Genomic DNA, 461373 nt, shown 5'->3' on the forward strand with positions numbered 1-461373 from the left:
GGCGACGTGCGAGACACGCGTTTCGTTGTCGTCGCCGACGGCGTGCTGTCGGCGGTATGTGACGAGGCCGTCGAATTCAAACTTGGCATTGCTGCACCGGAGGGCATAGTCGACATCCGTTTGCTGCTAGCCGAGGGTGAGCGGCGTTTGACGCGTCGGTTCGACATTGCTCAAGGCGCTTACGCGCACGGTGCACCGGTCGAAGTGTTCAATGCACCCGCGCTTCCCTATTTCGAGGTTGAATCGCATGGAGTAATGCATCCTTTGCAGCCAGGCAACGTATGCGAGCTTCATGTGCGTGAATCGGTAACCTCCATCTGATTGTGAGGGTGCCACGCTATCCGATCACCCCGGGTGCACCGGACCGGTGCGCGTCGCGGGTACAAGCGCGCGCACAGTGACCACGTCGCGGTTGAAGTGACGGCCTGAGAACAATTCATCCATGCTCTTCAGCTTGCTCACTGCCGGTGAATTAGTCGGCCCTGAAAAATTCAGTTTGCGCATCAGCGCGATCCCATGGGGCCAAAGAGGCCGCAGTCTCCGTCTGCGCGTGCAGGGGAACGCCTGGATGTCAACGAAGGGAATCAGTGCCTTTGCAGACGGTTCCAGCACGCCGGTGCTGGCGTGAGCGTGACAGTGACGAGCCACTGCAGCGTCGCGAGGATAAAAAATGCGGGCGCCAGGCCCAGACGGACGATTGCGCGCAGCAACCATCGCAGGTTGTACCCCGCAGCACACAGTACCGCGTGTAGCGCATCGCCGGCCTTCCCTTTAAGCCAGCAACGCCGCATGCCGTGATCATGCTTCACATGGCCAATGATCGGTTCGATCGCCTGCCGCCGTTTTAGCCAGCGTCGCTGCGTGCTCGTCAGGCTCTTGTGTTTGCCGCGATGAATCAGTTGCACTGATGATACCTCGTCATCGACCCCACGAAACCCGAGGTCGACCAGCACGGTCTTCGGTTGCGGCGTACCGGGCAGATCCTGCAACAGGATGGTGCTCTGTTCAAGTTGTTCTGCCAGCGTGTGGCCGTCGTATGGGTTGCCCGCGAACGTGCGCGCGCCAACGATCAGCCCTTGTTTTTCCGGGATCGCAAGGCTTACCTTGACGCCGAACTCGTAGGGCTGGCGCGCCTTGCCTTTACCGATGCACTCGACTTCGGGCGCGTGCAGGGCGTAAAGCTTGTTTTTGTCCTTTGGACGTTGGCGACAAATGCGCCACGCCCGCTCCAGCCACACGCGCAGTTGTGCCTTCCGTTCATCTGAGGCTCCAGACAGCTTGCGTTCGATGTCGCGCAGTAGCCGTCCCAATACGGTGCGCTGACGTTTGAGTACACGCCGCAATCGTCTGAACTGCTTCGCATGCGCATAGCCGCCCGCGCGGCGACGCAGCCGTTTGCCTTCACGTTCGTATGTCTGCTTCAATACAAGACCAGCGCGTTGCGCAAGTTGCACGAGTCTGGCCCGCGCCACCTCCAGCAGACGGCTGTCAGTCGGATACGCAATGGCCTTCTCCTGGACCGTCGTATCAACAATCACGCGCTCGAATTCGGCCGGCTTCACCGCCTTCATCTGCACCGCCGCCGCGATCGTCGTCGCGAGCAGCTCCTCGACACCGCCTTCGCCCAGCGCCTGCCGGAAACGCACCAGATTGGTCGGGTCGCATGGCAGATGTGGCTGAAAGTACTCCTCACTACAGAAGAACTGGAAGTACACGTCCTGCGCCCAGCGCTCGCACACCGATTCATCGCTCTCGTTATAAGTGTGCTTCAAATACAGCAGCCCGACCATCAGCCGCACTGGCAGGCGCGGACGTCCGGCCGCACTAACGCCACCGGCCAGTTCCTTAGAACTCACACCAAACAGGTCCGCCGCTTCGCTTAACCGGCCATCGCGTGAGCGCCGCTCAAACAGGGGCGCGAGCCTCGCTTCGATGGCAGCCCACGGCATCCTCGTGGCCAGCACCGCAAGTGGGTCGCGCAGATCAATCATCGCGTCAAGACGGCTACGAAAAAAATCCGGTGTGCTCATCGGCCAAAACTCCCAGAATTTTTATCTCTTCGATAATCTTCCTGGGAGCCAGGTTATCCGAAAACCAACTGCTACGCCAGGCCACACGGTGCTTCACAGGTTTTTGCAGATCCAACGAATAAGTTCGAGGGGCGGCACTTTAACCGATTCACCTTCACTATTTGCACCCGAACCCCGGAGCTCCATAGTCTAGGTATTTATGTCACAAATCGAATTAAAAAATACAAAATACCGCCGATACCCATCTGTTGGTACGGTATCTATAACGAACGGGGCAGAGGCCCGAGCAGGGAAAACCCGGCTGGCGGCTCCGCTCGTAGAGTGCCGCCAGCCGGCCCGTGACCGTAAAAAAGGAGACAGACCCCATGAACAAAGAAGCCAACCTGCAGCGCATGATTCTTGACTGCGATCCCGGCATCGGGCCCGGCCTCGACGCTGATGACGTGCTCGCACTGCTGTTCGCGATCGCCAGCCCGGAATTACGCCTGGAGGGCGTGACTACGGTATTCGGAAACGTCGAAGTGCGGCGCGCCACCGACAACGCGCTACGCACGCTCGAAGCCGCGGGCCGGCTTGACGTGCCGGTAGCGATGGGCATGGGTAGCCCGCTTTCCGGGCGACTCCATCCGCGCGGCGAAGCGGAATACGAACATCACCGAAAGCTTCTTGGGCCTGTTGACGATACCCGTGTCGACAGCGGCCGGCACGCGCTGCATGCGTCCGACTTCATCATTTCCAAAGTCAACGAGCATCCTGGCGAAGTCGCAATCGTCGCAGTCGGTTCGCTGACGAATGTCGCGATGGCGCTGCTCAAGGAGCCGTCGCTGAAAGAGAAGATTCGACAGATCGCCATTATGGGCGGCGCCTTCGCCCGCGAGCCGAAGTTCGGCAGGGGCAACATCACCCCAGTTGCGGAATACAACATCTGGAACGATCCGCTGGCCGCGGACATCGTTTTTGAATCCGGCATTCCGCTTACCGCGGTCGGTCTCGATGTCACGAACCCGGCCAAGGGAACGGTGATGTACGAAGATCAGTTACTGGGCCTGGTCAGGCAGAAGAGTTTGCTCTCGGCCTTCCTGTATGACGTCTGCAAGACCTACATCGACACGCCGAAGTTCAATTGGGCAAAGAAGGGTTGTCTGCTTTATGACCCGCTCGTGGTAGCGACGCTGGTCGATCGTTCGCTGGTCACGACCGAAAGATCCCGGGTACGCGTGGAGACGGTGAGTGAGCTGACGCGCGGGCAAACGGTTGCATTCCCGACCGATGACGGAACCGTCGACGTCTGTGTCGAAGTCAATGGCGCGGGATTTGTGGAACTGTTCGTCAGCAGGCTGCAGGCGCTGGTGGACCGGAGTGTTCTGACTGCGGCCCGGAAGTAATGTAGTTGTCACCCGACAGAAATTACGAGGAGGAGACTCAATGAAACCCTTTGGATGGGGCGCGCGCACCTTTCTGGGAAGCGTAGCCGTTATGGTGTTATCGGCGTCGATCGCAGCGGGCAGCGCTAGGGCGGATGAGCCGAAGATCGCGCTCGTGCTGCCGGGGCCCAATGCGTATTTCGAGCCGTGGGACGCGGCTATCCACGACGTTGCCAAAACGTATCACTTCTCGGGGATGTACGGAGTTCCGGCGACCGACGCGTTCGATCTGACCCACGAGGATGCGCTGATGGATTCGTTGGCTGGTCGCGGCTATTCCGGCTTCGGCGTCTTCCCAGGCGACGCGCACGGCACCGATGCGGAGGAGCAGAAGCTGGCGGCGCATGGCATCAAGTCGATCAATATCAACGGCTGCACCTACGATCCGAGTCCAGCGCTGTTTTGCGTTTCGACGAATATCTTCACCGCAGCTTATTACCAGGCGCAGCAACTGATCAAAGCGATTGGAGGAAAAGGCGAGATCGCACTGTTGACAAGCCAGCTTACGGACCCGAACACGCAGTTGCGCATCCGCGCGGTCGAGAAGGCGGTAGCCGATACGCACGGCAGCGTCACCCTGGTCCAGACGGTGGCGAACATCGATACGCCACAAAGTGCGCCGCCAGCCATCAATGCGCTGCTGGCGGCTCGAGGCGCGACGCTGGCGGGCGTCATGTCGACTTCGTATAATCCTTCCGTCGCGATGGCAAGCAGTCTGTCCGACAATCCCCAGTTCCGGCATATCAAGTTCATCGCTGCCGAGAACTCGCCGCAGGTCATGAACGCGCTACAAAAGGGCTATATCTACGGCACGTTGTTTCAGAACACCTACGGACAGGCCTATGTGGCATCGTACGCACTGTATCGGGTGCTGCATGACAAGTGCGCGGTCCGCGGCGATGCTCCTTTTGAGCAGACCGACCAGACGAAGCGGCTGCTTGCTGCGGGCGTGTTGCTCGTGACGAAGGACAACGTAGGTCAGTTCGTCGGCAAGCCCGAAGGACTGCCGGACGATACCCAACGGCTCATCAAGCTGGTCGATACCAAGGTTCTGGAGTGCAAGTGAGATCGAGTCGGCCGAACCGGACAGGCGTTTTGGAAGGGGGGAAGCGCATGGATCACAGCGTGAATTCTTCTGCATCGGCGACGCCCAGGGGGGGCACGAGATATGGACGTCTCGCCCAGTCCAACACCGTGGGGCTCGTGCTGCTGACCGTCATCAGCTGGGGTGTGTACCAGACGCTGGGAGACGGTTTCCTGAGCAACTTCAACCTTTTCACACTGTCGCAACTGGCAGCGGAGACCACGATAATAGGGTTTGCGCAGCTCGTGGTGATCGTGATCGGCCGGCTCAATCTTGCCGTAGGTGCCGTTGGCGTCAGCGTCGTCATGTTCACCGGCTGGCTGGTTGGGCAGCTCAATGTCGATCCCGTGCTAGGCATCGTCGCCGGTCTGCTGCTGGGAAGCTTGCTGGGCGCCGTGATGGGTTGGCTGGAGCTGCGTACCGGACTGAACAGTTTCATCGTCACTCTCGCTGTACAGTCGATTTATGTGGGCGCCGTTCTGATCCTGTCGGGAGGCGCGTCGGTCAGTGCGCTGCCCGCGAGCATTGCGGTAGTGGGCAGCGGCACACTGTTCGCGCCGAGTCTGTCGTTGCTGGTGATCCCGGTGGTCGTAGTCGCGGTACTGCTCTGGTGTCTGTACCATCGGTCGAGTCTCGGATGGAAGATGCTCGCCGTCGGCGCGAACCAGCGCGCCGCCGAACTGGGTGGCGTCGCTGTGCCGCGCGTCGTGATAACCAGCTTCGCACTGTCGGGGCTGCTCTCGGGCGTCGCCGCCGTGATGGAGATGACGCGGGTCTCGGCCGCACTGCCTTCGCTGGGAACCGACTGGCTGTTGTCGGCGTTTGTCGTGCCCATTCTCGGAGGCACGATGCTCGCCGGGGGCTCGGTTTCGATCGGCGGAGCTGCGGCGGCCGCGGTGTTTTTGGAGAGCATCAATTCAGGACTGGTTTCGCTCAATGTGGCCGCCTACTGGCAGCAGTTCGCGCAGGCTTTGATTCTCCTCGTCGCTGTCGTGGTGGATCAGGCGCGACGCGGCCGGCAACGGCAGGCCAAGAGCGCTGCGACGGTGGAAGCCGTCGCGCCACGGACAGGAAAGAACGAACATGCGCCGAAATAAAATTTCCCTCCCCACAGGACCCTGGGTGCCGCTGCTTGTAGTGGCGTTCTTGGCGAGTATCGCCTTTTCGCTGCTTAGCGCGAGCTTTCTGACACCCTTCAACGTCTACGTCGTTCTTTCGGACGCGGCATTGCTAAGCGTGATCGGATTTGCGCAACTCATCGTGCTGAGCGTGGGCGAATTCAGTCTCGCAGTGGGTGGCATCGGCGGGTTCTCCGCAGTGGTCGCGGGCTATCTGCTCGTCGCGAAAGGCGTACCGTTGGCGCCTGCGGTGCTCGCCGGTTTGGTCGCGGGGATGGCGGGGGGCTTCATCAACGGCCTGCTGGTGGCGAAGTCGCGCGTTAGCGGCTTCGTCATCACGCTCGCTACGGGAGGCGCATTTACAGGTGCTTCGCTTGCCATCACCCAAACTTCGCCTTATACGAACCTTCCGCATGCGTTGACGGTGTTCGGTACCGGCCGCATAGGATTCGTGCCGTACCTCGCCGGCGCCACGCTGGCGGTCGCCGTTGCGCTTGGGGTGCTGTTTCGCTGGCGAAAGCTTGGGCGCACGATGCTGGCAATGGGCGGCAATGCTGAGGCCGCCCAACTGTCGGGCCTGTCGAAGGCGCGCGCGATGGTCTGGGCGCACACGCTGTCGGGCCTCCTGTCTGCCGCGGCCGGGGTGATGGCTATGGCCAAGCTGCACGAAGCCAATCCGCTGGTGGGGGCAGACTGGCTGATTCAATCCTTCACCATACCGATTATCGGCGGTACCAGCCTGTTGGGCGGCTCGGTGGCTGTCTGGGGCGTAATCATCGCGAGCCTGATCCTCGCCACCATCAATGACGGCCTGGTGCTCATCCACGTCAATCCCTATTGGGTGACGCTGGTTGAAGGCGCGCTCGTGTTCCTCGCCGTGCTGCTAGGCCGCGCGCAAACGTGGGACAAATATCGCGAGATGGTCGCAGGCCTGATCGCTCGCCGTACGAGGGGGTTGAATCGGACATGAGTACAGTTGAGGCGCGGGGCATCTGGAAGGCGTTCGACGGCGCGCTGGCGTTGCGAGGGGTCGATCTGGCGATCGACAGCGGCAGCATTCATGCGCTCATCGGTGAGAACGGCGCGGGCAAGTCGACGCTGATCAAGGTCCTGACCGGCGTGCATCGCGCGGACCGCGGCACGGTACGGGTCGCGGGAGAAGAGCGGCAGTTCGTCGACCCGCAGGAAGCGATAGCGGCCGGTATCAGCGCGGTCTATCAGGAGCGTAACCTGGTGCCGGATTTCTCGGTTGCCGAGAATCTCTTCCTGCACGATACGCCGCGTCGAGCGGGTTTTCTGCACTATGAGCGGATGTATCGGGACGCGCAGATCTGGCTCGAGCGCGTGGGGCTGCACGTCAGTCCGCGAGCGAGCGCGCGCAGCCTGAGCGTGGCGCAAGGACAATTGGTGGAAATCGCTCGCGCGCTGACGCTCGACGCCAAGGTGCTGTTCCTCGACGAGCCCACCGCGTCGATCACGGAAACCGAATCCGCAGTACTGTTTGGGATACTCCGCGAATTGCGGGACCGGGGCCGCGCGATGCTGTTCGTCAGCCACAAACTGGATGAAGTTTTCGAGATCTGTGACAGTATCACCGTGATCCGGGATGGTGAGACCGTCATCAATGCGACCGCGCGCGCCGACCTCACCCACGGCGACGTGATTACCGCGATGGTGGGACGCAGCGTTTCCTTCGCAGGGCGACAAGCGAAGAGCGAAACCGTGGCGCGCGAGCCGCTCCTCGCACTGCGTGACGTCAGTACACAGTTCGGCCACCGCAACTTGAATCTCGCGCTCGAGCCAGGTTGCGTGGTCGGACTGTATGGGCTCGTCGGCGCCGGGCGGACCGAACTGGCGAGAGCCATCGTCGGCCTCGAAAAGATTACCGGCGGCGCGGTCATCTCGCACTCGAAGGCGAAGCGCATCGCCAATCCGCATGAGGCGTTACACGAACACAGGATTGGCTATGTCAGCGAGGATCGCAAGGGCGAGGGCCTGATTCTCGCGCATTCGGTGAGCCACAATGTCGGCATTACCATCTGGGACCAGCTGCGATCTCTGCTGGGTTTTATCACTCCCGAGCGAGAGGTTCGGGCCGTTGCGCCGCTAATCGGAAAAATGAGCGTGAAGCTCTCGAGCCTCGATCAGCCGGTGGGCCAATTGAGTGGCGGCAATCAGCAGAAGGTTAGCGTCGCCAAGTGGCTCGCAGGCGACGTGGACGTGTTGATCATCGACGAACCCACAATCGGCGTCGACGTGCGAACCAAGGAGGAGATGTACCTGCTGATCGAGGAATTGTCTCAGCGCGGCAAGGCGATCCTGGTCATCTCCAGCGATCTCGCGGAGGTCATCCGTATCTCGGACCGGATCGCGGTGATGGCGAACAAGCGGCTGGTGGCGAACCTCGCCAACACCGGCGATTACGAGGTGCTGAGCGAACAGGTGATGCAGGCTATCGTCTCGGCGCAGCCGCACGACACCGCCGATGCAGCCGCCAATGGGGAGCTCGTGACGGAAGCGGTTCGGTAACCGCGGTTACGCTCGTGCGTCGCGGAGGATGCCGGCAATTCCTTCTGCGCTCAGTGCCTGTTCGATGCCGAGGACCGTCCCGCCGATGTAGCCCGCATACTCGTTCAAGCTCGTTGTTTCTATTCAGAGGCTGCGTGTGGCGAGCGGCAGTGCGCGGTTGTACACCACCGCGCGGATGCCTGCGAGCAGATCGTCGCTGATGCGTGCCATGCGGCCGCCCAGCACGATCGCGGCCGGGTTGTGCCTGATCGCGTGCGGATCGCCGGCGCGTACGAGGCGCGCTTTCGCCACGCCGAGTTCACCCAACACTCTGGCCAGGGTTTCCACATACAGGTCGATGGAGAGCGGCTGCGACGGGAGTGCCGACCGCGCGCTTCCCGGCAGGTCCGGGCGAACCACCTGCATGCCTTCGAAAGCCGAAAGTACCGGTGTCCAGTTGTTCGACGAACCACCGAGCCCGTGGATACATACCACTGCCTGCCCGTCGCCGTCGGTTTCGATGGCGACGTTCTTTACCAGAGTTGTTGTCATTCGCCCACCTCGTTTTCCAGCACGCCGACGTTCTGAATCTCGATGCGAACGACGTCGCCCTTCTGCAGAAACTTCGGCGGATTGAACCCGATGCCGACGCCGGCCGCGTGCCCGTTGCTATGACATCGCCCGGTTGCAGTTCGATGCCCGCAGACAGGGTTTCAATTAGCGTTGGAATGTCAAAAATCAGCTTGCTCGTGTTCGAGTCCTGGCGCAGCTCGCCGTTGACCCAGCACTTCAAGTCGAGGTTCTTGACCGTCCACTTCGTCGGCGGTCACGAGGTATGGGCCCATCGGACAGAAGCCATCCAGCGACTTGCCGATAAACCACTGCCGGTGCAGCTTCTGCAGGTCGCGAGCCGTGAAGTCATTGATGACGGTGTAGCCGAACACGTAGTCCATCGCGTCCGCTTTCTTGATGCCACGTCCGGCCTTGCCAATCACGACGCCGAGTTCAGCCTCGTAGTCGAGCCGGCTGGTCACGTTGGTGTGGCGCGGGTATTGTCACCTTGTTGGCATGTTCCCGGCAATGCGGCGACAATGTTGGGTATGAAACGAACCGCTCTACGACACAACGCACCTGCCAACGACGCGATCTCCTATGTGGGCTACCGGTTCCCGTCCGACGTAATCAGCTATGCGGTGTGGTTGTACTACCATTTTCCGCTGAGCCTGCGCATGGTCGAGGAGTTGTTGGCTGCTCGCGGCATTGAACTCACGTATGAAACGGTGCGGCGTTGGTCGCCGAAATTTGGCATTGGGTTTGCCCGACGCATCCGGTCCACCGCGTTGGCCCGAGGCGATAAGTGGCACCTCGACGAAGGTGTGTCACGAACACAAGCGAAAGCTTGTGGTGCTGTACTGAAGATGGGAGTTGGCCTCCCGGAGTCGGCTTGCAGGAGCAGGCTCCAAACCGCCCGGTGCTGCTGCGTTCAAAAGGCGTGGTGGTGAGCGACCGCGGAAAAGTCATCCATCAGGGTGGCAGGTACGTGTTGAGAAGATGAGCGAAAGCAAACCGTTCGATGACGCGTCGTTAAGGTGTTAAAGCGCTGTCAAAACTGGAGCCGCTTCGTCGCTCCAGGATCAGTCAGGACGAGACCTGCTTACGGACCTGATGGCAGTCGGCGTAAAGGCGGCATGAGCTCAACACAGGCTTCAGTACGGAACGTGAGAACCTTGTTGCGGATGCAAAGGGAAATGACAAATGGCAGACACCATAAGGAAGAATACCGATGCCGCAACGAGGGGCGGAGCTGCCCGTAGTAGTGCTGAAGCCCTTGTAATGAGGGTGGAGCGAAGGGGTGGCGTTATCCGGTTGACGAAGGTCACCAACCTGCATGGTGGGGATGAGTGACATGACCTCAACGAAACCGTATTGCATTGCGAAGCGCACGGTGTGGGAAGCGTATCAGCTGGTGAGGGCCAACCGGGGTGCTGCAGGCGTGGACGATGAAACGATCGCCATGTTCGAGCAGCACCTGTCGGGCAATCTGTACAAGTTGTGGAACCGGATGTCGTCGGGTTCGTATTTCCCGCCCCCGGTGAAGCAGGTTGAGATACCGAAAGCCAAGGGTGGTACCAGAAAGCTGGGCGTGCCCACCGTGTCAGATCGAGTGGCCCAGACGGTTGTCAAGCTCATGATCGAGCCGATACTTGAGCCGATATTCCATGAAGATTCTTATGGGTACCGGCCTTGGAGATCGGCGAAACAGGCGGTTGCGGTAACGCGTGAGCGCTGCTGGAAATACGACTGGGTCGTTGAGTTTGACATCAAGGCGGCATTCGATCAGATTGATCATGGCCTCCTGCTCAAGGCGGTGCGTAGGCACATCAAGGTGGACTGGATCCTGCTGTATATCGAGCGGTGGCTGACTGCGCCGTTCGAGACTGCGGACGGAGCGAGACTGCCACGGGTGCGCGGTACACCCCAGGGCGGAGTGGTCAGCCCGATGCTGATGAATCTGTTCATGCACTATGCGCTTGACACATGGATGCAGCGACACCTCCCGCAATGTCCCTTTGCGCGTTATGCCGATGATGCGGTGGTCCACTGCCGCAGTGAGGCGCAGGCGCAGGAGGTCATGCATGCCATTGCCTCGCGGCTGGCGGAATGCGGGTTGGAGATGCATCCCGAAAAGTCAGGCATCGTGTATTGCAGGGACCGAAGCCGTACTCAAGCCTACCCGAATGTGACCTTCACATTTCTGGGTTTCCTGTTTCGTCCGCGAAGGGTGATGACCAGGTCTGGGCAGCTCTCAACGAGCTTTCTGCCCGGCGTGAGTCGTGATGCCCTGAAACGGATGAGACAGACAGTGCGGGGGTGGCGGCTACCTCGTCAGACGTTCAGGTCACTGGTCGAACTGGCCGATCAATGCAATCCCACGATACGTGGTTGGTGGAACTATTACGGGGCTTTCTATCGGACGGCCATGCAGGGGCTCGGTCGGTATCTGGACCGCAAGCTCGCACGCTGGGCCCGGTGCAAGTACAAAACACTACGACGGCATAAGCGGCGTAGCGACGAGTGGTTGCACAAGATGAGGAAGGCGTACCCGCGACAGTTTGTGCACTGGCAGTTTCTGGGGGTAAAGGTTGGATAACGGGAGCCGTGTAAATCGCGAGGTTTACGCACGGTTCTGCGAGAGGCTCGGGGTGAAATCCCCCGGGCCTACTTACCTGGTGGTCACGATCAACGGCAGGAAGCACTGGCTTTGGCGCGCGGTGGATCAGCATGGCTCGGTGCTCGATGTACTGGTGCAAAGCCGACGCGACAGGCACGCAGCCAGGCGCGTCATGCGTAAATTACTCAAGAAGCACGGGCGCGCGCCGCGTGTGCTGATCACCGACAAGCTCAAGAGCTACGCAGCAGCAAACAGGGATCTCGGGCTGAACGTGGAACACCGTCAGCACAAAGGACTGAACAACCGGGCGGAAAACTCGCATCAGCCAACCCGGGTACGCGAAAAAGTGATGCGCCGCTTCAAGTCTGCGCGTCACCTGCAACGATTCACATCGGTCCACGACCAGGTGGCAAACTTGTTCATGCGCTGCCGCTACAACGCGAACGCGCAAGAGAAGCGGCAAGTACGCAAGCAGGCCTTCGAGGCATGGGAAACTGTAACGGGCAATCCGATGCTGGATCGCCTCGCCGCATGAATTTGGAATACTTACGTTCTACGTCTTCGCTCGCACGACCATCAACAACGTGACAGTACCCCTTTGACGTCCACAAGCCGACGCAAGTCAAGACGTCCCTGTTTCTGCACGGTTCGCTCGCGCCCGCAGGAAAGGCAACGCCGCTTGACAGTCGAAAAAGTCGGTCGCTGACGCCAGCCCCCGGAATGGCGCGCTCTCGTCGTTTGCGCACACGCCGTCTCACCGGAGATTTCTGGCTTACACTGATCGAGTGAAGGGTCCGTCATCTACACGGCGGCGGATCTGACGTGTGGATACGAGGGGACGTATGATGCGGATCGCACGTTCGAGAAAAGGGCGTCGCGACTTTCTTCGCAAGTCGGGCGTGGTGGCGTCTTCAGTTCTGCTGGCGGTTTGGCGTGAGCCCGAGCACGCACTGGCCGACGAGCTTTCGCCGACGCCCGCATGCAAAGACCATCCGGAACAGACACCGCCGCAAACGGAAGGGCCGTTCTTTTTGCCGCGCTCGCCGCAGCGCGCCTCGCTTCTCGAGCCGGGGATGCATGGCACGATGATTGTTCTGACTGGCCGCGTGCTGTCCACGCAATGCACGCCGGTAGTGAGCGCGCTGCTTGATTTCTGGCACGCGGACGACAGCGGCGAATACGATGTCGACGGCTTCCGGCTGCGCGGCCATCAGTTCACTGACAGCCAAGGACACTACCGCCTCGAGACCATTGTCCCCGGCCTGTATCCGGGGCGCACGCGACACTTCCATGTGAAGGTGCAGGCGCCGAACCGGCAGGTCCTGACGACACAACTCTATTTCCCCGGCGAGCAGCGCAATTCGCGCGATTTCCTGTTCGATCGAAGGCTGCTGATGACGATCGACGACCGCAGTGATCGCAAGGCAGCCCAGTTCGATTTCGTGCTGACGCTCAGGTAGCTCCAGTTGACGGCTCTGATGTGATGGACGACTCCCCCAGCGATGCCGGCAGGCCTATGCCAAAGTAGAGACGTCGTTACTCGCCTTTAGGGGAAAGGAGCGTCCCTCACATCAGAGCCTTCCGGTCCAGCCCCAGGGGTTCACTCCAAACTACGGCCTGAAGCGTGTCAATTCTCGGTGAACGTCAGCAGCTCGTGCAACTCGCCATGACGCCGACCCAGCCCTGTCGTCTAGTGTCGCATTTGGACCGTCATTCACACGCGCTCAACCCCGAGAGTCAGGATTTAGGTGCCAGCGTGGAGCGGCAGCGGGATAGTACGTACCTGCTGCGTCGGGGCGCTTAGGGGTCTTGGAAACAATTCCAATCGAACGGCACCTCGTCGATGCCTGTCAGGTGGTGATAGCGCCGGGTTGCATCACGGTGCACAACACTCAAGGAGCGCCTTGCCGTCGGTCACCGGTGCGGCGCACGTGCGATTTCGGCACACGTAGGCGGCAGGCCGGCCCTTGACCGGGTGGCGCCCCCGGCCGATTGGTACGTCTTCGGCAAAGGCCAGCACGCGCGCGGGGAGGTATGCGCGGTGAACGCTTGTTACGAGCGCGGCGGCGCCCGATTTGTCGCCCGCAAAGACGATCTCGAGCGGGCCGCGTTGCGCGAAGTCCCGGGCGGCAAGGAGGTGCGCGAAGCCGGCTGGCGCCCTGGCGGCTGCGACCTCGTATCTCCGGAATTCGTGTTCGGCGCGGTCACGGTAGAGATCGTGGCCGGTGAGTTCATGCAGGCGCAAGAAGGCAAACACGCTCGTAGAGATGCCCGACGGCCAGGCGTTGTCGTAAGGCGCGCGCGGCCTGCGCACCAATGGCTCGCCGTCGCACGGGGTGAAATACAGCCCGTCCTCCCAGAACTTATCGAGAATGAGTGCCGCGAGTTCGATCGCACGATCGAGATAGCGCTTGTCGAAGCAGGACTCGTAGAGGTCGAGCAGCGCGTTGCAGAGGAAGGCGTAGTCCTCGAGAAACCCCGGCACCTTTGCTGTCCCGTCGTTCCAGGCCCGATAGACGCCACCGCCGGGCAGGGTCAAATTGCCCTGGATGAAATTCGCGGCGCGCTTTGCCGCGCTGAGATACTCGGGGATGCCCGTCGCCTGGAAAGCGGCACAGAGCCCCTCGATCATCAGGCCGTTCCAGCCGGTGAGAATGTTGTCGTCCCGAGCCGGGCGCACGCGCCGGCCGCGCGCCGCCAGCAACCGCTCGCGCCAGCCTGCCAGATGCGCTGCTTGCAGCCCATCCAGCTCGACCGCGAAGTGGAGCACCGTAGCACCGTGTTCGAAGTTGCCGTGTTCCGTCACACCGTAGGCCCGGCATGCCAGTGCACCGTCGGACTCGCCGAGGACTGCCTTAACCTCGGCGGGTGTCCAGACATAGAATTTGCCTTCCATTCCTTCGCTGTCGGCATCTTCGCCGGCATGAAAGCCGCCGTCGGGGTGCGTCATATCGCGCAGAACGTAGGCGATGGTTTCCTCGAAGATGCGGCGCCACGCCTGCTTGCCGGTCAGGCGGTAGGCGTCCGCGTACAGCTTAACGAGCTGGCCGTTGTCATAGAGCATTTTCTCGAAGTGCGGCACGGCCCAACGTGCGTCGACACTATAGCGGGCAAACCCGCCGCCGAGTTGGTCATAGATACCGCCCGCTGCCATCTGGTCAAGCGTGCGTCCCAGTGCGTCAAGAAGCGTGGCCTCGCCAGTTCGATGATAGACGCGCAGCATGAGATCGTAGCAGCCTGGGTTGGGGAACTTGGGCGCGCCGCCCAGCCCGCCATGGACCGGGTCAGTGTCCCGTGCCAAGGCGCGGCCTGTCTCTGCCGGCAGATCCGCGACTTCGGTGGCTTCACCGCCCAGGTTCGCTTGATCGAGCTGTCGGAAACCTTGCCGAAACTGCGCAATGGTGTCGCGCAGCTCTTCTCGCCGATGCCGCCAGGCTTCGCTCAGACTCGTCAGCACGCGCACGAGCCCGGGGCGGCCATAACGGTCGTCTGGCGGGAAGTAGGTGCCGCCGAAGAACGGCTCTCCTTGCGGCGTGAGGAACACGGTGAGCGGCCAGCCGCCTCCCTGTCCCATCATCTGGCTGACTTGTTGGTAGATGTCATCGATGTCGGGACGCTCCTGCCGATCGACCTTGATGCTGATGTAGCGCTCGTTCATCAGGCTGGCAATGCGCGGATTCTCGAAGGATTCGTGCGCCATGACGTGGCACCAGTGGCACGCGGAATAGCCCACGGAGAGCAGCACCGGCTTGTTTTCCTCGCGGGCGCGGCGAAATGCATCTTCGCTCCACGGATACCAGTCCACCGGGTTCTCCGCGTGTTGGCGGAGGTAAGGGGAGGTTTCGGTGGCGAGTCGGTTCGTCATGGCAGTCTCCAGCCGGACTTACGCGCCGGTCGTGATGACAAATGTCGCGCAGACTCGTGCGCCCTGCAAGCGCGGCTGGCGGACTTGATACGAGCGTCATCAGACTGAATTGGACGGCTTTTGCGCTTCTTCTCAGATGTCCGAAGGGTCCTTGGGAGGAGGTGTCTGCTATTTCTGACGCAGGTTATCGTAGAGGATGCCCTTGAGATGGGGGAGCAGACCGACGTTTGAAGCGGGCGACGCGTCATGTGGCGACCCGGTGCCGGCCGCCGCGTGCTAATGGCCGTTTCCGGAAGCTGGTCAATCGGCGCGTTTGAACACCATGAGACGGACGCGTCCGCCAGCAGGCGGCCATGAACGGCCGGTCGACATACATCCCTGGATTGTTGACAATCGCTATCTCGAGCGGGAGCAGCCACCGGGTAGACTAAGGCCTCCAAAACAATGGTGTGACAGACGCTGAAGGACTTAAGCCGCACGAACGCGGCGACCCGGAAGATCCTCTGACCATGGAAGGAAAGGAGAACTCATGCCAAGCCTCGAGCGAGCGCGACCGGCCATGCTAATCGACTCTGTCTGGCGTATGGTGCTTCGCCTCGGCTTTCGGCTCGCCCGCACCTGGTGGTACCTTCGACGGCCTCACCATGAGGGCGCGCTTGTAGCAATCCACGTCGGGCGGGCGCTGTCGCTGGTGAAGTCATCGTACCGGGCCGAGTGGAATTTTCCGGGCGGTAGTGTCCGGCCCGGGGAGACGGCTGAGGCAGCAGCGCAGCGCGAAATGGAGGAGGAGATCGGTCTCCCGTCGTACCCGTTACTCAGTGCGGGCAGTGCCTGCGGCATCTGGGACGGGCGAAGAGATCGGGTGCATTTCTTTGAACTGCACCTCGATTCACTACCCGAGCTGCGGCTTGATAATCGTGAGATTATCGCCGCGCAGCTGGCATCGCGGGACGAATTGCGCGGCATGGCGCTGACGGAAGCGGTCGCTGCTTATCTTGGCGGAAATCTCCGCTGGTAGTAGCCAGCCTCGGCGGCCGGCTTGACCGCGGGTTTCTCATCGGCAGGGTGAACATGCCCTGCCAGCGGAGGTCCAAGTTATTGTTGTCTTCGACAGGTTTCCGCCAATGTTTCCCGCTTCGTTTGTCCACGCTCACGCTGCCCACGCCGATTGGCGGGTGGCCTTGGCCGAGTGCCAGCGGCAGGTTCAAACCCAGATTGCGGCCCGTGCGGCACAGCAAGACGAATCCGCACCGTTCACGCTCGGTTGGTGTTACCTGAGCGACTATTACGCACCCGCGTCCGAGGCGATCCTCGATGAACTGCAACGGGGTCAGCCCGGCGTCGCCTGGGTCGGTACGGTAGGCGTCGGCGTGGCCGCCAGCGGCATCGAATATATCGACGAACCGGCCCTGGTGCTGATGGTCGCGCCGCTGCCACGGGAATCGTTCCGGCTGTTTTCCGGTCTGCAACCACTGCCTCCGACATCCTCCGGGTTTGTGGCACATACCGCGCTGGTGCATGCGGAGGGCAGCACGCCGGACGTGCAGGAATTGCTGCACGAACTGAGCGCCCGCACGACCACGGGTTATCTCTTCGGCGGGCTATCCTCGGGGCGAAACCGTCCGTTACACATGGCGGATCGCGTGTTCACCGGGGGTTTGTCCGGCGTGCTCTTCGGCCCTGAGGTCGGTCTGATCTCGCGCGTAACGCAGGGCTGCCAGCCCATCGGGCCGGTGCGCAACATCACTCGGGCCGAACGCAATGTGGTGGTCACGCTGGACGGCATGCCCGCACTCGATTGCGTGCTGCAAGATCTTGGACTCGACCGGGATCTGCCAATCGATGCGTTGTCGCAGGCGCTGTCCACCACCCTGGCGGGTTTGAGCATCGGCGCCGAAGACGTGCCTAAAGGGCCTGGAAAGTTCGGCGCGGATACGCTCGTGCGGCACCTGGTGGGCGTGGATCTCCAGCACCGGGTCGTGGCGATTGCCGATCTGGTCGAGCCCGGCATGCATCTAGCCTTTTGCACGCGTAACCCCGAAGCCGCCAAGGTCGATCTGGTGCGCATTGCAACGGAAATCCGCGCGGAACTGGAAGGCGGCACGGCGGGGCACATGTCGGGCGCCCTGTATGTCAGTTGCTCGGGACGGGGCGGCCCGCACTTCGGAGCGCGGCATGCGGAGTTGCAGACGGTGCGAAAGGCGCTAGGTGACGTGCCGCTGGTGGGATTCTTCGCCGGCGGCGAGATCGCAAGGGATCACCTTTACGGCTACACCGGGGTATTGACGGTCTTTACGAGCCGGGACTGAGACCCGAGCTGTGCTGATTTTTGCTCCATAGCAGGAAGGAGACCCGTACCAGCTTTGTCCACCTGAGGGATGGGCCCATATGAGAGGACCGGTCGTGAGTGACGCGTCACTGGCCCCATATCGGAGCAGCTACTTAGACGACGCGGCGCGACTCCTCGAAGTCTACTGAACACTTGCCTTAACATGCGTATAGACTCGGGATTCTTCCGATAACCGCTGACGCACATCTGCAAATCGAGGCGGATGTCCGCGCCTCGATCGTCCCGGCGCTTCGGCCCGGTACGCCAACAACCATTCGTACGTCGCGCTGACAGATCCATGCACGCCCTCTTCGAACCATGGCTTGTCAATGACGCGTTTGGCGACCCCGGTGTATACGTGGACTTTCGCGACGAGCGGCGGGCCCTCCTTTTCGATCTCGGCGATATCGCCAGGCTGCTGCCCCGCCAACTGATGCGCATATCACATGTGTTTGTCACCCATACGCACATGGACCATTTTTCGGGCTTCGATCATCTCTTGCGTGTGACGCTCGGGCGCAAGGCTGGCATCGTGATGTTTGGCGGACCCAACTTTCTTGCACAAATCCAACACAAGCTGAGCGCCTATACCTGGAACGTTGTGCATCGTTACGAGGTCGAGCTGGTGATCGACGCGCGCGAAATTGGAGTGGACGGAGGCGGGCAGCGCGCACTCTTTTCAAGTCGGCGACGGTTCGCCCCCGAAGCCGTTCCATCCTTTGACCGATCAGGTGACGTGGTGTACGACGAAGCAACCTTTCGCGTACGTGGCCGCTTTGTCGATCATGGCATCCCGTGCGTTGCGTACGTGCTCGAGGAGAAGGCCCGCGTCAACGTCGCGAAGGACCGGCTCGCGGCGCTGGGGGTGTCGACGGGTGGGTGGCTGCGCGAACTGAAGCACGCGGTGCTGACCGGCGCCCCTGACGAGGCAATAATTGACATGCGGTGGCGCGACCGGCGTGGCGAGCACGCCATGACCCGGCAGGTCGGCGAACTGCGTCACCTGATTCTCGACATCGTTCCTGGGCAGCGCATTGGCTACGTAACGGACTTGCGCTACACGGAACCGAACATAGAGACGCTGTCGCAGTTGATGCACGACGTGGACCTGCTTTTTATCGAGAGCGTATTTCTTGACGAGGACGAGGCGCATGGCCTGCGCAAGAATCACCTGACGGCCCGCCAGGCCGGTCTGATCGCGCGCCGGATCGGAGCCCGGGCGGTTGTGCCGTTCCACTTCTCGCCACGATACGAAGGACGCTCGGCAGCACTGATTGCAGAAATGCAGGCGGCACGGTCCGCTACGTCGGCGCTGGTTGGCGAAAGGCCTGGTTAGACCCGGGATGCTTCACTACCGATCGCTCGCTCATCGTCCAGGGACGACTTTGGCCACCCGGCCACAATTGGCAAAGGGGAGGTTGCCCGCGACGTTGCGATCGCACAAGGTTGCAAGGTCGAATGGAGCGCGTATCGGATGCCGCATACGGTGTGCGAGGAGGAGATCGAGGCGCTGCGCATATGGCTCGGCGCGGGCCACGCGCCGGGTTAGCGCTGTGGCGCAAAACTTGCGGTGCCCGGCATGCCCCGCATTGCCATGAAAGACGATGGCTGTACCGCGCGCGGCTTCGGCCGGCTCGGCCACGAAACCCCGGGAGTCCTGTGGTGTCGCTTTCCCCTGGTTGACCACCGGCAGAACGCATTCTGCGCAACGCTGCCTCCGACCTATAATCATTGTGTTGGACGAGCGCTCTGTTGACGCAATGAGTGGCTGCCAGGACAAAATTCGCGGAGATGGGTATGCACTTCGAAGCGTTTTCCTTTGGTTCCATCCGTATCGATGGCGTTACCTACCAGCATGACGTGGTGATCGACCATGGGCAGGTTCGCAAACGCAAGAAGAAGCCATCCAAGGCGTTCCGTGAGGCCTTTGGGCATACACCGCTATCAATGGCAGAGGCCATCCCATGGAAATGCAGGAGGTTGGTGATTGGCACCGGTACTGGAGCATTACCGGTGATGGACGAGGTCAAGCACGAGGCCGAGCGTCAACAGGTCGAACTGGTGATCCTGCCGACGGCGGAAGCCATTGCCAGACTGAAGGAGCATCCCGACGAGACCAACGCGATTCTGCATGTCACGTGCTAGGCGCAAGGGGCGCGGTGCGAGTCTGCATTGAACATGAGCAGCATTTGGTACGTCAGGTGAGCCCGTCGATCATGGGTCACGCGGTCAGTCTGCCGTCCCGAAATCCGATCCATGGACGTCGGGCCAGTCCTCAACAGCTCGAGGCGCCGAACGCTGCTCGCATTTCATGACGTAGCGACGCAGCCGGGCACGCTGCCAAGGCACGCGTCGAGGGGAAAGTGGGAGCGCTTCAGAGCGCCCCCTGGTAGTTCGCATCGTCTGGCCGACAAGCCGATTGAAACGCCACAGTTCGCCAGAACGCCTTGTCGCGAAGCGCGTGGCGGGCAGCCCCGTTACAGTGTCGCTATAAACTCGTCCCACGCCGTCGCTAGCAAGGTCTCAGTGGTGGCGTGTCCAGAGGCGCGGATGATCAACGCCGCTCGCTCGACCTGTTTCAGGTCGTCAGACTCGACGACGTCCATCACATCGAAGCGGCCGAGTGTCAGATAGCTGTCTTTCCAGGTTACGGCAGGGCATTCAGCCTTGATTTTCCCGGCCACCGTGGCGGCGAGCTGTTTCATGTCCTTGGGATCTTTGAACGCGTCAGGAGACAAACGGCTCAGGATGACGTACGTGGCCATGGAATACCTCCGTGCAAAAAATTGACCCGCAATTGGGCACGGCAGTCACACCGGAACAAACGGCCTCCCGTCAAGCGGAAGGGCGCCCGTGCTTCTTGATTATAGTGACCCACGTCCATGGCGACTGAGGCGCGGGACGCATCCTGTCAGGGCAGGGGACGTCCCGGCATCTGAGCGTGCGTGGGGTTGTCGCCAACGGCAGTTGAGGGCCGTCGGCGTCGGCTGCGACGGGCAGGGTGCGGCCATCTACGGCCGTTGGCCTGCACTCGCGCTCGGACATTCGAACGTCGGCTCCGCGCTGTTATCCGCCACTTGAACAACAATGGCCCGACCGGCTGCTTCGGGTCGACTACTGTCCTCTGGGCGCGCACAAAGTGCCGTTCGACCTGATCGTGTGCGCGACGTCAGCAATACTAATCATAGCCGCCGTTGGACGATGGTCACGCCAACGGCGGCAATGGCCGACATTTATGCTTTGAGCATCGGGCGGGTTTCGCTAAGGTTTATTCGACGCCTGCCGACATGCGCGGAGGCAGGCACATTCCTGCGGCCGATCGCAGGCATCGAATAAACCTTAACGCCCAGCAGTCGTCGGCCAGGAACTGTCACTCAAGCTCGCCTCGCGGGTTTCTCGATAGCGGTCACCCGGGAGCCGTTCCCGGAATTGCCAGGTGGCGTGGCATCGGATGGATCATCCACGCATTAGATGTACTGTACTGGCGGGGCATCGCAGCGCTACGGGAGCGGATGAAGTTGAAGAAAAACAGCTGTGGCGTTGCGGGCACGTGCCGCGACCTCGCGTGAGTTCGGCCGCTGGGCGACGCCAAGCAGCAGGCTGACCATCAAATTACCCCACAGCAACCCGCTGAACTGTTCGGCAAGTTCGGCAGGACGGCCATTGAGAAGTCCGGACGCCTGAGCCCGGGCCATGATTTGACGCAAGGCGGCACGACTTGTCTCGCGCCCTGTCGAGTCGAGCGCTTGCGCCACGTCGGGCGCGTGGACCGCCTCTGCGATCGCCAGTCGGAAGACCGCAATGACCGTTGGATCCGTGATCTCGCGGACGAGCTGCGTCCCTAGGGAAGTCAGTACGTTCGCGAGTGTCTCTCGGTCGTGCGGCACGGGCAAGTCAGCGGATACCTGCAGTCTTGTGGCGCGCGCGCTGATGCACGCGACTAGCATTTCCTTCTTGTTGCCCACCAGCGCATACAGTTCTCGTTTCGAAACCCGCGCGCGCGTGGCGATCTCAAGCGTGCTGGTCGCCGCATAGCCACTCGCCATGAACGACGCGAAGGCTGCATCGAGAATGCGCGCGCGCACCTCAGTTTCGTCGCGGCCTTCCTGGCGGTCCTTTGACAGCGATACCGTGGTCATCGTCATCTCTCTTGACATTCGGTACCGCATAGTACCATACTGGAACAACCATCTGGTACTGATGAGTACCGCGACTGCTCGGAGGCGATCATGCTCAAGCCAAGGATCCTCGTAACCGGTGCGACCGGGAAGACAGGCAGCGTCGTCGTTGCCGAACTGCTGAAGGCCGGCTATCCCGTACGCGCCATGGTGCACCGGGAAGATGGCCGCAGCGTGCGGCTGAAAGCGCAGGGGGCCGAGATAGCGGTTGCCGACATGAGTGATGTCGAGCGCGTCGCCGACGCGCTAAAAGACGTTCAGCGCGCCTACTTTTGTCCGCCTTTCGATCCCTACATGATTCAGGGTGCTGTCGCGTTCGCCGTCGCCGCCAGGGAATCCGGGCTCGAACACATCGTCAGCCTTACCCAGTGGCTGTCGAGTCCCTCGCATCCCGCCCTTATGACCCGACAACTCTGGCTCGTCGATCAGCTGTTCTCGATGACGCCGGGAGTCGCGCATACGATCGTGAGGCCAGGCTTCTTCGCTGACGCCTATCTCGCATTGACTGGATTTGCTGCGCACCTCGGAGCATTTCCCTGGATCTTTGGCGATAGCCGTAACGCGCCACCGTCCAACGAGGATATCGCGCGAGTCGCCGTCGCGGCCCTGATGGATCCTGCGCGGCACGCCGGGAAGCGCTACCGCCCCACTGGGCCGGAGCTCCTTGGCGCGGAGGACATGGCCAAGGCGATCGGCCGGGCCGTCCGACGATCGGTCAAGGTTGTGCCAATGCCGATCTGGCTATTCATGAAGGCCGCCCGGATGGGCGGCTTGCCGATCGACCTGATCAGCGGCGTTCGCTACTACATTGACGATCACAAACGCGGGGCTTTTGAGCTGGGCGCTCCGACCACGGACGTCCCCGATGTGACCGGTCAGCCAGCCGAGGACTTCGAGACGATCGCGCGTCGCTACGCGGCGCTTCCAGTCAACCGGCGGACGCCTAGCAATTGGCTTCGCCAGTTCGCGCAGTTCGTGATCGCCCCGCTCAGCCCCGGTTTCGATCTCGAGCGCTACGACCGTGAACTACGCCGTCCGTTCCCGTCAGAACCGCAGTTTGCCCCTGAGTCCAAGGTCTGGCTGCGCGAGCATGCCCTGGCTCACACGGAGCGAGGCGCTGTGACCGCAGAGCTACGCACGCTGCGCGTTTAAGTTCTCACGGTCGATCGCGGGAATTCGAACCAAAGGAGAGACTCATGCTGCCCCAGCTCTGGTTTTTCGTTAGCATCTCATTCAGCTTCAGCACGTGGGGAATCGTCACCAGGCGATACGTCTGGCCAAAACTCCGCCTCCTGCGACCGGTCGACGCGCTGCGGCCTCTTCTCATCCTGCACAGCTTCCGCTTCATTGGGTTGGCATTCCTTGCCCCAGGCGTCGTGTCGCCCGATCTGCCGTCTGCCTTCGCGTATTGCGCCGCCTACGGGGATCTCGTTGCGGCTGTTTACGCCGACCGAAAATTCAGCCACATGTAGGGATCGCGCCGACTGAAAATTGAGCCGGGCAATCAACCTATCCTGCTAGTTTTTCTGGCAGGGTGTTTGGGGATGATCCCGATGACGATGATTGGCAAGGTGCGGCGGATGTTCCACCGCCAGAACAAGTCGGTACGCGAGATAGCACGTCTCACAAGCCTGTCGCGCAACACGATTAGTAAATATCTGAACATGGATGTTCAGGAGGAGCCGAAGTATCAGCGGCGCTCCCAGCCGACCCGGTTGACGCCGTTTCATGAGGTGCTGGTGCAGGCGCTCAGTGTCGACGCGCGGCGACTGAAGAAGGAGCGGCGCACCGCCTGGATGCTGTTCCAGGAGATCAAGGCGGGCGGCTACGACGGCTGTTACTCGCGGGTGACCGATTTCATCCGGGCCTGGCGGCAAGGCGAAGGCAAGGCGGTTTCGAAATCGGCGTTTGTGCCGTTGCGATTCGAGCTGGGCGAGGCATTCCAGTTTGACTGGTCCGAGGAAGGACTGGTTGTCGGCGGCATTTACCGCAAGCTGCAGGTGTCGCACATGAAGCTATGTGCGTCGCGGGCGTTCTGGCTGGTTGCCTATCCGAGCCAGGGGCACGAGATGCTGTTCGATGCCCATACGCGCTCGTTCGCGGCCTTCGGCGGGGTGGCCCGCCGGGGCATCTACGACAATATGAAAACGGCCGTAGACAAGGTTCACAAAGGCAAGGGTCGCACGGTCAATCCGCGTTTCGCAGTGATGTGTTCGCACTACCTGTTCGATCCGGACTTCTGCAACGTCGCCAGTGGCTGGGAGAAAGGCGTCGTCGAGAAGAACGTGCAGGACAGCCGTCTGCGCATCTGGATTGAGGCGCGTGCGCAACGCTTCGGCAGTTTCGCTGATCTGAATGCATGGCTGGCGACCCGGTGCCGGTCGTTGTGGGATCAGGTGAAGCATCCAGACTATCGTGACCTGAGCGTCGCCGACGTGTTCGAGCAGGAGCGCGCCCATCTGATGCCGATGCCGACACCGTTTGACGGTTATGTTGAGCGTGCGGCACGAGTCTCGTCGACCTGCCTGGTGGTGATTGGCCGCAATCGCTACTCGGTGCCATGCGAATTCGCAGGCCAGATGCTCAGCACGCGGCTCTATCCTGGCCGTGTTGTGGTGGTGAGCGACGACGCGGTGGTAGCCGAACACGATCGACTGGCCGACGAAGGACTGGTGCGATACGAGTGGCAGCACTATATCCCGCTGATCCAGCGCAAGCCTGGCGCCCTGCGCAACGGTGCGCCGTTCCAGGATATGCCCGAGCCGCTGCAACGCCTGCGTCGGGCGTTACTACGCGAGCCAGGTGGTGACCGGGTAATGGCGAAGGTTCTGGCGTTGGTCCCGGAAAGCGGTCTGGATGCCATAGTGGTTGCAGTCGAACTCGCATTGGAGCAGGCGCCGCCCTCCGGGCGCGTGAGCGTCGAGCATGTGGTGAACGTGCTGTCGCGCATGCGCAGCGTGCAGATGCCGCCGAAGATCGATACTGCGCTACAACTGACGACACCACCGCTGGCCGACACATCGCGCTACGACGGGCTGCGCCCGGCGCTGCAACAGCCGGAGGCCGGTCATGCGTGATCTGATCGTCGAACTCAAACACTTGCGGCTGCACGGCATGGCTGCCGGCTGGGCCGAACTGCTTGAACAGGTGAATGTCGAGGCGGCGTCTTCGCAATGGCTGCTCGAACGGCTGCTGCAGGCCGAGGTCGCGGATCGGGCCGTGCGTTCGGTCAGCCACCAGATGAACGCGGCGAAGTTCCCGGTGCATCGCGACATCGCCGGCTTCGACTTCGATGGCTCGCCGGTCGACCGCCAGCTCGTCACGCAACTGGCCGGCATGACGTTCACGGAGGGCGCGCACAACCTGGTTCTGGTCGGCGGCCCGGGCTCGGGCAAGACGCATCTGGCGACCGCCATCGGAGTGTCCGGCATCATGCACCACGGCAAGCGGGTGCGCTTCTACTCGACCGTGGATCTGGCCAACGCACTGGAGCAGGAGAAGGCGCAGGGACGCGCCGGGAGGATCGCGGCGAGCCTGCTGCGCCTCGACCTGGTCATTCTGGACGAACTCGGATATCTGCCCTTCAGCCAGGCCGGCGGGGCGTTGCTATTCCACCTGCTGAGTCGCCTGTACGAGCATACAAGCGTTGCGGTGACAACGAATCTGGACTTCGCCGAATGGTCCAGTGTGTTCGGCGACGCGAAGATGACCACAGCATTGCTGGACCGGCTGACGCACCACTGCCACATCGTGGAAACCGGCAACGAAAGCTACCGTTTCCGCCATAGCAGCGCCAGTGCAAAGAAGCGTATCCGCTCGCGTGAAGCAGCGCGCAGAGCCGACGGTGCGAGCGCGAACGAATCGGCCTGATCGTCGCTTGCCGCGCAGTGGAAGCCGCAACGGGCTACGCCCTTCGCAGCTTCCACTGCGCAATGAGGCCTCACACGAAGGAGGACAAGCACTCCCGAAACACATACACTTATCCACAACCGGTCCTTCTTCAGACCGGTCTCCACCCCGGCTCAAAACTCGATCGGCGCGGCGGCTCAAAATTCATTCGGCGCGGACAAGCTGGAGCAATCGGTCGCTGAGATCGACACCGATTGCGGGCTCGGGGAGCGGTACCAATCATACTGAACACTCTGCACGCCGACCGTATTGACATTGCACGGCAGTTATAACTAAGGATGCCGAATTATTGGCATGGTCGTTCGTGCTTAAACAGATAGTCGGCCCCAAGCCTATCCTTTCCGAAGCGGCACGCACAGAGGTCCGGCTGGAGCCGTCTCGCTTTCCCGTGAAATGCTGTCCGGCCCGAAATCCGCACTTCACCAGTCCAGACGATGCTTCTCTTCTGTCTCGCGGTGACGGGTGTCGTCGTCGCTATGAAGATAGATGCTCGTCGTCGAAATCGATGCATGCCCGAGGTTGTCTCGCACGAGTCGCAGATCGAGATTGCCGTCGGCCATGTGGGATCCGGCACTGTGCCTCAGCCAGTGTGCGGATGCGCGCTCGAGATGCGTAGCACGCGCGGCATAGTCCTCACCGCGAAGCCTTAATTTGTCCGCTGCGCCAGCAAAGATGCCTTTGATGATCGAGTGCAGCGCGGCCCGCGTGAGAGGCTTCATGGATTTGCCGAGCGGCAACACCAGCGGCGTGTCCTCGTGCGAGGACGGGAGTGGCGCAAGCCCGCGCGCGCGCCGGTAGCGCGCGAGTTCGACCATCATCTCGGCGGAGGCGGGAACGAGTCGTTCCTTGTCACCTTTCCCAAGCACCTCCAGCCACCACCGTTCGTGCCCCTCGTTGTCACGCCGGCAGAAAAACTTGCCCATCGTGTTGCCGCCGACCTCCGAAATCCGCAGGCCGCCCAGGTAGAGCAAAGTAAAAAGCCATCGAGCGCGCCAGTAACGTTCCTGTTCCCGATCGCTATCACGGGGCAGGCCGTCGATATAAACCTTGACCTCCTGCCAAAGATCGCGCTCCAGGTAACGGGTGATGCGCGGCGCCTGACGGCGGGACCGCTGGCGCGTTAGCGACAGTGGGTTGCCGGCCAGGTAGCCAGCTTCGACTAGCCACGCAAACAGCGCATTAAGGATCACCATCGCCTGGCGCTGGCTCGAGACTGCGAGCGGCCCGTAAAACGGCCGCCAGCGCGGATCGTGACGCGGAAACTTGCGCCCGCCATCGGACACCCAGCGCGGACGCGGTTGCGGATCCCCCAGGAATAGCCTGTAGGCGAGCAGATCCTCGTGCGTGAGCGATGACAAAGGCTTGCCCAGCTGCACGATGGACCACAACAGGAGCCGCTCAGCTTCCTTGCGGTAGTTCTCGAAAGTGGTCTTCGTGTCGACGACACGGGCGAGCCATGCGCGTATCGCACTCAGGTCGTCTGCTGCGGTGATCTGCTGGCGACCGTTCGCCCGGTTGACGCCGTGGCGACCGTCAAGATCGGGCGGCAGGTCGAGTGCGTCGAGCGGGCGCGGAGCGATCAGGGTCGTCGTCATGTTTTGAGCGTGAATCGGTGGGGGCACAGGTCACCGCGATTGTCGCACGCGCGGAAGACCCTTTGACACTACAGTCATAATGTCTAGAAACCAATGGAAAGTATGCCGTGTTGCGAACGAGTAGGTATCAACTTTGTTCCACTGAGTTGATGGTGCCGCCGAACGCAATTCAGGCAGCGTCGCGCGAATACGCGCGTGGCCAATTGTGGCTCGAAAGCCTGAAAATCGCGTGTCAAAATGCCGAGACCCGGCGCGGTCGGCGCCGGATGACGGAGACGCCGGTCTTGCCGCCGAGTTCGAGCGCCAGGTTCAGATTCGGGCCGGCCAGATCAAGCAGAACGATCCCTCTCTCGCGCGGGCGATCTGTTTCAGGCTTGCGCGCCGGCAGCTAACACCTCCCCGATATTTCTATCTTCATGTGTTCTCTCTGATAATTCGCTTGCCGTGGAGAACGGGCACGTCCGGAGTACGCCGCGCACCGCCCAAATGGCCCGGAGACCGCGTATCCAGCAAATCCGAACACAGAAATCCGCGGCATTGCGGCGTTTGCAAGCGTCGTCGAGTGACCTTCCACATCAACAGCCATGCAAAGTCGAATAAGGGCAGTTGCGCAGCGACGGGCGGGCGTGTGAGCTCATGAGAGAACGAAGCCTGACCTTAACGTACTTTCGACTTCCATCGGCCGCTTCGAGCGGGTCCGGAAACAGCCGATTCCGCAATTTCGGTCACTAAATTCGATGGCGATAAGTCGTGCTGTCACAAAATATGGAATTGGCTGGAGGAGCGATAGACCTCCCTGGCGAGATTTCGTAATCAACGTACTTGGCTCTTGTTCTTCATAGGGGGTCGTTGGGGTAGACCCCTTAAATTCGCAAAACTGGTGCAATGCCGTGGTCCAGTGGCGCCCCGTCTGAGACGCGCCTTTTAGCCGGCGCGCTCGTTGTAAAGGATTGGAGGAAGGGATTTAGACCCGAACGAACTGCATCGGAGTACAGCGCAGGCCCTCTCTATGAGGTTCAAAGCTTGTTGTCAAAGGTTAGAACTTATGACGCAGGCCCGTCCCAACCACAATCTGCGTGTGCGCGCCAGCGCCAGCTGGACCTCCTACATTTGTCAGCGATGCGACCTCTGCGTCGCCGGCTGCGCGCTGTCCAATCGCAACGAGATAAACATCTGTCGCTTTCGAAAGGGCGTAATCGGCTGCAAGATCGATCTGGTGCCAGTGCGGCGCGTTTCCTGAGGCATATGCCCGCGTGCTATTGCCGCCCTCTCCGCGACCGTTTGTGAAGACGTACTCGGCACTCAATCTCACCGACGGCGTGAAGAAATACGACGCATTGATTTCATAATTGTCCAGTTTGAGAAGCGTCTGATCGACGTAACGCAGGGCTACATGACTGTAAACTACTCCTATATCGAGACTTCCGACCTTGTAAAGCGCCCCCGCTGCTAGAATCTGCTGTCGCGATACCGGAGCTTGGTAGAATAGGCTGGTGTTCAATCCGTAGTCTCCAGCAACAGCCCCCGCACTGTTCCCGCTGGTTGAGCCAGTTGCGTAGGGGTTGGAAACCTGCGTGTAGGTAACCGCGACCCTTGCTGGGCCGAACTCGTAGCGAACGCCGACACTCATTGCCCGGTTGTTGGCAAAGCCATCGCCCGGAGCTCCTCCCGCTTGATTGCTGAAGCCGTAGAGGCCGCTCACGCGCAGTCCAGAAATCTGTGGTGTCTCATACTGCACCGCGTTATTAATCCGATAAGTCGCATAGAGTCCGTCTGCGTCCCCTACATGAGAACCCCATTGGCCTGCGAAGCGAATCGCACCGGTCATGTCGCCGACGTATTGGAAGCCAAGCTCGTACTGGCGTCCAAGAGTAAGAGTGCCCGCGTTTTTGTTCGAGAGTCCGACATAAGCTTGACGACCAAAGAGCCGACCGCCTTGTAGCATGGTGCCATTGGTTACGTTAAATCCACCTTCCAGTCTGAAGATCGCTCTTGTCCCTCCGCCGAGATCCTCGAAACCCAGAAGGCCCCAACGACTTGACGATTGTTCGCCATTGACGAGTTCAAAAACATGTTGGCCGGGCTTCTTTACACTTGTTGACACCGAGTTCACGTATGCCAGACTGGCGTCAACTATTCCATAAAGGGTTACTGAGCTTTGCGCATAAGCACCCGTACAGAGAGTGCTAGTTGCCAGAATCGCCGCATATCGCTTATACATGTCTCCTCCATTTAATGTATGTCTATTTGTGTTTCTAATCGCGCACTGAAATATCCCTATGTCTAATATGTCCTCCTCTAACGTTCCGCCGCTGGCCGTTGGGCGAGGCTGTGCATCGAAAACAAGACAAGGCTCGCGGAGAATAGGACAACAGCCACCACACTCAGTCCCGACGAGAACGTATGCGTGAGATCATGGAGGCGACCGACAACTATCGGCATCGTTGCTCCTCCTGCGCTTCCCAACATACCAATTAAACCCATCGCTGCCGGTGCCATCTCGCGGCTTAAGATAGATTGCGGAATAGACCAGAAGATCGCCTGACTTGCATAGACTCCGACATTGGCTACTCCGAATCCTACGATAACCAGGACGACCGAACTTCCAGTTCCCGCGATAAGAAATCCGATAGCTGCGAGTGCCGTCGCTAGGGCGGTGTGCTTGAATCGGCTGCCTTTTCGGTCTGACCACGTGCTCATGAGAAGCATTCCGACTAGACCAATCACCGGGGGAATTGACGTTAGCATTCCGATGGACATAGATCGAAAGCCAAAGCCGTGGATAATTTGGGGGAGCCAATAGGCCAGCGATGTCAATCCGCAAAATATGGCGAAGTTACAGAGCCCGAGCAACAGCACGACGGGATCCGTTACGGCTCGTCGGATGCCCGTTTTGAAAACCGTCGTTGTCGCTTTTTCGTCTCGAGAAAGAGCATTCTGAAGGACTTCTCGTTCGCCTGCGCTAAGCCACGAAGCATCCGAAGGACGGTTTGTCAAATAGAACGCGCCAACGAAACCGAGCAGGATTGAAGGTAGGCCCTCGAGCAAGAATAACCAGCGCCACCCGGAGATTCCCGCGACACCATCAAGAGACAGGATCGCACCAGAAATTAAGGCAGAGATGACGTACGAGGTTGGAATCGCGAGGTTGAACATCGCGTTGTAGCGTGCCCGGTATCGCTCGGGGAACCAGAAGCTGAGATAAAGCATAACGCCAGGAAACAGACCGGCCTCAGCCATTCCAAGCAACGCCCTTAAGGCGTAGAAGCTAAACGGACCTTGGGCGCATGCCATGAGCATCGTGGCGGCACCCCACAAGATTGCGATCCGTGTTAGCGTTGCACGGGCTCCGATCCTTGCCAGCAGCAAGTTACTCGGCACCTCGAAGAGGGAGTAGGTCACGAACATAACTCCTACTCCAATGCCGAAGGTCTCAGCGGAGAGGCCAATTGCTTTATTCATGGAAAGAGCGGCAAACGAGATATTGCCCCGGTCCATGATTGAGCAAAAGTAGAGCGCCATCAAATACCACATCAGCCGTCGCCCAACCTTCCGAGTGACCTGCTCCTCTGCTAGTAGGCAATTGCTTGTGCTCAAACTGCCCGGCTCATAGCTGCCGGTCACGTTGTTTGTTGTTTGCATGTCTCCCACCTTGTCTCGTTCGTCAAGCGGGTCAACTTTTCGCCGCAAGCGTTCAGAGCGCTTCCGACGTGGGTTTGGGGGCGCGGGCTCCGTTGGTCAGTTCGGTCGAGTGTTCCGGGTCGGCTTCCGAGTCGATTACGGCGGAAGTGGCACGGACTCTGTAGAGTTCCGGGTCGATCGAAGCAGCCGGCGGACGCCCGTCGCGTGCGAAGTCTCGGGCCTCTTCCATAAGTCGTCGGCGCATTGCAACGACGGCACGGTCGCTTGTTCCCAGGTGCTCGCGGGAACGATCCACAACTGGTCCGGCGGTTTCGGTAACCATTGCGTCTTGTGCACGGATGCCGGCGATGCCTGTGAAGGAAATGGTCTTCTGTTTTTGCCGGTCGATAAGATAGTCATTATCCAGTCGCTCGACCGGTACCGTCGTGCCCGGTAGGACCTTGCGATGAGAATTCTCTCCGTTACGCCAAAGTTCGAGTTCCTCGGCTGCGATCGGTTGGTCAGTCCGGAAAGTCACGCAAATGACCCAGCAGTGATGGTCATCCCGCGGCACCCACATACGGGTCAACTGCGCATCGCCCGGTCGGGGCGGAATCATTGTGTAGAAAGGCAGAACAAACTGGTTAAGTCGCCAATATCGCTTGCCAGGACTAACATCTCGTGAGCTACCTGCGATGAACCCCGCGTGGGTATTTTGGATACTCCACTTGGGCGCCGTATCGTCTCGAAAAAAGCGTCCTGTCAGTGCCCGGTCGTCTTCGTTTACTTCACTGACGTTTCGGTGCAGAAAGCCAACGTGCGCGCCGTCGAGTTCGCCCTCCATTGCTTGGGCGTAGTTGCACTCTTGCTCCCAACGTGAGACGTAGCGGTGGGTTTCTGGAATGTCCATCCACTCAAATGAGGGAAGCGCGGAAACCGCGTCCCGATGTCCCATATATACCCATAGAATGGACCCTGCGACCTTTGAGGGGTAAGCAACCGCCTTTACGCGACTCTTCATCGGACTGTTGGCAGGTTCGCTTGGCATATCCAGTACATTGCCGTTTGTGTCGAACTTCCAGCCGTGGTAGACGCAGCGCAAACCGCACTCTTCGTTGCGTCCGAAGAAAAGGCTGGCCCCGCGATGAGGGCAGTTCTCTTCGAGAACGCCGATTTCCCCATTCGTGTTTCTGAAAACCACCAGATCTTCACCAAGGAGCCTAAGTCGCTTCGGCGCTTCATCCGAATTTGGAACCTCGGCAATCGTCATCGCCGGAATCCAAAAGCAACGCATGAAGTCCCCCATGGGAGTATTCTTGTCCGTTCGGGTGAGCAGATCGTTATCCTCGGGCTTCAACATTTTTTACTCCGCTAATAGATGTAGTTTGTCCTGCGGCTATTAGGCAGCCGCACGAATGCTTAAAAGATTAAAATCTAATTAAAGATCGAGAGTCAGCGTCGGCGAGCACGCGCGTGAACAACAGAGCATCATGGCGCCTGCTTCACGCTCTTTTTCGCTCAGAAATTGATCGCGATGATCAGGCCGTCCCTCGAGAACCTTGACTTCGCAGGCGCCGCAGACGCCTGATTGACAGGAATAGGGGACATCGATCCCAGCAGATAAAACAGCGTCAAGAATCGACTGTTCAGCCGGAACGAGCAGATTTTTTCCTGATCTGGCGAGCTTCACGAGAACGGAGTTCTCGGCGTTTGGATCAGTGGCCGGGGGAGCAAAGTGCTCAATGTGGACGTGGCTTGCAGGCAGACGAGCGGTGGCAGTCTGGAAAGCTGCGAGCATTGGAGCGGGCCCACAACAGTAGATATGAGCGCCGTTGGGAAGGTCAGCGACTATTCGCTCGAGGTCGAGTCGTTTGCCTTCCTGCTCGTCATCGACGTGGAGCAGGACGTTGGAGTTGTGTCGTTCGAGCTCGTCAGCGAGAGCGGCTTCGCTTCGGGTCTGTACCGCGTACCAAAGAGTCCATGGTTGGCCTATCACCGCGAGACGTTGTGCCATACACCAAAGAGGGGTGATCCCTATTCCGCCCGCGACGAGTACTACATTCGTCGCGCGTTCTTCTAATGGAAAGCTGTTGCGCGGCGCGCCAATCTCGAACGTTGATCCCACTCGCGCGGCATCGTGAAGATACCGCGAACCGCCGCGGCCAGGATCACCGCGCTTAACAGCGATGCGATAGGTGCTTCCTGATGCGTATGGCTCGATCAAGGAGAACTGCCGGACCAATCCGTTCGGCAGTCTGACGTCGATGTGAGCACCTGCTGTGTAGGCTGGAAGCCTTTCGTCGTTCGGTCGTTTGAATTCGAACTCGTGGATGGTCGGGGAAAGCCGTTTGATTCCAGTCAGTATCGCGGGGAAAAAGTCAGACAACACGCCGTCTCCTGCTTAGATGGTTTTGAGGAAGTGTACGAAGTGGCGCGTCATTCATCAATGCGATAATATTGATTCGTGTTATTTCAAATTGAGATCAGATGCCGTGGAAAACCTCGACTTGTTGCTGCTCCGCGTGTTCGTGAACGTCTACGAAGAACGGAGCGTCCGGGCTGCGGCCATTGAGCTACATATGAGTCAACCAGGTCTGAGTACAGCGTTGGCGCGACTCCGCAAGATCCTCGCCGACCCGCTTTTCATTAAGACAGCGAGAGCGATGGAGCCCACTCAGCGCGCGCGGGACCTATATGAGCCGATCAAAGCCATCGTGACCAGTGTCGAAAACGACGTGCTGGCCACAAGGAAGTTCGATCCACTGGTAACGAACCGGGAATTTCGTATCGCGTTGTCGGACGTTGGTGAGGCGATATACATGCCGTTGGCGATTCAGGCGCTCAGTCTGGCCTCACCACACGCCACCCTGCGGACCGTTTCGGTTTCGCCGGACGAGATGCAAGAGGCGATGGGTAGCGGCGCTATTGATCTGGCAGCTGGCTATTTTCCGGACATTCGCGCCAACAGCTTCCTGCATCGGCGAATCAACGACCATTCGTTTGCATGTGTCATGCGACACGATCACCCGTTGCTCAGGGGAGTGCTGAGTCTCGAACGTTTCCTTGAAGCTCGACACGTGGTCGTGGAGGCCGCGGGGAGAAGTCAGGAAGTGCTCGAGAGTTTCTTTGCGCAGCAGCACCTGAACAGACCCGTTGGATTACGCACGCCGCATTTCATGAGCCTTCCCATGATCATCTCAGCCACGGATCTGATCGCGACCGTACCTCAGGCTCTCGCTGATTTCATGACAGGCCGTCATCACGGAATTGGCCAGGCTCGTCTACCGTTCACTCCGCCGACGTTCCAGTCGAACCTTTACTGGAGTAGGGCGATGAATCTCGACCCGGCAAATAGCTGGCTGAGGGAAGTCCTGTTTCCGGCGTTCCAGAACGTTCGCGCGAAGCATTACGAGAGAAACGGACGCGGCGGAGTCGAAAAGAAGAGAAGCGGTAGTAAGAAATAAATCGCTAGTTCCATCTCGAAAAAAGAGGGCGGCCATTCAGAAGACAAGAGATGCGTTGAGAGCATCGGGAATTACCGACTTTTGGGTTCCGCGACCCTGATTCGGAGTTCGGCGAGTCCCAGCTATCTCCCCGTCGGCGGCAACGGAAAAGCGGCGCACCCCTCTCAATTAGAAGCGCCTTCATCCGAGGAAGACGCTCCCGCGCAAGGGCTACACCGATGGTCAGCATGGCCTGTCGCAGTGGGCGTTTGCCCTTGCGATCAAATCAGCGCGTCTGCGTACAACGCGGCCTGCGTTGGCGGTCCGCCCGACACGTTGCCTTAGGGGGGCGCGGTCACAGCGATCGGTCGCTACAGGCTTAGCATAGCTCAACGGCTAACGCTGTCGCTTCTCCGCCGCCGATGCACAGGCTGGCCACGCCGCGCTTAAGGCGTGCGCGACGCAGCGCCCCGAGCAGAGTGGCGACGATACGCGCACCCGATGCACCGATCGGGTGGCCGAGCGCGCAGGCACCGCCGTGTACGTTTACCAACTCGTGCGGCAGCCTCAGCTCTTTCATCGCCGCCATTGTCACCACCGCGAAGGCCTCGTTGATTTCCCAGAGGTCGACCTCGGCGGTAGACCAACCGGCCTTGGCCAGCACCTTCTGAATAGCCCCCACGGGCGCGGTCGTGAACCAAGCTGGCTCCTGCGCATGCGTGGCGTGGCCGTAGATGACGGCCATTGGTACGAGACCGTGCTGCTCAGCGGTGGAGCGCTTCATAAGCACGAGCGACGCAGCGCCGTCAGAAATTGAGCTAGCGTTCGCCGCAGTGACGGTGCCGTCCTTCGAGAACGAGGGCTTGAGAGTCTGAATCTTGTCCAGCCGAGCCTTGAGCGGCTGCTCGTCTTGCAGAATCTCATGTTCACCGCCGCGGGAGGCCACGGTGACCGGGGCCAATTCCCAGTCGAACGCGCCGTCGCGTATGGCCTGCTGCGCGCGCTCGGTAGAAGCGATCGCGTAGGCATCTTGAGCAGTGCGGGTGAAGTCGTAGTGTTTCGCGCAGTCTTCAGCGAAGGTGCCCATCAGGCGGCCATTGGTGGCGGGCGAATAGTGGTCCTCAAGGCCATCGAAGAACATGTGGTCGATCAATTGGCCGTGACCCAATCGCTGGCCAGAGCGGCCCTTGGGTAGCAGGTACGGCGAATTAGTCATCGACTCCATCCCGCCCGCAACGACCACCTCGGCGCTACCGGCGACCAGGGCGTCGTGCGCGAGCATCAGTGCCCTCATGCCGGAGCCGCATACCTTGCTGATCGTGGTGCATCCGGCGCCCAGCGGAAGTCCGCCGCCAAGCGACGCTTGCCGCGCTGGCGCTTGGCCCAGACCGGCGGATAGCACGCAGCCCATCAGCACTTCGTCAACGACTTCGGGCACGATGCCGGACCGAGCCACTGCGGCGCGGATCGCGACTGCGCCTAGCTGTGGCGCGCTCATCGGCGCGAGATCGCCCTGGAAGCCACCTATCGGCGTGCGCGCTGCGCTGACGATGACGACGGGATCTACGGGAAGGGTCATATCAAGGTTCCTTTTTTGGTTTCTATGCCGATGGCCCCAGTGAGGCGGATGATTCCGCCCTTCGGATCGTCCGTATCGATAATGTGCACCGACCCTTCGAGAACAACCGGGGCCTAACTCTCGGCCGAACTCGACCCCCGCAGTCATGCGGCTAGATATCTCAGATGGTGCGCCAACATATCCCTCGGAAAGCCGAAGGTGGCGAACTGCCCAGCGCTGAAAGCGAACGGTCGGCGCAAACAAGATGGTGCGACTGGGGCGTCAGCGGGGAGCCAAGCGGATCGCGCCATCCAACCTGATTGTCTCGCCGTTGAGCATGTCGTTCTCGAAAATGTGAAGCGCCAGCTTCGCAAAGTCGGAAGGTGTACCGAGGCGCGACGGGAAAGGCACACTGGCGGCCAGTGCATCTTGCACTTCCTGGGGCATACCGAACAGCATGGGCGTGCCGAAGATGCCCGGAGCGATAGTCATGTTGCGGATACCGTTTCGAGCCAGGTCGCGTGCGATCGGCAGCGTCATACTCACGATGCCCCCCTTTGAGGCGCTGTAGGCAGCTTGACCGATTTGGCCGTCATAAGCGGCGACGCTGGCCGTAGAGATCATTGCACCGCGTTCGCCCGTTTGTTCCGGCTCATTCTTGCTCATGGCTTCTGCAGCCAATCGGATCATATTGAAGCTGCCCAGCAGATTTACGCGTAATGTCTTTTCGAATACCGACAGTCTGTGTGGACCATCGCGAACCACCGTCTTTTCGGCGGGGGCAATGCCTGCGCAATTCACCAAACCCATAAATTTACCGAGGGAGACTGCCTTATTCACCACAGCCTGACCGTCAACCTCCTCGCTAACGTTGCAGCGTACGAAAGCGCCTCCTAACTCTCGCGCCACAGCTTCACCCTTCTCCTCTTGGGTGTCTGCGATAACGATCTTTCCGCCCCAACTTGCCAACGCACGCGCGGTACCTTCTCCCAAACCCGATGCTCCGCCGGTGATGACGAATACCTTGCCAGAAATTTCCATTCTAGTTCTCCTGTGACTACAAGGTGCATGGCGTCCCAGTTGCGACGACCTGCACCGCTTTGGCAAAGATGCCATGACGGCGTCGACGCTGGTATCATGTATGTGATGGATAAGCCCCTCGTCAAGTCCGCGCAACGTGTGTTGCAGCTTCTGGAGTACTTCGCCCATGAGCAGCGGCGGGCGACCGTTGTGCAGGTGGCCACTGCGCTCGACTATCCTCAGTCGAGCGCCTCCATGTTGCTATCGACTCTGGAAGCACTGGGTTATTTGCGGTTCGAGCCATCTGATCGCACATACGCACCCACCCTGCGCGTGATGTTGTTGGGCTCTTGGCTGCAGGATGAACTCTTCGGTTCTGGCAGCCTGATATCTGCCATGAATGTGCTGCGTCAGCGAACTGGGGAAACAGTCATGGTTGGTCTTCGGCAGGGGATTCATGTCAGATTTATCCTTTCCTTGCACGGCCCTCGCTCGACCACGACTCACTACCCGGTGGGCGTTCTGAGACCTGTGTGCCGCTCTCCGGTTGGCAAGATATTGCTTTCCCAACTGTCAAATGCAGAGATACTTAGGATCGCCCGTAGCGCCAACGCCCAGGTTCAACGGTCAGACAGGGTTTACACCGGGGAACTAATGGTTGAGATTGCGGACATTCGTGAGAAGGGTTGGGCGCTCACAGTTGATTATCCAATGCCGGATCGCGCGACCTTGGCGATGGCGTTGCCCTCCATCGCGAATCAACCCGCCATGGCGCTAACGGTAGGTGGTCGAAAGGGGCGTATGTTGCAGAACCACGAGCGCTACGCTGCGGAATTGCGCCGTACCTGCGAAAACCTCTCCGCGCAACTTCACCCCGGCAGTTCCGGTCAGGACAATTCGCACTGAGACTTCATACGGCCTATCGGCACGTGCATGGGCCGCGGGCACGCCTACTCACAAGGACCGTTGTGACTTGGCGCAGGCTACCTTCGTTACGTGATCCGCTCGGCGCCGCGCTAGGTGGGCAGGCCGGATACATCGGAGAATTCAGGCAACTCTGATTAAGTCCACCGATTGTGCGCCTCAAGCGTTATAGAGCGCACAGGCAACGGAGGCGCTGTACGGCAGCACCATCCTGCGCCGCTTTATGGGCATCGACCTGGGCTGCGAAGCCGTGCCGGATGCGACGACGCTGCGCAAATTCCGACGCCTGCTTGAGACAAACAAACTGGGTGAACGACTCTTCGCCGAGATGGGTCGGGTGCTGCAAGCCAGCGGCATGAAGGTCAACAGCGGCACGATCGTAGACGCTACCTTGATCGCGGCAAAGAGTTCGACCAAGAACGAGCAGAAGGCGCGCGACCCCGAAATGCATCAGACGCGCAAAGGCAAGCAGTGGTATTTCCGCATGAAATTGCACATTGGAGTCGATAGCCAAAGCGGCCTGGCCCATAGCGCGGTGGTCACGCCGGCCAACGTGCACGACAAGGCGCTGTCAAGTTAAAAGACCGACGACAAGATGGCCGATAGGATTCGCCCTTGCTCAAAACGCGGGCGGATCTTGGGTGAGTTCAGTATAGCGATGCCATGCCTCAAAGCGCGCGGCGAGCTGCTTTCGATAGAGTGACGCCCGAAGCAGATGTCGTTTGATCGCGAAGTGTTGCCGGATCAGGCCGAAGCTCGACAGGAAAGTTTGAGTGCGATCGGGATCGCGAAAGCCTCGCATGCGCCGCTCGCGTTCACGAGTTGGCTGATGACTATTTTCGGCCCGGTTGTTCACCCGGGCACTGGCCTTGACGAAGACGTGTTTGACGGTGGCGAGCTCGGGTATTTCGGCCTTCGCCGCTGGATAGCTGCGCAACTGGTCGATCACGATCTTGCGCGGCACTTCGGGACACGAGGCAAGCACGCGCTTGAAAAAACGCTTGGCTGCAGCCTTGTCGCGACGCTTCTGCAGCAGTACATCGAGTTCGGCGCCGTGTTGATCGACTGCCCGCCACAGCAGGTATGGCTCGCCGCGCAGCGTCACGAACAGGTAAGTAGGCCCGGGGGATTTCACCCCGAGCCTCTCGCAGAACCGTGCGTAAACCTCGCGATTTACACGGCTCCCGTTATCCAACCTTTACCCCCAGAAACTGCCAGTGCACAAACTGTCGCGGGTACGCCTTCCTCATCTTGTGCAACCACTCGTCGCTACGCCGCTTATGCCGTCGTAGTGTTTTGTACTTGCACCGGGCCCAGCGTGCGAGCTTGCGGTCCAGATACCGACCGAGCCCCTGCATGGCCGTCCGATAGAAAGCCCCGTAATAGTTCCACCAACCACGTATCGTGGGATTGCATTGATCGGCCAGTTCGACCAGTGACCTGAACGTCTGACGAGGTAGCCGCCACCCCCGCACTGTCTGTCTCATCCGTTTCAGGGCATCACGACTCACGCCGGGCAGAAAGCTCGTTGAGAGCTGCCCAGACCTGGTCATCACCCTTCGCGGACGAAACAGGAAACCCAGAAATGTGAAGGTCACATTCGGGTAGGCTTGAGTACGGCTTCGGTCCCTGCAATACACGATGCCTGACTTTTCGGGATGCATCTCCAACCCGCATTCCGCCAGCCGCGAGGCAATGGCATGCATGACCTCCTGCGCCTGCGCCTCACTGCGGCAGTGGACCACCGCATCATCGGCATAACGCGCAAAGGGACATTGCGGGAGGTGTCGCTGCATCCATGTGTCAAGCGCATAGTGCATGAACAGATTCATCAGCATCGGGCTGACCACTCCGCCCTGGGGTGTACCGCGCACCCGTGGCAGTCTCGCTCCGTCCGCAGTCTCGAACGGCGCAGTCAGCCACCGCTCGATATACAGCAGGATCCAGTCCACCTTGATGTGCCTACGCACCGCCTTGAGCAGGAGGCCATGATCAATCTGATCGAATGCCGCCTTGATGTCAAACTCAACGACCCAGTCGTATTTCCAGCAGCGCTCACGCGTTACCGCAACCGCCTGTTTCGCCGATCTCCAAGGCCGGTACCCATAAGAATCTTCATGGAATATCGGCTCAAGTATCGGCTCGATCATGAGCTTGACAACCGTCTGGGCCACTCGATCTGACACGGTGGGCACGCCCAGCTTTCTGGTACCACCCTTGGCTTTCGGTATCTCAACCTGCTTCACCGGGGGCGGGAAATACGAACCCGACGACATCCGGTTCCACAACTTGTACAGATTGCCCGACAGGTGCTGCTCGAACATGGCGATCGTTTCATCGTCCACGCCTGCAGCACCCCGGTTGGCCCTCACCAGCTGATACGCTTCCCACACCGTGCGCTTCGCAATGCAATACGGTTTCGTTGAGGTCATGTCACTCATCCCCACCATGCAGGTTGGTGACCTTCGTCAACCGGATAACGCCACCCCTTCGCTCCACCCTCATTACAAGGGCTTCAGCACTACTACGGGCAGCTCCGCCCCTCGTTGCGGCATCGGTATTCTTCCTTATGGTGTCTGCCATTTGTCATTTCCCTTTGCATCCGCAACAAGGTTCTCACGTTCCGTACTGAAGCCTGTGTTGAGCTCATGCCGCCTTTACGCCGACTGCCATCAGGTCCGTAAGCAGGTCTCGTCCTGACTGATCCTGGAGCGACGAAGCGGCTCCAGTTTTGACAGCGCTTTAACACCTTAACGACGCGTCATCGAACGGTTTGCTTTCGCTCATCTTCTCAACACGTACCTGCCACCCTGATGGATGACTTTTCCGCGGTCGCTCACCACCACGCCTTTTGAACGCAGCAGCACCGGGCGGTTTGGAGCCTGCTCCTGCAAGCCGACTCCGGGAGGCCAACTCCCATCTTCAGTACAGCACCACAAGCTTTCGCTTGTGTTCGTGACACACCCTCGTCCAGATGCCATGTCCTGCCGGGGTTGCACCGAGCTGCTTTGACACGATGTGCGAAACCAGCGCCGAACTTCTCGCACCAGCGTCGAATCGTCTCATAGCTGACGGTCACTCCGCGCTCGAACAGTAACTCCTCGATGTCGCGCAGGCTTAGCTGGAACCTGGAATACCAGCGCACTGCGCAACTGATGACGACGCCCGGAAAGCGATGACGGTAGTAGAGCGGTTTCGAGTTCTTAATCGTCTCACTCTACCTGCAAATCCGGTTACCGTGACAATGCCTCGCGTACAGCTACGCCCTGGCAGACGACCGTGCGGCCGACTCGAAAATCAACATACACAAAATTTCGGTCGGCAGTATCTACAACCCGTACAAAACGTACGCAGCTCTAAGCGGCGGGGAACTTCGAGAAAATGAGCGGCGCGGGGCTTGGTCTGAATCCGATCACTGGAGCCTTTGAGAATTATGCGCAGTTGGCGTATGCCGGCACCTCAAATTCATCGACGCAGCTCCAGATTTCTGTAGGCATAAAGCACAACTTCTGATTGGGTGAGGTATTGTGCCGGAGGGGCGCGCAACGGTCAGTAGCCCACCCTCGCATTATGGCTGACTTGGAGCGTCACAAAGTGTATCGGAGGACTCGCCCGCCGAGCATCGCCTCGGCATATAGCGTCACCAGTGCTGCTCTCTCGCGCGATGTATTGCGGTGAGTTGATTCAGCAGGCGACTACGGCGTCGCCCACGACCCGTGGTTCGCCATACTGATTGGATGTCTGGACTTCCAAGCGCAGTCGGCACTCGCCCTCAGCCTTGAACTTCTCGATCACCCGTGCGGTACAGACGATTTGATGCCCGACATGGGTAATGCCCACGAAGCGCACGCTGAACTGCCGCAACTGGCGCTGATCGACCCATTCGGTGAGCAGCCGGCCGAGCCACGCCATCGAGAGCATGCCGTGCGCGAACACGTCTGGCATTCCGGCGCGGCGCGCATAGTCGATGTCGATATGCACGGGGTTGTGGTCGCCCGAGGCTCCAGCAAAGAGTGCAAGCATCTTGCGATCTACGGGCGGCAGTTTGATCGAGGTGAGCTGGTCGCCCACTTCCATTGCGTCGCATTCGATGGTCACGTGGGTTCTTCCTTCAGCTGTTCTGCTGCACAATCACGCTGCGCAGGTCTGCCACGTGCTCGTCGCGCTGGTTGCTCACGCGCGTTTCGCGCACGACGAATTCTAACGCGCCGTCCTTTTTTTGGTAGATGTCGGCAATACGCGGTTCGAACAGCAGCACATCGCCAGCGTAGGCGAGCTGGTGATACGTGAAGGACTGTTCGCCGTGCAGCATACGCGGCAGCTCTAGGCCAATCTCGTCGCGCCACGACGCGTCGGGTTGCTCGAACTCGAGCGAGAACAGAAACGTGGGCGGCAACAGGAGGCCCGTGTGGCCGGCGGCGCGTGCGGCGGACTCGTCGAAGTACAGTGGATTGGTCTCTCCGACCACCTTTGCGAACAAGCGTAGTTGAAACGCTTCTGCTGTCGCCCGAAAAGCGGGCAGTGTCCTACCGATGAATTGCCTGTCGATCATGTAATGACCTCCAGTCGATGGTGGTATATATGCCCGCGTGGACTTGCAAGCTGTGACGACGCCTGCGCATCCCAAAACCTGATTGCGCGCCAGCGTCTTGTCCCTGCCGACCGCTGGGCGTTCAAAGGGTCCCCGAGGCGCGCGCTCGTAGATGAGGTGATGACGCCAAGTTTAGTCCCGCCGTGTGGTGAGTATGAATTGGCTGCAGCGCTACTGTTGGCGCCAGGCATCCATAGCAGATTGATGCTCGGGGGTACTTCTGAGCGATTCAAGGACTTCGAGTTCGCGAATTAATAGATTCTCCGATATCGCAGCACTTGCTTCTCCTATAAGCCTCCGCGTGGCTCGGACGGCCGAAGCCGACATGCTTGCCAAGCGAACCGCTGCAGCTTTCGCGACCCGCGAGGTCTCCGTTGATGACCCACTCCCGACGACCAATCCTGTCGACACCAATTCCTTCGTCGAGACTTTTTCTCCTAGCAATAGCGCTCTTGCCGCCGTAGCCCGGCCCGCGAGCTGCGGGAGGAGGGCGCTTGCGCCAAACTCTGGTGAGAGGCCCAATGTGGAAAAGGGGAAGGACAGCCACGCATGATCTGCCATATAAACCAGATCAAAGTGCAGAAGCATTGTCGCTCCGATACCTACGGCCGGACCTTCCACTGCTGCGATGATTGGGCGCTCGCAATGAAAAATGCTGCGCATAAAGCGGAAAACAGAGCGCTCCTGTATCGGCAATGAAGTAACCACGTTCGCCAACTGACGCACGTCTTGCCCTGCACAGAAATACTCGCCTTCCGCCCGCACCAGCACCACAGACGCGCCGCCCTCCGCATTAGTTTCATTGAATGCCTCAGCCATCTGTTCATACATTTCGTTGGTCATGGCGTTGCGCTTTGATGCTCGGTCAATTACGATCTCGAGCACGTTCTCGTCCCGATGAAGGTGGATCATTTTAAGGTTAGGGTAAGTAGTGGAACGGCGGATTGCAGATCGACCTCACTGTCATGGACGACATAACCTTCTATTGAGTTCGATTCGACACTAGGTTCAAACGGCGACCTCGGATGCCTCAGATCAAATGATTCAAGGAGATGACTATTTTCGCTATCGAGGATCGGGACTGGAGCTTTGCCATCGCTTGTGGCACCTGAAGGAAGTCATATACCGAGGTCACCTTTGGCGCGACCTGCCCATTCTTCCATAGGTGAATGAGGTGCTTGAGATTGTTGCGCGCCGACAGCGGGCTCGGTTGTGACAAAGGTCTTCCAATCCACGCCGATAATTTTCCGGCCGTTCAAGAGAGCGAGGTTTAGGGGAATGCTCGGAATACCCGCGGTGAAACCTACGACTAGGGAAGCGCTGATTTATTCAGCTCGGTGGTCATCGTTGGCGTAGCTGAGGACGTTATAGAAGGCAACTCACGGAACAGACTCACACTGATGAAGAGGCAGATCGGCTTCGCCGAAGCGGAAATTGCAGGCAAGAAGCGAGTGACGAGGCGCCAACGCTTCCTCGCCGAGATGGAGAAGGTCGTTCCGTGGCAGCGCTTGCTGTCGGCAATCGAGCCGCACTATCCGAAGGGCACGCGAGGCCGCCCGCCGATTGGCCTGGAGCGAATGCTGCGAATCTACTTCCTGCAACAGTGGTACGGGCTGTCGGACGAAGGACTGGAAGACGCGCTGTATGACAGCATCGCGCTGCGAGCCTTCGCCGGCATCGATCTGGCAGTTGAGAACGTGCCTGATGCGACCACGCTGTTGAAATTCCGGCGCCTGCTGATCGAACACGAACTGACACGGAAGTTGTTCGACGAGATTGGCATCTCGCTGTGCGAGCGTGGGCTGATGATGAAGGAAGGCACGCTGGTTGACGCAACGATCATTGAAGCGCCGCCGTCGACCAAGAACGCCGGGAAGAGTCGTGACCCGGAAATGCATCAGACGAAGAAGGGAAACGAATGGCACTTTGGAATGAAAGCCCACATTGGCGTCGATGCCGATTCGGGCCTGATCCACAGTGTGGTTGGCACATCGGCCAACGTGTCGGATGTATCGCAAGCGCATGCCCTGCTGCACGGACATGAAGAGCAGGCGTTCGCCGACGCGGGCTACATTGGCGTAGACAAGCGCGAGGAAATGGCGGGCAAGACCGTGAAGTGGCACGTCGCTGCCAAGCGGGGAAAGATCAAGGCGATGCAGGACGGGGCGCTGAAGAACCTGGTGATCGCGGTCGAGCGAACCAAGGCGCAGATCCGGTCGCGGGTTGAGCATCCATTCCATATCGTCAAGAACCTGTTTCACCATCGCAAGACGCGATACAAGGGCTTGGCCAAGAACACCGCGCAACTGTTCAGCCTGTTCGCTCTTGCGAATCTGGTGATTGCGCGAAATCTGTCGCGATCGGTCCATGGGAGCAATCCGTCATGCGTATAAAAAATGCGAGCAGGGAGCCTCGTTTGCGCGTCCAATTCACCGAGTTGAGCATCGATTCGCTTCGTCATCCGGAAAATTCGACGGCATCTCGTCTGCAACTTGGGCAGTTGGTCCATTGATCAGCGCTTCCCTAGGTGACGGCCTAATGGACCTAAACTGCGCAATGCGGGCTCTGAGTAGTTGCCACCAACGGGATCTAGCACGACGTCGGCCCCTCCAGCACCCGTAAGGCCCTTAAGTTCTGCACTCAGGGATTTTTTCTGCTCACTGGATACAAGGTCGGCAGGACAGACGAGCCCGTCTTCCGCCCCGCAAGCAAGTGCGAATTGAACCTTCTCGTGCGTAGAAGCGGCGACCACGACGCGTGCCCCAAAGGCTTTTCCCAACTCGATGGCAGCGGAGCCGACGCCGCCCCCGGCGCCTAGTATGAGAAGAGTCTCTCCAGCGACGAGGCCACCCGCGTTTCGCAGCGCGTGGTAGGCGGTGGCATAGGCGAAGAAAAATGCAGCGGCGTCTGTGCGCGGCATATCGGCAGGAATTCGTTCACACCGGTCTGCGGCAACCACAACGAACTCTGCCATCGCTCCATAAACGGTGCGCCCCACAACGACATCCCCAGCCCGGAATCCGGTTGTACTTGGGGCGACCTCCAGCACCTGACAACAGAATTCACCGCCGGGGATAAATGGGCGCTCTGGGCGTACCTGATAGCGATCCCTTAGCAGCAGGACATCCGGATAATTGACGCCGACTGCCTCTACTCGCACCAAAATTTTTCCGGCTTCGAGCGCGGGCGGTGCCGCGTCCACAAGAGCCAAGCTTTCCGCCCCACCCGCCGTCCGACTGAGCCATGCTTTCATGCGCTCCTCCAAGACATCATCACTCTATCGCTACAAAGATGCTCCGACGCTGGTCGCACACGCCCGTACCTGCGTTATGGATCTGCTCGATATAGACATAGTCGTCAAAATCGAGGGCTCGCCCGGCGATTCGGGCGAAGCAGACTCTATTGCGTTATTCGAAAAGCGCTGTGGACGTCGCAGTCTTCACTTCGTCTTGCCCAAGATTTCACGTGCCATCACAATCTTCATGATCTCTGTCGAGCCCTCCATTTGCTTGCACATACGCAGGTGGTTATAGAAGTCACCGAACGGATATTCGTCGATCGCCAAGCCACGACCTCCAAGGATTTGCATGCAACGATCCACTACGCGAAGGCCGGCGTCGATGCAGTACCCCTTGACCATCGATGCTTGCTGTCGTGCAGTGGAATAGCCACCACGGTCCACCATCCAGGCTGCGTAATAAGTATTCCAGCGAATCGATTCCATGTCGTACTGGTTGTCGGTAAGCATCCATTGGATTGCCTGGTTGTCGCCGAGCTTGCCGCCGAACACCTCACGTGTCGTCGCATATTCGACCGCCAGCTGTTGACTTCTTTCTGAAACGCCGAGTGCCAGGCCGCCCAACCGCAGGCGGAAACGGTTGAACTGATGCTGAGCGATTTCGAATCCAGCGCCTTCCTCACCGAGCAGGTTTTCGGCTGGCACGATGACGTTCTCCAGCTTGACTTCCTGCTCGATACCCCATGTGCGCGATAGCACGGGGATGTCGCGCGTCTTTTCAAAGCCAGGCGTATCGTTGTCGACAAGAAAGATACTGATACCGCGATAGCCTTTCGAACCGTCCGTCACTGCGGCCACGGCGGTGTATGAGGCCCCGTGGTGTCCCGTCCGCCACATCTTCGTCCCATTGATGACCCAATGATCGCCTTTCCGGATGGCAGTCGTTCGAATCCTAGCAAGATCCGAGCCGGCTTCCGGCTCAGTGAAGCACATCGACCAACCCGTTTTTCCTTCTAAAACAGGGTAGAGATACTTCTCCTTGATGGGTTCGCGAGCCTTGTACATGACCGGCCAAGGCGCAAAGGGCCCTCCCGGCATCTTGCGGGGTGACTTCGAAAACTCAGTGAGGACGATCACGTCCTCCATGGCCCCGAGCCCCTGGCCACCGTATTCCTTGGGAACAGTCAGTTTGCTCAAGCCGTAGTCGCTGAGCTTCTTCTTCAAACTTGCGGTCAACTCGAGGCTGTACTCAGCAGGGCTGACAGGCCACTCTCGGTAGTAGGGGAACACCTCGGTCTCAATGAAACTCCGCGCGCGGCGTTGCAGATCGAGTTGGGATTCGGTCAGTTCAAAGTTCATGTCGATGTTGAAATAGGAAATTGCTTGAGAAGAATTGTCGTCGGTTCTTTAGATCCTTACGCTTTAGGCTTTCGATGCAGTCCGGTATCGATCGCGAATCAGCCGCTTCAACAGCTTGCCCGTGTCCGAGCGGGGAAGCTCCGTCGCAAAATCGACCGATCGAGGACATTTGATATGTGACAGGCGTTGGCGGCAATGGTCCAGTAGAACTGAGGCGGTTGCCTCAGTGCCTGCGTCCGGATCTTTCAGTTCTACGACCGCCTTGACCTCTTCGCCGAACTCCGGATTAGGCACGCCGATGACAGCGACGTCATGCACCAGAGGATGCTCCAACAGCACGTTCTCTGCTTCCTGTGGGTAGATGTTGACGCCGCCGGAGATGATCACGTTGGCGCGACGGTCTGTGAGATAAAGAAACCCATCGTTGTCGACGTGGCCGATGTCGCCGAGCGTTGCCCACCCGTGGGGCGAGTGAGCTTCCGCGGTCTTCAGCGGATCATTGTGGTATGAGAATCGTGGGCCTCCTTCAAAGCACACAAGGCCATCCACACCGGGTGCACATTCCTCCCAATCGGCATTCACGATGTGCAGATTTCCTTCCACCGCTTGCCCCACCGAACCTGGATGTGAAAGCCAATCGTGCGGCGAGATCACGGTCGCCCCGGCACGCTCAGACCCGTTGTAATACTCCCAGACAATGGGGCCCCACCAATCGATAATTCGCCGCTTGATTTCCACCGGGCAAGGAGCAGCGGCGTGCAGCGCAAACTGGTGGCTCGACAGGTCAAACGCTTGCCGCGTCTGTGAGTCCAGGTTGAGCATGCGAACGAACATGGTGGGAACCCACTGGGAATGAGTGACGCGAAATTTCTCGATCACGGATAGAGCCCTTTCCGGATCGAACTTCACCATGCTCACAACGGTCCCACCTTGGGTAATGCTGCGGATCGAGAAGCGCAACGGAGCAGCGTGGTATAGCGGAGCCGGGGACAGATAAACACTGTGGTCGTCCAGCTTGAAGAAAGATACCCAGCCGCCACTGCTAAGCGTCTGTTCCATTCCCTGGTCGCCCGACAAAGCGTGACGAATGCCCTTTGGTCTGCCTGTCGTGCCCGAGGAGTACGCGAAATCAATTCCCGTGGCGCGTTTGGGCAAGGCAGGCACCGGCCCTTCCGAGACAGTTCTTGTAAAGGTCTGTTCCCCGTCTACTTTGGAGGCGTCAATTTCGATGACCTGCATCTGCGATAACAGGTCGTTTGACAGTCCTCCGACCGTCGCGGCGAAGCGGGCTTCCGTGAAGAGTATTTTTGCGTCCGAGTCACGCAAGATGTACTCCAACTCGGCCGACGTCAAATGAGTGCTCACCGGGACGTAGTAGAGACCGGCACGTCGCGCGCCAAAGCAGATGTCAAAATACTCAAGCCGATTGCCCAAGAGGATGGCGATTGCATCGCCTTGCTCAAGCCTGGTAGCCAGAGAACTTGCGAGGCGCGCAGAGCGCTCGTGCAATTCGACGTATGTGGTCATTTGGCCGGACTCTGCGATGATTGCGGCGGCTTTCCCGGGATGTCTTTGTGCTAGATGTGTGAGCGTAGTCATTGATCAAATTGGTGGATGCAGCAGAGAACAGGAACCCGACGCGGCGTTACGCCTCATCGATCGTGACGACAATTTTTCCGCGCGCGGTGCGCGATTCGAGACAAGCAATCGCTTCGGACGCCGCGGAAAACGGAAACCGCTCTGTGATGTGAGGATGGAGCAGTCCGTCCTGCCACATCCTGAGGAGGGTTTGCATGTTGCGTGTGTTTTTGGCTGATTCCTCTTGGATGAACATCCGCCAATCGACGCCGATGATGTGACTGCGTTTGAGGAGCGCCAGGTTGAGCGGCACGCGCGGGATACCCGCAGTGAATCCCACTACAAGGTGACGGCCCTGCCGCGCCAGGCTGCGCAAAGCGGGTTCTGTATAGGCTCCGCCAACCGGATCGAGAACTACGTCAGCGCCTGAAGGAAGCAGTTTCTTCAGTTCAGCCGCCAGCGCCTTCTGACCGTCGCCCACTTGGGGTGTCGCGTCATAAACGAGACCCCCTATGGCACCGCGAGAGATCGCGAATCCGAGCTTTTCCGCAGAGGATGCCCCTGCCATAACGTGTGCTCCGAGGGCTCGTCCCACCTCGACTGCGGCCGCCCCTACGCCTCCTGCTGCGCCGAGGACGAGCAAGGTCTCGCCTGCGCGCAATTTGCCCGAATCGTGCAGTGCGTGGTATGCCGTCGCATAGGCAAACTGAAATGCAGCCGCTTCGGCCGTCGGCAGGTCCGGCGGAATCTTGATGCAGCGCTCCTGGGACAAGGCTAGGTACTCTGACATCGCGCCCCAACCGCACCGTCCGATCACAACGTCACCGGGTGCGAACCGAGTCACTCCAGTCCCAATGCTCTCCACGACGCCGCAGAATTCGCTTCCCGGTACGAGCGGTCGCTCAGGCTTGACTTGGTACAAGTCCCTTATCAGCAAGCTGTCCGGAAAATTCACACCCACCGCTTGAATTCGAACCAGCAGTTCTTCAGCGGAAGGTGAAGGAGTCGGCCATTGCTCTAAGACAAGCGTTTCAGGGCCGCCCGGTTCTCGACTTACCCAAACTTTCATTTCACACTCACTCTTGTTCGCCCAGTCGATTTGGATGAAGCGATTAACCAAGGCCCCGTAACGCGTCTGGTCGCATCGCGTCACTTTGGAAGGGTCACGGACGCTCGAGGCGATCTGCTAAAAGACCCGGATAGGGGCACATTTTCAGTTTCGCCCACAGTCAGCGCGGCACCGATGTCCTGCTCGATTCCGTGTATGACGGCTTTAGGAAACGAAACCCGCGCCTAGATTCACGTCTCTTGAACGTCACAGAGCCCAGAAGACCCGCGGTTTCCCGTCGTCGGGGAGCGGATAACTCCCACGCGGTCAAAACGCTGACCAACTGGTGCGAAGGCTCTGCGCATTGGCGCGTTCGCAGACACTCGCGAGTGCCAGCCAGGCGCGCTGATGATAATGACATTTCGAGTTCTGACTTTGCTCATAGATGTCTCCATGCATATTTTGATTGGCAAGCTTTTATGAACTAACTGGCCTTCATGCCTCGTCTGAGTCTTGCCATACGTCCAATATGTCCCTCGCGTGCGGTACCAACGTTGTAGGATGCGGTGCCGACGGTGACAGTGAGAACCGCGGGGCCGGGTTTGGCTGTAACTCTCCGGCAATATTCGCGAAGGCTCTTCGGGCGAGCAGATGCGCGTCCTCGAGGCTCTCTTCCAGCGAGTTAACCGGCGCTACGCAGGCGTCACTGCCTGCGAAGACGGCAATCCACTCGTCTCGGTCACGCGTTCCGAAGAGTTGCTCCAAGACGTCGGCCTGGTGGCCCCAGAGAGATCGATCGTGCTGATTCGTGAACAGTTGAGACTCATTCAACTGTAGTCGCTCCAGGAAGGTCTGGTAGAACTGTCGCTCAATGGAACCAACGGAAATTGACCTGCCATCTCTGCAACGATAAGTCCGATAGAAGGGTGCCGCGCCGTCTAGGGTGTTGCTCTTACGCTTATCCTTCCACCTCCCTGCGTGGCGCAAGCCGTGCATCAGGGACAACAGGGAGACAGTTCCGTCACAGATCGCGCAATCGACGACTTGGCCTTTGCCGCTCTCGCGCGCGTGCATGACAGCCGCCAGAACACCCATAGCGAGATAGAGAGCTCCGCCACCATAGTCACCAATCAGATTGAGAGGGATAGCCGGTTCGCTATCACCGATCGCATGGAGTGCGCCCGAAACGGCGATATAGTTGATGTCGTGACCCGCCTGCGCCGAACTCGGGCCTGTTTGGCCCCAACCGGTCATACGGCCATAGATCAGGCTGTCGTTGCGTGACATCACCTGATCCGGACCGAGTTGCAGCCGTTCCATGACGCCGGGCCTGAAGCCTTCAAGCAGCACGTCCGATAGTGACACGAGAGACAAGAGCGCCTCGCGGCCTTCGCTCGAGCGAAGGTCGAGTTCCACCTGCCTGCGACCGCGTAGAGTGGCGCCTCTCTCCATCTCGACGTGGCCAGGCCTCACAACTCGCACGACGTCCGCCCCCATATCCGCAAGCAGCATGGCGGCAAAAGTTAGTGGACCCAAACCCGCGACTTCGACAACCCTCAGGCGTGCGAGCGGGCCTGACGCGGTGGGGGACGAGGCATGCTTCACGCTTGGACTCCTTGTGCTTGATTGATCACCTTCAGGGAGGCACCAACGTTGGCATACATGAATGCGCACCTGTGACCATCCACGGGTCTCGCGCGTACCTTCATGCCGAACGAGGGCGCTCCATCCGTGCCAGACGACTTGGACGTCGCAGCAAACCTCATGTAACGCGTTCCGTGTTTGATCGCCGGAATTATGAGATGCCGGAATGAACTCTTTTCCATGAGTATCAAGTCTATACGCGCTTGCTTGGATTCCGATCACATATGTGATGGATCGTTAGATGGAAACCCTCGGCTCACGATAGTGACGTGCCAGGGATCAAGATGCGAAGGGTCCGGCGATTGGCAGCAATCGGGTGCAAGCACCTTCCGAGTGCGACCTAGACTGTTCTGCTTATCCTGTATGAGGCTGCCGAGCGATAACTGTTGCAACGAGGGCTGCAGTTGAGGGCGATTGCTGTCGTTTTACAACACCGGTCGCTGCGGTCGACGCGGAGGCGTCGGCAGAAGTTTGCGCCGGCTATCATTGATCGATGGGTGGTCTCGGAAAGCGCCTCGGGTTCGGAGTAACGTCGTGGCGGTTAGCGTCGGTCAATACCATGGCGCTCGACATACGAGATTCGGGAAGAAGCGATGTTTTGAACCCGGGCCGCGCGATACGCAGGATTCGCTCCTGTTCTTGCCTCGCGCCTGGAGCACGGATCTATCGGGCACCGACGATGACGCAATACCACAACTTTTTTTGTTCTAGCGCAGTTTAGTCATGTCCCTTTGAGATGGCTAATCTCAATGGAATTTGATGAGATTTCGTGACCCAAGAAGTGGAGGCTAGGCCTCTCGCCGTTTGCTGCGGACCTTGAAACGCGGTAGATCCGTATTCTCGATCTGATATTCGTATGCGCGAAGAAGCTCAATAAGAAGGCGTCCTGCATTTGGAATCGAAAATATATCGGCCAAAATCAACTGGGCGTTCCGTGCCGAGATTTCAATCACTGAATTAATGATCTCCAGGCCGTGCGAGGTCAAACGGATCAAATAACCTCGGAGGTCAGTCGGATCAGCAATTCGCTCAGCCAGATCCTGTTTCACCAATTGATCGATTCTGTAGGTGACCGTCCCAGAGGTAACGCTATGCATTTTAAGTATGTCCGTGGGACGCAGGCAGTACGGCGCACCAACTCTCCGCAATGCCATTAAGAGTAAAACTTCATTGGGCTTAAGCCCGAATTGATGACTGACGGTAGCCAAGTTTTCGTCGAGCAGCATCGCGATGCGTCTAAGGCGTACCGAGACTTCGTACCCGTCGAGGTACACGTTGCTAAACTCCGCCCGCCACTGCTCAATCAATACGTCCGAGCTACCGAACACCGCGTCGGCTCGCTCGGGCAATCCAGGGCGAGCGTTGATCTCTATGAGTGCGTCTAGCACTTGCTCTACTGTTTGTCCCTGAATTGGAAGGGGCTTCGCCATTGTCTTAATCGCCAAGAATCTTTCATTAAAAGGATACACGAGTCTTTTGGGAAGTGCACCGGTAAGCTGGGCCTTATCGAGAGTCTGGAGGGATCGGCGTACCGGCCTCGAACCGGCAAGCGCGCGATTGGTTAAAACGGAGCGCTGGAAGGACTTGGAGAACGGGAAGACGCTGGAGTTGCCACGCTTTGATAGCGGGCGAATACAGTGATGCTTAGGCACGCGAAGGCTGAACTGCAGATGGTGAGTTGATATCACCTTACAGATTGCGGACAGAATATCATTTTCGATGTTGCATAAAACTGTCGACAAAATACAGAAGTAATTACCTCGGCATGGATTTATGCCTTGCCGTTGACGTGGATGTTTGGAAATCAAGTGAGCAGTATCCCGCGCGATTGAACTCGAGGCGCGAGCCAAGGACAACAAAGCTCGCGAAATGAAGAAGCCTGGAACGAGAATCTATCGGTGCTTTTTTTACTGAAAACGCGAGCGTTTCAGAAGCAGCACCGAATATTAATCAGGTTGCCGGGACCTGTTGGCCGACTTTGCTATTGGTTTGTGCTCGAATAGCGCGCCATATCGTCAGAAAAAGAGCTCCGACCATTAGCCAGCCTGTACAGACAACGAGCGACAATGCGTGGCCAATCGACTCTGGTCTGCTTCCCAACTTCTCCGCAACGACTGCGATCAACATGGGGCCAAATCCTAAACCAACGAGATTCATGCAAAGGAAGCAACATGCGGACATCTTCCCAATCATCCGGCCGGGGGTAACATGTGCTAGTACCAAAGTCAGGGACAACTGCACGCCCATGGCAGAGAAAATGTTAATGCCAAGACAGATCCATGTGAGTGCTGGATTAAATGCAAGCGGACCGACGGCTGTTGGTATTGCAACTAGTATGCAGGCAACGCCTGCATAGAGCGGAATCGCATGCGAACGATTGGATCTTGCCAGGCGGTCAAATTGACCTGAAAAAAGAATAGCAGCGAGCGGTGCAAGGCACATCGTGATAAAGCCGTACTTCGACCCTGTCACCGTAGCCGGAAAGTTCCATGCACGGCCCAAGGCTGTGGGCACCCACGCGCCATAGCTAAAAATACAAATACCCCATACCGCGCAAAGAAGAAGCAGTGGCCAATAAATCCGGCGGTTCTCGTCAACGTGGTTCAGTACCGCCGAAAGGCGGGCGGTTTCCAGTGTCTCGAGACGGTTTCTCGCGGGCTCTCGGATCGCCAGACCTAAGGCGGCGAGCGGGATTCCGGCGGCTCCGATCACTATGAGAACGTATTGCCACGGGGAAAGATGCGTAACGAAGGGAATAAACCCGACGTTCACTCCCGTGAATACCCGTTCCAAATATCCCGCCACGACAAATGCAGCACCAGCTCCCACGGACGAGCCAAACAGATAGAAGCCGTAAGCGCGCCCCCGAAGTCGTTCTGGAAACGCGTCCTTAATGAGAGAGTAGGCGGCTGGCGTCAGCACCGCCTCGCCTAGGCCGACGCCCATGCGACCGATGAACAGTGTGGTCACGTTCTGAGAAAATCCGCTAATCACGGTCATCAACGACCAAACGACGACCCCTGCCACGAGGAGGTTACGGCGGTTATAACGATCGATTAGATAACCCGACGGTAACCCCGCTGTGCTATAGAAAACCCCAAAGGCTGTCCCGAGCAGCAGTCCAATCTGCGTATCGCTAAGCTGCAAATCGTGTTTGATTGGACCGACCAACACACTTAGTGAAAACCTGTCAATGAAGGACATAAGCAGCATCATCGCAAGTATCGCGACCATCGCCCAAGCGCTCTTAGGGTGAAACGCTGCATCGTCGTTGTTGCTATTTCGATCGTAGTCCTCAGCGCCATTTGCGGGTTGCGTCGAAGAATCGAGCAGCCTCATGATTGTCTCCTTAGCTATTTGTAGTATCTCGCAGCGTCGACCGCCAAATCGTTCGGGGCCTTATGCTCGTTGGTGAGGACTATATTGAAAGCGGGGTTAATCGACGGCAGTGATCGAATCTCTGAGCAAAACCGCTTCGCTAGAACTTCGACAGTCGTCGGCACCGGCATCCCGTTTCGTCCAAGACGCACTGGCCCGCACGTATGTCCGAAACGCTAGTGTCCGATTGCAGCGATATTCAACTATCTTGAAGATTAAGATAACATGTAGCCTGATGATGACTAATTGGGGTTTGTCCGTAAGCGTCGGTGCAAGTAATTTTGTTACCCCTGGACGGCCGGAAATTAGCGGCTGCTACGACCAGCGGGAACAAAATTGCTTGCAAAAAGTTCAAGCGAAATTGACCTGCGGCGGAATTCTGTGACCAGTCAGGCAGTGAGTCTGGCGTCGATATTATCGGAATCCAGCCAGGCTCGATGGACCGTGGCCGGAGGTTGATAGCGATGCGCGCTGTGGGGCCTGCGCTCGTTGTAGAACTGCCGCCAGCGTCCGATGAGCACCTTGGCCTCGGCACGGCTGCGGAACCATTCCCGATTCAGCAACTCGTCGCGCAGCTTGCCGTTGAAGCTTTCGACGAACCCGTTTTGCCACGGACTACCTGGCGCGATGAAGGCCGGACCGATTGCAGCATCTCTCATCCAGCGCATGACCCTGGCAGCGGTGAATTCGGCGCCGTTGTCCGACCGTATAAGCGCCGGCTTGCCATACAGCCGCATGAGTCGCGAAAGCGTCAGGATCACATCCTGCGAACGCAGGCTGGCACCGACCTCGATCTCCAGGCACTCGTGGGTGTATTTATCGATCACGCATAGCATCTTCAACGCTCGGCCATTCACCAGTTGGTCGTGCACGAAGTCGTAGCTCCAGACCGAATTGGGCTGCATGGCGCCTGGCAGGCGTATGTCGTTACCGCAACGACGTCGGCGAGGACGCCGCCGCGGAATGTTGAGCTGCAAGGCTCGCCACATTCGTCGCACGCGCGATTCGCTCACCGCCAGCCAGGCCGACATCCGGCGATAGCCGAAGCGCGGCACTTCCTGAGCGGCCGCAATCAGTTGCTCGCCCAGGCTCCGATCCTTCTCCGGTTGCTTGAGCGTATAGGTCGCCACCCGGCGGCTCAGTCCCAGGTAGCGACATGCCTTGCGTTGCGAGAGTCCCCGCCGAGTCAGGACTTCCAGCGCCTCGCGCCGGCCCGTCGGGGTGATCATTTTTTCGGCTGAATTCCTTCAGACCGTCGATTACCAGCATCTGCTTGGCGATCGGCGCTTGAGCCGATCGTTCTCCGATTCCAGTTCCTTGAGCCGACGCGCGTCAGCCACGTCCATCCCGCCGAACTTGTTGCGCCAACGATAGAACGTCTGTTCCGAAATGTTGTGCTGCTTGCATAGATCCTTCACCGGCTCGTCCCGGCTCTCGGCCTCGCGCAAGATGCGGATGATCTGCTCGTCGGCAAATCGCTTCTTCATCGAGTTCTCCTTGTCTCTAGGATAAAAGAGAACTCACTTGCTGGATGGCTACAAGAAACGTCTCAGGTCAGGACGTCGCGCACGCCAGCGGCGTCGCAGCGCCGAAAGTGCCAGATATTCGGTGCGGCCGCATCACCTTCGGACCGATCGCATGGTCAACGCGGTTCAGGGTTCGGACTTCGTTGCTGGGAGCGTCTCAATCCGGACAACTTCCGACACTTATCGGATAGTTGATTATTTTCTTGTCACGTAGATTGACAAATACCGTATGTCCAAAACTTGGAGGAGGCTAGTGTGATGGAATATCTTCGTAACGCTTGGTACTGTGCAGGCTGGGACTCAGAGATCGAGCCGGGAAAGATACTCGCGAGGCGATATCTCGATGAACCATTGGTCCTGTTCCGTGACCCCTCCGGGACCGTAAAGGCTCTTGCTGGAATTTGTCCGCATCGTATGGCGCCCCTAGGGAAGCGCTGATCAATGGACCAACTGCCCAAGTTGCAGACGAGATGCCGTCGAATTTTCCGGATGACGAAGCGAATCGATGCTCAACTCGGTGAATTGGACGCGCAAACGAGGCTCCCTGCTCGCATTTTTTATACGCATGACGGATTGCTCCCATGGACCGATCGCGACAGATTTCGCGCAATCACCAGATTCGCAAGAGCGAACAGGCTGAACAGTTGCGCGGTGTTCTTGGCCAAGCCCTTGTATCGCGTCTTGCGATGGTGAAACAGGTTCTTGACGATATGGAATGGATGCTCAACCCGCGACCGGATCTGCGCCTTGGTTCGCTCGACCGCGATCACCAGGTTCTTCAGCGCCCCGTCCTGCATCGCCTTGATCTTTCCCCGCTTGGCAGCGACGTGCCACTTCACGGTCTTGCCCGCCATTTCCTCGCGCTTGTCTACGCCAATGTAGCCCGCGTCGGCGAACGCCTGCTCTTCATGTCCGTGCAGCAGGGCATGCGCTTGCGATACATCCGACACGTTGGCCGATGTGCCAACCACACTGTGGATCAGGCCCGAATCGGCATCGACGCCAATGTGGGCTTTCATTCCAAAGTGCCATTCGTTTCCCTTCTTCGTCTGATGCATTTCCGGGTCACGACTCTTCCCGGCGTTCTTGGTCGACGGCGGCGCTTCAATGATCGTTGCGTCAACCAGCGTGCCTTCCTTCATCATCAGCCCACGCTCGCACAGCGAGATGCCAATCTCGTCGAACAACTTCCGTGTCAGTTCGTGTTCGATCAGCAGGCGCCGGAATTTCAACAGCGTGGTCGCATCAGGCACGTTCTCAACTGCCAGATCGATGCCGGCGAAGGCTCGCAGCGCGATGCTGTCATACAGCGCGTCTTCCAGTCCTTCGTCCGACAGCCCGTACCACTGTTGCAGGAAGTAGATTCGCAGCATTCGCTCCAGGCCAATCGGCGGGCGGCCTCGCGTGCCCTTCGGATAGTGCGGCTCGATTGCCGACAGCAAGCGCTGCCACGGAACGACCTTCTCCATCTCGGCGAGGAAGCGTTGGCGCCTCGTCACTCGCTTCTTGCCTGCAATTTCCGCTTCGGCGAAGCCGATCTGCCTCTTCATCAGTGTGAGTCTGTTCCGTGAGTTGCCTTCTATAACGTCCTCAGCTACGCCAACGATGACCACCGAGCTGAATAAATCAGCGCTTCCCTAGGCCGCGGCTGTCTTGTCGACGGCGCGATCCAGTGTGGCTATCACGGCTTGGTCTTCGACATGGATGGCAAGTGCGTGAAGAATCCCTTTGGGGCCACGCCAGAGAATGTGCGGGTTCATTCTTATCCCGTGGTTGAACGGCATCGCTGTGTGTGTGGATCTGGATGGGAGACGCCGAACGGGCTGATGCGAGCTTGATTCCGGATTACGAGTTCATGGACACCCATTTTAGCGGGCGTGACTATATCCATGTGAATTCCAGCTACTTGCTGGAGATCGATAATTTGCTTGATGGAAGTCACATTGAATTTCTCCATCCCACAACCCTCGGGAGTGGGCAGGTCTCCGGCGGTCATTATGAATCCAAGCAAGATGGGGAGACCGTTTGGTCCAATAGATTCATTACTGAGGAATGGGGTGTCCATTTGACCGGAGTTAAGCGTAGACTGGGGCAATGGAACGCGCCCACGCCAGCATCCACTACCCTAAGTCCCTTGGGGAGTTTCAGGCCTGGTTCCCGACTGATGCAGACTGCCTGGACTACCTCGAATGGCTGCGATGGCCTTGCGGCTTCGTCTGCCCGTCCTGTGGGCATCACGGAGGATGGCGGCTTGGGGACAACCGGTTCATGTGTACTGGATGCGGTAGCCGCACATGGGTGATGGCTGGCACCATCTTTGACCGGACACGTACTCCGCTCACGGTTTGGTTTTCGGTCTGTTGGCATTTTGCTACCGCTAAAGATGGGATCTCCGCGCTGAGTTTGAAGCGGACCTTGGAGATCGGCTCCTACCAGACGGTGTGGGCTATTCTTCATCGCCTGCGGTCTGTTCTGATTCGCCCCGATCGGGAGCGCCTTTGCGGGAAGGTGGAGGTGGACGAAACCTACATCGGAGGCAAAGAATCCGGACTTTCGGGAGGCCGTGCCAAAGGGAAGAAGATCCTGACGTGTATCGCGATCGAGATCGTGGAGCCGAAGGGATTCGGGCGCTGTCGAATGGCGCCCGTGGCGGATGCCTCCTCGGAATCGCTTCGCTCCTTCGTGTTGGATAACGTCGAGCCCGGGGCGACGGTCATCACCGATGCCTGGCAGGGTTACCGGTGGCTGGAGAAGAATGGTTACATCCATGACCGCCGTAGCCAGCGGGCCGCGTCGGCGCGGGGCGAGGACCCCGAAGAACTTCTGCCAGGTGTGCATCGAATAGCGTCCCTTGCAAAACGTTGGCTCCTGGGCACCCACCAGGGAGCGGTGGATTCTGCACACTTGCCCAGTTACCTGGACGAGTTCGTGTTCCGTTTCAACCGCCGCCGCTCACGTAGCCGAGGGATGCTGTTCTATCGGGTCATGGAGCTTGCTGTCGCCCATGGACCGGTTCGTTACCAAGACCTTGTTATGACCCAGCGCCCAAAGGCTGTTCCTCCAAAGCCGCCGGGGCAACGCGGACATCCGCCCAGCTTGGAGCGACCTTCGCCGAGCCGCCCGTGGAGGCAAAACGCTAACTCCGGTTAAATGGACACCCCATACTGAGGAAATGGTGACGGAAGGCATGTCGACAATGCTCGGAACGCCGGTTGGTAAGCCTGTCGACCGGTGGATTGATATTCGGTGGAACGCGCCGGCGAACGTCGTAATTTTTCCGAGCGCGGTCCCAACGGGAAGGCCGCGGTCTGAGGGTTATGACATGCCCGCTGCTCATCTCTTCACGCCAGAGACAGCCAAAACCACGCACTACTGGTACGCGTATGCGTTCCCGAAGAGTCTTCCGCATGCAAAAAAGCTTGCCGAAGAGACGATCAAATACATGCGGTATCCTTTCGAATTCGAGGATAAGCCGATGCTTGAAGATCAGCAAATCAACATCGGAGATCAAGACTTGCTTGAAATGAAGCTATTTTGGTTGCCCGGTGATGCAGCCAGCAGCCGCGCGCGGAAAATTCTCAAAGCCAGGATGGCAGAGGAGCGAAAGGAAAAGTCGCTCCGTTCCGTGGCAGCCAACTATAGCCGTATCAAACCGGATGGGATACAGGGCTGAATCTGTTTGACGTCTTGGCATCGAGCAATGCCTAGGCTCCGGAGTAGAGTCAATCAACTCACTCCGGCTGACTTCCAGTGATAGCAAATTGCCCTACAGTACCAAACGGCTTCCAACGAAAGTCGGTCGATTCTTCGCGAAGATTGAAACGCTCCAAACGGGGCGTAGCAGGTTAGCAAGGCTCGCGTTTGTGCGTCACCGAGCAGCTTCTTCAATCGGCGGAAGTGGGCGCCGGTAGCGCGAGACGGACTGAACTGGGACTTTGCCGAGGCTCAGCCAGTCCCCGAGGCACCCCCGTGCCAGTTGCCCTCACGGCGGCCGCGTAAGGCACCCAGCACGTGAGTGCCCGCCAAGACGCCGCTCGTCGATTCTCCTCTTGAAGGCGGACAACTGCGCCTGTCCTTCGATGGCTAGTGTCTGTCCGGCGCGCTTTCTCTCACAAAACTGCGGGACTGAGTGTTTACGGCTCTGTCAACTTGGCGGGCAAAGACTACCTGTGTCGCTAAAGAGTAGTTATCCTTATCAAATAATTTTCTCGACTGCGGCAGAGACAGTCCAAGCATGCCATGCGGCGAAGCGTTCTCTGAGTAAGGCACGATGACAGGCCGCGTTCATCCGATGTCTGGGCAACGCGAAGTGCTGCCGGATCGGGCCGAAGCATGAGAGAAACGCCTGCGTGCGACGCGGATCGCGAAAGCCGCACATCTGGCGTTCGCGCCTGCGGGTCGGCTGGCGGCTGTTCTCGACGCGGTTGTTCACGCGTGCAGCTGCTTTGACGAAAACGTGCTTCACATGAGCGAGCTCGGGAATCTCAGCCTTCGCCGCCGGATAGCTGCGAAGCCGGTCGGTAACGATCCGGCGCGGCACCGGGTTTGAACGCAGCAGGCGCTTGAAGAAGCGCTTTGCCACGGCCTTGTTGCGCCGCTTTTGCACCAGCACATCGAGATCGGCGCCATGCTCGTCCACTGCACGCCACAGCAGATACGGCTCGCCGCGCAGCGTCACGAACAGCTCGTCCAGATGCCAGGTGCTGCCCGGCTTGCGCCGCGCCGCTTTCGCGCACTGGGCGAATCGAGCGCCGAACTTGTCGCACCGGCAACGGATCGTTTCGTACGTGACCACGACGCCACGCTCGAGCATCAACTCCTCGATGTCGCGCAAGCTCAGGCTGAACCGGAAATACCAGCGAACCGCGCAACTGATGATGACCGCAGGGAAGCGGTGCCGTGATAAGGCGATTTCGTTTCTTTCATCACTTCATTCTACCGCCGCCTCCCCACCAACCTGACAGTGCCTACGGTGTACATGCGATTCTCCCGGTGGCGTCGCAAGGGTGTGTGGGACCGCGTGATCCACGCCGTGGCCGACGAAACCGAGATCAAGCATGTGTTGATCGATTCGACCCGTAGTGGTCTAATTTCCTCGGACAGGTCGATAGGGGGACAATCCTGAATCGACGAGGAAAAAGAGCAAGATGACAAGAAGGCGCCGACAATTTGACGCCAGCTTCACGCTGGAAGTAGTACGGATGGTGCGAGACCAGGCGCTATCGGTCAGCGAAGTGTGCCGGTCGATGGACCTTGTAGAGACAGCCGTGCGCCGCCGGGTTGCGCAGTACGATGCGGAGCGTGCTGGTGGTTCCGGCGAGGGCAAGCCGCTCACGGCTGAGCAGCAGCGTATCAGGCAGCTCGAGGCGGAAAACCGGCAACTGCGCGAGGACAACGCGCTGCTAAAAAAAGCATCGGCCTTCTTTGCCCGGGAACTGAAGTGATTTACCGCGTGGTAACTCATTTGCAACGGGAGGCCGTATCGGTCAGTCACGCCTGCCGGCTTTTGCAGGTGAGCCGCTCTGGCTACTATGCGCACCGGAGCGCCGCGCCGAGCGCGAAGAGGTTGCAGGAAAAGACGCACGTCAAGGCAGCGTTCGCCGCGAGCGGCGCGAGCTATGGTAGCCGCCGCGTGATGCATGCACTGCGGGAGCAAGGGCTACGAATCGGTCGTTACCGGGTGCGTACGCTGATGCGCGAAGCGGGCCTGCGCACGAGCTGGAAGCGCAAGTTCGTCTCGACGACCGACAGCAGACATACGCTACCTGTGGCAGAGAACGTGCTCGACAGACAGTTTGACGTGGCCGAGCGCAATCGTGCATGGGTTTCGGACATCACAAATAGTACGCCCAGCCAGCGTAGCCCGCCTGTATGGGGGTGAAGCTGCTTGAGCATGTTTGGAATGCAGGACTCCGGAGTGGTTGATGTTGCGGTACCGGGGCATGCCCTTCCTCTGCTGCGAGAGGAAGTGAGCCGAAGCGGCGGTGACTTGCTGACACTGGCAAGGTGACGTAGTCCGTGGGAAACGGGGCTTGCGGCGAAGCGGTTACGCCAAGATGAGCCTCCAGGCTGAGCATGGGACGGTTGAGGAACACGAACCTGTTAAACCGCATCTGAGGGTTGAAATGTCACCCCTGCCCACACCGCTTTATGGGAAGGACGCGGACTGACGCCGGTCACACGTATGGACCGGCGGCACGAGCGCCGACTGGATATGTATGCTGGTCGGCATGGAACCACGGGGAGCGCGCAGCTAGATCGTGGTGTTCGCGACGACTTGCGGCAAGCAAGGATAAAGACTGCGACAGGCAGCCTCGCCCATGCGTTGAGTCCAGCATGTGAACTGGGGAAGGTCTGCACGGATGCCAAGGGAGTGTGCCCCCGATGACGTGCAGGCTGGCGGAGCCTCCGTAGTAGTCCGAAGTCGGGAAAGCCGGCTACATGGCGAAGGGAGGCAGTTTAAGTGGTTTGCTGGGTTAATTAACTGACCATAGTGAGGTGAAGACCTTTGATAATCAGTGAAATGCAAAGCAAACTGGCGACATGGTCGACGGAGAACAAAGAGCGCAAGTTCGATCGACTCCTGAGACTGATTGCCGACAGAGATTGGTTGAGCGAAGCGGCTCGCATTACGCTGGCATCCAGCGGAGCCCGCACACCAGGAGTGGACGGTGTTGACAGGCGCATGATGGAGGCGAATCTCCAGCATGAACTGGCGACGATACGCGACGAACTGTTGGCGGGCTCGTATAGTCCGCTGCCTGCGCGACGCGTGTACATACCGAAGGCGAACGGCAAGCTCAGACCACTCGGCATCCCTTGTCTACGGGATCGAATCGTGCAAAGGGCAATGCTGATGGCGATGGAGCCTATCTGGGAGAGTGATTTCCATCCGGCTTCGTATGGCTTCAGACCTGCCCGTAGCGTACACCACGCGATTCGCACGGTGAAGCTTCAGTTGCAGGACGGTGGTGAGCAAAGTATCGCTGGACGCTGGGTTATTGAGGGCGACCTCGCCAGCTACTTCGACACTGTTCATCACCGTTTGCTTCTGAAGGGAATCCGCAAGCGGATCGCCGATCAGCGCTTCCTTGCCCTGCTCTGGAAGTTCATCAAGGCGGGTTGCGTTGATCGCGGCCTGTTTCGCGCCGCAAGCGAAGGAGTTCCTCAGGGCGGTGTCATTTCGCCCCTGTTATCCAACATCATGCTGCACGAATTCGATGTGTGGATGGAAAAGAACTACCTGAACAAGAAAGCGCGGAAGGATCGGTGGGCGTGGAACTTCGCCATTCTCAAGCAGCGTCCAATTGCTGTGCGAGAGAACCGGCAGTGGAAACCAGCGGTCGCCTACTGCCGGTATGCAGATGACTTTGTGATTGTGGTCAAGGGGACTCGCGAACACGCTGAGGCTGTACGCGAAGCGTGCCGTGGGTTCCTCGAGGGTGAACTGAAGCTTACGCTGAATATGGAGAAAACCCATATTACGCATGTGAACGACGGCATCGTCTTCCTTGGTCACCGCATCATCCGCAAGCGCGGAGCACGTGGTCGCATGCGACCTGTGACGACGATTCCGTGGGAGAAGTATCGGGGCTTTGCTGGGCGGTTAGTCCAGCAACTGTCGGGAAACTACGGCATGAACCGGATGGACCTGATGGAGAGCCTGAACCGGCAGATCGCCGGGTGGGCCGCCTTCTATCAATACACCGACTTTACGGCAACCCTGTTTAGAAAATTAGACCGGACGGTCTTCTGGAAATTCGGCTACTGGCTCGCACGCAGGTATCGGCGTGGGTTCCGGTCGCTGATGCGCGACCATATCCGGGCACCGGAGCCGGGACAGGCTGCAACATGGGTGTTACAAGGCCAGAACAGTCGGGGTTGGTATGGGGCGGTGGCGCTGCGGCGCCTGGTCACCAGCCGCAAGGGTCAGTTCAGGTGGCGTACGCCGTCGGAAAATCCGTACAACATGCGCGATGAGACACGCAGCACCATCGAGTCTCGCTATGCCGATGTCGCCTTTGCTATGAGCAACGCTTGAATGGAGAGCCGGATGCGCTGAGAGGCGCAAGTCCGGTTCGGGGAGGAGAGACCGGGAAATAGTTCGACTACGCTCGGTCTCTTACTCCACTCCGCACGGCACAGGGCTGGCTCTATCTGGCAGTCGTGCTGGACTTGCATTCGCGCAGGGTGGTTGGCTGGTCAATGGCACCCACCATGCCGGCTGGACTGGTCATGTCGGCATTGACGATGGCGCTGCAGCAGCGTCGGCCAGCGCCGGGCCTGGTTCTGCATTCGGACCGGGGCAGCCAGGGCGGATTCAACCGGTCGTCGCAACACCTTTGATCGAGGAGGTGTTGCATGGGACGAAGTGCAAAGCAGGTGTATCGGTTGACAGGGCGAGAAGCGATGTACTCGCCGGGTGCGCCATCACTTGGACATGTGATGGAGCGTCGGTTTTGGCAACAGATCGCAACGGGCATTACAAGCGAGAAAGCAGCGGAGGCGGTAGGCGTATCTCAAGCGGTAGGCTCGCGCTGGTTCCGCTATCGTGGCGGCATGCCACTATTCATGTCGAAACCTATCGCTGGTCGATACTTGTCGTTCGCTGAGCGGGAAGATATAGCGTTGCTCTCGGTACAAGGTCTTGGGGTACGCGAAATTGCCCGGCGTCTTGGACGCAGTCCGTCAACCGTTTCGCGGGAACTCACACGCAATGCGGCAACCCGTGGTGGGTGCCTCGAGTATCGTGCTTCGGTCGCGCAGTGGAAGGCGGAACGGTTCGCCAAACGACCAAAGCCAGCGAAGCTGGCGACGAACGCACGGCTGCGCCAATACGTACAGGAGCGCCTTGAGGGCAAGGTACATGACGCTGATGGTCGTGAAATTGCGGGGCCCAGGCAGGCACCGTTCAAGGGGCGCAATAAACCACATCGCGGTGACCGAAAGTGGGTCAACGGCTGGTCACCTGAACAGATTGCCAATCGATTGCAAGCTGATTTCCCGGATGATGAATCTATGCGCATCTCTCACGAAGCCATTTATCAAGCGCTCTATATTCAAGGGCGCGGTGCGCTCAAGCGCGAGCTGGTGGGTTGCCTTCGCACCGGGCGCGCGTTGCGCGTTCCCCGAGCGAGAGCGCGTGCCAAGGCGTGGGCGCACGTCAGCGAGGAGGTGATGATTTCCAGCCGGCCTGCAGAGGTGCAAGATCGTGCTGTGCCAGGCCATTGGGAGGGCGACCTGATTATCGGCTTAAACCGATCAGCCATCGGGACGTTGGTGGAAAGATCAAGCCGCTTTACGATGCTCGTGCACTTACCTCGCGAGAAAGGCTATGGGCTAATTCCACGCACGAAAAACGGGCCTGCGCTGGCCGGCTACGGAGCTGTTACGATGGCCAACGCACTCAAGAAGACCGTGGCGGACTTGCCTGCTCAGTTGTGGCGATCATTGACCTGGGATCGTGGCAAGGAACTGTCCGATCACGCCCGCTTCACGATCGAGTCCGGCGTGAAGGTGTTCTTCGCTGACCCGCACAGCCCATGGCAGCGTGGTACGAACGAAAACACCAATGGCCTTCTACGACAATACTTTCCAAAGGGCACAGACCTGTCCCGGTGGAGTGCTCGCGAGATCCAGGCCGTTGCTAACACATTGAATACCAGGCCCCGGAAAACACTCGGCTGGAATACGCCTGCGGAGGCCTTGGACGAATACCTAAAATCTGTTTAATAATCTAGTGTTGCGACGACCGGTTGAATCCGCCCAGTATGCAAGCGATGAGTACCAGGCCTTGCTGAAGCAGCATCACGTGGTTTGCAGCATGAGTCGCAAGGGAAATTGTTGGGACAATTCGGTGATGGAAAGATTCTTCCTGAACCTCAAAATGGAGCGTGTATGGCAGCGTCATTACGCCAACCACGATGAGGCTCGGCGCGATATCAACCAGTACATAGTCGCTTTCTACAATCCGGTGCGGTTGCACTCCACGCTGGGCTATCTGTCGCCCGCCGCTTACGAGGCGAAACCGACAGCAAAAGAACCTATCTGCCTGTCCGAAATTAGTTGACCACTACATTTGCGCACCGGTGCGGTCATCGCTGACAAGGGCTACGACTCGAACGCCTTTGTGGAGAGTATCCGCACTACGCGCGCGAAGGCCGTATTCCCGCCGAGTTCAAACCGGAAGACCAAGCGTCGCTATAGCCGCGTGCTGTATCAGACCCGGAACATCGTCGAACGCTTTTTCAGTCGTATCAAACATTTTCGTCGTGTCGCCACTCGCTACGACAAGCTCGCAGGGAGCTATCTCGCCTTCGCTTCGCTTGCCTGTGCCTTTGGACCGCTCGTGAGAATGTGAACAGACCTAAGACACGCTCTAGTTCAAGAAATCTACGGAAGTACGAACGAGCATCGTATTAGACGAGAACGATCACGATCCGTGAATTCAGGCGTGAGACACAAGGTGTAAACAGGGTTGCCCGCTCGGTCTTTGAGAGACAGAAATCCTGGTGATCGATTTCGCCTCCCTCATAGCCGACGACACAGGTTCCGCACGAGCCGGTTTCGCACAGGGAGGAGATGTCAGCATGATGCTCATGCAGTATCTCGAGAACCGTCCGGTTCGCCGGAACTTCCAGAAGCTCGCCGGTCGAATTCAGCCTGATGAAGCACGGCCTCTTTTGCACGTCGACGACCGGATTAGTACCGAATGCCTCGAAGTGTACATTGGTGTCCGGCAGATGGGCCGTGGCGTCACGCACGGCATGCATCAAACCCGTCGGCCCGCAACAATATACGTGAGTCTGCGCATCGAGATGAGCTAAAGCGGCGGAGAAATCGAGACGTCCTTCTGGACCGCTGCTGAAATGCGCGCTGAACCGATCGGGACCGAGGCGTTCGAGCAGATTCAGGAACGGCGCCTCTTCGTGCGAGCGGGCGCAGAAAATCAGCTTGAACGGCGCCGCGGTCGTCTCGAAGTATTCCACCATGGTCGTGAACGGCGTGACGCCGATGCCTCCGGCGATCAGGAGGTGGGACTTGGCCGATGAGTCGACGGGAAATGCATCGATCGGCCGCGATATTTCCAGCGTTTGACCGGGGCGCAGGTCTTCGTGGATCCAGCGGGATCCGCCATTGCCCGCGCGGACATAGCCGACAGCGAGCTTGTACGAGGCCGGTCCCGAGCCGGCGCACAGCGAGTAGCTGCGTTCGAGCCCGTTGGGCAGGTGAACGCGCACGTGAGAACCCGGTGCGGGAATCTCGAGTGCTTGCCCCCGGAGCGGAACCAAGGTCAGCGCAAGCACATCCCGAGCTTCTACCGCCACCGACTCTACTTTGACGACGGTGCGATCCGGATGGTCCGGTATTGCCATATTTTCCATATTCAGTGTGCTCAGCCGGCCGTGCGGCTTTCCTCGAAGGAGGTCCGAATGATCTGCATGAATTCCTGGAAAAGCGGATCGTTATGCAAGCCGGCCCAGGTACGCGGTCTCGGTAACGTGATCTCAAGGGTCTGGACGATGCGTCCGGGCCGGGGAGACATGACGATGACCCGGTCGGCAAGGAAGATGGCCTCCTCGATCCCGTGCGTGATGAAGAGGACCGAATTGCCGCGCTTGAGCCACAACGCTTGCAGATCGGAGATCATCTGCTCGCGGGTCAGCGCGTCGAGGGCGCCGAATGGCTCGTCCATGAGCAGGAGATTCGGATCCTGGATCAGTGCCCGTGTGATCGACGCACGTTGCCTCATTCCTCCGGATAATTGATGAGGATAACTATTCTGGAAGCGCTCCAGACCGACCTGGCGCAACAGTTCGGCCGCTTTCTCGCGATGCTCGTTTTCGATGCGTCCCTTGAGTTCGATTGGCAGCAGCACGTTGTCGATGATGGTGCGCCATGGCAGCAGGTGATCGTTCTGGAACACGTTGGCGACGTGCTTCCGCGGGCCGGTCAATGGCGTGTCGTCGACCGACACCTGGCCGGCCGTCGGCGCATCCAGTCCGGCGGCCATGGAGAGCAGGGTGCTCTTGCCGCAGCCGCTTGGGCCCACGATCGCGACGAATTCGCCGGCGCGAACCGCAAGATTCACATCCTGCAAGGCCACGATTTCGCTGCCGTCGGAGCCTTCGAAAAGGCGGGTGACACGCCGGAAGTTCAGCGCGGGAGGCCGGCTGTCATCGATGCCGGGGACGGTGCCGTTGACGGAATGGTCGACTGTTGCAACGGTCATGCTCGATCCTTTCGCGTTGTGGTGGCCAGCGCTTCCAATGCGGCGAGCGCACCGTAGAAGACGATGCCGATCAGGGCGATGACGACGACGACGGCCATGTTCAGGGTGGTGTCGAAGTTGGCGTTCGCTTGGAGTTGCAGATAGCCGAGGCCCTTCTGTGCGGCGACGTATTCGCCGAGAATGGCACCGATGACGGCCAGGCCGATGCCGACTTTCAGCCCGGCGAAAATATTGGGCAGTGCGACCGGGAGCCTGACCTTGAAGAAAATCTGGGCGCTGCTCGCTCCCATGGAACTGATCATCCGGATCAGGCCGGCATCGACGCTTTCGAGACCGACGACAGTGGAGACCACGATCGGGAAGAACGCCAGTAGGGCCGCGAGGAACAGCTTCGGAGACCATCCATATCCGAGGTAGAGGACGAGCAGCGGGGCCAGGGCGACCTTGGGCACGGTCTGCAGCCCAACCAGCAGCGGGTACACGGCATGCCGGAAGAACTTCGAATAGAAGATCGCAATTGCGGTGCCGATGCCTGCCGCGGCGGCGATCGCAAAACCCAGCAGGACCTCGCTGGCGGTGATCCAGGCATGCTGCACGATCAGCGCGAAGTCAGTGCACGCGCGCAGGAAGATGCTGGCCGGCGACGGCAGCAGCATGGCGGAAATCAGGCCCGCGTCGACGGCGACTTGCCAGAGGACGATCAGAATGGCCGCGAGCATCGGTGCGGCAAAGCGGCGCGAGCGATCGCGGCGCTGGCGGCGTTTCAGCCGCTCGATGCGCTCGCGTTCGACGACGGCTTCCAGGGAACTCAGGGGGCGTAGGGGCGAGACTTGCCCAATTTGTTGGTCGATCATTTTTTCCTTCCAGGGAGCGGCCGGGGACCGCTCCTGTTGCGTCTATTTGAGCAGGCTGTTCGAGTAATAAGCGGCGACCGGCATCGACGCGGTGATGTCTCCGCTCGAGGTCAACAGGTCGAGCGTCTGGCGCAGGATGCCTTCGTCTATCCAGCCGGCCTGATGCCCGGCGGGTTGGGGGATAGAGGCCAGCGTGGCGTCGATCTGTCCGCGTATGACCTTCTGCTCGGGGCCGGTCGGCCATGCCTGCCGGGTCATGTCGGTGGCCTTGGCGGGGTCGGCTTTAGCCACAGCGATGGCTTCGCTCGTCGCCTGGAGGAATTTGCTCAGTTCGGCCTTCTTGGCAACTACATCCGATTCCTTGACGACCACTGCCATGCCGGGCAGCGACAGCCCGTAAGGCGCGAGCGGCATCACGACGAGGCCGTGCTCGGGGAGTCTGTTCTGAATGACCGGCACGTCGACGGTGGCGTACGAACTCAGGGCATCGACATGGCCGGTCAGAAATTGCGACGCACGCACCTGAGGGTCCATCGTGACCGTCTGGATCTTCGAGCAGTCGAGCTGGTTCTTCTTGCATAACACGTTCAGGTACTGCGCGACCGTGTCTCCGACGGTGACGCCGATTGTCTTGCCGAGCATGTCCTTGGGCGCCCGGATCGGCTTGCCGGCCATCGATACGACCGCCAACGGCGCCATGGGCTGGTAGAGCGCGACGATCTTGACCGGCGCGCCCTTCGAGATGGCGGTCAGGGCGAATGGCGCGGGAATGATCGCGACGTCGTCATTGCCGTGCACCACGCCTGCGAGCACCGCCTGTGCGCCAGCGCCTTCGCCGAGCGACACGTCGAGATGCTGTCCGGTATACAGATGGTCTTCCTGGGCCACGAAGAACGGCACGTATTCGCCTTTGAACTTCCAGGAAAACCGGACACTCAAGGTCTGGGCTGCGGCCAGCGTCGGACTGACGGCGGCAACCAGGGCAAAACAGAGGGAGAGGGCCAGTGCTCTTCCTGATAACCGGGGGCTCATGCTGACTTCCTTTCGATAGAACGGATGGGAAGGAATGGAGACGATAACCCTCTAAAAATAGAGATGCACCGCATCCAGAAAAGACCGGGGCCATGCGCCAGCATCCTGGTGCATGCATGGGCCCGAACGTCGGCCGGGTCCCCCGGCCTAGAAGCGATGACGGATGCCGACCTGGGTCATGGTGGCCCAGCTAAGCGAGCTGGCCGTCTGATAGACGAACTGCGCCTTTTGGCCGTCCTCGGCTTTCTGGTACGCGAACGACGCGTAGAGATCGGTCCGCTTCGACAGGAAATAGTCCGCTTCGAATCCGGCCGTGTGGCGTTTTCCCTTCATTAATCGGTTGGCGCTACCGTGATTAGGATCACTGAATGTGTAGGCAAAAAGAAGGGTGAAGGACGGACCGAAGGCATAGCGCGCGTTGACGTCAATGCCGTTGACGACGTCCTGATGGGCCGTCCACCGGTCCTGCGTCAACAGCATATCGAACACGAATTGACGGTACGTATACGAACCGCCGAGCCCCAGGACCGTGTAGTGCGAGTCGGAGGTCTGGTCCTGCTTGTTCGTGTACGTCAGGCCCAGGCTGATCGGACCGCCGGCATAACCGGTATATACGCTGTAGGTAGAGCCGTTGGTCAGGCTACCGGCAGTGCCACCGAGACCGTACATCGAGCCGAACGACAGGCCCACGCCATTGAAGTTGGAGCTCGTGTATTTGACGGCGTTGTCTACGCGTGCGCCACCGAGACGGTCCAGGTCGGCATTGCTGCCGTTGCCGCCGAGCAGCGTGGAGATGGTGGCCGTGGTGGTCGCGGCGCGGTCGAACGGCGAACCAAGCAGGCAGCCGCTCGCATACTTGCACATGCCGCTGAGCATGAAGTCGTACTGGCGGCCGAACGTCAGCGTGCCGAAGCGATCGTTGGTAAAGCCGAGCCAGGCCTGGCGTCCGAACATCCGCGGAGTGGACCCCGAAGCTGCAAATGCGCCAGTCGGGGTCGAAAAGCCATTTTCGAGCTGGAAAATAGCTTTTGTTCCGCCACCGATATCCTCGACGCCGCGCAGGCCGAATCCCGAGCCGATGTGATTCCCGTCGGCCATCTCGAAGGTCGACTTGCCCGGTCCGCCCTGGACATAGGCCAGGGAATTGTCAAAGTGACCGAACAGCGTCACGGACGACTGCGCGTGCGCGATTGAAGCTCCCATCAAGCTGGCCACGCCAAATACGATTGCTTTCTTTCGAGACATACCGTTCATTCCCGCCGAGTAACGGACCGGGCATCCTGCAATGCCGGAGCGGTCCGGAAATTTATAGATCTATCAGATACATCTATCGGATTTAAAGCATGTTCCATGCCAAGCTGAAGTCGGTAGTGTCGACTCGGCGGGAGCCTTGATGGATGGAGCGGTCAGCCGATCCCTGGGGGCGTGATGTCGGCGAGGCAAGAATGGGGCGACGAAAAACCGCACCAAGTTCGCGAGAGCCGCACAATCTTGATGCGTTACGCACGATTCCAATTCACGGGAGTGCTGCAGGGGGAGTGAAGAGGGATGACGGCCGCCTTGGCTGCCGCGGGGGAGGCGCGCCATAACGGCGCGCAGCGATGAAAATTACGGAGTGGCTATCAAACCGCAAGCGCCGAGGAACAGTCTCGTGACCTCGTTGATGATGTGTTCCTGGTCGTAGCTCGGACCGCCGAGTCCCTTGAACATCGCGCGCACCTGGATATCAGCATCGGCGTAATGCTGGGTCACGGCCCAGATATTCATCAGGAGCAGCCGCGCATCCATGCGGCGGATCAGGCCCTGGTCCATCCAACCTTCCATCAGCTTCACCTTGGTGCCCGCGGATTGGGAGGCCTTCGGCCAGTGCTTGTCGAGCAGATCGCTGCCGCTCAGCATCTCGCGCGTGTAGATGCGCGACAGCTCCGGTTTCTCGAACGCATATTCAAGCTTCTTTCTGATGTAGCGGGACAGCACCGCCGCGGGGTCGTGCAGCGATTCGTCGAAGACGAACAGCACGGCCCACTCCTCAAGCACGGTCCGCAGCAGATCCTCGTACAGCTCTTCCTTGCTGGCGATGTAGTAATAGAGTTGCGGCTGCGTGAGACCGGCCCGCTTCGCGATGCTGCTCGTGGAGGAGCCCTTGAGACCGTGGGCGCTGAACTCCGCGATGGCGGCTTCCCAGATCCGCTCCAGCGCATTGCGCTGGAGCGGCTTCGGCTTTTTGGTCTTCGCTTTCGGGCCGGGTGATGGAGTGGTGCTCGCCTGCATGGTTTTCATAGCGTTCGTCGTCGGAAATCAACGTGCAAGTGTACCGCCAGCGCACGCGCGCGTCGTGCTGGCCAGGCGAAAAACCCGCATCTTCAGAACCCCGCCACCAGGCCGTCGCGCCGGCTGTCGCTGGCCGCCACGTAGCCGCGTTCCGGCTCGTTGAGATCAAGACGCCAGACGAACTGGCCGGAGCCGAAATCCATATACGGGTCGTCGATCGACTTGATGGTGTGCCCGTGCGCGGCCAGCGCATTCCCGCAGACCGGATCGAAGGTGCCTTCGAGGTCGAGCGTGAAGTCGGGGTTCACTTTCCAGCGCGGGGCGTCGCAGGCGGCCTGCGGCTGCTGGCCGTAGTCGAGCATCCGCACGACCGTCTGCAGATGCCCTTGCGGCTGCATGTCGCCGCCCATCACGCCGAAGCCCATCACCGGCTCGGTCCGACCGTCGACCTGCTGTGTGAGGAACGCCGGGATGATCGTATGGAACGGCCGCTTGCCGCCCGCGACGACGTTGGGGGATTGCGGGTCCATCGAAAAGCCGTTGCCGCGATTTTGCAGCGCGATGCCGTAGTCGGGCACCACGACGCCTGAGCCGAAGCCCATGAAGTTCGACTGGATAAAGCTGATCATCATGCCGCTTTCATCGGCGGCGGACAGGTAGATCGTGCCGCCCGACTTCGGCATGCCGAAGTCGAAATGCGTCGCGCGTTGCGGATCGATCAAGCTGGCGCGCGTTTTCAGATAGGCCGGGTCGAGCATCTGTTCCGGCGTGACGTCCATCGCGCGAGGGTCAGCCACATAACGATAGACGTCGGCAAACGCGAGTTTCATCGCCTCGATCTGCAGATGCTGCGACTCCAGGCTATCGACCGGCAGCGCGCCGAGGTCGAAGTGCTCAAGTATCCCGAGCGCGATCAGCGCCGCAATGCCCTGGCCGTTCGGTGGAATCTCATGCACGGTGTAGCCGCGATAGTCCTTGCCGATCGGCTCGACCCAGTCGGCGCGGTAATTGCGCAGATCGTCCGTGGTCATGGCGCCGCCGCCCTCGCGCGCGTAGGCCGCAATGCGCTCGGCGATCTCGCCCTCGTAATAGGCGCGCGGCCCTTGTTCAGCGAGAAGGCGCAGCGTCTTCGCATGCCCCGGCAGACGCACGAGTTCGCTGATCTCCGGCGCGCGGCCGTGCGGCATGAACGTCTCGGCGAAGCCTGGCTGGTTCTTCAGGTCTGGAATTGCGGCGGCCCATTTGCGGGCGACGATCGACGCGAGCGCATACCCGCGTTCGGCGATCTCGATGGCCGGTTCCAGCAGATCCGCGAACGGCAGCTTGCCGAACTTGAGGTGCAGCGCTTCCCAGCCGGCAATCACGCCCGGCACCGTCACGGTATCCCAGCCGCGCACCGGCTGCCGTGCGATGCCGTGCTCGTGTTCGCCGTAGCGCCGGCGGAAGTAGTCCACGCTCCAGGCGGCCGGCGCGGTGCCCGACGCGTTCAGGCCATGCAGCCTGGCGCCGTCCCAGACGAGCGCGAACGCATCGCCGCCGAGGCCGCACGAGACCGGCTCGACCAGCGTGATGACGGCGGCTGCGGCAATCGCGGCGTCGACCGCGTTGCCGCCTTTCCAGAGCATCCGCAGGCCGGCTTGCGAGGCGAGCGGATGCGAGGTCGACACCACGTTGCGCGCGAACACGGGCGTGCGAACGGTCGGATAGGGGTTCTTCCAGTCGAAGGCGTTCATGACGAGCGGCTTTCCTTGTCGATCAGTTCGGCCAGGATCCGCCGCGCACGAACCGAGGGCCCATCGGTCGACAACAGGGCCGGACGTTGGCCTAGCAGATCTGAGGTCGGCCCCATGGCCTTCTGCTGCGCCTCGATGACCGGTTTGTCCTCGTTATTGAAGATATCCACGCCGGTCTTCAGCAATTGCGCGCCCAGTCCTTCATCGTCGAGCCTGAAGTCGCGTGCCATACCCCAGAAATAGTGGGTCGTGAACTCGGTCTCCGGCGTCAGCAGGTGCGCGGTCGGAATGGAGATGCCTTCGTGATGGGGGCGGTCCACGCCAGTCATGCCGACGTCCAGCAGCAGACTGCCCGGCGCGTTCCAGCGCATGTAATTGCGATGGTCGCCAAGGCAGTCCGCCGGATAGCCGAGCATCTGGAAATATTTGTTCGGATATTGGCCGCGCCGAATGAACTTCGCCCAGACGGTGCCGTCGTCCTGCGAGTCATCGGGTTCCATCGTGGCGGGGCCTGCGGGGTTCGCAAACAGCGGATGCAGATATTGCCCATGCGTCAGGTCGAGCAGGTTGTCGCTAATCAACTGGTAGTTCGCCTCGACGTAGAGGTAACCCTGCACGCTGGCAAAGCGGCCGCTGTCGCCGAACTGGCTGAAGTCGCGTATCGAGGACGCGTCGGCGAGCGCCGGATCGCCCATCCAGATCCATACGATGCCGTCGCGTTCGGCGAGCGCGTAGCGCTTGACCTGCGCTAGTTTAGGGATGACGCCGTTGCCGTGCGGGTTTTTTGAGCAGGTTCCGTCGGCTTCGAAGCACAGGCCGTGGTAGCCGCATTCGAGCGTGTCGCCCGTGAGCCTGCCGAAGTGAAGCGGCACGAAGCGGTGCGGACAACGGTCGGCCAGCGCGACTGGGGTACCGTCTTCCTTGCGGTACATGACGACCGGCTCGCCGAGGATCGTCCGCGAGAAAAGCTCGCGGCTGACCTCGGTGGACCAGGCCGCCGCATACCATGTATTCCTAAGAAATGTCATGTTCAATTCCTTGCAAACCTAGAGGGTGATCGCTGAGTGGCTCGGTTAGCCGATATTGCTGACGTGGGCTGCCACGATGCGCCACCCTTCGGGAAACCGCACCCAGCTCTGGCTCTGGCGGCCAATGCCCGGGTGGGCCGGCCGGCTGTATTCGATATTGGTGGTCGCGAAATCGCGTCCATAGGTCGTGACCACGCGGCGCGTCACCGTGCGTGCGAGGTTGATGGCGGGCCGGCTCGCGCGAAACGCGGCGATGGCTTCGTAGCCGTAGTGCTGTTCCCCTGCGCCGTAGCGCAGCGTATGCGTGCTGTTATGAAACAGCTCGTCCAGCATGGCAATGTCGTTGGTGACCAGGGCCGTTTCATAACGGTCGAAAGCCAGTTCGACTTCTGCCAGCGGTTCCGGCAGGTTGATTTCCATACCCTTGAAAGTCATGGCCGATCTCATCGTCAAATGTGAAATGAAAGGGTTGCGTGAGCGTCAATGCGGCTGGCATCGCGCAATGCCCAGGGATTCGAGGTGGCTGGCCGCGGCGAGGCAATCGGTCTCGCGCCACGGCGCCGCGATCAGCTGCACGCCGATCGGCAGCGCATCGCCGGCCTGGCCGCTCGGCCATAGCGGTACGACGCAGGTCGGCAGGCCGGCGAAGGAGATCGGCTGGGTGAGGATGCCCAGTGCTGCCCTGGCGGGAACTTGCCGGCCATTAATCTCGATCAGGGCATCGCTCGGCCGTGGCGCGACGACTGGCGTCGCGGCGGCGAGAACAAGATCGTATTGCTCGAACAGCCGCGCCATCTCCAGGCGGAATTGCTGCCGGATCCGATGCGCCTGAACGACCCAGGACGCCGGCATCAGGCTGCCGGCCACCAGACGGTCGCGGTTCAGCGGTTCGTATTCATCGTAGTGCGACTGGAGACGGGCCCGGTGCAGCGCGCCGCCTTCGGCTGCGGTGATGATGAAGGCCGCCGCGCGAGCCCGCTCGGCGCCCGGGAGCTCGACGAAGTCCGTGGCGCCGAGTCCCGCCGCGGCGGCTTGCACTGCGGCGCGCGCGGTCGGATCGGCCCAGGCTTCGAAGTAGCCCCCGAGTATCGCGATGCGCGTACCCGGCACGACCTGCGATAACTTGCCGGCAGCGGCCTCAACCGGCCGTTGCGCACAGGCGATATCGTCGGCGTCCGGGCCTTGCATGACGTCGTAGGCCTTGGCGAGATCGACGACGTGGCGGGCGATCGGGCCGAGATGGTCCAGGCTGTTGACGAACGGAAACGTGCCGCCTCTCGGCAGCCGGCCGAAGGTCGGCTTCAGTCCGAATATGCCGCACAGCGAGGATGGGACGCGGATCGAGCCGTTGGTATCGGACCCGAGCGCCAGCGGCACGAGGCCGCTCGCCACCGCGGCGGCGCTGCCGCCCGACGAGCCGCCCGCCAGACGGGACGGATCGTGAGGATTGACGCACGCGCCGAAGTGGGTGTTTTCGGTCGTGAAGCCATAGGCGTGCTCGTCCATGTTCAGCGTGCCGACGAGCACCGCGCCTGCCTGGGTGAGCCGCTCGATCAGCGGCGCATCCCGCGTGGCCGGCGGATTTGTACGGTTGACCTTCCCGCCGGCAAGCGTCGTGATGCCTGCGACGTCGAAGAGATTCTTGACGCCGAAGGTCATGCCGGCGAGTGCTCCCGGCGGTTCTCCGGCTGCGATCCGGCGATCGACTTCGGCGGCCTCCTGGCGGGCCCGATCTGCAGTCACGCAAGTGAACGCGTTATACAGATGGTTGCGGGCGGCAATCTTCGCGAGAGTCTGTTCGACACGGGCGGACACCGTGGCCGGCGGCAAGGATGGTTCCTGACCGGCGGAATGCGAGGGGCGAGTGCTCATGGCGTAAAGATGGCGGGGGATTCGATTTCGATGGGCAGCACGTGCTCCGTGAACACGGCGGCTATGTCGCAAACGCGCGCGAACTCGCGCCGGACATTGGCTGTCACCGTTGCATCGACGGCATAGCCTTGCAGGCGCAGTGCGCTGTCGACATAAGAGTTGATCTCGTCGCTGGTCATCCAAGGCCTCCGAGCACCAGGCGGTCGTCGTCGTCGAGCTTGACCGCCTGTCCGGCGCGGATCAGCGCGGCAAAGTGCTCGTCCGGCGTCATGACGGTCAGGCAGTACAGCTTGCCGGTGCCGGTGTTTTCGACTTCATGCGTCGAGCCGGGGCGGACCAGCAGCGCATCGCCCTTCTTCAGCGAAGTGGCCCGGCCATCCACATAGGCCTTGCCGCTGCCTTCGAGCACGAAGAACATCTCGTGAGCGACCTGGTGCACGTTGGGCGGCGTCTTTCCGCCTGGCTGGAATATCTCGACGACGGCCACGAAGTCGCAGTTTTCCGCGGTCTGATCGAAAACCAGGGCGAAATAGTTGGTGTCGGACGGCGAGATCCGGAAGGCCGGACAATCGCCGGTGGTCTTCTTGACCGCTGGCAGAGAGATCATTTCTCAAGCTCCGTGGTGAGACGTTCGGAATGGACAACAAAGCCGAAACATTGTTTGACGTTGTAGAGAACCGCCTCCATGCAATACGATGGAGACGTCGTCGCCACGCAGTCTTCGAGCAGAATGCAGTCGTATCCCGCGAAGTTCGCATCCTGCAGCGTGCACATGACGCACTGGTCCGCATTGACGCCGGCGAACAGCAAGGTCGTGACCTGCAGGTTGCGTAGGATCGAGTCAAGCGGCGTGTCCCAGAAGCCGCTCATCCGGTACTTGTCGACCATGATGTCGTTCGGCGCGGTCTTCAGTTCATCGACCACGGCGGCGTTCCACGACGAAGCCTCGAGCACGTTGCCGGTTTCGCCCGACAGACGGTCGCCGAGGCCGACCCCTTCGCCATCCGGCTTGTAGACATGGAGCAGCGAGGGGCTGAGATTGAGCAGGTCGGGACGATTGCCCCAGTTCAGCCAGACGACGGGCACGCCGGCATTCCGCAATGGAGAGAGCAGTGCCTTCAGCGGCTCGATCGGCGTGCGCGCCGGGGCAATATCGACGCCGATCGAGGCAAGCCATCCCTGCTCGTGGCAGAAGTCGTTCTGCATGTCGATGACGATCAGAGCCGTGCGGTTCAGATCGAGCGTGACGTGCTGCGGTTGCGCGTCGACCGGGAGCGGTCTCGCGGCGAACGGCGCGCGGACCATATCGACAGACTGCTTCGATACCTGCCATCGGTTCCGCGCGGACGAGCCGAGCGGACGGGATGCATGGTGCTGATCGGGGTACATGGAAGATTCCTTCATGAGATCGCCCCGGTTGCCGGGATACCTTTCTCTGGTTGCGCCGTGCCGATCAGCAGCGAGGACTCGGCGCCGATCTCGATGCCGATGGTCGTGATCTGCGCGCTGACCGCGGTGGCCCGCGTGGGGTCGTCGGCCGTGCCCGGATTGACCGGGTAGGCGGGAAAGGCGGCGCCCGCAATCGACAGGCGCAGCGCCTCTCCGGGCTGCAGTGTGACGCAGATGCCCTGCATGGGGATGTCCAGCGCACTCGCTGCTTCGCCGGGCGCGACGCAACGGTAGCCGTCCGTCAGTTGGATAATGCTGCCGGCCGCACTGACTCTCGAGAGCACGCAGGAAACGTCGAAGGACGGCTTGTCGCTGGACAGGCAGAGCCTGGCCACGACGCTCCCCGCCAACGTCAGCGGGGCCGTTTGCGCGGCGGTGGTAAACGTGATCACGTCGGCCCGCGCGTCGATATTGCTGCGGTCCCATGGGCCCACCGGCGTGCCGAACGCGCCCCCGAAGGATGGAGCGGGGCGCCACGGGTCGTGAACGATGAATTCGGTGTGGGCGCTCGGAGCTGGTTCGGTCTCGGGAGTGAGTCGGCCGCTCGTTTGATCGAGCGCCGCATTACCGCCGGCCTGTAGCTGGAATTGCGTCTGCTCTGCCGGCCACGCCGGATAGTCACGCCAGTCCTTGAGGCCGAGGTCGAACAGGCTGACGGGCGGCTCGTCCATGATGCCGTTGGCCGTTCCTTTGAGCCAGTGATCGAACCAGCGGATATGCAGCTCGTCCATGCCGCCGTCCGCGGCAGGGCCGAGATCGAGCGAACCGACCTTGCGTGTCCATGGGAAGTGGGCCCAGGGGCCGACCACCAGCTTCGCATTGCTTTGAAACCGGCTGATCTCGCGGTACGCGCCGAGCGTGGGTTCCAGGAACGTGTCGTACCAGCCGGCGATAAACAGCATCGGAATGTCTCTGGCCACGATCTCTGCGCGTAACGATGCCGCCGAAATGCGCTGCCAGTAATCGTCGCTGGCCGGCGTATCGACCCATTTCTGGTAGTGCGTCCACTCGCGGTTTCTTTCGATGAACGCGGGGCGGGCCGGGACCCGGTTCGTAGAACGGCAGAGCTTTCGCGGCCGACAGCAATTCCGCGTAAGCGATCGCCTCGCCGTCGCGGCGCGCGCTTTCCGCGCCAAGCTGGGTCGCCCAGTTCAACGTGCTCTGGAGCCGCAAGGCGCCGTTCACGTAGCTCCAGCCTTCGCGGGCATCCCACGGCGTCATGGCCGGAGCGATCGCACGCAGGGCCGTGCCCGTGGCGCTCGCGGCAAGGAGCTGGTTGTATCCCTGGTAGGAAAAACCGTACATGCCAACCAGACCCGTCGTGCCCGGGAGTCTGGAGGCCCACCCGATCGTTTCCGCGCCGTCCCTGACGTCGTCTTCGCAGACGCGGAACTCGCCCTCAGACGTGCCGCGTCCACGGATATCCTGGACCACCACCACGTAGCCGTGGGCAGCATACCAGGCCGGGTGGGCATAACAGATGGTACAGGCGATGCGCCTGCCGTAGGCCTGCCTCATCAGTAGGACCGGATAGGATTCCTCATCGTCTGGTCTATAGATGTCAGCATCGAGTCTCACGCCGTCACTGGTTACCATGAAAGTGCTTTCTACTGGCTTCACGGGAAGCATCGGATTCTCCGGGCTAAGCGTTTGCGGATCGGTCATGCGAGGACGGTTCGTTGATCCCAGCCCCGCAGCTTGCCCGGATTGAGCAAGCCCATCGGATCCAGGCGCTCCTTCATCCGCACGGCGGCGGCATTGACCTGGCCTTGTTTGCCGTCTTCCACAACAAACGCATGGGGGTTGTTGATGCGTACGCCATGGTCGCGGTGAATTTGCATGATTTCGTTCAGGCGCTCCTCGGTCGAGTATTTGACGATCTGCAGCCCGCTGCAGGTGAGCGCCCCCGCGGCATTGCGCAGGAACTCGAGATGCATGAAGACTTCGTCCGACAGCTTTTCCTGCAAGGTCGTGGCCTGCTGGATGTACTCGCCGGGATCGAAATTGCTCTGGATATACGTGAGCGATTTGTCGCACTTCAGCGCATTGAGCGTCGTATGGTTCCAGCAATATTCGATCAAAGTCTTCCTGGTGGCGCGGACTTCCTCCGACGTGCGGCGGTACGTCACCGTGCCGCCCGCTTCCTTGGCCAGCGCGAGCATGCCGGGTTCGGACGCTTCGCTGAGGAGGAACAGCACCGCATGGCAGCCGCGCGGCAGATATTCAGCGAGCGGTTGCAGATAGCCCGGCACCGGGTCGGCGAGAAAGCACACCTCTTTTTTGACGAGCCCCGGCGCGCGCGCGAGCGCGTCCGCGAAGCTCAGCCCCGCAGCGAATGAATCGAACGTCGTAATGCATTCGAGCCATGCCTGAGCCGGGGCCAGCGCAATTTCCAGCTCGGTGACAATGCCGTTGGTGCCGTAGGCATGGTGCAGCAGCATGGCTTCGGCGCCGCGCAACTCGAGCACCTGCGGCTCGGGTTCGACGGTCAGGACACGCGCGCCGAGCACGTTGCCGATTGCCGCGACCGGGCCGTAATTGATCGAGCCGGCGCCGCCGAAGCCGCCGCCGAACAGGCCCCCGAGAGTGGCGCTGCGAAAGGTCGACGGCAGCCAGCGGAGCTCGGCGCCGTTGTCATGGGCGAGCGCATCGAAGTCGGCCAGGCGGATGCCGGTCTGCGCCCGGCCGATGCCGTCGCGAAACCAGAGCGACTGATTCAGCGCGCTCATGTCGACCACGACGCCGCCGTGCAGCGGCGTCGACTGGCCGTAGTTGCCAGTGCCGGCGCCGCGGATGGTAAGCGGAATCCCGGCGCGGGCGCAGCGGGAGACGACCCGGCTGAGTTCCTCGTGACTGCGCGGTTTGACCGCGATATTGGCGCGTTTTCCCGCGAGTTGTCGTCGCAGGACCGGGCTAAACCACGAAAAATCGGAGGAGAGGCGGTTGACGCGGACGTCATCCGTGATCCATTCCAGGTCAGGAAGATCTTGCGGAAGCCGTACGCATTGTTCAGCGACGCTGGCAGCGTTGAACGTCATGTCGAAGTACCTGCTTGCAGTGAGGCAAAGCCGTTGATGAGAGGCGAGCACACAGGAGGCTCTCCGGTATCTGATACAACTATCTGATAGGTCTATAAGCAAGAACAATGCCACTGGAAAATCGGGCTTACGACTGGATTGAATCCCCAAATTCGTGCGAATGACTAAGGTCAGTGCACCGCCATGAACACTTTTTGCGTCATTAGAGGGGGCGCATTCGCCGCTCCGCGGTCGTTCCGGATCAACACGAATGCACCAAGCGCCGAAACTGCGTGCCGTCCAGATATGCGATCGATTCCACTAATCTTCAGGCGAAGCTTGCGCGAAGGACGTGCGAACTCGTCCCTGCAAATGGATGCTCAAGGTGAAGCTCGTCAATCCGGCGCATCAATTTCTGATCTGCTTCGCTGACGCCACGCGCTTGGTAATAGACGCTCGACCGGCTGATGCCTATCAGCCGGGGCCTGCTGTGTCACCGAAAGGGCGTGATCACGATCGATCATCGCCTTACGTCCAGCAGTCCCGCCTTGCTGAGCGCGCTTGCATCGCTCTCCAGCGTCAACTGCCCGATCTTCGCGTGCAGCACCTTCACGTCAACTGGCGGTGCCGCGGACACCGCATTGCCCGCTTCGAACACATCGGCAACCCGCTCCTGCAGTTGCTTCTTCCAGTCCGTGATCTGGTTCGGATGGACATCAAACTGCTGGGCCAGCTCTGTCAGCGCCTTGTCACCCTTGAGTGGCGCGAGTGCCACCGTTGCCTTGAACGCCGGTGAGTATGTCCGTCGATTTCGTTTCGTCATCTTCTGGTTCCTTGTCGCCGGCCGTTATGACCGACTCACGCGCCAGCCTTTCCACTCAACGAACTGTCCGAATTCTCGGCGCCACCTCTCTTCGACGAGGCGATTTGCGAGGCACTGTCAGCGATGACGACGTGGCGGGTATCGATGAGAAGACCGTCCGCGCCTATCAAGCGATGCGTGATGCCGCAGCAAAAGAATTCTTTCGCACGCAGACATAGGAGGACGACCCACCGGGCTTGTAAAACAAAAACCCATGCTTTTATGCCGGTCGCCGGTCTGCATCGTTTCCGCTGGGCGCCAGAGACGAATACGCTGCATGAATCTCTCCATTGCAGGAGCGGTCAGCCAAATAAGCGCGTGTGGCGCGCGGGAAGTGGCACGGGGGCACCGAGGCCCGCACCACCGGGGGGAATCTCCGAAATGCACCCGGTGCCAGTTGCCGTCACAGCCGGGTAAAGGCTTGCAGCACGCGAGTGCCCGGCGGGACGCCGGTCATCGATTCCTCGCTTTGGCGGACTACTGCACCCCGTACTTAGACGGCTAACTTCAGTCAGGCGCGTTTCTCGCAAAAAATGCGGCACTGAGTGTTTACCCATAGAGACACAAACCAGGTTCGCCGTTAGTCTCTGTATACAGAGTTCAGAGCGCGGAACCCGGTATTCAGTAACCGAGCCTGGCTGGAAACTCCTCAGGCGGTCCCTATCAATCAATGGAGGCATGAATGAGCGTGAAATCAGACAAGATGGATGACCAGAAACGTACTGCAGGTTCGGCTCTGGTCGCGAAGAAATTGATTCCCTTTGGTGGTTACTACACCAACAAAGTGCCAGACCACGACCCGGAACTGACAGAAACCGGACCCGGGACGCCGATGGGCGAGTTCATGCGACGTTTCTGGCACCCGGTTTGCATGTCGCTGGAACTGACGGACACGCCCCGCTTCCTCAAAATCCTCACCGAAGAGCTTGTTGCCTTTCGCGATAAAAGTGGGCGTGTCGGGTTGCTTCACGCACACTGCGTGCACCGTGGCGCATCGCTCGAATACGGCGCTATCCAGGAACGCGGGATTATGTGCTGCTACCACGGAATGGTGTTCGACGTCGACGGTTCTTGCCTGCACGTTCCTTTCCCGAAGGGCGAAGAAAAAGAAGCCGAGAAGTTCGCGTGCTCGATTCGTCAGGGCGCGTACAAGGCCGTGGAGCGCAATGGGCTGGTCTTCGCCTATATGGGTCCGCCGGACGAAGAGCCCCCCTTTCCTGAGTGGGAAGGGGACTTCACGGTCATGGACGGCGACGAACTGGTTCCCTACAGCAACTTCCAGCACTGCAACTGGTTGCAGGTCCAGGACAATGCCGCAGACAACTATCACCCGACCGCTTTGCACGCTGGCAAGTCGGTCGTAGACGGGCACTTCCAAGGCACGACGTTCGACGAAGTCGGTGCCGCATCCATGGAAGTTGCACCCGACATGAACTTTGTTCCCGTTCAAAACGGCCGCAGCCTCGCCTGCGCTGGCGCTCGCCGCGTCGACAAGGACAAGCTGTTTGTGCGGGTCCAGCACCAGGTGCTGCCGAATCTCAGCCTGCACGCCTACACCTCTGAAGACGGGTCAAAGAAGAAACTGTTCAGCCGTTTCCATATCATCCGCTGGACGGTGCCAGTCGACGACGAGAACAGCAAGATGATTGGGTGGCGAGTCATGGGCCCCGGCATCGACACGCGCGGGGTTGGGAACAAGGAGATGGTCGGCTACGAAACCATCGACTTTCTCGAAGGCCAGGTTGCGATGCGCCGCCCGGAGCGCTTCGGCAAATACAAGCTCGAAGACCTTCCCCCGATTCCCCCCAATCACCGCGAACGGGCCAACTACAAAGATGCGCAGTACGCGCCGGGCGACTATGAGGCGATTATCAGCCAGCGGCCAATCGCTGTTCACGCGCTTGAGCATCCGACGCGCTTCGACGCAGGGCTCTATCAGTTTCGCAAGATGTTGCGCGACGCCGTCCGTGGAAACAATGCTGCGGCTACGGCACAAGGGTTCGCCCAGTGGTTGCGCGAACTGGAAGGTGCGCCCAACAGCTACTGCTCGGGGAACGTGTTTGAAATCCCGGAGGGCGAGACCGTAGAGGAAGAAGTCGCGCGCCGGCGCAAGGTTCTTAAGTCTGTCGTCGAAATCCTGAACCAGAGCGAATCGATGAAGGGCAAGGAACGCGCCGAATTCGTCCGGAGCCATTTCGATGAACTCGAGAGCTCGTTGAAACGCTAACAGGCGACGCCGGTTTCGCCGACCGGTGCATGCAGATGTGCTGTGCCAACCGCCCTCCGACGGGCGGTTGGCAGGCAGTACCGAAGGGAGAGAGCGATGGAAACCCTACTGGAAACAGAAGAGGCCATTCAAGACATCGAAGCAGGAACGCTCCAGGTGCGCGTCCGGCAGGTGCGGTATGAAGGAAAAGGCATCAAATCGTATGAACTGACCAGTCCTTCCGGTGCCGTGCTGCCGGCATTCGAAGCTGGCTCGCACATCGACATCCATCTAAAGAACGGAATAATCCGACAGTACTCGCTGAGCAACTCCCCAGCCGAGCGGAACCGTTACGTCATCGCCGTTCTGAAGGACGAAGGGGGCCGAGGTGGCTCCCGCGCGATGCATTCAGAAGTCGCCGCGGGCGACATTGTCACTATCAGTCGCCCCCGGAATCACTTCGCTCTCGATGGCAACGCGAAGAAGGTCATTCTCATCGCTGGCGGCATCGGCGTCACGCCTCTTAAGGCGATGGCGCACGAACTCGACGCACACGGTGTCGAGTTCGAGATGCACTACTGCGCTCGCAGCAGCGAAGCTGCCGCATTCGGTGACGAGATGGCGGATATGCGTCGCGCCGGCAAGCTGCATTACCACTTCGACGACGGCGAGGCGAAGAACCAGCTCGACTTGCGAAAACTGCTTGCCCATCCAACTAGCGGCACGCACGTTTATTACTGCGGTCCAGCGGGGTTCATGAAGGCGTGCGCGGAGGCAGCTGAGCATTGGCCAAAAGGTACCGTGCATTTCGAGCACTTCAAGGCACCAGAGCAACCTCAGCGCGCACCTGCCAATGCTGATGCAGAGGAAGGCTGCGAAGTGACTATCGCCAGTACCGGGACGGTGATTCATTTCAAGCCCAACCAGAACCTCGCTGAGCTCTTAAACGAGGCTGGCGTTACTGTGCCTACATCCTGTTGCGCCGGCTTGTGCGCGACCTGCAAGGTTCGATATTTGGAGGGCGAGGTCGAGCACAACGACTTCATTCTGAGCGATGACGACAAGCAGGAATATCTCACGGCTTGTGTCTCAAGACCAATGGGCAAAAAGCTCGTACTGGACTTGTGAAATCGCAAGGATGGCCGCCATTCAATCCGGCAGTGACTTACTAGAAGCACACTTACTCAAATAGTGCAAATAGCGCGGACATCTGGAATCAGCATGAAAGTTTATTACGACAAGGATGCAGACCTCTCGTTGCTCAAAAGCAAGTCGGTGGCGATACTCGGCTACGGCTCGCAAGGCCACGCCCATGCCCTGAATCTGAAAGACTGCGGAATTAACGTCTGCGTTGGTCTGCGTAAGGGCGCGTCCTGGACGAAAGCAGAAAACGCTGACCTGCGTGTAAAGACAGTGTCTGATGCTGTCAAAGAAGCTGACATCATCATGATGTTGCTGCCTGACGAGCAAATCGCCGACGTCTACCGGAACGACGTTGAACCCTACGCTCGCCAAGGCGCCGTGTTGGGATTCGCACACGGATTCAACATTCACTACGGACAGGTCAATCCCCGTTCAGACCTTGATGTGATGATGGTCGCTCCGAAAGCTCCGGGCCACACGGTCCGCAGCACATTCGTCGCAGGCGGTGGTGTTCCTCATCTCATCGCTGTTGCGCAAAATCCATCGGGTAGCGCTCGCGACGTTGCGCTTGCCTATGCGGCCGTCATCGGTGGAGGCAAGGCGGGAATAATCGAAACGAGCTTTCTCGAAGAGACGGAAACCGACCTCTTCGGCGAACAAGCTGTTCTGTGCGGCGGACTGGTCGACCTTATCAAGGCCGGATTCGAAACGCTGGTCGAGGCCGGTTACGCTCCCGAAATGGCTTACTTCGAGTGTCTGCATGAGGTGAAGCTCATCGTCGACCTGATTTACGAGGGCGGCATCAGCAATATGAATTACGGCATTTCCAACAATGCGGAGTTTGGCGAGTATGTAACCGGTCCGCGCATCATAACTTCGTCAACGAAGCAGGCGATGAAGGATGTGCTGCACGACATCCAGACGGGAGAGTATGCGAAGAACTTCATTCTCGAGAACCGCGCTGGTGCACCAACATTGCAATCGCGCCGAAGAATGATGGCGAATCATTCGATTGAAACCGTCGGCGCAAAGCTTCGCGCGATGATGCCATGGATTTCGAAAGACGCTCTTGTAGACCGTTCCCGGAATTGATTTACCGGTTCGTCCGCAGCGCGTTCGCGCCTCTCCCCCGCGGACGAACCAGTCAATTATCAAAGGAGTTTCCCATGCCCTCGAAGTTGCTCCAGCTTCCCTCCCGGACTGACTTCGTCGAAGAAGTCTACAGAGTTCTTGCAGACGCAATCTGTGATGGCTCAATCGCGCCAGGAACTCGTCTGACTCAGGAAGAAATCGCGGAGCAGTTGTCGGTATCCCGCTCGCCCGTCCTGCAAGCGATACGATTGCTCAAGAAGGATGGACTTGTTCAGGACGCGCCGGGTCGAGGAGTGCTTGTCGCACCCCTTGACGTCCGGTGGCTTGGAAATCTCTACGAGATTCGGGGGGCACTCGACGGACTTGCCGCGAAGCTGGCGGCGCAGAAGCGCTCAAACCTCGACGCGGGGCTAATCAGGAGAGGGCGCGAGTCTTCGGTAGCGGGTAATGTTCGCGCAATGATTGATGCAGACATGGAGTTCCACTTCGCCATCTATGCGGCGTCGGGAAATCCGTTGATTGGAGAAACTGCCCGAGCGCATTGGGTCCATTTGCGAAGAGTGATGGGGGCCATGCTCCAGGCTACGCGGCAACGTGAGTCGATCTGGGATGAGCACGCGGCAATCGCGGATGCGATAGCTTCTGGTCACGTGGAGAGAGCGGTCACGCTGTCTGAAGTCCATACCCGCCGGGCTCATCAGCATCTCGTGAGCGAAATCGACGCCGTTTTGGGTGGTGTTACGAATCCGGCAGCCGAGCCTCCACGCCAGACAGCCCTGCTCCCTGCCTGAAGATGGTCCATGAATGTATCGACAGCTTTGGACCGCGGCATCCCGGCTAACGGGCCTGTGGGAGCTTACACGTCGAGTCCTACCGCTGCGTAGAGCCACTCCCGGAAGCGTTTAATCTTGTCAGTATTGCCATCGTCGACCCTGTACGACAGAAAGTGGGTCTCCCGGCTCAAGGGGACAAACTCGCTGTCGCCGAGTATGACCAGGTCTCCTCGAGCCAACTCCCTTTCAGCCAGGCGGGTGGTCTCAAGCGCGACTCCCATTCCATCTACCGCCGCCGACAACACCAAGGCTGCACGGTCGAAAGATGGCCGGGGACGGTCAGGTAACTTCATGCCGTTGTGAGAAAACCAGTCCGACCAGGTAATGCTGCTGAGTTGCGAGTCGATGAGCGTGACTTCGTTTATCAGGTCGCGCACGTTGACGCCCTCGCGGAGGAGGGCCGGGGAGCACATAGGCGCAACTCTTTCTGCGCCCATGGCGACGGTCACCACGCCTGGCCGTTGCGCGGCGGACCCATAGGAAATCGCCACGTCGACTTCCCTTGCGCGGGTCAGGTCGATAGGCGTTGCTCCCGAAGAAAGCCTGATGGTCACATCCGGGTTGTCATTCATGAATTGAGGTAGACGCGGACCTAACCATTTCGCGGCGAAACTGGGTGCACTGTACAGCGCGAGCACCTGAGATGTCGGTGCAAGGCTCACTTCATTGCATGCTGCTTCTATGACGTCGAAGACTCGTCCGAGGCTTTGCTGGAGGCGGGCGCCCTCCGCAGTCGTTTCAACGCGGCGATTGTGACGGACGAGCAGCGGACGGCCAAAGTAGTCCTCCAGTTCGCGTACCTGATGACTGATGGCCGACTGCGTGAGGAAGAGCTCCTTTGCCGCTAGCGTAAAACTTTGCAGTCGTGCTGTTGCTTCGAACGCCCTCAGCAGCACGAAATTAGGAATGCGTCGCATGTGTCACTCGCTGTATGAAACTCATTCATGGTTGTATGAACAGCCATTGTTTGTCAACCACGCTGTGAAGAAGGACTATGTAGATATCGGCCGCTGATAAAGGTGAAGCAACGGTTGCCTGAGAGCTGACGGTACAAGCTTTACTTTCCCCATTTGAAACATGTGCAAGGAGATAACCATGGATACGGCAGTCGCCGAACCGAAGGTCGAATCGATTTTGAAGCCGGGTAAGGTTTCCATCTATCAACCGGACCAGGAAGGTTTGATTTTTCCGGAGTTGCCCAACTTCAAGAATGTTGAAGAGCACAGACAATATCTTAAGGAGCATCTGGTCGCTGCATGCCGTGCGTTCGCGCTGCAGGGCTACGATTATGGTTTCGCTGGTCATCTGACAGTGCGTGACCCGGAAAACCCAGGCTTGTATTGGACCAACCCGATGGCTGTGCATTTTGCCCAAGTCAAGGTGTCCAACCTCATCTGTGCTGATCACAAGGGTACCGTCGTCGAAGGCGAATACGCCATCAATCGCGCGGGCTTCGTGCTGCACGCTGCGGTTCATGAGCAGCATCAGGACATCGTCGCAATGTGCCATGCCCACACGGTGTACGGCACCGCCTTCGCTGCGCTGGGCAAGCCCCTCGCTCCCATCTCGCAAGATGCCGCCGCATTCTTCGAAGACCACGTCGTTATCGGTGACGAGGCCGGCAAGGTTGCAGTCGAGGTCAAGGGCGGCAACAAGGTGGCCAACGCTTTTGCAGGCGTGAAGGCAGCCATTCACCAGAACCACGGCCTGCTCACGGCAAGCCGTCACAGTATCGATTCGGCCGCGTTCTGGTTCATCGCCCTTGAACGCTGCTGCCAGCAGCAACTGATGATTGAGGCGACCGGCATCACCCCGAAGGAGGTCACCCCGGACCGCGCGCGCTACAGCCGCGAGCACGTGGGCAGCGACTATATCGGCTGGCTGCATTTCCAGACCATCTGGAATGACCTCGTCGCGACACAGCCGGACATGTTCGACTAAGGTTGGTTTTGCGAGCTTCGACCTGGGCCAGCGCCTCACGCGGGCGTTGTCGCAGGTCATCAGCGGCGGAGAAAGCACAGAATCGCACCCGCCGGTAACGGAAGGCCCCCAGGAGACAACAAATGAGTTCCCACAGTCCAGCCGCATATCTGGAAGCGAGTGATGAGTCGTCAGCGTTTGCGAAAGCAGCGTGGCGACTGGTTCCGTTTCTCTTCCTGTGCTATCTCTGTGCATATCTTGACCGCATCAATGTAGCGTTTGCGAAGCTGCAGATGCTCAGCGACCTTGGATTTAACGAAGCTATCTACGGCTTCGGCGCCAGCGTGTTTTTCATCGGTTATTTGCTATTCGAAGTCCCGAGCAACCTCATTCTCACGCGCGTTGGTCCTCGTCGATGGATTGCCCGCATCATGGTTACATGGGGGATTACTTCCGTCGGAATGATGTTCGTCAAAACGCCGACAATGTTTTATGTCATGCGCTTTCTGCTCGGCGTCGCAGAGGCTGGATTCTTCCCGGCAATCGTCTTGTATCTCACCTACTGGTTCCCCGCGTCGCGGCGCTCGAAGGTCACGGCGCTGTTCATGACGGGTATTCCGATGTCCGGCGTAATTGGCGGGCCGCTTTCAGGTTGGCTGATGACGGCGCTTGCCGGTGCCCACGGGATGGCCGGGTGGCAATGGCTGTTTCTGCTGGAAGGTGTTCCGACAGTCATGCTTGGCGTCATCGCTTTCTTCTTTCTTGACGACAAGATTCAGGACGCGAACTGGTTGACCGAGCCGCAAAAAGCTGTCATCGAACAGAAGCTGAAAGAGGAGGCGCCGGAGACGTTGCTTCATTCCGTGAAGGACGGCCTGTTGAATCCCAAGATTCTGCTAGTAAGCGGTGTCTACTTCTTCTATACGATGGGCCTGTACGGTGTGAGCTTCTGGTTGCCGACACTGATTAAGACGAGCGGCGTTTCTGACCCGCTTAACGTAGGTTTGCTCACGGCCATTCCGTATGCTGTCGGCGCTATCGCGATGGTGGTTGTAAGCCAAAGCTCGGACCGCACCGGTGAGCGGCGGTGGCATCTGATTGTGCCGGGGATTGTCGGTGCGCTCGGACTGGCCCTGAGTGTCTCGTTCGCTCACTCAACGATTCTGGCGATGATTGCCTTGACGATAGGAACTATGGGTGTGATGACGACGATTTCCCAGTTCTGGGTGTTGCCCCCCGCTTTCCTCAGTGGAGCCGCGGCGGCCGCTGGACTTGCATTGGCGAACTCGGTCGGGAGCATTTCGGGTGTCGTCAGCCCATCGCTGATTGGCGTCATCAAGAACGCGTCGGGCTCGGCTGGCGCTGGCGTTCTCGTGCTGTCGGCCAGTCTGGTAATCGGGGGCTTTCTGGTACTGCTGGTGCCCGCAGGTCTTGTGAACAGCCGGCGGCGCTAATCGGAATACCGGCCGGCACAGGTGCCCTGCCTGTGCCGGCTTTGTGAGTTCGATGAAACGCTCTGCTTGCGGGGAGCGCTACGGTGCAGCGAGCGGGTGGCCGCCGGCTGCAGTAGCTGCCTCGCGCATGTGGCGAATGAGGTTTTCCCTTGCATACTCGGTGTGCTGCACGCTGAGTTTCGCGGCCAGTTCTTCGTCACCTTGGGCAATCGCGTCAGCAATCGCGGCATGCTCGTCCCAAACAGTCTTTCGTTGACCGATAACCTGATGGACTGCTCCCATTACCCGCCGCAGGTGCAGCCAGTGCAGGCGGGCATTTTCGACGATAAGTGGATTTCCGGACGCCGCGTAAATTGCGGAGTGAAAAGCCATGTCTGCCTCAATCATTGCCTTGATGTCGTCGCCCTTCGACAGCTTTCGTCCCTGCGAGATGAGGCTCTTGTCAATCTTAATTCGCTGACGTGCGGCCAGACGCGCAGCGAGGCCATCAAGGGCGCCGCGAAGCTCGTAGAGATGCCCAATTCGGGTCGCATCGAGGGGAGTAACCTGCAATCCGCGACCCGGCGCGTCTTCCACCAGCCCGTCCTTTTTTAGCATCCGAAAAGCTTGGAGGACGGGCGAGCGGGAAACAGCTAGCTGTTCAGCGATTTCTTCCTGTACGATTCGGGCGCCCGGGGCAATAGAACCCTCGCTGATAGCATCTACAAGGACTCGGTAGACCTCGTCGACGTAATCGGTGCGGGCCTGAATCTTCAGAAGTTTTGCGGGCATGGCGACAGCGCTGTGGATACTGAATACCGACAGCTTATCAGTATTGCTTCGGTCAGAGCGAATTGCGCAACGATGCAGGGTGTTTGCGATGTCCTCCAAGCGTCACGGAAGACGTTGGTTTGCGGCTGGAGATGGCCTGCGGTTATCGACCGCCTCTGCGGGGAAAGCCGCTCAAAACTCGGTAGAGTCTCAAGAGGCTTTGGCGCCATTACTGTTCGTCGGCAGACGTGCTGACGAGCCAGACAGGCAATTCGGCAGCAGCCTTACTGACATAGAGCACGTCCGGAAGGGGAGAGCTAACTTCGAACGCTGTCCCCATTTCATGGCGACAGCTAGCGGTGTGGCCGCATTCATCTTCTTGCGCCAGGATGACGACCGCGACTGCGCAAAATTCGCTTTCCCTCGACGATTCCGAGCGCAATGTCGGCTAGTAGACGATGCGCCTTGCAGGTTGCCGAGCTGCGAATAACTATCGAGATAAGGCCCGACGTGGCGCGTCCGAGAATCCACTGTGCTTGAACCTCGCCCACCGCATCCGAATCAATGGGAACTCGAAGAAGGCCTGCTACGCTTCCAAACTGCTCATTCCCTTTGAGCACATTGTGTGCTCTAGCGGGGATAGTTGCAGTATCCGTCTGTGAAGTATGTGTCGATGCGATGCGCCCACCTCTCCGAAAGGCAAAGCCAGTCTCGCCAATCATGAAAGTGTCGGCGTCGCGACCCACCAGTGGACCCGCCCTCAAAAACTCAGGCATTCTCATATCGACTCGTCTCCATTGTGGCTAAGGGGGAAGCACGCATCAGGTACCGAGTCCTGTATGCCCGGCGCTGCGTACACAGCCAATAACTGGCGGCTCGAAAACCATACAAAAGTGCAAATACTCAGCCATGGCTCGCGCGCCGGCGAGAGTACCCTTGCGCTTTCAAAGGTGGCCCGGATGTCTGCAGCCGAGCAAAATCCACGAGCGAGCCGATGGTGGGATTTGTGCTTCGCATGGACCAAATGACTTGAAAATCTATGTTGGGGCAACCTTCGAGCGGTCTAAGCGATATGTCTTGCCGTGTGCTTTCTCCAAGAATCGATTCAGGGACGAGCGCAACTCCGGCGTCTGCCGCCACTTAGTTGCATCAAGTCGTCGGGCTGGTCGACGCTGTAACGTACATCGGGTGCAAATCCGCGCGACCGACAGTAGTCCGAGCAAGCGTCTAGGAGTCCGTCCGATGAGCGCTCACTGCACATTATGAACGGAACGTGGTGTAGGTCCTTTGCTTTGATAATTCGGTCACCTATTAGCCGCTTCCTCGCGACAGCGAGTCTCAACGGCTCGCTCCAGACTGCCTGGCGAAATAGGTCGTTTTGGACGAATCTTGAAGGCGTGACGGCGACGTCAATGGAACCGAGGAGAATTTGTTCGGAGAGGCCTGTTGATAAGCTTTTAGTGGTACGCAGCCGGATTCCCAGAAATCGCTCACTAAATGCCTTCATCAATGACGCGGTTCGCGACGAGCCGGTCCACAGTGATAAGCCCATGCTAACTTGTCCCGATTGTCCGCCGCAATCGCGCGGACGTTTTGCTCTGCTACATTCAGACTTGCCAGAATAGCCTTGGCGTCGCGATAAAAAGCAAGGCCAGCTTGAGTTAGAGTAACTTGATGCGAGGAGCGCTCGACAAGCTTCACCCCGATTGACGCTTCGAGAGCGGCTAGTTGCCGACTCAAGGGGGGCTGCGTGAGGTTAAGCAGCTTCGCCGAGCGACCAAAATGACGCGCTTCAGCGAGCGTTACGAAATATCGGAGCGGCTTGACATCAATCATCCGTGACTAGGCGAGAGAAAGAAGATCATCATCAGTTCGTCACTTGGAACGGCTTTCGAATGGTATGACTTCCTGCTTTATGGCGCACTCGCTCCCGTCCTCGCCAAGCAGTTTTTCTCGGGCGTGAACGAAACCACCGCCTTCATCTTCGCCTTGCTGACGTTTTCCGCGGGGTTTGTCGCGCGCCCGTTCGGCTCGCTGGTATTCGGCCTGATCGGCGATCTGATCGGGCGCAAGCGCACCTTCGTCGCCACCATCATGTTGATGGCGCTGCCGACGTTCATCGTGGGCCTATTGCCGGGCTATGCGAGCTGGGGCCTTTACGCATCCGCCACGCTGATTGTCCTTCGCGTGCTTCAGGGTCTCGCTGTCGGCGGCGAGTACGGCGGCGCTCTGGTGTACGTGGCCGAACACTCGGCACCGGGCCAGCGCGGGAAAGACACGTCATGGCTTTCCGCGATGACTCCCGCGGGCATCATTCTCGCCTTGTCGGCGACGCTCGTGACGCGCACGCTCGCGGGCGAAAGCGCGCTTGCGGAATGGGCGTGGCGCGTGCCGTTCCTGGCGTCGATCGTGCTTTTCGGCATTTCGATGTGGCTACGCCTCAAGCTGAAGGAATCGCCGGTCTTCGCCGAAATGAAGGCCGCCACGCGCGACCAGCGCCGGCCCATAAGCGAAGCATTCGGCGACTGGCGACACCTGCGAACGGCGATCCTGCTCGCGATCGGCGTGAACACTGCAATCGGCGTAATGGCGTACACGGGGGAGTTCTACACACAGTTCTTTATGGCGCGCACGCTTGGCATTGACGGTAAGACCATCAACTGGATCATGCTGCCTTCGCTGTTGCTGAGCATTCCGGTGTACATCGTGTGCGGCTGGCTCGTCGATCGTGTCGGCCGCAAGCCGGTGTTTCTCGTCGGCACGCTGCTGGCAGCGCTCACACTACAGCCGTGCTTCCGGCTGATGACGCATTACGGCAACGAGGCGCTGGAGAACGCGCAGCGCACGGCCCCGGTCACGGTCACGGCCGATCCGGGCGCATGCGCAGTGCAGTTCAATCCGGTCAGTGCGACGGCCCTCACCACGTCGTGCGACATCGCGAAGGGTTATCTGGCCAGCCACATGATTTCCTACTAGACCCAGGCGGCGGCTGGTGCGGTCGCGTCGGTGACGATAGGCAAGACGACCTTGGCCGCCTTCGAGGGCAGGGGCTTGTCGAAAACCGAGTTTGCGGCACGCGAAAAGCAGTTCGAGGCGCAGGTGCAAGCCGCGCTCACCGCCAACGGCTACCCTGCGAACGCCGCGCCTGCGGACGTGCGTCGCGGCGTGCTGATTGTGATTGTCACGTACCTCTTGTCCTTGCTCGCCGTGATCTATACGCCTGCGGGCGCGTGGATGACCGAGCTGTTTCCCACGCGCATCCGCTACACCGCGATCTCACTGCCCTACAACATCGGCGCGGGGTGGGTAGGAGGCTTCATGCCCAGCGTCGCATTTGCGATGGTCGCGGCCAACGGGAATGTCTACTTCGGGCTGTGGTATCCGGTTGTCACGCTTGCGGTTGCATTCGTGGTCGCAGCGCTCGGCTTGCCCGATACCCGTGACCAGCGGCTTGACGTGCCCATCGGCGCGGGCAACGACGAAGCCGGCACGCCGAGGAACCGGATGCTTCCGTCCGGTCCATGCACTGATTCGAGGAGAGACACATGACGGCGACGATGATTATGCAAGACGCCACGCATTTGCCCACAAGCCCGATGAGCGAGGCCGAACAAAAGCTGCGCGTGGAACTGGCAGCCGCATACAGGCTCGTCGATTACTTCGGCTGGACCGAGCAGATCTACGGGCATTTGACGACGCGCATACCGGGCACCGACAACCACTTCCTGATCAATGCGTTTGGCCAGACCTACGACGAGGTGAGCGCGTCCAGTCTCGGCAAGGTCGATGTTAACGGTAACGTGATAGCGGGCAAAGATGCGTCGGTCAGTTACGCGGGCTTCGTGATTCATTCAGCCATTCACATGTCGCACGAGGCGCGCAATCAGATGGTCATGCATATTCATTCGCGCGCGGGCATGGCGATCGCGGCGATCAAGGAAGGCTTGCTGCCCATTTCCATGTTCGCGACCGTGTTCTACGAGAATCTGGGCTATCACGCTTACGAGGGCGCTTCTCTGTATCTGGACGAGCGCGAGCGCATTGTGCAATCGCTCGGCTCTGCGCGGGCGATGATCCTGCGCAATCATGGTCTGCTGGTGACGGGGGCGACCGTGCCCGAGTGTTTCCTGCGTCTCTATCGCCTAGAACGCGCCTGCCAGATTCAGGTCGATGCGGCCGCGTGCGGCACGCTCAACCCAGTCGCACCCGAAGTCGCGCGGCGCTTGAGCGAAGACCTCGACTCGTTCCAGGACATGCAGCGCGTGCCGGAAGGGACGACCGAGTTCGCCGCGCTAATGCGAAAGCTCGATCGCATGGATAGCGGTTACCGCAACTGAGGAACGTCCGCTTTCACATTCGCCAAGGCCCGCCCGATCGAGATGGGACGCCATCGCTTCAAGGGCCACTGCGGCGCTCGGCGTTGTTGTCGGCACTCTTCGTATCGCTAAGGCGCGGGGAGCGCAATAGACGCTATTGCTGATAACTCTCGCATTGGCACTTCAAGGTTGTCCGCGTGTGTGCCAACCTCAACGAATCCAGCAGCCAGCGCACACGAAAGAGCAGCGAGATGTCATAGGTCAAGCACTAAAAGTGGCGTTCGCGAGCGGGAGCAACATGGCAAGAACTGGTCGCCTGCAGCTTTCTCGTCGTCTGTCAGATAGCTATCCCTATGGTCGGGCTCACCGTCGATAACGCGCGTCAAGCACGTCCCACATACACCTTGTTCGCACGAAGTCGGAACTTCAATTCCGCCCGCAGCAAGCGCTTCGATTATTGTGCATTCAGGTAGCACATCCAAGGTAACACCGGTGCTTCCTTGTATTGCATCTCGCGCGTCAGCGAACGAACCATTTGACTTCGCGTCTGAACTGCCATCGCGAGGAATCGAGCGGTATCGGATACGCTGCCGTCGAGCGGCTCGGAGAGCGGCCAGATCACAAGCGCCTCGACGACTTCGCGCATAGTGCGCCCCGCAGCCTGGAATGTGAGTACGCCCCCCGCGTGAGGAAACATTTACGATACGTGCCCATCGCTTCTCTTGCATCAGAGGAAGCTGCATCTTGGACAGCATGAAAGGAGCAGTCAAGAACGCCACTGAGCGCGATGGAAGGAGCAAAGCAAGCTAGCAGCTTTCAGCGAGCTAGGCGCTTGACGAGGAGTCGTCACTGCAAGGCTTACCCGGCGTATGGGGATTCCGAGGCGTGCAAAAGGCAAATCAGCACTTCGGCAAAAATTGCCTTGTTTTGAGAAATGGGGTAGGCACGGGCTACCGCTTTGAGAAACGCTAAACGTCCGAGGCGGCGCAGCATAGGCGGTGAACACGAGATCGCGCCAGCCAGCCTGCGCGCGCTCGTCAACTTAATACCGCTACAGCGACTGGCTTTCCTCCTGGGTCAGCGCGTGCTCGCGAAACAGGAATTCCGCGCGGTCGCCCTGGCCGGCTTCGATCGCCTGCACAATGCCGTGATGCTGTCGATGCGCATAGAAGAGCAGATCGCTCATCTTGCTGTCTTCCCTGCCACCGAACGCGACGCTTTCCGGCGAGGTGAACGGCACGAGGTTGCAGCGCGATGTGAACTCGGACACGAGCGGGACGTTGGCGGCTTCGAGCACCATCGAATGAAAGCGCTTGTTCATGTCGCCGTACGCGAGTTCGCTCTCTGTATCGAGGCGGTCGCGCTGCGCGAGAATCCGGTCGCCTTCCGCGAGGCAGACGCGAAGCGCGGCGATGACCGCGGGCGGTGCGCCGCGCTCCGCAAGCGCGCGCGCGGCGAAGCCTTCGAGCATCGCGCGCAGGCGCAGCGCCTGCTGCGTCTGTTCCGTCGTGAAGACGCGCACGCAATACCCCTTGCGCCCCGCGGGCGCGAGAAGGCCCTCCTGGGCGAGCGCGGGCAGCGCCTGGCGGATCGGCATGCGCGAGGTGCCGAGGCGCTCGGCGAGTTCCATTTCGAGCAGGCGCTCGCCGGGTTTCAACTCGCCGCGCAGGATCATTTCACGAAGTTTCAGCGTCGCGGTGGGCTGGTGCGGGGTCATGGCGGGTTCGAATCGTTCAGAGGGCCGCGCGAGGCGGAACGGGCTGAAATGATACCAATTTGCCGCTGATCGAATGGACCCTGAGGCGTCGCTCGATGCGCCAATACATGCGCGTCAAGGCGACAATCATAGGTGTTGTGGATCCATGAAACGGACTTCAGCGCGTGAGGCTCTTTCAATGCGGCAAGCCGGTCGGGAACGACGATGAGATGACACATCGCGGTTTGGTCGATGCAGGTAGGGCGCCTCGCGCCGGGCATTCACCGATATATCCGCTACGCACGGGTGGTACGCACGCCTCGCACATCGCATCGGCGTGTCGGCCCGCGTGATCGCCGCAGCGCATCGAGGCAGCTTAGCGGCGGGCCCAGGAAGGAACCCATTGCGCCGGCGGAACGCGGTAGCTGGCGCGCCCGCCCCGCACCCGCAGCGCATCGAACACATTGCGCGGCGTTCGGTCTCGTACATCGGCGCGGCCATTCAGCACAGGAACCCGGCTCGCGTGATGAGGCTTTTCAGCACCGTGATCGAACGCGTTTCCACGGCAATCTGAGGCGCCTCGAGCCCCTGCGACTGGAAGAGCCGCTGCAATTCCTCGAACGGTGCCGTCCCGCGCGGCGGCACGCACCATTGTGCATCGCGCGTGTCGGCGAGTGTGAGGCTGCTTTGGGCGCGCAGCGGATGATCGAGCGCCGCGACGATGTCGCTGACGTCGCTCCATTCGCAATCCTTGATCGACACAATCTCCGCGGTGTCGTGTGTCGCGGTGCCGAGCGCGAGATCGATCTCGCCCCTGACGAGCGGGTGCGCGAGCCGGTCCTACACTCCCTCGATGATAGTTACCCGCAGGTTCGGCCAGCGCGCGAGCACGTGACTGACCGCTTTCGGCAGCACGAGGCTTGCGATGCTCGCGACCGCGCCAACACGGATCGTGCCGCGCGCGAGGCCGCGCATTGCGTCGATCTCCGCATCGCGCCGCAACTGCGACGCGTGCGGCAACAGCGTGCTGCCGATCGCCGTCAGCTGCATATGCTTCGAATGACGTTCGAACAGCGCGCAGCCGACGTCGTCTTCGAGATTCTTGATGGTGCGGCTCAGCGCGGGCTGGCTGAGATTGAGAAGTTCGGCAGCGCGGCCAAGGCTGCCCGCCTCGGCGATCGTGACGAACGCGCGCAGTTGCAGAAGATTGAAAGTCATGCGTCGATGTTAGGGCTGAGGGATGCCTGGAGGAAAGCGCCCGTATGGTGGCAGGGCATCGGATCGCAATCCCGCCTGCCGGTCGCGAATCGGGCAGCCTGGCGACTACCTCTATGGTGTGGTCCGGCGTTTCGCGCGGAACCAGTCAGACGGCGTGCGCAGGCCGTGACGCCCCGCGCACGCCCATACCCACACACTACAGATCGAGCACGATAACCGTCGACCGCGACCGCGAGCAGCACGGCAGGAGCTGATCGTTTGCGGCCCGTTCCTCGTCGGTGAGATAGCTGTCGCGATGCTCCGGCTCGCCTTCGACGACCCGCGTCAAACAGGTCCCGCACACACCCTGCTCGCAGGCCGTCTGTATCTCGACGCCCTGCGCGGCGAGCGCCTGTACGATCGACTGATCGGCGGCCACGTCGATCGTCTGCCCGGAGCGGTGCAGCCGCACCTGGAACGCGCCGCATGCCGACGCCGGCTGTGCCGGCGCCGCGAAATACTCGCGATGCAGGCGATCGTCCGCCCATCCGGCCGCCTTCGCGCGTTCGAGCACCGCATCGATGAAGCCGGCTGGCCCGCACACGTACAGGCACCTGCCGGGCGCCGGCGCGGCCACGACCTGGCCGAGATCGATACGGCGTTCTTCCGGATCGACGTCGTGGTAGATCCGCGTGTGCGGCTGCAGGTCCGGCTCCGCGAACCGGTCGGTGAAAGCGGTGCGCTCTGGCGAACGCGTGCTGTAGTGCATCTCGAACGAGGCGCCGCGCGCGGCCAGATGTTCGGCCATGGCGAGAATCGGCGTTACACCGATGCCGCCCGCGATCAGCACCGTGTGGGTCGCGTCGGGATCCAGCGGGAACAGGTTGCGCGGCGCGCTGATCTCGACGTGCGTGCCCGGCTGCAACTGATGCATCGCGACCGAGCCGCCGCGCGACGACGCGGGGTCGCGCAGCACGCCGATCCGGTAGCGATGCGTCTCGCCGGGCGCGTTGCACAGCGAATACTGGCGCACCAGCCCGTCGGCGATCTTCACGTCGATGTGCGCGCCCGCCTCGAACGCGGGCAGCGGCGCACCATCCATGCTGACGAATTCGAACACGCAGATGTCCTCTGCGGCCGTGCGCTTGTCGGCGAGCAGGACCTTCATCACACCTGCTCCGGCTCGGTCGCGCGTTCCGCTGCGATCAGGCGGTCGAGCACCTTGCGCGACTGCACGCCGCCCGAGTCGATGTTCAGCTTGAGCAGACGACGCTCCGGGTACGTCAGCAGGTTGCGCTGCTGCGCTTCGAGCATGTCCTGGTCTTCAGCGAAGATCTGCCCCTGGCCCTTGCGGATCGCGGCGGTCAGCTCGGCGTCCTGCGGCCGGTAGTTGCGCGCCATGCCCCAGAAATACCAGATCGACGTGTCGGTTTCCGGCGTGATGAAGTCGACGACGATGCTCCCCGCCTTGTGTTCGGGCGCGGCGTGATAGCCGCCCTTGCCGGTATGCGCGACGCCGACTTCGATCATCACGTGGCTCGGCGGCGAGAAGCGGCAGATCTGCCAGCGGTCGCACGGTACCTTGTCGTTGAGTCCGTTCGCGCGCAGTGCGCCCGCCCAGAACGGCGGCGGCATGATGCCCTCCATGTGGCGGCTCGTCACGACGGAGTCGCCTTCGACGGTCGTCACGGGCGGGGCTTCCTCGATCTCATCCTGGCCGATGCTGGTCGCGTGAACGTAGGTCTCGTGGGTCAGGTCCATCAGGTTGTCGATCATCAGGCGATAGTCGCAACCGATGTGATAGAGGCCACCGCCATAGGCCCAATGCTCGCTCTCGGCCCATTCGAGATGCGGGATCTCAGCCGGGTCGGCCTTCGCGGCGTCGCCGGGCCATACCCAGATGAAGCCGTGACGCTCGACCGCCGGATAGCGCCGCACTGCCGGGAAGCCGCCGACCCGCTGGCCGATCATCTTCGCGCAGCGGCCGTCGTGGCCGACCGTGAGGCCGTGATAGCCGCACACGAGTTGGCCTTCGCGCACGAAGCCGAGCGACAGCGGCGCGCCGCGGTGCGGGCAGAAATCCTCCAGCGCGGACACCTCGCCGTTTTCGCCGCGGAAGAACACCATCGCCTCGTTGCAGATCTTCCGGCCGAGCGACTTGCCGTCGATCTCGTCCGGCGTGCATGCGACATACCAGGTGTTTGTCAGGAACATGTTTTTCGTCTCCTGGGAGCGTATCGCGCTCCCGTCCGTTCATCGTGATTGGGATAGCTAATCAAAAATGCAAGGGTCCCGGCGGCAGCTCGCCGTGACGACGCGTCGTTGATCCGGTTTGGCCGGCGGGCCGGCCGGCGAATCAGTCGTGCGCCATGCTGTATTCCTGTGTGACGATATGTTCGCGGCACATGAATTCCGCGCGATCGCCTTGCCGGCGGCGGATCGCCTCGACGATCGCGTGGTGCTGGCGATGCGCGTAGGTCAGCAGATCGACAGACAGGTTACGGTCGGTGTGGCCGAACGCGACGCTGCCCGGCGAAACGAAGGGCACGAGATTGCAGCGCATCACGAACGATTCGAGCAGCCCCGACTCGGTGCCGCCAACGAGCAGTTCGTGGAACGTCGCGTTCATCTCCGCGTACTGAATCTGGGTTTCCGAGGTCATCGAGCGCGCTGACAGCAGCGCGTCGCCGGTGGCGAGGCATGCCTCCATCTGCGCGAGCAGCGCTTCGGGCGCGCCCTGTTCCGCGAGCGCGCGCGCGGCGAAGCTTTCCAGCGCGCCGCGTAGACGCAGCGCGTGCTGGCTTTCGCCAGGCGTAAACGCGCGCACCGCGTAGCCGCGATTGCCGGCACGCACGAGCAGGCCTTCCTGCGCGAGTACCGGCAACGCCTGGCGCACGGGCATGCGCGACACCCCGAGCTGCTCCGCGAGCGGAGCTTCCTTGACGCGCTCGCCGGGTTCGAGCACGCCGTTCAGGATCATCTCGCGCAGTCGCAGAATGGTCGGAGTCGCATGAAGCATCGTGATCCTCAAAAAAAGGAACCGGGCATCAAAGCCAGGACAGGATGGGGTGAATTATTGGATCCCAAAACTCCAAAATACAGCGGTATAAACCCTAATTTTTCCTGTTTTGGGATCCAATGTAGCATTGATACCCATCAATGGACGGCTCGTCGGCGGGCGTCGCGGCCCACAGAGCCGGCGCGCCGCGACGGTTGCCGATCCGCCACGGAACAACACGGGAGACAGGTTTTGGCAACAATCATCGGAGGGATCGGTACGTCGCACGTACCGACGATCGGCCTCGCCTACGATAAGGGCAAGCAGGACGATCCTGCGTGGGCGCCGCTGTTCAAGGGCTACGAGCCGGTCGCGCAGTGGCTCGCCGACAAGCGGGCCGACGTCCTGGTGTTTTTTTACAACGATCACTGCACGACCTTCTTCTTCGACCTCTATCCGACTTTCGCCATCGGCATCGGCGAATCGTTTCCGATCGCGGACGAAGGCGGCGGCGCGCGTCCGCTGCCGCCGTTGCGCGGCGACGTCGCGTTGCAGGCGCATATCGCCGAATCGCTCGTCAACGACGAATTCGACCTCGCGGTGTTCCAGGACAAGCCGATCGATCACGGCTGCACGTCGCCGTTGCCGTTGATGTGGCCGCACCGCCCGGACTGGCCGGGCACGATCGTGCCGATCGCGATCAACGTGCTGCAGTATCCGCTGCCGACCGGGCGCCGCTGCTACAAGCTCGGCCAGGCGGTACGTCGGGCGATCGAGTCGTATCCGGAGGACCTGCGCGTCGTGGTCGTCGGCACGGGCGGGCTGTCGCACCAGATCCACGGCGAACGCACCGGCTTTAACGACGAGGAATGGGATCGCACCTTCCTCGACCTGCTCGAACGGGATCCCGAACAGCTGGCCGAACTGAAGCACGTGGAGTACGTGCGGCGCGGCGGCGCGGAAAGCGTCGAGCAGATCATGTGGTTGTCGATGCGCGGCGCGCTCGGCCCGGCCGTGAAGCGCGTCCACCTGAACTACTACCTTGGGATGACGACCGCGATGACCGTTACCGTCTACGAGGAGGCCGTATGAATCCGCAACTCGAAGGCATCGAGCAGGTCGCCGGCACCTACATATTCGATCTGCGCACGAGCAACCGGACACTGAAGCTGAACCGCTTCTTCTGGCGGATGATCGACGCCAGCTACCGCGCCGCCTACGTCGCCGATCCCGCCGCGACGATGGCGGCGGCCGGGCTCACGGTCGACGAGCAGGCGATGATTGCGCGGCTCGACTGGATCGGGCTCGTGCGTCACGGCGTGAATTTCTTCGTGCTCGAAAAATTCGCGCGCGTCGCCCGGCTGTCCAATCTGGAAGTTTACGCGAGCATGCGCGGCGAGACGCTCGATGCGTTCCTCGCAACCCGGCGCGTGCCGACCATGCGCTGAGCGGCGTTCGAGGGGGCGCGACATGGGACCGGTTTGTATCGACGCCGAACCGGCGTGTCCGCAAGACAGCGGCGAACCGGATTCATGGGGGCGTGCGGCGCCTTGCGCGCCGGGCGGCGGTGTGCTGCTGCTCAAGCTGCGTTCATTGCGCGCCGTCGTCGCGGTGATCGGCCACGAATCCGTCACGCAGGCCGCGCATTCGCTGCATTTGTCGCCTTCGGCGGTGGCCCGCGCCGTCTCGGACATCGAGAGCGAGCTGGGTTTCCCGCTGTTCCAGCGCAGCGTGCGCGGCCTCGTGCCGAATCCGGCAGGGAGCCTGCTCGGCATGCGCGCGACGCGCGCGCTCGCCGAACTGGCTGACGGGCATCGCGAGGCATTTGCCCACGCGGTCCGGCCCGGCGGCGCGGAGCGCAATGTGGAGCGCGGCGCGGGCCGTTTCGCCGAGGTGGTGACGCTGCCGCAACTGAGCAGTTTTGTCGCGGTGTCGGAACTCGGCAGCGGCGCGCTCGCGGCGCAGCGGCTCCAGTGTTCGCAGCCGACCATCCAGCGCAACCTCGACCAGCTCGAGAATCTGTCGGGCATGAAGCTGTTCCGCCGCACGCCGCAGGGCACGCGGCTCACCGACGACGGCCTCGCGCTGCTCGGGCCCGTCAAGCGCGCGCTGTGGGAACTGGCCATCGCCGACGACGAACTGGGACGCTTCGGCGGTCGCCGCCACGGCTCGGTGGTCGTCGCGGCGCTGCCGCTGTCGAGCAGCTTTCTGCTGCCGCAGGCGATCGACCGGCTCCTGTGCAAGCACACGGACCTGATGGTCACCATCGTCGACGGCACCTACGATGCGCTGATCCGGCAGTTGCGCCATGCGGACATCGACATGATCGTCGGCGCGCTGCGCGTGCATGACGTGCCGTCCGATATCCTCCAGGAAGCGCTGTTCGACGACACGTTGACGGTGGTCGCGCGCCCCGGACATCCGTGCTTCAAGCAGTGCGCCACGACGCTCGCGGACCTGATGGCCTACGACTGGCTGACGCCGCTGCCCGGCACGCCGGCCCGCACGACCTTCGAACGCATCTTCGTGGCCGACGGGCTCGCGCCGCCGAAGACGCGGCTGCAGGTGAACAGCTCGGCGGTCGTACGCGGGTTGCTGTCGGGCAGTAACCGGCTCGCGCTGCTGTCGCCGGTGCAGATTTTCGAAGAACTGCAGAGCGGCGAACTCGCGGTGGCGCCCGTACCGCTGCGGGACGCCACCCGCGCGATCGGCATCGCGACGCGCCGTGACGGCGTGCTGTCGCCCGGCGCGCTGCAACTGGTGGAGGAACTGCGCGCGGTGTCGGCGGCCATGCGCGGCGGTGCCTGAGCTGTCCGACGCGCGCGAGTCTCGCGCGCGTCGTCGTTTTCCGAATGTTTCCGAGTGTTCCGAACCGACGCGTGCCGCCGACGCCCGCATGCGCGTCCCGCAGCGCCCTTTCGTGCGCGGCTGACGAGGCGCGGGTGAAGCGTCGCTAAATCCGTTTGGGATCCCGTACGGGAAATCCCGGGGATATACGAAAAACGCAATGTGCACGCAGAGAGTTGCAATCGACGGGATCCCGGCCGTTCTTTAAGCTTCATTTTCCAACACATAGGATCCCGACGCGGTCGGGCTACCTGAAAACTGACGACCCAAGACGTCGTCGAGGAGACACCACAATGACAAAGCGCCAGACATGGCTCGCGCTGATGTGCGCGGTACTTTTCCAACAACCGGCCCTGAGCCACGCCGACGAAGTGAAGGTCGGTCTGCTGGGCCAGTTTTCCGGCCCGTATTCGTGGTGGGGCAAGGAATACCAGCGCGGTGTCGACCTCTTTCTCGACCAGAGCAAAGGCAAGTTCGGCAATGACACGCTCACCGTCGTCTCGCGCGACGAGGGCGGCGTCAACCCGCAGCGCACGCGTCAGCTCGCCCAGGAACTGGTCGTGCGGGATCACGTGCAGTACCTGTTCGGTACCGCGTTTACCCCGAACGCGCTGGCGGTCGCCGACGTCGCGAACCAGACGAAGACGCCGTTCCTGATCGGCAACTCGGGCACCTCCAGCGTCACCAGCAAGTCGCCGTATTTCATCCGCATGGGCTTCACGCAGTGGACGGTCAGCGTGCCGCTCGTGCAGTACGCGGTCAGCCACGGCGCGAAGAGCGCGGCGATCGTCGTCGCTGACTACGCACCCGGCCAGGATGCCATCGACGCGTATTCCGACACATTGAAGAAGCTCGGCGGCACAGTGGCGGCGCAAGTGCGCGTGCCGCTCGGCACCACGGACTTCTCGAGCTACCTGCAACGCGTGAGCGATGCGAAGCCGCAGGCGGTGCTGCTGTTCATGCCGGTCGGCCCGATGTCGGCCGGCTTCATCAAGGCGTTCAAGGACCGCGGTCTCGACAAGTCGGGCATCACTTTGCTGGCGACGACGGAGACGATGGAATCGGACCTGCCCGCGATCGGCGACAGCGCGCTCGGCCTGCAGACGGCCCTGCACTACTCGCCGTATCTCACGACGCCGGAAAACCAGGCATTCGTGGCCGCCTACAAGGCGAAGTACGGCAAGGATGCGATTCCGAGCATCGCTTCGGTGGCGGCGTATGACGCGATGCACGTGGTCGCCGAGATGGTGAAGGCGACGCACGGTCAGAAGGATGGCGACAAGGCCATGGCGACCGCGAAGGGACTCGCGTGGACCAGCCCGCGCGGCCCGGTGTCGATCGATCCGAAGACGCGTGAAATCGTCCAGAACGTGTACATCCGCCAGGTCGAGAAGATCGACGGCGTGCTCGGCAACAAGCCGATCGCGACCTACAAGGCAGTGATGGAGCCGTGGTACCAGGCCCATCCCACCACGGTGCAGTAATGGCAGCAGCGAGCAGGGTGTTCGGATCATGATGCATTCCCTTGTCACTTTCGCCGGGCTGTCGATCGACGGCATCACCTACGGGATGATGCTGTTCCTGATCTCGGTCGGCCTGACCGTCACGCTCGGCGTGATGCGCGTGGTCAATCTCGCGCATTCCGCCTTCGCGATGATCGGCGGCTATTTCACGCTCTGGGCGATGCAGCACCTGAACGTGAACTTTTACGCGGCTCTCGTGCTCGGCATCGCGGGCACGATGCTCGTCGGCGCCTTGCTCGAACGCACGTTGTACCGCTGGGTGTACGAGGCCAACGGGCTCGGACAACTGCTGATGACGATCGGCCTCGCCTTCATCATCAGCGCGCTGTTCAAGAACCTGGCCGGCCCGCAGTTGCAGGCGATTCCGGTGCCGGAGAGTCTGCAGGGCAACTGGACGTTCGGCGCGCTGTCGGTGTCGATCTACCGGATGTTCGCGCTCGCATGCAGCGCGGTCGTCGCGATCGGTATCTGGCTGGGGCTCGAACGCACCAACTTCGGCGCGAAGCTGCGCGCGGCCGTCGACAACCCCCGCATGGCGCGCTGCGTCGGCATCAACGTGCCGGTGGTGTTCTCGATCACGTTCGCGATCGGCTGCGGCCTGTCCGGTCTCGGCGGCGCGCTCAGCAGCCAGATCCTGCCGCTCGAGCCGTACTACGCGCTGAAGTACCTGGTGCTGGTGCTGATCGTCGTCGCAGCGGGTGGCCTCGGCAGCCTGCGCGGCTCGCTGTACGCGGCGCTGCTGCTTGCGCTGATCGACACCTTCGGACGCTACTACCTGCCCATCGCCGGTGCGTTCGTGATCTACCTCGCCGTGCTCGCGATCCTGCTGATCCGCCCGCACGGCCTCGTCGGAAGGGCCTGACGCAATGAAGCATGCAATCAACACTTCGGGCAATACGTCGAACGGTCCATCGATCCGCCACGCCTTCTCGCACAGGCGCATCGGGCTCTTCGAAGCGCTGTTCGTCGCCGCCGCGCTGGCGACCTACGTGTTCGCCGATACCTATCTCGCGCTCGCGACGAGCGTGCTGATCATGGCGGTGTTCGCGCTCTCGCTCGATCTCGCGCAAGGCTATACCGGCATCGAGACGCTGGGCCATGCGGCCTTCTTCGGCAGCGGCGCCTATGCGGCCGGACTGTTCGCGATGCACGTGGGACAGGATGCCTTCGTCGGCCTCGCGATCGGCGCGGTGGCGGGCGCGGTCGTCGGCCTCGTGACGGGCATCGCGGTGCTGCGCGTGAGCGGGCTCACGCAGATCATGCTGACGCTGACCTGCAGCACGCTGCTCTATGAACTCGGCAACGTGGCGAAGGCCTTCACGATGGGCGACGACGGCCTGACCGGCTACACCATCGCGCCGCTGTTCGGCCGCTTCACGTTCGACATCTACGGCCATACCGCCTACGTGTACGCGTTCTGCGTGCTGGTCGTCGTCTACCTGTTCGCGCGCTACCTCGTCAATTCGCCGCTCGGCCTGACCGCCCAGGGCATTCGCGACAACCCGGTGCGCATGGCGCTGCTCGGCGTGCGGGTCGGCACGCGCCGCCTCGTGATGTACACGATCGCGGCGGCGATTGCGGGCGTCGCGGGTGCGCTTTCCGCACAGGTCAACAACATCGTCGCGCTCGACACGCTCGGCTTCACGCTGTCGGCCAACGTGCTCGTGATGGTGGCGCTCGGCGGCCCGGGGCGGCTCTATGGCGCGATCCTCGGCGCCGTCGTGTTCGTCGTGCTGTCGGATCGTGCGGCGGCGATCGACCCAGTCAACTGGCTGGCGGCGCTCGGCGTGGTGCTGATTCTCGTGGTGCGGTTCGCGCCGGACGGATTCGTCGCGCGCTTCGCGACGAGCCGCCGCGAGCGGTGCCCGGCCGCCGCAGCGAAGGAGGTCGCGTGATGACGGCTGCACTGGAGGTGAATGGGCTGTCCAAGCGCTTCGGCCGGCTCGAAGTGACTCGCGGGGTCGCGCTGCGGCTCGCGCCCGGCGACCGGCATGCGCTGATCGGCCCGAACGGCGCCGGCAAGAGCACGCTGATGAACCTGCTTACCGGCGTGCTGCGGCCCGACGCCGGCTCGGTGAAGGTCGGCGGCCGCGACGTGACGTCGATGTCCGCGCATCAACGCGTGAAACTCGGCCTCGCCCGCACGTTCCAGCTCAATTCGCTGTTCGTGACGTTGACGGTCGCCGAGAACATTGCGCTCGCGCTCAGCGCGAAGCATGGCTTCGACGGTCGCATCGGCCGCGCGCTCGGGCATCGTCCGGCGCTCGTCGAAGAGGCGGCGGAGGGGCTGCGCGCGCTGGGAATTCTCGATCTTGCCGGCCGCCGCGTGTCGGAACTCGCATACGGGCAGCGCCGCCAGGTCGAGATCGCGCTCGGACTCGCGCTCGATCCGAAGGTGCTGCTGCTCGATGAACCGGTCGCGGGCGTGCCGTCCGCACAGGGACGCAAGGTTTTCGACCTGCTCGAACGGCTGCCGTCCGATGTTGCCGTGATGGTGATCGAGCACGACATGAATCTCGTGTTCCGTTTCGCGAAACGCATCACGGTGCTCGTCGAGGGCGGCGTGCTGCTGGAAGGCGACATCGATACGGTCCGCAACGACCCGCGCGTGCGCGATATCTATCTGGGGAGACGTCACGATGCCTGACGCACTGCTGGACCTGAATGGGCTCAGCGCCGGCTACGGCGAGACGAGCGTGCTCGAAAACGTGAACATCGGCGTCGCGCTGGGCGAAGCGGTCGCGGTGCTCGGCCGCAACGGCGTCGGCAAAAGCACGCTGCTGATGAGCCTGCTCGGTCTGACCACCATGCATGGCGGCACGCTGCATTATCGCGGCGAGGACATCAGCGCGTGGCCCGCGTGGCGGCGCGCGCGCGCCGGGCTCGCGTTGGTGCCGCAGGAACGCGAGATTTTTCGCTCGCTGACCGTCGAGGAAAACCTGCTGGTGTCGGCAATGCCCGGCAACTGGACGCTCGAGCGCGTGTACGAACTGTTCCCGCGTCTCGAAGAGCGGAACCGCAATCTCGGCCACCAGCTGTCCGGCGGCGAGCAGCAGATGCTGGCGATCGGCCGCGCGCTGATCGGCAATCCGAAGGTGATCCTGTTCGACGAGCCGTTCGAAGGCCTCGCGCCCGTGATCGTCGACCAGCTCGTCGATGCGTTCTGGAAGCTGCGCGCGGACCAGGGGATCGGCGTCGTGCTCGTCGAACAGCACGCGGATCTTGCGCTGGAGCTGACCGATCGCGCCCTCGTCCTCGATCGGGGGCGCGAAGTCTGGGCCGGCCCCAGCCGCGACCTCGCGGCGGACGGCGCGTTGCTCGGCACGCTCGTCGGCCTCGAAAGCGCCTAGTGAGAGTGAATTAGCGCCTCGTGGCGCACTGTCAAACTGTTAGGAAAAGCACACCATGACGACTACCCCCCAATCCACCGACGCGACCGGCAAGGCCGGCCTCGTCGTCAGCGCGCACTCGGCCGACTTCGTCTGGCGCGCAGCGGGCACGATCGCCGCGCATGTCGCGCAGGGCTACCGGATGAAAGTCGTATGTCTGTCGTTCGGCGAGCGCGGCGAGTCCGCCAAGCTGTGGCGCAAGGGACCGCAGATGACGGAGTCGACCGTGAAGGCCGCTCGCCGCGAAGAAGCGCAGCGTGCCGCGGACATTCTCGGCACGGAAATCGAGTTCTTCGATCTCGGCGACTACCCGTTGCGCGTCAACGACGAAGCGCTGTTCCGGCTCGTCGACGTCTATCGCGACCTGCAGCCGTCGTTCGTGCTGAGCCATTCGGAGAAGGACCCGTATAACTTCGACCACCCGCTCGCGATGCACGTCGCGCAGGAGGCGCGCATCATCGCGCAGGCCGAGGGCCACCGGCCCGGCGAGAAGATCATCGGCGCGCCGGCCGTGTTCGCGTTCGAACCGCACCAGACCGAGCAATGCGAGTGGATGCCGAACACCTTCATCGACATCACGGAAGTGTGGGAGCGCAAGCGCGCGGCGATCGAGTGCATGGCGGGCCAGGAACATCTTTGGGATTACTACACACGCGCCGCGCTGCAGCGCGGCGTGCAGGCGAAGCGCAACATCGGCATTACCGCCACGCGCGACATCAAGTATGCCGAGGGCCTCATGCGCCTGACGCCAACCGTCACGGGGGTGCTCGCATGAAGCGCGGCGTTGTCGTTCGTCAGATTCCCCGCGTCGACGCGGCTATCGTCGACGCGCTGTGCGCGGCCGGCAGCGCGACGGTCCACGAGGCGCAGAGCCGGCTCGGTCTGGTCAGCTCGCAACTGCGGCCGATCTATGCGGGCGTGGCGATCGCCGGTCCGGCCGTGACGGTGCTCGCGCCGCCCGCCGACAACTGGATGCTGCACGTCGCGATCGAGCAGTGCCAGCCGGGCGACATCGTCGTGGTCGGCATCACGTCGCCGTGCGACGACGGCTACTTCGGCGATCTGCTCGCGACGTCGATGCAGGCGCACGGCGTGAAAGGGCTCGTGATCGACGCCGGCTGCCGCGACGTGCGCACGCTCACCGAAATGCGTTTCCCTGTCTGGTCGCGCACGATCTCCGCGCAGGGCACCGTGAAGGAGACACTCGGCTCGGTCAACGTGCCGGTGGTCTGCGGCGCGCAGCTCGTGAATCCCGGCGACGTGGTCGTCGCGGATGACGACGGCATCGTGATCGTCCCGCACGCAAGTGCCGCGAAGGTGACCGAGGCGGCTGCCGCGCGCGTCGCCGACGAGGACAGGAAGCGCCGGATTCTGGCCGGTGGCGTATTCGGGCTCGACTACTACAAGATGCGCGAGAAGCTCGCCGCGAAGGGCCTGCGCTACGTCGACTCGCTCGACGAACTGGACGCCGGCTGAGGAGACGCGCAATGCATTCTCAAACCCGCATTCCCCTAGCCGTGCTGCGTGGCGGCACGTCGAAAGGGCTATTCTTTCTCGCGAGCGATCTGCCCGCCGATCCGGCGCTGCGTGACCGCGTGCTGCTGGCCGCGATGGGCTCGCCCGAGCCGCGCCAGATCGACGGCATGGGCGGCGCAAACCCGCTGACGAGCAAGGTGGCGATCGTGTCGAAGTCGACCCGGCCCGACGCGCAGATCGACTACCTGTTCGCGCAGGTGATGGTCGACGAGGCGCGCGTCGACTTTGGCCAGAACTGCGGCAACGTGCTGGCGGGCGTCGGGCCTTTCGCGATCGAGCGCGGGCTGGTGCCGGTGGCTGGCGACACGACGCAGGTGACCATCCACATGGTCAACACGGGCCAGGTAGCGGTCGCGACGATCGAGACGCCGGACGGCATGGTGCGCTATGACGGCGAGGTTTCGATCGACGGCGTGCCGGGTACGGCCGCGCCGATCCCGCTGATCTTCCGCGACACAGAGGGCTCGACGTGCGGCGCGCTGTTCCCGACCGGGCAGCGGCGCGATGTCGTCGATGGCGTGCCGGTGACCTGCATCGATAACGGCATGCCGCTCGTGCTGATGCGCGCCGCCGATCTCGGTGTGACGGGCGACGAATCGTGCGCGGAACTGGAGGCGAACACTGCGCTGACCTCGCGTATCGAGGCGATCCGGCGCGCGCTCGGCCCCCGGATGAATCTCGGCGACGTCGCCGCGCGCACCGTGCCGAAGATGGGCATCGTGTCCGCACCGCGCCACGGCGGCGCAATCCATACCCGCTGCTTCATCCCTCATCGCTGCCATTCGTCGATCGGGGTGCTCGCGGCGGTCAGCGTCGCGACCGCCGCGGCGTTGCCCGGCTCCGTGTGCGAGGGGCTGGCGACGGTCGCGGACGGCGCATCGCCGGTGCTGGCGATCGAGCATCCGACCGGCGCGTTCGACGTCCAGCTTCACTTTGGGCATGCCGCCGACGGCACGCTTGAAGTGACCGGCGCGGGCCTGCTGCGCACCGCTCGCTGGCTGCTCGACGGCACGGTGTCGATTCCCCGCGCGATCTGGAGCGGACACGACACGAATACCAGCATCCAAATGGAGGTGGCGACATGACGGCGCCTCGTCCTGTTCTGCTGTTGTTGCCGGGGCTGCTGTGCGATCACGCGGCGTGGTCGGGGCCGGCTGCGCTGCTCGCGGCGCAGGCCGAATGCCGGATCCCGTCGTGGGGCAAGCTCGACAGCATCGAGGCAATGGCCGCGCAGGTGCTCGCGACCGTGCCAGAGCCGCGCTTCGCGCTCGCCTCGCCGGGCACTCGATGGGCGGCCGCATCGCGCTCGAGATCATACGCCAGGCGCCGCAGCGGGTCGAACGGCTCGCGCTGCTCGATACCGGCTATCAGCCGCTCGCGGCCGGCGACGCAGGCGAGCGCGAACGCGCGGGCCGTTACGCGCTGCTGGCGCAGGCGCGCGAGCAGGGGATGCGCGCGATGGGCGCGGCATGGGCGGTCGGCATGGTGCTGCCGGCGCAGGTGGGCACGCCGCTTTTCGAATCGATTCTCGACATGATCGAGCGCAGCAGCCCCGAGCAGTTCGACGCGCAGATCCACGCGCTGCTGGGCCGGCCCGACGCGACCGGGCTGCTCGCCGGGATCCGCTGTCCGACGCTGCTGCTGTGCGGCCGCGAGGACCGCTGGAGTCCGCTGGAACGACACGCGGACATGCACGAACAGATCCCGGGCGCGGTGCTTGAGATCATCGAGCGCTCAGGGCATATGACGACGATGGAGGCACCGCACGACGTGGTCCGCGCACTGTTGCGCTGGCTCGATCGGAAAGACCCGCGGGCCGAAGGCAAGGAGACCCCATGATGCACGACACGGTGACGGCGCTCGAGACGATCGTCGCGAAACAGGCCTGCCATGACCTCGTGGTGCGCTTCGCTCTGCTCAACGATGCGCGCGACACTGCGGGGCTCGCCGCGCTGTTCGCGCCGGACGGCGTGATGCGTCGCCCGGACGGCAGCGAGTTGCGCGGACACCCGACGATCGCCGCCGCGTACGCCAATCGTCCGGCGGAGCGCCTCACCCGGCATCACGTCGGCAGCGTGCTGATCGACGTCGAGTCGCCGCGGAGTGCGAGCGGCACCAGCAGCGTGCTGCTGTGGACCGGCTCGACGTCCGATCCCGTCGGCCCGTTCGGCCGACCCGCCTCAGCGCGTCAGGTGCTGGGCGAGTTCCACGACCGCTTTGTAAAGACCGATGACGGATGGCGGATTGCCGAACGGGTGGCGCATTTCACGTTCGTTCGCGAGACCGGCGCATGAGTGCTGTCCACGCGAACCGGGGGCGGGTTCCGCTTGCCCTAGCCGATCAACGCGCCGGAGACAGTGCGTCAGCGCCGGCCTTGCAGCCGGCTTTATACGTCGTCCGCAGGCGGGCGGCGTTCCAACCTGGAAAGGAGGCTTGATGACAACGAATCGAGGAGTGGCGTACGTCCGGCAGGGCGTCGTCGAAGTGCGGTCCATTCCGTTCCCCAAACTTGAGGATCCGCGCGGACGCCGCATCGGACATGGCGTCATCCTGAAAGTCGTGACGACCAACATCTGCGGTTCCGACCAGCACATGGTGCGAGGCCGCACGACTGCGTCCGAAGGGCTGATTCTCGGCCACGAAATCACAGGTGAAGTGATCGAGGCCGGCCCGGACGTCGAGACGCTGAAGGTCGGCGATCTGGTGTCGGTGCCGTTCAACGTCGCGTGCGGCCGCTGCCGGACCTGCAAGGAGCAGCACACGGGCGTGTGTCTGACCGTCAACCCGGCGCGCGCCGGCGGCGCGTATGGCTACGTCGACATGGGCGACTGGGTCGGCGGGCAGGCCGAATACGTGATGGTCCCGTATGCGGACTTCAACCTGCTGAAGTTCCCCGACCGCGACCAGGCGATGGCGAAGATCCGCGACCTGACCTGTCTGTCGGACATTCTACCGACCGGCTATCACGGCGCGGTGACGGCCGGCGTCGGTCCTGGCAGCACGGTCTATGTCGCCGGCGCGGGCCCGGTCGGGCTGGCCGCCGCCGCATCGGCTCGGCTGCTCGGCGCGGCTGTCGTGATCATCGGCGACGTGATTCCGGCCCGCCTCCAGCATCCGCGTGCGCTCGGCTACGAAACGGTCGACCTGTCGCGCGACGCATCGCTCGCCGAGCAGATCGCCGCGATTCTCGGCACGCCGGAAGTCGATTGCGCGATCGATGCGGTCGGCTTCGAGGCGCGCGGCCACGGTCACGAAGGCGCGCAGCACGAGGCCCCGGCGACGGTGCTCAATTCGCTGATGGAAATCACGCGCGAGGCGGGACGCATCGGCATTCCGGGCCTCTACGTGACCGAAGATCCGGGCGCGGTGGACAGCGCCGCAAAGAAGGGCGCGCTGAGCATCCGCCTCGGCCTCGGCTGGGCGAAGTCGCATAGCTTCTTCACCGGGCAGACCCCGGTCATGAAATATAACCGCGCGCTGATGCAGGCGATCCTGTGGGACCGCATCAAGATCGCGGAGACCGTCGGCGTGGAGCTGATCGGCCTCGACGAGGCTACGCGCGGCTACGCGGAATTCGATGCCGGCGCACCGAAGAAGTTTGTGATCGATCCGCACGGGACGGTGACGCGCGCAGCCTGAGCGCGCCGTCGCAGTCAATCGCGGGGTGGTAGGACGGATACCGAAAAATATTATTAGTTAGGTTTCCATATCGAAAGCAGGCCGGGCGAAAACAGATCCGGCAGCATATAAAACTAGAAACGGAGTTTGAAGATGAAGAAGTCGTTAGCGGCGAGTCTGTTGTTGGCAGCAGGGGTAGGGGTGGCGCATGCGCAAAGCAGCGTGACGTTCTACGGGATCGTGGATACAGGTGTCGAGTTTTACAACCACGCGGCAACCGGTGGAAGTTTCGTCGGTATGTCGCCCCTCACGGGTGAAGTCCCGTCCCGGTTCGGGTTGCGCGGCAGCGAGGACCTGGGCGGCGGCCTGAAGGCGGTGTTCAACCTGGAGAACGGCTTCGCGCCGTCCACGGGCGGCCTGAACTACGGCGGCCGGCTGTGGGGCCGGATGGCGAACGTCGGTCTGAGCAACCAGTACGGGACCGTGCTGCTCGGGCGTCAGATCAACATGACGTACTACGTGACGGGAAATGCGGACGTCATCGGGCCGTCGATGCACTCGATGGCGAACTTCGACCCGTACCTCGCGAATGCGCGCAGCGACAACGCGATCGGGTACATGGGCAAGTTCGGCGGCGTGACGGTGGGGGCGACGTACAGCTTCGGGCGTGATGCGGCAGGCCCGGCGGGTCCATCGGCGACGAACTGCGGCGGCCAGGTGCCGGGCGACTTCCAGGCGTGCAAGCAGTTCACCGGGATGCTGGCGTACGACGCGACGAACTTTGGCGTGGCGGCGTCTTATGACCAGATGCGCGGCGGCAAGGGCGCGACGGCACCGCTGACTAGCAGCGCGTACAAGGACACGCACACCGTGGTCGACGGCTACTACCGGTTCGGTCCGGGCCGGGTGGGGATAGGCTGGATTCACCGTGACGTCGATGCGGCAGCAGCGTCGCTGCGTTCGGACATCTACTTCGCCGGCGTGAACTGGCTGCCGACCCCTGCGGTGTCGCTGGACGCACAGGCGCTGCATTACGACATCCACGGCACGTCGAATTCGACCCTGATCGCCACGCGCGCCACGTATCTGCTGTCGAAGCGCACGTCGGTATACGCCCTGCTCGGCTACATGATCAACAGCCAGAAAGGTGCGTCGGCGGTCTCGGCGGGCGGTTCGGTGGCGCCGGGCGAGAACCAGACGGGCGCGATGCTGGGGATCCAGCACAAGTTCTGACGGCAGCGGCTGACCATTAGAACAACAAGGCCGAAACGACGGCAGAAAATTGTAGCGGTGAGGTGTCTGCTGGAACGACCGTGACCGTGCCACGGGTGACCTCAGCATCAGCTTTTCGATATCAATTGCGCAAGTTTCCCGTGAGGACTCAGCGCAGCCAATTAGACGTCCTGTCCATGGAGGAGCAAATGAGAGAGAAAACAAATATTTTAAAGCTGGCGAAAGCGCCTAGCCATCCGGCACTCGCGGCGCAAAGAGCGACGGCCATCGCTGGAATTGCGCTCGCCTTAACGACGAGTGCGCTGCTGACGGCATGTAGTGGGGGCAGCGATTCGCACTTGAGTTCGCCGGTCCAGAATTCACAGACTTGCGCCGCACTCGCGGGAAAAACGATAGACGCCTCCGCTATTGGTGAACCGACGACGGGGGCCGTCGTTACTTCTGCTGTCTATGAGAGGGCGGTCGCCGATGCGCCCGACTCGACCGGAACTACCATTGTGCAGGGTACACCTGAATACTGTCAGCTTCTTGTCGACATCAAGCCCGTCGACCCGAACGCGCCGATGATCAAGTCGGAGGTTAATCTGCCCACGGCCTGGAATGGCAAAAAGCTGCAGATGGGAGGGGGCGGCTACAACGGAGTGCTAGTCACTGGTCTCGGCGCGAGTTACAACGCTGGCCCCAACGTCCCGCTGCCGCTGACTCAGGGGTACATGACCGCAGGTACTGACTCCGGGCATGAGAACAGCTCGACAGTCCACCCTGCTGCCTTTGCGCTAAACAACGAGGCACTCACCAATTTTGCGTACGCGGCGTATAAAAAGACCAACGACGTTGCCGTCCAGCTCGGAGTTCTCTACTACGGAAGGAAACCTAACCATAGTTATTACGTTGGCGGTTCGCAAGGCGGGCGGGAGGGCATGATGATGGTCCAGCGGTACCCGAACGACTTTGATGGAGTCGTAGCGATTGACCCCGTGATGAACGCTACCGCGCTTTGGACGACCCAGAACAGCTTTGGAGCGCTTCAGAGTGCACCCGGAAGCTGGCTTGGAAACAAGACGCAGTTGGTCCAGAACACGATAGACGGGGCTTGCGACGCATTGGACGGCATCGTAGACAATGTGGTCAGCAATTACAAGGCGTGTACGGCTAGCGTCGCGATTGCTGCACTCACGGCCAAACGGTGCGCGTCCGGTGCTGACGAAGGCAGCACTTGTTTTTCGGACGGTCAGTTGAACGTTCTAAAATCCGCATACAACGGCTATCAGTTCCCATTCGCGTTGGCTAATGGAATTACCGCCTATGCGGGCTATGTGCCGGGAAGTGAAGACATCCCGAACAATATGGCATTCTGGATAGCTGGGACTGCCGCTCCGACAGCAACGCCAGATACGACGACTGGCATAGGACGCAGTTACCAGTTCGGCAGCTACTACGCGCGCTTCTTTATCGCGAAAGATCCTAACTTCAACGCGCTCAACTACAATCCGGCCGATTTCCAGGCGCGTGTTCTCGAAGTATCTAACATGATTGACGCGACGAATCCGGATTTGACTGCCTTCTATAAGCACGGCGGCAAATTGATTCTCCGCGAAGACCTTGGGGACAAAGGCCAGAGTGCCAGGACCGGCTTAAACTTCTGGGATGCAGTCGTTGCAAAGATGGGCAAGGATACGGTTGGCCAGTTTTTCTCTGCCTATGTGACCACCGGCCTCGGACACACCTCCGGAGGATTGCCTGCTGGCACGGCGAATGCGCCTACGTGGGGAACGCCGGGGCGAGTGGACCTTTTGGCCCAGATCGACAATTGGGTCGACAAAGGGGTGAAGCCGGCGGACCAGATGACGCTCGAGAATCGCCAAGCGCTGCCGCCCTATAGCGTCGTTGCATCGAAGCCGATGTGTCGCTACGGGACGTATCCGAAATTTAATGGCTCCGGTACCGCTGGCGGTGAGCTAGCCAGCAACTACGTGTGCGCAACGAACTAGGGGGCAACGGACGATGGTCATCGAACAACGGCAGGGAAGAAGACCTGCCGTCGACGGATTCTGCCGGCGCCGGCAGCGCCGACCAGGAGAAGGTCGACGACTATACGGTGATCGGTGGAATCCCGAAGGCGTCGCGATGGTGTACGCGGCGCATATGCAATCGCTGGCACTCCTGGAGATGCTGGTCCGGGATTCACCGTTGCGTGCACACTATCTACTGGCTGCAGGTTTTGATGTGATCGGCCATAATGGGTTTTCACCGTATGGGCAGGATTGCAACCGTTTGCGACAAGACTGAATTGAAGGCGGGATTCAGATGAAAATGGTGAGTTAGACAAGGTACGCGTGAGCTGAATCACGACGCACTGCGCCGGAACTGAAAACCTCAGCGACGCCGTTCGATTAGATGCGGCAGTAGTGCCGTAGGTTGATCATCGTGTAGACGACTGTCTTGAACGCGTACTGAAGAGGGCTGAGGCGCTCGAAGTGCAATAGCAGACGGTGAAACTTGTCTTCCCAGCCGAACAGCCGCTCGATGGTGTTGAAGCGCTCTTTAAAAAGAATCTCCAAGCGCACCGAATCCAGCATGATCTGGGTAGCTTTCAACGGGAATCGGCCATTGCCGACGCCCATTAGCCAGCGACCCGACCCTCATCGGCGAAAGCTCCTAACCTTCTCGACGTTCCTATCGCTCATTCGATAGGAGAGAAACTGGGCTTCCCGCGAAAGCGGTCGCAAGACATCGCTGCCGAGTTCGACCAGATCACCTCGCGCTAACTCGCGCTCGGCGAGCCTGACGGACTCGAGCGTCCACGTGTCGAGCAGAGTAGCGCTCTTGCATTGAGGCCGGAGCCTTGAGAGGGACGTGACACCCGCGGAATGCACCGTAAAAAAAGCCGGCGCGTGGCGCCGGCTTAAAAGGTAATTGCTGGACTTGAGAGAAGGTTGTGTGCCCGTTGACGTTAGTCAACCCAACGGCTGCTCAAGGCTGCAAACCCGGGACGACCGGCAAGGTCAACGTACTTGGCATCGTCGAGTCGTGGAACACCGTCTGGTTCGCAACTACGGGGGCCGCCCCCCCTTCGGAATCGCCTGTGTTGAGATTCCTCGCGTAGTGAGGGAAATTTGATGACGATATCTCGAGTCGAATCCGGTGTCCCGGCTTAAACATGGTCGCCGTGTATCCGAGGTCAAGGTTGTATTCGACGGGTGTGTTCGGCGGCACGCTCAAAGGGGGCAACTTAGAACCGTTTCGAAATTTGGCGCGCACGATCCTATCAACCACGTTGTGGGCATAACCGTCCGGATGCACGTCAACGAGCTTCGCGGTAAAGTCTGTATCGACGGCAGAGGTCTGCGCCCAGAATTTCAGCGATACTTTTCCTATCACTGCTTTCGGCGCCGAAAGCGGACTACCGGTGTAAACAAGGACATCATTTCGTTTTTCGACCTCACTCTGGTCGAGCGCTTGGCCTGTGGAATTACCGCCTACGGTCGGAACCGGGTTGTTCGGGTCGTACGTGAAACTGTCTGGTGCACCCGACGCAGATGAGTTCGCTAGGAGAACACCGTTTCCTGTCGATGTGTTCGCTTTTCCTCCGCTGCCGAGCGCAAGGGATTCGTACTGCGTACCGGGAACAGGAAACGCCGATGTTTTGAAGACAAAATTGTCACCTTGGGTCCCCGAGTCCGGTGGGACCAACACCGTTAGTTGAACTCTAAGCTCGCTGTCGATGGAACTGTCGCCCTTAGTGTATTTGTTCATCCACCTTACATCGAGATCTGACGGCACGTTTTGCCCAATGTCGATTTTTTTCTGTCCCCAGACTATCTGCGTCGAATTGGCACTCAGAGAACCGTGTCCACAGCAGTCCATCACGAGCATCGTCTCGTCTTTGGCAGCTTGCGAACCGGCATTGGCTTGGAATTGCAAATAAGAATCAATGGTTCCTTCGGCAAACAAGTCATACCAGCCGCCGCTGATCAACGCAGGCACCTTCACGTTGGCCATATGCTGGGACACGTCGATCGTCGCCCAATAGTCGTCGTAACTCGGATGCGCATACCAGTCCCAAAAAAACGGAGCATATGTCCTCGCGGTCGCACTCCAGGTCGAATCCAGGGGCAAGCTTGTGATCCAACCAAAATTCTGCTTCAATGCAGCAGTCCAAGCTGTCACGCTCGCGTCAATGGTGCTTTGCGGTTGCTGATTCTTCTTGCCCGCATTCTGGATTGCGTCGGTTACAAAGCCAAGGCCCCAGCCCCGTGCAAATTGCAGGTCGAACACGCCGTTACGCGCAATCCAATCATCTCGGTAGTCTGCGGGCGTCACCGACGGAGTGATTGCGACTAGACTAGGCGGGGATGTGATTGCGGCTTGCCACTGGGTCGCGCCTAAATAGGAGCCGACGTGTGTCCCGACTTTCCCAGTGGACCACGGCTGTTTGGACGCCCATTCGATCGCATCGTACCCATCATTTTGCTCTTGGAAGAATGGATTCATTGCGCCTTCTGATTTGCTCGTCCCGCGCACTTCCTGCATAGCGACTGAATATCCGTTGTCCACCCACTTGACAGCAGCTGGGCCTATAAGCCCGGTGAAACAACCGTCGCCCTGTGAAACGCCATATGGATTCCTTATAACTATAGTAGGTGTTTTCCCGCCGCGCGCCGGAGTATAGACTTCTGTATATAGCTTAGTGCCGTCTCGCATTGCGACCGATTCCACTGAGCAGGCGACCCCTTCTTTGACTGTCGAACTAGGCCCCGCCCTATTTGGGTTATCTCCGTGACAACCCGATGTTACAGCGCAGGTAGTGACGATAAGACCCGTGGCAACGATTGCCTTTTGACCAGCCATTTTTGTCTCCTTGCCTCGTTGCACGATTGAGTGCGCCGATTTCCGGCGCTTGTTGTTGCGCGATTTAGCTGCCGCTTACGGTGCCGAGAATGGCATATGAAGGGTCGGTCATATCGGTCGCAAAGTTATAGCGCGGGTATGCCGGTAGGTTGGTAGAGACGGTATAGCCGCCATCGGAAGTGACGACACGATTCACGATGAACCAGTCGTTGGCGATAAATTGCCACGCATCAAGATAACGGGCCAAACTGACGGACACGTTTGTCGTCCCATTGGTGGGCGCTGAGATGACGATGGCGTAGCCGTATGTTTCGGAAGCGGCATGGTCACCGTTTACTGCAATGTATGACTGGCCTGCGACGTGTTGGAATTGGCCACCTGCGGCATAAATCTGTGAATCAACCTGGTGTAGCCACTCCATGAGACCTTGGCCCGATCCTTTGAATATAGCCGCTCCCGTGAGCGGATTTGTCCCATAATCCGCAGTACTATTCGGGGCGAACAATTTAGCGGCTAGATTCAAGTCGAGCCGGTCACACGCTCTCGTGTACAAAGCGATCTTCATGCGGATAATTCTTTCCGCCTCTAAAGCCTGAATTCGTTTTGTTAAATCGTTACTGTCGCTACTCGCAGCCGGCGCAGACGCTGAAGCGTCTCCACACGATGCAAGTGTCTGAAACGCCGCGACCGATGCGACGGCAGCACCACTTTTGAGGAAAAATTCTCGCTTCGAAATTGGCATCTTTGTCCCCTTCAACATGAAAAGCCGCGCGGGCGCCTCATCGTTTGTGCGTTTCTACGATCAGTCCCATCGGCATTCGCCAGATAAATCGGCCGGATGTGAGATGAAGGACAGATTGGCGATAAGCTGTGTGTTGCGCTTCCGAAAAATTTCATGCGTCAGTTTGGCGTAAGCAAACCTGATTTTTGATACAAATGTCCGCGTTAACGATAAGAACCCCCCGAGGCTGGATCCGGTCTCGCCTCTCTTCGCTTTCACCCGTGTTGGCTTCGAAGCGCCCCGTCACTTGAAGAACTAGCGACGTCTTCCCCCAATGGGTTGAATCAGCGTAAACGTCAATCTCATGCGCGAACGTTGGATGACAGAATAGGCTTGGCATCGACCTGGAGATGTGAAATGCCTGTAGACGAGACAGTGCCGCGACAGTTCGCCAGAAAGTCTGCGTGGGAGGGCATCCAGGTGACGCATCAGCAAGTCGGCACGACCGAGATGAGAGGGCAACTGCGCTCTCAGGTCTGCCTGACGTTGATGCTTACTCCCCTATACATCGAGTATCGGTGCAACGAAGGCTGTTGGCGAACGGCCGACTCATCATCCGGGAGTATTGTCGTTACGCCAAACGGCTGGGACGCGACCGTTCGTTGGCTGGGACGCGAGCAGGAGAGCTTGAACATCCTAGTCGATCTTAACTGGTTGTCTAGCAGTCCGTCGGGTAGCGACATTGACTTGTCGCTACCTGTTGAACCGAAACGACTGATGGTTGGACTGCGCGATAAGTTCTGCAGCGACCTTGTTCGAGAATTGTATAGGGACAATCAGAACGGAGCTCCCAACGGACTTTCTTACGGAGAATGCCTCGCGGTCTCCTTGCTTGGTCGGCTATCAATCCTCAGTCCGCAGAGGAACGCTGACTTCTCGAAGTCAGGACGCAACAGGATGTCTCTTGATCGAGCGCTCGACTATGTTGAAAGCAATCTTGGTTCGCCGTTGACGATCGGGGAGATTGTTCGATGCGTCGGCTTCGAAGGAAGTGTGAGTTCTTTTGTGCGTCAGTTCGAGAATCTCTCTGGTCGAACGCCACATAGGTATATCCTTGATAGAAGGCTTAGCGTTGGGAAGTCATTGATAAATGCGAACAATGCAAGTCTCACCGACATTGCACTGTCGCTCGGCTTCTCTAGCTTAAGTCATTTTTCCTCCGCGTTCCGCAGACGCTTTGGAGTCCCGCCCTCATGTCAATTGAATAAATCTAAGTAACAGATTGTTTGCGCAGCCAGTTTGTTTTCACACCAGCAGTTGCTGACCTCGCGTCGATCTGAAAGGGCCACACACGATACGGATCGCAAGTGGTTCGCTGCTCGGAAGGGACAGCAACACGGCGCAATCCAGGGGAGGCTGACCTAAGATGCATTAGTTACTTGACATAAAAGAAATGATCGAAGATTAATTCGCAATCCTATGTTTACCAAGCCGAAGGGGTTTCAATTTGTGCAGGAGGCTGCTGCACAAATTCTGGATTCGGCCATGCCTTCAGGTTGCGCGGTGACAATTTGCGCAAGGCGGGGAGGGCTGGCTTGCGCTGGATCAGTGTGGCGACACGCTCCTTTAAGTTTCTGATGATCGAAACGTCGAGGGGGACGATTGCCTGTCTCACGAGGCCACAATGAAGCGTCTCGAATTGACGATTGGTGACCTGCCAAGGTGTTCGATGCCGTGGACATGGAGGCTGACTGATCGCTGGAGGAGACTGAGCAGGCGTCAACTCCGTTACCATCGCCTGGCGTGTGAATCCGAAATCAGTAGCTCAAACCCGCCAGTTCTCTTCGGAGCCTGGCGGGTTTTCTTTGCCTGCCTTTGCCTGTGGGGCGCGGGCTACATACAGCGGTGGAGTCGCTCAGCCGTTCAGTTGCGACTCGACGTTCAGGACGATCCGTGCAACCGGGTTGTTGTCTGCGGATTGCGGCGCGAACTTGATCTGGGCGAAGGTGACGATACCGAGAGCGACGACCAGGAGTGCTCCAGACGCGGCGATGCGGGGAAGGTATTTCACAGGGACCTCATTTTGATGATGTAGACAGAAACTGGGCGTAGCTGACAGGCGTGGCGATTCACCTTCAGCGGCATGTCTGTCCGCAACCCGGCAACGCCGGACGCGGTCGTCAGATCGCACTTGCCGATCGGACGGAGATTGTGCAGTGCACTATAACACGACCGTCAGATCGCACCTGCCAATCACACGGGCTTGTGCAGTGCACTATAAATGGTTTATCCGTGTGCCCGGTGCGACATCCTGTCGCGAGCGGATGCTTAGTTGCTTGAGCGTTTCGTGTATGAAAGATTTCTGTAGGCCGGGGCGATTCTCGCAGGCACGGACGATGTCGAGGAGACCGCTTCGGCAGTCTCCCCGCTGGAGCCCGCTAGATCGAAGATGGGTTTGCGGACGGTATCAATTGCGCTATCATTAGGCATCAACTGATACTTTAGTCGGGAGTCGCATGTCACTGATCACGCCTGAAGCAGTGGCCGCGGTCATGGAACTGCGGCAGGTCCCTCACACGCTCGCGGAACTCGAGGCACTTGTCCGCGACGGCCTGCCCAAGTCCGCGCTGCGCGCGGGCGTCGAACATGCGACGCAGGGTGCCGACGCCCGGCGTGCGCTACTTGCCCGCATCATCCCCGAAGCGACCTATAAGCGGCGTCGCGATCGGCTGACGCCAGACGAATCGGAAAAGACTGAGCGGCTGGCCAGGATCGTCGCGACGACGGCCTACGTCTGGAACGACGAAGAGGACGCGCGGGAATTCCTGTCGACGCCGCACCGCGGAGCTCGAAGGGCGGGCGCCGCTCGATGTTGCGCTGACCGAGCTCGGCGCGCGCCGGGTCGAAGAGCTGCTCTGGAAACTGTTTTACGGGTTGCCGGCGTGAAGTTGTTTCGAATCGCCGACACTCGACACACGGTCTGGAGTGGCACCGGCGCGATGCTGGTGGGCGGCCGCTTCAATAGCCCGGGGCGACCGGTCATCTACGCCGCGTCGACCTTCGCCGGTGCGATGCTCGAGGTTCTTGTTCATGCGCGCATCGGCAAGGTACCGAAGACACACGGATGGGTTGAAGCAGCGGTTCCCGACGATATTCGCGTCGAACGCCATTCGGCCGAATCGTTGCCGGGGGGATGGGATGCGCCAGCACTGCAGGTGGCAAGGGTGTTCGGCGACGCCTGGCTGACCGAGTCGCGTACCGCGCTCCTGATCGTACCTTCCGTCGTGGTCCGTGCAGAGTTCAACGTGCTGGTCAATCCCGCACACCCCGACGCGACGCGGATTGCCGTGACCGAGCCGCAACCCGTGGTGTGGGACGAACGCCTCTTTGTGATGCCGTCGGTCGGACACTCCTAGATCATGATGGTGGTCGGCTAGCCTCGCCTCGACGCTTTGCTCCTCGAGGGAGATGACCAGGGCGTCGCTTCTGGTTTAGTTCGCACTCGCCGCTCGCAATGGCCAGTGCAGCGCCGTCTTATATTCTCCTTGTCTGGTTGCCAGCGCCGACACGGCTGTCAGTTTTTGTCAATCGCCCCGACAATTTGACATAACATAATTTATCACCATTTCGTGGTGTAGAGGCTAAGTTGTAATGTCCGCTTTTAGCCAAGTTCAAATGTCCGCTTTTTCGCAGCGTAAGCTGACCGGCCGCCGGCGTTTCGGCGCGGGAGGCTTCCATGGCTGCGACCGAACGGATAACGATGACGATGCGCGAACTGGACAGGTTCAAGGTCATTCAGGACGTCGCCGACGGCAGGCTCAAGCCCTGGCGCGCGGCGGAACGGCTCAGGCTGACGACGCGGCAGGTTCGCCGTCTCGTTGGACGGTTGCGCGAACATGGACCGGAAGGTCTCGTGTCGCGTCGGCGCTCGAAGCCCAGCAACAACCAGCTGGACGCGATGACGGCTGATCGGGCACTCTCGATCATCCGTGAGCGCTATGCCGATTTCGGGCCCACGCTGGCCTGCGAGAAGCTGTACGAATGTCACGGCATCCGGCTTGCAAAGGAGACGGTCAGGCGCCTGATGACGGATGCAGGTCTCTGGGTTCCCCGCCGGCAGCGACCACCGAAGGTCTACCAGCCACGCGCGCGGCGCGCGTGTCTGGGCGAGCTGATCCAGATCGACGGCAGCGATCACCGGTGGTTCGAGGAACGGGCGCCGGCCTGCTCGCTGCTGGTGTACGTCGACGATGCAACGAGCCAGCTGATGATGCTGCATTTCACAGCCACCGAGTCGACCTTCAGCTACTTCGAGGCGACGCGCGCGTACATTGAACGCCACGGCAAGCCCGTCGCGTTCTACAGCGACAAGTACAGCGTGTTTCGCAAGACCGGCGCGAACAGGGATGGCAGCAGCGTGACCCATTTCGGCCGGGCGATGTACGAGCTGAACATCGACACGTTCTGCGCGAACAGTAGCCCCGCCAAGGGGCGCGTCGAGCGGGCACACCTGACGTTGCAGGACCGGCTCGTAAAAGAATTGCGGTTGCGTGGCATCAGCACGGCTGCCGGAGCCAATGCGTATGCGTCTGCCTTCATGGCAAATTACAACGTGCGCTTCGCGAAGCCACCGAAGAGCGGCTTCGATGCTCACCGCCCACTCAGGGCTGACGAGAATCTTGATCTGGTGCTCACGTGGCGCGAACCGCGCAAGGTGAGCAAGTCGTTGACTGTGCGGTATGACCGCGTCATGTATCTGCTGGACGACACGCCCGGGCACCGCAAACTGATCGGCCGCTACATCGACGTGTGGGAGTATCCGGACGGGCGTATCGAACTCCGCGCCGATGGTCGTGCACTGTCATGCAAACAGTACGACCGGCTGACCGAAGTTGACCAGGGCGCGGTTGTTGAGCATAAGCGGCTGGGTCACGTGCTTCAGGTCTCGCAGGTGATCCAGGCTCAACGCGATAACAGCCGGATCGGCAAAGCGCCTTCGCGAACCCACCTGGGCGTCGCAACGAGGGTTCAAAGCCGCTCGCCAGGCAAGAAGAAGCAACGCGAGTTCACGCAGGCCGATATCAATGGTGTGATTCTGGAACAGTCGCAGCAGCGGCAAACGCAACAACCACGCAAACCTGGCCGTCGGTCTGCAAAGGTGGTCGACGCAGACCTAAGCGCCCTGCCAGTTCAGGCGTCGTCCTTCAACAATGTGTGAGACAAAAAGCGTTAGAAACACCCCCCCAAACCTGGACATTTCAACTTAGCCGGAAAGCGGACATTTCAGAATGGCCTCGACACGTGGTGCATTTAAAACATCAAGGATCCGCTGTTGATGGTACGTCTCTATAAGCGCCAAAGGTCTGGCTACCCGGCTCAACAGGAACACGACTCAATTTGCTGACCTGAACCGTGCTTCGAAAAATGACGTCGTGGACCAACTCGGCCGTGCCGGCGGAGCGACGAAGGTCACGGGTTGATCCCGCATACAAAATGGATCAGACGGATGCCTGGTGTGTTGATGGAAACAAGACGCAGCTAGTCCGAATCAAGCAGACTTGCCGCGGGTCGCTTGTGTGGACCATAATGCACATAAAATGCAACGTGGATGGGCACATGGGTAAGGCACTCGAAGTTCGACCGCGCAAGTCCACAAACGTCACATTGCCGCCTGAAGTCCTGGATCGGGCCAAGGAGCTGGGGATTAACCTTTCGCGAGCGAGCGAGCGCGGTGTGCGGGAAGAAATTCAGGAGGCGGAGGCTCGCCGTTGGGCCGATGACAACGCCGAATTGGTCGCCGCCTACAGTGCGATGGTCGATCGCGACGGGCTTCCGCTAGCGAAATTCAGGACGTTCTAATGGCGCGGTTCGATCTCTACGTCAACCCCGACAAAGAGACGCGGAGACTCGCGCCGTACCTGCTCGACATACAGATCGCGCACGTTGGGATTTTGCCGACGCGCATTGTGATCCCTCTGCGACCTGTCGAGCATCTCGCTTTTTCGGGCAAACCATCCGATCTGCTGCCGGTTTTCGAGGTTAATGGCGAAAAATGTTTCCTTGATACGCCCGGCATGAGTGCAGTTCCTCTGAACGCGCTCGGCAAACGCATCGGTTCTCTTTCGGATGAACGTGAAGCCATCCTGGCGGCGCTCGACCGGATCTTCGGTGCATTCTGACCGACAGCAATGCAGCGCGATAGCCAGCGACGTGACGATTCAGCGCCGGTCCGGCGCTGTGATCGCCGGTCACAAGGCGCCTGGTTCGATCTTCAGAATCGCCCCTTTCGCTGCAAGCCGGGTTTGCTTTTGTGGTGTGAGCAGTTGCCACAGACGGTTAGTTGCGAATCTGCAATTGTTAATCTTTGCGAATGGTGAGCTTTTACAGGAGTAAGGTGCGCCAACCGGAACATCGAAACCCGGGCGCTCAATGCGCGAATCGCTGTCCCTGCGTGGGAAGTTAAAGAATTCTGTCGTGGCAGTTCACGCATCTCCGGCCAGGAACGGCCCGTCTGAATCAGTCACCGAGGAAGCAGCCGTTCCCGCTTGACCGCATCCGGGAAAGTCACCACGAATGCGCGCCCTACCCGGCATGTCCGTTAGCCTGCGACGGGCGCTGCCGCGTGCTGACGGGCAGCGCCGCGCTGTTCAGGCTCCGCCCGCGGTAGGTTGGCTCAACAGGAAAAACAGAATCGGATCCGGAGCGCACAATTTTAACTAAAAAGTTCACGAAAAGTGATCACTGTAATTATGTAAACTTCACACGCGACGGAGAGTCGGATGGGAGCACCCGTCGGTTCAAGGAAATTTGTTCCTGTTTTGCAACTAATTTTGTTCCCCCCCTAACTAGCGACAGGGCGCGAGATTTCCGGTGCGTCGTGATAGTCGGTCAGCGGCTCAGTGAGCAGCCAGTACACTCCACGCTGCGGGATAACGCAGATAGATCATGAGCACTGCCACGCCGAGCCGCTCATGATCGCCGCAGTGTTGCCTCACGCTCATCTTCAGGAAAGGCCAGCAGTTCGAAGCGCCGGGCCGCAGTGAGCAGCTCACGTCGAGGAATTTTTTGTTGGTCTCCACGCCGTTATTCTGTTTCCTGGTCCAGGCGGTAAGTGGCGAAACGCCTGCAGAAGGCTGCCTGCCGGCCCTTCGAGTTTTTGATCCATCGCTTTGATTATGATTTTCATCGCGCCAGCGCTTCGGTCCTGATTGCTCTCGCCAGGGACGGTTGAAGAATCTGAACACTTCCACGAGGGCGGTACTCGAAACGGCTCCTGCCGACTTCATTCAAGCAAAGGAGTTCAGTCGACCAGCGATCTTCTCTAGCGTTATCGGGAGGTCTCGCACCCGCACACCGGTGGCGTGATGAACCGCGTTAGCGACCGCTGAAGCCAAGCCAGTCGTGCCGATTTCTCCGATACCTCGAGCGCCGAAGTCGTTCAAATGGAGATCCGGGTAGTCGAGGAGCAGAACATCGATTTCCGGCTGATCTGCATGCACCGGTACCACATACTCCGCATAGTTATTGTTGGTCGGATAGCCGGTGCGCTCGTCGTATTCGGTAGCTTCGAAGGTTCTGGTGCAAATAGGCTGTCTGGACGAAAAGGTCTCGATAAAAAGGATACCTTATCGATAAGACAGGACCGCATTCCATACGGTGGGTACAGTGGCATCTTTGAGGCCGAGCTTTGCGAGATTGAATTGGCATTGGTCCGGGACTTGATGTGGCGATGGTCCTGTTCGATCAGATTGTTGAGATATTTCGAAGATCGAACCTTCGTGCCATCTGGCATCAGGCCGTCGGCCTTCATCTCGCGCACAGCACGGTGTGAGGCGGCATAGCCATCGAGTGTAATGGTTTGCGGCGGCCGCCCCAGATGTTTGATTGCCTTGTTGAAAAAGGCTTTGGCCGCGTTCACATCGCGTTTCCCCCTGAGCAGGAAGTCAACCGTCTGACCCGCCCGATCTACTGCCCGATAAAGATAGACCCATTTACCGCGGACTCTCAGGTACGTTTCGTCGACGCGCCACGACGTTCCCGCAGGCGTGCCGAAACGGTTCCAGCGCTTGACAAACTCCGGCGTGTAACGCTTCACCCAACGCAGGATCGTTGTGTGGGCGAGCGACAGGCCGCGCTCGGCCATCATCTCGACGAGATCACGCAGGCGAGCTTGTAGCGTAGATACCAGCGCACGCACTGAATGATCACATCGCGGTTGAAGTGACGGCCTGAGAACAGATCGCCCATGTTTTTAAGCTTGCTCATTATCGAATCATGAGATCGAGGAAGCAGCACTCTAACCGATCACATTCACTGTTTGCACCAGAACCCTATCGCAAAGGTAGCGGCCCGCCGGGACGTCATGCCGAGAACGTTCGGCACAAGCAGCGTGAGGTCATGTAGTAGAGCCAGCTCACTGCAACGAACCATCTCCTGCCAAGGTGCAGTAGATGCCGCGCGAATCAAAGAATTGCGGGCGTAGTGCTATCGGGTCGACGCCAGCGTGCTCGAGATGGTAGCGCCATGCCGCAGGGACTTCATCAACTGCGTCGACCTATCTCTGCGACCGCCAGTGGAAGATGCCGCTACTCGCTCCGACGATCAACTTCGATTTGACGGCCAACTCAGGCGCTTAAAGGTAATTCGGCAAAGCTTCACAGATTCCGGCCGACCCCATCTAAAATACCGCGCGTGGTCAGCTCTTACTTAAGGGGCCCGGTTTCCGGAAGGCACTACTGCGACTTGGGTTTTGATTAGCGCTATTCAAAACGTAACTGAACAAAGCTCAAATCGTCCGTCTCAAGACAACAGGCTTTCCACCCATCGTCTGCTTCGTCATCCACGCCGCAAGCGCCGAGTCCATGTAGTCGGCGTGCCCTGGAAACCAGCTGTACAGATGCAAGCCGATGTCATGCACCAGCGCGCAACCGGCCTGCCCTGCTTCGACCGCTGCTTTGACGTCCCGCACCGACTTCAGCACGGCTTCGTGCTCTTCGATGTGGCAGTCGCGCGGCGGAAAGTTCGTCGTGCGCATCCATTCGTCTTCCTGCTCGAAATGGCTAACGGCGTGTTTCTCGAACTCCACGATAGCGGCGAGGGCGCTCGCATCGGTGCAAGCCACGAGCCCTAGCGCGACTCTGTAGAATTCTTCATGGACATCGTCCATCGGTGTGAACCCGAGTAGCCGCGCATCTGACCACGCAAGGCTATTATCACTTTCCCGCACAGGGGCTTCAGCGTCTTTCGATACAAGGTCTTTCATCTTCACTCAATCCGGCGTTAGAAACAGCTATATCATAGCCAAGTTATATTAAGCGTTGGAAGATTCCCGGCGTTCTGCCGTCAAAGTGGCTTAAAACTCGAATCCTGCCAGACTCCGTGCGAACCGATCGGCCGCCAACGGCACGATCCCGAGCAGGACCAGTTCCGGAGCAATTTTCGCAATGACACGGGAGGATTGGCGATTAAACGCGAACGGTATTCGGTGGAGCAGAACGTGGCTGCACTCAAGCAATGGGACGCGTCCGCGCTTTGACGTCGTGGACGTCTTCAACCGTGAGGCGCTCGCCATTGAGGTTGGACATCGTCTGCGTGCAGACGACGTTGTCTCGGTACTGAACCGGCTGGCGGCGCTACGTCGTGCGCTACGTTTCCTGTTTGCCAATAACGGCAGCGAGTTCTCTCGTCGCCTGCTGAATATGCTCGCGTACCACTACAAGTTACAGATCGACTTCAGCCGTTTGGGCAAGCCGGCGGATAACAACTTCATCGGGACGTTCAACGGCTCATTCCGGGACGATTACCTCAACCTGCACTGGTTCGGATCTATGGCTGAAGCAAAACGCGAGATCGAGGCATAGCGGCGGGACTCCAATGAGACCCGAGCTGACTTGTCCCTCAACGATTTAACACCGGGCGAGTTTCCCGCCTGGCAATATAGTCTTCGGCCTGCGGCCGAAGACTCATGAAAGGCCAGACACTAACACCTCAACCTGACCAGGAAACCCAAAGCGGTTCAGAAAACACCCCAAAGGTTGGATCGGTGTCCAAGTTTGAGGTGCGGTTCGCTCTGGAGGCTTTTTTTCTTTTTATTGCCCGCTTAGAGCGTTAGAACTTGTGCTGGATGCCGACCATGCCACCCGTCTGGTTCGCGCCCGTTTGGACCGTACCGCCACCCGTAAGCGCCACTGCACCATTTCGGCTGTTGATCATATACCCGAGCATACCGTACACCGAGGTACGCTTCGACAGGAAGTACGTTGCACGAGCCGTAATCATGGTCGAATTCGACGTCGCCGGCGCTACGCTACCCGGGACGATCGAACCGTTCTCGATCACGCCGCCGATATTCGACGGGTTGCTCACATTAAAATGCGCGCCGACGAGATCGAGTGCCAGGAACGGCGTAGGCAAATAGGTACCGTTCAGGAAGTACAGATCCGTGTGGTACGACCGACCGACGTCCACGTTGTGATGTATCCAACCACCTGCGAACTTCCCGTGGCTGAAATTGTAGTACGCCGTAGCCTGGATGTGCGTGTCTTTGTCCGAGCTACTCACAAGCGGGCCGAAGTCCGTTGATGCCCCACCGCGCATCTGATCGAAAGACACCGATGCGCCGTAGTTCGCGGTGTCATACATCACCATAGCGGTGACCTGCTTACAGGCCTGGAAATTGCCCGGAACCTGGCCAGCGCAGCCTGTTCCACCCGGGCCCGGCACCGTCGCCGAATCGCGACCGAAGCTATACGTCGCGCCGATCGTCACGCTGCCGAACTTGCCCATGTAGCCAATCGCATTGTCGCTACGTGCGTTCGCCAGGTATGGGTCAAAACTGGCCAGGCCGATCAGCGCCGGTCCCAGGATATCGGCGTTTACGACCGAGTAATACGTCATGTTGCTTTGACGTCCAAACAGCACTGTGCCGAACCGGTTGCTAAGACCGACGTTGGCCTGACGACCGAACAGACGCCCACCGTAGTTCAGACCGCCCGTCCCCGGCGCGAAACCGCTTTCGAGGTTGAACACAGCCTTCAGGCCACCGCCCAGATCCTCCACACCCTTCAGCCCCCAACGCGAAGGCAATTCACCCGTCAGTGCCGGCATGCCATAGACCGAACCACCAGTCTTGGCGTGGTTATAGAACTCGATGCCCGTATCCATGATGCCGTAGAGCGTGACACTACTTTCTGCATAGGCTCCCGTAACGGAGAGCAGCATTGCCGCCCCGATAGCGAGTTTCTTCACCTTCATAGGAATCTCCAATTTTATTATGAAGACGCGTTTCTTCGTTTCGCGTCCAGTCGAATTATCAGGAGGATTTGTGCGAACGTAACGCCCGGTTTACCCGCAATTATTAATCCGGACCTCGCCCACACCTCCACCATCACTCTGCAGACCTAATTACTAAAACCGAATCGGATCGTAAATATTGGTTATGAATATCTGATATCGGTAGATTCGATTAAAGAGCGCTTGGAAGACCACTGCTCGTGGACTACTTGGCGACCCTACGCATCAAAGTTGTTACACGGAATAACGCGCCAGGAAAAGCCCCGATTTGACGAGGCTCTTCTATCACTGCTGTGCCTGAAACTCCCTTTCCAACTGCGCCCAGCGTTCACCGCACTCGACTGCGCCCGCCACATATTCCTGGGGTATTTCGAGGTACGGAGGACGCGATGGCCCCGGATCGATCAGGCCTGCCGCCTTGAACCGCAGATGGCCGATCTGGATGCTGTAGTCCATGAAGCGCGCGAGGTCGCCGCCCGGGAACATCGGTGCTTCCGCCCATTTCAATTTAGCGGTGATTTCCTTCGCCCGTTCCCAGTTGCCTGCCAGAACGGCACGCGAGTTTGCCACGATGGGGCTCGGCGCACAGGCAATGCCACCCGTCCAGCACGCGCGTGCGAGCTCGGGATGCTTGATCGCCACCGGATACCATTCCGGCGCCAGCGGCAAGATACGCATCTTGTCGCCGACGGCGATCATGTCGGGTTCGAGCGTGGGACCACCGACGTGCTTGGCCGCGACAACTTCCGGAATTTCCGCCAGAGCCTTGTAGGCCTCGGGGCTGATCTTTGCCTTGAACGCGATCGGGTTGTCGTACACGACGAGCGGAACGCCAGGCAGCGCTTCAGCGATGTCCTGGTAGTAGCGAACGATGTCCTTCTGATCGACGGACAGCCACATCGGGCGGCCGACAAACAGGCCATCGGCGCCCAACTCGATCAGTTCACGGCCACGAGCGATAGTGTCACGTGTATTCATCGTCGTAACACCAGCGAAAAACGGCCGGGATTTGCCGTTCGTTTCGATGATGCACTTCGTGAAGTCGAGATGTTCCGCACGCGTCAGCGTTGCCCCCTCGCCGAACGTGCCGTTTGCCATCAAGATATCAACGCCGGCCGCCGTCACCAGTTTGATCATCTTCTCGGTTTCGTCGAGATTGACGCTGTTCTTCGTATCCCACCGGCCTGCGTCCGGCGTTGCAGGCGTCGGTACAATCCCAAGCACACCAACGATGTCTTCAACCGTAATTCTCATTTCCACTCCTGAGTTTGCTCAAGAAAAAACTTGAGTCCAATTACAAGCCAACGTACTGTCTAACGCAGTCACCGTCTGCCTCAAGTGCAGCCGAATCTCCAGTCCAGACCACGCGTCCCTTTTCGATCACATAGTGACGATCAGCCAATTTCGACAGCGGCGCCAAATTCTTGTCGACCACGAGCATTGCCTGACCCTCGTCCTTCAACATGCCCAGGCATTGCCAGATTTCTCGCCGGATTAACGGAGCCAGACCTTCCGTCGCCTCATCGAGAATAAGCAGACGAGGGTTCGTCATGAGTGCCCGTCCGATTGCCAGCATCTGCTGCTCGCCGCCCGAGAGATTCGAGCCCAAATTCGTTTCGCGCTCCTTCAGGCGGGGGAACCTTTCGTACACGCGATGCAGGACCCAAGGGTTATTCACCTGTCTACGGTTTGTCGCCGCACAGATCAGGTTTTCCTTGACGGTCAGATTGGGAAAAATTCCGCGTCCCTCCGGCACCAATCCGATGCCCGCCTGAGCAATGCGGTAATCCGCCATGCCCGAGATCTCTCGACCATCAAATAAGATCGACCCGCCCTTGATCGGCAGTTGTCCCATCAGTGTTTTGATGGTGGTGGACTTCCCCATGCCATTACGGCCAATCAGTGTCACGACCTCGCCAGCTGCGATCCCTAGCGATATATCCCAAAGTACCTGACTCGTGCCGTAACTCGCCGCGATATTCTTTATTTGCAGCATCACATGAGCTCCGACGGTTCGCCCAGATACGCTTCCTGCACCGTCTGGCTGCACCTGATTTGATCCGGAGTGCCGGTCTCGATCGGTTGCCCGGAAACCAAAACCGTCACGCGATCTGCGAGTTCAAACACCGCATCCATGTCATGCTCGATCAACAGCATGCTGATGTCGCTCTTAAAGCGTTTCAGCAGCGCCACCATTGCTTCCGATTCAACTTGGCTCATACCTGCAAGCGGCTCGTCCAGAAGCATAAGGCGCGGCTTGAGTGCAAGTGCCATTGCCAATTCAAGCTGGCGCCGCGCGCCGTGCGCCATTTCGGAAACCGGCGTGTTCATTTCGGTCTCCAATCCCACCTGCAAGAGGGCTTCGCTCGCCTCGCCAATGAGATCTCGATCTCGGCGCGTCGGCGTCCAAACTCCGAAATTCCGCCCCGTACGGCCCTGAACCGCCAGCATGACATTCTCGAGCGCCGTCATATCGTTGAACACGGAAGTGATCTGATAGGAGCGCACGAGCCCCATCTGCGCCCGGCGATGGGTGGGCGCGGCCGTCACATCCTGCCCGCGGAAAACAATGCGCCCTTCGTCCGGCACAAGTTCGCCCGACAATTGGTTGATGAGCGTCGATTTCCCCGCACCGTTCGGGCCGATCAGGGCATGGATCTCACCCTCTAGCACGTCAAGCGTTGCGTTGTTCGTGGCGACGAATCCGCGAAAGCGCTTGACCAGATTTTTCACCTCGAGCAAGGGGCTCATCCACGCCCCCAGGTGTTGGGAATCGATCCAAAGATGCCGCGCTTAACCGTCATCGTCACAATCACGATAAACGCGCCGAGCAGCGCCATCCAGTGGTTATTGAGCAGCTGTTCGACGTCATGCGGCAAACCGAACTTCGAGCTGGAAAATACCTCCTCGAACGTCAACATGACGATAGTCCCCACGAACGGCCCAATAATGGTCGCCTGACCGCCCAAGACCACCATGGCCATCAGTTCGCCCGAAACCGTCCAGGTGACGTATGAGGGCGCTGCAATCTGCACCAGATTCGCCAGAAAGAAACCGGCGAGGACGCAGATCAATGCCGACAAAACGTACGCGGCCAGACGGTATTGAATCGTCGCAAATCCCAATGCTTTCATCCGCCGTTCGTTCGAGCGGCAACCCTGTACCGCCTGACCGAAGCGGGCGTTCATCATCCGGTTCATGAAAAAAAGAATCGCGATGAACGCGGCGAACACAACGTAATAAAGTACCGTATTCCCCCCAAGGTCCAGTCCGCCAAACGCACTGCGATGTTCGATCGTCAAGCCGTCGTCTCCGCCGTAGTCCGTTAGCGTCATGATCAGGAAATAAAGCATTTGCGCGAACGCCAGCGTAATCATGATGAACGCCATGCCTGACGTGCGCAGGCTGATCAATCCCACGATGGTGGCCACCACGCCACCGACGATCAATCCAACCATCAATTGCGTCCAGCCACTACCGATACCGTGAAATGCACAGATGCCGACAGCGTAGGCCCCGATCCCCATGTACAGCGCATGACCCAGACTGATCATCCCGCCATAGCCGAGCGCCAGGTTCAGTCCGCTCGCGGCCATCGCCATGATCAGAATGCGCGTGGCGAACGTCGTGTAATAACTTTGCCCGAGCACGCCCGAAAGCAACGGAATGAGGGCGAATGCCGCCAACAGGATGATGGTGACCGCCGTCCGTGGCGTGACAATGATTCTCTTACCCATGCTTAACCGGAAATAGACCTTGCGGGCGCAATGCGAGGACTGCCGCCATCACGAGATAAATCAGAATGGAAGCCAGCGACGCCCCGACAACCTGAGCACTCGCGTGCGGCATCACACCCCGAAGCAGAGCGGGCAGGAACACGCGTCCTCCTGTATCGACCAGCCCGACGATCAGCGCGCCGTAAAAAGCCCCGCGTATGGAACCGATACCGCCCGTCACGATGACCACCAGCGTCAAGATCAGGATTGGACCACCCATTCCTGGTTGAACAGACGATAACGGGCCATTCATGAAGCCCGCGAGCCCGGCCAGGCCAGCACCGATCGCGACGACTGCGCAGTTCAACCTCCGGATGTTGATACCCAAGGCTGCGATCATCGTGGCGTTGGATGCCCCCGCGCGAATCAGGATACCGATGCGAGTTCGATGAATGAAAATGTATAGCCCGACGGCCACGAAAAGACCAACGACGAGGATCGCGAACCGATACGTCGGATAAGGAATTCCGAATATCCGAATTGCACCGCCGAGCGAGTCCGGAACCTGCGTGGCAATCGATCCTGATCCCCAGATGATGCTAACGAGCTCGTTAAAGAACAGGATCAGGCCGAACGTGGCTAGTACATGCGTCATGTGATCGCGGAGGTACAGCTTGCGGAAGATCGCCGTTTCGAGCATGACACCGACGACCAGTGTTCCGAAAACACCCGCCGCCGCAGCCTCGACAAAGGACCCGGTAGCGTTGAACGTAACAGCCGCGAAATACGCGCCGAGCATGTAGAGCGAACCGTGCATCAGGTTCACGAAGTTCATGATGCCCAGCACGAGTGTCAGGCCGGCGGATAGCAGGAAAAGTAACACGCCGAACTGTAACCCGTTGAGTAACTGCAAAAGCACAAGTGATGGCGACATGGGGCTGCCCTGTTCGGCTCTCCGACTATCAAATGGACCAACGGTGTGCGCCCCTGGGAGCCCACACCCGACACTTATCCTGGTGTCGCTCGGGTCACCGATTTCCGCGGCTTGAAGGACAGGAAAAGACCGATCGCAATCATGAGGATAATGATGCCTACGGCGCGGATTCCGACCAGGTTGCTCCCCGTGTTGGCGCTGATAATAGCCACGATAATCGGGGCTGCGAATTCACCGAAGAACACGCAGGAGACGTATCCGCCCGATCCCTTCGCGCGGCGTTCGACCGGAAGTTTAGACATCACGATATCGGCGATGGACGGAATTGCGACCCCACAGCCCGCAGAGTGGAGTACAACGGCTACCAACGTCCATCCTAGACCGATAACCGGCGCCTCCGAGATTCCGATCAGGCCAACGGCCATGAACGAAAAGCTGGCGACCAGGCAGAACTTCGAGCCCAACGGACGGGTGAACCGCGTACACAGCGCACCGATAACCAATGCGAGGTGCGAGACACCCATGATCATGCCGATCTGGCCCGGCGTTGCCGTCCCGATGCTTTTGAGCACGAAACTGAGTTCAACAGCAGCGACGAACATGGAGATCGCTGCGAAAAAGAGCAGCGCATAACTCGGCAGCATCCCAGTCCACTTGAAATCCGTGTTCCAGGCGGGCTGCGCCTCCTCCTGTCGCCTCGCGGGTTCCCAAAGAAGCGCGAGTGCCATCGGGATCAGAATCACACCGCATATGTAAAGCCAAAATGGAGTGCGCCAGCCGTGGTTCCCAAGCAGACCACCGAAGACAAAAAATGCCGACGCGGCCAGTGAACTGATTGCCGTTTGATAAGCGAACACGCGCTCGCGGGCGGCACCCGTGTAGTAGTCGCACATCAGAGCCGTGCATATCGTGATCGCCATCGCTTCGGTCACGCCGAGAGCAATACGACTGCCGACAATCCAGTGAAGATCGGCCAAGTACAGCGGTGCTGTGCCGAATAGCGTATAGAAGAAAAGGGTAACGCCGATCATTGGACGCCGCCCAAACTTCTCTACCAGCCATCCTGCAGCGGGTCCAAGCAAAGCAATCATGAGCGCAGGCGTTGTCATGGTGAAACGCACCCACATCCCTACATGCGCTACATATTGAAAGTTCTCCACCATTCGTGGAAGCGACGGCGCAATCAGAACCCCACCCAGGACCGGCAGACAACTTATGACCATCAAAATGAACGTCTGTGCTGCTCCTGCTACTCTCGGCTTGGAGCCGTGCCCTAGATGATCGACCATCATGTCTCCACATCATTGATTGAATCAATTTTTTTGTTTCGTGTGCAACCGGGTTGTCACTGCGTGCTCTGAGATTTTCCTGTCCATCGTTTGATCAGACCGGTATCGATGTCGAACAGGTCGAGCGCCCGACCAACGGTGTGATTCACCATCTCGTCTATCGTTGCTGGACGAGAGTAGAACGCAGGCACGGGCGGCATTATGATCGCGCCGCTATTCGCAGCCCTTTGCATGATGTCGATATGCCCAGCATGCAGAGGCGTCTCCCGAACCATCAGAACGAGCGGTCGCCGCTCCTTCAGGCAGACATCAGCCGCGCGCGTCAACAGGTTGTCTCCAAAGCAGTTGGCGATGCTTGATAGACTCTTGATAGAGCACGGTGCGACCAACATCCCAGCGGTGCGAAATGAACCGCTGGCGATGGCATCCCCGATGTCAGCGTAGTTGTAGACAACACTGGCGAGGGCCTTCACATCCTTTACCGTCCAGTTGGTCTCTTCGGCGATGGTACGGGACGCCGAAGGAGACATAACCAGATGGCTTTCGACGTCCGGGCTCTCGCGCAGAGCCTCCAAAGCGCGGATGCCGTAAATGGCGCCCGACGCTCCCGAGATTCCGATAATAATGCGCCGTTTCACTCCATTTCCTTAATGGCGTTTTCATCGGGCCGACCATCGTCACCGATCGGCAGACGCTTGGCCAACGCGCGTTCACCCACCTTGTGATAATTACCCTCGACGGCCCACTGTGCTTCTTCACGATCACGTTCCGAGCGCAGGCCAAGCTCATAGCCGAACCAGGGCATTCGCGGCGTCAGCGAAGGCAATCCGAGTTCTTCCCAGATTGCCTTCGCGTTTTCCATGAACGGACGCGCGGGCAGCGAAACCGGCGCCATGTTCTTCTTGCGCATCGCGTTGACAAGCATCATCGAACCGTAGAGCAGCTCGTTCGAATGACCGTCACGGGTCGCATACCGACGTTCCGCAGACGGATCGAGACCCATGCATCGCTCAGGCAAGGTCACGAAGTCCTTATGCGGCTGCGTGCGATAGCACATCGCCCAAATTACGGATTCGAGGTCGTTCGGATCGATGTCCTCGTCAACCGCGATTGCGAATTTGCCCACGTGATTGTGGCGCCCCGGCAGTGCATAGAGCGCTTGCCATGCCACCGCAGGATCACATGGCTTCATCTTGACGACACACCAGTAATCCAGCGCGATCTGGTGGAAGGCGACGTCCACGACCTGCGGGATGCCACAGTGATTGCGAAGGTGGAACAGATACGTATTGTCCTGACCGACCTTCTTGAGCATGCTGCTCTCGCTAGGAGGCATCTGGCTCGTGATGTTCGTAAACACCGGATTACTGCGGTGCGTGATTGCCGTCACCTGGAACACCGCGTTGTACTCGCGCTCGCCCATGTAGCCGGTGTATTCGCCAAACGGCGCCTCAGGCTCCATGCAGTCCGTGAGGAAGTAGCCCTCGATGACGAGTTCGGCGTTAGCCGGAACCTGCAAATCGACGGTCTTGCAGCGCACGAGATCGAGCGGCTCACCGATCAGGCTACCGGCGACCGCGTATTCCTCTACGCCATACGGCAACCGGGTGCCTGCCGCGTAAGTCAGTGCAGGCGGGCCGCCGATAACTAATGCGGCGGGCATGACCTTGCCCAGCTTCCGGTAGGCGTGCCAGTGGATCGAACCGTGATTCAGGTGACCGAGCAGCACACCCATGCGATCCGGTCCCTTGATCTGGCCACGGTAGTTGCCGACGTTCAGCCAGCCGGTCTCCGGGTCCTTTGTGACCCAATTCGAGGCCGTCGTGTAGGGACCGACGTCGAAGCCAGGCGTAGAGATCGGAATTGCGAACTCGTCCAGACCGCCATGCGCCAGCAGATCGTCGCCCATGTGCACTTCTTCCTGCACGGGACCGTATTCGACGATTCGCGGTGCGATCGGTGCGGCCTGTGCTTCCTGCCAGCGTTGTTTGACGTCCTTGACGTCGCAGCCCATACCCAGGGCGTAGACTTCTTTCGACGACGCGTAGATACCTACTGCGGCGCCGCCATTGACCTTGTTGCCCTTGGCATCGACAACGTGTTCGAACAGAAAGCCGCGTCGCTCCGATTCCGGCAGACCCCGGAACTGCCACTTCACCAGTGGCATCAGTTCCGTCTCCTTGCAGATCGGACGGCTGATTCGGAACAACTTGCCGGCCCGTTCAAGTTTTTCGAGATAGGTACGGAGATCCTGCGGATTATCTTTCCGTTCCTGCGTAGGCGTATCAGACATTGTAGATTCCCAAATTTCCAGGTGAAGGTCAGCCGATAAGGAGGCTGACCTGTCGAGGCTTACTTCAGCGCGCAAGCGCTGACAAAAGGATCGGACGGATCGTGCATCGGCGCTGCGATCAACTTGAGGGTGACACCACCCTTACCGTCCTTAACGGCTTCCAGGACGTCGTAATCTTCATTCGGGAAGTGGTTTTTCGCGAACGAGAAGTGGCCGCGAATGGTCGCGAACTTCGCCTGCTTCAGTGCGGCGCCCAACGCTTCCTTGTCGTCCATATTGCCCTTGACCTTGGCAATGGCCGAGTCGATCAGCTGTGCTGCGTCATAGCTTTGCGCAGCGAACATCGTCGGTTCCCGGTGATACTGCTTCTCGAAGGCAGCGACGAATTCCCTGTTCGCTGCGTTATCGAGATCCGGCGACCATGCACCGCTCGTCACCGCGCCTAACGCTGCATCCTTCAGAGCCGTCAGGTTGTTGCCATCGACAGCGCCCAGTGCGAGCAGCGGAGTCGTCTTGCCCAAACCGGCTTGTTGATACTGACGCACGAAGTTGATGCCCAATCCGCCTGGGTAGAAAACGAATACCGCATCGGGTTTCGACGCTGATACCTGGAGGATTTCAGCCGAGAAATCCTGCTGCGAGAGCGGCGTGTAGATCTCGTCCGGCACTTGACCCTTGAAGACATGCTTGAACGTCGCCAGGAAATTCTTTCCCGAAACGTAGTTCGGCGCCATCAGGCTGATGCGCTTATAGCCCTTGTCGTTCGCATACTTGGCGAGCGTCGCGCTCAGCAGTTCCGGTTGCCACGAGGTGACGAACTGGTACGGCGAGCACTCCGCGCCTGCCATCGGGTTCGTCGTTCCGTTCGAGATGACGACAAAGACCTTGTGCGGCGTGGCGACCCTCACTGCCGCAGCTGCCATCGGCGAAAACGTCAGGCCCGTGATAATGGGCACGTTGTCCTTTTCGATCAGTTTTTGCGTGACCTGTGCTGCCACCTCGGGCTTGAGCTGGCTATCCTCCCGGATAACCTGAACGGGAACGCCGCCCAGTTTTCCGCCGTTCATCAGAACGCGCAACATGAAGCCGGCGTATTGATCTTCACCCAACGTCGCTTGCGGACCCGACAACTCCGCTTCAAACCCGATCTTGATCGGAGCTTGTTCGGACATCGCTTGCTGAGAAGCGAATGCCACGACGGAAAAAGCTAACGCCGAAACTGTACGCAGCATTTTCAAGACTTCACTCCTTTACTTAGGATAACGATTGTTTCGTCACCACTGCCAGGTGTCAACGTGACACTGATCGGCATTTACCCGATTCGCATTGACCAAACGAGGTCTTACGCCGAGTACATGATCTTGCGATAGAACTCATAGAAGCCACGGATCGCTGCTTCGGAGACCATATCGCCCTTCGTCGGCGTCTCGGTGGTGTAGCCACCCATCTCCAGTACGCAGTCGCGGTCGTTGTTGGGAAGCATGCCGTTACGCGAAAACTCGAAGACCTCCGTGTCATCCACCGAGATATAGCCAGCGGAGCCCGTAAGGTTCGCCAGCCGCGTGCGGCGAAGCGTCATCTCTTCCGTGTCGTCTTCGTAGCCGAAGAACGTCCATGCGAGTTCGAACTCGTTGGGGCCCATCGGCAGCACGTTGCGTGTTTGAAGGAGATTCTGTTGCTGCTGCACGGTTAGCGCGGGGAACATCGTGAGGTTCTGGATCGTGATGTCGTCGTCGAACTCTTTGACCGGCGTCACGGGACGCATATCGTTCAGTTGATAGCCGTCCTTGAACGAAATCATCTCTTGCTGACCGGTCAACTTGTCACGCGCCGTCGCCGTCGATGCAACGACGTTGTTCGCACGCGTGCGTTCGTCGTGGAGCAGGAGGCCATCCTGGTCCATGCGATAGAGACCGAAGCTGATGAGAAATACGTGCAGGAGCGTCGCGTGATACGAGTCTTTCAGGTTCTCCGGATAAAGTTTCCAGTTCGCCTTGATGCGCTGACGCTGATAGCCAATGACCTTGAGTTTCCGGCCATCGAACACACGGGTCAAGCGCGCGTAGACGTCTTCGCCCAGGTATTCCTTCAGCGGCAGTGCCCGCTCATCGAAGGTGGCAAACACCGCACCGTTGACGATCTCGACACGCAGTTTGCGCAGGCCGTGTTGCTTCAGATCGAACTCTTTCGGATAGCCGCCGGCGCCCTTTTGTCCGCGACGGAAAGGAACGCCCGTGAGGTTTCCCTTCAGGTCATACGTCCATTGGTGATACGGGCACATGAGGGCAGTGTCGTTGTCGAATTTCTTCTGAACGACTTCTGCGGCTCGGTGAGCGCAACTGTTGAGCACGACGTTGACACCACCCTCCTGGTCACGCGTCATCAGCACCGAGCGCTCGCCGACCGTGGAACGCTTGATGTCGCCGGCGTCAGGAATCTCGCATTCGAGGCCGATGAAGCTCCAGAACGGACCGTAGAAGATCTTTTCGAGTTCTTCCTGATAGTTCTCGGGATCGGAGTAGACCCAATTCGGGACGCGCGTGCAGTCCTCAGTAGGCCATTGGCGGGAGTTACTCATTTGAATTCTCCTTACACCGGGTACACAACCGAACCGGGCACCAGTTCGTTATCGAATACAACAAAGCGGCTCTTGAATTTCAAGGCCTCGCCGCTCGCGTCGATCTGGTCAAACGTGCGGCCCAGCAGTTGCAATTCGGGAGTGCCGTCCACCAGGGTCTGGTACACCGCGAACTGGCTGCGGGTATCCAGCACGCCCTCCTTTTCGCCGACGATTCGTACGCTACCAATCAGGTGCGTCAAGTAGCGCGGGGAAAACACCATCGTGTTGCGAATGGCCGTGACCCGATCGATCAGTGCTCCCTTGCTCTCGGCGAAGATCACACCGACCGGCAGCGAACGCTCGTAGTTGACGCGCGAAATGATTTTGTAGACGCATTCGTCGGCATACAATTCCGGCCATTGTTCGAGCCGGTCATCACAAATGATTTCGGCATGCTGGGCGTAAAGATCATCAACTTTTTCGATCATGAAGTCGCTCATCAGGTCAGCGAAACGTGCACGTTCTTGGTCTGGGTATAGGACAGGAGTTCCGACAACCCTTCTTCCCTGCCCATACCGGATTTCTTGTAGCCGCCGAATTCGGCACCGATGAAGTGCGAGCTAACGTAATTGATCCAGACGAATCCGGATTCAACGCGGCCGGCCAGACGGTGCGCCCGCGCCAGATCCTTCGTCCAGATCGAAGCCGTCAGGCCGTATTCAACCGAGTTGATCTGTTCGAGCAGCGTTTCTTCGTCATCCCATGGAATCACTGCCAGCACTGGCCCAAATACTTCTTCGCGGAATAGACGCATTTCAGGCGTCACGTCGGCGAACACCGTCGGCTCCACGAACCAGCCCTTTGCGAGCGCGGGATCATCCGGGGGGCCGCCACCGCAGATCAGACGTGCACCTTCTGCCCTGGCCGACTCGATGAAGCCCATGACCTTGTCGAATTGCGGCTTCGAGATCAGGCAGCCCATTGTCGTTTCCGGGTCCGTGGGCATGCCGCACTTGTGCTGCTCGGCGATCAGACGCTTCATCGACGACAACACGCGTTCGTAGACACTGCGATGAACGAACAGACGCGACGTCGAGCCGCACGATTGACCGGCCCACAGGAAGTTCATGCCGGACACTGCGCCCTGGATTGCCTTGTCGAGATCTGCGTCGCCGCAAATCACGAGCGGGTTCTTACCGCCGAGTTCAAGCGTCACCGGCATGATTTTGTCGGCCGCGCCCTTGAGGATCGCGGCGCCGGTGGCGGTTGAGCCGATGAGAGCCGCCTTGCGAACCAGCGGGTGCGCGACCAGCGCTTCACCGCACTCACGGTCGCCGCTGATGATATTGATGACGCCCGGAGGGAACACTTCGGAAACGAGTTCGGCCAGCAGGTAGCCCGACAGCGGCGCCTGAGCAGGTGGCTTCAAGATCACGGTGTTGCCTGCTGCCACCACGGGTGCCAACTTGCTGGCGAGGAACATCAGCGGATGGTTATAAGCCACGATGCGCGCGACGACGCCGAGCGGCTCACGCAGCGTGTAGTTCAGTACGCCGTCGCCCATCGGTACCGTGTCGCCCTTCGTTTCGTGCACAAGCCCGGCGAAGTACTCGATCTGTGCCGCAGCGATCACTGCATCGCGCGCCATTTCCTTGATCGGGTTGCCGCAATTGAGCGAGTCGAGCCATGCGAATTCGTCAGCGCGATCCCTGACCTTTGCAGCCAGTTCGCGCAGCAGCCGGGCGCGCTCGATCGGCTTGACCAGACGCCACGACTTGAATGCTTCATGTGCCGCCTTGACCGCCAGATCGACGTCTTCCTTGTTAGCGACCGCGACCGGGCCAAGGCTTTCCTGCGTGGCCGGATTCACCGTCATTTCAGAACCACCGAGCGGCGCGTGCCACTCACCACCAAAGAACAGCCCCCGCCTGGTCGGCAATTCAAATCCAGTCGTCGCGCTCATGCGTTGTCTCCGTTCAGAGTAATGCGGATTTGGCCATCGGACTCCTCCACCATGTGGCATGCCAGAGCGCAGGTAATCGGGGCGCCCAGGCCTTCTCCGGTGGCAACGTCAAAACGTCCGCCGTGCAGCGGACATTCGATTACGCGGTCTTCGAGATAACCGTCGGTCATCAGCGCGTGACCGTGCGTACAGATGTTGTCCGTTGCGTAGAGTTGACCGTCAACGCGATAGATGGCGATCTGACGCCCTTGCACGGTGAAACCCTGCATGCCTCCTTCCTCGATTTCCTCGGAACGGGCTACCAACTCATTGGTGATGTCACTCATATTGATTCGCTTAACGTGATAAGGACTGGAGTGTCGTGGCCGGATCGGCCAATTTCTCTCGATCGACGATCACGCGATTGGTGATCATCTGACGGGCGTATCGCATATCCCGCCCGTTATTGATGCAGATCGCTCCAATGATTCTTCGGTCCGCGAGCGCGAGCACAGTGAACTTGCCGTCTTCCGGTTTTCCGCGCCAGACAAAATCGTTCCAGTCGCCCGGATTGCCGGCCGTTTGGATATTCAGGTGGTATTGATCGCTCCACAGCCATGCAACTTCGGCATATGCCTCGGGCTCGCCCGCGATAGCCTTCGCCACAGCGATCGCCTGATTTTGTGCGTTTTGCCACGACTCGAGCCGGATATGACGATCAAGCAGCGGATTGAAGTGCCGGGTGACGTCGCCCGCAGCGTAAATATCCGGGTGGCTGGTGCGACCGTATTCATCGACCACGATACCGTCTTGAACTACGAGCCCACAGCCTTCAGCAATTTCCGTATTGGGAATTGCGCCGACACCCATAACTACGCAATCGACGTCCAGAAACTCATCGGCGTCGAGCAGTACTCGCACTCCGCCTTCAGACTGTTCAAATCCACGCAAGCGTGCGTGGGTCACGATAGCGACGCCGTTTTCCTTGTGAACATCAGCCAGGAACGTCGCGACGGATTCCGGAAGCGAACGTTCCATCAGACGGGGCGCGGCTTCCAGAACGGTGACGGCGACACCCATTGCCCGGGCTGAGGCCGCAACTTCCAGTCCAATGAAACCGCCTCCAACGACCGCAATGCTTTTAGCCGTGCGCATCTGTTCGGATAGGCGTAGGGCGTCGTCGATGGTGCGCAGGACGTGAATCCGCTCATTGTTTGTGCCCGGGAGCGTCAGCATGCGGGGCCGCGCACCCGTGGCTAGAACGAGTTTGTCGTAACTGATCTGGCTTCGGTCCGACAAAGTCAGCGCCCGACGTTCGGCGTCAATCGCGGTTACCCGGATGTCGAGGCGGACTTCAATTTCCTTTTCATTGAAAGCGGAAATAGGCTGAATCCACGTCTTTTCGACTGCTGTCCGGCCTTGGAGAACGTCTTTCGACAGGGGTGGTCGCTCGTAGGGCGGATGCGCTTCATCGCCGATCAGCGTTATCGCGCCATCAAATCCATTGTTGCGCAATGCCATTGCAACGCCGGCGCCCGCCTGGCCTGCGCCCACTACGACGACGTGTGATTTCGAAGTACTCATTCAAAGCCCTGCTTTCAGATACAGTTGCTTCGCTTCAATCGCAAGATCCCGAACAGCGGGATTTCCGGTTGCTGAATGTGCGAGTACGAGCTTCATCATCATCCGCATGAATTCCTGACGTTCATTCGGCGTCAGCGGGGCCAGCAGGCATGCCTGCGAAGCATCTGCTCCTTCAATCAATTGGTCGATCCGCTCTCGACCAGCATCCGTAATGGAAATACTGCTGACTCGCCGATCCTCGGCATTCGCCTCTTTCGTTACAAGGCCTTCCGATTTAAGACGCTCGATCACACGCATGATGCTGGTGCGATCTACGTCGGTTGCCTGTGATAGCGAGATTTGGTCGATACCGGGCATATCAGCGATAATCTGAAGCGCACCCAATTGGATCGACGTCATGTTGTGGGGCTTCGTCTCCTCTGCAAACAGACGTACCGCGACTTGCTGAAGTCGACGAATGAGTGCCCCAGGCTTTGTGAACGGGTTGAACATAGAAGAAATAAGCCGGTATGCCCTCGCGCTGGCGCTCGGGCGGGGCCGCGATTTAATCCTTGAAGGATTCCTTGAGAAGACCGAGTTTCCGATAGATTTCACGGTCGGTGACCATGAAAATCTGTGCGCCCTCGACCGAGGTGTGGGTGACCCACGTGTTTTGCGGGATCGTGAAAATGTCTTTCTCGCCCCACTTGATTTGACGGTCACCAATCTGGCTAATGCCTTGGCCAGCGACCACACAGCACACCGTGTTCGCCGTCGTCCTGAATTCCCGCGTCTCCAGGCCCGCAATCAGACCCGTGAGATAGCAATCGAGCGTCGCCATCACGGCCTGGCCATTGAGCGGATTGACGTAACGAACTCGGCGAGAGCCGTCCTCTCCTATCGGAGCCGCGTTGAGGGCCGTCACTGCATCTTTCCACTCATAACGGAAGACCGGCGAATATGGACGCTCCGTGGCATCCAGATCGGGCACGATGCCGGCCACGGCGAACGATGAGTCCGCGACTTCCGGAGTCTGATCGACGATCGGGCCTGGCTGAAATTCATCAGTGCCCAAGTACAACTGGAGGTCAACGTCCAGGACGTCCATCCAGATCGTTGCGCCTTGACCATTATGGTGATGCGAGTGCCACGTCCATGCCGGCGTCAACACCAGGTCGCCTGGTTCCATCGGACAGTCCTTGCCGTCGACGATAGTGGATGCGCCGTGGCCTTCCATCACGAACCGCAGCGCATTCATCGAATGGCGATGCGGGCGAGCCACTTCACCGGCGAGTAGCGTTTGCAGCGTTGCACTAATGGTGCCGGTCGTTGCTTCGTCTTCGGGCGTTTTGGAGAACGGATTGACCATCGAGAGGACGCGTCGCTCCACAACCTTCGGCGACGAAATCTGCGCCGTCTCAGTCAGGATCGATCGAGTTGCACTCCAAGGCCAGATGTGAGCCTGCTCGCGCTGAACATCCAGTTTGTGCGCCGTGGGGCTTTCCCACAACGGGACGAGATCCGTATCGACCATCTTTTCCCGCAGCGAAGCAGGGATCATGTTCGTCTCTGAACTAGAGCTAACTGTCATCGGGTCTCCTGATAATTGGTCTACGGCGTAATTAATCAGCATGCTGATAGATGCTAGATATTCGTCAGCATAGTGTCAATTGCGATGATCATCAGGAAAACCCCATCGGTGCTAACCCGGTACGCCCGAGCCTGTGCGTCAAGCCGGCAACTGCAAACGGCCGGCACCTCGGCGCTGATACGTACGCGGAGGAACCGATGCATTGATACGGCGGCAGCCTTCCCCAATCTCCATCGAGTCATCATTTCGACTTAGCCCGACGTGGTCTCGGTCGCCGACATCGCCTACATCGCGCTCATCAAAATTACGATCGGCTTTATGAATTTGGCTGCCGTTCCCCGATGCATGCATTCGCAAAGGCGTAAGCCATTTAATTCGCCTGCGAATGGGATCGCTAACGCGCCACCGTTTTGAAGCACGCGCGTGCTCTCGAACACCTCGAACGGGCAGTCGTCCTGCGTCGTAGAGACGGGCAAAATGATGCTCTATCGCGCGATCGGCGATTGCTCGGATCGCCCGGCGGTGCCCCGGGACGCCGAGGCGCAGTACGGCCGAGATCAGGAGGATTCGGACTCCGCGCTGCGGCGCGTACTAGCGATGCGCTCTCCGGAACGCATGCATGACGCCGACCGGGACCGTGAAATGACTGCGAGCGTATGAACCGACTCGTGCCATAATCTGTCGGCACAACATGTGCAAGAAGTTGCTACGCAAGCCGTTCGACTTCCGGCGAGAATCCAGCCGCGCGTGCGTCACCCGCTGACAAAGCTCATTCAGCAGGTAGTCCCCTGCTAACAGCGGCGCATACTTACCACGCTAGTCCGCCATTCGGCGGCCTCTTTCGTTGGCCGGGCTGTTTTTTCGCCCGCAACTTTTCTCACCTCAGCGACAGGACACCAACGAAGGAATGAACACGATGAGCGATGCCAACGCGGCGACTCACAGCGCCGATCGGCTGCAGTTCGATGCATGGCCACCAGCGCTGCTGGACTGGTTCGACGGCCGTGCGCTCGCAGCCCGGACAGGCTTCGCGGCGTCGCTCGTCACATGCCACGAGGATGGGCGTCTCGGGACGTCGCTGCTTGGCATCGGTGAACTGTACGCGCCATGTCCCCGTTCGTTGCGCTTCGCGCTGTGGGCGCAAGCGAGGGCGGCACGCGCGCTCGCCGCAGGCGGACGCCCGGCGCTGACCTTCGTACTCGACGGTGCGTTTTTTCAGGTGCAGCTCGATGCAATGCCGATCGCGTCGACTGGAGCGCAGGGCGTCGGGCTCGCCTGCTTCGAGGCGGTTGTCGCGTCGGGTGAGGCGCAGCGCGTGCCTTACGCGCGCCTCGACGCGGGCATCACGTTCACGCTCGATGAGCGGGATCGCGAGATGACCTTAGAACGCTGGAATCAGCAGATCGAATGGTTGAAGGCAGTTGGGCGGTGAGCTGGCGCCACACCGCGCCTTGGTCTTGCCAAGGCGAATCTTATGGATTTGATCGCGTAACGCGCCACGCCGCGCCTTCGAGCCGAACTGACAAACCCGTGTGGGCTGTGTTGTGAGTTGCCGCGGCGTCATCCAAAGGGCGACGTCGCGATTAGATCGACTGAAAGAAAGATTTCACGTTATCGTAAAATACGAGGGGTTCGCGTTCCGCGCGCAAGGGAGATGCCTCGATTTTCATGCTTACTGGTCGCGAAGAACACCGAGAGTGGGAGTTGCTCAAGGCAGCGTACTTGGTCTGAGTACTGACAGTGCCATTGAAAATGACGCCTGCGTCGCTCCGTTGAGATCATTCATCAGCCATTTAAATTTATCTATGTTCAACCCCTTTACAAAGCCGGGAGCACTCATTCGCCGACTTCAGCAGGTGGCGGTGCGTCTGTTTGCAGAAGAAACAAGTTGCTACAACATGACGTCGATTCAATTCGGCGCTCTTCAGGTGATCGCGGATAGGCCGGGCATCGACCAAATATCCTTATGCCAGGCAACCGATATAGACCGTACAAGCATTATGCGTGTGCTAGAGCGTCTCAAGTCTGAAGACCTGATAACGAAGGAAGCAAGCACTGAAGATCGCCGAGTCAGTAGTATTTCCATTACAGAAGCCGGTCGAGAACGCATTGATAGTCTAATAGAGCGGGCCGAGGCGTCTCAAGTTCGCTTGTTGGCTCCGTTGACATCAGATGAACGTCAAGAGTTCATGCGGATAATGATCAAACTGGTGCTTGCGCACTCAACTCAGGAAAGCCCAGCTATTCGTGAGCTCGTGGATGATGCCCATAAACGAATACGTTTGGAAACTGGAACGTGAATGCGTAGGAAAGGTGGCGAGCGAAACTGGGCAAGTCTTGACCGGTGACAGTTTCATGCCACTGGCGACCGGGACACATATCACTGACGGTGGGTTGACCGTGGCCATTCGAGATACTTCCATTATTGAGCAATGAACCCATGGCGTACATGCTACCGGCCGGCATCGAAGTAGATATGTGAACCTAGTTCATCGCAGTTAGTATTGCTCCATAGACCTGAGAAGGTTAAATTATGCTCCCTTCCGGTTCTTCACCTTCGCGGGTGCTTTTCAGTGCCGATCGCGCGAGGTTCCTATGGGTCTCTCGTTCCTGGACGCTCGCCGCATCTCGAAGCCGGCCACAATGCCCGTGCGGATTCCTTTCTGGGCGTTCGCTCTCGATGTGCACAGCGTTGGAGTCGCAACATGAACCTACGTCAGTTGAACTACCTCATCAGAGTCGTTGAAGCGGGCAACATCACTCGCGCGGCGGAGCTGTTGCATGTCGCCCAGCCCGCGCTCGGCATGCAGATACGGCAACTCGAAACCGAATTGGGTGTGGAGTTGCTGATACGGCATTCGCGGGGCGTCGCAGCTTCCGAGGCCGGCCGGCTGCTTGTCGAGCGCGCGCGAGAGATCCTGGGGTTGGTGGAGTCGGCACGATACGATGTGGCAGCGTTGGCTGGCAAAACCCGCGAGCACCTCAGTGTAGGCCTGACCCCGAGCGTGATGTCGGTGATGGGCCCCGACCTGATCGTCAAAACAAAGGAGTGCATCCCTGACCTGTCGGTCAGCTTCACCGAAAACCTGAGCTATGCGCTCGTCGACGCAGTGGAAAAAGGTGAGCTCGACCTTGCCCTTGCATTCGACGCCGACGAACAAACCGGATTGAACTACATTCATCTGCTTTCGGAGGAACTGCTGTTTGTCGTCGCGCCTGACCAGGCTACCGCGGAACGTCAGATCTCCGTAGAGGATTTGCTTGGGTGGCCGCTTATCCTGACCGGTCCCCGGGACTCCGTACGCCGGACGCTGGAAATCGCCGCACAAGCGATCGGCATGACGCCGGACATCGTGTTCGAGGTGCAATCGGTGGCGGCCATCAAACGCCTTGGTGCGCGACAATTGGGAAGTCCGCTTTTGCGACAACTATGATGGCCGGTGGTGAGGAGTCGAAGGCGGCGTAGCCGCCGCAGACGACGAGCCACCGGCAGCGCCGATTCGGCGGGGGCTTAGGATGGCTGACTGAAGCTAAAAGAACAGTCAACCAATGCCTGGTACTCACATTACCGATCGACAGGTTCATCTCTACATGACCAAGCGCAAAGATCACACCCAGGAAGTTGCCGCCGCGAAAGCGGGTATGAGCGTGCGCACTGCACGTCGCGCGACGAACGCCACTGAGTTGCCCTCGCAGAAGCCAGAACGTCAATGGCGCACGCGCGCCAATCCGTTCGCTGATGTTTGGGATAGCGAAGTCGTGCCATTACTACGCAGTTTCCCGAAACTCAAAGCGGTCACCTTGCTGCGCAAACTGCAGGAAGACCATTCTGGTCGCTTCCCCGACGGAATGCGGCGCACGTTGGAGCGGCATGTCAGCCGGTGGCGTGCGCTGGAAGGGCCCAGCAAGGAAGTGTTCTTCCCCCAGACGTATCAGCCCGGCGTACGGGGCTTGTCCGACTTCACGCATATGGAGAAACTGGGTGTGACGATCGCCGGCGTCGCGTTCGGACACATGCTCTATCACTTTGTGCTGGCGTTCTCGCGCTGGGAGTACGCCAGCGTCGTTGATAGCGGAGAGAGCTTCCAGGCTCTTGCGGCAGGTTTGCAAAACGCTCTATGGCAGGCGGGGGGCTGCCCGAGCGAACACCGCTCTGACAGCCTGTCGGCCGCCTTTAAGAATCTTCAGGAAGAAGAAGACTTCACGGTTCGCTATAAGGCCTTGCTTGAGCACTATGGGATGGAAGGCACGCGCAACAATCGAGGCTTGGGCCACGAGAACGGTAGTGTCGAATCCTCGCATCGATGGCTGAAGGAAGCGGTCGATCAGGCCTTGTTACTGCGCGGTCATCGGGATTTCGACGACCGGCCAGCCTATGACGAATTTGTGCGCAGTGTGGTGATGCGCCGCAACCGGCGCAATGCCGCCGCATTCCAAGTCGAGCGTGAGTACCTGCGGGATCTGCCTGAGCACCGTACCACCGACTTCGTCGAGGACGAGGCGCGCGTGACGCGCTGTGGCACTTTTACGGTGGACAACAGCCTCTACAGCGCGCCGTCACGCCTGATCGGACATCGCCTGAAGGTGCGGCTCTATAACGATCGGCTTGACTGCTATCTGTCTGGCGCGCTGGTACACAGCACGGCGCGCGTCACACGCACGAGCAAAGGCCGCGGACGCGCCATTGACTACCGGCATTTTATTGAGTCGCTCAAACGCAAACCTCAGGCCTTCAGGGGTCTCGTGTTTCGTGACGATCTGTTTCCGCGCGAAGCTTACCGCCGGACATGGGAACGCCTGGATCAAGCGCTGAGCCCGCGCAACGCCTGCAAGACCATGGTGGGCCTGCTCGATCTGGCCGGGAACCACGGCGTGGAGGCTCAACTGGCAGAACGGCTCGACGCCTTGCTCGCGCTCGGGAAACTGCCCGATCTGAAGGCGCTCTTCGACGAATTCGCGCCGCGTGAGGCCGAATGTCCCGTTGTGTCGGTCGAGATGCCGGATGCCTCGATCTACGACGCGTTGCTTGATGAAGAGGTGTTCGCATGAGCGCACCAACTTACGACATCGGCCGCATGGGACTGATGCTCAATGAACTGCGTCTGCCAACGATTGGTCGGCTGTGGTCTGACTTCGCCCAGCGCTCGGATAAAGAAGGCTGGCAAGCCTCGCAACTGTTGGGCGTATTGTTCGAGCATGAACTGGCTGAACGGGCGAAACGCAGACTGGAACGTCATCGTGTCGAATCACAATTGGACCCGACCAAGACTCTTGCCACGTTCGACTTCAGTGTCGTGCCCATGGTATCGAAGGCACACGTCATGGCGCTGGCCACCGGCGATGCGTGGCTCGAGAAGGGCGCCACGATCCTCCTGTTTGGGCCACCTGGCGGGGGCAAGAGCCATCTTGGAAGCGCCATCGGACACGCGCTGATCGATGCAGGGTACCGCGTTCTATGCACGCGTACCAGTGACTTGGTGCAGAAACTTCAGGCTGCGCGAAAGAGTCTGCAATTGCCCTCGGCACTCGCCAAACTCGACCGCTTCGATCTGATCATCCTGGACGATCTGTCCTACGTCAGGAAGGACCAGGCTGAAACCAGCGTGCTGTTCGAGTTGATAGCTGAAAGGTATGAGCGCAAAAGTCTTCTCATAACGGCAAATCAGCCGTTCTCGGGCTGGCATAACGTCTTCCCGGACCCCGGCATGACGGTGGCCGCCATAGACAGGCTTGTTCATCACTCGACGATCTTCGAGCTGAATGTCGAAAGCTATCGGCGCCGCAACGCCAGCGACAAACAGAAAGAGCGGCGGCGTCAATTACCCACGGACGACCACAACGGAGCGACAACTATAGCCAATTGACAGCGACAATTACCCCCGTCGACCGGCCATCATAGTTGTCGCGCAACCGGACATCGTAGTTGACGATATCCACGCCTCGTCGCGCTCGGCCTCGGCGCAGCCATCTTGCCGCCGGCAGTCATACGGGAAGAACTTCAGCAAGGAAAGCTCGTCGCGCGACACATCGTCGACCCGCCGCTGATGCGCAACCTCCATCTGGTCAAAGCTATCGCTCAACCGCAACGCCGCCACGAGGCGGCGTTGGTGGCCTTGATGCGGGACATGCTAGCCAGTACGTTGCAGGCGACGCCCGGGTTGTCCCACGTCGCCTGACGAATCGTCAGATCTTAAAGGCTTCCAAGGTCTCTGGCGCGAAAAGGTCCTCCGGAGCATAGCGCTGCTTGGACAGCCCACACTCGTGGTGGTAGCGCAGAAAGGTCTCCAGCGTATTGCGGTTGTTCTCAAAGCCGTACGACCAGAAATCCGAGCCCATTTCCTGTTCCACCTGTTCAAGCGTTGCCATCAACCACGGATGCATGACCTTGAGCGCTGCGGTTTCTCGCAGGTTCTCGTACGCCGTCCGTTGGGCCTGCGCAAAAGCCTTGAAGAGCGATTGAGCAAGCCAACGGTTGGCTTCGTAGATTTCGCGGCGGATGACGATCGTATGCATGATGGGGAAAATACCCGTCTTGCGAAAGTAGTCGCGCTCGAGCTCGCCGTAGTCGGGAAACAACCGCTTGACGCGGTCCGGATGCGTCAGGAACGTAGACGGCGTCCGGGCGGTGTGCAACGCGTCGATCTCACCTTCGAGCAGCATTCGCGAAAGGGTCTGGGTGGCGCCGATAGACTCAATCTTGATGTTAGACGGCAGATCGAGCTTGATCTTTTCGGGGCGGCCCGGCTCTTCCTCGCCGCCAGTCACGTAGGTTACGCTGTCGACCGGAACGCCGTAATATTCGGCCAGCGTGCCGCGAATCCAGACCGGCGCGGTCATTTGAAATTCAGGCGTTCCGACGCGCTTACCGATTAGATCTTTGGCTTCGCGGATACCAGAATTGGCATTGACGTAAATGCACGAATGACGGAAATATCGCGACGGAAAAACCGGAATGGCGACGAAGGGACGATCCTTGCCCAACGATACCGTGTACGAAGACAGCGACATTTCAGCAACGTCGAATTCGCGATGCCGCAACATGCGAAAGAACGTCTCTTCCACCGGCATATTCAGGTAGTTTAAATCCACGCCTTCTATTGCGACTGTGCCATCCATCAGAGGGCGAGTGCGGTCGTAATCCCAGCAGCCCAGCGTTAGTTTCAGCTTCGACATAGTGCCGCCATTGCTCCGTTCAAGGTTGACATCGATGCTCTTTCGTCGTGCATCGCAGGGTAGCGAAGTGCCTGGGCGCCGTCACGAGACCGTCCTCAGTGTTTTAGACCCGGGGGCCACTCGATCGGCCTTGCCGCGCTGCGTGCTCAGACGGAAAAGACAACGCCTGGATGGTCTGCGGATCTCGACATGCGCAGCCTGCCCCGACTCGTAGCGCGGCGCGAGGTATTTGCTACCCCCTGTCGGCGACGCCTCGGTCCATGAACCACGGCGCTTCAATGCACCGTATTAAAGCGGAAACGGGGCGGGACGACCAATATCGTTTTTTTTCCGCTGCTACAACAATTCATTTTGGACTGGTCTCGATGCGAGGAACGATGGTGGGCGTCAATCTTTCGCGGCGAACCTGCCGGCATCCCCTGGCATCGGCATTGACCAGGAACAACAATCGTCCCGCCACTTCGACCTTTGAACGGTCGACCCATCTGGCTTCTTGCCCTGAGCGCTATTTCCTGGGCAGCACTGGGATCCCCAACTGCGCCATGACTGCGGTGATGTGGTCCAGGCACTTTTCGACGTTCGCGTTGTACCGATCCGAGAGCGTCGGGTTGGATCGCTTCGGATCGGTGTACTTTCTCTGCTTGACTTCCAGATAGCCGGCCGCCATGTCTAGCTGGTTCTTCGGTCGGTCGCCCTTAATGAAGTCAATGATGCCCAGGTTCCGGTTCTTGCCAGCGCCGTATCGAATCTTTCATTAAGGTTGAATGAGATCGATTTTTTCATTCCGGTGCTATTTGATTCCCAAATTGGGCGTTCGCCGACGGTGGTGGTATTTGCCATGTGCACGTACTTCGTGCCGTCTACACGACCCATCGCCGCTGCAGTCGGATCGTCCTGGCCGTAGTAGGTCAGGAAGCTATTTTCCGTGGAGAAATGCTCGATCGCGGCACGGCACATTTTGCAGGGCTTGAGCGTTGAGTAGATGCGTGCGCCTGCCGGCAAGCGCTTGCCGTACATCAGCAGGGCACTGGTTTCCGCGTGCAGCAACGGGTGCGCACCGTTTTTCTTTCCCCAAGCCAGGATCTGCCCCTGTGAGGACACAATCAGTGCGGCCACGCCGGTGTTCGCTCCCTTGCCAAGGAGCAAGCTGAACGCCGCCGACAGATAGAGACGGTGCACGTTGTGAACACCAGTATGAGGTGCGCTCAACTCGGCCGGGGGAGTGCGCTGGGAGATGTCGACGTTCGGTCCCGCGACGTGGAGTTCCTCGGCCAGGAGTCGGACGTCGCGGGGCATCAAGTTGTGACCCTTTCTCGTCCCGGATAGGACGTAGGCGCCGTTGATCTCGACAGACGGAATTTTTCGGAATCTGACTGTCGTGTCCTTATCCTCGTCTGCGAGCAGGCCCAGCGCGGCTTTTTCCCAGGTGGTAGCCTCCTGATCGCTCAGAATCTCCTTGATCTGCTTTGGCGCGAAGCTGTTTAACAGAAGACGCATTCCCGGCGGGATGAGGTCGTCTTCGGTCTCGCAATAGGCGCCACCCTTGCTGCCATTTTGCGGCACGGTGCGTGCACGGCCCATCTTCTTTCTCCAGCGAAGCCGGTCGAGGGCGCCAGCCGCGCGACGTGAATATAAGCGATGAACGGCTGCTGTGCGGAGTCGAATTCTCCGCATTGAGCCTCAGGCAACGGTCGAACACGGAAGCTCGGCGAGCGAGCCGATGCGTTGCGCCTGCACTCCTGGTGGATTTCCGAGTACGGCCACGGCAGATCTCTCGCTTGCCCGCCACTACCCCTATTTCATACTCGAGTTACTCGAGTCGTTTCGATAGTCGCCAGCCTTAACCGTGACCGCCGAAAAAGCCACCGGCGCTGCCGCCAGCGAAACTGCGCCTATCCTGCTTTTGAGTTTTGGCCAGCTAGTGGGATCGTACTTCGCCGTTTCTTTGACGCAGCACCACTTTTCGCAGGTCGCATGCGCCGCCAATATCTTCGTGGCCTCAGCCTCGTTTGAACCCCTGTGCCCCCCGTATTCTTTTACGGTGTCGCTGGTCCCTTTCTTAAGGCTTTCCTTCAATTTATGCATATCCGAATGCTAGCGACTATGCGCCGGATGGCGCAAGTGCGGGCTTCACTTTTGAGGTCCGAGGATCCATCCCCCGCCTACATGGACCCGAGACAGATTGGCAATGTCTTCAATAAAGGTCACCGGACCGATGTACCGACCGGCCGAGCCGATCGACTACGAAAGACAAATGCTTGAAGACCGCACGTCTGGCGTCACTCGTCCTGGCCGACGTTTGCGGTTGTGACAACAGCGATTCTCGATCTGCGGCCCCGGCGGCGAGCACAACGACGACTGCTCAGATACTCGCGTCAGCCTTTTCCCCGACCGTCCGTCTGCAAGCCGTCACATTGCTGACGTAGAACCCGGCCTCGCCAAATGCCGGTTAAGGCCGACAGGATAGGGGTAGGAAACGGCGGTCGCCGTCCCCTTGCTTGAGAAAGGACTGGATGAGTTTCAGCACCCGGCCGTCCGCAATCCGCCCGGCCACTCTCGCAAGAAGGGGAAGGTGCGGAATCGAGTCAAAATAACTTTGCAGGTCGGCATCGACCACCCAACAGTAGCCCGCTTTCACATGCCGGTCCACTTCGCGCAGCGCATCCTTGCAGCCAAGGCCCGGGCGGAAGCCGTAGCTTCTTGGCTCGAACTCATGCTCAAAGATCGGCTCGATCACCAGCTTCAGGGCCGCTTGAACGACGCGGTCCTTCACAGCGGGTATACCGAGCGGGCGGCGTCCTTTACCTTTCGGTATGTAGACGCGTCGCACCGGCTGCGGGCAATAGCTACCATCCTGCAATGCATGCGCCAGTTCAGCGAGGCATCGGTCCCGCGCTTGCGCGAATCGCTTCACGCTCATGCGATCAACTCCCGCCACCCCGGCGTTCTTCTTGACCTGATTCCACCCCAGCGCGAGCGTTTCCAGGCGAAACACCTTGTCGATCAGACTATGCCACTTACCTCCTTTAACTCCGTTTTGTAGAGCAGCCAACATAGCGTCCGTCCAGATCGAAGCCGATGCGAATTTCCGCTGCACGCAGCTTCCCAGCGCATCTGCATCTCGTCTAGTCGTTTCCGACACTGGCGATGCTTCGATCTTCACCAGCGCATCGATGGCGCGATTCACGGCGGTACCGATCGCCCCGGAAGAACTGTCTACCTGCTCGAGCGCCGGCGAAAGCTTTTCGAGCAGGGCGACAGCGCCGTCGGCTGCGAGAACAGGATCGGCACGGGCGATCTGGCGGATTTCGGTCAGCGCCTCCTTCAGACGCTGGATTGGCAAGGCGGACTTCCAGCCGAAGGCGCCACGCCGGAATCGCGCGGCGAACACCCATTTGTGAGAAGCGGTTCGCGACATGTTCTGTGAATCTTCTCAGCGCGTCTTCATGTAGGCAGCGTACAGCGCCCCGTTGAGCGCCTGCAGTTCGCGCCGGGTTTCCAGCAGTTCGTGATGCCGGCCCTGACGCTCCAGGCTGAGTAACCCGAGCACCACCTTCGCCGCCCGCTCGGGCGCATTCTGTCGCGAAGGCTCTGCCCGTTTGAACACCGGCGCGAGGCCGGCCTTTTCCGTGAGTACCCACGCCGGAAACCACGTGAGATCGTCAATGTCGCCAGCGCCGTCGAACGACGTATCGAAGGCGCGCCGCAACCTGTTGACGCACGCGTCGTCAAGCCGGCTCAAAAGCTGGTCAAACCGGGAGGGCGAAAGCCATGCAAGTTCGATCAGCAACGGCCACGCCGCGTCCAGGCCATCGAGCCGGTAGCGCGCCTCCGTCATCCAGCACAGCGGCGCTGGAATCCGTCGCCACGACGCGATGCGAGATATCGAATCAGAGGCCTCGGCCCACCTCGCAGCAAGCAGGAAGAGCGGCGCCGCGTGTGCATCCGCGTGGTCCGCTCGGAAAGGCAGCGCAGCGGCGCGTCCGGCCAGTTCTGCCCAGAGCGGTGCGAGCCAGGTCGCCCCGCCCTGCCCCGGGAACGCGCGCGCGACTGCGGGCTGGACTTCTTGAGATAGGGCCTGCCGAGCCTGCAGGGCGGCATCGTGACGATCAAACGGTACCGTCGATCGGCCCTCGAGGGCATTGACGATCGCCCCGAAATACATCACGGCGTCGTCGTCTGGATATTCGTTCGCAAGGGCCTGCAGCGCGCGCCGCCCGCCCGCCCGCGGCATCGTACTGCTGCAACGCGGACAGGACATCGTTGCGCAGCATCACGTCGCGGCTGTCGTTGAAAATGTCGAGCTGCATCCGTCGGGTTCAGAACAGTTTGCTGGTCAGGCTGACGAGATTAATCCATTTGATCGTGCTTCTCAATTTTCTGCGGTGCTCATCGACTGAGTCGATCATTGCGCGCCGACCGCCCGCGTCAGCGACCACGGTGCGTGCGCGTCATCAGTGATCGTGTTCCGTCGGGTCCACAAAAGACGGTTCCCACGCCTGTCCGCCGTAGAACACGCCAACGATTGACACCACCTCGGGGTCCACAAGGTAAGCAATCACTGCGCGCTGCCGGTAGTGGGTCACGCGCAGGCCAGGCAACAGATCATTGCGCGGCACGCCGCGCTCAGGGAACGTCTGCAGGCGCAGGCAGAAACTCACGATGGCGTCGACGTATCGGGCCGCCGTGATGGGCGAACCCGCTTCACAGATAAACCGTTCGATGTCCTCAAGCTGGTCCCGCGCTTCCGGGGCAAACTGCACCCGGTAGTTCATGCGGCGCCCGAGCGCTTCTTCGCCAGGTGAGCGCGCACCTGCTCGGGCGTGAGCGCGCGCGCGGGCTCCGCGCGCAACGCTTCGGCCGCAGGCACCACCTCATCACGCAACCAGGCCTCGATGGCCCTGTCGCGGGCCGCGAGGGTGCGTAACCCGTCGCGGATCACCTCGCTTTCAGAAGCGTATTCGCCGCTGGCGACCTTGGTGCGGATGAGCTCGGCCATCTCGTTGGGCAGGGTAATGCTGAACTGCTGTGTGGTACGCATGGCGCTCTCCAAGCTGACAGGATTTAATCCTACTCCGTCGACGGGGGTGCTGGCAAGGGCCAAGGCAAGTCCACGCTGGTGAAGACGGTGGCGCACGCACTGGCGCCGATTGCCGGCGAAATCAGCGAAGGCAAAGGCCTGAACATCGGCTACTTTGCACAGCAGGAGCTGGACGTGCTGCGTCCTCTCGACACACCGTTGGAACACATGATCCGCCTTGCCAGGGACACGCCAGCGCACCTGCGTGCCCCCGGCCAGAGTGGCATCGAACAATCGCTTCGCACCTTCCTCGGCACCTTCAACTTCAGTGGTGACATGGGCCATCAGGCGGTCGGCACGATGAGCGGCGGCGAAAAGGCGCGGCTCGTGTTGTGCATGATCGTGTGGCAGCGCCCCAACCTGTTGCTGCTCGACGAGCCTACCAACCACCTCGACCTGGCCACACGCGAAGCGCTAGGCATGGCACTCAACGAATTCGAAGGCACAGTGTTGCTGGTCAGTCACGACCGGTCCCTGCTGCGCGCGGTATGTGACGAGTTCTGGCTCGTCACCAAGGGTGGCGTCGAGCCCTTCGACGGCGATCTGGACGACTACCAGCAGTTCCTGCGCGACGAAGCCCGTCGCATGCGCGAGCAGGCTGCCGCGGAGCAGAAGGTCATCGCCTGAGTTACCTCCAGGCGGGCGGCGGCCATTGCATGGCGGGCGACGCGCGGACGTTCGCCAACGTCTTCAGCATTCGTGCGGACAAGCGCGCTCCAATGCAAGATATCGGCGGCACAAGCAGCCAGTCGATGCCGCGCCACGGATCGTGGACGATCCGCCGATCAACCCGTCCGGCGCTCTGCATATCAGGTGACCACCCGTCAGGGACACCTTGGGAGGGCACGTACACGCCTCGGCACGGCGAACATCGGCGACGCGTTCGCGCGAATCGTCGTATGGGTTCTACGAAACGATCCAACATGCACAGGTTCCGATCCACCGAACATCAGTGGACTCGGCGCAAGATTTAGAACGTGTGAACCTGAACGGCAGAAATAGCGACTACAAACATATCCGCTCCGGTCGTGACAAGGTGGGCGGCGCCCAACATCTCATCAGCGGGGCGGGTGAGATAGCGGACTATGGTCGGTCATACTGCCCGCCCGAAATAGCGACATTACATCGTTGCCCGAAGCGGAAAGCTCTACTTCTGAGCGCCGTTAAAAACGGGGGACTACCGAAGGCCCTCGATCTGCCTTTGTATCCGGCCATCAACGTCGGCGGCATCAACATTGATGCACGCCGGCACAGATGGTCGCTCAGGTATCGAACGGGGTGTTTTTTGAGCGGGGGATGAGCGGTATCATCGCGTCCAGCCATGACTCACAACCCTACTTCGCAGTAGCCGCCGCATTGGCCCGCGCCTTATGCAATTTTTTGTAGCTGTCGATCAGGCGGTGGTGCCTGTCGAGACCCTCCAGCTTCATACTCGTTGGCGTTAGCCCAAAGAAGCGCACGCTGCCGTCCACTGTCCCAAGTACCGCGTCCATGCGGGCGTTGCCAAACATTCGACGGAAGTTGACCACGTAGTCGTCCAGTTCAAGGTCGTCATCGAGCATCACCTCCAGGACCACATTCAAGGCCTGGTAAAACAATCCGCGCTCGACCGTGTTGTCGTTGTACTGCAGAAAAGCTCCGACCAGCTCCTGCCCTTCCTCAAATTGCTTCAAAGCGAGATGAATCAACAGTTTCAACTCGAGAACTGTTAGCTGCCCCCAGTCCGTATTCTCGTCAAATTCGATGCCGATCAAAGTGGCAATATCGGAGTGCTCGTCCAGCTCACTGTTCTCCAACCGCTCAAGCAGTGCTGCCAGGGAGGCATTGTCCAGTCGATGCAAGTTCAAAATATCCGCGCGGAACAATAGCGCCTTGTTTGTGTTATCCCAGATCAAATCCTCTACCGGGTAAACTTCCGAATAATCGGGCACCAAAATCCGACAGGCTACGGCACCCAGTTGGTCATACACCGCCGTGTACACCTCTTTGCCCATGTCTTCGAGAATGCCGAACAAGGTTGCTGCTTCCTCGGCATTGGAGTTTTCACCCTGGCCAGAAAAATCCCACTCAACAAACTCGTAATTCGCTTTGGCGCTGAAAAAGCGCCACGACACCACACCGCTGGAATCAATGAAGTGCTCAACAAAATTGTTTGGTTCAGTCACGGCGTTACTGACAAAGGTGGGCTGAGGTAAATCGTTCAGGCCTTCAAAACTACGCCCCTGCAGTAATTCCGTCAGACTCCGTTCCAGCGCCACCTCGAAGCTCGGGTGCGCGCCGAACGAGGCAAAGACACCGCCTGTGCGCGGGTTCATCAAGGTGACGCACATCACCGGGTAGGTCCCACCCAGCGACGCATCCTTTACCAGCACCGGAAAGCCCTGCTCTTCCAATCCATGAATTCCGGCCAGAATGCCAGGGTATTTCGCCAGCACTTCGTGCGGCACATCAGGCAAAGCGATTTCGCCTTCCAGAATTTCGCGCTTTACCGCCCGTTCGAAAATTTCGGACAGACATTGCACCTGTGCTTCGGCCAGCGTATTACCGGCACTCATGCCATTGCTGACGAACAGGTTCTCGATCAGGTTGGACGGAAAATACACCACTTCGCCGTCCGACTGCCGCACAAACGGCAGCGAACAGATGCCGCGCTCCACATTGCCGGAGTTGGTGTCGTATAGACGCGAGCCATACAACTCGCCATCGGGATTATAAATTTCGAGGCAGTACTCATCCAGAATTTCAGCCGGCAGCAAATCCTTAGGGCCAGGCTTGAACCAGCGCTCATTCGGGTAATGCACAAACTCCGCATTGGCGATGTCTTCGCCCCAAAATGCACCGCCATAGAAATGGTTGCAATTCAGTCGCTCGATAAACTCTCCCAACGCTGACGCCAACGCGCTTTCTTTGGTCGCTCCCTTGCCATTGGTAAAACACATCGGCGAGTGCGCATCGCGAATATGAAGCGACCACACATTTGGAACGATATTGCGCCACGAAGCGATCTCTATCTTCATGCCCAAGCCCGCCAGAACGCCCGACATATTGGCGATGGTTTGCTCCAACGGCAAATCCTTGCCCGCAATATAGGTGCTGGCATCAGAAGCCGACTTCAACGTCAGCAACGACTGAGCATCGGCATCCAGGTTTTCTACCTCTTCAATCACAAACTCGGGCCCGGCTTGCACCACTTTTTTCACCGTACAACGGTCGATGAAGCGCAAAATACCTCGGCGGTCCACTTCCGAGATATCCGACGGCAACTCAACCTGAATCTTGAAAATCTGTTGGTACCGGTTTTCCGGATCAACGATATTATTCTGCGACAGGCGGATATTTTCGGTAGGAATATTGCGATTTACGCAGTACAACTTCACAAAGTAAGCTGCACACAAAGCCGATGAGGCCAGAAAATAATCGAACGGACCAGGCGCCGAGCCATCGCCCTTATAACGGATAGGCTGGTCGGCCACTACCGTGAAGTCATCGAACTTGGCTTCAAGACGCAGCTTATCGAGAAAATTGACTTTAATTTCCATGGGGAAATTCCAAAAATTGTGCTCAAAATGATGTAGCCGCTATTATCCGTCACCAAGTGCAGTTGCTGTTGCAGATCGCGAATGTTGCTAGCGGTGTCCATTGAAGCGCTGACGCTGTCCGTTTTTTCCGCTAGCGTCGCTTTGCCCCCGGAGCACGAACTCACTGCCCGGAACGACTGACAAAGCGCAGCACGATAACACTCTCACCGCCATCAATGCGAACAGTGGTGGAGGCCGCCTAAGAAACATCCAAAGTGCCAAACTGCCTGGCGTTTTTGGTCTGCGCGCTGAGATGTCCGCGGTCCGAGATCAAAAAAATGACCTCCGGTATTTGCGCTTGCTGCCTCAGGCCGATGCGCTAATCGCGCGCCTCGACAGCCGCACTAGCCAAATTCGAGGACACGCCGAACGCTACCAAAATCAATGGACATCCTGTCGCTCATTCCTAACTGCAACGCTAGTGGTGACAGAATTGTCAATCTGGCCTCCTGGCCTTACCTCGCACGGGACACCCGTTCTCGCCACAAACGGTGAACTATTAGCAGAAACGGTTAACAGCAACACCTTGCGGCGATGCAATGCAACGCTCGGACTCGCTAGCAGTCACAGCAGGACCCGCGGATCGGGACCGAGCCAGATCGTTGGTCCCGGTTCGAACGGCTGCTTTGGAGAAATCCGGTCGACTGCTGTGGGTCGCGCTCTGCCGGATAGCAGTTCGGCAAGAGTCGGCCATGTGCGGTCGGTCGACGTCGCCGTCGAAATTGCTGAAAATTGCTGACTTGAACCGACAGAGGAGAGATTACCCATGAGCTTAAAGTCACAGCGCGTACGAGAGATGGTTCGTGCTGCGGCGTATCGCGAGGCATATTTGATCGGCCGCAAGGCGTTGGAAGAGTCTGCGTGTGACGACGAAGTGATTGCTGCGCTACGCGATTTGACCACGCAGCTAAGGTCAAATTGCATGGACCTTGCGGCACGGAAGATGGACGTCGGTCCCGAGTATGACGCTCTTGAAAAGCTGCTGAGAGAAGCGAACAGATTGATTGGCGAAGACTTGTACGGGCGCAAAATTGCCTCACCACCAAGTCAGGAACGGTAGCGTGTGCCGAGGCCCTCAATCATGCCCACCTCCCCGAAGGGAGGGCGGTGTTCCATTCCATCTGGGTCGTGCGCCGCCGATCAAGCATAGGCGCCAGGCTGCCAACAGCGGTCATTGTGCCAAGCTTTTAAGATGGAGCCTGACTTTGCGGCTTTGTGCCGCTGCGTGACGGGTCTGATAGCGAAGCCTGAAATCGTTGACCCTAGCGCAAACGGCGCACGCTGCACGCGGCTATCGCGCTGAACCTGAGCCTGTCATGGCAACACCGCGGTGTCACGCAGACGATTAGTCAACCTGGCACCAACGACCAGAATCTGGGCACACAATGGCCCGTGCGCCGTTCAGCCAGACTTCCTCTGCGTCCAGTTGCAACGAGGTTGAAGGCGCGATGTCGAAGGCAACCTTGAGGGCGTGCCCAACATGGGCATCTTCGATGGGAAGCTCCCAGGTCAGAAATATTTGGATGCAATCCTGGTCCGGCGCGAAGTCGGCCACGTTAAAACCGCTGCTGCTGCGTTGAATGACGCCATGAGGCTGACCAGTATCGAATATCACAGCCGTTCCCCGGGTTAGGGGAATGCGATGGCCCGTAGAGGGAAAATGCAAGTCCAGACCCCTGTCCTCGCTCAGGAAGAGATTGCAAAAGGCCGCACCGCCATATTGCGCACCGTCATGGTGGTACTTCGCGCCGCGGCAGGCCATGAGGGCTACGTCACTGGAGGCGAGCACCTTAGGCAGTCCAAGCGCGCACGTCCAATCGGACACTGCCTGCACACAGCGCGTGTAGTCCGGCCAGCGCGCCTGCGCTCGCGCCAAAGGCATTGCCTCGACGTCCCCGGGCTCCAGGACCAGGCGCGACGATGTCTCTCTTTCCCAATCTGCGAGCAGGCGCGCAGGGGGCACGGGCACGTCAACCGAGCCTGATAGCACGATGTCACTCACGCGTCGACTGCGGATGATGTCGCCACTCCAGAAAAAGGAAGTCAGCATGTCTCGCACTCGATGCTGTTAAGGTGGGGGTGAATCTGGACCATTGTAACGATTCCAAGCGACCACTTCGGCCACAACCGGCCGTTCGCGGCCGGTTCGTGAGTGTCCGTTCACCACCGACCACCTGCCGTTCGCAGCGGCGGGGGACCTACAGTTTGTCGGCCTGCGCTCGCGGATTGGAGGCCGAGCCGACCGGCACCGTGACGGGGCCGCCGCTTCCGGAAACGCTGAGGGGGCACTTCCAACGGATTCCGGTCGACCACGTGTTCAGAAAACAGCCTCCTCAACGTTATGGTTCTGAGTAGAGCGGAGACGCCTGCCGTCTACGCGCGGGCTGACCCTGTATGCAGTCCGCGCCCGGATCGAACTCGCCCCGACACCCTGGTCACCGATGCGGATGTAACGGGCGCTCATGCTCGTGGTCCTCCGCTCTCGAATCAAGCCTCACACGGTGTCGTCAACGTGGCCCATCGTTCGACAATTTTCCGGTTCGCAAACCGCGACAGGACAAAGCCGTGAAACTCAATCTTTTTCCCGGAGATAACGTCGGTGGCGCGCCACGTGTTTCTGACCATCACCTTGTCACCTTCGGAAATCATGTCTTCGATCGTGACGTGCAAGTCCGGCCACTTTTGATAAGCCGCCTTCATCATGGCCATCGCGGCTTCGGGGCCGACCTGATGACCCGACGGTTCGTCGCGGCCGAGGAAATCCGCGCTGAAGTTCGCCGATGCGACTTCCGGTTTCTTCCGGTTGACGAAGTCTTCGAAGTGATCGGCCACGAATCGCTTCATCTCTTCCAGCGTCAGACCGGGATCACCCTTCAGCGGTACTTGAAGCGGTTCCATCGCTTCTCCTTAGTTCGTCAGCATCTTGAACGCATGCTGCCAGTCGTTCCTGAGGAATCCCGGCAGGCACCACAGCATGCACAGCGGCTCGATCGCGCGTGCCGATACGATGCTTCCGCAGTCGTAGGGCTCCCATCCGAACTGCCGGGCGATTGCGCCAACCCGGGCCTTCGCATCGTCGCTGTTGCGGCACAAAAACATCGTCGGCGTGCCTTGAGAAAAATGGGGATTCACCATGAGCGCGTTGCCGACGCTGTTGAAAGCCTTGACCACGTGGGCGAGGTGAACCTTCGCCTGAATCCTCTCGCCGAGCGACTCGTTCGGTCCCGTCGTATATTTCAGGACCCCGTTGACCGGCGACTCGTCGGCGAGCGGGTTGGTTGCATCGATGACGGTCTTGCCGGCGAGATTCTCCGGCCCCGCAAGCTCGATCACGCTCTCAGCGATGCGGCCGAGCACGGCTAGCACGACGATCTCGCCAAACCGAGCGGCTTCGTCGAACGTCCCGGCCCTGGCTCCGGTTGTATTGCGGACCCAGTCCTGTATCTCCTTCTTGTGCGGATCTCGGGTGCCCAGCATCGTGTCCTGGCCATGCTTGACGAAGCCGGCGCCCAGTGCTCGGCCGACATCACCTGATCCCAATACGCATCTGAGGGTTGAATCGTCACCCCTGCCTACACCGCTTAACAGGCAGGACGCGGATTGTTGCCAATCATATGTACGGCCCGGCAACGCGAATGCTGACTGGATATGTAGGGCCATTAGCAGGGAGCCATGGAGAGCGCGCAGCTAGGCCGTGGTATTCGCGACGACTTGCGGCAAGCAAGGATAAAGACTGCGACAGGCAGCCTCGCCCGTGCGCTTGAGTCCAGCATGTGAACTGGGGAAGGCTTGCACAGCTGTTAAGGGAGTGTGCCCCCGATGATGTGCAAGCTGGCGGAGCCTCCGTAGTAGTCCGAGGTCGGGAAAGCCGGCTACATGGCGAAGGGAGGCAGTTGAAGTGGTTTGCCTGGTTGATTAGCTGACTGTAGTGAGGTGAAGACCTTCGATAATCAGTGAAATACAAAGCAAACGGGCGGCACGGTGGAGCGGTGTCGCCTTCGATTGGAACGACACTTCAGCGGAGAGCCGGATGCGCTGAGAGGCGCACGTCCGGTTCGGGGAGGAGAGGCAGGGAAATAGTTCGACTACGCCCTGTCTCTTACTCCACTCAAGGTGAGCGGCCAGTGGAAGTATCTGTACCGCGCGGTGGACAAGGCCGGAAATACCGTCGATTTCCTACTTCGAGCCCATCGCGACAAGGCTGCCGCCCGTCGCTATTTCGAGAAGGCGATCGAGCGGAACGGCGAGCCGCAGACCATCACCGTGGATAAGAGCGGTGCCAATCTGGCCGCCCTGCAAGCCATCAACGGCGAACGGCAGACGCCCATCAAGATCCGGCAGATCAAGTATCTGAACAACATTGTCGAACAGGACCATCGCGCGATCAAACGTATCATCAAGCCGATGATGGGCTTCAAGAATTTTCGCTGCGCCCGCGTCATCCTGTCAGGTGTCGAAGTAATGCATATGATCAGGAAAGGGCAGATGAAAGACGCTGGTATCCAGCGGACTGTTGCCGATCAATTCTATTCGCTGATTATATAAGCAATCCTGATCATCTAGGAGGTGCCTCGTCCTGCCATTCTTATCGCGACACAACCGACCGAAATACGCAGTGTCCATCGCATATGTCCCTGCGGGAAAGTTTTCCTCCTGCTTCCGCGCGGTCGCTTCATCGCTTTGGCCACGTCGGATGCCAGTTCCGCCTGCTCGCCGGCGCACACTGCTGACGGACTTCCGTCCTGACACAGCTTGCGCCGCGAACATCCGATTCGCATTCACCTGATGACGACGGGCAACTCCAGAGACGGCCGCTCCGGGCTCGAAGGTCACACGCGCGGTCGCAAGTTTCTCCTCGACAGAGCGGGGCCGGCGCTGTTCGGTCTCCGGCGGAACTTCCATGGATTCCATACAAGAGAGCTGGCCACGTCCTTCGCACCACCTCAAAAGCTGTCTCCCTGCCCAGTCGCGTTAGGTCATTTCTCCCTGCCCAGTCCGAGGAGCGCCTAGTCTCGCCCCATCCAGGGGTTCCCCTGGCTGACGGCCCGTCTGCGATGGTATTAAATAAATCAACTTGATTTAGTTAGTCGTCACTGCAGTATCCATCGGAGGAGCAGCGTGAGAAGTCCTCATATCGGTCAAGGCAGCAATTCGGCGAATGTGCGGCGTTACAACGAGCGCCTCCTCTTGCAGGCGCTACGTCGCACAGAGCCCGCCTCAAAAGCCGACCTGGCCCGCCAGGCGAACCTGACGAACACCGCGGTGGGCAGCATCATCGCGTCACTCGGCGAGGCAGGACTGATCGAATTCACCGGCCGCCGCCTGGAAGGCCAGCGGGGCCAGCCCGCTTCGCTGATCCGCCTGCACCCGCGCGGCGCCTTCGGCATCGGCGTGCGGCTCGACCGCACCAGCATGGAGACGGTGCTGGTGAGTTTTGCCGGAGAGATGCTGGCTAGGCGCGCACACGACATGGTGTTGCCTCATCCTGCAAAAGTGCTCGAAATCGTGCACGACGATATTCAGAAAATCCTTCAGATGCTCACGCCACACGAGCGCGAACGGCTGGCCGGCGTCGGCGTTGCCCAGCCGTACAACCTGGGCAGCTGGCTGCGCGAGCTTGGCCTGCCGGCTGACACGTTCCGTGCCTGGGACGGAGTGGACTTCGCGGGCGAGCTGGGGCGGGCCGTGTCGCTGCCCGTGTTCAGCGAGAACGACGGCAACGCTGCGGCCATCGCGGAGTTGTTCTACGGCTACGGGCGGCAATCGGACGATTTCCTCTACCTGTTTGTCGGGCCGGCGATCGGCGGCGGCATCGCCGTCGACGGCGACTGTCTGCGCGGCGTGAGCGGCAATGCGGGCGACATCGGCGTCATGCCGGTTCCACCTAGCCGCCTGCCGTCAGCGCTCCAGCCCAGCGGGCAATGGGACATCCTGCTTTCACGCGCGTCCCTCAACGCGCTCGCACGGCATCTGCGCTACAGCGGCGAATCGATTGAAAAGCGGGCGGACCTCGAAGCCTGCCTGGCGCGCGATCTGCCAGCCGTCAATGAATGGATCGACGATTGCATCGATGCGCTTGCCCCCGCCCTGCGCTCGATGCTGTGCGTGCTCGACGTTGCGGTGGTCATTCTTGACGCTGACGTCGACTGCGGCCTGCTCAGTACGCTGATGACGCGTCTGCGCACCGCCATGGTCGCGGCTGCGCCGGAGGCGCGTGGCACCCCGGAGCTGGTCCAAGGTACCTTTGGGCCGGACGCTGGCGCGCTCGGCGCGGCGACGCTGCCCATGTTCTTCAACTTTTCGCCGCGCACAGGAATTCTCAAAGGCGCGGGTACTACACCCCAGGAGGTGACCCATGTCCAGTTCTGAATGCCGGCCCGCGCTGCTGGAGATGCGCGGCATTAGCAAAACCTTCCCCGGTGTGCGCGCACTCGACAACGTGCATCTCACCGTGTACCCAGGCGAAGTGCATTCGCTAATGGGCGAAAACGGCGCGGGTAAGTCCACCCTGATGAAAATCCTCTCGGGCGCTTATCAGGCCGACTCAGGCGGACAGATTCTTATCGACGGCAAGGCCGAGGTCATTAACGGCCCACTCGCGGCGAGAGCACTGGGTGTGGCGGTCATTTACCAGGAATTAAGCCTCGCGCCCAATCTGTCGGTCGCCGAAAACATTCATGCGGGGCGCGAATTGCGCAAGGGCGGCCGTTGGGGCGTCGTCGATCGCCCGGGAATGGAGCGCGCCTGCGAAGCCGTGCTCAAGCGCCTCGGCGCAGCCTTCAAACCGCACACCCTGGTGGGCGATTTGTCGATCGCCGAGCGGCAACTCGTCGAGATCGCACGGGCCGTGCACACCCGCGCCCGTATCCTCGTGATGGATGAGCCGACCACGCCGTTGTCATCACGCGAAACGGACCGCCTCTTCGATCTGATCCGCCAGTTGCGCGCCGAAGGCCTCGCGATCATCTACATCAGCCATCGGATGGCTGAGATCTATGAACTTTCCGATCGCGTTTCCGTGCTGCGCGACGGCACGTATGTCGGCACGCTGGTGCGCGAGCAGCTCTCTGCCGAGAGCCTCGTAAAAATGATGGTGGGTCGCGACATCTCCGGCTTCTACAAGAAACAGCACGCGCCCTACGATCCGGGCAAGGTCGTGCTGTCGGTGCGCAACGTCGCCGACACGGGACGCGTACGTGGCTGCAGCCTCGATCTCCACGCGGGCGAGGTGCTCGGCATCGCGGGCCTCGTCGGCGCGGGCCGCACCGAACTGGCCCGGCTCATCTTCGGCGCGGAACCGCGGGCGCGCGGAGAAGTGTCGGTGGACGGCAAGGTACTCGCGCTGCGCACGCCGCGCGATGCCATCGACGCGGGCCTCGTCTACCTCACCGAGGACCGCAAGGGCCAAGGTCTCTTCCTCGACATGAGCGTGCGCGACAACATCAACGTCGCCGTCTGCAACCGGGACGCCCGGCTCGGGGTACTCGATCTGGCACGCGGAGCTTCCCGCGCGAGCGATGCAATCGCCGCCCTATCCATCCGCGTGCCGAACTCCAAGGTCAACGCGGGTGCGCTGTCCGGCGGCAACCAGCAGAAAGTCCTGCTGTCGCGCCTGCTCGAGACCAAACCGCGCGTCCTCATTCTCGACGAGCCGACGCGTGGCGTAGACATCGGCGCGAAGTCCGAGATCTACCGGATCATCAACGAACTCGCGCGCACGGGTGTGGGCATCATCGTCATATCGAGCGAGTTGCCGGAAATCATCGGTGTGGCCGACCGCGTGCTGGTGATGCGCGAAGGCGAATTTGCGGGTGAACTCGGGGGCCATACCGGCACGCCGATTGTTCAGGAAACCATCATCGCGCTGGCCACGGGCTCTCGTCCCGCGCTGGGCGAAGCGGCCTGATTTCTATAAGAGACAGGATCTCGAGTATCCAGGAGGACGACATGAGCAACACCACCAAACACCACGACGCCGACCCAGTGCCGGCCCCTAAGGCACCCACGCAGGCGCAACGGCAATCGCTTATCGAACACCGCGAACGCATGCAGTCCCTGATGCGAACGGCAGGCATGCTGCCCGTGCTCGTGCTGCTGTGCATCGGCTTCGGTCTAGGCACCGACAGCTTTTTCAGTCTGCAGAACCTGTCGATTGTCACGCAGCAGGCGTCAATCAACATCGTGCTGGCCGCCGGGATGACCTTCGTCATTCTGACGGGCGGGATCGATCTGTCAGTCGGCTCGGTGCTGTCGGCCGCCGCAGTGACGGCCTTGCTGGCATCGAACATTCCGGGTTGGGGCTGGCTCGGCATCCCAACCGCGCTTGCCGTCGGGATCGGCTTCGGCCTGATCAACGGTGCGCTGATAGCGTTACTCAGACTGCCGCCCTTTATCGTCACGCTCGGCGCGCTGACTGCGGTGCGCGGCGTTGCCCGGCTGCTAGGCCACGACACGACCGTCTTCAATCCCCAACTGTCGTTCGCCTTCATCGGCAACGGCGCGATCCTCGGCGTCCCGTGGCTCGTGGTGATCGCCGGCGCAGTGGTCGTGGTCTCCTGGTTCATCCTGCGCCGCACCGTCCTTGGACTGCGCATCTATTCGGTCGGTGGCAACCGCGAAGCCGCGCGCCTCTCCGGTATCAAGGTGTGGGGCATCGAGATGTTCGTCTATGCCATGTCAGGTCTGCTTGCCGGCCTCGGCGCAGTGATGTCGGCGGCCCGCCTGTATGCGGCGAACGGTCTGCAGATGGGTCAGTCGTACGAACTGGACGCGATTGCCGCAGTGATTCTCGGCGGCACCAGCTTCGTCGGCGGTGTGGGCTCGATCGTCGGCACGCTGGTTGGCGCGCTGATCATCGCTGTCCTGACCAATGGGCTGGTTTTGCTCGGCGTATCCGACGTCTGGCAATACATCATCAAGGGCCTCGTCATCATCGGCGCTGTAGCGCTCGACCGCTTCCGTCAACGCGGATCAGCTCGCACCTGAACTACGCCTTCATACGCCGTTCCTACTTGCCTCACAAACCCATGGGCGCAAACCGGTCCCCTTGCGCCCCACTCACCCAACGGACCACCTTGGAGACAACGAAAATGTTCAAGCAGAAAATTGCTATCGCCAGCACTGCCCTTGCGATGGGTCTCAGCCTCACGCTGCCCGCGGCGAACGCCGCCGACAAGCCGCTCAAGGCGATTGGCATCACCGTCGGCTCGCTTGGCAACCCCTACTTCGTCACGATCGTCAAAGGCGCTGAGGCCAAGGCCAAGCAGATCAATCCCGGCGTGAATGTCACCGCAGTGTCGGCTGATTACGACATGAACAAGCAGTTCACGCAAATCGACAACTTCATCGCCGCTCACGTCGACATGATCCTGCTCAACGCAGCCGACCCGAAGGCTATCGAGCCTGCTGTGAAGAAGGCTCAAGCCGCCGGCATCGTGGTCGTAGCCGTGGATGTGGCCGCCGCCGGCGCCGACGCCACGGTGCAGACCAACAACGTGCAGGCCGGCGAAATCTCGTGCGACTACATCGCCAAAAAACTCAATGGCAAGGGCAATGTCATCATCGAAAACGGGCCGCCGGTGTCGGCGGTGGTCGACCGCGTGAAGGGCTGCAAGTCGGTTTTCGCGAAGCATCCCGAACTGAAGGTGCTGTCTGATGATCAGGATGCCAAAGGGTCCCGCGAAGGCGGTATGAATGCGATGCAGGGCTATCTGACGCGCTTCCCGAAAGTCGATGCCGTCTTCGCAATCAACGACCCGCAGGCGGTGGGCAGCGATCTGGCGGCCAAGCAGTTGAACCGCAAGAACCTCTTCATTACGTCCGTCGACGGCGCACCGGACATCGAAACCGCGCTGAAAACCGACACGCTGGTTCAGGCCTCCGCGAGCCAGGATCCGTGGTCTATGGCGCAAACGGCCGTCACGGTCGGATACGGGCTCATGAACGGCAAGAAGCCGGCCAACACGATGATCCTGCTGCCCTCCACGCTCGTGACGCGTGACAACGTCAACAGCTACAAGGGCTGGTCGTCGCACTAAGCTCAACCCGTCAATTACACGCCGGATCATCATGTCACATCTCACTCAGTCGCCCGCATGGCGGGCTCTCGCAGACCATCGCGACCACATGGCGCACACCTCGATCTCCGGGCTCTTCGCGCAGGACGACAGACGTTTCGAGCGGTTCTCGATGGAGGCGGCCGGCATCTTCGTCGACTACTCGAAGAACCTGATCACGACTGAAACGCTGGGCCTGCTCGGCGCGCTCTCGCGCCAGGCCGGTGTGGAAGATCGGCGACGCGCCATGTTTGCGGGTGAGCGCATCAACACCACAGAGAACCGGCCGGTGCTGCACGTCGCACTGCGCGAGCGAAGCGGGAAGCCGATTATCGTGGACGGGAAGGACGTGATTCCGGACGTGTTCGCAGTCCTCGCTAAAATGCGGCGCTTTACCGACGCCGTCCGTGAAGGCAAGTGGCGCGGCTACACGGGGCACGCGATCACCGATGTAGTCAATATCGGCATCGGCGGCTCGGATCTCGGTCCGCGCATGGTCTGCGAAGCTTTGAAGCCTTATGGCGACAAGGGGCCGACGACGCACTTCGTCTCCAATGTCGATGGCGCCGACATTGCCGAAGTGCTGCAGAGCGTCGATCTGGAGACGACGCTCTTCGTGATTTCATCGAAGACTTTCACGACCCGGGAGACTCTGCTCAACGCACGCACCGCGCGCAACTGGCTACTGAGCAGCGGCGCGCCCGAATCAGCCGTCGCAAAACACTTCGTCGCGGTTTCGACCAACGCTGACGCGGTTGCAGCATTCGGCATCGATCTCAGCAACATGTTCGAATTCTGGGACTGGGTCGGCGGCCGGTATTCGTTGTGGTCCGCGATCGGGCTGCCTATTGCGCTGCAGATCGGCATGGACGGATTCGAGGCGCTGCTGGGCGGCGCACATGCAATGGACCGGCACTTTGCCGAGGCGCCGCTCGAACAGAACCTCCCCGTCCTGCTCGGCATGATTGGCATCTGGTACACGAATTTTTTTGGCGCGAACAGCCAGCTGATTGCCCCATACGACCGCTATTTGCACCGCCTTCCAGCCTACCTGCAGCAACTCGACATGGAGAGCAATGGGAAGTCCGTCACCTTGTCGGGCAAGCGTGTCGATTATGGGACAGGACCGGTCATCTGGGGAGAGCCCGGGACCAACGGTCAGCACGCCTTTTTTCAATTGTTGCATCAGGGAACCGCCCTGATCCCGGCAGACTTCATCGCTTGCATGCAGCCGCAGCGTGCGCTGGATGTTCACCATGACGTCCTGCTGGCCAATTGCTTTGCGCAAACCGAAGCGCTGATGAACGGGTTGCAGGTGGCGGGGGCACCGCACCGCAGCTTCGACGGCAATCGCCCAACCAACACGATCTGCATGGACAGCCTTGAGCCCGCGGCACTTGGCGCCCTCCTCGCGCTGTACGAGCACAAGGTATTCGTGCAGGGGATCATCTGGAACATCAATTCTTTTGACCAATGGGGAGTCGAACTCGGCAAGAAACTGGCCGTGGTGATTGAGAGCGAAATCAGCGAGTCAAGCGCGGCAAGTACTCACGACAGCTCCACCAACGGTCTGATCGAGCGCTTCAGGCAACGGCGGATGAAGAAGGCTGATCCGGCAATCGGAGATCGGAGCGACCATGAATCTTCCTGAACTGGTCGTATTCGGCGAGGCGCTGACCGACTTTATCCGTGAAGACGATCAGCACTGGCGTAGCGCGTCGGGCGGCTCGTGCTGGAACGTCGCCCGCGTGGGCGCACGGCTGGGCGTGCCTACCGGCTTCGCGGGCACCGTCAGCCATGACACGTTTGGCGACAAACTGATGGTACAGAGTGCGCAGGCCGGACTCGACATGCGTTTCACCAGACAGGTGGAGCGGCCGCCGCTCCTCGCCATGGTCGTATCGAAACATCCGCCGCAATATTTTTTTATCGGCGACAACAGCGCCGACCTGGCTTTTGACGCCAACGCATTGCCGTCCGGGTGGCTGGAGGCTGCGAAGATCGTGCACTTCGGTTCGCTTAGCCTGGTACGTGATCCACTCGCGGAGCATCTGCTGGATATCGCGCAAGCCGCGCACGCCGCCGGCAAGCGGATCTCGTTCGATCCGAACTACCGGGATCTGATGGCGAGCCCCGGCTACCGCCCTACGCTGCGCCGCATGGCGGAACTGGCCAGCTATATCAAGGTATCGGACGAGGATCTGCGAGGCCTGTTCCCGGAACTGGATGAAGCCCAGGCACTTGCCAAACTTCGCTCGTGGGCGCCCACTGCCGACATTCTTGTGACACGCGGCGCAGCAGGCATGGCGTTGCTCACCTCGGACGAGGAGCTTTTCCAGCCGGCGTTCGCCGCACAGGTCGTCGACACCGTCGGCTGTGGCGACGCCTGCGTAGGCGGATGGATCGCGAGCCTGATTAGCCGGCCGGATGCGCCGCAGGCATCCCATCTGCGGTTCTCGGCGGCTTGTGCAGCCGTGGCGTGTGCACAGCAGGGCGCCTACGCACCCACCACGGACGAAGTGGCGACCCTGACCGGCTCGTCAGGCCCGTTTATCAATTCCCACAATTGAATACCATGAGAACTCCACGGAACAGCCCACCCGAGCACGACGGATTCGCATTCGTCCTGTTCGGCGGCACGGGTGATCTGGCGATGCGTAAGATCCTGCCCGCACTCTACGCCGCGCACCGCGACGACATGCTCGCACCGGACGGCAGGATCGTCTCCGTTGCACAGACAGCCCTCGATCATGGCGGCTATCTGAAATGGGTCGAGGAGCATGTCAAACCCCACCTGCCCGGAACGGCGATCGATCCCGCTGTGTGGGAAGGCTTTCTCGAACGCATTACGTATGTCGCGCTCGATGCGAGTCAGCCCGATTCGTTCTCCCTGTTACGCGAAGCGCTTGCGACAGGGCGCAGCCGGCGGATTTTCTATCTGGCGACCGGGCCTGCACTGTTCGTGCCGATCTGCCGCGCTCTCGCGTCGGCCGGACTGACCGTAGGCTCGCGCGTAGTGCTGGAGAAGCCGCTCGGCTACGATCTCGAATCGTCCAATGCGATCAACGATGCGGTGGGCCAGATCTTCGCAGAAGACCAGATCTACCGGATCGACCACTACCTGGGAAAGGAAGCGGTCCAGAACCTGCTCGCGCTGCGATTCGGCAACTCGCTGTTCGAACCATTGTGGCGTCGCGACTGGGTCGAGAGCATCCAGATTACGGTCGCCGAAGAACTGGGCGTCGAAGGCCGCGGCAACTTCTACGACCAGACTGGCGCGCTGCGCGATATGGTGCAGAACCACCTGCTGCAGTTGCTCGCCATCATCGCCATGGAACCGCCTCACTCCATGGATGCAGACGCGGTGCGAGACGAGAAACTGCGCGTGTTGCGCGCGCTCAAACCGGTCACGAGCGAGCAGATCCGGCAGAGTGTCGTGCGTGGCCAGTATCACGCCGGTGCCATCAAGGGGGTATCGGTGCCGGCTTACCAGGCCGAAGCGGGTGTCGGTGAGCACAGCACGACAGAAACGTTCGTCGCCCTGAAGGTCGAGGTCGAAAACTGGCGCTGGTCCGGCGTGCCGTTCTTCCTGCGCACCGGCAAGCGGCTCGCGGGCCGCCTGGCAGAGATCGTCATCAACTTCCGGCCCGTACCTCACTCGGCTTTGGGCCCGATGGCATTACGCCCGGGCTCGAACCGGCTGACGATCCGGCTGCAGCCGAACGAATCGATCCGGCTCAGCGCGCTCGCCAAGCAGCCAGGGACTGGCATGACGCTGCAAGGCGTGCATCTCGACCTCGCATTTGACCAGTTCTTCCAGCAGGAGCGGATGGAGGCGTACGAGCGCCTGCTGCTCGATGTGATCGCGGGACGGCTCGCACTCTTCGTAAGGCGTGACGAGCAGGAGGCCGCATGGCGATGGGTTGCGCCGATCCTCGCTGACTGGGCAAGCCAGGACAACCCCCCGAAACCTTACGCAGCCGGCACCTGGGGCCCGGCCGCGGCAAGCGCGCTGCTTGCGCGGCACAGCACCTGTTGGCAGGAGGAAGAAAACTGAGCGCCAAGCAAACCCGCGGTCAGCCCGCCCTTGAGTTTAAGGTGCGCAGGCACGACGGTGTCGCACTCGTGACGCCCCGATGCGCCTACTGCATCGATCAACGCACTCAAAATCTTCAGTGACGACTCTTATGTCCAGCTGATCTGTTAAGCGAACCACAATCATGGATACAGTCTGGCACCTTGAATGGCCCCATGGCCATCTTGATGTTCATGCAAAAGGCGGGATGCTCAGCGACGTGACGCTTGTGCGAGGCAAGCGGCAACTGCAGCCGTTTTACGAGGCGCCATGGATCGGCGACGCCTCAGCCCATCCGCAAGGATTGCTCGGGCATATGAGAAGCGAATTTCCGTGTGTGCCTTTCGGCACTCCCTGGGCTGCCGAGACCGTCGTGGAAAGCTGGCAGCAGAGCCTTGCGACGCCGGTCCGCGAACACGATTACCCGCTCGATGCGAGCGACGATCTGCTTCACGGTTACGCGTGTACGGGCGACTGGACTCTCCTGCGACAGACGGAACTGGAAATCCAGGTCGCGCTCGAGTATCCGCCTGCTTCGTCGATCGCCCGCGTAGTACGGGTGATCCGCGCCGACCCCGATGGGCCCGCGATCGATTTCGTGTTGAAGGTTCAGGCGCGCAAAAGAACGCGCCGTCCGATCGGTCTGCATCCCAATCTGGCGCTGCCGTCGGTCGCTGGTGCATTTCAGATCCAACCGGGCACGTTCCAGTTTGGTGTCGTTCACCCAGGCGGCCCCGAACCCGGCGTGTCGCGCGCGGATCCTGGCGCGATTTTCAATGAGCTTGACAAGGTGCCACTGCGCACGGGCGGCACGGGTGCGTTTGATCGTTTTCCATTCGCCCACGATACCGAAGAAATCGTCCAGCTTTGTGGTACTGACGGATCTGTCGTTCTGACCGATGACGAATCGCAGGTCGCGTATCGGCTCAGTTGGGACGCCGCTGTACTTCCATCCCTGCTGTTGTGGATCAGCAATCGCGGCCGCAGCCATAGTCCCTGGAATAGCAGGAACCTGTGTCTTGGCGTCGAGCCAGTTGCCAGTGCTTTTGAACTCGGCTGCCGCGCCGCGTTGTCCGTGAACCCCATCAATGAGCGTGGCGTGCCGACCGCCGTCGTGATCGAACCAGGCGAGCCTGTCGAAATCGCCTACCGGTTTGAGGTCTTGACTCAATAATCAGGGCGACGCGATTTTGGGAAATGTTGTGCCATTGGAGAAGCTAGCTGACGATTTTTGGCAGAACGCCGCCCGGAATTTGCCCTGAAAGTGCCATTTCAATATTCCCTGGACACCCGCTCTCCTTCTTTACGATCCGGATCACATGCGTGTGAGACAGGATGCGATGCCAGGCGCACGGAGAAAAATCCATGTCAACGATCGATTTTGAAAGTCTGCAGAAATTGTTTCCGTCCACCGACGAGGTGCCGGTAGAAGCCCGTTTGTCCTCACCGATCCATCAGCGTGTGTCGCTCGTGGACGGCGAGCTCAGACCGTGGGTCGGCACGTGCAAAACCGTGCTGTCGCCGGTTTGCGTGAGGCAACCCGACGGCGAGGTACAGCAACTCGCAATCGGTAGCTACCCTGTGATGGGCGAGTTGGAGAGCGACGCGGCACTCGACGCCGCCGTGCGTGCCTACGACGCGGGCCGCGGCGAGTGGCCGACAATGACCGTGGCCCAGCGTATTGGCTGCATGCAGGACTTCATCAAGCGCATGGTTGCGCAGCGCGCTCAGATCGTGAATCTGATCATGTGGGAGATCGGAAAGAGTCTCACTGACTCTCAGAAGGAGTTCGACCGCACAGTCACCTACATGCTCGCCACAATCGATGCACTCAAGGACCTGGACAACAGCAACTCGCGCTTTGTGATCGCGGAGGGCACCATTGGTCTGATCCGGCGCACACCGCTAGGTGTCGTGCTGTGCATGGGCCCGTACAACTATCCTCTGAACGAGACTTTCGCGACGCTGATTCCTGCACTGCTGATGGGCAACACGGTGGTATTCAAGCCGCCGCAATACGGCACGTTGCTGTTCTATCCGTTGCTCGAGGCGTTCCGCGACGCGTTTCCTAAAGGCGTGATCAACACGATTTACGCACCTGGTGCGGTTGTCGTGCCGCACATGCTCGCGTCCGGCAAGATCAACGTACTGGCGCTGATCGGTTCGAGCAAGGTGGCGGACCATCTGAAGAAACAGCATCCGAAGTCGCATCGGCTGCGTGCCATCCTCGGTCTCGATGCGAAGAATGCCGCCATCATTTTGCCCGACGCGGATCTTGAATTGACCGTGAAGGAGTGCCTGCTCGGGGCGTTGTCGTTTAATGGCCAGCGCTGCACGGCATTGAAGATGCTGCTGGTGCACCGGTCGATCGTCGAGCTGTTCCTGAAGCGCTTCACTGAGGAACTGGCGAAGCTGAAGGTGGGCATGCCATGGGAACACGGCGTCAGTATCACACCATTGCCAGGCATGCACCGCACCGCCTACATGACCGAGGCCATCGACGATGCCAAAGCCAAAGGCGCAGGCGTGGTCAACAACTCAGGTGGAGTGTTCTGCAAGACGCTATTCTATCCGGCAGTGGTTTATCCGGTCAGCGAGGGCATGATGCTGTACCGGGAGGAGCAGTTCGGTCCGATCATTCCGGTGGCGCCGTTCGATGACGTCGAAACCGCACTTGAGTACGTGACGGCTTCCGATCACGCGCCAGCAGGTCAGTATTTTCGGTTCAGATCCGACCCAGATCGGCGCGCTGGTCGATCCACTCGTCAATCAGGTGTGCCGAGTGAACCTCAATTGCCAGTGTCAACGTGGTCCAGATGTGTTTCCGTTTGCCGGACGGAAAGATTCGGCAGAAGGCACATTGTCTGTGACAGACGCACTACGGGCCTTCTCGATCCGTTCTATGGTTGCTGCCAAACAGACGGACAACAGCAAGGCGCTGTTGGAAGCAATTGTTACTGACCGCGACTCCAAATTTGTCAATACCGGGTTCATTCTGTGATCCCGGTATGCGGAGATCGAGCGCCATGACGACGTGATCAGAAAAAGTCCGCTGCTCCCGTGGAGCTGACAACGTTGATGACTGGAGTGTTGCGACGCATTCAATCCGTACAGCACTTCGGTAGCCGCCCCATGGGAACCTGCAAACCCAAGCGGGGCGCGATGAGCCGGGTGGGACCGCGAGTCACGATGTCATCTGGCGGCCGATGCTCCGGTGCGGAGCTGTTACGAAGCCGGGCGTGACGGCTTCTGGCTGCACCGCTGTCTGGACGAACATCAGATCACAAACCTGGTGGTGGATTGTGTGCGTCGCGTGAGGGCCGTTGAGAAACCTCTAGACAAGCGTTGAAGAGCACGGCAGACACAGCGTGCCGCTAGCAGAAGGGATCAAAGCGAGGTAGGTGTAGATGGGAGCAGATGCTTCGCGACGTTCCAAGGCAACAGTTCGTCGATGCGGTTGGCCTGGTGATCTGCAATGTTCGTAAGCACGTATTCCAGGTAGGCGTGGATTGACGTTGTTCAATTTGCACGAGCCGATCAGGCTGTACATTGCGGCGGCTCGCTCACCACCGCTGTCGGAGACCGCGAACATAAAATTGGAGCCTCTCAGAAATTTAGTGTGTCGAGGTCATGAGACGATAACGGAAATAACGTCCTATGACCGACACAACAGTGATCAAGAAAAGCAACAACCTGAAGGCGCCGAAGCTGTTCCCCGATGAGCTGATCGATCAACTGCTGGCGCAGGTGCAGAACAAGGATGCCGAGTCGATCCTCGGCGAATCGGGCCTGGCCGGGCAACTGAAGAAGAGCCTGGCCGAGCGCATGCTGGCGGCCGAACTGACGCATCACCTGGAAACCGAGGGCGGGCAAGGCAAGAGCGGCAACCACCGTAACGGCACCAGTTCGAAGACGGTCATCACGCCCAATGGCGAGCTGCACCTCGATATTGCGCGTGACCGTCAGGCGACGTTCGAGCCGCAACTGATTGGCAAGTATCAACGTCGGCTGCCGGGATTCGACGACCACGTCATCAGCATGTACGCGCGCGGCATGAGCGTGCGCGAGATCCAGGGCCATTTGCTGGAGTTGTACGGGCTGCAAGTCTCGCCCGACCTGATTTCCACCGTAACCGATGAAGTGCTGGCTGAAGTTGAGCAATGGCAGCAACGCCCGCTCGAGGCGATGTACCCGATCGTGTATTTCGATGCCCTGCGGCTGAAGATTCGCGACGAAGGCACGGTCAGGAACAAGGCGGTGTATCTGGCGCGCAATCGGACCAGGCACTACGCGATGCGCGGTCCGCGCATGCGCGCGAACTCGACGGATTGCTGGCTGCCCGCGCCGAACACGAATCCGCCTTGCAGGCGGAAGTTGCCAAGGTTACCGCCCGGCGCCAACGTCAGCTTCGCTCCGGAATGGTTCTCCTACCGACGCTCGCACCGTAGCTTGAGCCGGCGCGGTGCACAGCTGTAGTGCACTGCACCAACGCGTCGCACCAACCCCGTTCATGCCACGCGGCGACTCCGCGCTTCGCTGTAACTGAAATCCCATCACTTGCGTCGAGATGAACGTTCCGGCGTTCCAGAAATTTGACGAAGGTGCGATCCGTCGTTGAACTGGCCGGCCCCGCTGGACGCGCTGTTAGCCGAATGGGGCGTGGCTGGAAGCCGCCGGAGAGACCGCCCCGGATTAGCGTTACACGGATCTGTGGCACGGCTATTGCATAGATCGGGCGTGGGACCAACGGAGGTCCCAACGTATCGAATCTTTACCGGCCGCTCGCTTTGAGCGACCCGCAGGGACAACGGCGTCCCGAGTGCCAACTGTGCAACCGAGCAATCGGGACGCGCGGTTGCGCTCGGGGCGCTTTTTTTTGCGCTTCATTTGTCGCCGCGAGTCTCGTCATGGGGCGCGTGCCGTGCGAATGGAGCAACGGTGCAGGGTCTTCACGCCCACATTCACGATGAAACAGCCGATACATTCAGATCCCGATGCCGTCTCTGGACAGGTCATCGGCGAGCTCATCAATCTGGGGGGCCGGCAACGGATGCTCTCACAGCGCATCGTGCTGCACGTGCTGCTCGCGTCGCTCGGCAACAGTGGCGCGCTGTCCGTAGCCAAATCATGCCTTGTCACGTTTGCGCAAGCGCATTCCGATCTGGTGAGGGGCAACGAGCGCCTACCGGGCGTGTTTTCCGAAGCGTTGCGCGAGATGTATTTCGGCAACCGCAGAGCCGACGAGCGAATTCAGCAATTCATCGTCCAGGTGAATCGCGCGGTGTCGTGCGTCGAGTCGGGCCGCGCGGAAGATCGGACCCAACTCGACGCACTCGTCACTCAGGCGACGCCGCTGCTCGAACTGCTGCAGGACATCACGCTCGCCTATCAGCACGAGATGCGCGGCATCGAAGCGGCCGCGCTCAAGCGACAGACAGACATCGCCGAGCGGCTCGGCAGCATCTCAATGCAGGCCAACATCGTCGCGCTCAACGCGCGCATCTCGGCCGCACGAGCAGGCCAGTTCGGGCGGGAATTCGCGGTGATCACGACCGTGCTCGCCGACATCATTAAGGAGATGGACGAGCTGATCAAAAGTGTCGTCGACACGCGCGGCATGCCCCTTCAAGGTCGGCACGCCAGTGCCGGCCGCGCTCTTCAATAGCTTTTCCCCTGCGAGAGAAACCCATGAAACATCTGTTGAATTCGCTGACGAGCGGTAACTGGCGCGCGTTGCTGGCGTGCTTCCTCTACTTCGATACCGGCTTCACCGTGTGGGTGATGTTCGGCCCGCTCGCCCCGTTCATCCACAAGGACATCGCGATGTCGCCGGCGGAATTGGGCTTTCTCGTCGCGGTTCCGGTGCTGGGCGCGGCGATCCTGCGCGTGACGCTCGGCAACCTGTACCAGGCCTATGACGGCCGCCGCATTGCGCTCTGCGGCGTCGTGCTGTCGGCGTTGCCGTCGATCGTGCTGCTGCTGTCACCGTCCGCGCCTTCATATGTGATGCTGCTGGTGCTGGGCGTGTTTCTCGGTGTGGGCGGCGCGAGCTTTGCGGTGGCGCTGCCGATGGCCGGCAGCAACTATCCGCCCAAGGTGCAGGGGCTGGTGCTGGGGCTCGCTGCGGCGGGCAATATCGGCGCAGTGCTCGATGGTTTTCTGTTCCCGAGCCTCGCCGATCACTTCGGCTGGGCCAAGGCCGCAGGCGCGGCGTTGCCGTTGCTCGCGCTCGCGGCTACGGCGCTGTTCTTGTGGGCGAAGGACCTGGGGCCGAAGTCCGGCAGCGCACCGCGTGCGTTGCGCAGTTTCTGCGTCACGCTGGGCGGCTTGATCGCGCTCGTGCTTGCCGTGCACGCGGGTGTCTTCGGCGCCGGCAAGACAGGCGTGCTGCTGCTGCCGGTACTCGGCGCGCTGCTGGCGATTGCGGTGCTGCCGAAGCACTATCGCAGTGTGCTCGCGGAAAGCGACACGTGGGTCGTGATGCTGGTCTACAGCATCACGTTCGGCGGCTTCGTCGGCATGTCGTCCTATGTAACGACGCTGCTGGTTTCGCTGTATCAGTTGCCAAAGCTGGAGGCGGGGCTCTTCATGTCGCTCCTTGCCTTCACGGGTGCGCTGGTGCGGCCGCTCGGCGGCCTGATCGCCGACCGCATCTCCGGCGTGCGCGCGCTGGTGCTGCTGCTCGCCGGTATTTCGCTGTGCGATTTCGCATTCGCCGCGTGGATGCCGCCGCTGCCCGCCGGCATCGCGTTGCTGGTAGCCACCTATCTGTGCTTCGGGCTCGGCAACGGCGCGACCTTCCAGCTCGTGCCGCAACGCTGGAAGGGCAAGACCGGGTTGATGTCCGGGATCATCGGCGCAGCGGGCGGCATCGGCGGCTTCTATCTTCCCGTGATCATGGGGATGGCCAAGGAAAGCACCGGCAGCTATCAGATGGGCTTCGCGACCTTTGGCGTCATCTCGGCGCTGGCCTTCGCGCTGGTTGTCCTGCATCGCACGCGCTGGCTCACTTGGGCGCTGCCTGCGGAGAGCCTGGTGGTTGCGAGCCCGATCCCGGCTGCGGGCGCGCGTGCGAATAGTGGAGTGTGAGCTGGGCGTTGGGCGGGAAACGTGCCTGCATTGGCTGTAAGTCGCGGCGCGCGCTTCCCGTTTCGCCTCGCTCGCAAAGAATCGGATAAATGCGGGAGCTCAGCCTGAAGGTGTGAATCGTCAGTTCTATTGCTGAGTGAGGCGACCGGTGTGTGCAAAGCGGATCGCCGCTGTCATATCCCAACGCCGTATGTAAAACGGCCCGCGTCAGACGACGCGGGCCTAAGCCGTCTAGCGTTTGACGTCTGGATCATGCGCTGCGCAAGACCGCCTCGCGCTCGTAGCGTTGCACGTGAGAAGTGGACGGCAATTCAATAGACACGTCCGCCACCGACTCGTGCATAGCATGCGCCACGGCCTCGCCAATCACCTTGCCAACCAGAATGACAGCCGGGCTGCCGAAGCCGGCGGCATGCGCACGCGCTTCAAGCGTGTCGAGCGTCGCGAGCACGTGCCGCTCCGCAGCGCTGCCCGCCGATTGCACCACCGCAGCAGGCGTGTCGTGCGGCAGGGCTGACATCAGCGCGGCACACAGGCTGTCGATGCGGCTCATGCCCATGTAAATGGCGAGCGTCGTGCCGGTGGCGGCCAGCGCGGCCCAGTCTGGCTCGCTGTCGTCGCGCAGGTGCACCGTGATAAACGTCACGCCCGGGCAGTGATTGCGATGCGTGAGCGAAATACCGAGACCTGCTGCCGCGGCAAAACCCGACGAAATGCCATTGACGATTTCAAACGGTATCTGTGCGCGCCGCAAATCCGCCAGTTCTTCGCCGGCGCGTCCAAACAGCAGGGCGTCGCCGCCTTTCACGCGTACCACGTGACGGCCGGCGCGCGCGTAGCGCAGTAGCAGGCGCTGAATGAACGCCTGCGGGGTCGACTTGCAGCCGCCGCGCTTGCCAACGCGAATCACGCGCGCCTGCGGCGCAAGCGACACGATCTCCGGATTGACGAGGTCGTCGAGCAGCACGACATCGGCGCTTGCCAGCAGCCTTGCTGCCCTGATCGTGAGCAGATCGAGGTCGCCTGGACCCGCGCTGAGTAAAGTGACCTTGCCCGTTGCCATGGTGATGTCCTTGTACGTCCTGAGGCGGCCGGTTCGATGGCCGGTTGGACGAGCGCTGCGCCAAATGCAAACGGCGTCCGCTCGTCGTGTTTAACGAGGGGACGCCGTTGTCCTGATCTGGGTTGCCTGCGCTGCCGGGGGCGCATTGCGCACCATCTGCAGCGTGATTCCATGTGCCGGCACCGTTGCCGCGCGCATCGATAGAGGCAATATCCACGCCAGACAGTGCCGACGCGGGCAGCAGCGCAGAACGCGCGACGACGCCATCCATGCAGGCCAGATGTGACGATGCACTGCGAGGCCGGGCCGGCTCGCGGGTGCTATCACATCGGGCCGCGCAATACACCGCGAAAAACCTCTGGTCTGCTCACTAATCTGGGTTCACGAGCAAAGCCAAAGCAGGCCATCTTCACCCGACCCGCTGCACGGATGATGTGCTGCATTGCACCACCGTCGTGCCATGCCCGGCAAAATGCATCTTCCTGTTGCGCCCCAAACCAGGGCTGAGATCCAATAACGCCTGTGGCTCGGGCCACTACGGCCGATGTGCCGCCTGGCACGGCCTTTGCATAAATCAAGGCAGCGGATCAACGATGATCCGGCCAGCACGCAGCAAAAGTCATTCTGTAGGTCATTATTTTTTGGACAACGGCGTCCCCTGAATTCAGTCATCTGACGACTGGATCCGCGGGACGCCTTTTTATTTGCCGGACGAAAATCATGCCGCGAACCGCGCTGGGAATGGATGAGACACCCGTCATGAACGTTGTCGTCATTGGCCACGGGATGGTGGGTCACAAGCTTCTTGAATGTCTTGTGGACGACGCGAGGTCTGCGCTGCACGTCACCGTGCTGTGCGAGGAGCCGCGTCCCGCATATGACCGCGTGCATCTGTCCGAATTCTTTTCCGGCAAGTCCGCAGAGGATCTGTCGCTCGTGAAGCCAGGTTTCTTCGAGCGCGAGAGCGTGCTGCTCAAGCTCAACACGAAGGCGGTCTCGATCGACCGGGAGGCCCACACCGTGAGCGTCTCGAGCGGCGAGACGCTTTCCTATGACAAACTGGTGCTCGCGACCGGTTCCTCGCCGTTCGTTCCGCCAATGGCAGGCAGTGATCGTCAGGACTGCTTCGTCTATCGCACCATCGAAGATCTCGAAGCGATGCAGGCGTGCGGCGCGCGGGCGAAGTCGGGTGTCGTGGTGGGCGGCGGCCTGCTGGGGCTTGAATGCGCGAAGGCGCTGCATGACATGGGACTGGCCGCGCATGTCGTCGAGTTTGCACCGCGGCTGATGGCGGTGCAGGTCGACGACGGCGGCGGTCGGGTTCTGCGCAGCAGGATCGAGGAGCTGGGCGTGCAGGTCCATACGGCCAAGCACACGCTCGCCATCGTCGATGGCGAAGCGGGCACGCACCGCATGCAGTTCGCCGACGGCACGCATCTCGACACCGACATGATCGTGTTCTCCGCCGGTATCCGTCCGCGCGACGAGATCGCGCGTGCGTGCGGCCTGGAACTGGGTCCGCGTGGCGGCGTCTCGATCGATGCGAACTGCCGCACCAGCGACCCCGACATCTACGCGATCGGCGAATGCGCGGCGTGGAACGGCATGGTGTACGGCCTGGTTGCGCCTGGCTACGACATGGCGCGCGTCGCCGCGAAGCACCTGCTCGGCGATGATGCGGGCTTCGCCGGCGCGGACATGAGCACCAAGCTCAAGCTGATGGGCGTGGATGTCGCGAGCATCGGCGACGCGCACGGCAAGACGCCGGGCAGCCGCACGTACCAGTTCAGCGACGAACTCAAACAGGTCTACAAGAAGCTGGTGGTGTCGGAGTGCGGCAAGCAGTTGCTCGGCGCCGTGATGGTGGGCGATGCGGCCGAATATGGCACGCTGCTGCAGATGATGCTGAACAGCATCGAGCTGCCCGAAGCGCCGGAGTTCCTGATCCTGCCGCAAAGCGACGGCAAGGCCAAACCCGGACTTGGGGTCGACGCGCTGCCCGCAGCCGCGCAGATCTGCTCGTGCAACAACGTCTCCAAGGGCGAAATCTGCGCGGCGGTGTGCGCGGGCGCGACCAGTATTGGCGCGGTGAAGAGCGCGACATGCGCCGGCACCGCATGCGGCGGCTGCGTGCCGCTTGTCACGCAGGTGATGAAGGCCGAGATGAAGAAGCAGGGCCTCGCGGTGAACAACCACCTGTGCGAGCACTTCCCGTACTCGCGCCAGGAGCTGTATCACCTCGTCCGCGTCGAGCGCGTGAGGACCTTTGGCGCGTTGCTGGAAAAGCACGGCCATGGCCTCGGCTGCGATATCTGCAAGCCCGCGGTCGCCGGAATCCTGGCGTCGTGCTGGAACGAGTTCGTGCTGAAGAAGGAACATGCAGGCCTGCAGGACTCGAACGACTACTACCTCGCCAACATCCAGCGTGACGGCACCTACTCGGTCGTGCCGCGCATGCCGGGGGGCGAGGTCACCCCGGAAGGCCTGATCGCCATCGGCCAGGTGGCGAAGAAGTACGGCCTCTATACAAAGATTACAGGCGGCCAGCGCGTCGATCTGTTCGGCGCGCGTGTTGATCAACTGCCGCTGATCTGGGAAGAACTGATCGCGGCCGGCTTCGAATCCGGCCATGCCTACGGCAAGTCGCTGCGCACCGTGAAGTCGTGCGTCGGCTCGACGTGGTGCCGCTACGGCGTCGGCGATTCGGTGGGCCTCGCCGTTGCGATGGAAAACCGCTACAAGGGCCTGCGTTCGCCGCACAAGATCAAGTTCGGCGTGTCGGGCTGCACCCGCGAATGCGCGGAAGCGCAGGGCAAGGACGTCGGCATCATCGCCACCGAGAAGGGCTGGAATCTCTACGTGTGCGGCAACGGCGGGATGAAGCCGCGACATGCCGAACTGCTCGCGTCGGATCTGGACCGCGAGACGCTGGTGCGCTACATCGACCGCTTCCTGATGCTCTATGTCCGCACCGCCGACCGTTTGCAGCGCACCAGCGTCTGGCGCGACAACCTCGAGGGCGGGCTGCAATACCTGATCGACGTCGTCGTGCACGACAAGCTCGGACTCGCGGCGGAGCTGGAGGGGGAAATGCAGCACGTGATCGATACCTACGAGTGCGAGTGGAAGAGGGCCGTGACCGATCCCGAAACGCGCAAGCGCTTCCGCCATTTCGTCAACAGCGACAAGCTCGACGACAACGTGACCTTCGTCGAGGAGCGCGGCCAGATCCGTCCCGCAACGCAGGAAGAGCGGCAAGCGCGGCAGTTCCCGATTCCCGTGGTCGCCGAGACCGTCTGACCATCCACCACCCTGACCGTGAGGAAGCCAGCATGAGTAACGATCAAACTCCGCAAGCCTGGATGCCCGTGTGCGCGCTCGACGACATTGTTCCCAATACGGGCGTCTGTGCGCTCGTCAACGGCGAGCAGGTAGCGGTATTTCATGTCGCGCACGGTGAGGGCAGCGTGTTCGCAATCGACAACTTCGATCCGGGTTCGCACGCGGCGGTGCTCTCGCGTGGGCTGATCGGCAACCTCGGCGAGCGCATCGTGGTGGCCTCGCCGATCTACAAGCATCATTTCGATCTGCGCACCGGCGAGTGCCTCGAGGCGCCCGAGCATTCCGTCAGCGCCTACCCGGTGCGTGTCGAGAGCGGCAAGGTGTGGGTCGCGGCATGAGACACGCAATCGACGCGCAGACCTCAGGAGGCGCAGCGTTCGACGCGCCTTCGCGCCCGCGCCTCGTTGTCATCGGCAATGGCATGGCGGGCATGCGCACCGTCGAGGAACTGCTGAAGCTCGCACCGGGCCTCTACGACATCACCGTATTCGGTGCCGAGCCGTACGGCAACTACAACCGCATCCTGCTCTCACCGGTGCTGGCGGGCGAGAAGAGTGTCGACGACATCATCCTCAACACGCGTGACTGGTACGCAGACAACGGTATCCAGCTGCATGCTGGCGACCCGGTGGCCGCGATCGATCGCAGGCGCCGCATCGTGCGCTCGCAAAGCGGCTTCGAGGTGGGCTACGACCGGTTGCTGATCGCGACCGGCTCCAAGCCTTTCGTGGTTCCGGTGCCGGGTCACGAGCTGCCCGGGGTGATCGCTTTTCGCGACATCCAGGACGTCGAAACAATGCTCGCCGCAGCGCGCAGTCACCGTCACGCAGTGGTGATCGGCGGCGGTCTGCTCGGGCTGGAGGCCGCGAACGGGCTCATGCGCCAGGGCATGTCGGTCACGGTGGTGCACGTCATGGACAGCCTGATGGAGCGCCAGCTCGACCGGAGCGCGGCGGCCCTGCTGCAGCAGACGCTGGAGCGCAAAGGGTTGCGTTTCCTGCTGAACGCCAACACCGTCGAAATCGTCGGGCCGGATCGTGTGACTGCAGTGCGTTTTGACAACGGTGCGGAGATCCCCGCCGACCTGGTTGTCATGGCGGTCGGGGTGCGCCCGAATATTGACCTCGCGAAACAGGCCGGGCTGCACTGCGAGCGTGCGATTGTCGTCGATGACACGCTGCAGACCTACGATCCGCGTGTCTACGCCGTCGGCGAATGCGTGCAGCACCGGACGGCAACCTTCGGTCTTGTCGCGCCGATCTGGGATCAGGCGCGCGTGTGCGGCGCCCACCTGGCGGGCGCCGGCCACCGCCGTTACGTGCAGAGCGCGACGGCGACCAGGTTGAAAGTCACCGGCGTCGAGCTGTATTCCGCTGGCGACTTCACCGGCGGTCCGGACAGTGAAGACCTGGTGCTGCGCGATCCGCGACGCGGCGTCTACAAGCGCCTCGTGATCGAGGATAACCGGGTGATCGGCGCAGTCCTCTATGGCGACGTCAGCGAGGGCGCGTGGTATTTCGAACTGATCCAGAACCGCACCGACATTTCTCCGCTGCGCAGCCAGCTGCTATTTGGCCGGGCCCTCTGCGAGGCTCAGCCCGCCTGAACCGGAACCCAACGTGAGTCTTCCCATCGTCATTTCCAGTACGCCTGACGGTAGCCGTGACGCTGTCAGGACCACCTGTCCATACTGCGGCGTCGGTTGCGGCGTACGCGCGAGCGCGCGCCCAGACGGCCAGCACGACATCGCCGGTGACGAACTCCACCCGGCGAACTTCGGTCGGCTGTGCGTGAAAGGCTCAGCCCTCGGCGAAACCATCGGACTCGATGGACGGCTGCTCCATCCGAAGCTGCGCGAGCCGGCGAGCGGCGCGTTGCGCCCCGTGTCATGGAACGATGCGCTCGACACGGTCGCTGACGGCTTTCGCCGGATCATCGATCAACACGGCCCGGATGCTGTCGCCCTGTACGTCTCAGGACAGTTGCTGACTGAGGACTATTACGTCGCGAACAAACTGATGAAGGGCTATATCGGCAGCGCGAATATCGACACCAATTCACGCCTGTGCATGTCGTCCTCCGTCGCCGGTCACAAACGGGCCTTCGGCGAAGACCTGGTGCCGGTGTGCTACGACGATCTCGAACTGGCGGACCTCGTCGTGCTGGTCGGTTCGAATACGGCGTGGTGCCATCCGATCCTGTTCCAGCGGATCATCAGGATCAAGGAGACGCGCCCCGATATGAAGGTCGTCGTGATCGACCCGCGCTATACCGCGACCTGCGAAATGGCTGACCTGCACCTGCCGCTGCGCGCGGGCACCGACGTCTGGCTGTTCAACGGTTTGCTCAGTTTTCTCGCGGAACACGGCGCGATCGATGCGGAGTTCGTCGACGCGCATACGGCCGGCTATGCGCAGGCGCTCGATGCCGCTACAGCCGGCGCAGCAACCGCGTTTGACCTCGCGCAATGTGCAAAGGCCTGCAAGGTCGATCCGCACGATCTCCTCGAGTTCTATCGACTCTTCGCGCGCACCGAGCGGGTGGTGACGGTGTATTCGCAGGGAGTGAACCAGTCGAGCTCCGGCACGGACAAGGTCAACAGCATTATCAATTGTCATCTGCTGACGGGCCGTATCGGCAGACCAGGCATGGGGCCGTTCTCGTTCACCGGACAGCCGAATGCGATGGGTGGGCGTGAGGTCGGTGGTCTGGCGAACACGCTCGCCGCCCATCTGGAACTCGACAACCCGCGGCATCGCGAACTGGTCCAGACATTCTGGGGATCGCCCGTCGTCGCTTCGCGGCCAGGACTCAAGGCGGTCGAACTCTTCGAGGCGATCGGGAACGGCCGGATCAAGGCGGTCTGGATCATGGGCACGAACCCGGTCGTCAGCCTGCCCGACGGCGACCAGGCGAAGCGCGCGCTCGCGCGCTGTGAACTCGTCGTCTGCTCCGACATTGTCGAGAACACGGACACCAATGCGTTTGCGCATATCCTGCTGCCGGCGCTCGGCTGGGGAGAAAAGGACGGCACCGTCACCAATTCCGAGCGCAGGATCTCGCGCCAGCGTGCGTTTCTTCCGGCGCCCGGAGAAGCACGCGCGGACTGGCGGATCATCTGCGACGTTGCACAGCGGATGGGCTATCCGGGCTTCGAGTTCTCCAGCCAGTACGAGATTTTCGATGAGCATGCGCGGCTGAGTGCGTGGCGTAACGAGGGTCGCCAGAGCGCTGACGGAACCGGCGACGAACTTGTCGACGGCGACCTGCGTCGCGCGTTCAACCTGGCTGGTCTTGTTGGCCTCGGTCGCGAACGTTACGCTGCGTTGCAGCCTATCCAGTGGCCCGTTCTCACGCAGAAAGACGCGGCATTGGCGGGCACCGCGCGTCTTTTTGGTGACCGTCGCTTTAGCCACGTGGACGGCAAGGCGCGTTTCGTCGCCACGCCACCCCGCGCCCCGGTCAATGCGCCGGATGACGAATATCCGCTGACGTTGAATACCGGCCGGGTGCGCGACCAGTGGCACACCATGACCCGAACGGGCAAGTCGGAGAAACTTGCCAGTCATGTCACGGAGGCGTTTGTCGACATGCATCCGCAGGATGCACTGTCGTGCGGCGTGCGTGAAGGCGACCTCGCGCGCGTGTCGAGTCGCTGGGGTGCGATGGTCGCACGCGTGCAATACGGCGGCGGCATGCCGCGCGGCAGCGTGTTCATCCCCATTCACTGGAACGATCAGGTTGCCTCCGATGCACGCGTGGGTGCGGTGGTGAATCCCGAAGTCGATCCGGTTTCTGGCGAGCCTGAGTTCAAACACACTCCGGTTCGGGTCGACAGGTTCCACGTTGCCTGGCACGGTTTCTCACTGAGCCGGCACATTCCGGTGCTGGACAGCGTGACGTACTGGACACGCATTCACGGCACGCAGTTTGTGCGCTACGAACTCGCGGGCCGCAACCCGCTCGCCGATCACGGTGATCCTGGCGTCTGGGCGCGCGCGCTGTTCGGCATCGACGATGCTCATGCCGACTGGCTCGAATACGAGGACCGTGCCGCGGGCGTGTATCGCGCGGTTCGTCTGGTCGACGACCGTATCGAGAACTGCATTTTCCTGTCGGCGCAATCCGAATTGCCGGCGCGCGCGTGGCTCGCGAGCCTGTTTGCGAAGGACCGGCTCGACGAGGCGGACCGCATTGGCCTGCTGCCTGGCCAACCGATCGGTAAGGGCACCGATACGGGACCCACAGTCTGTTCGTGCTTCGGTGTTGGGCGCAATACGATCTGTGCAGCAATTCGCGAGCAGGGACTGAAGACCGCCGCGGAGATTACCGCGTGCCTGAAAGCCGGCGGCAACTGCGGGTCCTGCGTGCCGGAACTGAAGAAGCTGCTGGTGGACACCGAACTGGCGCGATTGAGCATCGCCTGAAGGAGACTAACGTTTCATGCTGAAGAGACTTAAAACCATGCTGGCCGTGATCAAACCTGGCGATCCTTTCTTCGCTTGCCATGACGACACCAACGTCAGCCCGTCAGGTTCAGAAGGTGTCGGAGAGGGACACCTGCGACATACGGCGAATCTTCGCGCCTCACATCCGAGCGAACGAGAGCGGTATGACCGTGCGCGGCGCCGCACCCGCAAGTCGGGCGCAGCCGTGGGGCCGGCGCACCCTGGCACGCCATGTTCGCATCGCCATTGATTGCGTTGAAGGGGAGCGGTATCGACACGCTGCGCTGTGCGACTAACGCCGCAGCTCCGACATGATCTTTTCGGCGAGAAAGTCGCATGGCGGCCGCTTCGATTTGGCGCTCCGCGCAAGTACGACCTCCAGCGCAGCAATTTCGGGCAAGCCCTGCGCATGGCCGAGCAAGGTCAGGTGAGCGGGAACCGCACAGCGCGCGAGCGGCGCCACGGCTCTGGTGCAAATAGCGCGGGGGCAAATCGGTTAAGGTGTCCGGCTGAACGAATTGAGAACCGACGATGAGCAAGCTGAAGAGCCTTGACGAACTGTTCGCAGGCCGTCACTTTGACCGCGATGTGATCATTCTGTGTGTTCGCTGGTACCTGCGCTACAAGCTTAGCCTGCGCGATCTGGTCGAAATGATGGCGGAACGGGGTCTGCCGCTGGCGCACACGACGATCCTGCGCTGGGTGCGGCGCTTTGCGCCGGAGTTCATCAAACGGTGGAACCGCTTTGGCAGGCCCACCGGGCAGTCGTGGCGTGTCGACGAGACTTACCTCAAGCTGCGCGGCAAGTGGGTCTATCTTTATCGAGCGGTGGATCGGGTGGGCCAGACAGTAGACTTCATGCTCAGCGCCAGGCGCGACGTGAAGGCGGCAAAAGCCTTTTTCAGGAAGGCAATCAAACATCAAGGCCAGCCACCGAAGACCATCACGCTTGATGGTTATGCAGCCTCGCACCGCGCCGTGCGCGAGATGAAGGCCGACGGCTTGCTGCCTGAGGAATCGAAGGTCCGATCCTCTAAATATCTCAATAATCTGGTCGAACAGGACCACCGCAACATCAAGTCCCGGACGAAAGTCATGCTCGGCTTCAAACGTTTCAGGAACGCAGCGATCACTCTCTCAGGTATTGAGTTGGTACACCGTATTCGCAAAGGCCAATTCAGACTCGGGAAGCTCGGCCTCAAAGATACCGCTGCACCCGCAGTCTGGAAGGCCGTCCTGTCTGTTTCATGAGGTATCCTTTCTATACTAAAATCTTGTCCACACCACCTATTTGCACCAGAGCCACCGCAAGCGCTAGGGATTCGATCGTTTCCCGAAGGGAAAATTCTTTGATGCTTCCCGCCGCATAGCTCTTCAGGTCGGTAATGAGATGCACATTCCGCGCCGAGTATGGATCCTGATACACAAAAGTTACGTCAGTAGGATGATCTCGCTTTTCGTGAGTTGGCTCGTTGCATTCCCACGACTCGTTTGGTACGCCATGCGCTTCCCATCCAAGCTTGCTAAAAATATCGGCCGACACGATCTCGGCGATACGCGCGATATTTACTCTCTCAGCCATCCTAGCCCGGGGCGACCTTCACTTCGGTCTTAATTTGTGTTATCGGAAATGACGATCATAACCGAACTCATAATCGCACGGTAGGCAGCGCTGGCTGGTACACGATAAAGTTTTTGGTTGGTCGCGATCTATGCATAATGATTAGCCATTCGTGGCGGCTGAGGTTCCTTCAGGGTATGAGCTTTGGCCTTGGTCTCGCATATGCGGGATAGGAATGGCAAGTGCAACTGACTTGCCAGCACCTAGGCTGCAATGCAGAGCTTCGGGAAATTTAACTTTCTTGACACCGATGCTGCGGTCGATCTCAGCGTTTCGGCAAGTTCGGAACAAATTGGAACAGGAGTCACACCGTTTGGTGTTGGGTGCGCAGAGAATCTGGGAGACACGCTGCGCTGCGTCCTTAGGCAATTGCAGGATGAACTGAAGGATCTGTAGCGCGGTAACCGGCGTTAGCGACCGGGCCCATTATGGCTGTCAGCTACCGGAATGTTTGCTCTCAGGGAGGACCGGATGCTGCGCCTCCCACTCGCGGCGGGTCTTCGCCAATTCTTCAGCAAGCAACTGCTCGTCGGGAAGTACGGTGTGGTATTCAGCGGCAAGCACCTTGTTGGGCAGACCGTCAAGCGCATAACGCGCAATTGCCGCGTTGGTTCTAGCACACAGGATCAGGCCGACCGGCGGGTTTTCGCCGGGTAGCGTCCAGTGCTCTTTTGCATAATTGCAATACATATGCATTTGCCCGACATCGGCATGATTAAGCTCGGTCAGTTTTAGGTCGATGATTACAAGGCATCGCAGGCGCCTGTGGAAGAACAGCAGGTCCACGCGAAACCAGCTGTCACCGATCCGTAGTCTGCGTTGCCGTCCGACGAACGTGAAATCTCCACCAAGTTCAAGCAGAAAGTCCTCGAGACGGTGGATCAACGCTTCCTCAAGGTCACTCTCGGAGTATTCGTCTTTCAGGTCGAGGAACTCGAGTACGTAAGGATCCTTGATCGCTTCGTCTGGGCTCACGGCCTCATCCGGCCTCGCGACCGCACCCTTTTCAAGCATTGCGCGCTTGTTTCGGGACATCAGCGTGCGCGTATAAAACTGACTGCCAATCTGCCGTTCGAGTTGCCGGACGCTCCAGCCTCCGCGCAGGGCTTCCGCCTCGTAGAACATCCGCTCTTCGGGAGAACGCGTCCGTCGCATCAACCTGACGTAGTGGGTCCACGAAAGCGGGAAACGTTCGCCGAGCTGCTGGAGCCCGAAATCCCGAATCGGTGATTCGGATTTTGGCTCGGCTGCGGGAGCGCCGGATTTCCGAATCACCGATTCGGAAATTTCGCCAAGCTGATAACTCAGGTAAAACAGGCGCATTAATTCAAGATTGTCGGCTCCGAAGCCTCGCCCGAACCGCTCGGTAAGGTCGCTCGACAAGCGCTGCAGGACCTCCTGCCCGTACGCTGCACGCTCGTGCCCACCCTGCTCCAGTTCCACGATCCGCCGGCCCACCAGCCAATAGGTTGCCGTCATCAGGGCATTGATGCTGCGCGCCGCGGCCCGCCGCGCCTCTTCAAGCAGTGCGATCACGTCGCTCAGGGTTGTGCCGTAGTCGTCCTCGGCCAAATTGCTGCCGCTCATCTTCTCAGTTTCCAGATTGATATCGAGGGAACCCGCGGCCGAAGCGGCGTGTCAGGTCGTCGGCGAGTCGCCCGATCAGCGCCTGCCCGTAGCCGGCGCGCGCTTGCCCGCCCTGCTCAGTGGCGACAATCCGCCGCCCGATCTCCCAGTAGGCGGCGGTCATCACGGCATTAACGTTGCGTGCCGCCGTGCGTCGCGCCGACTCGACGACATTGACCACTTCCTCGTGCAGCCCGGCGTAATCGTCGGGCACCATCGCATCCTCCGTCATGACGCGTTGACGGCATCCTTGAACGCCTTGCCCGCCGTGAACCTGGCCGTCTTCGCCGCAGGGATCTGGATTTCCGCGCCAGTCGACGGATTGCGGCCGACGCGCGCGGCCCGCGCCCCGGTCGAAAATGCGCCGAACCCGATCAGCTGTACGGTGTCCCCCTTCGTGACGGTCGCTGTGATGGTGCCGAGCAGCGCGTCGAGCGTTTCAGCGGCCAGCGCCTTGCTGGTGCCCGTTTTAGCGGCGACGGCGTCGACGAGGTCCTGCTTGTTCATGGTGATGTCCTTGAGGTTGGGTTGAATGCCGCCACCCTACCCGATCCCCTGACCGGTGCGCAACCGGCTTCAGAGCGGCGCCACCGAGCTGGCCTTGATGCAGCCATCGATGCCCACCGGTGGCACCGCCGTCAAAGGTCACCTTTTGTGGGGCGGCCCGCTTTCCAGACGGCGCCAGCCGTGCCGTCCGTCCGCCTCGATCGCTGCCCGCTTTCCCGCTGATCAGGCGAAGCAACAATCGCCAGCCTTGCCGGCTTGTGCGTCCCCATTCGCGCTCGTTGCGCCCCGAGGCTCGGCGACGCCTACCAAGCGAACTCCCGCGGCTGTCCCCAAGGGCGCCCGGCGACGAAAAGCGAAGACCGCCGGGCGATTTGCGTGGCCCTCCAAGTTTTGATAACTGACACTTGAACTAAACCGCTGACGCGGTAGCAGGTGGTTGGCCAACGGCGTCGGCTTCGGCATCGTTGACGGCGAGCATTTCTTCGAATGCGACGATGGCAGTGCAGTTTCTGCCCTGTCCATTTCGAAGGAGTCCGCCATGACGGCATTACGTCGACGCATGATCGAGGATATGCGCGTGCGCAACCTCGCGGCCAATACCCAGCGCGCCTACCTGCAGCAGGTCCGCGGCTTCGCCCAATACTTCGGACGTTCGCCTGCGCTGCTGGGCCCGGAGGAGATTCGCGCTTACCAGGTGCACCTCGCTGAATTCCAGCAGCGTTCCCGGAGCACGCTGGTGGTGGCCACGGCGGCGCTGCGCTTCCTGTACACCATCACGCTCAAACGCGACTGGCCGATCGACGAGATCCCCATGTCGAAGGTACCGCGCAGACTTCCGGTGATTCTTAGCCCCGACGAGGTGACGCGGTTTCTCGAATCGATCAGAAGCGTCAAGCATCGCAGCCTGCTAATGGTGGCGTACGCGGCTGGCCTGCGCATCTCGGAAGCAACCCGCCTGAAGGTCAGCGACATCGACAGCCAACGCATGGTACTGCGTGTCGAACAGGGCAAGGGCGACACCGACCGCTACGTCATGCTTTCGCCGCGACTGCTGGAGATCCTGCGCAGCTACTGGCGTATCGGCCGGCCACAGTACTGGCTGTTCCCCGGGCGGTTTCCTGACCAGCCCATCGATCCAGCAACGATACGCCTGGCGTGCCAGCAAGCGCGTCGCCGTGCCGGCATCAGCAAATCCATCACTCCGCACTCCTTGCGTCACGCGTTCGCGACGCACCTGCTCGAATCAGGTACCGATGTGCGGACCATCCAGTTACTGCTCGGCCATCGCAGCCTCGCCACCACGTCGCGCTATCTGAAGGTCGCAACCAGCACCGTCTGCGCGACGACCAGTCCGTTCGACCGACTGCCTCTACAATCTCCTACATCGATCTGCTCCGCGCCGCCGTCCGTAAGCTGAGCGCGATCATGCGCGCCGCACTGGAGTTGGCGGACGTTCTGCGTCGCCACGGGCCAACGTATCGGGAAGTCCATGTCGACTCGCTCAGCCGGGAGCAGCGTCGCGTCATGAGCGCGATCGAGCAGTGTCGTACCGCAGCGCTCGGTGGCCACGTCGAACAGTGCGACACATGCGGACATCAGCGCATCGCCTATAACTCCTGCGGTAACCGGCACTGTCCGAAGTGCCAGTCGCTCGCCCGCGCGCAATGGCTCGAGGACCGCCAGGCCGACCTGCTGCCCGTACCGTACTTCCATGTTGTCTTCACCATCCCCGAGGAGATCGCGTCGGTCGCCTTCCAGAACAAGCGCGTGGTCTACGACATCCTGTTTCAGGCCACGGCCGAAACGCTACAGACGATCGCTTCCGATCCACGCCATCTCGGCGCGACCATCGGCTTCATCGCGATCCTGCACACGTGGGGGCAGAATCTTGTGCATCATCCCCACCTGCACTGCGTCGTCCCGGGCGGTGGCCTCGCACCCGACGGCAGCCGCTGGGTAGCCTGCAAGCCTGGTTTCTTCCTGCCCGTGCGGGTGCTTTCGCGTCTGTTCCGGCGACTGTTCCTCGAACGGTTGCAGCACGCCTTCGACGTGGGCGAACTGCGGTTCTTCTCCTCGCTGGCGCACCTGGCCGAACGACGCGAATTTGCCCGCTACCTGGCCGGTTCGCGGCACACCGAGTGGGTGGTCTATGCAAAGGAGCCGTTCGGCGGCCCGCAGCAGGTCCTCGACTACCTCGGCCGCTACACACACCGCGTCGCGATCTCCAACAACCGCCTCGTCGGCCTGAGCGCCGACCACGTCACGTTCCGCTGGAAGGACTATCGTCATCCGGGCCGGCCGCGCGTGATGCACCTGGACGCCCACGAATTCATCCGGCGCTTCCTGCTGCATGTGTTGCCGCGTGGGCTACAACGCATCCGCCACTACGGGTTGCTCAGCAATCGCCTGCGTGAGCCCCGGCTGACCGTATGCCGTCATCTGCTCAACGTCGAACCCACCGCCATGGCCTGCAGCGTTCCCGAACCTGACTATCGCGACCGCTACGCGAAACTCACAGGCCGCTCGCTCCGCGACTGTCCGGTGTGCTCGCGCGGGCGCATGCTGTGCATCGACCGGCTGTTACCCTGTGCGCCGCCGCGAGCACCACCGGCGAATTCCCGATGAATCTCGACCCCTTCTCCTGCAACACCGGTTCCAGCGCGTCTCGCAGGCACCGTTGGACACGCTTGGCCAGACGGCGCCGACCGTCCACGCACGCACCCCGCGTCGATTGTTCATCGTCTGCGTTGCGCGGACATTCCTTGCTCAACCCGGACCGCCAACCGTTCATCCCGGACGCTGCGAATACTGTCGTCGTGAACATCGCAAGCGCGCTTCGATTCAATGCCCATAGCCCAACCGTCTGCGGAGCGGTTTAGCTCAAAGAATTTTTAGCGAAGCACAGACGGCCCGCACGTTGTGCCAACGCGCGCCTCGTGCGCCGTCTGCGCTTCGCTAAAAATCCTCTGCCTTATCGCCATTGAATTTAATCGCCACAATTCAGGGTAGGCTGATCGTTGCGTCGGCCGGAGGCTTCAGGCCGATAGCACCTGTTCGATTTCTCCGGCACCAGCCGCGCAGAAACACTCGAATGGTGGGAAATTCCAATGACCGGATTGGCCGAGGAGACAACCCGATCTGGACTCACGTCGGCGGTAGCTCGGTTTCATGGAAAATCTGAAGCTGCCGCAGCCGGACACTGGAATCAGCCGACGTGAAGCCGGCTGGCTAGCGACTTCAGGATCAGTCGCGGATTTCCTCTTTGTCATGCGGCTCTGGATGCTGCGCTTCCCATTCGCGTCGCATTTTTGCCAACTCTTCAGCGAGCAGTCGTTCGTCTGGAAGTACCGTGTGATACTCGGCAGCAAGTATCCTGCTGGGGAGGCCGTCGAGGGCTTTGTCGCAGTAAGGATCAAAGAGCGAGCGAGATCGATTCGCGAAGTACTGCTTACATTGCGAGCTCGTAGAATTGATCAGCGGCGGACGGATGGGCTCCGCGAACACACTTCATCTGTCCTTTGGCGATCATGTGCATAATCTCAATGCCGGCCAGAAGGATCCGGGCACAGCGAAAGGTCTTGAACCCCAGCATGGGCCGCGTTCGTCGCTTGATCGCCCGATGATCCTGCTCGACCAGGTTATTGAGATATTTGGACTGGCGGATCCTGATGGGCGCTTCACGATCGGCATTGATCGCCTCGAGCGCGGCGAGATTGTCGCCGCTTTTGTCGATGGTTACCGTCTCGGGCATACCGTTCTGGGCGATCGATTTCTCAAAGTAACGCCGGGCCGCAGTCTTGTCCCGATGGGCGCGCAGCAGAAAGTCAATGGTGTTGCCGTCCTTGTCGACGGCCCGGTAAAGATACCGCCATTCCCCCTTGACACGGATGTATGTTTCGTCCATCCGCCAGCTCTTACCCACCGGCCGTTTGCGGCGGCGAAACGCTTTCTCCAGCACCGGCAGCAGCTTGATGGCCCAGCGGTGCACAGTCGAATGATCGACCGAAACGCCACGCTCAGCCATCATGTCTTCAAGGTGCCGTAGGCTCAGCGGATAGGCCACGTACCAGCGCACGCAGGTCAGAATCACGTCGAGCGGATAATGCAGGCGTTTGAGCACTCGGGCCACCGCCGGATTCATAGTCTTCATCGAGCTTTCAGTCGTTCGTGTCGTTCCGCCCATCATAGCCGACCGCCTTACTGCAACAGAACCGAAACCAGTACTTGCCGTCGGGGTCCCGTGGCCAGACGCCCGCGCGCGCGCATCTCGTTGGAACCGAGCTGCATGTCGTAGTCGCCTTCTCCATCGCCCGACCAGATGTCGAGCACGGCACCCTCGATTGGCCCGTCGTCGAGCGTCAGCATGGTCCCGGAATAAAAGCACGGCTCGCCAATGACGCCCCTGGCAAGATCGCTCCCCATCGGCAGCTCCGGCGCACCCTTCCAGTAGCACGGTCCCAACACCGTCTGCTGCGTGGCACTTTCAGGCAAACGACTATTAATGGCGTCAACGAGAATGGAGACGCCCAACGTGTCAGAAAGAAGGACGAATTCCTGACGTTTGGCGGTGCAAATCTGCCCGGCCTTCGTGAGAAGTTCGATGGCCGCCATCCATTCCGCTTCCTCCAACTCCACTTCGCGCACGAAGTCGTGAAGATGGCGCACAAGCGCCGACATCACGACACCAAAGCGCGCGTTCGCAGGCTTCATGCTCTTTAGAACCTGTTCGGTGATATCAAACTTGCGGGCGGTCACGCATGTCTCCTTAGATGCGGTAACGCCCTGTTCAGATCCGTCTCGACACGGTCGGCGTTCGCTTGCGCAGAGTCTAAGGACACACGTGCATGGACAGAAATGGTTTTTTTGCACCGTAACGATTTATGCTATCGATAGATGCGTCGGTGTGCGACGCAGTCGAAGAGCGTTCTAGCGCGGCTTCGCGTTTCGCTGCGAAGCCAGCTTCCTGACGATGGAGCAGAAGGACCGCACGTGGAGAGATTGTTGTTTCTTGCTGCGCTTGCGCAGGATGCCGGGCGTTCGGATCGGCGTTGGACTTTCCAGCGGGATGACGTTGAGCCCCGGTTGGTGGGCGACCGCATTGGCTGCAACGATCGCGGCGATCTTCGTGCGCGCGACGAGCCCCAGCATCGGCGCGATCGTATTCATCTCCACGATGACCTGCGGCTCTGCCCCGGATGCCTGAAAGCATTCGTTCAACATGACGCGCGTCGTGAACTCGTTCGGCAGCAGGACCATCTGCTGATGATGCAGCTCGACGAGCCGAATGCGTTTGCGGCCTGCGAACGGATGCTCGTCCGACACGACGAGCACCATCTCCTCGTTATAAAGCGGCTCGAACCATAGGTCGTTGCGCTCGGGCGGACGATAAGCGATGCCGAAATCCAGCTGATCGGCCGTGAGCTGAGCGATGATGTCGTCAGCAGACAATTCCTTGACCGTCACTTTCGCTGCCGGAAACTGCGCAAGGAATGTCGCGACGCAGTCGGGAATGAATCCGAGGTTGAACGTATGCGTTGCCCCGACACGCACTTCGCCGCCGAGCACGCCGCCTGATTCCTTCAGCGCGCCGAGTCCCTGATCGACCGCCTCGAGCGCCTGCGTCGCAAAGCCAAGGAACAGTTCGCCCGGCTCCGTCAACACCACCTTCTTGCCGACGCGTTCGAATAGCTGTTGATCGAGTTCGTCTTCGAGTTGCTTGATCTGATGCGAAAGCGTTGATTGCGAAACGTGAACTCGCTCCGCCGCGCGCGTGAAGTTAAGGCAATCGGCCAGCGCCTTGAAGTAGCGCAGATGACGGAGTTCCATAATGCGTCGCAAGTCCAGCGTAACAATCGATGACATCGATTGTATCGATGCAAAATCATCATTTCAACAACTGAATCCGCCTGGCTATCCTTCGCTACAAGACCGGGTGTCCTTATCGGCACGCGGACGGCGGAGAAGGCCCATCGCGGCAGCGGTGCTTTGCGGGGCTGCAATTGAGGAGCGTGAAATGAAGATCGGCAAGGAAACCATACCCAGAACAGCAATCTCGACATCAGACGAGCATTCGATCACCGTGCGCGGCGCCGATCTGTGCCGCGACCTGATCGGCAAAATCTCCTTGACAGAGTACTTCTACCTGCTCCTGACCGGATCGCGCCCGTCGGAGAACGCGACGGCGATCCTGAACGCGACGCTGGTCGCCATCACTGAGCACGGTCTCGTGCCCAGCGTGCAGGCGAGCCGCATGACGCTCGCCGCGGCGCCTGACGCACTGCAGGGCGCGGTTGCAGCCGGCATTCTCGGGTGCGGCTCCGTGATTCTCGGCGCGGCGGAAACGGCCGGACGGATGTTCAGCGAAGTCTCCGAGCGCGCCGGCAACGACGGCGACCTCAACGCCGCTGCGCTCGCTGTCGTCAAGGAGTACCGCGCCGCGAAGCGTGCCATTCCCGGCTATGGCCACCCGCTACACAAGGCGCGCGATCCCCGCGTCGACGCGCTCTTTTCGGTCGCGCGCGACCGCGCGATCAATCTGCGGTACGTCGCCATCGCCGAAGCGGTCGAGCGCGCCATTCCGCAGGTGATCGGCAAGGAACTGAAGCTCAATGTCTCGGCCGCGATCCCGGCCGTGCTGCTCGGCGTCGGCTTTCCACTTGCCGCATTGAAAGGCGTGCCGATTCTTGCTCGCACCGCTGGCCTTATCGCGCATCTAACGGAGGAACTCGAGCGGCCGATCGGCTTCGCGCTTTCTTATCAGGCGACGCGCGAACTCGTCTTCGATGGCGTCCCGGCCGCGCAGACCGGGACCGGCCCTGCCTCCGAGTAAGTGTCTTCCTATTCGACTGGAATCAGCAACATGAACAAGGTACTGCAGGGCGTGCGAGTCATCGAGCAGGGCACTTTCATCACGGGCCCGGCTGCTGCGATGATTCTCGCCGACATGGGTGCGGACGTCATCAAGGTGGAGCAGCCCGGTACGGGAGATCCGTTTCGCGCGTTCCGCGGCGGCTTGTACAGTCCTCATTTCCAGACTTACAACCGTAATAAACGCAGCATTACGCTCAATCAGAAGCTCCCCGAAGACCAGGCCGTATTCGATGATCTGATCCGGAGCGCGGATGTCTATATCCAGAACTTCCGTCCCGGCGCTGCAGAGCGGCTGAACGCTGGCGAGGCAAGGCTTCGCGAACTCAATCCGCGCCTCGTTTACTGCGCAATCAGCGGCTTCGGGCAAACCGGACCGGCCGCTCAGCGGCCCAGTTACGATACCGTCGCGCAAGCGACGAGTGCCTATCTGAACCTGCTCGTGAACCCCGCTGATCCACGCGTCGTCGGCCCCGCGGTAGCCGATGCGATGACCGGTTACTATGCGGCGTTCGGCATTCTCGGCGCGCTCTACGAACGCGGGCGCAGGGGGCGTGCGAGCTCCGTCGAGGTGTCGATGGTCGAAGCGATGTGCCACTTCAATCTGGACGCGTTCACCCACCTGCTGTCCGAGGGCGAAGTGATGGGCCCGTTCAGCCGGCCGAGCGTTTCGCAGTCTTACGTGCTCCGTTGCGCGGACGGCAAATGGGTCGCGCTGCACATGTCGTCGCCCGAGAAGTTCTGGCAAGGCCTTGCGACGGCGATGCGCCGCCCCGACATCTTCCTGGACCCGCGCTTTGCTACGCGTGAAGCGCGCATCGAGCATTACGAAGATCTGATCGTTCTCTTGCGCGAGATCTTCGCGTCGGAAACGCGGGATGTCTGGTGCGAACGGCTGGCCGCCGAAGACGTACCGCATGCCCCGATGTACGACACACGCGAAGCACTTGCCGATCCCCAGGTCAAACACCTCGGGCTCGAAGTGGCGACGACGCACCCGGAGGTGGGGCCGTTCCGCACCATACGGTTCCCGGTGACGTTTGACGGCAAGCGTGAATCCGACGTCACGGCCCCGCCGTTACTGAACGAGCACGACAGCGAAATTCGCAACGAACTGCGGCGCGCCACCCGACCATACGAAAAGGACCGGTAAAGGGTGCGCAGCTAACCATCTGGAGGAGCAAAAATGAGTCTGGAAAATTGGACCCCGAGCAATATCGATATCGAGAAGGCGCGCGCCATTGCGCAGCAGCGGCGCGCCAGCAACAAGGTGAAGATGCTTCACCATCACGCGTTTCGCTGCCGTAGCGCAGAGGAAACGCGTGCGTTCTACGAGGGCCTTCTGGGCTTCCCGCTTGTCGCGGCATGCATCGAACCCATCGACCCGCTGACCAACGAGCCGAAGCCCTACATGCACCTGTATTTCGAACTCGCCGACGGAAGCGCGCTTGCGTTCTTCGACTATCCAGTGCATTTCAAGCCGGCAGACTTCGCTGAGGTCGACCAGTTCTGCCATCACATCGCGATGGAAGTCGAAGGCGGCGACGCGACGATCGATGCTTACAAGAAGAAGCTCGAAGGTGCGGGCGTCGAGGTGTTCGAGATCGACCATGGCTACTGCCGTTCGATCTACTTTTACGATCCGAACGGACTGCGCCTCGAATTTGCAACGAACGTGCCGGTGAGCGAACGGTTCTTTGCCGACAGGTACCAGTTGGTCGATGCCGACATGGAAAAGTGGCGGGCGTTGCGCGCGCAGCACTATGGGGACGTCGCAAATGCCTGACGCACTGTCCGCGACAGGCAGCCGGACCGCCGACTGCGAACTGCGGCGCGGGAAGGGTGTCTCAAGCGACGGCTTGCCTATCGCCTATTGGGATTGGGGCAATCGGTCGGGTATCCCGATCGTTTTGCTGCATGGCTTCTCACTCGATCACAGCGTCTGGGCGCCAGTTTACGAGCAGGCATCCCTGTTGGAAGCGTGCCGTTTCATCGTCCCCGATTTGCGCGGCCATGGCGCGTCGGGGCGTGCGAGTACAGCGGACAGTTACCTCGACGGCAAACTGTGGGCCGACGACATGGCCGCCGTGATCGAGTCGAGCGGGGTTCGCCGCCCGACCGTCGTGGCGTGGTCGTACAGTGGAAGAATGCTGTTCGACTACATCCGCTACTACGGAACGGGGACGCTCGCAGGCATCAATCTCGTTGCCGCGGCGAGCGTGGCCGACCCCACGGCGATCGGGCCGGACCACCTGTGTCTCGAAGCGCTCTGTTCGAGCGAGCCGAGGAGCGCCGAGGCCGCCGCCGCACGGTTCGTTTCCGACGTCCTGCGAATCGGTCCCGACAACGCGAGTTTCGAGTCGATTGCGTCCGCGGTGCGGCTGGTCTCGCCCGAGCATCGTCTTTGGATGCGGCGCAGGGTGCTCGACTATGACAGCGTCATCGCGGCACTCGACATTCCCGTGCTGGTGACGCACGGCAAATTGGATCGCGTTGTCTTGCCCGCGCTCGCCGCGCGACTAGGCCGACTGGTCACGCATGCCCGCATTTCCATCTACGAAAACAGCGGGCACGCGCCGTTTCTGGAAAACCCGCAGCGCTTCGGCGCCGAGTTGCTCAGATTCGCGTCGGGCGCCTGATTGCAGCACGATCGTGTGGCCGACGCTGATGGCCGAGGAAAATGCAATGAGCCGTACCCTTTATGACAAGCTTTTCGACAAGCATACCGTGCGTGCGGAGCCAGACGGTTCTACGCTTCTCTACATTGACCGTCACCTTTTGAACGAAGTGACCAGTCCGCAAGCGTTCGAAGCGCTTCGCATGGAGAGGCGCGCCATCTGGCGACCCAGGTCGACTCTTGCGGTCGCGGACCACAACGTGCCCACAACCGACCGCTTGGCAGGTATCGCCGACGAGACTGCCCGCATTCAGGTCGAAAGACTGCGCGAGAATTGCAAGACCCATAACATCCAGCATTTCGGCATGGACGATGAGCGACAGGGAATTGTCCACGTCGTCGGTCCTGAGTTGGGCACCACGCTGCCTGGAATGACTATCGTGTGCGGCGATTCGCACACGAGCACACACGGTGCGTTCGGCACTTTGGCGTTCGGCATCGGGACGTCTGAGATTGAACACGTACTTGGCACCCAGACGCTGCTGACAAGGCGCAGCAAGAACATGCGCGTGGTGGTGACCGGAGCACTCCCGTCCGGTTGCAGCGCGAAGGACGTTGCGCTTGCTCTCATCGGCAAGATTGGTACGGCTGGGGCGACCGGTCACACAATCGAATTCACTGGTCCCGTCGTCGATGCCCTTTCGATGGAAGGACGGATGACCCTGTGCAATATGTCCATTGAGGCTGGAGCGCGAGCCGGACTGGTTGCAGTCGACGAAACAACGCTTGCCTACTGTCGCAGTCGCCCCTACGCGCCAAAGGGGCAGGACTGGGTAAAAGCTGCGGCTGAGTGGGGCGCGTGGCGCTCGGACGATGACGCGTCTTTCGACGCACACGTCACTCTCGATGCGTCATCCCTGACGCCGCAAGTCACATGGGGGACGTCACCTGAGATGGTCGTGGGCATCGAGGATTGCATCCCCGACCCCGCGACCCTGGCGGACAAGAACCGGCGCACCGGCTATGAGCTTGCACTGCGCTATATGGATTTGAAGCCGGGCACACGCATGACGGATATCTCAGTTGACAAGGTCTTCATTGGCTCCTGCACCAATGGGCGAATTGAGGACCTGCGCGCTGCTGCCGACGTGCTGCGTTCGCTCAACGCCCATGTGGCGCCGAATATCAGCCTCGCTCTCGCGGTGCCCGGGTCCAGTGCAGTCAAGCGGGAAGCGGAACAAGAAGGATTGGACCAGGTTTTCATCGGGGCCGGATTTGAGTGGAGAGAAGCCGGTTGTTCGATGTGCCTCGGAATGAACCCTGACCATCTGGAGCCAGGCGAACGGGTCGCATCAACATCGAATCGCAACTTCGAAGGTCGGCAAGGCGCCGGCGGACGGTCGCACCTGGTCAGCCCGGCAATGGCTGCAGCGGCCGCTGTCGCGGGTCATTTCGTTGACGTACGCGCCCTGAAACCGCGCCAGGAAACCTAGTCATGCAGCCATTTGTCACTCACACCGGCATCGCCGTCCCGCTGGAGCGGGACAACGTCGACACCGATGCCATCATGCCGAAGCAGTTCATGAAAGCTATCGCCCGGACCGGCTTCGGGCCGTATGTGTTCGACGAATGGCGGTTCGAAGACTCCGGTTACTACGGGAAGCCGGCGACGGAGCGGTTGCCTAAGCCGGATTTCGTCCTGAACCGACCGCGCTACGCGGGTGCGTCGATACTTCTCGCCGGTCGAAATTTTGGCTGTGGCAGCTCGCGCGAACATGCGCCGTGGGCTCTTCAGCAGTACGGATTCCGCGTCCTGATTGCGCGAAGCTTCGCCGATATCTTCTACAACAATTGCTGCAAGAACGGGATGCTTCCGGTTGTTCTGACTGGCGATGAAATTTCTTACCTGTTTAAGGCGGTAGATAAAACGCCTGGCTATCAACTTTGCGTTGACCTTCTTAGGCGGTCGGTGTCGGCCTCCGATGGATTTCGTGCCCACTTCGACATGGAGCTAGCCCAGAGAACGCATCTTATCGAGGGTATTGACGAGGTTGGTGCTACGTTAAAGCACGCAGAAGAGATTACAAATTTTGAGGCAACGTATTTAGGGGGACGACCGTGGCTCTGACTCGGCAGGATGGAATATTGGACGCACCACTCGCAAGCACTGAGGTGAGCTCGAGTGGAGGGAGTATTGCTCAATCCGCAACCGCGGACGCACTTTTCAAACGGATTGCGTTACGGCTCATTCCGTTCCTGTTCTTCTGCTACGTTCTGAACTACATTGACCGCGTCAACGTCAGCTTCGCCCATCTGCAGTTCAAGAACGACCTCGGACTTACCGAAGCTGCTTACGGCTTCGGCGTCGGAATTTTCTACGTGGGGTACGTGCTGTTCGAGGTTCCCAGCAGCCTGCTGCTCCGCAGGATCGGAGCCCGAAAGACGATAGCTCGCATCATGGTTCTCTGGGGATTGGTGTCTCTCTCGATGATGTTCGTGCGCAATCCGACCCAGTTCTATATCGCACGGGTTGCTCTTGGCATTGCGGAAGCTGGCTTTTTCCCGGGCATTGTCTACTACCTGACGACCTGGTTCCCTAACCGGTATCGTGCGAGAGTGCTTTCTGCCTTTGTGCTCGGGATTGCGGTCGCTGGTATTACTGGCGGCCCGGTTTCAGGCTGGATTCTGAACAATGCTGAAGGGTGGCATGCGCTGCATGCCTGGCAGTGGCTGTTCCTTCTGGAAGGCGTCCCGCCCGTGCTTGTTGGGCTGTGCGCCTTATGGTATCTGCCAGATAGCCCGCAGACCACGAAATGGCTGTCGGCACACGAAAAGGCCATCGTTGTCCGGGAGCTGGAAGGTGAGTCCGACTCCACTTCCCACCAGATTTCACACTTCGGCGCGGCGCTAAAGAATTGGCGAGTGTATGTCTGCGCCTTCGGGTACTTCACCATCACATGGGCGGGAAGCATTCTTAATTTCTGGGCGCCGTCCGTCATTCGTCAGGCAGGCGTGGCAAATCCCTGGCACATCGGCTTGTTGTCCGCTGTTCCGTATTTCGTCGGCGCAATCGGTATGCTGGTGGTGAGCCGGCACTCGGACGCCCGGAACGAGCGTCGTTTGCACTTCGCTAGTTGCGCACTGGTATCGGCTCTCGGTGCGGTGCTTATCGGCGCAACACATTCTTCCTTCGGACCTGCAATCGCTGGCCTGGCTCTCGTCGCCATCGGGTACCTGACGTGTACAGCAATCTTCTGGACTATTCCGGCAACCTTCCTGTCCGGTACAGCGTCTGCGGGCTCAATCGCCCTGATATCCAGCATCGGCCAGCTCGGCAGTCTCACGGCTCCGACCGCGATCGGCTCACTGACAGCGCTCACGCATGAGATAAGCGCTGGTTCGTACCTGGTAGCGTTCGTCCTGATGTGCGGCGCGGCAGTCATCGCAGTGGCGATGCGCAATAGCGCGGCGAAATGAAAGCAAGATTCGAGGAGAGCTGTTTGTCGCTTATCGCAAAGGTGGCACTAGTGTTGATACTCGCTGCGTAATGCGTGACCTCATACCCGGCGTTGGCGCAGAGTATCGACATAGACAAGCCTCTGACTATTGCGAAAGAAGGAAGCTTCGGTTCTGTTGCAGTAAGGCGGTCGGCTATGATGGGCGGAACGACACGAACGACTGAAAGCTCGATGAAGACTATGAATCCGGCGGTGGCCCGAGTGCTCAAACGCCTGCATTATCCGCTCGACGTGATTCTGACCTGCGTGCGCTGGTACGTGGCCTATCCGCTGAGCCTACGGCACCTTGAAGACATGATGGCTGAGCGTGGCGTTTCGGTCGATCATTCGACTGTGCACCGCTGGGCCATCAAGCTGCTGCCGGTGCTGGAGAAAGCGTTTCGCCGCCGCAAACGGCCGGTGGGTAAGAGCTGGCGGATGGACGAAACATACATCCGTGTCAAGGGGGAATGGCGGTATCTTTACCGGGCCGTCGACAAGGACGGCAACACCATTGACTTTCTGCTGCGCGCCCATCGGGACAAGACTGCGGCCCGGCGTTACTTTGAGAAATCGATCGCCCAGAACGGTATGCCCGAGACGGTAACCATCGACAAAAGCGGCGCCAATCTCGCCGCGCTCGAGGCGATCAATGCCGATCGTGAAGCGCCCATCAGGATCCGCCAGTCCAAATATCTCAATAACCTGGTCGAGCAGGATCATCGGGCGATCAAGCGACGAACGCGGCCCATGCTGGGGTTCAAGACCTTTCGCTGTGCCCGGATCCTTCTGGCCGGCATTGAGATTATCCACATGATCGCCAAAGGACAGATGAAGTGTGTTCGCGGAGCCCATCCGTCCGCCGCTGATCAATTCTACGAGCTCGCAATGTAAGCAGTACTTCGCGAATCGATCTCGCTCGCTCTTTGATCCTTACTGCGACAAAGCCCCCGGCGCAGCCGGGCCGCTGTTTGTCGCGAGTCACGTTCGCTGGCTTCACGCTCGACCAGCAGCCCGAGACGTTCTTCAAAGCCCAGCCGGTCGATGCCGTCCTGGGTCTGTTGCTCGGCAAGCGCCGCGGCCATGCCAGACAGGCGCAGCGCGTGCAGTTTGTCGACAGTGGGATGTTGCAGCATAACGACTCCCTTTCAGCTTCAGTGGTAGTACGAAGGCCCGCGCACGTTGGCGTGCATGAGCGGCAGGTCAGCCTGGGCGGGAGTCGCTTCGGACTCCCGGTCCAGGCCGTTCTTCAGCGTCGAGGCAATGAACTTGTAGTTCGGCGCTTTCAGATCGATGGCGCGGCGGCAGGCGGCTTCGAGCCGGTCGCGCCCGTAGTCCTTGCCCATGCGCAGCACGCCCAGGCAGGTTCGATAGGATTGCTGCGGGTGCTTGCGGGCGCCCAGCAGGTGCTGGATGACGGCCGACGTATGCGGGCCGATGTCGGCGGCCCAGTCACGCAGCCGCTGCGGATCCCAGCCTTTGGCGACAGCCAGATGCTCCGGCGGCATGTGCGCGTCGATCGTGGTGTGGTAGCGACGGCGAGCGCTTTTGCCGTGGGCGGCAATGCGTTGGCCACGATGGAAGATTTCGACGGTGTTGGCCGTGTGACGCATGTCAACCTGCTCGCGCGCGTAGCGGTACGGCACCGAGTAGTAGTGCTGATCGAGCTCAACGTGATAGTCCGGGCCGACGCGCGCGACCTTCCATTCCGCGTACTGATACGGCCGCTCGGGCAATGGCCTGAGTGCCGGGCGATCGATCTCGTCGAAGACGCTACGGCGGCAGCCAGGCAACTTTTTGAAGGGCCGGTTGTTCAGGTCGCTCAGCAATGCGGCGACTGCGCGGTTGGCCTCGTCCAGGCTGAAGAAGCGCTGATTGCGCAGGCGGGCGAGGACCCATCTCTGGACCAGGAGGACCGATAACTCGGCTTTCGGCTTGTCCCTCGGTTTTTTACTGCGAGCCGGGATCACAGCCACGGAGTAATGCCTGGCCATTTCCTGGTAGGTTGGATTGATGTCGGGATCGTAGAATCCGGGCTTGTGCACGCCCGATTTCAAATTGTCGGGCACCAGGATCTCGACCAGGCCGTCATAGAACGCGAAGGCGCGCACGTGCGAGCCGATCCAGTCGGGCAACTGCTGGGTCCACGTGAGTTCCGCGAAGGTGAAGCCGGACACCCCGAGCGCAGCGACGAACAGCTCGGCCTCGCGGATTTCACCGGTGCCCGGGTTGATGATGCCCAGCTTCTTGCCCGGTTCTGTCGCAGTAAGCGTGACGAGACGACAAATGTCAATATAATCAGTATTGCTTACATAACAAGTGAATAAAACTGCCGGGAAGCAGACAACGGGTCTTTGCCCACACATTTCATCTGTCCTTTCCTGATCATGTGCATTACCTCGATGCCGCCGAGAATGACCCTCGCACTGTGGAAATCCTTGAACCCTAGCATAGGACGGGTCCGGCGTTTGATAGCCCGATGGTCCTGTTCGACGATGTTATTCAGGTATTTGATCTGGCGGACCTTGATCGGCGTCTCGCGATCGGCATTCACCGCGTTCAACGCGGCCAGATTGGAGCCGCTTTTGTCAATGGTCACGGTCTCTGGCGCACCATTGTGGGCGATGGCTTTTTCAAAGAACCGCCGGGCTGCAACCTTGTCCCGCCTGGCCCTGAGCAGGAAGTCGATCGTGTCGCCCGCCTTGTCCACCGCCCGATAAAGATATTTCCACTCGCCTTTGATCCTGATATAGCTCTCGTCCATTCGCCAGCTTTTCCCAACCGGAAGCTTGTGCTTGCGGAACGTCTTTTCGAATAGCGGCAATAGCTTCCGTACCCAGCGGTACACCGTGGAATGATCAACCGCGATACCACGCTCGTCTATCATCTCCTCGAGATTGCGCAAACTTAACGAATAGGCGACGTACCATCGCACGCACAGCAAAATCACTTCAAGCGGGTAATGAAGCCGCTTCAGGACCTTGGCCAGGCCCGGGGCAAGCGTGGTTCGCGGTGTCTTCGTCTTCTTCATCAGACAGCTCAGAAATTTTGCTGCCCAATTTTAACCCGGCCCCTTACTGCAACAAAACCCTTTATCAAGCCGGGTCAACTATTCACCTCCAGCGACCTGTGCCATCGGATCCGAACGAGTTGTCTTGCCGGCCGAAAAGGCCAGTTCATGTCGCTCAGCGCGGGATGTCGGATGACCGCTGTTCCCGAGTAAGCTGCCGTTGCGGTGACGGACCTTCGAACGACGGCAGTGGGTCGAGCTGAGACAGTTGACCGGGTGCCACCGACCCGCTGGCCTAGCCGAGTTCGCCGCCTTGCTCGAACTCCACGATGCGCCGGCCAATCTCCCGGTAGGTCGCCGTCATCAACGCGTTGACGCGGCGGGCGGCGGCCGCGCGCGCGGACTCCACCACGTCGGCGATTTCACGCTGCAGGCCCGCGTAGATGGCCGGTGCGATGCCGGTCTTCGTCACCGTGCGTTCACCGCGTCTTTGAACGCCTTGCCGGCAGTGAACTTCACCGTCTTTGCCGCGGCAACCTGGATTTCAGCGCCCGTCGACAGATTGCGGCCGGTGCGTGCCGCACGCTGTCCCGTCGGGAACGAGTCGAAACCGACCAGTTGCACGGTGTCGCCAGCGGTCACCGCGCGCGTGATGGCGCCTGGCACTGCATCGATGACTTCGCCGGTGGCGGCCCTGGTGTCGCCGGTGCGGGCTGCGACCGCGTCAATCAGTTCCTGTTTATTCATGTTCGATCGGTTGTTGTTGGCCAGACCCGCAACGTACGGCAACGGGCGGTCCGAACGCAAACGCGCACGCACGTGCCCAAGGTAGCGCCCGCCCCCTCCGTTTTCCCGGCCAGCGCGGGCTGCCGGAGCGTGACAGACGGAAAATCGTCCAGCGACCAGCAGCGCTGTCGCGGCACTGCGGTAACAGTCGGTGTGTGCGGCTCCGTCATTGCGAAACGGTCTCGACGTTGGAGGGGCGGACCAGGCGAACATGACGGTTAGTTGCGTCATCCGGTATTAAATGAACCGGTAAGGCGAGCTTTTGCAGGAGCGCGGACACTGGAACGCTGAGGCTTTCCTCCTGCAGTCCGTCGTGACATCGCTAACCGCATCGGGCGCCTTGGCGATGCGGCGGCACGTAATGGCGCCGGGCAAATCGTTTGCGCCTTTGCGCCGGAGGTCCTATGAAGTCACACGCGGATCTGCCATCGGGACGGCAGGAATTCGCCCTTATGAGAGCGTCGAACGCACATGTCAGGGCCGAATCGATACTCGAACCTCCAGATTTCAGTCTGCGTAACGAGCGAAGCCGAATGTGGTCGGTCGAGGAGGATGCCATGTGGAACCGATCGGCGATGATGACAAGATCACCGTTCGGCAGACCAGGCTGCCCCTGGTAGCGCCCCCGTTTGCCGAGTAGGACAAGCAGCGCTAAACCCGGGTCATCAACGCGCCCATGCTCGTGGCAGCCTCTTCGCATCCTTCCCGGTTTGGGCTGCGCAAGGCGGCAGGAGGCGGCAGCAGGAAGGAACAGTTAGAGTACCCGACGCGCCGGCGCATCACCTAAACTGTAGGCATGTTTGCGACTCGACAGGAGGTCGCCATGGCCGAATCAATTTCGGGAATCATGCTGGGAGTGATCGTTCTGATCATGGCTGCCATCCTCGTGACGGAGCACTACCGACGTGAACATCACAGGAGCCGGCAACTCCGCTGGCTGGACACCCATCCGATGCGGGACTGGTTGCACCGCAGGCCTTGAAGCACAGCAGACACCTGCCTTGTTGACTGTCCACCCATTGCGGGCAATTCCGGCAGCGCAAGCGACAGGGGCCAGCCGTTTGCGCTCCACTCCGGACGAGCTGTGCTCCGGGATTTTGCCAGCGTCGGCATGACCCGGCGCGTCCCGGGTAACGCTCGCTTCCCGGGCCCGAGCATGGTGCGGCGGCACCACCGCACAGGCACGCGTAGTACCGACACAGGTCACCATCAAGTGGCTCGTCCGTCTCCAGTCGGTAATCGATAAAGAGTTCGCCGCCAGCCGTAATGTCCCGGATCGCGTGGTTGAACACGCGCCCCGCCTCCTCAACTGCCTCGCAGTTCGCCGAGCAGCAGTGATCAGCCAGCGCGCGCTGTTGCCCCCGCGGCTGCCGTCGATCACCCGGCCGTCCTCCAGCCCGAAAAAGAACGTGTGTCCCTCGATGCCGTCTCGCCGGTGCTGCGCGGGCGGCCCGTCGCCAGGAAATCACCTCACCCCTGTATTCCAACACGCGCTCCCCCGCTTTCAGCGTCCGCAGCGCGAACACTCCTTTCCCATGCACCGGCGATCGCTGTCATCGGCGATCTGAAAGTCGTCAAAAACTGACAGTGTGAAACTCACTGCGTGGAACCAACTTTTCTTGGTTCATTTTCTTCGGGGCCCGGTTTATCGAGAGCCTCAGTCTTCTTTATTTTTCCTCGCTCCATTCTCCTGCTTCCCGTGTGGTTGCCGCATTCTCAGCGGATTAGCCACTGAGGTCAGCCGCGGTCGCAGAGCCAGATTGACTATTTATCCCGCCCCTACCGCATCGCACAGTTCTCGGGCGAACGCAATGTAGGCTTGGGGCGTGACGGCGGATGTCATCTGCCATGCCGTGCGTTGAAATAGCAGCAGGCCCCCACGTTCACCCAGCCTCCTGAAACATCCCGTCCGCAAGTTCCGAAAGGCTGCCCGATTTGACTACGCTGCGCAACATCGCACACGGGGTTTCCTCTCATGCTTCGGCCTGATCCGGCAGCACTTCGCGCCGCCTCGACATCTGATGAATGCAGATCGACACCGGGCAGAATTGAAGGATCGCCTGGCGGCCCGGCGTCAATGGACAATGGCAGAATCTGGCGTCCGCATTTTTTGATTTGCAATCCTACTCTTTGTCAAAGATTTCACCTTTCCTCGACCAACTTGAGAAGGCCGTCCTCTCATATCAGCTTGCCACATCCGCCGTACCACGTAACGGATCTGCGCTCACGAGAACGTCGAAGGTTGTTGTAGGGAAAGAAAACTATAATGGCCCGGCCCATTCACTTCCGGATCGGCCGCATGATGTGTCCCTCTCATGCAGCGCAAGAGCATTGGGTGTCGTGGCCATCTGGCGCCGGCCCCCTTCTCCGCTCGAGCCGGTCCAACCTGTTCAGCCATGCATACCCCGTTCCGCTTTTCCTCCGCGGCTTTCGTGCTTGCGCTTGCGAGCGCACTGTCTGCGTGCTCGACACCGAAGCCGCTTTACCAGCAAGAACAGTTCGACGCAGGCGATAGCCCTTATATGCACAATTTCGCCGGGAAGGCAGAGCTCGCCTGCGAAGCCGCCCGCCGTGCGTTGCTCAGCCAGGGATATATCGCCAGTTCGACGAGGCCCGATTCGGTCGACGGCTCGAAAAATTTCCAGCCCACCGGCGATACGCATGCGGTGATTGAAATCCATGTGGTCTGTACAACCGACGACCCCAAAAGCAACAGCAGTATCGCGTACGTGAACGCAGTTCAGGATCGCTATGCGCTGAAGAAGAGCAACACGTCGGCGAGCGTCGGACTGAGCGTGTTCGGATCGCTGTCGCTGCCGATCGGCTCAAGCGATGACTCGATGGTGAAAGTTGCGAGCGAGACGATTCCTGCCGGCGTTTTCTATCAGCGTTTCTTTGCGCTAGTCGACCACTACCTGAAGGCCGACTCCGCCCAGCCGGACGCCGTCGCCGCCGCGGCAGCGCCGAAGGAGACGCTGCCGTCAATGAACGACGCCGTGCCGCCGATCGGGACAGCCCGGACAGGTAATGGTTCGGAGAAAGCGACGAGCGCCAGGTAAGGCGTCGACGGTATGGCGCGCCCGGACGTGTGCTCGAGCCGCGTTTGGTCCGCCCGCTTTCCCGGCCAGCATGCAGCGACGAAGAGGCGAACAGCCTGACGTGCCATGTTGCCGTGTACGGACCCGCCTGGCAGCACACGCGAGCCGCCGCGGTCGTCAGCCCGGTCGTAAACTTCGGCGCATAAACGGCGTCATGCTCGCGCTGTCCTAGCGCAGATCGGGCGGCCCTCGAAGTTGGGCCGCGGCAAGTGTCCGGAACAACGCTCAAGCCTGCATCATATTGGCTTGCGGGCTCATAGGGTGCGACATCTCAGTGACGGCGTGCGAAGGCCCGAAGAAGGGAATCTCCGTCCTGCGTAATTCGAGGCCGCACCGTACCGCCGGCAAGCTGCTCCATGGCGACGAGCTGGCGTTCGAGCAACGTGTCAAGTTCCTGCCGCTCGGCAATATGGTCGGCCGAGTCCCTGACGAGCATCAATGTCGCAAATTCATGGGCGCTGAGCATTCCTGTCTCCTGGTCGTTCGAGTAGGTGCCGTAGGGGATTGCGCCGGCTACTGGCCTGTGGGCCGTGCCTGCCCGGCTAAGGTCGCTGTCGGCGACGCATTACCGATGGCGCGTCTGGCTGCGATGGGCAGCGGGGAGTTGATGATAGAAGCAGGCTCGGGAGCGGAGCAATCCGGGTCGTCCCGCATATTGGACATATTGGAGGTCTTCCGCGCATGAAATAGCGTCACCCAGCTTCAACGCCGGCTGTCCCGTGCACAGTCGCGAGAGCACCCAACCGGCCTCACCTGATCAACCCGCCGCTCCACCGGTCACGGTCGCTCCAGAACGGACACCGCGGACAGGTTTCGCCGTCCGGATAGTCGATGCCTTCCTCATGCGGGCACCCGATGATGCGATCGACGGCGACGACCGAACGCGCACCATGCTGTTCAATGAACCGGACGACTGCTTCGGTGATTTCCGGATCGGTTCTCGCATCGGACGTTTCACAGAACCACCGCTCAACAGGATCAGCATTGGCGCCTTCGTACGCGACGATGCCGACGGCAACCTTCGTCGCCCGCCTGTCATCGGGCCCATAGCAGGCCACCGTTGCGACCGGGTAGCCGCAGAAGCCCTTGCGGCTTTTTTTCGCGAGCCTGTCCCGGTACCACTGCGCTTTCAATGTCATGTCGCCTCCGTACCTCCGCGCGACTTGCCGATGCGACTACGGCATCAGCGGTGATCGTGGCCGCCGATCGCCATACTCACCGGTGCTGCACTTTCCGTGTGGCCATGTACACGTCGAACAGGCCGGCATGCAGGCGACTGAGCGCCTGACGCAGACTGACGAGTTCGTGCTGGTCGCCGTCATGCTCCCGGCGCAGGATCTCGCCCAGCAGGACCGTGGCCCGCGATGCCGCAACCTCACGTTGCATCCGGGCGTCACCCAGCCGGCCTGCGAGCGCCGGCTTGACCACCAGCAGCCAGGCCGGGAACCACGCGTAATCGTCGATCTCGCCCGTGCCGGGGAACTCCGCATCAAAGCGCTGGCGCAGCGCGTCGAGCGACGCGTCGCCCAGTCCGGGCAGCAACGCCGCGAACCGTGCGGGCGCGAGCCACGCCAGTCCAGCGAGCAGTGGCCACGCGGCATCCAGACCATCAGCCCGGTAGCGCGCCTCCGTCATCCACGCGAAGGGTGCCGGGATGCGCCACCAGGACTCAATGCCCTCGACCGCTGCACGTGCAGCCGCCCAGTCGCCGGCCAGCAGCCAGAGCGGTGCGGCGTGGCTGTCGGCATGGTTCCCGGCACCGGCGCCGCGAAAGGCCAGCGGCGCGGCCCGCTGGGCGAGCGCTCGCCAGCATGGTGCGAGCCACGGCTGGACGCTCTGCGCGGGCAGCACGCGCCGGGCGGCGGGCACCACCCCGTCCTCCAGGTGACGGTGGGCGATGTCCAGCGCCGCATGGTCAGCAAAGGGCGCGGTCGATCCATTCCCGAGTTCGCGGACCAGCACGGTCATCGCGGGCAGCGCACCGTCGTCCGGGTATTCGCCGGCGAGCTGCGCCAGTGCCGTCCGCGCGGCCGCCACATCGCGCCTCTGCAACGGCGCCAGCACGTCGTTGCGCAACATCACGTCACGGCTGTCGGCGAAGATGTCGAGCTGCTGCATGGTCTGGGTCATCCCGTTCAGAAGAGCTGATCGTGAAGAGCGGTCAGACTAGCCCATTTCACCGCGCTGCGGAAGGTGCGGCCGTCCTCGTCCACCGATTCGATGATCACGCGCTGGCCGCTGGCTTCGGCGACCACCCGCACGATCCGCTCGCCGTAGCGCATCAGTGCGCTGATCGGCGGGCAAGCCGGGGCGTTGCGCCTTTTTCCCTAGCGGCTGTTTTTCTCCACCTCGCCTACCCCCGCCTGCGGCGCACCGTGGTCTTGCTGGCCGTCGCCGGTTCCGCCGGTGCGGCCGTTGCCTGACGCGACGTGCGTGTCACCGCCGCGCGGCCCGCAGTCGGGCGTGCAGGCGCGGCCTTCGGGCGGGCCGGGCGCGTATCCGCCTGACGAAGTGCCGCCAGCTGTTGCTGCAGCGTGACGTTCGTAGCCAGCACGGCATCGAGCCGTCCCTGCAAAACGCCCGCCTGGTGACGCGCGTCCCCGAGCTGCGCCTGCAGCGCCTCGACCGCCCGATGATGGTCCGCCTCGCGTCGGTCGGCCCGCTTCACCGCGGCATCGAGGTCCTTCTGCCGCTTCGCGGCCGTACCCCGCTCGCGGTCGATCTCCAGCAGCGCGCGCTTTTCCGACGCTCGCAGGCGCTCTTCGGCGCGCTCCGCGCTCTCGCGCAGTTTTTCCAGTTCCCGCGAGAAGCCTTCCCGCACCTTTGTGAGTTCGCGGTCGCGCGCGACCACCTCTTCCTTGAGCCGTCCGATCTCGGCCTCGAACGCCTGCCGTGCCGCGTGCCCCTCGGCCTGTGTCTTTTCCAGCCCGCGGACCTCGACCTGGGCGGCGAGCAGCGCGGCCGTACGCTGCTCAAGCGCCGTTTCGGTGCGTTCAAGTTCGCCGCGCGCCGCCGCGACGCGCTGCTCCGCGTCCGCGCGCTGCCCCTCCACTTCCGCGCGCAGCGCTTCGAGCTCCGCCTGCGCGGACGCGCTCGCCCGCGTCCAGAGCGTCGCGACCAGTTCGCCGACGGCCGCACCGAGATCGGCGGGCAGGTCCGGGTGGTCGATGCGCACGCGGCTTTTCTCGCGCAGTTCGGCCCAGAACTCGCCGAGCACCTGGGTCGGCGTGCTCATGCTGCCCCGCTTCACCAGCTGGTACAGCCGGTTCGCGGTCGGCGTGATGCCGAAGCGGAAGAATAGCAGCGCGCAGACCTCGCGGTACAGCTCGCGGGTCTTCGGGAATTCGGCCTTCAGGCGGTCAATTTCGGCGGCCAGGCGGGTTTCATCGGGCAGGGCGTCGGACATGGAAACGGTTTGCTTCTCGGGGCGCGAGGTGATGGCGGAATTCCGCCGGTCTCGCGTGGGCAGCCGCCCTGAAACCCAGCCGCAACGCGCCTCGCAGACAAATTCGACGATCTCAAAAAACCCGCAACCAGTTGAAGCACATCGTCGATCTGCCTGAGCCATTGGATGTCGCTGCTGTCGAGCAGGTTGTGAGGCCAGAAGCGCAGCGCAAGAATCAGGAACGACACGAACATCACGACGCCGACGAACGGATGCAGGATACGCGTCCACTGGCTACCCCCCGAAGAGCGCGGTGAGCCAGAACATCGACGGATGAAACAGCGCGAGCCCGGACAACGCGAGCAGCACGAAACTGATCGTGGTGATTCAGTGGTTCGTGCGCTCGTTAGCGGAATAACGCAGGATCCGGTTCGCGTCTGCCGTATTCTGGTCAGCTTTCATCGGAACTCTCCTTCGAGCGGTGCGCTTCGTCACGGGCGGCCGTTTCATCTTCTTCCGTGACTTCGTTTGGGCCGACGCGCGTGTAATGGAAGAACCCGGCAAGCGCCGCCAGCGCCATCGCACCCAATGCAAACGGCTTCGCCGCGCCCTTCCAGATGCCGACCAACGGACTGATGTGCGGATCGTCCGGCAGGCCGTGATACAGCGACGGCTGGTCGGCGTGATGCAGCACGTACATCACATGCGTGCCGCCGACGCCGGGCGGATCGTACAATCCGGCATGCTCGAAGCCGCGTTCCTTCAGGTCCTCGATGCGTTCCGCCGCGTGCTGCTTCATGTCTTCCTTGGTGCCGAACACGATCGCACCGGTCGGGCATGTCTTCACGCACGCCGGCTCCTGGCCCACCGCGACACGATCGGAACACAGCGTGCATTTATACACACGATGATCCCGCTTCGAAATGCGCGGAATGTTGAACGGACAGCCGGTGATGCAATAGCCACAGCCAATACAGTTTTCCTGATGGAAATCGACGATGCCGTTCGTGTACTGGACGATCGCACCCGGCGAAGGACACGCCTTCAGGCAGCCGGGATCGTCGCAATGCATGCAGCCGTCCTTGCGGATCAGCCATTCGAGGTTGCCATCCGGGGTTTCATATTCGGCGAAGCGCATCACCGTCCACGAGTGCTCCGTCAGGTCGGGCGGGTTGTCATAGACGCCGACGTTCGTGCCGATTTCGTCGCGCAGGTCGTTCCACTCCATGCATGCCGTCTGACATGCCTTGCAGCCGATGCACTTCGTGACGTCGATCAGCTTCGCAACGCTGCCCGTAGCCGGCTCGCGCACTGTCGGCGGCTGCACCGTGGTGGCCGACACGCGCCTGATATCGAGCGATTGCAGTGCCACCGTGTTCTCCTTTCGCGTATTCAGGCTTTCTCGACTTTCACGAGGAAAGACTTGAATTCCGGCGTCTGCGTATTGCCGTCGCCAACCACTGGCGTGAGCGTATTGATCAGATAGCCCGGCTTCGCGAGTCCCTTGAAGCCCCAATGCAACGGAATGCCGACGGTCTGCACCTTCTTCCCGTCAATCATCAGAGGTTTGATGCGTTTGGTGACCACGGCAACCGCAACGATGTGTCCGCGATTAGACGACACCTTCACGCGGTCGCCCGCCACCACACCGACCTCCTTCGCGAGATCCTCGCCGATCTCGACGAACTGCTCCGGCTGGATGATCGCGTTCAGCCGCACGTGCTTGGTCCAGTAGTGAAAATGCTCGGTGAGCCGATAGCTCGTCGCCGTGTGCGGGAAGTCCGCCGCCTTGCCGAACGCCGCGCGATCGTTCGGGAACACACGGGCGGCCGGGTTGCTCGTTGCCTGGGCATTTTGGGGATGCAGCGGGTTGTAGCCGAGCGGCGTCTCGAACGGCTCGTAGTGCTCAGGGAACGGACCTTCGGCCATGGCGTCACGCGCAAAAAAGCGCGCGACGCCTTCCGGGTTCATGATGAACGGCCCCATGCCGGTTTCGGGCGGCTCGTCCGCCTTGTAGTCCGGCACGTCGGCGCCGCTCCACGTCTTGCCGTTCCAGCCGATCAGCTTGCGCGTCGGATCGAACGGCTTGCCGTTGACGTCGCACGATGCGCGGTTGTACAGGATGCGCCGGTTCGCCGGCCACGCCCACGCCCAGCCAAGCGTCTGGCCGATGCCCGTCGGGTCTGCATTGTCCCGTCGCGCCATCAGGTTGCCAGCCTGCGTCCATGCTCCGCAGAAGATCCAGCAGCCGCTCGCCGTGCTGCCGTCGTCCTTCAGTTGCGCGAAGCCCGCGAGCTGCTCGCCCCTCTTCACGAGCACCTTGGTCGCGTCCTTCGGGTCCGTCAGGTCTGCCAAAGCCTTGCCGCTGAATTCCATCGCCATTTCTTCCGGCGTCGGTGCCGACGGAGCCGCATAGGGCCAGCTGAGATTGACCACCGGGTCCGGGAATTTGCCGCCCTGATCCTGGTACAGCCTGCGGATCCGCACAAACAGGCTCCCCATGATCTCCAGATCCGTCTTCGCCTCGCCCGGCGGCTCGGCACCCCGCCAGTGCCATTGCAGCACGCGCCCGGAGTTGACGAGCGAGCCGTTCTCTTCGGCAAAGCAGCTTGTCGGCAGCCGGAACACTTCGGTCTGGATCTTCAACGCATCAACGTCGTTGAACTCGCCATGGTTCTTCCAGAACTCCGACGTCTCGGTCGCGAGCGGGTCCATGATGACGAGCCACTTCAGCTTCGAAAACGCGACGGTCATCTTCGCCTTGTTCGGCGCAGCGGCAAGCGGGTTGAAGCCCTGAGCGATGTAGCCGTTCATCTTGCCCTGAGACATCAGTTCGAACACCTGCAACATGTCGTACGGCTTGTCGAGCTTGGGCAGATAGTCGAAACCCCAGTTGTTCTCGGCGGTCGCCGCTTCGCCCCACCACGCTTTCATCAGACTAACGAAGAAGCCCCGATAGTTTTTCCAGTAGCTCAACTGGTTCGGCCGCAACGGCTGCGCTGCGCGCTTTGCGACGTAGGCGTCGTAATCCTGCTCGGCTTGCAACGGCAGCGTCATGTAGCCCGGCAGCAGGTTCGACAGCAGGCCGAGATCGGTCAGCCCCTGGATGTTCGAGTGGCCGCGCAACGCGTTCATGCCGCCGCCCGCAATGCCGATATTACCCAGCAGCAGCTGTACCATCGCGCCCGTGCGGATCATCTGCGAACCGACCGAGTGCTGGGTCCAGCCAAGCGCATACATGATGGTAGCGGCGCGCGTCGGCGACGCGGTCGAGGCGAGCATTCCGCACACCTTCAGGAACTTGTCCTTAGGTGTACCGCAGGTCTTCTCGACCATCTCCGGCGTGTAGCGCGAGTAGTGCTGCTTCAGCAGGTTGTAGACGCAACGAGGGTGTTGCAGCGTCGTGTCGACCTTCACGAAGCCGTCGTCGCCCAACTCGTAGTCCCACGTCGATTTGTCCGGATAGCCGTGCTTCCCGGCGTCGTAGCCGGAAAAGATGCCGTCGTTGAACGCGAAATCCTCGCGCACGATGAACGGCAGGTCCGTGTAGTTCTTCACATACTCGTGCTGGATCTTGTCGTTCGTCAGCAGGTAATTGATGATCCCGCCGAGGAACACGATGTCGGTGCCGGTGCGAATCGGCGCGTAGTAGTCAGCGACAGATGCTGTACGCGTAAAGCGCGGATCGACCACGATCAGGCGCGCCTTGCGGTGTGCCTTCGCTTCGGTGACCCATTTGAAACCGCATGGGTGCGCCTCGGCAGAATTGCCGCCCATCGCCAGAATGACGTCCGCGTTCTTGATGTCGACCCAGTGGTTCGTCATCGCTCCACGGCCAAACGTCGGGGCAAGACCTGCCACCGTCGGGCCGTGTCAGACACGCGCCTGGTTGTCGAATGCAAGCATCCCCAGACTGCGGACCACCTTGTGCGTCAGGTATCCAGATTCGTTGCTGCTTGCCGATGCGGCCAGCATGCCCGTCGTGAGCCACCGGTTGACCTTGTTGCCATCGTTCGTCGTTTCGACGAAGTTGGCATCGCGGTCTTCCTTCATCAGCCTGGCGATGCGGTTGAACGCGTCATCCCACGAGATGCGCTGCCACCGGTCGGAACCAGGCGCACGGTATTCCGGGTGCTGGAGACGGCTTGGACTGTGAATGAAATCGATCAGGCTCGCGCCCTTCGGACACAGCGTGCCACGATTGACCGGGTGGTCGGGGTCGCCTTCGATATGGATGATGCTGGCTTTGGCGTTCTTCGCGCCATCGCCAAGGCTGTACATCAGGACCCCGCAACCGACTGAACAATACGGACACGTATTGCGGGTTTCAGTGGTACGCGCCAGCTTGTACTGCCGCACCTCCGCGAGCGCTGGTTCCGGCGAGAAGCCCATCAGGGCGATACTCGATCCGGCCAGCGATGTGGCGGTGAGTTTCAGGAACTGGCGCCTCGTCAAGTTGGCCATGGTAGCGGCCCTCGAACGTGGACGTTGCACCAATTACCAGTATAGATAGCGACTTTAGAAATTTCCGTCGGGGCGGCAGCGGATAAACCCTCACGTGGCATGGCAGACGCGACGGCGACGGAGGAGTGTTCGCTCGCTGAGGATGCCGAAGCGGTTCGCCAGTGCGTGGACAACAGCACGGCCGCGTGACTCGATCCGGTCTGTACGGCAATGCCCGTGGCGGTCATTCGTCGGCTGTCGTGCAGCGCCGGATCGGCGCCGCACGCAAGCCATCTGGCAGTTCGCGTGAGGCTGAGCAAGCGCGAATGTCACCTTCGTCGCGATCGGCGAGGCGATGCACGCACGCTCATTGCCGATAAGGTCCCATTGGGTCGGCGGGCCGACCACGAGGCCACGCTACTCCGGCGCCCATTCGCCGGCCGAGTGCTATCTGAAACAGCATTCTCATGGGCCAGCAGAGATCAGATCCCGTTCAACGGGTGGTAATCGCCACCTACGAAGCTAAAATTGTTAGTAGGACCATTGAAATGGGCAGACTGCAGGCGCGTCGCATCAGGCGCGCGGAGATCGGCCTCAAATCGCAATGAGCACGAAGGCACGTTTTCCGGTCCAACTGCGGCGCGCGCGTCGCAGTTGGCGCAAGTTTGCGCTTGAAGTGACGGCACGCGCCATGGGAGCGGCATCGACGCTCTCCCGCGCGATCGTCTGGAACGGCACGCCCGCCAGTACAAGAGCTGACGTGCCTGAGCTACCGCGCCGGCCGGTCCCACCGCCTCGCGAGCGCGGCACCTGTCGTGCATTTGCACTCGCCGTAGCGATGCACGTAGTGCTGGCAGCGTTCCTGTTCTCCGGCGCACACTGGCAGAAAAACACACCGGCCGGCACGACGGTAGCCGTGGCTGACCGGTCAACGTTGGCTCCATCGTGGTTGCCTGTGCCTTCCGTGACGGAGGAGCCCATGCGACCCGCGGCCCGCGACGAAAATGCTCATATCAATGTCGCGTCGCAGTCGGAAATGCACCGGTATCGGCAAACGGTGCGTCAGGCCCAACCGGCCAAACGGCCACGACAAGCGCCTGCTGTCCGAACCCTGGTGGGGAAGGCGGGAGAAAAAGCCGCGCAGAAGGCAGACAGTTCGGCCGATAGACAACACGAGGAACGCCTCGCCGCATTGCTGGCATTGGCAGCGGACGTATCGTCGGGTAACGACCTGAAGCCTGACACCGTCGCAACGGCGTCGCCGGGTTACGCAGACCGGGTCAGACGGCGGGTGCGCCCGAACGTCGTGGCGCCGACTGACATCAATGGAAACCTGTCGTCGGTCATTGCCGTGAGATGCGCCCCCGATGGGTCGCTTTTGAGCGCCACAATGCAGCGCTCGAGCGGCAACCTCGAATGGGACATCGCCGCGTTGAGCGCGGTGGAGAAATCCAACCCGATGCCGCGGGATGTTAACGGCAGCACACCGTCGAGCTTTCTGATCACATTTCGGCCGAAAGGCTGATTCCGATTCGCCAGATCACGGTTGAACGGCTTGTGGGCGTCGTCCAGGGCGATACACCGGCCGCGGCTATGGGCGACCCTGTTTCTGAGCTTTTTCTTAAACGGGTCGTGTTCCGTGATTTCTGTAGGGAATACGGTGGTAGGAAGCACCCGAGGTATGACCGGGATTCATTGTTACCTGCAGATGCAGGTAATCACGAATCCCGGGCAAGCCTCAAGGTCACGCAACGGTGCGAGCGACTGGCGAGGCGGCTGGCCGACGGCAAGGTCGTGAGCATCATCATCGACAGCACGGGGATGAGTTTCGGCCCGGCCAGTGAATGGTACGAGCAGAAGTACGGCAAAAAGGCGGCGAAAACGCCGTAGCGCAAGATGCACTTGTCGATCGACGCTGACATTAACGTTCATGCGATCGTCATTACTGGCACGGACGTTTCGGATAGCGAAGGGATGGACCGGGTGCTACCGGCCGATATCCCGGCTGACCGCGTGATTGCCGACGGTGCTTACTACAGCATCGAGCGAGGCGAAGCGCTGTCGCGCTCAGGCGTGCTCCCCGTTATTCCCCCGCCTTCTCACGCGGTGGAGCATGGTGAAGAAAAGACTCAGTGGCACGACGAGGTCGTGGGCTACATCAGGGAAAAAGGCATTTATGCGTTCCACAAGAAATATGACTATGGGCAGCGCTCGCTGGTCGAAGCGCAGATCTCCCGGATCAAGCGATGCATCGGCCCGACCTTGCTGACACGAAAAATCGGGTCGCAGGAACGCGAGGGCGTGATCATCGCGAACATCCTTAACCGGTGGAACTCGTTTGGCAGGCCCGTTTCCTTCAAAAATGGATAGTTGCGTCCGTAGTATGGAAACTCGGACCCTTCCGAACAAAGCCAAGCTGCTAGAGGCTCTAACCAAAACGGTAAGTAGCCGGTTGTTCCCTTCCGCAGTGGGAACACGTCGTCGTGAGCGCTACCGGGGGAGAGGCAAACGCTAAACGGACAGGCACAACGCAGTCAGATCTGGCGCGCCTAGTGGCGATAAGCGGGTTACTCAGCGACGCCGGCAAGGTGCTCGATGTTGTCCTCAATCCGTCCTCGCGCCTCTGCCTCGGCATCAGCGCCCGTTCTTGCGATCAGCGGGAAAACGAGTCCGTTGCCTTTGAACTCGTGATTGAAATGCACCCACGACTCGTAAGCAAACACACCGGATTCCGAGTGGGCGACGTTAAGCACCACGTCGTAGGTACGCCGCAGACCCTGTTGACGTGTGTATTGAAATTTGTACACCTCCGAATGAAGCATGGCAACCTCCGTGTTACTTTCGAGGAATCCGAGCATGACGGCCTACGACAACGCGGTCGACCCGAACTGCGCGCAAGACCCTAGGCACAGCCCGACGAAAAGGCGGTGCACGGCGATACCGCTACATCGCGTCGATCCGGCGCTCCGCGTCGAAACGAGCCTCTTCGATCGCCTGCTCCTGACTTCTCGCAGGCGTCTCGTGGTTTCTCCAGTACACGGGGGGCTTGCTCATCGTATATGCCCAGTCCCACGTCCCGTCCTTCTGTTCGGTCACGTACACGCTGTAGTTGACTGCCTTGAACGTGAAATTGTGGCTAGCCATGAAGGCCTCATTCTGGGGTTTCGAGAAATCGTAGGACGCTTACAAAGCGGAGTTCGCGTCGCACCATTCGACCGCCCATCGTTTGGCAGCTTCAATTGCACGCGCGTCGGAAGGATAGTCGCCAAGGTCGCCCGAATACTTCACCTCAAGCTTTTCATGACCCACCGAGGCGCGTCGATAGATCTTCGCGCGGGCGTAGTAGTGGCCACCTTCATCCAGCGGCGACGCGTCGATGTGAAACTGCTTATAGTCGAATTGCATCTCCGCCTCCGAAAGGGTTCCTTACTCGTCGTCTCGCTGGACAATCTGCGGACGGCCTTCCGCCTCATCGCCGACGTTCACCAACTTGTTCCGGTAGTCGCAGCCTGGACAAATGAAAAAAAGCCCGTCCTCATCGATTTTGGGCTCGACCTCGCCGGGGGCAAACTGCGCATTGCAGTTTCGACAGGTCCACACGTCTGCCTCCGTCTGATATTGGTGAAATCCTAGCATGAGCGCCATCATCAGCGAATGCGGCAGCTACCGCTATATCCTGACGCGCGCGGCAGATTCGATGTGTCCGATGAAGACCGCCGCAGTTTTCGTGATGCTCAACCCGAGCACTGCGGATGAAGAGCAGGACGATCCCACAATTCGCCGGTGCCGCGGTTTCGCGCGCCTATGGGATTGCAACGGCATCTCGGTAGCTAACCTTTACGCTCTTCGCTCGACGGACCCGGCAGGACTCTGGGTGCATCCGGATCCAGTCGGTCCAGACAACGACGCGCACCTTTGCCAGATCGCTTCAATCGAAACTCGCAACCAGTTGTCGGCATTGGGCGAATCTCATGCGAGGTCCAATAGTCGTTCGGCGCTTTGAGTGTTATAGCAGATCTCTTCTGTTAGACCGGTGGGTCTTTCTTGACGTCGGAAGTTGCGCAGAGCTCGCAGCGACGATGTCTGACACGTGGCAAGCGCTACACCCCGGCACTCACGGGTGTCGAGGTTTTTCGTTGTGAAGCGATGCGCTCGCGCATTCCGGAATCAAGGCCATTGCATCATTAATGCGACGGTTAATGCGACGCGCGCTGGTAGCCACTTCCATGCGGTGAAGTGGCCCGAGCCGGGCATCCTCATTCAGACGTCAGTCAGCTGTATCAGCGCATGCCGCCGCGATTGGGCGACGAGCTCGGGGGCTGCGCCTGACACGCGGCGGGCCGGGCGCGCCCTGTCCGACCGCGCGTGCGCGGGCGTAGAATTGCAGCACGTCAGGCAACAGGGGCGGCACGGTGAAACCAGTCATGCTGCGCTGGCTGCGCACCCTGATTCCAGCAATTGCTCTGGTGTGGATGCCTTGCGGCATTCACGCGGCCGACGATTTTGCGCCCCGTCGTGCGAAAATGATCAACGACATCGCGGATCTCACGGCCGAAACCTTCTCCGCAACCGGCAGACCCGCCATCGATCCGCGCGTGCTCGACGCGATGGACCAGGTGCCCCGCCACCAGTTCGTCCGGCCTGGCGAGGAGCGCGACGCCTACGAGAACCGGCCGCTTCCCATCGGCTATGGCCAGACCATTTCGCAGCCGTACATTGTCGCGCTGATGACCGACCTGATGATGATCAAGCCCACTGATGTCGTGCTGGAGGTCGGCACCGGCTCTGGTACCAGGCGGCGATCCTCTCGACACTCGCGCGAGCGGTATATACGATCGAAATCATCGAGCCTTTGGGGAAGGGGGCACAGGAGCGCCTGCAGCGGCTCGCGTACAAGCGGGTGAACACCACGGTGGGAGACGGCTATTACGGGTGGGAAGCCCACGCACCCTACGACGCCATCATCGTCACCGCCGCGGCGAGCCATGTCCCTCCGCCTCTCGTGCGGCAGTTGAAGCCGGGCGGCAGGATCGTCATTCCAGTAGGCGCGCAGTTTCTGACGCAGTATCTGCTGCTTATCACGAAGGCGAACGACGGGACCGTTTCCACACGCCAGGTTCTGCCCGTCAGCTTCGTGCCGCTCGTCGGGCACTGATCCTGCGCGGGAATCAGGCGACGCAAAGGGACCACGCGCCCCATCAGCATGGACTAAGCGTCCCCCTCCCCCACCCCTTCAGGTAGACGCAATCATGCCCGCCGCGCCGTTGTTCGCCCTCTCCCTGCTCTCGGCCGCGGTGCTTGGTTACGAGCTCCTGTTGATGCGACTCTTTTCGATCATTCAATGGCATCACTTCGCGTACATGATGATCAGCGTCGCCCTGCTGGGTTACGGAGCAGCCGGCGCGATGGTTGCGCTGGCGCAACGCTGGCTCGCGCCCCGGTTCGCAGCCGTGTTCGTCGGCAGCGCATTTCTGTTCGGCGTTCTTTCGGTTGCCTCGTGTCGCTTTCACTCAGCGTGTCGCGTTCAACCCGCTGGAGATTCTGTGGGATCCGCGCGAACCTTTGCGCCTGCTCCTGATCTATCTGCTCCTCTTCGTTCCTTTCTTTTGCGCCGCGACCAGCGTCTGTCTCACGTTCACGCGGTTCAACGATCAGATTCCCCGCATTTACAGTTTCGACATCGGCGGGGCGGGCTTGGGCAGCATCGCAATCATTGGCGTGCTATTCGCGCTCCGGCCACTGGATGCGCTACGGTTACTGGGTGCTGCGGGCATTGCGGCAGCGGCGCTGGCATGTGTCGAATGCCGCTGGCACCGGCCGTGGTTGCCGGCCCTCTTGCTCGGCGCCGCGACCGTGTTGGCCGTCGGCCTGCCGCGCGACTGGCTCGCATTGCGGCCGTCGGAGTACAAGGAACTGAGCCAGGCCCTGCGCATCAAGGACGCGCACGTGGTCGCCGAAAGCCCGAGCCCGCTGGGTCTCGTCACGGTGGTGGAGAGCCCCTTGATTCCTTTCCGGCATGCGCCCGGGCTGAGCCTCAACGCGACGATGGAGCCGCCGCTGCAACTCGGCGTGTTTACCTCAACGGCGCTCGCCTGGTGACAGGGACGGCCGTACATGAAGCGGAAGAGATTGCGCGGCTGGCGCGGGCGGCCGGCGGCAATCTCCCGAAAGCCAAAACCGCCCCTTGAAGTTCAGTTGGCGAAATTACGCCGGAAACAGCGACCATGCGCCTGCGGGAAAGTCAGTCAACAGCGAGTTCAGCCGCTCGTCGTTGCACACGAAAAACAGCGCAAATTGCGCCCGGTCATGAAGGACGCGACGAGTATGACAAAACTGTCGAAGGCGGTTTTGAGGGCGCGGAGCAAGTTGGATCCCGATCGTTCGCCGCTGCGACCGAATGAGACTAGGATGAAGTGCGGCGCTCGACCTTGTGCACGCTTCCGGGGCGATGGCAACTCACGCGGGATTACTTTCCTGAAGGTAGCGCCGCACACCGGACGGCCATCAGAACGCGCGCCCACGTGTGCTTTGCTCTGGGTCCTAGGGTGACCGGTGGTCACCACTTCGCTAGACGGATCCACGATGTCTCTGTTGAACAGACGAGGGGCCGACGATGAGACTGATCGAACCCGATGAACGCCAGGACTTCGTGGCGGCCTTGCAGCGCCGCGGTCTGGCAGAAAGTGATTTCGAATTCCTGGAAACGGATACGACTGACCCAAAAGGCGACGAGAACTTCGGTCTGCAGGGCTATGTCACCGTAACCCGGCTATCGATACGGATTACTCGGGAATACCCCATCGGATACGAAGCCGACTGGGTTCAGCATTTCAGCCATGATCTCGACGCAGGCGTCTTTGCCACGCCGGCATAATACTCCGCATGCCATTGGGCTGCGCCAGCCGCTGCTCGCGTTTAGGCTACCGTCGTTGCTGGCAATTTCTCTGTTGGGTCGATCGACCCAACACGTGTCACTCGAAATGCACTGGACGAATGTGTGGATAAGAATGGCCGGCCAGTCGCGGATTTCCGCTTCTGATCGATGCGGGCGATGGCGGACTTCTGCGGTCGCCACACGGCGCTCCGTGATTCCGCGAATGTATTCTCCCTAAAGGACGGCACCCGCCAAACCGATCTCCGCTGAACGACCACTGCCAGGCGCAAATTCCTCGAAGTATTGAACGAATTCTCCGGCGGCCAGCCCTACCCTATCTCCTGTCAAGCGCCTGTCAAGCGCTTGTGAATCACAATCGAGAGTCCTATGACTTCTGTTCTGCTGCTCGAAAACATTCACGATACAGCGGTCGGCCGTTTCGCAGAAGCGAAGCTGGAGATTGAGCGGCGTAGCGGCGCGCCCGTCGGCGACGATCTGTGCGCTGCACTGCAGGCTCATGAACTCGTCGGCATTCGCTCGGCCACCCATCTGCATCGTCACGAAATCAACGCCGCGCAACATCTACTTGCAATCGGCTGCTTTTGCATCGGGACTTCGCAGGTCGATCTGAACGCGGCGGCGCAGGCCGGCATTCCGGTGTTCAATGCGCCTTTCTCGAACACGCGATCGGTCGCCGAACTCGTGATTGCCGAGGCGATTCTGTTACTGCGGCGCGTTCCGGAAAAGAGCGCGCTCGCGCACACAGGGAAGTGGGCCAAAGGCTCGAGCGGTTCGTTCGAAGCGCGTGGCAAGACCATTGCGATTGTCGGCTACGGCAACATCGGATCGCAAGTTGGTGTGCTTGCGGAGGCGATGGGCATGCGAGTGGTCTACTACGACGTGCATGCCAAACTGTCTATCGGGTCCGCGCGCGCGGCGCAATCGCTGGTCGATGCCGTTTCGCAGGCCGACGTCGTCACGCTGCATGTGCCGGCGACGGCGCGGACCAATCGGATGATCGATGCCGAAGCACTCGCTCATTTCAAAATGGGTGCGGCCTTGATTAATGCATCGCGTGGTTCGGTTGTTGACATCGATGCGCTCGCTCACGCGCTGAAGGAGAGGCGCCTCGGCGGCGCGGCGATCGATGTCTTCCCGGAAGAGCCGAAAGCCAACGCGGATGTTTTTGATAGCGTGCTGCAACAACTGCCAAACGTGATTCTGACGCCGCACATCGGTGGGAGCACGGAGGAAGCTCAGGAGAATATCGGGACGGAGGTCGCCACCAAACTGATCTCGTTCCTGACCACTGGAGCTACGGAAGGCGCGGTGAATTTCCCACATGTCAGTCCGGGACCGCTATCGGCGCCGGCACGCTTGCTGAACGTGCACGTCAATGTGCCGGGGGCGCTCGCGACGCTCAACACGCGCCTGGCTGGCGAGGGCTCAAACATAGTCGCGCAACATCTTCAGACGAAGGGCGAGACGGGCTATGTTGTGACGGATCTGGACCGCGTGCCGTCGAAGGGACTGATCGAGTCGCTCTCAATCGCACCCGGGTTTGTTCGGTCCCGGTTGTTGATGAAGTCCGGCAAGTAAGTGCAGGCGTTTGCTTCGAAGATGTGCTCCAGCCCTGGGCCCGCGCGTGCATATGGTCCACGTAGACGACGTCCACTACTTCGGATCGGACACAAAATACACGCGCGTTGTCAGTGACGACATTGAAGGCCTGGTCCGGCCGTCGCTCAAGGAACTGCTCCTGCAACTCGACGAGCGCCAGTATCTGCAAAGGTTGTGTCGCGCTAAGGATGATCAGGAAAGGCCAGATGAAGAACAGCGGCGTCCCCCGAACCGCCGCCGATCAGTTCTATTCTTTGGTGGCGTAAGGACTCCTTGTCATTGCGGAACTTTCTTGCCTTGCCAATCTATCGCGACACAACCATCGCGACAGCCCCAACCCACAGTCCAATCATTGACACAGCCATGGCAGCCTCCCTACCGGATCACGACACCATATTTCTATTCTAGGCGATGCACTCCCGGCTCGATGCTGCGTTGCGTGAGGTCAAATCGACCGTGCGTCTACGATCTCGATTCGCGGTACGCATTTCTCGAAGCGTCGCTAGTGAGGCCGGTCCCGAAGCCAAATGTCAAACCGTCAATGCCCGTGCGTCACCGCGTTCGTGATTGGAGATCAGAGCAGAAAACATGTAGCCTGCTCCATCTCCTTCCTCCATGAGACGCCTCGAAAAAGAAACGATAGGCTTCCAGGTTGCCGCGTGTTGTAAATGCCGGAGGCAAGTTGCGCATTCTGACAAGCGAAGGACTTGTGCCGTTGACTGGCGGCCTGAAGCAGGCTGCTGCGCAGATTCGGTGTGAGAGCGCGGTCTGGTTTAAATGAGGAAGTCGAGCCGGACTGCGGCGCCGCTGAGCGGGGCGTTTTCCCTTGAACGCATCGAGATCTGGGCCTGACGCAGCCTTGCTGTCGATCGTCGACTGTGAGTCATCGGATATGCCGAGCTTGCGATCACGATAAAGGCGCAAAACTTTAGGCATGCCATTCTTATCCATGACGAACGGCTGGGCGCTCTTCTCAAAGCCATGTCTTCATGGTGGCACGTCGGTTCGGCTTGCAACCGACCAGATCGGTCAGTTCTTGGGCAGTCAGGTGGTCGCTCATGCCGGATTGCCTTTCCGCTAGGCATCGATTGGCACATCGAACTGCGTTTTGCAGCTCGGGCATTTAACTGGTTCGAATTTGTCTTGAGCCGGCAACGCCGCGAGCGGCTGCTCCTTGCCGGCCAAGTAGCAGACTGGGCACGGAAAGGCCTCGTGCGACTTCAGTCTGTGCCACCGATCAACGAAGCGGTCGACATCATGCGCGGACGCGCCGATCGCCTCGAGATGATCAAGCAGCACGTGAAATAGAGCGGGATTCTGCATTATGGCCTCCGAAGCTATTCCGGATCAATGTCGAATGTCGTGTGGATTCAGGCGTCCGCATCGCGCGCGGCTTCCCGCGTTTCAACCTCCCGCGCAAGTTCCTCTTCGGTCTGATGCTGCTCGGCCGACTCCGGATCATCCCCTATGGGAGATCAACATGTTCGGAAACGGCGACAGATCGGCTTCTAGTTCTTCGTCGTCTCACTCTACCAGCACATCCGGTTACCGTGACAATGCCGTCGCTCGCCGTACCGGCCTTCAGCTGGAGCAGCGCGTGGTGCCTTGTCACGGATATTGGGCTGCGTGCCAAACCCTCGTCATGGTGACTATACTGAAGGAGGTCGCTTGATCCACGCGCGCCTCGTTCAGGCGATCGGCGCAGGATGTCAACGCGAATATGTCTGGCCGCGGGGAGAAACGTATGTTCAAGCATCTGCTGGTGCCGACCGATGGTTCGGCCCTCTCCGAAGCCGCCATTCAAATGACGGTGACGCTCGCCATGGAAAGTGGCGCCAAAGTTACGGGCCTCCATGTCATCCCGGAATTTCATGTCCTCGCGTATGGCACCGAGATGATCGCGGACACCGAGGAGCGAGTCGTCCAGGCCACCCGACAGCATGCGGATGACTACCTCGCGGTCATCGCAAAAGCGGCTGCGCAAGCAGGTGTCGAGTGCGATACGGTTGCTACGAACCGCGCCCACCCGTACGAGGCGATTATCAGCGTTGCAGCACAACGAAATTGTGATCTCATCGTCATGGCGTCTCACGGACGAAGCGGTATGCGCGCGTTGTTACTCGGCAGCGAGACCCAGAAGGTCCTGACGCACAGTCAGATCCCGGTCCTCGTCGTCCGGCAGTCGACGCAAACCGGCCCATCCGGCACCCCAGCAACCGCATCAAGGCCTTCTCCTCCCTAGCGTTTGCGTTCGGCGCCGCGTTGTCGCGCACTGGTATCGGCACAAGCCTGAACGCCGCGAACGCGCAAGCGACGTTGAACGGTCTCTATTTTGTCGGGGGCCGGCAGCACGTCGATCACCACACGCGCATCGATCACACAGAGCCGCAGGGCACGAGTCGCGAACATTACCGCGGGGTGCTCGACGGCGCAGCGCGCGGCGTGTTCAACGGGCGCGTCATCGTGCATCGCGATGCACAGCAAACGGACACGCATCAGGCGAATCACAACCTGCTGCTGTCACGCGATGCGGAAATCGACACGAAGCCGCAACTCGAGATCTACGCCGACGACGTGAAATGCACACACGGCGCGACGGTCGGTCAACTGGACGACAGTCAGCTGTTCTATTTACGTGCTCGGGGAGTCGAAGAGCGCGTGGCACGGGCGCTACTGACCTACGCATTTGCGCGCGACATTGTCGAACGTGTGCGCATCGATTCGCTGCGTGGCCGGCTCGAAGACCTGCTGCTCGCACGGACTCCGGAAGGCGAGCGCATCAGGGAGTTGCTATGAAGCCGATCGAACAGATGCAGACGCCCGATCCGCGCAATGTCGCGCATTGGCGAGCCGATTTTCCTATTCTGGGCGAGCGCGTGCATGGTCGGCCATTGGTCTATCTCGACAATGGCGCCACTACGCAAAAACCCGCCGCGGTCATCTACGCGGAAAACGCTTACTACCGGCATAGCAACGCCAACGTGCACCGCGGCGTGCATCTGCTGTCGCAGCGCGCGACCGATTCATTCGAGGCAGCACGCGCGAAGATCGCGCGCTTCATCAATGCGCAGCGTCCGGAGGAGATCGTGTTCGTGCGTGGCACGACCGAAGCGATCAATCTCGTCGCCCAGAGCTATGCGCGCCCGCGGATCAAGCCCGGCGACGAGATCCTGATCAGCGCAATGGAGCACCATTCGAACATTGTGCCGTGGCAGCTGGTCTGTGAGCAGACGGGCGCGGCGCTGAAAGTCGTGCCGATCGACGATACGGGCGCGCTCGATGCCGACGCGTACGAGCGCTTGTTCAGTGAACGTACGCGGCTGGTCGCGATGACGCACCTGGCCAACGCGCTCGGCAGCATCAATCCGGTCGAGCGCATCGTTGCGAGGGCGCACGCGCGGGGCGTGCCGGTACTGCTGGATGGCGCGCAGGCGATTGCGCATCTGCCAGTCGACGTCCGTGCGATAGATTGCGATTTCTACGCGTTTTCCGGGCATAAAGTGTACGGACCGACTGGCATTGGCGTGCTATACGCCAGGGCCGCACTGCTTGAAGCGATGCCGCCGTGGCAGGGCGGCGGCGACATGATCCGCTCGGTAACGTTCGAGAAAACGGAATACAACGAGATTCCGTGGAAGTTCGAGGCGGGCACGCCGAACATTGCCGGTGCAATTGCGCTGGGCGCGGCGCTCGACTATGTCGACAGCCTCGGAATGGAAGTCATCGCCGCGCACGAGAACGAGCTGCTTGCCTATGCAACGGATGCATTGCGGGTGATACCGGGCTTGCGTTTCATCGGTAGCGCACGCGACAAGGCAAGCATTCTGTCGTTCGTGCTCGACGGCGTGCATGCCCATGACGTCGGCACGATTCTCGATCATCACGGCATCGCCGTGCGTGCAGGCCATCATTGCGCGATGCCGGTGATGCAGCGTTTCGGCGTACCGGCGACCGTGCGCGCGTCGCTCGCCCTCTACAACACGCACCAGGATATCGACGCTCTGGTCGAAGGTCTCGGCAGGGTCAGGGAGCTATTCGGAACATGAACGATCTGCGCGAGCTGTATCAGGAAGTCATTTTCGACCACTACCGGCGGCCGCGTAACCGTCATGGACTGTCCGGTGCCAATCACACGGCTGAGGGCTATAACCCGCTGTGCGGCGACCGGATTACGCTTTATCTGCGAATCGAGGACGGCATCGTCAAGGAGGCGAGTTTCGAAGGCGCAGGCTGTGCAATTGCGACAGCGTCGGCGTCGCTAATGACGGAGGCGCTGAAAGGCAAATCGGAAGCGGAGGCCGAAGCGCTGTTCGGGCGCTTTCACGACATGGTGACAACACCCGCTGCAGGGCAGGTGGCAGCCGCGTCGGAGATGGGCAAGCTGGCGGTGCTGTCCGGCGTGCGTGAATTTCCCGAGCGTGTGAAATGCGCGACGCTGGCCTGGCATACGCTGCATGCCGCACTGCACGACGAGGATCGCCCCGTTTCGACAGAGTGAGGCAGACAATGAGCACATTCGACTGGCTGAAGCGCGCTGAGGCCGCACAACCCGGCAGTGGCACACCAACAGAACCTCTTGAAGAGCGCGTGATCGACGCGCTGCGCACTGTGTTCGACCCGGAGATTCCGGTCAACATCTACGATTTGGGGCTTGTTTATGGTCTTGACGTGGACGAAGCCGAAGGCCGCGTTGGGATCCGCATGACGCTGACCGCGCCCGGCTGCCCGGTCGCGCAGACCTTCCCGGCGACGGTGGAGGATGCGGTGTTCTCGGTGAGCGGAGTGAACGACGTGCATGTTGAACTGGTGTGGGATCCGCCGTGGTCGAGAGACCGGATGTCGGATGCGGCGCGCCTGCAATTGGGGATGCTCTGACATGTCCGACTGGGTCGATGTCGCCGCGATCGGGGATTTTCCGGCCGGGTCTGTTCGCAGCGTCGAGGTTGATGGCGCGCAGGTTGCTGTATTCAACGTCGACGGCACCTGTTACGCAATCGAGGATGTCTGCCCGCACGACGGCGGCATCCCGACGGGCGGGGTGGTGGAAGGCGACGTGGTCGTCTGTCCGCGCCACGGTGCACGATTTTGCATCAGGACCGGAAAGGTGCTGGCGCCGCCGGCATATGAGGATGTGGTGGCGTTTCCGGTGCGGGTCGAGGCGGGCGTCGTTCAGGTGCGTGACGAGCGGTGGGATTGAGGTGCGCTGTCGACCGGCTCTCGTTCTCACGAAAGCGACGTCACGACGCCCCAGCCCCCTGATGCAGCTCGCCGCCTTGCATCAAGCGCCGGGCGATGTCGGCCGTTTGCAGTGTCCCGCGTTCGGTCGGTGAATGGGCGGCGAGATAGCGGGCGACCGCAATGAGAATGTGCCGGCCTTCGCCAGTATCGCTCCACACAGCAAACTGCCGGACCCCGGCCTCCAGCATCTGATAGGCGTGGAAGCCTGCATCTTCGCGCAGCACGGCAAGCGCAAGCGTGGCGATGAGCGCCTGTGGCGGATGGCCGAGCGTGAGATGCCGCGCTACCAGCCGTGCTGCAAGATCAACCTGTCGCTGCCGGTCGAAGGCGTCGAGCAAGGCGGTGCGGATCGTCTCCGCATCGGCAGGGAGGTCGTCGAGCTGGTCGTTGCCATCGCCCGGGATGCGGGCTGCTGGCACATTCAGATAGCGGGCAAGGTAGAGCGCCATGGCTCCGTGCATGATGCCGCGCACGGCCGTGACGGAACCGTCGATGTCCGCGGTCCCGATCCGCCTGAGCATCTGGTGGACCGCGTTAGCGTAGGTAAAGACGTGGTGCGCCGTCTCCCAGTCGGCATGCTCGTTGGCATTGCCGAAGTGAGCCACCCGGAGCGCCGCGCCGTAAGCGAGGGATCGACCCAGATCAGCCGGAGCGGCGCCTGCGCGGCTTGCCGCCTTGAGCGCGTCGATGATCTTCGCTGGATCGTCACCGAGCAGTTCCCGGGCGAGCGCCGCGTGGTCCGACCAGCGTTGCAGGCTGCGCCCCGCAGCGAAAAGTTCCGATATCTGGTTGGCTGATTCATCACACAGCGCAACAAGATCGACGGGCTGGCGCCACGCGGTGGATTCCTCGGCGCCACGGGCCGCCACCATCTGACCGACGATAGTAGGCAGCAAAGCTGGCGCGTGCTCCCAGCCGATCAGGTCGAGGCACTCGAACGCCTTGTTGATGAAGTCGAGCGAATGACCGGCGTCGGCGAACGCTCGTTCGGTCCCGGCAGAAAGCAGGGCATCGGCGAGCACAGCCGGTGAGGCACCCGCGGCGATCGCCGTCAGCAGCGTGCGCTCGGCCGCCTCGCGATGGCGCACGTTGGTCCAAAGGCGCAGCCAACGCTTGAGCGCGGCTGGCTCTGGCCGGCTTGCCAGCGGCGCCCGCCGCCGCCGCGGCGCCTCGCCCTCGCAGTCCGCCGCCACCCGGCGCGCGCCGTGGAACAGGGCGAGATAGGCTTCGTCCTGGGGCAGCACGGGCAACAGATTGGCGAGCGCCGTCAGTATCGTGAGACCGACGCCCCAGCCGTCCCGGTTCTGCGCCCCGAACAGCGCCACCTGCTGCACGATATCGGCCACCGGTACCTGGGCCGCGAGCTGACCATGCACGGCCTTGGCGATGACGAGTCCGAGGTCGTGCGCGAGGCCGTCCGCAAGCCGCTGATGCCAGTGCGCCGCGGGATCGGGATGACCGAACGTGGTCGTCACCCAGACGTCGCCATTGCGCACCTCGACCGCGCAGATCGGTACATCGTCCGCCCACAGGTCGAAGGTGCAGCCGCTTTCGAGATCGAAGCGGGCGTGGTGCCAATGACAGGTCAGGATGCCGTCCTCGACGGTGCCGCGCTCGAGCGGGAAGCCCATGTGTGGGCAACGATTGTCGAGGGCGAAGACGCGCCCGCGGTCGTAGATGACGAGGATCGGACGATGGCCACCTTGCACAACGAGCCGCCCCTTCGCCTTCAACTCTTCAAGGCTCCCCACGAGCACGAATTCCTTGTTCGGTGCATCCATGTCTATACCCTCCGGCACTCGTCCCTTCAGGGACGTTGTCGAGATAAGCATACTCTTGTGTAGAACGCGAAAAGCCGCCGTGGATTTCGTGCAAGTCCGCAGACGAGACTCGCTCGGTCGCGATAACGAGGCGCGCGCTGAACGGCTGTGCTATCGGGTCGTCGCCGAGTTCGTCGCGATGGCGCGATGCGCATTTCGAACTCGACTGGGCTTGCCCGCAAAAAATGGATCCCTTGCTGAGTGTGTAAAACTCACGCAAGGAGGAAGGAAAGATGGGGAATCCGAGAGCACGGTACACGCAGGAATTCATGATAGAAGCCGTGCGCATGGTCCGCGGCGGCCAGAGCATGGCGGCGGTGGCAAAGATACTGGGCATCAGCCCGAAGACGCTGCACAACTGGGTTAAGGCCGATGCCGCGGGCAAGCTGAGTGGCGCAGGCAAGCAGGTTTCTCCTGAACAGATGGAGATTGCCCGGCTGCGCGCGGAGTTGGCACGCGTGAAGATGGAGCGCGACATATTGGAAAAAGCCACGGCGTACTTCGCAAAGGTGTCGGATTGAAGTACGCCTGGATTGAACTTCACAGCCGACAATGGCCGGTTTCCCTGACCTGCCAGGTGCTGGGTGTCAGCCCCAGCGGTTACCATGCCCGCAAGGCCCGGGACGTCGATACGGAGCGTCCGCGCCGACGTATCAGCAACGACGCCCTGCTGATCCACATCAAGGCCGTGCACGCTGAATCCAAAGGCGAGTACGGCTGGCCGCGGGTGTGGAAGAAGCTGCTTGCCCAGGGCATTCGTGTCAGCAAGGATCGTGTCCAGCGGCTCATGAAGCTGCACGGCATCAAGGCGAAGACCAAACGCCGCTTCAAGGCCACCACCGACAGCAACCACAATCTGCCGGTCGCACCGAACCTGCTGCAACGCGACTTCTCGCCTGCTCGCCCCGATCAGGCCTGGAGTACGGACATCCCCTACCTCTGGACTGACGAAGGCTGGCTGTATCTGACGGTCATCCTCGACCTGTTCAGTCGTCAGGTGGTGGGCTGGTCGATGCAGCCACACATGCGAACGGAGCTGGTGTCTGACGCGCTGCGTATGGCGTGGTTTCGCCGCCGGCCGGAAGCGGGCCTGATCGTCCATAGCGACAGGGGTAGCCAGTATTGCAGTCATGACTTCCAGGACCTGCTTAAGGGCTACGGCATGCGCAGCTCGATGAGCCGTCGAGGAAATTGTTGGGACAACGCGCCGACCGAGAGCTTGTGGGGATCGCTCAAGCGAGCACGCATCCTTGGCCAGCGCTTTGCAACGCGTCGGGAAGCGATGGACGAGGTAATCGACTGGTTGAGCTTCTACAAGTGCGTTTCATACTGCCCAACCTCGCTATGTTGTTGATAAATCTAGAGAGCCCTGTTGTGTCGTTGGTATTGTGGGGTGTCCACGCCGTGCGCGAGCCCGTCCGACGAGTTCGGTAACTGCGTCCCCGGTAAGCGAATTGCGATTGAAGATCCATGGCCCGTTGGGTAACGGATGTTCGGCGGGGATCTTGTTGCGCTCAACTGCGAGCCTGAGCGTTCCGGGGCTCACACCGATGAACGCCGATGCCTCGGTCAACGTCATCCATCCTTCAGCAGCACGTCGTTCGCTCGAATAGACCGGGATCTGATGGTGGCTGCGCAACGCGGTGACTCGCTCCTGGGTCCAGAAGTTACCCCGGCCGGTTCGCAGGTCATTGCGATTGAGTACGCCGGCGATCACCAGATCCGGACAGATACGGACAAGCTGGCGCACGGCATCAATTGCTTCACGTGACGTATGCGTAGTGTTCTCTCCGCGGCGCCGCCGCGGCACGCGAATCTCGGTATGTACTCCGCCCTTCCAGTGAATGACGAGCACGATTTCGCTCGTTGCGTCGTCAACGTCAACGACGACTTCGTGGATCAGGGTGCGCACTATGCGCTTCTTCAGGCGGGCGTCGGCCTGCGGCCAGATCGATTCCAATGCAGTGGCAAGATCGGCAAACTCCTCTGGCTGGGTAGGCGGTATCTGGCCGGATGTGCCCGACTGTTGCTCGATACGCGATTGCAGTTCCTCTACGCGTAGTAGCGCATGATTCCAGCGCCGCTCCAGTTCGTCGGCGACAAGCCGGTTCTCGGGGTCAGCAGCATCGTACTGTTTCTGCGCGCGTTGCGCGGCGTAGCGTGCAGCCTGAAGATCCCGCTGCAACGCGGCCAGCACTTCGTCCTGCTTCAGGGTCTCTTCTTCGCGCGCCACGATTGCTGCCTCAATTGCCGCCGGTTGAACGACCTGCAAGACCGCCTCGGCGATGGCCGCGTCCGCGCGTGTGCCACCGAACGCAATACAACGCGGTTGCCCCTTGTCCATCCAGCCGCGATGACAGCTATAGCGCAAGGCGTCGTGCCTGTTACCCGTGTAGTGTAGCGTCAGCTTGCTCGCGCAGCGCCTGCAGCGCAACAGTCCCGCCAGCAGGGCCTCACCGTTCTTCGGGGCGCCAGCGTGTCCGGCCAGACGCAGGTTGCCGCTAATGGCACACTGGATCCGTTCGAATTCGTCCCAGTCAACGTACCCTTCGTGGGCATTCGGAATGAGCGCAAGCCACTGATCCCGTGGTTTGCGGCGATCACGTTTGCGTGGTTCCCCAGCCTCGTAATGGATCGCGCATTCGGTCTTGCCGTAGGCATACGTGCCACCGTAGATCGGGTTGGTCAGGATCCGGTACACCGTGCCGTAGCTCGGCCGTTTCCATTGGATTTCGCCGCGCGGCATGCATGCCGGCAACTGCAGGCCGTGCTCCAGGAACTATAACAACGTCTGACGCACCGAACCAATCGCGCCGAACTGGCGGAATACCGAGCGGATGGCGTCCTGCACGCGCAAATCCGGATCCTTCTCCAGGCGCTGGTCTTCGGTCTTGCAGTAACCCACCGGCGCCGCGACAATGAGTTCGCCCCGTTTGGCCTTCTCCCGACGAGCTTCGAGCGAACGCTGACGCAAGAGATCCAGCTCGTATTCGTTCAGGCTGCCCTTCAAGCCGAGCAGCAAACGATCGTTGCTCTGCCGTGGTGAGTAGACGGTCTCCTGATCGACGAGCACCGTGTCGACGACGCGGCACACCTCAACCAGTTGCTGCCACTCGCGACTGTTGCGCGCGAATCGTGAAACCTCGCGAGCGGCAACTGCGCCGACGTGCCCAAGACAGACCTCTGCGACCATCCGTTCGAAGCCCGTGCGCGTTTGCGTTCCGGCCGCAGAGCGTCCCAGATCCTCGTCGATCACCTCGATCTCGTTCCAGCCCAACTGATGCAGACGATCCTGCATCGCATACTGCAGCTTCTGGCTCTCCAGATTGTGGCTGACCTGATAGGCCGACGACTGGCGCACGTACAGCATGGCCTTGCGCGCCAGATGCTGCGCCCGAATCTTGTCACTCATCGCGCACCTCCGGCTCGTGTACGGCGGCGAGCAGCCCGCGACGGTGTTGCCGCAGCAGTTGCGCCAGCAAACGCACCGTCTGCTGCCGGACCTCCTGCGGCAGGCGCGCCCATTGTGGTGTCTTCGGAAAGGGACGGAACAGGTCGAGTTGACCGCCCGGTTGGGGGTTTGTCTGGCGTCGCATCAGCACCTCCTGTACGGAGCAAAGGATGGTGCTCGGCTTGTACCATACCGCGCGGCTTGGCAGCAGGCGCCTGCGCCAGCAGGTACTTCAGTTCCCTCAATGCTTCACAGCTGACGGCGGGAGACGTTGCCGAGGTAATGCGACAGCAGGCAACGGGATCGAACATCCATTGCGGCACCTCCAGCAAGCCTGCCGTGTCGAACGGCTCTCGCCCACAGCGCAACACTGACTCGGCGTTCTTCCTCTCTATCGTGGTGAAAATCCATACCGTGTGCCCGTACCACGGATGCCAGCGGTAGAGAACCTCCTTTGATTCGCTGATATGGGCGTTGTGTTGACGGCTTGTACAATCATTCGCGCTTGCACTCGACGTTGGGCTACGTCAGCCCGATGCAATTCGAGCAGGACTGGTACGCCGCCCAGAACAAACGAGTGGCATAATCTCCGCTCAGTTAAGGGATCCGAAATTCGCGGGCAACGTCAGACAGCCAGGCTATTATCGACTCATGCCAACTGTCTCGATGGCGTGGGCGTTGGGATGCTGCCCTCAGAGCCAGTTGATGGCGCGTGTTTCTGAAAGGAGATTGCGATGGCTGAGTTCGTAACATGCCTGTGGTTCGATCAAGGTAGAGCGCGCGAGGCGGCGGAGTTTTACGCCGCCACCTTTCCCGACAGCCGTGTCGATGCAGGTCATGTATCTCCTATACCGGGGATTGGGCAGGGCCCAGAGTTGACGGTCGAGTTTACCGTGCTTGGCCGGCGCTTCGTAGGGCTGAACGGCGGCCCCAATTTCAAGCCAAATGAGGCGGTAAGTTTCATGGTCCAGACGGATAGCCAGGAAGAGACCGATCGATATTGGAACGCCATTATCGGCAATGGCGGAGCGCAAGCGCCTTGCGGCTGGTGCAAGGACCGCTGGGGCTTTTCGTGGCAGATCACGCCCAAGCGGCTGCTCGAGCTCGTCAACGGGCCCGGTCTTGATGCCGCAAGGCGTGCGATGGACGCGATGATGACAATGAAGAAGATCGATATAACCGCGATAGAGCGCGCAGCGGCAGCAGCTGATTGACACGCAGACGCGGCGGTTTGGCCAGTCGATCAGTCAATCGATGTCGCTGGCCAGGAAGCCTTGACGATGCTGGCTACCGCGTCAGCGATCGAATGATCGCCAGCCATGCTTTCCTGATCCCACGTCACTTGGCGTGTCAAATCCTTCAAAGGCGTTCAGATGGAACGTTCCGATTAGGCACATGACGACACAGGCAATCTGGTGCTGCTCGAGCATGTGAACCTCACGATACCGGACCAGCGTCTCGCGACAGCGTTCTATGTCAGCGGACTCGGACTCACGCGCGATCCCTGTCTAATGACTGGCGTGACCAATATGTGGATCAACATCGGTCGTTCACAGATTCACTTGCCGCACGGCGACGCGCAGCGCTTGCGCGGCCACGTCGCGCTGGTCGTGGGCAAGCGCCAATCGCTGACCGCACGGCTGCGCGCGGTCCGGCCCCTGCTCGATGGAACCGCGTTCGGATGGACCGAGCGGGCCGGCCGCGTAGCGCTCACCTGTCCATGGGGAAACCGTTACGACTGCCTCGATCCGGATGCGTATCAGGCGGATGCTCCGTGGTCGGGCATCGATCTCGGCATCGCTTATGTGCAACTTGATGTGCCGGTCGGCTGCGCCGGGTCGATTGCCGCTTTTTACCGCGACGTGTTCAATGCGTCCGTCGAGATCCGTGACTGCAACGGTTCGCAGCAGGCGCTAATCGCGGTCGGGACGTATCAGCGACTTGTCTGTGCAGAAACGCTCGCGCCAAAACCCGGAATACGATGGGCATCACATTCAGCTCTATGTCGCCAACTTCTCGGAACCCTACACACGGCTCGCTGGGCGCGGGCTGACCTATGGCGAGGAACCTCATCAATATCGCTTTGCCGACATCATCGATCCCGTGAGCGGCGCGCTGTGCTTCAGGCTTGAACATGAGATACGTAGTCTGCGGCATCCGCTCTATGCACGGCCTCTGGTGAACCGGAATCCCGATCAAAGTAACCGGAACTACCGCACGGGCGACGATGTGCGCAGAGGCGTGTTCTAGTCGGCCTGCGCAATTTTGTCGATGCGACCAGCAACGCGGGCGTCGCCTACGGCGAGCCGGAACCGGGAGCGTCGTAAGGCTCCGCGCGGTCTGCATTCAGCCATTCCCAACGATCGTATCAAGAAGATGTCGCCCCGCGCGGTACCCGGCATCGCGTGCCTCGTCTTCGCTATGAAATGTCTCCACGAATTCCTGGAACCGCTTGCTCTGGCCGGCAATGTGTGCGTTTGCACCGTGGCGGCAAACGTACCCAATGAAGTGGTAGAGCGTGCCGGGCGCCGGTGGGCCATATGCAAGGACCGGAAGTACCCAGATTTCGAAGCCTTCGTGTTCGATCTTGTCCCACATGGCAGCCTCCCTGCCGGTTTTCGTTTTCCGGAGATCGTAGCATGCAATGCCTGACGATCTTGACCTCGCAGGCGAGCGCGAGGCATTCGGCATTTAAGGGAGTATCCCCATTAAATGCCGGGGCGACGCGTGAGGCAAGCGAGTAGCGAGGACCGGCGCACGACGTTGACAATGCAACATGCGTCGCCATCAATCCCACAGCAGCCCCTCCATCGGAATCGCCGGCGTTCGCCCCGCGATCAGGTCGGCCGTGATGCGAGCCGATCCGTGGGACATGGTCCAGCCGATATGACCGTGACCGGTATTCAGATAGAGATTGCGATACTTCTTGCGGCCAAAAAACGGCAAGTTCGTCGGCGTCATCGGCCTGAGCCCGGCCCACATCTCCGCGCGATCGTAGTTTGCGCCGGCAGGGTAGAGTTCCTGCGTCACTCTCTTCATAAACGCAAAATCGGAAGGCTTGTGGCTCGTGTCGTAGCCGGCGAACTCAGCCGTGGCAGTGACCCGGATCCGGTCGCCGAAGCGCGAGATTGCGACCAGGTTGTGCTCGTCGACCGCTGCAACGGTGGGTGGCAAGGGCTGGCCGTCGGAATCGTGAGGGAGTATCCCTTGATCGGATAGGGGTGCCCTCAAGAAACGGATTTTTTCGTACGCGTGCGACGTGAAGTCGCGCCAGTTATCGTCTCGGCCCGCAAGGGATAGTGAGACTCGTTGTTCCCTCAGCGATAGCCTACCGGGGCGAGCGTGGCTGGTAACGGCCGGGTTCGGAGCCCTCGGGACAATGAAGTCCTTCGCATGAGAAGAGCGTGCCGCGAGGTGCGCTCAATTGCTGCCAGCATCGGGCGGCAGGGACGCTAGGCTGGACAGGATGGTCAACGTAAGTGAACCGCCGCAACTTTCGTTAAATTTGACAAGCCCAAGATGCTGGCAGGCTTGGACCAAAAGGTATGTGACGGGTTGCTCGATACGTGCTGCGAGCAACAGGGACAGACAGTCACCGGAAGAAAGGCGGGACCTAAGCTGTTCGTGTAACTGGCGTGGAACACGGTAAGCCCGAATCTTCGCCCTCGTGGCAGGCGAACCGCAAGGAACGCTGACGGGGATGCGGGTAGAGGATGGTCGAGAAAGCGAATGCCTGGACGGCGACAATGAACTTGTCCGGTGTAGCGGCGATCATCTTGGCCGGTAGTGAGGAGTCGGAGGCGGCGTAGCCGCCGGAGACGACGAGCTACCGGCGGCGCTGGTTCGGCGGAGGCTAGGATGGGCTGACTGAAGCTAAGAAGAAGCGGTCAGCCCCATGTCTGGAACCCGCATTACCGACCAACAGGTCCGCCTCTACATGAACAATCGCAAACATCACTCCCAGAAGCTCGCTGCCGCGAAGTCCGGTATGAGCGAGCGCACGGCGCGACGCGTCGAACACCACGCCGGCCTTCCATCACAGCAACCCCGACGCTACTGGCGCTCGCGCCCTGATCCGTTCGCCGATGTATGGGAGAACGAAGTCGTCCCGTTGCTGCGCAGCGTGCCCAGGCTCAAGGTAATCACCCTGCTGCGGAAATTGCAGGAAGACCACCCGGAGCGGTTTCCCGACAGCATGCGCCGCACGCTGGAGCGACATGTCAGCCAGTGGCGCGCGCTCGAAGGCCCCAGCAAGGAAGTGTTCTTCCCGCAAACGTATCAGCCCGGCGTCCGAGGCCTGTCGGACTTCACTCACATGGAGAAGCTCGGCGTGACGATCGGCGGCGTCGCCTTTGCCCATCTGCTGTATCACTTCGTGCTGGCGTTCTCCCGCTGGGAGTATGCCAGCGTGGTCGATGGCGGAGAGAGCTTCCAGGCGCTCGCGACGGGATTGCAGAACGCATTGTGGCAGGCAGGCGGCTGCCCGCGCGAACACCGCTCCGACAGCCTGTCGGCGGCATTCAGGAACCGGCAGGAAGAGGAAGACTTCACGGTCCGGTATGCGGCGTTGCTCGACCATTATGGAATGGAAGGCACACGTAACAACCGGGGCCTGGGTCATGAGTATGGCGTGGTAAAAAATATGTCGCGGTGCCTCTCAATGGCCCTGTATTGCCTACCAGGTTGACGTTCCATGACGACATAATTTCAGGCTGATACTGATATTCCACTGATCATCAATGGGGGAATATCATGTTCGAGACTCTCTTTACGCAGCCACATGTTCTTGCTGCCCACAATCTGGCGCCCTGCCTGGAATCGAGGAAGCGCTTCCTCGTGCATTGTCAGGAGCAGGGTTATCCGCCCATGTCGATCCGGAAGATCGCCTGGATCCTGCTCGTTTTTTCCCGGAGCATGGATCTGTGCCAGTCGGTGCAAATAACGCACGAGGAAATCGCGTTCGCCGTTGACCATCGGATTCGTCTCGTTCGAAGTGAGCGCACGAACGGGTCCCGCAGCTCGCGGCTTCTGTTCATCCATACCGCCACGGCCTGGCTGCGCTTTCTAGGGCGTCTGGAGGAATGGCATCCCACGAAAGAACCATTTGTTCGCTATGTCGAGCACTACGTCGATTTCATGCGCGACCAGCGAGGACTTTCCCCTGCTACGAGTTCAAACTGCCGCGATGAGATCGGTCATTTTCTGGCAACGGTCTGTCGCCCTGACAAGACACTCGATGCCCTCACCATCCACGATGTCGACGCCTATCTCGCGTACCAGGGCAACCATGGCTGGGCCAGAGCCTCGTTACACGCACTTGCGAGCACGCTCCGCAATTTCTTCCGGTACGTAGAAGGACAAGGGTGGGCTACCAACGTTGCGTCCGGCATTGAAGCACCGGTGGTTTATAGGGAGGAGGGTTTGCCGCTCGGGCCGGATTGGGAGGATGTGCAAAGATTCGTCGCCAGTTTTGTCGGCGACAGCACGATCGATCTGCGCAACCGTGCGATGATCATGCTGCTGGTTGTCTACGGACTGCGGCGCGGCGAGGTGGTGCGGCTCCGGCTGGAGGATATAGACTGGTGCGGCGAGATCCTTCATGTCAATCGTCCCAAGCAACGTTGCACACAGCAATACCCGCTGGTGGCAACCGTTGGAAACGCCATTCTGCGCTACCTGAAGGAAGCGCGTCCGCGAAGCGCCCATCGCGAGCTATTTCTGTCGGTCGAGGCGCCGATCCGACCGCTATCACCCGGGCGAGTAAGCAGCATCGTCCGATCGCGTCTCGCGACGCTTGGCATCGATATCCCGCGGCGCGGCGCACATTGCCTGAGGCATGCCAATGCCCGGCATTTACTCGACGCTGGTTTTGCCCTGAAGGAGATCGGCGATCATCTCGGCCATCGCAGCGCTTCGTCGACGAGAACCTATGCGAAGGTTGACCTGACCGGACTGAGGTGTGTGGCCGAAATCGATTTGGGGAGTCTGCTATGAAGCTCTCCGAACTTATCGCCCAATACGTGAGCCACAAACGGGCGTTGGGCATGCGCTTCAATTTTGAGGCGCAAACACTTGCCTCATTCTGCCACCGGCTGGATGGCAACATTGATGTGGAGTCGGTCACGGTCGAACAGGTACAGGACTTCCTGACTGGTAATAGACCGCTGACCAACCATTGGGGTAAGAGAAGGTCGGTACTTGACTGCCTGTTTCGTTTCGCCCTTTCGCGTGGGTATGTCACGGCTTCTCCGCTTCCTCGCCACAGTCCGAAATTGCCGCCACCGCTGACGCCCTATATTTATTCGAAGGAGGAACTAAAGCGCCTGCTCGACGTGACATCCGCGGCATGCAGTCCACACGTTCCGCTGGACGCATACGTTATGCGCGCACTCATTCTGATTCTGTACGGCGCTTGCCTTCGGCATGGCGAAGCCTTGCGGCTGACCATGCAGGACGTCAATCTCGACGAAGCCGTTCTGCACATCCGCGAGAGCAAATTTTTTAAATCGAGGCTGGTTCCGCTAGGAGCAGATCTGAACGGTGCGATGCAAAGTTACGCCCAGCAACGCAATCAGAAATTTGGGCAGGCGCCAGATGCGCCATTCTTCTGTTTCCGCGATGGTCGCCCCCTGAGCCAGACTGCTGTGCGCAGGGCCTTTCAGCGACAGCGCATCCTGGCAGATATCCAACGCGAAGGCAGTGTGTCCTGCCAGCCCAGGTTGCATGATTTGCGGCACGCAGGCGCAGTGCACCGGCTAATTTCCTGGTATCGCAGCGGCGCGGATTTGCAGCTACTGTTGCCGCATCTCGCCACCTATCTCGGGCACATCGATCTCGCCGGTACCCAACGATACCTTACCCTGACGCCCGAGTTGTTGCGTGAAGCGAGCGCGCGCTTTGAAGCCTACGCCCTGGAGACGGATCATGAATAACTCATCCTTGCTGGGTCCGTGGATCCGGCGCTTCCTGATCGAGCATCTGGTAGGCGAACGTAACCTTGCCATCAATACCCAGAAGAGCTACCGCGACATGCTCATGCTGTTGCTGCCGTATCTGGCCGCCAAGGTCGACAAGCGGATTGACCGCCTGACCGTTGATGATCTCTCTCCGCAAATGGTCCGCCTGTTCCTGACGCACATGGAAGAACAGCGCCACTGCACGGTCAGCACACGAAATCAGCGGCTCGGCGGCATTCATGCGCTGGCCCGCTTCGTCGGCGAACATGCACCGGAATACGTCGACTGGTGGGCGCAGATTCATCTGATCCCCGTCAAGAGAACCAGTCGGCCGGAGATCAGCTATCTTAGCAAGCAGGAAATGGACGCTCTGCTTGCTGCCTCCGATGTGAATACGGCGCAAGGGCAACGCGAACATGCGTTACTGCTGTTCATGTTTAACTCCGGAGCGCGTGCAAGCGAAGCTGCGCAGCTCAAGATTGGCGACGTTGACTGGCACACGCGCTCGGTCAGCATCGTCGGCAAGGGGAGCAGACATCGGCGCTGCCCGCTCTGGAAATCGACGCTCGATGCGTTGTGCTTACAGACCGAAGGAAGGGCCGCAACTGCGCCGGTGTTCCTCAACCGATTCCACCAGACGATGACGCGATCCGGCATTCATGCACTGGTCAAGCGCTGTGCTATCCGTGCCGCCGCCAGCGCGCCGTCACTTGCCGGCAAGAATGTGCACCCACATGTGATTCGACATACGACCGCCTCGCTACTACTCCAGGCCGGTGTCGACATCAATACGATACGTGGCTGGCTCGGGCACGTTTCGTTGGAGACGACGAACATCTATGCAGAGATCAATCTGGAAACAAAGGCGCGGGCGCTGGCGGCATGCGAAGTAGACGGCGGTGCGGGAGAACAAAAGCAATGGCGCGACCAGCCCGACCTGATGGCCTTCCTGCGCACCCTTTAGCGGAATAATATGTGCTGTTCGCTTTCCGCAAAGACGCTGCCTTGGCCCAGTTTGTTACCGAGCAGCACATATTTTTTACCACGCCATACTCGTTTCCTCTGGCCACTGCCACTGGACGGGGCTCGAAGCGATGATGAGCGGCGAACGCGAGCAGCGTCGGGTTGAAGCGGATCGCATCACCCTGACGCTCGAGCACAGCGCTCCTGAGATTGTCGTAGAGGAGGATTCGTGGCAATCCGGACCACGCCGCGAACGCGCCGGCGTGGCCCGCCAGGAAGCTGTCCATGCGGGCATCGAGGAAGAAGCGCAGATAGATCTGCCGCGACCACGACAGCACCATGACGAAGGCCATCAGCGGCCGACGCGCGCGCCCGATCTGCAGGTGATCGAAATGGGCCCAGTCAACCTGGCCCTGCTCTCCGGGCAAGGTGCGTAGCCGCAGATAAGCCTCTGGTGTAGGACGCGGACGGTGTATCGCGATCAGGTGCCGGAAATGATGGAGGTTGCCACGGTAGCCGCGCTCGGTGACCATCGCATACAGCCGACTGGCCGTGAGCGACGGAAACCTCTTGAGCGTGTCATGGATAAACGGCAGGTAGGCATCGATCTGCGAAGGTCTGAGCATCCCGCCGACGCGTGGCAGACCGGCCTGCGCCAGCACGCGCTGGACTGTGCCGCGGTGCACATGCAACTGACGTGCGATGGTGCCGCAGCGCCACTTCTCGACGTGGTAGTAGCGCAGGATCTGCGCCTCCAGTTCAACTCCGATGGTCATGGGTCACTTCCTGTGCAGTAAGTAGCAGTACGAACATCACGGAAGACCCGACGGCGTAGTGGCCCGAGACGTACGAAGTCCGGACAGACGCAGTGGCAGAAATGGCAATGCTCAGGCACAGATGGGGCGGTGGCGGGCACCGCCGCTCTTGCCGCCGACGTCGTCGAAGTCGGTGCCAGTAGAGCATCGGCGGCAGGCACAGCGGAACCCTGATGCGTCACTTTATTCTGGCGGCTGCGATAGCGGCGCATCCGTTCGGCGTGCGCGAAGCGCCCGTGACGACTGCGCTGATAGCGCTGGCCAGCCACGCGCATGCTGGCCTGACGTGCGACCTCAGAGCAGTCGCCGTCGCAGTAGATCTGGCCGCGGTCGCAACGGCGGCAAACGATGACCTGCGCCCGGCAGCGGGCGCACACAAACAGGCGGCCTGTGGCCGGCATCGGCAATCCCCGTCAATGCCGAAACGGTATCGACGGGACTGGTGGGGTCGTGCCATACTGGCCCGGCACCCGTGCCCCGCGCGCGTGTGGGGCTCGACATCGGAATGAACTTGGCGGTTTGAGCCGGTGTCGGGCCTGTTTCTTCGGCGGTAAGCCTTCTTCTACCGCATCCCGACTTCAGCGTCACCTCTTCCTGAAGCGAGCCGAATCGGCTGCGTCTGCACTCGCCCTACGGGCTCCTTCCGACGCAGCCGGCGCCGCCTCCCGCTCTTCGCGCAAACCGTTACCAGACCGCTCAGCAGAGCATGACCATTCCGCATCTCTGATCGACGCCGCCGTTTAGTGTCGGATTCTCACAGCCGTTCACAGATGGTCTATGCCGCCGTCCTCGCGCACGGTACGTCGATGTCAGCCGCCGATATCGCGCGCATGGTCCCTGAGCTGTCCGCGAGCGCAATCCGGCAGATGATGAACCGTATCGCCGATGAACGGATGCTGCGTCAGGCCGCCGACGCGGTGCTCGAGTTCATGCACCGGCACCCGATTGCGCAGCACTGGGGACGCGCGGACCTGGCCTCATCGGACATGATGTCGCTGGAAACTACACGAACGGTCTGGCAGGCACGTGCCGATCCGCGGCGCCGCACCGCTTCGATCGGTGTGTACACGCATGTAAGGGACCGCTGGGGCATTTTCTACGACCAGCCCATCGTGCTGAATGAGCGCCAGGCCGGCGTCGCGATCGAAGGCGTGATCCGCCAGAACAGCACCGATGACGTGACCTTGCTCGCCGTTGACACGCACGGGTATACCGATTTCTCGATGGGGCTTGCCCGAGCGCTTGGTTTCGACCTCTGCCCACGGCTTGCGCATCTGCGGGATCGTCGGCTGCACGTGCCAGTCGGGCATGTGATATCGGACGAACTTGAAGCAGTGGTCGACCGTGACGTAAAACCCGAAGTGATCGAAGCAGTCTGGGACGAGTTCGTGCGGGTTGCCGCCTCCGTGCAGAGTGGCCGCTGCACCGCCGTTCAGGCGCTGACGCGCTTTGGTTCGGCGGCACGCGGCCAGCCGCTCTATGAGGGAGGTGTGCAGCTCGGACAGCTTTTCCGGTCGATTTTCCTGATCGACTACTTTACCGTGCCGGCGTTTCGCGGCGAACTGCAGCACGCGCTCAATCGTGGCGAAGCGGTTCACAACGTGCAGCGCGCGATCCATCAGGGCAAGATACCGGTTGAACTCACCCGTCACCGCCATTCGATGATCGCGGTGTCGTCCGCACTGACGCTGCTGACCAATGCCGTCATGGCATGGAACACCCTGCACATGCAGAGCGCGCTGGACACGATCGGGCAGCCTGGAAACCAGGCAGTACCAACACACCTTCTGCGCAGCATTGCACCGACCTCACTCGAAGGCATCAATTTGCGCGGCACCTTCGACTTTCCGATTGCCGACTACGCGGAGCGACTCATGCCGGGCCTGAATTCCAGCATCCCGTTCCCTTCGAAGCGCACTGGCTCCAGCTGATGCCCGCGATGCGCATTCTTTCCTTGACGGACAGCGCTGAAGGGAACTCGCCGGTTCAACTGGTTCGTCGGTGTCGAACTCATCGCGTGTTGTCGCGAGGCTGAACCTTGCACTCGTGATGCCCTCACGTTGGCGCGTTTTCCCCGCCGCCTGTCTGACCATACGGTGCGGCCTGAGCCCACTTATTTCGGACTACATCTCGTTCGAAGCAATCCGGCTGGGCAATAGGGCTCCGGTGCGCTCGAGGACCGGGTACGCGGCCGCGGCCACGATATGCGAATTGATCAGCTTCAGGTCACGGAGCACATCGAGATGCAGTGCGCTGGTCTGGGCGGTGTCGATGCGACCCGAGCGCAGCCGCTCAAAGTGCGCAGCTGTCGCAGCGGATTCGGCTTCCCTGAAGGCCACCTTCTCGTCAGCCAGCATGCGTGCCGTACGTGGATCCTCCGTCACGAACAGCGACGCAGCGGTACGCAGATTGGCCATCAGGCGGTCCATCATAACCAGCAGTTCCGTTTCCCCTTCCTTCGAAAATGCGAGTCCGCGCTTCACGCGCTTGGTGGCGTGCGGGAGCAGGTTCAGATCCACCACATCGCCCGCCTGCTCGATGTTGATCACGAAGGTCAGGATCTCATGCAGCCGCCGATGATCGTCCTCAGCAAACTGTTCGGGATCGAGTGACGTCAGGTACGTCTTGATCGCGGTATTCAGGTGGTCCAGGATGTCATCGCGCCGGCGGGTTTCCACAATCAGTTTCCGGTCGCCCTCCACCAGCGCCGCGCGGGCACCCGCCAGCATCTGGCCGAGCACATCGGCCAGGCGCAGTGCCTCACGTGCCGCATGGCCGAGCGCCACCATCGGAATCTGCCGGGCGGCCGGATCCAGATACAGTGGACGCGACGGGTCGGCGGGGTCTGCGCGCTCGGGCAGCAGGCGGCGCAGCAGGCGCGCATACGGAGACAGTACCGGCAGAAACAGGCAGGCAAGCACCAGGTTGAACATCGTATGAAAATCGGCCACCACCCGGGCATTGTCCGGTTCAATCGTGACCATGAGCCGGCCAAGCGGTCCGAGCGCTGCGAGCGCCATCACGACGCCCACGGCCCGCGAAAGCAGATTGCCCACGGGCAACCGCTTCGACGCCGGATCGCCCGCGGTGGTCCCCTCCACCAGCGGATTGATGGCAGTGCCGAGATTCGCGCCCAGCACCAGTGCGAACGCGGCATCGGGCGGCACCACGTTCTGCGCACACAGCGACATGATGAGCAGGATGATCGCCACGCTTGAATGCGCGGCCCAGGTCAGTCCCGCCGCCAGCAGCACATCCACCAGCGGCACGGTGGAGGCGGCCCCCAGCAGCATGCGCAGACTGGGTGCGTCCTCGTAGTCCGTCATCATCCCGAGCAACTGGTGCAGCGCGAGCAGCATCAGGCCCAGGCCAATCAGGACGCGGCCCAGATCGTGTGCCCGTGTGGTTGACGCCTTCCGGAACATCACCACGCCCACGAGTATCAGCACCGGCGAGGCCGCTGCCACATCGAACGACAGCACCTGCACGATCACTGTCGTGCCGACGTTCGCGCCGAGCATGACGGCGAGCGCGGGGACCAGCTCCACCAGGCCGCCTGCCGCGAAGCCGGCCGTCATGAGTCCCGTTGCCGTACTGCTCTGCAAGACTGCGGTGACGCCCATCCCGGCCAGGAAGGCGCCCAGTCGCCCGCGCAGGGCCCGGCCGAGCAGTGAGCGAAGGCTGGCACCGAATACGCGCTGGACGCCGGTCTGCACCATGTGGGTACCCCACAGCAGCAGCGCAACGGATCCAGCCAGATCGACCAGCGTGAACGTCAATGTCATGATCCAGAGCCCTCCGTGCCGGGCGACTCGTCTTCTGACTCTTCATGCGGGCGTATCGCGCCTTGCCTGCACGTTCGCACGGAGCCTGAACCGTTAACGGCTGAACCCCGGCGCCCGGACAGGGCCAGCGGGACGTCCTCTCGCAAGCCGCGGTTTTTGCCGATTTACGGCGCGACCATGAGGCCCCGCGCAGCTCACTTCGATTTGGGTGGCCGGCCAGTCTTGACCGGCTCGACCGCCGTGACGGCCGCGAGCAGGCGTTTCGTCGGTTCAGACTCCAGAAGAAGCAGGGCCGCCCGCAAGAGCTCGCTCTTTTTCACATCAACGCCCGCATCGAGGCACCGCTGTTTGAGCACCGCGATCTTTTCGTAGTCCGCCCGCGGCATCGTGAAGGTGTCCCGCACGACCTTTTCCCGCCTGACCTGCTTCCTGCGGTGCCGGACGACGCGCGGGGGAGGCGCTTCAACGGGCGTTGCCTTCCGTGTCTTCGTCGCCGAACGTTGAACTTTCGTCGTATTGACCGACTCCCTGTCTGCAACTGCCTCACTGGCAGGTGCGGCCGTATGCACATACGGTCGTTTGCCGCTTCTGTTCCGGGTGGCCTGTGGCTTCATGGTTGTGCGCAGGTTTGACAAACGGTACAAACAGTTTATCTTGTTTTTAACAGAAGGAGTTTTCCATGCCAGACAGGCACATTTCCAGCGGGTTCGACGCTGACCTTGAACACCTGTCGTCGAGGTTTTTCGCGATGGGGGGACTGGTCGAGTCGCAGCTGACCGATGCGATGGAGGCGCTCGGCCGCTTCGACATGGACCTGGTCGGGAAGGTGGTTGAGGAGGAACACCGACTCAATGCAATGGAAATCGAAATCGATGCCGAATGCAGCAACATCATCGCGCGGCGCCAGCCCACCGCATCCGACCTGCGTCGATTGATGGCCATCTCAAAGGGCATTTCCAATCTCGAGCGTGCCGGCGATGAGGCACGCAAGATCGCGAAGCGCACGCGCCGGATCGCGAAAGACGGTGCGGGCAGAAACGTGAATATCGCGGAGATCCAGTCATCCGGTCAGATGGCGGCAACCATCCTCCGTAACGCGCTCGCGGCATTCGCCCGACTCGATACGGTTGCGGCAGCCCGGATCATGCGGGACGATGAGGCGATCGATGACCGGTACCGCGCTTTCGTGCGCAAGCTGCCAACATACATGACCGGGAATCCTGGCATCATCTCTTCTGCGCTCGACTACCTGTTCATTGCATCGGCCATCGAACGGATCGGGGATCACGCGAAGAATCTGGCGGAGCTCGTCATTTACGTTGTCAAGGGCACAGATGTACGCCACGTTTCGCGCGAGCGACTTGAGCACGAAGCCCTGGATGGTTGAGAACCGGACAGCGGAGGCACGAAGTCGCAACGATCGTGAGCGACCCCGGGATGATTGCCGGGCTTCTTCGCATACCCCTAGAACTCAGTTGATTCCGCTGGAGCGGGTCGCATCCGGGATCAGGTACCCGGGAATCACGCCCAACGGGCTTGCTCATTTTCGGGCCGTTGCGCGCGTTTGCCGAAGGACAACAATACCCCCGGCGAAGGTGGCATTGCCGCCGACTGCCGCAGTGGCATGACGAAAGAGTCTGCAATGTCCTGCCGGAAAAGGTCGTCCACGATCGTGCACGCTGCGATATATCCGCCGTTCAGCGCGTCGGCCTCGCTATCGAACGGGCGACCGCCTGCTTCACCCAGTCTGAGTGGCGACAATCTGGGCACTGCGCTGCCTGCTTCGCAAATCCGAACGACCGCGACATAGCCCGAATGCGCCGAAGCGCATTCTGTCAGGCGGCTGCAGAGACCGGATTCGACTGCGACCTGCAGGGTGAACCCGTTGTATTCGTACGTCTGTGTCATCGCGTGCTCCCTTTACCTGCCATGCTGCGGCCTCCATGCCTGACCTGGCGTTGGCCGCGCGCAGATCTCGAAGAACCTTCAAGTCACGCGCGACAAGTGCTCCTATTGCAATCCAGATTCCGATAGTGAATGGGTCGGCACTTCCAAAACGCATAATTGTGACATTGTTGTGACACTGCGGTGTTCGACGTGTGCATCGACATTCCATTGCCGGCCACGCCGAGTGGATTTGCTGATTGCTGCGAATGTCTCTTCAGAGGTCCCCGAATTTCTGATCGCGCCGCTTCATCGTCTGGGTCGTCGTCATAAAATCGGCGCCTCGCATAAGAGGTCAGACTGCCATGAAAGACAGGGCAACGGTGCTGTGTGTCCGTGATGGCCGGGTCCTGCTGGCCGCGAGGGCACGCTCGCGGTGGGCGCTGCCCGGTGGCAGGATCAGGCGCGACGAGGCGCCTGTTGATGCCGCGCGCCGCGAGCTTGAAGAAGAGACGGGACTTGTTGCGACGGAGTTGATCTATCTCTTCCGGTTCGGTGGTCTGGGCACGCTGCACGATGTCTTTCTGGTTGAGGTGCCGGCTGACGCGGTCGCACAGCCCGGCAATGAAATTGCTCGATGCCGGTGGTTTGTGCCGTCAAAGATCGCCACCCTTTCGGCCAGCGTTCCTACACGCGGTATTGTCGAGCTGCTGTTTCCGCGTGGACGGATTCAGATGGTGACGCCAACTGGCCTGGCAGGGACGCCCGCGGGCGAAGGCATGACCATGGTGGCGAAATGAAAATCCGGCGTAGATCCACGAGACACCGCACCTCTGCGTCACACGCGTGCCACGGGCGATTGGCAATGTGGAACCGGTGTGATGGTTGACGAAGGCATGGCGCACGCACCATTGGATCGGCGTGGACAGGAAACATCAAAAAGAACCGTTCGCGCAGGCATATGCTGGTGTGTGGCGGCTAGCTAACGTATGCAACTGGCTTCAGCAACTCCCACCACCAGGGCCGATGATCTCTGGAAGTGTCATATGAAACGCATCTACAACTACCTTGGGTTCGAAGTTGAGGTCAGTGCCGAGGCGCATCCCGGTCTGGCCGATACCGGTCAATCGCATGACGGACTCGGGTACGTGGCCGTCGTGACGATCACAAAGGCAGGTCAACCCGTTTCATGTTTTACGTCCTTGCGGCTCGGAGAAGCGGATGGCCACCTGTTCAGGAACGAGGTCGACGCCGTGATGGGCGGCTTTTCCGCTGGACGCCGTTTGATCGAGGATCTGGGTCACAACGAGCGCGGCTAGCATCGCGCCTGCGCATCACCGACCTGCTTCGCGTGCGTGATTCGCACTTCCGGTGTTTTGGCAGACTGGCTCGAGGGAGAAGCGCGAGCCTGATCGCCGCTTGAAGTCAGAGTTGAAGCCGCCTACCTTGAAAAGGGAGTGCAGGGTCGCGGGCGTCATGAAGCACAGGCAGGGAATAACCAGTGTATCGCGGGGTACGACAATGAAAATGTCTCACAGATTGCGGTCCCGTTCGGCAGGGCCGGTTTGGGGGCTGATTCTGGGCCTGTTCCTGATGTTGATCGGAATCGGCCTCTGGATCTATGCGAAATCAATGCAACCCGGCAGTCGCCTCGATGAATCGCTTGCGATGGCAGCAATGCTCATTGGCGCTTTTCTGGCTGCTTACGCCGGACGGGAAATCAGGAAAAGAGATCGATAATTCCACAGCCGCGTCGGTAACCCTTGTGTGTTTTCCCGGTCGGGTTCGTGCGTTGCGCGGGAATGGCAACACTGATTCGCCAGTTGCGAGGGTTCCCCTATGTCCGGGTCGGCGTTGGTTGCCAGGATTCCTGCGGCCGAGCCGTTGGTCGGTGAGCTGCGCATGCGCTTTGGTGCCAGCTGCAAGCTGCGCGTCCCCGCGGATATCACGGTGTTGTTCCCATTCATACCGGCCGCTGACATTGCACCCGCAGTCATTCATCACGCGCAAGTCGCGTTCGTTGGGCGAGCTGGCGCCGTTCAGCCTTTCGTTGGGGCTGTCGGACAATTCATAGGGCTGCGCCAATTTCCGTCGATCCTCTTTCTCTCACCGGATCCCCCAGAATCATTCGTTGCGTTGACAACGGCCCTGGGCAGGGCCTTCCCCGTGTGTAGCCCATACGATGGTACACACGAGGACAGCGTTCCACACCTCAGCGTAGCGGACGGCGACGCGTCGGATGTCCACGCGGCCTAAATCGAATTGAAGCAATAGCTTCGCACATCGGCACTGATCCAGACAGCATGCAACCCGGTGACCCTGCTCGGAACGCGTCGGGCCGATGGAAGGAAATGCATGTATTCAGCCTTTCGAACGCATAGCGTCCGGTGCGCCGCCTTTCCTGTGCAACGTCCTCAAACTTCAGCGACGCGATCGTTTCGGAGCGACGTTCGGCGATAGGGTATTCACCTATAAAGAAGCATTCCGAACGCCGATTTAACAAAGTTAGAATGTTTTATCTAAATGAGCAAAACACTCTTTGCTCCGTCAGGTACGAGGTCGTGGGCCGCACCCAGAAAACACCGATCTTCCGCCTGACATTGGTCAGGCGCTCGTCGGAAAAAACAAGGAGAGAATGAATGAGCGCACTTATGCCCGAGCAGTTGATCACGTCGCACAAGGCATACATTGCTACCCTGTTCACGCTGACGGGGCAGACGTTCGACGGCTATCGCAAACTGGTTGAATTGAACCTGGCCACAGCCAGAGGCGCGGGCGCTGAGAGCGCGAAACTGTACCAGGAAGTCCTCTCCTGCAAGACGCCCGAGGAACTGCTCGTGCAACACGCAAGCGGGTTGCGGCCTGCGTCAGCGCACATCCTGTCGTACGCAGGTCGCTTCTGTGACATCGTGCGCGAGACCCAGTCGAAATGGATGCAGGCCGCACAGTCGCAGTACGACGCGGCGAACCGATACGCTTCGAAGTCCTGAGTTTATGACTGGAAAGATGAACGTGCGGCAGAGCCGTCGCACCCTGTATCTCTGAGATCGCCCAGGAGGCATCCGTGCTCAGTCCGCACGAATTTACAACGCTGATGGTCGTCAGGGATGCGCCCGACCAGATCGAACCGGACCGTCTGGAACTTCGCACCCTCCTTGACCTGCGGCTGGTGACACTGGAACCACTTTTGACAGGCCGACAGTGTCCGCGCATCACGCCGAACGGCAGGGCGGTCCTGGACGCCGTTGCGCGCATTGGCTAACCGGCTGGCAGCAACGCTCGACCGGCCCGGGATGAGGCGGCGCACAGACCAGCGTTGTGGCGGCAACCGTTTTTGCCGGCAAGCGGACCAGTCAATGTCTCGAAGCCTGAGTGACGAAGGAGGCAAAAATGAGCACGTCATGGATTGGCATTGCGGTCGGTACCCTGGTGCTGGTCATCGCCGCGATCGGTGTGGCTGGACATTATCGACGCGAACATCGTCGCGAGCAGTTGCTCAGGAATCTGGATCATCACGACTGGTGCCACTGGGTCCGCACTCGCAGGTAGGTGTCGCGGTACAAAAAAGTCGGCACCTGGAGCGCACCCCAAACCGTGTTTAACGCCCAGTAAACGTCTGGTCCACGAATGCGCGCAACTGGGTCATGTCGGTTTTTGCGTAGGCAGCGGTTGTCTGTATGGACGCGTGACCAAGCAGCGCCTGCGCGGCTGGCAGCGGCACCTTGTGGTCGACGACGAGCGCACGCGCATAGCCGTGTCGCAGCCAGTGGGGCGAGGCCTGCCGAAGACGCGCAGCACCGGCGTGATCGACCTTTTCGAGATCGTCGGCGGCGGCCGCAAAGATCGACTTCACCTCGTCGTACAGGCCCGATTCCCTGAGCGCACCGCCCTTGAGCCCGTGGATCAGCGCCGCATGCTCGAAAGGAACGGGTTGCGGCGGCAGGCCGCGCAGCTGCCGGTAGGTTTGGAGGATCGGCACGCAGACCGCGGGCAACGGTATTGCGCGCGGCTTGCGCCGCTTGCCAAGCACGTGCAATGTCCAGCGGTCGCCCGCGTCGTCGGCCTCCAGCTTTGGCAGTTGCGCCTCGTCGGACCATACGAGTTCGGCGAGCCGCACGCCGGCGTGGCGGTACAGCGTCCAGATCGCGCGGCGCCGTGCGGCCACCAGCGCGTCTTCCCCTGCGGACGCTTTGACGACCCACGCATCGCACGCGGCGAGCAGTGTTGAGGGCAGCACGCGTTGCGGCACAAAGCTTGTCCGCGAGTGCCGCCCGCGCGCCAGACCCGCGGCCGGGTTCGCGGTGACGTAACCGGTCTCACTCCAGAAGTGAAAGAGGCTGGCGACGACTGCGAGTGCGCGCGACTGCAGCGCCTCGGAATGCCGGCGCGGCGGGTCCCCCTCTACATCCAGCACCGGCCTGCGCAGCATCTGCCGGTATGCAAGCAGGTCGTGGCGCGTGAGATCCGACAGTGGTCCGCGCTGGTGCAGTTCGCACCACGCAACAAGCCGCCGCAGTTCGGCACGGTACGCCCGCAGGGTATGCGGCGAGCGACCCGCACGGTCACGCAGGAACAGCGCCACGGCCTGGGCGTCGTCGCCGACACCCAGGGTGTTCGTTGCGCTCGCAACGTTCGCGAAGCGCCCGGTACGCGCGAGCCACGCCACCAGCGGCTGCGGCACAATGGCCAGTACGGCGGCTTCCTGTATCGGCTCACCGGTCGTGACCGCCACGCCAGCTGCCGCAGCAGGCATGAAGCGCCTGCGATGCGTGCGCAGCACGCGTCGCAGGACCGTCTCCTCCGTTGGCGCATCGTCAGCGACCACCGTGCGCACGCGGCCGCGGTCCCAGTACTCGATCACTGCCGGATGATCGGGCAGCAGGCGCATCACGGCAGGATGGACGGCCTTTGCGTCGGCCAGCGACGGATACCGGCGCCGGATCGTCGCGAGGGTCCAGCGCGTATAAACGATGTGGCCGAGCGCATCGGCAACATACACGAGCGCCGCGCCGATCTCCGCCGGCAACCGCCGTGGCGGGATGGTCCCGCCGTCGATCCAGTCCGAGGGGGTCATCGGGGCGTTCATGATTTCTTCGCACGCGGCGTTGTACCACCTTTCGGTGCGGTCCTCGTGCGCTTCGCGCCCGCCAGACCCGGCGACGCGGGTGGCGTACGCCGTGATGCGTCGCGTGCCGACACGAGGCGCATCAGTTCATCAAGCTGCGCATACTGGTTCGCGTTCACGGCCTTCAGTGCGAGCGCCTCGCCGACTGCCTGCTGGCGGGTCTCGCGTTCCCGGGCAAGCTCGCCTTCCAGCCGGTCGCGCTCGCCCTCGAGCGCGGTAATGCGACGCTCGGCGAACTTCAGTTGCGAGGCGGACTGCGCATGCTCCTTCTTCAGGCCCTCGCGCTGATGCGCGGTTTCCTGGAGCAGCTGTTTCGACAGCGCCTCGTAGCGGTGCTGCGCATCGGCAAGCGCTGCCGCGTGTGTCCGATCGAGGTCTGCACACTCCGCCATTGCAGCGTCGAGCCGGACCTGTCGCTCCTGTGCCGAAGCCTCAAGCGCGGCAGCACGCTCCTGCAGCAGCGCATGCTGCGCGCGCAGGTCGGCGAGCCCGGTGTCGCGTGCTGCCACGGCCGCACGGAGTTCGGCGACTTCCTGTCGCAGCAGCTCGACCCGCAGTTCGGCATCGGTGCGCGCGGCGTCGGCCGCTTCGACGGCCTGCTGCGCATCGGCCTTCAGGCGAACGACGTCGTCGATCTGTACGGCGACGGCCGCCTGCCAGAGCGCGCGCATCTGTTCGGCGACGTCTGGGGGGATACCCGGAATCGCAATTTCGGTGAGCCCCGTGCGTACAACCTCGGCCTCGATCGCGTTCAGGGCCCGTGCCAGCGTCGCCGGATCGCCCGCGCCCAGGCGCGCGCGGAGCCTGCGCACCGACACCAGCTGGCGAAAGCGCGCACCGGTCGCAGGCGCGGCGTCGCCGGCTTCGGCGAGCATCGCAAGCACGGTGGAGCGGATCTGGTCGGGCGTGGCGGCTACTGGACGGGGCATGGCAGGCTCCGGACGGAAAAGAGGGTTGATTTTCTGTCCATTGTTCCATACATAGCTAACGCTAGAAAACCGATATCTGACTAGGCAAAATTTCGCGACCAAGGATAATGATCATTGAACTAAACCGCTGACGCGGTAGCAGGTGGTTGGCCAACGGCGTCGGCTTCGGCATCGTTGACGGCGAGCATTTCTTCGAATGCGACGATGGCAGTGCAGTTTCTGCCCTGTCCATTTCGAAGGAGTCCGCCATGACGGCATTACGTCGACGCATGATCGAGGATATGCGCGTGCGCAACCTCGCGGCCAATACCCAGCGCGCCTACCTGCAGCAGGTCCGCGGCTTCGCCCAATACTTCGGACGTTCGCCTGCGCTGCTGGGCCCGGAGGAGATTCGCGCTTACCAGGTGCACCTCGCTGAATTCCAGCAGCGTTCCCGGAGCACGCTGGTGGTGGCCACGGCGGCGCTGCGCTTCCTGTACACCATCACGCTCAAACGCGACTGGCCGATCGACGAGATCCCCATGTCGAAGGTACCGCGCAGACTTCCGGTGATTCTTAGCCCCGACGAGGTGACGCGGTTTCTCGAATCGATCAGAAGCGTCAAGCATCGCAGCCTGCTAATGGTGGCGTACGCGGCTGGCCTGCGCATCTCGGAAGCAACCCGCCTGAAGGTCAGCGACATCGACAGCCAACGCATGGTACTGCGTGTCGAACAGGGCAAGGGCGACACCGACCGCTACGTCATGCTTTCGCCGCGACTGCTGGAGATCCTGCGCAGCTACTGGCGTATCGGCCGGCCACAGTACTGGCTGTTCCCCGGGCGGTTTCCTGACCAGCCCATCGATCCAGCAACGATACGCCTGGCGTGCCAGCAAGCGCGTCGCCGTGCCGGCATCAGCAAATCCATCACTCCGCACTCCTTGCGTCACGCGTTCGCGACGCACCTGCTCGAATCAGGTACCGATGTGCGGACCATCCAGTTACTGCTCGGCCATCGCAGCCTCGCCACCACGTCGCGCTATCTGAAGGTCGCAACCAGCACCGTCTGCGCGACGACCAGTCCGTTCGACCGACTGCCTCTACAATCTCCTACATCGATCTGCTCCGCGCCGCCGTCCGTAAGCTGAGCGCGATCATGCGCGCCGCACTGGAGTTGGCGGACGTTCTGCGTCGCCACGGGCCAACGTATCGGGAAGTCCATGTCGACTCGCTCAGCCGGGAGCAGCGTCGCGTCATGAGCGCGATCGAGCAGTGTCGTACCGCAGCGCTCGGTGGCCACGTCGAACAGTGCGACACATGCGGACATCAGCGCATCGCCTATAACTCCTGCGGTAACCGGCACTGTCCGAAGTGCCAGTCGCTCGCCCGCGCGCAATGGCTCGAGGACCGCCAGGCCGACCTGCTGCCCGTACCGTACTTCCATGTTGTCTTCACCATCCCCGAGGAGATCGCGTCGGTCGCCTTCCAGAACAAGCGCGTGGTCTACGACATCCTGTTTCAGGCCACGGCCGAAACGCTACAGACGATCGCTTCCGATCCACGCCATCTCGGCGCGACCATCGGCTTCATCGCGATCCTGCACACGTGGGGGCAGAATCTTGTGCATCATCCCCACCTGCACTGCGTCGTCCCGGGCGGTGGCCTCGCACCCGACGGCAGCCGCTGGGTAGCCTGCAAGCCTGGTTTCTTCCTGCCCGTGCGGGTGCTTTCGCGTCTGTTCCGGCGACTGTTCCTCGAACGGTTGCAGCACGCCTTCGACGTGGGCGAACTGCGGTTCTTCTCCTCGCTGGCGCACCTGGCCGAACGACGCGAATTTGCCCGCTACCTGGCCGGTTCGCGGCACACCGAGTGGGTGGTCTATGCAAAGGAGCCGTTCGGCGGCCCGCAGCAGGTCCTCGACTACCTCGGCCGCTACACACACCGCGTCGCGATCTCCAACAACCGCCTCGTCGGCCTGAGCGCCGACCACGTCACGTTCCGCTGGAAGGACTATCGTCATCCGGGCCGGCCGCGCGTGATGCACCTGGACGCCCACGAATTCATCCGGCGCTTCCTGCTGCATGTGTTGCCGCGTGGGCTACAACGCATCCGCCACTACGGGTTGCTCAGCAATCGCCTGCGTGAGCCCCGGCTGACCGTATGCCGTCATCTGCTCAACGTCGAACCCACCGCCATGGCCTGCAGCGTTCCCGAACCTGACTATCGCGACCGCTACGCGAAACTCACAGGCCGCTCGCTCCGCGACTGTCCGGTGTGCTCGCGCGGGCGCATGCTGTGCATCGACCGGCTGTTACCCTGTGCGCCGCCGCGAGCACCACCGGCGAATTCCCGATGAATCTCGACCCCTTCTCCTGCAACACCGGTTCCAGCGCGTCCCGCAGGCACCGTTGGACACGCTTGGCCAGACGGCGCCGACCGTCCACGCACGCACCCCGCGTCGATTGTTCATCGTCTGCGTTGCGCGGACATTCCTTGCTCAACCCGGACCGCCAACCGTTCATCCCGGACGCTGCGAATACTGTCGTCGTGAACATCGCAAGCGCGCGTCGATTCAATGCCCATAGCCCAACCGTCTGCGGAGCGGTTTAGCTCAAAGAATTTTTAGCGAAGCACAGACGGCCCGCACGTTGTGCCAACGCGCGCCTCGTGCGCCGTCTGCGCTTCGCTAAAAATCCTCTGCCTTATCGTGGCAAAACAATAGCCAATGACCCTGTCAGAGCCCAGGTCCGCTGGGCGAGCGCCGTCCGCCCGGTCTTCATGTGACACACAAAGACCAGACAGCAACTATTTGATTTTATTAAATATTAATACAGGGGCAGTCCAGAAACCCTTGTCGCGCCTGGATCACGCTACCGTCGTAATCTGCACGGAAGTCACCGGGATACCAATCTAGGAATGTCCGACCGACGGCATCACAAAGAGGCGTTCGTCCCACACCTTCACGCCGGCAACCCATAAAACAGTTTCCAGAGCAGCTCTTCGACCCGGCGCGCGCCGAGCTCGGTCAGCGCAACATCGAGCGGCGCCCTCCCTTCGAGCTCCGGGTGCGGCGTCGACAGGAATTCCCGCGCGTCCTCTTCGTCGTTCCAGACGTAGGCCGTCGTCGCGACGATCCTGGCCAGCCGCTCAGTCTTTTCCGATTCGTCTGGCGTCAGCCGATCGCGACGCCGCTTATAGGTCGCTTCGGGGATGATGCGGGCAAGTAGCGCACGCCGGGCGTCGGTACCCTGCGTCGCATGTTCGACGCCCGCTCGCAGCGCGGACTTGGGCAGGCCGTCGCGGACAAGTGCCTCGAGTTCCGCGAGCGTGTGCGGGACCTGCCGCAGTTCCATGACCGCGGCCACTGCTTCAGGCGTAATCAGTGACATGCGACTCCCGATTAAAGTATCAGTTGATACCTAATCATAGCGCAATTGATACCGGCCGCAAACCCATCTTCAATGTTCGTCGTTCCAGCCCATGGCGAGCTGCATCACCTGATGCAGCTGCGCAATCGTGATCTGCTCGGGAACCAGGAGTCCCCGCCAGACCGGCGGGCTGACGCCGCGCAGACTGACTCGCGACTGGAGAACGGAAGCCGGATCGGAAGGTCGGAGTCCATCGACCCACTATAAGCTCCGCATCGGCCATGTTCGCTGGGATCCGACTTCAGCCCCAGCTTCGGCGCGGTCTCCTGGGAGGGCCAGTGTGCAGTGACCGGCGCTTACACCTTGAGAGCGCTGGTCGCGAGTCATGCCAAGCCATGGAAGGACAGCACCGATGTAGAGAAGCTGGACCCGAGCAATGGCTTGCTGCTCGCGGGCACTTTGGACAAGGTCTTCGACGGCTACCTTATGTCAGTCCACCCCAAGACCGGCAATCTGCTCTTCTCTGATGCGATCGACGAGGCGGAACGTGCCCGTCCGGTGGGTGACCATACCCGTCTGCGCAAGACGCCCAATGCAGAACAGGCGGTCTACCTGGAGGCGCACTACAAGCGCTTCCTCGAGAAGCAAGCAGAGCGCAGCTCCAAGCTGCGCAATGTAGCCTAGGTCTAGCGGGCTCCAGCGGGGAGCCTGTCGAGGCGGCCACCTCGACATCGTCCGTGCCTGCGAGAATCGCCCACATAGCATGACGGCACGTTACGGCCTACAGAAATCTTTCATACACGAAACGCTCAAGCAATTAAGAATCCGCTGGCGACAGGGTGTCGCACTGCGCACGCGAATAAACCATTTATAGTGCACTGCACAAGCCCCGTCCAATCGGCAAATGCGATCTGACGACCGTGTCCGGCGTTGCCCGGTTGCGGACAGACATGCCGCTGAAGGTGATTCGACACGCCTGTCAGCTTCGCCGGTTCCTGGTTAGCCATCAAAATGAGGTCTCTGTGAAATACCTTCCCCGCATCGCCGCGTCCGGAGCGCTTTTGGTCGTCGCTCTCGGCGTCGTCACGTTCGCCCAGATCAAGTTCGCTCCACAGTCCGCAGAGGCCAACCCGGTCGCACGGATCGTCCTGAACGTCGAGTCGTGGAACGGCTGAGCGACTCCACCGCTGTATGTAGCCCGCGCCCCGCAGGCAAAGAGAAACCCGCCAGGCTCCGGAGAGAACTGGCGGGTTTGAGCTACTGATTTCGGATTCACATACCAGGCGATGGTAACGGAGTTGACGCCTGCTCACGCTCCTCCAGCGACCAGTCAGCGTGCGCTGATACGTGTCACCCCTCTTGCTGATCCCGTGCAGATTCACCTTGCCGCCCGAACCCGTCTGCCTCGGTACGATCCCAACCCACGCGGCAAACTCCCGCGCCGAACTGAACGCTTTCGGATCGCCCATCATCGCGACTGCCGCCGTTGCCGTCAGCAGTCCGACGCCGGGAATATCGCCAATTGCCTTTACCGATTTGTCTTCCTTCTTCCACTCGCGCATGCGGCGCTCAATCTGCGCTACCTGTTCGTCCAGCTTCGCCAGTCCGTTCCACTGCTCGCGAAACCTGTCAATGATCACAGCAGGCAGACGCTCAGCGAGCCGTTCGAGCACCACTGGTATCTCCTTGTCCAGCTTGCTTCGCCCCTTGCTCATCACCTCGCCGTATTCCGTCAGCAGTTCTCGCAGGCTATTGGTCTGCATCGTTCGGAACTTGAGCAGTTGCTGCCTCATCCGGTGCAGCCCAAGCATCGCCTGCTGCATCTCAGTTTTTACCGCTACCGGCTTGCCTGGCTGCTGTACTGCCAGCCAGATCGCCCGGGCGTCCGCCGCATCGCTCTTGTTGCGGACATTGAATGCTTTCACAAACTCCCCCGGCATCAGCTTCACCTCGTGGCCCATCTTCGTCAGTTGCCGGGCCCAGTGGTGCGCACCACCACACGCTTCTATCCCGATCAGGCACGGCGCACGGTTCGCGAAATGTTCAAGGAACTTTGCCCGCTTGATCGGCTTGTTCACGATCTCGCCGGTTTCCTGATCGATGTAATGCACCTGGAACACGTTTTTCGCGATGTCCACGCCGACTGCTGTACGATTCACGACTGGATCCTCCGGTTGCCTTGGGAAACTTCCTGTTTTCCACGTGGGTACATCGATGCCGTTGGCCAGTGAGGATCCACCTTGATTTGCTCACTCGGTCACGAAGTGGGACGCGTTCATTTCATTCCTCGAGGTTACGTAGGCTCAGTGAGTACGCCACGTACCACCGCACGCACAGCAGGATCATGTCCAGCGGGTAGTGCAACCGTTTCAGTACCTTGCCAATGCCAGCGGGCAGCGTCTTGCGCGGCGCCTTCGTCTTTGCCATCATGCTTCTCATGCGTTGCGGTCGACGGATTTTACTTGACCGCGTTAATGCGACAAAACCTCCGCCGACGCATCACCGCATTGCTGGACCAACTACCTGCTGCTCCGCTATTGCCAGATGTGGCTCATGCGATGCGCCTGACCGGAGCCGCTTGATCGAAACGTTTCGTTGGGATCGAGAGAATGTGCTGCGCCAGGTGCAGTGCCTGCGGACATCGCATCGTGACGTAAGGGGTGCCACCTTGCGCGATGGCAGAAGGTCCGTATCATTGAGTACTCTTGAAATCGACGTCGCATTTACAGCCTGCGCGGAGCCAAGGACTTGGCGGTCGACTCACGCTCGACGACCGGCTTGAATCTCCGCTAAGTCGTAACGATACAGACGCAACATTAAGGCAATGGACCTAAGGCAGCTACGTTACTTTGTCACGCTGGCGGAACAGCTGCATTTCGGCAATGCCGCCGATATGCTTGACATCGCTCCGTCCGCGTTGAGCATGCAAATCCAGTCTCTCGAGAAAGAACTTGGCGTAAAGCTTCTGGTCCGGACCAAGCGGTCGGTTTCACTATGCGCCGCCGGGGTGCTTTTTCTCGAAGAGGCAAGGCACACGCTGGCTGCCGCGGAGAACGCAAAGCGTGTGGCCATGATGGCGGGACGAGGCCAGATTGGCGCGCTTGAGATCGGGTATGTCGTCTCAGCCGCGTGCGCCGGTGTAGTACAACGCCTCCTGTCTCTTCACGGAGAACGTTATCCGCAAGTACATATCAGGCTGCACTCGTTGGAGAGCCCTGCGCAGATTCAGTGGCTTCAGCAGCGAGAACTGGATGCATGCGTGGTACGAACGACGAGCGGGCCGCATGATGAAGTCGATCGGATACTTCTGCTCAAAGAGAAGCTCGTGGTAGCCTTGCCTGAAAAACATCGTCTCGCGATCAAAGATACGATTGACGCCTCCGAGCTCGCCAACGAGGTATTCACTGCTCCGCAGTTCGAAAAGGATGTGGGATTTGCCCGCCATCTCCTGGCTATCGGCCGTGACGCCGGCTTCACGCCCAACATAGAATTCCACACGAAAGACTTCCTGACCGCGCTCGTTCATGTGGCGTCCGCCCATGGCGTGGCAGTCGTTCCGGAAAGCATCAGTAACATACAGCTTCCCGGTCTCGTCTTCAGGAAGCTGAACAACGTCCGCGACGACTCCGAACTCTTCCTCGTCCTCAGGCGGAACGACAGTTCACCCTTCGTTTCAAGCCTCCGCGCGATTGCGCTCGAAATCGCGGCTCAACACTCGAACGCGCATTGACACATGATTCCGAGACGCTTCGTGGAGAAGGCATTAACCGACTTCGAGCGTTTTTTCGCGTTGCTCTGTCATAGGTCAGTGGCCGAGATCGTCCCGGCGATGTGCCTGCCAATCTCGATCGACGCCGTGGCCGCGGGCGACGGCGCATTGCATACGTGGATCGCCCTCTCACTCTTCAGAAGATGAAAATCGTCGACGAGGCTACCGTCCGACCTCAATGCTTGCGCACGGACGCCCGCGGGCGCAGGAACCAAATCGGCTTCCGTAATCTCGGGGATGAGCGCCTGAAGGCTGCGAACAAACGCCGCCTTGCTGACGGACCGTATCATCTCATCGAGACCCTCGCGCCAATACTTCGAAGACAGCTTCCAGAAGCCCGGAAATGCGAGCACTTCGGCCAGATCGCGAAGGTCGATGTCCCGCTTCCTGTACCCTTCGCGCTTGAAGGCAAGCACGGCATTGGGACCGGCCTCCACATGCCCGCCGATCATGCGCGTGTAGTGCACGCCAAGAAACGGGAAGTTCGGATTCGGGACCGGATAGATCAGGTGTTTGACAAGATGACGGCGATCCGGACGAAGCTCGTAATATTCGCCTCGGAACGGTACGATCTTGAGGTCGTCCGCGATCTTGTCCATCCTCGCGACACGGTCCGAGTGAAGACCGGCACAGTTGATGACGAACTTCGCCTCGACAGTGCCTGTCCCAGTGCCCACCTCGACGTGGGACGCCCTTTTGCGGATGCTCAGCACGCGCTCGCCCACCCTGATATCGCCGCCTGCCGCGTTGATGACAGCGCCATACGCTTCGCAAATCTGCTTGTAATTCACGATGCCTGCGGCCGGTACCTTGATGGCCTGTAGGCCGCGGACGTGGGGTTCGATCTCAGAGAGTTCGGCGGGACCGATCTTGTCGATCCTTAAACCATTGTCGAGGCCCCGCTTGTACAGATTCTCAAGCAACGGAAGTTCGTCTTCCTTCGTTGCGACGATGACCTTGCCGCAGATTTCGTGCTCGATTGCGTGCTCTTCACAAAAGCGGACCATCGACTCACTTCCGGCTCGCGCGAACCGGGCCTTGAAGCTGCCAGGTTTGTAGTAGATGCCCGAGTGGATGACACCGCTGTTATGCGCCGTCTGGTGAGATGCCAGCGAGGCCTCCTTCTCGAGAACGACTATCCCCTTGCCGGGGAAGCGCTTTGTCAGCGCCATCGCGGTCGCGAGCCCGACAATGCCACCGCCGATAATGGCGAAATCATATGTCCGCTTCATCGCTTCTTCGACCTCACAGTGTTGCGAACTCGCCGCGGATGCGCATGAGCTCGCGATGAAGGTCCGGGTTCTTTTCAAAAGGCGCGCGACCGTGAAGCCAGAATAGGTTGTTCAACATCACGAGGTCGCCGGTCGGCAGCGGGATGGCAGCCGTGCCCTTCGACGCCTCCATCGAGTCCGACAGCCTATGCAGGTAGCGAGCATGCTCGATCGACTCCGGCTGGGCGAACTGATCGATAAAGCAGATGGCGGGCTTGCCATCGACTTTGAAGAACGTCCGACGCTCGACCTCCTGCGCCAAATTCTTGCTCGGAGGCGACTTGTAGGTGAATTTGTACGATGCCAGCGGATGCGTCGAGAACTCCTCGAGCTGCGCCCAGTCGTCAAGGTGAAGCAGGCGCGACTCACCGCCGATGGCGTTGCGCTCGCTGAACTTCATCATCAGCAGCCAATCTGTCGGCTCATCCACGAACGTGCCATCGGTATGCAGTGTAAAGAGACGATACGCCTGGCGCAGATATGAGTCGCTGTTGTCCGTGTCTTTCACCAGGAAGCGCGCATAGTAGGTGCCGGACATCGCATCGTGGTTTGCCGGCCCGACGAGATGAGCTATCGCGGTCCCGAACTTTACATAGTCTTCGGCGCAGTCCGTCACACCCTGCACGCCAACCGTCAGGCCACCCGAATTCCGGTCTCGAAGAATGCCGCGCACCGTTTCCCGAAAGCCCGTGCCGAGCATCTGCTCGAGTTTCCCCGCCAGGATGAAGCGCATATAGGGAACGTATTCGAGGTTCTGGCTGTTTACATCCTTCACTTCTTCGAAGAACCGCTCGAGAACGCGCGTGTCGATCTCGATATGCCGAATGCGGGCATGATTCGGATTCTGCCCGACGGTGTACAGCGGACTCGCTATTTGCTTAGTGCTAGGGAATGATGAAACTTGTGTCGCTTCAACGGCTTGCATGGCCTGCACCTCTTGCTTGATAGGGTGATGACATTCTAGGGATCACCTTGACGCCCCTCAATGTCGGTTGGCCGCGATTAAATTCAGAAAATCTGAATTGTCCTGCGTCGTTGCGCAGTGCGAGCTACGCGTCTGTCAGCGACGGCGAAGCGACGTTATCGTGACGACGCCAACAGTTGCGCGAGATGCCCAGCCACCTGCTCGAGCGCGCTGAGGTTATAAGCTGCAAGCATCGCGTCCGCGTACTGGTGCAACGCGCTCGCCCCGCGGGCGGCCGGAGCGTAGCCTTCAAAGCGCATCATGGGATTGAGCCATAGCACGCACCGCGCGCGGCGTTTGAGCAATTGCAATTCGTTGTGCAGCACCTCGGGACTTCCGGTTTCTAGCCCATCGGTGATGAGCACTACAACAGTCCGTCCGCCTACGAACCGATGCGGATAACGTCGGCGCAATTCCCCAAGCGAGCCGCCGATTCGCGTCCCTCCCGCGAAGTCGTCGATCGCCGCGTTCGCAAGCAGTAGCATCGCGTCGACATCGCCGCGCTGGAAATACGGCGTCAAATCCGTAAGGTGCGTGCCGAATACGAACACATCAGTTCGCGACTCACGCGTGACGGCCGCGTGCAGGAAGGCAAGCAATACCCTTGCATACCGCTCCATGGAACCCGACACGTCCACCATGGCAAGCAACGGAAGCACTTGCCTTCGGCGCTTCGATCGTGGGAGGCGAATCAACTCGCCGCCGGTACGCACGCCTTCTCGCACTGCTTGCGGCCAATCGATCCGGTAGCCCCCCCTGTGGCCAAGCGTCGTTCGGTAGCGCCTTGCCCGTTCGGCGGGACGCGCGAGAGTAATGTCGCGCGCCAACCGCTGGACCTCGCGATACTCACTCGCGTCGAGCGTACCGAAATCCGAATGCCTCAGCCGCTCCTTGTCGCTGGCCGCCATCGGGCCGTCGAATCTGATGTGGTACTCGACGCCGGGTTCTGTTCGCAGTCTGGACCATTCCGGTGCCGAATCGCGGATCCGTCGAAGTTCCTGCGGCGCCTCCGCGCCTATGGTTTCACATGAAGCTTCTTTCCCATAGAGCAGATCACGCGAATCGCCGGCGCTAAACCACACGGCAAAGAGCGCTCGAAAAACGAGCCGGTCAGCTTCCCGGCTGATCAACACTGATTCGAGCGCCGCGCCGGCGTCTTCGCGTGCTGCGATTCCCACGAGCGAAATCGCCTTGACGCCAAGCGCTATCTTCGATGCATCCGTGCATACGCCAGCGGTGCGCAAGGCGCGTGCAAACGCAACGACGTGCTGTAAGAGTCGCGTGCCAGAGGACGCGTGACGTTCAGGAACGCATGCTTCGCTCATCGGGCGAAGGCGCCGCTTGCTTGAAGGAAGCCTTCGACGCGCTGGCGAGTCAACCCGTTGATGTCGTCAGGATCTTTGAAGAGCACGCCGGCCGTATCGACGACGATGTCCGGATCAAGTTCGACAATGCCCAGCGCATTCAGCGCGCGAGCCCACTCCACCGTCTCCGCGACGCCCGGCACGCGATGGAAATCCGCCGTGCCCCGTGCTTCACGCAAATGCCGGGCGAACGAGGCGATCCGCTCCCCGAGAACCTCGCTTGTCTCAGGCACCAGTTGGAGAATGATCGACAGCTCACGCTGCGCGTCCGGAAAATCGAGCCATTGATAAAGACAGCGGCGCTTGACCGCATCGCTCAGTTCACGTGTTCGGTTTCCGGTAAGGATCGTGATCGGCGGCACCTCCGCCTTGATCGTGCCGAGTTCGGGGATCGTCACTTGATATTCGCCGAGATACTCGAGCAGAAAAGCTTCGAACGGCTCGTCGGCACGATCCACTTCGTCGATGAGTAATACCGTCCCTGGCGTTGGGGCCTGCAGCGCCTGCAGCAGCGGTCGCCGCAGCAGGTAGCGGCTGTCGTAGAGCGTCGCTTCGCTGCCGCCACCCTTGCCTGCCGCTTCCGCCGCACGAATGTGCAGCAGCTGTGCCGCGTAGTTCCATTCATACACGGCTTCGCGCTGCTCGAGCCCGTCATAGCATTGGAGACGAGTCAGGCTGCGCTGCAGCATCTTCGCGAGCGCTTTGGCCAGTTCCGTCTTGCCTACGCCGGGCTCTCCTTCGAGCAGCAGCGGACGATTCAGCTTCAGTGCCAGAAACACCGCCGTGGCGAGGCGGCGGTTGGCGTAGTAGCCGACCTCGCGCAGGTTATCGACCACGCTGTCGATCGTCGGAAACCTCGCGCTCATCGCATCGCGGCTTTCGTCAGCGCGCTCATACCTGTCGCTTGCCGCCCCTTCGGAATTCGTTACGCGCACTGCGCTTTCTCGAGCACGTTGTCGGCCCAAGCCTCGCGTATATGCGGGAAGATCAGCGGCAAGCCGTCGCCGAGCATCAGCTCGAGCACGCGCGGCGGCGTCAGGGGCAATTCGTAGACGCTCTTTCCGATCGCGTTCGACACCGCGCATGCGACGACCGCCGCCACATTGAGGATCGGCACTTCGCCGGCGCCTTTCACACCCAGCGGCCCTATCGACGGTGCGCCTTCGTGGAGGTGGATGTCCACCGGGACGACGTCTTGCGCAAGCGGAACCCGGAACGTGTCGAGCCCCGTCTGGCGAACGCGCCCTTCGTGGTCGATGCTGATCTCTTCGTGAAGCGCATAGCCGAGCCCTTGCACGACGCCACCCTGGATCTGGCCGGACACCGCACGCGGGTTGAGCGCACGGCCGACGTCCTGGACGACGGTGTACGAAAGCACCTCGACCTGCGCGGTATCCGGATCCACTGCAATCTCACAATCGTGGACGGCGAACACGGGGATGTCGATTGCATCGATGAAATGACCCGCGGCGCAACCGGGCATCGCCGCGACGCCCGGCCGCGTGAAAGCGCCGCTGCCTGCGAGCGGACCGACGGTCTTGTGCGCCCGCTCCACGACTTTCGAGATCGCGATGCCTGAACCCTTCGCGCCGACGATCTCGACGCGATCGTCGCGCAGAATCAGGTCGTCGACCGCCACTTCGAGCATTTCGGACGCCACATCGAGCAGTTTTTTTCGCACCTCCACGCTCGCCGCGAGGCTCGCCGCGCCGAGCGACACTGTCGTTCGCCCGCCGCCCACCCCTACGTCGTATCCGGCCGAATCGGTGTCCGCTGCGCGAACGACGACGTTCTCTGGCTTGATGCCAAGCGAATGCGCGACGATCTGCGGAAGCGACTGCATCATCGATCCCGATCCAAGCTCGACACCCGACGTCACGAGCGTCGCACTGCCGTCGGCATTGAGATTGACCGTGGCAGCCGACGGACCGACGAAGATGAACCAGGTGCCGACCACGGTCGCGCGCCCGTAGAGGCGCCCCTCAGCCAAGTGTTTTTTCGAGCCCCGCTCGTTGACGGCGGTCGCCATCTTGTCGAGCATGGGACCCAGGACATTGCCTTGGAAAACTTGCCCCGTCGAACCGAGATCTCCATCGCCGAGCACGTTGCGCCGGCGAAATTCGAACGGATCCATGTCGATCGCGGCGCAGATCTCATCGGTATGCCGCTCGAGCGCGAACGTGTTGTACACGCCGTTACAGGCCCGGAACGCGCCGTTGGGCGGCGTATTCGTATAGACCGCGCGCGTCGAAATGCGCACCGAGCCGAGCCGATAGTTTCCGCCGAGCGTATGGGCGGTCATCGTCGTCAGAAAAATCTGTTCGCCGCCATAGGCGCCGCAATCCATCAGCACGACCGCTTCGCGCCCGACGATCTCGCCGTCGCGGGTCACGGCAGACCGGATCCGGATGTCCGCATTCTCGCGGCACAGGCAGATCTGCATCTCCTCCTGACGCGAATTCACGATGCGCACGGGTCGCCCCGTTGCGCGCGCGAGCAACGCGGCAAACGGCTCGAGCGCGCAGTCGAACTTGAGTCCGAATGCGCCGCCGACAGGCGGCACGGTGACGCGAACCTGACTCGGCGGAACGCCTAGCACGCGCGCCGTCGTATTGCGAATCGTCCACGGCACCTGGGTGGACGTTTCAATGTGGAAGCGCCCGTCCTCGTAGCGGGCTACGACGGCGCGCGGTTCGAATGACAGATGGTTCTGGCGGCCAACGCGAAACGTCGTATCGACGATCCGCACATCGGGACGCGCGAATGCCGCGTCTGTATCCCCGCGAACCACGGTCGCTTCCCACGCAACGTTGCCGCCGCGTGCGCCACCGTCGAACAGGACTTCGTAGCCCTTCCAGTCCGGATGGACGAGCGGCGCGTCGTCCGCCAACGCCGCTTCCATCGTCAGCACCGCAGGCAGCGCCTCCCATTCGACGAGGATGGCGTCGGCGGCGGCGCGCGCCTGTTCGAGCGTGTCCGCCGCTATCGCCGCAATCGGCTCACCGACGAAGCGGATCTGGTCGGTGGCGAACAACTGCTCATCGGCAATGCCAATGCCGTGCCGAAACGGCGCATCGTCGCCGGTAACGATCGCTCGCACGCCAGGCAGCTGGCGCGCCTGTGTCACGTCGAGGCTGACGATGCGCGCGGACGTCACCGTCGAGCGCAACACGAATCCATGCAGCATTCCCGGATGCACCTGATCGATCGTATAGCGCGTACGGCCCTGCAACTTGTCTCGCGCATCCCGTCTCGGGAAGTTCAGCACCGCGGTGGTTGGGTCGGACATGTCGGGTGATCCTTATTTGACGGTGGCGAGCGATACGGCCGCTTCGACGATGCGCTCGTAGCCCGTGCACCGGCACAGGTTTCCGGACAACGCGGCCTTGATTTCCTTGCGCGTGGCGCCGGGAACGCGCGCCAGAAAGGCGGTCAACGTCATGACCATGCCGGGAAAGCACATTCCGCACTGCACGGCATCATGCGCTTCGAGCGCCGCTTGCATCGCGGACAAGTCCCCGTCTTTCGCCAGCGATTCGACGGTGACGACTTCGTGGTCCGCGAGAGTGCCGATCGGCGTCAGGCACGAGACGGCCGGCTTCCCGTCGACGAGCACCGTGCAGGCGCCGCAAAAGCCTTCGCGACAGACGGGCTTGACGCCGGTCAGAAAGAGCTCGTCGCGCAATACATCGATGAGCGGCGTCAGGGGGCCGCCGCGTACCGCGCATTCCTCGCCGTTGACTTTCAGGCAGATCGACAATTTCACCTCCCCTGTTGTTTCTCGAGTTGCGCCTGGATGTCGGCGACCGCGCGATGGAGGAGCGCCGGAAGGACCTGGGTACGGTACCAACCCGGCGCCTCGACACCATCGCGACCTTTGAAGACGCGCAGATGCTGCGCGCCGATAAGCTTCGCGCGATCCGCGTCCAACGGACCTCCCACGAGCGCATTCTCCAGCTCGGGCCATTGGCGGGACCGCTCTTCGACCGAGCCGACGGCGACAGTCGCGTGGCTCACGCGGCCATCCGGAGCGACTTCGAGCGCCGCGCTGACGATAGCGACCGGATAGTCGCCCGCCTTGCGCAAAGGAAGCCTCGCATGCGCCGAGTAGTGGGCCCGCCGCGGTATCGATATGCGGCGCACGATGGCACCCGGCTCGAGCGACGCCCTCGCCTGCAGGAACGCTTCAACGGAAGTTCTCGACGATCCGTTCACGGTCGCCAGTTCGACCTCGGCCGCGAGGCTCATCAACGCGGGCACGAGATCGGCCGCGGGGAAGCCGGCCGAGCATAAGTTGCCTCCTATCGTCGCGACACCACGAACGGCAGGATTCGCCGATTTCGCTGCCGCATCGGTCAATACTTTCAACGACGGAACGCTGCCGAGCATCGCTGCCAACGCCTGATGGGTCACGCTGGCGCCAATGCTGATTTCGCGCTCGGTGACATCGATGGCGTTCATCTCCCCGATCGCCGCGAGCGACACGTAGGCCTTCTTCAGCGGCGCGCGCCTGACAGGCGCGCGCATGATCCATGTTGCGCCGGCGATGGGCTCGCCATCGTGACCATAGTCGTGCAAAGCCGTGACTGCCTCTTCGACCGTTTTGGCCACGTACAGATGAGGGGCGCGCTTCGAAAGCATGCGGCGGTGTCCTTTAATGGGCTATGTGTTGCGAGAGAGACGAGCGCCTGGTCTACGACGGCTGACCGGCACCGACATCGCACACGTGTTCGAGATATCGCTTAGCGGTCGCGACGCCTGCGATAGGCGGTAACTGCACGCCGTTCTTTGCAGCAGTCACCTCCGCGAGGATCGATATCGCAATCTCCGGTGGCGTTTTGCTGCCGATATAAATGCCGGCCGGCCCGCGCAACCGTGCTATTTGCTCGCCAGTCAGATCGAACTCGGCGAGACGTGCGCAGCGCGCAGCGTTATTGCGCCGCGAGCCGATCGCACCGACGTAGAACGCCGGCGTTTTCAATGCCTCCATCAGCGCCAGGTCATCGAGCTTGGGATCGTGCGTCAGCGTGATCACCGCGCTTCGCGTGTCGAGCTTCATGTCAATCACCGCGTCGTCCGGCATCGTGCGAACCACACGCGCGGACGGAATCGTCCACTCGCTCGAGTACTCGTCGCGGGGATCGCAAACCGTTATCTGGTAGTCGAGCCCCAATGCGACCTCGGTCAAATAGCGCGACAACTGGCCAGCGCCGATCACGAGCATTCGATAGCGCGGGCCATGCACGTTGACGAACGCGCGGCCGTCGAACGACACGCAGTCGATCGGCCCCGCGGTCTCGAGCGTGGCGACGCCGCTTTGCATGTCGAGTGTGCGCTTGATCGTCCTGCCGGTTTCCAGTGCGCCAAGCACAAGCTCGATGCCGCTTCGCACACTCAACGGTTCGAGCACGAGCTCGATGGTGCCGCCGCACGGCAAACCGAATCGATGTGCGTCGTCCGCGCTCACGCCGTAGCGGCACACGACCGGAAGCGCTGGCTGAATTTCCGCGGCCTGCACCTTGTGGATCAAATCATCCTCGATACATCCGCCCGAGACCGAGCCTGCCAGCGCACCGTCTGCACGGATCGCGAGCATCGCTCCCTCCGGCCTCGGCGACGAGCCCCAGGTCCTCAACACGGTGACGAGCAGCACTGGCCACCCTTGCTTCAGCCACAAGGCGCTGCGCTTCAGGACTTCGAGATCTACGCTATCCATGGTTGAAGATCAGATCGTCGACGCGTTGCACCGACCGGATGGGTCACCACCGCTCCCTCGCCAGTGCCAAGGGGCAGTTCCGGATTCAGGTTACGAGTCGAAAAATGCCGCTGCCAGATACATGCGAAGCTTTCGATTCGCGCATTGTGCGGCTGCTGGAAGCAGCACAGCACCCCGTGTTTCGGTAAACACTTCATTCCCCGACCGCTCAAACCCTTATTGCTCAAGGGTTTTCGGCGTTGTAGAGTCAGTCAAGCTGCTTTTTGGCGCCGCGAAAGATGATCTGTTTCATCTGTTCCTGATCCGCAAGCCTGCAGTGCCCATTCATCGTTCGAGGTTCGCGATCATGAGGACTGAGACCACCAAGCCCGCGCCAGTTGCGCCAGCTTCACGGCAGACCTTCAATTTTGAAGTACCGGCGTCCGCGCAACGCGGACCCAAGGCCCACGAGTGGGCCGATATGGTTCAGAGCAGCTACTTTCCGATGGACGTGAAGATCGGTGCGGATTTTCGCGGCGGTTCGATCGAGAACATCGATGTCGGCGAACTCCGCGTCTGTACCTTGCACAGCGATCCGATGGTGACGGAGCGCCATCAGTCCTATGCCCGTGCGGAGGCCGAGGAGTTTTACGTCATCGAAATGCCCGAGTTGAGCCCCGTGCTCATCCAGCAACGCGGACGCGACGCGCTGGTTGCTCCGGGAAACTTCACGCTCGTGAGCGGAGCGGAGCCTTACCGCTTCGCGAACCCGGCGCACCTTTGCCTACGAACGCTGCGCATCCCGTGCCGGTCGCTGAGGTCGAGATTGCCCAGCGTGGATGACCGCGTAGCGCTCGTGGCCTCCGCGGCCGAGCCTTGCGCGGCACTCTTTCTCGATTTCGCCGCGTCCTACTTCAGGCATGTCGCGGTGTTACCGGTCGAGATCCATGCGCGAGTCGAGCAGCAACTGCTCGACCTGCTGATCCTGGCTATCACGGGTGACACGTCAACCAGCAACGAGACTTCCGTGCGCAGCGGTCACCGGCTTCGCGCGACGAGAATTATTGAACAGCGTTTCTCCGATTCGACCTTGCAGCCGGCCGACGTTGCGCGCGCGGTCGGCGTATCGGAGCGATATCTGCAGAAGATATTCGGCGATAGCGGGCAAACGATCACGACCGTCATTCGCAATCGGCGGCTCGCCGAAGCCAAGCGGCTTCTCGCCAACCGGAAACAAAGCAGGCTCGGCATCACGCAGATTGCGCTGATCGTGGGGTTCTCCGATCCGGCCTACTTCAGCCGGATTTTTCGGCAGGACTGCGGCCATTCCCCCACCGACTATCAGTGAACGGCAAGACTGAACCGCGACGACGGCCTTAACCGGTTCGATCCCTCCCTTTCCTCTGCCGCCGGGCGACCATCGCCCCTCTTAGCCGGCGGCTCCAAACAACTGAGCAATGAGCGCCGGCTCGCGCCGAGCCGGCGATTCGTCCGCTCCGCCTCAACCAGGCCGGTCAGGTCCAACACTTTGGACGCTCGGGGACAAGACCGATTCTTTTCGACTTCGTAGAGTAGTGGCATGGCGGCGCGCCGTCATGGAGACCGGACGCGCGCCGTGCGTAGCCAACCGCTGTCCGTCACATCGTAGTCGAAAGGATCCGTATCATGCTTTCCTTGTCCGCTGACCCGGCCAAATCCCTGACGCAAAAAATCGTCGATCACTTTCATACGCTGATTTCCGACGGCAAACTCCAATCCGGCATGAAGGTGCCATCGATCCGCAGCTTCGCGGAATCGCACGGCGTCAGCGTCTCGACCGTCGTCGACGCTTACGACCGCCTCGTGGCCGACGGCTCGCTCGTGCCCCGGCAAAACTCGGGGTTTTTCGTTCGAAGCTTCCAGCATGCGTCGTATCTGAATCAGGAAGCCGTTGCCAAAGATGGCAGTTCGTTCGACTCGCTGTGGATGCTGAACCGGATCTGGCAAAGCCACTCGGCGGAGATCAACCCAGGCTGCGGGTGGCTGCCCGCGCGCTGGCTCGACGAGGAGGGTCTGCGCCGCACGCTGCGCAACATGACGCTGCATTCGACAGGATCGCTCACCAGCTATGGCGTGCCGAAAGGTTACCTTCCCCTGCGCTGGAAGATATCCGACTGCCTGAACCAGCACGAGATCTACTGTCCGCCGGAACAGGTGCTGATGACGAGCGGCGCGGCCCATGCGCTGAGTCTGCTCATTCATCATCTGATCAAGCCCGGCGATACCGTGTTCGTCGATTCGCCCGGCTACAGCCTGCTGTTCGCGCATCTGAAGCGCATCGGCGTCAACCTGGTGGGTGTGCCCCTGACCTCCACCGGAGCCGACCTCGACGCGTTCGCCCAGTTGCTAGCCAAGCACGAACCGAAGGCGTACTTCACGAACCCGCGTCTTCACAATCCGACAGGCATCTCGTGCTCGCCCGCCACCGCGCACAAGATCCTGCAGCTCGCGGCAAAACATGACTTCCTCATCATCGAGGACGATGTCTGCGCAGACATCGACGCGGCGGTACGCCGGCCGCTCGCGAGCCTCGATCAGCTGGAACGCGTGATCTATGTCGGCAGCTTCTCAAAGACGATATCGCCCAGCCTGCGGGTCGGCTACATCGCGGCTCACCCGGACCTGATCGAGGATCTGGCGCAACTTAAGATGGCGATGGGATTGACGACCTCCGAGATCGGCGAACGCATCGTCTACCAGGTGCTCGTCGACGGACGCCATCGCAAGCATCTGAAGGGCCTTGGGGCGCAACTCGCGCACGCGCAATGCACCGCGCGGCAGAAGCTCGGCGGCGCAGGCATGGTCATGTTCAACCAGGCGCCGGAGGGGCTCTTCATCTGGGCCCGCCATCCTCACTATGAAGACTCCCGGGCGCTCTCCAGTCGCGCGCTGGACAAGGACATCTATCTCGCCCCCGGGCATCTGTTCATGCATGACGAAGAACCCACTCCATGGTTGCGATTCAACGTCGGCTATTGCGACAACAACGCGCTATTCGAGTTTCTCGCCGCCGCGTGAGCGGTTCCTTTTGGAGCGTGTTTCGCACCTTGCCGGCGCGCGAGTTCGGACTGGATCTTCATGACCGACTCCGTTGCCTCGCGGGTGCGTGTCGATAACTGCCGCACCTCGCCGGCGATCACGGAGAAGCCGCGGCCCGCGGTTCCGGCCCGAGCGGCCTCGACTGCGGCATTCAACGCAACCAGATTCGTCTGACGCGCAATGCCGCCGATGGTCGATACGATCTCGCCGATCTCCTTGATGCTCTCGAGCATGCTCGCCTTGAATACCTCCTCGGCGGCGCCGAGTTCCTGCGCAATCCTGGCCGCATGAATGTCCGTCAGCACCCCGACGGTCCTCAATGGCGCGCCATGCTTGTCGCGAACGCTCTGGCCTCGCGCGCGCACCCAACGGTATTCGCCGTTCTTGCAGCGCAGGCGATATTCGACTTCATACCCGGTACGCCCTGAACGGTCGGACAAATGCGCGATGAACGCCTGCCCGGCACGTTCGCTGTCTTCCGGATGAAGCCTTGACGTCCAGCTCTCGGCAACATCGGGGAACTCCGCGATAGAAGAGAAGCCGAGTAGCTGCCGGACCTGATCGGACCACCAGAAGACGTTCTTCGGATTGAGCGGATCGCCGGCGATGACCTCGATATCCCAAATGCCATCGGCAAGCAGCTCCCGCGACAACTCGAACCGAGCCCGCATTTTCTCGAACTCGTGATGGCGCTGCGAGGCTTCGTCGATATCGGCAAGCGTGCCGATCACGGTGAAGCCGCTTTGCCCGTCCCCGTCCGCAGGCCGTTCGTAGCATCCGGCAATGCGCATCTCATACATGCGATATCCGCCGCGGCGATGTTTGGCCCGGTGAACCACTGTCGTCGTCACGTTGGACTTCCCTTCGGCCGCAGATCGCCATGCCGTAAGCAACGCAATCTGGTCGTCCGGATGCACGCACGCGATCCATGCGTCGAGCACGGGATAAAATTCGTCGTGGCCATACCCCAGCAATTCGCAGAACCGCTCGGACCACGCGCTCGCCGTTTTGCCGATTGGCGACGCATCATCGGCCAGGTGAACCTCCCACCACCCGCAATCCATCGCCCGTTGCATCGCTTCGAGCCGGACCCTGAGCGCGTCGTTCTCCCGCTCGAGCAGTTCGCCCTGCTCTCGCAACGTCGAGATGCTCGAAATCAGCAGGTCCTGATTGTCGTTCCTTGCCGACTCAGGCCCACTACGCTGGCCGAACCATTTCATGCATACCTCCGTCGATGATTGCAACCTGGCCTCGCGAACCTGCACGTTGTTGACGAGGCATCACACTGCCTATCCCTTCAAAACCGGACGCATGCGCACCGAAGCAGCATGCGTCCCGCCGCCGCGAAGAACCTCGATCAGAATGAATGCGTGATCCCGAGGCGCGTCGCGACTTGCCGCTTCGAGCTCGACGGATTGAAGCCCGCGATCTGCGCAACCGTCGCATCGCCCTGCGCGTTTTGGCCGGCTGCCATCGCATAGACCGACGTGCGCTTCGACAACGCATATTGCGCGATCAGGTTGATCTGCTCGTACTTGGGCGACTTGTCCGTCGCATCGTCGTGGCCGACGGTGTAGGTCAACCCGCCGCCAACCACGAGCGCAGCCGTCACCTGATACGATCCGGACAACTCGTAGTTCTGGAACGTCAGATTGGCTCCGCCGGCTTTCGGACGAAACACCGTGTTCGAAAAATTCGCGGACACCTTGAACGCCCCCTGCTTGTAGGCCGTGCCCAAAGCAAGCACGGATTGACTGCGCGCAGCGGCCAGCGCATCGCCATAGACCGCGTTGGCGAAGCCGCCGCCCGACACGTAGCCCGCGACGGCCGTCGACGGATCGCTGATATGCAAGTAGCCGACAGCGGCGCTCGCGTTCGCGCCGTTGTAGGCAACCGCGGCGCTGTAAGTCGAGTTTGTCGAGAACTGCCCTGCGATGCCGCCCGGCGAGTAATGCCCTTCGAACGTCGCCCCGCCGAGCGTCGGACTCACATATTTGATTGCGTTGGGTACGGAGAACCCGTTGTCGAGGTTGTCCATGTCGTTGGGGTGCGCGAAATACCAGCCGCCGTATTGACCGTTCAGCGTGAACGGCTCCAGCAAATCGACGTTCGCATCCCACTGCCGGCCGAACGTGAGCGTCCCCAACCGGTTCGACGACAAGCCGACGTACGCGTTGCGCGAAAACGCGAGCCCGCCGCCAAGCCCACCGGTAGCCGCATCGAAGCCGCTCTCGAGACGGAACACCGTCCGCAGGCCGCCGCCGAGGTCTTCCTCGCCCTTCAGTCCCCAGCGGCTCCCGAGCGGCACGCCGCTTTGCATCTGGACCAGCTTGGCACCGCTTCCCGCGATCGCCGTCCCGCTCGACGCTTTGCTCACATTGTTCGCATAGTCAATGCCGAGATCGACGATACCGTATAACGTCACCGTGCTTTGCGCGCGTGCCCCCAAGGAGATCAGCGCAAGCGTTGCCCCTACCACTGCAGCCTTTTTCATCACTTTCTAGCCTATCGTTGTCGGTTTGCGTCCCGAAATGGACGCGATTTAATTGCTTTGCTTTACGCCCGCTCCGACCGTCTTGAGACGGCCGAAGCTCGCGTTGGATGTCTTATCGTTTTGCCAGGCGTGCCGACGCTCGGTTCGCGTTACGCGAACTCGCGCACGAAATGCCGCTTGCTGGCGAGCGAGAGTCCGATGCGATAGATGATCGCGGAGGACACGACTGCCGCGGGTGCGGAGAACGTTGCGGTGGTGCCGCCGGCTTCGAGCAACGCGATGCCGAGTGCCGACGACGCGAGCCACGCAACGAGGCCACACGGGTTGAACGCGACCACGCGTTCCGACCGGTACTCGATCTCCTTGCCGAAGATCGCCTCGTAGTGCGGAGACAAGATATGCATGACGGCGATCCCGACCCACGCGACGACAAAGATGCCCTGAAACGCCAACGCCTGGAGAATGAAGCTGAAGACGTTCGTCAGCATCAGGAAATAGACCATCACGCCTGCCATCACGGACCAGAAGAATTTCGGCAGATGCAGGCCGAACACGGCGGTGAAGAACGAATGCATGTTGGTCGAGGCCAGATAGAAATTGGCGGTATTGATTCTGGTCTGGCTTATCCAGACAAACATCAGCCCGACGAAACCCATCAGCTTGAGCAGCGCGAAGACCACTGAAACTTCGCTTAACGCAACATTGCCGGCCAACGTGCTCGCCAGGAAAATTCCGGCGATGCCGTTGATCACGAACGTGAATGTATAGAACGCCCAGCCGAAGTTGAATTTCGCGTGGTACTCCGCATCCGACGCGCGCCCGAAGCGGGCGTAGTCCCACGTGTACATCATCATGATCCACACGCCCATGAACGCGGTGAAGCAATTCCACCAACCGTAGGGCTTCGCGCCGCTTGCCGGGCCCAGGTGGAGCCAGGCCGTATGGTCGCCGCCGCTCAACAGCGCGGTAACGACAGCCCCCACCAGCCCGAGCAGGTAGAACGGCAGCAGCACGCCGTTGAACTTGTCGAGCCACGTCTGCACGCTGCCGAACACGAGCAGCACGCTGTAGATGACGACGATCAGGTAAGCCAGCTTCACGGAGACGGCCGGGAAGTAGGCATTGATCGCCACGGCGATGACCGACCCCTCGAATAGCGCGTAGTAAATCGCCGTGGCAAAGAAGATCAGCGTGGCCAGTGCGGCGCCCGCCCTACCGAACAGCACGCGGGAAAACAACGCGACCGACAAGCCGTTCGAGATCACGTACCGCACGATGACCTGATTGACCAGCGCGTACACCACGACCGAAAGCCCAAGCCCGATCAGGGTATTGACCGTGCCGAAATTGATGGCGAGCGTTGCCGACACCACCAGCCAGAACATCGCGCTGCAGGTCGCCCACCATGCCATCGTCAAAGACAACTTTGACATCCTTGCATCTGCCGGAACGGCGCTCGTCGAATAGCCATCATCCGAGCCGTCCTGTTGTGCCTTCAGTTCCATATGCGCTCCACGTAACGAATGAATTCGGCCCGGCTCGATCACCATGACGCCAGGACCACTAAGAACTCGAATCAACCAGCTTCGGCCGCCGGCGCGGTGGATCAATCCGTCCGCCCCGGTGTGGTCTCCTTTGTTGTTGGGTTTTTAATTCGTGTCGGTCAGCACGTACACGCCCGTGGCATCGAGGCGTGCTTGCCATTTCGGCGGCAACACGATGGAGGTCGTGACTTCCTCGATCACTGCCGGCCCCGCGACGACGTCGTCGGCGCCGAGGCGCGTACCGTCATAGACGGGCGACGACAGCGTTTCGATATCAGGGCCGTTACCGAAGATCATGTCCCGATACGCTTTGACGACGACCGCCGGGTCGCCGACGCTAGGTGGGATCGACTGCGGCGGCGGTTGGTCGAGCACTCCGTACACGGTGCTCTCGAGGTTGACGATCTCCACCTGGCTGTCGGGCTCCGCGTACGTATAAAGGGACTCGTGGCGGGCGTCGAACATCTCGCGGATGATGTCGATCGTGTCTGCGTCCACGTTCATCGAACCGATGGTGACGGAGCACTCGTGGACCTGGCCGCAGTAGCGCAGGTCGAGCTGGCGCTCGATACGGATGCGCTCGCGCGCAAAGCCTTCCTTCTGCAGTGCAGCGATCGCATCTGCTTCGAGCCGTTCGAACTGCTGTTGAACGCGTCCGAGGTTCGCATGCTTGTCGACCCGCATCGGACAAGCCGCCATGTAGTTGTATTTCACGTCAGACAGCAGTTGTCCGAACGCGCACAGCCCCGATGCGAGCTTCGGCACGAGCACCGTCTTGACGCCGATCTCGCGCGCGAGCGCCGCAATGTGCAGCGACGTGGCACCACCTGCCGCGATAAGGACGAAGTCGCGCGGATCGTAGCCGCGTTCGATCGACACCCGGCGAATGCCGTTGATCATGTTGACGTTGACGATGTTGTAGATGCCATACGCGGCCTTGCCGATGGTGAGGCCCAACGGCTTGGCGATCTTCGCTTCGATCGCGGTGCGCGATGCGTGACCGTCGATCTTCACGCGGCCGCCGAGTAGCGAGACCGGATTGAGGTACCCGAGCGCGACATTGGCATCGGTCACGGTCGGTTCCTGCCCGCCGCGCATGTAGCAAGCCGGGCCTGGCACGGCCCCCGCACTTTGCGGACCGACTTTGAGAAGACCCGTCGGATCAATCCACGCGATGGAGCCGCCGCCCGCGCCGAGGGTCTCGACCTGGATCATCGGGGTGCCGATCCGGTAGCGCAGGAAATCGATGTCCTTATTGACGTTGGTGACGCCGTCCTTCGTCAACGTGATGTCGAACGACGTGCCGCCCATATCGACCGTAATCAGGTTGCGGTAGCCAAACGGCTTCGCGGCGAACAGCGCGGCCTGGGGCGCCGAGGCCGGGCCCGAGTTGATCGCATTGACCGCGCGCGCGCTCATCGCCTTGGGCGACGCCATGCCGCCGTTCGATTGATAGAACCGCACGGGCGATTTCAAACCGTTATCCAGGTAGAAGCTCTCGATACGGCTGACGTAACGAGCGAGCACCGGCCCGAGATACGCGTTGACCACCGTCGTCGACGTCCGCGTGTACTCGCGCATCTGCGGGAATACTTCGAGGCCGACGGACACGTACACGTCGGGCAGCAGCTCGCGAACAATCTCGGCCGCGCGCCGTTCGTGCAGGCCGTTCGACACCGACCAGACGAACGAGATCGCGACGGCCTCGACGCCTTGCGCGCGGAACAGCTCGCACGCGTGGCGCACGTCGTCCTCGTTCATCGGCGTATGGATCGTGCCGTCCGCGAGGACGCGCTCGCGAATCGGCCGGCGCAAGTAACGCTCGACGAGCATCGTTGCCGGCGGGTACTTGGCGTCGTAGCGATGCCCCTCCTCCTTGTGGCCGAGGCGGATTTCGAGCGAGTCCTCATGACCCGACGTGCAAATCAGGCCGGTCTTGACGCCCTTGTGCTGAATCAGGGCGTTCAGTGCAACCGTGGTGCCGTTCACGCACAGATCCAGGTTCGACAGGATTTCGCTGACCGGCTTTCCGAGCGCTTCGGAGATTTGCGCAAGACCGTCCGCGATCGCGCGCGTGCCGTCTTCCGGTGTCGAGGTCGCCTTGAACAGACGCGTCCGGCCATCGCCGTCGGCGAGGACGAAATCGGTGAAGGTGCCGCCTGCATCCACACCAAGGCGGTATCGGGTACTCGTCATGTCAGACCTCATTGATGTTGGGACGATTGGCGTTCGGCGCGCAACGCTTCGGTGGCGGACGAGTCGACCAAGAGGCTTTCCGGATCGATTACGACGCCATACTCGGCGCGCGCGGCCTCGATCGATACGATGCCGCTTCGCACGTCGTCGGAGACGTGCTGCGGCTGGCGGCGCAGCGGCGAGCCCCAGCCGCCGCCGCCGGGATTGAAGGTGGCGAGCGAATAGCCGTCACGCACCGTCATCACCGCGTTTTCCTTGTACGTTTCGATGACCTTGCCATGGCGCTTCAGCTCGACTCGCCCGAGCTTGCGTTCCGGCATCGCGCTGGCGGCGTGGTTGGCGCCAATCGCCGGCAGCTTGCGGCCTTCGCCGAAGCTCACCACGGTCATCTCGTGCCCGATCGGCTCGACTTCCCAGACCGTGCCGCTGCCGCCGCGATATTCGCCGGCGCCTGCACTGTCGGTGACGAGACCATAGCGATGGATGACGATCGGGTAGGAATACTCGAGCGTCTCGATGTCACCCGAATAGAGCGCGCCAAAGCAGCATTGCGGCCCGCATGCGTGCCAGCCATCCATATAGCCTGTCGCGCCCGCGCCCGAGACGAGCGACGCGAGCACCATCGTCACGTATTCATCGCCGGTGCGCTGATCGTGGCCCGCGATGTTGATGCCGCTCGAATGGCCCCAGGAGCCGACGGCCCGTTCGCCTTGCGCCCTTTCGAGTGCAAGACGCACCGCGTCCGCGAGGGTTTCCATCGGCGTAGTCGTGCAGTTCACATGGGGCGCGGGCTCTTTCGCGTTGCAGAGCGTGCCGTGCGGACCGAGGTCCACGCTGATGCATCGATAAAGACCTTCGTTATAGGGCGGATCGAGCTGAGCGAACATCATCAGGCCCAGGTAGACGCCTGAAATCGAGTTGCCTTCGTAGGAGTTGATGAAGTACGGAATCTGCGGCGGGCTTTCGATCTTGATGTGACAGGTATCAGCGTTGATCTCGATCGTCGCCTTGATATCGATCTCGCCGAAGCCATGCCCGGAATCCTCGAGCCTGGCGCTTGCTTCGTAGATGCCGTCAGGCACCGCACGAATGATCTGGCGCATGTGGCGATCGGCCATGTCCATCAGCTCGTCCACGCAGGTGCGGACCGTCTCCACGCCGTACTTGTCGAGCAATGCGCACAGATTGCGGGCGCCGACGTTGACCGCGCCGAGCTGCGCCCTGAGATCGCCCTCCTGGTCGCGCCGCGAGCGCATGTTGCTCAGCATGAAGTTGATGACGTCGTAGCGTTCGACGCCTTTCTCCCATAGCTTGACCGGCGGAATGCGCAGACCCTCGGCGTAAATCTCGCGCGCGTCGGGGTTGTAGCCGGCGGGAACCGGGCCGCCGATATCGGTCACGTGTCCCTTGCAGACCGTCCAGAACACGAGCTCGCCGTGGTAGAACACCGGCTTGTACATACAGCAGTCGACGATGTGACTGCCCTTGTAGACCGGGTCGTTGTGGTAGACGATGTCGCCATCGTGAATGTCGTCGCCGAAGAAGCGGGCCACTTCCTTCATTGCGGGAATCAGACCGCCAAGGTGAATCGGAATGTCCTGTCCTTGCAGGATCATCTCCGGGCGACCATTGAAAATAGCATTGCTGTAATCGTGTGCGACATTGAACACACTTGAGCGAGCCGTCTTCTCGAGCGTCATAGTCATCTCGCGCTGAGTGGTTTCCAGCACCCCCCGCACGACTGCCAGCGTAATCGGATCGACATCTCGTGACATCACGTTCTCCGGTGGTTAACTTTTTCATTCGTCAGGCCACGCAACTTGCCGTAACCCGATTCGATGTCATACAGGTTATTAACGCCAAAATCCGCAGGCAATGCACAGCCAGGGAGGTCATCGAGCATGCTGTGTTGCTCGCGAAAGCCGTACACGTGCACGCGCGAAATTCGATTACATACGACGAAACGCGCGAGCGGAAAACGCGCTATCGGCGTGTTCCACTCGCGGCAGGCATGGCCACCGAGCATTCGAAAAAACGAAGGAGCGACGGCAACGAACGCGTCGTTTCGACGCCTGAGGGAAATGGATGGAGATGAGCCTGCAGCGCTGCAGGCTCGCCGCCCATGCTGAGACGAGGCCGAGTGGCGAGACGTCCTCGTTACCCGACGTATGTGTACGAGGTCTTTACCGTCGTGAAGAATTCGGCCGCATAGCTTCCTTGCTCGCGCGGACCATAGCTCGACGCTTTCCTGCCCCCGAACGGCACGTGGTAGTCGACACCCGCGGTAGGGGTGTTGACCATGACCATGCCGGCTTGCGCTTCGCGCTTGAACCGGCTCGCGAGCTTGAGCGAACCTGTGCAGATGCCTGCTGACAAGCCGAAGTCCGTGTCGTTGGCTTTCTCGAGCGCATCGTCGAAATCCCTCGCGTGAATCAAGCAGGCAACGGGGCCGAATATTTCCTCGCGGGTGATACGCATGCCCGCATCGACATCGGTGAAAAGCGCCGGCTTCAAATAGAAACCGTCCGTTTCCGAGTCCTCGAGCGTTCCTCCATACAAGAGCGTTGCGCCCTCTTCCGATCCGATCCTGATGTAGTCGAGATTGGACTTCAGTTGTCGCTCGTCCACCACAGGGCCGATATCCGTGTTCGGTGAAAGCGCATGCCCCACTCGCAATCGGGAGAGACGCTCAACGAGCGCATCGCGAAACCTCGTATAGATGCCGGACGTCGCGATGATGCGGCTCGTCGCGGTGCATCGCTGGCCTGTCGAATAGAACGCACCCTGGATCGCACAATCGAGCGCCACTTCGATATCCGCATCGTCGGCGACGACCAGTGCGTTTTTGCCGCCCATCTCGAGTTGCAGCTTGGCGAACCGAGCGCCCGCGGTTGCCATCACACGAGCACCGATGTTCGTGGAACCGGTGAAGCTGATCGCGCTTACCTTCGTGTTCGACAGGATGGCTTGACCGATCACAGCACCACGCCCGAGCACGAGGTTGAAAACACCGTCCCCGAACCCCGCACGACTGATGATCTCGGCCAATGCCCACGCCGAAGCGGGAACGAGCTCGGCCGGCTTGTGCACGACACAATTACCGTACGCCAATGCCGGCGCGATCTTCCATGCCGGAATTGCGATCGGGAAATTCCACGGCGTGATGATGCCCACGACGCCAACCGGCTCTCTCGTGACGTCGACGGTAATGCCTGGCCGAACGGAATCGAGGTGCTCGCCGCGCTGATGTAGCACCTCACCGGAATAAAACTTGAAGATCTGACCCGCCCTCTTGACCTCGGCAACCCCTTCGGGGCGAGTCTTCCCTTCCTCGCGCGAGAGCAGTTCGCCCAATTCATGAGCGCGCGCGATAAGCTCGTTTCCTACCTTGTCGAGCGCATCTGCGCGGGCTTGAATGCCGAGCGTGCGCCTGCTCTTGAACGCATCGAACGCGGCGTCGATCGCGAGGTTCGTGAGCGCTTCGTCGACAAAGGAAAACTCGTCGACGATGTCCGAGGTATCGGACGGGTTGATGTCCCGATGAGCCTCGCTGCCCGGCACCCATTTCGCGCCGATGTAGCTATGCTTCATGCAAGAACCCCGCTAGCTCCTTGCTTGCACGTTTGGCTCAGCAGGATCTCCTCGATGATGTCGAGGCCTTCATCGACCAATTCGTTCGAAACCGTCAGCGGCAGCATGATCCGAAGTACGTTGCCATACGTCCCGCTCGTGAGAAGCAACAAGCCCCGCTTGAACGCTTCGGCTTTCACTGCGCTGGCAATTTCGGGCGCGGGCTCGCCGCCTTTTAAGAACTCCACTCCTGTCATTGCGCCAAGGCCACGGACATCGGCGATTTCAGGAACACGCTCCCGTAAGGCGTTCAGGCGATCCCGCAGGCGCTTGCCAAGCGCCTCGCTGCGAGCGCACAGCTTCTCCTCCTCCATCACGTCGAGCACGGCAAGCGCTGCAACGCATGCCATCGGATGACCCGCGTAGGTGCTGCCAAGCCCGCCGGCCGGAATGGAATCGAGAACGTCGGCGCGACCGACGACGGCCGAAATCGTCATGCCACCGCCCAGCCCTTTGGCCAGCGTCGTGAGATCGGGCACGACGCCCGAATGCTCCATCGCAAACATGCGCCCCGTGCGGCCGATGCCGGTTTGAATCTCGTCAGCGATGAGCAGAATCCCATGCTCATCGCACAGTGCGCGCAGCTGCCTCAGAAACTCCGTCGGCGCCGGGATATAGCCGCCTTCACCGAGTACGGGCTCGACGATGATGGCGGCCACACGGGCCGGGTCCACCGTATATTTGAACAATCGCTTGATGCCGGCGATCGAGTCCTGGATGGAGATGCCGTGCAGCGCAGACGGATACGGAGCCTGGTAGACATCCGCCGGTGTCGGGCCGAAGCCCGCTTTGTACGAAGCGACTTTTCCCGTGAGGGCCATCGCCATGAAAGTCCGGCCATGGAATGCCCCGTCGAACGAGATCACCGCGGTGCGCTTCGTATAGTAGCGAGCCACCTTGATCGCGTTTTCAACGGCCTCCGCCCCCGTGGTCATGAAAAACGCCTTCTTTTCGAAGTCGCCAGGGGTCAACGACGACAGCCGTTCCGCGAGCTCGATATACGACTCGTATGCCACGACCTGGAAGCAGGTGTGGGTGAACTTTCCGGCTTGCTGCGTCACAGCGTTCGTGATTTTCGGATGGCGATGCCCCGTGTTCAGCACGGCGATGCCGGCGCAGAAGTCGATGTAACGCCTGCCCTCTACATCCCAGATCTCCCCGTTCTCCGCGCGCGCGGCAAACACCGGATGCGCGTTGCCGATACCTTGCGGAATAGCTTTTAAACGGCGAGCCATCAAAGCCCGATTGGTTTGCTCATTGTCCGACATGTTCAACTCCTGGTCCTTGAGGTTTGAGGCAATCGTCGCGAACCTTGACTAATGGGAGGATCACTGGCGCCACACCCGTGACACCATCCATCGAGAGACAGCAGCCGCTCACCGGCGCTACGCTGTGCCCCTGCCGAGCGTTTTTGGATCGACCCGTCTCCACACGTTAACTAGGTGTGGAAGCCTGACGGGTAGTCGCATCGCTCGTATCAGCGGCCCCTGCGCCTGGTAGCATGGATGTATGCGCGCCTTGCTCGATTGGCGGACGAATGACAGTCAGAATAAGTCGCAGGCGGATGGTGGCGCCAGACACATTCGGAGAGCGCTATTCGGACACTGTACGGTTTGCGGGGGCAATACACTCATGGGCTCTCGATTTGTGCTCGAGGCACGGCACGGGTGGTTGTCCACGCGAATATCCGTCAATGGACGTTCGCGCGGCAGGCCGCGAACAGAGTGAGTTCGACTTAGACTCCACAACAGCAACACAGCTCGTCGGCACTGTCATGGTGGAGTTGTCTGGTAGCGGTTACGCAAAGCCGCATCACGGCGTTCGTGCTCGATATGTGTGCTCTTTTTGGCTGCGCTTGGGCGCAGCACAGCCAAGCGTGGACACATTTACGCCTTGCTTGCTCCAAGATTGCAAGCCGAGTGGCGGATCGCCAGCCCGTCGATCCATCGACCGGCTGACCTCGCCAATCGACATGTCCTTTCTCGTCAACTGGTGTTGCGCGTTTCCGTCCATTGCGAACGGAAGAACTACGATGACCGTTGGTAATCGTGCGAAGCCAGGAACATCGTTGTGAAAAGCGACTGGTATCTCGATATCGGAGTTTGCATTATGATCAGGAATGCGAATGCAACAGGCGTGAGCAATCACGGCGCGTACCGCAGTCAGTGAAGTGCGAGCCCCGCGCTGGTTCAGCAGTAGTGGCGCAGGTTAATCATCGTATAGGCAAGCGTCTTGAACGCGTAGTGAACGTCACTGATGCGTTCAAAGCGCAGCAGCAGACGGCGGAACTTGAAAATCATCTAGTGTCCTGAGTTAAAAATTCATTGAATGATGCCGATCACGTACTAAAGTGTCCTGTGTAGCACTTGATACGCGGAGGCAACGATGAGTGGACGGTCCAAAGGGGAACTCGTGCTGAGCGATTCGGAGCGCGAAGACCTGCAAGCGCTGACGATGCGACGCAAGACCGCGCAGGCCCTGGCATTGCGGGCGCGCATCGTGTTGGCCTGTGCCGATGGCATGGACAACAAGACAGTTGCGGCGAAACAGCGGGTCACACAGCAAACGGTTTCGAAGTGGCGGGCGCGATTCGTGAGCCATCGTGTGGACGGCCTGCTTGATGCACCACGGCCCGGCGCACCGAGGACGATTGATGACGCGCGCGTCGATGCGGTCATCGCGAAGACGCTCGAGTCCGTGCCTGTCGGAGCGACTCACTGGAGCACGCGCACGATGGCTCGCGAAATGAAATTGTCGCAGACGGCGGTCACACGAATCTGGCGTGCTTTTGGCTTGCAACCGCATCGGCAGGAGACGTTCAAGCTCTCCAGCGATCCGATGTTCGTCGACAAGGTGCGGGATATCGTCGGGCTTTACCTGGACCCGCCGCTCAAGGCCATGGTGCTGTGCGTGGACGAGAAGAGCCAGATTCAGGCGCTCGATCGCACGCAACCCATGTTGCCGTTGGCACCCGGCATCCCTGAGCGACGTACCCACGATTACATGCGCCACGGTACGACCACCCTGTTCGCGGCGCTGGACATCGCTACTGGTGAAGTAATCGGCGAGGTACATCGGCGCCATCGCAGCAGCGAATTTGTGCGCTTTCTGCGCACCATCGAAGCCAGCGTGCCGTCTTACCTGGAGGTGCATCTGGTAATGGACAACTATGGCACGCACAAAACGCCCTCGATCAAAGCCTGGTTCGCTCGTCATCCTCGCTTCCATGTTCACTTCACACCCACCTCGGCGTCGTGGCTTAACCAGGTCGAACGATGGTTTGCCGCGCTCACTGAAAAATACCTTCGACGCGGTACGCATCGGTCGACACGTCAACTCGAAGACGCGATCCGTCATTATCTGGATGTCTATAACGCGAACCCCAAACCGTTTGTCTGGAGCAAGTCGGCCGATGAGATCCTGGCCAGCCTCGAACGGTTTTGTGTGCGCGTCCGCAAGGCTGCGGCAGGAGCATCATGAATATCAATACCGACGCAATTGATGAAGTTTCCCTCGCGCTCCTCTACCTGACCCTGCATGACCGATACCGTGCATGGAAGGGCTTCGACTGGGATGTGCTGAACCGGCTCCATGAACGAGGCCTCATCGAAGACCCAGTCAACAAGACGAAGTCCGTGATCTTTACGGAAGAAGGACTGCGCGAGTCCGAGCGACTTTTTAATCAGCACTTTGTCATTCCGGAAAGAACAGAGAATTGATTCAACGAACTTCTAACTCAGGACACTAGCGGGCCTTCCGCCGCCCTTCGGAGCGGCCGGGGTTAAAGTGAGTTTGCCAAGCACTTTGACCGGAAGGAGGTTCACCATGAACTATAGTGGCATTGACCTGCATTCGAACAACAGCATGGTTACCGTGATCGATGAAACGGACCGGATCGTGGCTCAAAGGCGCCTGCCCAACGACCTGACGAAGATCCTGGATTTCCTTGCGCCGTGGAAAGACGGGCTTGCTGGCGTCGTGGTCGAGTCGACCTTTTATGGACGCCCCGGAATTATGCACGGTTTGTAGTTGAGGACAACGGAGCGCGCGGCGTGGGTGCCGATATGAATCGAAGTACGGGACCGTGCCGCGCGAGCTTTTGAATTCCTGAGCATTGCTGGGCCAACCGATCCGATCACTTCACGCGGCCGAGCATAATCACAAGCCCTCGAGAAACTGCAGCACGCGGTCGGTGGGCCGGTAGCGCCGTTGCCTGCTGTGGGGCAATTGAAGCGTACTGAGGGCTCTTTCCTTCATTGCCAGGTCTGCCTCTATGTACATGTGCGTGGTCGCTGGGTTCTCGTGACCCAGCCACAGCGCAATGACCGTGAGGTCAACGCCAGCCTGAAGCAGGTGCATGGCAGTCGCGTGCCGGACCAGGTGCGGTGAGATGCGTTGGCCCTTGAGTCCCGCGCAATCAGTTTCCACAGCCTGGTAGGCGAGGTTAAGGCGATCGGTTATTCCGGTTCGCGTCATCGGTCCGCCTGAACGATTTGGAAAGAGCCACTGTCCGGGTGAAGCGCCAATTTGCCGAAGCCAGAGCCGGATCCGGCTTGCGGTGCTGCGCCAGAGCGGGACCACACGTTCTTTGCGGCCCTTACCGTGAAGACGTACAGAAGGGCTTCGATCCAGATCGACGTCGCCAACGCGTATGCCGATAAGTTCGGATACCCGAGCGCCGGTGTTATAGAGAGTCGCCAACATCACGCGATCGCGCTGGCCGCACCATGTGTTGGGGTTGGGTGCATCGAGCAAGGCGCATATTTCTTCTCGGGAGAGGAAGCGGACCAGCGGGCGCTCGTAACGCTTCATCGGGATCGCGAGCACCTGTTGAATCGTGCCGAGCGATTCTGGTACTCGGGACGCAGCATAGTGCAGAAACGAGCGAATGGCGGCAAGCCGGAGGTTGCGGCTGCGGATGCTGTTTTGGCGAACCACTTCGAGATGGTTGAGGAAGTCGAGAACCAGTGGTGCATCAATATCGCTGAGTTCCAGGCGTTCAGGTTTCCGATGCAATCGCTGTTCGGTGAATTCGAGAAGCAGCCTCATAGTGTCGCGGTAAGCGGCCACCGTTCGCGGGCTGGCGTTACGCTGCTGTATCAGGCGCTCCATAAAGAACTGCTGCAGCAATTGCGCAAACGTCGGTGATGAGTTCAGGTCAAGCATGATTGCCTCCTTGAACGAAGTGCTCGAAGCGATCGCCTGCGATGGTCATCAGCTCACGTATTGCCGTTATGTACCAGAACGTATCGGTGACCTGGGTATGTCCGACATAGGTGGAAAGCACCAGCATTGTTTACGCCGACCGAAAATTCAGCCACATGTAGGGATCGCGCCGACTGAAAATTGAGCCGGGCAATCAACCTATCCTGCTAGTTTTTCTGGCAGGGTGTTTGGGGATGATCCCGATGACGATGATTGGCAAGGTGCGGCGGATGTTCCACCGCCAGAACAAGTCGGTACGCGAGATAGCACGTCTCACAAGCCTGTCGCGCTACACGATTAGTAAATATCTGAACATGGATGTTCAGGAGGAGCCGAAGTATCAGCGGCGCTCCCAGCCGACCCGGTTGACGCCGTTTCATGAGGTGCTGGTGCAGGCGCTCAGTGTCGACGCGCGGCGACTGAAGAAGGAGCGGCGCACCGCCTGGATGCTGTTCCAGGAGATCAAGGCGGGCGGCTACGACGGCTGTTACTCGCGGGTGACCGATTTCATCCGGGCCTGGCGGCAAGGCGAAGGCAAGGCGGTTTCGAAATCGGCGTTTGTGCCGTTGCGATTCGAGCTGGGCGAGGCATTCCAGTTTGACTGGTCCGAGGAAGGACTGGTTGTCGGCGGCATTTACCGCAAGCTGCAGGTGTCGCACATGAAGCTATGTGCGTCGCGGGCGTTCTGGCTGGTTGCCTATCCGAGCCAGGGGCACGAGATGCTGTTCGATGCCCATACGCGCTCGTTCGCGGCCTTCGGCGGGGTGGCCCGCCGGGGCATCTACGACAATATGAAAACGGCCGTAGACAAGGTTCACAAAGGCAAGGGTCGCACGGTCAATCCGCGTTTCGCAGTGATGTGTTCGCACTACCTGTTCGATCCGGACTTCTGCAACGTCGCCAGTGGCTGGGAGAAAGGCGTCGTCGAGAAGAACGTGCAGGACAGCCGTCTGCGCATCTGGATTGAGGCGCGTGCGCAACGCTTCGGCAGTTTCGCTGATCTGAATGCATGGCTGGCGACCCGGTGCCGGTCGTTGTGGGATCAGGTGAAGCATCCAGACTATCGTGACCTGAGCGTCGCCGACGTGTTCGAGCAGGAGCGCGCCCATCTGATGCCGATGCCGACACCGTTTGACGGTTATGTTGAGCGTGCGGCACGAGTCTCGTCGACCTGCCTGGTGGTGATTGGCCGCAATCGCTACTCGGTCAACTGGTTGCGCGTTTCCGTCCATTGCGAACGGAAGAACTACGATGACCGTTGGTAATCGTGCGAAGCCAGGAACATCGTTGTGAAAAGCGACTGGTATCTCGATATCGGAGTTTGCATTATGATCAGGAATGCGAATGCAACAGGCGTGAGCAATCACGGCGCGTGCCGCAGTCAGTGAAGTGCGAGCCCCGCGCTGGTTCAGCAGTAGTGGCGCAGGTTAATCATCGTATAGGCAAGCGTCTTGAACGCGTAGTGAACGTCACTGATGCGTTCAAAGCGCAGCAGCAGACGGCGGAACTTGTCCTCCCAGGCGAAGACCCGTTCAATGGTCCTGAAGCGCTCCTCGAAGATGGCCGGATCGTAGCGCTGCTTGCGGCCCCGCTTCGGTATTTTGCGTCCGCGCGGATTCTCGGGGATGTTCGGGGTCATGCCACGATTGAAGATCGCCTTGCGGTTGGCCCTGCAGTCGTAAATGCCATCCAGGCTGACGATTGAACCGTGCAGGTCCGCGCCAATGGCGCGGGCCATGGCGGTAAGGCTGGGCAGCGCGTCGCGCAACAGCGGTGATTCGTTGCGGTTGCCGGGAGCGCTGATGAATGGAGCAATGACGTTGCAGTTGCGATCGCACAAGGCCACCACCTTGTCGCCCTTCAGATGCTTGTGCCCGCTATACCCGAGATTGTCGCCGCCTTTCTTCGCCGCCGTCGTGGTGCCGTCGCCGTGGATGACCGAAAGGTCAAGCAGCTGGTCCTGATGAAGTTGCTGCACCGAGCCCGAAAAGATGGCATCGATGCAACCATCGGCCTGCCAGCGACGAAACGTGCGGTAGATGCGCGTATAGTGAATTTCAGGGTGACCTTCTGCATTCCTGTCGATCGGCAGCATCTTCCATTGGCAACCCATGTACAGTGCCTGCAGGATGTAGTTGAAGATCTTGTGCAAGGCCAGCGTGGGGGGAGGTCCGCGACGGCCCAGGCTCAGATGCGGCCAGACAAATTGCTCGAACTGCTCCAGGCGCAATCTTGTTGGAATCTCTTGCCAGTATGGGCTTCGGGTCATTCGCTGCGTCCAGAAATCTGGACTTTAGCCGATCTGGCTACTCTGACCTGAAATCCAGTCCTGGCGCGGCTTGCAGACAAATTCCACGGCCGTCGAAAACCGGCAACCAGTTGTTCATCGCTCGCCACATTGTCAATGTCGGGTCCGGGTCCAGCGGCACCAGTCGTGGTGGTCCAGGTTCCGAAGGAGCTGTCGTCGACGGTGCTCGCGCCGATAGTGCCCGGCCACGAGCACTGATGCGATCATCAGCACAATCGAGCCCATCACAATGCCTACCCACGAGTCGCTCATTTCGCTCTCCTGCGCGGTTGCCGTTACCGACTCAGGCGATCCACCGGAACCCGTCCATCCGGGCCGCAGGCTTCCATCGCCATCCCTGTTGTGCAGCGAACCGGCTGCAAGCCTGGTTGTTTCACTGCAGGTGCTGGCCGCCATTGATCGCGATGTTGGCTCCGGTCACGAAAGCCGCCTCACGCGAGCACAGGTACAGAACAAGCGCGGCCACTTCCTCGGGCTGCCCGAGGCGGCCGACCGGAATCTGCGGAATGATCTTGCTGTCCAGAATGTCCTGGGGCACCGCCGTGACCATCTTCGTGGCGATATAGCCGGGCGAGATCGTGTTGACGGTGACACCTTTCTTCGCCACTTCGAGCGCCAGTGACTTCGTGAAGCCATGCATGCCGGCTTTGGCGGCCGCATAGTTCGTCTGACCGAAACCGCCCTTGCAGCCAATGATCGACGACACGTTGATGATGCGGCCCCAGCCCCGTTCAACCATGCTGTCGCACCACGGCTTCGTCATGTTGAACACCGAGTCGAGGTTGGTGCGGATCACTGCATCCCAATTGATCTTGTCCAGCTTTTTAAAGCCCGCATCCCGTGTGATGCCGGCGTTATTGATCAGGATGTCGACCGGACCGACCTCGGCGTGGATCTGCTCCGCGCATCGCTGGCACGAGTCGTAGTCGGCGACGTCGACCCCATACGCCCCGAATCGCCGCCCGTCGGCTTCCATCCGGGCCAGCCACCGGTCCGCGCCGGTATTCCGCGGCGAGCAGGTGACCACGACGGTATAGCCAGCGTCGTGCAGTTTGATGCTGATCGCTTCACCGAGTCCGCCCATTCCGCCCGTGACCAAGGCAACCTGTTTCATCATCTCACTTGTCTCCGGTAAAGGGAGGGCGATCCTCGCTCATACAGAACAGCGATGCTCGCCCGATGACCATCCAGATGCGCCAACATCAACAGGGTTCCCTTGTGTGACGCAACTGGCCGATGCAGGCGTCCGGGCCGCCTGGACAATTACCGCTCGGCAGTGCGCCGGGCAGTCTTCGATGCAGCCGTCGCGACGGCGTCAAGGTTGCTTTCGGCGACCTGCACCGCTTGCTGACTGGTTTTCTGCAGGGTCTCGACCAGCGTACTGGTGGCGGTGATCGCCGACTTCCACGCTGCAATGGCGGCTTCGGAACCCGCAGGCGCGCTTTTGGCGACCTCTTCGACGAGCGTTTGCGTCCGGCGGTTGTACGCTTCGTATTGCGTCTGCGCGAGCTGTGTGAATTCGGACTGGGTGGCCGACACGATCTCGAACAGCTGACGGCCGTACGACTGCACTTTTTCTGCCGTCGGTGCAGCGAAAGTGGTTTGCAGCGCGAGCCACTCTTGCGGTTCCTTAGTGGAGCACGCTTTCAGCGCGTTCTCCTGAGTTTCCGCCACCGTCGACCGGATCGTTTTCAGATTCAGTTCGGCCAGCCTTTCCATCCCCGCCACAACATTGCTGGCCAGGCCGTAAGCGGCGTCGAGGTTAGCCTTCTGTGCTGTTGCAAATTGTTCCGGGGTCAATAGATTCATTGCGAAACTCCAGGGAAGTCGACCCGGCACCTTTCCGTTCAACCGGATGGCAATGGGGGCGCGCTGCGGTCGTGTGGATGGACTGGCGGGAAAGCACGTGTGCAATGCGAACTGCGCATCGCACGCGCCAGGATGATTAATAGTAGTCCTAATTGCGTTCTTGATTCACTTACCCCAATGATAAGGAACTGCATTGCTTGCCCGGCGGACGCGAGTGCTGCGTTTTATGGGGCGGACAATGATCCGCTGACGAATGTCATCAGCCGAACCGCGTGACAGCCTTGAGTACGGAAACGCCGTCGCTGGTTATATGGGGGCGTTGCTGGCCGGATGGGAGGGTTTCCAATGCGACGAGTTGGTGTTCGAGCAAAATATCCAGATCTGAACGATCCAGCCCGAGTTGACCGGGAGCGTCCTTGACCAGCATCAAGGTTGCGAACTCACGAGGACTAAGCATCTTTGTCTCCTGTTGATAGGTGTCAATTTGCTGGAAAGCTCAACCGATCTCGCGTGACGACCGTGACCGCGTCTCGCGAAATGTGACTTTACGCAAGATTCACGCTAACCGGATGCCGACTGCGCGCCCGGGAGGTCATCTTAATGTGTCCCCATCCGCGCGATCAATATGTGGGAATTAACTTTTTTCTTACGATTGCATTCGAACGGTGGGCGGCCACCTGCACGCATGTAGGCGTGCGCCCCGTCATTAAAGGCGCTTGAAGATTTTCAGACGCACGGTCCGCCACCTTGTCGCACGGTCGTTCACGAGGGTAAACGACAACTCAGCTCGCCTGACAACAGTAGGCACCCGAAATCTGAAGTGCAACATCCTTCCCGCATAAAGTGTACGTCCCTGTCGAGGCGCTTCCACATTTCATGGGCAGTTGCTGCAGCGCCTCAGGCGTCACCAGTCGCCTGTCTGGAGCATCCAGGCTAACGTCGTGATTGCGACCGGAGGCATGCGCGGATAGGCTCGATCGACAAACCCGGCGTCGACTGCCAGGTCCCATGTTGTGCCGAAAGCCGCCATCCATTGGCTCAAGCTTAATGGCGCTTGTGGGTCGATATGCGTCCGACGCGCGGAGGGAGATTGGCTTCCCTCTCTTGATCGCCTCGCGAATGGTTGTTTGCGAGCATCAGGGGGTTCTCTCGCCGACGCGACGAGTCGACATTTGTGCCGATGCTGCGTATCGATGTCCAGATGCGGTTCCATGGCATCATCAAGTGCACCTTCACACCACCGCAGGAGCGTACGCCATGGCGACTTATATCGTCTTCACAAAGGAAAGCACGCAGGATCAGGGTGAGCTCGACACCTATCAAAGCAAGGTGGGCGAGACCTTTAGAGGTCATCCCGTCAAGATTCTCGCTGCCTACGGACCTCAGCAGATCCTTGAGGGCGACGCGCCAGAGGGCGTCGTGATCGTGGAGTTTCCGTCGACGGCGGCGCGCGCGTGGTACGACAGCCCGGCGTATCAGGAGATCGCGCAGCACCGGTTCAAGGGCGCGCGCTATCGCGCCGTTCTCGTCGAAGGCGTGTGACGAAAGGCGGCGACGATCGGGCACGTGGAGATCAGCGGGCCTTCACCTATGACTGACGCTGCAGGAGAGCGTCTGTGTTCTGTCGCCAGTACACATCGCGCTTGCCTGTGCGAGGCGTCTGAAGGTCCAGTGCGGTTCGGGGTGTCTTCGGCCACCTACGGTCGTTCGCCCTTGCGCTTAGATGGTCATTCAACCGGCTGCTCTACTCAAGAAGCGGCCCGAAAGCCAGATTCGTCCCAGAAGAAGATGTCGGCATTTTCCTCACGAGCCTGACAGACAATGTGTCGCAGGGATCGTCAGCAGCCACGCACGCAGATTGCAGTCGGGCCAAAAGCCTTTCCAGCGCGCGAGCGCCCGCTCGGCCGTATCGTGAACCAGATGGTCAGCCCAGACTGAGTCGCCCGTCAGCGCACGCGCATAGCGCCGCGGCTGCGGGAGCCGCGATATCACTTCCGCTTCGAAGTTCACGCGGCGCTGACGGCCGCGCGAGCGCGCATCAATAGCCGCTGCCGCTGCTGCTGGTGCCGCTGCTGCTGCCCGACGAGCTCGTGTCGCCCGTGGACTGGCACGCGGCCAACGACAACGATGCGACTCCTAGCGCGATGATCACGCATACGGCCGATAGCAGTCTTGATACTTTCATGTAGAACTCTCCTGCACGGCAAACGCGACTGACTTGTCGCGGGGCCGCGCGTTGAGCCGGCGAGTCGCGGATCGCTGGCGGCAAGTGCCGCGACGCCGGTGAACGTTTACAAAAAGGACAGACAAACCCCCTGCAAAACGCGGACGCAACCGCTGTGCGCGGCCGACGATTCCGTTTCGCGGCTTCGCGGTCTTGCACGCGACGCCTAATCTACAAACGCCCACGGCGCGGCATTATTCCACCGCATTGATTATTTGTGACACGTATCGCCTCGGGACGATGCACGCTCGACGCGGCACGGATTTTGCGCAAGCTCCGCGACCGTTGGCTGGCATAGCCCCGCATCGCTAGAACGGTGTTCGCGCGTTGCCGACGATACCTTGTTCGTGAAGCGCGGCGGATGTCCGAAGCCCCAGGAAGCGGCCGATGGTATCGCAGTATCGCAACCCCATGACCGGCTGATGCGGGTCGTTCAGCGCCCGTCGACGGCGGTAGTGTGGAAGCTGAGACTGCGGCACGGCCATTGGAGCACCGGACGTTCATTCCTTGTGGCGCCACCGGAGGGCATCAGGCTTCGAAAGCCTATACGCAAGTAAGGCATTCCTGCTCGCACCAGCCAAACGTCGCGATCGGCATCGTGTTCGACGCGGGGAAGAACTGCGTGAAATATTGGCGGCGGGGCCGATCAGCGTGAATGTCCCCGCCGCAGGTCGCTCACGCACGCGGCGACCGCTCACATGACGTGAATGAGATTAATGTAGCTGTTTCTTTAGATCGCTCAGTTCGGCGTGAACCGAACTGACTGCTTTCCTGATCCTGGCATTGACATTCGCAGCGCGTTTGCACGCTTTTTCCGCGCTGTCGCCGATCCGCTCAAGATCGTCCACCCATTGGCGCATGCGATCCTGATCGTTCGAAGCCATCACTTTCTTTGCCGACGCGGATTGTTGATCTAGCTCATCAACGCACTCGATGAGGTCCTTGGGGAGGGTGGAGTCGGCATGACAGGTTTGCGAAGCCTGTTCGATGGATTGCTGTAGATGCGTGAAACGCTTCTGGATTTCGCTGGCTTGCATCATGGTGACACTCCTTTGTGAAAGCGTGTCCGAAACTCTAAAACGAGGCTGGCGCGATTGCGGTTTACCACCCTGGCGCCTATGTTGCCACCCCCGTGCGCTTGGGCCGGCCGTCATCGTGCAGCGTCGGTGCTCCGGAGCCGATCGAAGGGTGGCATGACTTTGAGTATAGGCGTTGCCACTGCTCGCGCAGGCACGGCGCCGAACGTCCGCTCCAGCCAACGATCTGACGACCGACCCCACGTGTTATTTAAGTGGCCGTAGCACCTTGCGAGCGGCCGTTGAGTTCAGGTGGGGTCGAAGGGCGGCTGTGGGTCATAAGTACGCGTTCGCCGATGTGAGAGTCGTCGCTCCGGAGCCGGCTCGGGCGAACGGCCGGTTAGTACCGTGCAGCCGCCCGCTGAGGGTCGGTAGCTGAGCGTCTGCAATGGCCGATCAATTCCCGTAGCCGCGATGTCGTCCAATGCTCGCTGATCGGCCACAGCGGTCGTTGGCCCCTCAAGCTATCAGCGGCTGGTGGGGTCGTCAGCTGACAATGGTCGGCCGGTCGGGTGACCAACAGCGCTTCGCACGACGCACCGGCAATGCCGATCAACGCGCCATCTTCGCCGCATGATCACCGGATTTCTCTGGCCACGCTCTGCAACTTCATGAACGCGCGAAACCGCGCGTCGTGCAGCGCCGCGATGTCGCCGCCAGCCGGCACGTAAGTCTTGCTAATCCGCGACATGCCGACCATCGCTGAGCGCACATCGTCGAAGAGGTTACCGGCCACACTGCCCAGCATCGCGGCGCCCAGCAGCACCGGTTCTTCTGCCTCCGTCGCGAGCATGGTCTTACCCGTTGCGTCCGCGAGCGATTGCCGGACAAGATCAAGTCGCCCTGCGCCGCCGCTGACTATTACGCGCTCGATCGGCGCACCGGCCGCCGCCTGAGTTTCGATGATCTGGCGAAGCCCGTATCCGATGCTGCAAATACCCGCGACATAGAGCGCGACCAGGCTCTGCAGGTCGACTTCCATACCGAGCCCTGCGATCACCGCTCTTGCGTGTGGATCGGCCAGCGGCGCGCGATTGCCCAAAAATTCCGGGACGACATGCAAGCCCCTGGCCAGCAACACCGCGTCCGACAGATCATGCGACGCCTGCACCGCGAGACCCGCCAGCATGACTGGCACGGATTGGCCCGCGTGTTCTGCGCGAGTTTTGGCGTCCGGGGCCGCAGGATGCATTGAGACGAGCCGGTCGATCGCCGCGCCGGCCACCGATTGGCCGCCTTCGTTCAGCCAGACCTCCGGCACCATCGCTGAAAAATACGGTCCCCAGACGCCGGGAACAAACACCGGCGATTGGGTCGTAGTCATCGTGCACGACGAGGTGCCGAAGACGTACGCGAGGCAGGACTCCGGCTCGCCGTCGGCGCCGACCGTGCCGATCCCACCCGCATGTGCATCAATCACCCCCGCCGCCACCGGCGTGCCAGGGTGCAGTCCGAGTTCTGCGGCGGCGCGTTCGGTCAGCCCGTTTCCTAGCGGCGTACCCGCATCGACGACGCTTTGTCCGATTCGGGCAAACGCCTCGTCCGCGAGCACGCCGAGGCCTACCGTGCGAAAATAGGTCTCATCCCAACGGTGCTCGTGCGCGAGGTAGGTCCATTTGCAGGTGACCGTGCAGGTCGATCTGGACAGATCGCCGGTCGCGCGCCAGGTGAGGAAGTCGGTCAGATCGAAGAACTGCCACGCTGCCTCGAACACACGCTGGCGGTGCTCGAGCAGCCACAGCAGCTTCGGCGTTTCCATCTCCGGGGAAATCTTGCCGCCGACGAATTTCAGCACCGCGTGATTCGTGGCGTTGATGCGATCGGCCTGCTGCACGGCGCGATGGTCCATCCAGACGATGATGTCGCGATCGGCCTTCTCCGTAGGACCCACCGGCAACGGCTGCCCGCCCTCGCCCAGCACGACCAGCGAGCAGGTCGCGTCGAAGCCGACGCCCGCGATCAGGTCGGGCGAGACCGCCGCCTCCGATAGCGCGTGCTGCACGGCATCGCAGACGGCGTTCCATATCTCGCCGCTCGACTGCTCGACGATCGAGCCGCTCGACTGATAAAGGCTGATGTCGCGCTTGGCCGAGGCCCTCATCCGCCCTTTGGGATCGAAAATCCCGGCCCGGGCGCTGCCGGTGCCCACGTCCACGCCGATCACATAGCGCGGGCCGGGATTCGCGCCGGAGGCTGGATTTGCTGGTGTCATGGCTTGCTGCCTGTCATATCGGATTCGTTTCGGTTCGTTCTATAACGGGCTGCATCCAGTCCGTGTTTGTTACCCGTTCAAAGATCGACGCTATTTGGAAGGATCACGAGATCGCGAATCGTCACGTTGCGCGATCTCGTCAGCATGAAGAGCACGGCTTCGGCGACCTCGTCGGGTTGCATCAGGCTGCCCGACGCCAGTGCCTCGTCCATCTTCGCCTTCGGCCAGTCGTCGAGCAACGCGGTGACCACCGGTCCCGGCAGCACCGCGCCGACACGCACGCCATGTCTGGCGACCTGGCGGCGCGTCGTGTGAACGAAGGCCTGCACTGCGAACTTCGACGCCGTGTAGATCGGCTCCCAGACGACCGGCACCATCCCGGCAATCGAACTGGTGAAAAGAATGTCGCCGGATTTCTGCGCGACCATGTGCGGCAGCACGGCATGCACCGACCGGAACGCGGCATTGATGTTCAGATTCAACATCCGGTCCCATTCGTCCGGATTGCCGTCGACGATCTCGCCGCCGATATACGCACCGGCATTCGCGTGAAAGATATCGAGGCCGCCAGCCAGGTCGACGATCTCGGGCAGCATCGCCGACACCTCCGACGGCTTGAGCAGATCCACGACCAGCGGCAACGCGTTCGGACCCAGTTCACCACAGAGTTGTTCGAGCCGGTCCTTCGCGCGGTCCACCAGCACGACCTTCGCGCCCGCCCCGATCAGCGCGCGCGCACACGCGAGGCCGATACCCGATGCCGCGCCCGTGATGGCGGCAACCTTTCCTTTCACCGATTCAGTCATGTGCTCCTCTCGTGTGCCGAGCGAGTTAGCGCATTAGCGCGCTGCCCTTGTCCATGCAAATTCTTTACGGTCTATCGCAGTCAGCATCCTGGCGCGCGCTCCGGTCCCCTGCAAAACGTCAGCGATAGCGCTGAAATCACGCGCGTCCGTGCGAGACGCGGGATTGCCGGGCGAGCGAATCGACAATCACCGCGATCGCTAGCACCGCGCCGGTGATCATGAAGCGCAGCGACGACGACAGGTTCAGCAGCGTCAGACCGCTGGCAATCGACTGGATCACAATGATGCCGAGCACTGCCGAATACGCACTACCTCGTCCGCCGAACAGACTGGTGCCGCCGATCACGGCCGCGGCGATCGCGTTCAGATTCACGTCGCCGGTGCCGGCCTGCTGGCTCGCCGATGCGAGACGCGCCGCCGTCAGTACGCCGCCTAGCGCGGCGAGACTTGCGCACAGCACGAACGCGCTGGTGTAGATCGCGTTGACGTTGATGCCGGCTCGCCGCGCAGCTTCGTGATTACCGCCGACGGCGCTCATCGAGCGGCCCCAGCGCGTTCTCGTCAGCGCGTAGTCCATCGCAATCGCGAGGCCGAGAAAGATGCCGAACATCAACGGCACGCCACGCCCCTGATTCAGGTAGGTCACCACGACCTCCAGCAACACGGTGATCGCAATGCATCGGACGAACAGGCTGCCGATCGACTGCGCAGAGAGCCTCGACGCATGGCGGCGCTGGCGCGTGCGCAGTCCGACCACCAGCATGACGACGCCCGGCACCAGTGCGAGCAGATGCGACACGATCGCGGGGATGACGATCAATTGCCCCAGGTTCACCATCGCCGAACCGTAAGGCAAATTGATCGAACCAGCCGCACCGAGCACGTAAAGCTGCATGCCGAGTATCGCGAGCAGACCAGCCAGCGTCGCGACAAAGCTCGGCATCCCGAGCCGGTTCAGCAGCAACGCATACACGGCACCCACTACCGCGCCGACAACGATGGCCGCGATGATCGCGAGCAACACCGGCCACCCATGGTTGACCCAGAGCAACCCGACAAGCGCCGACGCGAACCCGCTCATCGAACCGACCGACAGGTCGATCTGGCCCACCATCAGCACGCACACAATGCCGAGCGAGATCACCCCGACCGTCGAGCAGTCGAACAGCAGGTTCACCAGATTGCTGGCCGACAGAAACACGGGATTCAGGCTGGTGAAGACGGTCCAGATGATGATCAGGCCCGCGATGACCGGCAGCGATCCCAGATCGCCCGACTTCACCCGTTCGACAAACGCGGAAACCGTGCCCCCGACGCCGGTCGCGTGCTTGACCCGGACGTCGCTGCGATCGAGCAGTGTCGATGGCTGCGGCGTGTCCCGCGATTCAGCCGGCGGAGTGCCTCGCATATCGTTTCCCATGACGATTCCTCGGTTCAGATGCGCGGTTGAGCCTGGCGACGGTCCGCGCGACGCGAGACCGCGTTCTCAGTGGCACCCGTGATCGCGGCCACCAGTTCCTGATTCGACGAATCGGGATAGAAAATGCCATTGTTGCGGCCCAGCCGCAGCACGACGATTCGATCGGCCACGGCGCGCACGTCTTCCATGTTGTGGCTGATCATGATCACGGCGTGGCCGCGGTCGCGCACGCGCTCGATCAGGTTGAGCACCTCGGCGGTCTGCGCGACGCCGAGCGCCGCCGTTGGCTCATCGAGCATGATCAGCTTCGGGTCCAGCAACAGCGAGCGCGCGATCGCGACGGTCTGCCGCTGACCGCCCGACAGCGACGCGACCACATCGCGCACGCTCGGGATGCGGGCCGACAATTCGTTCAGCAACGTCCAGGCCTTCACCTCCATCGCGACTTCGTCGAGACGCAGCGGACTCAGTTCGCGCCCGAGATAGATGTTCGCGACGACATCGAGGTTTTCGCATAGCGCGAGATCCTGGAATACCGTCGCGATGCCGAGATCAAGCGCCGCGGCGGGATTGGACAGCGTCACCTGCTGGCCGCCGAACGTGATCGTGCCGGTGCTCGGCTGATGGACACCCGCGAGCACTTTCACGAGCGTCGATTTGCCCGCACCGTTATCGCCGACCAGCGCAACGACTTCGCCCGCGCGCACGTCGAGCGCGATATCCGTCAGCGCCGAAACCGCTCCGAAGTGCTTCGAGACGCCGCGCAGGCTCAGCACCACCTCGCCGGGCGTGGACCGCGTTGTGGAGTCGTCAGTCATTTGACAGATACCTCATCGTGAGTAGCGGGATCCACCCGCACCCGGACCCCGTCAGACGCAGCGCCGTTTCAGTCCGCGATGCCCAGCTTCTTGCAGCCGTCGGCGTAGCGGCCCGTGCACAGATCCTTGCCGCTCGCAAAGCCCTTGTCGACGACTTCGGCCTTCAGATTCTTCGCGGTGATCACCGCCGGCTTAAAGAGCTGGGTCGGCGTGTTGAAGAGCTTCGTCTCGGCTTTCGGTGCCTGGCCGTTGAGAAAGCCGACGGCCACCTTCGCCGCTGCGGCCGCCACGATTTCGCTTGGCTTCAGGATCGTGTTGTACTGGTCGCCCGCGATGATGAGCTGAAGTCCCGCCAGCGTCGCATCGTTGCCCGTCACGGGCGGCACCGGGTTCACGCCGGCTGCCTTGAAGGCTGCGATCGCGCCGCCGCCCGTGCCGTCGTTCGCGGCCACGACACCGACGATCTGCGGCCCGAAGCGCGTGATCTGCCCGCTGACCCATTGCTGGGCTTTCGGCGGCGCCCAGTCGGGCGTGTCGTATTCGGCCAGCGTCTTGTAACCGCTGCCCTGCAAGCCGGCGTGGATGCCCTTCTTGATCAGGCCCGCTGCCGCGTCGGTTGGGGAACCATTGACTTCGAGCACGCCGCCCTTGCTGGTCGGCACGTTGGTCTCTTTAAGGTGCTGAACGAGCGATTCGGCGATCGCCTTGCCGATGCCTTCGTTGTCGAACGACACGTAGTAGTCGGCGGGCGTCGACGGCACGGGACGGTCATAGGCGATCACCTTGATGCCCTGGCTCTGTGCCATGTGCACCAGCGAGGCAGCCGCCGTCGAGTCCACCGGATCGAGCACGATCACCTTTGCCCCTTGCGCAATCACCGAATTGAACTGCTGCTGCTGCGTCGACACATCCGCGTTGGCGTTTTGATAAAGGACCTTGCAGTCCGGACAGAGCTTGCCCATTTCGGCTTTGAAGCCAGGAAAGTCATGTTGTTCGTAACGCGTCGACGCCTGGTCGGGCATCAGAAAAGCAACCGTGGCGCTCGGCGCGGCAAATGCCGTAGTGCCGCTCAGCAGGCTGAGGCTCAGCGCGCCCGCGCAGAGCAATTGATTCGAATGTCTGGTCATCGCTTGTCTCCGTTTTTAGAAAAATTTCAGTCCGGGAGCTTCCGTGATTCGGCAGCGCGCCATGCCTTTCTTGTTGAAGTGCGGGTGAAATCCGTTGAATCGATGTTTCGCCTCAAGCGCCGTGGGTTCCGAAATGAACACCATCCGGAAACGCGACTGCGCGGGATCAGAGGACAAGATCTCCACGGTGATACTGCGCATTCGCGTCGTGCTTTGCCAACTTCTTGACCGTACTAGCCGACTGCTTCCACCGCATGAACCGCGTCGCGAGGCTCGTTCGCACTCGCTGTACCGAGCTTCCGCCAGGCGCGCCATTGCGACCGTGACATGCCTTTCGGCAGCAGGAATTGTCGGTTGAAATTCGACAGATTGTTGAAGCCGACCTGATAGCAGATATCCGTGATGCTCAGTTCGCCCGACATCAGCAGTTGACACGCGAGATCGATGCGAAGCCGGTTGACGTACTGCACGAACGGCACGCCGGTGTGCCGGCGGAAGTAGCGAGAAAATGCGCTCGCGCTTTGCCCGGCGAGTTGCGCCAGTTCGCTTTCTCGCAGTTCCTGCGACAGATTCCTGCCGATGTACGAGAGCACATTATTGATGCGCGTCTCTGCGTAGTGCGCCGCATCCGCGCGGTAGGCGGCGCTGGCGAGTTTCACCGCCCCCTTGCTTTGCACGAGCAGATCGAGCGGTGCGACGAATAGCGTGATGCGCCGGATACCCTGCGCGCCGAGCATCTCGCGCATGACGGGTTCAGCAGCCGCGCCCGTTTCCGGTGCGAACAGCACGCCCCAGCATGACGCCTCGAGCAAGGGCTCCACCCGTTTCAGCTCAGGAAAAACGGCAACGGCGCGCGCGACGAATTCGGCATCGAATTGTAGGATCAGGCAGCGCTCGTCGACCCGTTCGCCCGGCGGCACATTGCTGACCCAATTGTGCGGCAGCTTTGTTTCGGTCATCACGAGATTGCCGGGCTCGAAGTCGCCGATGAAATCGCCGACGAAATACTTGCCCGCTGTCGACGTGATCAGGTGAATTTCGTATTCAGGATGGAAATGCCAGCGCACGGTGCGGTACGGATACCCATGCGACCAGACTTTGAACGATTCATCGCGCGGCACTGCAACCCATTCCAGATCCGGTTTGGCGATGGTCAGACGACGAGCCTCGTTTCGCATTGCAAGGCAATAGTTGCAAATTCCACATTGGCAAGCTTTGAGACCCTGAACGGCTTGCATCTGTCTGTCTCCTGAACCGGCTTTGCTCTTTTAATGCTACCGACTGCGCCACGACTGCTACATACGTTAGTCCCATCCGCGGTTTTTCACTACTTAAAATAAACGAATGACTGATACTTTTTGCATCCGGGTAATTCCGTAGGTCACGTTGAAACCCGTGAGGTTGCGAACAGATTCTGCCTCGGGAGATCGAGATGGCGCGCTGGCTGCCCGAACATCCGCCGGAGACGGTCACGCAGTTCATGAGCCCGCCGGCGGCAGGTCGAGACGAGCGAAACGGAAAGCGGGCTGTGCTGTCGGGCTGCCACCCCGCAGGACTTGCGCATTCGAATCCGCGGCCGGTTAGAGACCGGTGCCAACGAGTGGCTGGCCTGCGTTTCGCCGTGGGCACAATTTATGCGAGCTGAGCGCGCCGCGGTCGATCAGCTGCTCGGTATATGCAATGGAAGCGCGTTGCGAGCCAGTCGGTGCAACACGCCGCGTGCGACGAAGTATCGGACGCACCCTTGGCATGAGGCTACACAAGACGGTGCGCGAACTTGCCGCAACGAATGACGTGCTCGGGCGCTTGCCGCTGCTAGCACGTATCGGCGCAGATGACGCCGCTGGAGTTTGTGCGGTGTGCTACCAGTGCGTTCGTTGAATGGCCGCGAGAACTGCTGGAGCGCGAGTTGAATCGAAAGCGTCTCGCCGCGACGGTTTAGAGCAACCTGTTCGCCGGCAACGCGGAAGGATGGCGCGCGTATGTCGCCGGGCTAAAGGACGAAGTTTTGTGGTCCGGTGTCGGCGTGCCGTTGCCGGGAGCCGGCGAGGACACGCGCGCCTCATCGAACGAGGCCGATGCAGACCGTCCATCGGCGACAGAGGACATTCTCGCCAGCGAAGCCGCTCTCAACGACCAGCAAAGCGGCGAAGGCCGGGATAGCGTTGAGACCAGCCGACGTATCTATCCCACGTGGCCATGGAAATCCTGAGTTCTGTGTGCGGGGCGTCGGCACGCTATCGATCCGGCGCGGCGCTGGTTGCCCCGCCCGCTAGCCGTCCTGAGCGAGCGCCAGCTCGACGCCAGCCAGCCGGATTGCAACAGCGGCGCCCGGCGCGAGCCCGTTGTCGGTCACGATCAGATCGAACGCATCGAGCGCCGCGACCTTATACAGCCCGACCGTCCCGTACTTCGAACTGCCCGACACGAGCACCGTGCGCGAAGCCGCATTCATGGCCGCGCGCTTCACATCGACCTTGAGCGCCGAAGGCGAAGTCACGCCACGGCGTAGATCCCACGAGCTTGCCGAAATGAAGGCGACATCGAGCACCACATGGGAGAGCGTGGCGGCCGCGAGAGCGCCCACGCTCGAGAGATTCGCATGATCGAGCTGGCCGCCTGTGTGGACCACGTTCACGTGCGTCGCATCGGCCAGCTCGCGCACGATCTCGAAGTCATTCGTCACGACGGTAATGTCGATCAATCAACTGGTTGCGCGTTTTTTCTAGTGATCGAATTTGTGTGCGAGCCTTGCAGGAACTGGATGATCGTCTATTGGGCGCCGGATCGGTTAAAGTCCAGATTTATGGATGCCCTGAATGGATGGAAAGCACCGCTGGCAAGCGATTCCGGTGAGACTGAGCCTTGCGCAGTTTGAAGAATTTGTCTTGCCCCACCTGATCCGTGGTCGGCGCGGGCCGCCGCCGCAGCTAAGTTTGCACAGGATATTCAACTACGTTCTGCAGGTGCTTTATATGGGATGCCAGTGAAAGGCACTGCCGATCGATAAGGATTGCCTGGGTCGTCCTGAAATTCACCACACCCGCATCTACCGCGCGATGCGGCGCTGGCAGGCGGCGGGTTGCATGGACGCCATCTTTGCGGGCTCGGTCGGCAAGCTTCATAAGGATCAGTTGCTCGATCTGGCGTCATTCACGGCGATGGCACGACGACCGCGGCGAAAAAAGGCGGAGACAATCTCGGTTACAGCGGTCATAAACATCTGAAAGGCGACAAGGTGGTGGCCTTCTGCGATCGTGGCTGCAACGTCATCGCGCCGTTCGTCGCCGCTGCGGGCAACCGCAACGAATCGCCCCTGCTGCGTGACGCGCTGCCCAGACTGAGCCAGATGGCGCGCGCCATCGGCATGGACCTGAAAGGCGCGCGCGTCAGTCTGGACGGCGTCTACGACTGCCGGGCCAACCGCAAGGCCATTTTCAACCGGGGCATGGTTCCCAACATTCCGGAAAACCCGCGCGGTCGCAAGAGAGCAAAGCGCGGTCGCAAGCAGAGCTTCGACCCGGCCAATCTCCCGGTAGGTCGCCGTCATCAACGCGTTGACGCTGCGGGCGGCGGCCGCGCGCGTGGACTGTCGCGGCACTGCGGTAACAGTCGGTGTGTGCGGCTCCGTCATTGCGAAACGGTCTCGACGTTGGAGGGGCGGACCAGGCGAACATGACGGTTAGTTGCGTCATCCGGTATTAAATGAACCGGTAAGGCGAGCTTTTGCAGGAGCGCGGACACTGGAACGCTGAGGCTTTCCTCCTGCAGTCCGTCGTGACATCGCTAACCGCATCGGGCGCCTTGGCGATGCGGCGGCACGTAATGGCGCCGGGCAAATCGTTTGCGCCTTTGCGCCGGAGGTCCTATGAAGTCACACGCGGATCTGCCATCGGGACGGCAGGAATTCGCCCTTATGAGAGCGTCGAACGCACATGTCAGGGCCGAATCGATACTCGAACCTCCAGATTTCAGTCTGCGTAACGAGCGAAGCCGAATGTGGTCGGTCGAGGAGGATGCCATGTGGAACCGATCGGCGATGATGACAAGATCACCGTTCGGCAGACCAGGCTGCCCCTGGTAGCGCCCCCGTTTGCCGAGTAGGACAAGCAGCGCTAAACCCGGGTCATCAACGCGCCCATGCTCGTGGCAGCCTCTTCGCATCCTTCCCGGTTTGGGCTGCGCAAGGCGGCAGGAGGCGGCAGCAGGAAGGAACAGTTAGAGTACCCGACGCGCCGGCGCATCACCTAAACTGTAGGCATGTTTGCGACTCGACAGGAGGTCGCCATGGCCGAATCAATTTCGGGAATCATGCTGGGAGTGATCGTTCTGATCATGGCTGCCATCCTCGTGACGGAGCACTACCGACGTGAACATCACAGGAGCCGGCAACTCCGCTGGCTGGACACCCATCCGATGCGGGACTGGTTGCACCGCAGGCCTTGAAGCACAGCAGACACCTGCCTTGTTGACTGTCCACCCATTGCGGGCAATTCCGGCAGCGCAAGCGACAGGGGCCAGCCGTTTGCGCTCCACTCCGGACGAGCTGTGCTCCGGGATTTTGCCAGCGTCGGCATGACCCGGCGCGTCCCGGGTAACGCTCGCTTCCCGGGCCCGAGCATGGTGCGGCGGCACCACCGCACAGGCACGCGTAGTACCGACACAGGTCACCATCAAGTGGCTCGTCCGTCTCCAGTCGGTAATCGATAAAGAGTTCGCCGCCAGCCGTAATGTCCCGGATCGCGTGGTTGAACACGCGCCCCGCCTCCTCAACTGCCTCGCAGTTCGCCGAGCAGCAGTGATCAGCCAGCGCGCGCTGTTGCCCCCGCGGCTGCCGTCGATCACCCGGCCATCCTCCAGCCCGAAAAAGAACGTGTGTCCCTCGATGCCGTCTCGCCGGTGCTGCGCGGGCGGCCCGTCGCCAGGAAATCACCTCACCCCTGTATTCCAACACGCGCTCCCCCGCTTTCAGCGTCCGCAGCGCGAACACTCCTTTCCCATGCACCGGCGATCGCTGTCATCGGCGATCTGAAAGTCGTCAAAAACTGACAGTGTGAAACTCACTGCGTGGAACCAACTTTTCTTGGTTCATTTTCTTCGGGGCCCGGTTTATCGAGAGCCTCAGTCTTCTTTATTTTTCCTCGCTCCATTCTCCTGCTTCCCGTGTGGTTGCCGCATTCTCAGCGGATTAGCCACTGAGGTCAGCCGCGGTCGCAGAGCCAGATTGACTATTTATCCCGCCATCGCGCTATCGCTTCATCAATGTGAATTTCAAACCGTCCGTTTTCATCGAATTCCACGTCGCCGCTGACAATCGCCGGACTACCACCCGCCGTATTGCTTTCCCCCCATTATCCGAGCCGGATTCAGTTCCTGTTTTTCATGGACTGCCCTGTTCGGCTAGTGAAACCGCACCCTACCGCATCGCACAGTTCTCGGGCGAACGCAATGTAGGCTTGGGGCGTGACGGCGGATGTCATCTGCCATGCCGTGCGTTGAAATAGCAGCAGGCCCCCACGTTCACCCAGCCTCCTGAAACATCCCGTCCGCAAGTTCCGAAAGGCTGCCCGATTTGACTACGCTGCGCAACATCGCACACGGGGTTTCCTCTCATGCTTCGGCCTGATCCGGCAGCACTTCGCGCCGCCTCGACATCTGATGAATGCAGATCGACACCGGGCAGAATTGAAGGATCGCCTGGCGGCCCGGCGTCAATGGACAATGGCAGAATCTGGCGTCCGCATTTTTTGATTTGCAATCCTACTCTTTGTCAAAGATTTCACCTTTCCTCGACCAACTTGAGAAGGCCGTCCTCTCATATCAGCTTGCCACATCCGCCGTACCACGTAACGGATCTGCGCTCACGAGAACGTCGAAGGTTGTTGTAGGGAAAGAAAACTATAATCAACTGGCTGCGGGTTTTCGACGGCCGTGGAATTTGTCTGCAAGCCGCGCCAGGACTGGATTTCAGGTCAGAGTAGCCAGATCGGCTAAAGTCCAGATTTCTGGACGCAGCGAATGACCCGAAGCCCATACTGGCAAGAGATTCCAACAAGATTGCGCCTGGAGCAGTTCGAGCAATTTGTCTGGCCGCATCTGAGCCTGGGCCGTCGCGGACCTCCCCCCACGCTGGCCTTGCACAGGATCTTCAACTACATCCTGCAGGCACTGTACATGGGTTGCCAATGGAAGATGCTGCCGATCGACAGGAATGCAGAAGGTCACCCTGAAATTCACTATACGCGCATCTACCGCACGTTTCGTCGCTGGCAGGCCGATGGTTGCATCGACGCCATCTTTTCGGGCTCGGTGCAGCAACTTCATCAGGACCAGCTGCTTGACCTTTCGGTCATCCACGGCGACGGCACCACGACGGCGGCGAAGAAAGGTGGCGACAATCTCGAGTATAGCGGGCACAAGCATCTGAAGGGCGACAAGGTGGTGGCCTTGTGCGATCGCAACTGCAACGTCATTGCTCCATTCATCAGCGCTCCCGGCAACCGCAACGAATCACCGCTGTTGCGCGACGCGCTGCCCAGCCTTACCGCCATGGCCCGCGCCATTGGCGCGGACCTGCACGGTTCAATCGTCAGCCTGGATGGCATTTACGACTGCAGGGCCAACCGCAAGGCGATCTTCAATCGCGGCATGACCCCGAACATCCCCGAGAATCCGCGCGGACGCAAAATACCGAAGGGGGGCCGCAAGCAGCGCTACGATCCGGCCATCTTCGAGGAGCGCTTCAGGACCATTGAACGGGTCTTCGCCTGGGAGGACAAGTTCCGCCGTCTGCTGCTGCGCTTTGAACGCATCAGTGACGTTCACTACGCGTTCAAGACGCTTGCCTATACGATGATTAACCTGCGCCACTACTGCTGAACCAGCGCGGGGCTCGCACTTCACTGACTGCGGCACGCGCCGTGATTGCTCACGCCTGTTGCATTCGCATTCCTGATCATAATGCAAACTCCGATATCGAGATACCAGTCGCTTTTCACAACGATATTCCTGGCTTCGCACGATTACCAACGGTCATCGTAGTTCTTCCGTTCGCAATGGACGGAAACGCGCAACCAATTGAGGAAAACTTTTTATTGGCGTGGAGGGATATTCATGCGACTGCTCCAGTCCCTGACTCTTGGCCTCGAAGCACTGACGTATCTGCGGACTCATCGCGGCCCCGTCCGGCTAACGGAACTCGCGAGCGAACTCGAAATGGACAAATCCATGGCCGCCCATCTTCTGAAGACGCTGGTTGCTGCCGGCTATGCGGCGCAGGATTCCAACCGGCGCTATCTGCCCTCGAACGGCAGTCAGCCGGGCAAGCCGGTACAACGCACGCTCGAGGAAGTCGTGGCGATCAAGGAAGCATGGCGCCCGGCGCTGGAGAGGCTCGCCGCCTCCACCGGGGAATGCACGCATCTGTCGGTGCTGGTCGGCTCGCGCGTCTGGTATATCGACAAGGTGGACTCGACCCTGCCGCTGAAGGTCGATCATCCGATTGGCGCCCTGTCGCCGCTGCACTGCACGGGCGCTCGGTAAAGCTTTCCTGGCCTTCGGCCATGCCGAAACGCCGGCCGAACTGGCCACCTATACATCGCGCACCCTGACTTCAGAGCTGGCCCTCGCGCAGGAGTTGGAACAGACGCGCCAGCGGGGCTATGCCATCGATGACGAGGAATTCACCGATGGCATCCGCTGCGTGGCTCGCCCGATCTACGACGCGCAAGACGAGATGATCGCCGCCATGGGCATCTCCTGCCCGAGCGTGCGCGTCGACGCCGCCCGCCTCGCCGAACTCGGTCACATCGTGCTGCGCGAGTCGGGGAGCTGAACGGCACCGATATCGTCCGCTGCGATTCCAGTAGTGATGCCGGAAAGCGACGATGTGTTGACGGGAGCCGCTGCGCAGGAAAACTCTGAGCGCGCAGAGCATAGACGCATAGAGAGCCGAAGGACTGCAGAACGGCCGCTCACTCACGCATATGACTCGCGACGGGCGCCCGATCGACGTGCATCAAATTAGCCGCTTAACAATTTTGGTGAGAATTCCACGAATCGCGGGCGTTCCTCTATGAGGTGCCGCGAGTGGTGAGTTTTGGCAGGGCCTTTTATATTTGTCTCAAGATCTCAAACGTCAAAATATCAAAGCTCAAATCGTCCGTCTTAAGACAACAGGCTTTCCACCCATCGTCTGCTTCGTCATCCATGCGGCAAGCGCCGAATCCAGGTAGTCGGCGTGTCCTGGAAACCAGTTGTACAGATGCATGCCGATGTCATGCACCAGCGCGCAACCGGCCTGCCCTGCTTCGACCGCCGCTTTAACGTCTCGGACTGACTTCAGCACGGCTTCGTGCTCGTCGATGTGGCAGTCGCGCGGGGGAAAGTTTGTCGTGCGCATCCATTCGTCTTCCTGCTCGAAATGGCTGACGGCGTGTTTTTCGAATTCCTCGATCGCGGCAAGGGCGCTCGCGTCGGTGCAGGTCACGAGCCGTAGTGCGACTTCGTAGAATTCCTTATGCACGTCATCCATCGGCGTGAAGCCGAGTAGCCGTGCGTCTGACCAAACGAGGCTGTTGTCACTTTCCCGCACAGGGGCTTCGACATCTTTCAATACAGAGTCTGTCATGTTCGATTAATCCTGCTTTATCAAGAGCTATATCATAGCCGCGAAATATAGAACGCCGCGAATTTCCCAGCATTCCACCGTCACCGCAGCTTAAATCCTTAAGCCTTTCGAGCCTAGCCGGGTAGAACAATTCGGCCGGCATTCGGGCACGCCGATGCGCTTGCCCTTCCAGTCTTCAGGCTTGTCGATACCGCGATCTGCAGCACCCGATCGCCGCTTGCCATTGCGCGCCCCTTTCGCGCCGGTGTAGTCACCCAAACAATTGCGCTTCGTTTCCGGTTTCAACGGATTTACCCCCAGCATGCTTCCCGGGATCGATGACGACAACGTAGCCGTCCCCACCGAAGCGCAGCCAGCGCCGCACAAATCAGATCCATCGGCGATGAATCCCACCTATTTATATTAGGGATCGAATATTTCCGCGGCACGTCTGACCATCCGTACTTTCCCGGACGCCCCCAAAGGTTCTTGCCACTTTCACTAGATATCTAATATAGTCGAGCAACACCTGTTGATGAAGGCGACCTTTCGCCGGGAGACATTACATGCTGACCCACCAAGAAAATGAATTGCTGTGCCGCGTCGAAGGCGATACCCCGATGGGCCAACTGATGCGCCGGCACTGGACACCGGTTTGCCTCATCGAAGAAGTCAGCGAGCCGGATGGCGCACCTGTCAAAGCGCGCGTATTTGGCGAGGACCTCGTCGTATTCCGGGACTCGGAAGGCAGCGTTGGTGTGCTGGACGAGTACTGCCCGCACCGTCGCGCATCGCTCGTATACGGTCGCAATGAAGACTCCGGCCTGCGCTGCCTGTATCACGGCTGGAAGTTCGACGTCTCGGGCAACGTGCTTGAAATGGTGTCCGAGCCGGCAGCGAGCTGCATGACCGACAAGGTCAAGCACAAGGCCTACCAGGTGCAGCAATGGGGCGGCATGGTCTGGGCGTATATGGGCCCGCAAGACGCCATTCCCGAATTCGTGCCGCCGGCCTGGGCGCCGACTGCCGACACCCGCGTGAGCATCGCCAAGGCGCTGCTGCCGTGCAACTGGGCGCAAATCCTTGAAGGCGCGATCGACTCCGCGCACAGCTCCAGCCTGCATTCGTCCGACTTCGTGCCGGCACGCGTCGGCGGCGCCGAAGCGACCGGGAAGAACTGGTTGCGCCCGTCGACCGACAAGGCCCCGCGCCTGCAGGTCGAGCGCACTGACTACGGCTTCCGTTACGCCGCGCTGCGCCGCCCGATCTTCAACGCCAACACGCACGACTACGTACGCTCCACGGTGTTCGTGGCGCCGGGAACGGTACTGATTCCGCCGAACAATCTGTACAACGTTGCAAACATCAACGTGCCGATGGACGACACGAACACGGCGTTCTACTTCATCGCCTGGGGCGATCCGGAGACGACGCCGGAAACCGAAACGTGGCGCAAGTTCCTGCGTCAGCAGGTCGGTGTTGATCTGGACCAGTACTATCGTCCGCTGCGCAATCACGACAACCGCTTCTGGCAGGACCGTCAGGCGATGAAGGCCGGCAATTTCACTGGCATTTCGGGCTTCCCGAACCAGGACATCGCCATGTGGGTCACGATGGGTCCGATTGCGAACCGTTCGGACGAGCGCCTCGGCGCAAGCGATCTCGCCATCGTCGAATTCCGTCGTCGCATGATCGATGCGATCGCAGAATTCGAGAAGGATGGCGAAGCAATTGGCACCGGAGCAAAGGCGATTTCCCGGGAAGTCTGCTCGTACCAGGCTGTCGTGCCGAAGGAAATCGACTGGCGCACGTATGCCGCGCGTTACGTCAGCAAGAAGAATCCGGAACCGGCCGATCAGCCGTCCGCGCTCGCAACCGACTATCAGGTCAAGCAATAACGGGAGGCGCACGGCCATGGAGCAGCGCCGTTTGCGCATCGGGGTAGCAGGATTGGGAAGGGCATTCTCGCTGATGCTGCCGACCTTCCTGCGCGACCCCAGAGTCCAGCTCGTCGCTGCGTGCGATCCGCGTGACGAAGCGCGGCGGCAGTTCGCCGCCGACTTCGCTGCGCCCACGTATGCGGACGTGGCGGAGTTGGCGGATGACCCCAACGTCGAAATCATCTACGTTGCGAGTCCGCACCAGTTCCACGCACAGCACACTGAAATTGCCGCGGCAAAAGCCAAACACGTGCTGGTCGAAAAGCCGATGGCGCTCGCCGCCGCGGACTGCGATCGCATGATCGATGCATGCCGCGCAGCGAACGTGCATCTGATCGTCGGCCATTGCCACAGTTTCGACACGCCATACCTGCGTACGCGCGAATTGATCAGTCGCGGCGATTTCGGCGCGGTGAAAATGATCCAGGCCGTGAACTACACCGACTACCTGTACCGCCCGCGCCGGCCCGAAGAGCTGGCCACGGCTGAAGGTGGCGGCGCCGTCTTCAGCCAGGCGGCTCACCAGGTTGACATCGTGCGAATGCTCGCCGGCTCGCGCGCGACGCGGCTGCGCGCGAGTGTAGGACGGTGGGATCCGTCACGCCCGACCGAAGGTGCTTATTCCGCGCTGATCTGGTTCGAGAACGGCGCTTATGCCTCGCTCTCGTACAACGGCTATGGCCACTTCAATACCGAAGAGTGGAGCGGCTGGATCGGCGAAATGGGCGATCGCACGAGTCCTGACACATACGGCAGCGCCCGCCACCGTCTGGAGACACTCGCGTCCTCGGGCGACGAGGCCAGGCTCAAGGCGGCCGGCACCTACGGCGGATCGGCATACAAGCCGCCAACGGCCGCCGCGGACGAGCCGCCGCGCTTTCATCAGCATTTCGGTCCGGTCATCGTTTCGTGCGAACGCGCGGATCTGCGCCCGTTGCCCGATTCGATCGTCGTCTATGGCGACGAGCAGCGCCAAACGCTGTCGCTGCCAGCACCCGCCGTGCCGCGCGCCGAAGTCATCGACGAGTTGTATGGCGCGGTCGTCGACGGACGCTCACCCCTTCACGATGGCGAATGGGCGAAGGGCACGCTGGAAATCTGTATCGCGATTCTGAAGTCGAGCGAAACGGGCGCAGATGTAACGCTTTGATAGTTCGAGGCAAGCGCAAAAGCCCTCATTGCCCTCGTTTAACTGAGCCATGTACAGTTAAAACGAGGGATTTTTTTATCAGCGCTTCCTCCTACGAGGCACACACATGCACCCCGATCTCGTTACCCGGCGAACGCCACGAAGCGCAGCGAAAAATCAATCGCCCTGACGTTCTTCGTCAGCTTACCTAACGAGATACGGTCCACGCCGGTCTCGGCAATGGTGCGCAGCGTCTGCTCGGTCACACCACCCGAGACTTCCAGCTCGGCGCGCCCTGCGGTGACACGCACAGCCTCGCGCATCATCTCGATCGAGAAATTGTCGAGCAGAATCGCCGCGGCGCCCCCAGCCAACGCTTCCTTTAACTCATCGAGCGTCTCCACCTCGACCTGCACGGGCACATCCGCACCCAATGCTTGAGTGGCGCGAAGCGTCGACGCAATGCCGCCGCCGGCCGCGATGTGGTTTTCCTTGATCAGAATGCCGTCGTACAGCCCCCGACGATGGTTTTCGCCGCCGCCAACACGAACTGCGTATTTTTGCGCGAGGCGCAATCCCGGAAGCGTTTTTCGCGTGTCGAGAATCCGCGCAGACGTGCCTTCGACGACCCGCGTCATCATGCTTGTTTCGGTGGCCACGCCAGAAAGCAACTGAATGAAGTTGAGCGCGGTGCGCTCGGCGGTGAGCATGCCGCGCGCCGGGCCAGCGATCCGGCAAACGGCCTGTCCTTCGTACATCCGTTCGCCTTCGCCGACAAACCATTCAATCGTGATGCGCGGGTCGACCTGCTGGAGTGTTTCATCGAACCACGGTCTGCCGCACAACAGGGCGGCTTCGCGCACGGTCAAAACGGCTTCAGCCGAAGCGCCGGGGTCGATCAGTAGCGACGTCCAGTCGGCCTCGCCGACATCTTCCGCGAGCGCATCGCGGACGTTGCGCGTCATCGCCGCGCGGGTCATTCCATCCATTCCAGATCCGTATTTTTTGAGCGAAAGAGCAGCATGCCGTGGCCTGCCGTCGTGCCTGTCGTTGACTTGGCACGTCCGCCAATATTATTAGATCTATAATGAATATGCTTCTCGGGAATGACATGAAGCGCCGAGCTGCGCCTCACTCCTGATCGATTTCTTCCCCGCGTGCCGCGATCAGATTGCCCACTTCCCGCGTCGACGGGATTCGCAGCGCCGGGTTATCCGACTCGGATTCGTCGCGTGCCATGTTCTCGATGATCGTCAGCAGAACCTTCCGCGCGACGTTGATCTCGGTGGTTTTCAGGCCCCTGACGCTAATTTCGTTGACTTCTTCCGCGAGCGGGACCAGCTTGTTTTTCAGGCTCCGGCCGCGCGGCGTGAGATAGACGTGCGTGTTCTTGCGATTGCCGGGCTCATAGCGGCGCTCGACATACCCGAGTTTTTCCATTGCCGACACCGCACTGAACGTGGTGGGCGTGGTGGTGCCGGTCTCGTCGCTGAGCTCCTTCTGCGTGAGCCCGTCGGTGACCCATAGCACACGCAGATAAGCCCAGTGGCCGAACGAGACTTCATGCTGCGCCAGGCGCATTTGCAGGCCGCGAATCATCGCGCGGCCTGCATCCTTCACCAGGTGAGCAAGACGGTCATCCGGAACCGCCTCGCGCCAGTGCCGCAGAATGGGGTCCTCGCTCGCGCCCCCGCCCTTGCCCTTGCCCGAAGTACGTGCTGCTGCCATGCCTTCCTCGCTGTTATTGTGGCCAGACCGGTGATAATCATAGCGCTTTAGCCCGCGCGAGAGACACTGGAGCGCATCGCCAAAGCCGCTCAGAAGGTGTGGCGAATGCCCACGGTCACGCCCGCCTGGTCCATGCCTGGCGCAATGTCCACGCCCGTGCCGCGAATACCGACATTGGAAAATGAACGATTGGAGACATACGCCCCTTCCGCATACACGTCGGTGCGCTTGGACAGCGAGTAGTCGACGAGCAATACCCCCATCGTCGGGCCACCGTGCGGATTGCGAAACTGCGTGTGATAGACGCTGGCGGAAATGGAAAGCGGCGCATTCACCCTCCAGGTCACGCCGCCCCAATAGAGCAGCGAGCTCGGCGGCACATCCGTATTGCGCGTGTTCAGCCAGCGCAGGCCCGCCAGCGTCGTGACCGGCCCGAAGTCGTACGACACGCCGAGCAACGCGCGCTGCTGCGCATTGCTCTGTGTCGCGATCGAGGTGCCCTGTAACTGGTCGTACGTCAACCCGATGCTGAACGGCCCGCGATCATACAGCACCGCCGCGCTCATTTCGCGGCCCACCTTCGTTGCGCCGGGCACGCTCCCACCGTTCGGAATCGTCGCGTCGAAGCCGGTGCTGTACAGTGCCGCGAACGTGACGCCGCCGAGATGCACGCCGTAGCGCACCGAATTGTCCGCGCGATTCACGAACTGGCTGTCCATGCTTTGCGCCGAATAGCTGGGGTTGAACGTCAGCGCGTCGTACTTATACATCAGCTCGTAGAGCAGGTTCTGGTGGCGTCCGAGCGTGAGCGTGCCGTACGGCGTTGAGACGCCAACGAATGCCTTGCGGCCGAACAGCCGTCCGCTCTGGCCTAGTGCGCCGGTGTTCACGTTGAACCCGCCCTCCAGCGTAAACACGGCTTTGTAGCCGCCGCCAAGGTCCTCTGATGCCTTGAGCCCCCAGCGCGATCCGGCCAGATCGCCCGACTGTTCCCGGATCACCGAGCCCGTCTGACCGCCTTGGGGCACCCGGTTGACGTACTCGACGCCCGCATCAACGATGCCATAGAGCGTGACCGAACTCTGCGCATGAGCCGCCGTGCAGGCGAGCGTCAGCAACCCGCCGCAGGCGAGCGGGAATGTGTGTCTCTTCATGTTGATCTTTACTATGGATGACCGATTATCCTGGATGTGTTGTCCCTTTCCGCGCATCTGTCGCGCACTCAGCGTCTGCGGATGCGCGACAGCACGAGCAACCGCCGCGAGGGGATCAGATCTTGAATCGCTCCAGGCTGGCCGGGTGGAATAGTTCCGCAGGCTGCAGACGACGGCTCGACAATCCCTCGGCGTGGTGCTGCGCGAGGAAACGGTCGATCACATGCTCGTTGTTCGCGAATCCGTACGACCAGAAGTCGTGCCCCATCAGCCGCCGAGCATTGCGCAACTGGTCCTCGATGAACGGCAGCGTCACCTTGGTCGCCGAGGTGTCGCTCAAACGGGCCAGCGCCACTTCCTTCGATTGCTCGAACGCCTTCGCGATCGCGCCGGGCAGCCACGGGTGCTGATCCGCGAGCGTCTTGCGAACGCCCAGCGTGTGCATGATTGGGAAGAGCTGCCTGCGCTCGTACCATTCGGCGGCGCTCTTCTGCGGATCATCGAAAAGGTACTTGACCTTCGGATGCCCACGGTCGAAGCACGACGGCGCGCGCGGTCCGATCACGCCGTCAATCTCGCCATCGGCCAGCAGGTTCGAGATCGTCTGCCCTTCGGGCGCGCTTTCCAGAACGACGCCTTCAGGCAGCTTGAGCGCAATCTTCTCCACACGCGTCGGATCCTCGTAGCCGCCCCGCACCCAGTGGATATCCGACGCCTTCACGCCATATTCCTCTTCGAGAAAGAGCCGCACCCATACGTTGGCGGTCAGCTGGTATTCCGGCACGCCGATGCGTTTGCCCTTCAGGTCCTCGGGACGGTCGATCCCGCGATCGGAACGCACGTAGATCGAGCTGTGTCGGAATGCGCGCGACGGAAAGACCGGCACCGCGATGTAGGGCGAGGTGCCCGCGGCCGTCTTCACCGAATAGCTGCTGAGCGAAAGCTCGCAAATGTCGTAATCCGCGTGCCGGAACGCACGGAAGAAGATTTCCTCCGGGTCCTGCAGCATGAACACGGGATCGACACCGTCGATCTGGACGTCGCCGTCGATCAGCGGCCGCATCCGGTCGTAGTTCCCCACCGCGATGGAAAGTTGAAGCTTGCTCATTCCTGCTCCTGTCTGACTGTCAAAATGCTGGTCGTCGCGTGCATCGTCACGCACCGGATTGCTGTGCCTGCCGCTCGCGCGGCACGCCGAAGAAGACGGCGATGCCGCCGATGAAAACGAGCGCCGCAACCAGCAGGATGCCGGCCGAAAAACTGCCGGTCGCGCTCTTCACCCAGCCGAGGACGATTGGTGCGAAGAAAGCGCCCACCTGACCGAGACTGCTGATCACGCCGATCCCGCCGGCGGCCGCCGCGCCCTTCAGGTAGTTCGGCGGAATGGTCCAGATAATGGCTGCGGCCGCGAAATAGCTCACCGAAACGAGACTCAGGCACGCGATGGCGGCCACCGAGTTGTGCGTCAGAACGGTCAGGAGCACCGCGCCCGTGGCGCCGGCTGTCGTCGACAGCACGAAGTGCCAGCGGCGCTCGAGCCGCAGGTCGGAGCTGCGTGCGATCAGCAGCATGGCGACCGCGCCGACGATATAAGGCAGCGCCGACAGGAAGCCGATCTGCAACAGGTTGGAAACGCCCGCCTGTTTGATGATCGTGGGCGTCCAGTAGTTGAGGATGGTTCCGCAAATGGGCACCGTGGCCCAACCCGCGGCAATCACGTACACGCGCGGGTCGCGCAGCGCCGCGAAGAGCGTGCTCGGCGAGTTATGCGGTTTGCTGCGACCTTCCTCGTCGAGCGCGCCGATGACGATTCGTTTTTGATCCTCGGTCAGCCACGTCGCATCTTGCGGCCGGTCGATCAGGTAGAAGTAAGCCACGACACCGGCAATCACGGCGGGCACGCCTTCAAGGAAGAACAGCCACTGCCAGTTGCGAAAGCCCCAGACGTCCATGAAGTTTTGCAGGATGAACCCGGAGAGCGGGCCGCCGACAATCCCCGCAACCGCGATCGCCAGCAGGAACCGCGACGTGATACGAGCGCGGCGCTTCGACGGGTACCAGTACGAGAGATAGAGGATGATGCCGGGCCAAAAGCCCGCTTCGGCCGCGCCGAGGAGCGTCCGGGCAAGATAGAACTGCCATGGAGCGGTCATGAACGCCATGGCAGTGGAGATGGCGCCCCAGAGCAGCATTATCCGGGTGACGGTCTTGCGGGCGCCAATGCGCCGCAGCAACAGTGTGCTCGGCACTTCGAGCAGGACGTAGCCGATAAAAAACAGGCTCACGCCGAGCCCGTACGCCGCGTCGCTCAACCCAAGATCGTGCTTCAGTTGCAGCTGCGCGAAGCTGACGTTGACGCGATCGAGATAGTTGAGGACCCAGCACAGGAAAAGAAAGCTCATTAACCTGAACGTGATCTTGCGGTAGGTCGCCTCCTCCGCCGCCGAGTCGGCTACGGCAGACAGGGATAAATCCCCGGAGTGCAACGTTGAATGTGCCATGACTGAATGTCTCCGAATTTCACTCTGGATACCGGCCGGAACAGGGCTCCCCCGCCGCATAATTAGAGCTCTAATATTCAGCTTACGGTGACTTTATGCCACTTGCAAGCACGGGTTTTTACCGAGAGCAAGATCGCAAAGAAGCGGTCCTCTTGACTTGCGTAATTAGAGATCTAGTAATATCATGCGCTCATGTTGACACGACACAAAACCAGATCGGTCAGAAGGAGACAGACATGACGCCCCCCCAGGAAGACGGTTTTCTTCGTCTGAAGATCGCAGGCAAGGAGAAGATCGCCCGTGACATCTGGCGCTTTGAACTGACCGACCCGCAAGGCGCGCCGTTGCCGCCGTTCGAGGCGGGCGCGAACTTGACCGTCGTGGTGCCGAACGGCTCGCGACGCAGTTATTCGCTGTGCAATGGCTCGCACGAGCGCAATCGCTACGTCATCGCGGTGAAGCGTGACAGCAACGGACGCGGCGGCTCGATGAGCTTCGTCGACGATACGGCCGAGGGCGACGCCGTGGACGTCTCTTTGCCCCGCAGCGAGTTTCCCCTCGATGAGCGCGCAAAGTCATTCATTCTCGTCGCGGGCGGTATCGGTATCACGCCGATGCTGTCGATGGCGCGGCAGTTGCGAGCGGAAGGCCTGCGCTCGTTCAAGCTGTACTACCTCTCCCGCGATCCGGAAGGCACGGCGTTCTTCGATGAACTGACCAGCGACGAATGGCGTTCGGACGTGAAGATTCACCACGATCACGGCGACCCGTCGAAATCATTCGACTTCTGGCCCGTATTTGAGCGGTCGAAGTCGGCGCAACACGTGTACTGCTGCGGACCGCAGGCGCTGATGGACACCGTGCGGGACATGACCGGCCACTGGCCGTCGGGCACGGTTCACTTTGAGAGCTTCGGTGCAGGCAACGCGAATTCGCGCGAAAGCACGCCTTTCACTGTGCGGCTTTCGCGCAGCGGCACGTCGTTCGACATTCCCGCCAATCGCTCGATCCTCGAAGTGCTGCGCGACGCCAACGTGCGCGTGCCGAGTTCGTGCGAAAGCGGCACCTGCGGCTCGTGCAAGACAGCGTTGTGCTCAGGGGAGGCGGATCATCGGGACCTGGTGCTACGCGACGACGAGAAAGATACGCAGATCATGGTGTGCGTGTCGCGAGCGAAATCAGCGGAGCTGGTTCTCGATCTTTGAGTATTGCGGGCCCGCCGAGGGGCAAAAACCCTTGAATGTCGTTGTGCATGCTGGTTCTGATTCAGGAAATCCTGACGGCTGAAATCAGCGCTTCCTGAGACGACGTTCCGCCAGCGCCGATTGGACGCACGCACCGATCTCCATAGCATCGACTTATCGTATATCGAAGGGAAAATCATGGCGGGCAACAGGTCACTGCGTTCCGAGGTCGAAAAACTCGTTGGCCCGACGCGGGGCCGCGGGGCCTGCGTGCGTCTGCTCGACCGCTCCCGCTCGGGCGGCACATGCCGCGTGTGCATTCAGATCGACCGGCCGTCCGGGACGTTTTCACTCTTCTTCTTTCGCCATGCCGACGGCACACGGCATGTGTTCCCGCCGGGCCAGCGCCGCCCGGAAATGGGGATTGGCCGCCTGGCTGCCTGATCGTTCATGAATCAATGAAACGTCACATCGTCGGGCGTTATCGCGGATTCGTTATCGAAGCGCACATGGAGCCGCGAACGGCCCGTTTGTCCGATGGAATCGCGCTGACCTATCGCGTCACGTGGTCGTTACGTAGAAGGACGCGAAAACAACACGTCACCGGTGACTTCGCCGATCCCGTTACATACGACTCGGAGAGCGTTGCCCTCACGTGCATCGACCGCGACGCGCGCGCTCTTATCGATGCGATGCTGGCGGCGAATCACGCCTAGCACACGCTGACCGTTATCACGCATTCTGCAGATCCGCGATCGTCGCCGCCAGGAAGCGCGCCGCTTCACCGCCTGTCACGACGCGGTGATCGAACGTCAAGCTGAGCGGCAAGATCCGATGCACGGCAGGCACGCCGTCTGCCGCGACCACCTGTTCATGGATGCGCCCCGCTCCGAGGATCGTGACGGTCGGCGGCACGACGATGGGCGCTGCGTACTTCCCCGAAATCATCCCGAAGTTCGACAGCGTGATCGTGTTGCCGCGCATTTCTTCCGGCGGAATCTTGCGCGCGCGGAAATCGGCGCGCATCCGGTCGAGACCGGCGCGCAGATCCGCCGCATCGCGATGCGCGACGTCGCGCAGCACCGGCACGAAAAGTCCATCGGGCAGATCGACGGCAATGCCGAGATCGATCTTCTCCAGTACGTGTCGTCGCCCCGTATGTCCGTCGACCATGAGTTCAATGCCGGCTCAGCGCGGCAGCCCGCGACCACCGCGCGGATCAGACGGATCGTCACGTCGGTGTGCGGCGGCCAATGCCTTGGTCAGCCTGCCCAACGGCCTGTCCATTGATCACTTGATATGGCTATCGTGATAGCGCGTCACTGTTCGGGGTAAAGCGCGGCAACGTCGCATCCCAAAGAGATTGCGCCTTTGGGGAACAGGCATGGGGCGTTCAGAAGAATAGCCAGCGCTGGGCGATATTCGGCGATGCTGACTTGTAGGCGTCGCCGTTGCGATGTTCATGGTGTGCCCAGACGATACCCGCCATCCAGTCGACGAACTGAAGGGAAAAACTGTCCCTGCTTTCCCATGGGGTGGTCTGCAGCATGGTCTCGGCGCCGCGGCCCGCGAGTTCGGTGCACAGGTACTCGTGCAACGAATGTTTCAGTTCGACCTTCAGTGAACGCGCATCAGGAATGAAGCACACTGAATCGTACTCGCTCATGACCTCAAGAAGCAGAAGCTTCGCCATGAAGTTGTAAAGGCCGTTGGGCGTGCGCCGGAATGCGCTGTTCGCCTTTTCCTTGCGCACCGTAATCGTGACGAAACGGATGTCGGGACGCCTGGCTCGGATCTTCGCGAGTTCACCCGCGAAAGCCATTCGCTCGCCGGACGAGAGCTGGACGGACTTGAGTTCGTTGCCAGGCGAGCGTCCCCGATGCTTGTACACCCCGCGTACGACCCGTTCAAGAACAGGTTCCGCACCATCCGGGATGATTGCAGCGGCCAGCGTGAAGAAGCGGCTCGAGCCGCCTCGCTGGTAGGGCGCATCGAGTTTCCAGCCCAGGCAGCCGCTTTCGTCGAGATAAATCGTTGCGCCCAAATCGTTGCGCCCATATAAAAATAGCCTCCCGAAGGAGGCTACTGGAAAAGGTGCGGTACCCGGACCTGACGTACTCAAAGTACGCTTACGATCGCCGACGCCAATTTGTCGCAGGTGATCCGGGCATATTTAAACCGCAGCGCCGCTATACCTCCATTATGACGGTGGGATCCCGTTTTTTCAACCGGTACTGTAGCGGCCGCCAGCGCCAGCCATCAGCCCCCGTTGACGGCATCCTTGAACGCCTTGCCCGCCGTGAACTTGACGGTCTTCGCCGCGGGGATCTGGATTTCGGCGCCGGTCGCCGGATTGCGTCCGACCCGTGCGGCGCGCGCACCCGTGGAAAACGAGCCGAAGCCGATCAGCTGGACGGTATCGCCCTTTGTCACTGCGCCGGTGATCGCTGCGATCACCGCGTCGATCATCTCGCCGGTCGCGGCCTTGCTTTCAGCGGTTAGCGCCGCAACCGCATCCACCAGTTCCTGCTTGTTCATCGTTGATTCCTCGTTGTGGTTGGGATGTCGCCACCCTACCCGATCGGCCTGCCTTCACGCAATCACGACCAGCGGGCGGTCCGGTTCTGCAGCAACCGGATCAACTTAAGGTGCGTTGACTTCGCCACGCGCCGTCAGGGGCGGTCGGAAGCGCCCGGGCACGGCAGATCAATCACGAATTGATCGCTCGCTACCGGGCGACGGCCGGAAAGCGCCACGCAAAAAAATCGCTGCATCTGATAAGGCAGAGGATTTTTAGCGAAGCGCAGACGGCGCACGAGGCGCGCGTTGGCACAACGTGCGGGCCGTCTGTGCTTCGCTAAAAATTCTTTGAGCTAAACCGCTCCGCAGACGGTTGGGCTATGGGCATTGAATCGACGCGCGCTTGCGATGTTCACGACGACAGTATTCGCAGCGTCCGGGATGAACGGTTGGCGGTCCGGGTTGAGCAAGGAATGTCCGCGCAACGCAGACGATGAACAATCGACGCGGGGTGCGTGCGTGGACGGTCGGCGCCGTCTGGCCAAGCGTGTCCAACGGTGCCTGCGGGACGCGCTGGAACCGGTGTTGCAGGAGAAGGGGTCGAGATTCATCGGGAATTCGCCGGTGGTGCTCGCGGCGGCGCACAGGGTAACAGCCGGTCGATGCACAGCATGCGCCCGCGCGAGCACACCGGACAGTCGCGGAGCGAGCGGCCTGTGAGTTTCGCGTAGCGGTCGCGATAGTCAGGTTCGGGAACGCTGCAGGCCATGGCGGTGGGTTCGACGTTGAGCAGATGACGGCATACGGTCAGCCGGGGCTCACGCAGGCGATTGCTGAGCAACCCGTAGTGGCGGATGCGTTGTAGCCCACGCGGCAACACATGCAGCAGGAAGCGCCGGATGAATTCGTGGGCGTCCAGGTGCATCACGCGCGGCCGGCCCGGATGACGATAGTCCTTCCAGCGGAACGTGACGTGGTCGGCGCTCAGGCCGACGAGGCGGTTGTTGGAGATCGCGACGCGGTGTGTGTAGCGGCCGAGGTAGTCGAGGACCTGCTGCGGGCCGCCGAACGGCTCCTTTGCATAGACCACCCACTCGGTGTGCCGCGAACCGGCCAGGTAGCGGGCAAATTCGCGTCGTTCGGCCAGGTGCGCCAGCGAGGAGAAGAACCGCAGTTCGCCCACGTCGAAGGCGTGCTGCAACCGTTCGAGGAACAGTCGCCGGAACAGACGCGAAAGCACCCGCACGGGCAGGAAGAAACCAGGCTTGCAGGCTACCCAGCGGCTGCCGTCGGGTGCGAGGCCACCGCCCGGGACGACGCAGTGCAGGTGGGGATGATGCACAAGATTCTGCCCCCACGTGTGCAGGATCGCGATGAAGCCGATGGTCGCGCCGAGATGGCGTGGATCGGAAGCGATCGTCTGTAGCGTTTCGGCCGTGGCCTGAAACAGGATGTCGTAGACCACGCGCGTGTTCTGGAAGGCGACCGACGCGATCTCCTCGGGGATGGTGAAGACAACATGGAAGTACGGTACGGGCAGCAGGTCGGCCTGGCGGTCCTCGAGCCATTGCGCGCGGGCGAGCGACTGGCACTTCGGACAGTGCCGGTTACCGCAGGAGTTATAGGCGATGCGCTGATGTCCGCATGTGTCGCACTGTTCGACGTGGCCACCGAGCGCTGCGGTACGACACTGCTCGATCGCGCTCATGACGCGACGCTGCTCCCGGCTGAGCGAGTCGACATGGACTTCCCGATACGTTGGCCCGTGGCGACGCAGAACGTCCGCCAACTCCAGTGCGGCGCGCATGATCGCGCTCAGCTTACGGACGGCGGCGCGGAGCAGATCGATGTAGGAGATTGTAGAGGCAGTCGGTCGAACGGACTGGTCGTCGCGCAGACGGTGCTGGTTGCGACCTTCAGATAGCGCGACGTGGTGGCGAGGCTGCGATGGCCGAGCAGTAACTGGATGGTCCGCACATCGGTACCTGATTCGAGCAGGTGCGTCGCGAACGCGTGACGCAAGGAGTGCGGAGTGATGGATTTGCTGATGCCGGCACGGCGACGCGCTTGCTGGCACGCCAGGCGTATCGTTGCTGGATCGATGGGCTGGTCAGGAAACCGCCCGGGGAACAGCCAGTACTGTGGCCGGCCGATACGCCAGTAGCTGCGCAGGATCTCCAGCAGTCGCGGCGAAAGCATGACGTAGCGGTCGGTGTCGCCCTTGCCCTGTTCGACACGCAGTACCATGCGTTGGCTGTCGATGTCGCTGACCTTCAGGCGGGTTGCTTCCGAGATGCGCAGGCCAGCCGCGTACGCCACCATTAGCAGGCTGCGATGCTTGACGCTTCTGATCGATTCGAGAAACCGCGTCACCTCGTCGGGGCTAAGAATCACCGGAAGTCTGCGCGGTACCTTCGACATGGGGATCTCGTCGATCGGCCAGTCGCGTTTGAGCGTGATGGTGTACAGGAAGCGCAGCGCCGCCGTGGCCACCACCAGCGTGCTCCGGGAACGCTGCTGGAATTCAGCGAGGTGCACCTGGTAAGCGCGAATCTCCTCCGGGCCCAGCAGCGCAGGCGAACGTCCGAAGTATTGGGCGAAGCCGCGGACCTGCTGCAGGTAGGCGCGCTGGGTATTGGCCGCGAGGTTGCGCACGCGCATATCCTCGATCATGCGTCGACGTAATGCCGTCATGGCGGACTCCTTCGAAATGGACAGGGCAGAAACTGCACTGCCATCGTCGCATTCGAAGAAATGCTCGCCGTCAACGATGCCGAAGCCGACGCCGTTGGCCAACCACCTGCTACCGCGTCAGCGGTTTAGTTCAAACCTCGTTAGCACGAATGGGCCAAAGCGGCTGTCAGGCCCGGACCAAAAGGTGTGCAGTCGGTTGCTTCCGTCTTGTCAGGGAGTACGTCGTCACAAGGGCTGCCGGGGAAGAGACAGGCGCTAAACGGACAGGCCCGGGGACATTCGGGTCGGCAAGGATGGGAACGTGGTAAGCCCAATTGTCCGCCCACGCCAGTGTTTTGGCGAAGGCAGGTGCCTCGCGAGGGAAGCTGTTGGACAAGTGGGTATGAGAACGCGGAAAAAGCGAAGGGTGGTCGGTAATAGGCCACATAGGGGTTCAAAATTTGCCCTGATCTGAAAGGATGCAGACTTCCGCGTGGTGCAGTTGTCGTAGGCCTACATTTGAGATTCCTCGAAGGGCAGCTTGTGAGTAGCCGGACATGTTCCAGGTTCAGCGCTCTTGGCCTCGGTAGCGAGGTGAATCAACGATGTGACGCGTACGAAGGTCGTATGCAGTGCTGGTGCGACCGGCGTCAGTACGACGCTTAATGCTGTGCTCGAGCCGTATGCGGGGAAAGCCCGCACGTACGGTTCTTCGGGGGCCCCACTGCCGAGAGGCAGCGGGGCTACCCAATCATCCACTGCCGCAATTGCTGCACGGACAGGAGCGGCGCGTCTACGGCGACAGCGCCTATGCGAGCCAGAAGGAGCTGATCCACAGCAAGGCGCCCAGGGCGCGCGACTTTACCAATCAGCGCACGCGCCGTGCGGGAGGCGAAGTCGACGAAGTGCAACGGGGCAAGAACCGCAACAAGTCGAAGATTCGCGCCCGGGTGGAACATGTCTTCGCCGTCGTGAAGCGACTGTGGGGATTTACGAAGGTGCGCTATCGCGGGCTGGCAAAGAATGCCAACCGGGCGTTCGTCGCGCTCGCACTGGCGAACGTCTACCTGGCGCGCAAGAAACTGATGCCACCGGTACGCCCATAGTGGGCGAAAGGCGGGCAACCCGCCCGCCCAACAAGCCCGCGAGGGCCGAAAAGCAATGGCTCAAGCTCGGCCTCATGACTTGGCGACGTTCAAATTGCTGACACGCTGCCGAATTCGCGGCTTGTTCAGCGTAGCCCTAGGCTCCGACTCGTCTTTTCCGCTGACCATGTGGCTATGAACGTAATAGGTCATCGACGATGCGCCGCCCGACGCTATAACCGCCCATGAGTGCATCCGCTTCGCTGAGAAATGGCTTACCTTGGGACTCTCCAAAACGCAGTGGCGAGAATACGGCTACTTCGGCACCAGCCTTGCGGATTCGTACTATCGTCACGGACCCGACTCCGCCCTGGAGCTAAAGTCGAATCTGGTGTACGGGGGAGTTGAGGCGGGAAGTTGAAGGCGGTGGAGGTTTCAGCTGAGAATCTGATTGTCGAAGTCGGAAATCCAGCAAACAACAAACCATCCACCATGAGCAAGGATACGGAAAAAGCAGTTGTCGGTCTATTGGGCGCCGGCCTGGGGCTGGACGATTTGGTTCGTCAAGGGGCACGGCAAGTGATTCAACAAGCGATTGAAGCGGAGCTGGCAGAGCTGATGGAGCGGTTCGCGAACGTCAAGACCATGCATGGACAGCGCGCGGTGGTCCGCAACGGCTACTTGCCGGAACGCGATGTGTTGACGGCGGCCGGGCCGATTCAGGTGAAGGTGCCGAAGGTGCGTGATCGATCAGGATTCGGCGTGAAGTTCAACTCGACGATCGTGCCGCCGTACGTGAGGAAGTCGCCCCGCGTAAGCGCAGCCCTGCCGTGGCTGTATCTGAAGGGTATTTCGACGGGCGACATGGGCGAAGCGTTAAAGGTGCTCGTGGGCGATGACGCCAAGGGCTTGTCGGCCAACGTGGTGAGTCGGCTGAAGGCGCAATGGGCTGAAGATCATGCGGCCTGGAGCAAGCGGGACTTGTCGGAATCACACTATGTGTACTGGTGGGTGGACGGCATTCACACCGGGCTGCGCAGCGAGAACTCGGACGGTCAATGCTTGCTCGTGATCATCGGCGTGAGGCCGGATGGGAGCAAAGAGCGCGTGGCGATCGGCGATGGGTATCGCGAGACGAAAGCATCGTGGCTGGAACTGTTGCTCGACCTGAAAAAGCGCGGTCTGAAGGCGGGTCCACGGCTGGCGGTCGGCGACGGCGCGATGGGCTTCTGGGCGGCGCTGGAGGAAGTGTTTCCGACAACGCGTGGTCAGCGCTGTTGGTTTCACAAGATGGGCAACGTGCTCAACGCGCTGCCCAAGTCGCAGCAGGCGCGCGCGAAGGCCGACATGCAATCGATCTGGATGGCCGCGACGCGTGCCGAAGCCCATGCCGCGTTCGATCGTTTCGTGTCGATCTATGCGGCCAAATATCCGAAGGCGGCGGAGACGCTGAAGAAGGACCGAGAGAGCTTGCTGGCCTTCTACGAGTTCCCCGCCGAACATTGGCAGCATCTGCGTACCACCAACGCGATTGAATCGACGTTCGCGACGGTGCGCCACCGTACGACACGTACGCGTAACTGCGTGTCGCGAACCTACCTTCCTCGGCCTGGCATTCAAGCTGATTGAGGAAGCCGAGAAAACCTGGCGCCGTATCAACGGCCCGGAAAAGATCAAGCTGTTGCTCGAGGGTGTGGCCTTCAAGGACGGCGAACCGGTGCAAGACGATCGACCGGTTCAGCAGAAACTCGCCGCTTGAAATCGACCGCCATCAAAATGTTCATACACCATGCATGGACGCCCCCGGCTTGCCAAGCTCTCATTTGTAACGGATTGAAGGTAACGATTGCAGCCATGCATCCGGACTTCAATGGCCGGCGTAGGCCGGCGGTCCCTGATGGAATGTGCTGGTCGGTCTCTCAACAGTCTTGCGTGCCAAGAAGCACAGTGGTGTAGCCAGAGTTTCCCGACCACGGTCTTACCTGTCTCGCCATGCATGGACGCCCCCGGCTTGCCAAGCTCTCATTTGTAACGGATTGAAGGTAACGATTGCAGCCATGCATCCGGACTTCAATGGCCGGCGTAGGCCGGCGGTCCCTGATGGAATGTGCTGGTCGGTCTCTCAACAGTCTTGCGTGCCAAGAAGCACAGTGGTGTAGCCAGAGTTTCCCGACCACGGTCTTACCTGTCTCGCCATCACGTCATGATCGCCTGTGCAATCGGTGGTTTGCGTCTTGCTCCAGTCAGTTGCTTGTGTCAGTGTTTGCCCGACCTGATTACGCGACCGCAATCGCGGGCGTGTAATCAGGTCGGAACTCTCGCCCGTGGGCGAGCAGCGCCCATATGATCCGCGCGTTCTTGTTCGCGAGCGCGACAGCGGCGACGTTCGCGTTTCGTCGCTGCAGCAATTCATGTAACCAGCCATCCTTTTGCTGCTTACGCACTGCAGATTGCATCACGGAACGCGCGCCGTGGATGAGCAGCGTTCGTAGATACGTGTCACCGCGCTTGCTGATTCCGAGCAGCACATTCTTGCCGCCGCTCGAGTTCTGTCTGGGCACCAGACCCAGCCAAGCCGCAAGCTGCCGTGCACTTCTGAAGCTTTTTGCGTCGCCGATTGACGCAACGAGCGCGCTGGCGGTAAGCGGTCCTATACCAGGCACGCTCGCGAGCCTGCAGCTCGTTTCGTCGCTTCGGTGCCAGGCCTGGATCTGTGCCTCGAGCTCCCGGACCTGCCGGTCAAGTTCCTTGAGATGGTCCATGAGGCGCTGAATGAGCAGTCGGAAGGAACCGATCAACTCGTTGCCTGCATCTTCGATCAGCTCGGGCACCCGCCGAACGAGATGCGCGATTCCCTGGGGAACGACGATCCCGAACTCGCCGAGCAGACCGCGGATCTGGTTGGCCTGGGCTGTGCGGGCCCGCACGAAACCCTGGCGCACGCGGTGCAGTGATAACACCGACTGCTGCTCAATGTTCTTGACCGGCACGAAGCGCATGTTGGGGCGTGCAACGGCCTCGCAGATCGCCTCGGCATCGGCCGCGTCGTTCTTGTTCGTCTTGACGTACGGCTTGACGAACTGCGGCGCGATCAGTCGTACCGTGTGGCCCATGGCTTGCAGCTTGCGGGCCCAGTAGTGCGCGCTGGCGCACGCCTCCATTCCAATCAGGCAGGCCGGTAGGTTGGCGAAGAAGGCCGTAATCTGATTTCGTCTGAGCACCTTTTTCAGCACGGTTCGGCCATGCTCATTTACACCATGGACGGCAAAAACACTCTTCGCCAGATCGATGCCAACTGTCGTAATCTTCATGATGGGCGCTCCCCTCGTTCAGGTGGTGGCTTTGACACTTCCACTTTGGCACATCGATGCCGTTTCGGGTGGGGGCGTCCATTCCATTACTCTTGACGTTAGCTCCGTGCTGACCGCATTGTGGGTGAAACGGATAGTAGATCTGCGCTTCATCAGGGTGTTGATGCGCAGTATGTTGCGGGTTCGACCGGCGCGGGCAAGACATGGATCGCCTGCGCGTTCGCGCAGCAAGCCTGCCGGCAAGGCTTCTCGGTACTGTATGTGCGTGTTGCCCGGCTGTTCGAGGAACTGAAGATCACACATGCTGACGGCAGCTTCACCAGACGCCTCGCACAGCTCGCAAAATTGGACGTTTTATTACTTGATGACTGGGGCCTGCAGGATCTCGATTCGGGCGCGCGCAACGATCTGCTCGAGGTGCTCGACGATCGCGTCGGCACGCGCTCGACAATCATCACCAGCCAGTTGCCGCTCGAACACTGGCATGCCTGGCTACAGGATCCGACGCTCGCTGACGCCATTCTCGATCGCCTCGTGCATCAGGCCCACAAGCTTCCGTTGAAGGGCGACTCGATGCGCCGAAAGAATAAGCCCGATGACGGCGTAGCCTGATCCCGAACACTCACGCTACAATCCATGCACCTCGCAGCACCGCCCTCCGGCTTGTTCGACTTCACCGAAACGAGCGTTCGCCTTCCCTGAAATCCGCACTCCGGCCGAAGGCCTCCTCGGCTACTCCCTTAAGGCCGTCCTTCGGGGCGCCCCGAATGAACGGGGAGGGCTTATGGACCCCATTGATCGTTAGAGGCTCGCTCGTATGCTCAACTCTCAGCCAGCCGAGCGGCTCAGTGACTACCGCGAGCATTTTGTCCATCCTGTTCGGGTCATCTTCCGAGTCCATTCTGGCAAGAACCTTGTCAAGTTTGAGCATCACCTCAAGAACCCGCTCAAGCTGATAATGGGACACGTGGACCTCAGCCAGGAAGTACCCGCAGTGCTCCAGATCACTTTCGGTCGCGGCGGGGCACTCGCTCGCGAACGACCTAATGCGCGCGTCGGATTCTGAAATCCAGGCATCGTTTTGGCCTCTTCCATCGGGAGAACGGGCGCGCTTGGAAACCCGCTTATGCGTATAGTAAAAATTTCGGGCCAGCCAGCGGCGCACCCTTGCTGTGTAGATTTTGACGACCTTGGGCACCTTTCCATATGCCGCGGCGATTGATTCAACCTGATCCTTTGCCTTGAATTCGACTCGGCTTTCCTTAACGCGGGCGAACTCTGCGCCAAACATGCTGGCCAGTCTCCGTCGACCTTCTGGATCCATCAGGTCGACAAAATCCGCCGGCAGTCCGGAGTACCAGTTAAAGAAGTCTTCCACGCGCTCAGCGGCGTGGACGTACTGCGCCGCAACGTCCAGAGGATAGTTTTTGAGGATGATAGACGCTCACTACCGGCAGGGAATAGACGTGGGTTTTCGCCCAGCTCGTGCCGGGCGCGGCCATGGGCCACACGGGGGTCGACGTACATTGCCAAGTGGCTTCTCCCCGAGTCAGAAGGATGCCGATAGGCGCGCCCGGCAAGCGGACGGCATCGGTTCACCGGAGTGGGAATATGGCTTGGGGAGGTGACTCAGTTCCTGCACAAGCCGGGAGGCGGTTTCTGGCGAGAAAACCAACCCAGTCGTATGCGGCACCACGCTTGAAGTTTCAACGTAGGGTCGCAGGGCTGGCGGCCGTATCCAGTATCGGGACTTCATGCCGCGGCCGGTTCGGTGCCGGCGTTCTCGCGCCACGCCCGGTCAAGCGGGTCTGCCGTCGCGACGTATGGCTGGCGGAGAAAAGACAACTGCGCACCAAGCCTCGTGGAGTTGGCCTCAAGCCAAACGTTGCTGCGGTCGATGTAGGCTGCGACGCCTGCGTCGGTTCGCATATTCGCGGCCGTGGTGGGCAATCCATCGAACGCCTCGAGTACACGTGACCAGCGAGAGGCGCGCCCGTTTTCACCCGGCCGCACGAAGGTCCGCAGCACAAGCCCTTCCGCTTCGGTGTAGTCGCCGAGAAACAGGCCAGTTGGTGTAGGCAAGGCAGACTGACGCCACCCGTGTTCGTTGGCAAGACACATGAACGACCATGAGAGACCGGAGGCAATGCGCAGGTCTGTCCGGATATCCGACAGTCTCATGGTGCCGTTGCGCTGCAGGCACCTGGCAATGGCATGGTGAGTAATGCGGAAGCAGCACAGCGTGTGTCGGAGACATTATCGTTGCATTACCGCTGCTGTCAGACTCGGTTGCGGTTGCAGCCTTCTCTGTACTCAGCTGGCACGGCGCAGCCGGGGGGAGTGTCTTGGCCGATGACGACGCGTACTGAGCAGCGTCCTCCTGCTCCTTGCCTTTTTTCGCCTTCGCGACGCCGACATAGTCGACCTTACCGTTTGCGTCGCGCTTGAACGCGCCGAAATAGCTCGCCATGATCTGCGGGCGGCTGTGCCCCATCAGCTCGCTGACCTGCTTGATCCGCTCTTGCAGTTCGTCCCATGGAGGGTTCTCGCCCGTGTAGTCCTCAGTTGCAGGATCGAAACCCTTCACACGCGCCATGTTGACCGCGAACTCTGCGCGCAAGCCGTGTCCAACGACGCCAGCAGCCTTTTTCGTAATGCCGATCTCCTCCATTCGCGTGTAATACTCTTTCGTATTCGACTCGAGGGTCGCCAGGGCGCCGCGACGCGTTTTCTCCCACCCCAGCCGGTGAATCTTTTTCACGCGGTCCTTGATCATCTTGATGATGACAGCCTGCTCTGGAATGAGGTACGGGATGAAACGCGGGCGACCGCCTTTCGGACCGTCCCCCGGGTACACCGTCAGACCGCTACCGTTATCGGCCTTCCATGGACGCAGGCACAAGGCTTCCTTCATGCGCAGGCCATATGTAATCTGCGCGACCAGGATGAGCCCGAAGCGCTCATTGAGCCGAAATGCGCGGTCGAGCCTTTCAGGGACGTCTATGCCGTTTGTCGACCATGCCTTCGATTCCGTCAACGTCGCCGACACCACGAGCGCTGCGCGGTCGACATCTGGCAGATAGTCCTCGATTGGCTTCACCATGGTTGGCTTCCCGATCCAGCCGGCAAATTTCCGCAGGACGGAAAGATCGGTCCGGATGGTGTTGACCTGTTTCTCTTGCGTGAAGTACCAATGCTGGACCAGCTTCCGGACGTGTTGTTCCTTGAAGTTGCGCGGCATCGGGCCGGCGCCCAGTTCCTCGTGCAGGAGGTTGAAAGCCGCGAACAGTGTTTTGGCTGCGAGTGCACGGGTGCGGTGTGCAGCGGTTCGACCATCTACCCGCTCACCTGCGTGGGCGTCTATCAGATCCTGCAACTCACGTTTCCACCCTTCAAGGTGGTTCGGGCCGCGGCGCGTCTTCTTTGGCGCGGCGGGCGAGAATTTCCCAAACTTGGACATCATGACCTCCGGTTTGTTGAGCCGGGCACTCTCTCGTAGGTGCCCCGGCAACAGTTAAAGCGGGATAGCTGCACGCCGTTGCCGATGCAACGACACGCTTCTACCTCCTCGCCGCCTCTGCCCCTGTCTCGCATCAGGTTCAGCTTTCGCCGCCTCTGGAAGGTTGGCGCGGGCTCCAGCATGCCCGTACAACGTTGTGGACTTAGACCGTGAGTTCGGTGGGTCTTTAGAAGATGCGTTTCCGAGGGCCTGCTCGTAGTCCAGTGTCAGCCACTCAGCCCGGTCCTTACGGGTGCCGGGTTACCGAGCCGCAGCTCGGCGTGGACTCCTTTTGTAGCGGTGGAGACGAACCGACGCGCATCCCATTGCCGTGGATGGCCTGGGTGAAGGTAGCGCGCGTACCTGGGTTCATGTGCCCTGCCCGTGTGCCGGGTAGGGGTAGCCCTCCGCCTGTCTGTCGCTTAGCGATGAGTCAGCGGCCCGTCGTGTGGACGGCAAAGGCTTCTTGGTGCGGGGATTGATGTGCGAATCCGATTTTCCAAAAGTCTTCGGCAAGTTTCGGGTACCGCTCCGGAAGCCGCATCCGGTAAGGTTTCCGCCTTACCTCAGTCTCGGATAGATCTCGGATCCGACTGAGCTTTTAAAAAACGCCGTGAGGCGTTTGGCACTTCTGTTTTCATTGAGACCGTGGCATTTCAACGATCTCTTGGGGTGCCCTCTCGCGAGAGTTCGGGCTGCCGCAGTGGCGGCTTGGGTGTTCCGTGCGGCCGGTGGAGGTGTCCAATCGACTCGCTGGGCAGAAGTTAATCACATCCAACAGCGGTCTGCAAGGGTTCCAGCTTGCGTCGTGGTCAAAGATGCCTCATGGGTTGAATTCACAACGGTTAATTAGGCTGGCCGCGGGCGGGCGCGCTGTGTACTTTCGCGACGTTTTTCAGGCATCGATGGCATCTACGCGCGCGCGAATGCTGTCCTCGCCTGAAAACACGAACCAGGGACGGAGAGCCTCGCCAGCCCTCGAAACTTCTGTGGCGGAACGTTTTGGGACGTGTGCCGGTACGTTATGAACCGTTCTGGAACCTCTAGTGGAACGTATTGAACCGTCTTGGGACAACCATAGGAACATATTGAAGCGCCGTGGGAAATATCGGCAAGCCCTGGGGCTTTACATGAGCCCACGGGGTCTATGTCGGATGATGCGCTTGAATGGAAATCCCACGCGAGGCACCAGCCAAGAACTGCAGCATTGCCGATAGCGTCCGCGTCTTGAAGCGGGCGCGTCATAACGTGTCCGCCCGGTTCGGCAGTCGACGCGGGAAGCTGCTTTCTGCGACTTCGACGCAGTGAGAGTAGCAGGCAGATGCGAATGCAGCGCAGGAGCGCCCCGTTATCGGCAGTCCCCACCATCGACCTGGACGGTAACGTTAAGTTTGGCTAAGTGGAACGTTTTGGTACCTGCCCGGAACATGTCAGGACATTCTGGGACGTTTAGGTGAACGTGCCATGGAACGCCTCATGGGAGGTCTTTCACTCGGTACCATGGAACGCTTTGTCGCGCTCCAGCACGCTTTCGGAGGCGACCGTGGGCAACTCGTCGCGCTCGCTGTGCGATGGTTTTGCTTCCACCACTCACAGCCGATTCGGGTGGCGCGCGGGATCGCCAGATCAGCCGCGCGACAGGGCGCCCACGCCCTGTGAGTTATAGACGACTAGAAGTGAAGAGAGACTTTGGAGTAGGCAGATGACGGAATCACACACGAGGCAACCTCTCTCCCCCGCTGATTACATAAGGTTGGTGGCGAGGCCGCGGCACAAGCTTCTCGCCTACGCCGCGTTGATACGGGAGCTGATGGAGGAAGAAGGCTTCAACGACTACCGAATCTGGCGGTATCTGGTCGACGAGTACGGCGTCAAAATTGGCCGCACGACGGCCCACCGTTTTTGTACGGCACTACGAGCAGGGAGGATTCCCGCGGAAAACGGCGGGGCAGTTGTGCTCAGTGAGGGTCCCGCTGCTCCACGCATGCCGCCACACAGGCCTTCGGCTCCGCCAGCCAGTGCCGCCCCGCCTCAGGAGGCACAGCACGTGGAACACGAAGGCCGGACGAACGATGCGGTTGTCGCACGCGCTCATGCACCACGTCAGCTGCTCCCGGGAGATGCTTCAGGTCCGTCCGTTGAAGTTGGACCGTCCCGATCTGAAGCTGTCCGGAGTCACGAAAAAGGAGGTTTGGAGACAGCCGAATCAACCGGTCTAACTCCGACAGCCCCCCGAAATGACGCGCCAGTTACCGCCGCATTCAATCTCGACGCACACGCGCCCGCGCCGAGAATGGAGGTTGCCGAAGGGACTCCCGATTGGGTCCCCGGCGACGTTCTGAAGACCTTCAAGATAAGTTCACCGCGCGCAACCCGGATGCTCGAAGCATACCGGCGCCGAGCGGCTGAAAAAGATGACGCAGACACTGCCCAACAAGGACCACAAAGTGACGAACACGACGATGTCAGAGAGCAATAGCCACGCCGATCAAGCGCGGAAACCGGGCACGGGGCGCGACTCGCTCCGGATCCTTGTCGCCTGCCAGGTGGGACGGACCGGGAAAAGTACGGTCGCAGACATCGTCCTTGCCACGCGGCTGGACGGGAAGATTTTTTCGGTCGACTCGGTGAACCAGGACGCTTCACAGTATGGTGCGAAGGTGCGGTCCTATTTCGCTGACGACCTGCTCAAGCTCCGCCGCGATATGATGCAAGCTAGGCACCCCGTGATCGTCGATCTTGGCGCGTCGGACTTCGCTGTATTTGTCGAGAAGATGGCAGCGGCCAATCTGTTTATGGACTTCACGCATTGCGTGATCGTGACGGATCCGACGCAACGCGGCCAGGAGGAAGCCCTCACGACCTACGAGACGTTACGCGGGCTCGGAATGGACAGATCCAAGTTCCGCTTCGTGTTAAACAAAGCCAGAACGGTACGCAAGATCGCACTACAGTTCGAGTACCTGTTCGCGTACGCCGCTGAGAACCCTGATTTTGAGATAAACGCCGACTGCTGGCTGCCGGAGCACGATCTGTTTATCGGCCTGCATGAAAGCGGGCAGGGGTATCGAGAGGTGCTCGCAGACACGACGGATTATCAGCCGCTAATCGACCGAGCCCTCGAAGCCGGCGATCGCGAGCTGGCGTCGGAGCACAGCTTGCGGCAGATAAATCAGCGCATGGCGATGGGTATGCAGATTCACTTCGACCGTTGCTTTGCCGCGCTCGATATCCCGGTGACTGAATGATCGACGCCAGCGATGCTGTCGACCCGAACGACCCGCCTGTGACAGCACAGGCGGTGAGGCACCTGTTGGTGATCGAGCAGGCGAACGCTTTCATCAAGGCGGTAAAGGAACACTCGAAAGCTGTCGGCGGGGAAACCGAGCGCTCTCTCGAAGCCGTAGGAGCTATATCGCAAATCTGCACAAGCATTCGGGTATCGATCGAGGGGCACGTGAAAGCGCTTGAGGCGCACAGTGAGGATCAAGCCGAGACCCGCGCGCTGCTGCTTGACCTAGCCACAGCTGTTCGTGTGATCGACTCCCGGCTTCCGGATCCCAAGAAGGTCCGGCATGAGATTCTCGGCGACCTTTGGCAAACCTTGGAGCCCCGGGTCCTGGAATACGTCGCCAAGATCGGGGGCGACCTCGACGCTCGCGTGGGCGAGACTGCCACCCGGTTGTTCGAAGCCGCCGAGCGCGGCTTTATGGCCCCTGCTCGGCCGGAGCAAGGGGCGGCGCTCGCTACACGACTTAGGTATCGCCGAGACCGCTGCATCTACCGGATAAAAAAAATGGCGACGGACTGGCTTGCGGTGATAGTGGCTACCGGTGTTGTCTCGCTCGCCTTTATCGCGTTTGGCGTTTTCGTCTTGATAACGCACCGCCCTCTCTAAGGAAGCGCTGATCAATGGACCAACTGCCCAAGTTGCAGACGAGATGCCGTCGAATTTTCCGGATGACGAAGCGAATCGATGCTCAACTCGGTGAATTGGACGCGCAAACGAGGCTCCCTGCTCGCATTTTTTATACGCATGACGGATTGCTCCCATGGACCGATCGCGACAGATTTCGCGCAATCACCAGATTCGCAAGAGCGAACAGGCTGAACAGTTGCGCGGTGTTCTTGGCCAAGCCCTTGTATCGCGTCTTGCGATGGTGAAACAGGTTCTTGACGATATGGAATGGATGCTCAACCCGCGACCGGATCTGCGCCTTGGTTCGCTCGACCGCGATCACCAGGTTCTTCAGCGCCCCGTCCTGCATCGCCTTGATCTTTCCCCGCTTGGCAGCGACGTGCCACTTCACGGTCTTGCCCGCCATTTCCTCGCGCTTGTCTACGCCAATGTAGCCCGCGTCGGCGAACGCCTGCTCTTCATGTCCGTGCAGCAGGGCATGCGCTTGCGATACATCCGACACGTTGGCCGATGTGCCAACCACACTGTGGATCAGGCCCGAATCGGCATCGACGCCAATGTGGGCTTTCATTCCAAAGTGCCATTCGTTTCCCTTCTTCGTCTGATGCATTTCCGGGTCACGACTCTTCCCGGCGTTCTTGGTCGACGGCGGCGCTTCAATGATCGTTGCGTCAACCAGCGTGCCTTCCTTCATCATCAGCCCACGCTCGCACAGCGAGATGCCAATCTCGTCGAACAACTTCCGTGTCAGTTCGTGTTCGATCAGCAGGCGCCGGAATTTCAACAGCGTGGTCGCATCAGGCACGTTCTCAACTGCCAGATCGATGCCGGCGAAGGCTCGCAGCGCGATGCTGTCATACAGCGCGTCTTCCAGTCCTTCGTCCGACAGCCCGTACCACTGTTGCAGGAAGTAGATTCGCAGCATTCGCTCCAGGCCAATCGGCGGGCGGCCTCGCGTGCCCTTCGGATAGTGCGGCTCGATTGCCGACAGCAAGCGCTGCCACGGAACGACCTTCTCCATCTCGGCGAGGAAGCGTTGGCGCCTCGTCACTCGCTTCTTGCCTGCAATTTCCGCTTCGGCGAAGCCGATCTGCCTCTTCATCAGTGTGAGTCTGTTCCGTGAGTTGCCTTCTATAACGTCCTCAGCTACGCCAACGATGACCACCGAGCTGAATAAATCAGCGCTTCCCTAAGCACCGCAACCGGTACGGCCACGCTCCGTCCCGTTTCAGATCGCCCGCCCTCGCCTTTCCGGTCCCACCCCTCTAGGTGCCGGGTTCTCCTTTTCCCCACGCTGAAAACGCGCGCCGTCCGGCGGACCATCTGTCTCAGACTGAGACAGGCCATCGTTGAAAATTCAATGACTTACGGCGCGGTTTTGCGGCGAAAACGGGAATTCGGAGCGGGAACGACGTGGCTAACGGTTTTTCTGGTTCACGCACCGACAGCAGCCCGAAAATTTTTTTTGAAAACGCTCTTAAATTAACGCCCATTTGCACGATAACCGTAAGCAACTCAGCAAGGCCGTTCGCTGTGTCGCGTGAGCATGTTGCATGATCCGGACATGGGCTGCTCCTTGTCACTGCAAAGCGGATCATCACCGAGACGAACCTTCCTAACAAACGAATCGGATAGTTGCGGTCGGTTGAGTTTCAACTTTGGCTCGGTTGGACAAAAGACCACCCCAAAGTATTGCGAGTGCAGCGTTGCCGGGTGTGTGCGATAACGTACGCAGCCTTGAATTCTGAGGTGTCTGCCTTGACACTGGCCGCCAATAAACCGGCGCCGGGACAATTGAATCGTGCGTCTCCCGCAACGGCCTTTGTCGAAGAGCCGGCCAATGGTTGACTATCTGAGGGCTGGGGTCGAGCGGCCAATAGTAGCCGCACACGGTCCGACGCAGATCTCGATCAATGGCTGATCGCGGCAGATAAACGTTCTGCACAACTGGATTCATATCGGTAGCAACGCGTACGACGAGTACACGTTCGTCCCCTGGCTGAACAAGAACGTGTATCGCCGGACTGTTGACCTTAGCCACCTCTGTATCCAGTGAGGGCCACGATGAGCATGGACGCAAGTGATTTACTCGAGCTGCGCCGAGATGATCCAACGTCGGCAGAACTGCGGAAGATGGCCGCGAACATCATCGCCGTCGGCGTCGCAGATCAACACGAGGGCTGCTGACATGAACGCGCTCGAACAGTGGCGCTCCCGACCGCTGCAGGTCAGTGTCCTGGATCGCTGCGATGAATGCGGCGAGTTGAAGGAAGACGTTCAGAAGCGCGTGAACTATTGGCCGAATATTACCGCCGTCTGCTGTGGGAAGTGCTTCACCGAAATGACCGGCCAATACAGCGGATCTTCAGCCCTATCAGGGGTCAGCGATGGCTGGAATGGCGCGCATCGCAATGCTGTCGCGACCGAGCCAGATAAATCAGTGTTTCCTTAGTTCCTTTGGAATTGACGGTAAGGCCGGCTGGGCCTGGGGGGCCGCTTTGGGTTTGCGTGGCATACATGCTCCTTGAGCTACATCTTATGCCTTGAAAGGCGAGGTTCAAATCTGGGTTACACGAGAGGGGCCTGATAAGGCAGCTATGGTTGATAATGGCCGCCCATTTTTTTCGGTCGTGGAGCGTGCATGAATCGATCCGCTAGCGCGGCAGCGAAGCTGCCTGAACATGTGCGTCAGGACTTGGCGGTTCGGGCGTTGGCGGGATCCGGGACGATCAGCGCGCTGGCCGGTGGGCACGGCGTGAGCCGAAAGTTCGTCTACGCGCAAACGCGCAAGGCTCGCGTTGCGCTGGCGGACGCGTTCGCGTCTGCGGTACCGGAGGATGAAGTGCTGTTCGAGTTGCCGGTCAGCCAGAGGTGGCTGCGCCAGGTGATGGTCGCGCTGACGCTGATCTGTCGCAGCTCGTATCGTGGCGTGGTGGAGTTCATGCGCGATTTGCTGGGCGTGTCCACCAGCGTGGGCAACGTTCACGACGTGCAGCAATGGGCCGCGCAGCAAGCAGCCGCGCTCAACTGCGAGCAAGACCTGTCGGGAATTCGTGTGGGCCTGCACGATGAGATCTTCCAGGGCTCGCGGCCGGTGCTCGCCGGCGTCGATGCCGAATCGACCTACTGTTACCTGCTGTCGGCTGAGGCCCATCGCGACGGCGACACCTGGGGCGTGCACCTGCTCGACGCCGCGCAACAGGGACTGGCGCCCGACTACACGATTGCCGATGCCGGCCAGGGCCTGCGCGCCGGGCAGAGGGCCGCCTGGGGCGACACGCCGTGCCATGGCGATGTGTTTCACATCCAGCGCCTGTGCGAAGGACTCGCCAACACGCTGGGCAACCTCGCCAGGGGCGCCCGGTCGCGGCGCGAGAAGCTGGACGCCAGGCTCAACCAGCCGCGCTCGCGGGCGCGCGACGGCGGCTTCGCTACCCAGCTGAGGCAGGCGCGTCGGAGTGAAGCGCAGGCGCATCAGTTGGCCTGCGACATCCGCACGCTGACCCAGTGGCTCAGTCATGACATCCTGGCGCTGGCGGGTCCGCGCCTCGCCACGCGCGAAGCGCTGTTCGACTTCATCGTCGAGGAACTGCGTAAGCGCGAACCACTGGATGCGCGCCGCATCCGCCGGTGCGCGTCGCGCTTCAGAACCAGCGCGATGACCTGCTCGCGTTCGCTGGCGTGCTCGATAAGAAGCTTGCCGCGATCGCGCAGAGCGCCAACGTATCGGATGAGTTCGTGCGCGCTGCGTGCGTGCTGCATCGCAAGCCGCGCACCTCGTCGGCGTACTGGCAGGGCTGGGGCCGGCTACGCGCCAGCCTGGGCGGCCAGTTCCACGCCGTGTTCGCCGCGGTGTCCGAGGCCATGGCCCACACGCCGCGCAGCAGTGCGCTCGTCGAGAATCTGAACTCGCGGTTGCGCAACTATTTCACGCTGCGTCGCCATCTGGGCGCCCCTTACCTCGACCTGCTGCGCTTCTTTCTGAATCATCGGCGCTTCGTGCGCAGCCGACGCGCCGAGCGTCAAGGCAGGAGTCCGTGTGAGCTGATGACGGGGCGGGACCACCCGCACTGGCTCACGCTGCTCGGACTCGGACCGCTTCAGCCGCAACGGGTCTGATATCGGGAGGTTAAAAACCTCCATTTCCGTCGTACTGCAAATCACATTCAGCCTTTACCGGCGGAATGACTCCGCTCGTCTGTGTTACCCAAAAACAGCAGTTTCTGAACCACGCCAGTTCAAGAAGGACCACGGGCGGCTGCCGTATTCCCTCGACGAGCTGCGCAGCACGCAGGACGGGATATACCTGCCGCGCAAATTCGACCTCCAGGGGGTCATTTACTTCCGCGACGGAGACGGCCATCCCCGGCTAAGCTGGCGGGGCGACGTCGATCATGGCGCCGCATATTGCAGTCTCGACGCCGCGCTGCACGAGCACTGCTAGCGTTTCAACCTCAGCGAACTTCATCGCCAACCCAGGGAATAAGCCATCGTGTCGTGACGCCTTGACCGCTCACGTCCTGTTCGGCTGGATTCACGTTTCTGTTGATCTGTACGATCGCCACCAAGGTCTGAAGCGAGGATGACCAATAATCACTCACTTGACGGTTGAGGGGATGCTACCAGGTATGCCGCCGCCCGATTTTCCCTGCGTGGCGACGCGCACAAGGGCTTTTTCGGCTCCGGGACTTGGTAAACGCCAATCGTCCAGACTCGCCTTACTGCAAGTAAACGGAGGGTGCATCAACCGAAAGAAGCCGATCACCACAGGCTGCGGTGGCATCAAGAACTCGCCAGCAACGCTCGTCTGTTTTCGAATCGCATTGTGACTCTGAATTTCGGACGGGCCGCGATTCCATGTGCAAGCTGAATGTCCGAGCGAGCGTCTCAGGCGCTCTCTCCCCATGCGAATGCTGGCCTCACGCTTCAACGCCCCGGGGCGGGTGACCGCTCAAATGCCGAAGTCTCAAGGCACGCCAGCATCCGGGACGATAGAGGAAGCGTCCTCACTGTCGGTGGCGCGAGTATCTTTTTCAGATACCGTTGAAACGCTGCCGACGTCGGTCGCTCTGCTGTCGGCGTCACTGGGTACCGGACGCCTGAATGCGTCAAGATGGCTGGCCACGATCCGTATACGTGAATGTCCCATCAACCCGCTTAATTCCGGTCAGCTTGCCATGAAGTTCGTCCCGCTTACCGGGTGAGTCACTCGAAGCGGGCTGGCTTCAGGCCTGAAGGTGAGCTTTTCCGGGAGGCTTCCGATCTCGGCATCGAACACCCCTATGGCGGGAGTTTTTCGTACGGTTGCTGTGCGTATGATATCGAGTGGTATGTATGGGCTTGCGGCGAATACTCCCGCCAATTTCATCGTCTCGTTGGCCATGTAGAACCCTCTCTCCACGCGAAACTTGCATCGCGAGAGACGTGCGCGAATATGGAGGCATCCCATAATTCCGTAAGAAACCCAGTGCGATGAAAACAGCCAACTACATCCACATCACCGCAGAACTCTCCACTTGCGGCTGCAATATCAATATGAGCCCCCACGCACGTCTGCGGGCAATCGAGCGTTCGTCCCTTGCTCCGAGCCGGGTGCTGGAACTGGTGGCAAGGCGCCATGCTGTGTTGCTGCCGTTCCGCGCCGCAAACCGTTCCTATCACCTCCTCTATGACAGGAAGAAGATGGATTTCATCGTCGCGGTCGTGGCGATCGACGGCTGCAGCGGGAGTAATTCAGCCAGCGTCGTGACGGTTCTGACGCGCGAGCAATTCGAAAATGACGCTGGCCCCATCGCGAAGCAGTCGCTGCGTACGGCAGCGAGCCGTGCGCTCGATGCTGTCGACTTCAGGCGCTGGGAGGAAAGAGAGTACGGTCCAACCGGCGTGCGCCGCCGATACCGCGTGTTCACTTACTATAAGAAGCAGGACGGCAGTACCGGGTGTTAGATCTTTCGCAACGCGCCGGTCTGCGATCACTTCGTCGACGAGCATGCGCTCACAAACGCCGCTGGCCACCCGGGGTTCTGGGACTGGTATGCGCGCCTCGCGGGCCGTGCCAACCTACCGATCGATTCGGTCGTCTCGATGCGCATCGCCGACACCGACAAGATTCGTCTGGATCTCCGGGCGGCGGCGCGCAACTGCCCCTATTGCGATGTGAGGAGGGCGCACTGAGCATCACCGCAGGGTCGTGCGGTTGCGTACGCTCCACGCCTGACCACCGCCAGTTCCGTTCAGCGACGCGAACATGCGGATCGATTTGGGCTGCTTTCGCCGTTCGGTCTGCTGCGGCATGCAGGCATGTCGATCTGCAGTTCAGAAGAACGCGTCCAGTGAGCGGTGAGCCGCGGACCGTCCTCCGCGAGTTGGGGGACCATCTGGGCAAACGGGGATTGGTGGAAGACGAGGCTGGCCAACAATGCGCATGACGCAAATGCCGACGCGTGGCTCACGGGGGCGAGGCGAGACGATCAGCTCTCTCGGCAATGATTGCGGAGCATCAAGCACTACAATGTCGACACAGGATTGCATCGGCGGGCAGGCAGAACATTTTCCAGGGCCCTGCGTGAGTGCCTCGACCGCTTTCGATGTGCATTGTGGTAGCGCGCTTCGGTCGGCGGGTATTCGCGGGCGTCGCTCACCTCGCGATTGGGCGGTCCGCGAGCAGCGAGCAACGCCGGGTTCAAGACGCTACCAGGAGCCTTCCTTGACGGAATTGCGGCCTTCACAACGACGCAACTGGGAAACAAGTCATGAAACGATTACATATCGGTCTCGGGACGCCGGAGGATTTCTTTGCGGCAGGCAGACGCATCGCACTAACTGCCGATCGCCGCGAGCCGATTCCAGAAATCTGCAGCGTCACATTTGAAGATGTGGAGGAAGTTCTGGCGCTTCTGACGCGAGCGAGAATGGCGGTATTTCGTGCAGTGAATACAGAATCGGCTTCGATCGCAGCAATTGCAGCGCGTTTGCATCGTAACCTCGCTTCTGTAAAGCGCGACGTAGATGCGCTGCGGGACGCCGGGCTCCTGTCTGTGGAAAGCTTGCCGGATGATGCTGCTGGAGACCACGCGATCGTTCGTGCGAAAGCGGTTCGGGTGGATCTTCATGTAACGCCTTGACCGGATGGCTTGTATCGGCAGGCCGTCGGCGCTGCGCCGCCGTCGCCAGACTGATGAGGCTGTTGGCAATTTAAGCTACGGCCATTTCGGTTTCGAAGCGAGAATGTCTTCGACGCGTGTATTGTCGAAACGCGCCGACCGGACACGATTCCTACGGTCCCTGCACTGCATCATCCCGTCCGCCATTTCCCGGCGGCGCACCAGCGGTACGCCTGTAGCAAGGCAACGGGCATCATTAAGGCATGGAGGCTTGCCTTGGGTAGCGCTCACGTTCGAACTGATGGATGTATCGCCATGAAACATCGGAAGTTAACCGCCGCAATCGCGCAAACATTGATCGTTCGGGGGTACGGCAACGGCCCGCATGAAGCGCAATGGAGGGTTTCGTTTGCTTCAATCGTCGCTGTTGAACTGCGCCATCAGTTCGCGTAGCGCCTCCGCAGCGACCGGAAACGCGAAGTCGCTGCTCGAATTCTGTTGATTGTCTCGCTGGACGGCGACAATCATTTTGGCCGACCGGCCATCCTGCTTGACGCTATCTACTCGCACATCCGCACTCCGGTGCGCCGGTGCTTAATGGATCTCGCGACTAGCGACGGAGTTGCCACCTGCTCAGCAACTGTGAGGTCAACACGGGGACGGCGTGGGCGGCGCGCCGCCCCACCCTCGCCGATGTTGACGGCTGGAATTTGCAGCGTCTTGCCTCGCAAGCGGCACCGGCATACGATTCAAATCAACGGGCCCGTACTGCGCCATCCGCATTGCCAGATCAGGGAAAGACGCGCAAATCAGAACCCGCGCGAGAATTCTCAACAGGAGCCGCACAAATGACGAGAAGAAAACGTCCCGATCCGCTGCCTCGCGAAACGTCCGACGAGCTTCGGGCTCGTCTGCGACGGTTCGCCCTCCTCACACGTGAACAGGCCTTGCGACCTGCTACCGTGCCGTTCCCCGAGAACGTGACTGTACTCGCCGGCCCGCTCCGCAAGGTCGACGCAAGAGGGAATGAAGTGACGGACGACTCCGGGCATGATTGGGGAAGCAAATCTGAAACGAAGAAGGAATAGCGGAACAAAGAAAACTCCCCTCCTGCTTCGGGTACATCTGGGCGGTGCTCGCAGGTGCGCAGCGGCAACTGCGTATTTCAGCGATCGTGGACGGCCATTTCAGTCTGATCGTGGACGCCGTTTCAGCGTGATCGTGGACGCGCCGGGGAGGCGCGCAAGCCCCGGTGGAATATACCGCAATCGTCCGCGATGAGCCTGAAATCGCCGTTGCTGGCGTAGGTGCCGAGGTGGTTGGCGGGGTGGTTTTTGGGGTGGTTTATCTCAGTTTTTAGGCCCCCGCCAGGCCGCCGGAGGCACCCCCGGTCGAGCTATGTCGCCATGGTTCGATCCCCTGTGCGGTGTGGGTCAAACGGCGCTCGTGTCGGCGGTGTCGCGCAGTGACTTGGCGGTTTTGAGCTCGATTTTTTGGCTGCTGTGGACGACGCGGTCAAGGATGGCGTCGGCCAGGGTCGGGTCGTTGAGATAGGTGTGCCAGGCCTTGACTGGCAATTGGCTGGTGATCAGCGTGGAGCGCGTGCCCACGCGGTCGTCGATCAGTTCGAGCAGATCGTTGCGCCCGGTGCCGGTCATCGGCGAGATCGCGAAGTCGTCGATGATCAGCAAATCGAGCTTGGCCAGTGCCGCCAGTCGCCGCGCGAAGCTGCCGTCGCCGTGGGCAACTTGCAACTCGTCGAACAGCCTGGCGGCGCGCACATACAGCACCGAGAAGCCGCTGCGCGCGGCCTGGTGGCCCAGGGCGCAAGCGAGCCACGTCTTGCCGCAACCGGTGGCCCCCGTGATCAGCACATTGCGGGCGTGGCGCAGCCAATCGCCGCCGGCCAGTGCGGCTACCAGCGAGCGGTCGAGCGAGCGGCTGGCGCGCCAGTCAATGTCCTCGACGCAGGCCGAACTGACCTTGAGCCTGGCGGCCTTGAGCAGCCGTGCGACCCGGCGGTCGTCGCGCCAGGCGATCTCGCGCTGCACCAGCAGGGTCAGCCGCTCGTCGAAGCCCAGCGCTGCGGCGGCGGTGCTGGCGGCTTGTTCCTCGATTGCGCGGACCATGCCGTCTAGCCGCAGGCTGCGCATTTGGTCAAGGGTGTGTTCGTTCAACATGGATATTCCTTCGTTATGCTTGTGAATTGGATTGGGTGGGTCGAGGGAATCCACACCGTCAGTGGTAGTAGTCGGGCCCGCGAACGTTGTCGTGCTCGATGGCGGCTCGCTCGTCGGCGGCAAGCAGCGAGCTCTGGCGGTCCATGCCGCTCTTGAGGATGTTGGTAACGCTCCTCAGATGGGGCGCGCGGATCGCCATGGCGCGCGTGCAGGCGGCCTCCAGCCGCTCGTCCGAGTAACGCTTGGCCAGCGCCAGCAGGCCCAGGCAGGCGCGATAGCCCTGCTCGGGATGGGGGCGGTGCTCCATCTGCCAGGTCACCACGGCGGCGGTGCTGACGCCGATGCGCTGGCCCCAGGCGATCAGCTTGGCCGGCGTCCACTCCAAGTGCGCGCGGTGCGACGCCGGCATGTGATCGGGTGTGGTCGTGAACTTGCCACGCAGCGCGCTCAACGGATGGCTGGCCACGCGCTGGTTCGACGCGAAGCACTCCAGCAGGCCAGCGCCGGCGCGCAGTTCAAGCTTGGCGCCTACCAGCCGGTGCGGCACGCTGTAGTAGTGGCCCTCAAATTCAACGTGGTAGTCGATGTTGACCTTCGCCGACTTCCAGCGCTTGATGACGAAGCGCTGGGCCGGCAGGGGCTTGAGCACGGGCGCATCGAGGGTCTCGAAGGCGCTGCGCCGGCAGCCGGGCAGCTTCTTGAACGGCCGGTTGTTCAGGTCCGCCAGCAGTTCGGCGATCGCCCGGTTGAGCTCGGCCAAGTGGAAAAAACGGCGGTTGCGCAGCCGCGCCAAAATCCACCCTTGGACCAAAAGCACGGTGCCCTCGACCTTGGGTTTATCGCGCGGATGAGCCGGGCGTGCGGCCAGAATAACGGTGCCGTAGTGGGTGGCGAATTCCTCATAGCTGCGGTTGGGTTGGGGGTCGTAGCGGTCGGGCGACTTGATCAGCGCACGGGTCTGGTCGGGCACGATCAGGCGCGTGACGCCGCCGAAGAATTCGAGCGCCAGCACCTGCGCACCGATCCAGTCCTCGGTGGTCTGGCGCGGCGTGGCGCAGGCAAACGCATAGTTCGACGCGCCCTGGGTGGCCACGAAAATCTGCGCCCGGGTGATCTCGCCGGTGGCCGCATCGACGATGGGCACCGTATCGCCGGCGTAGTCGACGAACAGCTTCTCGCCGGCGACATGGATCTGGCGCATCGAGCGCTGCTGGGTCTTGGCGAACGCGCGGTACTTGATGCAAAAGCTGGTGTACTTGTAGGCCAGCGGGCTGTCGCGGGCGTACTCCTCCCACAGCAGCATCAGGGTGACGCCAGGGCGCTTGAGCTCCTGGTGAACCGCGGCAAAATCGGGCGTTAGCTGGTGGCTGGCGCGGGGTACCGCCGGGCGGAAGAGCCGGGCCTCCAGCGCCTCATCGCTCAGGCTCTGAGCGAGTTCGTAATCGACGCCGGCCACACGGGCCAGCGACATGTATTTGCCCACCACGCTCTTGGACAGCTTAAGCGTGCGGCCGGCCTCGCCGTAACTCAGTCCCGCCTGTAGACACAGACGTAAGGTTTCTCGTATTGATCGCATCGTGACTCTGTTGGTTGGCATCAGCCTGCTCCGAAAAAACCGAGCAGTTTGAGGCCTGGTCAGAACATCACTTGCGCTACCCCCACCGTCCACGATCCCGCTGAAACAGCGTCCACGATCCCGCTGAAATGCCGTCCCCGATCAGCCTGAAACGCCGTCCACGATGGGCTGAAATACGCAGCAACAGACGTCTATCACGACGCCTTCCTTCCACCAAAGCCAGGGCGATCGAATATGCGAATCGTGTTAGCTACGTGCCATTCGACGCCGTTGGCAGACCAGAGCCCGACCAAGTCTGCCTTTTCAGGAACGATCCCTTCCCGCTCGCATGCGAGCCGACACTGTCGGCGCGCTTCGGCCCGGTTCAACCAACCAGCATTGGCACATCGCGGATTGCACAGTACGCAGTCGATGTCTGGGAATTCTCCGGAAATCTGGCAGCGTTTCGTCGACAGCCCTTGCCGATGGACCGCATCCAACCATGGGTCAGGAAACGCAGCGTCGAGACGCTGCGGACGATTCAAGCCTCTGTGTCAGGCGCTACGCTCATCGCTTGCCTACGATTCAACTTTCGATCACATAGTTGAGGAGGCCTTCCGCGCCTTCCTCTGACGAGTTCGCTACCTGCTGCACTGGTCCTCCGCAGCCCGTCCGACCAGTTCCTGGCACGGACGTCCCCACACGGCTATTCCCGAAGCACGATGGTTTCACGGACGCAACGCAAGAAGTTCGAGTTGCGCGTCGTTGACCGTCTGTTACCCGCGTGGCCACCTTCTTCCCTTTACGCGTGCGCTTGTTGCGCCTGATGCGACTTGCGCTCTGAAAGTTCCGTGAGAAGCTGAAACCGTCACGAACGCTGGTCACCGAGGTCTGTGACAAACCAACGACGCGGTTTGGCAGGTTAAGTCTCTCCGTCACCCGCTGATGCGATCGCCATCACAGCCGCTGTCGATTCAACTTTATCAATAGGAATCCAAATCAATGAATAGACGAAACAGAATCTGGAAAATCACCGTCGATGAGGCCCGTGGCTTTTTTCTCGACGTCGTCGATCCTCTCATCAGGCTGGTCAGATGGATACGCCATCGCGACAGAAAGTGATCTCTTTGCATCGTCGAATCAATGGCTAACCCTTTCAGGAGTCGACATGAGGATTCACCGTTTCACTTCCAGGCAGACCGGAAGTCCCGTGACTCGCATTTCGAGCCGACGGATGACGCTCTACGTACCAGACGAGGTTCCCGTCGAGGTTCTCCAGCTGTGGCTCGCCCGTCTCGGGGCTGATCTGCCACGACGGATTTCGACACTGCGCTATGTCCGCCGACGTGAAATCCGGAGAAAGCGTGTCCCGGTTTGCCGGTTCAAGAGACGTCGCATCAGGCGCAGGCGGGTTCGCGTACCTGTCCGTTTCTGGCGCCACGAAGCAGTCCGCTAAGCCACGCGCCTGGCGTCCCGTTCCCGCGGTCGACTTGCATCGTGAAGAACGGGGCCCACACTGAACTGGAATCACCCGGACGACAACGATCGTCGGCCGGAACCTTCTCCCTGGAAATTGAAATGAGAAACTCACGATCTGTTCTTCTCGCAATTTCGCGTGTCGCCCTTGTTCTCGCATTTCTCGCTTTCCTGCATCACGAATGGCACGCGTTGCTTCGGCATGAATCTGTGCACATCCCTGCTCTTTACGCCGCAACGCTGGTTGCAGCTTTGCTCATCTGGATTCCAGACCGGGAAGTGCGTGGCTGGACCTGGACAGCATTCATCGTCCTCACCATCGGCATGACGCTCGTTACGCTCACTTTCACGGTGTGGAGTGTCGCCGCCATATCAGCCGTTGCGGTCGCGACCTTCAATCTCTGGCGTTTGCATCAGCAACGGGCGCCTGCAAGGATCGTTGTCGAAGGTACCCGCGTCTTCATACCGCTGGAAATGAAAATCACCCCGCAAGCTGCACCGCAGGTAACAGGTCAAAAGCGGTCACGAGAGAAACGCGCAAGGGTGGCGGCACCGTCCACAAAGCCGGCCGTAGCAGAGCAAGTCGCAGTTATCCCCGTGCCCTCGCCGCAAGCCGCCCCGATGCAGGAGCCGCGTGCAGTACGGGCTGAGCAGATGACCATCCCCACCTGGGATTTCAGCGAGAATGTGCGGAAACCGCGCCATAACTTTTCTGCTGTCGTTGGGATGCAGGCCACCAAGGCACGACTGCTCGGCGCAGCGCGACAGATTCTTGGCACTCCGAAAACACACAGGAACGGCATCCTGCTGTTCGGCGACCCGGGTAACGGCAAGACGTTCTTCGCTGAGGGGTTGGCGGGCGAGCTCAATGTTCCCTTTCTTTCGATCAGCTACGGGGATACGGCGTCCAAGTGGATCAACGAAACCCCTGAGAAGGTCAAGGCAGTTTTCACCGAGGCACGACGGATCGGAAACTGTGTGCTTTTCATCGACGAGATAGACTCCTTCATCAAGCCACGCGACGGCAACGGGCACCCGATGGACCGTGACCTTACCAATGTCCTGCTCGCCGAGAGCGTCGGAGTGCGCGGCTCGAAAGTAATCCTCGTCGCAGCAACAAACTTCCTCGATCAGGTGGACAGCTCTGGCACACGCGACGGTCGCTTCGACTTCAAAGTCGAATTGCCGGCGCCTGATCTCGCTTGCCGCATTGCGCTTCTGGCGCGCTCGATTACCGAGGAACTAGGTGAGGATTTTGCAGAGATCGAACCGATCACTGCGCTCGCGCGCCGGTGGGAAGGGTTTAGCGCTGCACGCATGACGGCGCTGGCAGGGCAACTGCGTGAAATGCATCGCGATGCGCAATTCACGGGACCCGTGACGTTTGAGATCGGTATGAAGGCGATGCGTCTGCTCCAGGGACGCAAGGGACGACTGCCCGAGGACGTCAAGGATATCCCAGCGATCATCATGCCCGATGCATCCCGCAACGTACTACGTGATCTTGCTTACCGCATGCGTGAAATCGAAAACCTGGGAAAACTCGGCTCGACGCTCCCGCGCGGCGTCATTTTTGTCGGGCCGCCCGGTTCAGGCAAAACGCAGGCTGCGATGTCTCTCGCCAAAGCGAGCGACTGGGCATTCCTCAAAATCACAGGTGCGGACATCATTGCGGATTCACGCGCCTGGGACAGGCTATACCGTGAAGCGTGCGATATCCGTCCTTGTGTGGTCTTTATCGACGAGGCGGATGGGATCCTGCAGGATCGACGACATACTGGACATGGAATGGCGACCGAAAAAATCCTCGACACGCTCGATGGCGCTGCGGGGAAAACGCCTGATGTGCTTTTCGTCGCTGCAACCAACCACTACGAACGGTTTGACGCGGCGGCAATGCGCAGTGGTCGCTTCGACGACGAGATCCATTTCGATGTCCCTTCGGACAAGGCGATGGCAGCGTACATACGAAACATCATCGCCAGCAAACTCCAGGGAACCTGGAAAGTGGACCCTGGTGCCGTTGTAGAGATGATCAGGCTTCTGGCCGGCCGGACTATCGCTGACGCGGACGCGCTCCTGCGCAAGGCGATCACCATCGCGGCGCTGCGGCGGATGCACGAACGTACCACTGATTTCCGCGCCTCAGACGTGGTACAAGGTGCGCGAGCAATATTTATCTGAAGACACGCATCTTGAAAGAGTCCGGTCCACAGAGATTTTGGGGAAGGCAAAGTATCGACGTGCGTACGTTCCGGCTGCGCAAATTGCACGACCGCGAAGACCTCATGTGCATGGTTATTGTCACGTGGGGCGTTGCCCTTCATCCGTTTCGCCGATGCCGCACGTTCAGTCAAAAAGTCATCAAGGCAACGGGTGAGAGCAAGCGGATTGTGCAGGACAAAATCAACTGAACGCGTCAGCGACCTGAAGACCTCTGACTATCCGATCCTAAAGAAAGCGACCGCCGCCATATCGAGGTTACCACGCGCCTGTGATGTCGGTCGAACATGGACGGCATATCGTTAAGCCGATAGGCCACCAATACTGTTGTGCAGGGAAGCGGACCTCCCACGACACCCGCTATCCCGACTCATACGACGATTCAGAATCGTCGCATGCGTCGGGACTCGGAATGGAAGACGCTCGGTGTCGTGACATCGGTCGACGATGCAATCGCCGTTGTGAGCTGTCATATCGGCGACGCTCCCGCGCAGTCCGGCGCGCAACCACGGATCAAGATGGCGGCGGCGCGCAGGACCTCGCGCAAGCTCAAGCACACGTTGCACTGATTCTGCGATAAACAGGAACGGGACCATGCCTCACGTGCGACGCATTTCTGCAAGCGTATAGAGGCGCGCAGCATCTCGGGTGAGCTATGCCTTCTCGCCTTTGGGTTTAGCGACTTTCACCTTGGCGAAAATGTAGCCCGCAAATCCGTCTCTAAGATCAGGGAATTTCTCGATCGTTGACTCCGCCAAATCGCCAGTCGGATCCATCCCAAGCCTCCGCAGTGTGAGCTTACCCGCAGGGCTAGCTTTATAGGTTCGCCGCCAGTCATCTCGCTGCTTGGACCCCGCGGCTTCATACGCTTCCCATCCGCGGCGGACTTCCTCGCCCCTTCGGTCCTGAGCATGCACATCCTGGGCCGCGATTCGCAACGCCGCCCGATTCGCGGCCCGCTCTTTCGCTGCGACTTCGCGTTGTTCTGTCAGGGCCAGGCTCGCCTGGATCTCGACCATCTGGCGCTCGGCGTCTGAGACGATCCACCCCTCCTTCAATGCCTTCATGAAGAAGCCTGCCGGGCTCTTCGACACCTTGCCCAGTTTCAAACTGAAACGCGTCCGTTCGATCGCCAGTTCCAGTCGCTCATCGTTGTATGCGTCGCGCGATGCCGCGATCTGGTTGAGTTGAGCGCTAGACAGCCCGAACTCCTGCTTCAACGTTTGATAGATCACTTGCGCCTGCTCGTGCGTATGAAGTATTCGCTCGGCCATCTCTTTGCGCTCGATGCGAAACTTCACGCGGCCGATTTTCCGAGACCCCTGCTCGTTACGCGTCTCATATGAGAGCCTCAGGTCAGAGACCTCGTTGATCTGTTCAATGGCAGGCACTAGCCAGTCTCGTTTGAAATACTTGAACTCGTTTGCCTTGGCACCCATTGCACCTTGCCATAAACGCAATTCATCGAGCGTAAGCCAATCCGTTTCTCCGTCATCCGCGTAGGGAAGCAAGTGGTCATACATGACACGTGCGTAGCTGAGCGTGAAGAGAGACGTGATACGCAGGCTCAGCCAATGGGACTTGCCTGGGCCACGAATGATACCAATGAGATCGGGGGGTACTCGAAACTGGAATCGGCCACCTGAGTAGGAGATACGTCCAATCAGTTGCACCGAGCCGAAGGGCTTTTCTCCGTCGGCGTCCGGAGTGGTGGTTGCCTGGATCAAGGCGCGCTGGGCTTCGGTGATGACCTGCTCGAGATGTGCGTTGTTGCGACTCGAGTAACGCATGAGCCACTTGAAGTAGTCCAACTCAACGTCATAAAGACTACGTATCTGCTCATCCTGAGCAACGATGAAATACGCTGCGTCGATCAGACGCCGAGCCGCAACACCCAGATCGATAATGCGAATGAGAACGTTCTTACGAGCGAAGCCAATGTCGGACCGCGCTGTGTCGACCGGCAGGTCCTGACCGGTTGCGTCGTCGAAGAGAGCCAAGGCCAGTTGCCGCGATGTGGCTACCTGCCCTGCTGTTGTCATACGGCCCCCAAGCTCGTGGTAAAAGATATATGGAGCGGTACGGTACCGATGGGGAGGTGCCACGTCAACACAGATCACCTCACCTTGCGCAGTGGTCTACACAGAACACCTCACCTTTGCTAGGACGCTCTTCACAATTCGCCTCACCATTGACGCCAAAACGTCTCACCTTGCAGATCAATTTGCCTCACCTCCCAGTGGTAAACGCCTCACCTTGGCGCTCAATTAACAGCACCTTTGGCACAATTCGCCTCACCTTGCGGGCGTAACTCTCTGTTTTTTATAGGGCGGCGATCCGACGTTAGTTGTTGGTTGGTTTTATTTTTTAATAAGCACGAACTACTAGAGTGCCCAGCGAACGGAGCGGCAAGCCGCAGCGGATTGGCCCTTGGGGTGTTCATTGGAAGCCTCGCTCCGATGGACGGGTTGATAACGTTCGTGCGGACGACCGTTTATTTTGCCCAAAGATCGATAGATGGACAGGGAGCGAAGGTGAGACAAATTGTGTGCCGCCCCGAATGGGGTACGGGATAACGCCGCCTTGTTCACGCTAAGGTGAGGTGTTTTGTGTTAGCGCCGGAGCGTGCGGAGGCGGTGCGCCAGTATTCCGGCTTAGCCTTCGGGATTATCGGCGAGATTCCACCCTGCCTCTTTTCCGCAAATGCTTGAATATAAAGAAATATTTTGATATTACGGTCGAACCTTGCTTTCGCCCCAGATTTCAATAGCAATTCTCCGGCGGGATGAGTATTCTACGGTTCGACGCGTTATTCACTAGAAACCGTAAAAACAGATGATGAGCGTGAAGAAATCATCTCACCGTCGATAGAAGAGAGGAACTGCAAAATGAATTTGAGCGAATTGCCGGGCATAGACCGGCGCGTAAAGCTCTCCAACTTGGGAGAGTTCGCCGAGCGTCTATCGGTGATGGCGAATGAATTGCGTGATCAAATCTTGGCCCCGAGGCCGCGTAAAAATCCTCCCGTGTTCACGATCGGGGAATTGTCCGAGCTGTGCGGTATCGATCGTCAGAAGATCAATTATCTGGCGACCAAGGAAGGTGGAGAACTTCCCCCGGGTATGGCTCACGGTACAGGAAGGGCGCGCATTTTCTCCCTGAAAGATGCACGCACTTGGGTACAGCAGGTATCCGACATTTATCAGACTCCGCTTGTCACTGGCACTCGGGAGCATCGGGGGCGTGTGTTGATCACGGCGAACTTCAAGGGCGGCTCCTGTAAGACCACTACAACGATGTGCATCGCGCAAGGTCTGAGTTTGCGCGGGCGCAAAGTACTTGTCATTGATCTCGATCCGCAAGCGTCCCTGTCGGAGTTGTGCGGGCTGTATGCCGAAAAGGATGTGACTTGGGAGGACACAGTCCTCCCGTTCATCTACGACCCGAGCATCGAAGGCGGACTTGCGTCGAAGGTTCAAAGCACTTATTGGGATGGCTTGGATGTCGTCCCTGCACACAACTACTTGCACGATGCGGAGTTCCATCTTCCGACTGCGCAACAGACCAACCCAGGTTTCGAGTTCTGGTCTGTGCTTCGAAAGGGCGTCGAACCGCTTCGGGCCCAGTACGACTACATCATTCTGGACACGGCTCCATCCCTCTCTTACATGACCCTTAACGGTCTCATGGCGGCAGATTCGATGGTTATGCCGTTGGTCCCGGAAAGCTTGGACTTCATTTCCTCGGTATCTTTTTGGTCACTGTTTGCCGAGGTCGCGCATGGCTTTGTAGAGCATGAGGTCGACAAAACGTACGACTTCATCTCAGTCCTGCTGTCACGAGTGGACTATGGAACGACCTCGTCCGCGCCGGTTGTTCGCTCCTGGTCGCAGCGCGCTTACGGCGATTGGCTTCACACAACCGAGGTTCCGGCGAGCTCTGTTATGAGCAACGGCGCGTTGGCCTTCTCGACGGTCTTTGACCTGTCGCGTTCCGATGCTGTCGCGAAGACTCTAGCCCGGGTCAAGCAACCGCTGCTGGATTACTGCAAATGGATCGATGATCAATATGTCGCGCAATGGAGGGCTGGACAATGAGCAATTTGCGTGAACGCATGATGAGTAAGACTGCCGAAGTTCGAGCCGCGAAGGACATCCAGCTCGACCAGCATCAAGAGAAGCCCGCTAGCCCTCGAACCGCACCGGGGATGGCCGGCGCATTGGCCCAGGCACAACAGCGAATCGTCGAACTTGAGAAAGCAGGTACCGCGTCGGAGGTGAACGTTTCGGAGATCGTTCCAAACCCGTGGCAGCCGCGGAAGGTGTTCAACGAAGCGAAGTTGACACAACTTGCGGAATCAATTCGCGAAGCGGGGTTGGTCCAACCGATCATTGTTCGCCGCGCTGCGCACGGCCACCAGATCGTTGCGGGCGAAAGACGTTGGCGAGCTCACAAGATGATCGATAGGGAGACGATCAAGGCCGTGATCATCGACCTTTCTGATGAAGAGATGGCGATGTTGGCCTTGGTTGAAAACATCGTGCGCGACGACTTGTCGGATTATGAGATCGCTCGCTCTATCCGCAGCACCGAGAAAGAATTTCCCAACAGAAAGCGTATGGCAGAGGCATTGGGTTTCTCTCGTTCGGAGCTGTATCGTTTCCTAGCATTTGCTGACCTTCCGGACTTTGTGATCAAAGATCTGGATATACAGCCCAGGCTGTTGGGCGCGACCGCAGCGGAGGGCTTAGTGTCAATTCTGCGCAACAAGAACCTGGGGGCGGTCGATGTCGCTAGAGAGATGTGGGCAAGGGTGGTAGCAGGGGACCTCGATCAATTGAAGCTCGCTAGGGCGATCAAGGAAGCTATCCAGAGCGGCGATGACGGAGCGCGCAGCGTCAGTGATCGTAGTATCGAGAAGATCTTTGCTGGGAAAAGTCAGGCAGGGTCGATAACGAAAGATGCTGTAGGCCTCACGGTGAAAATCAGAGCAGGCATGCTCACGTCAGAGAAGGAGAAGCAGATACGTAGGCTCATATCAGAGCTTTTTTCTGCGAGCGGCGGCAGCGCTGATTGAGGTGAACGGTAAAGGTGCCCGCGAGGCACCTTTTTTGTCGTCCGGCTTTTGTCACCCGGCGGCGTCCAAGTTGGGACACTCTTTCCGTTGCGGGTGGCAAGCCCCATGGGCAACGCCATCAAGTGATGGCGCGAATACGCCAGAATATTCTCCCGGATTGGGTAGATTGATCTCCCATCCAAGACGGAAAGCGTGCGGCAAATGCAGGGCTCCCGATTTTGGCTGCGCTTGAATCCGTGTCCCAAGTTGGGACACGCCGCGCGGCCCCTGATTCGAGCTGCCAACAGTCGGTGGGCTCCAGTCCCTGTTTTGGCTTCGAACAAGCTTGCGCCGTGAAGACGGCCGCGCCAGATACTAATCGTCGCATCATTCCAATGAAAACGGCATTGCTCGTGCGTCGGACCCCGAGCAGCTGCAAAAGCACTCGCTTCCCCCTGATGACCAACGCCGTCGGGATGGCCGAAAAATAGGATGCCTCGGATCTTTGGACTTTTGACCCGTAAATCGAAATCCGGTCGTCCCGATCGAGCTTCAGGCATCTCCATCAGCACACCACAGCTGCATCGAGTGATGCATCAATTTGTCTTGGGCTGCACACGCGCATGGGTAGTATCGAGAAGACTTTCGCGGAAGAGGTCAGGGAATCGATAACGAACAAAACCGCGGTGAATACCTGCGCAGGAATGCCCACGATGGAAAGGAGGCAGGTACGTACGCTCATATTCGGGCTTTCTTCTGCGACGACCGCCGGGCCGATTTGACGCCAACACAGAAACCCAAGTCGCATCTTCTCCTTGGGGCGCCACACTATTGCGGAGTCGTGTCCCAAGTTGGGACACTCCACGCGGACCATTTCGTCTGGTTCCCAATCAACTCAAAGGTCCGACGCGGCTCTGAACGAGCATTGGGACGTGCACGTCGCCACGGCAGAGACGCAAATTGCAGCGTCTTGCACACTAAACGGTCATCGGTTAGCCGATTGGCAGCGCCAGTAGCAAAAAAGGACCCGTTTGTCCTTAGAGTGGCGAACACCATTGTGGCGTTCAGCAATAAACGATTCGAGCCTACGATTCGCGACCCGTAAAGTGAGCGCTGCCTCCCAAAACCCGGCTAAGCACTCCCCACATCCACCGACCACGGCAACTCCAATAGAGCATCAATTAGTATGGGGCTGGGCTAGCGCGTGGGTTCAGGATGACTGGGCGCACCTTGATGCCGCGCGGCTCGGGGCACCACACGGCGCAGCGTGAAAGAGAGGCGCTGCCCTCAGTCGAGTTGCAACCAACGACAATCGACGAGCCGTTGCGGGAGACCGAACAGCGATACAGCGTTCTTCATGTTTCCGGATACGGCCGGACTGCAGGTAAGGATCCCACGCTTCGTCGGGTCTCAAGCGCGCAGTTGTGCTGTTTGGCTTCTTGCGAGCCTTGGCTCCTATTGGCTCAGTACATTGCGTTTGACTACGACCGTCGACTACTAGGCGGCAGTTCTGCCTCGTCATAATAAGAAGGCGACGGGGACGCAGTAGCGTGAACCCGCTCTCTTCGGCAGCCTGACGCAGCTCGGATCAACGCGCAGCGGTTGTGCCGCCGTTTCGGAATCAGTGCGAAGACCGCTCGCAAGTAACTTGCCCGCGACGAACATGACGACGGCGCCACGGCGCTGGTGGACCGCTCGCGACGGCCCCGTAGCTGGGCACGCACGGCCCAGTCAGTCGAGCCGGTGTTTGAACTACGTCAGGCGCATCCGGCTTGGGACTGGCGCAAGGTTAGCCAGTGCCTGCGCGGTCAGGGTCACGCGGAGGTACCCGCCCCAGCACCGTGCCCAACATCCTGCATTGCCACGGCCAGAACGACGACGCAGCGACCGCGGCCGCCATGCCGTGGCAGCGCTTCGAGGATGCGCAACCCAGATGGATTTCAAAAGCTGAATCGACCTGCGCCACAGACGAAGAACTAGTTGCAGTTAATTCGTAGAACTAAGTTGTCGCCGCCGTCCCGGCCAGATCTACTGCTGTGATGTCGGAACATTAGCGCGGCACAGCGGGCCATCTGCGTGAAACATTGCGGAACAATTTTCAGTTGGTCGAAAGCCCCGTCAGCCGGGCCTTTATTTGCAGTTTCCGGCAATTGTTTCACGACACATCCGTAGTAGGACAACCACACGGCAATTGTGCGAAGCAAGAACCATGATTTCGGTGGAGTTTGATTCGGATCGTAGTGGATGTTACGTAATCTGTAACGGATCTTGGGCTGGTGCCGGACAGCTTCCTGGTTGTTCCTCACGGTTGGCAGGCGTGAGTTGGATGCTTCCGACGCTCGAATAGCGAAGCTAGCGGGTGCGAGATAGCGGCATCCGCAAGAGCATTGCCCACGCGTAGAACGTATTAAATCTGTCTCAACTGGTAAATCAATTTGTCAACTCGCGTCGGCTGTCGAAATCGCAACTAACCGTCAGTCCACGCAAACATTTCCATCGCTTCGCCACGAACCGTTCTGCAAACAGAGGCCAGTTTGCCACCGTGGGGACGTCAACGAACGGTGACGATCACTCGCTCGGCGCGCCGCGGTTTTCCCTGCCTAGCCGTAGATGCACTCGACGCCCAATGGCGAGGCGGTCTCGCCTGCACATCGCAGGTGTTGTCGACAGGAGCGAAAGGCGGCCGTAGCAGAAGTGCGAACGGCACCATACACACCGGAATGGCGCGTCGATCGCATTGCTGTTAATGATGAACGGGCTCTCGCGCATACATTGCGGACAACGAGTCAGGAGTGGTTGTCGATGCGCCGGACAGTGATCTTCTTTTTCAAGCTGATGCAAGACACTGTGGTAGCCGTGGGCCGCGCACTGCCGGCAATACCGGAAGACCGTGTGATACCGTTCATGCACAGCCGCATCGATCATCGATGCATCCAATACCTTTCTGGGTAGCCGCACCAGGCGGCGCAGGAGCGCAATATCGATAGCGTCCCGCTGTGGTGCGACGCCTTCACGCGGATCACCATCGGGGTTCATCAGGCGAAGGAGCACATCCCCCGGCAGTGCGTTGGCGCAGGCGAACTTCCACAGGATCGAGACGAGGGACTCACCCGGCATCAACCATGCGACGTTGAAGTCGCTGCCCAGCGCGAGCCTGAGTTGCCATTCATCGAACGTGAGAATCGGAAAGCGCGGTGTCCTGAGCGCTTTCCGATTACGCCGTTGCGAGCACGCGTCCGGTGGCATGACGGGACTGGATATAGCTGCAGTGCTGAACGGCGTGGGTCCACAAGGCCGGCTCGGGGCAGTAGCCGGGACCATCCTTGATCTCGCTTTCCTTGAGCACGATCTCGACGGCGCGTGAGAACGACTCCATCGGGATCTCAAGGCTGCCGGGCAAGCTCGCCTTATGATGCGCCGCCTCGAAAGCCTGCCACAGCTGACGGGCATCGCTGACCAGACGATAGCCGGCGTCAAACGCTTCGGGTACGTAAAAGCGTGTGAAGCTCCAGGGTGTGCCCTCCGGATATGCAGTCTGATCGTAACCATTCAGGCACGTGGCGACATCCTGGGCATTGCGGATACCGTAGAACGCGAGTTCGTCGACCATCAGGCGCGCAACGATTTGCGTCTTGCCTGCGACCTGTAATGCGGTTTTCTGCGCGAGCAGTTCCTCCTGCCCGACGAGGAAGGTAAAGAGCTTAATCTGCTGGCGATCAAGTACATCGTGCACGTCGCGCAGCCATTCGTATTCGTTCTCGTTGTACCGTTGAGCTTCGTCGCAGAACAGGAGCACGGCGCTACTTCCGGAGCGGGCGGCTGCCTCGCGAATACGGAGCGACAGGCGGGAGCGTTTGGCCGAGCTGGTACCGGCGTTCGGCGCGTGATCGCCTACTGCCTCCAGCAGATTCGCAAAGAAGGGTCCTTCCGCATGCCGCGGTTTGTGCTCGCACTGAGCGTGGTAGGTCGTTATCTTCGGAAACTGACGCGCAAGAAGGAGTCGAACGTACTCGATGGCCCGCGTTTTACCAACGCGCGATGGCCCATAGATGAGCGCGCCCATGATGCGGTAGCGCAGGCAGCGCGTGACGAGCTCATAGAATGCCTCGATCGCCTGGGTCGCAAGACGATAGTTGCCGGTGACAAGTGGATGCAGTGATGGATCGACCGGACGCGGAATCTGAAGCGACATGACACACCTCGCAGCTTGAACAGCGGAGTTGAAACACCTGACCGGTGCCAATCGAAAGCTTTCTCGGGCGAACCGCGATGCGTGGCTTAAGTTCGTTGACCGTGGTCGCTTGCGCATCCATGCCTGATGCTGTGTCAGGTGTGACGGTATCTGTCCCGGGAGGGCGGGGCGGACCGACGGGAGTGCGAAAAGTCGGTGCCGATCCGAGCAGGCGCGTCGCATGAGCGAGCTCCGTCGCAGCTTTGCGGGTTCTCTTCGCCTGCCTGATTTTCTCGTCGACGTAGGCTTCAATCGGGTTGGGAGCGAGGTTAGCGTCGCGTCGCCGCCGAGCCGGTTGCCTGAGAATCTGCTGACGCAGTTTCAGGTTATGGCACCACACGCCACGCGCCTTGCGCCTCGGGTACGCCCAGCTCCATGCCGGCAGCGAGGAAAGCGCGCACGGAGCGCAGGTCGTCGGCGTTCATGTAAATCAGCAGATGCTGACCGATGAGGTGCGTGCTTGTTGCAAGGACACGGTTGGTGCAGCGCACGCCATACAGGTTGATGTGCGGACGCACGCCCTGTTGCAGGTAGGCCCGAACGCGACACGGCCGTGCCGACTGCATCAGGCAAAGGGTCCGGCGCTGATGTTCGGCGAGCCAGACGAGCATCGTTTCCCTGCCCCGCACGAAGTACTCCATCGCTTCCAGTGGAGTCGCGTTGTTGAGTCCCCGGTGCGGCGTGCCGTTGTAGCGTGAGATGGCGTACTCAACGAGCTCCGCCAGTTCATCCAGGGAGACGTAGAGACGCAGATCGCCTTTGGGATCCGAGAGCGCCCGGCGAAGATCGCGTATGTGAGAACCGGTGTATCCTGGCAGACGTGAAGACAGCCGACTGCCTATCGTGCCGAAGAAGCGTTCGATATAGGGCCGCTCGTCCGGGCTGTGTTTCGGGCCGGCATCAGCGAGGCAGCCGACAAATTCGCACAACGCCCTCATCGTTTCGTTGGCGAGATTGGCCTTCGCGTTATCGAGCCTGATCCACTCCCAGGTCACGTAGCCCAGTTCAGGCATGTTCCCCGACGGAAAGCCGTCGTGTGGTCCGTACCCGAGGCCTGGTATGGTGAACGTTCGCGGGCGATGCGGCGTCAGCGCATTCTCGATAGTCTTGATAACGTCGTAGCGGCTGTACTCCCTTGCCATGGCGATGTGGTATCCGATCACAACACGCGTGCAAACGTCGATGATCACCAGCAGCCATACTCTTTCCATCTCGGATTCGTGCGAGAAACCTAGCGGATCGCGCACGACCACCTTGAGACGGACGTCCAGCCGGTGACCGTCGAACTCGACGGCCTGATATGGCCGGACCGTTGGCGGTGCACCGGTGTCGTCGTCAACGCGCGGCAGGCCTTTGAGATGCGTGGCGCCCGCGGAGCGCGCAGCCGAGCCGAAGCTTCGCAGCATCTCCGCCTTTACCCGTCGTGAAAGCGAGCGGATCGCATGGTCGCCCGTGTTCAGCGGGTAGTCGGCCGCCGTCAACCCGACTAAGCGGCATTGGCGCAGGAAATTGTCGTGTAGAGACTACAGACCGCGCAGCCGCGTGCGCAGGTGCCCGTCAGTATGGATCTGCTCAAGCCATACCTTGCGTTGCTTTACCGGAAGCAGCAGCCACCCTGTCAACGTCGGGTGGCGTTCAAGCAGATGCGCGAGCGCACCGGCGGCACCGCGGCTGCCGCGCTCGCCGCGCACCTGCACATCACGCAGTCGCGCATATTCCGCGATGCGCACGTAGGGATAAGTGCCCGGAAGCCGAAGGGGCGGCCGTCGGGATGAGTCGTCTGGGCGCGTTCAAGCCAGCGGTACAACTGCCGGCGATTGAAGCGTGTCGATTCCTCGATGGCCCTGATCGGTTCGCCAGCGACGTAGCGCAGGATGGCCTGCCGCCGTGCCTCGAACTTACGGCGGACCGGTTTGTCGAGTTCGGTATGGGCGACAGTGGGCCACGCGTTGACATCGATCGTTTGTAGCTCCGGCTTGCGGCGACTCATGATGTCGCCTCCAGCGCTGCGAATGAAGTGAGAAGCGACAGCGGTTGCGTCTGAAGTGCCGACGCGCTGACACGACCGCTGTGGAGCAAGCTGAACAAGGCAGCGCGAACAATCACCGGGTCACTGGTCAGGAACTCGCGCTCGATATCGAGCAGTCGCCGCGGCTCCTCCACAAATTGCATGATGGCCGATGGTAACGTTTCCGGCACGAGGCCCCGGTTCGCCACAAGGTAGGAAAGGATGCGCTGCCAGTTGTCCGTCCACCCACGCGCCGCGGCGAGCTCAGCCGATTCAACAAAGCGGACCTCTGCGGTGCCAGCGTCAACCTCGGCGCATGACCCGTCTCGATTGGATCCCCAAAGCAGTTCGCTCAGTACAACCAACTCCTCGCGATGAACGTAGCGGACCCAGAAATCAGCAAGATGACGGTGTCCGTCGTAGCACATAGCCCGGTCGCTCGCAGAAGGCTATTACCTTCGGGTTCGCCTCGAGCATCAACCATTGTTGGAGCAACGCGCGCCGGTAGAACATGACGCGGCGCGCGAGCTTGGGGCTGAAGGCTTCGAATCGGTGTGCACCGCGTGGACGTCCGAGCGCGATCGGCCTGGTTACCTGAAGGGGTATCCGCCATGAGGTCAGCCTCCTACGGACGGGATTCTAAGTGTAGGAGGCGAGTTGGCAAATTTAATACGGACATATGCGAGTTGACACTTTTATGCCGATTCGAAGGGCAATAAAAGTGTCAACTCGCGAGCGTTTTGGCCCGCGGTTACTGGCGCGAACCGGTGACAGATTCTTTACGTCCTACGCTTGCTGACGGCGAATTGGAACCGCCGCCACCACCGCACGCGGCGAGCGTTGCAGCAGCAACTGCGCAAAAAGTCAAACGTGCGATCTGAGCTTTGCGAAAAGAAGCTTTCATAATTTGTTATCCTAATTGACTAATTGTCCTGCCTGCTTTGAACGATGATTTAACTCAGATCGGATGGTTTCCTGTTGATTTCATGCCGGCTTTCCTTCTTTGCTGATCTGCTCAGGACGATGTCACTGAGACGGGCGCTTTTCTAAACGGTATAAAAAACATATCAATGCGGGCGAGAACACGCACGCTCGTTTGTGTGGTAACGACCGTCCGGCAGCGAACTTAGGGCTGGATAAGATTTTTTTGAGGATCGAGGCAGCGAACACGTCAGCGTGGCGAGTTCGTCGCTGCCTTGCCGTCTTCGGGCAGATTGCCAGCAAGGCGCTCATACAAAACGGGCCAATCAACTGCAAGCAGCGGTATGGTCTTGTCCTCGCGGGACAAATAGGCGAAGAAGCGCTGCCAGCCGTCAAGGAAGATGCCTTTGCCAAGACTGAGCAAGCAGGGCGGTCTGGCAACCTGGGGAACTGTCGCGTGTGGAAACTGCGCAGCGACAGTGTCAAGAATTGTCGATCGGAAGCTCTGCAGGTTTTCGCTGTGCATGCCGACCGAGAGGTAGCTCTCTACTGCTTCCACCACACAAGTCGTGCTCAGTTCAACGTAAGCAGCGCGAACATCGCTGATCGTCACCGATGTGAGAACGGCTCATGCCTCTGTGTTGCTGGCTGTTCGCTTTAATACGGAAAGCTTGGCGAAATGAGGCAGCGCTCGAAAGTTGGTCTCCCCGCCTTGCAGCGCGTCTTGGAACGTTGGATAGCACGCCAGCCACGAGGGTGAAACGCAACTGACCGGTCGAGATTCTTCGATTAGTCCGTCGACCGGGACGGTGCGTTTCTGTGGCTGCAGTTCTCTCAGGTTAATTGTTATAAAAATAATATCTATACGGCGTCAGGTTGACAAGGGTTGTCACGCAAGGTGATGGCCACAACTAGGCTAACGGTCACGCCGCGACGAACTTTAGGTGGGGGCGCCACTTTTTTTGGTCCGGGCTGCCCCCGGCGGCATAGTAGTTGTCGCCCGGGCGACCGGACTTCCTGCTTGACGCTATCCACCCGATTGACGTCGAGGCTTGCTGCGTCTCCTGAACAACATTCGGTTCAAAGCCGCGCTTCACGCACAGCGCGAGGATCTCGCTGAAGAGCGCCACGCCGCGCGGATACCGGATTGGGTAGGAGTACCAACTCGATGCGGCCAGCGTAGTGGACCTGGAAATCTGTGAAATCCGTGCTGCACGCGGGTTCCGGGTTGACGACATCAATTTCCTCCACGGCCGCAGAACGGAAGTTGAAAGACAACCTCCCCCAACTTTTGCACGGTCTCGTCGACGTTTGCCGTTGCGACAAGGCGGCAACCCACGTAGGAGCCCAACTTTCGAAAGAACGGCTTCGCGTCGACGCGACGTTCGCCGCGGGCTCGACTTGCGGCAGTACTGCGGGCGAAGGTAGCCGATCGGCGGAACAGGCAATTCGAAGCGGAGAACCGGCAGCCGCGAGGACAATACGCCGCCCCCATAGCGCGACGAGCGCCTGACCAGGCCTGCTTGCGCAGAAAGCATCTCGGGCCGGCAAAGTGCGCTCAGTGGTGCACTGCAGCAACTGGTGCTATAATTTTAGGCAGTGTTTTTCTTGTGCTCCATTTCAACCGGCCCGCTCCTGTCGGCAGGCCGCGTCTCTTGCTCGCTGCGACCCTACAACGGGTGGCCGCCTGCCTCCGTGAACGTGGGCGCCTCGCCAGCCGCCGTGCGCTGGCTGCCGGGTCTCGCTTTCGCCGAGCCAACCTGTCCAAGGAGAATGTATGGCAACTTTTGATCGGGAAGACTCCGGACCGGAAACAGCCGCATCCGCACCGAATTTTTCGGCTCGGCGCGCATCGAAGGCCAGGGCCGCCGCAGCTGTGCTACCGATGGACGCAGTGTCCACGGTGTTGCAGGACGAAGAGCGGCAGCGTCAGATGCGCGCGCTCATCCAGTTAGGAAAAGAGCGCGGCTACCTGACTCACGCCGAAATCAATGATCACCTGCCGGACAACTTCGCGCAGACCGTTGCGATCGAGACCATTGTCAGCACCTTCAATGACATGGGCGTGGCGGTCTACGAGCAGGTGCCCGACACGGAGACGTTGCTCCTGAACGACGCTGCGCCGGCAGCCGTGTCGGACGACCAGGCCGACGAGGAAGCGGAAGTCGCGCTTTCCACCGTCGATTCTGAATTCGGGCGCACGACCGATCCCGTGCGTATGTATATGCGTGAAATGGGCGCGACCGGATTGTTGACTCGCGCGGGCGAGGTTGAGATTGCGAAGCGCATCGAAGATGGTCTTCACGAAATGATCCAGGCAATTGCCGCCTGCCCGGCGACTGTCTCCACGATCCTTTCGCGTGTAGAGCAGATCGGGACCGGTGAACTGCGCATCGACGAACTGGTCGACGGTCTCAATGAAGACATTCCAGCGGCCGGGCTGTCAGTGTCGGACCCGGCTGAGACACCGGATGTTGACGCGGATACCGCCGATGGCGACGACGAGCAGGGAGATGAGGACAGTGAGATCGGGGAGGGGGATTCGGCGAAGGCGAACGAGGCGCGTCTGAAACAGCTCACGAGCGACAGTCTCGCGATATTTGCGCGAGTGCGCGAGTTGTTCGATCAGATCCCGCATGCCGACGCCGCGCAAGGCAAGGGCCACGCAACCTTCGCACGCGTGTGTGAAGCGATCCGACGCGAGATGGCGCCCATCCGCTTCACGGCGCGAACCATCGACCGGCTGTGCGCCGACGTGCAGCAACAGGTCGCACAGGTGCGAGCGGTCGAGCGGCGCATTTTACAGATTGCCGTTGACCGGTGCGGGATGCCGCGCGAGAAGTTCGTTGAGTCGTTTCCGGGGCACGAAACCGATCTCGGGTGGACCGAAAGGATGGCGGCGGGGTCGCGCCAGTACGGCGCCGCGCTCGGACGCAGTCTGCCTGCGATTCAGGCCGAACAGCAGAAGCTGATCGATATCGAAGCGAACGTGGTACTGCCGCTGCAACAGTTGAAGAAGATCAACCGGCAGATGATGGCGGCTGAGTCGAAAATGCGGGAAGCGAAGCGCGCGATGATTGAGGCCAACCTGCGCCTGGTGATCTCCATCGCGAAAAAGTACGTGAACCGCGGCATGCATTTTCTGGATCTGATTCAGGAAGGCAATATCGGCTTGATGAAGGCCGTCGACAAATTCGAATATCGACGCGGCTGGAAGTTTTCGACCTATGCAACGTGGTGGGTGCGGCAAGCCGTCACGCGTTCGCTTGCCGATCAGGCGCGCACGATTCGCGTGCCGGTGCATATGATCGAGTCAATTAACAAGCTCAACCGGATCTCGCGCGAGATCCTGCAGCAGACCGGACGCGAGGCTGATCCTGCGGCGCTTGCGCAGCGCATGGAACTGCCGGAAGAGAAGATTCGCGGCATGTTGAAGGTCGCCAGGCAACCGGTGTCGCTCGAGACGCCCGTGGGGGAGGACGCCGACGCGACGCTTGGCGATATGATCGAAGATCCAATGGCGGCATCGCCCGCGGACGCGGCCGTGCTTGCGAACCTGCGCGCCGCGATCGATGAGGCGCTCGATGCGCTGTCGCCCCGTGAAGCGAAGGTGCTACGGATGCGTTTCGGAATCGATACCACGTCCGACCATACGCTTGAGGAACTCGGCAAACAATTCGACCTGACGCGCGAACGGATCCGGCAGATCGAAAGCAAGGCGATGCGGAAACTGATGCACCCGGCTCGAGCCGGCAAGCTACGGCAATTTCTCGACCATTGAGCCACGGGCCGGGGCCGTCGGCGCGTTGCGCTGTCATTGAGGACGGGATCCGCAGTCGACCGTCGATCAGGAACAGGACGATTCCTGGCGCGCACCGGGGCCGGGTTACCTCGATGCGCTTCATGCGTCATTGCACAATGGGTCGTGGCACGCCACTGACTCATAACAGGACTGCCTGCTGCAAAAGTTCCAGCGCCTTCAGTTCGTCCAGTCGACCTGTGCGTGCCTTACCTGCCAGCGTCTTGATCAAGGCTTCCGCGATCGGTTCGATACCGTGGAGATTATCCAGGCTGGTCACGGAAGCGAAGGAGAGCAGCGCCGGACTGCGCTGCGGTGGTGCAGCGGCCGGGAGCGACTCGGGGGTTGCCGGTGTGGCTGCCGGGAGTTCGCTATCACTTTCTTCTGGCGAGCCACCCGCAGGCTCGTCGGGGGCAGCACTGACATGATCCTGTGGGCTGACGACGATCGTTTCTTTCGCTCCGGCGACATCCGCCGAAACAGGAGAGGAGCTGTCCGGACCGGTCCGGACCGCCGCCCGCACGCGCCCAGCGCGCGCCTTCACTTCTCCGGGGTTCACTGGCACGCCATCCTTCGTCGCGGCCGCGAGCGGCTCATGCTGTTCAACGGATGCACGACCGCGCGAAGCAGGCGTAAGCAAACGCGACACCGACTCCGGAATGTCAGCTTCGGAGCGCGGCGTGTCCAGCCAGCCAGTTGGCAAACCAAGTCGCTCGGTGAAGCGACTGGCTTCGACATCGTCCATGCGTTTCTTGCCATATAGCCGATGGGCCATGTTGGATCCGCTCATCGCCATGACTACACCAAGTTTTGCTTTCGATCCGTTGCGACCCGTGAGAATGTGGAGGTTAGCGCGTCGAATGTTCTCTACCGCGGCCCTGTCGTCTAATGCCAGCGCTTGCTGTTGGGTTGTTCCAGGAGATGTCCTGCGTTTCGAGGGCAATCCTTTTCGCGGCGCATGAGGGGTATGCGGTTCGGCCATCTGGCTTCGACTGTTCCTGACAGCTCTGGGCGACCCGCCAGTTGCTTTCTTCGGCATTTGCGCTTCCTCGGACAAACTATCTTTAAGAAATGATTGCTGGCCGCCGTTCAGGGCGGAAGCCGGCACGGGTGTTTCCGACACTGCTTCCGGTTCGTCGTCTGTTTGAACGAAGTCGAGCGGTGATTTCAGGCGGGCGATGGTTTCGGCCGCGAGCGCAGGATTGGGCTGGTCAAAGAAACCGTGAGGCAACCCAAGCGTGGTTTCCATGTGAAAGGCGGTCTCGGGCGTGAACCTCTCGCCCTTCGTCAGTTCGGCCATTCGCGCCATGTTCGATCCAAGTCCCAGGGCGATATTCTCCGCACCCACCGTATCGATCAGGAACTGGAACGATCGGGTTTTGAATATGGAGGCAGTCTGTGCGGAGTCCCGGGCAGGTGCATTCACGTACGGTTGTCTCTGCCGGTTGGACTGAGATTTCTTCACGTGACGAGGTTGGCGCTGGCCGCTGTCCCGAGATCCCGCATCTCGTCCGCGGGGTTGACTCATAAAGTAGGGCTCCATGCGATCATTGGTGTTCCGACTCTTGAATTATAAACGAGGCCATATTGGCATTTGCTTCGTCAGCTCTGCTGGGCGGAAATGTACGCGTGAGCCGAAACCCCAGCGCGATACCGCGTCAGCGTTCGCATATGCTCCAAGTTCGCTCACGCCGCAAGGATCGCGTCGAACTGTCCCGGAAGAACACCGGCCTCCGCCGGTTTACGACCCCGGCCGAGTGTGCAGGTATCGTTGCAGCGTGTATACCGCACACCTTGCGAGGTCCAGGATGGCCTGGAGACTGTGGAAAACCGAGAAGCGGCAAGACGAGACGCGGTGCTGGCCCAGCGATACACATCGGTCGATAAAGCAACTTCTGGGCATGTACCTGAGCGGCGGTTCAGCACCGTTCGCGCGGTGGGCCGCCCCTGGCATCACACTCATGCCCGACGTCGAGCCAGTCCTCCGAAACGGCGTTCGAGAATATCAGCTTGCCCTCTGGTTCTGGCGCTTTGCCGAGAAGAACGGCACTATCGCGGCACACATGGTCCGTGAGGGTATTGTCAAGTTGGCGCCGGGGTCGACGAATATAATGGGGCATGGAGAAAGCTTCCGTTTCCGTTTTGCTGTCGGCCGAGGCGCCGATTTCGTTCAAGGGCTATCGATTTCCGCCGCACATCATCAGCTACGCGGTGTGGCTGTACTACCGGTTCCCGCTCAGCCTGCGCATGGTTGAGGAGATGCTGGCGGCACGGGGAATCGAGCTTACGTACGAAACGGTGCGGTGCTGGGCGACGAAGTTCGGTCCGGCGGTCGCGAAGCGTATCCGTTCGACAGCGCCGGGTCACGGCGACAAGTGGCACCTGGATGAGGGTGTGTCACGAACACAAGCGAAAGCTTGTGGTGCTGTACTGAAGATGGGAGTTGGCCTCCCGGAGTCGGCTTGCAGGAGCAGGCTCCAAACCGCCCGGTGCTGCTGCGTTCAAAAGGCGTGGTGGTGAGCGACCGCGGAAAAGTCATCCATCAGGGTGGCAGGTACGTGTTGAGAAGATGAGCGAAAGCAAACCGTTCGATGACGCGTCGTTAAGGTGTTAAAGCGCTGTCAAAACTGGAGCCGCTTCGTCGCTCCAGGATCAGTCAGGACGAGACCTGCTTACGGACCTGATGGCAGTCGGCGTAAAGGCGGCATGAGCTCAACACAGGCTTCAGTACGGAACGTGAGAACCTTGTTGCGGATGCAAAGGGAAATGACAAATGGCAGACACCATAAGGAAGAATACCGATGCCGCAACGAGGGGCGGAGCTGCCCGTAGTAGTGCTGAAGCCCTTGTAATGAGGGTGGAGCGAAGGGGTGGCGTTATCCGGTTGACGAAGGTCACCAACCTGCATGGTGGGGATGAGTGACATGACCTCAACGAAACCGTATTGCATTGCGAAGCGCACGGTGTGGGAAGCGTATCAGCTGGTGAGGGCCAACCGGGGTGCTGCAGGCGTGGACGATGAAACGATCGCCATGTTCGAGCAGCACCTGTCGGGCAATCTGTACAAGTTGTGGAACCGGATGTCGTCGGGTTCGTATTTCCCGCCCCCGGTGAAGCAGGTTGAGATACCGAAAGCCAAGGGTGGTACCAGAAAGCTGGGCGTGCCCACCGTGTCAGATCGAGTGGCCCAGACGGTTGTCAAGCTCATGATCGAGCCGATACTTGAGCCGATATTCCATGAAGATTCTTATGGGTACCGGCCTTGGAGATCGGCGAAACAGGCGGTTGCGGTAACGCGTGAGCGCTGCTGGAAATACGACTGGGTCGTTGAGTTTGACATCAAGGCGGCATTCGATCAGATTGATCATGGCCTCCTGCTCAAGGCGGTGCGTAGGCACATCAAGGTGGACTGGATCCTGCTGTATATCGAGCGGTGGCTGACTGCGCCGTTCGAGACTGCGGACGGAGCGAGACTGCCACGGGTGCGCGGTACACCCCAGGGCGGAGTGGTCAGCCCGATGCTGATGAATCTGTTCATGCACTATGCGCTTGACACATGGATGCAGCGACACCTCCCGCAATGTCCCTTTGCGCGTTATGCCGATGATGCGGTGGTCCACTGCCGCAGTGAGGCGCAGGCGCAGGAGGTCATGCATGCCATTGCCTCGCGGCTGGCGGAATGCGGGTTGGAGATGCATCCCGAAAAGTCAGGCATCGTGTATTGCAGGGACCGAAGCCGTACTCAAGCCTACCCGAATGTGACCTTCACATTTCTGGGTTTCCTGTTTCGTCCGCGAAGGGTGATGACCAGGTCTGGGCAGCTCTCAACGAGCTTTCTGCCCGGCGTGAGTCGTGATGCCCTGAAACGGATGAGACAGACAGTGCGGGGGTGGCGGCTACCTCGTCAGACGTTCAGGTCACTGGTCGAACTGGCCGATCAATGCAATCCCACGATACGTGGTTGGTGGAACTATTACGGGGCTTTCTATCGGACGGCCATGCAGGGGCTCGGTCGGTATCTGGACCGCAAGCTCGCACGCTGGGCCCGGTGCAAGTACAAAACACTACGACGGCATAAGCGGCGTAGCGACGAGTGGTTGCACAAGATGAGGAAGGCGTACCCGCGACAGTTTGTGCACTGGCAGTTTCTGGGGGTAAAGGTTGGATAACGGGAGCCGTGTAAATCGCGAGGTTTACGCACGGTTCTGCGAGAGGCTCGGGGTGAAATCCCCCGGGCCTACTTACCTGGTCGTGACGATCCACGGCAGGAAGCATTGGCTGTGGCGGGCTGTCGATCAGCACGGCGCAGTGGTCGATGTGCTGGTGCAGAGCCGCCGCGACAAGGCGGCGGCCAAACGGCTGATGCGCAAGCTGCTCAGGCGCCACGGCTGCCCACGCGTGATCGTCACGGACAAGCTGCGCAGCTACGCGGCGGCGAACAACGAACTGGGCCTGAACGTCGAGCATCGGCAACACAAAGGACTGAACAACCGGGCGGAGAATTCCCACCAGCCCACACGCGTGCGCGAGAAGGTGATGCGCCGCTTCAAGTCGGCGCGCCATCTACAACGATTCACGTCGGTCCATGCTCAGGTATGCAACCTGTTCATGCACTGCCGCTACAACGCGAACGCGCAACAGAAACGGCAGGCCCGCAAGCATGCGTTCAAGGCGTGGGAAACCGTAACGGGCAATCCGATGCTGGATCGCATTGCCGCATAAATTGGTGATCCTTATGTTGAGTGATTTCGCCTGCGCGCCCTTCAACAAGTTGACAATACCGTGACGCGGCCTGTGGCGCAACAGGCCTTGAATGGAGCCTTGTCGTTGAGAGTTGTAAAGCGGATGAGGCACTACGCGGGCAGACGAATGAAAGCTCTCCGCAATAGACTGTACTTCCCGATCCTGATCTTTGCGACGGCAATGCCGCACCAATCCATGCCCCCATTCTTTCATCGCTGTGTGCGTCTCGTTGTCGGCGCAACGCTCTCTGTTTCACTTGCCGCCTGCCACCATGAAGAGCCGTGGAAGCTCACGGACGTTCAGGGGCATTTGCCCGATCTGGATTTCGCGCTGACCTCAGACACCGGCAAGCAGATTAGCCAGGCGAACCTGGCAGGTGATGTCACACTCGTCTACTTCGGCTACACGCATTGCCCCGACGTATGCCCGGAAACGCTGGCCAAGCTCGCTCAGATGACACATCAGCTCGGCGACGCCGCACAACACGTGAAGGTCCTGTTCGTGAGTGTCGACCCGGCGCGGGACACGCCCGCAGTGATGCATGCGTATGTCGATGCGTTCGACGCAAAGCACGACGTCGGCCTGACCGGTTCCGACAGCGCGATCAAGGCGCTCGCGCAACGCTATCGCGTCGCGTACCAGGCTGACAAGCCCCGCGCGAACGGTGGATACGAGGTAACCCATAGCTCGGCGATCTACATATTCGATGCGAAAGGGCATGCACGCCTGATCGGTGCGGACGACGATCCGGTCGACGCATTTGTGCACGATCTGCGTCAATTGGCCAATGAGACCTGACGACAGGCGCCCGCGACGGTGCTGAAGAGGCCGCGAACGAGCCCGCGCACCCACGGTGTATTCAACAGATAGAGTCGGACGTACGTCGGAGATTCCGGCCAGATTCGCCCGGAGGAGCGCTTGTTGTCGCCGGCCGAAGTTCCACGCATACCACCGCGTTCAGCTGGTCAATAACCGGCTACGACCAGAATCCCTATGCACGCTCAACGCAAGGTTTCCTGGCAAACAAGTGTGTGGCGCCAGTAGCATCGATACGATCAGGTCTTCATCCCACTTGATACGGCCAACGTGGGGTGGGGCGCGTTGATCGATCCGAGCCGGCGCTGTCATCGCTTACCTTTACCCTCCTGCGAGCGTAGTTGAGGGCGCCCGTTCCTGTGTCACTCAGGCGGCTACCCAGCCGTGAGCGGACAGTCACGCATGAGGTATGTGCGGCCGTAGATGGCCGGCTGCTGCCTGACGTCGAGCGGCGGCACGCGACCCGGTGCGGACGGTCCCAGCCGTCGCAAGCATACGGCAGGTCTGGAGCGTACAGCGGTCAGTCAGGACGTGAAGCTCGGCGCCGGCACCAACGGAGTGGGCTTCGACGTCGGCATGGGCGGGAGGTTCGACGATGGTCGATTGGCAGGCACTCATCATAGTCGACGACGCGCGGGCGAGGCCGCAGGACAAAATCCCGCGCTCACGCCGCGACGCGCGGATCGCGCGCGCATGCGGCGCGATCCGCGATTCATCGTGTGCCAGGTTAGCCGTGGCCGAGCCGGCCGTCGCGCACCCGCCAGAGATCGAGCGGGTTGTCGTCTTGCAGCGCGGGCGGCAGCAGTTCCGCAGGTAGATCCTGATAGCAAACCGGCCGCAGAAAACGCTCGATCGCCATCGCGCCGACCGATGTCATGCGCGGATCGGACGTCGCCGGGAACGGCCCGCCATGCACCATCGCATGCGACACCTCGACGCCGGTCGGATAGCCGTTCGCGAGAATCCGTCCCGCCTTGCGTTCGAGCGTCGGCAGCAGGCGCCGCGCGAGCGCGACGTCGTCCGCCTCGACGTGCAGCGTCGCCGTGAGCTGCCCTCCGACGTGCTCCGCGAGCGCGATCATTTCGTCGACGTTCCTGCAGATCACGATCAGCGACGTCGGCCCGAAGATCTCGTCCTCGAGTTGCGGGTCCGACACGAACGCTTGCTGCGTCGTCGCGAACAACGCCGGGCACGCGGCGCTTTTCGCGTCCGTGTCGGCGCCGCGCGCGAGCGCACACACGTTCGCGCCCGCCGCACGCTCGGCGATGCCGTTCGCATACGCGGCTGCAATGCCGGCGGTCAGCATCGTCTGCGCGCCCTTCTGCCCGAGCGCCTGCGCAGCCGCATCGACGAACACCTGCGTATCTGGCCCGTCGAGCACGACAACGAGGCCCGGATTCGTGCAGAACTGCCCGACGCCGAGCGTCAGCGAATCGACGAACCCGCGCGCGATCTCCGCGCCGCGCTTCGCGAGCGCGCCCGGCAGCACAAAGAATGGATTGATGCTGCTCATCTCCGCATACACCGGAATCGGCTCACGACGCTTCGCGGCGATGTCCATCAGCGCGAGGCCGCCGCCGCGCGAGCCGGTGAAGCCGACCGCCTTGATCGCCGGATGCGCGACGAGCGCCTCGCCGATCGCGTTGCCCGCGCCGATCACGAGCGAGAACGTGCCTTCCGGCAGCCCGCACGCGCGCACCGCCTGCTGGATCGCGCGCCCGACGAGCTCCGACGTGCCGAGATGCGCGGGATGCGCCTTCACGATGACCGGGCACCCGGCCGCGAACGCGGATGCGGTATCGCCGCCCGCGACCGAGAACGCAAGCGGGAAATTGCTCGCGCCGAACACCGCAACCGGCCCGACCGGAATCTTCTGCAGACGCAGATCGGCACGCGGCAGCGGCTTGCGCTCGGGCTGCGCGGAATCGATCGTCGCGGCGAGCCAGCGCCCGTCTCGTATGTGCGACGCAAAGAGCCGCAATTGCCCGACCGTCCGCCCGCGCTCGCCTTCGAGCCGCGCGACCGGCAGTGCCGATTCCTGATGCGCGCGCTCGATCAGCGCGTCGCCGAGCGCGAGAATGTTCTCGGCGATCGTCTCGAGAAAGCGCGCGCGCGTTTCGAACGGCGCCGCCCGGAACGCATCGAACGCCGCGTGCGCGAGCCTGCACGCGCGATCGACGTCGTCCGCGCTGCTCGCGCCGAACGGCGGCTCGAGCGCCGTGCCGCGCGCCGGGTCGAACGCGAACATCGTCCCTTCCGCGCCGCGTACCGAGGCGCCGCCAATCAACATCTCTCCGGTGATCTGCATCATCGTCCTGTCTGTGTGTCCAGTTTGCGAGGTTCGTCGAGATCGATCCGGTAGATCCGGATCGCGTTGTCATGCCAGATCGCGCGGCGTGCCGCGTCGCTCAGCTGCCGGTCCGCCATCGCGGCCGCGAACGTCTGCACCAGCGCCGGATACGCGATCCGCAATCCGGCGACCGGGAAGTTGCTCGCGAACATGCAGCGTTCGGCGCCGAAGATCGCGACCGCGTCGCCGATGATCCGGCGATTCTCCGCGTCGTTCCATGCGGCGTCGCGCAGCCCGAATTCGGACAGCTTCACCGACACGCGCGGCTGCTCGGCGAGCGCCTCCATCCCGCGCCGCCAGCGCGCGAGGCCTGTGTCCGAACGGTCCCACGGCAGCCCCGCGTGTTCGAGCACGACGTCGACGGCCGGCGCATCGGCGAGCCGCGCGGCCGTTTCGTCGAGATGCCAGAACGGCACGCGCAGATCCCAGCGCAGCTCATGCGCGGCGAGCCGTTCGAGCGCGCGCGGCCAGCGCGGGTCGCTCAGCGTGCCAGGGCCGTCGACCGTGGCGTCCGGCGTCGCCGACGTGCGCGGCTTGAAGCGCACGCCGCGCACGAGCGGATACGCGGCCTGCTCGGCGAGGCGCTCATCGGCATCGTCGGCGAGCAGGTCGACCCACGCGACGACTGCCGACGGAATCGGATGACGCACCACGACGTCATGCAGCCAGCGCGTTTCCGCGAGCGCGTCGTCGCGCAGGCACTCCGCCTCGACGTGCACGCTCGCGACGACCGGCGCGCCGCCGGCCGCGCGCCGGAATTCGTCGACGCCGAAGTCGTTGCGCAGGTCCGCGTAATCGCCGAGGATGAAGTGCTCGGGATCGTACGCGCCCTGCAACCATGGATAGCGGACGTCGCCGTTCAGGCGCCACAAGTGATGGTGCGCGTCGACGATCGCATCGGGCAGCGCGAGCGCCGCGTCGTCCGCGCGCGGATCAGCGACCGCCTGCGAGCACATAGGACGCGTCCGGCTCGCGCAGCGTCGGCATCTCGTTGACGAAGCGCCACGCAGTCAGGTCGAGTTCGCGCACGTGATCGTCCTGGAACGACACGTACGCGGCGGGCCGCGACGGATGGAACGACAGCGCGGTCGGATTCGCCGGCAACGCGATGCGCTCGATTTCCTCGAGCCGCTCCGCGTCGAACACCGAGATCGACTGCTCGCCCGAATTCGTCAGCAGCAGCAGGTCGCGGCCGTCGACCGAACTCGTCCGGTAAATGCGGTTCGGATCGCTGCGCGTCTTCGCGCGGCGGCCGCAGGTCATCGTCGCGGTGTCGATCGGGACGAGCGTGTCGTCGCCGCGGTTTGCGACGAAAAGCGTCTTCTCGTCGCTCGACAGAGCGTTGCCTTCGGGGCGCGGCCCCGGCATCACCGCGCGCGGCGTCACCGTCGCATCGCGCGGATCGAACTGCGTGACCGTGTTCGACAGCAGATGCACGCCGTATGCGCGGCTCGCGTCGCGCGTCAATGTGACGAGGTGCGTCTTCACGCCGCCGGATGGCACCGCCATGTTCGGCACCGTCTGCTCGCGCGGACGATCGAACACGAGCAGCATGTCGCTCGCCTCGCTCATCGCATACAGGCGCCCGTCGGCGTCGCTCGCCATCCCGTGCGGCCGGTAGTACGGCCAAAGGTCGAGCATCCGCGTGAGTTTGCGCTCGTGCAGATCGATCTCGGCGATCCGGTGATCGCCGTCCTGGCCGCGCGTCCACGCGGTTTCGATCCCGAAGATGCCGACGTACGCGAAGCGGCGCTCCGCGTCGACAGTGAACTCGTGTGGGAAGCTCGGCAGCACGATGTGCTTGAGCGCCGCTTTCGTCTCGAGATCGTAGAAGCTGAAGGTATGGGCGCATTTCTGCACCAGCAGCAAAATGTCGTTCATCGTGAATCTCCGTCCTTCGAGGTTTCGCCGCGGCTCGCATATCGTGCCGCGGCGAGTGTGGGTTCGTTGCGTTCGCAACCGTCAGTCGGTTTCTCAGTCCTCGCAGAGCTTCGGCAGCGTCAGCGCGAGCAGGCCGGCCACCGCGAGCGTGACCGCGAGGCTGTACACGCCGGCCGCGGAGCTCACGTGCTGGGTCAGCACACCGACCGCGTACGGGCCGCAGAAGCCGCCGAGGTTGCCGAGCGCGTTAATCAGGCCGCGCGCACTGCCGGCGGTCTCAGGGCTGCAGAGCTTCGGCGGAATCGCCCAGAACACGCCGGCCGCCGCTTGCAGGAAGAAGCCGCAGCCGATCAGGAACGCGAACGACACGAGCATCGTTTCGTGCGTCAGCACCGACAGCGTGAGGCATGCGGCGAAGCCGACGAGCGGCAGCAGCACGAACAGGCGGCGCTTGCCGGTCCGGTCGGACAGATACGACGTCGCGAACATGCCGACCATCATCGCGATGTACGGCAGCATCGCGAGCAGGCCGATCTTGCCCATCCCGGTGTGCGTGAGGTTCTTCAGCAGCGTCGGCAACCACATCGTGTAGCCGTAGATGCCGACCTGGTAGCAGAAGTTGATCGCGATCAGCAGCCAGATCGTCGGGTTGCACATCATCGCGCCGAACGACGCCGCGTCCGGCTTGCCCGACGCGCGCTTGCGCTCCTGCTCTTCGCGCAGCGCGTCGAGGATGTACGCCTTCTCGCGCGGCGACACCCAGCGCGCGGTCCCGGGGCCGTCGTCGGCGAACAGCATCCAGACGATCAGGAACAGCAGCGACAGCACGCCCGTACTGAAGAACAGGTGGCGCCAGTCGTACGCGGCGAGAATGTAGCCGGACAGCGGCGCGGTGATCATCCCGGCGAGCGGCACGAACATGATGACCATCGCGTTCGCGCGCCCGCGTTCGCGATCGGGGAACCAGTTGCTGACCATCGTCAGCACGACGGGCAGCATCCCGCCTTCGGCGACGCCGAGCAGGAAGCGCAGCGTCAGCAGCTCCCACGTATGCGTGACGAGACCGGTCAGCCCCGACAGCGCGGCCCAACTGATGAGCGACCACGCGATGAATTTCTTGCCGCTGCCGAGCGCCGCGCGCTTGCCGCCGGGAATCTGGAGGAACAGGTAGCCGAAGAAGAAGATCCCGCCGGCCAGACCGGCCATCGTCGCGTCCATGCCGAGATCGGCGTTCATCCCGCCCGGCATCGCGAACGCGATGTTCACGCGATCCATGTAAGAGATGATGCACGTGAGCAGCAGCGGCGGAATCACGCGCAGCCAGCGGCGGCGTGGAATGGCTTCGCCGGTGTCGTAAGCCGGGTTGGCCGGGGTCAGCACAGTCATGGTGTCTCCAGTTTTGGTGGTCGGCAGCGACGGACTTCTGATGGACCGCCTGTCACGCCGTGACGAACCGGCACGGAGCCGGCCGCCAGCGCGGAACGCATGTGCGTTCCGCCTCTGCGCGGACGCCTGCCCGTCCGCGCGGCAAACGCGGTTCGCACATGGAACCGCGAAACGCGTGCCGCGCTAACGGACCTCAGCGGCCCCAGCGCAGCACGAGCGGATCGAGCCAGCGCGCGGCGTCGAGCAGCCCAGCGCGAACCTGCGGATGCAGCTCGGGCCACGGCGCGCGCGCCTTGTCGCACGCGATCACGCCGCCCTCCATCATCAGCGCCTTCGCGGTCAGGAAGCCTGCCTGGCGATTCTCGTAGTTGATCAGCGGCAGCCAGCGCGCGTACTGCGCGCACGCTTCGTCACGGTTGCCCGCAAAGTACGCGTCGGTGATCTGGCGAATCCCGTCCGGATAGCCGCCGCCCGTCATCGCGCCGGTCGCGCCCGCGTCGAGATCGGCGAGCAGCGTGATCCCCTCCTCGCCGTCCCACGGACCTTCGATCGCCTCGCCGCCGAGCGCGATAAGCTCGCGCAGTTTCGACGCGGCACCCGCGGTCTCGATCTTGAAGTACGACAAGGCCTCGATCTGGCGCGCGAGCTTTGCGAGGAACGGAGCGGACAGTGTCGTGCCGCTCGCGGGCGCGTCCTGGATCATCAGCGGGATGTCGAGGCCGCCGGTCACTTCCTCGAAGAACGCCTGGATCTGCGCTTCGGACACACGGAACGTCGCGCCGTGATATGGCGGCATCACCATCACCATCGCGGCGCCCAGCGCCTGCGCGTGACGATTGCGTTCCGCGCAGATCCGTGAGCTGAAGTGCGACGTCGTGACGATCACCGGCACGCGGCCGGCGACGTGCTCGAGCGTCGTGCGCGTGATCAGTCCGCGCTCATCGTCGCCTAGCGCGAACTGCTCCGAATAGTTCGCGTGGATGCAGATCCCCTGCGAGCCCGCGTCGATCATGAAATCGAGGCAGCGGCGCTGGCCGTCGAGGTCGAGCGCGCCGTCCTCGGTGAAGATCGTCGGCGCGACTGGGAACACGCCTTTGTAACGCGCTTTCATGATCACTCCACGATCTCGAACTGGTCGAGGAACTCGGTCTTCAGCGTGAGGCCGAGACCCGGCACGTCGTCGCGCAGCTGCAGGTAGCCGTTCTCGGCGACCGGCTCGCCGTCGAAGATGTAATAGAACAGCTCGTTGCCGACCTCGACGTCGAACATCGGGAAGTACTCGCTCATCGGCGACGCGAGCGTGCTCATCGTCAGGTGATAGTTGTGCATCTGGCCCGCATGCGGGATCACCGGCACGCTGTACGCTTCGCACAGCGCGTTGATCTTGTGCGCCATCGTGATGCCGCCGACGCGGTTCGTGTCGTACTGGACCACCGACACCGCCTTGCGGTCGAGCAGCTGCTTGAAGCCGTACAGCGTGAACTCGTGCTCGCCGCCCGAGATCGGGATGCTCGTCAGCTGGTTCAGCTCCGCGTAGCCGTCGATGTCGTCGGCGATCACCGGCTCTTCCAGCCAGCGCGGCTGATACTTCTCGAGCTTCGGCAGAATCCGTTTCGCGTACTCGAGGTTCCAGCCCATGTAGCACTCGAGCATCAGGTCGTTGTCGTAGCCGATCACTTCACGGACCGCGGCGACCGACTTCAGGTTCTCGACGACGCCCTGCTGCCCGTGCGCGGGCCCGTAGCCGAAGCGCATCTTGAACGCCCGGAAGCCCTGGTCGAGGAATTTCTGCGCCTCAGCCTGCATTTCCTTCAGGTCGGTGCGATAGAGCTTCGAGTAGTAGCACGGAATCTTCTCCTTCGTGCGGCCGCCGAGCAGCTTGAAGACCGGCTTGCCGACGCTCTTGCCGAGGATGTCCCAGATCGCGATGTCGACACCCGAGATCGCGGCCATCCCGATCCCCTTGCGGCCCCATGCGTGCGTCGCGCGGTACATCCGCTGGTTCAGGTATTCGTAGTCCCACGGGTCCTGGCCGATCACGAGCGGCGCGAGGTACTGGTCGATGATCACCTTCGCGACCTGCGGTGCGAGCGCGACGTTGCCGTAGCCAACGATCCCGTCGTCGGTCTCGACTTCGACGACCGTCCACGAATGGAAACGGAACGTGCTCATCGTTTCCTGCGGCGCGTACAGCAGGTCCATCGCGTTCGCGCAGAAATTGCCCTGCGGCGGCACGGTCTTGCCCTTCCATTGGAAGACGCGGGCGCGTACGGACTTGATCTTCATTACAGTGTCTCCTGAGATTCGATGTGTTTCGATGCGTCGTGAAGCGCGTGGGCAGCCGGGCGGCCGTTACGCGGAAATCGTCTGCTGCCGGCGCGCGGCGCCCATCCGGCAGGCGATCTGCAAGGCCTGCCAAGTCGCGCCGACGTCGGCGGTGCCGCGGCCTGCAATGTCATACGCGGTGCCGTGCGCGGGCGTCGTGATCGGCACCGGCAGCCCGCCCTGCACGGTCACGCCGCGCGAGAACCCGAGCAGCTTGATCGCGATCTGCCCCTGGTCGTGGTACATCGTGACGATCGCCTGGTAATCGCCGGCCTGCGCCTTCAGGAAGATCGTGTCGGCCGGGAACGGGCCGTGGAACGGCGCATCGGTCGGCCAGTCGCGCGCCTGCAGCTTCGTCACCGCGGGCTCGATGATGTCGATCTCTTCGCGGCCGCAGCTGCCGCCGTCGCCGCCGTGCGGATTGAACGCGGTGATCGCGACCTTCGGCGCCGCGATGCCGTTTGCGAGCAGCGACCGGTAGATCAGCTCCGACGCCTGCTCGATCCGCTCGATGCTCAGGTAGCCCGGCGCGTCCTTCAGCGGCACGTGCGACGAGATGCGCGACGTCCACAGCTCGCCGAGCGTGTTGAATTCGCAGAAGTAGCCGGTCACGCCGAGGTATTCGGCGAAGTGGTGGAGCTCGTCCTCGTGCTTCAGGCCGCCGAGCTTCATCGCGTGCTTGTTCAGCGGCGCGAAGCAGATCGCGTCGACCTCGCCGGCGAGCGTGGCGTCCATGCACAGGTTCAGCACGGTCAGCACCGAGCGGCCGCCGGCCGCGCAGACCTCGCCGACCTTCACTTGTGACGGGTCGATCGTGTCGACTTCGACAAGCGCGGGACACGCGATCGACGGCCGGTTGCGCGCGGCGGCGAGCGACGCGATCGGCTCGACGTCGACTTGCACGCCGGCCACGCGCTGGCCGGCTTCCCACAGCCAGCGGTCGCCGACCAGCACCAGGTTCGCGCGGGACGTCGCATCGGGGCGCGCGAGCAGCTTCGCGATCAGCTCGGCACCGATGCCGGCGGGATCGCCGAGCGTCAGCGCGATGACGGGCAAGGTCGACGGGGCCGTCATGCCAGTTCTCCCGCGTGCGCCACGCGGTGCGCGACCGTTGACTTCGTCTGCATAATGCGTCTCCTTTTCGCCGGAATCCGGCTGTTCCTGATATGGGGTTCATGCTAGGTAGACGGACCGTGCCCGTAAATTGAAAACTCTTGATGAATCGATAACCTGAGGTAATCAAACATGGGCTCGATCGACAAACGCGACTCGACGCCGCAGCTGCTGAACCGGTTGCGGATGCGTCAGATCGCGCTGTTGCTCGCGGTCGACGAATGCTCGACGCTGCACGCGGCGGCCGACCGGCTCGGCCTCACGCAGCCGGCCGCGACAAAGATGCTGCACGAACTCGAGAACGCGCTCGGTCAGCGGCTGTTCAATCGCGTCGGGCGCGGCCTCGTGTTGAATCCGGCCGGCGAGCGCGTGCTCGGCTACTTTCGCGGGATCCGGGGCAGCATGGAGGCGCTGAACCGCGAGCTCGCGGAGCTGCAGCTCGGCAGCGCCGGGCGGCTCGCGATCGGCAGCATCATGGCCGCGTCGCCGGGGCGGCTCACCGAGGCGCTCGTGCAGCTGAAGGCGCGCTATCCGCTGCTCGCGATCGACATCGCGGTCGACACCAGCGACCGGCTGATGCCGCAATTGCAGGAAGGCGTGCTCGAGGTCGTGATCGGCCGCGACGCCGGCAGCGACTGCGTGTTCCGCGCGGTCGACGACGAGGCGCTCGCGGTCGTCTCCGGCCGCAACCATCCGCTCGCGGGCGCGGGGCCGGTCGGGTTCGACGCGCTGCTCGAGTATCCGTGGATCCTGCAGCCGGGCGGCAGCCCGGCGCGCGAGGTCATCGAGGGCGAGTTCCGGATGCATCACCAGCCGATGCCGCGCGGGCTGATCGAGACCGGCTCGATGCTGACGACGATGAACCTCGTCGACCGCTCGCAGATGCTCGGCGTGATCCCGCTGACGGTCGCGCAGCGCAACGCGGAGCACGGGCTCGTCGCGATCGTCGACTACACGCTTGCGCAGAAGCTGCCGTCGTACGGCAGCCTCGTTCGGCGCGACCGGCCGCTCAGCATCCCCGCGCGGCAGTTCCTCACGCTGTTCCATCACGAGGACGACGGCGAGCAGCCAGGCGGTCAGTTGTCCGGCGTCGACACCAGCAGCACGTAAGCCGGCACGTCGGTCGTGCCGGCCAGCGGATGCACGACCGTCGCCTGCACCGACAGCGCGGCGGCGATGTCCGGCGCGCTGTCGATCGTCCCCGTGCGCGTGATCGTCACCAGGCGCGTGGGGCAGCGCAGCGTCTCGCGATACAGCGCTCCGTACCACAGCGGCCGCGTGCGGTACGCGTCCTCGAGCACGTCAGACGCCGCGCGCCATTGCAGCGGCAGGAACTCCTCGCGATCGCATATGGGGTCGGTCGCGAGCCTGAAGACGATGGCCGAGCAGATCGCGGAGAACGCGCGAAGGCTCGTGAAAGGCGAGCCGCTGCTGAACGTCGTCGACGTCGGTCGCGGTTACTGAGTGCCGTTGCGACGATTGATCCGCACCTCGGCGCAATGCCGATCGATAACATACGGATATCGATATATCGCGTAATTTCATTAGTCGGTTATCGACGATCTCCTGATACTAGGCGCTCACCGGAAGCCCGGAATGGCGCTGCCCCCGGACCGCCACGCCGGGCAAATCGACAGACAAAAAAGGAGACGAACGATGTTGAAGTTACGTGCGTGCGCAGCGCTGATCCTGCTCGCCGGCCTGCCGGCCCTGGCGACGGCCTCGGCGCCCTACGTCGACGTGAAGCCGGCAGGCTATCAGAGCGTGATCGACGGCAAGCAGACCGACCTCTACACGCTGAAGAACAAGCAGGGCATGGTCGTGAAGATCAGCAACTACGGAGGCAAGATCGTCGAGCTGCTGGTTCCGGACCGCAACGGCAATCTGGGCGACGTCGTGATGGGCTTCGACACGATCGAGGACGGAAACAGGTACAACCCGTCCACCGGCGCGATCATTGGCCGCTATGCGAACCGAATCGCGAAGGGCCAGTTTACGATGGACGGCAAGCTGTACCAGCTCAGCATCAACAACGGCCCGAACCACCTGCACGGCGGCAAGAAGGGCTCGCGCTTCCGTGTGTTCGACGCGAAGCAGCTCGACGATCACACGCTGCAGATCAACTACGTGTTCAAGGACGGCGAAGAAGGATATCCGGGCAACTGCAGCCTAAAGGTCGTCTATACGCTGACCGACGACAACGCGCTGAAGATCAGGTACGACTCGGTCACCGACAGGAAGACCATCGTCAACTTCTCGAATCACGCGGGCTTCAACCTGAGCGGAGACCCGAGCAACAGCATCGTGAATCACGTGGTGACGATCGACGCTGATACCTTCACGCCGGTCGTCAAGCTGATCCCGACCGGCGAGCGTCGCAGCGTCAAAGGGACGCCGTTCGACTTCACGAAGCCGACGCGCATTGCCGACCTGATCTACACGCAGGACGATCAGCTGAAACAAGGCCAGCAGCTCGCGAACCCGCCTGCCGAAGGCGGCTACGACCACAACTGGTTTCTGAACAAGCGTCCGGGCGAATTAGGGCTCGCCGCGCGCGTGTACGAGCCGACGTCCGGCCGGGTGCTGGAGATCTACACGACCGAGCCGGCGATTCACTTCTACTCGGGCAACGCACTGCCCGGCACCGACGTCGGCAAGGGCGGCAGAATCTACGGATTCCGCAGCTTCTTCACGATGCTCGCCGAGCATCCGGACGATTCGCCGAACGAACCCAACTGGCCGACGACCGTGCTGAATCCCGGCGAGCGGTTCACGGCGACGACGATCTATAAATTCTCCACGGCGAAATCAGCGGGGACACCATGACGATGAAACGCATCTACGCGACGACGGGCGCCTGCGCGGCGGCCGTCGCGATCGCGTGCCACGCCTTGCCCGCGCACGCGGAAGAGATCCGGGTCGCGGACAACGCGCCATACACGATCGACCCCGTTCGCCATCCGGATGCCGACAGCGGCCACAACGGCTTCTTCCTCGACATCGTCAGGCAGATGGCCGCCGCGATGAAGCGGGACATTGCCGTGAAATTCGTCGGCTGGCAGGACGCGCAGGCCGAAGCGAGGGCCGGGCACGACATCCTCTTCTTCCCGTACTCGCGAACCGCCGAACGCGAGCCGAACTACATGTGGGTACAGAAGGTGTGGGATATCGAAGAGGTCTTCGTGTCGCAGCCGGGCGCCGCCGCCATCGATTCCTATGATGCGGGCAACGCGTTGCGGGCGATCGGCGTCGTGGGCGGGTCGACGGGCCACGCCGAACTGAAGAAGCGCGGCTTCTCGAATCTCAAGCTCTACAGCAACGCGGTCGCCGTCACCGAGGCCGTCGCCGCCCGCGAGGTGGATGCCGCATACAGCGCTGACATCGAACTGAAATTCGCGTGGCGTGCGGCGAAGCATCCGGGGAATCTCGTCGTCGGAAAGACGCTCGCAAGGCGCGCGCTGTACATCGCCGCGTCGAAGGATTCGCCGGAAATCGATCGCGACGCCTGGGCGAAGGCGTTCGACACGGTCAAGCGTGATGGCGTCGTCGATCGCGCCTACGCGTACTACTTCGCGCCAGAAATAGCGAAGCACGGAGCGCAGGTGGCTAAATTGGCCGTCTTGCGCTTCCATCAACGCCACTAATACAAAGGATCAGGAGAGAAACTTTTACTACGAACTCCCCGCCTTGATCGAGCAGCGAGGGCAAGGTCCGCATCCAACGCTGGTGCTTGATCTGCGCGAACACCGTTCAGCGGGCTCAATAGTCTTTATGAAACCGTCTGTTAAGCGGCCGGCATCAAGCGCAGCGGATCATACCAAGCATGCGACCTGCTTTGGCTATAGCGATGCAAGCCCGTTCGCACGGAAGACTCCATGCACGCCTTTCGCTAAAGCATCGTTCGGAATTGCGCCCAGAACGTTCAAGCGCCGAAGCTCGCATTGGTCGCGAGCGCGCCCGACCGGACGTGCCCCCTCAGGCTGACATTAAGACCCCGCGCCGTGGTAGACACCTGGCGCGCAGAACCGCAAAGGCCGCTCATGGTGACGTTGCCGACGTTGGAAAGTCTTCACCACCCAGCAGGCAAGTGACCGCTCATGGCCGCGCGGCGACATCCGGGTCAGTCCTCGATCTCTCTATCTCAGCCGGGTTGAAGGTGCTGGCACTCCGTTTGGAACCAATAGTCGACCAGGCGCTGTGCCGCTTGTAGATCATCCGGGTAATACGGATCATCAAACCACGGTGACGGGTCGTAGCCCGCTTTCCTCAAGGCAGCGAGTTCGCTTTGGTGCTGCGCCATCGTAGGGGGCGCGTTTGTCTTGAGCGCCGCCAGGTCGCGGCACTCTGTCGGGGTGAGGTGCGGCCCGGTATACGGCATGCCACCAGCGACACAGCCGGCGAGCAAAATCACCAGAGCGGGAAGTATTGACTGTGTTCCAGGCCGATTTCTCATAGTACGTCTCCTTCCCTGCGCCGCGCCGTGAACCAACTCGTAGTGCGCACCGTTGCCGCTGCGGGTGAAAATGCCCGCCTTCGACGCATGTCACTTCGAAGCCGGAGCCGGCGTCGCCTTCTCTCACCACCTTGTAGATGCCACGCGTCTGAACCTTCTCGCCCGGTTTGTGCCCTTCGGCCCTATCACGCTCCTTCGGTTGATCCGCCACGGGAGCAGCAAGCATCGTTCCTCCCGGCTACCGCGGAGGTTGGTCAGCGAGGCGCGCCGCGAACAGGCGGCAAGGCGAAGGCAAGGCGGTTTCGAAATCGGCGTTTGTGGCCGTTGCGATTCGAGCTGGGCGAGGCATTCCAGTTTGACTGGTCCGAGGAAGGACTGGTTGTCGGCGGCATTTACCGCAAGCTGCAGGTGTCGCACATGAAGCTATGTGCGTCGCGGGCGTTCTGGCTGGTTGCCTATCCGAGCCAGGGGCACGAGATGCTGTTCGATGCCCATACGCGCTCGTTCGCGGCCTTCGGCGGGGTGGCCCGCCGGGGCATCTACGACAATATGAAAACGGCCGTAGACAAGGTTCACAAAGGCAAGGGTCGCACGGTCAATCCGCGTTTCGCAGTGATGTGTTCGCACTACCTGTTCGATCCGGACTTCTGCAACGTCGCCAGTGGCTGGGAGAAAGGCGTCGTCGAGAAGAACGTGCAGGACAGCCGTCTGCGCATCTGGATTGAGGCGCGTGCGCAACGCTTCGGCAGTTTCGCTGATCTGAATGCATGGCTGGCGACCCCGGTGCCGGTCGTTGTGGGATCAGGTGAAGCATCCAGACTATCGTGACCTGAGCGTCGCCGACGTGTTCGAGCAGGAGCGCGCCCATCTGATGCCGATGCCGACACCGTTTGACGGTTATGTTGAGCGTGCGGCACGAGTCTCGTCGACCTGCCTGGTGGTGATTGGCCGCAATCGCTACTCGGTGCCATGCGAATTCGCAGGCCAGATGCTCAGCACGCGGCTCTATCCTGGCCGTGTTGTGGTGGTGAGCGACGACGCGGTGGTAGCCGAACACGATCGACTGGCCGACGAAGGACTGGTGCGATACGAGTGGCAGCACTATATCCCGCTGATCCAGCGCAAGCCTGGCGCCCTGCGCAACGGTGCGCCGTTCCAGGATATGCCCGAGCCGCTGCAACGCCTGCGTCGGGCGTTACTACGCGAGCCAGGTGGTGACCGGGTAATGGCGAAGGTTCTGGCGTTGGTCCCGGAAAGCGGTCTGGATGCCATAGTGGTTGCAGTCGAACTCGCATTGGAGCAGGCGCCGCCCTCCGGGCGCGTGAGCGTCGAGCATGTGGTGAACGTGCTGTCGCGCATGCGCAGCGTGCAGATGCCGCCGAAGATCGATACTGCGCTACAACTGACGACACCACCGCTGGCCGACACATCGCGCTACGACGGGCTGCGCCCGGCGCTGCAACAGCCGGAGGCCGGTCATGCGTGATCTGATCGTCGAACTCAAACACTTGCGGCTGCACGGCATGGCTGCCGGCTGGGCCGAACTGCTTGAACAGGTGAATGTCGAGGCGGCGTCTTCGCAATGGCTGCTCGAACGGCTGCTGCAGGCCGAGGTCGCGGATCGGGCCGTGCGTTCGGTCAGCCACCAGATGAACGCGGCGAAGTTCCCGGTGCATCGCGACATCGCCGGCTTCGACTTCGATGGCTCGCCGGTCGACCGCCAGCTCGTCACGCAACTGGCCGGCATGACGTTCACGGAGGGCGCGCACAACCTGGTTCTGGTCGGCGGCCCGGGCTCGGGCAAGACGCATCTGGCGACCGCCATCGGAGTGTCCGGCATCATGCACCACGGCAAGCGGGTGCGCTTCTACTCGACCGTGGATCTGGCCAACGCACTGGAGCAGGAGAAGGCGCAGGGACGCGCCGGGAGGATCGCGGCGAGCCTGCTGCGCCTCGACCTGGTCATTCTGGACGAACTCGGATATCTGCCCTTCAGCCAGGCCGGCGGGGCGTTGCTATTCCACCTGCTGAGTCGCCTGTACGAGCATACAAGCGTTGCGGTGACAACGAATCTGGACTTCGCCGAATGGTCCAGTGTGTTCGGCGACGCGAAGATGACCACAGCATTGCTGGACCGGCTGACGCACCACTGCCACATCGTGGAAACCGGCAACGAAAGCTACCGTTTCCGCCATAGCAGCGCCAGTGCAAAGAAGCGTATCCGCTCGCGTGAAGCAGCGCGCAGAGCCGACGGTGCGAGCGCGAACGAATCGGCCTGATCGTCGCTTGCCGCGCAGTGGAAGCCGCAACGGGCTACGCCCTTCGCAGCTTCCACTGCGCAATGAGGCCTCACACGAAGGAGGACAAGCACTCCCGAAACACATACACTTATCCACAACCGGTCCTTCTTCAGACCGGTCTCCACCCCGGCTCAAAACTCGATCGGCGCGGCGGCTCAAAATTCATTCGGCGCGGACAGCTCAGAATGGCATTTCCTCGAAGCGAAGTGCTGCCTGCCGACGCTTCAGGTCTTTCAGCCAGATCTTGAGTTTCCTGAGGTCTTCGAACGCGAGCAGATTTTTTTCCAGGTCGCGTATGCTGTGCTGAATCTCGGCGATGTCACCCGCGAGATTGCGTATAACGGTGTCGGGAGATACCTCGATGAATGGCGGAATTCCATAGGCCTGTCTGAATCCGGCTTCGACATGCAGAATTTCCTGATCCAGCTCGCCGAGCTGCTCCTTCAGGATGCTGTTGTAATGCTTCAGCCGGTATTCGCTGATATTGTTGACGGCGCTCTGGTCGATGTGTTCAAGCTCCAGTTGCAGTTCCAGCAGTTGCAGGAGATTGTTTTTGGCGTAAGCCTGGTTGACCCGCTGCATCAGTGCAGTCTTGCGCTGCCGCTCCTGAGGATCGGGTTCGCGATCAGGATGCAGGGCGCTGGCGAGTTTGCGATAGACCTCGCGGATAGACTGGCTCAACTGTGCCTGTTCTGCCTCTTGCCTGGCCTGCGCGGCGAGCTGCTTCGCCGATTTTTTCCGTTTGGCGCGACGCTCCTCCCGTGCTTGGTTTTCGGCAACTTCCTGTGCCTGCTGCTCTTCCATTCTGGCATGAGCACGCTGCAGGACCTCTTCTGGCGAGCTCATGTCAAGGTCGTCACCCAGTTCAACACCGAGCATCATCTCCAGCACCGACTTCATATCCTCAAGTTCGGCCGCCGCTTCGCTGTCGTAGTCGGATTGACTGTGCCGGTTGTAGATGGCTTTCAGCTGCGTGTCGTCGCACCCTTCGATCAGCTCGCCGGCCAGACCGGTGACCAGCTCCGAGATCATGCGGCGTTCGGATGCAGTCAGTCCCTTCTGGTTGCAGGCCTCCTCAAGACGATAAACCATCTTGACCCGCAGATCCGTCGAGAGCCGTTCGAGCGGAAGCAACTCGTCGACGTATTTTTTCTGGAAGGCAGGCGCTACGGCTTCCCACGCACCGAGACGGTTACGCCGCTTTTCAATCTGCCTGATAAGCGTGTTGAATGCCTTCTGGCCTTTCGACAGACTGGCCTTGTTGTGGCCCACAGCGATGCTGACGGACCTGCGGTGCGCACTGGTCATGGAATGATTTCCTCCGATTGCTACAGGAAGCGAAGTAGGGCGATATTTTAACCGGACGATCGAGCCCGGCTTTGCCGCAGCGGACATTGGTAGCGCCGGAGCCGACGCGCCAGTCCGTGTTGCAGGACGTACGTCGTGAAACGGCCCATCACATGGTCGAGCGCAGAAGCACCGCAACGGCGTGGAGTCCGGCGATGCCGGAACAGGGACAGCGACACGGGCGACGCGCCGGGGGGACGGCCCATCATCGGAACGCCAGTCGGTGCCGGCACCAGTCCGTACCTGGACATGACACCGATAAGCTTTGCGCGGTCAGGCGGCCCGCCTGCATTTATGATTGCTCCGACATCACGGAAATACTGAGCACCAATGTCGGGTGTCACGGTGAGAGGTCAGGCGGACACCGCCAACACACCCAATGACCTGCGGCGCTGGCAGGTCTTGAGTCTTGTTGACCGGAACCGACAACCCCAGTACACTCCGCGCCGCGGGGTGGAGCAGTCTGGCAGCTCGTCGGGCTCATAACCCGAAGGTCATAGGTTCAAATCCTATCCCCGCAACCAACATATGAAGCCCGTCAGGTGAACGCCTTACGGGCTTTTTTGCTTTACTTCTTTTGGGCGTTGCAGCCGCCGCAGTCGGCCACGCTACGAACTGATCAAGGAACCGATTGTGACCCCGTTGAAGACACAACTTTCCGTTACAAACAAAAGGGCGCGGAACGTCCGCGACCGCCTCAGTGAGGCCGTCATTCGTGACGAACAGCCGGGAACCGTAACCCGGCGACTCCCAGACGGACAGGGTCTTGATTTGCTGACTCATCCTGATGGCAGGAAGTGGTGGCGCTTCAAATACCGCTTGGGCAGCAATGCCAAATGCCTATTGTTCGGCGATTATCCTGGCGTAAGCCTTGAAGCTGCCCGTCAGCATCGTGACAAAACTCGCAACCTCCTTGCTGCCGGCATTGATCCAGTCGCACACCACGAAGGCTGAGGCTGAGGCTGCGCGAGAAAGGCGGCAAGCGTCACGAGATGCCCTGTCATCACACGCTCGAGGCGTACCTGCACGCGTACCTCGACGGCACCGGCACGGGCATCGGCGCCGATCCGAAGGGGCCGCTGTTCCGCACGATCCGGCGCGGCACCGGGCCGCTCAGCGATACCCCGCTGCCGCAGGCGAACGCGTATGCGATGGTGCGACGGCGCGCGCTGGCCGCGGGCATTGAAACCAAGATCGGCAACCACACGTTCCGGGCGACCGGCATCACCGCGTACCTGAAGAACGGCAGGACGCTGGAGAACGCCGCGGCGATGGCCAACCATGCGTCGACCCGCACCACCCAGCTGTACGACCGGCGCCACGACGACATCAGCCTCGACGAGATCGAGCGCATCCGCGTGCAAGACACGGTAGCTCTTTTCCCGACTCGCATCGCAGTCCATAGTAAATCGAATGTCTCCAACCGGCCATGAGCCGTCATTCGAACAGATTCGTCCAAAGGCAGCTTTGCGCCCGGCAAGAGACGCCCGACAGTGAGTATTCGGAGCTGTCTTAAGGTGGTCGATTCACTTCGTGTCGAGCAGGAAATCACTTTCCGGCGGCCACGAGCTCTTAGAAAGCAAAGCGGGACGAATCACTTTGTCAATCAAGCTTGTCAGTTCGGCAAAAACCCGCAAGAAAATCAGCATTTCATTCGCTATCGACTGACGCGCGAGTTTGGGAAACTCTTCTCATTGTTCAGCCAGTCAGGAGATAACCCATGCAGTCCCGCCTTCCCCGTACAGTCTATCTGAGCGCCTGCGACGTGATTCGCGTGGTGCAGCGCGTCGGTCTGTCGCGTTGCATCGCAGGAGTGACCGAGCGCATCGAGCGCGACTTTTCGCGCTGGCCCGAGTTCGACAAGAGTGCGCGCGTCGCCTGCCATTCAAATGACGGCGTGATCGAACTGATGCCGATTGCGGACTCGATGGAATTCGCCTTCAAGTACGTGAACGGACACCCGAAGAATACGCGTCAAGGCCTACCCACTGTGATGGCTTTCGGCGTACTGGCCGACGTCGATACAGGCGCGCCTCGTCTGCTGTCCGAACTGACGTTGACGACGGCGATTCGCACGGCCGCGACGTCGGCCCTCGCAGCGCGCACGCTTGCGCGTCCCGAATGCCGTGTCATGGCACTGATCGGTAACGGCGCGCAGAGCGAGTTTCAGGCAATTGCTTTCCGTGACCTCGTCGGCATTCACACGTTGCGTGTCTATGATGTCGATCCGGACGCGACGGCCAAGCTCGTCGCCAATCTGATCGACCAGCGTCTGGACGTGATCGTTTGCAATAGCGCGGCCGAAGCGGCGCAAGGCGCAGACATCGTCACCACCGCCACGGCCGACAAGACCAACGCGACGATCCTGACGCCGGACATGATCGCGCCTGGCATGCACATCAACGCGGTGGGCGGCGATTGCCCTGGCAAAACGGAATTGCATGCCGGTATTCTTGCTCGCGCCGATGTCTTCGTCGAGTACGAACCGCAAACACGGATCGAAGGTGATATCCAGCAGATGGCACCGGACTTTCCGGTGACGGAGCTGTGGCGGGTCCTGTCGGGTGCGGCGGCTGGCCGCAAGCGCGACACGGATGTCACCGTGTTCGATTCGGTCGGCTTCGCGCTGGAGGATCTGTCCGCGTTGACCTTTATCCGCGATATGGCGGCGCAACTTGGCATTGGCAATACCGTCGAGCTGATCCCGCAAACGCCCGACCCGAAGAATCTGTTCGCCGTGCTCGACCTGCAATCCACCGACCGCGAAGTCGCCGCGCTTGCCTGACGCATGATGACAGCGGTCGCGACGATGCGGCCGCTGCTAGCGATAGCTCTTCAACAAGATGCTCGTTTCAGTATGCCGGATGCCTTTGATGAGACGCACCCGTTCGAGCACTTTTGACAGTTCCGCCGGCGAACTCGCCCGCAGTTCGGCCCACAGATCCCAGCGGCCATTCGTGTCGTGCAACGCGACGGCTCCGGGTTCGCCGAGCAGGCTCGCAATTACTTCGCGGGTCTGATTGCCTTCCACCTGGACGCCCATCCATGCGCGGATTTCGTCAGGTTCAGCTTCGGGGCGCAGCTTCACCGTATAGCCGACGATCATCTGAGCATCTTCGAGGCGGCGCAGCCGGTGCGTGATTGTGCCGCGTGCGACTCCCAGCCTTGCCGCGAGCGTCGCGACGTTTGTGCGCGCGTCCGCGCGCAGCAGGGCGATCAGTTTCTGGTCGATATCATCCATAGCTTTACAGAGCGCGCGGGCGCAAGCATGACCCACACTCGCGCATCCTTTCCTCCGGTACTCAGTTGTTCAGAAAGCGCTCGGTAAGCAGCGCCCAATAGGCACCGCCAACGACGATGTTGTCGTCGTTGAAGTCGTAGCCGGGATTGTGGACCATGCAGCTGCCTTCACCCGCGCCGTTGCCGATCAGCAGATAACTGCCCGGGCAATGTTCGAGCATGACCGCGAAGTCCTCGCTGCCCGTCAATGCCGAGCCTTGCGGCGTGACGTGCTCAGCGCCGAGGAGTTCGATACCGACATTTCGCGCGAACGTGGTTTCGTCGGCCGAATTGACGAGCACCGGATAGTCGCGCTTGTAGCGCACCTCGGCGAGCACGCCGAAGCTTTCGGCTTGCGCGCCGACCAGAGTGCGTATGCGCGCCTCCAGCAGATCACGGACGTCGCGATCGAGCGCCCGCACGCTGAGTTCGAGTTGCGCACTGTCAGGGATCACATTGTTTGCCTTGCCTGCGGTCAGTGAACCCACCGTGACAACCGCCGTCTGCTGCGGATCAATGTTGCGCGATACGATGGTCTGCAACGCCATCACGATGCTCGCGGCGGCGACGACCGGATCCGATGCGCGATGCGGCATCGCGCCGTGTCCGCCGCGGCCGGTGAGAATGATCGTGACGTCGTCGCTCGACGCCATCGTCGCGCCCTCGCGAAACACCAGGTGGCCTTGCGAAACGCCCGGCATGTTGTGCATCGCGAACACGGCGTCGCAGGGAAAACGTTCGAACAGACCTTCGTCGATCATAATTCTGGCGCCGCCGGGATGCTCCTCGGCGGGCTGAAAAATCAAATGCAGCGTGCCAGAGAATTTGCCTTCATTCGCAAGGTAGTGCGCGGCAGCCATCAGCATCGCCGTGTGGCCGTCGTGACCACATGCGTGCATCACACCGTCGTGCAAGCTTCGCCACGGCACGCCGGTGGTTTCGTGAATCGGCAGCGCGTCGAGATCGGCCCGCAGACCGAGGCGCTTGAGCCCGTCGCCGCGTTTGAGCGTCGCGACGAGGCCCGTCTGAGCGATCCCGCGCGTGACGTGATAACCATACTCGTCAAGTTGTCTGGCGATCAGATCGGACGTGCGAGTCTCGCAGAGACCCAACTCGGGATGGCGATGCAGGTCGCGACGCAACGCGACGAAGTGTGAGGCTTGCTCGCGCAGCGCCTCGATAAGCGGATGAGTCATGAGAACAGATCGTGTCGGGTCGGAGAACAAGGCCGCAGCGCCGCCAGAGCGTCCGCAGCCCGCTGGACGCCCCGACGCACGCAGCCCAAAAAAATCAGAAAGCGGAAGGCATCCGCGCGCGCTGCTCAATTGCCTCGCCAGCGGCGAGACACAGGTCTTCGCGGAACGCACCCGCGACGAGCTGCACGCCGACGGGCACGCCATCGTGCACGCCGGTCGGCACGCTCAGACCGGGGAAGTTCAGTGCTGCTACTAGCTTGAGCGGCAATTGCGCATCGAGAATGCGCGACATGGTGTCGTCGCCTTCCTGGTCGAGTCCCCAGCGGAATGGCATGTCGAGCGATGTCGGCATCAGGACGAGCGGGTACTGCTCGAAGAATGCATTCCACTTGCGGCGCAGCCGGTCACGGCGTGCGAGACCTTGCACATAGGCTTCGAGTGAAACCTCGGTGCCGAAGCGCGCGAGCATGCCGCGCAGCGCGTGACGCGCGCCGTCGTCGCCATAGATTTCGACGGCCTCCGCGAAGCCCGTCGAAATCTCCGTCATCGCAATCGTCATCCAGATGTCGAAGCCTTCGCGCAACTCTGGCGCCGCGACCCGTTCGACCAGATAGCCAGCGCCGGTCAGCCAGCGCGCTGACTGCTGTAACGCTTCGTACACTTGCGGGTCGATCGGCAAACCGTCGATTTCGTCGACGAGCGCAATCTTGACAGGACCTTCGATAGCCGGACCGACAAGCGGTGCGGGAACCCAGTTCGGATCGCGGCCATCCGCGGCGGACATTGCCGCGAGACTCACGCGCAAGTCCTTCACTGACCTTGCAATCGGACCTTGTACAGCGAAGCTCTGCGCCGCGAACGTGCGTAGATCGCCGGAGCTCGGCGTGAACGACGGAATGCGGCCGGCGGTCGGACGTAGACCGGCAACGCCGCATGCGTAGGCCGGATAGCGCACCGAGCCGGCTAGGTCGTTGCCGTGCGCGACGGGGCACATGCCGGCGGCTACTGCTGCCGATGCGCCGCCCGACGATCCCCCTGGCGTGATGTCGTCGTGCCATGGGTTGAGCGTGCGGCCGTGTAGAGCATTCTCGGTGAACCAGCGCATCGAGAATGCCGGCGTGTTGGTGCGCCCAACGATCACGGCGCCGGCTTTCAACAGATTCGCGACGACTGGGCTGTCTTTCTGGGCGATCAGATCGCGTTTGGCGGCGACGCCGTGCGTGGTCGGTTCGCCCGTTACATCGACGTTGCATTTCACCGTGACGGGCACGCCATGCAGCACGCCAAGCGGTACACCGGCGGCGCGTTGGGCGTCGGCTTCATCGGCAGCGCGCAACGCAGAATCGCGATTGATATGGGTCATCGCATTGATGCGGGGGTTTTCGGCGTCGATGCGCGCGAGACAACTCGTCACCGCCTCGCGGCTCGAGATCGTGCCGCGCGCGATCGCTTGCGCGAGCTGCCACGCTTCCCAGCGCCAGAGGTCAGTCGGCAGCGTGGTTTCTGCGATCCAGGATTGCATGTTTCCCATCTTGAAGTTCCTCAAAAAAGCGCATGCCCGACATCTCATGACGTCGGGCATGCCGGCAAAGAGCGCGTCAGCGGCGCGTTAAAACAGATGACGGATGCCCACGCGCGACACGAACTGCCGGTCGGTGGAAGACGGTGCGGTCAGTGCGATCGATGCGACCGTACCTTGGCCGCTGGCCTTCTGGGCGTCGAGATCGATGTACACGTCAGTGCGTTTGGAGAGCAGATAGTCGATGCCTGCTGTCGCCGTGTACCAGCGCGACGACTCGAAGCGGTCGAATGACACCTTGCCGGCCAGTACCAGGTCGGGTCGTACATGCCAGTCACCGCCCACATGCAATACCTGATCGGTCGCGGTTCGGCCGGCAAGTTTCAGATGGGTATTCGTGTAGAGTGCCGCGCCGCTCCACGCGCCATACACGTAGGTCGCGCCGAAACCCAGAACGCGCTGGTTGTCGACGATGAGCGTCGTGGTCGGTGTGACCGCGCGGCCAAGCACGGTCGCCGCGCCGGTCAGTCCTGCAAAAACGGGCGCCTGGTTGATGTCGGTCAGTACGGCGCCGGCGGAAAACCCACCGTACGCGTACTGCAGGTTTGCGCTGATCGCACGGCCGAGATTGGTCGACAGCGTGCCCGAGTTCTGGCCGAACGCGTACATCACGCCGCCCTTAAAGCCACCGAACGTCGCACTTGAGAATTGCGCGGTGTTGTTCAGGCGTTCACCGGACACGCGGTCGAGGTCCGCGCTCTGCACGCCGAACAGCCCGCAGTTCAGGCATGGCAGGTAGTGTTCCAGCAGGACCGTGTAGTCGTACTGGCGACCCATCGTCATCTCGCCGATCGCCTTGTCGCCCAGGCCGACGTAGGCCTGCTTGCCGAACACCAGTCCGCCTTGACCGAGCGCGCCCGTGTTGGCCGAGAAGCCATTCTCCAGCTTGAAGAACGCCCGCATGCCGCCGCCCAGGTCTTCCGAGCCGCTAAACCCGAGCGAGTTCGACTTGTTGATGCCGTCCTGCATTTTCACGAGCGAGTGGCCGCCGTAGTTGTTCACGTAAGTCAGACCGTTGTCGATGCTGCCGAACAACGTTGCTGACGATTGAGCCCAGACGGTCGAGCACATGAGGGGGATTGCAAACGTGGCTGCGATAAGGCGTTTCAAGGATGGTCTCCAATGTGGTTGATGCGACCCAGCAGAATCGTCGGCATGAAGCCGTCCCGGTCGGCCGGCTATGAGCCGGCAACCTTCAGTGCGAAACAGGGGAAATAAAATGCGGGTGGGGGGCTTGCCCTTCAGGCGTGCTGACTGGATTGCTGGGCGAGCGGTTCGCGCTGCGTCATCACCAGCACGCCGACGGTCCCCAGCACGACACTCGCGGCGATATACCACGCGGGAGCCAGCCGGTCGCCTGTCACTTTCGTGAGCCAGGTGTTGATCAATGGGGCGAGGCCGCCGAAGCACATCGCGCCGAGGTTGTAGACGATGGCCATGCCGGTCGAGCGAATCTGCACGGGGAAGGCTTCGGCGAGCGCAGCAGCGGAAGGTCCCCAGAAAAAGCTCATGAGGAACGCCGACACCAGTTCGAAACGGATCAATGCACTGGCATCCGGTGCGTTCATCAGGGAGGCGAGCAACGGATAGGCGAGCACCCCGTACAGCAGCATCGCAGGCACCATCACTCGGCGGCGGCCATAACGGTCAGCCAGATAGCCGGTCAGCGGGCACATCACGAGCAGCACGAGTGCGCCGGCAAGCATGCCGAGTTGACCGGTGCTCGCGTCGAGTCCTAGCTGACCGCTGGCGAACAGCGGAATATAGATCAGACCGACATACGAGGACGTCGTGCACACCGCGACAATCCCCAAGGTCGCCAGCAGTTGACGCGGGTAGCGCCGGAGGATACCCGCGAGCGATAGACGGTCAGCCGGCGTCCGGCGCTTCTGCTTGAGGAAGGCCTCGAATTCAGGTGATTCGTCGACCTGCGAGCGGATGTAGTACCCAATCGGACCGATCAGCGAGCCAAACAGGAACGGCAGCCGCCAGCCCCATCCGTGCAGCGAGGCGGGCGTCAGGTTGTGCAGCAGCAGATACGCGACGGCACCGCCGAGCGCGAACGAGAGCGCCTGAGAACAGGCCTGGAAGCTGCCGATCAGATTGCGCCGGCCTTGCGGCGAGTATTCGAGCAGCATGGCGGTCGCGCTGGCAAACTCACCACCAGCCGAGAAACCCTGCAGCATGCGCGCGAACACGATCAACACGGACGCTGCGATGCCGATCGTGGCGTAGGTCGGCGTGAGGCCGATCAGCAGCGTGCCCGCCGACATCATCAGGATGATCGCGGAGAGGGCTGCCTTGCGGCCCGCGCGGTCCGCATACATGCCGAGCAGCACGCCGCCGAACGGACGGACCACGAACGCAATGCCGAAGGATGCAAATGCAACCATCAACACTGCCGGACCGCTTTGCGATGGGAACATCAGCCGCGAGATGATGATGGAGAAACTGCTGAAAATGCCGAAGTCGAACCATTCGAGTCCGTTACCAATGACTGACGATACGATCGCGCGGCGCCGAGCGCCCGCTGCGATGGTCAGTCCGGGAGATTTCTCTTGCGTTGCCATTGGCGCCTCGTGACGGGAAAATCAAAAGTTGGTTCACGCGGGAACCAGTGTCACGATCGTAGAGTGACCGGGAGGTCGCTCATAGCCAACGAAACAATTTGGTGTAATGTTTTGCTTTACACGGTTGTGACCCGCTCAGTCCGGCTCAATGAACTCGACCGACGTCATCATCCGGCGAGTAGCCGGTTCGGTGCTGTCACGGCAGGCTTTGGCGGCCTCGAGAAAGCACTCGATCATCAATTGGGCGGTGGCGCTCGGCGTGTCACCGCGTCGCATGACGAGGCTGGTGGTCATCTCGGGCAATTCGTCCTGAATCGGCAGCGCGGCCATGCGCGCGCGCATCAGCGGCGATTCGACCAGCGGCCACGGGCAGACGGTCAGCATGTCGCTGCCTTCAATCATCGCAATCGAAACCAGGGTGGAGCGCGCGTAGTGCACCTGGTCTGGCTTCAGCGCGAGCCCGTGACGGGCTAGCATGCTGCTGTGGCGCTGCTCGTGCATGTCTTCGCGCATGGTCATCACCCAGCTTTGGTCGGCGAGGTCTCGCAGCGACGTGCAACTGACGAGCGGATGACCAACGCGTCCGACGATCGCCAAACCGCAGGAAAACAGGTCACGTGAAATGAAGTTGGCGCTCTGAGCTCTGGGCGGCGCGAGGCCGAGCGAAAAATCAAGCGTGCCGTCACGCAGACCGGCATGCGAGGCGCCGATAGCTTCTGTGAAGTCGAGGCGCACGTCGGCGCGCAGGCGTTGAAAATCGGCGAGCGCGCGCGGCAGGATGGTCTGGGTGATCCATGGCGTGACGCCGACCGTCACTGCACCACCTTTCAGGCCACGAATCTGCTCGATTTCTTCTTCCGCGCGATCGATCTGCGCAAGGATCAGTCGCGCATGAGCCAGCAGTCGGCGACCAGCGTAGGTCAGCGCTACGCCTTGTGGCTGCCGCATGAAGAGGGCTGCACCTGTGTGACGCTCCAATTCGCGTAGCGCGAGGCTGACGGCTGTAGCGGACAAGCCGAGTTGTTCGGCGGCTGCACGCATGCTGCCTTTTTCCGCAATGTAAGCGAAGCACCGCAAATGCTGAATCTTCATCGGACGGCTTTGCCTGGCAACGGTATTGTGATCAGCATGATAGCGGGAACCCACGGCATGTGCCCCGAGCACAAGCAGCGGCGGCGATTGGCAATGCCACATGCGGCAACGAATGACGGTCGCTTCCCGGTTGGATAGCGGTCGGTTGTCAATTTGGTTCAGGTGACGGTTATGGGTCGACTTCGGCCGACCGCGTCGGGTCGGCTGTGGCCTTTGGTGGATGGTCGCGTAGCCCACGTCGGCGCAGTCCTATCGCCGACCGCCACCGCAGTTCAATCGGCATGCGTCCGTCGAAGAAGAGTATCCGGCGTATGCTAGAAAAGATTCATGCAATGACCGCTCTTAAGACGGTATGGCAAGAAACCACGGAACTGGTGGGCAGGTTGAACCGCTCGTTACGAGGCTGGGCGAACTACTTCAACGTAGGAACGGACAGACGCGCGTATCGCGCGCTCGACAGCCACACCGCTGCGCGGTTGCGTCTGCGTCGGTGGTTACGCAACAAGTACAAGGTTCGACGTCGCAGGGGCGGGACTTATCCATCCCAGCACCGCTACGGGCACTTCGCTCTCGTGCGTCTGACTGGTCCCTGGTTGTGAACCTGCCGCCAGACGAAAGAGGCGGCAACAGACAAATCGAACCTACCGCTACCGCGCCACGTCTCGATACCGACATGCGACGGATGGCTCGGCCAAACGCAAACAGATTGCGGCGCTAACCTTACTCGTCACACAAGCCCAAGGCCGTTAAGCGCCCTCCTACTAACAACAATCGGGATTGAAACTGGCATCGGGCGCGCCCGGGGAACCGCGGCTGCTTGCTTTCGACGGGCACGCGGGACATGCACGCGGAAACCCACTCAGCGATAGTTAATCGCCCACGCGAAAGGGCTGCTAATCCCATTGGTCAGATACAGGGAGATCCCTGGTTGAACCCGGTCGGTCATTTGCCTAGTATTTTAACATCATACGTATGATGTAGAGGCAAAACATGGAAACGCTTCATCGGCAGGTCCTGAACCAGATGGGCGAACAGATCTGTTCAGGCAAGTTCGCGCCGGGCGACATCCTTCCGGCTGAGCCCGTGCTCGCCGAGCAAATGCAGGTCAGTCGCATCACGATTCGCGAGACGATGAAGTCGCTGTCGGCGAAAGGCATGCTCCAGGTGCGCCGCCGTTACGGCACGATCGTGCTGCCGCGTTCGCAATGGCAACTGTTCGACCCGGACGTGATCACGTGGCGCGCGCGGGCGGGGGCGGTTGACGCCGGCCTGATCCAGGACCTGATGGAGTTGCGCCTCATCATCGAACCGAACGCAGCCAAACTCGCCGCCCGGCGCGCGACCGAAGAAGACCGCGTTGCCGTGCGTCGCGCTTTCAAGGCGATGGAACGCGCAGTCGCTGGCCATGGCGAATATGTTCCCGCCGATCTCGCCTTTCACGGCGCAATCCTGAGCGCCTGCCATAACCAGTTTGTCCAGCAGATGCAAAACGCGCTGTCGGCGATTCTGCGGACGAGCTTTGAACTCAGCTCCGAAATCGCCGGTGGTCCGGCGCGTTCGCTGCCGATGCATGAAGCTCTTTGCGTGGCGATCGAAAGGGGCGATGAAGCGGCCGCGGAGGCCGCGGTACTGACGCTGATCGAGCGCGCGGAGAAGGACTTCGAAGACCGCGACAAGCTCAGGCAAACCGCCAACGACCGGCCCGTCTGACGCTTCCTGTTTTCACCATCATCGCGACGCAAGCCCTGTCGCGAGGGGCGCCATTACGCCTCGTTTTTGAACACTGGGAAAGGAACAACGCATGAATCAGCTATTCAATTTGAGCGGGCGCACGGCGCTCGTCACGGGTTCGGCCCGCGGCATCGGCTTTGCGCTTGCCGAGGGACTCGCAACCGCAGGCGCGCGCGTGATCCTTAACGGCACACGCGCCGATACGGTCGCCGACGCGGTCAGCCGGCTGGATGCGAAGGGCTTCAGCGCGCAAGGCCGAGCCTTCGACGTGACGGACGAACAGGCCGTAGCCGATGCGTTCGCCCAATGGGACAAAGACGGCGTGAAGATCGACATCGTCATCAATAACGCCGGCATCCAGTTTCGCAAGCCGCTCGTCGAGCTCGAACTGTCGGACTGGCAGCGCGTGATCGACACCAACCTGACCAGTGCCTTCATCGTATCGAAGCAGGCGGCACAACGGATGATCGCGCGCGGCACGGGCGGCAAGATCGTCAACATCGGCTCGCTCACCAGTGAGGCCGCTCGCGCGACGGTGGGCGCATACACCGCGGCGAAGGGCGGCATCAAGATGCTGACCCGCGCGATGAGCGCCGAGTGGGCCGCATCGAACATCCAGGCGAACGCGATCGGTCCCGGCTACATCCTGACCGATATGAATCAGGCCCTCGTCGAGAACGCCGCCTTCGATGCCTGGGTCAAGAACAGCAACCCGTCGCAACGCTGGGGCAGACCGGAAGAACTCGTCGGCACGGCGGTGTTTCTTGCGTCGCCCGCATCGAGCTACGTCAACGGCCAGATCATCTATGTCGACGGAGGCTGGCTGGCCGTGCTTTGAAAGCAACTCACGAGGGGTCTATCACAACTAGAAGAACGGCACGATCCCCGCTCATCACACAGTGTGTGCCGTCTTTCGCGGCACCGATCGGAGACATCATGGAAAGCGTCAAACCCGTAGCAACCCAGAGATGGTGGTATCTGATGCCTATCATCTTCATCACTTACAGCCTCGCCTATCTCGATCGTGCGAACTACGGTTTCGCCGCGGCCACCGGAATCGACAAGGACCTCGGCATCACGCACGGCATGTCGTCGCTGATCGGCTCACTGTTTTTTCTCGGCTACTGTCTGTTTCAGGTGCCCGGCGCGATCTACGCGCAGCGCAACAGCGTCAAGAAACTGATTTTCTTCAGCCTGATCCTGTGGGGCCTCTGTGCCGCAGCGACGGGCATGGTCAGCAACATTCCAATGCTGATGGTGCTGCGTTTTGTGCTCGGCGTCGTGGAGGCCGCAGTGATGCCGTCGATGCTGATGTATATCAGCCGGTGGTTCACGCGAACAGAACGTTCGCGCGCCAACACGTTCCTGATTCTCGGCAACCCTGTGACGGTGCTGTGGATGTCGGTGGTGTCCGGCTATCTGGTGCACAGCTTCGGCTGGCGCGAGATGTTCGTGATTGAAGGCATACCTGCGCTGGCGTGGGCCGTCGTGTGGTGGTTCACGGTCAAGGACAAGCCGGCTGACGCGCCCTGGATGAGCGAAGCAGAAAAGACCGAACTGCAGGCGCGCCTGAAGGCCGAACAGGCCGACATTGCGCCGGTGCGCGACTACAAGACCGCATTCCGCTCATCGATCGTGCTGAAATGCTGTGCGATCCACGCGCTGTGGAGCGTGGGTGTGTACGGTTTCATCATGTGGCTGCCGTCGATTCTCAAGACGGCTTCGACGATCGATATCGTGTCGGTCGGCTGGCTTGCCGCCGTTCCGTATCTCGCTGCGATCATCCTGATGCTGCTCGCATCATGGCTGTCCGACAAGACCCGCAACCGCAAGCTGTTCGTCTGGCCCCCGCTGCTGATCGGGACGATTGCATTCGTGGGTTCGTACATGATCGGCAGCTCGCACTTCTGGACCTCGTTTGCGTTGCTGGTCGTGGCAGGTGCAACGATGTATGCACCGTATGGACCCTTCTTCGCGCTCGTTCCCGAACTCATCCCGAGCAACGTGCTGGGCGGCGCGATCGGACTACATCAACTCATGCGGCGCGATGGGCGCGTTTCTCGGCTCCTGGATCGTCGGCTATCTGAACGGTGCGACGGGTAGCCCGGCGGCGTCGTACATGTTCATGGCGGGCGCGCTGCTCTGCTCTGTGATTCTGATGATCACCGTGCCTGAGCACTCCGGTCAGCGCTCGAAGCAGGAAGGGCGCCTCGCAGTGAGCCGCTGATAAACCGCCACGCCACGACTCAACATTTGCAATGGCAGGAACAACATGGCAACGCTGATCACCGATGTAAAGGTCATCCTGACCGCGCCGGAAGGCATCAACCTGATCGTCGTCAAGGTGGAGACCAATCAGGCTGGACTGTATGGGCTCGGTTGCGCGACGTTTGCGTATCGGCATGTAGCGGTCAAATGTCTGGTCGAGGAGTATTTGCGACCGCTTCTGATCGGCAGGGACGCCGAGGCGATTGAGGAGCTGTGGCAACTGATGCACCAGAACGCGTACTGGCGCAACGGCCCCATCGAGAACAATGCGATCTCGGGCATCGACATGGCCTTATGGGACATCAAGGGCAAAATGGCGGGCATGCCGCTCTATCAACTCTTCGGCGGCAAGTGCAGGGAAGGGGTGCCCATCTATCGCCATGCGGACGGGCGTGATCTCAACGAGTTGTGCGAGAACATCCAGAAGTATCGGGAGCAGGGCATCACGCACATTCGCTGTCAAAGCGGCGGCTACGGCGGAGGCGGCTATGGCAAGGCGCCATTGGGCGCGCCGGCGCGCGCGCCTGAGGGCGTGTATCTCGACAGCAGGAAGTACATGCGCGAGACCCTCAAACTCTTCGACGGCATTCGCAGCAAGGTCGGCTTCGACGTCGAGTTGTGTCACGACGTGCATGAGCGGCTCAAACCTGTCGAAGCGATCCGCTTCGCGTGCGAGCTCGAGCAATACGAGCTGTTCTTCCTTGAAGATGCGATTGCGCTAGAAGAGGGCGAATGGATACGGCAACTGCGCACAAAGACGACGACACCTCTCGCTCAGGGCGAACTCTTCAACAACCCGTATGAATGGCGCTTCATGATCACTGAGCGCCTGATCGACTTTATACGCGTTCACCTGAGCCAGATCGGCGGGATTACTGCCGGACGCAAGCTGCAGATATTCGCCGAACAATTTGGCGTGAGGACAGCCTGGCATGGTCCGGGCGATATGTCGCCGATGGCTCACGCGGCGAACATTCATATCGATCTCGCTGCGCGCAATTTCGGGGTTCAGGAATGGTCGGGCACCGAGCCGCCCAACTTTGTCATCCAAGCCCTGAAGGGTCCGCGGGCGGCATTGCTGGACGTCTTCCCAGGCTTGCCCGAGTTCCGCAACGGGCACGTGTATGCGAACGACAAACCCGGTCTCGGAGTCGATATCGACGAAGCTGAAGCGACAAAGTACCCGTGTGAAAACACCGTGACGACCTGGACCCAAACCCGGTTGAAAGACGGCACCTTGCAGACGCCTTGATTGAGAGCAAGCGCCGGGCGTATTCGTTGTCTGAACGGCTTGGGCATGCTTTACGTCGCAAGCTGGCTATCCTTGGTGGCCTCGGATATACCGATAATGGGAAATCGTAGTAGGCATCGGGGCCACCGATACGGTTCGGGTCATTGGTCGACTTCCGGATTCGGCAGACATCGGCCAGGACCTGACATATGGTGAAGGCGGCCGAGTGGCCGCTTGCGCTCATATGAGAGACCGTCACCCGCTTTGCGATCAATGGTACCGATATGCCGCGGTTGTCGCTGCTAGATGTCGAGTATTCCCGCCGCTAGGAAGCCACCATCGACTGCTACGTTTTGACCCGTGATGTACGCCGCGCCTTCAGAACAGAGAAACGCGACGGTATCGGCAATTTCCGACGGCTCCCCGTAGCGACGCATCGGCACAGTCCGGTTGTAGGTTTCACGCGTTTCGGTTGAGTGATGGTCCCGGGTCATCGGCGTCTCAATCGGGCCTGGTGCGACGCTGTTCACCGTGATACACCCTTCAGCAAGTTCGATTGCCATCTGTCGTGTAAGCCCGATCAAGGCAGCCTTGGACGTTCCATATGCCGTTCGGCCGGCACTCGCGCGAACACCGCTGATTGACGCAATATTGACAATGCGACCCCAGTCGTGACGCAACATCAACCTGGCCGCGCGCTGCCCGCAGAGCATGGGTCCCGTCACGTTGATAGCGAGTACGCGCAGCCAGACATCCAGAGGGCACTCGAGGAACGATGACACACCGGCGATGCCGGCATTGTTGACCAGGACGTCGCACCGGCCGTGTTCCCGCTCAAGCGCGCTGAACGCGGCGTCAATCGACGATGCGTCGGAGACATCGAGACGCAGTGAAGACGCCTTGCCTCCGGCAACTTCAATGGAGGCTGCGAGATTCTGTGCTGCGTCTGCGTCGATATCAGCGATGACTACGGGGAAGCCATCCGACGCGAGTCGCTGCGAGATGGCAGCGCCTATTCCTGTCGCACCGCCAGTCACTATCGCGACGCGACTGGCAGAGGTGCGCGAATCATCCCGCGATTCTGGCGATTGATTGATCATCAACCATCCTTAAAGGGTTGACGGCCGGTCCACAAGCCGGGCAGGAACAAGGAAGACAAGAAGTACACCGACGAGCGCTGCCGCAGCGAGCGCGTACATGCCCGACGCAGTACTGCCGCTCGCGTCGGTGATCACCCCGACCAGAAAGGGCGCAACAAATCCCGACAGATTGCCGATCGACGTGATCAGCGCAAACCCTGTCGCGGCGGTGGCACCTTTAAGAAAAGCGGTCGGGAGATTCCAGAAGAGCGGAATGGTTGTCACGATGCCGGCCATGGCCGCGATCAACGCGCCAAAAGACCACATAGGCGTGGCGCGCAACAGCACGCTTAGTATCAGAAATACGGCTCCCAGCAGGCCCGCCAGCGCGAGATGCTTGCGGCGTTCGCCGGTACGGTCTGAATTCCAGGCAAGTGCCAGCATGGTCACAACCGCCGCTGCGTAAGGTAGAGCCGTCATCAGGCCGATCTGCCGGATGCCAACGAAACCGAGCGCCTTGATCAGCGTCGGCAACCAGAAGCTCACGCCATACAGCGCCGCTACGAACGCGAAATAGATCACACACAGCATCCAGACCCGCGGGTCGGACAGGCCTTTCGCAAAGCTGCCCGTGTGATGCGTCTGGCCTCCACCCACTTCCGCCTTGAGCGCGGCTTTTTCCGCAGTGTCCAGCCAGGCCGCCTCGTCAATGGTGTCGGGAACCAGCTTCCAGAAGGCGATGCCGCACAGGATGGCGGGCAATCCTTCGCACAGAAACATCCATTGCCAGCCGCGAAGCGGGAGGAGAGCCGGTGCGGAGGTCATCAGCCATGCGGATAGCGGGCTGCCGATCACGCCGGAAACCGGCAAAGCAGTCATGAAAACTGCAATCACGCGCCCCCGGGTACGGGCCGGAAACCATTGGCTGACGTAAAGCATGATGCCCGGTGCAAAGCCGGCTTCCGCCACGCCGAGGAAAAAGCGCAGGAAGTAGAAGGAGGTCGGACCGGTGACGAACATCGTGCAGGCCGACAGCACGCCCCACGACAGGAGAATCCGTGTGATCCACGCTTGGGCGCCGACTCGGTGCAGCAGCATGTTGCTCGGAATTTCGAACAGGCAGTACCCGATGAAAAAAATACCGGCACCGAGACCATACGCGGTATTCGACAGCCCGATATCGGGCGCCATCTGCAACTTGGCGAACGCGACATTGACCTTGTCGAGCTGATTAATGATCAGGCTGACCAGAATGACCGGGATCAGTCGCCAGAAAATCTTTGCATCGGTCGCGCGTCCCACTGTTGCGGGAAAGCTTGTCTCCAGGGTTCCACTCATCGTTGTTCTCCATTGACATCACCGATCGCATCGGCGTAATCTGTTATCAATTGATAATATATACCTTCCGCTCGACGCTACGCATGGTGATCGCGTCGGGACATTCCCTAACACTGCGGACGCCGCAGAGGCGGCTTTTAAGGAGGCGATGTGGACTTCAGCGGAAAGACAGTGGCGATAACAGGCGCCGCAAGCGGTATCGGGCTTGCAACGGCTCAAGCGGCAGCGAACCTCGGCGCGAGCGTGATCGCGCTGGACCGTGATATTCGCGCACTCGAAGGAATCCGCGAGGATTTTGCTGCAAAGGGATGGCCGATGACGGCGATTGAAGTCGACATTGGGAGCGAAGACTCGGTTCGCGAGGCGGTGGGGGGGCGCATGGAGTCCGTAACGAGCGTCGATCTGCTGGTCAATAGCGCGGGCATCGTCTCGAGGGGCATGTTCGAAACGACGACCGGTGAGGAGTGGCAGCGTGTGCTTTCGATCAATCTCTCAGGCAGCTTCTTTTGCCTGCAGCAGATGATTCCGCTTCTCAAGGCTGGTACGGGGCGCGCGGCAGTCAACGTTGCCTCACTGGCCGCAAAGCGGGTGTCATACACCGGAGGGGTCAGTTATACCGCGGCCAAAGCAGGCATGCTCGGGCTGACCCGACACGCTGCCTTTGAACTGGCAAGCGTTGGGATCCGCGTGAATGCGGTGTGTCCGGGCCCGGTGTTGACCGCGATGACACAACGAGTGCTTCCTGAAGAAGAGCGTAAAAAGGTGGCCGCAATGGTTCCGCTGGGCGACTGGCTTAGCCCCGATGATGTCGCTCAGGCAATCCTCTTTCTGGGCAGCCCGGCAGCCAGAATGATTACCGGCACGGCGCTCGATATCGACGGCGGGTTATCGCTGATTACAGGCGCGTCGTTCGAGTCGTACCAGCGTTCGCGTCAATATGGACATCAGGCACTGTTGCGCGCGTCACCGAACAGGACGCGCGACAGGCGGTCGACGTCCTCCGGCGTATAGGCCGTGCTCGCCATCAGCCGATCGAGCAGCCCGTTGAGAGCGACGGTTTCCACCGGGCTTAGATCGCGCATCGCAAACGCCTGCACCTCGAGCACGATCTTCATACCTGCCTCGTAGGCACTGTGGCCAGGCTTCGTCAGCGTATAGCGCGTGGCGCGGCCATCGGCAGGGTCGGGTACCGCAACGACGAGGTTGAGCTCGCGCAGCCGGAGCAGGCTTCGTCCCGTCTGAACTGGCGTCATGAGCATATCCCGGCCAATTTCAGTGGGAATGCTGCCGGGCGCGTCTGCCAGCTTGACCAGCACGCGCCAGTCGAGCACACGGATGTCGAGATGTCGCGTGAACAGTTCCTCGGCCATATCGAGGATCGATTCGGCAACCCGGCGAACACGATAGGCTGGGAGTTGTTTGAATTGCATAGCGATGGTGATGATGTCTCGGCGGAAATTTTAAGTGACCCGCGATCGCACCGGGAAAAAGATCCATTGACGCCGCGTGGTCGTTGCGACTATCTTATATCAAATGATAATAAATGCGGTAACTGAAATCGATCTGGCGTCGCTTCGCAAGGGTCAGCGACAGGTTCCGAAAACTGGAGACAATGATGAAGGTATCGACTGAACTGAGTGGTGGTCCGCGCGGTCAGCGTGAAGCTGGCGTGTATGTTTTCGATGTGTCGGAAGATTCGTGGCAAGGGGTTGGCAAAAGCGGCCTTGCGCAAAAGACCGTACGTCGCGATGACCGGACAGGACATTCGTTCGGGTTCATGTCGTTCGACACGTTAGCGCGAACTGGCGTGCATCAGCACCTCGGTACGGCATTCAGCTATTTTCTGTCGGGTGCGTTGACTGACTTCCAGGGTACGACCGGAGTTGGTGAACTCGGCGTGAACTTCGCGGGATCCACCCACGATGCTATTGCCTATTTGCCGACGCTTACCGTGGGACGCATGGAAGGACCCGTTGCATATGGTCCCGACGTCACGCATTCGCTGCATGCGGGCAATCGCCATACCGATTTCGAAAATGAATTTCCAGAACATCTTCCGGACCTGAGTATCAGGCTTGATGCAGTCCAGATCAGCGCGACACGAGTCGCCGGGCTGACGCGCCGACTCGTCTACGACTACGCGAACACACTCCATGTCCGTCGAATGACGCAACTGATGCTTTTGCCTGGAACGAAAATTCCTGCGCACCGGCTCAGTGCACTGGTCGACGCTTTTGTGCTTGCGGGCGATCTGTCCTTTGTTGCACAGGACGCCGTATCGACGGCAAAGGCTGGTGATTTTGTCGTCATGGAGCCTGGAACGCAGGTCACGTTTTCGTCGCGCTATGGTGCGAGCCTGCTGATCTGGGCGGATGGGCCGTCGATGTGGGAGGATGGCCCGGTCAGCCCCGAACTCTATGGCTTCACCTCGGCACACGGCGACCCGTTGCGCTTTGGCAACCGCGCGCCGGTTGACATGAGCGCGACGTGAGTGGATTGCGCGCACCTACTCATCCGATTTATTCGATGAGTGGCGAAATTCAGCAGAGGTCACTTTCGTCCTGTTGTGACCGTCTGTTGTCGCGGCGAAAGCTGCCGCCCAAAAGTGACGGGCGGTGGGCCGCTTGGGGTCGTTCCCAGCCTTTGATTGCGCCAAGCTCATCGCGGCGTCGGTAGCCAAATGCGTTCACGACCCAGATTCCTCACTCGCGATCGAAGCTGAGGCGATGCGAAGAATTTACGGAAATGGCCGGCGGCTGGCATCGTCACTTGTGTTGCTATAAGGCACAAAGCCGCTGCTCAACGTTCTCAGGAGCGGCCCCCTCAAGCAGGCGGAGCACAGTCGCACAGCGACGAAGCGCCTGGTGATGAGTCGTGAAGCACTGAGACCCATCAGATTTGTCGGCAGCGCACCTGGCGGCCCGGCGCGCACAGGTCGTGCGCAGTGCCCTGATTGCCGAAGGCGGAATCGCCGCTTCGCGCATCTTCGTCGCCGAGCTGCCCGAGACCGACCTTCCGATCTTCACCGGGCGCCCGGTCGACAGCCAGAGCAACCGCAGCGTGCAGCTCGTGCTGCTGGCGCTGCCGCAGCGCGGCCACTGAGGGAATATGTGCGATAGCGCAACAGAGAGCACTGACGTTCCGAGGGAGCATCACCCGGCAACCTCTTGATCCAAATGGCAGAAGGCGCTGCACGTTCCGTTCAGATTTCTTTCAGTTTCTGCACTTCTTCATCTAACCTTGTGAAGGTCGTTAGGGGATCGAGCCATGTTAAACACCAGTCTCAGGTCACAGCTGCAGACGTATCTGCGAAACATCCGTAGACCTGTCGAATTGATCGTGTCGCAGGACGGTAGTCAAAAATCGCCCGAGATGCTGACGATGTTGAACGAAATCGCGTCGTTGACAGATCTGGTGACGGTAATCGAGGAGCAGCAAGGCGAGGAACGCAAGCCATCATTTTCAATCGGGCAGGCGGGAGCAAAACCCGGCATTCGGTTTGCCGCCACTCCAACAGGGCCTGAATTTTCGTCCCTTGTCCTTGCAATACTCCAGGTGGGAGGACATCCCGTAATAGCCGACCGTACGACCATTGAACGGATTCGAACGCTAGAACGTGACTACTATTTCGAGACCTTCATTTCACTATCTTGCGGAAGCTGTGTGGACGTTGTGCAAGCGCTGAACATGATGACGGTGATCAATTCACGGATTCACAACATTACGATCGACGGAGGGCTTTTTCAAAGTGAGGTGTCGGCGCGTGATGTTAGCGTTGTGCCGACGATCTACATGAACGGCGAGTTATTCGGCGAGGGGCGCAGCAGCTTTGATGAACTCGGCGCGAGACTTCACGACATAGAAATGAGCATGAGAGCGGCACTGCGCGCGGCGTGCTAGCCGTAGCACCGACCTGCAGGTTACATCTGTCGCGGGTATCCCCGCTAATTCGCCCCCCGGGGATGCCGTTATCTGTAACGCTGAAAGTCCGCAACGCGTGGGCCTCAGCCGACCGCATCGGGGTGTACTCGGCCACTTTCGGCCGTTCGACGAGGCCGTTCAGATCCGCGACAATCGCCTCCGATGCCGAGGTTCGGTTTTCCATCGCAACGGTTCGACTTTCCTATGCGGGTGGCATTTTGAATGACGAGAGCTACATCGGTTGGTTGAGACAGAAGGTCGGTAATGGTTTGATACTGAGCCCGTCGGTTGGGGCCGTGATTCACGATCACGAGGGCAGACTTCTCTTGCAAGAGAAATCTTCGGATGAGGCTTGCAGTTTGCCAGCTGGGGGAATTGAACTGGGTGAAAGCCCCCAAGAAGCAATTGCCCGGGACGTGATGGAAGAGACCGGATACGCCATCCGCATTCATGGCATTCTCGGCGTCTTCGGCGGCCGAGCATTCCGGCACACGTATCCCAATGGCGATCAGGTTGAATACGTTGCGACGTTGTTTCAGTGCAAGATCACTGGCGGTTCCGGAATTCGTACCGACACCGAAACCAAGGACACCCGGTATTTCAAAAGGCACGAAATGCCCGAACTGGCATTACCGTATTCGATCGACGATTTGTTCCTCAAGTTCTAAAAGCTGATGGCAAGCCAGCTACGCGTGATCGGCAGCGCCGGCCATCGACGGCCGGTCGACATACGCCTCGGAATTGCCGACAATCGCCATCCGGAGCAAGATCAAACGCTGCCTAAACTACGGTTCCATGATCATCGACTTTGTCTGGCGTATGGCACTTCGCATCGGATATCCGCTTGCTCGTGTCTGGTGGCACCTTCGACGACCCAGCCATCAGGGGGCGCTTGTCGCAATCTATGTCGGGCAGTCGCTGTTGCTCGTGAAAGCATCGTACCGGACCGCGTGGAATCTTCCGGGAGGAAGTGTCCATCCCGGAGAGACGCCCGAGGCAGCCGCGCAGCGCGAAATGGAAGAGGAAATTGGTCTGTCGTCGTACACATTGCTCCCGGTGGGCAGCGTCTGCGGCGCCTGGGACGGACGACGAGACCGGGTGCATTTTTTCGAACTACACCTCGATCGCCTACCCAAGCTGCGGATCGATAATCGCGAGATTGTCGCCGCGCATCTGGCAACGCCGGAGGAATTGCATGGCTTCGGACTGACAGCGCCAGTGGCTGCGTATCTGAGCGGAGATCTTTGCCGTTAGATGTCGACCGGGCGGTATCCCGGCTGCCCGGGGTCAAGCTCCGCCGACTGCGAAGGGAAGCGGTTTATCTCGCCCACAATCGTGGGCATCCTGCATTTGACGTTGGTCCCAACGCCAGTGGCATATCGCGAGCGGGGGATGCTGGCGATCGCAGCGAAGGTGTCGAACGGCGCCCAAGCTTCCATCGAGTTTACTGCATCAACCATTGCCCAACTTTTGCGACCGGGTCTCGCCGGGCATCATACCGGGCCAGTAATGGTGTCATCGAACGGCCATTATGAGAACCCGTGAAGGAGCTGGTCGTTGCTACGTCGTCGGTGCTATCTCCCGGCTGGTTCTTGTTTGGCGTCAGCGACGGCAAGGCGGATTAGGCCGCCGCAATGCATGGCAGTAGTCCAGCCGGATAGCGACAAGCATATCCGGTGCTAGACGCATTGGCTGACATCGACGTATGCCACCGCGACACTGACCAGTGTTTAAACGTCTTTGGTGTCGAATACGAGAAGCTCGACACCGGCCTGTGCGAAATTGGTTAGATCGCTCGCTGTCGCTCGCCCTTCGGGTGAATTGAGTGCCTGTTGCAGGGAATCCACCGAATCAAAGCTCAGGATCGCTGCCAGGTAATACGGAGACTCGCCTTGCGGGGTCGCTACCGGCCCGGCACTAACTTCATAGCGCTGAAGCCCGGATATCGTCTTGGCAAGAGGCACATGATTCGAAAAGTAGTGCGCGTCGAATGCGTCCGGGTTTGACGGCGTTTTGTATAGTGCGACGAGCTTTGCCATGGTCATGTCTCCTTGAGCACCCGGCGAGATCGGTGCACGACAGAATGAGCGTCTCGCGCTCCAATCTGCCGACGGCCGGGATCATGCCAGACTGGTACGGGTTCGGGTATATAACTGTCCTACCTTGTTGAGATTTCAGCTTGAATTCTACGCTGGCTGTGAATTCGCATCGAAACCCGTCACGAGTCTTCGCATATTTGCCAGACGGCCCAAGGTCCCTTGAGGCCAGGGCCTGCACACAAGCGAGGATGACAATCACGGGTCCGCCGAAGTCGGTCGCGATAGGCAGCCCTCGGCCATCTACGGCCATTGGCCCGCGGTTTCACAAGGACATTCGCATGTCGGCTCCGCCTCCGACACCGGACGTTCGTGCGTGGATCATGTCCGGTGGCGTCGTCGGCCATTATAGGTAGTCCGTCCCGCCTTTCATCGATGGATAGATACTGTCAGACTGGGAGCGTTCTGCCAGTCTGACAGTGGCGGGACATGCACCCGTTTCGCGCTGCCAAACACGTTCCACTTTTCGGTTCAGGAAGAACCGTTCGGCAAACGCGTGGACGCTCCTATGTCAAGCGACTCCGATCGATGTCGCTCGCCGCTCGGGAACCTGGATGGTGCGCGACGGTTTAGGTCGTCGGTTCGACGAACGGGCACCGCGATGCTCGAGCGTTTGCCGCTTCGAGGGACGGATCTGCCTTGTTTGAGGACGCCGTCCGGCATCGCCGCGCCCTGAGCCCTGAGCCCCGGAGATCAGTAGGCGTTGAAAGCCACCGTGCGCCAGCCGATGGTCTGCACGCGTTGCGACAGGATGGGCGAGCTCACGTACTTGGCGTCGAAGAAGAAGTCGCCAAGGATGTCTTGAAGCGATTTCGTGATAGCCGCATTGATGCCGAGCCATTCGGTCTGGATGACGAGCCAATATCCCTCGAGTTCGGACGACGGGGCGTTCTTCTTCAATCGCTTGCGCGCCTCGTCGGGCACGCTGTCGTAGGCGACGTTCGCCCTTTTGCTAGCGAGCTCGCTCTTGCCGGCTGGCGTGAGCTTGCGGTTGGAGTGCTCGCGATAGGCCTGATCGCGGTAGATGGGCTTGTTGTTCCGCGTGGGGTCCTCGCCGATCTTCTCGAGTTCAGCGCGCAGCGAGGCCTTGGACTCGACGAGCCCGTTGAGCTTCTGCAAGCAGTTACGGATCTTCTCGGGCTGCCACGTGAGGCCAACGTCGTCGAAGAAGATGAGCATTCGCGCCACCTGGTGGCATATCGATACAAAGGCTGCGCAGGTGATGCCGCGGTTCTCGCTGAGCGGCGCGTTGTCGATCGCGCGCAGCGTCCATTTGAGCAGCCGCACGAGCGCCGGGAACTCGAACGGGATTTGGCCGAAGTCGGTCGTGCGCACCATGCCCGTGAAACGGCTCGCGTGCGGGCTCTCGACGAGGAGCTGCAAGCGCTGGAAGTCCGCCGACGAAGGGTAGTTGCCGTAGGGCGTGCGCTTGACGTTTTGCGCGAACATCTGCGCGATTTCGGCCGTGCGGGAGCGCAGCATGTTATCCGTCGGATGGGCGTGCAGGTATCCGCCGGCGCCCTTGTCATCCGCGTAGGTCGCGACGTCCGCGATCTCCAGCTGCTGCGCGCCCGCGTGAACGTAGCTCCGGCCGAGGCCGTGGCGCGGCTCGAGGAACACGGTGACGTGGATCGGCTGCCGGGTGGTGGGCGGGTAGCGCGTAAACACCAGGTCGCCCGTCACGAAAGTGTTGATGCTGTCCGTCAGCTTGCTCATGCTGCCCCCGCACTGCCTGAATAATGTGGTGGTCAGATAAAAGTGAAAAAACGATAGGTTTTTGAGTTGTAGTGGTCAAGTCATTTCGAACACGACGATAGATTTTTTGCTGCCATCTTCAGCTTGACATTCGCCGACCAGATTTGCGCTAAGTAAATTACCGCTCAGGCCGCCGAGTCACATGGCCGCCGACCCAACTGCCCTTACGACCGTTGCTCGTTCGAAGCGGCCGTTAAAGTCGTGTGGGGTCGAGCGGCAGAGACGGGTCGATCAGGGACATTTGAAACGCGCGCTCTCAGCGCCTTGTCATCGACAAAAGGCTACTGAGCATCAGCGGCGAGCGCGGGGCCGACCAGTCAGAAGCGGCCGGCGACGACGCGCTTACCTATGCGCAGGAACGGATCGTCGGCGCTTTTTGCACCGCCGCATGAAACGCCCCCGACGACAACCCTTTGACGCACGCCAGGATTTGTACTCGCTGCAATTTGCCCGCTGCTTCCCTATAAATAAAAGAGGACGAGCGAGCAAACCGTTTGCGTCCTGATGGCCCATTGCTGGCAAACATGCTGCAGCCGAATCTCAAGTCGACTTTGATCCATCGAAGATCATGTATCGGGTCGATCGCATCCCTGCGCGCGAGCGCACTGGAACGCTCGGCGCTATCACACGCGCGAAATAATTTCTTCACAGTGCAAGGCACCATGGGAGGTGCGCTGTGTTTGACCTGACCAAATCGACCCACTCAACTCTGTCTCGCATCTGGTTTTACACCGCCGTAACAATGGCATGTCTGACCGGTTGTTCCTGCGCGGACGCAGCCGCAGTCGCCACTTCTCCGGCAGCTGCTTCCGCGGTTGCTCCTGCATCAGCGCCACCTTCGGCGCCCGCCACCGCGCCAGCGAGGGAAAAGAGCGCTGCAACCGCCAGCACGGCCGCACCAATCGACTTTCCGGCGGTCGTCGAGCGCTATGGGCCAGCGGTTGTGAATATCCGCGTGACAGTGCCGGTGAATGCGCCCGCGAGCGCGACGCCTGCTTTCGGTCCCAGTGCCGAAGCGGTCGACGGTGACGACCCCATCTTCGCGTTCTTCAAGCAGGCCTTGCCACAATCGCCAGACGGCCAGGGCGCTACGCCGCGCGCGATGTCGGGCGTCGGATCGGGCTTCATCGTGAGCCCGAACGGTCTCATTCTGACGACGGCGCATGTCGTCGATCAGTCGGGTGACGTGACTGTGCGTCTGACCGACCGGCGCGAGTTCAAGGCAAAAATCGTGGCCGTCGACACGCAAAGTGACATCGCCGTGATCCAGATCGACGCGACGAAGCTGCCTACCGTCAAGCTCGGCGATTCGGCGCGCGTGCGCGTCGGCGAGCAGGTGCTGACGATCGGTTCGCCAGACAGCTATCAGAACACGGTCACGGCGGGCATCGTCAGCGCGACGTCGCGCACGCTCGCCGATGGCAGCACCTTTCCGTTCTTCCAGACGGACGTGTCGCTGAACCCCGACAACTCGGGCGGTCCCGTGTTCAACCGCGCGGGCGAAGTGGTCGGCATCGACGTCCAGGTGTATGCCGATAGCGATCGCCTGCAGAGCCTGACGTTCGCAATCCCGATCAATATGGCGAACAAGGTGCGCTCGCAGTTGCAGGCTGAGCAAGCCCAGCAGGGCCAGCTAAGCGCGCAAGACAATGCGCGCAGCAATCTGGGCATTCAGGTAGAGGACGTCGATACGAATCTGGCGAGCGCGTTCGGCCTGCCGCGCGCGGCGGGCGCGCTGGTGACGTCGGTCGACCCGGGCAGTTCGGCGGCGGCGAGCAATCTGAAAACGGGCGACGTGATCGTGCAACTCGCCGACAAGCCTATCGACCACGCGGCCGATCTAACCGGACAGAACCCGGCGTTGCAGACCGGAACGAAAGTCCCGCTGAAGCTGATCCGCGATCACAAGCCGATGACGGTGATGGTGAATATCGGGCCAGCGTCGCAACAGGCGAACGCAGGTGCGGGCGGGGTTGCAGGCCCAAGCTCTGACGCAGGCTCGCGGCAGTTTCACGCGCTCGATCATCTTGGCCTCACGATGCATTCTTTGACCGACCAGGAACGGCACAGCATGGACCTTCCTCAAGGCCTGATGGTCGATGACGTGTCGGGGACAGCGGCCGCTGCCGGCATCAAGCCGGGCGATGTCGTGCTGTCGTTGAACGGCACGCTGGTCGCGTCGCAGGATGAGCTGGCGTCGCTCGCGGCAAAGGCTGGCAAGAAGGCAGCGTTGCTGATCCAGCGCAATCACGCACGAAGCTTCGTCACGGTCGACCTCAAATAAAAACCGGAGTGCGAGAGCGGCTAATCGATACACGATTCCCGCCTCGCATGCCGACGCGGTGAACACATGTCGCTAACGCCCCGGGTGAGGGACGATCACGACGGATCGCAGACCGGGCATATTCGCACAGCGTGTGTCAACCCTCTGCATAGTGGCCGCTGTGCTTCGAAAACGCTCATTTGGTACCGGGCATGGGGGCCGACCGACTCGGGTCGTGACGGCTCATTCACCGGCTGGGAGAGCTGCCATTCGTCGACGCCGGTTTGTGAATGTCCGCAAAGCAAGGTGCGGCCGCCGCAGGGCTCCTAATCGCCGCCCGTCGGCTATGGCCGATGACTTGTCCTTGAGTGACGGCACGCAATGACCGTTCCGCTCTGATACCCGTCCTTGGAAACGCCACGGCTCGACCGGCAGCAAAGGGTCGGGTGCCGCCGATCGAAGCCGGCAGTTTTCAGCCCCCTCGCCGAAGTGCTGTCGGACCGGGCTCGGCCATAAGCGGTCTTCCGAATGTGCCGTTGCAAGGTACGAAAAGGCTGTCAATGCTGATCTGGTGGCGCGAACTGGGCGATGTCAGTAACGCGGGCTAGTGGAGTGAAAAAACCGCAGCGCCCATGTACTTTCGTTGAAAGGGAGACCCGTGGGGCGATCTGCAGGCCACGCTCCAAGGTATCGGCGCTGCGCTGCAACGCGACGCGCGGTTGCTGCGCGCTAACTCGGAGGAGGACCATAGTGGCTCCGGGGCTTCTCACCTGGGTTGAGACGGCTTGCACTCCGTTTCGAACCAATGGTCGACCCGGCGCTGCGCCGCGTGTAGATCCGCTGGGTAGTTTGGGTCGTCGTGCCATGGTGATGGGTTGTAGCCCGCTTTGCTGAGAGCCGAAATCTCGCTTCGGTGTTGTGACCTCGTCCGAGGCGCGTTGCTTTTAGTCGCGGCCAGGTCATGGCACTCGGTTGGGGTCAGGTGCGGCCCGCTGTGTGGTACTCCGGCGGCGGCATAGCCAGTCAGAAGGAGCCCCAACGCAGCAAGCGTCGAGCAGCTTTTCGTGGGCTTTTCCATAGCGCATCTCCATGCGTCCGATTGGCGCAACGCAGCGGCGCGATGCCGCCGGTCGCGCGTAACTTCCTCGCCTATTTTGCCTTAGTCCAGTCACCGGAAAAAGTGCACTGTACAAAGGGAAGAAAGTCAGGCGCCAGCGCCTCGAATGACCATCGCATTTTCGATAAGAGAAATACGCCCACCGGATGCCGGACGTCCGAGAAGCGTCGCGTTTCTGCCGACCGCGTCGGACAGCGGTCGGAGGAGATGGGTCGAGAACGTGGTCTTCGCTGATCGAAAAGCTGCGGGCTGACTGCTCGTCCTAGGCATCGTCAGCAATCCGCAGCATTGCTGACGCATAACCCGGACAGGCCCAATGTCGGTCATGGGTCGAATTCTGTCCGACGCGGCCGGCTCGACGACGCCCCCGTCGCCCCGTCACGCATCGAGCGGTAGTCGGCCAGCATCAGCCATCCGCAGACCCGATCGATCAAACGTTCGCACGTCGGCTTGGCTTCAGAAACAGCCGTTGAAGTAATGCATGTATTGATAACTTTAATGCGGGCCTCGGAAACCGCCGCGCCATCCGGGAGCGTCCTTGCGGGAAGTGCCGGAGTGGCGCAGGATCCCCACTGGCAGCGCTAACCTCGGTTGCGCTACGCCGCCTGTATCGGTAGAAAAGAACATTAGCAGTCGACGGCGACGATGCGCTCAGCTCCTCGGTGTTGGCGCGAGTGGACCTCTTTGGCTAGGTGCACACTGCCCATGACGGCCGCGATATGGTGCCCTCGCGCCCGGTCTTGAGTTCAGTCTACGTCGCATTGTGGCAGTCCCTTCGGTTGAGATACACGCATGTTACTTACTTTCGGTGAAACAAGCGCAACAGGTGAGAAAAATGGGGGGCAATCATAAACGCCACGGCGAGCGCAGATTCGCGGAACGGCTGCTGGCGATCCGCCGCTTTCGAAAAGAAGCGCAACGAGGGAAAAAGTCATTCGTCATCGCCGTGAGGTTGATAAAAGCCCTCGATGCTTTGTTTCGCCATCCCGCGACGCTTCTCATCGCGGGCTTCGTTCTCACGGCCATTGTCGGGACAAGCATTCAACAGCGCCAGCAAGACGCTGACAAGCAGCGCGACGAGGTCGTCGTCGCGCGGGCGGCGATTGCGCGTGTTCAGCAAGCGCTATCCGAAGTGGAGTCGAGAGGACATCTTCTATCCGTCCGACGCCACACCGCGGAAGCTGCAGATTTGATGGACAGCTTCGATGAGGCCTTGATCGCGGCCAACGCCGCGTTGCTTTCACAAAGTCCTGTTTTCGAGAGAACGATTAATACCCCTCATTTGATGCAGCCGCTTTCAGGGAATACTTACGAACTGAGCGAATTTCTTATGACGGCCGGCGACCCAGTGCCCAGTATGCTGAAAGCCGACTACTCGCCCGCTGAAGACCGTCTTACGCGCTATCTGCACACTGTCACGCGTTGCGTCGGCGGATTCGTGACCTCAGCCGATTACGCCCTTAACTTTGTTCCGAAAGAGCGCTTCGATCAGTTCATTTATATGGCCTTCGGTTCTGACCTACATTTCGAAAAACCTGGGAGGGAACTGGATCCCTTGGTGAAGTGTCCGGTATTGGTGTCGCCCTATGAGCGCGCGCTCGTTGGGCGAGACTTTGGAGATCCTCAACTCACTTCTGAATTTGAGAAAATGCAGAAGGATATGGAACATCTGACCCAGAGTCCGAAGCGCCCCGAAAGCCGTCGTTGAGTTGCGAAGAGCGCGTACGGCAGCAAAGGGTCGTCTACGGTCTCCGAACCGTGTTAAGGCGGAACGCCGAAACGGATGTGAAAATCCCTTGCGGGTGCCACGGCGCGTCCGATACTGAAAGTGCTTTGCGGGTGCCCGCTACCGAAGTTAGTGGCAAAGTCATCGGCAAGGTGAACGGACTACGCAATGGAGGCTGACTATGAACCAGTCAAGTTCCGCTCAAAGGCGGGAGAAAATATCCTACGAGGTGTCAGGCGAAAATTCGAAATACACGCTGCTTCACCTGCTGGACGTTGAAGACATACCGGGGCATTCGCTCGCACTCTATGAACTGCATCGCACCTTTCCCAAGGGCGCGTTGATGTTTGCTGGCGTAAGCGTCACGGAGCAATGGATGCGCGGCACCGTTGACACCATCGATGGCAACGGCACCGTCATCGGCTATGGGTTTTACAACCTGGAAGACGGCGACAAGATTTTCGGCAAGTTTGACGGGATCTCACAGTCTGCAACCGGCCAGTCCGCCGATGTCCGCACCGTCATAGGAAGCACGGTGCTCACTGGCGGCACGGGGAAGCTGCGTGGCATTTGCGGCATCCTTCACTTTGTGACCAACACGGACGTCTCACAGAACCTAAATGAGAGTAAATGCGAGGGCGAGTACTGGATGCAAAAAGGCTAGTCCGGGCCTCACGGTGCCTTGCACGCGGCCCAGCGCAAAGCTCACTGATCAGAAGCCTCCGCTGAAGCTCAAGGAAATCTGGGCGATCTGCGAAAAGCTGAAGGCGGATACGACCTCGCGATGTTCAGTTCAATCTACGGGAGGGTCACTACCTGAAATACGCCGTGGCGCGTTCAACCGGTCGTTGCAACACCTTCTGGTCTAATGTCGGCCCAAGAGGAAAAGTAAGTGAATCAAAAACGAAGATGCGGGCTATCACCTGCACAAAAGACGTTGTTGTGGCAGAGATGGAAAGATGGTGAGTCGTTAAGCGACATCGGCCGCTCGCTCGGCAAGCATGCGGCGTCGATTCATGCGATCGTGCGACCGCATGGCGGCATCATGCCAATGATAAAGAAGCGATCGGCCCGAGTGCTGACGCTTGCCGAGAGAGAAGAAATCTCGCGTGGCATCCATGCAGACGTTTCAATCCGTCAGATCGCAGCGAGCCTGGGCCGGTCACCGTCGACGATCAGTCGTGAAGTAGCCCGCCATGGCGGGCTGAACAAATACAGGGCAGCGCTGGCTGACGCAAGCGCCTGGCATAGGGCCAGGCGACCGAAACCCTGCCGTCTTGCCGTGAACGCTAAACTGCGTCGGCTAGTCGCCAGAAAGCTGCAACTGAAATGGGCGCCACAGCAGATCGCCGGCTGGTTGAAGCAGCAGTATCCCGATGATGAAACAATGCAGGTCTCACACGAAACGATTTACCGCAGTCTCTTCATTCAGGCCCGTGGAGTGCTGAAAGCGGAACTGATGAAGCATCTGCGCACGCGTCGGATGATGCGACGTTCGAAGAAAGCGTCAGCAAAGGGACAACCGCGCGGACAGATCATTGATGCGGTATCAATCCGCGAACGGCCTGCCGAAGCCGAAGACCGGGCTGTTCCGGGGCACTGGGAAGGCGACTTGCTGAGCGGCTCGAACAATACACACATTGCGACCCTGGTAGAGCGTCATTCGCGCTTCACCATCTTCGTGAAGGTAAAGGGCAAGGACACGGAAAGTGTCGTATCCGCGCTGAGCAAACAGGTTCGCAAGCTGCCTGCGGAACTCCGCCGATCGGTCACATGGGACCGGGGCATGGAACTCGCACAGCACAAGCAATTCACAGTCGCGACCGACGTGCAGGTCTACTTCTGCGATCCCCAAAGCCCGTGGCAGCGTGGCACGAACGAGAATACCAACGGACTGCTCCGGCAGTACTTCCCCAAAGGCACCAGTTTGGCCGGCTACTCGCAAGGCGATCTGAACAAGATCGCCTTGCAGTTGAATCAACGACCCAGAAAGACGTTGGGTTTCATGACCCCTGCAGATAAACTAAACGCCAGCATGGGTGTTGCAATCACCGGTTGAACCCGTCGTTACCAATTTATAACGTGCAACATGGAACCTGACATAAGCTGAATGGAAAGTGTGAGGCGCATGTCGCCGCGCGAATAACGAGGGAGCATGTCATGAACCCGCTCGATGCAACGTTGCGCGCCGGCAGCGCCGTTGCAGTTCTTGCGTTGTCCGGCGCGCTGTCTGGTTGTTACTACGTACCGTACGGCTACTATCCGGGCTACGGGTATTACCCGGGCTATCCTGCTACCTATTCCACTGCCTATCCGAATGGCTATCCCGCCGTGCCGACGGCGGCCACGCAGCATGGCGTGCCCGTCGCGCCCGGGGACCCGTCGCAGCAGGCTCCGGCGCCAGAGGACTTCAACATGCCCGACGGCACGTCGCCCGACGGGCCGCCATCGACGTACGATTTCGCCCCCGCGCCCGCCTATGGCGCGCCGGCGTACTATCCAATCGCCTATCCACCGGCCTACCCCTACCCGTATCCATACCCGTACTACGGGTACTGGCCGGGCTACTACTGGTGGCCGTCGGTGTCGTTCGCCTTCTGGGGCGGGTGTTGCGGCGGTTACAGCCACTACCACTATGGCCATCACACCTACTGGGCCGCTCACGGCTACTCGGGCCATGGGTACTATGGACACGGCTACTACAGCCACGCTTACTCGGGAAATGGACAGGGTGCGTGGAGCGGCAGTCACGCCAGTTGGGGAGGTGGTAGCTACGGCAGCAGCGCTTCGGGCGCCGGTCACGCGAACTGGGGCGGCGGTGGCGGCTGGGGTGGCGGCGGCGGTGGCGGTGGCGGCTGGGGCGGCGGCCGTTACTGGGGTGGCGGCGGCCACGGCCGATCGCATTGAACCGGGCGTGCGGCGCACCGCGCGACGGGTATCGCGCGCGGCGAATGGCCGGAGCTGGGACGGCGAACGCAATCCTTCCCCCCATCGAGTCGGAATTCGCGAGGGCTCAGCACCCTGACCACGAAGACTGGCCTTACCGACCTAGTCATGCTCGTAGCACGGGTTGTTCGGCCCCTGCTTTTCAAGTACTGTTAATCTTCGAGGAGACACCGCCATGCCTAACGACATTCTTCTCGTCAACGTACGCGGCTACATCGTCTACGCCGACCCTGATGCTGGCCGAAGACGACAACTATCTCGCGTTCCTTCGCACCCACGCCAACATTTCTAAATCCAACCCGAGGCCGGATAAGCTGCGCAAGGAACATTCGAACTGGACTTGAACGACCGAGTATCAAGTCGTCAAGTGCCTTTCGCGCTCTTGGAACAACGTTTCATCGGTACATCGCGCGCACCGAATCCTTCAGATACTTCAGGTCCGAGCGTTCGTGGCCCACGCACCAGGAGAGATAGTCCACCGGCACGGTGAACATCTTGTCCTGCGAGAGCGTCGGCTCCTCTTTTCACGGCTGAAAACGGCCAGTACTTCCCGGCGCCGCCTCGAAGCGTCAATAGCCTTTCGTATAGAGCGTCAGATGGTTACTCACCGACGTTACACCCGGCACGCCCTTCGCCACTTCCGCGGCCTGCTGGATCTGAGGACCGTCCGACACGCCGCCGGATAATGTCACGACACCGCCGCGCGCCTTGACGAATACGTTCGACACGTTGAAGTTGGGCGCTTTCGACAACGCCTTGCGTACATCCCGAGCCAGCTTCTTGTCCGCTGGCGTCGCCTTGCCTGAACTTGCAGCCGGACTCGAGCCCATCGGCATAGCGTTGCTGGCTTGCGCGTAGACGTTCGACGTCAACGTCACGCATCCCACGACGACGAGCAGATTCACGACGTTCCATGCTTTCATGATTGCCTCTCTCGTTCGGCCTGGCAGATGGTGAGTCAAAGATAGCCAACATTCCGCTTCTAACAAAGCTGCTTGCACGATTAAGGAAAAGCCCGGATCCAGACGCGCGCCCGCTGGCAGGCCGATCATCGGGCGAGTTTGCGAATGAGCAGCCGCAGTATCGTTGGCGAGGCTTCACCGCAGATCCGAACGCGTGACGCATTGGAAGCCACCTCACCACGTGCACGACCAGCATGCTGAAAGGTTACGCCTCAACGCGCTGCACGGAGGCGCCCGACTCCAGTACACATGGCAAGGAACGCTGAACGCCTCAACTGGCGCGTGTTTGCGCTCCAGCTAGCGCCCGTGTGGTTATGACGCTCGTAGTCTTTGTATCGGACGTTGAAGCTGAGTACTTCGAGGCAGGCCGTCAAAGCTCTCCTTTTGACCGTCGCGCGCGGCTCGTGTGGCGCATAGACATCCGCGTGAACGGCCGCTGTACTTTGGAAGTTGCTGTTGCGGTCTTTCCACGTCGAAGGGCAGAAGTGGCTCGCGTGCCGTTGATCGACGTCGGACAAAGATCGGCCAATTGTTGCCGTTCGCAAAAGATATAAAGCCGCCATTCCAACGGCCGATTCACCTCGGTGGAGCGGTCCTTTCGAACAAGCCCAGGATCGACGCGATGGGCCAAATCCGGAAAATGGCCACCCCACCTCTTTTTATCAGCTCGTCGGCGGGCACGAGTAGACTGGTCAATTGGGGGAATGTTTCGATATGATGCCTTGCTGCCTGCGCACGGTGCATGACAATTGCAAATTGCTCGAAGAGCAGGGAGGAATGTCCATGTTTCGTATACTCGTGATTGGCGCGCTAGGCGCCATGGCTGCCTTGTTCTCGACTACGGCATTCGCGCAAGGTACTGCGGCGGACGCTAAGGCCATGCTTGAAAAGACGGTTGCGGCCATCAAAGCCGATAAGGCCAAGACGCTCGACCAGATCAACAAGGGCGAAAACGGCTTCCTTGTTGGCGACCTCTATCCGTTCTGCTTCAATCTCAGCGACGGACTCCTCGTCGCGGTCGGCAATCCCAACGTTAAGGGGTTGCTCGGCAAGGATGCGAGGACATTCAAGGACCCGACGGGCGACGTGTATGGCCCAAGGCTCTATGACGCGGCAAAAGAGAGCCAGGTCAATGAGGTCAGCTACATGTCTCCCAAGGCCGGCGCTGACAAGACGTGGGTGCCGAAGGCGAGCTTCGTTACCGCGGTCGCCGGCCTGGGATGCGGCGTCGGTTACTACAAGTAGTCCGACCAAACCAACCGTCGTATGGGCGCCGAACTGCCGAACTCCGACGCCCACACAATGCTATTTTCTCGCGTGACCGGTCAGTTCTGATGCCCTTCACTCCGCATGTGCGGTTTGCCATCGAGGCTGGTCAGTTTTGATATCCGCCTCGGGTCATTCGCGTCGATATTGTCACGCCTGCTACCTTGTCCGCTATCCACAAGAACCGGTGCACGTGGCAAGCCTGCGCGGATGACCGGATCCCTCTGTTAGCTGCCCTTGGATGCTCGGCCATGTGATCGGCGCGAATGGGTCGCGTGCCGCCGATCGCTGCCTTGCGAAGTCCGAGCGATGCATGCCGATTGCATCAGGCAGTGATCGGCCGAGGGTGTGTCAAAACGTGGGGCTTCGTTGGCGACTGTGAAAGTTGACGCACCAGAACGCTCTATATTGGCTTCGAGGCACTTGGGGAAGGGTAAAGCGACACCCGAAAACCGGGGAATTTCGAGTTTTGACACACCCTCGGCCAGGAGCGGCCGTTCCACCGCGCATTCGCGCGGACGCTCGAACGTCCGCTGCGCCCAGTTAATGGACCTTCTCACGATGATCACGCTCGCCCTGTAATGCAAGGTGCCGCCGCAATGTCGCCAGCTTTCGAAGTCCATCCATGAAGTTGAGAGCTATGCGTGCGCATCCTGTTCCAGCAACAACATAGCTCGCAAACAGGGGATTGAGCACGCCAAGGAGGTCGATGGTGTCAAAGCGTTCACCGTCTCGAAGCCTGCCGCAACGATGATCGTGGCCACTACAAGCTTTCTGGCGTGATCGAAGACGGCTTTCAAACCGCCGCGATCGAAGAGTGCTTGCGAAATAGAATCCGGGAAGATTCTCATTGACGCCTCCTGTGCTTGGTCCGAGTCGACATGGCCAGGGTCCGCAACGCGTCGCGTACCGCCAATCGCCGACAGGCGGAAGACGGTCATCTCCAGCTGTTCCGCTGGACGCTCGCATGGACCGTCAAATGGCCGCGTAGGTAACGGACATTGGCATGCCGCCGTTGCGCTTCAACCCGTCGGCCAAAGTTGTAATTCATGCTCCGTCAGGTGGTGTCATTGCCGAACGCCTTCTTTACGACTATTGTGTTTGAGTCGCCGATATAGCGATTCGGTACTTGCCGGTGATCAAGCGGTGCAGTGACGGGTCGCGCGGCCCCTTCTCGGGACGACGACCAGAACAACTCCATAAAGCGTTACTTCAGCTCTGCGCGCCGTACGCTTCGCATGCTTTCAGTGCTATCTGGACGGGGCGGCAACAACACGAGACTCCGCATGTGGCCGCAGTCTAACGGTACGAAGGAGATAATTCGTGAAGAAACCGGTCGCAGGCAAGGCGGGCGTCGTTATCCTCACTGTGATCCTCGGAGCATGCTCGCCTGAATCCAATGTCACGAAGAATTCTGGCTTCCTGAGGGATTACTCCCGTTTGGCAGAGACCAGGGACACCCAAGGCGGCACCATTATGGATTGGGTGAGCCCCAAGCTCACGCCCGCCCACTACAATGCTGTACTGTTCGATCCGCTCGTCTTCTACCCGGAGCCGAGGCCGAGCGAACAGGTGAGCGCCGAGACGCTACAACAAATTCTCGCCTACTCCAACGACACACTTAAGCGGTCGCTCACCCAACGGTTCAGGGTGGTCGATTGTGCCGGACCCGGCGTGTTGCGGATTCGCGCCGCGTTCACTGGCATCGCAGCGCAAGGGGAGCACCTCGAGCCCTACCAGTACCTTCCCCTTGCCTTTGTGGCCACCATGGCCGCAAGGACCGTGATTGGTACGCCGCAACGGGCGTTCGTCGTCATTGAAGTCGAGGAAACAGACAGCGCCACGGGCGAGTTGCTGGCGGAGAGGGAGCGGGTAGGCACAGGCCAGCGCCTGGCACGGGTCGCCGATCAACAGATCATCACGCTGGACACGCTGAAGCCGCTGCTGGACGAGCTGGCCGACTCTGCCTTTCCGAAACTGGCGCAGTACGTCAAGCCCAGGTGAGGCGGATCCAATCTGGTGAAGCGAGGCGCCGGCGCAGATATGAAATTCTCCACCCTGTGCCGGGCCTCGCGCGGCACCGACTGACCCTTCGGAAGCGAAAGCGACTCCCTTGGGGTTGGCCTTTATGCACTCTGCTTCCACGAGTTGGGTTCCTGGCGTCCCGCCGTGTCAGGGCGCATTGGCCGCGCTGACGGCACGAGCAGCAGCCTGGGTTTGTCGGTTGCGGCTAAATCTGGGTGTTCCTGGTGACGGGTGCACCATGGACGCTGCCGCTGAGGCGGCCGATGGACTAGGAGGGCTGTCGATTGCTATTTGTAATTATTGGCAGCTTCATGTGAAAGCTTGCGGGTGCAAACGGCCGTTGTATCTCGGAAGCGGCCGGTCGGGTCGCGTCGGTCCATCCGACCGCAACGGGTCGGGTCCGGCCGGCGGCGTCGGGCGGCAGTCGGCCAGCAGCGGCCATTTGTGAGAAAAACTCGAATGGCTGAAGACTAGCTGAGATTGGACAACCCGCCCCGCGCGGCGTTCGTTCCGCCGAAGATATGTCCGCATACCGGAAGCGGCACGGTACGATGGTGGCCCTGAGGCAACCGTCAGTCTCTTGACCTCGCATACATCGTTGATGGGCGCAGCCCTGTGAATATGCCCCAGAGGAGTAGCCCATGCCGTCCGAGCACGCCGATGTCTTGTCACAGGTACTCAGGCTGATTCGCCTTCGCGGAGATCATGTTTTTCACGGCGAGCTGGGCAGTTCCACCGAAGTGATTTTTCCGCCAGGGCCGGCAACGTTTTTGCATCTGCGTGCCGGCGAACTGTCGGTGTCTCAACGCAATGGCCCCTCCGTGACGCTGCGGTCAGGCGACTTCGTTCTTTTGCCACATGCGGACGGACATACGATTCGAAGCAAGCCGGGCCGGAAAGCACATCAACGCTTCGAGGCGGCGGTGGACTTTACCCCCAGCAGAGATGCTCAGACGTTCACATGGGCGGCTGATGACGGCATGGCAGGATCCTTTCTCGCAGGATCATTCTATTTTGACGGGGCGCCGTTACGTTCTTTGCTCATCGGGCTTCCCGGTCTGATTCATCTGACATGCGACAAAGTCAGCGAGCCCCCTTGGCTGGCCTCTATCTCGCATTTCCTTGACGTGGAATCGCGTAGCGCCGGCCCAGGGTCATCGCTGATGATCTCGCGGCTTATTGATCTACTCGTTATCCGCACCTTGCGGATGTGGGTCAGCCAGCAAGGCGATCGGCTCGGCTGGCTGTCCGGACTTAGCGACGAACGCGTAGGCCGTGCGTTGAACGCAATGCATCTGGAACCTGACCGTGCATGGACGGTCTCGGCCCTCGCCGAGACGGCGATGATGTCGCGATCGACGTTCTCGGATCGCTTCACGGCGGTGGTGGGACTTCCACCGTTGCGTTACCTGACACGCTGGAGATTGACAATCGCAGCAGACTTGCTAAGCGGAGGGACCCTCAAGGTGACCGAAGTGGCCCACAGTGCCGGCTATGGTTCGGAGGCTGCCTTCAGTCGCGCCTTCAAGGAGGAGTTTGGCTATCCACCGCGTGACGCGCATCGAATCGCACAGACCGGGGCCTTTGTCGCGCGAAGTGCGGAACTCCCTTGAGAGTCCTCTTTACACTGCTGGCTTGATTCGTCAGATCAAACTGTCATTGCGGCGGTTTCCTTTCAATGGCATCGCGCCGATCCCCAGCCGGCGCCGATCTGCTCGCTTGTCCGAGTGCGTCGATCGTACGATGGATCATGCAAATCAGACGCCGAGATATGGTCAGTCTCGAATACATTCTTTAGAGTGGATAGCCAAGGTCCTCCGGTATCTGAATAGGAGGAAAGGCCCTCACGCACTATGGTTCGGATCTCTCATGCTCAGGCAGCCCAGACGGGTTGCGATAACACTTCTCGTTGCAGCACCCACGCTTCCGTCATGCGTCTGGATCGGAAGCTGAAGCGGAGCCGCTAGCTTCACCGTCGTATAGGTGGCATGAAGGCCGGGCGTGCCGCGATGCATAAGTAACGTCGGCTGATCTCGGGCAATTCGTCGATCTTGGTGCCGTTCAGTTCCGCCCCAACATAATTGAGTTCTGGACTCCTAAACGGAACCGAGAGATCGAGGCATGCCCACGGATCTTTCAAATGCAGGTTTCAATTCACGACATCGGCACTGATGTCTCTTCAAGGAAACAATGTAGATGAAACTCATCCTCGCTGTTCTCGCCATGTCAGCATTCGCCATTGGTACCGGTGCGATGGCTGCGGAAAAGCCCCCCATCGTTCTGGTCCACGGCGCTTTCGAAGACGCCCAGGTCTGGGGTTATGTCACATCCAGGCTTCAAACCGACGGCTTTAAGGTGGTGGCTGTTGATCTGCCAGGGCGTCCGGGCGCGCCAGCCACACCGGACAAAGTCAGCCTTGACCTCTATCGCGACACTGTGGTCGCAGCGCTGAACAAATCCCATCGCCCGGCCGTCGTGGTCGGTCACAGCTTCGGCGGCATCGTCATCGCCGACGCCGCGGAAACGGCACCGAAGAAGATCAAGACTTTGGTCTTTGTTGCTGCCTACCTGCCGCAAGACGGCGACTCGCTCGTTTCAATGGCCAGTAAGGATGCCGACGCCAAGATCGGCCCTCACCTGCAGATCGATAAGGAAAAGGGCATTGCCTCCATCGAATATCCGGCACGTGCCGATCTGTTTGCCAATGGAGGTCCTGACAAACTACGCGAGGCAATCCCGGATCTGATCCTGGATGAACCCGTCGGCCCGCTGGCTACGCCTGTACACGTGACTTCCCCCAACTTTGGTCAGGTCGACAAGGTCTATATCCACACAGCCATGGACCAGGTCATCAGCCCCTCGTTCCAGGCCGAGATGGTTGCCGCCACCCCCGTGAGAGCCGAGTACTCCCTGCCGACCGGTCATACGCCGTTCCTCACCGATCCCGACGGTCTGGCAAAGGCGATCGAGGCCGCTGCGAAATAGGCGGCTTACGGTCGGTCCGGGGAAGCGAAGGCGGGAGGCTTCGTCATCCCGCGCTTTGCCTTCGAGTGTGTTGCTCTGGGCAGAGGGCTGCGATATCCGGGCTTCCGCGCACCGTCCTGCAGGCCGCTCTTCGATGGTCTGTGCCGGGATGCTCTTTCCAATAGAAGCATACGCGTCCGTTGTCTTCGACAATGTCTCGTGTTTTCAAAAGGCAGAACCGATATGTCCCGTCTTCAGATACCCGCCACGATCGCAGATGCACCAGCTGCTTCTCAGCCCTTCCTGGAGGCCGTCAACAAGAAACTGGGTGTGGTACCGAATCTGTTTCGTCTGATAGCCAACAGCCCCGCGGCGCTAGAGGGGTACCTCGGTCTGGCCGGAGCCTTGGCAAAAGGTGCACTTCCAGCACAAACCGGCGAACGTATAGCTCTCGCCGTCGCCGAAATCAACGGCTGCGACTATTGCATGTCGGCGCACAGCTATTTAGGAAAGAACGTGGCGAAGCTTGACGATGCGGAAATGTCCGCCAATCGAAATGGCGGCTCGAATGAACCAAAGGCTGCCCCTGCCGTGCAGTTCGCCGCGAAGGTCGCGCACGAACGTGGCCGCGTATCCGACGAAGATCTGCGCGTCCTCAAGGAGGCCGGCTACACTGATGCGCAGATCGTCGAGATTGTCGTGCACATCGCACTGAGCGTCTTGACGAACTACGCCAACGTCGTTGCAAACACGGAGATTGACTTTCCCGTAGTGCGTACATATCAGGGCCTGAACAACGGGACTCGCACGCTTCTTGATACGTGATGCGTTGACCGAACTGATTGATTGCGTCAATGCATCGTACGCAGGACAAGCATCCGCGAGCGTATCGAGCCTCAACCGACGAACGTCGTTCGGTGTATCGGACGGTTGAGCTCACTGCATCGCGCTAATTTCATCAGGCCAAGTCCATTTCCTTTTCACGTTACGTTGAGCCCGAACATGAACGTATCCGAACGCCTCGCGCAAGCGGGCCTAAAATTGCCATCGCCCATCAACCCACTTGGGTCCTATCGAACGGTTTCCGTTTCGGGGAATCAACTGTATGTATCGGGGCTCGGCCCTTTCGAGGATGGCAAGCCAATCGTCGGAATGGTCGCCCGCGATATTTCTCTGGAAAAGGCTCAAGACGCGGCGCGCCTAACGATGCTCATGATCTTGGCCTGTGTCGAACAGGCCTGCGGACTCGACAACGTCCGGCGATGCAGCCGGCTAACAGTTTACGTGCGTACAGCACAGTCGTTCACCCAGCATCCGCAAGTGGCCAATGGCGCCAGTGATCTGTTGCTGACGCTGTTTGGGCAAGACAATCTGCCGGCTCGAAGCGCGCTGGGAGTGCATTCGTTGCCGATGGGCATCCCGGTTGAGATTGACAGCATCTTTGAGTTGAAGGGGTGACGGGCATGGCTCGACGCCGCGCACATACGAGCGCAATGACGCGAAATCCGCATCCCCAGCGGGAGGAGTTAAGCGCACGCCAGAAAACGGGCGTAGGGAATTTAAAGATTTCCGATCAGCCGATCGAATATGCTGGGCCTGGTGTCCCGAGGTGGTCGTCCACTCTACGACGCGATGCTCGCACTCTACCCCGACCACGCTAATCCGGGCTCGCTCTGGGGCGCGGTGAACTCCGCCAGGAAGGCCGCGTAGGATTGCTCCGCACCACAACGAAGCTATGGAATCCCCAAAGGGAATGCTGACCATGCACAGGACGTTATTGGCCGCTGCCATCACCTTGACCGTCTCCGCCGGATCTCTCGCGGCTGCTCCTGCCGCTTACAAGGAGCCGCTGGACGCTCAGGCCTTGAACACGATCAAATCAGAGTTCGGCGAGCTCATGGAATTAGCCAACCGGCACGATTTCAAGGCTCTGCACGAGATGTTCTGGCAATCCCCCTCGGCCCTTCTCGTCGCCAAAAGCGCAATTCCCTCCGAGGGGAACTGGGCAGGCTTCTGGGGCAACGAGGCAATCGATCGGAAGCTGCACGACATCGGCACCTCCGGCCCGGTCGTCCTCCGACCGGATTACTCAAAGCTCAAGGTCGTCGGCTTGACGCCGGACGTAGCGCAATCCTACGCGCCGGTGAACATCACGGTCTCGTATGCAGGGCAGGACGGAACTCCCAAACCGTTTCTGATGATCATCAACTGGATAAAGGTCGGGAAGGACTGGAAGGTTGCTTCTGAGATCATCCTGCCCGTACCTCCTGCACCCGTCGCAAAGAGTTAGGCCTTCGCGTGCCGGTGTGCGGAATCCAGACTGAGACCTGGCTGCTGGCAGCAGGTTTCGCTCTATGTGACGTCCGTGAGCTGCAGTATCGAGCGACGGCTCAACTCCGATACCGGCCGTTGCACCTCTGACCGCTCGACTGTCAGCAATGGGCCGCGTGCTGCCGCTCGTGGCACGCACGGGTCGATCGCACGACGATCGGCCAGGTACGGCCATCTCCAGCCGTTCGCCTGATACCGTGCGCTTTCCTCGGAAACCCAAGAGGAATCACTTGCGCACACGGAATCGCGTTGTTCATCCTGTTCGGCACGCAACCGACCACGACCGATGACACCGGAAGTCCGACGTAGTCGTGCGGGAAATGCCCCGAGATATACTTCCCGCATGGAACTCGACCCCCGCGACCTCGATAAAATCAGTGCCGTCACGTTGCAGCACTACGACGCGCACGCGGAAGATTTCCGCAACGGTACGTACGACCACGACGTCACGCAGAACATCGCGGCGCTGCTGCACCATATCGAAGTCGAGCCCCCTCTTACGATCCTGGATTTCGGCTGCGGGCCGGGGCGAGATCTCAAGGCCTTCACTACACTCGGCCATTGCGCAGTCGGCCTCGATGGCGCCGAGCGCTTCGTTGCAATGGCGCGTGACGCGACTGGCTGCGACGTCTGGCAGCAGGATTTCCTGCATCTCGATTTGCCGGCCGCGCACTTTGACGGCATTTTCGCCAACGCCGCGCTGTTCCATGTCCCGAGTCAGGCGTTGCCGCGCGTGTTGCGGCAATTGCACGCGACGCTGAAGCCCGGCGGCGTACTGTTCAGCTCCAACCCGCGCGGCACGAACCAGGAAGGCTGGAGCCACGGCCGCTACGGCGTCTTCCATGATCTCGAAGCATGGCGCCGATATATGGCGGACGCAGGCTTCGTCGAAATTGAGCACTATTACCGGCCCGCCGGCTTGCCGCGTGAGCGGCAGCCGTGGCTAGCCAGCGTGTGGCGCAAGCCGGTTGCCTGAAACGCCCGGGAGCTGTTCCACGGGATGCCCGCGTTGGGCTTGGCAGATGCTTGCGTTCAAGCCGCTTTGATGCAGCGCAAAGCAGCCGATTTGCAACAGTGTCCATCGCGCAGAGAAATGGCCAGTCGTGGATCTCAGACAATCGGCAGAAGCGGGGACGCCTGTCGTCGGCCGCGACGGGCAGAGGGCGGCCACTTCCAGTCGTTGACCGAAGCGTGCTCGCGGACATTCGAGCGACCGCAGTACGTTGATACTGTTGAAAAAGTCGCCGCGTGGTTTTCTCAGTTCTGCTGCGCGAAAATCGACCTCTTAGACCGGCCTACAAACCGATCGCGCGTGCCGGCCAAGGGTAAGAAGACCCCTGAAAACCTCGCGACAGAGACGGTCAGCGACTTTTTCAACAGTATCCGTTGGCAGCGGACCGTCGACTGCAGATGTGGGGCGGCTCGATATCGGCCTTGGCGGTCAATCAATGAACAGTCGCTCCCGTCATCTACCAGCTTTTTTGTGGCATTCGGTAGCCGGACCTCGAGGCCAGAAAGCTATTGGATAGGAGGCGAACCAGCGCAGTCCTCGAGTTTCCCTGCTGCTGTAACTCGACTACTTCAGTAATGGCAAGGGAGCAGCTGAAAAGTCGAGCCAGTCGTGGCATATTCCATCTTAATTTTGCCTCCGCGTAGCACAGGGTCCGAATGACCGTCCTGAGAACCGACATCGAAAGGGCACTCGATGAGCTCGCATCCCAAGAGGAGGGGATGCGTTTTCAGGGGCTGGCGGTAGTACTCGGCAAGAAGCGCTGGCCCGAACTCATCGCCCGCCAGCGCAAGAAGGATTTCGGCCTCGATGCCTACGCGCCCGCAAGCCTGACGCCGGAGAAAATCGGCAAGGGACTCGCCGCGTCGATCACGCCCACGCTGAACAAGATTTCTGGCGACGCGAAGACCGCCAAGGAGAACTTTCCTGACCTAAAGATGCTCCTCTTCGTGACGTCCGCCAAAGTCGGCAACGCCGACCGAAAGCAGTGGGCAGACGCAATTTCCAATGACCACGGCCTCGAACTTCACATCATCGAGCGCGAGGAAATCATCACGCAGACGATGATGCCGGAGAACGCCTCGCTCCGTGCCAGCTTCCTCCAGGTCGATATCGATGCGGAACCGCAGGTCGCAGATCTCATAGAACGAACAAGGCGCGCGGCCGTAGCCGTCACACGGACCTGGGCTGGCAAGACAAAAGGACATCCGCTTATTGAGCTCGCCGTGGTTCGACTCGACCCAGATGGAGCGGAGTCTGCCGATGTATTGTCGCTCGAGCAGATCGGCCAGGCACTATCGCAGAGCCGCCGAATCGTTCTTGAGGGCCCCGCTGGTCGCGGGAAAACCACGACGCTGATACAGCTCGCGCAACGCGCACCCGCCATCGGCACAGCGTTCATCGTCGAACTTCCAGCCTGGACGTCGTCGCGCCGGGGAATTCTCGAATACATTGCTGGCATGCCTGCGTTCCAGGCCGAAGGTCTCACGGCCGCCGACCTCGCGCGGGTGCAGCAGACGGAACCTTTCCTGTTGTTGTTGAACGGCTGGAATGAAATTGCGGAGTTGAATTCCGGTCAGGCGGACGAAGCACTCCGGGAGCTCGAACGGGATTTTCCGAGCGCGGGCATCATCGTCGCAACCCGCACGCACCACTTGACGCCGCCACTGCCCGGTGCCTTGCGGCTGCGATTGTTGCGCCTGCGGCGTGTGCAGCGGGCTGATTATCTGGCAGCCCGCCTTGGCGCGAAAGGCACCGAGCTTCGCGCCCGTATCGAGGTTGACCGGGCGCTCGAGGAACTGACCTGCACGCCATTCATTCTCTCGGAAGTCGCTTCGCTGTTTGAAGCGGGCGCCGAAATTCCCTCCACGAAAATCGGAGTCCTGGATCAGGTTCTCCGTCTGCAAGAACGACGAGACGAACACAGAAACGCGCTGCAAGCATCGCCGATCTTCGGTCGGCAATCAGACTACTTGAAGACCCTCGCAATTGAGATGACCCGCCGCGGTGCGGTGGCGTTGCCCGATGCTGATGCCCGCGCTAGCGTTTCCGCCGTCGCCCGACAACTTGCTGACAGCGGGCAAATCGAGGCAGTGGGAGCGCCGGCGGTCCTTGCGACGCTTACGGCGCACCACGTTCTCGAGCGTGTCGACTACCCGCATACGGCGTTTCAATTCGAGCATCAGCAGTTGCAGGAGTATTACGCTTCGCTTGACGTCCGCGCGCGGCTTCTCGAACCCCGGGACGATGACCACGACGCGACCGCCCGCCTCACGGCCGACTACGTTAACGATCCGGCATGGGCCGAGCCGCTGCGCATGATCGCCGAGACGTTTGCCGAGCAAACGGGCGATGGCGGAACCGACCAGCAAAACACCCGCGCCGGCCAGAAGTTGGTGGAGATGGCGCTCGCCGTTGACCTTGTATTTGCCGGCGAGCTTTCGCAGCTTTGCGGAGCGGCCGTGTGGAATGAAGTTCGTGCGGCCGTCGGCGAGCGCCTCCGCGCCGTCTACGCGACCCTCGACGACAACTATCGCCAGTATGCTATCGCCGCCATGCTCGCCACCGGAGTGGACGACTTCAGCGACGTCATCGTGCCGCTTCTGTCGCGAGAAGACCAGCAAACGCGGTTCCGCACGTACCGGCTCTGGCCGGACATCCGGGTCTCGTCGCTTGGACCGAACTGGCGCGAGCAGGTGCATGGCTGGAGCGAGGAGGCGCGAGCGGATTTCGCCTCCGAATTGCTTCATCATCGTGCCGATGGCGAGATCTCGGCCTTTGCTGTGGAGGACAGCAGCATTGCGGTAAAGAAGGCGGCGGCTTCCGGTCTCATGTGGACCGGATTTGACGACGGGCTCACCCGCGTCCTCGACTCGATGGATGCGCAGACATTCGAAGATGTTGCGCGCGAGAACTTCGACCGAATGCCCGCCGCGCTCAGGCCCAGGACTGTCGCTGCGATGCGGAAATTCATCGAGAGCACCACGGACTATCCTGCGCGCCTCCGAACAGCGCTCGATCTGATCGAACTCGGCGAGACAGGTCTGGACGGCGTCGTCAAGGATGCGATGGCGGCTCTGCCCGGCGGCGACATGAGCAACCTGGGTTCGCACTACATCAAACCGGCGCTCGAGCATCTGCGCAAAATGGACCCACCCTGGGTGAGCGAGTGGGTAGTAATCCAGATTGCCGAAGGTGTCCTCTACGGGCACGAGTACTGGTTGCCGTTCGCGACCGCGATTCCTGACGGCCTCGTTGAGAAATACCTCCACCACCTCGAGACCGAAAACTCAAAGAATGCTCGCTTTCAGGGCATGGCTGCCGTGATCGCCGCCGGCGGCGATGCAGAGCTTGCGGCGCGCGTATTTGCGAAGCTGCGTGAGCTGCGACGCACGGTGGATGCGGAACCCAGGCAGCCGCATGAATTCGAGTGGCAGGTAATGCACCAGCTGGAGGCCGTGTTTCGCCACCTTCCCGACGACGTCGCGGCGGCCGGCGTCCTCTTATCCGTCACCAGCGGCGACCCCTTTGACGTCAAAGTCGCGACGGACCTTGTCAGCAAGGTCGCCAGGTCCGACGAGGAACCGCTCCACATCGCCGACGACCTGAAGGCGCGCCTCCTTGCATATCTTAAAGGCAGCGTCGAACTCGTGCTCGGCCAGGAGGATTTCAACGGGAAGGAGAAAGCCAACCTGGCCTCGGCGATTGCACAGGTTGGAAAACCCGAAGACATGGCGGACCTGGTGACGCTCATTCGCGCCGACATCGAGAGGATGCGCCGCGGCCGGGCCGCGCGTGCAGCCGGCGACCGTGGACCGCTCGGCAATGGCGGCAGCATGTGCTACGCCGGCTGGCACGTCGCTGCCGCCATGCACCTCGACCCGTCTGGCGCCGAGCAGGTACTCGTTGACCTGCTTCCCGAGCCGGAATACCGCTCGGACGTCGCTGCGGCGATGGCGCGCGCGTTCGTGCCGAAGCCGGAGGGCCCTTTTGAGCCTACGCTCCGCTATGATTTGATCTGGGGCGCGCGCGAAGGTGGAGTTCCGCCGCCCGCCGACGACCAGCGGCGCACACGGTTCGCCGCCGAACTCAATGCCGAAATCATGCGCCTGCGAGAGCAGAACCAAGATGGGGAAAACGCCGCCAGCCTGAAAGAGCTCGTAAAGGCGCTTGCCGCAATTGACGGCCGCGGTTCCGCGGAAGCAGTGCTCGACGTAATTGCCATGCCCGGCCAACGGGACCTGTACGCCCGTCTCGACGCCGCCGAGCGCTTGTTGATGGCAGGTGTCGTCTTGCCCGCGATCACCGCGTTCGTTCTGGTCGACTCCTTCCTTGAGTCGACAGAGGAGTGGATGCAGGAGTCAGACAGATACCTGCTGCGCCGCATTCTCGCGCTCTGTCCTTTCACCGACGATCCTGCGGTTGGAATCGCCAAGATGCGCGACGTGCTCGGCAAGCGTCGCCTCCGGGGATACGAACTGCACGAACTCGTCACCGCGCTCGGAGAGAGCCGCTCGGATGCAGCCGTCGACCTACTGTACGAGCTCGCGTCCGATGCGCCGACGTTTGAGCAGTGCGAGGACAATTTCATTATCGCGTTGGCCACGCTCGATACGCCGCGCGCACGCGAACTGCTCAAGGGTTTTGTCGATCCGGACATTCACGGCATCGCGCTGACGCGTCCTCCCCACCGCGAGGACGTGCTGGTCGCGCGGCTCACTGAACTCGCCCAGAGGAGGCCGGAGATGGCCGCGCAGTTACGGGAATTGTGTGAGCGCGACCTGCCGGAACTTAATCGGCACGTCCTCTCGAAAGTCATGAATTGGTTCGGAACGCCCGAAACCCTCGCTGCAAATCTGAACCTGATCGATGACGCTAGGCCCTCGCCGGTTCCGCAAGGTATCTGGAACCAACTGGAAGCCACTTTCGTCGAGCGACGACCTTACGGGCAAAATCCCAACGTCTCCACGGAACACGCGTGCGCAGCAAACGAACTGCGCGTCCAGCTATTCAGGATGGCGCTTGAGGACCGAAAACGTCAAAAGTCCGCCCTTGTGCTTCTAGGGCAAATCGAAGTGTGGCGCCTTGAGCATGGTAGGCCGATGGACGAACCGCGTCACCCTGATCTCGCATCCGGCCAATCTTGGCCTCCCGCGGGACCCTGACTTTCCTCCTTGGGCCAACGGGATAGTCATAGTCGCGCCCTGTTGCCCTTATCGCATGAGACGATCGGCTCGGCTATCAGGTATCACAGAGGCGGGGCACTTACGCGCCTAGTCATTAGGTCCCGTTGCGACCTACGACCGCTGAGTCCGATCACGAGCCGGCCAACGTTCCTTAGAGAGTGGCTCTTGTTCACTTGAAAGCTGCCGTCTGGGCAGCATCGGGTCGACCGGCGGAAACGGGTCGGGTCGTGCCGCTCGCAGACACACTATGACCGGCCCGGCTCGGCGATTAACGTTTGCTCCCGACTCGGCAATCGCGACCGGCGCATTTCGTATCAAAGCGACGGCCACTGCGGGCCCACATGTAGCGTACCCAAAGTTGCCATCGACCCTGTTGCGCAGCGGTAGTATTACGCTTTACCTGCTCTTCGCGGTCGCGCTCGACGCTCCTCTGTACCTGTTCGTGGATCTGGCGCAACGTCAAGCCACCGGGTCCTTTCAGTTCGTCCGGATCGGGTTTGTCTGTCATGGCAATGGCTCATTCCTGAGAAGATCGATTTGATCTTGATATATATGGGGAGTCGCGGCAAGCACGCGACCGCTGCCTTCGAATCTGTAGGACTGGCACAATCGAGATGAACTTCTACCCGCTCGGGAATCCTCATGCCAGACGCTGTCCCGCCTTCGCCGCCTTCGCGGGCTATAGGGCCCCTGTTTGCCCTGTTTCCCTTCATGCGCCCGTATGCCGGGCGCTGGGCGCTCGCGTTCCTGGCGCTGGTGACGTCGGCGGGCGCCACACTGGCGTTGCCGGTGGCGTTCAAATACCTGATTGACCGTGGCTTTGCTGCGGGTGACCGTACGCATATCGATCGCTATTTCCTCACGTTATTCGCCGTTTCGCTGGTACTGGCCGGCGCCACGGCACTGCGCTTCTACCTCGTGTCGTGGCTGGGCGAGCGGGTCACGGCCGATTTGCGAAGTGCGGTCTACGACCACGTGCTGGAGATGAGCCCGCAGTTCTTCGAAACCACGCAGACCGGAGAGGTGCTGTCGCGGCTCACCACCGACACCACCTTGATTCAGACGGTGGTGGGCACCAGCCTGTCGTTGGGGTTACGCAACTTCTTTCTGCTTACCGGTGGCGTGGCGATGCTGGCAGTGACCAGCCCTGTACTGTCAGGCTACGTCATCGCTACGCTGGTGGTGGTGGTCGCTCCCATCGTTGTCTTCGGTCGGCGCGTGCGCCGCCTCTCGCGCGCCAGCCAGGACAAGGTAGCGAACGCGAGCGCGCTGGCGGGCGAGGTCCTCAATGCCATGCCGACGGTCCAGTCGTACACGCAGGAGTCCTTTGAGGCGCGGCGGTTTGCCGGCGCGGTGGAGGTGGCCTTTGAGACCGCGCTCAAGCGCATTCGGGCGCGTGCCTGGTTGACCGCCGTGGTTATCGTGCTGGTATTCGCCGCCGTCGTGTTCGTCCTCTGGCTTGGGGCGCAGGCTGTGCTAGCCGGGCGGATGACGGCCGGCCAGTTGTCCCAGTTCATCCTCTACGCGGTGTTCACCGCCGGCGCTGTGGGAGCTGTCGCCGAAGTGTGGGGCGATCTGCAGCGGGCTGCCGGCGCCACCGAACGTTTGTTGCAACTGCTGGTGGCACGCTCGCCGGTGGTGCAGGCCGAGGCGACGGTCGCGCTGCCGGCGCGCGGGGACGGCATCCGCTTCGACAATGTTAGCTTTTCGTATCCGTCCCGCCCCGGCATTGCTGCACTCGCCGGGCTCTCGCTCGACGTCCGCGCGGGCGAACATGTCGCGCTGGTTGGACCGTCCGGCGCCGGCAAAACCACGCTGTTCCAACTGCTGCTGCGCTTTTACGACCCGCAGGCCGGCAACATTCTGATCAACGGCGTCCCGACGCGACAGGTGCCGCTCCTCGAGTTGCGCAAGGGAATCGGGGCAGTGCTGCAGGAATCGGTGATCTTTTCGGGCAGCGTGCTCGACAACATCCGCTACGGCGCGCACGAGGCCACACTCCCGCAAGTGCAGCGGGCTGCCGAAATGGCCGCTGCGGCCGGCTTTATCGAAGAACTGCCGCAAGGCTACGACACGTTCCTAGGCGAGCGCGGAGTACGACTGTCTGGCGGACAGCGCCAACGCATTGCGATCGCCCGCGCGATCCTGAAGAATCCGCCCGTCCTGCTGCTGGACGAGGCCACCAGCGCGCTCGACGCTGCCAGCGAACGCCTCGTACAGAAGGCGCTGGACAATGCCGCGCAGAACCGCACCACGCTGGTCATCGCGCACCGCCTCGCGACCGTACAGCAAGCGGACCGCATTGTCGTGCTGGAGCAAGGCCGCATCGTCGCGCAGGGCCGTCACGCCGACTTGCTTCTGAGCTCGCCGCTCTATGCCCAGCTTGCCGCCCTGCAGTTTGGCGAGCAGGTTGCGCATACGGGACAGAGCGACGCTGAGTGCGATCGCGTCGACTCCGCGTGAAGACACGATCCAGGTCGGCACGGGCAACCGCAGGGCTCCCAACGGATCGACATGACGCGGTAGCGTAAGGCAATAAGCGGCCATGAGGCGTCATTCGCGTGGATCGTCGCACAGACGTTCGGGTGTCGGCTCAGCCCGGCAATCGGCCATTCCATTCAGAATGCGGGCGGTTCCTAGCATCAATAACACCTTTCCAATATTTATGAAAACTGCACCATTCGTTCGCGTCCTATAGTAATGGCCAGATGCCGGCTCTATCGCGACGCTTTTGCAGTTAGAGCGGCCCCAGAACTCGTCTGTCCGCGGAGCGTACAATGGACCCCATTACGACTGCCGTCATCGCTGCGGTCTCGGCCGGTGCAAGCAGCGAAATAACCAAAAAAGCCATCGCCGAAAGTTACGATGGACTGAAGGCTTTGCTGAAAAAAAAGTTTGGCAGCGACAGTGATGTCGCAGACGCGGTCGACAAACTCGAGAAGAAGCCGGACGCCGCGGGTCGTCGGCAAACCGTGGAAGACGAACTGGTTGAGGTGAACGCGGGCGACGACCCGGATTTGCTCGCCGCTGCTCAAGCGCTCCTCGACCAGATTAAGGCAACATCGGGTTACAAGCACAACGTCCAGTTCGCTCACGGCACGGGAATCGCCCAGGCAAGTGACGGCGGCTCCGCGAGCGTCACCTTCCACGATTCGCGACCACCTACGAAAAATGACTGAACCGGATCACGGGTGGCAGTCCGCACAGGGCGACGGTATCGCGCAGGCGTACGGTCCGGGTGCGAGTGCGTCGGTCGAAATCCACCACCACTATCCAGCGTCGTCGCCGGTGTCGTTGCAATGGCCGCGACCATGGGATTTCTCTGGTTACATCAGCGAAAAGCGCACGGACTTCACTGGGCGCGATTGGCTGTTCGACGAAGTGCGTGCGTGGTATGACGACAATGCCGGCGCGCAGGCGCTACTAATCTGCGCCGACTACGGTGTCGGCAAATCGGCTTTTATGGCCGAGCTCACATGCAATACGCGCGGCCTTCGAATTGCGGCCGGCCACTTTTGTCATCACGACACTGCTGAAACGCTAAATCCGGCGACGTTTGTACGCAGCGTTGCGGCACAACTCGCCAACACGCTGCCAGAATACCGCTCGGTCGTCCAGAGTAACCCGGACGCCCGCCGCTGGCTCGATGACGTACAGGTTGATCCGGGAAGCGCGTTCGAACGAGCGGTCATTGGCCCTCTCAACGCGATCAAGTTGCCTGCTGGGCCGCAGGTGTTGCTCGTGGACGCGCTGGACGAGGCACTCGACTTCGAGGGCAACCCGAGCAGCAGTGCTCCAATCACGATCGTGCGGTTGCTGGCGTCCCGTGCAAGACGTCTACCTGGGTGGCTGAGACTTCTCGCGACGAGCCGACGGCGACTTGAAGTCTTGCAGCCAATTAAAAGCTCGTTCAAATGCGAGATGCTGGACGCCGAAGATAGTCGCAATCTCGACGATATACGTCACTACGTGACCAGTCGGTGCGCCGGCGGTGCACTGTCACGGGTACTAGAAGGTGGCAACAAGAGCGCGGACGAGATAGCTACGTTGCTGTCGAGCGCTAACCAAGGGGGCGGCAAATTTCTGTACGCTGTCATGGTACTTAACGATGTCGAGCGCGGCGTGCTGCCGCTCGACCGCCTAAAGGGTCTGCCACCAGGTTTGGACGGGTTTTATCTAGATGCGTTTCAGCGACGTTTCGCGAAAGAGGAAAATTTCCAACCTGTCGGCGCACTCCTGGGCGTGCTGTGTGTCCAGCGCGAACCGTTGTCGCGAGCAGAGCTGGCGGCAATTCTCAACATGTCTGAAGCTCGCATCGCGCAGATGCTCAGGCGGTTCGAAGACTTCCTGCGTATTCGTTCCAAGCGCTATTCATTCGACCACCTTTCCCTTGCACAATGGCTCAGCGAAGAAACTGACGAGGGTTTCCCCCGTGCGGACCGCTTTTCGGTTGCGCCGGAAGACTCGGAACTACTAATTGCAGCGTGGGCTCGCCGAGAGCTAGCCGCGGGGCGGGCGCATGACTCGAGGTATCTGGCGCGGCATCTCGCCGCGTACCTCAGCCCGCAGGAGCGCACGGTCCATTTCACGAAGCTACTCCTCGACTTCCGCTGGCTCGAAGCCCGGCTGCGTGCAGCGGGAGTAAAAGCGTTGCTGATGGACTTTGCAGACGTGGAAAGGACTCCTGCAGCTATGGCGCTGGAGCGCGCCCTTCGCCACGGCGCACACGTGTTTGGACACGACGATAACGACTGGCCGAAAGCCGATCTGCTGGCGTCGCAGCTTCTTGGGCGGCTGCAGTCGCAGATCGATCCGGAGGTCCGCGCCTTGTGCGCGCAGGCAGCAGGGCAACTCGTGAGTTCCGCTGGCTTACGGCCTCTCACCGAGAGCCTGCGTTCGGCCGAAGCGCTGCTCCGTACCTTCGAAGGCCACACGGAGGAAGTAACCGCACTCGCGTCGCTCGGCGACAGCCGGCTGGCATCGGGGGCCGGGGACAACACGATTAGACTTTGGAACCTGGAAAGTGGCGTATGTGAGGCCACTCTCCGAGGGCATACTGCTCGGGTTACCGGGCTCGTGGTGCTGCCCGATGGACGACTAGCGTCGGGGTCGTGGGACGGTACGATTAAGCTGTGGAATCGAGTGAGCTGCGCATGCCAGAAGACTTTCGAGGGTCATACGCAATTCGTTAGCGCCCTTTTGCTGTTGGCCGACGGACGGCTTGCGTCGGGGTCTTGGGACAATACGATCAGACTTTGGGATCCAGCGGGCAATGCGTGCCAGGCGGTCTTTCAAGGACATATGGACCGAGTGAACGCCCTCGCTGCGCTGGCCGACGGAAGGCTCGCATCGGCTTCGGACGACGGGACAGTCAGGCTTTGGAACCTCGCGAGCCGTGTTTGCGAGGCCAAGTTTGAAGAAGGCGCTCCGGTTTCTGAGCTCGCGGTGCTCGGCGACGGGCGGCTCGCTTTGGCATCAGCGGACGGCAGCGTCAGACTGCTGAACCCCACCAGTGGCGGTGAGGTGAGGCTCGAAGCAGCTGGCGCGATGTTCGCACTTGCGGCCGTGGCAGACGGACGGCTGGCGGCGGCGTCAGATGACCACGTTATCAGAGTGTGGAACCCAACAAGCGGCGCGTGCGAAGTGTCGCTCGAAGGACATATTGATCGCATACGAACGCTCGTGGTGTTGACCGACGGGCGACTCGTGTCAGCGTCGGACGACAGAACGATCAAACTATGGAATCTAGCGCGCGGCCCAAGCGATGCAGCGGGCGAAGGACACGCGGGTTCGGTATGTACGCTCGCGGCCTTGAGCGATGGGAGGTTCGCCTCAGGATCGTCGGACGACTGGGACGATCCGACCATTAGCATTTGGAACTCGACGAGTGGTGCGTGCGAGGAGAAGATTGAAGGTCACACAGAAGAAGTGACCGCCCTCGCGGTGCTCGCGGATGGACGCCTAGCGTCGGCGGCTGCGGACTTGACGGTAAAGCTATGGAACCCAACGACCGGCGCTTGCGAGGCGACTTTCCAACGCTTCGGGGCGACCTATCAGCGTTTCGCACGGGTGACCGCGCTTGCGGTGCTGGCCGACGGGCGCCTCGTGTCAAGTTCTGATCATGACTGGATCAAGGTGTGGGACCTGGCAGATGACATACGCTTGTCGGGGCGTCAAGCATGCATTGATAACGTATTCGCGCTCGCGGTGCTGGCCGACGGGCGGCTTGCGTCCGGATCGTACGACAAAAAGATTAGGCTGTGGGATCCGGAGGAATTCTTCTGCGTAGCGACGCTCAGAGGGCACTCAGACTTAGTATCCGCGTTAGCGGTGCTCCCCGATGGGCGGCTAGCGTCAGGATCAAACGACAAAACAGTTAGGCTGTGGAACCCCGAAAGCGGCGAGTGCCAAGCGACGCTTGAGGGCCACACAGAGCCGGTCTCCGCGCTCGCGGCACTGCCCGGCGGGCGCCTCGCGTCCGGATCGGTGGACAAGACGATTCGCGTCTGGCAGGAAGATGACGGACGCTGGACGGGGTCTGTCGGCTTCGTCGCTGAGGCAAAGATTTTGTCGCTCGCTTTCTCTGGGTGCGCTAAAGTGCTCGCAGCGGGAGACTCGAGCGGACGCGTCCATTTCTTGAAAGTCGAACCGAGAAACTGAAGCTTGCTTTAGAGCTTGATCAGGCGCCCGCGGTCTGCAGGCGGATTGCTTTCGCCGAACGCACTCTTATCGCCGTATGCATGTAACGCGCTATAAAAAAGCCAATGACCGGGGCCGCAACGGCGTCGGCTGTATGTTGTTGACAGCGGCAACCGGGTAGTCCGGAAAAGCACGCCGGTCGCACCAAGATAATGCGCGCGATTAAGGCAAAGAGCGACTGACCGATTTCGGCAATTACAAGGGGTTTCGCCAATTGATGCCCGCTTGCTCAGATAAGTCTCGGCCTTTTTTTGGAAGCCGCTGTCTCTCACTTGAGAGTGACTGTGCAAGACAAAGACGCGCCAGGTGCGTCGCGACCGGCGAACGACAGCTAGAATTCCGAAATGCGACATTGATGCTGCGATTCGCGACCGGCCGCATTGGGTCGTCATGAGTCAGACGAAGGCAGACTGATCAAAGTCGGGAAAGTTAAAGGTGAGCGATGGGACCCGGGCGGACGCACGATCGGGTGAGGGCAGGCGGGCGCAGTGGCTGCGCTGCGGCGAGACAGCCGGGTTGGATAGTGTGTGTATGCTCGCTACGGTAACGTGTCTGACCAGCAGGAAACACTCCGGCAGCCGGGATCCCGGCGCGCTGGCTGTGCGATGCGTGATCGCAACTGCGGGTCCCGCGTCGAGCCGATCCGGGCCGCCCTGGTGGGCAACTATCTTCCCGAACACGTCTTCGCGCTGCAACCGGCCCTGGCATTCAATGACTTCTACCAGGCGCGCGTTGACGAATGCGATGCCTGGATCAAGTGCACATTGGCCATGCTTTCCGCCTGTAAGGCCGTGCCGCAATAGCCATTGGGAAAGATGCGCAGTCGGATCCAGCAGCCCAACGCGCTGAGCTTCGCCGTGCGTACCCTCATGCACCAGCTTGCTGGCGTCGACCTCACCCAGATTCATTGAATCGGCTCCTGCCGGGCTGTGCGTCTCGTCGCCGTATGCGGCACCGATCTCGACCCATGGCGGACCGCCAGGCATTTCAGCTCCTGGCTGACCCTGTCGACAGGGTGCAAGGCGAGCGGCGGAACAGTCCTGTTCCCGACCGAAGCGATCGGTATAGTTCAGGACCGCCGTGTGCGTCTGCGCTCCGATCGGTGAATGGCTCGTTGGCGCGTACATGGCACGGCCTCATCTGGCCGTGATCCCGACGTCTAACTTGCAAACATGAACGGCCGGAAAGCCGCACCAGAACTGGCCTGTTTCCACGGCAAAAAGTTAGACAGAAGAGCGCAAGCCATTGAATTGACGGTGAAATGTGGGTAATGAGCGTGCAGGGATTCGGTCGTTCAAATCCTCTCGCCCTCACCAATACCAGCAAGGGTTTGCGGCATTTAGAGTAAACCATGTCTAATAATCGCCGCAGGTACGCTACCCCGGCGGACCTGCGGCGGTCGGCGCACCGCCTGTCCAGGCGGGGAGGTTCGGCGACGGAATTTACAACTCGCATATCAACACGCGGCTGAAGTCAGCACGATGTGGAGCCACCGTGCGCATCGCACCACGCAACCTCCAGGGTGAACGGAGTCAGGGCTTGATACAAAGGACTACAGATAAATGTGCTTCAGCGATGGTGGGACGGCGCGGCAGGGTGGAGCAGCGCAGAAGCGGTGATCCAGCCGCCGCCGTCCCGGTGGCCGACAGTCATTGCACTCGGAGGTGAACTATGAGCAAGAGCAACGGTGGGCAGACAACAGGCGGGCAGTCCCCGGCAGCGGGCTCGAAGACTGGTAGCCCTGGACGCGGCCGAGCGCCGAACGGTTTCTACGGCGGAAACTGGCCGGGCACTACTGGTGGCACATCTGGCGGCAACCGCGGGAACGCAGCACCTTCTGGCGGCAAGAGGTAACTACAAGGCTTTGACGAAAATTGGCCCGAGGGGCGAGCGGGCGCTGTGATGAAGTGCGGCCGACGTTAGCAACGTAGACGCTCCTAACCGGTCCTGCGCGATACCGCATCGTCTCGCTTGCTGGATACTGGCATGCGCGGAAGTACGGACGGAGCGGTGAGTGACGTCGCCAACAAGGATATTGCCGGCCGACATGCTCGATATTGACGCGTCCCTACGCTGGCTTTTCAGTGCGGCTCAAGCGCGTCGAGCCGAGCCCGCGCAATTTCATCGGGATGCGTGCAGTGATATGCGTCGAACAGGCGCGAGCACACCTCTGCGAGGTCCGCCAGGTTCAGAGCCTGGTCTGGATGGTCGACCTCTTTCGCGGTAAGTATGTCGTCGAGTACCGGCGCTAGTCGACGAAGTTGCCGAAATGTCTCCAAATCTAGTTCCATATCAATTCCCTTTGCAGCGTGAACTGAGGCCTTGTGGCTGCCAGACCGTACGGCGCGGTTCGGAGTCGCGTGCCGAACGTTGTACGCCTGTGAAAAGACCGACCGGCGAATCCACCACGCTAACACTTTCATATGTCTCACGCAGAGGACGGTCTCTCGGCCTCAGCCGATAAGACTGCGTTAAACCTCGGAAGTTTTTGCGCGACGCACAAATTTCTTAAGAAGTTGCCTCAGCATTCCCGGGCTGAGGCTTGTCTCGCACCCCAGCGGCCGGCGCGCGCGTGCGCTGGAAATTGAGGCGGTTTCAAGATTCGAGCTTGACATTACTGAGCCGGAGTTGTGCGTCGCACAACAACTGAATTGTTAAATTCAAAAGAAAAGGGTATACGCTTACGCAACTTCCCTACCGGAGGCTTGTTCGTGTCGACTTTGCTTCAGCAGGACGGACTCGTTGCTACATGGTGCCGGATTAACTCTGGCGCCGAAACGGGCGCCTTGGAATGTTCTGAGCTCGACGCATGCGGCGAAATCGTGCCGCATCCGCATCCTTCAGGTCGACGACAGATTGTCATGACTGACGTGTACTGCCAGATTGCCGAGACGATAGGCCACGTCGCGGCGATGTCGGTTGCGGTGGCGACCCGCTCCTTTGGGATCCGTGTACCTGACGTGGTGTGGATGCCCCCGGAGAGGTGGGAATCAATCGACCGGGAACTCCCTGTTCCGTTTGTTCCGGACCTGTGCGTGGAAGTGCTTCTGGACCGAC

386 protein-coding genes, 1 tRNA gene and 58 pseudogenes (2 of these 445 running past the window's edge) are annotated in these 461373 nt (G+C 60.7%); 223 read left to right on the plus strand and 222 right to left on the minus strand.

Annotation, left to right across the window (positions count from 1 at the left end):
• Positions 1–321: the final stretch of a hypothetical protein gene (locus OKW37_RS00400; RefSeq protein WP_429401316.1), read on the plus strand. Its footprint begins 639 nt before the window's first position; 321 of the gene's 960 nt are visible here — the last part of the coding sequence; its start codon lies off the left edge, out of view; it ends in the stop codon at positions 319–321.
• 263 nt (positions 322–584) lie between these two features.
• Here OKW37_RS00400 and OKW37_RS00405 read toward each other — a convergent pair whose 3' ends face one another.
• Positions 585–2030: an IS5 family transposase gene (locus OKW37_RS00405; RefSeq protein ID WP_429401318.1), complete on the minus strand. Its 1446-nt coding sequence runs from the start codon at positions 2028–2030 to the stop codon at positions 585–587.
• 365 nt (positions 2031–2395) lie between these two features.
• Here OKW37_RS00405 and OKW37_RS00410 point away from each other — a divergent pair, with 365 nt between their 5' ends.
• The 5 genes from OKW37_RS00410 to OKW37_RS00430 all read left to right on the plus strand — a co-directional run bounded on the left by OKW37_RS00410 (position 2396) and on the right by OKW37_RS00430 (position 8185).
• Complete coding sequence (locus OKW37_RS00410) at positions 2396–3415, plus strand: nucleoside hydrolase (protein WP_429401320.1); 1020 nt, start codon at positions 2396–2398, stop codon at positions 3413–3415.
• Between the two features lie 40 nt (positions 3416–3455).
• Complete coding sequence (locus tag OKW37_RS00415) at positions 3456–4520, plus strand: substrate-binding domain-containing protein (protein ID WP_429401322.1); 1065 nt, start codon at positions 3456–3458, stop codon at positions 4518–4520.
• 137 nt (positions 4521–4657) lie between these two features.
• Entirely contained in the window at positions 4658–5635 is a 978-nt protein-coding gene (locus OKW37_RS00420) for an ABC transporter permease (protein WP_429401324.1), read from the plus strand.
• A complete protein-coding gene (locus OKW37_RS00425) occupies positions 5622–6626 on the plus strand; it encodes an ABC transporter permease (RefSeq protein ID WP_429401326.1) in 1005 nt (334 codons plus the stop codon). The genes OKW37_RS00420 and OKW37_RS00425 overlap by 14 nt, the downstream gene beginning before the upstream one ends.
• Positions 6623–8185, plus strand: coding sequence for a sugar ABC transporter ATP-binding protein (locus tag OKW37_RS00430; RefSeq protein WP_429401328.1), 1563 nt, complete (start codon positions 6623–6625; stop codon positions 8183–8185). Before OKW37_RS00425 ends, OKW37_RS00430 begins: the two co-directional genes overlap by 4 nt.
• Before the next feature lie 123 nt (positions 8186–8308).
• Here the strand turns inward: OKW37_RS00430 and OKW37_RS00435 are convergent, their stop codons facing one another.
• Both OKW37_RS00435 and OKW37_RS00440 read right to left on the minus strand, forming a co-directional pair.
• The gene (locus OKW37_RS00435; protein ID WP_429401330.1) at positions 8309–8716 is read right to left on the minus strand and encodes an alpha/beta fold hydrolase; all 408 of its coding nucleotides are present in this window, start codon (positions 8714–8716) and stop codon (positions 8309–8311) included.
• Positions 8713–9213, minus strand: a pseudogene (locus OKW37_RS00440) (fumarylacetoacetate hydrolase family protein); the annotation flags it as partial. The gene OKW37_RS00435 and the pseudogene OKW37_RS00440, both read right to left, overlap by 4 nt.
• A gap of 51 nt (positions 9214–9264) precedes the next feature.
• Between OKW37_RS00440 and OKW37_RS00445 the strand changes: the two are divergent.
• The 4 genes and pseudogenes from OKW37_RS00445 to OKW37_RS00460 all read left to right on the plus strand — a co-directional run.
• Positions 9265–9543, plus strand: a pseudogene (locus tag OKW37_RS00445) (IS6 family transposase); the annotation flags it as partial.
• Between the two features lie 518 nt (positions 9544–10061).
• On the plus strand, positions 10062–11315 hold the full coding sequence (gene ltrA, locus OKW37_RS00450; protein ID WP_429401014.1) for a group II intron reverse transcriptase/maturase: 1254 nt from the start codon (positions 10062–10064) through the stop codon (positions 11313–11315).
• Positions 11316–11391: 76 nt separating this feature from the next.
• Positions 11392–11871, plus strand: a pseudogene (locus tag OKW37_RS00455) (IS6 family transposase); the annotation flags it as partial.
• Between the two features lie 307 nt (positions 11872–12178).
• Positions 12179–12796: an intradiol ring-cleavage dioxygenase gene (locus tag OKW37_RS00460; RefSeq protein ID WP_429401332.1), complete on the plus strand. Its 618-nt coding sequence runs from the start codon at positions 12179–12181 to the stop codon at positions 12794–12796.
• A gap of 416 nt (positions 12797–13212) precedes the next feature.
• Here OKW37_RS00460 and OKW37_RS00465 read toward each other — a convergent pair whose 3' ends face one another.
• Positions 13213–15201, minus strand: coding sequence for a thioredoxin domain-containing protein (locus OKW37_RS00465; RefSeq protein WP_429401334.1), 1989 nt, complete (start codon positions 15199–15201; stop codon positions 13213–13215).
• Between the two features lie 529 nt (positions 15202–15730).
• On the opposite strand from OKW37_RS00465, the gene OKW37_RS00470 reads away from it, so the two are divergent.
• From OKW37_RS00470 to OKW37_RS00480, 3 genes are all read left to right on the plus strand, one after another.
• Positions 15731–16219, plus strand: a complete 489-nt coding sequence (locus tag OKW37_RS00470) for an NUDIX domain-containing protein (RefSeq protein ID WP_429401336.1) — start codon at positions 15731–15733, stop codon at positions 16217–16219.
• Between the two features lie 106 nt (positions 16220–16325).
• Complete coding sequence (locus OKW37_RS00475) at positions 16326–17510, plus strand: FIST signal transduction protein (RefSeq protein ID WP_429401338.1); 1185 nt, start codon at positions 16326–16328, stop codon at positions 17508–17510.
• 318 nt (positions 17511–17828) lie between these two features.
• A complete protein-coding gene (locus tag OKW37_RS00480) occupies positions 17829–18866 on the plus strand; it encodes a ribonuclease Z (RefSeq protein WP_429401340.1) in 1038 nt (345 codons plus the stop codon).
• Between the two features lie 186 nt (positions 18867–19052).
• Here OKW37_RS00480 and OKW37_RS00485 read toward each other — a convergent pair.
• A pseudogene (locus OKW37_RS00485) lies at positions 19053–19262 on the minus strand (hypothetical protein); the annotation flags it as partial.
• A 65-nt stretch (positions 19263–19327) separates the two neighbouring features.
• Here OKW37_RS00485 and OKW37_RS00490 point away from each other — a divergent pair.
• A complete protein-coding gene (locus OKW37_RS00490; RefSeq protein WP_429401342.1) occupies positions 19328–19675 on the plus strand; it encodes an MTH938/NDUFAF3 family protein in 348 nt (115 codons plus the stop codon).
• Positions 19676–20007: 332 nt separating this feature from the next.
• On the opposite strand, the gene OKW37_RS00495 is transcribed toward OKW37_RS00490, so the two are convergent.
• Together OKW37_RS00495 and OKW37_RS00500 are read right to left on the minus strand one after the other, a co-directional pair.
• Complete coding sequence (locus tag OKW37_RS00495) at positions 20008–20295, minus strand: GYD domain-containing protein (RefSeq protein ID WP_429509737.1); 288 nt, start codon at positions 20293–20295, stop codon at positions 20008–20010.
• Between the two features lie 735 nt (positions 20296–21030).
• Complete coding sequence (locus OKW37_RS00500; RefSeq protein ID WP_429401346.1) at positions 21031–21669, minus strand: TetR/AcrR family transcriptional regulator; 639 nt, start codon at positions 21667–21669, stop codon at positions 21031–21033.
• A gap of 90 nt (positions 21670–21759) precedes the next feature.
• On the opposite strand from OKW37_RS00500, the gene OKW37_RS00505 reads away from it, so the two are divergent.
• From OKW37_RS00505 to istB (OKW37_RS00520), 4 genes are all read left to right on the plus strand, one after another.
• Positions 21760–22860, plus strand: coding sequence for an NmrA family NAD(P)-binding protein (locus OKW37_RS00505; RefSeq protein ID WP_429401348.1), 1101 nt, complete (start codon positions 21760–21762; stop codon positions 22858–22860).
• Positions 22861–22904: 44 nt separating this feature from the next.
• Positions 22905–23180, plus strand: coding sequence for a hypothetical protein (locus OKW37_RS00510; RefSeq protein WP_429401350.1), 276 nt, complete (start codon positions 22905–22907; stop codon positions 23178–23180).
• Between the two features lie 81 nt (positions 23181–23261).
• A complete protein-coding gene (istA, locus tag OKW37_RS00515; protein WP_429401352.1) occupies positions 23262–24785 on the plus strand; it encodes an IS21 family transposase in 1524 nt (507 codons plus the stop codon).
• Entirely contained in the window at positions 24778–25578 is an 801-nt protein-coding gene (gene istB / locus OKW37_RS00520) for an IS21-like element helper ATPase IstB (RefSeq protein ID WP_266262193.1), read from the plus strand. Before istA (OKW37_RS00515) ends, istB (OKW37_RS00520) begins: the two co-directional genes overlap by 8 nt.
• A gap of 458 nt (positions 25579–26036) precedes the next feature.
• Here istB (OKW37_RS00520) and OKW37_RS00525 read toward each other — a convergent pair whose 3' ends face one another.
• From OKW37_RS00525 to OKW37_RS00545, 5 genes are all read right to left on the minus strand, one after another.
• Positions 26037–27212, minus strand: coding sequence for a tyrosine-type recombinase/integrase (locus OKW37_RS00525; RefSeq protein WP_429401354.1), 1176 nt, complete (start codon positions 27210–27212; stop codon positions 26037–26039).
• 1036 nt (positions 27213–28248) lie between these two features.
• A complete protein-coding gene (locus tag OKW37_RS00530; protein WP_429401356.1) occupies positions 28249–29433 on the minus strand; it encodes a porin in 1185 nt (394 codons plus the stop codon).
• Between the two features lie 77 nt (positions 29434–29510).
• Positions 29511–30854 (minus strand): MFS transporter, encoded by a 1344-nt coding sequence (locus OKW37_RS00535; RefSeq protein WP_429401358.1) that lies wholly within the window; start codon positions 30852–30854, stop codon positions 29511–29513.
• Positions 30855–30906: 52 nt separating this feature from the next.
• Positions 30907–32193, minus strand: a complete 1287-nt coding sequence (locus OKW37_RS00540; protein WP_429401360.1) for a Rieske 2Fe-2S domain-containing protein — start codon at positions 32191–32193, stop codon at positions 30907–30909.
• A 78-nt stretch (positions 32194–32271) separates the two neighbouring features.
• Positions 32272–33222, minus strand: a complete 951-nt coding sequence (locus OKW37_RS00545) for a PDR/VanB family oxidoreductase (RefSeq protein WP_429401362.1) — start codon at positions 33220–33222, stop codon at positions 32272–32274.
• Positions 33223–33325: 103 nt separating this feature from the next.
• Between OKW37_RS00545 and OKW37_RS00550 the strand changes: the two genes are divergently transcribed.
• Positions 33326–34297, plus strand: coding sequence for a LysR family transcriptional regulator (locus tag OKW37_RS00550; RefSeq protein ID WP_429401364.1), 972 nt, complete (start codon positions 33326–33328; stop codon positions 34295–34297).
• Positions 34298–34655: 358 nt separating this feature from the next.
• On the opposite strand, the gene OKW37_RS00555 is transcribed toward OKW37_RS00550, so the two are convergent.
• On the minus strand, positions 34656–35855 hold the full coding sequence (locus OKW37_RS00555; protein WP_429401366.1) for an acetyl-CoA C-acyltransferase: 1200 nt from the start codon (positions 35853–35855) through the stop codon (positions 34656–34658).
• Between the two features lie 261 nt (positions 35856–36116).
• Entirely contained in the window at positions 36117–36875 is a 759-nt protein-coding gene (locus tag OKW37_RS00560; RefSeq protein WP_429401368.1) for a 3-hydroxyacyl-CoA dehydrogenase, read from the minus strand.
• Between the two features lie 105 nt (positions 36876–36980).
• Here OKW37_RS00560 and OKW37_RS00565 point away from each other — a divergent pair, with 105 nt between their 5' ends.
• Positions 36981–37760 carry an IclR family transcriptional regulator gene (locus OKW37_RS00565; RefSeq protein ID WP_429401370.1) on the plus strand — a complete coding sequence of 260 codons (780 nt, stop codon included), beginning with the start codon at positions 36981–36983 and terminating at the stop codon, positions 37758–37760.
• 205 nt (positions 37761–37965) lie between these two features.
• A pseudogene (locus tag OKW37_RS00570) lies at positions 37966–38340 on the plus strand (IS5 family transposase); the annotation flags it as partial.
• 57 nt (positions 38341–38397) lie between these two features.
• Here the strand turns inward: OKW37_RS00570 and OKW37_RS00575 are convergent.
• The 7 genes and pseudogenes from OKW37_RS00575 to OKW37_RS00605 all read right to left on the minus strand — a co-directional run.
• Positions 38398–38970: pseudogene (locus tag OKW37_RS00575) on the minus strand (IS6 family transposase); the annotation flags it as partial.
• Positions 38966–40219, minus strand: a complete 1254-nt coding sequence (ltrA, locus tag OKW37_RS00580) for a group II intron reverse transcriptase/maturase (protein ID WP_429401014.1) — start codon at positions 40217–40219, stop codon at positions 38966–38968. The gene ltrA (OKW37_RS00580) and the pseudogene OKW37_RS00575, both read right to left, overlap by 5 nt.
• A gap of 524 nt (positions 40220–40743) precedes the next feature.
• Positions 40744–40986, minus strand: a pseudogene (locus tag OKW37_RS00585) (IS6 family transposase); the annotation flags it as partial.
• A 476-nt stretch (positions 40987–41462) separates the two neighbouring features.
• Positions 41463–41855 (minus strand): MaoC family dehydratase, encoded by a 393-nt coding sequence (locus OKW37_RS00590; RefSeq protein ID WP_429401727.1) that lies wholly within the window; start codon positions 41853–41855, stop codon positions 41463–41465.
• 34 nt (positions 41856–41889) lie between these two features.
• Positions 41890–42330 (minus strand): MaoC family dehydratase N-terminal domain-containing protein, encoded by a 441-nt coding sequence (locus tag OKW37_RS00595; protein WP_429401372.1) that lies wholly within the window; start codon positions 42328–42330, stop codon positions 41890–41892.
• 210 nt (positions 42331–42540) lie between these two features.
• Positions 42541–43254, minus strand: coding sequence for an enoyl-CoA hydratase-related protein (locus OKW37_RS00600; RefSeq protein WP_429401374.1), 714 nt, complete (start codon positions 43252–43254; stop codon positions 42541–42543).
• Positions 43255–43399: 145 nt separating this feature from the next.
• The gene (locus OKW37_RS00605) at positions 43400–43588 is read right to left on the minus strand and encodes a zinc-binding dehydrogenase (RefSeq protein WP_429401376.1); all 189 of its coding nucleotides are present in this window, start codon (positions 43586–43588) and stop codon (positions 43400–43402) included.
• A 181-nt stretch (positions 43589–43769) separates the two neighbouring features.
• On the opposite strand from OKW37_RS00605, the gene OKW37_RS00610 reads away from it, so the two are divergent.
• The gene (locus OKW37_RS00610) at positions 43770–44762 is read left to right on the plus strand and encodes an IS5 family transposase (protein WP_090812378.1); all 993 of its coding nucleotides are present in this window, start codon (positions 43770–43772) and stop codon (positions 44760–44762) included.
• 119 nt (positions 44763–44881) lie between these two features.
• On the opposite strand, the gene OKW37_RS00615 is transcribed toward OKW37_RS00610, so the two are convergent.
• From OKW37_RS00615 to OKW37_RS00650, 8 genes and pseudogenes are all read right to left on the minus strand, one after another.
• Positions 44882–45622 carry a zinc-binding dehydrogenase gene (locus OKW37_RS00615; RefSeq protein ID WP_429401378.1) on the minus strand — a complete coding sequence of 247 codons (741 nt, stop codon included), beginning with the start codon at positions 45620–45622 and terminating at the stop codon, positions 44882–44884.
• A gap of 186 nt (positions 45623–45808) precedes the next feature.
• Positions 45809–46966, minus strand: a complete 1158-nt coding sequence (locus OKW37_RS00620) for an acyl-CoA dehydrogenase family protein (RefSeq protein ID WP_429401380.1) — start codon at positions 46964–46966, stop codon at positions 45809–45811.
• Between the two features lie 63 nt (positions 46967–47029).
• Entirely contained in the window at positions 47030–48565 is a 1536-nt protein-coding gene (locus tag OKW37_RS00625) for an acyl-CoA synthetase (RefSeq protein WP_429401382.1), read from the minus strand.
• 46 nt (positions 48566–48611) lie between these two features.
• Positions 48612–49664: an NADPH:quinone oxidoreductase family protein gene (locus OKW37_RS00630; protein ID WP_429401384.1), complete on the minus strand. Its 1053-nt coding sequence runs from the start codon at positions 49662–49664 to the stop codon at positions 48612–48614.
• A 423-nt stretch (positions 49665–50087) separates the two neighbouring features.
• The gene (locus OKW37_RS00635; RefSeq protein ID WP_429401386.1) at positions 50088–51197 is read right to left on the minus strand and encodes a CaiB/BaiF CoA transferase family protein; all 1110 of its coding nucleotides are present in this window, start codon (positions 51195–51197) and stop codon (positions 50088–50090) included.
• Positions 51198–52024: 827 nt separating this feature from the next.
• A complete protein-coding gene (locus OKW37_RS00640) occupies positions 52025–52681 on the minus strand; it encodes a MarR family winged helix-turn-helix transcriptional regulator (protein ID WP_429401388.1) in 657 nt (218 codons plus the stop codon).
• A 505-nt stretch (positions 52682–53186) separates the two neighbouring features.
• Positions 53187–54575 (minus strand): MFS transporter, encoded by a 1389-nt coding sequence (locus tag OKW37_RS00645; RefSeq protein ID WP_429401390.1) that lies wholly within the window; start codon positions 54573–54575, stop codon positions 53187–53189.
• Positions 54576–55003: 428 nt separating this feature from the next.
• A pseudogene (locus OKW37_RS00650) lies at positions 55004–56101 on the minus strand (IS3 family transposase).
• Between the two features lie 297 nt (positions 56102–56398).
• On the opposite strand from OKW37_RS00650, the gene OKW37_RS00655 reads away from it, so the two are divergent.
• The gene (locus OKW37_RS00655) at positions 56399–56578 is read left to right on the plus strand and encodes a Rieske 2Fe-2S domain-containing protein (protein ID WP_429401392.1); all 180 of its coding nucleotides are present in this window, start codon (positions 56399–56401) and stop codon (positions 56576–56578) included.
• A gap of 119 nt (positions 56579–56697) precedes the next feature.
• Here the strand turns inward: OKW37_RS00655 and OKW37_RS00660 are convergent, their stop codons facing one another.
• Positions 56698–57690: an IS5 family transposase gene (locus OKW37_RS00660; protein ID WP_090812378.1), complete on the minus strand. Its 993-nt coding sequence runs from the start codon at positions 57688–57690 to the stop codon at positions 56698–56700.
• A gap of 117 nt (positions 57691–57807) precedes the next feature.
• Between OKW37_RS00660 and OKW37_RS00665 the strand changes: the two genes are divergently transcribed.
• From OKW37_RS00665 to OKW37_RS00680, 4 genes and pseudogenes are all read left to right on the plus strand, one after another.
• On the plus strand, positions 57808–57978 hold the full coding sequence (locus tag OKW37_RS00665) for a hypothetical protein (protein ID WP_429401729.1): 171 nt from the start codon (positions 57808–57810) through the stop codon (positions 57976–57978).
• Positions 57979–57995: 17 nt separating this feature from the next.
• Positions 57996–58166: pseudogene (locus OKW37_RS00670) on the plus strand (aromatic ring-hydroxylating dioxygenase subunit alpha); the annotation flags it as partial.
• Between the two features lie 68 nt (positions 58167–58234).
• Positions 58235–59173: pseudogene (locus OKW37_RS00675) on the plus strand (IS1595 family transposase); the annotation flags it as partial.
• Between the two features lie 154 nt (positions 59174–59327).
• Positions 59328–59813 carry a hypothetical protein gene (locus OKW37_RS00680; RefSeq protein ID WP_429401394.1) on the plus strand — a complete coding sequence of 162 codons (486 nt, stop codon included), beginning with the start codon at positions 59328–59330 and terminating at the stop codon, positions 59811–59813.
• Between the two features lie 522 nt (positions 59814–60335).
• Here the strand turns inward: OKW37_RS00680 and OKW37_RS00685 are convergent.
• A complete protein-coding gene (locus tag OKW37_RS00685) occupies positions 60336–61052 on the minus strand; it encodes an IS6 family transposase (RefSeq protein ID WP_429401731.1) in 717 nt (238 codons plus the stop codon).
• A 57-nt stretch (positions 61053–61109) separates the two neighbouring features.
• Here OKW37_RS00685 and OKW37_RS00690 point away from each other — a divergent pair.
• From OKW37_RS00690 to OKW37_RS00725, 8 genes and pseudogenes are all read left to right on the plus strand, one after another.
• Positions 61110–61217: pseudogene (locus OKW37_RS00690) on the plus strand (IS5/IS1182 family transposase); the annotation flags it as partial.
• 70 nt (positions 61218–61287) lie between these two features.
• Positions 61288–61584: a transposase gene (locus OKW37_RS00695; RefSeq protein ID WP_429401396.1), complete on the plus strand. Its 297-nt coding sequence runs from the start codon at positions 61288–61290 to the stop codon at positions 61582–61584.
• Complete coding sequence (locus tag OKW37_RS00700; protein ID WP_429509739.1) at positions 61581–62021, plus strand: IS3 family transposase; 441 nt, start codon at positions 61581–61583, stop codon at positions 62019–62021. Before OKW37_RS00695 ends, OKW37_RS00700 begins: the two co-directional genes overlap by 4 nt.
• A gap of 642 nt (positions 62022–62663) precedes the next feature.
• Positions 62664–64181, plus strand: coding sequence for a group II intron reverse transcriptase/maturase (gene ltrA / locus OKW37_RS00705; RefSeq protein WP_429401400.1), 1518 nt, complete (start codon positions 62664–62666; stop codon positions 64179–64181).
• 95 nt (positions 64182–64276) lie between these two features.
• Positions 64277–64453, plus strand: a pseudogene (locus tag OKW37_RS00710) (DDE-type integrase/transposase/recombinase); the annotation flags it as partial.
• Between the two features lie 48 nt (positions 64454–64501).
• Entirely contained in the window at positions 64502–65872 is a 1371-nt protein-coding gene (locus OKW37_RS00715; RefSeq protein WP_429401401.1) for an IS30 family transposase, read from the plus strand.
• 31 nt (positions 65873–65903) lie between these two features.
• Positions 65904–66209, plus strand: a pseudogene (locus OKW37_RS00720) (integrase core domain-containing protein); the annotation flags it as partial.
• Between the two features lie 6 nt (positions 66210–66215).
• A pseudogene (locus tag OKW37_RS00725) lies at positions 66216–66500 on the plus strand (transposase); the annotation flags it as partial.
• A 58-nt stretch (positions 66501–66558) separates the two neighbouring features.
• On the opposite strand, the gene OKW37_RS00730 reads toward OKW37_RS00725, so the two are convergent.
• The 17 genes and pseudogenes from OKW37_RS00730 to OKW37_RS00810 form a co-directional block, all read right to left on the minus strand.
• Positions 66559–67524, minus strand: coding sequence for a PDR/VanB family oxidoreductase (locus OKW37_RS00730; protein ID WP_429401403.1), 966 nt, complete (start codon positions 67522–67524; stop codon positions 66559–66561).
• An 11-nt stretch (positions 67525–67535) separates the two neighbouring features.
• Positions 67536–68372 carry an ABC transporter ATP-binding protein gene (locus tag OKW37_RS00735; RefSeq protein ID WP_429401405.1) on the minus strand — a complete coding sequence of 279 codons (837 nt, stop codon included), beginning with the start codon at positions 68370–68372 and terminating at the stop codon, positions 67536–67538.
• Positions 68369–69226 (minus strand): ABC transporter permease, encoded by an 858-nt coding sequence (locus tag OKW37_RS00740; protein WP_429401407.1) that lies wholly within the window; start codon positions 69224–69226, stop codon positions 68369–68371. Before OKW37_RS00740 ends, OKW37_RS00735 begins: the two co-directional genes overlap by 4 nt.
• Positions 69227–69268: 42 nt before the next feature.
• Positions 69269–70258 carry an ABC transporter substrate-binding protein gene (locus OKW37_RS00745; protein ID WP_429401409.1) on the minus strand — a complete coding sequence of 330 codons (990 nt, stop codon included), beginning with the start codon at positions 70256–70258 and terminating at the stop codon, positions 69269–69271.
• 147 nt (positions 70259–70405) lie between these two features.
• Entirely contained in the window at positions 70406–71503 is a 1098-nt protein-coding gene (locus OKW37_RS00750; protein ID WP_429401411.1) for a porin, read from the minus strand.
• Positions 71504–71866: 363 nt separating this feature from the next.
• A complete protein-coding gene (locus tag OKW37_RS00755; protein ID WP_429401413.1) occupies positions 71867–72538 on the minus strand; it encodes a TetR family transcriptional regulator C-terminal domain-containing protein in 672 nt (223 codons plus the stop codon).
• 83 nt (positions 72539–72621) lie between these two features.
• Positions 72622–74262, minus strand: coding sequence for a gamma-glutamyltransferase family protein (locus tag OKW37_RS00760; RefSeq protein WP_429401415.1), 1641 nt, complete (start codon positions 74260–74262; stop codon positions 72622–72624).
• Positions 74259–75290, minus strand: coding sequence for a Rieske 2Fe-2S domain-containing protein (locus tag OKW37_RS00765; protein ID WP_429401417.1), 1032 nt, complete (start codon positions 75288–75290; stop codon positions 74259–74261). Before OKW37_RS00765 ends, OKW37_RS00760 begins: the two co-directional genes overlap by 4 nt.
• 45 nt (positions 75291–75335) lie before the next feature.
• Positions 75336–75710: an oxalurate catabolism protein HpxZ gene (gene hpxZ / locus OKW37_RS00770; RefSeq protein ID WP_429401419.1), complete on the minus strand. Its 375-nt coding sequence runs from the start codon at positions 75708–75710 to the stop codon at positions 75336–75338.
• Between the two features lie 60 nt (positions 75711–75770).
• Entirely contained in the window at positions 75771–77120 is a 1350-nt protein-coding gene (locus OKW37_RS00775) for an AtzE family amidohydrolase (protein WP_429401421.1), read from the minus strand.
• Positions 77121–77158: 38 nt separating this feature from the next.
• Positions 77159–77341, minus strand: coding sequence for a DUF4089 domain-containing protein (locus tag OKW37_RS00780; protein WP_429401423.1), 183 nt, complete (start codon positions 77339–77341; stop codon positions 77159–77161).
• Positions 77338–77769: a cupin domain-containing protein gene (locus OKW37_RS00785; RefSeq protein WP_429401425.1), complete on the minus strand. Its 432-nt coding sequence runs from the start codon at positions 77767–77769 to the stop codon at positions 77338–77340. Before OKW37_RS00785 ends, OKW37_RS00780 begins: the two co-directional genes overlap by 4 nt.
• Positions 77766–78551, minus strand: a complete 786-nt coding sequence (locus OKW37_RS00790) for a cysteine hydrolase family protein (RefSeq protein WP_429401427.1) — start codon at positions 78549–78551, stop codon at positions 77766–77768. The genes OKW37_RS00785 and OKW37_RS00790 overlap by 4 nt, the downstream gene beginning before the upstream one ends.
• Positions 78552–78562: 11 nt before the next feature.
• Complete coding sequence (locus tag OKW37_RS00795) at positions 78563–79747, minus strand: CocE/NonD family hydrolase (RefSeq protein ID WP_429509741.1); 1185 nt, start codon at positions 79745–79747, stop codon at positions 78563–78565.
• Positions 79674–80276: pseudogene (locus tag OKW37_RS00800) on the minus strand (CocE/NonD family hydrolase); the annotation flags it as partial. The gene OKW37_RS00795 and the pseudogene OKW37_RS00800, both read right to left, overlap by 74 nt.
• A complete protein-coding gene (locus tag OKW37_RS00805; RefSeq protein WP_429401431.1) occupies positions 80273–81649 on the minus strand; it encodes an FAD-binding oxidoreductase in 1377 nt (458 codons plus the stop codon). The pseudogene OKW37_RS00800 and the gene OKW37_RS00805, both read right to left, overlap by 4 nt.
• A 343-nt stretch (positions 81650–81992) precedes the next feature.
• Positions 81993–82451: pseudogene (locus tag OKW37_RS00810) on the minus strand (transposase); the annotation flags it as partial.
• Positions 82452–83172: 721 nt separating this feature from the next.
• Between OKW37_RS00810 and OKW37_RS00815 the strand changes: the two are divergent.
• From OKW37_RS00815 to OKW37_RS00830, 4 genes are all read left to right on the plus strand, one after another.
• Positions 83173–84717 carry a Rieske 2Fe-2S domain-containing protein gene (locus OKW37_RS00815; protein ID WP_429401432.1) on the plus strand — a complete coding sequence of 515 codons (1545 nt, stop codon included), beginning with the start codon at positions 83173–83175 and terminating at the stop codon, positions 84715–84717.
• A 96-nt stretch (positions 84718–84813) separates the two neighbouring features.
• On the plus strand, positions 84814–85824 hold the full coding sequence (locus OKW37_RS00820; RefSeq protein ID WP_429401434.1) for a PDR/VanB family oxidoreductase: 1011 nt from the start codon (positions 84814–84816) through the stop codon (positions 85822–85824).
• Positions 85825–85917: 93 nt separating this feature from the next.
• Entirely contained in the window at positions 85918–86931 is a 1014-nt protein-coding gene (gene ilvC / locus OKW37_RS00825) for a ketol-acid reductoisomerase (protein WP_429401436.1), read from the plus strand.
• Between the two features lie 74 nt (positions 86932–87005).
• On the plus strand, positions 87006–87722 hold the full coding sequence (locus OKW37_RS00830) for a GntR family transcriptional regulator (RefSeq protein WP_429401438.1): 717 nt from the start codon (positions 87006–87008) through the stop codon (positions 87720–87722).
• Between the two features lie 65 nt (positions 87723–87787).
• On the opposite strand, the gene OKW37_RS00835 is transcribed toward OKW37_RS00830, so the two are convergent.
• A complete protein-coding gene (locus OKW37_RS00835) occupies positions 87788–88681 on the minus strand; it encodes a LysR substrate-binding domain-containing protein (RefSeq protein ID WP_429401440.1) in 894 nt (297 codons plus the stop codon).
• 178 nt (positions 88682–88859) lie between these two features.
• On the opposite strand from OKW37_RS00835, the gene OKW37_RS00840 reads away from it, so the two are divergent.
• Together OKW37_RS00840 and OKW37_RS00845 are read left to right on the plus strand one after the other, a co-directional pair.
• Positions 88860–89705 (plus strand): class II aldolase/adducin family protein, encoded by an 846-nt coding sequence (locus tag OKW37_RS00840; protein ID WP_429401442.1) that lies wholly within the window; start codon positions 88860–88862, stop codon positions 89703–89705.
• Between the two features lie 122 nt (positions 89706–89827).
• Entirely contained in the window at positions 89828–91138 is a 1311-nt protein-coding gene (locus tag OKW37_RS00845) for an MFS transporter (RefSeq protein WP_429401444.1), read from the plus strand.
• Between the two features lie 78 nt (positions 91139–91216).
• Here OKW37_RS00845 and OKW37_RS00850 read toward each other — a convergent pair whose 3' ends face one another.
• The 3 genes from OKW37_RS00850 to OKW37_RS00860 all read right to left on the minus strand — a co-directional run bounded on the left by OKW37_RS00850 (position 91217) and on the right by OKW37_RS00860 (position 93724).
• The gene (locus tag OKW37_RS00850) at positions 91217–91909 is read right to left on the minus strand and encodes a GntR family transcriptional regulator (protein ID WP_429401446.1); all 693 of its coding nucleotides are present in this window, start codon (positions 91907–91909) and stop codon (positions 91217–91219) included.
• Between the two features lie 1084 nt (positions 91910–92993).
• Positions 92994–93440 carry a LysR family transcriptional regulator substrate-binding protein gene (locus tag OKW37_RS00855; RefSeq protein WP_429401448.1) on the minus strand — a complete coding sequence of 149 codons (447 nt, stop codon included), beginning with the start codon at positions 93438–93440 and terminating at the stop codon, positions 92994–92996.
• Complete coding sequence (locus OKW37_RS00860) at positions 93395–93724, minus strand: LysR family transcriptional regulator (protein WP_429401450.1); 330 nt, start codon at positions 93722–93724, stop codon at positions 93395–93397. Before OKW37_RS00860 ends, OKW37_RS00855 begins: the two co-directional genes overlap by 46 nt.
• A 30-nt stretch (positions 93725–93754) precedes the next feature.
• Between OKW37_RS00860 and OKW37_RS00865 the strand changes: the two genes are divergently transcribed.
• The 3 genes from OKW37_RS00865 to OKW37_RS00875 all read left to right on the plus strand — a co-directional run bounded on the left by OKW37_RS00865 (position 93755) and on the right by OKW37_RS00875 (position 96225).
• Positions 93755–94864 (plus strand): MFS transporter, encoded by a 1110-nt coding sequence (locus OKW37_RS00865; protein WP_429401733.1) that lies wholly within the window; start codon positions 93755–93757, stop codon positions 94862–94864.
• A 75-nt stretch (positions 94865–94939) separates the two neighbouring features.
• Positions 94940–95437: a hypothetical protein gene (locus OKW37_RS00870; protein ID WP_429401451.1), complete on the plus strand. Its 498-nt coding sequence runs from the start codon at positions 94940–94942 to the stop codon at positions 95435–95437.
• The gene (locus tag OKW37_RS00875) at positions 95434–96225 is read left to right on the plus strand and encodes a class II aldolase/adducin family protein (protein WP_429401453.1); all 792 of its coding nucleotides are present in this window, start codon (positions 95434–95436) and stop codon (positions 96223–96225) included. The genes OKW37_RS00870 and OKW37_RS00875 overlap by 4 nt, the downstream gene beginning before the upstream one ends.
• Positions 96226–96458: 233 nt before the next feature.
• Here OKW37_RS00875 and OKW37_RS00880 read toward each other — a convergent pair.
• From OKW37_RS00880 to OKW37_RS00910, 7 genes and pseudogenes are all read right to left on the minus strand, one after another.
• Positions 96459–96683 (minus strand): annotated as a pseudogene (locus tag OKW37_RS00880) (2Fe-2S iron-sulfur cluster-binding protein); the annotation flags it as partial.
• Positions 96659–96850, minus strand: coding sequence for a hypothetical protein (locus OKW37_RS00885; protein WP_429401455.1), 192 nt, complete (start codon positions 96848–96850; stop codon positions 96659–96661). The pseudogene OKW37_RS00880 and the gene OKW37_RS00885, both read right to left, overlap by 25 nt.
• 405 nt (positions 96851–97255) lie before the next feature.
• A complete protein-coding gene (locus OKW37_RS00890) occupies positions 97256–97921 on the minus strand; it encodes a GntR family transcriptional regulator (RefSeq protein ID WP_429401456.1) in 666 nt (221 codons plus the stop codon).
• A 315-nt stretch (positions 97922–98236) separates the two neighbouring features.
• Positions 98237–99118: pseudogene (locus OKW37_RS00895) on the minus strand (LysR family transcriptional regulator); the annotation flags it as partial.
• Positions 99119–99314: 196 nt separating this feature from the next.
• Complete coding sequence (locus OKW37_RS00900; protein WP_429401458.1) at positions 99315–100265, minus strand: PDR/VanB family oxidoreductase; 951 nt, start codon at positions 100263–100265, stop codon at positions 99315–99317.
• The gene (locus OKW37_RS00905; RefSeq protein WP_429401460.1) at positions 100265–101311 is read right to left on the minus strand and encodes a Rieske 2Fe-2S domain-containing protein; all 1047 of its coding nucleotides are present in this window, start codon (positions 101309–101311) and stop codon (positions 100265–100267) included. Before OKW37_RS00905 ends, OKW37_RS00900 begins: the two co-directional genes overlap by 1 nt.
• A 142-nt stretch (positions 101312–101453) precedes the next feature.
• Complete coding sequence (locus OKW37_RS00910; RefSeq protein WP_429401462.1) at positions 101454–102116, minus strand: GntR family transcriptional regulator; 663 nt, start codon at positions 102114–102116, stop codon at positions 101454–101456.
• A 231-nt stretch (positions 102117–102347) separates the two neighbouring features.
• Here OKW37_RS00910 and OKW37_RS00915 point away from each other — a divergent pair, with 231 nt between their 5' ends.
• From OKW37_RS00915 to OKW37_RS00995, 17 genes are all read left to right on the plus strand, one after another.
• Positions 102348–103187, plus strand: coding sequence for a gallate dioxygenase (locus OKW37_RS00915; protein ID WP_429401464.1), 840 nt, complete (start codon positions 102348–102350; stop codon positions 103185–103187).
• Positions 103184–103543 carry a protocatechuate 3,4-dioxygenase gene (locus OKW37_RS00920; RefSeq protein ID WP_429401466.1) on the plus strand — a complete coding sequence of 120 codons (360 nt, stop codon included), beginning with the start codon at positions 103184–103186 and terminating at the stop codon, positions 103541–103543. The genes OKW37_RS00915 and OKW37_RS00920 overlap by 4 nt, the downstream gene beginning before the upstream one ends.
• 22 nt (positions 103544–103565) lie before the next feature.
• Positions 103566–104903, plus strand: a complete 1338-nt coding sequence (locus OKW37_RS00925; protein ID WP_429401468.1) for a LysR family transcriptional regulator — start codon at positions 103566–103568, stop codon at positions 104901–104903.
• Positions 104904–105235: 332 nt separating this feature from the next.
• On the plus strand, positions 105236–106426 hold the full coding sequence (locus OKW37_RS00930; protein ID WP_429401470.1) for an ABC transporter substrate-binding protein: 1191 nt from the start codon (positions 105236–105238) through the stop codon (positions 106424–106426).
• Between the two features lie 28 nt (positions 106427–106454).
• Positions 106455–107327, plus strand: coding sequence for a branched-chain amino acid ABC transporter permease (locus OKW37_RS00935; protein WP_429401472.1), 873 nt, complete (start codon positions 106455–106457; stop codon positions 107325–107327).
• A gap of 4 nt (positions 107328–107331) precedes the next feature.
• Positions 107332–108360: a branched-chain amino acid ABC transporter permease gene (locus tag OKW37_RS00940; protein ID WP_429401474.1), complete on the plus strand. Its 1029-nt coding sequence runs from the start codon at positions 107332–107334 to the stop codon at positions 108358–108360.
• Positions 108360–109112, plus strand: a complete 753-nt coding sequence (locus OKW37_RS00945; RefSeq protein WP_429401476.1) for an ABC transporter ATP-binding protein — start codon at positions 108360–108362, stop codon at positions 109110–109112. The genes OKW37_RS00940 and OKW37_RS00945 overlap by 1 nt, the downstream gene beginning before the upstream one ends.
• On the plus strand, positions 109105–109815 hold the full coding sequence (locus OKW37_RS00950; protein ID WP_429401478.1) for an ABC transporter ATP-binding protein: 711 nt from the start codon (positions 109105–109107) through the stop codon (positions 109813–109815). The genes OKW37_RS00945 and OKW37_RS00950 overlap by 8 nt, the downstream gene beginning before the upstream one ends.
• A 55-nt stretch (positions 109816–109870) precedes the next feature.
• Complete coding sequence (locus OKW37_RS00955) at positions 109871–110629, plus strand: PIG-L deacetylase family protein (RefSeq protein WP_429401480.1); 759 nt, start codon at positions 109871–109873, stop codon at positions 110627–110629.
• Positions 110626–111330, plus strand: a complete 705-nt coding sequence (locus OKW37_RS00960) for a 4-carboxy-4-hydroxy-2-oxoadipate aldolase/oxaloacetate decarboxylase (protein WP_429401482.1) — start codon at positions 110626–110628, stop codon at positions 111328–111330. Before OKW37_RS00955 ends, OKW37_RS00960 begins: the two co-directional genes overlap by 4 nt.
• A gap of 11 nt (positions 111331–111341) precedes the next feature.
• Positions 111342–112475, plus strand: coding sequence for a 4-oxalomesaconate tautomerase (locus OKW37_RS00965; protein ID WP_429401484.1), 1134 nt, complete (start codon positions 111342–111344; stop codon positions 112473–112475).
• Positions 112476–112569: 94 nt separating this feature from the next.
• A complete protein-coding gene (locus OKW37_RS00970; protein ID WP_429509743.1) occupies positions 112570–113229 on the plus strand; it encodes an alpha/beta fold hydrolase in 660 nt (219 codons plus the stop codon).
• Positions 113226–113684: a nuclear transport factor 2 family protein gene (locus tag OKW37_RS00975; protein ID WP_429401488.1), complete on the plus strand. Its 459-nt coding sequence runs from the start codon at positions 113226–113228 to the stop codon at positions 113682–113684. The genes OKW37_RS00970 and OKW37_RS00975 overlap by 4 nt, the downstream gene beginning before the upstream one ends.
• Before the next feature lie 142 nt (positions 113685–113826).
• Positions 113827–115029 (plus strand): formaldehyde dehydrogenase, glutathione-independent, encoded by a 1203-nt coding sequence (gene fdhA, locus OKW37_RS00980; protein WP_429401490.1) that lies wholly within the window; start codon positions 113827–113829, stop codon positions 115027–115029.
• Between the two features lie 132 nt (positions 115030–115161).
• Positions 115162–116241: a porin gene (locus OKW37_RS00985; protein WP_429509744.1), complete on the plus strand. Its 1080-nt coding sequence runs from the start codon at positions 115162–115164 to the stop codon at positions 116239–116241.
• 188 nt (positions 116242–116429) lie between these two features.
• Positions 116430–118232: a tannase/feruloyl esterase family alpha/beta hydrolase gene (locus tag OKW37_RS00990; RefSeq protein WP_429401494.1), complete on the plus strand. Its 1803-nt coding sequence runs from the start codon at positions 116430–116432 to the stop codon at positions 118230–118232.
• A gap of 13 nt (positions 118233–118245) precedes the next feature.
• Positions 118246–118530 carry an RES domain-containing protein gene (locus OKW37_RS00995; protein WP_429401496.1) on the plus strand — a complete coding sequence of 95 codons (285 nt, stop codon included), beginning with the start codon at positions 118246–118248 and terminating at the stop codon, positions 118528–118530.
• Between the two features lie 104 nt (positions 118531–118634).
• Here the strand turns inward: OKW37_RS00995 and OKW37_RS01000 are convergent, their stop codons facing one another.
• From OKW37_RS01000 to OKW37_RS01010, 3 genes are all read right to left on the minus strand, one after another.
• The gene (locus OKW37_RS01000; RefSeq protein ID WP_429401498.1) at positions 118635–118838 is read right to left on the minus strand and encodes a hypothetical protein; all 204 of its coding nucleotides are present in this window, start codon (positions 118836–118838) and stop codon (positions 118635–118637) included.
• A gap of 376 nt (positions 118839–119214) precedes the next feature.
• A complete protein-coding gene (locus OKW37_RS01005) occupies positions 119215–121092 on the minus strand; it encodes a CocE/NonD family hydrolase (protein WP_429401500.1) in 1878 nt (625 codons plus the stop codon).
• Between the two features lie 64 nt (positions 121093–121156).
• Positions 121157–121834 (minus strand): nuclear transport factor 2 family protein, encoded by a 678-nt coding sequence (locus OKW37_RS01010; RefSeq protein ID WP_429401502.1) that lies wholly within the window; start codon positions 121832–121834, stop codon positions 121157–121159.
• A 936-nt stretch (positions 121835–122770) separates the two neighbouring features.
• Between OKW37_RS01010 and OKW37_RS01015 the strand changes: the two genes are divergently transcribed.
• On the plus strand, positions 122771–123091 hold the full coding sequence (locus tag OKW37_RS01015; protein WP_429401737.1) for a helix-turn-helix transcriptional regulator: 321 nt from the start codon (positions 122771–122773) through the stop codon (positions 123089–123091).
• 637 nt (positions 123092–123728) lie between these two features.
• Here the strand turns inward: OKW37_RS01015 and OKW37_RS01020 are convergent.
• Positions 123729–123884 (minus strand): hypothetical protein, encoded by a 156-nt coding sequence (locus OKW37_RS01020; protein ID WP_158608233.1) that lies wholly within the window; start codon positions 123882–123884, stop codon positions 123729–123731.
• A 445-nt stretch (positions 123885–124329) separates the two neighbouring features.
• Here OKW37_RS01020 and OKW37_RS01025 point away from each other — a divergent pair.
• The 5 genes and pseudogenes from OKW37_RS01025 (at position 124330) to OKW37_RS01045 (ending at position 127992) form a co-directional block, all read left to right on the plus strand.
• Positions 124330–124759, plus strand: a pseudogene (locus OKW37_RS01025) (antitoxin Xre/MbcA/ParS toxin-binding domain-containing protein).
• Entirely contained in the window at positions 124756–125229 is a 474-nt protein-coding gene (locus OKW37_RS01030; protein ID WP_429289683.1) for an RES family NAD+ phosphorylase, read from the plus strand. Before OKW37_RS01025 ends, OKW37_RS01030 begins: the two are co-directional and overlap by 4 nt.
• A 320-nt stretch (positions 125230–125549) precedes the next feature.
• A complete protein-coding gene (locus tag OKW37_RS01035) occupies positions 125550–127031 on the plus strand; it encodes an ISNCY family transposase (protein ID WP_429401505.1) in 1482 nt (493 codons plus the stop codon).
• Positions 127032–127429: 398 nt separating this feature from the next.
• On the plus strand, positions 127430–127672 hold the full coding sequence (locus OKW37_RS01040; RefSeq protein WP_244145174.1) for a type II toxin-antitoxin system CcdA family antitoxin: 243 nt from the start codon (positions 127430–127432) through the stop codon (positions 127670–127672).
• Positions 127672–127992, plus strand: a complete 321-nt coding sequence (locus OKW37_RS01045) for a CcdB family protein (protein ID WP_429401507.1) — start codon at positions 127672–127674, stop codon at positions 127990–127992. The genes OKW37_RS01040 and OKW37_RS01045 overlap by 1 nt, the downstream gene beginning before the upstream one ends.
• A 717-nt stretch (positions 127993–128709) precedes the next feature.
• Here the strand turns inward: OKW37_RS01045 and OKW37_RS01050 are convergent.
• The 3 genes and pseudogenes from OKW37_RS01050 to OKW37_RS01060 all read right to left on the minus strand — a co-directional run bounded on the left by OKW37_RS01050 (position 128710) and on the right by OKW37_RS01060 (position 131075).
• The gene (locus OKW37_RS01050) at positions 128710–129063 is read right to left on the minus strand and encodes a hypothetical protein (RefSeq protein ID WP_143037340.1); all 354 of its coding nucleotides are present in this window, start codon (positions 129061–129063) and stop codon (positions 128710–128712) included.
• A gap of 375 nt (positions 129064–129438) precedes the next feature.
• A pseudogene (locus tag OKW37_RS01055) lies at positions 129439–130078 on the minus strand (IS6 family transposase).
• A gap of 520 nt (positions 130079–130598) precedes the next feature.
• Positions 130599–131075, minus strand: a complete 477-nt coding sequence (locus tag OKW37_RS01060) for a bacteriohemerythrin (RefSeq protein ID WP_090812330.1) — start codon at positions 131073–131075, stop codon at positions 130599–130601.
• 271 nt (positions 131076–131346) lie between these two features.
• Between OKW37_RS01060 and OKW37_RS01065 the strand changes: the two are divergent.
• A pseudogene (locus tag OKW37_RS01065) lies at positions 131347–131781 on the plus strand (integrase core domain-containing protein); the annotation flags it as partial.
• A gap of 139 nt (positions 131782–131920) precedes the next feature.
• On the opposite strand, the gene OKW37_RS01070 reads toward OKW37_RS01065, so the two are convergent.
• From OKW37_RS01070 to OKW37_RS01150, 17 genes are all read right to left on the minus strand, one after another.
• On the minus strand, positions 131921–133066 hold the full coding sequence (locus OKW37_RS01070; RefSeq protein WP_090812329.1) for a porin: 1146 nt from the start codon (positions 133064–133066) through the stop codon (positions 131921–131923).
• A gap of 324 nt (positions 133067–133390) precedes the next feature.
• Positions 133391–134359 carry a dihydrodipicolinate synthase family protein gene (locus OKW37_RS01075; RefSeq protein WP_208524353.1) on the minus strand — a complete coding sequence of 323 codons (969 nt, stop codon included), beginning with the start codon at positions 134357–134359 and terminating at the stop codon, positions 133391–133393.
• Between the two features lie 40 nt (positions 134360–134399).
• Positions 134400–135101 carry an ABC transporter ATP-binding protein gene (locus OKW37_RS01080; protein ID WP_090812327.1) on the minus strand — a complete coding sequence of 234 codons (702 nt, stop codon included), beginning with the start codon at positions 135099–135101 and terminating at the stop codon, positions 134400–134402.
• Positions 135101–135856, minus strand: a complete 756-nt coding sequence (locus tag OKW37_RS01085) for an ABC transporter ATP-binding protein (protein WP_090812326.1) — start codon at positions 135854–135856, stop codon at positions 135101–135103. The genes OKW37_RS01080 and OKW37_RS01085 overlap by 1 nt, the downstream gene beginning before the upstream one ends.
• The gene (locus OKW37_RS01090) at positions 135853–136842 is read right to left on the minus strand and encodes a branched-chain amino acid ABC transporter permease (protein WP_090812325.1); all 990 of its coding nucleotides are present in this window, start codon (positions 136840–136842) and stop codon (positions 135853–135855) included. Before OKW37_RS01090 ends, OKW37_RS01085 begins: the two co-directional genes overlap by 4 nt.
• Complete coding sequence (locus OKW37_RS01095; RefSeq protein ID WP_090812324.1) at positions 136835–137755, minus strand: branched-chain amino acid ABC transporter permease; 921 nt, start codon at positions 137753–137755, stop codon at positions 136835–136837. The genes OKW37_RS01090 and OKW37_RS01095 overlap by 8 nt, the downstream gene beginning before the upstream one ends.
• A 74-nt stretch (positions 137756–137829) precedes the next feature.
• Positions 137830–139047 (minus strand): MFS transporter, encoded by a 1218-nt coding sequence (locus OKW37_RS01100; RefSeq protein WP_429401513.1) that lies wholly within the window; start codon positions 139045–139047, stop codon positions 137830–137832.
• Between the two features lie 53 nt (positions 139048–139100).
• On the minus strand, positions 139101–139682 hold the full coding sequence (locus OKW37_RS01105) for a UbiX family flavin prenyltransferase (protein WP_429401515.1): 582 nt from the start codon (positions 139680–139682) through the stop codon (positions 139101–139103).
• Positions 139679–141412 (minus strand): UbiD family decarboxylase, encoded by a 1734-nt coding sequence (locus OKW37_RS01110; RefSeq protein WP_429401517.1) that lies wholly within the window; start codon positions 141410–141412, stop codon positions 139679–139681. The genes OKW37_RS01105 and OKW37_RS01110 overlap by 4 nt, the downstream gene beginning before the upstream one ends.
• Entirely contained in the window at positions 141397–142569 is a 1173-nt protein-coding gene (locus OKW37_RS01115) for an ABC transporter substrate-binding protein (protein ID WP_090812614.1), read from the minus strand. Before OKW37_RS01115 ends, OKW37_RS01110 begins: the two co-directional genes overlap by 16 nt.
• A gap of 110 nt (positions 142570–142679) precedes the next feature.
• Complete coding sequence (locus tag OKW37_RS01120; RefSeq protein ID WP_090812320.1) at positions 142680–143915, minus strand: aromatic ring-hydroxylating oxygenase subunit alpha; 1236 nt, start codon at positions 143913–143915, stop codon at positions 142680–142682.
• 11 nt (positions 143916–143926) lie between these two features.
• Positions 143927–144385, minus strand: coding sequence for an aromatic-ring-hydroxylating dioxygenase subunit beta (locus OKW37_RS01125; protein WP_167368842.1), 459 nt, complete (start codon positions 144383–144385; stop codon positions 143927–143929).
• A gap of 11 nt (positions 144386–144396) precedes the next feature.
• Positions 144397–145860, minus strand: coding sequence for an aldehyde dehydrogenase family protein (locus tag OKW37_RS01130; protein WP_090812318.1), 1464 nt, complete (start codon positions 145858–145860; stop codon positions 144397–144399).
• Complete coding sequence (locus OKW37_RS01135) at positions 145857–146186, minus strand: non-heme iron oxygenase ferredoxin subunit (RefSeq protein WP_090812317.1); 330 nt, start codon at positions 146184–146186, stop codon at positions 145857–145859. Before OKW37_RS01135 ends, OKW37_RS01130 begins: the two co-directional genes overlap by 4 nt.
• Before the next feature lie 10 nt (positions 146187–146196).
• Positions 146197–147423, minus strand: coding sequence for an NAD(P)/FAD-dependent oxidoreductase (locus OKW37_RS01140; RefSeq protein ID WP_090812316.1), 1227 nt, complete (start codon positions 147421–147423; stop codon positions 146197–146199).
• Positions 147424–147822: a MarR family winged helix-turn-helix transcriptional regulator gene (locus tag OKW37_RS01145; RefSeq protein ID WP_429401521.1), complete on the minus strand. Its 399-nt coding sequence runs from the start codon at positions 147820–147822 to the stop codon at positions 147424–147426. It abuts the gene before it with no gap.
• A gap of 145 nt (positions 147823–147967) precedes the next feature.
• Positions 147968–148993: a cupin domain-containing protein gene (locus OKW37_RS01150; protein WP_167368840.1), complete on the minus strand. Its 1026-nt coding sequence runs from the start codon at positions 148991–148993 to the stop codon at positions 147968–147970.
• 916 nt (positions 148994–149909) lie between these two features.
• Between OKW37_RS01150 and OKW37_RS01155 the strand changes: the two genes are divergently transcribed.
• From OKW37_RS01155 to OKW37_RS01180, 6 genes and pseudogenes are all read left to right on the plus strand, one after another.
• Complete coding sequence (locus tag OKW37_RS01155; RefSeq protein WP_090812613.1) at positions 149910–150425, plus strand: hypothetical protein; 516 nt, start codon at positions 149910–149912, stop codon at positions 150423–150425.
• Between the two features lie 265 nt (positions 150426–150690).
• Positions 150691–151293: a MarR family winged helix-turn-helix transcriptional regulator gene (locus tag OKW37_RS01160; RefSeq protein WP_143037339.1), complete on the plus strand. Its 603-nt coding sequence runs from the start codon at positions 150691–150693 to the stop codon at positions 151291–151293.
• Positions 151294–151698: 405 nt separating this feature from the next.
• A complete protein-coding gene (locus OKW37_RS01165) occupies positions 151699–152427 on the plus strand; it encodes a LysR family transcriptional regulator (RefSeq protein ID WP_429401524.1) in 729 nt (242 codons plus the stop codon).
• Positions 152428–152542: 115 nt separating this feature from the next.
• The gene (gene istA / locus OKW37_RS01170) at positions 152543–154042 is read left to right on the plus strand and encodes an IS21 family transposase (protein WP_429401526.1); all 1500 of its coding nucleotides are present in this window, start codon (positions 152543–152545) and stop codon (positions 154040–154042) included.
• Positions 154039–154857, plus strand: coding sequence for an IS21-like element helper ATPase IstB (istB, locus tag OKW37_RS01175; RefSeq protein ID WP_063500950.1), 819 nt, complete (start codon positions 154039–154041; stop codon positions 154855–154857). Before istA (OKW37_RS01170) ends, istB (OKW37_RS01175) begins: the two co-directional genes overlap by 4 nt.
• An 84-nt stretch (positions 154858–154941) precedes the next feature.
• A pseudogene (locus OKW37_RS01180) lies at positions 154942–155169 on the plus strand (LysR substrate-binding domain-containing protein); the annotation flags it as partial.
• 7 nt (positions 155170–155176) lie between these two features.
• Here OKW37_RS01180 and OKW37_RS01185 read toward each other — a convergent pair.
• The 5 genes from OKW37_RS01185 to OKW37_RS01205 form a co-directional block, all read right to left on the minus strand.
• Positions 155177–156166: a 4,5-dihydroxyphthalate decarboxylase gene (locus OKW37_RS01185; protein ID WP_090812308.1), complete on the minus strand. Its 990-nt coding sequence runs from the start codon at positions 156164–156166 to the stop codon at positions 155177–155179.
• 505 nt (positions 156167–156671) lie between these two features.
• A complete protein-coding gene (locus tag OKW37_RS01190) occupies positions 156672–156833 on the minus strand; it encodes a GTPase-activating protein (protein WP_143037338.1) in 162 nt (53 codons plus the stop codon).
• Between the two features lie 2 nt (positions 156834–156835).
• Positions 156836–157747: a Bd3614 family nucleic acid deaminase gene (locus OKW37_RS01195; RefSeq protein WP_167368839.1), complete on the minus strand. Its 912-nt coding sequence runs from the start codon at positions 157745–157747 to the stop codon at positions 156836–156838.
• An 868-nt stretch (positions 157748–158615) separates the two neighbouring features.
• Complete coding sequence (locus OKW37_RS01200; RefSeq protein ID WP_244145130.1) at positions 158616–159584, minus strand: reverse transcriptase domain-containing protein; 969 nt, start codon at positions 159582–159584, stop codon at positions 158616–158618.
• Positions 159585–159599: 15 nt separating this feature from the next.
• Positions 159600–160331 (minus strand): hypothetical protein, encoded by a 732-nt coding sequence (locus OKW37_RS01205; protein WP_429401529.1) that lies wholly within the window; start codon positions 160329–160331, stop codon positions 159600–159602.
• Here OKW37_RS01205 and OKW37_RS01210 point away from each other — a divergent pair.
• Positions 160309–160566, plus strand: a complete 258-nt coding sequence (locus tag OKW37_RS01210; RefSeq protein ID WP_429401531.1) for a hypothetical protein — start codon at positions 160309–160311, stop codon at positions 160564–160566. The genes OKW37_RS01205 and OKW37_RS01210 overlap by 23 nt on opposite strands.
• 54 nt (positions 160567–160620) lie before the next feature.
• On the opposite strand, the gene OKW37_RS01215 is transcribed toward OKW37_RS01210, so the two are convergent.
• Both OKW37_RS01215 and OKW37_RS01220 read right to left on the minus strand, forming a co-directional pair.
• On the minus strand, positions 160621–160941 hold the full coding sequence (locus OKW37_RS01215; RefSeq protein ID WP_090812305.1) for a type II toxin-antitoxin system RelE/ParE family toxin: 321 nt from the start codon (positions 160939–160941) through the stop codon (positions 160621–160623).
• Positions 160938–161207, minus strand: a complete 270-nt coding sequence (locus OKW37_RS01220; RefSeq protein WP_088176933.1) for a type II toxin-antitoxin system ParD family antitoxin — start codon at positions 161205–161207, stop codon at positions 160938–160940. The genes OKW37_RS01215 and OKW37_RS01220 overlap by 4 nt, the downstream gene beginning before the upstream one ends.
• A gap of 57 nt (positions 161208–161264) precedes the next feature.
• Here OKW37_RS01220 and OKW37_RS01225 point away from each other — a divergent pair.
• Positions 161265–161873, plus strand: a pseudogene (locus OKW37_RS01225) (ATP-binding cassette domain-containing protein); the annotation flags it as partial.
• 707 nt (positions 161874–162580) lie between these two features.
• On the opposite strand, the gene OKW37_RS01230 reads toward OKW37_RS01225, so the two are convergent.
• On the minus strand, positions 162581–164785 hold the full coding sequence (locus tag OKW37_RS01230; RefSeq protein WP_090812303.1) for an OsmC domain/YcaO domain-containing protein: 2205 nt from the start codon (positions 164783–164785) through the stop codon (positions 162581–162583).
• A gap of 805 nt (positions 164786–165590) precedes the next feature.
• On the opposite strand from OKW37_RS01230, the gene OKW37_RS01235 reads away from it, so the two are divergent.
• A complete protein-coding gene (locus OKW37_RS01235; RefSeq protein WP_090812301.1) occupies positions 165591–165884 on the plus strand; it encodes a hypothetical protein in 294 nt (97 codons plus the stop codon).
• A gap of 285 nt (positions 165885–166169) precedes the next feature.
• On the opposite strand, the gene OKW37_RS01240 is transcribed toward OKW37_RS01235, so the two are convergent.
• The 3 genes from OKW37_RS01240 to OKW37_RS01250 form a co-directional block, all read right to left on the minus strand.
• Positions 166170–166874, minus strand: a complete 705-nt coding sequence (locus OKW37_RS01240; RefSeq protein WP_090812300.1) for a hypothetical protein — start codon at positions 166872–166874, stop codon at positions 166170–166172.
• 437 nt (positions 166875–167311) lie between these two features.
• The gene (locus tag OKW37_RS01245) at positions 167312–167656 is read right to left on the minus strand and encodes an ester cyclase (protein ID WP_244145046.1); all 345 of its coding nucleotides are present in this window, start codon (positions 167654–167656) and stop codon (positions 167312–167314) included.
• Between the two features lie 75 nt (positions 167657–167731).
• A complete protein-coding gene (locus OKW37_RS01250; RefSeq protein ID WP_429401535.1) occupies positions 167732–168484 on the minus strand; it encodes an NADPH-dependent F420 reductase in 753 nt (250 codons plus the stop codon).
• Positions 168485–168925: 441 nt separating this feature from the next.
• On the opposite strand from OKW37_RS01250, the pseudogene OKW37_RS01255 reads away from it, so the two are divergent.
• From OKW37_RS01255 to OKW37_RS01305, 11 genes and pseudogenes are all read left to right on the plus strand, one after another.
• Positions 168926–169369 (plus strand): annotated as a pseudogene (locus tag OKW37_RS01255) (IS6 family transposase); the annotation flags it as partial.
• A gap of 573 nt (positions 169370–169942) precedes the next feature.
• Positions 169943–171193, plus strand: a complete 1251-nt coding sequence (locus tag OKW37_RS01260) for an ROK family transcriptional regulator (RefSeq protein ID WP_090812408.1) — start codon at positions 169943–169945, stop codon at positions 171191–171193.
• Positions 171180–172730, plus strand: coding sequence for a sugar ABC transporter ATP-binding protein (locus OKW37_RS01265; protein ID WP_090812409.1), 1551 nt, complete (start codon positions 171180–171182; stop codon positions 172728–172730). Before OKW37_RS01260 ends, OKW37_RS01265 begins: the two co-directional genes overlap by 14 nt.
• Before the next feature lie 41 nt (positions 172731–172771).
• Positions 172772–173809, plus strand: a complete 1038-nt coding sequence (locus OKW37_RS01270) for an ABC transporter permease subunit (RefSeq protein ID WP_090812410.1) — start codon at positions 172772–172774, stop codon at positions 173807–173809.
• A gap of 104 nt (positions 173810–173913) precedes the next feature.
• A complete protein-coding gene (locus OKW37_RS01275) occupies positions 173914–174861 on the plus strand; it encodes an ABC transporter substrate-binding protein (RefSeq protein ID WP_090812411.1) in 948 nt (315 codons plus the stop codon).
• Positions 174862–174892: 31 nt separating this feature from the next.
• The gene (gene pgi / locus OKW37_RS01280; RefSeq protein ID WP_429401538.1) at positions 174893–176530 is read left to right on the plus strand and encodes a glucose-6-phosphate isomerase; all 1638 of its coding nucleotides are present in this window, start codon (positions 174893–174895) and stop codon (positions 176528–176530) included.
• On the plus strand, positions 176517–177449 hold the full coding sequence (locus OKW37_RS01285) for a carbohydrate kinase family protein (RefSeq protein WP_090812413.1): 933 nt from the start codon (positions 176517–176519) through the stop codon (positions 177447–177449). The genes pgi and OKW37_RS01285 overlap by 14 nt, the downstream gene beginning before the upstream one ends.
• A gap of 5 nt (positions 177450–177454) precedes the next feature.
• Positions 177455–178936, plus strand: a complete 1482-nt coding sequence (zwf, locus tag OKW37_RS01290; RefSeq protein ID WP_090812414.1) for a glucose-6-phosphate dehydrogenase — start codon at positions 177455–177457, stop codon at positions 178934–178936.
• Positions 178937–179099: 163 nt separating this feature from the next.
• On the plus strand, positions 179100–180128 hold the full coding sequence (locus OKW37_RS01295; RefSeq protein WP_429509746.1) for a hypothetical protein: 1029 nt from the start codon (positions 179100–179102) through the stop codon (positions 180126–180128).
• A 191-nt stretch (positions 180129–180319) separates the two neighbouring features.
• Positions 180320–181955 (plus strand): annotated as a pseudogene (locus OKW37_RS01300) (NADP-dependent glyceraldehyde-3-phosphate dehydrogenase).
• Positions 181956–182135: 180 nt separating this feature from the next.
• A pseudogene (locus OKW37_RS01305) lies at positions 182136–182255 on the plus strand (IS110 family transposase); the annotation flags it as partial.
• A gap of 86 nt (positions 182256–182341) precedes the next feature.
• On the opposite strand, the pseudogene OKW37_RS01310 reads toward OKW37_RS01305, so the two are convergent.
• Positions 182342–182552, minus strand: a pseudogene (locus OKW37_RS01310) (transposase domain-containing protein); the annotation flags it as partial.
• A 59-nt stretch (positions 182553–182611) separates the two neighbouring features.
• On the opposite strand from OKW37_RS01310, the pseudogene OKW37_RS01315 reads away from it, so the two are divergent.
• From OKW37_RS01315 to OKW37_RS01325, 3 genes and pseudogenes are all read left to right on the plus strand, one after another.
• Positions 182612–183223: pseudogene (locus OKW37_RS01315) on the plus strand (IS256 family transposase); the annotation flags it as partial.
• 697 nt (positions 183224–183920) lie between these two features.
• Positions 183921–184619 (plus strand): methyl-accepting chemotaxis protein, encoded by a 699-nt coding sequence (locus OKW37_RS01320; protein ID WP_090812417.1) that lies wholly within the window; start codon positions 183921–183923, stop codon positions 184617–184619.
• A gap of 23 nt (positions 184620–184642) precedes the next feature.
• Entirely contained in the window at positions 184643–186043 is a 1401-nt protein-coding gene (locus OKW37_RS01325; protein WP_090812418.1) for an MFS transporter, read from the plus strand.
• A gap of 250 nt (positions 186044–186293) precedes the next feature.
• Here OKW37_RS01325 and cobA read toward each other — a convergent pair whose 3' ends face one another.
• Positions 186294–187106, minus strand: coding sequence for a uroporphyrinogen-III C-methyltransferase (gene cobA, locus OKW37_RS01330; RefSeq protein WP_429401544.1), 813 nt, complete (start codon positions 187104–187106; stop codon positions 186294–186296).
• 759 nt (positions 187107–187865) lie between these two features.
• Here cobA and nirB point away from each other — a divergent pair.
• From nirB to OKW37_RS01350, 4 genes are read left to right on the plus strand one after another with little or no spacing between them, the layout of a single operon-like run.
• Complete coding sequence (nirB, locus tag OKW37_RS01335) at positions 187866–190406, plus strand: nitrite reductase large subunit NirB (protein WP_090812632.1); 2541 nt, start codon at positions 187866–187868, stop codon at positions 190404–190406.
• A 32-nt stretch (positions 190407–190438) separates the two neighbouring features.
• Positions 190439–190786, plus strand: a complete 348-nt coding sequence (gene nirD / locus OKW37_RS01340) for a nitrite reductase small subunit NirD (RefSeq protein WP_090812420.1) — start codon at positions 190439–190441, stop codon at positions 190784–190786.
• Entirely contained in the window at positions 190783–192054 is a 1272-nt protein-coding gene (locus OKW37_RS01345) for an NAD(P)/FAD-dependent oxidoreductase (RefSeq protein WP_090812421.1), read from the plus strand. Before nirD ends, OKW37_RS01345 begins: the two co-directional genes overlap by 4 nt.
• A 13-nt stretch (positions 192055–192067) precedes the next feature.
• Positions 192068–194875 carry a molybdopterin-dependent oxidoreductase gene (locus OKW37_RS01350; protein WP_429401546.1) on the plus strand — a complete coding sequence of 936 codons (2808 nt, stop codon included), beginning with the start codon at positions 192068–192070 and terminating at the stop codon, positions 194873–194875.
• A 313-nt stretch (positions 194876–195188) separates the two neighbouring features.
• Here the strand turns inward: OKW37_RS01350 and OKW37_RS01355 are convergent.
• A pseudogene (locus OKW37_RS01355) lies at positions 195189–195362 on the minus strand (LysR family transcriptional regulator); the annotation flags it as partial.
• Positions 195363–195436: 74 nt separating this feature from the next.
• On the opposite strand from OKW37_RS01355, the gene OKW37_RS01360 reads away from it, so the two are divergent.
• A complete protein-coding gene (locus OKW37_RS01360; RefSeq protein ID WP_429401740.1) occupies positions 195437–196147 on the plus strand; it encodes an IS6 family transposase in 711 nt (236 codons plus the stop codon).
• 10 nt (positions 196148–196157) lie between these two features.
• Here OKW37_RS01360 and OKW37_RS01365 read toward each other — a convergent pair whose 3' ends face one another.
• From OKW37_RS01365 to OKW37_RS01380, 4 genes are all read right to left on the minus strand, one after another.
• Positions 196158–196478: a hypothetical protein gene (locus tag OKW37_RS01365; protein WP_429401548.1), complete on the minus strand. Its 321-nt coding sequence runs from the start codon at positions 196476–196478 to the stop codon at positions 196158–196160.
• Between the two features lie 474 nt (positions 196479–196952).
• Positions 196953–198104, minus strand: a complete 1152-nt coding sequence (locus OKW37_RS01370; RefSeq protein WP_429401550.1) for a PDDEXK nuclease domain-containing protein — start codon at positions 198102–198104, stop codon at positions 196953–196955.
• A 4-nt stretch (positions 198105–198108) separates the two neighbouring features.
• The gene (locus OKW37_RS01375) at positions 198109–198360 is read right to left on the minus strand and encodes a DUF1016 N-terminal domain-containing protein (RefSeq protein ID WP_222945806.1); all 252 of its coding nucleotides are present in this window, start codon (positions 198358–198360) and stop codon (positions 198109–198111) included.
• Between the two features lie 11 nt (positions 198361–198371).
• Positions 198372–198650: an HU family DNA-binding protein gene (locus tag OKW37_RS01380; RefSeq protein WP_187638175.1), complete on the minus strand. Its 279-nt coding sequence runs from the start codon at positions 198648–198650 to the stop codon at positions 198372–198374.
• A gap of 436 nt (positions 198651–199086) precedes the next feature.
• Between OKW37_RS01380 and OKW37_RS01385 the strand changes: the two genes are divergently transcribed.
• Both OKW37_RS01385 and OKW37_RS01390 read left to right on the plus strand, forming a co-directional pair.
• Entirely contained in the window at positions 199087–200067 is a 981-nt protein-coding gene (locus tag OKW37_RS01385; RefSeq protein ID WP_429400968.1) for a tyrosine-type recombinase/integrase, read from the plus strand.
• 5 nt (positions 200068–200072) lie between these two features.
• Complete coding sequence (locus OKW37_RS01390; protein WP_429334558.1) at positions 200073–201275, plus strand: IS91 family transposase; 1203 nt, start codon at positions 200073–200075, stop codon at positions 201273–201275.
• Between the two features lie 823 nt (positions 201276–202098).
• Here OKW37_RS01390 and OKW37_RS01395 read toward each other — a convergent pair.
• From OKW37_RS01395 to OKW37_RS01405, 3 genes are all read right to left on the minus strand, one after another.
• Positions 202099–202800 carry an IS6 family transposase gene (locus OKW37_RS01395; RefSeq protein WP_429401553.1) on the minus strand — a complete coding sequence of 234 codons (702 nt, stop codon included), beginning with the start codon at positions 202798–202800 and terminating at the stop codon, positions 202099–202101.
• 47 nt (positions 202801–202847) lie between these two features.
• The gene (locus tag OKW37_RS01400; RefSeq protein ID WP_429401555.1) at positions 202848–203405 is read right to left on the minus strand and encodes a dioxygenase; all 558 of its coding nucleotides are present in this window, start codon (positions 203403–203405) and stop codon (positions 202848–202850) included.
• Positions 203406–203576: 171 nt separating this feature from the next.
• On the minus strand, positions 203577–204476 hold the full coding sequence (locus OKW37_RS01405; RefSeq protein ID WP_090812159.1) for a LysR substrate-binding domain-containing protein: 900 nt from the start codon (positions 204474–204476) through the stop codon (positions 203577–203579).
• Between the two features lie 187 nt (positions 204477–204663).
• Here OKW37_RS01405 and OKW37_RS01410 point away from each other — a divergent pair, with 187 nt between their 5' ends.
• From OKW37_RS01410 to OKW37_RS01445, 8 genes are all read left to right on the plus strand, one after another.
• Positions 204664–205479, plus strand: coding sequence for a citryl-CoA lyase (locus tag OKW37_RS01410; protein WP_090812160.1), 816 nt, complete (start codon positions 204664–204666; stop codon positions 205477–205479).
• Between the two features lie 30 nt (positions 205480–205509).
• A complete protein-coding gene (locus OKW37_RS01415; protein ID WP_090812161.1) occupies positions 205510–206670 on the plus strand; it encodes a CaiB/BaiF CoA transferase family protein in 1161 nt (386 codons plus the stop codon).
• Between the two features lie 33 nt (positions 206671–206703).
• The gene (locus tag OKW37_RS01420) at positions 206704–207303 is read left to right on the plus strand and encodes a VOC family protein (protein WP_090812162.1); all 600 of its coding nucleotides are present in this window, start codon (positions 206704–206706) and stop codon (positions 207301–207303) included.
• Positions 207296–208156 (plus strand): alpha/beta fold hydrolase, encoded by an 861-nt coding sequence (locus OKW37_RS01425; RefSeq protein WP_090812163.1) that lies wholly within the window; start codon positions 207296–207298, stop codon positions 208154–208156. Before OKW37_RS01420 ends, OKW37_RS01425 begins: the two co-directional genes overlap by 8 nt.
• Before the next feature lie 46 nt (positions 208157–208202).
• Positions 208203–209627, plus strand: coding sequence for a 3-isopropylmalate dehydratase large subunit (gene leuC / locus OKW37_RS01430; protein ID WP_429401558.1), 1425 nt, complete (start codon positions 208203–208205; stop codon positions 209625–209627).
• Between the two features lie 2 nt (positions 209628–209629).
• Positions 209630–210262, plus strand: coding sequence for a 3-isopropylmalate dehydratase small subunit (gene leuD, locus OKW37_RS01435; RefSeq protein WP_429401560.1), 633 nt, complete (start codon positions 209630–209632; stop codon positions 210260–210262).
• A 44-nt stretch (positions 210263–210306) separates the two neighbouring features.
• Complete coding sequence (locus OKW37_RS01440) at positions 210307–211611, plus strand: MFS transporter (RefSeq protein WP_429401743.1); 1305 nt, start codon at positions 210307–210309, stop codon at positions 211609–211611.
• A 212-nt stretch (positions 211612–211823) separates the two neighbouring features.
• A complete protein-coding gene (locus tag OKW37_RS01445; RefSeq protein ID WP_429401562.1) occupies positions 211824–212525 on the plus strand; it encodes an IS6 family transposase in 702 nt (233 codons plus the stop codon).
• Here the strand turns inward: OKW37_RS01445 and OKW37_RS01450 are convergent.
• The 5 genes and pseudogenes from OKW37_RS01450 to OKW37_RS01470 all read right to left on the minus strand — a co-directional run bounded on the left by OKW37_RS01450 (position 212507) and on the right by OKW37_RS01470 (position 215388).
• On the minus strand, positions 212507–212767 hold the full coding sequence (locus OKW37_RS01450) for an ATP-binding protein (protein ID WP_429401564.1): 261 nt from the start codon (positions 212765–212767) through the stop codon (positions 212507–212509). The two genes, OKW37_RS01445 and OKW37_RS01450, sit on opposite strands and share 19 nt — an antisense overlap.
• Positions 212768–212785: 18 nt before the next feature.
• Positions 212786–213883 (minus strand): annotated as a pseudogene (gene istA, locus OKW37_RS01455) (IS21 family transposase); the annotation flags it as partial.
• Positions 213884–213939: 56 nt separating this feature from the next.
• Positions 213940–214662 carry an IS6 family transposase gene (locus OKW37_RS01460; protein ID WP_429401566.1) on the minus strand — a complete coding sequence of 241 codons (723 nt, stop codon included), beginning with the start codon at positions 214660–214662 and terminating at the stop codon, positions 213940–213942.
• A gap of 274 nt (positions 214663–214936) precedes the next feature.
• Complete coding sequence (locus OKW37_RS01465; RefSeq protein ID WP_429332863.1) at positions 214937–215113, minus strand: DUF1016 N-terminal domain-containing protein; 177 nt, start codon at positions 215111–215113, stop codon at positions 214937–214939.
• Positions 215110–215388, minus strand: coding sequence for an HU family DNA-binding protein (locus tag OKW37_RS01470; RefSeq protein ID WP_429401568.1), 279 nt, complete (start codon positions 215386–215388; stop codon positions 215110–215112). The genes OKW37_RS01465 and OKW37_RS01470 overlap by 4 nt, the downstream gene beginning before the upstream one ends.
• 862 nt (positions 215389–216250) lie before the next feature.
• On the opposite strand from OKW37_RS01470, the gene OKW37_RS01475 reads away from it, so the two are divergent.
• Positions 216251–216409, plus strand: a complete 159-nt coding sequence (locus tag OKW37_RS01475; RefSeq protein ID WP_167368858.1) for a hypothetical protein — start codon at positions 216251–216253, stop codon at positions 216407–216409.
• Between the two features lie 313 nt (positions 216410–216722).
• Here the strand turns inward: OKW37_RS01475 and OKW37_RS01480 are convergent.
• Positions 216723–216968: pseudogene (locus OKW37_RS01480) on the minus strand (SET domain-containing protein-lysine N-methyltransferase); the annotation flags it as partial.
• A gap of 855 nt (positions 216969–217823) precedes the next feature.
• Between OKW37_RS01480 and OKW37_RS01485 the strand changes: the two are divergent.
• Positions 217824–218429: pseudogene (locus tag OKW37_RS01485) on the plus strand (DUF2242 domain-containing protein); the annotation flags it as partial.
• Between the two features lie 367 nt (positions 218430–218796).
• On the opposite strand, the gene OKW37_RS01490 reads toward OKW37_RS01485, so the two are convergent.
• The 8 genes and pseudogenes from OKW37_RS01490 to fdnG form a co-directional block, all read right to left on the minus strand.
• Positions 218797–218991, minus strand: a complete 195-nt coding sequence (locus OKW37_RS01490) for a hypothetical protein (protein WP_187639394.1) — start codon at positions 218989–218991, stop codon at positions 218797–218799.
• A 283-nt stretch (positions 218992–219274) separates the two neighbouring features.
• Positions 219275–219664, minus strand: coding sequence for a hypothetical protein (locus OKW37_RS01495; protein ID WP_429401570.1), 390 nt, complete (start codon positions 219662–219664; stop codon positions 219275–219277).
• 76 nt (positions 219665–219740) lie between these two features.
• Positions 219741–220643 carry a hypothetical protein gene (locus OKW37_RS01500; protein ID WP_429401572.1) on the minus strand — a complete coding sequence of 301 codons (903 nt, stop codon included), beginning with the start codon at positions 220641–220643 and terminating at the stop codon, positions 219741–219743.
• Between the two features lie 17 nt (positions 220644–220660).
• Positions 220661–220807: a hypothetical protein gene (locus tag OKW37_RS01505; RefSeq protein WP_429401574.1), complete on the minus strand. Its 147-nt coding sequence runs from the start codon at positions 220805–220807 to the stop codon at positions 220661–220663.
• 71 nt (positions 220808–220878) lie between these two features.
• Positions 220879–221931 carry a DNA-binding protein gene (locus OKW37_RS01510; protein ID WP_429401576.1) on the minus strand — a complete coding sequence of 351 codons (1053 nt, stop codon included), beginning with the start codon at positions 221929–221931 and terminating at the stop codon, positions 220879–220881.
• Positions 221932–222065: 134 nt separating this feature from the next.
• A pseudogene (locus OKW37_RS01515) lies at positions 222066–222297 on the minus strand (formate dehydrogenase cytochrome b556 subunit); the annotation flags it as partial.
• Positions 222298–222361: 64 nt separating this feature from the next.
• On the minus strand, positions 222362–223282 hold the full coding sequence (gene fdxH, locus OKW37_RS01520) for a formate dehydrogenase subunit beta (RefSeq protein WP_429401578.1): 921 nt from the start codon (positions 223280–223282) through the stop codon (positions 222362–222364).
• Between the two features lie 20 nt (positions 223283–223302).
• Entirely contained in the window at positions 223303–226374 is a 3072-nt protein-coding gene (fdnG, locus tag OKW37_RS01525; protein WP_429401580.1) for a formate dehydrogenase-N subunit alpha, read from the minus strand.
• A 583-nt stretch (positions 226375–226957) separates the two neighbouring features.
• Between fdnG and tolA the strand changes: the two genes are divergently transcribed.
• The 3 genes from tolA to OKW37_RS01540 all read left to right on the plus strand — a co-directional run bounded on the left by tolA (position 226958) and on the right by OKW37_RS01540 (position 228723).
• Entirely contained in the window at positions 226958–227878 is a 921-nt protein-coding gene (tolA, locus tag OKW37_RS01530) for a cell envelope integrity protein TolA (protein ID WP_429401582.1), read from the plus strand.
• 68 nt (positions 227879–227946) lie between these two features.
• Complete coding sequence (locus tag OKW37_RS01535; protein ID WP_429401583.1) at positions 227947–228243, plus strand: hypothetical protein; 297 nt, start codon at positions 227947–227949, stop codon at positions 228241–228243.
• Between the two features lie 12 nt (positions 228244–228255).
• Positions 228256–228723 (plus strand): transposase, encoded by a 468-nt coding sequence (locus tag OKW37_RS01540; protein WP_429401585.1) that lies wholly within the window; start codon positions 228256–228258, stop codon positions 228721–228723.
• 197 nt (positions 228724–228920) lie between these two features.
• On the opposite strand, the gene OKW37_RS01545 is transcribed toward OKW37_RS01540, so the two are convergent.
• The 3 genes from OKW37_RS01545 to OKW37_RS01555 all read right to left on the minus strand — a co-directional run bounded on the left by OKW37_RS01545 (position 228921) and on the right by OKW37_RS01555 (position 229758).
• Complete coding sequence (locus OKW37_RS01545) at positions 228921–229175, minus strand: hypothetical protein (protein WP_121315165.1); 255 nt, start codon at positions 229173–229175, stop codon at positions 228921–228923.
• Between the two features lie 121 nt (positions 229176–229296).
• The gene (locus OKW37_RS01550) at positions 229297–229497 is read right to left on the minus strand and encodes a hypothetical protein (RefSeq protein WP_429401587.1); all 201 of its coding nucleotides are present in this window, start codon (positions 229495–229497) and stop codon (positions 229297–229299) included.
• A gap of 39 nt (positions 229498–229536) precedes the next feature.
• Positions 229537–229758: a hypothetical protein gene (locus OKW37_RS01555; RefSeq protein ID WP_429401589.1), complete on the minus strand. Its 222-nt coding sequence runs from the start codon at positions 229756–229758 to the stop codon at positions 229537–229539.
• Positions 229759–229987: 229 nt separating this feature from the next.
• Between OKW37_RS01555 and OKW37_RS01560 the strand changes: the two genes are divergently transcribed.
• The 12 genes and pseudogenes from OKW37_RS01560 to OKW37_RS01615 all read left to right on the plus strand — a co-directional run bounded on the left by OKW37_RS01560 (position 229988) and on the right by OKW37_RS01615 (position 240044).
• Complete coding sequence (locus tag OKW37_RS01560) at positions 229988–230356, plus strand: DUF1643 domain-containing protein (RefSeq protein WP_429401591.1); 369 nt, start codon at positions 229988–229990, stop codon at positions 230354–230356.
• Between the two features lie 604 nt (positions 230357–230960).
• A pseudogene (locus tag OKW37_RS01565) lies at positions 230961–231508 on the plus strand (protein-L-isoaspartate(D-aspartate) O-methyltransferase).
• A 407-nt stretch (positions 231509–231915) separates the two neighbouring features.
• Positions 231916–232452 carry a hypothetical protein gene (locus OKW37_RS01570; RefSeq protein ID WP_429509748.1) on the plus strand — a complete coding sequence of 179 codons (537 nt, stop codon included), beginning with the start codon at positions 231916–231918 and terminating at the stop codon, positions 232450–232452.
• Positions 232453–232966: 514 nt separating this feature from the next.
• Complete coding sequence (locus OKW37_RS01575) at positions 232967–233227, plus strand: transcriptional regulator (RefSeq protein WP_429401595.1); 261 nt, start codon at positions 232967–232969, stop codon at positions 233225–233227.
• 387 nt (positions 233228–233614) lie between these two features.
• Positions 233615–234826, plus strand: a complete 1212-nt coding sequence (gene serA, locus OKW37_RS01580) for a phosphoglycerate dehydrogenase (RefSeq protein WP_429401597.1) — start codon at positions 233615–233617, stop codon at positions 234824–234826.
• A 206-nt stretch (positions 234827–235032) separates the two neighbouring features.
• Positions 235033–235113, plus strand: a pseudogene (locus OKW37_RS01585) (IS6 family transposase); the annotation flags it as partial.
• A gap of 1478 nt (positions 235114–236591) precedes the next feature.
• The gene (locus OKW37_RS01590) at positions 236592–237089 is read left to right on the plus strand and encodes a universal stress protein (RefSeq protein ID WP_121318972.1); all 498 of its coding nucleotides are present in this window, start codon (positions 236592–236594) and stop codon (positions 237087–237089) included.
• A pseudogene (locus OKW37_RS01595) lies at positions 237077–237643 on the plus strand (SufB/SufD family protein); the annotation flags it as partial. The gene OKW37_RS01590 and the pseudogene OKW37_RS01595, both read left to right, overlap by 13 nt.
• The gene (locus OKW37_RS01600) at positions 237640–238893 is read left to right on the plus strand and encodes a SufS family cysteine desulfurase (protein WP_429401599.1); all 1254 of its coding nucleotides are present in this window, start codon (positions 237640–237642) and stop codon (positions 238891–238893) included. The pseudogene OKW37_RS01595 and the gene OKW37_RS01600, both read left to right, overlap by 4 nt.
• Positions 238890–239345: a Fe-S cluster assembly sulfur transfer protein SufU gene (gene sufU, locus OKW37_RS01605; protein ID WP_018435887.1), complete on the plus strand. Its 456-nt coding sequence runs from the start codon at positions 238890–238892 to the stop codon at positions 239343–239345. Before OKW37_RS01600 ends, sufU begins: the two co-directional genes overlap by 4 nt.
• Before the next feature lie 8 nt (positions 239346–239353).
• Positions 239354–239722: an SUF system Fe-S cluster assembly protein gene (locus tag OKW37_RS01610; RefSeq protein WP_429401601.1), complete on the plus strand. Its 369-nt coding sequence runs from the start codon at positions 239354–239356 to the stop codon at positions 239720–239722.
• Between the two features lies 1 nt (position 239723).
• Positions 239724–240044: a Rieske 2Fe-2S domain-containing protein gene (locus tag OKW37_RS01615; RefSeq protein ID WP_429401603.1), complete on the plus strand. Its 321-nt coding sequence runs from the start codon at positions 239724–239726 to the stop codon at positions 240042–240044.
• 40 nt (positions 240045–240084) lie between these two features.
• Here OKW37_RS01615 and OKW37_RS01620 read toward each other — a convergent pair whose 3' ends face one another.
• Positions 240085–241866 (minus strand): Rieske (2Fe-2S) protein, encoded by a 1782-nt coding sequence (locus OKW37_RS01620; RefSeq protein WP_429401605.1) that lies wholly within the window; start codon positions 241864–241866, stop codon positions 240085–240087.
• Positions 241867–242138: 272 nt separating this feature from the next.
• Here OKW37_RS01620 and OKW37_RS01625 point away from each other — a divergent pair.
• Positions 242139–243220, plus strand: a pseudogene (locus OKW37_RS01625) (IS3 family transposase); the annotation flags it as partial.
• A 27-nt stretch (positions 243221–243247) separates the two neighbouring features.
• Here the strand turns inward: OKW37_RS01625 and OKW37_RS01630 are convergent.
• From OKW37_RS01630 to OKW37_RS01640, 3 genes are read right to left on the minus strand one after another with little or no spacing between them, the layout of a single operon-like run.
• Positions 243248–244651 carry a recombinase family protein gene (locus OKW37_RS01630; protein WP_429401607.1) on the minus strand — a complete coding sequence of 468 codons (1404 nt, stop codon included), beginning with the start codon at positions 244649–244651 and terminating at the stop codon, positions 243248–243250.
• A gap of 33 nt (positions 244652–244684) precedes the next feature.
• Complete coding sequence (locus tag OKW37_RS01635) at positions 244685–245317, minus strand: recombinase family protein (RefSeq protein WP_429401609.1); 633 nt, start codon at positions 245315–245317, stop codon at positions 244685–244687.
• Entirely contained in the window at positions 245310–245501 is a 192-nt protein-coding gene (locus OKW37_RS01640) for a hypothetical protein (RefSeq protein ID WP_429401213.1), read from the minus strand. The genes OKW37_RS01635 and OKW37_RS01640 overlap by 8 nt, the downstream gene beginning before the upstream one ends.
• A 589-nt stretch (positions 245502–246090) precedes the next feature.
• Between OKW37_RS01640 and OKW37_RS01645 the strand changes: the two genes are divergently transcribed.
• A complete protein-coding gene (locus tag OKW37_RS01645) occupies positions 246091–246570 on the plus strand; it encodes a VOC family protein (RefSeq protein ID WP_429401611.1) in 480 nt (159 codons plus the stop codon).
• 201 nt (positions 246571–246771) lie between these two features.
• Complete coding sequence (locus OKW37_RS01650) at positions 246772–247488, plus strand: hypothetical protein (protein ID WP_429401613.1); 717 nt, start codon at positions 246772–246774, stop codon at positions 247486–247488.
• Between the two features lie 214 nt (positions 247489–247702).
• Here OKW37_RS01650 and OKW37_RS01655 read toward each other — a convergent pair whose 3' ends face one another.
• Entirely contained in the window at positions 247703–247954 is a 252-nt protein-coding gene (locus OKW37_RS01655) for a hypothetical protein (RefSeq protein ID WP_121315173.1), read from the minus strand.
• 189 nt (positions 247955–248143) lie between these two features.
• Positions 248144–248530: an FAD-dependent oxidoreductase gene (locus tag OKW37_RS01660; protein ID WP_429401615.1), complete on the minus strand. Its 387-nt coding sequence runs from the start codon at positions 248528–248530 to the stop codon at positions 248144–248146.
• 721 nt (positions 248531–249251) lie between these two features.
• On the opposite strand from OKW37_RS01660, the pseudogene istA (OKW37_RS01665) reads away from it, so the two are divergent.
• The 4 genes and pseudogenes from istA (OKW37_RS01665) to OKW37_RS01680 form a co-directional block, all read left to right on the plus strand.
• Positions 249252–250025, plus strand: a pseudogene (gene istA / locus OKW37_RS01665) (IS21 family transposase); the annotation flags it as partial.
• Positions 250026–250108: 83 nt separating this feature from the next.
• Positions 250109–251350 (plus strand): tyrosine-type recombinase/integrase, encoded by a 1242-nt coding sequence (locus OKW37_RS01670; protein ID WP_429401617.1) that lies wholly within the window; start codon positions 250109–250111, stop codon positions 251348–251350.
• Entirely contained in the window at positions 251347–252288 is a 942-nt protein-coding gene (locus OKW37_RS01675) for a tyrosine-type recombinase/integrase (RefSeq protein ID WP_429401619.1), read from the plus strand. Before OKW37_RS01670 ends, OKW37_RS01675 begins: the two co-directional genes overlap by 4 nt.
• Positions 252281–253276, plus strand: a complete 996-nt coding sequence (locus OKW37_RS01680; RefSeq protein WP_429401621.1) for a tyrosine-type recombinase/integrase — start codon at positions 252281–252283, stop codon at positions 253274–253276. The genes OKW37_RS01675 and OKW37_RS01680 overlap by 8 nt, the downstream gene beginning before the upstream one ends.
• Here the strand turns inward: OKW37_RS01680 and istA (OKW37_RS01685) are convergent.
• Positions 253161–254051 carry an IS21 family transposase gene (istA, locus tag OKW37_RS01685; protein ID WP_429401623.1) on the minus strand — a complete coding sequence of 297 codons (891 nt, stop codon included), beginning with the start codon at positions 254049–254051 and terminating at the stop codon, positions 253161–253163. The genes OKW37_RS01680 and istA (OKW37_RS01685) overlap by 116 nt on opposite strands.
• Before the next feature lie 791 nt (positions 254052–254842).
• Here istA (OKW37_RS01685) and OKW37_RS01690 point away from each other — a divergent pair.
• Positions 254843–256021, plus strand: a pseudogene (locus OKW37_RS01690) (transposase); the annotation flags it as partial.
• 192 nt (positions 256022–256213) lie between these two features.
• Here OKW37_RS01690 and OKW37_RS01695 read toward each other — a convergent pair.
• Both OKW37_RS01695 and OKW37_RS01700 read right to left on the minus strand, forming a co-directional pair.
• Positions 256214–257875: a Na/Pi cotransporter family protein gene (locus OKW37_RS01695; RefSeq protein WP_429401625.1), complete on the minus strand. Its 1662-nt coding sequence runs from the start codon at positions 257873–257875 to the stop codon at positions 256214–256216.
• 194 nt (positions 257876–258069) lie between these two features.
• Positions 258070–258279, minus strand: a complete 210-nt coding sequence (locus tag OKW37_RS01700; protein ID WP_429401627.1) for a hypothetical protein — start codon at positions 258277–258279, stop codon at positions 258070–258072.
• Positions 258280–258554: 275 nt separating this feature from the next.
• Between OKW37_RS01700 and phoU the strand changes: the two genes are divergently transcribed.
• Positions 258555–259262, plus strand: a complete 708-nt coding sequence (phoU, locus tag OKW37_RS01705) for a phosphate signaling complex protein PhoU (RefSeq protein WP_429401629.1) — start codon at positions 258555–258557, stop codon at positions 259260–259262.
• Between the two features lie 134 nt (positions 259263–259396).
• On the opposite strand, the gene OKW37_RS01710 is transcribed toward phoU, so the two are convergent.
• On the minus strand, positions 259397–259783 hold the full coding sequence (locus OKW37_RS01710) for a hypothetical protein (protein WP_429401631.1): 387 nt from the start codon (positions 259781–259783) through the stop codon (positions 259397–259399).
• Positions 259784–260124: 341 nt separating this feature from the next.
• Here OKW37_RS01710 and OKW37_RS01715 point away from each other — a divergent pair, with 341 nt between their 5' ends.
• The 7 genes from OKW37_RS01715 to OKW37_RS01745 all read left to right on the plus strand — a co-directional run bounded on the left by OKW37_RS01715 (position 260125) and on the right by OKW37_RS01745 (position 263308).
• Positions 260125–260559: an NUDIX hydrolase gene (locus OKW37_RS01715; RefSeq protein ID WP_429401633.1), complete on the plus strand. Its 435-nt coding sequence runs from the start codon at positions 260125–260127 to the stop codon at positions 260557–260559.
• Positions 260560–260805: 246 nt separating this feature from the next.
• The gene (locus tag OKW37_RS01720; RefSeq protein WP_429401635.1) at positions 260806–261078 is read left to right on the plus strand and encodes a hypothetical protein; all 273 of its coding nucleotides are present in this window, start codon (positions 260806–260808) and stop codon (positions 261076–261078) included.
• A gap of 202 nt (positions 261079–261280) precedes the next feature.
• Positions 261281–261499, plus strand: a complete 219-nt coding sequence (locus tag OKW37_RS01725) for a hypothetical protein (protein ID WP_090812629.1) — start codon at positions 261281–261283, stop codon at positions 261497–261499.
• 162 nt (positions 261500–261661) lie between these two features.
• A complete protein-coding gene (locus OKW37_RS01730; protein WP_429401745.1) occupies positions 261662–262015 on the plus strand; it encodes a 2'-5' RNA ligase family protein in 354 nt (117 codons plus the stop codon).
• A 383-nt stretch (positions 262016–262398) separates the two neighbouring features.
• Positions 262399–262749, plus strand: coding sequence for a TIGR01841 family phasin (phaP, locus tag OKW37_RS01735; RefSeq protein WP_429401637.1), 351 nt, complete (start codon positions 262399–262401; stop codon positions 262747–262749).
• Between the two features lie 74 nt (positions 262750–262823).
• Positions 262824–263021: a hypothetical protein gene (locus OKW37_RS01740; RefSeq protein WP_090812388.1), complete on the plus strand. Its 198-nt coding sequence runs from the start codon at positions 262824–262826 to the stop codon at positions 263019–263021.
• 128 nt (positions 263022–263149) lie between these two features.
• Positions 263150–263308, plus strand: coding sequence for a hypothetical protein (locus tag OKW37_RS01745; protein ID WP_167368853.1), 159 nt, complete (start codon positions 263150–263152; stop codon positions 263306–263308).
• A 49-nt stretch (positions 263309–263357) separates the two neighbouring features.
• Here OKW37_RS01745 and OKW37_RS01750 read toward each other — a convergent pair whose 3' ends face one another.
• Both OKW37_RS01750 and OKW37_RS01755 read right to left on the minus strand, forming a co-directional pair.
• Positions 263358–264833: a tyrosine-type recombinase/integrase gene (locus OKW37_RS01750; protein WP_429401747.1), complete on the minus strand. Its 1476-nt coding sequence runs from the start codon at positions 264831–264833 to the stop codon at positions 263358–263360.
• Positions 264834–264841: 8 nt separating this feature from the next.
• On the minus strand, positions 264842–265813 hold the full coding sequence (locus OKW37_RS01755; protein WP_429401640.1) for a DNA-binding protein: 972 nt from the start codon (positions 265811–265813) through the stop codon (positions 264842–264844).
• Between the two features lie 146 nt (positions 265814–265959).
• Here OKW37_RS01755 and OKW37_RS01760 point away from each other — a divergent pair, with 146 nt between their 5' ends.
• The gene (locus OKW37_RS01760) at positions 265960–266940 is read left to right on the plus strand and encodes a tyrosine-type recombinase/integrase (protein WP_429400968.1); all 981 of its coding nucleotides are present in this window, start codon (positions 265960–265962) and stop codon (positions 266938–266940) included.
• A gap of 5 nt (positions 266941–266945) precedes the next feature.
• Positions 266946–268148 carry an IS91 family transposase gene (locus OKW37_RS01765; protein WP_429334558.1) on the plus strand — a complete coding sequence of 401 codons (1203 nt, stop codon included), beginning with the start codon at positions 266946–266948 and terminating at the stop codon, positions 268146–268148.
• Positions 268149–268752: 604 nt separating this feature from the next.
• Here OKW37_RS01765 and OKW37_RS01770 read toward each other — a convergent pair.
• The gene (locus OKW37_RS01770) at positions 268753–269181 is read right to left on the minus strand and encodes an antitoxin Xre/MbcA/ParS toxin-binding domain-containing protein (protein WP_187638982.1); all 429 of its coding nucleotides are present in this window, start codon (positions 269179–269181) and stop codon (positions 268753–268755) included.
• 69 nt (positions 269182–269250) lie between these two features.
• Positions 269251–269373 (minus strand): annotated as a pseudogene (locus tag OKW37_RS01775) (IS1096 element passenger TnpR family protein); the annotation flags it as partial.
• 132 nt (positions 269374–269505) lie between these two features.
• Here OKW37_RS01775 and OKW37_RS01780 point away from each other — a divergent pair.
• Positions 269506–269844 (plus strand): HNH endonuclease, encoded by a 339-nt coding sequence (locus OKW37_RS01780; RefSeq protein WP_429401642.1) that lies wholly within the window; start codon positions 269506–269508, stop codon positions 269842–269844.
• A 647-nt stretch (positions 269845–270491) separates the two neighbouring features.
• Here OKW37_RS01780 and OKW37_RS01785 read toward each other — a convergent pair.
• Positions 270492–271319 (minus strand): annotated as a pseudogene (locus tag OKW37_RS01785) (IS110 family transposase); the annotation flags it as partial.
• Positions 271320–271443: 124 nt separating this feature from the next.
• A pseudogene (locus tag OKW37_RS01790) lies at positions 271444–271590 on the minus strand (IS6 family transposase); the annotation flags it as partial.
• A 394-nt stretch (positions 271591–271984) separates the two neighbouring features.
• Between OKW37_RS01790 and OKW37_RS01795 the strand changes: the two are divergent.
• Positions 271985–272890, plus strand: a complete 906-nt coding sequence (locus tag OKW37_RS01795; RefSeq protein WP_090812292.1) for a LysR substrate-binding domain-containing protein — start codon at positions 271985–271987, stop codon at positions 272888–272890.
• Between the two features lie 68 nt (positions 272891–272958).
• Here the strand turns inward: OKW37_RS01795 and lhgO are convergent, their stop codons facing one another.
• The 8 genes from lhgO to OKW37_RS01835 form a co-directional block, all read right to left on the minus strand.
• A complete protein-coding gene (lhgO, locus tag OKW37_RS01800; RefSeq protein ID WP_090812291.1) occupies positions 272959–274161 on the minus strand; it encodes an L-2-hydroxyglutarate oxidase in 1203 nt (400 codons plus the stop codon).
• A gap of 13 nt (positions 274162–274174) precedes the next feature.
• Positions 274175–275125 (minus strand): glutarate dioxygenase GlaH, encoded by a 951-nt coding sequence (gene glaH, locus OKW37_RS01805; RefSeq protein ID WP_429401645.1) that lies wholly within the window; start codon positions 275123–275125, stop codon positions 274175–274177.
• A 155-nt stretch (positions 275126–275280) separates the two neighbouring features.
• Positions 275281–276342, minus strand: a complete 1062-nt coding sequence (locus tag OKW37_RS01810; RefSeq protein ID WP_429401647.1) for a vWA domain-containing protein — start codon at positions 276340–276342, stop codon at positions 275281–275283.
• Between the two features lie 143 nt (positions 276343–276485).
• Complete coding sequence (locus tag OKW37_RS01815) at positions 276486–277394, minus strand: AAA family ATPase (RefSeq protein WP_429401749.1); 909 nt, start codon at positions 277392–277394, stop codon at positions 276486–276488.
• 59 nt (positions 277395–277453) lie between these two features.
• Positions 277454–279817 (minus strand): xanthine dehydrogenase family protein molybdopterin-binding subunit, encoded by a 2364-nt coding sequence (locus OKW37_RS01820; RefSeq protein ID WP_090812288.1) that lies wholly within the window; start codon positions 279815–279817, stop codon positions 277454–277456.
• 12 nt (positions 279818–279829) lie between these two features.
• Positions 279830–280294 carry a (2Fe-2S)-binding protein gene (locus OKW37_RS01825; RefSeq protein ID WP_244145123.1) on the minus strand — a complete coding sequence of 155 codons (465 nt, stop codon included), beginning with the start codon at positions 280292–280294 and terminating at the stop codon, positions 279830–279832.
• The gene (locus OKW37_RS01830) at positions 280291–281169 is read right to left on the minus strand and encodes an FAD binding domain-containing protein (protein ID WP_090812286.1); all 879 of its coding nucleotides are present in this window, start codon (positions 281167–281169) and stop codon (positions 280291–280293) included. The genes OKW37_RS01825 and OKW37_RS01830 overlap by 4 nt, the downstream gene beginning before the upstream one ends.
• A 52-nt stretch (positions 281170–281221) precedes the next feature.
• Entirely contained in the window at positions 281222–282244 is a 1023-nt protein-coding gene (locus OKW37_RS01835) for an XdhC family protein (RefSeq protein WP_090812285.1), read from the minus strand.
• On the opposite strand from OKW37_RS01835, the gene OKW37_RS01840 reads away from it, so the two are divergent.
• Together OKW37_RS01840 and OKW37_RS01845 are read left to right on the plus strand one after the other, a co-directional pair.
• Positions 282243–283571: an AraC family transcriptional regulator gene (locus OKW37_RS01840; protein WP_429401650.1), complete on the plus strand. Its 1329-nt coding sequence runs from the start codon at positions 282243–282245 to the stop codon at positions 283569–283571. The two genes, OKW37_RS01835 and OKW37_RS01840, sit on opposite strands and share 2 nt — an antisense overlap.
• A 317-nt stretch (positions 283572–283888) precedes the next feature.
• Positions 283889–285280 (plus strand): PLP-dependent aminotransferase family protein, encoded by a 1392-nt coding sequence (locus OKW37_RS01845; RefSeq protein ID WP_090812283.1) that lies wholly within the window; start codon positions 283889–283891, stop codon positions 285278–285280.
• Here OKW37_RS01845 and OKW37_RS01850 read toward each other — a convergent pair.
• The 8 genes from OKW37_RS01850 to gabT all read right to left on the minus strand — a co-directional run bounded on the left by OKW37_RS01850 (position 285235) and on the right by gabT (position 296433).
• Positions 285235–286521: a methyl-accepting chemotaxis protein gene (locus OKW37_RS01850; protein ID WP_090812282.1), complete on the minus strand. Its 1287-nt coding sequence runs from the start codon at positions 286519–286521 to the stop codon at positions 285235–285237. The genes OKW37_RS01845 and OKW37_RS01850 overlap by 46 nt on opposite strands.
• A gap of 137 nt (positions 286522–286658) precedes the next feature.
• Positions 286659–287795 carry a porin gene (locus OKW37_RS01855; RefSeq protein WP_167368838.1) on the minus strand — a complete coding sequence of 379 codons (1137 nt, stop codon included), beginning with the start codon at positions 287793–287795 and terminating at the stop codon, positions 286659–286661.
• 149 nt (positions 287796–287944) lie between these two features.
• The gene (locus OKW37_RS01860; protein ID WP_429401652.1) at positions 287945–289300 is read right to left on the minus strand and encodes a purine-cytosine permease family protein; all 1356 of its coding nucleotides are present in this window, start codon (positions 289298–289300) and stop codon (positions 287945–287947) included.
• Positions 289301–289444: 144 nt separating this feature from the next.
• Positions 289445–291535: a caprolactamase subunit alpha gene (capA, locus tag OKW37_RS01865; RefSeq protein WP_429401654.1), complete on the minus strand. Its 2091-nt coding sequence runs from the start codon at positions 291533–291535 to the stop codon at positions 289445–289447.
• An 8-nt stretch (positions 291536–291543) separates the two neighbouring features.
• Positions 291544–293310, minus strand: coding sequence for a caprolactamase subunit beta (gene capB / locus OKW37_RS01870; protein ID WP_090812280.1), 1767 nt, complete (start codon positions 293308–293310; stop codon positions 291544–291546).
• The gene (locus tag OKW37_RS01875) at positions 293310–293561 is read right to left on the minus strand and encodes a hypothetical protein (protein WP_429401657.1); all 252 of its coding nucleotides are present in this window, start codon (positions 293559–293561) and stop codon (positions 293310–293312) included. Before OKW37_RS01875 ends, capB begins: the two co-directional genes overlap by 1 nt.
• Before the next feature lie 131 nt (positions 293562–293692).
• Positions 293693–295126, minus strand: coding sequence for an aldehyde dehydrogenase family protein (locus OKW37_RS01880; RefSeq protein WP_429401659.1), 1434 nt, complete (start codon positions 295124–295126; stop codon positions 293693–293695).
• Positions 295123–296433, minus strand: coding sequence for a 4-aminobutyrate--2-oxoglutarate transaminase (gene gabT, locus OKW37_RS01885; protein ID WP_429401661.1), 1311 nt, complete (start codon positions 296431–296433; stop codon positions 295123–295125). The genes OKW37_RS01880 and gabT overlap by 4 nt, the downstream gene beginning before the upstream one ends.
• 1117 nt (positions 296434–297550) lie before the next feature.
• Here gabT and OKW37_RS01890 point away from each other — a divergent pair.
• From OKW37_RS01890 to OKW37_RS01900, 3 genes and pseudogenes are all read left to right on the plus strand, one after another.
• Positions 297551–298645: an IS630 family transposase gene (locus tag OKW37_RS01890; protein ID WP_184069115.1), complete on the plus strand. Its 1095-nt coding sequence runs from the start codon at positions 297551–297553 to the stop codon at positions 298643–298645.
• The gene (locus tag OKW37_RS01895; protein WP_090812276.1) at positions 298642–298884 is read left to right on the plus strand and encodes a DUF6429 family protein; all 243 of its coding nucleotides are present in this window, start codon (positions 298642–298644) and stop codon (positions 298882–298884) included. Before OKW37_RS01890 ends, OKW37_RS01895 begins: the two co-directional genes overlap by 4 nt.
• A 106-nt stretch (positions 298885–298990) precedes the next feature.
• Positions 298991–299161: pseudogene (locus tag OKW37_RS01900) on the plus strand (IS110 family transposase); the annotation flags it as partial.
• Positions 299162–299323: 162 nt separating this feature from the next.
• On the opposite strand, the gene OKW37_RS01905 reads toward OKW37_RS01900, so the two are convergent.
• Together OKW37_RS01905 and OKW37_RS01910 are read right to left on the minus strand one after the other, a co-directional pair.
• Positions 299324–300331 (minus strand): tyrosine-type recombinase/integrase, encoded by a 1008-nt coding sequence (locus OKW37_RS01905; RefSeq protein ID WP_429401663.1) that lies wholly within the window; start codon positions 300329–300331, stop codon positions 299324–299326.
• Positions 300324–300458: a hypothetical protein gene (locus OKW37_RS01910; protein WP_429401665.1), complete on the minus strand. Its 135-nt coding sequence runs from the start codon at positions 300456–300458 to the stop codon at positions 300324–300326. Before OKW37_RS01910 ends, OKW37_RS01905 begins: the two co-directional genes overlap by 8 nt.
• A gap of 115 nt (positions 300459–300573) precedes the next feature.
• Here OKW37_RS01910 and istA (OKW37_RS01915) point away from each other — a divergent pair.
• A pseudogene (gene istA / locus OKW37_RS01915) lies at positions 300574–301578 on the plus strand (IS21 family transposase); the annotation flags it as partial.
• 200 nt (positions 301579–301778) lie between these two features.
• On the opposite strand, the gene OKW37_RS01920 reads toward istA (OKW37_RS01915), so the two are convergent.
• The 4 genes from OKW37_RS01920 to OKW37_RS01935 all read right to left on the minus strand — a co-directional run bounded on the left by OKW37_RS01920 (position 301779) and on the right by OKW37_RS01935 (position 304944).
• Positions 301779–302639, minus strand: a complete 861-nt coding sequence (locus OKW37_RS01920) for an IS5 family transposase (RefSeq protein ID WP_090812218.1) — start codon at positions 302637–302639, stop codon at positions 301779–301781.
• A 412-nt stretch (positions 302640–303051) separates the two neighbouring features.
• Positions 303052–303795 (minus strand): acetoacetyl-CoA reductase, encoded by a 744-nt coding sequence (gene phbB / locus OKW37_RS01925; RefSeq protein ID WP_429401667.1) that lies wholly within the window; start codon positions 303793–303795, stop codon positions 303052–303054.
• Positions 303796–303941: 146 nt separating this feature from the next.
• Positions 303942–304487, minus strand: a complete 546-nt coding sequence (locus tag OKW37_RS01930) for a phasin family protein (RefSeq protein ID WP_429401669.1) — start codon at positions 304485–304487, stop codon at positions 303942–303944.
• Between the two features lie 259 nt (positions 304488–304746).
• A complete protein-coding gene (locus OKW37_RS01935) occupies positions 304747–304944 on the minus strand; it encodes a hypothetical protein (protein ID WP_090812426.1) in 198 nt (65 codons plus the stop codon).
• A gap of 800 nt (positions 304945–305744) precedes the next feature.
• Between OKW37_RS01935 and OKW37_RS01940 the strand changes: the two genes are divergently transcribed.
• On the plus strand, positions 305745–306029 hold the full coding sequence (locus OKW37_RS01940) for a DUF1330 domain-containing protein (protein WP_429401671.1): 285 nt from the start codon (positions 305745–305747) through the stop codon (positions 306027–306029).
• Between the two features lie 291 nt (positions 306030–306320).
• Here OKW37_RS01940 and OKW37_RS01945 read toward each other — a convergent pair.
• The 11 genes and pseudogenes from OKW37_RS01945 to OKW37_RS01995 form a co-directional block, all read right to left on the minus strand.
• Positions 306321–306497: pseudogene (locus OKW37_RS01945) on the minus strand (sigma factor); the annotation flags it as partial.
• Between the two features lie 28 nt (positions 306498–306525).
• Entirely contained in the window at positions 306526–306672 is a 147-nt protein-coding gene (locus OKW37_RS01950) for a hypothetical protein (RefSeq protein ID WP_429401673.1), read from the minus strand.
• Positions 306673–307424: 752 nt separating this feature from the next.
• Complete coding sequence (locus OKW37_RS01955) at positions 307425–307751, minus strand: hypothetical protein (protein ID WP_090812427.1); 327 nt, start codon at positions 307749–307751, stop codon at positions 307425–307427.
• Between the two features lie 613 nt (positions 307752–308364).
• Positions 308365–309999 (minus strand): FGGY-family carbohydrate kinase, encoded by a 1635-nt coding sequence (locus tag OKW37_RS01960; protein WP_184052628.1) that lies wholly within the window; start codon positions 309997–309999, stop codon positions 308365–308367.
• A gap of 77 nt (positions 310000–310076) precedes the next feature.
• Positions 310077–310805 (minus strand): SDR family oxidoreductase, encoded by a 729-nt coding sequence (locus tag OKW37_RS01965; protein WP_090812429.1) that lies wholly within the window; start codon positions 310803–310805, stop codon positions 310077–310079.
• 136 nt (positions 310806–310941) lie between these two features.
• The gene (locus tag OKW37_RS01970; protein WP_429401676.1) at positions 310942–312225 is read right to left on the minus strand and encodes a sugar ABC transporter permease; all 1284 of its coding nucleotides are present in this window, start codon (positions 312223–312225) and stop codon (positions 310942–310944) included.
• A 14-nt stretch (positions 312226–312239) separates the two neighbouring features.
• Positions 312240–313043, minus strand: a complete 804-nt coding sequence (locus tag OKW37_RS01975) for an ATP-binding cassette domain-containing protein (RefSeq protein WP_429401678.1) — start codon at positions 313041–313043, stop codon at positions 312240–312242.
• A 68-nt stretch (positions 313044–313111) separates the two neighbouring features.
• The gene (locus OKW37_RS01980; RefSeq protein ID WP_090812431.1) at positions 313112–314170 is read right to left on the minus strand and encodes an ABC transporter substrate-binding protein; all 1059 of its coding nucleotides are present in this window, start codon (positions 314168–314170) and stop codon (positions 313112–313114) included.
• 15 nt (positions 314171–314185) lie between these two features.
• Positions 314186–314371, minus strand: coding sequence for a hypothetical protein (locus OKW37_RS01985; RefSeq protein ID WP_090812432.1), 186 nt, complete (start codon positions 314369–314371; stop codon positions 314186–314188).
• A gap of 32 nt (positions 314372–314403) precedes the next feature.
• Positions 314404–315348 (minus strand): AraC family transcriptional regulator, encoded by a 945-nt coding sequence (locus OKW37_RS01990; protein ID WP_429401681.1) that lies wholly within the window; start codon positions 315346–315348, stop codon positions 314404–314406.
• Between the two features lie 1094 nt (positions 315349–316442).
• Positions 316443–316874, minus strand: a complete 432-nt coding sequence (locus OKW37_RS01995) for a DeoR/GlpR family DNA-binding transcription regulator (protein ID WP_429401683.1) — start codon at positions 316872–316874, stop codon at positions 316443–316445.
• A gap of 115 nt (positions 316875–316989) precedes the next feature.
• Between OKW37_RS01995 and OKW37_RS02000 the strand changes: the two genes are divergently transcribed.
• The 4 genes from OKW37_RS02000 (at position 316990) to OKW37_RS02015 (ending at position 318616) form a co-directional block, all read left to right on the plus strand.
• Positions 316990–317160, plus strand: coding sequence for a hypothetical protein (locus OKW37_RS02000; RefSeq protein WP_167368857.1), 171 nt, complete (start codon positions 316990–316992; stop codon positions 317158–317160).
• A 96-nt stretch (positions 317161–317256) separates the two neighbouring features.
• Positions 317257–317397 (plus strand): hypothetical protein, encoded by a 141-nt coding sequence (locus OKW37_RS02005; protein WP_429401685.1) that lies wholly within the window; start codon positions 317257–317259, stop codon positions 317395–317397.
• A gap of 14 nt (positions 317398–317411) precedes the next feature.
• Positions 317412–317849: a hypothetical protein gene (locus OKW37_RS02010; protein WP_429401687.1), complete on the plus strand. Its 438-nt coding sequence runs from the start codon at positions 317412–317414 to the stop codon at positions 317847–317849.
• 608 nt (positions 317850–318457) lie between these two features.
• Entirely contained in the window at positions 318458–318616 is a 159-nt protein-coding gene (locus OKW37_RS02015) for a hypothetical protein (RefSeq protein ID WP_167368858.1), read from the plus strand.
• A 313-nt stretch (positions 318617–318929) separates the two neighbouring features.
• Here OKW37_RS02015 and OKW37_RS02020 read toward each other — a convergent pair.
• Positions 318930–319175, minus strand: a pseudogene (locus OKW37_RS02020) (SET domain-containing protein-lysine N-methyltransferase); the annotation flags it as partial.
• Between the two features lie 1013 nt (positions 319176–320188).
• On the opposite strand from OKW37_RS02020, the gene OKW37_RS02025 reads away from it, so the two are divergent.
• From OKW37_RS02025 to OKW37_RS02035, 3 genes are all read left to right on the plus strand, one after another.
• Positions 320189–321049: an IS5 family transposase gene (locus OKW37_RS02025; protein ID WP_429401689.1), complete on the plus strand. Its 861-nt coding sequence runs from the start codon at positions 320189–320191 to the stop codon at positions 321047–321049.
• A 234-nt stretch (positions 321050–321283) separates the two neighbouring features.
• Positions 321284–321712, plus strand: a complete 429-nt coding sequence (locus tag OKW37_RS02030) for an IclR family transcriptional regulator domain-containing protein (protein WP_429401691.1) — start codon at positions 321284–321286, stop codon at positions 321710–321712.
• Positions 321672–322004 (plus strand): IclR family transcriptional regulator C-terminal domain-containing protein, encoded by a 333-nt coding sequence (locus OKW37_RS02035; RefSeq protein WP_429401693.1) that lies wholly within the window; start codon positions 321672–321674, stop codon positions 322002–322004. Before OKW37_RS02030 ends, OKW37_RS02035 begins: the two co-directional genes overlap by 41 nt.
• Before the next feature lie 318 nt (positions 322005–322322).
• Here the strand turns inward: OKW37_RS02035 and OKW37_RS02040 are convergent, their stop codons facing one another.
• Together OKW37_RS02040 and OKW37_RS02045 are read right to left on the minus strand one after the other, a co-directional pair.
• Positions 322323–322799: a bacteriohemerythrin gene (locus OKW37_RS02040; RefSeq protein ID WP_090812397.1), complete on the minus strand. Its 477-nt coding sequence runs from the start codon at positions 322797–322799 to the stop codon at positions 322323–322325.
• 90 nt (positions 322800–322889) lie between these two features.
• Positions 322890–323126 carry a hypothetical protein gene (locus OKW37_RS02045; protein ID WP_143037346.1) on the minus strand — a complete coding sequence of 79 codons (237 nt, stop codon included), beginning with the start codon at positions 323124–323126 and terminating at the stop codon, positions 322890–322892.
• Positions 323127–323344: 218 nt separating this feature from the next.
• On the opposite strand from OKW37_RS02045, the gene OKW37_RS02050 reads away from it, so the two are divergent.
• Positions 323345–324676, plus strand: a complete 1332-nt coding sequence (locus OKW37_RS02050) for a Rieske 2Fe-2S domain-containing protein (RefSeq protein ID WP_090812398.1) — start codon at positions 323345–323347, stop codon at positions 324674–324676.
• 16 nt (positions 324677–324692) lie between these two features.
• On the plus strand, positions 324693–325868 hold the full coding sequence (locus OKW37_RS02055; protein WP_090812399.1) for a Gfo/Idh/MocA family protein: 1176 nt from the start codon (positions 324693–324695) through the stop codon (positions 325866–325868).
• Positions 325869–325990: 122 nt separating this feature from the next.
• Here the strand turns inward: OKW37_RS02055 and nadC are convergent, their stop codons facing one another.
• The 5 genes from nadC to OKW37_RS02080 all read right to left on the minus strand — a co-directional run bounded on the left by nadC (position 325991) and on the right by OKW37_RS02080 (position 331230).
• Positions 325991–326836, minus strand: a complete 846-nt coding sequence (gene nadC / locus OKW37_RS02060; protein WP_429401695.1) for a carboxylating nicotinate-nucleotide diphosphorylase — start codon at positions 326834–326836, stop codon at positions 325991–325993.
• Between the two features lie 142 nt (positions 326837–326978).
• Complete coding sequence (locus OKW37_RS02065; protein ID WP_121325521.1) at positions 326979–327575, minus strand: MarR family winged helix-turn-helix transcriptional regulator; 597 nt, start codon at positions 327573–327575, stop codon at positions 326979–326981.
• A gap of 89 nt (positions 327576–327664) precedes the next feature.
• The gene (locus OKW37_RS02070; protein WP_429401698.1) at positions 327665–328729 is read right to left on the minus strand and encodes a porin; all 1065 of its coding nucleotides are present in this window, start codon (positions 328727–328729) and stop codon (positions 327665–327667) included.
• A 115-nt stretch (positions 328730–328844) separates the two neighbouring features.
• Positions 328845–329837 (minus strand): ABC transporter substrate-binding protein, encoded by a 993-nt coding sequence (locus OKW37_RS02075; protein WP_121325519.1) that lies wholly within the window; start codon positions 329835–329837, stop codon positions 328845–328847.
• 46 nt (positions 329838–329883) lie between these two features.
• Complete coding sequence (locus tag OKW37_RS02080) at positions 329884–331230, minus strand: MFS transporter (protein WP_429509762.1); 1347 nt, start codon at positions 331228–331230, stop codon at positions 329884–329886.
• 236 nt (positions 331231–331466) lie between these two features.
• Between OKW37_RS02080 and OKW37_RS02085 the strand changes: the two genes are divergently transcribed.
• The 3 genes from OKW37_RS02085 (at position 331467) to OKW37_RS02095 (ending at position 333130) form a co-directional block, all read left to right on the plus strand.
• Positions 331467–332435 (plus strand): PDR/VanB family oxidoreductase, encoded by a 969-nt coding sequence (locus OKW37_RS02085; RefSeq protein ID WP_121325517.1) that lies wholly within the window; start codon positions 331467–331469, stop codon positions 332433–332435.
• A 177-nt stretch (positions 332436–332612) separates the two neighbouring features.
• Complete coding sequence (locus tag OKW37_RS02090) at positions 332613–332858, plus strand: hypothetical protein (RefSeq protein WP_121325667.1); 246 nt, start codon at positions 332613–332615, stop codon at positions 332856–332858.
• 14 nt (positions 332859–332872) lie between these two features.
• Positions 332873–333130, plus strand: a complete 258-nt coding sequence (locus tag OKW37_RS02095) for a hypothetical protein (RefSeq protein WP_429400966.1) — start codon at positions 332873–332875, stop codon at positions 333128–333130.
• Between the two features lie 16 nt (positions 333131–333146).
• On the opposite strand, the pseudogene OKW37_RS02100 reads toward OKW37_RS02095, so the two are convergent.
• The 5 genes and pseudogenes from OKW37_RS02100 to OKW37_RS02120 all read right to left on the minus strand — a co-directional run.
• Positions 333147–333667 (minus strand): annotated as a pseudogene (locus OKW37_RS02100) (2-oxo acid dehydrogenase subunit E2); the annotation flags it as partial.
• Positions 333668–333807: 140 nt separating this feature from the next.
• Positions 333808–334458, minus strand: coding sequence for a DUF3800 domain-containing protein (locus OKW37_RS02105; protein ID WP_121325516.1), 651 nt, complete (start codon positions 334456–334458; stop codon positions 333808–333810).
• A gap of 215 nt (positions 334459–334673) precedes the next feature.
• Positions 334674–334967 (minus strand): annotated as a pseudogene (locus OKW37_RS02110) (HU family DNA-binding protein); the annotation flags it as partial.
• Positions 334968–335541: 574 nt separating this feature from the next.
• Complete coding sequence (locus tag OKW37_RS02115) at positions 335542–336744, minus strand: IS91 family transposase (protein ID WP_429401703.1); 1203 nt, start codon at positions 336742–336744, stop codon at positions 335542–335544.
• A gap of 5 nt (positions 336745–336749) precedes the next feature.
• The gene (locus OKW37_RS02120; RefSeq protein ID WP_429400968.1) at positions 336750–337730 is read right to left on the minus strand and encodes a tyrosine-type recombinase/integrase; all 981 of its coding nucleotides are present in this window, start codon (positions 337728–337730) and stop codon (positions 336750–336752) included.
• Positions 337731–338359: 629 nt separating this feature from the next.
• Between OKW37_RS02120 and OKW37_RS02125 the strand changes: the two are divergent.
• Positions 338360–338713, plus strand: a pseudogene (locus OKW37_RS02125) (transposase); the annotation flags it as partial.
• Positions 338714–339184: 471 nt separating this feature from the next.
• Positions 339185–340451, plus strand: a pseudogene (locus OKW37_RS02130) (IS256 family transposase).
• Positions 340452–340968: 517 nt separating this feature from the next.
• Here OKW37_RS02130 and OKW37_RS02135 read toward each other — a convergent pair.
• Positions 340969–342003: an IS110 family transposase gene (locus OKW37_RS02135; RefSeq protein WP_090812447.1), complete on the minus strand. Its 1035-nt coding sequence runs from the start codon at positions 342001–342003 to the stop codon at positions 340969–340971.
• Between the two features lie 174 nt (positions 342004–342177).
• Between OKW37_RS02135 and OKW37_RS02140 the strand changes: the two are divergent.
• Positions 342178–342615, plus strand: a pseudogene (locus OKW37_RS02140) (ATP-binding protein); the annotation flags it as partial.
• Positions 342616–342676: 61 nt separating this feature from the next.
• On the opposite strand, the gene OKW37_RS02145 reads toward OKW37_RS02140, so the two are convergent.
• Both OKW37_RS02145 and OKW37_RS02150 read right to left on the minus strand, forming a co-directional pair.
• Positions 342677–343381: a hypothetical protein gene (locus OKW37_RS02145; RefSeq protein WP_090812448.1), complete on the minus strand. Its 705-nt coding sequence runs from the start codon at positions 343379–343381 to the stop codon at positions 342677–342679.
• 621 nt (positions 343382–344002) lie between these two features.
• The gene (locus OKW37_RS02150) at positions 344003–345463 is read right to left on the minus strand and encodes a hypothetical protein (RefSeq protein ID WP_429509751.1); all 1461 of its coding nucleotides are present in this window, start codon (positions 345461–345463) and stop codon (positions 344003–344005) included.
• A 2453-nt stretch (positions 345464–347916) separates the two neighbouring features.
• Here OKW37_RS02150 and OKW37_RS02155 point away from each other — a divergent pair.
• Both OKW37_RS02155 and OKW37_RS02160 read left to right on the plus strand, forming a co-directional pair.
• Entirely contained in the window at positions 347917–348750 is an 834-nt protein-coding gene (locus tag OKW37_RS02155) for a hypothetical protein (protein WP_429400973.1), read from the plus strand.
• Positions 348747–349400: a hypothetical protein gene (locus tag OKW37_RS02160; RefSeq protein WP_090812451.1), complete on the plus strand. Its 654-nt coding sequence runs from the start codon at positions 348747–348749 to the stop codon at positions 349398–349400. The genes OKW37_RS02155 and OKW37_RS02160 overlap by 4 nt, the downstream gene beginning before the upstream one ends.
• A 130-nt stretch (positions 349401–349530) precedes the next feature.
• Here the strand turns inward: OKW37_RS02160 and OKW37_RS02165 are convergent, their stop codons facing one another.
• Entirely contained in the window at positions 349531–350523 is a 993-nt protein-coding gene (locus OKW37_RS02165) for an IS5 family transposase (protein WP_090812378.1), read from the minus strand.
• Positions 350524–351485: 962 nt separating this feature from the next.
• Between OKW37_RS02165 and OKW37_RS02170 the strand changes: the two genes are divergently transcribed.
• The 7 genes from OKW37_RS02170 to OKW37_RS02200 all read left to right on the plus strand — a co-directional run bounded on the left by OKW37_RS02170 (position 351486) and on the right by OKW37_RS02200 (position 356545).
• On the plus strand, positions 351486–351608 hold the full coding sequence (locus tag OKW37_RS02170; protein WP_429400975.1) for a hypothetical protein: 123 nt from the start codon (positions 351486–351488) through the stop codon (positions 351606–351608).
• A 1-nt stretch (position 351609) separates the two neighbouring features.
• Positions 351610–351873 carry a hypothetical protein gene (locus OKW37_RS02175; RefSeq protein WP_429400977.1) on the plus strand — a complete coding sequence of 88 codons (264 nt, stop codon included), beginning with the start codon at positions 351610–351612 and terminating at the stop codon, positions 351871–351873.
• A 390-nt stretch (positions 351874–352263) separates the two neighbouring features.
• Positions 352264–353328 (plus strand): hypothetical protein, encoded by a 1065-nt coding sequence (locus OKW37_RS02180; protein WP_429400979.1) that lies wholly within the window; start codon positions 352264–352266, stop codon positions 353326–353328.
• Positions 353286–353540, plus strand: a complete 255-nt coding sequence (locus OKW37_RS02185) for a hypothetical protein (protein WP_429400981.1) — start codon at positions 353286–353288, stop codon at positions 353538–353540. Before OKW37_RS02180 ends, OKW37_RS02185 begins: the two co-directional genes overlap by 43 nt.
• 785 nt (positions 353541–354325) lie before the next feature.
• Positions 354326–354625, plus strand: coding sequence for a hypothetical protein (locus OKW37_RS02190; RefSeq protein WP_429400983.1), 300 nt, complete (start codon positions 354326–354328; stop codon positions 354623–354625).
• A 268-nt stretch (positions 354626–354893) separates the two neighbouring features.
• Positions 354894–355367 carry a hypothetical protein gene (locus tag OKW37_RS02195; RefSeq protein WP_429400985.1) on the plus strand — a complete coding sequence of 158 codons (474 nt, stop codon included), beginning with the start codon at positions 354894–354896 and terminating at the stop codon, positions 355365–355367.
• A gap of 806 nt (positions 355368–356173) precedes the next feature.
• Positions 356174–356545 (plus strand): MarR family transcriptional regulator, encoded by a 372-nt coding sequence (locus tag OKW37_RS02200; protein ID WP_429400987.1) that lies wholly within the window; start codon positions 356174–356176, stop codon positions 356543–356545.
• 393 nt (positions 356546–356938) lie between these two features.
• On the opposite strand, the gene OKW37_RS02205 is transcribed toward OKW37_RS02200, so the two are convergent.
• Positions 356939–357094, minus strand: a complete 156-nt coding sequence (locus tag OKW37_RS02205) for a hypothetical protein (protein ID WP_429400989.1) — start codon at positions 357092–357094, stop codon at positions 356939–356941.
• A gap of 278 nt (positions 357095–357372) precedes the next feature.
• Between OKW37_RS02205 and OKW37_RS02210 the strand changes: the two genes are divergently transcribed.
• Positions 357373–357612 carry a hypothetical protein gene (locus tag OKW37_RS02210; protein WP_162633956.1) on the plus strand — a complete coding sequence of 80 codons (240 nt, stop codon included), beginning with the start codon at positions 357373–357375 and terminating at the stop codon, positions 357610–357612.
• Between the two features lie 345 nt (positions 357613–357957).
• On the opposite strand, the gene istB (OKW37_RS02215) is transcribed toward OKW37_RS02210, so the two are convergent.
• Together istB (OKW37_RS02215) and istA (OKW37_RS02220) are read right to left on the minus strand one after the other, a co-directional pair.
• The gene (gene istB / locus OKW37_RS02215; RefSeq protein WP_090812372.1) at positions 357958–358704 is read right to left on the minus strand and encodes an IS21-like element helper ATPase IstB; all 747 of its coding nucleotides are present in this window, start codon (positions 358702–358704) and stop codon (positions 357958–357960) included.
• A gap of 58 nt (positions 358705–358762) precedes the next feature.
• Positions 358763–360301, minus strand: coding sequence for an IS21 family transposase (gene istA / locus OKW37_RS02220; protein ID WP_429400991.1), 1539 nt, complete (start codon positions 360299–360301; stop codon positions 358763–358765).
• Between the two features lie 1536 nt (positions 360302–361837).
• Between istA (OKW37_RS02220) and OKW37_RS02225 the strand changes: the two genes are divergently transcribed.
• The 3 genes from OKW37_RS02225 to OKW37_RS02235 all read left to right on the plus strand — a co-directional run bounded on the left by OKW37_RS02225 (position 361838) and on the right by OKW37_RS02235 (position 364527).
• Positions 361838–363919: an AAA family ATPase gene (locus OKW37_RS02225; RefSeq protein WP_429509753.1), complete on the plus strand. Its 2082-nt coding sequence runs from the start codon at positions 361838–361840 to the stop codon at positions 363917–363919.
• Positions 363920–363930: 11 nt separating this feature from the next.
• The gene (locus OKW37_RS02230; protein WP_429400997.1) at positions 363931–364149 is read left to right on the plus strand and encodes a hypothetical protein; all 219 of its coding nucleotides are present in this window, start codon (positions 363931–363933) and stop codon (positions 364147–364149) included.
• 204 nt (positions 364150–364353) lie between these two features.
• Entirely contained in the window at positions 364354–364527 is a 174-nt protein-coding gene (locus tag OKW37_RS02235; RefSeq protein WP_429400999.1) for a hypothetical protein, read from the plus strand.
• A gap of 84 nt (positions 364528–364611) precedes the next feature.
• Here OKW37_RS02235 and OKW37_RS02240 read toward each other — a convergent pair whose 3' ends face one another.
• Positions 364612–366000, minus strand: coding sequence for a replication initiation protein (locus OKW37_RS02240; RefSeq protein ID WP_429401001.1), 1389 nt, complete (start codon positions 365998–366000; stop codon positions 364612–364614).
• A gap of 846 nt (positions 366001–366846) precedes the next feature.
• Between OKW37_RS02240 and OKW37_RS02245 the strand changes: the two genes are divergently transcribed.
• Positions 366847–368055, plus strand: coding sequence for a ParA family protein (locus OKW37_RS02245; protein ID WP_429401002.1), 1209 nt, complete (start codon positions 366847–366849; stop codon positions 368053–368055).
• Positions 368052–369035 (plus strand): ParB/RepB/Spo0J family partition protein, encoded by a 984-nt coding sequence (locus OKW37_RS02250; RefSeq protein ID WP_429401003.1) that lies wholly within the window; start codon positions 368052–368054, stop codon positions 369033–369035. The genes OKW37_RS02245 and OKW37_RS02250 overlap by 4 nt, the downstream gene beginning before the upstream one ends.
• Before the next feature lie 2547 nt (positions 369036–371582).
• Here OKW37_RS02250 and OKW37_RS02255 read toward each other — a convergent pair.
• The 5 genes and pseudogenes from OKW37_RS02255 to OKW37_RS02275 all read right to left on the minus strand — a co-directional run bounded on the left by OKW37_RS02255 (position 371583) and on the right by OKW37_RS02275 (position 376787).
• Positions 371583–372260, minus strand: coding sequence for a hypothetical protein (locus OKW37_RS02255; RefSeq protein ID WP_429401004.1), 678 nt, complete (start codon positions 372258–372260; stop codon positions 371583–371585).
• Positions 372229–373206, minus strand: a complete 978-nt coding sequence (locus OKW37_RS02260) for an AAA family ATPase (protein WP_429401006.1) — start codon at positions 373204–373206, stop codon at positions 372229–372231. The genes OKW37_RS02255 and OKW37_RS02260 overlap by 32 nt, the downstream gene beginning before the upstream one ends.
• A gap of 31 nt (positions 373207–373237) precedes the next feature.
• A pseudogene (locus tag OKW37_RS02265) lies at positions 373238–375235 on the minus strand (integrase); the annotation flags it as partial.
• Positions 375232–375766, minus strand: a pseudogene (locus tag OKW37_RS02270) (hypothetical protein). The pseudogenes OKW37_RS02265 and OKW37_RS02270, both read right to left, overlap by 4 nt.
• A gap of 658 nt (positions 375767–376424) precedes the next feature.
• Complete coding sequence (locus OKW37_RS02275; RefSeq protein ID WP_429401008.1) at positions 376425–376787, minus strand: hypothetical protein; 363 nt, start codon at positions 376785–376787, stop codon at positions 376425–376427.
• A gap of 1272 nt (positions 376788–378059) precedes the next feature.
• On the opposite strand from OKW37_RS02275, the gene rpoD reads away from it, so the two are divergent.
• Complete coding sequence (gene rpoD, locus OKW37_RS02280) at positions 378060–379955, plus strand: RNA polymerase sigma factor RpoD (RefSeq protein WP_429401010.1); 1896 nt, start codon at positions 378060–378062, stop codon at positions 379953–379955.
• Positions 379956–380115: 160 nt separating this feature from the next.
• On the opposite strand, the gene OKW37_RS02285 is transcribed toward rpoD, so the two are convergent.
• Complete coding sequence (locus OKW37_RS02285; protein WP_429401012.1) at positions 380116–381501, minus strand: hypothetical protein; 1386 nt, start codon at positions 381499–381501, stop codon at positions 380116–380118.
• A 614-nt stretch (positions 381502–382115) separates the two neighbouring features.
• Between OKW37_RS02285 and OKW37_RS02290 the strand changes: the two are divergent.
• From OKW37_RS02290 to OKW37_RS02305, 4 genes and pseudogenes are all read left to right on the plus strand, one after another.
• Positions 382116–382370: pseudogene (locus OKW37_RS02290) on the plus strand (IS6 family transposase); the annotation flags it as partial.
• 518 nt (positions 382371–382888) lie between these two features.
• The gene (ltrA, locus tag OKW37_RS02295) at positions 382889–384142 is read left to right on the plus strand and encodes a group II intron reverse transcriptase/maturase (RefSeq protein ID WP_429401014.1); all 1254 of its coding nucleotides are present in this window, start codon (positions 382889–382891) and stop codon (positions 384140–384142) included.
• A gap of 76 nt (positions 384143–384218) precedes the next feature.
• A pseudogene (locus OKW37_RS02300) lies at positions 384219–384695 on the plus strand (IS6 family transposase); the annotation flags it as partial.
• A 216-nt stretch (positions 384696–384911) separates the two neighbouring features.
• Entirely contained in the window at positions 384912–385514 is a 603-nt protein-coding gene (locus tag OKW37_RS02305) for an SCO family protein (protein WP_429401016.1), read from the plus strand.
• Positions 385515–386259: 745 nt separating this feature from the next.
• Here the strand turns inward: OKW37_RS02305 and OKW37_RS02310 are convergent.
• The 7 genes from OKW37_RS02310 to OKW37_RS02340 form a co-directional block, all read right to left on the minus strand.
• Positions 386260–387840, minus strand: a complete 1581-nt coding sequence (locus OKW37_RS02310; RefSeq protein WP_429469385.1) for an aldehyde dehydrogenase (NADP(+)) — start codon at positions 387838–387840, stop codon at positions 386260–386262.
• Positions 387840–388838: an amidohydrolase family protein gene (locus OKW37_RS02315; RefSeq protein ID WP_090812117.1), complete on the minus strand. Its 999-nt coding sequence runs from the start codon at positions 388836–388838 to the stop codon at positions 387840–387842. The genes OKW37_RS02310 and OKW37_RS02315 overlap by 1 nt, the downstream gene beginning before the upstream one ends.
• Positions 388816–389763 carry a YncE family protein gene (locus OKW37_RS02320; RefSeq protein WP_429401018.1) on the minus strand — a complete coding sequence of 316 codons (948 nt, stop codon included), beginning with the start codon at positions 389761–389763 and terminating at the stop codon, positions 388816–388818. The genes OKW37_RS02315 and OKW37_RS02320 overlap by 23 nt, the downstream gene beginning before the upstream one ends.
• 93 nt (positions 389764–389856) lie before the next feature.
• Positions 389857–391149, minus strand: a complete 1293-nt coding sequence (locus OKW37_RS02325; protein ID WP_090812115.1) for an MFS transporter — start codon at positions 391147–391149, stop codon at positions 389857–389859.
• A 193-nt stretch (positions 391150–391342) separates the two neighbouring features.
• The gene (locus tag OKW37_RS02330; protein WP_090812114.1) at positions 391343–392260 is read right to left on the minus strand and encodes a dihydrodipicolinate synthase family protein; all 918 of its coding nucleotides are present in this window, start codon (positions 392258–392260) and stop codon (positions 391343–391345) included.
• 2 nt (positions 392261–392262) lie between these two features.
• Positions 392263–393435 (minus strand): L-rhamnonate dehydratase, encoded by a 1173-nt coding sequence (locus OKW37_RS02335; RefSeq protein ID WP_090812113.1) that lies wholly within the window; start codon positions 393433–393435, stop codon positions 392263–392265.
• A 66-nt stretch (positions 393436–393501) separates the two neighbouring features.
• Positions 393502–394548 carry a 4-hydroxythreonine-4-phosphate dehydrogenase PdxA gene (locus tag OKW37_RS02340; RefSeq protein ID WP_090812112.1) on the minus strand — a complete coding sequence of 349 codons (1047 nt, stop codon included), beginning with the start codon at positions 394546–394548 and terminating at the stop codon, positions 393502–393504.
• 171 nt (positions 394549–394719) lie between these two features.
• Here OKW37_RS02340 and OKW37_RS02345 point away from each other — a divergent pair, with 171 nt between their 5' ends.
• Positions 394720–395697: a LysR family transcriptional regulator gene (locus OKW37_RS02345; RefSeq protein ID WP_090812111.1), complete on the plus strand. Its 978-nt coding sequence runs from the start codon at positions 394720–394722 to the stop codon at positions 395695–395697.
• On the opposite strand, the gene OKW37_RS02350 is transcribed toward OKW37_RS02345, so the two are convergent.
• Positions 395664–395888 carry a hypothetical protein gene (locus OKW37_RS02350; protein WP_090812110.1) on the minus strand — a complete coding sequence of 75 codons (225 nt, stop codon included), beginning with the start codon at positions 395886–395888 and terminating at the stop codon, positions 395664–395666. The genes OKW37_RS02345 and OKW37_RS02350 overlap by 34 nt on opposite strands.
• A 355-nt stretch (positions 395889–396243) precedes the next feature.
• Between OKW37_RS02350 and OKW37_RS02355 the strand changes: the two genes are divergently transcribed.
• Both OKW37_RS02355 and OKW37_RS02360 read left to right on the plus strand, forming a co-directional pair.
• On the plus strand, positions 396244–397413 hold the full coding sequence (locus tag OKW37_RS02355) for an aldose epimerase family protein (protein WP_429401022.1): 1170 nt from the start codon (positions 396244–396246) through the stop codon (positions 397411–397413).
• Positions 397410–398231 carry a substrate-binding periplasmic protein gene (locus tag OKW37_RS02360; RefSeq protein WP_429509755.1) on the plus strand — a complete coding sequence of 274 codons (822 nt, stop codon included), beginning with the start codon at positions 397410–397412 and terminating at the stop codon, positions 398229–398231. The genes OKW37_RS02355 and OKW37_RS02360 overlap by 4 nt, the downstream gene beginning before the upstream one ends.
• A 497-nt stretch (positions 398232–398728) precedes the next feature.
• Here the strand turns inward: OKW37_RS02360 and OKW37_RS02365 are convergent, their stop codons facing one another.
• Positions 398729–399040 carry a DUF4148 domain-containing protein gene (locus OKW37_RS02365; protein WP_184047346.1) on the minus strand — a complete coding sequence of 104 codons (312 nt, stop codon included), beginning with the start codon at positions 399038–399040 and terminating at the stop codon, positions 398729–398731.
• Between the two features lie 218 nt (positions 399041–399258).
• Here OKW37_RS02365 and istA (OKW37_RS02370) point away from each other — a divergent pair.
• Both istA (OKW37_RS02370) and istB (OKW37_RS02375) read left to right on the plus strand, forming a co-directional pair.
• A pseudogene (gene istA / locus OKW37_RS02370) lies at positions 399259–400526 on the plus strand (IS21 family transposase); the annotation flags it as partial.
• Positions 400519–401319: an IS21-like element helper ATPase IstB gene (istB, locus tag OKW37_RS02375; RefSeq protein ID WP_266262193.1), complete on the plus strand. Its 801-nt coding sequence runs from the start codon at positions 400519–400521 to the stop codon at positions 401317–401319. The pseudogene istA (OKW37_RS02370) and the gene istB (OKW37_RS02375), both read left to right, overlap by 8 nt.
• Before the next feature lie 201 nt (positions 401320–401520).
• Here the strand turns inward: istB (OKW37_RS02375) and OKW37_RS02380 are convergent, their stop codons facing one another.
• On the minus strand, positions 401521–402648 hold the full coding sequence (locus OKW37_RS02380; RefSeq protein ID WP_429401026.1) for a molecular chaperone DnaJ: 1128 nt from the start codon (positions 402646–402648) through the stop codon (positions 401521–401523).
• 486 nt (positions 402649–403134) lie between these two features.
• On the opposite strand from OKW37_RS02380, the gene OKW37_RS02385 reads away from it, so the two are divergent.
• The 4 genes and pseudogenes from OKW37_RS02385 (at position 403135) to OKW37_RS02400 (ending at position 405472) form a co-directional block, all read left to right on the plus strand.
• Positions 403135–403211: transfer RNA gene (locus OKW37_RS02385), tRNA-Met, on the plus strand.
• Positions 403212–403320: 109 nt separating this feature from the next.
• Positions 403321–403641 (plus strand): Arm DNA-binding domain-containing protein, encoded by a 321-nt coding sequence (locus tag OKW37_RS02390; protein WP_429401028.1) that lies wholly within the window; start codon positions 403321–403323, stop codon positions 403639–403641.
• Positions 403632–404048: pseudogene (locus OKW37_RS02395) on the plus strand (tyrosine-type recombinase/integrase); the annotation flags it as partial. The gene OKW37_RS02390 and the pseudogene OKW37_RS02395, both read left to right, overlap by 10 nt.
• A 359-nt stretch (positions 404049–404407) precedes the next feature.
• Complete coding sequence (locus tag OKW37_RS02400; protein WP_429401030.1) at positions 404408–405472, plus strand: ornithine cyclodeaminase; 1065 nt, start codon at positions 404408–404410, stop codon at positions 405470–405472.
• Between the two features lie 36 nt (positions 405473–405508).
• On the opposite strand, the gene OKW37_RS02405 is transcribed toward OKW37_RS02400, so the two are convergent.
• From OKW37_RS02405 to OKW37_RS02430, 6 genes are all read right to left on the minus strand, one after another.
• The gene (locus tag OKW37_RS02405; protein WP_429401032.1) at positions 405509–405928 is read right to left on the minus strand and encodes an Lrp/AsnC family transcriptional regulator; all 420 of its coding nucleotides are present in this window, start codon (positions 405926–405928) and stop codon (positions 405509–405511) included.
• A gap of 61 nt (positions 405929–405989) precedes the next feature.
• Entirely contained in the window at positions 405990–407162 is a 1173-nt protein-coding gene (locus OKW37_RS02410) for a M20 aminoacylase family protein (RefSeq protein WP_429401034.1), read from the minus strand.
• A 94-nt stretch (positions 407163–407256) separates the two neighbouring features.
• Positions 407257–408684, minus strand: a complete 1428-nt coding sequence (locus OKW37_RS02415; RefSeq protein WP_429401036.1) for an amidase family protein — start codon at positions 408682–408684, stop codon at positions 407257–407259.
• Positions 408685–408771: 87 nt separating this feature from the next.
• Positions 408772–409851 carry a porin gene (locus OKW37_RS02420; RefSeq protein ID WP_429401038.1) on the minus strand — a complete coding sequence of 360 codons (1080 nt, stop codon included), beginning with the start codon at positions 409849–409851 and terminating at the stop codon, positions 408772–408774.
• Positions 409852–409982: 131 nt separating this feature from the next.
• Positions 409983–411311 (minus strand): MFS transporter, encoded by a 1329-nt coding sequence (locus OKW37_RS02425; protein ID WP_429401040.1) that lies wholly within the window; start codon positions 411309–411311, stop codon positions 409983–409985.
• Between the two features lie 135 nt (positions 411312–411446).
• Positions 411447–412640 carry a LysR family transcriptional regulator gene (locus OKW37_RS02430; protein WP_429401042.1) on the minus strand — a complete coding sequence of 398 codons (1194 nt, stop codon included), beginning with the start codon at positions 412638–412640 and terminating at the stop codon, positions 411447–411449.
• A gap of 74 nt (positions 412641–412714) precedes the next feature.
• Between OKW37_RS02430 and OKW37_RS02435 the strand changes: the two genes are divergently transcribed.
• From OKW37_RS02435 to OKW37_RS02455, 5 genes and pseudogenes are all read left to right on the plus strand, one after another.
• Positions 412715–413002 carry a group II intron maturase-specific domain-containing protein gene (locus OKW37_RS02435; protein WP_260335268.1) on the plus strand — a complete coding sequence of 96 codons (288 nt, stop codon included), beginning with the start codon at positions 412715–412717 and terminating at the stop codon, positions 413000–413002.
• A 391-nt stretch (positions 413003–413393) separates the two neighbouring features.
• Positions 413394–414113, plus strand: a complete 720-nt coding sequence (locus OKW37_RS02440) for a FadR/GntR family transcriptional regulator (RefSeq protein ID WP_090812118.1) — start codon at positions 413394–413396, stop codon at positions 414111–414113.
• A gap of 91 nt (positions 414114–414204) precedes the next feature.
• Positions 414205–414972 (plus strand): SDR family oxidoreductase, encoded by a 768-nt coding sequence (locus OKW37_RS02445; protein ID WP_090812119.1) that lies wholly within the window; start codon positions 414205–414207, stop codon positions 414970–414972.
• 98 nt (positions 414973–415070) lie between these two features.
• Positions 415071–416361, plus strand: a pseudogene (locus OKW37_RS02450) (MFS transporter).
• 45 nt (positions 416362–416406) lie between these two features.
• Positions 416407–417654, plus strand: a complete 1248-nt coding sequence (locus OKW37_RS02455; protein WP_429401045.1) for an enolase C-terminal domain-like protein — start codon at positions 416407–416409, stop codon at positions 417652–417654.
• A gap of 281 nt (positions 417655–417935) precedes the next feature.
• On the opposite strand, the gene OKW37_RS02460 is transcribed toward OKW37_RS02455, so the two are convergent.
• Both OKW37_RS02460 and OKW37_RS02465 read right to left on the minus strand, forming a co-directional pair.
• Entirely contained in the window at positions 417936–418733 is a 798-nt protein-coding gene (locus OKW37_RS02460) for an SDR family NAD(P)-dependent oxidoreductase (RefSeq protein WP_429401047.1), read from the minus strand.
• A gap of 9 nt (positions 418734–418742) precedes the next feature.
• Positions 418743–420050, minus strand: coding sequence for an MFS transporter (locus OKW37_RS02465; RefSeq protein ID WP_429401049.1), 1308 nt, complete (start codon positions 420048–420050; stop codon positions 418743–418745).
• Between the two features lie 150 nt (positions 420051–420200).
• Between OKW37_RS02465 and OKW37_RS02470 the strand changes: the two genes are divergently transcribed.
• The gene (locus OKW37_RS02470) at positions 420201–421061 is read left to right on the plus strand and encodes an SDR family NAD(P)-dependent oxidoreductase (protein ID WP_429401051.1); all 861 of its coding nucleotides are present in this window, start codon (positions 420201–420203) and stop codon (positions 421059–421061) included.
• On the opposite strand, the gene OKW37_RS02475 is transcribed toward OKW37_RS02470, so the two are convergent.
• The gene (locus OKW37_RS02475) at positions 420995–421480 is read right to left on the minus strand and encodes a MarR family winged helix-turn-helix transcriptional regulator (RefSeq protein WP_429401052.1); all 486 of its coding nucleotides are present in this window, start codon (positions 421478–421480) and stop codon (positions 420995–420997) included. The genes OKW37_RS02470 and OKW37_RS02475 overlap by 67 nt on opposite strands.
• A 185-nt stretch (positions 421481–421665) precedes the next feature.
• Here OKW37_RS02475 and OKW37_RS02480 point away from each other — a divergent pair, with 185 nt between their 5' ends.
• The 5 genes from OKW37_RS02480 (at position 421666) to OKW37_RS02500 (ending at position 425225) form a co-directional block, all read left to right on the plus strand.
• Positions 421666–422541 (plus strand): cupin domain-containing protein, encoded by an 876-nt coding sequence (locus OKW37_RS02480; RefSeq protein WP_429401054.1) that lies wholly within the window; start codon positions 421666–421668, stop codon positions 422539–422541.
• A gap of 407 nt (positions 422542–422948) precedes the next feature.
• Complete coding sequence (locus tag OKW37_RS02485; protein WP_121323340.1) at positions 422949–423152, plus strand: hypothetical protein; 204 nt, start codon at positions 422949–422951, stop codon at positions 423150–423152.
• Between the two features lie 165 nt (positions 423153–423317).
• The gene (locus OKW37_RS02490; RefSeq protein WP_184056562.1) at positions 423318–423950 is read left to right on the plus strand and encodes an alkyl hydroperoxide reductase; all 633 of its coding nucleotides are present in this window, start codon (positions 423318–423320) and stop codon (positions 423948–423950) included.
• Between the two features lie 62 nt (positions 423951–424012).
• Entirely contained in the window at positions 424013–424639 is a 627-nt protein-coding gene (locus tag OKW37_RS02495) for an NUDIX domain-containing protein (protein ID WP_429401056.1), read from the plus strand.
• Positions 424640–424766: 127 nt separating this feature from the next.
• Entirely contained in the window at positions 424767–425225 is a 459-nt protein-coding gene (locus OKW37_RS02500) for an NUDIX domain-containing protein (protein WP_121323336.1), read from the plus strand.
• A 476-nt stretch (positions 425226–425701) separates the two neighbouring features.
• Here OKW37_RS02500 and OKW37_RS02505 read toward each other — a convergent pair whose 3' ends face one another.
• Both OKW37_RS02505 and OKW37_RS02510 read right to left on the minus strand, forming a co-directional pair.
• Positions 425702–426010, minus strand: coding sequence for an EthD family reductase (locus OKW37_RS02505; protein WP_121323941.1), 309 nt, complete (start codon positions 426008–426010; stop codon positions 425702–425704).
• A gap of 750 nt (positions 426011–426760) precedes the next feature.
• Positions 426761–427783 (minus strand): hypothetical protein, encoded by a 1023-nt coding sequence (locus tag OKW37_RS02510; RefSeq protein ID WP_429401059.1) that lies wholly within the window; start codon positions 427781–427783, stop codon positions 426761–426763.
• Between the two features lie 781 nt (positions 427784–428564).
• On the opposite strand from OKW37_RS02510, the gene OKW37_RS02515 reads away from it, so the two are divergent.
• Positions 428565–430106 carry a trypsin-like peptidase domain-containing protein gene (locus tag OKW37_RS02515; RefSeq protein ID WP_280783377.1) on the plus strand — a complete coding sequence of 514 codons (1542 nt, stop codon included), beginning with the start codon at positions 428565–428567 and terminating at the stop codon, positions 430104–430106.
• Between the two features lie 745 nt (positions 430107–430851).
• On the opposite strand, the gene OKW37_RS02520 is transcribed toward OKW37_RS02515, so the two are convergent.
• Positions 430852–431163 carry a DUF4148 domain-containing protein gene (locus OKW37_RS02520; RefSeq protein WP_429401061.1) on the minus strand — a complete coding sequence of 104 codons (312 nt, stop codon included), beginning with the start codon at positions 431161–431163 and terminating at the stop codon, positions 430852–430854.
• An 874-nt stretch (positions 431164–432037) separates the two neighbouring features.
• Here OKW37_RS02520 and OKW37_RS02525 point away from each other — a divergent pair.
• The 4 genes from OKW37_RS02525 to OKW37_RS02540 all read left to right on the plus strand — a co-directional run bounded on the left by OKW37_RS02525 (position 432038) and on the right by OKW37_RS02540 (position 435835).
• A complete protein-coding gene (locus tag OKW37_RS02525; protein WP_429401063.1) occupies positions 432038–432910 on the plus strand; it encodes a hypothetical protein in 873 nt (290 codons plus the stop codon).
• Between the two features lie 199 nt (positions 432911–433109).
• Entirely contained in the window at positions 433110–433592 is a 483-nt protein-coding gene (locus OKW37_RS02530; protein WP_429401065.1) for a hypothetical protein, read from the plus strand.
• 228 nt (positions 433593–433820) lie between these two features.
• On the plus strand, positions 433821–434987 hold the full coding sequence (locus OKW37_RS02535; protein WP_429401067.1) for an IS30 family transposase: 1167 nt from the start codon (positions 433821–433823) through the stop codon (positions 434985–434987).
• 101 nt (positions 434988–435088) lie between these two features.
• Positions 435089–435835 (plus strand): hypothetical protein, encoded by a 747-nt coding sequence (locus tag OKW37_RS02540; protein ID WP_429401069.1) that lies wholly within the window; start codon positions 435089–435091, stop codon positions 435833–435835.
• Between the two features lie 608 nt (positions 435836–436443).
• Here OKW37_RS02540 and OKW37_RS02545 read toward each other — a convergent pair.
• Complete coding sequence (locus tag OKW37_RS02545) at positions 436444–436797, minus strand: BON domain-containing protein (protein WP_429401071.1); 354 nt, start codon at positions 436795–436797, stop codon at positions 436444–436446.
• 822 nt (positions 436798–437619) lie between these two features.
• Here OKW37_RS02545 and OKW37_RS02550 point away from each other — a divergent pair.
• Positions 437620–438081: a cache domain-containing protein gene (locus OKW37_RS02550; RefSeq protein ID WP_429401073.1), complete on the plus strand. Its 462-nt coding sequence runs from the start codon at positions 437620–437622 to the stop codon at positions 438079–438081.
• 659 nt (positions 438082–438740) lie between these two features.
• On the opposite strand, the gene OKW37_RS02555 is transcribed toward OKW37_RS02550, so the two are convergent.
• Entirely contained in the window at positions 438741–438953 is a 213-nt protein-coding gene (locus tag OKW37_RS02555; RefSeq protein WP_429401075.1) for a hypothetical protein, read from the minus strand.
• A 472-nt stretch (positions 438954–439425) separates the two neighbouring features.
• Here OKW37_RS02555 and OKW37_RS02560 point away from each other — a divergent pair, with 472 nt between their 5' ends.
• From OKW37_RS02560 to OKW37_RS02610, 11 genes are all read left to right on the plus strand, one after another.
• Positions 439426–440106, plus strand: coding sequence for a DUF3313 domain-containing protein (locus OKW37_RS02560; RefSeq protein ID WP_429401077.1), 681 nt, complete (start codon positions 439426–439428; stop codon positions 440104–440106).
• Positions 440107–440768: 662 nt separating this feature from the next.
• A complete protein-coding gene (locus OKW37_RS02565) occupies positions 440769–441740 on the plus strand; it encodes an AraC family transcriptional regulator (protein ID WP_429401079.1) in 972 nt (323 codons plus the stop codon).
• Between the two features lie 583 nt (positions 441741–442323).
• Entirely contained in the window at positions 442324–443112 is a 789-nt protein-coding gene (locus tag OKW37_RS02570; protein ID WP_429401081.1) for an alpha/beta fold hydrolase, read from the plus strand.
• A 222-nt stretch (positions 443113–443334) separates the two neighbouring features.
• Complete coding sequence (locus tag OKW37_RS02575; protein WP_184061717.1) at positions 443335–443916, plus strand: carboxymuconolactone decarboxylase family protein; 582 nt, start codon at positions 443335–443337, stop codon at positions 443914–443916.
• A 177-nt stretch (positions 443917–444093) separates the two neighbouring features.
• Positions 444094–444549, plus strand: a complete 456-nt coding sequence (locus OKW37_RS02580; RefSeq protein WP_026225479.1) for a RidA family protein — start codon at positions 444094–444096, stop codon at positions 444547–444549.
• 295 nt (positions 444550–444844) lie between these two features.
• Positions 444845–445381, plus strand: a complete 537-nt coding sequence (locus OKW37_RS02585) for a hypothetical protein (protein ID WP_238325714.1) — start codon at positions 444845–444847, stop codon at positions 445379–445381.
• Positions 445382–445765: 384 nt separating this feature from the next.
• Positions 445766–446398 carry a class I SAM-dependent methyltransferase gene (locus tag OKW37_RS02590; RefSeq protein WP_429401084.1) on the plus strand — a complete coding sequence of 211 codons (633 nt, stop codon included), beginning with the start codon at positions 445766–445768 and terminating at the stop codon, positions 446396–446398.
• Positions 446399–447090: 692 nt separating this feature from the next.
• On the plus strand, positions 447091–451596 hold the full coding sequence (locus OKW37_RS02595; protein WP_429401086.1) for an NACHT domain-containing protein: 4506 nt from the start codon (positions 447091–447093) through the stop codon (positions 451594–451596).
• A gap of 663 nt (positions 451597–452259) precedes the next feature.
• Positions 452260–454080, plus strand: a complete 1821-nt coding sequence (locus OKW37_RS02600; RefSeq protein WP_429401088.1) for an ABC transporter transmembrane domain-containing protein — start codon at positions 452260–452262, stop codon at positions 454078–454080.
• Positions 454081–454394: 314 nt separating this feature from the next.
• Positions 454395–454796, plus strand: coding sequence for a hypothetical protein (locus OKW37_RS02605; protein WP_429401090.1), 402 nt, complete (start codon positions 454395–454397; stop codon positions 454794–454796).
• Entirely contained in the window at positions 454789–458277 is a 3489-nt protein-coding gene (locus tag OKW37_RS02610; protein WP_429401092.1) for a WD40 repeat domain-containing protein, read from the plus strand. Before OKW37_RS02605 ends, OKW37_RS02610 begins: the two co-directional genes overlap by 8 nt.
• 434 nt (positions 458278–458711) lie before the next feature.
• Here OKW37_RS02610 and OKW37_RS02615 read toward each other — a convergent pair whose 3' ends face one another.
• A complete protein-coding gene (locus OKW37_RS02615; RefSeq protein ID WP_429401094.1) occupies positions 458712–459224 on the minus strand; it encodes a hypothetical protein in 513 nt (170 codons plus the stop codon).
• Positions 459225–461027: 1803 nt separating this feature from the next.
• Here OKW37_RS02615 and OKW37_RS02620 point away from each other — a divergent pair.
• Positions 461028–461373 carry the 5' portion of a Uma2 family endonuclease gene (locus OKW37_RS02620; RefSeq protein WP_187639387.1) on the plus strand. The gene runs 173 nt beyond the window's last position, so 346 of the gene's 519 nt are visible here — the first part of the coding sequence; the start codon lies at positions 461028–461030; its stop codon lies off the right edge, out of view.

It is taken from the genome of Paraburkholderia sp. MM5482-R2 (assembly GCF_050436125.1).
In the GTDB taxonomy this organism is placed as follows: domain Bacteria; phylum Pseudomonadota; class Gammaproteobacteria; order Burkholderiales; family Burkholderiaceae; genus Paraburkholderia; species Paraburkholderia tuberum.

Bases quoted from the DNA above. Each gene is read 5' to 3' on its own strand.
- OKW37_RS00405 (WP_429401318.1), bottom strand. From the start codon at position 2,030: ATGAGCACACCGGATTTTTTTCGTAGCCGTCTTGACGCGATGATTGAT.
- OKW37_RS00410 (WP_429401320.1), top strand. From the start codon at position 2,396: ATGAACAAAGAAGCCAACCTGCAGCGCATGATTCTTGACTGCGATCCC.
- OKW37_RS00415 (WP_429401322.1), top strand. From the start codon at position 3,456: ATGAAACCCTTTGGATGGGGCGCGCGCACCTTTCTGGGAAGCGTAGCC.
- OKW37_RS00425 (WP_429401326.1), top strand. From the start codon at position 5,622: ATGCGCCGAAATAAAATTTCCCTCCCCACAGGACCCTGGGTGCCGCTG.
- OKW37_RS00430 (WP_429401328.1), top strand. From the start codon at position 6,623: ATGAGTACAGTTGAGGCGCGGGGCATCTGGAAGGCGTTCGACGGCGCG.
- OKW37_RS00435 (WP_429401330.1), bottom strand. From the start codon at position 8,716: ATGACAACAACTCTGGTAAAGAACGTCGCCATCGAAACCGACGGCGAC.
- ltrA (WP_429401014.1), top strand. From the start codon at position 10,062: ATGAGTGACATGACCTCAACGAAACCGTATTGCATTGCGAAGCGCACG.
- OKW37_RS00460 (WP_429401332.1), top strand. From the start codon at position 12,179: ATGATGCGGATCGCACGTTCGAGAAAAGGGCGTCGCGACTTTCTTCGC.
- OKW37_RS00465 (WP_429401334.1), bottom strand. From the start codon at position 15,201: ATGACGAACCGACTCGCCACCGAAACCTCCCCTTACCTCCGCCAACAC.
- OKW37_RS00470 (WP_429401336.1), top strand. From the start codon at position 15,731: ATGCCAAGCCTCGAGCGAGCGCGACCGGCCATGCTAATCGACTCTGTC.
- OKW37_RS00475 (WP_429401338.1), top strand. From the start codon at position 16,326: ATGTTTCCCGCTTCGTTTGTCCACGCTCACGCTGCCCACGCCGATTGG.
- OKW37_RS00480 (WP_429401340.1), top strand. From the start codon at position 17,829: ATGCACGCCCTCTTCGAACCATGGCTTGTCAATGACGCGTTTGGCGAC.
- OKW37_RS00490 (WP_429401342.1), top strand. From the start codon at position 19,328: ATGCACTTCGAAGCGTTTTCCTTTGGTTCCATCCGTATCGATGGCGTT.
- OKW37_RS00495 (WP_429509737.1), bottom strand. From the start codon at position 20,295: ATGGCCACGTACGTCATCCTGAGCCGTTTGTCTCCTGACGCGTTCAAA.
- OKW37_RS00500 (WP_429401346.1), bottom strand. From the start codon at position 21,669: ATGACCACGGTATCGCTGTCAAAGGACCGCCAGGAAGGCCGCGACGAA.
- OKW37_RS00505 (WP_429401348.1), top strand. From the start codon at position 21,760: ATGCTCAAGCCAAGGATCCTCGTAACCGGTGCGACCGGGAAGACAGGC.
- OKW37_RS00510 (WP_429401350.1), top strand. From the start codon at position 22,905: ATGCTGCCCCAGCTCTGGTTTTTCGTTAGCATCTCATTCAGCTTCAGC.
- istA (WP_429401352.1), top strand. From the start codon at position 23,262: ATGACGATGATTGGCAAGGTGCGGCGGATGTTCCACCGCCAGAACAAG.
- istB (WP_266262193.1), top strand. From the start codon at position 24,778: ATGCGTGATCTGATCGTCGAACTCAAACACTTGCGGCTGCACGGCATG.
- OKW37_RS00525 (WP_429401354.1), bottom strand. From the start codon at position 27,212: ATGACGACGACCCTGATCGCTCCGCGCCCGCTCGACGCACTCGACCTG.
- OKW37_RS00530 (WP_429401356.1), bottom strand. From the start codon at position 29,433: ATGTATAAGCGATATGCGGCGATTCTGGCAACTAGCACTCTCTGTACG.
- OKW37_RS00535 (WP_429401358.1), bottom strand. From the start codon at position 30,854: ATGCAAACAACAAACAACGTGACCGGCAGCTATGAGCCGGGCAGTTTG.
- OKW37_RS00540 (WP_429401360.1), bottom strand. From the start codon at position 32,193: ATGTTGAAGCCCGAGGATAACGATCTGCTCACCCGAACGGACAAGAAT.
- OKW37_RS00555 (WP_429401366.1), bottom strand. From the start codon at position 35,855: ATGACCCTTCCCGTAGATCCCGTCGTCATCGTCAGCGCAGCGCGCACG.
- OKW37_RS00560 (WP_429401368.1), bottom strand. From the start codon at position 36,875: ATGGAAATTTCTGGCAAGGTATTCGTCATCACCGGCGGAGCATCGGGT.
- OKW37_RS00565 (WP_429401370.1), top strand. From the start codon at position 36,981: ATGGATAAGCCCCTCGTCAAGTCCGCGCAACGTGTGTTGCAGCTTCTG.
- ltrA (WP_429401014.1), bottom strand. From the start codon at position 40,219: ATGAGTGACATGACCTCAACGAAACCGTATTGCATTGCGAAGCGCACG.
- OKW37_RS00590 (WP_429401727.1), bottom strand. From the start codon at position 41,855: ATGGAAGTGGGCGACCAGCTCACCTCGATCAAACTGCCGCCCGTAGAT.
- OKW37_RS00595 (WP_429401372.1), bottom strand. From the start codon at position 42,330: ATGATCGACAGGCAATTCATCGGTAGGACACTGCCCGCTTTTCGGGCG.
- OKW37_RS00610 (WP_090812378.1), top strand. From the start codon at position 43,770: ATGAAGAGGCAGATCGGCTTCGCCGAAGCGGAAATTGCAGGCAAGAAG.
- OKW37_RS00615 (WP_429401378.1), bottom strand. From the start codon at position 45,622: ATGAAAGCATGGCTCAGTCGGACGGCGGGTGGGGCGGAAAGCTTGGCT.
- OKW37_RS00620 (WP_429401380.1), bottom strand. From the start codon at position 46,966: ATGAACTTTGAACTGACCGAATCCCAACTCGATCTGCAACGCCGCGCG.
- OKW37_RS00625 (WP_429401382.1), bottom strand. From the start codon at position 48,565: ATGACTACGCTCACACATCTAGCACAAAGACATCCCGGGAAAGCCGCC.
- OKW37_RS00645 (WP_429401390.1), bottom strand. From the start codon at position 54,575: ATGAGGCTGCTCGATTCTTCGACGCAACCCGCAAATGGCGCTGAGGAC.
- OKW37_RS00655 (WP_429401392.1), top strand. From the start codon at position 56,399: ATGGAATATCTTCGTAACGCTTGGTACTGTGCAGGCTGGGACTCAGAG.
- OKW37_RS00660 (WP_090812378.1), bottom strand. From the start codon at position 57,690: ATGAAGAGGCAGATCGGCTTCGCCGAAGCGGAAATTGCAGGCAAGAAG.
- OKW37_RS00680 (WP_429401394.1), top strand. From the start codon at position 59,328: ATGTCGACAATGCTCGGAACGCCGGTTGGTAAGCCTGTCGACCGGTGG.
- OKW37_RS00695 (WP_429401396.1), top strand. From the start codon at position 61,288: ATGACAAGAAGGCGCCGACAATTTGACGCCAGCTTCACGCTGGAAGTA.
- ltrA (WP_429401400.1), top strand. From the start codon at position 62,664: ATGCAAAGCAAACTGGCGACATGGTCGACGGAGAACAAAGAGCGCAAG.
- OKW37_RS00715 (WP_429401401.1), top strand. From the start codon at position 64,502: ATGGGACGAAGTGCAAAGCAGGTGTATCGGTTGACAGGGCGAGAAGCG.
- OKW37_RS00730 (WP_429401403.1), bottom strand. From the start codon at position 67,524: ATGGAAAATATGGCAATACCGGACCATCCGGATCGCACCGTCGTCAAA.
- OKW37_RS00735 (WP_429401405.1), bottom strand. From the start codon at position 68,372: ATGACCGTTGCAACAGTCGACCATTCCGTCAACGGCACCGTCCCCGGC.
- OKW37_RS00740 (WP_429401407.1), bottom strand. From the start codon at position 69,226: ATGATCGACCAACAAATTGGGCAAGTCTCGCCCCTACGCCCCCTGAGT.
- OKW37_RS00745 (WP_429401409.1), bottom strand. From the start codon at position 70,258: ATGAGCCCCCGGTTATCAGGAAGAGCACTGGCCCTCTCCCTCTGTTTT.
- OKW37_RS00750 (WP_429401411.1), bottom strand. From the start codon at position 71,503: ATGTCTCGAAAGAAAGCAATCGTATTTGGCGTGGCCAGCTTGATGGGA.
- OKW37_RS00755 (WP_429401413.1), bottom strand. From the start codon at position 72,538: ATGAAAACCATGCAGGCGAGCACCACTCCATCACCCGGCCCGAAAGCG.
- OKW37_RS00760 (WP_429401415.1), bottom strand. From the start codon at position 74,262: ATGAACGCCTTCGACTGGAAGAACCCCTATCCGACCGTTCGCACGCCC.
- OKW37_RS00765 (WP_429401417.1), bottom strand. From the start codon at position 75,290: ATGACATTTCTTAGGAATACATGGTATGCGGCGGCCTGGTCCACCGAG.
- hpxZ (WP_429401419.1), bottom strand. From the start codon at position 75,710: ATGGAAATCAACCTGCCGGAACCGCTGGCAGAAGTCGAACTGGCTTTC.
- OKW37_RS00780 (WP_429401423.1), bottom strand. From the start codon at position 77,341: ATGACCAGCGACGAGATCAACTCTTATGTCGACAGCGCACTGCGCCTG.
- OKW37_RS00785 (WP_429401425.1), bottom strand. From the start codon at position 77,769: ATGATCTCTCTGCCAGCGGTCAAGAAGACCACCGGCGATTGTCCGGCC.
- OKW37_RS00790 (WP_429401427.1), bottom strand. From the start codon at position 78,551: ATGTACCCCGATCAGCACCATGCATCCCGTCCGCTCGGCTCGTCCGCG.
- OKW37_RS00805 (WP_429401431.1), bottom strand. From the start codon at position 81,649: ATGACGTTCAACGCTGCCAGCGTCGCTGAACAATGCGTACGGCTTCCG.
- OKW37_RS00815 (WP_429401432.1), top strand. From the start codon at position 83,173: ATGAGCGTGAAATCAGACAAGATGGATGACCAGAAACGTACTGCAGGT.
- OKW37_RS00820 (WP_429401434.1), top strand. From the start codon at position 84,814: ATGGAAACCCTACTGGAAACAGAAGAGGCCATTCAAGACATCGAAGCA.
- ilvC (WP_429401436.1), top strand. From the start codon at position 85,918: ATGAAAGTTTATTACGACAAGGATGCAGACCTCTCGTTGCTCAAAAGC.
- OKW37_RS00830 (WP_429401438.1), top strand. From the start codon at position 87,006: ATGCCCTCGAAGTTGCTCCAGCTTCCCTCCCGGACTGACTTCGTCGAA.
- OKW37_RS00835 (WP_429401440.1), bottom strand. From the start codon at position 88,681: ATGCGACGCATTCCTAATTTCGTGCTGCTGAGGGCGTTCGAAGCAACA.
- OKW37_RS00840 (WP_429401442.1), top strand. From the start codon at position 88,860: ATGGATACGGCAGTCGCCGAACCGAAGGTCGAATCGATTTTGAAGCCG.
- OKW37_RS00845 (WP_429401444.1), top strand. From the start codon at position 89,828: ATGAGTTCCCACAGTCCAGCCGCATATCTGGAAGCGAGTGATGAGTCG.
- OKW37_RS00850 (WP_429401446.1), bottom strand. From the start codon at position 91,909: ATGCCCGCAAAACTTCTGAAGATTCAGGCCCGCACCGATTACGTCGAC.
- OKW37_RS00855 (WP_429401448.1), bottom strand. From the start codon at position 93,440: ATGGGCTTATCACTGTGGACCGGCTCGTCGCGAACCGCGTCATTGATG.
- OKW37_RS00860 (WP_429401450.1), bottom strand. From the start codon at position 93,724: ATGATTGATGTCAAGCCGCTCCGATATTTCGTAACGCTCGCTGAAGCG.
- OKW37_RS00875 (WP_429401453.1), top strand. From the start codon at position 95,434: ATGACGGCGACGATGATTATGCAAGACGCCACGCATTTGCCCACAAGC.
- OKW37_RS00885 (WP_429401455.1), bottom strand. From the start codon at position 96,850: ATGCGCGAAGTCGTCGAGGCGCTTGTGATCTGGCCGCTCTCCGAGCCG.
- OKW37_RS00890 (WP_429401456.1), bottom strand. From the start codon at position 97,921: ATGACCCCGCACCAGCCCACCGCGACGCTGAAACTTCGTGAAATGATC.
- OKW37_RS00900 (WP_429401458.1), bottom strand. From the start codon at position 100,265: ATGAAGGTCCTGCTCGCCGACAAGCGCACGGCCGCAGAGGACATCTGC.
- OKW37_RS00905 (WP_429401460.1), bottom strand. From the start codon at position 101,311: ATGTTCCTGACAAACACCTGGTATGTCGCATGCACGCCGGACGAGATC.
- OKW37_RS00910 (WP_429401462.1), bottom strand. From the start codon at position 102,116: ATGCTTCATGCGACTCCGACCATTCTGCGACTGCGCGAGATGATCCTG.
- OKW37_RS00920 (WP_429401466.1), top strand. From the start codon at position 103,184: ATGAATCCGCAACTCGAAGGCATCGAGCAGGTCGCCGGCACCTACATA.
- OKW37_RS00925 (WP_429401468.1), top strand. From the start codon at position 103,566: ATGGGACCGGTTTGTATCGACGCCGAACCGGCGTGTCCGCAAGACAGC.
- OKW37_RS00930 (WP_429401470.1), top strand. From the start codon at position 105,236: ATGACAAAGCGCCAGACATGGCTCGCGCTGATGTGCGCGGTACTTTTC.
- OKW37_RS00935 (WP_429401472.1), top strand. From the start codon at position 106,455: ATGATGCATTCCCTTGTCACTTTCGCCGGGCTGTCGATCGACGGCATC.
- OKW37_RS00940 (WP_429401474.1), top strand. From the start codon at position 107,332: ATGAAGCATGCAATCAACACTTCGGGCAATACGTCGAACGGTCCATCG.
- OKW37_RS00945 (WP_429401476.1), top strand. From the start codon at position 108,360: ATGACGGCTGCACTGGAGGTGAATGGGCTGTCCAAGCGCTTCGGCCGG.
- OKW37_RS00950 (WP_429401478.1), top strand. From the start codon at position 109,105: ATGCCTGACGCACTGCTGGACCTGAATGGGCTCAGCGCCGGCTACGGC.
- OKW37_RS00955 (WP_429401480.1), top strand. From the start codon at position 109,871: ATGACGACTACCCCCCAATCCACCGACGCGACCGGCAAGGCCGGCCTC.
- OKW37_RS00960 (WP_429401482.1), top strand. From the start codon at position 110,626: ATGAAGCGCGGCGTTGTCGTTCGTCAGATTCCCCGCGTCGACGCGGCT.
- OKW37_RS00965 (WP_429401484.1), top strand. From the start codon at position 111,342: ATGCATTCTCAAACCCGCATTCCCCTAGCCGTGCTGCGTGGCGGCACG.
- OKW37_RS00970 (WP_429509743.1), top strand. From the start codon at position 112,570: ATGCCGGATCCCGTCGTGGGGCAAGCTCGACAGCATCGAGGCAATGGC.
- OKW37_RS00975 (WP_429401488.1), top strand. From the start codon at position 113,226: ATGATGCACGACACGGTGACGGCGCTCGAGACGATCGTCGCGAAACAG.
- fdhA (WP_429401490.1), top strand. From the start codon at position 113,827: ATGACAACGAATCGAGGAGTGGCGTACGTCCGGCAGGGCGTCGTCGAA.
- OKW37_RS00985 (WP_429509744.1), top strand. From the start codon at position 115,162: ATGAAGAAGTCGTTAGCGGCGAGTCTGTTGTTGGCAGCAGGGGTAGGG.
- OKW37_RS00990 (WP_429401494.1), top strand. From the start codon at position 116,430: ATGAGAGAGAAAACAAATATTTTAAAGCTGGCGAAAGCGCCTAGCCAT.
- OKW37_RS00995 (WP_429401496.1), top strand. From the start codon at position 118,246: ATGGTCATCGAACAACGGCAGGGAAGAAGACCTGCCGTCGACGGATTC.
- OKW37_RS01005 (WP_429401500.1), bottom strand. From the start codon at position 121,092: ATGGCTGGTCAAAAGGCAATCGTTGCCACGGGTCTTATCGTCACTACC.
- OKW37_RS01010 (WP_429401502.1), bottom strand. From the start codon at position 121,834: ATGCCAATTTCGAAGCGAGAATTTTTCCTCAAAAGTGGTGCTGCCGTC.
- OKW37_RS01015 (WP_429401737.1), top strand. From the start codon at position 122,771: ATGTCTCTTGATCGAGCGCTCGACTATGTTGAAAGCAATCTTGGTTCG.
- OKW37_RS01035 (WP_429401505.1), top strand. From the start codon at position 125,550: ATGGCTGCGACCGAACGGATAACGATGACGATGCGCGAACTGGACAGG.
- OKW37_RS01040 (WP_244145174.1), top strand. From the start codon at position 127,430: ATGGGTAAGGCACTCGAAGTTCGACCGCGCAAGTCCACAAACGTCACA.
- OKW37_RS01045 (WP_429401507.1), top strand. From the start codon at position 127,672: ATGGCGCGGTTCGATCTCTACGTCAACCCCGACAAAGAGACGCGGAGA.
- OKW37_RS01060 (WP_090812330.1), bottom strand. From the start codon at position 131,075: ATGAAAGACCTTGTATCGAAAGACGCTGAAGCCCCTGTGCGGGAAAGT.
- OKW37_RS01070 (WP_090812329.1), bottom strand. From the start codon at position 133,066: ATGAAGGTGAAGAAACTCGCTATCGGGGCGGCAATGCTGCTCTCCGTT.
- OKW37_RS01075 (WP_208524353.1), bottom strand. From the start codon at position 134,359: ATGAGAATTACGGTTGAAGACATCGTTGGTGTGCTTGGGATTGTACCG.
- OKW37_RS01080 (WP_090812327.1), bottom strand. From the start codon at position 135,101: ATGCTGCAAATAAAGAATATCGCGGCGAGTTACGGCACGAGTCAGGTA.
- OKW37_RS01085 (WP_090812326.1), bottom strand. From the start codon at position 135,856: ATGAGCCCCTTGCTCGAGGTGAAAAATCTGGTCAAGCGCTTTCGCGGA.
- OKW37_RS01090 (WP_090812325.1), bottom strand. From the start codon at position 136,842: ATGGGTAAGAGAATCATTGTCACGCCACGGACGGCGGTCACCATCATC.
- OKW37_RS01095 (WP_090812324.1), bottom strand. From the start codon at position 137,755: ATGTCGCCATCACTTGTGCTTTTGCAGTTACTCAACGGGTTACAGTTC.
- OKW37_RS01100 (WP_429401513.1), bottom strand. From the start codon at position 139,047: ATGATGGTCGATCATCTAGGGCACGGCTCCAAGCCGAGAGTAGCAGGA.
- OKW37_RS01115 (WP_090812614.1), bottom strand. From the start codon at position 142,569: ATGCTGCGTACAGTTTCGGCGTTAGCTTTTTCCGTCGTGGCATTCGCT.
- OKW37_RS01120 (WP_090812320.1), bottom strand. From the start codon at position 143,915: ATGAGTAACTCCCGCCAATGGCCTACTGAGGACTGCACGCGCGTCCCG.
- OKW37_RS01125 (WP_167368842.1), bottom strand. From the start codon at position 144,385: ATGATCGAAAAAGTTGATGATCTTTACGCCCAGCATGCCGAAATCATT.
- OKW37_RS01130 (WP_090812318.1), bottom strand. From the start codon at position 145,860: ATGAGCGCGACGACTGGATTTGAATTGCCGACCAGGCGGGGGCTGTTC.
- OKW37_RS01135 (WP_090812317.1), bottom strand. From the start codon at position 146,186: ATGAGTGACATCACCAATGAGTTGGTAGCCCGTTCCGAGGAAATCGAG.
- OKW37_RS01140 (WP_090812316.1), bottom strand. From the start codon at position 147,423: ATGAGTACTTCGAAATCACACGTCGTCGTAGTGGGCGCAGGCCAGGCG.
- OKW37_RS01145 (WP_429401521.1), bottom strand. From the start codon at position 147,822: ATGACGTCGATCCAATTGGGTGCGCTTCAGATTATCGCTGATATGCCC.
- OKW37_RS01150 (WP_167368840.1), bottom strand. From the start codon at position 148,993: ATGACAGTTAGCTCTAGTTCAGAGACGAACATGATCCCTGCTTCGCTG.
- OKW37_RS01155 (WP_090812613.1), top strand. From the start codon at position 149,910: ATGAGCGATGCCAACGCGGCGACTCACAGCGCCGATCGGCTGCAGTTC.
- OKW37_RS01165 (WP_429401524.1), top strand. From the start codon at position 151,699: ATGAACCTACGTCAGTTGAACTACCTCATCAGAGTCGTTGAAGCGGGC.
- istA (WP_429401526.1), top strand. From the start codon at position 152,543: ATGCCTGGTACTCACATTACCGATCGACAGGTTCATCTCTACATGACC.
- istB (WP_063500950.1), top strand. From the start codon at position 154,039: ATGAGCGCACCAACTTACGACATCGGCCGCATGGGACTGATGCTCAAT.
- OKW37_RS01185 (WP_090812308.1), bottom strand. From the start codon at position 156,166: ATGTCGAAGCTGAAACTAACGCTGGGCTGCTGGGATTACGACCGCACT.
- OKW37_RS01190 (WP_143037338.1), bottom strand. From the start codon at position 156,833: ATGGCGGCCGGCTATCTGGAAGTCAAGCAGAGAAAGTACACCGATCCG.
- OKW37_RS01195 (WP_167368839.1), bottom strand. From the start codon at position 157,747: ATGGGCCGTGCACGCACCGTGCCGCAAAATGGCAGCAAGGGTGGCGCC.
- OKW37_RS01200 (WP_244145130.1), bottom strand. From the start codon at position 159,584: ATGTCGCGAACCGCTTCTCACAAATGGGTGTTCGCCGCGCGATTCCGG.
- OKW37_RS01205 (WP_429401529.1), bottom strand. From the start codon at position 160,331: ATGTATTTCGGGGCGATCGTCAATGCCCTCGAGGGCCGATCGACGGTA.
- OKW37_RS01215 (WP_090812305.1), bottom strand. From the start codon at position 160,941: ATGAACTACCGGGTGCAGTTTGCCCCGGAAGCGCGGGACCAGCTTGAG.
- OKW37_RS01220 (WP_088176933.1), bottom strand. From the start codon at position 161,207: ATGCGTACCACACAGCAGTTCAGCATTACCCTGCCCAACGAGATGGCC.
- OKW37_RS01230 (WP_090812303.1), bottom strand. From the start codon at position 164,785: ATGGAAATTAAAGTCAATTTTCTCGATAAGCTGCGTCTTGAAGCCAAG.
- OKW37_RS01235 (WP_090812301.1), top strand. From the start codon at position 165,591: ATGAGCTTAAAGTCACAGCGCGTACGAGAGATGGTTCGTGCTGCGGCG.
- OKW37_RS01240 (WP_090812300.1), bottom strand. From the start codon at position 166,874: ATGCTGACTTCCTTTTTCTGGAGTGGCGACATCATCCGCAGTCGACGC.
- OKW37_RS01250 (WP_429401535.1), bottom strand. From the start codon at position 168,484: ATGGCCCTACATATCCAGTCAGCATTCGCGTTGCCGGGCCGTACATAT.
- OKW37_RS01265 (WP_090812409.1), top strand. From the start codon at position 171,180: ATGTCCAGTTCTGAATGCCGGCCCGCGCTGCTGGAGATGCGCGGCATT.
- OKW37_RS01270 (WP_090812410.1), top strand. From the start codon at position 172,772: ATGAGCAACACCACCAAACACCACGACGCCGACCCAGTGCCGGCCCCT.
- OKW37_RS01275 (WP_090812411.1), top strand. From the start codon at position 173,914: ATGTTCAAGCAGAAAATTGCTATCGCCAGCACTGCCCTTGCGATGGGT.
- pgi (WP_429401538.1), top strand. From the start codon at position 174,893: ATGTCACATCTCACTCAGTCGCCCGCATGGCGGGCTCTCGCAGACCAT.
- OKW37_RS01285 (WP_090812413.1), top strand. From the start codon at position 176,517: ATGAATCTTCCTGAACTGGTCGTATTCGGCGAGGCGCTGACCGACTTT.
- zwf (WP_090812414.1), top strand. From the start codon at position 177,455: ATGAGAACTCCACGGAACAGCCCACCCGAGCACGACGGATTCGCATTC.
- OKW37_RS01295 (WP_429509746.1), top strand. From the start codon at position 179,100: ATGGATACAGTCTGGCACCTTGAATGGCCCCATGGCCATCTTGATGTT.
- OKW37_RS01320 (WP_090812417.1), top strand. From the start codon at position 183,921: ATGAAACAGCCGATACATTCAGATCCCGATGCCGTCTCTGGACAGGTC.
- OKW37_RS01325 (WP_090812418.1), top strand. From the start codon at position 184,643: ATGAAACATCTGTTGAATTCGCTGACGAGCGGTAACTGGCGCGCGTTG.
- cobA (WP_429401544.1), bottom strand. From the start codon at position 187,106: ATGGCAACGGGCAAGGTCACTTTACTCAGCGCGGGTCCAGGCGACCTC.
- nirB (WP_090812632.1), top strand. From the start codon at position 187,866: ATGAACGTTGTCGTCATTGGCCACGGGATGGTGGGTCACAAGCTTCTT.
- nirD (WP_090812420.1), top strand. From the start codon at position 190,439: ATGAGTAACGATCAAACTCCGCAAGCCTGGATGCCCGTGTGCGCGCTC.
- OKW37_RS01345 (WP_090812421.1), top strand. From the start codon at position 190,783: ATGAGACACGCAATCGACGCGCAGACCTCAGGAGGCGCAGCGTTCGAC.
- OKW37_RS01365 (WP_429401548.1), bottom strand. From the start codon at position 196,478: ATGGCTGAGAGAGTAAATATCGCGCGTATCGCCGAGATCGTGTCGGCC.
- OKW37_RS01370 (WP_429401550.1), bottom strand. From the start codon at position 198,104: ATGAGCGGCAGCAATTTGGCCGAGGACGACTACGGCACAACCCTGAGC.
- OKW37_RS01375 (WP_222945806.1), bottom strand. From the start codon at position 198,360: ATGGTGCCCGACGATTACGCCGGGCTGCACGAGGAAGTGGTCAATGTC.
- OKW37_RS01380 (WP_187638175.1), bottom strand. From the start codon at position 198,650: ATGAACAAGCAGGACCTCGTCGACGCCGTCGCCGCTAAAACGGGCACC.
- OKW37_RS01395 (WP_429401553.1), bottom strand. From the start codon at position 202,800: ATGAAGACTATGAATCCGGCGGTGGCCCGAGTGCTCAAACGCCTGCAT.
- OKW37_RS01405 (WP_090812159.1), bottom strand. From the start codon at position 204,476: ATGGAACTCCGTCATCTGCGCTACTTCAAGGCGCTGGCCGATTGCCTT.
- OKW37_RS01410 (WP_090812160.1), top strand. From the start codon at position 204,664: ATGAAGATCGGCAAGGAAACCATACCCAGAACAGCAATCTCGACATCA.
- OKW37_RS01415 (WP_090812161.1), top strand. From the start codon at position 205,510: ATGAACAAGGTACTGCAGGGCGTGCGAGTCATCGAGCAGGGCACTTTC.
- OKW37_RS01420 (WP_090812162.1), top strand. From the start codon at position 206,704: ATGAGTCTGGAAAATTGGACCCCGAGCAATATCGATATCGAGAAGGCG.
- OKW37_RS01425 (WP_090812163.1), top strand. From the start codon at position 207,296: ATGCCTGACGCACTGTCCGCGACAGGCAGCCGGACCGCCGACTGCGAA.
- leuC (WP_429401558.1), top strand. From the start codon at position 208,203: ATGAGCCGTACCCTTTATGACAAGCTTTTCGACAAGCATACCGTGCGT.
- leuD (WP_429401560.1), top strand. From the start codon at position 209,630: ATGCAGCCATTTGTCACTCACACCGGCATCGCCGTCCCGCTGGAGCGG.
- OKW37_RS01445 (WP_429401562.1), top strand. From the start codon at position 211,824: ATGAAGACTATGAATCCGGCGGTGGCCCGAGTGCTCAAACGCCTGCAT.
- OKW37_RS01450 (WP_429401564.1), bottom strand. From the start codon at position 212,767: ATGCTGCAACATCCCACTGTCGACAAACTGCACGCGCTGCGCCTGTCT.
- OKW37_RS01460 (WP_429401566.1), bottom strand. From the start codon at position 214,662: ATGAAGAAGACGAAGACACCGCGAACCACGCTTGCCCCGGGCCTGGCC.
- OKW37_RS01470 (WP_429401568.1), bottom strand. From the start codon at position 215,388: ATGAATAAACAGGAACTGATTGACGCGGTCGCAGCCCGCACCGGCGAC.
- OKW37_RS01475 (WP_167368858.1), top strand. From the start codon at position 216,251: ATGGCCGAATCAATTTCGGGAATCATGCTGGGAGTGATCGTTCTGATC.
- OKW37_RS01490 (WP_187639394.1), bottom strand. From the start codon at position 218,991: ATGCTCAGCGCCCATGAATTTGCGACATTGATGCTCGTCAGGGACTCG.
- OKW37_RS01495 (WP_429401570.1), bottom strand. From the start codon at position 219,664: ATGACATTGAAAGCGCAGTGGTACCGGGACAGGCTCGCGAAAAAAAGC.
- OKW37_RS01500 (WP_429401572.1), bottom strand. From the start codon at position 220,643: ATGCAGCAGCTCGACATCTTCGCCGACAGCCGTGACGTGATGTTGCGC.
- OKW37_RS01505 (WP_429401574.1), bottom strand. From the start codon at position 220,807: ATGCGCTACGGCGAGCGGATCGTGCGGGTGGTCGCCGAAGCCAGCGGC.
- OKW37_RS01510 (WP_429401576.1), bottom strand. From the start codon at position 221,931: ATGTCCGACGCCCTGCCCGATGAAACCCGCCTGGCCGCCGAAATTGAC.
- tolA (WP_429401582.1), top strand. From the start codon at position 226,958: ATGAGCACGAAGGCACGTTTTCCGGTCCAACTGCGGCGCGCGCGTCGC.
- OKW37_RS01535 (WP_429401583.1), top strand. From the start codon at position 227,947: ATGGGCGACCCTGTTTCTGAGCTTTTTCTTAAACGGGTCGTGTTCCGT.
- OKW37_RS01545 (WP_121315165.1), bottom strand. From the start codon at position 229,175: ATGCTTCATTCGGAGGTGTACAAATTTCAATACACACGTCAACAGGGT.
- OKW37_RS01550 (WP_429401587.1), bottom strand. From the start codon at position 229,497: ATGGCTAGCCACAATTTCACGTTCAAGGCAGTCAACTACAGCGTGTAC.
- OKW37_RS01555 (WP_429401589.1), bottom strand. From the start codon at position 229,758: ATGCAATTCGACTATAAGCAGTTTCACATCGACGCGTCGCCGCTGGAT.
- OKW37_RS01560 (WP_429401591.1), top strand. From the start codon at position 229,988: ATGAGCGCCATCATCAGCGAATGCGGCAGCTACCGCTATATCCTGACG.
- OKW37_RS01575 (WP_429401595.1), top strand. From the start codon at position 232,967: ATGAGACTGATCGAACCCGATGAACGCCAGGACTTCGTGGCGGCCTTG.
- serA (WP_429401597.1), top strand. From the start codon at position 233,615: ATGACTTCTGTTCTGCTGCTCGAAAACATTCACGATACAGCGGTCGGC.
- OKW37_RS01590 (WP_121318972.1), top strand. From the start codon at position 236,592: ATGTTCAAGCATCTGCTGGTGCCGACCGATGGTTCGGCCCTCTCCGAA.
- OKW37_RS01600 (WP_429401599.1), top strand. From the start codon at position 237,640: ATGAAGCCGATCGAACAGATGCAGACGCCCGATCCGCGCAATGTCGCG.
- sufU (WP_018435887.1), top strand. From the start codon at position 238,890: ATGAACGATCTGCGCGAGCTGTATCAGGAAGTCATTTTCGACCACTAC.
- OKW37_RS01610 (WP_429401601.1), top strand. From the start codon at position 239,354: ATGAGCACATTCGACTGGCTGAAGCGCGCTGAGGCCGCACAACCCGGC.
- OKW37_RS01615 (WP_429401603.1), top strand. From the start codon at position 239,724: ATGTCCGACTGGGTCGATGTCGCCGCGATCGGGGATTTTCCGGCCGGG.
- OKW37_RS01620 (WP_429401605.1), bottom strand. From the start codon at position 241,866: ATGGATGCACCGAACAAGGAATTCGTGCTCGTGGGGAGCCTTGAAGAG.
- OKW37_RS01630 (WP_429401607.1), bottom strand. From the start codon at position 244,651: ATGCCGCGCGGCGAAATCCAATGGAAACGGCCGAGCTACGGCACGGTG.
- OKW37_RS01635 (WP_429401609.1), bottom strand. From the start codon at position 245,317: ATGAGTGACAAGATTCGGGCGCAGCATCTGGCGCGCAAGGCCATGCTG.
- OKW37_RS01640 (WP_429401213.1), bottom strand. From the start codon at position 245,501: ATGCGACGCCAGACAAACCCCCAACCGGGCGGTCAACTCGACCTGTTC.
- OKW37_RS01645 (WP_429401611.1), top strand. From the start codon at position 246,091: ATGGCTGAGTTCGTAACATGCCTGTGGTTCGATCAAGGTAGAGCGCGC.
- OKW37_RS01655 (WP_121315173.1), bottom strand. From the start codon at position 247,954: ATGTGGGACAAGATCGAACACGAAGGCTTCGAAATCTGGGTACTTCCG.
- OKW37_RS01670 (WP_429401617.1), top strand. From the start codon at position 250,109: ATGTTCGAGACTCTCTTTACGCAGCCACATGTTCTTGCTGCCCACAAT.
- OKW37_RS01675 (WP_429401619.1), top strand. From the start codon at position 251,347: ATGAAGCTCTCCGAACTTATCGCCCAATACGTGAGCCACAAACGGGCG.
- OKW37_RS01680 (WP_429401621.1), top strand. From the start codon at position 252,281: ATGAATAACTCATCCTTGCTGGGTCCGTGGATCCGGCGCTTCCTGATC.
- istA (WP_429401623.1), bottom strand. From the start codon at position 254,051: ATGACCATCGGAGTTGAACTGGAGGCGCAGATCCTGCGCTACTACCAC.
- OKW37_RS01695 (WP_429401625.1), bottom strand. From the start codon at position 257,875: ATGACATTGACGTTCACGCTGGTCGATCTGGCTGGATCCGTTGCGCTG.
- phoU (WP_429401629.1), top strand. From the start codon at position 258,555: ATGCCAGACAGGCACATTTCCAGCGGGTTCGACGCTGACCTTGAACAC.
- OKW37_RS01710 (WP_429401631.1), bottom strand. From the start codon at position 259,783: ATGACACAGACGTACGAATACAACGGGTTCACCCTGCAGGTCGCAGTC.
- OKW37_RS01715 (WP_429401633.1), top strand. From the start codon at position 260,125: ATGAAAGACAGGGCAACGGTGCTGTGTGTCCGTGATGGCCGGGTCCTG.
- OKW37_RS01720 (WP_429401635.1), top strand. From the start codon at position 260,806: ATGAAACGCATCTACAACTACCTTGGGTTCGAAGTTGAGGTCAGTGCC.
- OKW37_RS01725 (WP_090812629.1), top strand. From the start codon at position 261,281: ATGAAAATGTCTCACAGATTGCGGTCCCGTTCGGCAGGGCCGGTTTGG.
- OKW37_RS01730 (WP_429401745.1), top strand. From the start codon at position 261,662: ATGCGCTTTGGTGCCAGCTGCAAGCTGCGCGTCCCCGCGGATATCACG.
- phaP (WP_429401637.1), top strand. From the start codon at position 262,399: ATGAGCGCACTTATGCCCGAGCAGTTGATCACGTCGCACAAGGCATAC.
- OKW37_RS01745 (WP_167368853.1), top strand. From the start codon at position 263,150: ATGAGCACGTCATGGATTGGCATTGCGGTCGGTACCCTGGTGCTGGTC.
- OKW37_RS01750 (WP_429401747.1), bottom strand. From the start codon at position 264,833: ATGACCCCCTCGGACTGGATCGACGGCGGGACCATCCCGCCACGGCGG.
- OKW37_RS01755 (WP_429401640.1), bottom strand. From the start codon at position 265,813: ATGCCCCGTCCAGTAGCCGCCACGCCCGACCAGATCCGCTCCACCGTG.
- OKW37_RS01770 (WP_187638982.1), bottom strand. From the start codon at position 269,181: ATGTCACTGATTACGCCTGAAGCAGTGGCCGCGGTCATGGAACTGCGG.
- OKW37_RS01795 (WP_090812292.1), top strand. From the start codon at position 271,985: ATGGACCTAAGGCAGCTACGTTACTTTGTCACGCTGGCGGAACAGCTG.
- lhgO (WP_090812291.1), bottom strand. From the start codon at position 274,161: ATGAAGCGGACATATGATTTCGCCATTATCGGCGGTGGCATTGTCGGG.
- glaH (WP_429401645.1), bottom strand. From the start codon at position 275,125: ATGCAAGCCGTTGAAGCGACACAAGTTTCATCATTCCCTAGCACTAAG.
- OKW37_RS01815 (WP_429401749.1), bottom strand. From the start codon at position 277,394: ATGAGCGCGAGGTTTCCGACGATCGACAGCGTGGTCGATAACCTGCGC.
- OKW37_RS01820 (WP_090812288.1), bottom strand. From the start codon at position 279,817: ATGTCCGACCCAACCACCGCGGTGCTGAACTTCCCGAGACGGGATGCG.
- OKW37_RS01830 (WP_090812286.1), bottom strand. From the start codon at position 281,169: ATGCTTTCGAAGCGCGCCCCTCATCTGTACGTGGCCAAAACGGTCGAA.
- OKW37_RS01840 (WP_429401650.1), top strand. From the start codon at position 282,243: ATGGTTGAAGATCAGATCGTCGACGCGTTGCACCGACCGGATGGGTCA.
- OKW37_RS01835 (WP_090812285.1), bottom strand. From the start codon at position 282,244: ATGGATAGCGTAGATCTCGAAGTCCTGAAGCGCAGCGCCTTGTGGCTG.
- OKW37_RS01845 (WP_090812283.1), top strand. From the start codon at position 283,889: ATGCTTTCCTTGTCCGCTGACCCGGCCAAATCCCTGACGCAAAAAATC.
- OKW37_RS01850 (WP_090812282.1), bottom strand. From the start codon at position 286,521: ATGAAATGGTTCGGCCAGCGTAGTGGGCCTGAGTCGGCAAGGAACGAC.
- OKW37_RS01855 (WP_167368838.1), bottom strand. From the start codon at position 287,795: ATGAAAAAGGCTGCAGTGGTAGGGGCAACGCTTGCGCTGATCTCCTTG.
- OKW37_RS01860 (WP_429401652.1), bottom strand. From the start codon at position 289,300: ATGGAACTGAAGGCACAACAGGACGGCTCGGATGATGGCTATTCGACG.
- capA (WP_429401654.1), bottom strand. From the start codon at position 291,535: ATGACGAGTACCCGATACCGCCTTGGTGTGGATGCAGGCGGCACCTTC.
- capB (WP_090812280.1), bottom strand. From the start codon at position 293,310: ATGTCACGAGATGTCGATCCGATTACGCTGGCAGTCGTGCGGGGGGTG.
- OKW37_RS01875 (WP_429401657.1), bottom strand. From the start codon at position 293,561: ATGCTCGGTGGCCATGCCTGCCGCGAGTGGAACACGCCGATAGCGCGT.
- OKW37_RS01880 (WP_429401659.1), bottom strand. From the start codon at position 295,126: ATGAAGCATAGCTACATCGGCGCGAAATGGGTGCCGGGCAGCGAGGCT.
- gabT (WP_429401661.1), bottom strand. From the start codon at position 296,433: ATGTCGGACAATGAGCAAACCAATCGGGCTTTGATGGCTCGCCGTTTA.
- OKW37_RS01890 (WP_184069115.1), top strand. From the start codon at position 297,551: ATGAGTGGACGGTCCAAAGGGGAACTCGTGCTGAGCGATTCGGAGCGC.
- OKW37_RS01895 (WP_090812276.1), top strand. From the start codon at position 298,642: ATGAATATCAATACCGACGCAATTGATGAAGTTTCCCTCGCGCTCCTC.
- OKW37_RS01905 (WP_429401663.1), bottom strand. From the start codon at position 300,331: ATGCTTGACCTGAACTCATCACCGACGTTTGCGCAATTGCTGCAGCAG.
- OKW37_RS01910 (WP_429401665.1), bottom strand. From the start codon at position 300,458: ATGCTGGTGCTTTCCACCTATGTCGGACATACCCAGGTCACCGATACG.
- OKW37_RS01920 (WP_090812218.1), bottom strand. From the start codon at position 302,639: ATGACCCGAAGCCCATACTGGCAAGAGATTCCAACAAGATTGCGCCTG.
- phbB (WP_429401667.1), bottom strand. From the start codon at position 303,795: ATGATGAAACAGGTTGCCTTGGTCACGGGCGGAATGGGCGGACTCGGT.
- OKW37_RS01930 (WP_429401669.1), bottom strand. From the start codon at position 304,487: ATGAATCTATTGACCCCGGAACAATTTGCAACAGCACAGAAGGCTAAC.
- OKW37_RS01935 (WP_090812426.1), bottom strand. From the start codon at position 304,944: ATGCTTAGTCCTCGTGAGTTCGCAACCTTGATGCTGGTCAAGGACGCT.
- OKW37_RS01940 (WP_429401671.1), top strand. From the start codon at position 305,745: ATGGCGACTTATATCGTCTTCACAAAGGAAAGCACGCAGGATCAGGGT.
- OKW37_RS01950 (WP_429401673.1), bottom strand. From the start codon at position 306,672: ATGAAAGTATCAAGACTGCTATCGGCCGTATGCGTGATCATCGCGCTA.
- OKW37_RS01955 (WP_090812427.1), bottom strand. From the start codon at position 307,751: ATGATGCAAGCCAGCGAAATCCAGAAGCGTTTCACGCATCTACAGCAA.
- OKW37_RS01960 (WP_184052628.1), bottom strand. From the start codon at position 309,999: ATGACACCAGCAAATCCAGCCTCCGGCGCGAATCCCGGCCCGCGCTAT.
- OKW37_RS01965 (WP_090812429.1), bottom strand. From the start codon at position 310,805: ATGACTGAATCGGTGAAAGGAAAGGTTGCCGCCATCACGGGCGCGGCA.
- OKW37_RS01970 (WP_429401676.1), bottom strand. From the start codon at position 312,225: ATGGGAAACGATATGCGAGGCACTCCGCCGGCTGAATCGCGGGACACG.
- OKW37_RS01975 (WP_429401678.1), bottom strand. From the start codon at position 313,043: ATGACTGACGACTCCACAACGCGGTCCACGCCCGGCGAGGTGGTGCTG.
- OKW37_RS01980 (WP_090812431.1), bottom strand. From the start codon at position 314,170: ATGACCAGACATTCGAATCAATTGCTCTGCGCGGGCGCGCTGAGCCTC.
- OKW37_RS01985 (WP_090812432.1), bottom strand. From the start codon at position 314,371: ATGCGCAGTATCACCGTGGAGATCTTGTCCTCTGATCCCGCGCAGTCG.
- OKW37_RS01990 (WP_429401681.1), bottom strand. From the start codon at position 315,348: ATGCGAAACGAGGCTCGTCGTCTGACCATCGCCAAACCGGATCTGGAA.
- OKW37_RS02000 (WP_167368857.1), top strand. From the start codon at position 316,990: ATGGATGGAAAGCACCGCTGGCAAGCGATTCCGGTGAGACTGAGCCTT.
- OKW37_RS02005 (WP_429401685.1), top strand. From the start codon at position 317,257: ATGGACGCCATCTTTGCGGGCTCGGTCGGCAAGCTTCATAAGGATCAG.
- OKW37_RS02015 (WP_167368858.1), top strand. From the start codon at position 318,458: ATGGCCGAATCAATTTCGGGAATCATGCTGGGAGTGATCGTTCTGATC.
- OKW37_RS02025 (WP_429401689.1), top strand. From the start codon at position 320,189: ATGACCCGAAGCCCATACTGGCAAGAGATTCCAACAAGATTGCGCCTG.
- OKW37_RS02030 (WP_429401691.1), top strand. From the start codon at position 321,284: ATGCGACTGCTCCAGTCCCTGACTCTTGGCCTCGAAGCACTGACGTAT.
- OKW37_RS02040 (WP_090812397.1), bottom strand. From the start codon at position 322,799: ATGACAGACTCTGTATTGAAAGATGTCGAAGCCCCTGTGCGGGAAAGT.
- OKW37_RS02050 (WP_090812398.1), top strand. From the start codon at position 323,345: ATGCTGACCCACCAAGAAAATGAATTGCTGTGCCGCGTCGAAGGCGAT.
- OKW37_RS02055 (WP_090812399.1), top strand. From the start codon at position 324,693: ATGGAGCAGCGCCGTTTGCGCATCGGGGTAGCAGGATTGGGAAGGGCA.
- nadC (WP_429401695.1), bottom strand. From the start codon at position 326,836: ATGGATGGAATGACCCGCGCGGCGATGACGCGCAACGTCCGCGATGCG.
- OKW37_RS02065 (WP_121325521.1), bottom strand. From the start codon at position 327,575: ATGGCAGCAGCACGTACTTCGGGCAAGGGCAAGGGCGGGGGCGCGAGC.
- OKW37_RS02070 (WP_429401698.1), bottom strand. From the start codon at position 328,729: ATGAAGAGACACACATTCCCGCTCGCCTGCGGCGGGTTGCTGACGCTC.
- OKW37_RS02075 (WP_121325519.1), bottom strand. From the start codon at position 329,837: ATGAGCAAGCTTCAACTTTCCATCGCGGTGGGGAACTACGACCGGATG.
- OKW37_RS02080 (WP_429509762.1), bottom strand. From the start codon at position 331,230: ATGGCACATTCAACGTTGCACTCCGGGGATTTATCCCTGTCTGCCGTA.
- OKW37_RS02085 (WP_121325517.1), top strand. From the start codon at position 331,467: ATGACGCCCCCCCAGGAAGACGGTTTTCTTCGTCTGAAGATCGCAGGC.
- OKW37_RS02090 (WP_121325667.1), top strand. From the start codon at position 332,613: ATGGCGGGCAACAGGTCACTGCGTTCCGAGGTCGAAAAACTCGTTGGC.
- OKW37_RS02095 (WP_429400966.1), top strand. From the start codon at position 332,873: ATGAAACGTCACATCGTCGGGCGTTATCGCGGATTCGTTATCGAAGCG.
- OKW37_RS02135 (WP_090812447.1), bottom strand. From the start codon at position 342,003: ATGAAGATTACGACAGTTGGCATCGATCTGGCGAAGAGTGTTTTTGCC.
- OKW37_RS02150 (WP_429509751.1), bottom strand. From the start codon at position 345,463: ATGTCCAAGTTTGGGAAATTCTCGCCCGCCGCGCCAAAGAAGACGCGC.
- OKW37_RS02155 (WP_429400973.1), top strand. From the start codon at position 347,917: ATGACGCAGACACTGCCCAACAAGGACCACAAAGTGACGAACACGACG.
- OKW37_RS02160 (WP_090812451.1), top strand. From the start codon at position 348,747: ATGATCGACGCCAGCGATGCTGTCGACCCGAACGACCCGCCTGTGACA.
- OKW37_RS02165 (WP_090812378.1), bottom strand. From the start codon at position 350,523: ATGAAGAGGCAGATCGGCTTCGCCGAAGCGGAAATTGCAGGCAAGAAG.
- OKW37_RS02170 (WP_429400975.1), top strand. From the start codon at position 351,486: ATGAGCATGGACGCAAGTGATTTACTCGAGCTGCGCCGAGATGATCCA.
- OKW37_RS02175 (WP_429400977.1), top strand. From the start codon at position 351,610: ATGAACGCGCTCGAACAGTGGCGCTCCCGACCGCTGCAGGTCAGTGTC.
- OKW37_RS02185 (WP_429400981.1), top strand. From the start codon at position 353,286: ATGGCCCACACGCCGCGCAGCAGTGCGCTCGTCGAGAATCTGAACTCG.
- OKW37_RS02190 (WP_429400983.1), top strand. From the start codon at position 354,326: ATGCGAATGCTGGCCTCACGCTTCAACGCCCCGGGGCGGGTGACCGCT.
- OKW37_RS02195 (WP_429400985.1), top strand. From the start codon at position 354,894: ATGAAAACAGCCAACTACATCCACATCACCGCAGAACTCTCCACTTGC.
- OKW37_RS02200 (WP_429400987.1), top strand. From the start codon at position 356,174: ATGAAACGATTACATATCGGTCTCGGGACGCCGGAGGATTTCTTTGCG.
- OKW37_RS02210 (WP_162633956.1), top strand. From the start codon at position 357,373: ATGACGAGAAGAAAACGTCCCGATCCGCTGCCTCGCGAAACGTCCGAC.
- istB (WP_090812372.1), bottom strand. From the start codon at position 358,704: ATGTTGAACGAACACACCCTTGACCAAATGCGCAGCCTGCGGCTAGAC.
- istA (WP_429400991.1), bottom strand. From the start codon at position 360,301: ATGCCAACCAACAGAGTCACGATGCGATCAATACGAGAAACCTTACGT.
- OKW37_RS02225 (WP_429509753.1), top strand. From the start codon at position 361,838: ATGAGAAACTCACGATCTGTTCTTCTCGCAATTTCGCGTGTCGCCCTT.
- OKW37_RS02235 (WP_429400999.1), top strand. From the start codon at position 364,354: ATGCGTCGGGACTCGGAATGGAAGACGCTCGGTGTCGTGACATCGGTC.
- OKW37_RS02240 (WP_429401001.1), bottom strand. From the start codon at position 366,000: ATGACAACAGCAGGGCAGGTAGCCACATCGCGGCAACTGGCCTTGGCT.
- OKW37_RS02245 (WP_429401002.1), top strand. From the start codon at position 366,847: ATGAATTTGAGCGAATTGCCGGGCATAGACCGGCGCGTAAAGCTCTCC.
- OKW37_RS02250 (WP_429401003.1), top strand. From the start codon at position 368,052: ATGAGCAATTTGCGTGAACGCATGATGAGTAAGACTGCCGAAGTTCGA.
- OKW37_RS02255 (WP_429401004.1), bottom strand. From the start codon at position 372,260: ATGCCACCGGACGCGTGCTCGCAACGGCGTAATCGGAAAGCGCTCAGG.
- OKW37_RS02260 (WP_429401006.1), bottom strand. From the start codon at position 373,206: ATGTCGCTTCAGATTCCGCGTCCGGTCGATCCATCACTGCATCCACTT.
- rpoD (WP_429401010.1), top strand. From the start codon at position 378,060: ATGGACGCAGTGTCCACGGTGTTGCAGGACGAAGAGCGGCAGCGTCAG.
- OKW37_RS02285 (WP_429401012.1), bottom strand. From the start codon at position 381,501: ATGAGTCAACCCCGCGGACGAGATGCGGGATCTCGGGACAGCGGCCAG.
- ltrA (WP_429401014.1), top strand. From the start codon at position 382,889: ATGAGTGACATGACCTCAACGAAACCGTATTGCATTGCGAAGCGCACG.
- OKW37_RS02305 (WP_429401016.1), top strand. From the start codon at position 384,912: ATGCCCCCATTCTTTCATCGCTGTGTGCGTCTCGTTGTCGGCGCAACG.
- OKW37_RS02310 (WP_429469385.1), bottom strand. From the start codon at position 387,840: ATGCAGATCACCGGAGAGATGTTGATTGGCGGCGCCTCGGTACGCGGC.
- OKW37_RS02315 (WP_090812117.1), bottom strand. From the start codon at position 388,838: ATGTGCTCGCAGGCGGTCGCTGATCCGCGCGCGGACGACGCGGCGCTC.
- OKW37_RS02320 (WP_429401018.1), bottom strand. From the start codon at position 389,763: ATGAACGACATTTTGCTGCTGGTGCAGAAATGCGCCCATACCTTCAGC.
- OKW37_RS02325 (WP_090812115.1), bottom strand. From the start codon at position 391,149: ATGACTGTGCTGACCCCGGCCAACCCGGCTTACGACACCGGCGAAGCC.
- OKW37_RS02330 (WP_090812114.1), bottom strand. From the start codon at position 392,260: ATGAAAGCGCGTTACAAAGGCGTGTTCCCAGTCGCGCCGACGATCTTC.
- OKW37_RS02335 (WP_090812113.1), bottom strand. From the start codon at position 393,435: ATGAAGATCAAGTCCGTACGCGCCCGCGTCTTCCAATGGAAGGGCAAG.
- OKW37_RS02340 (WP_090812112.1), bottom strand. From the start codon at position 394,548: ATGACGGCCCCGTCGACCTTGCCCGTCATCGCGCTGACGCTCGGCGAT.
- OKW37_RS02345 (WP_090812111.1), top strand. From the start codon at position 394,720: ATGGGCTCGATCGACAAACGCGACTCGACGCCGCAGCTGCTGAACCGG.
- OKW37_RS02355 (WP_429401022.1), top strand. From the start codon at position 396,244: ATGTTGAAGTTACGTGCGTGCGCAGCGCTGATCCTGCTCGCCGGCCTG.
- OKW37_RS02360 (WP_429509755.1), top strand. From the start codon at position 397,410: ATGACGATGAAACGCATCTACGCGACGACGGGCGCCTGCGCGGCGGCC.
- OKW37_RS02365 (WP_184047346.1), bottom strand. From the start codon at position 399,040: ATGAGAAATCGGCCTGGAACACAGTCAATACTTCCCGCTCTGGTGATT.
- istB (WP_266262193.1), top strand. From the start codon at position 400,519: ATGCGTGATCTGATCGTCGAACTCAAACACTTGCGGCTGCACGGCATG.
- OKW37_RS02380 (WP_429401026.1), bottom strand. From the start codon at position 402,648: ATGACCAGTGCGCACCGCAGGTCCGTCAGCATCGCTGTGGGCCACAAC.
- OKW37_RS02400 (WP_429401030.1), top strand. From the start codon at position 404,408: ATGCAGTCCCGCCTTCCCCGTACAGTCTATCTGAGCGCCTGCGACGTG.
- OKW37_RS02405 (WP_429401032.1), bottom strand. From the start codon at position 405,928: ATGGATGATATCGACCAGAAACTGATCGCCCTGCTGCGCGCGGACGCG.
- OKW37_RS02410 (WP_429401034.1), bottom strand. From the start codon at position 407,162: ATGACTCATCCGCTTATCGAGGCGCTGCGCGAGCAAGCCTCACACTTC.
- OKW37_RS02415 (WP_429401036.1), bottom strand. From the start codon at position 408,684: ATGCAATCCTGGATCGCAGAAACCACGCTGCCGACTGACCTCTGGCGC.
- OKW37_RS02425 (WP_429401040.1), bottom strand. From the start codon at position 411,311: ATGGCAACGCAAGAGAAATCTCCCGGACTGACCATCGCAGCGGGCGCT.
- OKW37_RS02435 (WP_260335268.1), top strand. From the start codon at position 412,715: ATGCTAGAAAAGATTCATGCAATGACCGCTCTTAAGACGGTATGGCAA.
- OKW37_RS02440 (WP_090812118.1), top strand. From the start codon at position 413,394: ATGGAAACGCTTCATCGGCAGGTCCTGAACCAGATGGGCGAACAGATC.
- OKW37_RS02445 (WP_090812119.1), top strand. From the start codon at position 414,205: ATGAATCAGCTATTCAATTTGAGCGGGCGCACGGCGCTCGTCACGGGT.
- OKW37_RS02455 (WP_429401045.1), top strand. From the start codon at position 416,407: ATGGCAACGCTGATCACCGATGTAAAGGTCATCCTGACCGCGCCGGAA.
- OKW37_RS02460 (WP_429401047.1), bottom strand. From the start codon at position 418,733: ATGATCAATCAATCGCCAGAATCGCGGGATGATTCGCGCACCTCTGCC.
- OKW37_RS02465 (WP_429401049.1), bottom strand. From the start codon at position 420,050: ATGAGTGGAACCCTGGAGACAAGCTTTCCCGCAACAGTGGGACGCGCG.
- OKW37_RS02475 (WP_429401052.1), bottom strand. From the start codon at position 421,480: ATGCAATTCAAACAACTCCCAGCCTATCGTGTTCGCCGGGTTGCCGAA.
- OKW37_RS02480 (WP_429401054.1), top strand. From the start codon at position 421,666: ATGAAGGTATCGACTGAACTGAGTGGTGGTCCGCGCGGTCAGCGTGAA.
- OKW37_RS02490 (WP_184056562.1), top strand. From the start codon at position 423,318: ATGTTAAACACCAGTCTCAGGTCACAGCTGCAGACGTATCTGCGAAAC.
- OKW37_RS02495 (WP_429401056.1), top strand. From the start codon at position 424,013: ATGCCGTTATCTGTAACGCTGAAAGTCCGCAACGCGTGGGCCTCAGCC.
- OKW37_RS02500 (WP_121323336.1), top strand. From the start codon at position 424,767: ATGATCATCGACTTTGTCTGGCGTATGGCACTTCGCATCGGATATCCG.
- OKW37_RS02505 (WP_121323941.1), bottom strand. From the start codon at position 426,010: ATGGCAAAGCTCGTCGCACTATACAAAACGCCGTCAAACCCGGACGCA.
- OKW37_RS02510 (WP_429401059.1), bottom strand. From the start codon at position 427,783: ATGAGCAAGCTGACGGACAGCATCAACACTTTCGTGACGGGCGACCTG.
- OKW37_RS02515 (WP_280783377.1), top strand. From the start codon at position 428,565: ATGGCATGTCTGACCGGTTGTTCCTGCGCGGACGCAGCCGCAGTCGCC.
- OKW37_RS02520 (WP_429401061.1), bottom strand. From the start codon at position 431,163: ATGGAAAAGCCCACGAAAAGCTGCTCGACGCTTGCTGCGTTGGGGCTC.
- OKW37_RS02525 (WP_429401063.1), top strand. From the start codon at position 432,038: ATGGGGGGCAATCATAAACGCCACGGCGAGCGCAGATTCGCGGAACGG.
- OKW37_RS02530 (WP_429401065.1), top strand. From the start codon at position 433,110: ATGAACCAGTCAAGTTCCGCTCAAAGGCGGGAGAAAATATCCTACGAG.
- OKW37_RS02540 (WP_429401069.1), top strand. From the start codon at position 435,089: ATGAACCCGCTCGATGCAACGTTGCGCGCCGGCAGCGCCGTTGCAGTT.
- OKW37_RS02545 (WP_429401071.1), bottom strand. From the start codon at position 436,797: ATGAAAGCATGGAACGTCGTGAATCTGCTCGTCGTCGTGGGATGCGTG.
- OKW37_RS02550 (WP_429401073.1), top strand. From the start codon at position 437,620: ATGTTTCGTATACTCGTGATTGGCGCGCTAGGCGCCATGGCTGCCTTG.
- OKW37_RS02555 (WP_429401075.1), bottom strand. From the start codon at position 438,953: ATGAGAATCTTCCCGGATTCTATTTCGCAAGCACTCTTCGATCGCGGC.
- OKW37_RS02565 (WP_429401079.1), top strand. From the start codon at position 440,769: ATGCCGTCCGAGCACGCCGATGTCTTGTCACAGGTACTCAGGCTGATT.
- OKW37_RS02570 (WP_429401081.1), top strand. From the start codon at position 442,324: ATGAAACTCATCCTCGCTGTTCTCGCCATGTCAGCATTCGCCATTGGT.
- OKW37_RS02575 (WP_184061717.1), top strand. From the start codon at position 443,335: ATGTCCCGTCTTCAGATACCCGCCACGATCGCAGATGCACCAGCTGCT.
- OKW37_RS02580 (WP_026225479.1), top strand. From the start codon at position 444,094: ATGAACGTATCCGAACGCCTCGCGCAAGCGGGCCTAAAATTGCCATCG.
- OKW37_RS02585 (WP_238325714.1), top strand. From the start codon at position 444,845: ATGCTGACCATGCACAGGACGTTATTGGCCGCTGCCATCACCTTGACC.
- OKW37_RS02590 (WP_429401084.1), top strand. From the start codon at position 445,766: ATGGAACTCGACCCCCGCGACCTCGATAAAATCAGTGCCGTCACGTTG.
- OKW37_RS02595 (WP_429401086.1), top strand. From the start codon at position 447,091: ATGACCGTCCTGAGAACCGACATCGAAAGGGCACTCGATGAGCTCGCA.
- OKW37_RS02600 (WP_429401088.1), top strand. From the start codon at position 452,260: ATGCCAGACGCTGTCCCGCCTTCGCCGCCTTCGCGGGCTATAGGGCCC.
- OKW37_RS02605 (WP_429401090.1), top strand. From the start codon at position 454,395: ATGGACCCCATTACGACTGCCGTCATCGCTGCGGTCTCGGCCGGTGCA.
- OKW37_RS02610 (WP_429401092.1), top strand. From the start codon at position 454,789: ATGACTGAACCGGATCACGGGTGGCAGTCCGCACAGGGCGACGGTATC.
- OKW37_RS02615 (WP_429401094.1), bottom strand. From the start codon at position 459,224: ATGAATCTGGGTGAGGTCGACGCCAGCAAGCTGGTGCATGAGGGTACG.